The following is a 451195-nucleotide window of genomic DNA, read 5'->3' on the forward strand; positions in this document are numbered from 1 at the left end:
ATCCGCGATCTGCTCGCGCCGTACGTGGTGTTTCAGCTGCTCTACATGGGCTTCTACACGGTGATGGACAAGCCGATGCCCTGGACGATCGACGAGCTCCTCTCCCCGATCTATCACCTGTGGTTCCTGCCCGCCCTGTTCATCTGGCGGATGCTCGCTCCGCTCTTCGCCCAGCTTCGCGGCGCGGTCGTCATCGCGGTCGTGGTGTCCCTCTCCGCCGGAGCCGCCACGGTGCTCGGCCACGCCCTGTCATTGGACCGGGTCGCAGGAATGCTGCCCTTCTTCGTCCTCGGCGTCTGGCTCGGTCGCGGCAGGCTCGCGCGCCGCCCATCTCCGCGTGTGCGGCTGACCGCGACCGCCGTGCTCATCGCTGCCGCGCCGGTCGCCTATCTGGTCGCCTCGCGCCTGCCGAGCCTCTGGTTGTACTGGAACCGCGGTTACCAGCGGCTCGGGGTGGAGGTGACCGAGGGCGTCCTGATCCGGCTTGGACTGATGGCCGTCGGGCTGGCGATGACCTGGGCGATCATGATGCTTGCTCCGCGTCGCCAGACGTTCCTCACGGGCTGGGGAGCCAACTCCATCTACCCGTACCTGCTGCACGTGTTCGTCGTCATGGCGTTCGCCTGGTCGCCCCTCAACAACCAGGTCGACAACCTCCCAGCCTTGCTGGTGCTCGTCGCCGCGGCCGTTGCGCTGGTCTGGATCACCGCCAGCCGGCCCGTGGTGTGGGCGTTGCGTCCGCTGGTCAGCCCTCCGGTCGGCTGGCTGCTCAGAGACGTCGTCCCAGCGAAGAAACCTCAGTCCACGACGGGGACCAGCCAGAGCTGATACGGGCCGGGGGCCGGTTCGAACGGGGCGTCCTGATCGAGCACCCCGAGGCCCGCGCCGCCTGATGCGACGTCAGCGGAGGCGGCCGACCAGATCGGCGACGTCGGCGAAAACTCGGTCTCCGACCGCCGCTGCCGCGGGTGAGACGGTGTCGAGGGTAAGGAATCCGTGCACCATCCCGGCCCCGCAGCGATGCCGGACCGGGACGCCCGCGGCCGCCAGGATGGCAGCTTGATCCGGACGATCTCGGCCCGGAAATGGCCCCCACGCCAAGAGCCCGCCCCGGACCCGGCGGATGGCCGAGAACGCCGAGGGCGGCGTACGCCGACGCGGGGTCGGAGTACGCCGCCCTCGGGCGGGACGAGCTGCGGGCGGCAGCCCGCTGCCATGGTGGTTACTTCGGGTCGCGATTGAACTTCGAGGTCGACCAGAAGTAGCCGAGCACCGCGAGCCCCAGGCACCAGACGACCGCGAGCCACCCGTTGTGGCCGATCTCGCTGCCGAGCAACAGGCCCCGGAGGGTTTCGGTGGCGGGCGTGAACGGCTGGTACTCGGCGATCGGCTGGAGCCAGCCGGGCATGGCGTCGACCGGGACGAAGGCGCTGGAGAGGAGCGGCAGCAGGATCAGCGGCATCGCGTTGTTGCTGGCGGCCTCGGCGGTCGGGCTGACCAGGCCCATGCCGACCGCGATCCAGGTCAGCGCCATGGCGAAGAGCACGAGCAGCCCGAACGCGGCGAGCCACTCCAGGACGCTGGCCTCCGTGGACCGGAAGCCGATGGCCACGGCGACGGCGCCCACGAGGACCACGCTCATGATCGACTGCAGCACGCTGCCGACGACGTGCCCGACGAGCACCGAACCGCGGTGGATCGCCATCGTGCGGAAGCGGGCGATGATGCCCTCGGTCATGTCGGTGGAGACCGACACCGCGGTCCCGATCACGGTGCTGCCGATGGTCATCAGCAGGAGGCCCGGGACGAGATACGCGATGTACTCGGAGCGGTCCGCACCGCCGCCGCCGATGCCCGCGCTCATCGTGTCGCCGAAGACGTAGACGAAGAGCAACAGCAGCATGATCGGGGTGAGCAGCAGGTTCAGGGTGAGGGACGGATAGCGCCGGGCGTGCAGGAGGTTGCGGCGCAGCATCGTGGACGAGTCGCGTACGGCGAGGGAGAGGGAGCTCATCGGACGGCCTCCTTGGGCTGGTTGGGGACGCGGGCGCCGCCGGTCAGGGCGAAGAACACGTCGTCGAGGTCGGGGGTGTGCACGGTCAGCTCGTCGGCCTCGATGCTGGCCGAGTCCAGCCAGTCGAGGATGGAGCGAAGCTCGCGCTGGCTGCCGCCGCTGGGGATCCGCAGCGCGAGGGACTCGTCGTCGCGGGTGGCGTCGCGGAGCGCGAAGGCCGCGGACTGGTACGAGGCCGGGTCGGTGAAGCGGAGCCGAACGTGCCCGCCGGGGATGAGCCGCTTCAGCTCCTCGGCGGTGCCCTCGGCGGCGATCTTCCCGTCGTTGAGCACCGCGATACGGTCGGCGAGCTCGTCGGCCTCCTCCAGGTACTGGGTGGTGAGGAAGACGGTGACGCCGTCGGAGACGAGCTCGCGGATGATCTGCCACATGTTGTGGCGGCTGCGGGGGTCGAGGCCGGTGGTGGGCTCGTCGAGGAAGATGATCCGCGGGTTGCCGACCAGGGTCATGGCGAGGTCGAGGCGGCGCTTCATGCCGCCGGAGTAGGTGGAGGCGGGCTTCTTCGCGGCTTCGGTGAGGTCGAAGCGCTCCAGCAGCTCGGCGGCGGTGCGGAGGCCGTCGCGCTTGGCCAGGTGGTGCAGGTCGGCCATGAGGAGCATGTTCTCCTCGCCGGTGATCAGGCCGTCGACGGCGGAGAACTGGCCGGTGACGCCGATCGCGGTGCGGACCGCCTGCGGGTCGGCGGCGAGGTCGTGGCCGCCGACGCGGATGTCGCCGGAGGCGGGGTCGGGGGAGATGAGGGTGGAGAGGATCTTCACGGCGGTGGTCTTGCCGGCGCCGTTCGGGCCGAGCAGGGAGAAGATCGTTCCTTCGGAGACGGCCAGGTCGACGCCGTCGAGCACGACCTTGTCGCCGTAGGACTTGCGCAGCCCGTTCGCCGCGATGGCCAGGTTGGTCATGATGGGTGCTCCTCAGAGGCTGCGGGCGACGATGTCGCCGTGGGCGGTGGTCGCGTGGATGTTCAGGTCGGCGACGCCTTCGGTGTTCTTGAGCGCGTTCTGAATCCGGCCGTAGCCGGTGCCGGCGTCCAGGGAGGCGGAAACTCCGTGGGCGGCGCCGACCGACACGTCGCCGGCCTGGGTGCGCAGCACGACCGTGCCGCGCACGGCCTCGGCGATCCGGATGTCGCCCTTTGCGGTGCTGATCTCCGCAGGGCCGTTGAGGCGGCCGACCGAGACGTCACCCGCGAGGGCGGTGAGGCGGACGCTCGCGGCCTCGTCGAGCTTGATCGCGCCGTGCGCGCCGTCGAAGGCGACGTCGCCGAACCGTCCGACGGCCCGGAATTCGGCGCTGGCCGCCTTCGCCTCGACCCGGGAACCGGCGGGCAGCTGGACCGTCACCTCGATGGATCCGGAGGGGCCGAGGAACTGGTTCTTCGCCGAGGCCTCGATCCGCAGGACGCCGTCGGCGTATTCGACCTTGGTCTGCTCCGCCACCCTCACGTCGCGGCTCTTCGAGGCGTCCGCGGGCAGGACCTCGACCGTGGTGTCGGCCCGGTCGGCGGCGATGAACTGGACGCGCCCCGCGGGGATGTCGAGGACGGCGGAGATCGGGGTGGGGGTGTCGAACTTCTGCATCGTGCTCTCCTCGTGCGCTGCTTGTTTCTGACACCGGAAACGCTACGTTGCGTTCGAGAATCGGGCAACATGCTCGTTGCACGTAAGCCGCATTACCGCAGGTGAAAACCAAGTAATCGTTGCAACGGCCTTGTTTTTAACGCAACGGCAGCAACTCCCCCCGTTGCATTGGATGAGGAGTGAACGCTATGCTGGCGGCATCAAGGAAGCGCGGAGGGAGATCGCGATGCCGGGAGGCAGGCTCACCCAGCAGGAACGCCAGCAGATCGCGCTGGGGCTGGCCGACGGGCTCGCCTACGCGGAGATCGCCAGGCGCCTCGACCGCCCCACCTCGACGATCACGCGTGAGGTGATGCGGAACGGCGGCCCCACCGCCTACCGCGCCGACCTGGCCCACCGCGCCACGGAACGCCGCGCCCACCGGCGCCGGCAGGCCGCTCCCCGAGGGCCGGAGGCGCCCCCACCGGCCCACGGACGTGACGCCGAGGCCGTGCGCGAGTACGAGGAGACGTTCACCACGCTCCTCATGCAACAGGGCCTGCCGAAGATGATGTCCCGGGTGCTGACCTGCCTCTTCACCACCGACGAGGGGAGCCTCACCGCGTCCGAACTCGTCCAGCGTCTCCAGGTCAGCCCGGCGTCCATCTCCAAGGCGATGACGTTCCTCGAAAGCCAGGGCCTCATCCGCCGGGAACGCGACGAACGCCGCCGCGAGCGCTACGCCGTCGACAACGACGTCTGGTACCAGTCGATGATCGCGGCCGCCCGATCCAACGCCCAGCTCGCCGAGACCGCGCGGCAGGGCGTCAGCATCCTCGGCCCCGACACCCCGGCCGCCACCCGCCTCGAGAACATCGCCCGCTTCGTCGACTTCGTCGCCGAGAGCATCACCCGCGCCGCGGAGCAGGCCCGCGAGATCCTCTACACGAAACCCGAAGCGACCTCGGGCGGCACTGCCACGCCAAGTTCAGATCGCGGATAGGCAGCCGTCTTGATGGCCACCGCCCTCCAGCCGGCACACGGTTTAGGAAAGGGCTAGCGTTCTTCGGCTGCCGGTGTCCACTAGCTGCGCAAACGCCAGCCGGTCGGTCGCCGCTGTCTGTGATCATTCCGCGTATGTTCCGGAGCCCGCACCGCACTCGTCACGGCTGATCGTTACCGGATATTCGCAACAACATGCCGGTGGACAATCTCAATCTCCTTCGAAAGGCAAGCGCAGGCGGACCTGCGATCCCACCTCACGGAATCCCAGAGCCCCAGCCACTCGCCGCGAGGGCTCGACTCGAGCCCGCCACTGCGGCACCAGCCCACGATCGAGCGCGTCGGCGGCAGCCGCCGATGCAACCACCCGCGCGAGCCCCTGGCCGCGCCCACCCGGAGCCGTCAGCACCGACAGGTGAGCGGCGGTATCCAACCACGGCCGATAGCCGGAGGCAGAAATCACCTCATCCGCGTCCCTCACGACGAAGGCGTCCGATGCAATCCCATCCAGCCCAGCCTCGTCCGCATCCGCCTGGTCCACTCGAGCAATCAGGTCCTTGACCGCCGGGTGGCCAACCGGCAATCGCTCGACGTCCCCGCCGCAGGGAACGAAATCGGCGGGGTCGAGATAGGACAGCCAGGCCGGGCCGACCACCTCAGCCGGCTCAAGCGCGGTGATCGGATCCGATTGCCCCAGGGCGAGTCGAACCCGATCAACCATCTGGTCGTCCGGAACGGTCGCAAGCGTCGCCCCTTCGATCCGGACAATGCCCACCCAACCCGGCGGACACAGCAACGACTCGGGCGAGACCACTACGCAGATCTCCCCGGGCTTCGGAGCCTCCACAGACGCCCGGGTCAAACCCGTCCACAGAGACCAAACACGCTCAATCATCGCGCGATCATAGCCACGCTCCATGGCAGGCGACGGAGACGGACGCGGAACGGTCCATGGACACAGATCCCTCGCACGAGGACCGCCGCACCTTCCATCGCGCTTAGCGTGGGCGGTGTAGGAGGTGCACCGAGGAAGAATCGCGGAAAGGGACGACCCCCGCCGGGGGGAGCCTGGTCGGCGTTGTCATTCGTTGTCAGCAGGCATCGTCAAGCCTGTTCAGGCACGGGCCCCCTGTCGCTCCTTCCCATCTCTCACCGTCGTATGGCGGCCTGTTTGCTGACTCGCTGCTGACTCCGCCTACAGGTGGCAAATCCGTTGCCGGCCGGCCTGCGAACTGCAACGCTCCGTCAGTGATCGACAAGCCCGGCGTTGACGAGCGGCTTCTGGCGGCCGAGGTGGCCGCCGCCTGGTCCGTGGACGTCGCCGATCTCGTGTTCATGCCGGTCGGGCTCGACGGGCACGCATGGGCGTACCGGGTAGACACGTCCGACGGCGAGCGCTACTTCCTGAAGATGCGCCGCGGCGATTTCACCCGGGCTGCCGTCCTGCTGCCCGGTTTCCTCCGAGTGCAGGGCGTCAGGCAGGTCGTAGCTCCGATAGACCTTCCAGACGGCGGAGCCAGTCGCGCGTTCGGGGACTACCAGTTGCTGCTCTACCCGTTCCACGACGGGGGCAGCCTGTGGGGCCGCGGCCTCACCGACCGCCAGTGGATCGAGTACGGCGAGTTCCTGGGTCGGCTGCATGCGGTCACGCCGAGCGCCGACATCGCCGCCGTCTTGCCGGCCGAGACCTACCGATCAAGCGCCGCCGAGCGGCTGCAAACCCTCGGCGGGCAGGCTGCGGCGAGCCAGGCCCTCGGCGCTTTTGGGGACCGGTACGGCGCCGCGCTGCATCGGTTGTCGGAGACGGTCGACGACCTCGCCTCCCGCGTGACGCAAACTCAACACGTCATCTGCCACGCCGACATCCACCCCGGCAACCTGATCGCTGACGACGGTGGTCCCCTGCACGTCGTGGACTGGGACGCGCCGATCCTCGCGCCGCGCGAACGGGACCTGATGTTCATCTACAGCCAAGACTTCGGCGACCACCCGATCAACGCGCACCGCGCCGAACTCTTCCGGCGAGGCTATGGGCCGCTAGAACCGGACCAGACCATGCTGAGCTACTACCGCAGCGAGCGGCACCTCGACGACGTCGCCGTATTTCTAGGCAGCATCCTCAACCCAGAGGCCAGTCCAGAATCTCGAGCCAACGACCTGCACTGGCTCACCCGCATCGCCGAGACCGTCGCCGACCCCAGCTACGCGCCCTGACTGCCACCGCTCACGCATGGGCCGTCCCTCGGCGGCATAGCGGTGCAGGATGCCGTCGACCATGTGGCAGATGTTGTCGGCCTCCTCGGACAGGCCGGGCCTCGGCAGGAATCCGACGGCCTTCCAGTTGCCGACTTCCGCGTTAGGTAGCCGACGATCTCGTCGCCAGCGCGAATTGTCCTCTGCATGAGCTCTGTGAAGTGGACCCTGCGGCCCCGCCAGTCGCTGACGGCGCGCTGCCCGAGGGTATGGCCGAAATGGCTATTGCTTCATGCTGCCCACACGTTGACAACCACGGTTGTCGGGCAGATTCTGAAGTACGAGGCCACAGACGAGGGAGTCGCCATGCGCGATCTGACACCTGACGAGCGGCAGGACATGCGGTGGCAGTTGAGCACGATCGCCATCGGCTGGGTGCAGCGACTCGAGGAGGACGAACTGGATGCCGGGCGTGGGGCGGACCACGAGCCGAACTGCGCCGAGCGGATGCGGACTCATCTCGCACGCATGACCGTCAGCGAGCAGATGCGCGGCCTGCTCGCCGAACTCGTGTCCGCAAGCGCAGAGGAAGCGGTGCAGTGGGGTGCCGGATATCCCCAGCTTGGCGCGGCGGTGGGTGCCAGCCGTCAGACGGCGCGTAAGCGGTGGCCGAACCTGCCGGTCGCGAAGAGGCGCGCTGCCGAGTGGAAGCAACCGCCAGGGGGTATCGGTTGGGCCGGCGAGAGCTGGGTTTGACCCACTTCGACGGTCAGGGCCGATGCGTTGATCTACGCTAGCCTGCTGGTGGCGCATTCGGTTCCAACATTGCGAGCGCCGGGGGCAGCCCGGCGAGCCAGCTCAGTGACATCTCGCTTACAAGGCGCTTTCCGCAAAGGTCGCAACGTCCGTTGACGTCCAGCGGGTTCGGCTCAGATCCGATAGCCGTCCACCCTCGTCCGGCTTCAGCCGCCACCGTCGATGTCAGCCACGGATGTCAAGCCCAGCCCCTCAGGTCCCCAAAAACGGTCCCGGGCACCCCGGTTGGTTGCCGGCCCAACCGATGCCCCCGGGCGGCTGCTTCCACTCGGCAGCGCGCCTCTTCGACAGGCCAGGCCATCGCTTACGCGCGGCCTGCCGACTGGCGCCTACCGCCGCGCCAAGCTCGGGATAGCCGGCACCGTGCTGCACCGCTTCCTCGGCACTGGCGGACACGAGGTCAGCGAGAAGGCGACGCATCTGCTCACCTGCCGCCATCCGCGCAAGGTGAGTCCGCATCGTCTCCGCGGAGCTTGGCTCCTGGGCAGCGCCGGCCCGGGCATCCACATCGGAGTTGTGCAGCCGCTGCGCCCAGTCAGCGGCAACCGCACCCAGTTCCCGCCGAAGTTCCCGTCGCTCGTCCGACGTCAGCTCCCGCATGATCGGCTCCCTTGTCAGTGGCCTCCGACTTCAGAGTCCGCTCGACAACCAGGGTTGTCAACCGTCGCGGACATTTCAGAATCCGGCGTGCGGCGGCAAGGGACGAGGACGAGGTCGCCGCTGCGTCCCGTACCGCCCTCACCTCAACGGTGGCCTACGCATGATGAATCGGTTCGGACGCCTGCTCCAGCAGGTGCTCCTGCTGGTCGGGTGGACGCGAGGCGGCCACCGCGCTACCGCGACCTTCCCTCGTTGATGTGACCGAAGGTCGACCGGTACGTCGGCTCCCCGGCCCGGAGTCAAAGTACCGGCGTTTACCGGAGGATCGACAGGGTAGCCGGCGTCCACGAGTTGGACTGGCTGAGGAGCCACGAGTGAGCGGACCTACCCGTCGTGGCTGAACCTGACCGCGCCGGTTCGGGTGGTCGAGGCCCACGACCCGGCATCCGCCCCGTCACCGAGCGGACCCACGTCACTACGGCCGAGCTCTTCTTCGACCTGGTGTTCGTGGTCGCCTTCCTTCAGGTCACCACCCGGATGTCAGACGAGGCCAGGCTGCTCAACGTGCTGCAGGGAATTTTGCTGCTCACCACGCTCTGGTGGTCCTGGTCGCTGTTCGCCTGGCTGGGCAACCGGGCAAACGCCAACTACGGCCTGTCTCGTCTGGCACTCCTGACCGCGACGCCGATCATGTTCGTGCTCTCGGTCTCCATTCCCGAAGCCTTCACCGACCGGCCCGGCGGGGTGTACATGCCGTTCGTCTTCGTCGCCGGGTTCGTCCTGGTGCGGGCCATCTACCTGGCGCTGCGGATCTACGCTTCGCCCGGGCTGCGCCGCCGGGACCTCGCGGCGCTCACCGTGCCGATGCTCGTCGCTGTCGGGCTGCTGACCGCCGCGGCCGCACTGCCGCTGACCGGCCTCGACACCGGCCGCGTAGGGATCGGGCAGGTGACGCTCTGGGCGGTCGCGGCCGTCGTGGACTACGCCTTCGGGATGGCCCTGCCCATCGGCGACCGGCGGATCTTCTCCGTCCGGCATTGGACGGAACGGCACAACCTCATCGTCATCGTGGCGATCGGCGAGGTGTTGGTGGCGATCGGGCTGGCCGGAGCCCACCTGCCCGGCACGCTGGGGCTGCTCATTGCCTCGGCGCTCGCCGTCGCCGTCGCCGGCTCGATCGAGTGGATCTACTTCGACCTGTCGGCACTCGCCGGCGAGAGCGCGCTGTACGCGGCGGATCCGGCCCGGCGGGCGGGGCTCGGACGGGACGGGTACAGCTACCTCCACCTTCCGATGATCACGGGAGTCATTCTGCTGGCGCTCGGCCTGAAGCACGTGCCCTCTCTCGTCGGCGACGAGGCGGCGTACCGGCGCGGCGACCCGCTCGACGACCTCGGCCGGTACGGGATGTACGGCGGCGTGGCCCTGTTCCTGCTCGCCCACGCCGCGTTCCAGTGGCGGCTGAGCCCCCGGATCGGCACTATCATCTGGCCACGGCTCACCGCGGCGGCCGTGCTGCTGGCGACGATCCCCGTCACCACGCGGATCTCCGCTCTGCGGGCCTTGATGTGGCTGGCCGTCGTCTGCCTCGTCACGGCGGTGGCGGAGTTCGTCGTCAGCCGCCCGCAACGGCGGCGGCTGCGGAGCACGCTCCTCGAGGAGGCGGAGGCGGCCTGGCCACCGGCGGACGACGCCGACCAGCCTGGGTCGGCGCCGTTCTGAGCAACATACAGACGATCACGCGGTGGCCGCGCCACGTCTACCAGCCCCACCAGCGGCATCTCAAACGGCGGCTGCCGTACTAGTCGCCATGCTTGTCCTAAGAAATCTGCTCTTGAGTGAGGCGCATGTGCTGCATCTGCCACCCTGGCCGGATCAGGTATGCCTGCCGCACCGGACGTTCCATGCGGAAGATCGTATTGGCGGGCACGACAAGGAAATCCGAGCCACAAGGGGTTGCTGTACCTAATTGGTGTACAAGATCGAAAAGGCCGTCTCCGACGAGCGGAAACGGCCTTTGAGCTGGGTGGAGCTGAGGGGATTTGAACCCCTGACCCCCTCGATGCGAACGAGGTGCGCTACCGGTCTGCGCCACAGCCCCTCCGCTGGCGTACCAGCGTCGGTCCCACCCGGCATGCACCGGGCGGGCCGGCGACAAGGCTAACAGGTCGGCCCGCTCCCACGCGAACCGCCCCACCACCACCGAGAGATCTTGGTAGGAAAAGGCCCCTGGAGGGGCCGAAACCTACCAAGATCTCCAAGCCGCTCAGCTGGCCGGGACGTAGGTCAGGTTGAGGACGCCGCTCTTGAGGGTCTCGTTGCTGGTCAGGCGCAGGGGGTGGGTCGGCGTGTCCTCGAAGAGGCGCTGGCCGCGGCCGACCGCGATCGGGTGGACCAGCAGACGCAGCTCGTCCAGCAGACCGTTGGCCAGCAGCCACCGGACCGTGGTGGCGCTGCCGGACATGGCGATCTCCCCGTCGGACCGCTTCTTGATCTCCCGCAGCCGGTCCGCGACCGACTCGCCGGCGAGCAGGGTCGAGTTCTGCCAGGTGGCCTCGGTGAGTGTGTTGGACAGCACGTACTTCGGCACCGAGTTGATGAACGAGGCGAAGTCCCCGTCCTCGCCCCCGGTCTGGCTCGGCCAGTACTCCGCCCACTCCTGGTACTGCCGGCGCCCCATCAGGAACGCCGTCGCCGCCTCCACCCCGCGGCCGACGACGGCGCCCATCTCATCGTCGAAGTAGGGGAAGTGCCACTGGTCGGGCCGCTCCACGACGCCGTCCAGCGAGATGAAGAAGTTCGAGACGATCTTGGCCATGATGAGCTCCCGGTGCGTCGGTCGCGGCCGGTCCTGCGCCGGCCTTCACCAACCCGTCGAACGGCGACCGCCGGATTCGACATCACCGCGCAGAAAATTTCAGGCGCCGCGGCCCGTCTGATACGGCCGGCCGCGCAGCCCGCCGGCCCGGCGGTAGGAGACCGAGCCGCCGCTCGCGGCCGGCGGCAGGTCCGCGGGCCGGTCCAGGCCCATCGCCGTACGCCGGACCGCCTCGCGCTGGGCGGCCAGGCGCCGCTGCGCCTCGCGGCGGGCAGCGGCGCGGCGGGCCTGCTCGCGGCGCACCTCGGCCTGGCGGGCGGCCAGCCAGGCGGCCTCCCGGGCCTCCGCCCGCCGCCGCCGGCGCTCGGCCAAAGCACGCTGCCGCAGGTGTACGACGTAGGCCACGAGCAGGGCGCCGGTGACCGAGACGCTGATCCAGAACCCGGGGCTGACCAGCACCACGCCGATCAGCTCGACGAAGTTGAGCAGCAGCAGCGCGGCGAGAACGCGCCGCCGGCGGTAGATCGCCGGGGTGTGCCGCCGCTTCGGTGGGTGCCGCCGGCGGGACCTGGCCGGGGCGGGCGGCACCGACCGAAGCCGGCCGGAGCGGCGCCGCGCCGGGGGCGCGGAGACCGGCGGAGACAGACGCCCCGTGTCCGCATCTTCACTCAGGGTGACCATGAGGGCGCGCGGCGGGTGCAGCGGTCGCCGTCCGGGCACGGTGCGCCGCCGACGGCGGCGCTGAAGCACCCGCGCCGTCGACTGCGCCCGCTCCGCCACCAGCCGCTCGGTGGCGTCGTACCGGCGGACCAGCGCCGGCGCGAGGGCGAGCAGACCGGCGGCGGCGAGGACGGCGAGGAGCACCGAGGTCGGCACCCTCACCCCTCCCGTCACCGAATTCGGGGCGAGCGCCGCACGACCGCAACTTCTTCCGTCGTCCGTCGTCTACGGCGCAGATCGTGCGGTCCTCGCAGCGCTTGCCACAGCTTGCAGTTACTTGAGGTTACGGGCCGCCGACCGGGTTCACCGGACGCCGCGCCGGGGGTGGCGGGTGGGACGGTTCACCCTCGACTGTCACGTACGCGGTGCCACCGCGCCAGCAGCCCGCCCTCGGCGAGGACGTCCTCGCTGGTCATGGCGTATCCGATGTGGTCACGCCAGGCGCCGTCGATGTGCATGTAGCGGACGTGGTACGCCTCCTCGCGGAAGCCCAGCTTCTCCACCACCCGGCGGGACGGGGTGTTCTCCGGCCGGATGTTCACCTCGATCCGGTGCAGCCCGCCCGGGCCGAAGGCGTGGTCCACGGCCAGGGCCACCGCGGTGGGGATCACCCCGCGACCGGCCACTCTGGAGTCGACCCAGTAGCCGACGTACCCGGAGCAGAACGCCCGGCGGACGATGCTCCCGATGTTGAGATGGCCGACCAGCCGCTCCTGCCCGTGCTCGCGCAGGCAGACCGCGAACGGCATGCCGTCGCCGGTCCGGGCGGACCGGCGCTGGTCGGCGTGGACGAAGCGGAACGCGGCCGGCGAGTTCAGCTCGTCCCAGCCCCCCGGCACGTGAGACTCCCACGGGGACAGCCAGGCCCGGTTGGCGCGCCGGATCTCCGACCAGGCCGCCGCGTCGGAGCGCCGGTACGGCCGCAGCACCACCGGACCGTCCACCAGCACCGCCGGCCAACCCGGCGGGCGTCGGAACATCACCGGCGCCGGTCCAGCAGCAGGACGTCCACCGTCGAACCGGCGGCGGCGGTGGTGACCCGCTCGCCGAGAACCAGCAGGCCGTTCGCCTCGGCCAGGCCGGAGAGGGTGAACGGCCCGCCCGCGAGCGGCTGCACGGTGTATCCGCCGCCGCGTCGCTCGGCCACGTGCGCCGGGCGGAACTCGCGCAACCCCGCTGGGGACGAGACCGTCTCCAGCAGGTGCGCCCGGACGCTGGGCCGGAACACCGGCTCCGCGCCGGCCAGCAGCTGAATGGCCGGCCGGGCCAGCACCTCGAAGCCGATCAGCGCCGCGCCGGGCTCACCGGGAAGACACACCACCGGCACCTCCTCGGCGCCGACCGTACCGAATCCGAGGGCCGTTCCGGGATAGAGGGCCACCTCCGTGAAGGTGACCGGGCCGGCGCGACCGCCCTCGCGCCTGGACAGGATCCGCCGGACCATGTCGCCCGGGCCGGTGCCGGTGCCGCCGGTGGTGATGATCAGGTCGGCCCGCAGCGTCTGGTCCTCCAGCAGGCCGCGCAGCGCCTCCGGATCGTCGTCGCAGATCCCCACCCGGTAGGCGAGCGCCCCCGCCTCGGCCGCGGCGGCGGTCAGCGCGTGCGAGTTGGTGTCCACCACCTGGCCGGGCTGGCTGCCCCGGCCGACATCGACCAGCTCGTCGCCGGTGGCCACGATGACCACCCGCGGGCTGGGCCGGACCACCACGTGCCCGATGCCGGTGGCGGCGAAGACGGCCACCAGGGCTGGCGAGACGTACGTGCCGGCGCGGGCGAGCAGGGTGCCGGCGGGCAGCTCCTCACCGGCGCGGCGGACGCCGAAACCGCGCTTCGGGGCGCGGAAGATCTCCACCGCGGCCATGCCCTGGTCGGTCCACTCCACCGGGACGACCACGTCGGCGGCGATGGGCAGCGGCGCGCCGGCCGCCACCGAGAAGCAGGAGCCGGGCGTGAGCCGGACCGGCCGCCAGCTGGCCGCGCCCAGGTCGCCGACCACGTTCAACCGGATGCTGCGGCCGCCGGGCATACCGGAGGGGGCCGGGACGTAGCCCGGCCCCCGGCTCCCTCCGGAGATGTCCTCCCAGCGCGCGGCGTACCCGTCCACCGCCGCCTGGTCGAAGGCGGGGAAGGAGTGCGGCGCGACCACGTCCTCGGCGAGGACGTTGCCGTACGCCTGGGTCAGGTCGAGGTCGAGCGGAGGCAGCGCGCGTAACCTGCGCAGCACGCTGCCCAGGTAGTCGGCGAGCGGCGTCAACCCGTTCGCGGCCGCCTCGGCGTCGGCCGTCGCGGTCATGTATTCGGACCGCCCGACGCGTCGGCGTTGACGAACTCGGCCAGCCACTTGCGGAACTCGGCGCCCAGGTCCTCCCGCTCGACGGCGATCTGGACCACGGTCTGCAGGTAGCCGAGCGGCATGCCGGTGTCGTAGCGGGTGCCCCGGTAGACGATGGCGTGCACCGGCACCCCCTCGGTCCGCAGCAGCTCCATCGCGTCGGTCAGCTGGATCTCACCGCCGCTGCCCGGCTTGGTCCGCTTGATCGCGTCGAAGATGCGCCCGGGGAGCACGTACCGGCCGAGGACGGCCAGGTTGCTCGGGGCGTCCTCCGGCTTCGGCTTCTCCACCATCCCGGTGACCTTGACGATCTCGGCGATGTCGTTGAACTCCGGCTCGGCCGGCTCGACCGAGGCGATGCCGTACCGCGTGGTGTCGGCCGGATCGACCTCGAAGAACGCCAGCACGATGCCGCCGGTGCGGGCCTGAAGCTCCAGCATCGCCGGCAGCAGCGGCTCGGACGGCTTGACGAACTCGTCACCGAGCAGCACCGCGAACGGCTGGTCGCCGACGTGGAGCTCGGCGTACCCGACGGCGTGGCCGAGGCCGAGCTGTTCGGGCTGCCGGCAGGTGTAGATCTCGGCCAGCTCGCTGGGCCGGCGGACCGCCTCCAGCAGCTCCGGCTTCTTCTCCAGCCGGGCCTCCAGGTCGGGGCGACGGTCGAAGTGGTCCACCATCGACGTCTTGCCCCGCCCGGTGATCAGCAGCACGTCGTTGATCCCGGCCTGGGTGGCCTCCTCGACGATGTACTGCAGCACCGGCCGGTCGACGACCGGCAGCAGTTCCTTGGGGACCGCCTTGGTGGCCGGCAGGAACCGGGTGGCCAGGCCGGCGGCCGGGATGACCGCCTTGACCGCGTGGGCGCGACCGGCCGCGGCGGTCGCTGAGGGGTTCGCTGAGTGCTCCGACATGTCGCGAGACTATCGGCCACGGCTCTGCCGCGGCGGCTGAGGACCGGAAGACGCGCCGCCTTGGCCCGCTCCCGCGGCGTCCGGCGCGCCGGCCCGCGGCTGCCCGTCGGTCGGGCTGACCGCGGCGGCGACGGGAAGCTCCGTCGGTGTCGGGTCCGGCGGCTGGGCGATCCGGTAGCCGTCCCGGCCGGCGGCCTTGGCCGCGTAGAGAGCGTCGTCGGCGGCGTCGAGCACCTGCTGGCCGGTGGCGGCGTGGTCGGGGTAGACCGCGATGCCGATGGAGACGGTCACCGGCACCCGGACCGGCTCTCCGGCATGCCCGTCCACCGGCACCGGATGGTCCCGGACCACCGCGCCGAGCCGCTCGGCGACGATCGTCGCGCCGCGGGCGTCGGTCTCCGGCAGCAGCACCACGAACTCCTCGCCGCCCTGCCGGAAGGCCAGGTCCACCTCGCGGATCTCGCCCCGCACCCGGCGGGCGAACTCGACCAGGACGGCGTCCCCGGCGGTGTGCCCCCAGGTGTCGTTGACGTCCTTGAACCGGTCCAGGTCGAGGGCGAGGACGCTGAGCATCCGGCCGAACCGGTTGGCCCGTTCCACCTCCCGGCGGATCGACTCGCGCAGGTAGCGGTAGTTCCACAGTCCGGTGAGCGGGTCGGTCAGGGAGAGCCGCTGCGCCTCCTCGTGCACCCGGACGTTCTCCACGGCCACCGCCGCGTGCCCGGCGAAGGTCCGCAGGGTGACCAGGTCGTCGTCGTCGAACTCGGCGGCGCCGACCCGGTCGTAGAGGGCCAGCACGCCGAGCGCCCCGGAGCCGGCCGGGTTGGCGTCGCCGTCGGCCGGCGGGTGCCCGGGGCGGTCCGGGCCCCGCCCGCCCAGGTCCGCCCCGCCGGGCGCGGCGAACGGCACCGCGATGTACGTCTCGCAGGGCGGCTCCCCGGTCGGGCCGTCCGCCGCTTCCCACCGGCCGCGCAGCGGCTCCCCGGTGGCGGCCACCGTGCCGAGCACCCCGGAGCCGACCGGCACCCGCAGCGTCGCCGGGTCGGACCGGTCGCCGGCCAGCCCCTCGACGCAGCGGCCGACCAGCAGGCCGTCGCCGTCCAGCAACAGCACCGCGCCGGCCCGGGCGCCGGTTGCGGCGATCGCGCTGTGCAGGATCACCCGCAGGATGCGTTGCAGGTCGTGGGTGCTGGCCAGGGTGTCGCCGAGCACCGCCAGGTGCCCACGCAACTGGTCCCGGCTGGTGGTCAGGGCGGCCACGTAGCTGCCGGTCTCCCGGGTCATCCGGTTGAACGCGCCCGCCAGCCCGCCGATCTCGTCCCGGCTGCGCACCGGCACCCGCGTGGTCAGGTCGCCGTGCGCCACCCGGTCCACCGCGCAGGCCAACTCGACCAGCGGGCGGGTGGTCACCCGGGCCAGCCGCCAGGCGGCCGCGACGGCCAGCAGGGCGGCCACCACCACCGCGCCGACCAGCGCGGCGTAGAGCCCGGGCGGGCGCTCCCCGGGGACCGAGAGGACCAGCGGCAGCGGCTGCCCGGGGACCGGGCCGACCCGGCGCACGTACCGGCCGTCGGCGGTCTCGGTGACCTGGTCCCCGTCGACGCTGCGGGCGGCGGCCAGCACCGCCTCGCGTACCTCTCGGGTCTCGGTGGTGTGGGTGACCCGGCCGGCGCCGGCGGTGTCGTCGAGGAGGGTGACCGCGACGCCCGTCACCGCGGCGAGCCGGGCGACGAAGGCCGGGTCGACGGGCTGGGCGGCGGTGACCGTGCCCAGGTCGGCGCCGGCGGCGTCGCGGAGCTGGACCCGGGCGGCGAGCGCGCGCACCGGCCCGCCGGCCGGCAGCTCCCCGGAGCAGTCCTGCCAGGGCGTGGCCGGGCCGCCGGTGGTGGCGTAGCTGGTCCGGCCGGCGGTGTCGGTGATCAGCACGGCGGCGGCCAGGTTGCGGCCGACCACCTGGTCGGCCGCGCGGGACCGGGCGGCCGGGTCGGTGACCAGCGCAACCGCGTCGGCCGCCGCGCGGAGCTGCTGGCAGAGAGCGTCGACCGAGGTACGCACCCCGGCGGCGGCCAGCCCCAGCCGCTCGGTGGAGCGGCTGCGGTCGAGCGTCGCCATGGTGGAGCCGATGAAGAAGGCGCCGAGCAGGACCGGGCCGAGCACCACCGCGAGGAAGGCTGCCGTCAACCGCCCGCGTAGCGTCAAGCTTCCCCCCGGAAGTTCCGCGCCCCTGTTGCGATGCTGACACAGAGCGACCGGGAGGCAAGCGTTGCGTCAGGAGTGTTGCGTGCCGGAATTTTCTGATGGAGCGGATGTCGCGCATGAGGCGAAGCGGGACCTGCGCGTCACGGTGCTCGCCCGCCGCCGGTCGCTCACCGCTCCGGCCCGGGCCGAGGCGGCGGCGCGCGTCCAGGCCGAGCTGGTTTCCCTGGTACGCCGGCTGCGCCCGACCCGGCTGACCGCGTACGTGCCGGTCGCCTCGGAACCCGGCGGGGGCGACCTGCCGGCGGTGCTGCGGGCGGCGCTCGCGCCGGCGGCGGAACTGCTGCTCCCGGTGCTCCGGGACGACCTGGACCTGGACTGGGCCGCCTACACCGACGCGGCGTCGCTGCGGGCGGCCGGGCGGGGGCTGCGCGAGCCCGTCGGCGCCCTGCTGGGGCCGGCCGCGGTGGCCACCGCCGGCCTGGTGATCGTGCCCGCGCTGGCAGTGGACCGCCGAGGGCGGCGGCTGGGCCGGGGCGGCGGCTCGTACGACCGGGCGCTGGCCCGGGTGCCGGCCGCCACCCTGACCGTGGCGCTGCTGCACGACGGGGAGTTCGTCGACGCGGTACCCGGGGAGGAGCACGACCGCCCGGTTCGCGCCGTGATCACCCCCGGCGCCGGGCTGATCGAGGTCCCGGGTGTGGGGCGGGGCTCTTCCAGTGGACGAACCCGGGTTCGATGACGCACCATTGGCACTCGGATAAGTCGAGTGCCAACCCGGCCGTGCCAGATCCGGAGGAGAACGTGCCTACGTACCAGTACGCCTGCACCGCGTGCGGCCACCAGCTCGAGGCGGTGCAGTCCTTCTCTGACGAGCCGCTGACCGAGTGCCCGGCGTGTGAGGGGCGGCTGCGGAAGCTCTTCAACTCGGTCGGCATCGTGTTCAAGGGCTCCGGCTTCTACCGCACCGACTCCCGTTCGTCCGGTTCCGACAGCGCCACGAGCACGGCCGCCAAGCCGGCCAAGTCCGACTCCTCGTCGAACGGCTCGTCCAGCTCGTCGACCAACGGTTCGGCCGCCTCGACCTCGGGCAGCGGCTCGTCCACCAAGACCCCCGCGGCCAGCACCTCCAGCGCCTCCTCCTGACCCGGGCGGCGGCGCCGAGCTCCACCCAACTGCACAGGAAAAGTGGCCATTCCGGCGCGGATGGCCACTTTTTCCGTGTACGGGACCTCCCTGCTAGCACAGGCGGGCTGCGTTGCGGAGGTTGTCCACGGTGAGATGCTTCGTCCCGCCCGGTCGGCCATGATCGTCGTGCTCCCGGCGCTGGTCTGACTCTTTGTCCACCTGGCGCCTTGGCTGCCCTTCGCCTGATTTGTCGGCCGCGCCGGGTGCACGCGCCGAACGGACGGGTGTGACCTGACAGGAGCCTGTGCAAGAGGTCCCATCACCGTGCTGTCCGTCCGCCCGACGGTGCGTGCTGCCCCGGTTGGTCACCTGGAAGGACAGCACCACCCACCATGACAGATCACCAGTTCGAAGTCATCGGCGGCGTTGACACCCACGCCGATACCCACACCGCCGTGGTCATCGACGAGGTCGGCCGGATGCATGGCCATCGCCAGTTCCCCACCACGGTGGCCGGCTACCGGGCGCTGCTGGCGTGGATGAGCGACCACGGTCCGGTACGGTCGGTCGGGATCGAGGGCACTGGCAGCTACGGCGTCGGCCTGGCCCGCTACCTGCGCGCCCAGGGCGTGCATCTCGTGGAGGTCGACCGGCCCAACCGCAAGATGCGCCGCCGGCGTGGCAAGTCCGACCCGATCGACGCCGAGGCCGCCGCCCGGGCGGTGCTGGCCGGCACCGCGACCACCACCCCGAAGAACCGAGACGGGCAGGTGGAGGCCATCCGGGTCATCCGCGTGGCCCGCACCTCAGCGGTGAAGTCGCGCACCGCGGCGATCAACGCCCTGGTCGGCATGGTCCGCACCGCCCCGGAACCGCTGCGCACCCAACTCCTGGACCTGCGCAACTCGGAACTGATCATGACCGCTGCCGCGTTGCGGCCAGCCCTGGACATCGCCGACCCGATCGCGGCGACCAAGACCGCGATCCGTCGGCTGGCGCGTCGCGTCATCGACCTGGACCGCGAGATCCGGGCCGCCGACGTCGACCTGCAGGTCCTGCTCAAGCAGGCCGCCCCGCAGCTGCTGGAGTTGCCCGGAATCGGCCCCGAAGTCGCCGCGCAGCTGCTCATCACCGCCGGCGACAACCCGGAGCGGATCCGCGACGAACGGGCGTTCGCCGCACTCTGCGGGGTCTCACCCATCCCAGCCAGTTCCGGTCGCACCGACCGGCACCGCCTCAACCGAGGCGGGGACAGGATGGCCAACAGGGCGCTCTACATCGTCGCGGTCAACCGGATGCGCTGCCATCCCGAGACGCTGACCTACGTCGAGCGCCGACGCGAGCAAGGACTGAGCAACAGAGACATCTCCCGATGTCTGAAGCGGTACATCGCGCGTCAGGTCTACCCGCTGATCTTGGAATCCCTGCGGATCCGGCCCCCGTCATCCACAGCCCTCGCAGAGCTCTGACCAGCCCGGCTTGCATTACAGGAGCATCAGGGCGGTGGGTTGTCCACAGGCGGTGCGTGAGGACGGTGCCGCGGCTCTGCGGGCCGCTAGCCTGCGCTCATCGGACGGGCTGGCGGGAGAGGGGCGCGGGTGGCGGGCGAGGGATCACTGCGGCCGGTGCGCTGGCGCGGGCTGCCCCGGGGCGGCACCCTGCTCCGGGTGGGGCTGGTCGCGGTGCTGCTCGGGCTGGCCGCCGCCGTGCTGTCGACACCCGCCGGCTGTCCGCCGCCCGGGGCGGCCCCGGCCGGCCCTTCTCCGGCCAGCCCCGGCCCCGGCGGGAGCCCGCGCCCGGATCCGGGACGCTCCGGGGCTGCGCTGCCGCTGCCCAGCGGGTCGGTCGGCGTACCGGTCCGGCTGGCCGAGCCGGCCGCGCTCGCGGTGCTCCGGCCGGGCGCGCGGGTGGATCTCCTGGTCGTGCCGGCGGGCGGGGCGACCGGCGAGGCGAGCCTGCTCGCCCCTCGGGCGCTGGTGCTCGACGTGGTGGGCGCCGGGGCGGTCGACGGCTCCTCCGCCCTCTACCTGGCCCTCCGGCCCGACCAGGCGCAGCGCGCGGTCGGCCTGCCGGAGGGCAGCCGCTTCGCCGTGGTGGTACGCGGCTGACCCGGGTCGGGCGGGTCAACCCCAGTGCGGGGGACGCTCGGCCAGCAGCCAGTCGTCGTTGCCGCCGGGCCGCTCGCCCCAGCCACGGTCGGTGTCGTCGGTGGTCTGCTCGGGCAGCACCACGAGGTCGTCGCTGAGGTCGACCACGCGGTCGTCGTCGCCACGCATGCCGGGATCGCTCACGAGCGGCAAGGATACCGCCGGAACGCCGGCCCCCGGCCATCCGGCGCCCCTCCGCCCGGCACACCGTCGCGTCCGGCGGGCCGAGCGACCACGGCGTTGGTAGCGTCGGACGGCGTGACGACGCCGAGCGGTGGCAGCCCCGAGGACGAGTTCTGGCGACGCCCGACACCGGACGAGACGGCCGGCCGGGCCGAGGCCCAGGCGTCCGAGCCGGGCCACCCCGGTGCCCCGGCCACCGGCCGGCCCCCGGCCGGCTCCTCCGGTGCGGCGGGGAGCGATGACCGCACTTCCGACCCGGCCGGCAGTCCCGGGCCCGGCGCCGGTCAGCCGGCCGGTGATCCCGACAGCCCCTGGGCCCGACCGGCTGAGGGCTCTGGCGCCGGCGGATCCGGCGAGTCGGGAGCCGGGCCGAACCCGACCGCATATCCCGGGCCGGCGGGAGGCCAGCCGCGCACCTGGAACGGCAACGGTCAGCCCGGCGGTCCCCGGCCCGGCGAAGGAACGGCACCCCAGCCCTGGACCGGCGCCGGACAGCCGCACCAGCCCTGGACCGGCGCGGGCCAACAGCACCAGCCGTGGACCGGCGGAGGGCAGCAGCACCAGCCGTGGGCCGGTGGGGCGGAGACGGACAACCCGTGGGCGCGGCCCGGGCCGGGCGCCGACCTGGCCGGCGGCGGGCAGCCCGCCGGCGGCTGGCCACGGAACGCGCAACCGGCCGGCGGCTACGCCGGCCCGCCGCCCACCACCCCGCCACCGCCCGGCTGGCGGCCGCCCCTGTACGTGCAGCCCACCCCGCCCCGGCAACTGCCCGCCCAGAACATGGCCACGATGGACCAGGCGGAGCAGCAGGCCCAGCGGCTCACCTACGGCTTCGGGGCGGTCGCCGCGGTCGTGCTGGTGATCCTCACCTGCCTGCTCTGCTCACGGGTGATCTTCTGAGCCGACCGGGCGGGCGAGCTCAGACGATGTTGCTCCACACCATCTGGGCGCCGCTGTCGCCGGTCCGGTAGACGTAGACCAGGGCGAACACCGACAGCACGACGACGACCCCGGCGACCAGCCAGCTCAGCCAGGAGGGCAGCCGAGGCACCCGGGGGCTCCTGCTGGTCAGCGCCAGCAGCACCAGGGCCGCCACCGCGAGCGCCACGGTGAGCCAGAGCAGCACGTCGCCGTACTCGGAATGTTCGTGGATCTTCGCGAGTCCCTCGGGGGGATAGCCCCGGCCCCGCAGCACCTCCTCCAGCGCCTCGCCCGACTGGGTGGCCACGAAGGCCACGACCGGGGTCACCAGGGCGAGGACCAGCACCGCCCAGTCGAGGCGCGGCCGGGCCCTCGGCACCAGCCCGTAGACGGACGCCAGCAGCGCCAGCAGCGGAACGAGCACCACAACGGCGTGGACGATCAGGACATGACCGGGCAGCCCGTTGATTTCCTTGAACACCGACACCTCCGGCAATGGATGCGGCTTCCGAAGCAGTCAGCGTATGTCGATGTGATCGACATACGCGCCGACGACGGGTGACACGCACCACGCGTCCGTCCGGTTCACTCGCCGAACGGCCGGCCTGTGGCCGTGGCCACCCGGCGCCGGAGGTGACTTGTCGGTCGATGGGCCGCGTGCTGTCATTGCTGCATGTCCAGTGGTGAGGAGCTGCTCCGGTCGAAGGGCCTACGGGTCACCCGACCGCGCGTCGCCGTGCTGGACGTGCTCGCCGCCGGCGGTCACCTGGAGGTCGACGAGATCACCCGCCGGGTCCGCGAGCGGCTCGACTCGGTCTCCACCCAGGCCGTCTACGACGTGCTCGGCGCGCTGTCCCGGGCCGGGCTGTCCCGCCGGATCGAGCCGGCCGGCTCGCCGGCCCGCTACGAGGCCCGCGTCGGCGACAACCACCACCACGTGGTGTGCCGGGGCTGCGGTGAGATCGCCGACGTCGACTGCGCGACGGGCAGCGCCCCCTGCCTCGACCCGAACACCGCGCACGGGTTCGAGGTGGACGAGGCGGAAGTGACCTTCTGGGGCCTCTGCCCCACCTGCCAGACCCGCCGCTCCGCCGACGACTGACCCCCGCTCGGCCGGTGCGGCCCGTGGCACTCTTGGGCGGTGGATTCCGATGACCTCGGCCTGTTCGGTCCCGAATCGGTCACGTGGAAGGTGCACGGGGAGCCGATCCTGATCGTCGCCGGCCTGCGCTCGCTCTACCTTCAGGCGCTGCACCCCCGCGCGATGGCCGGGGTCGCCCAGAACAGCAACTACCGCACCGACGCGTGGGGCCGGCTGATCCGCACCGCCACCTACGTGGCGACGACGATCTACGGCACCAGCGCCGAGGCGGAGGCGGCCGGCCGCCGGCTGCGTACGCTGCACGCCCGGATGCGGGCCCGGGACCCGTTCACCGGCGAGGAGTTCCGGGTCGACGACCCCGAGCTGCTGCGCTGGGTGCACGTCACCGAGATCGAGTCGTTCGTCAGCACCGCCCGCCGGGCCGGGTTGTCCCTGACCGACGCCGAGGTGGACGGCTACTACACCGAGCAGCGCCGGGCGGCCGCTCTGGTCGGGCTGGACCCGGCCGACGTGCCGGGCACCGCCGCCGAGGTGGCCGACTACTACCGGCGGATCCGGGGCGAGCTGCGGATGACCCGGGAGGCGGCGGAGACCGCGCTGTTCCTGACCGCCCCGCCGATCCCGTGGAAGCTCAGCCTGCCGGTGAAGCTCGGCCTGCACCTGGGGCCGGCGCGCTGGGCGTACCTGGGCATCGCCGGCACCGCGCTGGGGCTGCTGCCGGCGTGGGCCCGCCGGCTCTACGGCGGCCTCGGCCTGCCCACCACCGCGCTCTCGGCGGACCTGAGCGTCCGCGCGCTGCGCCTCGCCCTGGCCGCGCTCCCCCGCCGCTACCGGGAGGGCCCGTTGCAGCAGGCCGCGAAGGAACGCGCTGCCCGCCTCGCCGCCGCCTGACCCGGGCAGCCGCGGCCGGCGGGCCGGTCAGTCCCCGTCGGAGACCGGGTCGGCGGGCCGGTCCACGGCCGCCCACGGGTCCCTGCCGGGGGTCTGCGCGCCGGCCGGGCAGGTCCGCCGGTAGTCGCACCAGCCGCAGCGCGGCCCGGGGGTGACGGGGAACGCCTCGTCGGGGTCGGCGCCGTCGGCGACCGCCCGCTCGGCGGCCATGATGTCCCGGGCGGTCTCCTCGGCCCGGGTGAGCTGCCGCTGCAGCGACTCCGGGCTGTGCTCGTGCGCCGCGACCGTGCCGGTCGGCAGGTGGTGCAGCTCGACCCGGCGGCAGGGCCGGCGGAACACCCGCTCCGCGGCGTACGCGTAGAGGGCGAGGGCCTGCGAGCCTCGGGCGTCGTCGGCGTCCAGACCGGTGCGGCCGGTCTTGTAGTCGACGATAACCAGCTCCGGCCGCCCGTCCGGGCCGGGGCGCGAGTCGATCCGGTCGGCGCGGCCGTTGAAGGCGAGCACCGCGGTCTTGACCGCGACCACCCGCTCCACCCCGACCGGTTCGTCGGCCGGGTCGAGCCCGGCCACGTACGACTCCAGCCAGGCCAGCGCCCGGCGGAAGGCGTCCCGCTCCTGCTCGTCGTCACGGTAGCCCTCCCGGACCCAGGTGCCCTTGAGCAGGGTGCCGAGCACCTCGGGGCGGCGGCGCTCCGGGGCGAGCGCATACCAGTTCTTCAGGGCGGTGTGGACGCTCGCGCCCAGCGAGTTGTGCGCCCACGGCGGCCCCTTGGGCGGCGCGGGCCGGTCCAGGTATGAGAAGCGGTAGCGCCGCGGGCAGTCCGCGTAGGCCCCGAGCTTGCTGGGGGTGCAGACGAAGAGCCGCTCCGGCATGCCCTCGAAGCCGAGCTGCTCGGCCTGCTCGGCGCGGGGTCGGGGCGGCCGGCCGCCGGTGGGCCGTCCGGTCGGGGAGGGTCGTCGCACGCCTGAGATCCTGCCACCCCGGTACGACAGCGCGCGCCCGGCTGGCGGCCCGTCAGCGCATGGTGATGTACTGCGTCACGAACGCGGCCACCGCGTCGGCGATGAGCTGCACGGCGATGGCGGCCAGCAGCAGACCGGCGATCCGGGTCAGCACCTCGATGCCGCCCGGCCGGAGGATCTTGACGATCCCGCCGGAGAAGCGCAGCACCACCCAGACCGTGGCCATCACCGCGACGATGGCGGCGGCGATGGCGAGGTAGTCGGTGAACGCACCGGCGCGCTGCACGAAGAGCATGGTGGCGACGATGGCGCCCGGGCCGGCGAGCAGCGGGGTGCCCAGCGGCACCAGGGCGATGTTGGAGGTGGCCTGCTGGTTCGGGTCGTCGGACTTGCCGGTCAGCAGTTCCAGGGCGACGAGGATCAGCAGCAGTCCTCCGGCGGCCTGCAACGCCGGCAGGTCGACGTGCAGGTAGGCCAGGATGGTCTGGCCGGCCACGGCGAACACGACGATGACCCCGAGGGCCAGCGCGACGGCCTGCCAGGCGGCCCGGTTCCGGTCGCGCGCGGGCAGCGGCCCGGTGAGCGCGAGGAAGATGGGCATCATGCCGGGCGGGTCGACGATCACCAGCAGGGTCACGAAGACCTCGCCGAAGAGCTTGAGATCCACGCGGACACGGTAGCCGCGTCGTCCGGAGGCTTCAGCCTGAAGCGACCGGGGTCACCCCGGTGGCAGCCGCGACGATCCGCTCGTACGCCGCGGGTTCGGTGGTGTGCGCACCGAGCTGGACGGTCTTGTGCGTCCCGTGGAAGTCCGACGAGCCGGTGACCACCAGCCCCAGCTCGGCGGCGAGCCGGTGGACGTGGGCCTGCTCGGCGGGGCTGTGATCCTCGTGGTCGGCCTCCAGACCCGCCAACCCGGCCGCCGCCAGCTCCACGATCAGCTCGTCCGGCACGATCCGCCCGCGCCGGCTCGCCTTCGGATGGGCGAAGACGGGCACCCCGCCGGCCCCTCGCACCAGCGCCACCGCCCGGAACACGTCGATGTCCTCCTTGGGCAGCCGGTACCGCTCCCCCAGCCACTCCGGCCCGAAGGCCTCGGTGGTGGTGGCCACCAGCCCGGCCCGGATCAGCGCCTGGGCGATGTGCGGCCGGCCGACCGTCCCGCCGCCCGCGCCGGAGAGGATCTCCGGCCAGCTCACCTCGACGCCGTCGGCGCGGAGCAGCTCGACGATCCGCTCGCCGCGTACCTCCCGGGCCAGCCGGACCCGGGCCAGTTCGGCGACCAGCTCCGGCTCCGTCGGGTCGAAGAGGTACGCGAGCAGGTGCAGCGGGATCGACGGCTCCTCGCCGTACCAGCGGCAGGAGATCTCCGCACCGCGGACCAGGGTGAGCCCGGGCGGCAGCGCGCGCACGGCGGCGTCCCAGCCGGCGGTGGTGTCGTGGTCGGTGATCGCGACGACGTCGAGACCAGCGTCGGCGGCGGCCCGGACCAGCTCGGCGGGGCTGAGCGTGCCGTCGCTGGCGGTGGAGTGCGCGTGCAGGTCGATCCGGGCGGGGGCGCTCACCCCGCCGACGCTACCGCCCGCCCTCGCCCCCGCCGATTCCGACCGGTCAGGACAGGGTGTCCGCGACGACCACCGGTCGCTCGTCCGGCGTGGCTCCGTCGACGGACGAGGCGGTGGGTGTCTCACCGGCGACCACCCGGTCCGGACGCACCCGGACCAGCCGGCCGGTGGCGTCGACGTGCAGGGCCACCCCGGCGGGGGTCCACGCGACGGCGGCGACCAGCGCCGGCCCGGCCGGGTGGGCTGCCACGGTGGTCTCGAGCGTGCGGAGGTCGACCAGGAGGGCCCCCTTCCGGGCCCCGTTGATCAGCAGCCAGCGCCGGTCCCGGGAGATCCCGCCCAGGCCGTCGGTGGCCAGCTCCGGGCCGCAGGCGGTGCGGGCCGGGGCGAGGTCGCGGGCCGCGTCGAGCAGGGCCAGGCAGGGCCGCCGGGGCGTGCCGGCGGAGACCAGGCCGACCACCCGGCCGTCCGGGAGCGCGCCGTAGACGCTCAGCACGCCGTGGACGACGGCGCCCGGCTGCCCACCGGCGGCCCGCCGCCAGACGGTGAACCCGCCGTTGGCGGGCTGGCGGGCCAGCACGGCGTCGCCGGCGAAACCGACCGGCACGGCCCCCGCCGGCGCGGTGGTCCGGGCGGTCGCGATGAGCTGGCCGCCGACCACGCCGGCGGCGAGCAGGTTGGGGCCGTCGCGCCAGGCGACCTGCCGGCCGTCCGGGGCGACCGCGACCGCGTCGGCCCCGGCGAGCAGCACCTGCGGCGCGCTGCCGTTCGGCGGGACCCACCAGAGGGTACGGCCGGCCGGGGCGGCCGCCGAGATCACCAGCCAGCCCCCGTGGTCGGGGACCCGCTGCGCCCGGTCGACGGGGCCCACGCTGGTCAGCTCCCGCTGCTCACCGCCGCTGGTCTCGAGCCGGGATCCGACGATCAGGTCCAGCTCGGCGCGGAGCGGACCGCCCGTCGGGGACGGCGCGGCGCTGGCGGTGGGCAGCGGCGAGGGCGAGAACCCGCGCGGGTCGCCGAGCACGACCGTGGGCGTGCCCTGCTGTCCGGTGGGGCCGCCGAGCTGGGCCATGCCGGTGGTGACCAGCGCGGTGGCCACCCCGGCCAGGGCGAGGCCGGTCAGCGTGCGGCGGTGGCCCGTCCGCCGGGCCCGTCGGATGGCGACGGCGGCCGGGTCGGCGGCGAGCGGCCGCGGCGTGGCGGCGCGACCCGCGAAGGTGTCGCGCAGCGCCCGCTCCAGCTCGTCCTCGGTCACGCGGAATGGACGCTCCGGGCCGCCGGTCTGGTTGTCGCAGGGGTTCGGCGTACGGCTCATCGGGTCTCCACCGGCACGGCGCTGACGGGCCGGACCGCCGGCGGGCGCACGGCGGGCGGCGGCGGTGCGGGCGACGGCACGGCGCGCGGCGCCGGGGTACGCGGGGCGGGCCGGGCCGGCGCGGCCGTCTCCGGCTCTGGGGACAGGCCGAGGGCGGTCTCCGAGCCCAGCCGGCGGCGCAGCGTGTTCAACGCCCGGGAGGTCTGGCTCTTCACGGTGCCCGGGGAGATCTCCAGCAGAGCGGCGGTCTGCGCCTCGGACATGTCCTCGTAGAAGCGGAGCACCAGCACGGCCCGCTGCCGGGCGGGGAGCGCCTGGAGGTGCCGCCAGAGGAGATCCCGGTCGAGCTGCTGCTCGATCTCGTCGACGCCGGCCCGCTCGGGCAGCACGTCGGTCGGGCGCTCACCGTGCCACCGACGCCGCCACCAACTCGTCGAGGTGTTGACCAGCACCCGCCGGGCGTACGGCTCGATCGCCTCGATCCCGCCGAGCCGTTTCCAGGCCAGGTAGGTCTTGGTCAGCGCGGTCTGCAGCAGGTCCTCGGCCGTCGCCCAGTCCCCGGCCAGCAGGTACGCGGTGCGCAGCAGGGCACCGGAGCGGGCCGCGACGAACTCGCGGAACTCCTCCTCCAGCGGGTCCCTGCTCGCCACCGATCACCTCCGCGCCCCGTCCTGCATGGCAGGCTTTCACGCCGCCGCGGTTCGGGTCGAGGGCAAATGGTGTGCAATACATCCGATGTTCGGACGAAAAGTTTCAGGCGCCGTCGTCGGCCTTCGCCTCGTCCTGCTCCTTGCCGATCCGCGCCTCGACCGCCTGCGGCTCGTACATCTCTTCCACGACACGCAGGTAGAGCTCGTTCGGGTTGGGCAGACTCTTGATCTCGCGGAGCGCCTGCTCCTGGCCGGCGGACTCCAGCACGAAGGTGCCGTAGTTGAGCGCCCGACCGGTCGGCGACTGCTCGTACTTCATGTCGGTGACCCGGACCAGCGGCATCATCGCCACCCGCCGGGTGATGACGCCGTCCACCACCATCACCCGCTTGTTGGTGAGGATGAAGCGGTTGTACCACCATTCGGCGATCTGCCAGGCGACCCAGCCGATGACCAGGAACCAGAGGAGCACGGCGACGGTGGTCAAAGCCCCGGTCTGGTTCCCGGCGAGGAAGCCGGAGAGGTAACCGAGGATGAAGGTCGCCAGGACGCCGATGATCAGCGGCTTTGCGATGTAGATCCAGTGCCGCTTCCACTCGCCGCGGAACCGCTCGGTGGGGAACAGGTAGCGCGCGGCCAGCGGGCTCGGCTCGTCCTCCAGCGGGAGCACTCGGCGCGGGGCCATGCCGGCGGCGTCGGCGCGCAGCCCGGAAAGCTCATCCTCGGAGATCTGGGGCGGCTGGTAGCCGGCCTCCGGGTCGCGGATCCAGGCCCGCCCGGAGCGGCCCTCGCCGGCGTAGCCTGGGCCGGGGCCGTAGCCGACGTCGTCCGAAAGGGAAGGACCGTCACCCAGGCCGGGGCCAGCGCCGTAGCCAGGGCCTTCGTCGGGGTCGATGCGGGGGATCGGCTCGGTGTCGCGCTCCCGGCGCTCCCGATCGGGGTCGTCCGGGTCGAAGGGTGGTCCGGAGGGGCTTCCCATCGGCGGCTAGGCGACCAGGCTCGTGAAGAAGTCGCCGAAGCCCTGAGCGATGTCCATGATGCCGCCACCGAGGGACTTGAAGACGTCGGCGGCGGAGTTCGGCCGGTAGGCGATGAAGAAGATCAAGAATGCGATGCCGGCCCAGGTGAGGACCTTCTTGACCATGGCGGGCCATCCTCTCGCGCGGCACCGGGTCCGTTTACCGCAGTGGCACCCAGCGTATCAGTATGGTGTCGTACAGTGAATATCTGCGTTCGGTCCCCGGACCCGCCGGTGCCGGCCGGTCAGGCCCGCCCGTGCAGGTACGGAGACGGTGCGCCGTACACGAGTTCGGGCGGTGTCCACTCGGTGAGGTCGTGCAGCACGACTTCTTCCGCGAGGAGGTGACCCGCACTCGCTGGCCAGGCTATCGCATGCAGCCACATTCCCCGAGCCTCGCCGGCGTACGCGCTTCGATCTGTCGGCGAATTCACGAGCCACAGTGGAGTCGGGTGACCGCCCACTCTGATCTTGGCGTGCGGCAGGCGCTCCGGGTGGCCCGGGCCCGGGTCGGTCAGTGCCTCCGCGACCTGGGGCCCCGGGTCCAGACCGGGCAGGGCGGCGAACCGGGACCCCAGCCCGACGCCCGGCTCCTCGGCGACGAAAAGAAGATCGGCCGGCCCACCGTCGAGCGGCGCCGGGCCGGCGCAGGCGATCGCGGTGGCCCGGATCCCGCCCCGGTCGTCGCCCGCCCAGGCCACCCCGGTCAGGGTCCACCCGGTGGGCAGCGGCCACGGGGACCAGAGCGGTACGCCGGGCCGCCCGGTCGGGTCGGCGCTGCTCGCCAGCCGCTCCACCACACTCGCCACGATCTCGGCGTTGATGTGCTCGGGCACGTGCAGCGGCGGCACCGGGCCGCAGCGCAGGCACCGGTACTCACCGTGCATCAGGTCCGGCTCACGGACCGGACCGGCGCACCTCGGACAACTCACCGCCACACTCACGTCCCCACGGTCACCCGGGACCGGCGGGGCGTCAAGCGGAGCGGCCGGATCCCGCCCGGTTCAGTCCGGCGGGGGCCCGGCGTACGCCCGGATCCAGGCGTGCATCGCGATCCCGCTGGCCACCCCGGCGTTGATCGACCGGGTGGAGCCGTACTGGGCGATCGAGAAGAGCTCGCCGCAGGCGGCCCGGGCGGCGTCCGAGAGGCCGGGGCCCTCCTGGCCGAACAGGAGCACGCAGCGGCGGGGCAGGGTGCTCGTCTCCAGCGGCTTGGACCCGGGGAGGTTGTCGATGCCGACCACCGGCAGCCGCCGCTCCGCCGCCCACGCGACGAACTCCTCGATCGTCGGGTGGTGCCGGACATGCTGGTAGCGGTCGGTGACCATGGCGCCGCGCCGGTTCCACCGCCGCCGCCCGACGATGTGCACCTCGGCGGCGAGGAAGGCGTTGGCGTTGCGGACGACCGTGCCGATGTTGAAGTCGTGCTGCCAGTTCTCGATGGCCACGTGGAAGTCGTGCCGGCGCCGGTCCAGGTCGGTCACCACGGCCTCGCGCCGCCAGTAGCGGTAGCGGTCCACCACGTTGCGCCGGTCGCCCTCGGCGAGCAGCTCCGGGTCGTACCGCGGGTCGTCCGGCGGGTCGCCGGGCCAGGGCCCCACACCCACGTCGAGCTGGTCGTCGGTCACGGTTTCCAGAGGGTACGGCCCGCCGCGGCCGCCGGCCGCCGGCACCCCGGTCAGCGCAGGTCCAGCGCGCCGCCGAGCCGGTCCAGGAAACGCCGGTCGGCGGGGCTCGGCCCACCCTCCCCGGTCCGGCAGACCCGGGCGGCCACGGACTCCACCCACTGCCGGTAGGCCGCCGAGTCGGCCGGGTCGGCGCGGCGGTGCAGGACGCGTACCGCCGCCCGGCAGGCGGCGAGCAGGTCGACCAGATCGGTGAGGCGCTCGTCCCGGGCGGCGCCCCCGTCGTGCCGGGCGTAGATCGCGGCGACCACGGCCCGCACCAGGTCGCTGTCGAAGCCCCGGCCGGCCGCCACCGCGTCCAGGCCGGCGAGCCCGGCGCCGACCCCGCGCGGCGGGCGGCCGGGGGCGGCCGAGGCGGCGACGACGAGGACCCGGCCCGGCAGGTCGGTCAGCAGGTCCCATTCGGCGGTGGAGTAGAAGGCGGTGGTCAGCGGTGCGGCATGCCGGCCGGCAGCGGGCGGCTCTCCGGCGACGGAGTGGCTCATGCCGCCGCTCCGCTTCGCTCCGCGGCGCCATGCGGCACCGACGCGCCGAGCCTGGTGATTCGCTCGCTGCGCTCGCTCATCGCGGGACCTCCGGCGTCAGCATATGCCCCGGAAGCGCAAAAGAGCCCCTTCCCCGAGCGGGAACGCCGGGGAAGGGGCTCTTCGTCGTACGTCGCGGGTCAGCGCGGCTCGGGGAAGCTCGGCCGCTCCGGGTCGACACCCTCGGGCACCGCCGCGGCCGCGTACTCCTTCTTGGGAACCATCACCTTGCGGCGGAACACGCAGACCAGGGTGCCGTCCTGGTTGTAGCCCCGGGTCTCCACCGCGACCACGCCGCGGTCCGGCTTCGAGGAGGACTCCCGCTTGTCCAGCACCGTGGTCTCGCCGTAGATGGTGTCCCCGTGGAAGGTCGGGGCGACGTGCCGCAACGACTCGATCTCCAGGTTGGCGATCGCCTTGCCGCTGACGTCCGGCACCGACATGCCGAGGAGCAGCGAGTAGATGTAGTTGCCGACCACCACGTTGCGCTTGAACTGGGACGCCGACTCGGCGTAGTGCGCGTCCATGTGCAGCGGGTGGTGGTTCATGGTGAGCAGGCAGAAGAGGTGGTCGTCGTACTCGGTGACGGTCTTGCCCGGCCAGTGCCGGTAGACCGCGCCGACCTCGAACTCCTCGTAGTAGCGGCCGAACTGCATCCTTGTCCCCTTCGACGGGCGGCGATGGAGTTCGGCACAGCATGCCTTACCGCTTGTTAAGGCGATGACGGGGGCGCTGCGGCTGTGCAAATCTCACAGCGGGCCGACCCGGGGGGAGACGCAATGAGCGGCGGGGCCCTCCCCGGCACCCGCCGCCCACGCTCTGATGTCGAAGATTCTGCCGTACGGCGGTACTGGGATGACAGAGACCGACGTCACATTTACCCTTTCGTAACAATACCGTGGGTCACTCGCGATCACTTCTCCGGCGATCTCCACGCGTCGAAAACTTGCTTGTCAAGTGTCAAGTTACCGAGACGTAACGAATACTCTCGGTGATCTCCTTGGAAGCGCTCCCATCACCGTCCGTCACGCAAGTGCGACTCGCATTACTTGGGTGGGACAGACGGACCAACCTCGCTCGACACGTCGCAGCATCACCGCAGCGTTACGGCAGCGCCGCGCAGCGTTTCGTCGCGTAGCTCACGGGAATTCCAGGAAGCCCACCCTGGTTCCATCGGACACAGGCAATATCCGCGCTGATCGGAGAGTGCAATGGCAACGGTTGAGCTGACCACGGCCAACTTCGACGAGGTGACCGAACAGGACGGCGTCGTCCTCCTCGACTTCTGGGCCGACTGGTGCGGTCCGTGCAAGCGGTTCGCGCCCGTCTACGAGCGCTCGTCGGAGAAGCACCCGGAGATCGTCTTCGGCAAGGTCGACACGGAGGCGCAGCAGGAGCTGGCGGTCAAGTTCAACATCAGCTCCATCCCGACCATCATGGCGATCAAGGACGGCGTGATCGTGTTCGCCCAGCCGGGCGCCCTGCCGGAGTCCGCCCTCGAGAACCTGATCGAGCAGGTCGAGAAGCTCGACATGGACGAGGTCCGCAAGCAGATGGCCGAGCAGGGCCACAAGCACTGAGCAGTGCTCGCATCCGGCGGCGGCCGGGTCCCCACCGAGGGCCCGGCCGCCGCCGTTTCCGGCCCGGGACGCCCGTCGGGCAGCCACACGGCCAGCGAGTAATGGACGACGGACGGACATCTTCCGGCGGCCCCCATCCCGTAACGTCCACAGCCGATGCAGACCTTGACCACCCGCGGTCGCGCGGTCCGGCTGGGCGCCACCGTGCTCGGGTTGGCGCTGCTCCTCGCCGGCACCGTCCGGGGCACCGACGACGACTTCCCGTTCGGGCCGTTCCGGATGTACTCCACCTCCGACCCGCCGAACGCGCCCGCGCCGGACACCCGCGTGGAGGGCGTCGACCGCTCCGGGGCGGTGGTCGACCTGGGTCAGGACGCCACCGGCATCCGCCGCGCCGAGATCGAGGGACAGCAGGGCCGGTACGCCGCCGACCCGAGCCGGCTGCGCCGGGTCGCCGACGCGTACGCCGAGCGCCACCCCGCCGCACCCGCGCTCGTCGAGGTCCGCATCGTGGTCCGCTGGTACGACATCCAGGGCGGCCGCCCGACCGGCCGCTGGACCGACCGCACCGCCGTCCGCTGGCAGGCCACCCCGTGACCGGCTGGCTGACCGAGGCGGTCCCGCGCGGGCGGGTGGCCGCCTTCCGCACTCTCGTCTACCTCTTCGTGGCGGCCGACCTGGTGATCTTCACCCCCTGGGTGCGTACCCGGGTCGACGTGCCCGGCGACCTCTACCAGCCGCTGCTGGTCGGCCGGCTGCTCCCGCTGCCCACGCCCACCCCGGTCCTGGTCGGCGTGATCTTCTGGGTGCTGCTGGCGCTCTCGCTGCTCGCCGCGACCGGGCGGGCGCCCCGGCTGCTCGGCTGGACGGTCTTCGCCCTCTACTTCCAGTGGATGATCGTCGCGATGAGCTACGGCAAGGTCGATCACGACCGGTTCGGGCTCCTCGTCGCGCTCGCCGCCCTGCCGACCGCCGGGCGGGCCCGGCACGGTGATCCCACCCGCACCGAGGCCGGCGGTTGGGCGCTGCGGGTCACCCAGCTCGCGGTGATCTGCACGTATTTCCTGGCGGCCTGGGCCAAGTTCCGCTTCGGCGGCCTCGACTGGGCCACCGGGTCGGTGCTGGCCCGGGCGATCATCCGGCGCGGCACCGACCTGGCCGACCTGATCGCCCAGGTCCCGCACCTGCTGGTCGTCGCCCAGTTCGGCATACTCGCCTTCGAGCTGCTCAGCCCGCTGGTCTTCGTGCTGCCCGAGCGGTGGCGGCTGGCGGCGGTGGGCTTCTTCTACTCGTTCCACCTGGTCACCATCGCCACGATCACCATCTCGTTCGCGCCGCACCTGGTGGCGATGACCAGCTTCCTGCCGTTGGAACGGGTCCGCCCGATCAGCCTGCTCCGCCGTCGGCGGTCACCGGCCCCCCTCCGCCAGCTCGGCGAGCATCCCCTCGCAGCTGCGGACGACGACCTGGGCGCCGCGCCGCTGGGCCAGGCGTAGCAGCGGGTCCTCCGCGCGGTTCCGCCAGCGCCACTGCGCCTCGGCGGCCGCGTCCCACAGCCGCTGCACGCTCGCGTCGTGCTCGACGCCGAGCCGGGCCGCCAGGCCGATCCCGTCGCCGCCGACCAGCCGCTGCGCCTCGGCGGCCAGCTCCGCGTCGAAGCCGAGCCGGCTGGTGCGCAGCGCGGCGAGCAGGCGCAGCTCGCGGAACTCGTGCGCCGCGACGAGGATCTGCTCGACCCGGCCGAGCAGCTCGTCCGCGCCCCGGGCGGGCTCGGCTCGCACCAGCGCCTCCACGGCGGCCAGCGCCGACCGCGCCTTGAGCGTGTCCCGCCGATCGACGAGGAAGCGGGCCATCGACTCGCGCAGCTCGGTCAGGCCGCTGCGCCGGATCAGCTCGGCCGAGAGCTTGGCCCGGGTGTCGCAGCCGGTCCGGATCAGGGTGGTCGCCAGCCGGAGCCCGAAGAGCCCGAGCCGGTCCAGCAGTGCGGCGCGGACCCCGGCGTCCAGCCGCAGCGGCAGGTCGCCGCGGAGGAAGCGGTCGGCGGAGAGCAGGTGCGGCTCCAGCTCCGGACGGGACACCCGGGCCAGCGCCGCGAGCACCGCGAAGTCCGACTCGCTGAGGATCCGACCGGCCAGGCCGAGCAGGCCGCTGCACGGGACGACGTTCACGCAGAGCGCGTCCACCCGGGGATCGCGGTGCTGCCGCCGGGCGAGCTGGCGGGCGGTGAGCAGCCCGTCGATCCGTCCGCCGCCGGTCTCGTCCACCCGGGACAGCACCATGACGACGTTGATCGCGGCGGCCTGCCCGACCGCGCTCTCCCGGGTGCCCTCCAGCACCCGCAGGTCGCTGTCGCGTCCGTCCCGAGTCAGGTACAACACCGCGTCCGCGTCGCGCAGCACCCGGTCCATCACGGATGCCCGGTCCTGCTCGTCGAGACCGGTGGCCGGGGTGTCGATCAGGGTCACCTGGCGCAGCGTCCGGGTCGGCCAGCGCACCACGACGTCCCGCAGCTCACCCGCCCGCCAGCCGACCAGGTCCACCCGCATCCCGGTCGGCGACTTGACGATTGCCAGCTCCTGTGGCGGGTGACCGGTGGAGTAGGCGGTGGCGCGCGGCTGCGCCCCGTCCTCGTACCAGGTGAAGAGGCTGCTGCCGTCCACCCCGTCGATCGGCGCGACCTCCTCGCCCATGAGCGCGTTCAGCAGCGTCGACTTGCCGGACCGCCACGGGCCGGCGACGGCGATCCGCAGCGGCTGCTCCAGCCGGGCCAGCTCGTGCCGGAGCTGGTCGGTCGCCCGCGGGTTGTCCCGGTAGAGCTGGAGGGCCTGGTGCAGCAGCCCCCACACGGCCTCGTCCAGCCGCAGCCCGACGGTCATGCCCGGGGCCCCAGGGACGCCGGGGCGGGCCGGGCACCGGCCAGCTGCTGCGCCTGCTCGAAGAGCGTGGCCAGCCGGGTCATCTTCAGCCGGAGCTCGCGCTGCCGCTGGTCACGGACCGCCGCATCGGTGTCGGCCGCCTGCTTGGCGCTGCGGAACGACCGGATGATGGCCTCCTGCAGTTCCTCGGTCAGCGCGGTGAAGTGATCCCGGAGCATCCGCTGCACCTGCCGGGCGGCGTCCCGGCGGTCCTTGGTGATCCGGACGAAGAAGTCGTCGACGTGCCGCTGGACCGCCGTCTTGACGACCGACTGGCGGCGGCGGAGCAGCTGCCTGCTCTCGTCCCGGATGCTCTTGCCGCCGAGCAGGGCACCGACGCCGACCGAGAGCGGGTTGATCATCGGCAGGCCGGCCAGCGTGGTCGCCAGGCCGATCATCAGCATGCCGCCGTACGAGCCGCGCATGCCGGTGATCACCTTCTGGGTCGGGGTGAACCGGTCGATGTTGGGCCGTTCGATGTCCGGCAGCCGGTCGCCGAGGTCCGCCGGGGTCGTCATCGACCAGGGCGGCAGCACGTCACCGCCGTACCGGGCGAAGTTGCCGGCCACCCGGCGGGCGGCCCAGTCGCAGCGCTGCACCAGCCACTCGTGGTTCGCCGCCGCCGCCTCCACCAGGCTCCGCTCCAGCCAGTCCTGGAAGTCGTCCCAGCTGACCAGCGGGTCGGCCGCGTCGAACGTCTCGTCGACCATGCGCAGGATCTGTCGGGTCCGGTCACGCAGGTCGTACTCGATGTCGGCGAGCAGGTCGGCCATCTCGTCGGCGAGCGTGTTCTGCCACCTCGTGGAGCAGCGGCGCAGCTCGTCGACCTCCCGCTGCGCCGCGTGCAACCGGGCGATCGGGCCGGACTGCTCCTCGGCCTCCTGGCTCGCCAGGTCGGCGCGCAGCGGCGCGGCGAGCTGTTCCACCACGGTCCGGGCGATCACCCCGACGGCGGCGCGGGCCAGCCGGTCGGACTTGTCGGCGAGGTCCCGCTGCAGCCGGGCGATCAGCACGGGGAAGCCGGACTCGGCGTTGAGTTCCCGGTCGTCGCCGACGGCCGCGCGCAGCCGCAGCGCCGCCGAGACCGGAATCACCGGTGCCGGCACGCCGGCGTCGGCGAGGTGCTGCCGGTTGCGCTCGGCGACCGCACGCCAGTCCGGTACGAGATCGGTCTTGGTCTGCACCACCACCACGTTCGGGTGCGACCGGGCGACGTGCAGCAGCATGGTCAGCTCGCCGGCGGAGAGCTCCCGGGTGGAGTCGGAGACCAGCAGCACGGTATCCGCCCCGGCCGGCGCGGCGGCCGGGCCGGCCGCGCCGAGCGCGGCGACCTCGTCGGTGCCCGGGGTGTCCACCAGCACCAGCCCGGCGCCGAGCAGCGCGCGGGACAGTCCGATCTCGACGTACGCCGGGCCGGCGCCGGGCCGGCGGCCGAGCGTGCCGGCCACCCCCGCGGCGACCTGGTCCAGCGGTACCGGGATCCGCTCGGCGGCCGCCGGGACCGTGGTGCCGGCGGGCCGGCCGGGGGTCGCCGGCGGCGCCTGCACCACGGTGGCCGAAGGCACCTCGGCGTGCTGCACCACGGTCGGCAGCACGGTGGTGCGGCCGTCGCCGACCGGGCAGGCCGGCGCGTTGATGATGGCGTTGACGAGCTGGCTCTTGCCCTGGTGCGACTCGCCGATGACCAGGACGCGCAGCCTGGGGTCGAGCAGTTGGACCCGTTTCTGCCGCACCGTCTGGAGCAGGTCACCTCGCCCGTGTGCACTGCACGTACGGGCGATCTCGTCGAGCACGTCCAGCCAGATCGCCGCGATCACCGCACCAAGTGTGCGGATTTCAGCGCAATTATCAAGAGGGCCCGTCACCGCAGCGGAAGCGGGAGGCCGGCGAACCGGCCTGCCGCCCCCGCTGAGCCGTGCGTCAGAACAGGCCGCCCAGCAGGCCGCCGTCGGAGCCGGCGTGCACATCGGTGTGGACGGTGGTGTCGCTGTGGGTCCCGGAGTCGCCGGTCAGTCCGCCGGTGAGCCCGCCGACCGTGCCGGTGACGCCGTTGACCGTGCCGCCGACGCCGGACAGGGTGCCGTCCACGTGCTGGGTGACGGCGTCCACCGTGGCCGGAACGTGCACCGACGGCACCACGCCGGTGCCGTCACCCAGGCCGAGCCCGCCCAGGGTGTGGTCGACGCCGAGCGAGCCGACGACGCCGTCGACCTGGGCCTGCGTGCCGGACAGGACGCCCAGGTCACCGCCGAGCACGTCGCCGTGGAGCACGCCGGCCTCGGTGGCGCCGAGCGGGTTGGCGACCGTGCCGGCGACGTCCCCGACCACCGGGCTGGTCACGCCGTCCACGCTGCCCACCACGTCCGCGTCGAGGGTGTGCGCCACGTCGTGCACCCCGGTCAGGTCGGTGGCGAGGCCACCCGGCCCGATGCCCACGCCGATCCCCGGCAGCACGGCCGCCCCGGCGTACCCGCCGAGCGGGTCGACCGCGATGGCGCCCAGCGCGCCGGCCGTGGCGTCCACGCCGCTGTGGGTGCTGTTGACGCTGATCTGCTCCGGCACCGCCTGGAGCTGGCCGATCACGTCGGTGGCGTCCGTGGTGAGCGGGTCGATCCCGAGCTGACCGGCCACCGGGGCCACCGACGCGAGGCCCGCCCCGGGGGCGTAGTCGACCACCAGCGGAACCACGTCCTGCACGTCGGCGGCGGTGACGTCGGTGAGCCCCGCGGCCTGCAGCGCACCCTCCGGGTCGAGGTCGAAGGCCGACCGCGCGTCCGGGTCGGTCAGCAGGTTGAGCACGAAGTCGTGCAGGGTCTGTTGCGAATCCACGCTCTGGTGCGAATTAACCTGCGCGGTCTGCTGCGAATCCATGGTTCTCCTCGAACGTACGTCAGCGACGGTCCTGCGTCGGCAGTGACGCTATGGCCGGGGGTCTGCGGTGGTCATCGGGGCGCGTCCCGCAACCGGCCGCGCCCGGTTAGGGTCATCACCCCCTCGGGCGTTAGGGGGATAGGGGGACGCGGGACGGTCAGAGTTAGGGTACGGAGGCGGCAGCCATCTCTGGTACGAACGTATGAGCCCACGGGTTTCGCCGCGGGTGGGTCGCCACGGTGCCGACACCGTCGCCAGCGCCACTCGCGGTGGAGGAAGAAACGAATGCCGTACGTCCTGGGGATGGACATCGGGAGCACCAGCACCACCGCCGCGGTGGCCCGGTGGCGGGGCGAGACCTGGGCCCGTCCCGAGGTGGTCGCGCTGGGCGGCGCGTCCCACGCCGTACCGTCGGTGCTGCACCTGGCGCCGGACGGGTCGCTCACCGTGGGCGAGGCCGCCACCGACGACTGCAGCCGGGTCACCCGCGACTTCGTCCGCCGGATCGGCGACGACGTGCCCCTGCTGCTCGGCGGTGAACCCTGCGCGCCGCAGACGCTGGTGGCGGAACTGGCGATGTGGGTGGTGGAACGGGTCTCCGCCCGGGAAGGCGAGTTCGCCGAAGCCGTCGTGCTCAGCCACCCCGCGGGATGGGGCCGGCACCGGCGCGACCTGCTGCACCGGGCGCTCCGGGACCTGGGCCTGCGCAACGTCACGCTGCTCCCCCGCCCGGTCACGGTCGCCGAGAGCCACGCCGCCCGAGGCTTCCCGGGCACCACCGCCGCCGTCTACGCCCTCGGCGGCAACACCTTCGAGGCGGCTCTGGTCCGGCGCGTCCCGGGTGGCACCTACGAGGCGTTCGGCCTGGCGCAGAGCCTGGAGACCGCCGCCGGCAGCGACTTCGACGAGGCGCTCGCGGAGCACGTCCGGACCGTGCTCGGCCGGGAGTTCGGCGCAGGCCGAGCACCGCACCCGACGCCGCACGGACTGCTGCCGGCGTGCGACCGGGCCAAGCGCGAGCTGACCGTCGCCACGGAGACCGACGTCCTGCTGACCCCGCCGACGGGCCCGGTCCGGGTGCCGGTGACCCGGGCACAGTTCGAGGACCTGATCCGGCCGGCGGTGCGGGCGGGCGTCGAGCTGCTGATCCGCACCGTACAGTCGGCCGGCCTGGCGCCCACGCAGCTCGACGGCGTCCTCCTCGCCGGCGGATCGGCCCGGATCCCGCTGGTCACCGAACTGCTCGCCGCGGCCGTTCCGGTCCCCGTCGAGGTGGAGCCGGATCCCCAGCTGACCGCCGCGACCGGGGCGGCGCTCGCCGCCGGCCAGGTGGTCTCACCGCGCCCCCGCCGGCCGGCCCCGGCGGCCGCGACCAGGCCGGTCAGTGGCGCCGCGGCGCCGGTCCCGGCGTGGCCACTCCCCGAGCCCGAGCACACCGTCCACGGCGAGCCACCACCCCGTCCCCCGGTCCGGATCACCCCGCTGAGCCTGCCGAAGGCGTCCCGCCTGGCGTTGGCCCGGGGCCGGGGACGCGAAGGATGACCACGATGATCATGAGCAGTGCCCTCGCCGACCCCCGGCCGGCGCTGGGCCACGGGCCGACCGTCCTGCTCGAGGCGGTGGCCGCGGACCCCGGCGCTCCGCTGGCCGTCGGCGTGACGGGTCCCGGCGGCCACGGGAAGACCGCCCTCCTCGCCGCGCTGGCGCGCGCCTACCGGCAGGCCGGGATCCCCGTGCTGGAGGGCGCGCCCAACCCGTCCGGGGAGGTCGACGCCGAAGCGGTGCTGCTGGTCGACGACGCCCACCTGCTCGACGACGCGCGGCTCGGGACGCTGCGCCGGCTGGTGGTGGCCCGCCGGCACCGGCTGCTGCTCGGCTACCGCCCGTGGCCCCGGTCCGCGGCACTGGCCGAGCTGACCGACGCGCTGAAGCGGACCGGGCGTCAGGTGGTGCTCACTCCGTTCACCGCCGAGCAGACCGGCGCCTACCTCGCCGCCGTGCCCGAGCTCGGCCGGCGGAGCGACCTGATCGCCTTCGTGCACGGACAGACCGGCGGCGTGCCGCGCGACGTCGAGCGGCTGGTCCGTGGGCTACGCGGGCAGGAGAACGGCGCCGGCGTCCCGGCCGAGCCACCCCGGCCGGCCGTCCTCCAGTTCGGACCGGAGCTGGAGGAGCTGGCGCCGGACCTCCGGCGGTTGCTGCTCGCCGTCGCGGCGGGCGTGCCGCTGCCGGTGGACCTGCTCGGCGCGCTGCTCGACCGGGCGCCCGAGGCGGTGCACGACCTGGTCACCGCCACCAGGGCGGCGGGCCTGCTCGGTGCCGACGGCCGGCTCGCGCCGATGGTGCGGCGGGCGGTCATCGCGCTCAGCCCGAGCACCGAACGCACCGCGGTGTGGCGCCGGCTCACCGAGTTGCAGCTCGGCCGGGGCGCGCCGGTCCTCCCGCTGGTCCGCTCGCTGCGCGCGGACGCCGCACTCGGCGACTGCCCGGCCCCGGCGCTGGCCGCCGCGGCGGAGGAGGCGCTGGCGGCGGACCCGGCGCTCGCGGCCGAACTCTTCGCCGCGGCCACGGCGGCCGGCCTACCGGCTGGTGCCCGCCAGGCGGCCGCCGCGGCGCTCGCCGGCGACCTGGACACCGCCCTCCGGTTGGCGGACCGGCTACTCGCGACGGCCACCCCGGCCGACCGGCGGGAGGCGGCGACGGTGGCCGCGACGGCGCTGGCGCACCGCGGTCAGGTCGACCGGAGCGTCGAGCTGTACCGGTGGTCGGGCACCGCCTCGGCCAGGGCGTTCGCCATCGTCGGGGCGGTCGCCGCCGGGCGCCCGACCGCCGACCCGGACGCGCCGGGTGACGCCCCGGACGCCAATCCCCCCACCCTGCACTCAAGCGCCGCCCGACTGATGGCCGAGGGGGTACGCGAGAGCCTCGCCGGGCCGCCGACCACCGCGCTCTCCACGCTGGTGCAGGCGGCGGCGTTACTGGAACCGGACGGCCGGGCCGCGCTCCTGCCGGACAGCCCGGCGGCGCTCGCCGCGTTGACGGCGATCCACTGTGCCGAGCTGGACATCGCCGAGGGGGTGCTGGACCGGGCCGTGGCGACGGGCATCGGCGGGCCGCTGATGGACCGTCGCCACCGGCTGTTGCAGGCCTGGATCCTGATGGTCCGGGGGCACACGGTCGCCGCGGCCGAGCGCCTGGCCACGGTGGCCACCGGCGACCGACCGCTGGAGTCGCGCGACCTGCTCCTGGCCAGTGCGCTCGAGCTGGGCATCGCCCGGCGCAACAGCGACCTCGGGGCGTTGCAACGCGGTTGGGTGCCCGCGCTGGAGGCGGTGGTCCGGCACCCGGTCGACCTGTTCACCCTGCTGCCGCTGGGCGAGCTGGCCGTCGCCGGCGCGCGGCTCGGCGATCTGGCCCGGCTGGAGCCGTACCTGCGGGAGGCCCGGCTGCTGCTGGACCGGCTCGGCGGCCCGGCCCTGTGGAGCGCGCCGCTGCACTGGACCGGCCTGCACGCCGCGATCCTGACCGAGGAACCAGCCGTCGCCGACGAGCACGTCGCCGCCCTGCTCGCCGCGGCCGACCACAGCCGGTACGCCGCCGTGGTCGCCGCGGCCGCCGCGAGCTGGGTCGAGGTGCTGCGCGGGGTGGTCGACCCGGCCCGGGTGGAGGCCGCCGCCCGGGGGCTGCACGACGCCGGGTTGCGCTGGGACGCCGCCCGCCTCGCCGGGCAGGCCGCCATCCGCACGTCGGACCGGCGGGCGATGACCAGCCTGCTGGAGTGTGCCCGGGTGCTCCAGGGCCGGCCCGCCACGGCCCGGGACGCGCCGCCCAGCGCGGCGGCCGACGGCAGCTCGCCGGTCGCCGACGCCGTCACCGGCCCCGGGCAGAACCCGCTCAGCGACCGCGAACACGAGGTTGCCGAGCTGGTGCTGGCCGGACTGACCTACCGGGAGATCGGCGACCGGCTCTTCATCTCGGCGAAGACGGTGGAGCACCACGTGGCCCGGATGCGGTCCCGGCTGAACTGCGCCAACCGGGCGGAGCTGCTGGCCCTGCTGCGCACCGTCGTCGCGGACCGGTCGAGCACACCGGCCCGACAGCCGTGGCCGGAACGGACCGCGCGGTGAGCCGAAAGCGCGGCGACCGTCGGTCGGCCGGACGGAGCGGGACGTGACTCGGACCGGTGGCCGGCGGATACGGCTGCAGCTCGCCTCGCTGGCGGCTGTGCTGTTGACCCTCTGGGCGTACGCGGCGGTGCTGACCGGCCGGGACGCCGCCGATCTGGTCCGGGTCCGGGCCCTGGCGGACACCCTCGGCCAGCCCACCGACCTGCTGATCCTCCACCTCCAGCTGGAGCGCCGGCTCACCGCCGAGACGCTGGCCGGCGCCGGGCAGGCGCGGGCCGCCCTCGCCGGGGCGCGCGACCGCACCGACCGGGCGGTCGAGCCGGTCCGCGCGTTCGTGGCGGGCCACGACCTGCGGCTGCTGACCGCGGGCGCGGTCCGGGACCGGGCCGAGGAGCTCGTCCGGCGGCTGCCCGGGCTGGCCACCCTCCGGTCCGAGGTGGACGACGGGCGGCTCGACCGGTCCGGCGCGGTGGCCGGGTACGACGCGCTGGTCGACACCGCCTTCGCCGTCTACGGCCCGGAGTGGGGCGGGCGGGAGACCGCGCTGGCCGGCGAGACCCGGGCCGTGGTCGCGCTGGCCCGGGCCCGCGAACTGCTCGCCCGGGAGGACACCCTGCTCACCTCCGCGCTGGTCGACGGCCGGATCAGCGCCGAAGAGCGAAGCCACCTGGCGGAACTGATGGCCAGCCAGCGGTACGCCCGCACGGCGGCGGCCGCCGAGCTGCCGGCCGGCGGGCGGGACCAGCACCGCCGACTGGTGGAGGGCCCCCGGTTCGCCGCCCTGCTCGACCTGGAGGACCGACTGCTCCGGACGGAGGGCGACAGCGGCACCCGGATCAGCGCGCAGAGCTGGCGGTCGGCCGCCGACCCGGCGCTGAGCGGACTCCGGGAACTCGTGATCGCCACCGCGCGCGACAGCGTCGAGCGGGCCACGCCGGGCGCCGCCCTGGTGGTCGCCCGGACCGGCGCGGTGCTCGGCCTCGGGCTCATCGCGGTGCTCGTCGTGCTGTTCGGCTGGTCCCGCACCGTCCGCCGGCTGACCGGTGGTGACGCCCGGGCGGCCGAGAGCGCCGCACCCGACCTGTTCCTGCGGCTCACCCGGCGCAACCAGGCCCTCCTGCGCGACCAGCTCAGCCTGCTGGACGCGATGCAGCGGCGCGAGCGCGCGGCGGAGGAGACCGCCGACCTGTTCCGGCTCGACCATCTCGCCACCCGGGTCCGACGCAACGTGGAAAACCTGGTCGCCCTGGCCGGCGCCACCCCCGCCCGCCGTTGGCGGCGGCCGGTGCCGCTGCTCGACGTGGTGCGCGGGGCGGTCGCCGAGGTGCCGGACTACCACCGGGTCCTGGTCGCCCCGCACTGGCCGTGGTCGCTCGCCGGGTCCGCCGTCACGGACGTCGTCCACCTGCTGGCCGAGCTGATCGAGAACGGACTGGCCTGCTCACCGGAGCACACCACGGTACGGGTGGCCGGCGAGCAGGGGCCGCAGGGCTGCTCGGTGGTGGTGGTCGACGACGGGCCCGGCCTGGCTGCCGCCGCCCTGGCCGAGGCGAACGACCTGCTGGGGCACCCGCCGCCCGACGCACCACCCACCGGTTGGGCCGGCCTGTACGTCGCCGGCCGGCTGGCCGAGCGCCGCGGCGCCCGGGTCTCGCTCCGTCCCGGCCCACGCGGGGGGACCGCGGCGGTCGTCCTGCTCCCGGCCGGCCTGGTCACCGGGCCCGAGGCTGGGCCGGTTGCCGAGGTGCCGGTGCCCGCCGGCGCGGGGTCCCCCCAGGCCGGGGCGGTGGACGCCGACAGCGACGGGCTGCCGACCCGGGTCCGGCGTGCCGGGGCGAGCCGGCCCGGGCCCGGGCCCGGCGCCGCCGACGCCGACACCGTCGAGACACCGCTGCGCAGCGAGAGGACCTAGATGACGCATTCAGTGGCCACCGTCGACAGCCTGACTGCCGCCCTGGACGAACTGGTCGACCGGGTGCCGGGAGCCGAGTTCGCCGTGGTCCTCTCCCCCGACGGGCTGCTGCTCGGCCGGTCCAGCACGGTGGCGGACAAGCCGGCCGAGCAGATCTCCGGCGTGGTCAGCGGCCTGTACGCGTTGGGGCAGGCCGCCGCCCGGGTGTGCGGCGGTGGTGTGCTGCGCCAGGTCGTCACGCAGATGTCCCGCGCGTTCCTGTTCCTCGCCACCACCCGGAGCGGGGCGATCCTCACCGTCCGGATGGGCGGTGACGCCGACGTCGGCGACATGGCGTACGAGGTGGCGCTCTTCGCGGCGCGAGCCGAGCGGGAGCTGCCCGTGTTCCTCGAGCCGGCCCGGATGGTGACAGGCGGGAACAGCGGTGCCCACCGGGGACCATGACGAGGCGTGGTACGACGACGACGCCGGACCGGTGGCCCGGCCGTACACGGTGACGGGTGGGCGGATCGCGCCCGACCACGGCCAGCTCGACCTCATCTCCCTGGTGGTGGCCCGACGGGCGATCCCCGCCGGCGCGCAACTGTTTCCGGAGCAGGTCCGGATAGTCGAACGCTGCCAGCGTCCACTGTCGGTGGCGGAGGTGGCTGCCGAGCTGGACCTGCCGTTGGGTACCGTCCGGGTGCTGCTCGGCGACCTGTTGGGGGCCGGGCTGATCGAGCTGCACGAGCCGCCGACGCTGTCCGGAGTGCCGTCCAGGGAACTGCTCGAGGCGCTCCTCGCCGGGCTCCGCACGCTCTGACCGGGACGGGACCACCGCGGCCGGAGGACCGCGGCGCCGGTCCGACGGATGACCTTGAAGGGGGAAAGGGCCAGTGCCGGCACCACCGTCCCAGCCACGGCGGACCGTGGCGATCATCCTGTTGGACGGGATCGTCGCCACGGCCGGGAACGTGCGGCGCGCCCTCGTCGGCCCGGGCGACGGCTCGCGGCTCGCCCAGGTGGCCATCGCCGCCTCGCTGGGGGTGCTGCTGGCGACGGCGTACTCGATCGTCACGGTGCTGCGTACACCGGAGCGGCTGACCCCGGTCGCCGTCGAGCCGGGACCGGACGTGCCGGCCCCGGGCCCGATCATCACCGGGACGCCGGGTGAGCGGCCGGAGCCGACCACGGTCGCGCCCCGGACGTCCGCACCGTCCGCCACCACGGGCGCACCGCCGGCCGGTCGGCCGGCGGCTGTCCCGTCGCCCAGGCCGCCGGCGACCGCCGCCGGGCCGCCGCCCGCACCGGCCCCGCTGCGCGCCGACTTCGCCGTCGAGAAGACCGCCCTGCTCAGCTACGGTGCCGCGGTGACCATCAGCAACCCGGGTACGGCCACCGTGCCGAGCTGGGAACTGGTCATCGTGCTGCCTCGGGAGTCGCTCGAGGTGAGCTCGGTCACCGGCGCCCGGGCCAGCCGGCAGGGCGCGACGTGGACCTTCGTCCCGGAGGGGAGCACCGGCGTGCCCGGCCGCGGCGCGGCCCGGGTGACGTTCCGGGTGAACGGCGCGGCGATCAGCGCCACGCCGACGGCCTGCACCATCGACGGGACCGCCTGCACCGGTCTGTGACCGCCCCGGCGCGGAGCCGGCGGGTCAGGAGTCGGCGGTCGGGCGGCCGGCAGGGCCGTAGAGGCGCTCCCGGGCCTCCTGGGGCAGCGAACAGGCGGCGGTGCCGCCCGGCAGCCGGTGCCGGTTGCGGGCCACCCATCGGTACGCCGGCCAGGCCGCCACCCGGACCGGGGGGAGGCGCAGGCCCGCGCCGGCGACCCGCCACAACGGCGCGCTGTCAGCGAGCAGCTTGGCGATGGCGTCGGGGCCGGCGGCGCGGGAGCCGTCCGCGCCCACCCACTGCACCGCCTCCTCGCACTCGGCCTCCGTCAGCCCCAGTGCCGCCAGGTCGGCGAACTGCCAGGGCACCACGCGGGCACCGGTGGGGATCCGGCGCTCGATGAACTGCGCACAGCGGGTGCAGAACGCGCAGTCGCCGTCGTAGACGAAGGTCGACGTCTCCATGGCTCCCATCCTGCACCCGGCCGGCCCGCTCCGGTGACCGGTGTCCGGCGCGTCACTTGCACTTTGTTCGTACGCATGTTCGAATGAGGGCCATGCGCTGGGACAACCTCTCCGCTCCCCCGGATGAGGGGACTCCCGACGGGGCAGCGCCAGCGACTCCACCCCTGCCGCTGGCGCTCCCCGGCGCCGTCGCGCGGACCTTCGACACCCCCGGCTTCGCCGGCATGACCTTCTACGAGGTGCGCGCCAAGTCGATCATCAACCGGGTGCCCGGCCAGTCCCGCGTCCCGTTCGAGTGGACGATCAACCCCTATCGGGGCTGTTCCCATGCCTGTGTCTACTGCTTCGCCCGCAACACCCACACCTACCTCGACCTCGATGCCGGGGCGGACTTCGACCGGAAGGTGATCGTCAAGGTCAACGCGGGTGAGCTGGTCCGCCGGGAGCTGGCCGCGCCGCGCTGGCGCGGCGCGCACATCGCGATGGGCACCAACGTGGACTGCTACCAGCGGGCCGAGGGGCGCTACCGGCTCATGCCGCCGATCATCGAGGCGTTGCGCGACTTCGCGAACCCGTTCTCGATCCTGACCAAGGGCACGCTGCTCCTGCGCGACCTGCCGCTGCTGCGCCAGGCCGCCGAGGTGACCCGGGTGGGGCTGTCGTACTCGGTGGGCTTCGTCGACGAGGCGCTGTGGCGGGCGGTCGAGCCGGGCACGCCGAGCCCGCGCCGCCGGCTGGACGCGGTACGCCAGCTCACCGACGCCGGTTTCCAGGTCGGGGTACTGATGGCGCCGGTCCTGCCCGGGCTCAGCGACGACGACGAGTCGATCGACGCCACCGTGGCCGCGATCGCGGCGTCGGGGGCCACCAGTGTCACCCCGCTGCCGCTGCACCTGCGCCCCGGCGCCCGGGAGTGGTACGCGCACTGGCTGGCCCGGGAGTTCCCGCAGCTGGTCCCCCGCTACCGGCAGCTCTACCGATCCGGCGCGTACGCGCCCCAGGCCTATCAGCGGGAACTGACCGCGCGGGTGCGGATGGCCGCCCGCCGGCACGGACTGCACCGCGGCGAGACCGGCGAGAATCGCCGGCTGGCCGTTCCGCCGCCGCCACCCGTGGCCGAACAGCTCTCGCTCCTGTAGGCGCCCCCGCCTACGATCCGCTCGTGCGGGAGATCATCAACGCGGCGCTACCCCGCCAGCGCCACCTCGTCCTCCTCGGATTGGCGCTGGGCCTGGGCCTTGCGCTGGCGGCGATCGCGGCACGGTCTGTCGGTGGGGCGGTGGCGGGCCTGACCCTGCTGCCGATCCTGTTCTTCCTCGGGATGGCCGTCCGCGAGATAGTGCGTCAGCCCGGCCGGGAGGGGCTGCGGGTAGACGAGACGACCGGTTCCTTCTTCGCGCCGCCGCAGCCCGGCGTTCCCTTCGGCCCGGCGCTCTGCGGGTACTTCGTCTACTACACGCTCTACACCGTCGCGGGTTCCGCCGTGGACGCCTGGGACCGCTTCTTGATGCTGGCGTACCTGCTGGTCGCCGGCGGGCTCGCGATCGGGGCCTGGCGGCGGGTGCCGTTCGTGACGCTGACCGCCGAGGGCGTCTCCTCCGGCGCTCCGCGATCGATGATCGTGGTGCCGTGGGAGGCGATCGGCGCGGGCGCACCTACCGGGCCGGGAGCGGCCGGACGCTTCCTGCGGCTGCCGATCGCCCGCCCGGAACTGGTCCGCCGCCGCCTCGGGTGGTTGCGACTCGGCGCCTTCGTGCCGGTTCGGGAGCTGACCGTCGCGCCAGAATTCCTGGCCGCCGCGATCCGGCACTACGTCGCCCATCCCGAGCACCGGGCGACGATTGGCACCGTTCAGGAGTACGACCGGCTCCGGCGGGCGCTCGCCGGCGCTCCGCTGACCGGTCAGGTGTGACCCGGGGGACGGGGGACGCCAGCGGGGCTAGGCTCGGCGGATGCGTTCCGCTCAGCAGATCCTCGCCGACTCCGCCGTGATCGCCGTCGTGGGCGCGTCCCGCGACCCGGGTAAGGCCGCGCACCGGGTGCCGCTGGAGATGCAGCGCCACGGCTGGCGGATCATCCCGGTGAACCCGACGGTCGACGAACTCTTCGGCGAGAAGGCGTACCCGTCGCTGGCCGACATCCCGCACCCGGTCGACCTGGTCGACGTGTTCCGCCCGGCCCGGGACGCGGTCGAGGTGGTGCGGCAGGCGGTGGAGATCGGCGCACCGGCGGTGTGGTTGCAGCTCGGGATCGTCTCGCCGGAGGCGCGGCGGATCGCCGAGGCGGCGGGCATCGACTACGTCGAGGACCGCTGCCTGATCATCGAGCGGGCGGCCGGCGGCCTGAGCCGACGGGGCTGACCTCCGCTCAGGGCCGGGCCAGCACGGCGTAGTTTCCCGAACCGTCCGGTAGCGATCGGGCGCCATCCCGCTGTCCCCGTCGCGCGACGGACCGAAGGGCTGGCGGGTGACCCGTACCCTGCGGTCGTGTCCGTCTCCGGGCCGGCGGTGGCGCCGGCGCAGCCCCGCCGTGCTGAGCTCTGGTCCCGCCGGCTGCTCGCGCTCGTGGCCGGCGGCGCGGTCGCCGCGCTGGCCGCCCGGGTGCTGCTCGCGATCAAGGTGGCCGGCCCGGAAGACATCGGGGGCCTGGTGTGGGTGACGACCGGGGTGCACCTGGCGCAGCAGCGGTGGCGGCCCCGGCGCGACGGCCGGCTGGTCTGGCGGGCCCGGGTGAGCGGCCGGTACGGAACCGAGCCCGGGCTGGTGGCCGGGCGGTCCGCGGCGGGCTGGGTGGAGTTGGTCGCCGGCCGGCTCGCGGGAACGACGCTGGCGGTCGGCGTGATCTCGACCCTCCCCGCCGGATGGGACTGGGTCGGGGTCGGCCGGCCGGTGCTGCTGGGCGCGGTGGCGCTCGGCCTCGGCCAGGTCGCCTACCGGGAGGTCCGGTTCACGGGCCGGCTGGCGCTCACCGCGAGCGGGCTGCGCTACGGCTCGGCGTGGTACGCCTGGACCGAGGTCGAGGATGCTCGGCCGAACTCCCGGAACTGGCGGGACGGCGTGTGGCTGCGGCTGGACCCGGGCCGGCTGCTGCCGCAGGTGGTCGGCGGGCGGAGCGTGGCCGTGTCGGACGAGCGGCTGCTGGCGGCGATCGAGCAGTTCCGGCGCCGGCCGGAGGTGCTGGCGGTGGGGCTGCCGGTCGCCCCGCCGGAACCGGTGCTGCGGTCGGCCGGCGGGTGAGCGGCGCGGTGGTCGCCGCCGGGACCCGGCGGATCGCGGGCGGGGCGAGGATCGCCGGCGGGGCCCAGCTCGCCTGAGCGGCGGCTCAGCCGGCGGGTTCCGCCGGCTCGAAGATCAGATCGAGCTGGGCGTCGAGGGCGGCGAGCGCGGTCTCCGGCGGGTAGTGCCCGCCGAGCAGGTAGATCCCGAGTCCTTCCAGGACGGCCAGCAGGCCCACTGCGGCCCGGTCGGGGTCCACCCGCCGGTCGGCGGCCGGCGCACGCCGGATCTGTCCGGCGATGAAGGCCAGCAGGCCGGCGGTTTCCTGGTGCAGCGCCACCGCGACGGCCGGCCGCACCGCCGTGTACGCCAGGAAGGCCAGCGCCACCCTGCCGTCGGCCCGCCGCGCCTCGTCGAGGGGCAGCAGCTCGACCAGCATGGTTCGCAGGAGCGTGCGCGGGTCAGGGTCTTCGCCGAGCGCGGCGACCGCTCGGGTCACCCGGGCCTCGCTGTGCTCGTGGACCACCGACAGCGCGAAGGCCATCATCTCGTCCTTGGTGCGGAAGTAGTGCTGCACCATCCCGGCGGAGACGCCGGCCTCGGCCGCCACATGGCGCAGGCTCACCGCCTCCAGCCCGTGTTCGGCCGCGACCCGCATCAGCGCGTCGGCGATCAGCGTGCGGCGCTCCCGGTGATCGACCCGCTTCGGCATGACCTCATGTTTTCACAATACGACTGCATTGACACCCCGGCCGGCCGCCGGATACGTTGCAACTGCATTGGCAAGGCGGAAGGACGGGGGTGGCCGTGGGCAGGTGGAGCGGTCCCGGTGCGCTCGCAGTGCTGCGTCGCGTGGTGGCGTACGAGATCGGCATGTGGCTGAGCCTCGGTCGCTGGCTGCTGCGCCGGCCACCGGCGCTGGAGCCCGGGGCGGTGCCGTTCGGCTACGTCGGCGTGGTGAAACCGATCCTGATCGCCTTCATCGTCCTGTCGGCCATCGAGATCCCGATCTTCGACCTGATCCTCCAACACACCCTGCCGTGGCCGACGGTGCGGCACACCGTGCTGGCGCTCGGGATCTGGGGTCTGCTCTGGATGATCGGCCTCTTCGCCGCCCTCCGGATCCACCCGCACGCCGCCGGCGCCGAGGGCCTGCGCGTCCGCAACGGCTTCTCGGTGGACTTCCTGGTGCCGTGGACGGCCATCGCCCGGGTCGACGCCAGCTACCGCTCGGTGCCCGCCAGCCGGGCGGTGCAGATCGAGCCGGACGAGGCGCGAGTGATCCTGAACGTCGTCACCGGCAAGCAGACCAGCGTCGACCTCGTCCTGCGCGAGCCGCTCGACGTACGGCTGCCCAAGGGTCCGAGCGGGCCGGTGCACGAGATCCGCCTCTACGCCGACGACCCGGCCGCGCTCGTGACCCTCACGCGCCAGCATCTCGCCGTACGGCTGACCGGGACGGACGGCCCGGCGGCCTGACCGCGTGGCCCGCGCGCCGGCGACCGATGCGCGGGCCGCAGCGTCAGAGCTTGTACTCCTTGAGCAGGCCGCGGGAGATGATCGTCTTCTGGATCTCCGAGGTGCCCTCGCCGATGAGCAGGAACGGGGCCTCCCGCATCAACCGCTCGATCTCGTACTCCTTGGAGTAGCCGTAGCCGCCGTGGATGCGGAACGCCTCCTGCACGACCTCGGCGCAGTACTCGGAGGCGAGCAGCTTGGCCATGCCGGCCTCGACGTCGTTGCGCTGGCCGGCGTCCTTGAGCCGGGCGGCGTTGACCATGAGGGCGTGCGCCGCCTCGATCTTCGTACCCATCTCGGCGAGCTTGAAGGCGACGGCCTGGTGCTTCGCGAGGGGCTGGCCGAAGGTGCGGCGCTGCTGGGCGTACGCGACGGCCAGTTCGAAGGCGCGGATGGAGATGCCGCAGGCGCGGGCGGCCACGTTGACCCGGCCGACCTCGATTCCGTCCATCATCTGGTAGAAGCCGCGGCCGACCTTCTCCTCGCCGCCGAGCACGGCGGAGGCGGGCACGGTGACGCCGTCGAGCACCATCTCGGTGGTCTCGACGCCCTTGTAGCCCATCTTGTCGATCTTGCCGGGGATGGTCAGGCCGGGCGCGGTCTCACCGAAGCCGGGCTCCTTCTCCAGCAGGAAGGTGCTCATGTTGCCGTAGACGGAGTCGGCGCCGGTGTCGGTCTTGACCAGGGTGGCCACCACCGAGGAGTACGCCCCGTTGGTCAGCCACATCTTCTGGCCGTTGATGACGTAGTTGTCGCCGTCGCGGACGGCCCTCGACTTGATCGCGGAGACGTCGGAGCCGCACTCCGGCTCGGACATGGAGAAGGCGCCGCGCACCTCGCCGGTGGCCATCCGGGGCAGCAGCCGGGCCTTCTGGTCGGCCGAGCCATGCTGGGAGATCAGGTACGCCACGATGAAGTGGGTGTTGACGATGCCGGAGATCGACATCCAGCCCCGGGACAGCTCCTCCACCACTAGGGCGTAGGTCAGCAGGGACTCGCCGAGGCCGCCGTACTCCTCGTCGATGGTCAGGCCGAACAGGCCCATCTCGCGCATCCCGTCGAGGATGTCGCTGGGGTACTCGTCGGCGTGCTCCAGCCGCTGGGCGTGCGGAATGATCTCCTTGTCGGCGAACTCCCGGACGGTTTCCAGGATCGACCGCTGCACATCGGTCAGGCCGGGCGTCTGGGCGAGTCGGGCCATCTCAGCCTCCGAGGGATCGGCGCATTACTCGTGGGTAACTGAACGCTGAGTCAGTATCGGCCCCGCGCCCGGCGAGGCCAAGGTGACCAGTCCACACAACCGCTGTGAAAAGGTTCACCGCTGCGGGTAGCGTCCGCAAGAGAGAGGGCCGTTGAGCTGCGACGGAAGGGGCGAACGGGCGTGAGCCAACCACCCGGCGAGCCGGACCAGCCGCCGTCGCCGTACGAGCCGCCGGCCTACGGCCAGCCGTACGGGCAGCAGCCGCACCAACCGCACTGGGGGCAGCAGCCGCCAGGAGGGGCCCAGCCCCCGTACGCCCCGCAGCCGCCCTACGGGCAGTACGGCCCGCCCGGCGAGGCGCCGCGCCCGCACGGCGGGCCGAACGTACTCGCCATCCTGTCCCTGGTCTTCGCCTTCGTCTTCGCCCCCGCCGGGATCGTCCTCGGCCACCTGGCGAAGCGCCAGATCAAGCAGACCGGCGAGGAGGGCGACCAGCTCGCCACCTGGGGGCTGATCCTCAGCTACATCTTCACCGCGCTCGGACTGATCGCCTGCTGCGGCTGGATCGCCCTGGCCTGGTGGGCGAACTCCGACAACGGCAACTACGGCTGACCGTCAGCGGAACTCGGCCTCGCGGACGCTGTTGCCGCCGTCGACCACCAGCATCTGCCCGGTGATGTACGAGGCGGCCGGCGAGCAGAGGAAGGCGATCGCGGCGGCCACCTCGTCCGGCGTGCCGGGGCGGCCCACCGGGGTGCCGAGCCCCTGCTTGATCTCGGCGGCCGTCGACGCCGCGGTGTAGATGGTGCCCGGCGCGACCGCGTTGACCGTGACGCCGTCGGCGATCATCTCCATCGCCAGCGCCCGGGTCAGCCCCACCACACCCGCCTTCGCCGCCGCGTACGCGGCCTCGGTCGGCAGCGCGTTGACCGGGCCGGCGGTGGCGGACAGGTTCACGATGCGGCCCCAGCCCCGCTCGGCCATCCCGCCGATGAAGGCGCGGCTGCACAGGAACGCCGTGGTGAGGTTGCGGTCGATCTCGCCGCGCCACTCGTCGTAGCTGAGCTGGGCCACCGGCCGCAGCACCTCCGGGCTGGCCCGGCTGGCCAGGCCCGCGTTGTTCACCAGCACCTCGACGTCGCCGAGCTGCTCGGCCACCGCGTCGGCGAGGGCACCGACCTCGGACTCGTCGGTGAGGTCGGCAACGAAGCCGGTGACCCCCAGCTCGCCGGCACGCTCGTGGATCCGTCGGGTGGTGGAGACGATCGCCACCCGGGCGCCCAGGTCGGCGAGGCGGCGGGCGGTCGCGTACCCGATCCCGTCCGCACTGCCGGCACCGGTGACCAGCGCGACCCGGCCGTCCAGCCGCATGGTGACCGGTTCCGCCAGCGGCGCCGGCTGGTCCTGGTCGGCGGAGCCGGCCGGGAAGCTGACCCGGCTGCGGCGTGCCAGCCCCGGGCGACTCACGTCCCGTCGCGACCGACCGCCGCGCGCGTCAAGTGCCATGCCGCGATCCTGCCCGCTGTGGACGTCCCGGGCAACGCGGCACCCGGAAAGGCGGGCCTCGGACTTGTGCCGCGCTGGCTACCCTGACGGCACCCGAAGAGCTATGGAGATGACCCGATGAGCTATCCCCCACCGGCCGGTGGTTGGCACGACCCGTCCGCGCCCGGCCCGCATTCCGCGCCGCCGGCCGACCCGACGCTGCCAATGGGCGGCAACCCGGTCCCGACCCAGCCGACCCCGGCGGACCCCTACGCGCCCGCCGACCCGTATGCCGCACCGGGCTACCCGCCACCGCACGCCAACCCGTACGCCGCGCCGGGCTACCCGCCACCGCACGCCGACCCCTACGCGGCGGCCGGTTACCCGCCGCCGGCCTACCCGGCGTACCCCCCGCCGTCCGCCAAGACCAACGGGCTGGCCATCGCGGCGCTGGCGCTCGCGTTGCTCGGCTTCACCTCGTGCATCACCGCCCCGATCGGCGCGATCCTGGGGCACGTGGCCCGCAAGCAGATCCGGGAGACCGGCGAGCAGGGCGACGGCATGGCGAAGGCCGGTATCATCATCGGCTGGATCGTCACGGGCCTGATGGTGGTGCTGATCGCCGTCTACATCGTGGTGATCGTCATCGCCGTCAACTCGGACACCGGCGGCAGCACGTCCACCTTCTGACCCGGACGGGCCGCCCCGGTCGACCGGGGCGGCCCGTCCGGCAGTCACTCCGCAGGCGGGGTGAAGGACGAGGTACGGCTCATCCCGGCGGCGCGGCCCTTGGCGGCGACCACCAGCGCCATCTTGCGGGACGCCTCATCGATCATCTCGTCGCCGAGCATCACCGCGCCGAGCTTCCCGCCCGCCTCCGACGTGTACCAGTCGTACGCGTCGAGGATCAGCTCGGCGTGGTCGTAGTCGGCCTGGGCCGGCGAGTAGACCTCGTTCGCCGCGTCGATCTGGCCCGGGTGCAGCACCCACTTGCCGTCGAAGCCGAGCGCCGCCGAGCGCTTGGCCACCTCGCGGAACGCGTCCACGTCGCGGATCTGCAGGAACGGGCCGTCGATGGCCTGCTTGTCGTGCATCCGCGCGGCCATCAGGATGCGCATCAGGATGTAGTGGTAGGGGTCCCCCGGGTAGTCCGGGATCAGCGCGCCGACCACCAGCGACTTCATGTTGATCGAGGCCATGAAGTCGGCCGGGCCGAAGATGATCGTCTCGACCCGGGGCGAGGCGGCCGCGATCGCGTCGACGTTGACCAGCCCGGCCGCGTTCTCGATCTGCGCCTCGATGCCGATCCGACCGACCTCCAGGCCCAGGGTCTTCTCGATCTGGGTCAGCGTCAGGTCCAGCCACTGCACCTGGGCGGCGTTCTGCACCTTCGGCAGCATGATGCAGTCCAGGTTGGCGCCCGCGCCCTCGACCACCTCGATCACGTCCCGGTAGGTCCACGGCGTGGTCAGGTCGTTCACCCGGACCACCCGGGTCTTGCCGGCCCAGTCGCCCTCGTTCAGCGCGGCGACGATGTTCTTCCGGGCGTCCGGCTTGGCCAGCGGGGCGACCGCGTCCTCCAGGTCGAGGAAGACCTGGTCGGCGGGGAGGCCCTGGGCCTTGCCGAGCATCTTGACGCTGGAGCCGGGTACCGCGAGGCAGGACCGGCGGGGGCGACCGACAGCGGCCATGGATGCGCTCCTTCCAGCGTCCGGCGGGCACGCCGACGCCACCAGAAATTGACGAAACCGAGAACTTAACGATCCCAAAGGGCGTTGTGACGCCACGGTAACCTCGTCCCGTGACCGGGGTGAATGGACCTGTGGAAGATCTCACTGAGCGTCGGATCGTGGTGGTGACCGGGGCCAGCTCGGGCATCGGGCTGGCCGCCGCGGCCGACCTGGCGCGCCGCGGCGACCAGGTGGTCCTGGTCGGGCGGGACCCGGCCCGGCTCCAGGCCGCCGGGGACCGGGTGCGCGAGGCCAGCGGGGAGCGACCGGAGCTGTTCCGGGCCGACTTCGCCGTCCTCGACGACGTGCGCCGGCTCGCCGAGAAGCTGCGCGCCGCGTACGACCGGATCGACGTGCTGGCCAACAACGCCGGCGCGATCGTGCTCCAGCCGGTCAGCACGGTCGACGGCTTCGAGCTGAGCATGCAGGCCAACCACCTCGCCCCGTTCCTGCTCAGCAACCTGCTGCGGGACCGGATCGGCCGGATGGTGGTGACCGGCTCCGACGCACACCGCAGCGGCGTGCTCGACCCGGACGACCTGAACTCGGCCCTGCGCCACTACCGCCCGTTCCGCGCGTACGGCACCAGCAAGCAGGCGAACATCCTCTTCACCGCCGAGGCGGCCCGGCGCTGGCCCGAGGTGCCGGCGTACTCGTTCCACCCGGGCGTGGTGCACACCCGGTTCGGCAACGAGAGCAGGCTGGTCGCCCTGGGCATGCGGCTGCTGCCGTTCCGCAGCCCGGAGAAGGGCGCGGAGACCCTGGTCTGGCTGGCCAACCAGGACCCGTCCCGGTTGGTCAGCGGCGGCTACTACGCCGACCGGCGGCCCCACCGGCCGCGGTCCAAGGCGAGCGATCCCGCGCTGGCCGCCCGGCTGTGGGCGACGAGCGCCCGCGCGGTCGGCCTCGACGCCTAGCCGTTTCCGGGTGCCGGCGGGGCCGGTCCGCTGCGATACTCCGCCGCATGACCGACCACGAAGGAGCGAGCCTGCACGTCGGCGGCGCGGACGCGGAACTGTCCGCCCGGCTGGAACGGGAGCTGACCGCATTCAACAACGCCGCCACCGGCGCCGACGACGAGACCGACCTGTCGGTGCGGGTGGTCGACCCCGACGGTGAGCTGGTGGCCGGGCTGACCGGCTGGACCTGGGGCGGCCGGGCCGGGATCAACATGGTGTGGGTGCGCGACGACCAGCGGGGCGCGGGCTGGGGCGAGCGGCTGCTGCGGGCCGCCGAGGAGGAGGCCCGGCGGCGCGGCTGCACCGAGATCTCGGTGGCCTCGTTCTCGTTCCAGGCCCCGGACTTCTACCGGCGGCACGGCTACTCCGACACCGGGATCCGCGACGGCATCCCCGGCGGCCACGTCGACCACCAGTTCTGGAAGTCGCTGGTCGACGACCCGGCCGGGGTGCTCCAGGTGGTCGCGCTGGTCGACCTGAGCGCCGACGCCGAGATCGGCCGACGGTACGAGGACGCCGTGCTCGCCCTGCTCGGGCGGCACGGGGGCCGGCTGGAGCGGCGGCTGCGCACCGGGGACGGGCAGACCGAGGTGCACGTGATCCGGTTCGCCGCGCGGGCCGGCTACGACGCGTTCCTGGCCGACCCCGCGCGTGCCGCGCTCCGGGCCGGGCTGGGCGACGCCGCACCCACCACCCGGGTCCTCGAGGTCCGCGACGTCTGAGCGTCACTCGGAGACGTGCACCGGGACGCTGGTCACCACCACGCCGGGCAGCGACCGCAGGGCGGCGCGGAGCCGCTGCTCGACCCGGCTGTGCAGCAGCCGGTGCCGGCGGCGGCGCAGCACCACCTCCGGCACGATCACGGTCAGCGTCAGGTCCGGCCGGCCGGCGTGCAGCGCATCCAGGTAGTGGGCCAGCGGCCCGACCACCGACCGGTACGGCGACACGATCGTCTCCAGCCGCAGGTGGTCGCCCCAGGCCCGCCACTGCTCCCGGAACCGGTCCGCCTCCGCCTCCTCGGGAGCGATGTGCACCGCCAGCGTCGGCTGGCCCAGCGACGCCGCGTACGCCATGGCGCGCAGCGACGCCCGGTTCAGCCGGGCCACCGGCACGATCACCAGGTGGCGTACCTCCTGGGGGAGTTCCTCGCCCTCGGCGGAGCCCGCCGGTCCCGGCGGCGCGCCACCCGGCGGGGCTTCGGCGGGCGGCGGTGGGTGCAGCGCCAGGGCGTGTTCCAGCACGGTGTAGTGGTGGTGGATCCGGCGGGCGATCAGCACCAGCGCCGGCACCGCGATCACCACCACCCAGGCCCCCTCGCTGAACTTGCCGACCGCGGCGGTCAGCAGCACCAGCCCGGACAGCGTGGCGCCGACCGCGTTGAGCACCAGCCGGTGCCGCCAGCCCGGGTCCCGGTGGCGGCGCCAGTGCACCACCATGCCGGCCTGCGAGAGCGTGAAGGCGAGGAACACGCCGACGGCGTAGAGCGGGATCAGCGACTCGGTGTGCCCGCCGAACGCGACGAAGATGAGCGCCGCGGCCAGGGCCAACGCGACCAGGCCGTTGTTGAACGACAGCCGGTCCCCGAGATGCAGGAACCGGCGGGGTGCGTGGCCGTTTCGGGCCATGAAGAAGAGCAGCCGGGGAAAGTCGTTGAAGGCGGTGTTCGCCGCCAGCAGCAGGATCAGCGCGGTGGCGGCCTGCAGGCACGCGTACCAGGGGCCGGTGGGGAAGGTGAGCCGGCCGAGCTGGGACAGGATCGTCTGGTCCGGCCGGGGCACCAGCCCGTTCAGGTGGATCAGGCCGACCAGCCCGGCGAAGAGCAGCACCAGCATGGCGACCATCCAGCCGAGCGTGGTGCGGGCGTTGCGCCATTCGGTCGGGCGGAACGCGGGTATGGCGTTCGAGACCGCCTCGATGCCGGTCATCGACACCGCGCCGGAGGAGAACGCCCGGAGCACCAGCAGCAGGCCCAGCCCCTCCGCCGCCGGCACCGGCGGCGGCGGCACCGGCGCGAAGCCTCGGGTCGCCGCGCGGACGTAGCCGACCACCAGCAGGGCGAGGACCGCGGCCACGAAGGCGTACGTGGGCAGGACGAAGAGGTTGCCGGCGGTCCGGACCCCGCGCAGGTTCCCGGCGAGCAGCACGGCGATCACCAGCACCCCGAGCGGCACGGCGATCGGGGTCAGCCCGGGCAGCGCCGAGGTGACCGCGTGCACCCCGGCCGCGATCGACACCGACACGGTGAGCACGTAGTCGAGCATCAGCCCCGCCGCCGCCATGAGCCCGGCCGTCGTCCCCAGGTTGTCCCCGGCCACGATGTACGAGCCCGCCCCGTGCGGGTACGCCGGGATCGTCTGCCGGTAGGACAGCCCCACCGCGACCATCAGCACCACCAGCAGGGCGGCCAGCGGCAGGGAGAGCCCGAGCGTGGCCGTGCCGGCGAGCACCAGCACGGCCAGCATCGCCTCCGGCCCGTACGCGACCGAGCTGAGCAGGTCGGAGGAGAGGATCGGCAGGGCGACCAGCTTCCGCATCCGTTCGTAGAGCACGGCGGAACTGGACAGCGGCGGGCCGAACAGCGCCCGGCGCAGCCGGGTGAGCGCCCGCCCGGCGCGGGAGCCGGGCAGGTGGGCCGGCGCGGTGGTGCACAGCTCGCCCGGTTCCTCCACGGTGAACAGGTCGATCGGGGTCAGCCGCCCGAACCGGGTCGGCGCCGGGCCGGGCCGGTTGCGACCCAGGCTCGGGTCGAGGGGCAGCTCCGCCGCCCGGCGGGGGGTGCGCCAGCGTTCCCCGATCCGGCTCAGCACCGCCCGCTCATCGGGCTTGAGCGGCGGAAACTCGGCCGAGGGCGTGACGAGCGTGCCCCGATCGGGCTCACCGTCACCCCGCCGCTCCGCTCGCGCCCCCATTCTCCGCACTCTCACCGAAAGCGGCCGCCCGGTCCGGGCTTTCCGGGAAAAGCGCGCTGTCAGTCGGCGAGCGGGGCGGCGTCGGCGGGCAGCGGGACCGGCTCGGCGCGGCGGCCGGCGCGGGCGCCACCGACGATGACGACCGCCACGCCGGCCAGCAGCAGGGCCAGCCCGGGCAGCGCCAGCGCACGGGGCAGCTGACCGAGCCAGACCCAGGCGAGCAGGGCCGCGCCGGGCGCCTCCAGCAGGATCAGCACGCTGACCGTGGTGGCCGAGACCCGGTGCAGGGCGTAGTTGAACATCGAGTGGCCGAGCAGTTGGGCGCCGGCGACCAGGCCGAGGATGGCCAGCCAGGTGGTCGGGGGGTACCCGTGCAGGCGCACCCCGCCGAGCAGGCAGAGCACCAGCAGGATCGCCGCACAGACGCCGTAGCAGATCGTGGTGTAGGTGGTGGTGCTGATGGTGGCCCGGGCCCGCTCGCCGAAGGCGGTGTAGACCGCGGCGAACATGCCACCGGCGACGGCGAGCAGGTCACCGGCGAACGCCCGGCCGGAGACGGTGAAGTCGGCGCCGGTGGCCAGCGCCGCGCCGAACACGGCGACCGCGATGCCGGCCCAGACCGCCACCGGCAGCCGCCGGCCCTGCCACCGGGCGATCAGCCCCTGCCACACCGGCTGGGTGGCGCCCAGCGCGGTGGCCGCGGCGACCGAGGTGAGCTGCGCGCTCGGCATCCAGGTGGCGAAGTGCGCGGCCAGCGCCACCCCGGACAGGACGCAGTACAGCCCCTCCCGGCGGCCGGCCCCGACGGTCAGCGCGCGGAACTCGTCCCGCCGCCGGGCCAGCGAGAACGGGCCGAGCACGGTCAGCGAGAGCAGGTTGCGCCAGAAGGCGATGGCGAGCGCGGGCGCGGCGGCGAAGGCGACCAGCGGGGCGGACGAGGAGACGGCGGAGACGGCCAGCGCGAGCGCGCCGACGGTCAGCGCGTCGAGCGGCGGGCGGTACGGAGCGGACGACACGGAGAGCAATCCTCACACGAACAGCGGACACCACCGACCGTCAGGGTTCCGTTACGATCATGCGCGTCCCGGCGATCCTCCCCTCGACGTCCGGAGGCGCTCCCTCATGCCGAGGTACCAGGCCGTGCTCTTCGACTTCTTCGGCACGCTGACCCGCTGCGTCCAGCGCGGCCCGGCCCACCAGGTCACCGCCGAGCTGCTCGGCTGCCCGGCCGCCACCCTGACCGAGGTGCTCGACCGCACCTACTACCAGCGGGCCAGCGGACGGTTCGGCAACGCCGAGGCGACCCTGCGCTGGGTCTGCGCGCAGCTCGGCGTGCACCCCACCGACGCGACGGTCCGCGCCGCTGTCGCCTCCCGCCACCGGGCCGTACGCGCCGACACGCGGTTGCGCGACGAGGCCGTGCCGGTGCTGGCCGCGCTGCGCCGGCGGGGTGTCCGCACCGGGCTGATCAGCGACTGCACGCACGAGCTGCCGGCGTTCCTGCCGCAGCTCGCGGTCGCGCCACTGCTCGACGTACGCGTCTTCTCGGTCCAGGTCGGGTGCTGCAAGCCGGACCCGACGCTCTACCTGGCCGCCTGCCACCGGCTCGACCTCACCCCGGCCGACTGCCTCTACGTCGGCGACGGCGGCAGCCAGGAGCTGACCGGCGCGGAACGGGCCGGCATGACCGCGGTCCGGCTCGCCGCGCCGGACCTGGCCGACCACATGGTCTTCAACGCGGACCGGTCCTGGCACGGCCCGCTCCTCACCTCGCTGGCCGAACTGCTCGACCTGCTCGACCCGCTCCCCGCGCCGGTGCGGTGAGGGGTAAGGAAGGGCCCCTGCTTAACGCGTCCGGTAGAGAGGGGAACCCTTCTCACGCCGGTGGCACGCTCAGCGGCGGCGGACCTTGTGCAGCCGGAACGGCTTGCGGGTGGCCTGGACCACCGGCGCTGGCCGGGGCGGCTCGGCCAGCGAGTCGGCCGGCAGGTCGGCGCCGGCGACCGGCGTGCCCGCCGGGCTCAGCCGGTTGAGCGCGCAGCCCCGCTCGGCCCAGCGGGCCACCAGGTCGGCGGTGGGGCCGGAGGCGTTGAGCCGCTTCGCCGCGACCAGCGGCGCGGCCGCGTCCCACTCCTCGGTGCCCGGCCGGAGCCGGGTCACCCGGGCCGGCCAGGTGACGATCCGGCCGCCGTGGTCGCCGCGCAGGATCACCTCCGCGGCGTCCGCGTCGGCCAGGCCGGGCGCGGACTGCTCGCCGGGACCGGTGACCACCAGGAGCGCGCCGTCGAGCGGCAGGCACCACAGCCCGTACGCCGGGCCGCCGCCGACGCTCACCCAGCAGACGGCCGCCTTCTTCACCGCCTCGTCCACCAGGGGCGTGCTGACCCGCTCGTCCACCTCGTCGCTCACTCCGGCATCCTCCCGCATCCCCGCCGTCCGGACCGTCAACAGGGGGCCCCTGCTCTACCGCAGGCGTTAAGAAGGGGCCCTTCCTTGCACGTCAGCCCACGAAGGGCGGGACGGCGATCTCACCGCGGGCCACCGGCATCACGTGGCCGCTGACCGTCGCGCCCAGCGCCACCCCGCCGGCGGCGGTCACCGTGCAGGCCAGCGCCGACGGCCGGTTGATCTCGATGCCCTGGCGGATCGCGTACTCGGCGCGGCCGTCGCCGGGCAGCAGGCCGCTGGCGACCAGCCAGACGCCCAGGCCGAGGGCGGCCGAGCCGGTGGCCGGGTCCTCCGGTACGCCGAGCCCGGGCACGAAGACCCGGGCGTGCGCGGTTTGCGTGGCCGCGTCCCAGGAGAAGACGCTGACATGCTCCACGCCGTACCGCTCCGCCGCCGCCGCGTTCATCCGGGCGCGGGCGACCGCGTCGGGGCGTACCGGAAGGTAGGGGAACTCCAGGCCGCAGCCGGCGACCCGGGGTGCCGGGCCGGCGTGGTCGGCGGCAGTGAGGCCGACCATCTCCAGCAGCGGCTCCGGATCCAGTTCCGGACCGAGGGTGGGCGTGCCGCCGGTGAGGGTCGCGCCGGTGGCGGTCACCTCGATGGGCAGCACCCCGGCACCGCACTCCTGGGTGACCCGGCCCGCCGCGAACAGCCCGCGACGGCTGGCGGTCACCGCGGCGCCCACGCTGGGGTGACCGGCGAACGGCAGCTCGTCGGCCGGGGTGAAGATCCGCGCCCGGTACGTCGCGCCGACCTGGGTCGGCGGCAGCACGAACACCGTCTCCGACAGGTTGAACTCCAACGCGAGCGCCTGCATCTGCTCGGTGGCCAGCCCTTCGGCGCCGAACACCACCGCCAGCGGGTTGCCGGCGAAGGGGCGATCGGTGAAGACGTCCACGATCTCGTAGGCCAAGGTCGACATGTTGATAAACACTAGGCCCTTAGGCTGGTGCCCGTGAGCACGCCGAACCGGGTCTACATCGCTCGACTCGCCGGAGTCGCCGTCTTCGACCCGAACGGTGACCAGGTGGGCCGGATCCGTGACGCGGTCGCCCGGATGCGGCCGACCCAGCGCCCGCCGGAGGTGGTGGGACTGGTCGCGGAGATGCCGATGCGCCGGCGCATCTTCCTCTCCATCAACCGGATCACCTCCATCGATCCGGGGGCGGTCGTGCTCGGCAGCGGCACCCTCAACCTGCGCCGCTTCGAGAAGCGCCCCAACGAGGTGCTGGTGCTCCAGGAGCTGCTGGACCGCCGGGTCCAGCTCGACACCGGGCAGGCCGGCACGGTGGTCGACGTGGCGATGGAGTGCAGCCGGGGCGGCGAGTGGTCGCTGAGCCGGGTCGCGGTCCGCGAGCAGACCAGCCGCCTCACCCGCCGCGGCCACCTGCATCAGGTGGACTGGGACCGGGTACGCGGCCTCGGCGGCCTCGGCGACGCCCGGGGTACGGCGAACCTGCTCGCGGTGCTGGAGGACATGCGCCCGGCCGACCTGGCCAACGCGTTGCAGGACCTGCCGGACGCCCGGCGCAACGAGGTGGCGGCGGCGCTGGACGACGAACGCCTGGCCGACGTGCTCAGCGAGCTGCCCGAGCACGACCAGGTGGAGATCCTGGCCGCGCTGGACCGGGAACGCGCCGCGGACGTGCTGGAGGAGATGGACCCGGACGACGCGGCCGACCTGCTCAACGAGCTGCCCCCGCCCGAGCAGGACGTGCTGCTCGACCTGATGGAGCCGGACGAGGCCGACCCGGTGCGCCAGTTGCTCCGCTACGCCTCCGGCACCGCCGGCAGCGTGATGACCTCGGAGCCGGTGATCCTGCCGCCGGACGCCACGGTGGCCGAGGCCCTCGCGCGGATCCGGGAGCCGCAGCTCTCCCCGGCGGTGGCCGCGCAGGTCTTCGTGGCCCGCGCCCCGCTGACCACGCCGACCGGGCGCTACCTGGGCATGGTCCACTTCCAACGGCTGCTCCGCGAGCCCCCGGCCGACCTGCTCGGCGGGGTGGTGGTCAACGACATCGACCCGCTCCGGCCGACCACCCCGCTGCCCGAGATCACCCGCCGGATGGCCACCTACGACCTGGTCGCCATGCCGGTGGTGGACCGGACCAACCGGCTGGTCGGCGCGGTCACCGTGGACGACGTGCTGGACCACTCGCTGCCGCCCGACTGGCGGGAGCGGGACGCCGTGCCGACCGCGCCCGCCACCGACGAGGAGACCCTGGACGGCACCCATGGCTGATCAGCGACGAGCCGAGCGGCTGGACCAGCCGCGGGCGCCCCGGGGGCTCCGGCTGCCCCGGATCGACCAGGAGACCTTCGGCCGGGTGTCCGAGGGGATCGCCCGGGGCATGGGTACGGCGAACTTCCTCGTCTACATGACCCTGGTCCTCGCGGCCTGGTTCCTGTGGAACACGCTCGCCCCGGCGAACCTGCGCTTCGACCCGTACACGTTCACGTTCCTGACCCTGGTGCTCTCGCTCCAGGCGTCGTACGCGGCCCCGCTGATCCTGCTCGCGCAGAACCGGCAGGCGGACCGGGACCGGGTGGCGCTGGAGGAGGACCGGCGGCGGGCCACCGCGCAGAAGGCCGACACCGAGTACCTGGCCCGGGAGATCGCCGCGCTGCGCATCGCGATGGGCGAGGTCGCCACCCGGGACTTCCTCCGCTCGGAGCTGGCTCGGCTGGCCGAGGAGCTGGACGAGGCGGCGGAGCGCCGGCGGAAGCTGGAGCGCCGGCAGCAGGGGCGGGAGCCCCGGCGGCCGGCCGGCGGGGAGCCGCTCGACGAGCCCCGCGACGACCTGGACGGCGACTACGCCCACGACGGGCGCTTCGAGGGCTGAACGGGCCGCCGACAATATTGAACGCCGCGCGCCTCAAGGGGCCAGGCGAGCGGCGTTCGCCTCAATCGTCCCACTTCGCGGCGCGACCCGTCCAGCCCTCGGGCGCGCCATCGATTCGCTCACACCGCCCCCGGCCAGCGGCGGTCGCCGATGACCACCGACGTAGCATTGCGGGCATGTCAGCACCCGTCAGCACCGTCTCCGACGCGATCCAGGCCGCGCTGGCCACCGTCAACGATCCGGAGATCCGTCGGCCGATCACCGAGCTCGGCATGGTCCGTTCCGCCGAGGTCGGCGACGACGGCGTGGTCCGCGTGGAGCTGCTGCTCACCGTGGCCGGCTGCCCGCTGCGGGACAAGCTGCGTACCGACATCACCGCCGCCGTCGGCGCGGTGCCCGGGGTGACCGGCGTCGAGATCGAGTTCGGCGTGATGAGCCCCGAGCAGCGGCAGGAGCTGCAGGCCAAGCTGCGCGGCGGCGGCGCGACCGCCGAGCCGGTCATCCCGTTCGCCCAGCCCGGCTCCCGCACCCGGGTCTACGCGGTGGCCAGCGGCAAGGGCGGCGTCGGCAAGTCCAGCGTCACGGTCAACCTGGCCGCCGCGCTGGCCGCCCGTGGTCTCTCGGTCGGCGTGGTCGACGCGGACATCTACGGCCACTCGGTGCCCCGGATGCTCGGCGCCGAGGGCGCCCCGACCCGGGTCGAGGACATGATCATGCCGCCGCAGTCGCACGGCGTGAAGGTCATCTCGATCGGCATGTTCACCCCGGGCAACGCGGCCGTCGTCTGGCGCGGCCCGATGCTGCACCGGGCGCTGCAGCAGTTCCTCGCCGACGTCTACTGGGGTGACCTGGACGTTCTCCTGCTCGACCTGCCGCCGGGCACGGGCGACATCGCCATCTCCGTGGCCCAACTGCTGCCGAACTCGGAGATCCTGGTCGTCACCACCCCGCAGACCGCCGCCGCCGAGGTGGCCGAGCGGGCCGGCGCGATCGCCCTGCAGACCCACCAGCGCGTGGTCGGCGTCATCGAGAACATGTCCTGGCTGGAGCTGCCGGACGGCTCCCGGATGGAGGTGTTCGGCGCCGGCGGCGGCGAGGCGGTCGCCGAGTCGCTGAGCCGGACCATCGGCGCGCAGGTGCCGGTGCTGGGGCAGATCCCGATGGACACCCGGGTGCGCGAGGGCGGCGACGCCGGCACCCCGATCGTGCTGGCCCAGCCGGAAGCCCCGGCCGCGAAGGCGCTGGTCCAGGTCGCCGACCGGCTCGCCGTGCGCCGCGAGTCCCTGCTCGGCAAGCCGCTGGGCCTCAAGCCCGCCGGCCGCTGACCTCAACCCTCCCCCACCGACCCTCTCCGGCCCCCGGCCGAGGAGGGTCGGTCTCGTTGATCATGAAGTGGGCGGCGAGCGGCCTGGCGTGTCGCGCCGCCAGTTTCATGATCAACGGCGGCGGGCGGGCCGGGGATCAGGTGGCGTCGTCGTAGCTGGGGCGGGGGGCCGGGGCCGGGATGGAGCCGCCGGTGGCGGTGGCCGGGCGGGTGCCGTTGGTGCGCACGTCGGCCGCCTTGGCCACGTCCTTCAGCTCGTCGTGCACGCCGGTGACTTCGGAGCGCAGGTTGTCGTACATGCCCTGCAGCGGCTTCCGGATGGCCTGCTCGTCCTCCTCGCTGAGCAGGTGCTTCCGGATGAAGGCCTTCGGGTGCAGGTCCTCCAGCTGGATGTCGGTGCCCAGCTCGCGGCTCAGGTCGCCGGTGGCGTTCCGGGCCATGCTCCGCAGGTTGCGGACCATCCGTAGCCCATCGTTGATCACGGCGGGCAGCCGGTCACCGAAGATCAGCAGCGCCAGCAGCAGCAGGGCGCCGATCTCCCACCAGTTCAGGTTCTCGAACACTCCGGCCTCCTCGTCGTGTCAGGGCAAGACTACGCACGTGAGGCGGCCGACCGGGAGGGGGTGACCCGTGCTCACTTCGCGTCTGCGGCGAGCGTCACGGAGGCGTTCTGCCGGCTCGACCCGCGCCGGTACTCCACCGCCACCACCGAACCCGGGGCGTACTTGCGCACCAGGGCCACCAGGTCGGTCGGGTCGGTCAGCGGGTGCCCGTCCAGCCGGAGCACCACGTCCCCCGTACGCAGCCCGGCGGCCGCCGCCGGCCCGGCCGGCTCGACGGCGTTGAGGCGGACGCCCCCGCCGGTCACGCCGGTGCCGCCCACCTGGGCGCCGATCACCGTACGCCGGGCCCTGCCGGTGCCGATGATGTCCTCGGTGACCCGCTTCGCCTGGTTGATCGGGATGGCGAAGGCGAGCCCGATGTTGCCCGCCTCCTGGCCGTCGGCGACCAGCGACTTGATCGTCGAGTTCACCCCGACCACCCGGCCGGCGGAGTCGACCAGCGGGCCGCCGGAGTTGCCGTGGTTGACCGCCGCATCGGTCTGGATCGCCGCGTAGTAGCGCGTCGGGCCGCCCGGCTCACCGGCCTGCATGGTGCGGTCCAGGGCGCTCACGATGCCGGCCGTGACGGTGTTCGCCAGGGAGAGCGGCGAGCCGATGGCGAGCACCGGGTCGCCCACGGCGAGCGCGTCGGAGTCGCCGAACTCCACCGGCTTCAGCCCGGTGCGCGCCACCTTGATCACCGCGATGTCCGACTCCGGGTCCTGCCCCACCACGGTGCCCGGCGCGGTGCTGCCGTCGTTGAAGATCACGGTGGCCTTGCCGGGGCCGCCGGAGACCACGTGGTCGTTCGTGACGATGTGCCCGTCGGCGCTGACCACGAAGCCGGAACCCTCGCTGGTGCCGCCGAGGCTGGCCACCCGGACGGTCACCACGCTGGGCAGTACCTTCTCGGCGACGCCGGCCAGCGACTCCGGCTTGCGCTGGGCGAGCGCCGGGGCCTGACCGGACTGCGCGCCCAGGGTGGGGACCGCGCCTCCGCCGCGCACCAGGGCGTACGTCAGGGCGCTGCCGAGCGAGCCGGCGAGCAGGGCGGTGATCAGCGAGATCAGCACCACCTGCCGGAATCCCGGCCGGTGCGGCGCGTCCGGGTCGGTGACCGGCTCCGGTTCGCCCCCGGCGTCGGCCGGGACTGCGGGCACCACCACCGCCGCGGGAGCGTACGGGTCGCGCCACGGGTCGGCCAGCGCGTCGGACCACCAGGGCGAGCTGCCGCCCCCGGCGCCCTGCGGCGGGCTTCCGGGCACCGGCCGTCCCGCCGGTGCCGGGGTCCCGCCGGGCTGGCGCCAGTCCCAGCCGTCGGTCACGTCGGTGCCTCCCAGTCCGTCCCGCATGTCCCGCGCCGGGGCCGGCGGAGCCGGCCGGCCGTGGCACACGGGACACGTCCAGGATTGCACGGATGCCCGGACCCGGTCAGGGGTTGCCCACCGTGATCGTCTCGGGGAGGCCACCGGCGGCTGCGCGCTTCGGATCACGCCTCTAGGCTCATACCGCCAACCCGCCCCTCGCACCACTCCCGCCGCCCGGAGGTGTCCCATCGCCACGGTCGCCAGTTCCGGCACCTCGACGGCCCAGGCGCTCCAGTTCGCCGAGTCGTACGTCACCGAGGACCTCGTCCTGCGGACCGCCCGCAGCCTCGCCCTGGAGGTGGGCGTGGACGCCGTCACGCCGGGGGCCGGGGCGGCCCTGCGGCTGCTCGCCGCCGCCGGCAACGCCCGGGCGGTGGTGGAGATCGGCACCGGCACCGGGGTCAGCGGCGTGTGGCTGCTGCGCGGGATGCGCCCGGACGGAGTGCTCACCACCATCGACGTGGAGGTGGAGCACCAGCGGATCGCCCGGCGGATCTTCCTGGAGGCGGGCTTCCCGGCGGGGCGTACCCGGATCATCACGGGCCGGGCCCTCGACGTGCTGCCGCGGCTCGCGGACGGCGCCTACGACCTGGTCTTCGTCGACGCCGAGACGGCCGGCTTCACCGCCTGCGTGGACGCCGCGCTGCGGCTACTGCGGCCGGGCGGGGTGCTCGCCCTCAACGGCGCCCTGGCTGGCGGCCGGATCGGCGACCCGGCCGCCCGGGACGTGGAGACGGTCACGGTGCGGGAGACGATCAAGGCGATCCGGGAGTCGGAGCACTGGACCCCCGCGCTGCTGCCGGTCGGGCACGGCCTGCTCGCCGCGGTGAAGGGCTGACCCCCCGCGCCGCGTCCGCGGGGCCGACCGCGTGCGTCAGCCCAGCGTCGCCAGCCAGCGCAGCAGCCCGCGTACGCCCCAGCCGGTGGCGCCCTTGGCCAGCTCGGCATCCGCGTCGTCGGACCAGGAGGGGGCGGACATGTCCAGGTGCACCCAGTGGTCCCGCAGGTCGCCGGTGAACTCGCGGAGGAACAGCGCGGCCACCACCGAACCGGCGCCCCGGGCCGGGGAGCTGTGCAGGTCGGCGAGCTCGCTGCCCAGGTATTCCACGTAGTCGGTGGCGAGCGGCATCCGCCAGGCCCGCTCGCCGGCTGCGTCGATGGCCGCCAGCAGGTCGGCGGCGAGCTGGTCGTTCTCGCTGTAGAGAGCGGCGTGCCGCTTGCCGAGTGCCACCGCGTTCGCACCGGTCAGGGTGGCCAGGTCGACCAGCAGGTCGGGCTTGAGCTCGCGCACCGCGTACGCCATGGCGTCGGCGAGCACCAGCCGACCCTCGGCGTCGGAGTTGGTGGACTCGCTGGTCAGGCCGCCGTAGTGGCGGACGATGTCGCCGGGGCGGAAGGCCGAGCCGCTGACCATGTTCTCGGCGAGCGGCGCGAGCGTGGTGACCCGGACGGGCAGCCGCAGCGCGGCGGCGCCCAGGGTCGCGGCCACCACAGCGGCGGCCCCGGCCATGTCCTTGCGCATCAGCTTCATGGCCGGCACCGGCTTGATGGAGATGCCGCCGGTGTCGAAGGTGATCCCCTTGCCGACCAGCACCACGTGGGTACGCGCGTCCGCCGGCCGCCAGTCCAGCTCGACCAGGCGGGGGCCGCTGGCGGAGCCACCGCCGACGGCCAGGATGCCGCCGAAGCCCTCGGCGGCCAGCTCCTCGGGACCGCGTACCCGCAGGTGCAGGTCGGGGTGGCCGGTCGCCGCGGCCGCGACCTGCCCGGCGAACCACTCCGGGTTCTTGACCGAGGAGGGGGTGTTGGTGAGGTCGCGGGCCAGCCGGGTCAGCTCGGCGGTGGTCCGCGCCGTCTCCAGGATCGGGGTGAGGGCGTCGGGGTCGGGGACCACCACGTCCACCTCGGCCAGTGCCGGCGCCCCGCCGGCCTCGGTCAGCCGGAACCGGTACGACCCGAGCAGCAGCCCTTCGACCAGGCCGCGCAGCGCCGCCGCGGCGTCGGCCGGGAGCGCCACCGTGATGTGCGTCTCATCCTTGGCGGCGCGGGCCAGCGCCGCGCCCGCGCTTCGCCAGCCCTGCTCGTCGCCGGCACCGACGCCGAGCAGCACCAGCCGGGACGGCGTGCCGCCGGGGCGCAGGTGCTCCCGGACCTCGCCCGCGTCGCCGGTCAGCCGGGCGACCGGGAGCAGCGCGGTCGCCTCGGCCCGGACGTCGTCGGCGGGTGGCGAGGCGGTCGGGACCAGGGCGGCCGAAGGGTCCGGCCCTTCGGGACGAACGGGCAGGACGAGGGTGTCGGGCCGCTCCGGCCCGGTCACCAGACGGATGGCCAGCACGCTGGACCGCACCTCCGAGAACTATTCACAAAGCACGACAATTCGCCGACGCCGGGCGCGATGAAGTCCCTGAGCCACCGGCAGCGAGCCGGTGGCTCAGGGACAGATGAACCGTACGCACGACCTGCGCCGCGCGGACCGCTCCTCGATCAGCCGGCGGCCGCCTTCAGCGCGTCACCCAGCGCGGTGGCCTCGTCGGGAGTCATCTCGACGACGAGCCGGCCACCACCCTCCAGCGGGACCCGCATGACGATGCCCCGGCCCTCCTTGGTGACTTCCAGCGGACCGTCGCCCGTCCGCGGCTTCATCGCCGCCATGTTGTCTCCCCTCAGACCTACACCAGGGTCGGTGGGTTGCCCCACAGCCACTTCGCCATGACCCCCCGCAACCGCCGCGGGGGCCTCGACCAACGATTTTCCCTGATGAACACCGCCGGACCCAAACCGAAGCAGCATTGATGTAACAGCATCTAGCTTATCTTGGATAGGCCTGTCACAATGTGCGGTCATGCAGGCACGGTCGGCACTCTTCGACCTGTACGGCGACCACCTCCGCGCCAGGGGTGGGCGCGCACCGGTCGCCGCCCTGGTCAAGCTGTTGGCACCGCTCGGGATCGCCCCTCCGGCGGTACGCACCGCCGTCTCCCGGATGGTCCGCCAGGGCTGGCTCGAACCCCTCCGGCTGGTCTCCGGACCGGGCTATTCGATCACACCAAAGGCGGCCCGACGACTCGACGAGGCAGCCACCCGGATCTACCGGACCGGCCGGCACAGCTGGGACGGCCGCTTCGATCTGCTGGTGCTGGAGGCCCCCGCCTCCCGCCGGGAACGGCAGCGGCTCGCCGCCAACCTGACCTTCCTCGGCTACGGCACACTCGACGACTGCACCTTGGTCGCCACCCGGCCGGGCGAGGACGTGGACGTCCTGCTCGCCGAGGCGGGCGTCCGCTACGAGCGGTTCACCGCCGCGCACGCCGCCGGCACCCCCGGTGCCATGGGCGTGGTCCGCCGCGCCTGGGACCTGGCCGAGATCGGCCGGGCGTACGAGCGGTTCGTCGCCGAGCAGAAGCCGCTCCTCTCCGGCGTCACGGTGCGCAGCAGCGACGAGGACGCGTACGCGGCCCGGTTCCGGCTCGTGCACGCGTGGCGTACGTTCCTCTTCCGGGACCCGCAGCTGCCCCCGGCGCTGCTCCCCGAGCGCTGGCCGGGCACCAGCGCGGCCAGTTTCTTCGACCGGCACGCGGCCCGGCTCCGGCCGGCCGCCGACCGGTACGTCGAGCAGTGCCTCGACGCCAGCAACCGCCTCGCCCGACAGAAGGGTCGTTAGAAACGTGACCGAGCCGCTGCTCGTCGACCGCACCGACGCCGTCGTCACCCTGACGCTGAACCGCCCGACGGCGATGAACTCGCTCGACGTGGCGCTCAAGGAGGCGCTCCGGGACACCCTCGCCGAGCTGGAGACCGACCGCTCGTGCCGGGCGGTCGTGCTGGCCGGCGCGGGCGGCGCGTTCAGCGCCGGGCAGGACCTGCGGGAGCACGTGCAGACCCTCGAGTCCGCCGACACCGACCCGCTCGGCACCGTGCGGGCCCACTACAACCCGATCGCCGCCCGGCTGGCCAACCTGCCCAAGCCGGTGGTCGCCGCGGTCCGGGGCATGGCCGCCGGGGCCGGCGCCTCGCTGGCGTTCCTCGCCGACTTCCGGATCGGCGGCCCGAAGACGAAGTTCCTGATGGCCTTCGCCGGGGTCGGGCTCGCTGCCGACACCGGCGCCTCCTGGACGCTGCCCCGGCTGGTCGGCCACGCCAAGGCCGTCGAGCTGCTGATGCTCGCCGAGCCGGTGGGTGCCGAGGAGGCCTGCCGGCTGGGCCTGCTGACCCGGCTGGTGGCGGACGACGAGCAGGTGCTGCCGGCCGCGCAGGAGCTGGCCGCCCGGCTGGCCGCCGGCCCGACCGTCGCCTACGGGGCGATCAAGCGGCAGCTCTCCATCGCCGACGCCGGCACCCTGGCCGACGCCCTCGCGGCCGAGGCGCAGGCGCAGTCGATCTGCGGCGCCACCGCCGACCACAAGGCCGCCACCATGGCCTTCGTCAACAAGCAGAAGCCCACCTTCGAGGGCCGCTGACCCGCCCATCCGGCTCGGCGGCGGCTCGCCCACGCCCTCAGCGGGCGACGTAGCCGCCGTCGACCGGGATGGTGTGCCCGGTGATCCAGGCCGCGTCGTCGGAGGCGAGGAAGGCCACCACTCCGGCCACGTCGTCCGGGGTGGGGATGCCCGGCTTCGGGTTGAACGACTCCATCTGCCGGCGCATCAGCGCCGGGTCCGGCGCACTGTCGATGAAGTGCTCCACCAGCGGGGTCAGCACCACGGTCGGGGCGACCGCGTTGACCCGGATGCCACGCGCCGCGTACTCGATCGCCGCGGAACGGGTCAGGCCGACGATGCCGGCCTTGGTGAAGGTGTACGGGGAGATGTTCTCCTGGGCGGCCAGCGCGGTGGTCGACGACGTGTTGACCACCGCGCCCCCGCCCCCGCGCAGCAACGCCTGGATGCCGAAGCGCAGGACGAAGAAGACGCCGTCGCCGTTGACCCGCCGGACCTTCTCCCAGTTCTCCACGTCCATCTCGTGCAGCGGCTGCTGCCGGCCGTCGATCCCGGCGTTGTTGAAGATGACGTCGACCCGGTCGTAGCGCCGCACGGCGTCGGCGAAGGCCTGCTCGACGGCGGCGGCGTCGCCGGTGTCCAGCGTCACCGCGTACCCGTCGGGCAGGCCGGCGGCCACCCCCTCGGCGCCCTCGGCGTCGATGTCGGCCACCACCACCCGGGCGCCCTCGGCCGCGAACCGTCGGGCCGCCGCCGCACCGAGCCCGGACGCCCCACCGGTGATGAACGCGACCTTGTCCTGGAACCGCATCCGACCCCCTCGCGGGGCCGGCCGACACCGGCCCTCCCCGGCACGTTAACCGGGGCCGCGTGGGTCAGTCGTCCTCTTCCGGATCCTGGTTGGCCTCCGCCCCGAGCACGAACGCCTGCATGGCCAGCTCGTCCCCGGCGGGCGAGACGAAGGCGGGCAGCTCCCGCGGGCCCAGCTCCTGCACGTACGCCCAGAACAGCCGGACCGCCTCGGCCGGCGACGCCGCCTCGATCGGCAGGTCGAGGCTGACCAGCCAGGACCGGCGGGCCGGCGGCGGGCCGATCCGGTCGGCCAGCTCCCGCCAGACGGCCGGGTCGAGACCGGTCACCGGCCCGTCCAGGGTCAGGCCGCCGACCGGGACCGGCTCGTCGAGCACCCGCCGGGTGTACGTCACCACGAGCGCCCCCGGACCGGCCTCGGACTGCGGGTCGTCCGGGTCTTCCCGGGTCTCGGCGGTGGCGAGGGCGACCCGGCCGAGGGCCACCAGCCGCACCGGCTCGTCGACCAGCACCGCGACCGGGTCACCGGGCCGGGGCCGGGCCGCGCCGTCCAGCCCGGTCAGCTCGAGCGTGTCGTGGTGGACCAGCCGCTCGGCCTCGTAGCGCTCGGCGGGCAGCAGCACCGCCCAGGCGCCGGTGCGCGGCTCGGTGTCGGTCATGCCCCAATCCCATCACGCCGGGCTGGTGGCGGTCCCGGCACGTCGGCCGGATGCCGCCCGCGTCACGCCCCGGCCGGGCCCCGGGTCGCGTGGCAGCCGGCGAGGTGGTCGTCCACCATGCCGGTGGCCTGCATAAGCGCATACGCCGTGGTCGGGCCGACGAAGCGGAAACCGCGCTTCTTGAGGGTCTTGGCCAGCCCGGTGGACTCCGGGGTGAGCGCCGGCACCTCCGCGAACGACCGGGGCCGGGCCGCCCGGGGCGCCGGCGCGTACGACCAGAGCAGCGCGGAGAGGCCGTCGGGCAGCTCCAGGGCGGCCCGGGCGTTGGCGATGGCGGCCTCGACCTTGGCCCGGTTGCGGACGATCCCGGCGTCGGCCAGCAGCCGGGCGATGTCGGCCTCGCCGTAGCCGGCGACCTTCTCGATCCGGAACTCGTCGAAGGCGAGTCGGAACGCGGGCCGCTTGCGCAGGATCGTCAGCCAGGAGAGGCCCGACTGGAACGCCTCCAGGGTCAGCCGCTCGTAGAGCGCGTCGTCGCCGCGCAACGGCCGGCCCCACTCCTCGTCGTGGTAGACGGCGTAGTCCGGGGTGCTCGCCCCCCAGGCGCAGCGGGCCAGCCCGTCGGCGCCGGTCACCAGGTCAGTCACGCCGTACACGGTAGGCCAGCCCACCGACAGCGGACCATGCTCAGGGCAGCCGGCCCTGCTCCACCAGCCGGGCGAACTTCCGCAGCGCCTGGGTCAGGCCGAACTTCGAGCCGGGCCAGAGCACCGGCCAGGCCACCCGGCCGGCCGGCCCAACGGGCAGGTGGAACCACTCGTGCCAGACCACCTGGGTCCGATCCCGGTCCAGCGGGGTGCAGCGCAGGACGCCGGGGCCGCGCAGCAGCTTGCCGCAGTGCACCACGCCGACCTCGTACGGCGCGTCCACCCGGACCACCCGCATCTCGTCCCGCACCACGGCCGGGCCGAGCGTGGTGACCGCCTCGACCAGGCTCCCCTCGCCGCCGTTCCCCTCGACCATCCGGACGGTGGTGAACGGAATCCAGTCGGACTGCCGCTCCCAGTCGGTCAGCGCCGCGAAGACCCGCTCGGCCGGCGCGTTGACGATCACCGTCGCGGTGACCTCGCCGGCACCGGGTTGGGCCGCCTCGGCGAGGCCGTCCGCGCCCTCCGGCCCGGTCACGCCGACTCCGAGCGGACCACCGGGCCGCGTTCCCGGTCGCCGCCGGCCCGGCCGGCGGCGCCGTTGGCGTGGCCCGTCGTGGGATCGGCGGGCGGCCGGAGGGCGGCGTCGCTCGCCGGCTGGTCCACCGGCGCCGCGACCGGGGCCACCGGGGCGGCCGGGGTCGGAGCCTCGGGGCTCGGCAGCGGCGCCACGTCCTCGACGGCCGCGGCGGCGGGTGCCTCCGCCACGCCGGCCTCGGCGGTGAGCGCGTTGGCCGGCGTCCCGGTGGACGGCGCGTCGGCGGTCCCGGTGTCGGCGGTCGACCCGTCGGTGCCCGGGTTGACCCGGTCGGTCGCGGTGTCGGCGGCCGGCGCGGTCCCGGCGGCCTCCTCGCGGGCGCGGCGCAGCGCGTCGGCCTCCTCCGTGCGGCCCTCGCGGAGCGCGGCGATCTCGGCCTCGAGCACGCCGATCAGCTCCGACTTGTAGCCGATGTCGTACGCGGCCCGGCGCATCGCCTGGTCGACCTGGGCCATCCGGTAGCCGCGCAGCCCGGTGTCGAAGCGCACCTCGGCGATGTCCGACTCGCGCAGCGGGCGGCTGCCCGGCAGGGGCACGGCTCGCCCGTCCGGCTCGGTCGGCACCAGGCCCGGATCCCGCCCGGAGACCAGCACCGTCACCCCGAACACCACCGCCGCCACGGTCAGCGCGACGACCAAGAGGAGCAGAACCTCACCCATGGGGAGATCGTGGCATGCGGGACGGCGCGGGGCGAGCCCTCCACCCGCTCCGGCCATGATTCGGAGCCGGGCGTACCGCCCGGGCCGGTTGCGGCGCGACCGGATAGCGTCGGGGGCGGCCGGCGCAGGACCGGAGATCAGGAGGCGGGCATGGCCGGGGCGCTGCGGCTCGGTGGGCGGACCTTCTCCCCCGGTGAGCTGGTGGTGATGGCGATCGTCAACCGCACGCCGGACTCGTTCTTCGACCGGGGCGCCACCTTCGCCCAGGACAGCGCATTGCGCGCGGTGGAGCGGGCGGTGGCCGAGGGCGCGGAGATCATCGACATCGGCGGCGTGAAGGCCGGCCCGGGCGACGAGGTCGACGTGGCCGAGGAGATCCGCCGGACGGTGGACACCATCGCCGCGGTCCGGGCCGCCTTCCCGGACGTGATCATCTCGATCGACACCTGGCGGGCCGAGGTGGCGGTGGAGGCGGTGGCGGCCGGCGCCGACCTGCTCAACGACACCTGGTCGGGGGCGGACCCGGCGCTGGCCCGGGTCGCCGCGGAGACCGGCGCCGGGCTGGTCTGCTCGCACGCGGGCGGGCTCACCCCGCGTACCCGGCCGCACCGGGCCGCGTTCGACGACGTGGTCGCCGACGTGGTGGCGACGGTGACCGGGCTCGCCGAGCGCGCGGTCGCCGTCGGCGTACGCCCGGACGGGATCCTGATCGACCCGGCGCACGACTTCGGCAAGAACACCCGCCACTCGCTGGAGATCACCCGGCGGCTGGGTGAACTCACCGACACCGGGTGGCCACTGCTGGTCGCCCTGTCGAACAAGGACTTCATCGGCGAGACGCTGGACCTGCCGGTGCCGGAGCGGCTCGAGGGCACCCTCGCCGCCACCGCCGTGTCGGCCTGGCTGGGCGCCCGGGTGTTCCGCGCCCACCAGGTACGCGAGACCCGCCGGGTGCTCGACATGGTCGCCTCGATCCGGGGTGACCGGCCGCCGACGCTGACCCGGCGCGGCCTGGCCTGAGCCGGGGTCAGGTCCAGCGGAGGATGTTCTTGCGCCAGGCGTAGAGGATGCCGAGCGCCACCACGGCGACGAAGACCGCCATCTCCACCACGGTGGTCACGCCGAACCCGGGCCGGTCGAAGACCAGCGCCCAGGGGAAGAGGAACACGGCCTCGACCGCGAAGAGCACGTAGAGGTACGCGTACACGTAGTACCGGATCTGCATCTGCGCCCAGTCGCCGCCGACCGGGTCGAGGCCGCACTCGTAGCTGGCCCGCTTGCCCCAGGGATCGGCCGGACGGTCAGGACGTAACACCCGATTGGCCGAGAACGCAGTAACGAAGAAGAGGACGGCGGCGAGCAGCAGGAGACCGAGCGTGGCGTACGAGCCGAGGTAACCGGTCACGAGCGGGAGCCTACCGTCCCGGCCGCCGGCGCGGCCGGCACACGTTACGGATTTGTTTCCTTCTGGAACTAGTGCCGGACGGCAACCATTACCGAATAATGAAATTTCACTGAGCGTCACGGAGGACAGATGGCCCGCCCCCGCGTACGCCCCGCCGAGCGGGTCGCGCACCGACGTATCCCCGCGCTGCTCGGGCCCGCGTTGGCCGCCGGCCTCGTGGCGGCGGTCGCGGTGGCGCCCGGGTGGGCGACGGCCTCGCCGACAGTGACCGGCGTGGTCCGCGCGGCGACCGACCCGGCGGCCGAGCCGGGCACCGATCCGACCCCCACGGTGGACCCGACCGCGACCGACCCGGCGCCCACCACCGCGCCGCCGACCGAGAGCGCGCCGCCGGAGACCACGCCACCGCCCCCGCCGACCACCGACCCGGCCCCGACCACCACCGAGCCGGCGCCGCCGGTCCCCACCGCCGCGCCGACCACCACCGCGCCCGCTCAGCCGCCCGTCGCCCCGCGCCCGCCGGTCCCCGGCCGGCCCGGCGGTGGCCCGCTCGGGGTGCACGTCACCACCGGGGACGTCGCCCTCACCTCCGCCTACTGGAACGCGCACAGCACGGTGACCACGATGCGGGTGACCGTGACCAACACCGGCGGCACGGCGGAGCGGATCGGCCTCCGTTACACGCTGCCGGCCGGGCTCACCGACGCGGGGACCCCGGGCTGCGCGTCCGCCGGCGGGGGCAGCTACCGCTGCGGCGAGTGGCGTGCCGCCCCGGGCGCCCGGTTCAGCAGTAGGATCCGGATCCGGGTCGCCGGCACGGCCTGGCGGTCCATGCCGCTGAGCGGCTCGGTCCGGGTGACCGCCACCGCGCCGGGGGGCGCCGGCCCGGCCACCGACGATGAGGGCTTCGCGGTCCTCTTCCCGCCCGGCCCGCCGGTCCCCGGCATCTCGCTCCGCGCCGACGAGGTGGCCTTCGACATCAGCGGCGCCCCGACCGCCCTCTCCGTACGCCTCGGCAACACCGGCCGGGTGGACGCCGCCGGGCGGGTCGAGGTGGTGCTCCCCGGCGGGGTGACCGCCACCGAGGCGCCCGCCGGCTGCACCCCCGTGGCCCCCGACCGCACCCGCTGTGAGCTGGGCACCCTCCCGGCCGGACGCACCGCCACCCTGCGGCTGCCGGTGACCGCCACGGCCGAGGCCCAGCGCCGGGCCCCGCTCGCCGGCGCCGTGGTCGGGCGGCTCGACCCGCGCAGCGGCCGGGAGCGGCAGGTGCAGATGAGCTTCCGGATCAACGCCGCCGCCGCGCTGACCACCCCGCCGGTCGGCACGCCGACCCCTACCGGCTCCCAGGGCGTCCTGGCCGCCGCCGAAAGGCAAACCGGCGGGCTCGGCCTCAGCTCCGTGCAGCAGACGGCGACCATCCTGATCGCGGTCTCCGCGCTGGTGGTGCTCCTTGCCCTCGCCCTGGCGACCACGTCGCTGCGCCGCCGGATGAACGGTCCGACCGGGCAGGACTGACCGTGCGGCCGGCGGCCGGCGGCCGGCGGCCGGTGATCTGAATTACGGGTCGCGGTACTAAACCCGGCGAAGCCGGGCATACACCTGCCCGATCAGGTCCCATACGTCGGACCTCCACCAAGGTTGCCCTAAGGGCCCGACGTAGGCTCTGACGTGAGAAATGGAGCAGGCCGGGCCAGGAGACGGACGGCCGGCGGCAGCAGCGCGTCAAGGAGGGCACGTGGCCGGGCAGACCGGGGTCACCAACATGTTCAGCCGCCCCTGCGACGGCGCTGAGCGAAGCGAGGTGCGGGCGTGACCAAGCAGATCCGTCAACTGGACCGGGTGGTGATCCGGTTCGCCGGGGACTCCGGCGACGGGATGCAGCTCACCGGTGACCGGTTCACGTCGGAGACGGCCCAGCTGGGCAATGACATTTCGACGTTGCCGAACTTCCCGGCGGAGATCCGCGCGCCGGCAGGCACCCTGCCGGGGGTGTCGAGCTTCCAGGTGCACTTCGCCGACTACGACATCCTGACCCCGGGGGACGCGCCGAACGTGCTGGTGGCGATGAACCCGGCCGCGCTCAAGGCGAACCTGACGGACCTGCCCCGCGGTGCGGACATCATCGTGAACACCGACGAGTTCACGAAGCGGAACCTGGCCAAGGTCGGCTACCAGGTCAGCCCGCTCGACGACGACTCCCTCGACGGCTACGTCGTGCACCCGGTCGCCCTGACGTCGATGACGATCGGCGCGCTGACGGAGCTCGAGGTGTCGAAGAAGGACGCGGAGCGGGCGAAGAACATGTTCGCCCTCGGCCTGCTGTCCTGGATGTATTCGCGGCCGTACGAGTCGACGTTGCGGTTCCTGGAGCGCAAGTTCGCCGCCCGCCCCGAACTGGTCGCGGCGAACGTGGCCGCGTTCCGCGCGGGCTGGAACTTCGGGGAGACGACCGAGGACTTCTCGGTGCGCTACGAGGTGAAGCCGGCGAAGATGCTGGCGGGCACCTACCGCAACATCACCGGCAACGCCGCGCTGTCGCTGGGCCTGGTGGCTGCGGGGGTCCGGTCGGGCCTGCCGGTGTTCCTCGGGGCGTATCCGATCACCCCGGCGTCGGACATCCTGCACGAGCTGTCCAAGCACAAGCGCTTCGGCGTGGTCACCATGCAGGCCGAGGACGAGATCGCCGCGATCGGCGCCGCCCTGGGTGCCTCCTACGGCGGCTCCCTCGGGGTCACCACCACCAGCGGCCCCGGCGTCGCCTTGAAGGGGGAGACGATCTCCCTGGCCGTGGCCCTCGAACTGCCGCTGGTGATCGTCGACGTGCAGCGGGCCGGCCCGTCCACCGGTATGCCGACCAAGACCGAGCAGGCGGACCTCAACATGGCGCTGTACGGCCGCCACGGTGAGGCCCCCGTCGCGGTGATCGCCCCCAAGAGCCCCGCCGACTGCTTCTACGCGGCATTGGAGGCGGCGCGGATCGCGTTGACGTATCGCACGCCGGTGATCCTGCTGTCGGACAACTACGTGGCCAACGGCTCCGAGCCGTGGCTGCTGCCGGACGTGGAGTCGCTGCCGGACCTGCGGGTGGCGTTCACCACCGCCCCGAACGGGGAGGACGGCACCACCTTCCTGCCCTACCTGCGCGACCCGCAGACGTTGGCCCGGCCGTGGGCGATCCCGGGCACGCCCGGGCTGGAGCACCGCATCGGCGGCCTGGAGAAGGCCGACAAGACCGGCGACATCTCCTACGACCCGGCCAACCACGACTTCATGGTCCGCACCCGCGCCGCCCGCATCGAAACCATCCCGGTGCCCGACGTCGAGGTGGAGGACCCCGACGGCGACGCCCGGGTCCTGGTGCTCGGCTGGGGGTCGACGTACGGGCCGATCGGGGCGGCCTGCCGGGGCCTGCGCCAGCGTGGCCTGAAGATCGCCCAGGCGCACCTGCGGCACCTCGCGCCGATGCCGGCCAACCTCGGCACGGTGCTCAGCGCCTACGACAAGGTCGTGATCCCGGAGATGAACCTCGGCCAACTCGCCCACGTGGTCCGGGCGAGGTACCTGGTCGACGCGATCGGCTACAACCAGGTCCGCGGCCTGCCGTTCACCGCCGCGGAACTGGAGACGATGCTGGAAGAGGTCGTGAAGAATGTCTGAGCCCATCGCCCTCAAGCTCACCGCCAAGGACTTCAAGTCCGACCAGGAAGTGCGCTGGTGCCCCGGCTGCGGCGACTACGCGATCCTCGCCGCCGTGCAGGGCTTCATGCCGGAACTCGGCATCCCGCGGGAGAACATCGTCTTCATCTCCGGCATCGGCTGCTCGTCCCGGTTCCCGTACTACATGAACACCTACGGGATGCACTCGATCCACGGTCGCGCGCCGGCGATCGCCACCGGCCTGTCGGTGACCCGCCCGGACCTGTCGGTGTGGGTGGTCACCGGCGACGGCGACGCCCTGTCCATCGGCGGCAACCACCTCATCCACGCGCTGCGCCGCAACGTCAACCTCAAGATCCTGCTGTTCAACAACCGGATCTACGGCCTCACCAAGGGCCAGTACTCCCCGACGTCGGAGACCGGCAAGATCACCAAGTCGACCCCGGTCGGCTCGGCGGACGCCCCGTTCAACCCGCTGTCGCTGGCGCTCGGCGCGGAGGCCACCTTCGTCGCCCGGACCATCGACTCCGACCGCAAGCACCTGCAGTCGGTGCTCCGCGCGGCCGCTCAGCACGAGGGGTCGGCGTTCGTGGAGATCTACCAGAACTGCAACATCTTCAACGACGGCGCCTTCGACCAGCTGAAGGAACCGGCCACCCGCGACGACTTCCTCATCCGGCTGGAGCACGGGCAGCCGATCACCTTCGGCAAGGACGGGCAGTTCTGCGTCGTCCACCCGCCCGGCGGGTTCGGCCTGGAGGTCCGCGACACGGCGGCCACCCCGGCCGAGGAGATCGTGGTGCACGACGCCACGGTCACCGACCCCGCGTACGCCTTCGCCCTGTCCCGGCTCCCCGGGCTCGACCTGCGCAACACCCCCATCGGGGTGTTCCGCTCGGTGGCCCGGCCGTCCTACGACGCGGTGGTGCAGGAGCAGGTGACCACTGCCCGGTCGAAGGTCACCGAGACCCAGGAGCAGCAGCTCGCCGGCCTGCTCGCCAGCGGCGACACCTGGACGATCAGCTGACCGTCGCCGCGCCACTCGGGCGGAAAGGGTGGTCACTCCGTGCGGAGTGACCACCCTTTCCGTTCGTCGGGCGGGGCTCAGCGCGCGGCGGCGGCCGGCACCCAGAGTTCGTCGATCTCCCGCTGGGCCGTGGCGAGGCTCGCCTCGTGCAGGGGGATCAGCTCAGCCATGGCCGGGTTCACCGGGGCCAGCGTCAGCTCGGCGGCGATGAAGCGCGGCTCCAGACCGGTCATCGAGAGGCCGTGCGGAAGCCAGGGCTCGGCGTGGTCCCAGCCCTCCCGCGGCGTGCCGGGGCCGTAGCCGCCGCCCCGGCTGGCCAGCACGATGAACTCCCGGCCGCCCAGCAGCCCCGCGCCGGTGCTCGGGTCGTACGCGATGCCCGGGGCGATGAGGTGGTCGACCCAGGTCTTCACGCTGCTCGGCGCGCCGTAGTTGTAGAGCGGGAGGCCCAGCACGATCGTGTCGGCCCGCTTCACCTCGTCCACCAGCTGCTCGGTCAGCTGCCAGGACGCACGCTGCGCCGGCGTGTGCTGCTCCGGCGGCACCATGCGCGCCAGGCCGCCCGCCTCGTCGAGGTGCGGCAGCGGCTCCCGGCCGAGGTCGCGGTAGGTGACCGTGCCGCCCGGGTGGGCGGTCCGCCACGCCGCGGCGGCACGAGCGGTGAGCTGCCGGCTGACCGAGTGCTCGCCCCGGATGCTCGAGTCGATGTACAACAGGTGTGGCATTTGGCTACCCCTTCACAGATGGTTTGTGTAGCGCCAATCATTTATAGCAGGCCGATGTTCCGCAGCCCGGGTAAACTGGGTCACATGCCAGCCGTGCCGGTCGAGGAGTCGGAGCGTCGCTCCGGGGCGCTGCTCGACTACCTGGCCCGGCGGATGCGGCTGCGGTCGGAATCGGTGCTCGCACCGCTCGGCCTGCGGCCCCGGCACCTGGTCGCGCTCACCGTGCTGCGCAGCGCGGGCGACATCAGCCAGCAGGCCCTGGCCGGCACGCTGCAGATCGACAGCACGAACGTCGTGGGGCTGCTCAACGACCTGGAGGCGGCGGGCCTGGTCGAGCGGCGGCGCTCACCCGAGGACCGCCGCCGCCACGTCGTGAGCCTCACCGGGACCGGTGCGAAACGCCTCAAGGAGGCGGAATGCGCCCTCGCCGCCGTCGAGGACGAGGTGCTCGGCGCGCTGGACCCGGCCGAGCGCGAAACGCTCTACGAGCTGCTCCGGCGGGCGACCAGCGGGGCGTCGGTGTCCTGCGCCGACGCGCCGGCGGCCTGCGCCGAGGCGATCACCGGCGACCGGGATCCGGACGCCGCCTGTTGAGCTGCCCGCCCCGGCGCCACGCCGGGCCGAGCGCTCCGGTGCCGGCGACCGGCCCGCGGCGGATCAGGACGGTCAGATGACCGGTGTCGACTGGGAGCGGTCGTCGCGGACGTGCACCAGCATGTCGCCGGTCTCGATGACCGCGCCCGCCCGGTCGTTCAACGTGACCACCTTGCCCCGGCGGACCAGCGCGATGACCAGCGAGTCCAGCTCGCGGGGCGAGCGGCCCACCTCGCTGCGCTCGGCGGAACGCATGGCCAGCGCCATGCCCTGCCCGGGGGTGAGCAGGTCCTCCACCACGTCGATCAGCGGTGGGGCGGAGGTGGAGAGGCCGAGCAGCCGGCCGGCGGTCGCCGAGGAGACGATGACGTGATGCGCCCCGCTCTGCTTGAGCAGCGGCGCGTTCTCCGCTTCGCGCACGGCCGCGATGATCCGGACCTGACCGGCGGTGAGCTGGCGGACGGTCAGCGCCACCAGCACCGAGGCGTCGTCGCTGTCGGTCGCGATGATCACCGCCTTGGCGGTGCGGACGTGCGCCTCCTCCAGCACGGACGAGCGGGTGGCGGAACCCTCGATCGCGACCAGCCCGGCCGAGGTGGCCTGCCGCAGCAAGGCGCCGTTCCGCTCCACCACCACGATCCGGGACTTGTCCGTACCGTTCTCCAGCAACGCGGAGACGGCGCTGCGACCCTTGGTGCCGTAGCCGCAGATGATGACGTGGTCCTTCACGGTCCTCCTCCAGCGCGACAGGCGACGGCCGGTCCGGTACTGCTCGGTCAGGACTTCCAGGGTGGTGCCGACCAGGATGATCAGGAAGAGCACCCGGGCGGGGGTGACGAACAGGACGTTGACCAGGCGGGCCGACGGGGCGGCCGGGGTGATGTCGCCGTACCCGGTGGTGGAGAGCGAGACCACCGCGTAGTAGAAGCAGTCGAGGAGGCTGAGCCCGTCCTCGTTGACGTCGCGGTAGCCGTCCCGGTCGAGCCAGACCACGGTCACCACGGCGAACACCAGGGCCAGGGCGGCGAGCAGGCGCAGACTCAGCGCGCTCAGCGGCCCCCGCCGTTGCGCGGGAAAATGGATCACCGTCGGTCCTGCTCCGCCGCCGTCGCCTGCACGTCCACAAGATAGCGGGTACGCGGTGTTCCGGCCTCCCGGGTGGGCCGCCCGGCCGGCCGGGCCGATGCCGGCCGCGGGTACGGGGCATGATGGGAGCGTCCCGGGACGACGACCGCGAGGAGGCCCGCATGTCGTTGCTGCGACGGGTGATCGGCGGGGTGCTGCGCCGGGTACGGCTGCGGCAGGGCCGCACGCTGCGGGAGGTCGCCCAGGCGGCCGGGGTCTCGCTGCCCTACCTGTCGGAGGTGGAGCGCGGCCGCAAGGAGGCCTCCTCCGAGGTGCTGGCGGCGATCTGCCGGGCCCTCGGCCTCCACCTCTCCGACCTGCTGGAAGAGGCCCGCGACGAGTTGCGCCGGGTGGAGCGGCGGACGCCGGTGACCTCGGGGTCGGGCCTGGTCCGGCTGGAGCGGGCCCCGGTCCACCGGGGCGACGGCGTGCGCCTGCAGGTCGGGCCGCGCCGCGGCCGCCCACTGCCGCACGCGGTCGGCCGGCCGGCCGGACCGGGGGCGCGCCTGGGCACGCCGCTGCTCGGCACGCGGGGCACGCTCCGGACGGACCTCGGGCTGCCGGTGGGCGGCCCCGCCGCCGGATACGCCACGCCCACGATGCTCGGCACCGGCTCCCGGATCTGGCTGTTCCCCACCCCGCCACCCGCGCGCCGACGCCCGCGTACCGCCCGGGCGGTGATCCGGCGGCGGACCGCCCGGGTCTGACCGGACAGCGCCCGGCGGGCCGCCCCGGCAGGGGACGTCCCGGGCTGGCATCCGTCGATGGACGTGTTTGATCTCCCGCGCCGGTGTCCCGGCAGCTACGGTGTGTGCCATGACCGGCGTAACGCCCCTCGTCGACGCCCTGATCGGACTGGGTCTCACCCAGTACGCGGCGCGCGCCTACCTCGCCCTGGTGACGCGCGACCGGTACACCGCCGCCGAACTCGCCCGCGCCTCGGGCGTGCCCCGGCAGCGCATCTACGACGTGCTCAACTCGCTGAGCGAGCGGGGGCTGGTCCGGGTCCGCCCCGGCCCGGTGGTGCGCTACGCGGCCGTCGACCCGGAGGCCGCGGTGAACCGGATGATGACGGTCCACCGCACCGCGTACGAGCAACGCGAGCGGACCGGCGCCGAACTCGTCGACCAGCTCGCTCCCCTGTGGACCCGCGGCCGGTCCGAGGACGACCCGCTCGACTACGTCGAGGTCATCCGGGACCGGGACCTGCTCGCCGAACGCTTCGCCGAACTCCAGTCCAGCGCCCGGCACCAACTGCTCACCCTCGCCAAGCTGCCGTACCTGGTGGTGGAGAACCCGACCGGCCTGGAGGCGGCGCGCCGGCTGTCCCGGGCCGGCGGCGACGTCCGCTGCGTCTACGAGCACGCCATGCTGGACAACCACGACATGGTCGACGACGTGCGGGGTTTCCTCGACGCGGGCGAACGGGCCCGGTTGGTCGCCGAGGTGCCGATGCGGCTGTGCATCGCCGACGGCGCCCGGGTGCTCATGTCGATGCGGGACCCGCGGGCGGACGAGGCGTCCAGCACGTCCCTGCTGATCGAGCACCCGGCGCTCGCCCAGCTGCTGATCCAGGCGTACGAGACGATCTGGTCGGGCGGCGAGGACTTCGCGTCCGCGGTGGCCCGGGCCGGGGTGCCGACCGGCTGAGTCCGGCCGGTTCTGCCCACGGCGGATCTGCCGCCGGCAGAATCCCTGGGCTCCCGCCCACCGCTCGCCGGAGGCTGGAGACCACCGGTTCCCGGGCGGTCCGTCGCCCGCCGGCGGCACGGAGGGTGGTCAGGTCATGGGGTACGGCATCTGGATGCTGGACGAGGGGCAGCCGTCCCTCGGCGACCGGGTCTTCGAGCGGCTGCTCAAGGAGCGGATCATCTTCCTCGGCAACGAGGTCACCGACGCCTCGGCCAACCAGATCTGCGCGCAGATCCTGCTGCTGGCCGCCGAGGACCCGGAGCAGGACATCTTCCTCTACATCAACTCGCCGGGCGGCTCGGTCAGCGCCGGGATGGCCGTCTACGACACCATGCGGTACGTCAAGAACGACGTGGCGACCCTGGCCCTGGGGCTGGCCGGTTCGATGGGGCAGTTCCTGCTCTGCGCGGGCACCGCCGGGAAGCGCTTCGCGCTGCCGCATTCGCGGATCATGATGCACCAGCCGTCGGGCGGGATGGGCGGCACGGCCGCCGACATCACCATCCAGGCGGAGAACATGCTGCACGTGAAACGGACCATGCAGGAGCTGATCGCCCGACACAGCGGGCGCACGCTGGAGGAGATCCAGCGCGACTGGGACCGGGACCGCTGGTTCACCGCCGAGCAGGCCCGCGAGTACGGCCTGATCGACCAGGTGGTCGCCAGCGCGGAGCAGCTGCCCGGCTGAGGGCGGGACGGCCGGAGACGGGGGCGGCCGGCGGGGTGACCCCGCCGGCCGCCGGGTCGTCGCTCCTGATCAGGGGTAGCTGACCACGGGGCTGGTGCCGTATGAGCCGACGACCGGGGTGCCGGCCTCGTTGACGGTGCGTTCGATGCCGCCGCTGCCGTCGAGGAAGACGGTGATCGCGTCGTGGAACCGCACGCCGGCCCGGCGCGGCGCCTCGATGGCCCGGTCGCACCGGATGTCCACGCCCTGGTTGAAGTACGAGTAGACGCCCAACCCCCACGCCTCGTGCTCGCGTACGTGGTCGGCGACCTTGTACGACGCCCAGCCGTTGCCGGTCGGGCTGCGCCAGGCCGCCTGGCTCGGCGGGTCGTAGGGCAGCTCGCTCTGGTAGAAGACGGTCCGGCCGCGCTCGCCGTTCCAGACCGTCTGCCAGCGCTGGTAGTGCTCGACGAAGAGCCCGTAGGCGGTCACGTCGTCGCCGTTGACCACCACGCCTGTGTCGGCGGTGTTGACGGTCCAGCCGATGGTGCCCGGCTTGCCGTGGTCGCCGCGCCAGGCCCAGATGTTGTCGATCAGGGTGTGCCGGCTGTTCACCACCAGGCTGGTCCCCGCCCGACCGGCCAGCGGTCCGCCGATGCGGAAGAAGACGTCCTGGAGCGAGATGGGGTTGGTGGCGTGCGAGCAGTGGCTGTGGCGCTTGCCGACCTCGACCAGCACCTCGGACTCCACCGGCCCGGCGTCGACCAGCACCCCGGCGATGCGGACGCCGTCGACGTCCTCGATCCGCAGGGCCGCGTCACCGGTGGTCGGGGCGAGGCTCGGCATGCCGAGGCCGAGCACGACGGTGTCCGGGTGCTTGACCCGGAGCGCCCGGTTCAGGTGGTAGACGCCCGGGGTGAGCAGCAGGTGCCGTCCGCGGGAGAGTTCCTGGTTGATCCGCTCGGCGGAGTCGGTGGGCTTGGCGATGAAGAAGTCGGCCAGTGGCAGCGAGGGCACCGGTCGGGCGCCCGCGCCCCAGGTGGTGCCGGCGGTGTCGCGGCGCAGCGCGGGCACGGCCACCCGCCAGGCGCCCGCGGCGTCGACGTACAGGTACGGCTTCTCCCGGGTCACCGGGCTGGTCGGCAGGGTGGTGTAGGGCGGGTTCGGGAAGCCCTGTGCGGGGGCGCCGACCACGCCGGAGAAGACCTGGTTCCAGACCCCGTTGGTCCAGTCGCCGCCGAGCTCGCTGTCCCGGGTCAGCCACTGCTGCTGGGAGCCGTTGATGGTGATGCCGTCCACCTTGGAGTCGGCGATGTAACCGCCGCTGGAGTAGCCGCCGTTGCCCGGCTCCAGCCAGAGGATGCCCTTGATGTGCACCCGCCGCATCGGGGACGCCTGGGAGACCGCCCACTGGTTCGACCAGTCGGTCGGGCTGACGGCGAGGTTCTCCACCGAGCGCCAGAAGTTGGTCAGCGCGGAGATCCCCGCCGGCGAGCCCGGGTCGGGTTGGCCGATCACCCGGACCGCGCCGTGGATCTCCACGTCGTCGGGGTGCTCGCCGACGCCCGCCACGGTCGTGTAGTAGCCGAGCCGGGCGTTCACCTCGTACCGGCCGGGCTTGAAGAGCACGGCGTACCGGTCGGCGCCCATCTCGTTGTGCTCCTGGGCGGCGAAGATCTGGTCCAGGGTGGACTGGATCTCCGCGGTCGGGGTGGCCGGGTCGTAGACGAGGACGTTCGGGCCGAAGTCGGGCTCGGTGGCGGCGTCGGGGCGCGCCGGGGACGCGGCGGCGGCCGGCAGCGCCGGAAGGCCGAGGGCGGTGAGCGACGCCGCCGAGGCGGCGGTGACGGTGAGGAAGCGGCGGCGGGAGGGGTCGAGTTGTCTCATCTGCCTGCCTGTTCGGTGGGGGTACGGAGGAGCAGGAGCCGGAGAGCGCTCTCTGCGCCGTTCCTACCCCAAACCGACCCCGCACGCCAGATGGCAGCGGTTCCGGAATTGTCAGTGGGCGTCGTAGCGGGCCCGGGCGGCCTCCACCTCGGCGAGGTGGTTGGTGGCCCACGCCTCCAAGCCGGCGACCAGGTCGAGCAGGGTGCGACCGAGGTCGGTGAGCGCGTAGTCGACCCGGGGCGGCACGCTCGGGTGCACGGTGCGCGTGACGATGCCGTCCCGCTCCAGGCCGCGCAGGGTCTGGGTGAGCATCTTCTGGCTGATCCCGTCGACCCGGTCGGCCAGTTCGCCGTAGCGCTTGTCCCCGTTGGCGAGGGTGAGCACGATCAGCACGCTCCAGCGGTCGCCGATCCGGTCCAGGACCTTCCGGCTGCCGCAGTTCCGGTTGAACGGGTCCGCCTGCACAGCTTTACTCTCTTTCAGTGCGTATCGAACTTGAAGGTGCCTACTCTCCAACGGGAAGTAGCATGCGGTTGTTCCCGTTGCCGTGGGATGACAGTTCATGTCGCAACCACAGGGAGCCTTCATGTCCATCGTCGTCACCGGCGCCACCGGCCCGCTCGGCCGCCTGATCATCTCCTCGCTGCTCGACCGGGGCGTACCGGCCGGCCAGATCGTGGCGCTCGGCCGCAACATTGACCGCCTCGCCGAACTCGCCGGGCGCGGAGTGGTCACCCAGCGGGCCGACTACGACGACCCCGCGTCGCTCCAGGCGGCCTTCGCGGGCGCCGACAAGCTGATGTTCGTCTCCGGCAGCGAGGTCGGCAAGCGCGTGGTGCAGCACGGCAACGTGGTCACCGCCGCCAAGGAGGCCGGCATCGGGCTGATCGTCTACACCAGCATCGCCAACGCGGAGACCTCCAGCCTGGTGCTCGCCGCCGAGCACAAGGCGACCGAGCAGCTGATCCGCGACTCCGGGGTGCCGCACGTGTTCCTGCGCAACAGCTGGTACCTGGAGAACTACACCGCCCAGCTGCCCACGTACCGCCAGCATGGGGTGGCGGGGGCGGCGGGTGACGGGCGGGTCAGCGCCGCCACCCGCGCCGACTACGCCGAGGCCGCGGCGGCGGTGCTCACCGCCGAGGGTCCGGCCGGCACGGTGTACGAGCTGGGCGGCGCGCCGTTCACCATGACCGAACTGGCCGCCGAAATCTCCCGCCAGACCGGCGCCGAGGTCTCCTACGTCGACCTGCCGGTGGACAAGTACACGGAGCTGCTGGTCGCGGCCGGCCTGCCCGAGGGCTACGCGGCCGTGCTCGCCGACGGCGACCGCGGCCTCGCCCAGGGCGAGCTGGAGGTCGGCGACGACCTGGCCAAGCTGCTCGGCCGCACGCCGACCACGCTCGCCGAGGCGATCCGCGCGGCGCTCTGACTCCTCCATCGCCGCCCCGGCCGAGCCGGGGCGGCGACGGACCGGCTCAGGCCGGCTCGGCGCGCAGCTGCACCAGCTCGTCGACCAGGGTCTCCACGTAGTCGGCCGTCTCCTCCCAGCAGGTGACGGCCATGCAGCGGATGCCCATCGCCTTGACCGGGTAGTCGTTGCCGCCCGCGTCGAGCCGGTCGCCGACGAAGAGCACGTTGTCGGTCTTCAGGTCCAGGCACTCCAGCAGCTTGCGCATGCCGTACGCCTTGTCCACGCCCTTGCGGGTGACGTCGATCGAGGTCGAGCCGCCGCCGCGGACCTCCAGGTCGGGCAGCTTCTCGGCGACCGCGTCCCGGAGCCGCTTCTTCTTGCTGCCGTCCGGGTCCCAGCCGTACTTCTCGGCTGGCGGGGCCGACTGGCCCAGCGCGGAGAAGGTGATCTGGCTGCCCCGGTCCTCGATGATGTCGCCCCAGGTCTTCGGCTCCCAGAGACCCAGCGCCTTGGCCGACTCGGTGAGCGCCTCGATCACGCGCGCCTTGTCCGCCTCGCTCAGGTCCTCGGCGTACACCAGCCGCCACTCGCCGTCCTGCCAGCGGTAGTAGCGGGTGCCGCAGGTCGGCATCAGGTGCAGCCGGCCGCGCTGCTCCTCGGTCAGGTCCAGGTGGGCCAGCACCTGCGCCTCGAACTGCTCGAAGCGGCCACCGGAGATGATCAGCACGTCCACCTCGGTGAGCAGGTGGGCGAGGAGTTCCGCCATCCGACGATCGATCCGGGACTTGGAGACAGCCAGGGTGTCGTCCAGGTCGAACGCCACCACTCGAAGATCGTTCATCAGGTACCACCATGTCGTCGCGGGCAGGCCAGAACTAGCAGGGTACCGACGGTGGCCCCGCGGCACCCGCGAGCCCCGACCGTCACGCTGCGCGCTGCTCCCTCGCGGAGCGTAGCAACGTACTCCGACCAACACCGCCGGTTCCCGCGCCGGCTCAGGCTGAGAAGTCGAGCCGCATCACCACGCGGCGCGGCGTCGGGTGGCTGACCTCGACGAACCCGGCGTCGGCGAAGATGCTCCGGCTGCCCACGTACAGCTCTCCCCAGGTGGCTTCCCGGCCCGGCGGCAGGATCATCGGATAGCCCTCCAGGGCACGGGCGCCGCGGGTCCGCGCGAAGTCCACGGCGGCCCGGGCGAGGGCCCGGCTGACGCCGCGGCGTCGGTAGCCCACCCGGGTGACGAAACAGGTCACCGCCCAGACACCCGGGTCGTCCCGGTCCTCGTCCCGGCCGGTCCACGGCACCCGGGTGAACCGCAGGCGCGGGTACCTGGTGCGCGGCTCGACCGCGCACCACCCGACCGGCTCACCGCCCAGGTAGGCAACGAGCCCGCTGGTGTCGCCGGAACCGGGATCGCCACACTCGGTCTGGTCCCGCAGCCGCTCGGCCCGCGCCTCGACCGGGACCGACGCCCAGTCCCGATCCCGGATCTTGAACCACTGGCACTGGCAGCGGGCGGCTTCACCGCGCTTGCCGAAGACGGTCTGCAGGTCATCCCAGCTGGCCTCGTTGGCCGGCACGACGACGATCGACATCAGGCAGGCTCCCTGCTGCTCACCGGACCGATCCAGCCGACCGTGCCCACGCACGCCTCGTTTCCCTCCGGGTCGGCCAGCACCCACCAGGACGGGGCGTGCGTGTCGTCGACCAGGCGTCCGCCGGCCGCGAGCGCCGCCGCGATCCGTGCCTCGGCCCGGTCGTACGGGACCCAGACGTCGACGTGCGTCCGGTTGCGCTGCGGTCGCGGCGCGTCCAGCTGCTGGAACCAGAACGCCGGCCCGCGACCGTGCGGGTCGACCAGGTCCTCCGGGCTGGCGGCGCGGTACTCGTACCCGAGCAGCGCCCGCCAGAACGGCGTGACCTCGGGCAGGTGCAGCGCGTCGATGCTCACCTGCACACTCTGCACGGCCGACGGGTCGGCCGGCACGCCCAGCTCGCGGGCCGCCGCCGAGATCTGCCGGGCCAGGGCCAGGTCCCGCCCGGTCAGCCCGTAGTGCTCGGCGGTCAACGTGACCAGGCGGACGGCCACCCCGTCGGGTCGCAGGTCGACGTCCGGCTGGTGGTCGTCGAGGCCGGGCAGCTCGCCGATCGCCCGCACCAGCCGCACGCCGGCCGCGAACGAGCCGGTACGGAACCAGGCGCACGCCCCCTCACCCAGCACCCGCCAGTCCTCGACCCCCTCGGCCGCGTGGAACTGCTCCGCCGTGATCCGGTCGACCACCATGTCTCCTTTCGTCGAGGCAGCCAGTCTCCACCCGGTTCCCGACATCCTCTGTCGTATATGTGCGCGACCATGGAGGCGTGCGTGCCTCGCGGATGATGACCCTGCTCCTGCGCCTCCAGGTGCGCGGCCAGGCCAGCGCGCGGGAACTGGCCCACCAGTTGGCGGTCAGCGAGCGCACCGTTCAGCGGGACGTCGAGGCGCTCGTCGCCGCCGGGATCCCGGTGCGGCCGACCCGGGGGCCCGCCGGCGGCTACCGCCTCGACCGCGGCTACCGCACCCGGCTCACTGGGCTCGGGCTGGACGAGGCCGGCGCGCTGGCCTTCCTCGGGCTGGGCGGCCCGGCCGAACAGCTGGGGCTCGGCGAGCTGCTGGAAGGGGCCCGGATCAAGGTCTGGGCCAGCCTCACCGGCGAGGCGCGGGAGCGCGCCGGCCGCACCGCCGAACGCTTCCACCTCGACCCGGCCCGCTGGTATGGCACGCCTGAGCCGGTGCCCTGCCTGCCGCAGCTCGCCGATGCGGTCTGGCGCGACCGGCGGGTGCGCCTCCACTACGTACGCGACGGTCGGGCGACCACCCGGGAGGTCGACCCGCTCGGGCTGGTGCTCGCCGCCGGCGACTGGTACCTGGTGGCCCGGCGCGACGGGCAGCGGCGCACCTACCGGGTCTCGCGGGTGCGCGCGGTGGAGCCACTCGACGAGCCGGCACGCCGCCCGCCCGGGTTCGACCTCGCCGGATCGTGGGCCGAGGCGCGCCGGGCACTGGAGGACGAGGCGGTCGCCGTCGAGGTCACCGTACGCGTGGCACCCCGGGGGCTGCCGCGCCTACGCCGCCTGGTGCCGGTGCCCGGCAAGGACCGGGTACCCGTCACCGCCACCGGCGAGGTCGAGCTGACGGTGCCGTTCGAAGACCCCGCCTGGGCGGTGTCGGCGCTGCTCAGCCTCGGTTCCGCCGTGGAGGTGCTGGCGCCGGTGGAGCTGCGGGCCCGGGTAGCGGAGGAGCTGCGCGTCGCCGCCGCCCGCTACCCCGGGACGCGTTAGCTTCGGCGCCCTTCCCGATGATCCGGTCGGCGTTTCCGGAGAGCGCCCTCGCGAAAATGCCGAAGCTGGAAAGCTGAGACCGCGCGGCGCGTTGGAGACTGACCGCCCGGGCTGGCCCGTCCACGTCGGCCGGCCCGGACCACCGTTGAGGAGGCACCGATGGTGACCCGTGACGAGCTACCCGCGCCACGGGAGGGGCTGGTTGTCGCGCACTTCCTGACGGTGCGCGACGTCGCGGTCTCGCGGCAGTTCTACGCCGACGTCTTCGGTGGGCAGGTCGTCCTGGCCGAGAACCCGGCGGTCGTCCGGGTCGCCAACAGCTGGATCATCATGAACCCCGGCGGCGGGCCCACCCCCGACAAGCCCGACATCACCCTGACCCCACCCGAGCCGGGCGACCCGGTGTCCGCGTTCCTCAACGTCCGGGTGGCCGACCTCGCCGCCTTCTATGCCGACGCCCGGGCGAAAGGCGCGCAGTTCCTGACCGAGCCGCTCGACCGCAAGGCGGAACTGCGGTGCTACCTGCGCGACCCGGACGGCTATCTCGTCGAGGTGGGGCAGGCCACCGGGATGCTGCACGGCGTCTTCGCCGACCCGCCCGCCAGTTCGAGCTGATTCCGCTCCACCTGATGGCCGCGCGGTGGCCGGCCCTGCTCGTAGGGCCCGCACCGACTGGCGCGGGCCCTACGGCGATCTCCCTCGGCGCTGGCAGCGGTGGCTGCGAAGAGCTGCCGAATCAGTGCGCTGGTGTTGCTACCGGTTGCACTCGAGATGGTCGAGGTCGACGGCGTTGGCCATCGCCTGGTAGCCGGCGTCGCTGGGGTGCAGGTGGTCGCCGACGTCGTAGGCCGGCAGGAACCGCTTCGGGTTCGCGGGGTCGCGGGTCACCTGGTCGAAATCGATGATTCCGTCGAACTCGCCGCTGGTCCGGATCCAGGTGTTCACCTGCTCACGGATGACTTCCTTCGCGGGGCTGTAGTAGCCGGCGCCCTCGAAGGGGGTCAGCGTGGCACCCAGGATGCAGGTGTGGTCGGCGTGGGCGCGGGCGATCAGGATCCGGTAGGCCGAGATCAGTTGGTCGGCCGACGTCGCGACCCCACCACCGATGTCGTTGATGCCCTCCATCAGGATGACGGTGCGTACGTCGGGCTGGGAGAGCACGTCCCGGTCGAATCGGGCCTGGACGTTCACCCCGGCGCCGTCGGTGAGGACCCGGTTGCCGGAGATGCCTTCGTTCATGACCCCGAACTGGTGCGCCGGGGGCTGCTCCGCGATGCGGCGGGCGAGGTAGTTCGGCCACCGGTGGTTCGCGTCGCGCGTGGATCCGTAGCCGTCGGTGATGGAGTCGCCGAGCGTGGCCACGGTGTCGACCTGCTGCGGCTTGTCGATGACCAGCGCGTCAACCCAGTACCAGCGGGTCGCCTGCTGGGTGAAGGCCGCGCCATCGGTGTCCGCGGCGTGATCGCCGGCCCCGGAGATGTAGTTGGTCTGCATGGCCAGGTTGTGCCCGGTCAGGCTGCCGCTGGCGCCCTTGACGTGGATGCTGACCGTGAGGTTGGTGTCGCCGGGCACGTCGCCGGACAGCGGGTCGCTGAGGACCTCGGCGCCGTTGGGGACGGTCACCGTCCTGCTGCCGGCGAAGGTGACCTGCCGGTTGGTGCCCGGTACGACGCCGGCACCCTCGCTCTGCAGGCCGATGTAGACGGAGTCGAAGGTCACGATGCGGTCACCGAACACGTTCGACAGCGAGAGGCGCAGGTTCGTGCCGCCGATGCTGGTGTGGACGATGTTGCGGACCGTCTGGTCGGTGAACGACCCGCCGGTACGGTCCGCGCTGGCGCCCCAGGTGACGACCTGGTCGGTGGTGACCGCGGTCGCTCGTGTGGCGGCGTGGCTGTCCGGCTCGGCGGCGACTGGTCCGGTGAGGGCGGCGACCGTTGCCAGGCCGGTGGCGACGGCGAGCCCGGCGGTGACCCGGGGCATGCGTGACTGGTTCATCAGGAACGACTCCCTCAGTGGTGGCGGTTCTGCGTGGTCGCGGGGCGACCGGTCGACCCGGGACCGCGCGTTCGGCAACTAGGCGCCGGGATCGCCGGCCGTCCGTCTGGATGCCAACGCATAGATCACGCTAATTGCACTCGCGGTGACGGACTCAATCTGATCTTTCGATTGAGACGAACGGCGTCAACCGGGCGATGAACGGTTCTCGTCCGCCGACAAGCGGCCAGTCCCCCACAGGCTGGCCAGATCGACCGAACCAGCAGAGGGGACAGCCCCAGCCAGACCTGTGCGTCCAACGGGGCTGTCCACATCTCGCTCAGCCGCAACCAGGTCGTCAGCTGTCGGAGTTCCCTGAGGAACCGGTCGGCGGCCAGGGCTGCAAGCGCGCACGAACCTACTCTCCAGGGCAGCGACGCCAGGCCCCGTGCGCGGCGTGGGGCTGGTGGCAGCCAGGGAGGCGGCGACATGTCCAGCGCGCAGTTGTACGACACCATCGGAGCCACTTACACCGTGACGCGGCGCACCGAGCCGCGGATCGCCGCAAGCGTCTGGGCTGCGCTCGGCGATGCGCGGACGGTAGTGAATGCCGGGGCTGGTACCGGCTCCTACGAGCCCGCCGACCGTGACGTCACCGCGGTGGAACCGTCGGCGCTCATGCGTGCGCAGCGCCCCGAAGGCGCAGCGCCGTGCGTGGCCGCCGCTGCGGAGAGCCTTCCGTTCGAGGACCAGTCCTTCGACGCTGCGATGGCTTTCGCCACCATTCATCACTGGCAGGACCCGATCGCGGGCCTGCGCGAGATGCGGCGCGTCGCCCGCCGCGTGGTGGTGTCTACGCACGACACCAGTGACACTGCCTGGCTTCGTCGGTTCTGGCTTACTCGCGACTACCTTCCTGAAGCCGCGGGCCTCCTGGTCGGCCGGCCTTCGCTGACCGAGCTGGCCGACGCGATCGGAGCGCGCGTGGAGCCGGTGCTCATCCCGTGGGACTGCGCTGACGGCTTCTTCGAGGCCTACTGGCGCCGGCCCGAGGCATACCTGGACGAGAACGTCCGTCGCGGGGTGTCGGTCTGGGCCAGAGTCGGGCCGGACGCCGAGCAGAGGGCCGTGCACAGCCTCCGTGATGACCTCGCCTCCGGTCGGTGGGCGGAACGCGACCGCGACCTCGTCGATCTCGATGCAGCAGAGCTTGGCCTTCGCCTGCTCATCGCCTGAACCGGTCACATCCGGGTACGACTTCGCTGCCCGAAGCCCTGGTGCTCGGACGACGCTACGGTTGCGGATGCGGTCCGTCCCCCTAGAAGGAGCGCCGACCCATGATCCTCCCGAAGGTTCGGGACCCTCGCTTCATCACGCTTCGTCGCGGTGGGACCCTCACCGATTCGGATCATCATCTCCTCGCTCTTTGGGCGGCGTCGTGCGCGGAGCACGTCCTTCACCTGTTCGAGTCGGTTCAGCCCGAGGACCCACGACCACGGGAAGCGATCGAGCACGCCCGCGCCTGGGTGCGTGGTGAGGTCAAGATGATGCAGGCTCGCGCGGCGGGCGGCCGTGCCATGGGCGCGGCCAGAGACCTGCGTGGGGCAGCGCGGCATGCCGCGTACGCTGCCGGCCAGGCGGGCGTCGTCGCACACGTGGCCGCGCACGAACTCGGTGCGGCCGCCTATGCGATCAAGGCCGCACGTGCTGCGGCCCCGGACGGCGAGAGCGATGCCGCACGGCGACTCGAGTGCCGATGGCAGCGTGACCAACTCCCGGAGGCGATCCGCGAGCTCGTGCTCGACGACCAGCGGCTGCGGAACGACATCTGCTGGTCGGTGTTTGACTGCTGAGCGGGCATCGGGGTGCGCCGCTTGACTTGGCGGTCTCCGGCCCGCGCGGTCAGTCGTCGATCGCTTGGTAGAGAGCGGTCCAGAAATCGAGCCACATCGGCAGCCGCTGGTCGCCCGCGTGCGCCCGCTGCCTGATGAAGATCGTCGTCATGTCCTCGGCGGGATCGTTGTACCAGTCGCTACCGGAACCTGTCTGCTGGCAAGTTCCGTTAGCCGGCGTTCGAGGAAGCGCCGTTCGGCTCCGTCCTCGGTGAGTTCCCTCGCACGTCGATAGGCGTCGCGCGCCTCATCGGTGCGCCCGTGCCGTCGCAGCAGTTCGGCCCTGGTTGAGTGCAGGTAGCGGAAGTCATCCAGACCGAGTTCGTCGACGATACGCAGACCGGCCTGTGGTCCTTCGGTCTCGGCGACGGCGATGGCGCGGTTCAGCTCGACGACCGGCGAGGCGGTCAGGCGGGTGAGCTCGCCGTACAGGGCGGCGATCTGCGCCCAGTCGCACGGCGTCTCGGCGTGCAGCGAGGCGATCGCAGCCTGGAGGACGTAGGGCCCTCGGCCGCCCAGAGCGATCGCGTGGTCGAGTTCGGCGCGTCCCCGGGCGATTTGCGTGGTGTTCCACCGTGACGGATCTTGATCTTCGAGCAGCACCAGTTCGCCGTCGTTGAACCGCGTCTCTCGGCGGGAGTCGTGCAAGAGCATCATCGCCAGGAGCCCGCGAACCTCGGGGTCGTGGGGAAGCAGTTCGGTCAGTGCACGTCCCAGCCAGATCGCCTCGGCCGCGAGCTCGTCGCGACCGCCGTAACCCTCATTGAAGATCAGATACACGACGGTGAGTACGGCGTCGAGACGCTCGCGGAGCAGGTGATCCGGCGGGATCCGGAACGGGATCCCGGCCGCCTTGATCTTGCGTTTGGCCCGCACCAGACGCTGCGCCATGGTGCGCTCCGGGACGAGCAGGGCGCGGGCGATCTCGTCGGTGGTCAAGCCCCCGAGGGTACGCAGCGTGAGCGCGACCTGCGCCTCGATGCCGAGCGCCGGGTGACAGCAGGTGAAGATGAGTTCCAGGCGTTCGTCGGGAAACGTGGCGGTATCCACGGGCATCTCGACCTCCTGGGCAGCGACGAGCAGGCCGAGCCTGGCGGCGAAAGCTCGGTCGCGGCGGATGTGGTCGGTGGCGCGGTTACGCGCCGTGCGGATCAGCCAGGCGCGCGGGTTGGTTGGCACGCCGTCGCGTGGCCAATGATCGGCGGCGATGAGGAATGCCTCCTGCGCGGCGTCCTCGGCGAGGTCGAAGTCGCCGAGGACGCCGATGAGGGTGGCCAGGACGCGCCCCCACTCGTCGCGGAAGATCTCGTCGAGTGCCGTTACCAATAGACTTCCGAGGGCCGGATCTCGACGGCTCCGCCATAACGTGCCGCCGGGACGCGAGCGGCCACCTCGATGGCCGCGTCGATGTCGTCGGCCTCGAGGATGAACAGGCCGCCCACGGCCTCCTTCATCCCGACGAACGGGCCATCGGTCGTCAGGGTCTTGCCTCCTTCGACCCGCACAGTGGTCGCGTTCTCGGCGAGTCCCAGCGGCGGCACGGTGGTGACGCCCGGTGTCTGGTTGATCCCCTGGTAGTCGGCGTAGACCTGCTTCTGCTCCTCCTCGGTGAGCGCGGACTGCCGTTCGAGCGCCGGGCCTTGGTAGATGAGCATGACGTACTTCATCGCTACCTCCTCGTCGGTACCAGATTCGCAGTAAGACGAACGGCGAGCCGCGAAATCGACACCTCGTCGAAACTCGATCCGGCCCCGGTCAGAGCAAGGCCGTTCGGTAGGCGATCATCGTCCACGCTTCACACAGGCGCACAGTGCACGCTCATCGGCTCACGCGAGCTGGGTTGCGGACTCGCACGGCGCCCTGGTCGCCGCTCGTCGGCTCGGGCACGCCAATGCCAGCGTGACGACCCGCCACTACGCCCGCGGTCGATGGCCGGGACGCGGATGTCGTTCAGCACCTGGACGCGAGCCGGGCGAAGGTGGCGAGGCGATCGGGCACGCAGCGGGCGCGGAGGCCCCGGAAGGCGGACCAATGATCCTTGATCAAGGCGGTGACCTGGTGCCCCCGGCAGGATTCGAACCTGCGACACACGGTTTAGGAAACCGTTGCTCTATCCCCTGAGCTACGAGGGCGCGAGGGCCCAGTCTAGCGACCTGGGCGTTCACCTGGGGTGGCAGGGAGTGGCCGCCGTTCGCCCACGTCCCCCGCGCCCCTGTTCTCCCAGTCCAGGACCACACCCCGAGCACACGAACGCCGGTTTGCGACCGGCGGTCGGCCACGATGACCCGCGCTGGCACCGGTTGACCCGGGTTGGCATCCGCTGGAGAGCACACACCGCGCACACCACGCAAGATCATGGCGTGCCGCCCGCTCTACCGGCCCGGGGAAGTCGCCCGCCGGCAGGAACGCGCCTCTCCGGCATCTAGAACTGCCGGAGAGAGCCGGCTGCCGGCGATATCGGGCTCCACTTGATGCGTGACGGATTTGTGTCGGATGATGCATTACATGATCGGCTAGGGCTGACCTACCTGCGGGACTGGTGTCGCTCGTGCCGAGGTCAGACGTCGAGGAGAGTCTCGTCGTACCAGACGTCCTCGTAGTCGGGTGCCAGCACCACGCCCCAACCTGGCGGAAGTGCCAGGTACGGCCCAAGCTCCGGGGCGTATTCGTCCAGGTGCTCAACATGCAAGGGTGCGAACTTGTCGTCTTCCTGGGGGATCGCAGGGCCGCGCCACACGAACCACCCGTTGCTGCTGCCGGCGATCGGGTGCCGTAGGGCGTTGAGCGGCTCCAGCTCGCGTGGACGCGACAGTGCGAAGCCGACCATCGTCTGTTGGCCGGGCGGCGATGGCTCGACCGCGAAGCGTCGACACATGTCGCGCTGCGCCGCCGAAACGCGGAAGCCCGTCGCAATCTTCGCCCGAACCGCGCTGCACTGGGTCATCGAGCACAAGGCCGGGCGGTGGTCGCCGCCATCGATCGGCGTCGGCGACATCCCACCCGTTCCCGACGCACATACACCACCACCGCGGCCACCACGGTGACGCCCAGCCAGCCCGGGCCACTCGACAACAGGACCGATAGACCGCCGACCGGCGGCGCCAGCACCACCACCGCCCACGCGCCCGCCACCACGAGCGCGGCGCATGCAGTGGATCAGTCCGCGGCCCGTACGACAGGGCCGTACCGACAGCGGGCAGGGCCGGTGCGATCAGCAGGAGCAGCCACGGCGGGACCACCGTCGGGCTGACCGCCAACCCGGCGGTGAGCACCCCGGTGACGGCCACCGACAGCAGCCACGCCCTCGCGCGCGTCCTGACCGGGGATACCGCCCCGACCCGCAGGCACGGGTCGGGGCGGCCGCGGCCCGCGGGCACCGCCGCTACAGGCGCATCGTCACCCCGTACTCCTCGAGCCAGGTATTGAGCTGGAGCACCATCTCCATGCTCGCGCGTTCCACCCAGGCGAAGGCCCCCGACGGCGCTCTCCCTCCGGCGGACACCGCCGCCGCCTCGGTGTCCAGCAGCGGCGCCACGGGCGCCGAATCGTCGGCGACCAGTTCCAGGAAACGGGCCCGGACCCGCTCCCCGTACGCAGCGTCCTGTGTCGTCGGGTACGCGCTCTTGCGCCGGTTGAGCACCGCCTCGGGCAGCAGGTCCGCCACGGCGGAACGGAGCAGGGACTTCTCCTGTCCGTCGACCCGCTTCATCGCCGCCGGCACGTTGTAGACGTACTCCACGAGCCGGTGGTCGCAGAACGGCGCGCGCAGCTGCACCGCGCTCGCCATGCTCATCCGGTCCGCCCGGTCGAGGTGCGTCGGCGCCCAGCGGGTCAGCGCCAGGTAGGTCACCTCGCGCGCCCGGCGCTGGGCGGCGCTCTCACCGTCGACGTGCGGCACCTCCCTGAGCGCCTCCCGGTAGTGCTCGTCGGCGTACCCCAGGAAGTCCAGCTCCTTGCGGAGGGTGCGGTCGATGAACGAGCAGCCCAGTCCGCCGGCAGCGGCGTCGTGGCCGCGTTCGAACGACACCCACGGGAACGTGCTCGAGTTGCTGTGGCTCGGGTCGTACGCCCAGAAATACCCGTTGAAGACCTCGTCGGCGGTCTCACCGGACAGCACCGCCGTCCTGCCCCGCTCCCGCAGCGACCGGAAGAACGACAGCAGCGAGACGTCCATGTCACCCAGCGGCGAGGGTACGTCCTGGCTGCGCATGGCGGCCCGATGCAGGGCGGGGTCGGCCAGCGCCGGCGTGTCCAGCAGCACCTCGGTGTGCCGGGTCCCGACGTGGTCAGCGACCAGCTGGGCGTACGGGGCGTCGGGGGTGGCCCGCATGCTCGGGTGAGGCTCGAAGCTGCTGGTGTAGCCGACGAAGTTCACGGAGTACGTCCGCAGCGGCTCGGCGCCGCCGCGGCGCGGTGAGCGGGCGGCCAGCGCCGTCAGCGCGCTGGAGTCGATGCCGCCGGAGAGCATGGCGTCGACCGGCACGTCGCCGGCGAGGTGGGAGTCGACCGCCTCGGTGAGCAGCCGCCGCACCCGTGCCACCGTGGTCGCCAGGTCGTCCTCGTGCGGCTGGGCGGTCAGCGCCCAGTAGCGGCGCTGCGTGGTGCCCGACCGGTCGACCAGCATCAGGTGACCGGGGCGCACCTCGTGGAGTCCCCGGAACACCGCGGTCCCGGGCTTCCGGCCGTGCGCGAACAGCTCACGCAGCCCGTCGCTGTCCACGACCGCCTCCACCGACGGGTGGGCGAGCAGGGCCTTGGGCTCGGAGCCGAACAGCATCCCCGCGCCGGTGCGGGCATAGCACAGCGGCTTGACGCCGAGGCGGTCCCGGACGAGCAGCAGCCGTTCCCGGCGGACGTCCCAGAGGGCGACGGCGAACATGCCCTCCAGCCGGGTCGCGAAGTCCTCACCCCACTCCAGGTAGGCGCGCAACGCCACCTCGGCGTCGCCGCCGGTCCGGAACTCGTGCCCCCGGCCACGCAGCTCCCGGCGCAGGTCCCGGTGGTTGTAGACCATGCCGTCGAGCAGCAGCACCGCCTCGCCCTCGGCGATTACCGGTTGCCGCCCACCGGCCCGGTCCACGGCGGCGAGGCGCCGGTGCGCCAGCACCGCGTGCCGCGACTCCCACTCGCCGGCGCCGTCGGGGCCCCGGTGCCGCACCGAGTCGGCCATGGCGCGCACCGTCGGCAGTTCGCCGAGCAGCTCACGATCGAACGTCACCCAACCCGCGATCCCGCTCATTCCGTTCCTTCCTCCTCCAGCTCCACCTCGACCAGGGACAGGCCGGAGTGGTCCACGGCATGGCGTACCTCGTCGAGGGTCGGCGCCCGGTCGACGTTGACGACGACCCCCAGCCGCCGGGGCCCGTCCGTCAGGCCGTACCGGTGCAGGAGCCGCCAGTACCCGTGAGCGGTCCGCTCCGCCGACGTGACCAGGCGCAGCCGGGCCGGCCGGCGGCGACCGCGCCACGTGACCTCGGCGGGCGCGCCGCCGACGAAGTTGTGCCGCCAGGGGCTCCCGGTGGCGACGACGAGGTCCTCGCCGAGCCGGTGCAGACCGACGGGCACGTCGAACCGGCGGCCGGTGCGGCGGCCCTGGAAGTGCAGCAGCACCAGCCGTTCCGCGACCGGCCCGGGGTCCGGCCGGGACAGCAGGGCGCGCATCCGGTCATCGGTGCCGGACTGGCCGGCGGGGTCGGGCGCGGCCCGCTCCACGGCCGGCGGGCGGGCCGTCACGGCACCACCGCCGCGACGGCCGCCAGCAGGCACGCGGTCAGGGCCAGTCCGGTACGCAGCAGGTGCCAGCCCCGCCACCGCCGGCGGGGATCGTCCCACTCGGGGCCCACGTCCTCGGGCCGGGTCTGTTTGACCCGCCGGTTGATGGGCACGTTGCCGCCCTGGGAGACGGCGGCGACGCCCACCATGCAGACCGCCGCGGCCACGTAGAGGGCCGTGTGCCGCGCGTCGTCGGCGCGGACGGCCAGCACGACGGCGGCCAGCACCGCCGCCGCGGTGACGAACGGCATCACGCGGTCGTACCGGCGGCCGAGCAGCGTGTGCGCCCACACGTACCGGTCGGCCGGCATCGCGAGCAGGGCCGGCACCACGCTCAGCGCCACCGCGAACAGCACGCCGGCGACGAGACCCGTGCCCACCAGCACGACGACGCGCAGCAGACCTGTCAGCAACTCCATCCGTCCTCCTCCTCGGCGGGCCTCGCCGGGTCGGAGACCGGCGACGACCCGAACGTCTCAGGCGGGGCTCGGGCGCGGCTCGGGCGTCGCTCGAGGACGACTGGACCTCCCCGCCGGAATCGACCGGGGTTCGAGTCCGTCGCGCTTGGCTCAGCTCGCCCTACCGGTACGCGACACGAAGGAGCACCCCTTGATCGACGACGAGACGCCCGTCCTCATCGTGGGCGGCAGCATGGTGGGCCTCGCCTCGGCGCTCTTCCTCAGCCACCACGGCGTACGTCCGCTGCTCGTGGAGCGGCACGCGCAGATCTCGGCACATCCCCGCGCGCAGGCGGCCAGCCCCCGCACGATGGAGCTGCTGGACGGGCTGGGCATCGGCGACGCGGTGCGGGCGGTGGAGACCCCTCACGCCCAGTACGGCGACGTCCTGCAGGCCGAGAGCCTGGCGGGAGCCGAGCTGAACCGGTTCGACGGACCGTTCCGGCACGACACGCACGGCGTCAGCAGCACCGGCTGGACCCTGGTCGGGCAGGACCGGCTCGAACCGGTGCTGCGCCGGCGCGCCGAGGAGCTGGGCGCGGACATCCGGTTCGGCACCGAGTTGCTCGACTACCGGCAGGACGGCGACGGTGTCACGGCGCGGATCCGCCGGACCGGGGACGGCGCCGAACGCACGGTGCGGGCGCGGTACCTGATCGCCGCGGACGGCAACCGCAGCGCCATCCGCACCGGGCTGGGCATCGGCACGCACGGCCGCGGCACCTTCGGCCGCCAGATGATCATCCTGTTCGGGGCGGACCTGGAGCGGTACGTCGACGGACGCAAGTTCTTCCTGTGCTTCGTCAGCAACCCGGCGGTGCACGGGGTCCTTGGCCAGCTCGGAGCGTCGGGTACCGACCGCTGGTGCCTGGCGCCGAGCCTGCGCCCGGACGAGACCCACACGGACTACACGCCGGAGCGGTGCCTGGACCTGGTCCGCGCCGCGGTCGGCGACCCGGCGCTGTCCGCCGTCATCGAGGACGCCTCCAGCTGGGAGATCGCCGCCCGGATGGCCGACCGTTTCACCGCGGGCCGGGTGTTCCTGGCCGGGGACGCCGCCCACGTGCTGCCACCGACCGGTGGCTTCGGCGGCAACATGGGGATCCAGGACGCGCACAACCTGGCCTGGAAGCTGGCCCTCGTGCTGCGCGGCACCGCCGGCGCCGGTCTGCTGGACAGCTACGAGGCGGAACGGCTGCCGGTGGCGGAGTTCACCACCGAGCAGGGCGTCATCCGTTACCTGCAGCGCAGCGGTCTGGACCCGGAGACCGCGGCCCGGCACCAGCCGGAGGCGACCGTGCTGTTCGGGCACCGGTACCGGTCCCGGGCGGTGGCGCCGGAGGACGACGACCCGGCGACCGTGGAGGATCCCCGGCAGGCGTCGGGCCGGCCCGGCACACGGGCGACCCACCTGCCCGTCCGGCACGACGGCCGGGACACGACGGTCGTGGAGCTGGTGAACCGGGACTTCGCGCTGCTCACGACCCCGGACGGCCGCGCCTGGCTGGACGCGGGCGGGGAGGTGTGCGCGCGGCTCGGGCTGCCCCTCGACCGGCATGTGGTCGGAGCCGGTCCGGACGCGACCCTGATCGAGCCGAGCGGCACCTTCGCCGAGCGGTACGGGGTCGGCGCCCGCGGCGCGGTGCTCGTCCGGCCCGACGGTTTCGTGGCGTGGCGGGCGCCGGAGCTGACCGGTGACCCGGCCGCGACGCTCACGGCGGTGTTCGACCGGGTGCTCGCCCGGTGACGGCACCGGCCCCCTCCCCGTGCGCGGGAGGGGGCCGGTCCCCCGGGGTCAGACGGCCAGCACGGTCCGCAGCGCCTGGGCGAGCGCGCCGGCCGGGTCGGCGGGGAAGGCCACCGTCCGCCAGGCGACGAAGCCGTCCGGGCGTACCAGCGAGGCTCCGCCGGGACCCGTCCCGTAGCGAGGGTCGAACTGCGCGCCCGGGTCACGCAGCGGGCCGGGGTCCCCGACCGTCCGAACCTCGACCGGTACGCCCAGGTCGGCCCCGGCCGCCGCGGCGGCCGGCGCCCAGTCCCCGCCACCGGACCGGGCCAGCAGGACGAGGCCCCGGCCGAACAGGTCGATCGTGGACAGCGGGCTCCCGTCGTCGTCGAGGACGACGTGGGGCGCCCGGGCTCCGGGGCGGCCCGTGGGCCGGTCCGGGTCCTCCAGCAGTGCACCGGCGGCCCCCTCCCGCACGAACGCGCCCGCCGGGTACCGGTAGCCGAACGTCATGGTCTCCTCGCTGACCAGATCCGCCGCGACGTCGGAGAGCTGCTTGCCCTCACGGACGGCGAAGCGCAGCATCGCCTGCCGGACGGTCTCCTCGGCGACCGGCCGGCGCTCGGTGTCGTAGCTGTCGAGCAGGCCCGGTCCGGCCCAGCCGCGCTGGACGAACGCCAGCTTCCAGGCGAGGTTGTAGGCGTCCTGGATGCCCGTGCTGGCCCCGAACGCGCCGGTCGGCGGCATCACGTGTGCCGCGTCGCCGGCGAAGAACACCCGGCCGGCCGACATGCGGTCGGCCACCTTGGCCGAGATGTCCCAGGCCGGCATGCCGGTGTGCTCGATCTCGACGGCGAGGTCCGGGACGCCGACGGCCGCCCGGGCCAGCCGGACGCACCGTTCCTCGTCGAAGTCCTCGGCCCGCTCACCCCGCTCCGGGAAGAACGAGACGTTGAAGACCCAGCGCTTCTCGTTGTCGATCGGGATGATGGTGCCGCGCACCTCGGGGTTGTTGACGTACGCGGCGATGATCCGGCGGCCGCGCAACGCGGACCGGAGGTCGGCGTGGAAGAAGAAGCTGACCAGGTTGGTGATCGTGCCCCGGCCGTGGTGGCCGACGCCGAGCAGCTCGCGCATCGGGCTGCGGCTCCCGTCGGCGGCGACGACGTACTCGGCGAGGACCCGCCGCACGCTGCCGGTGGCCCGGTCGACCAGTGTGGCGAGCACTCCCCCGTCCACCTCGGCGAGGGCGGTCAGCTCGGTGTGGAACCGGACGTCGGCCCCGACCTCCGCCGCCCTCCGGCGCAGGATGGGCTCGAGCTGGTTCTGGTCGATCAGCGTCCATCCGGTCGGGCTGATCCGGTCGAGGGCCGCCGGGGAGGCGTTCGGCATCCGTACCCGCTCGCGGCCGGCCAGCGTCTCGACATGCACCAGGTCGGTGTTGCCGGAGATCGGCGACCGGCCGGCGCGGACCGCGTGCTCCATGCCGACGGCACGGTACAGCTCCATCGTGCGGGGGTTGATGGCCCGGGCCTTCGGGTGGGTCGAGGTGTCGGGGTGCCGTTCGACCAGGGTCGGCGTGACCCCGTGCCAGTCCAGGAACACGGCGGCCGACAGGCCGGCCAGTCCGCCGCCGACGATGAGCACGGGTACTTTCTCGTCGTACACGTCTGTCCTTCCGGTACGGCCCGGCTCAGCGGCGGCCGACGACAAGGGTGTGGGTGGTCAGGAGCGGCTGGTCGGTGAGGTCGGTGAACCCGGCGGCACGCAGCCAGTCCCGGCAGTCGGCCACCCGGTACTCGCCGCCGGTGGGGCTGACCAGGCGCATGTGCAGGCTGCTGAGCAGCCGGTCGGGATCGCGGCGGTCGTCGTCGATCATGCGGTCGTAGACCAGCACCGCGCCGCCGGGACGGACCGCCTGGTGGACGCGGCGCACCAGCTCCTGGGACCGCTCCGCGTCGAACCCGTGCAGGATGTGACCCAGGACCACCACGTCGGCCGCCGGGATGGGATCGGCGAAGAAGTCCCCACCGACGAACCGGATGCGGTCACCGAGGCCCAGCCGCGCGACGTGCTCGTCGAACAGGGGCCGGGTCCGGGGCAGGTCGAAGCAGACGGCGTCGAGGTGCGGGTGGGTGGTGGCGAGGACCGCGGCGAGGTTGCCGCGGGCGCCGCCCAGGTCGACGAAGGACCGGTATCGCGTCCAGTCGACGGTGTTCGCCAGTTCCGCGCCCATCCGGTTGCTGAACGCGTCGAGCCCGGACAGGAACCGCTTCATCTTCGCGGGATCCCGGTGCTTGTCCCCCACAAAGCCGCCCTTGTCGGGGTCCAGGTGCTGGGCCTCGCCGGTGCGCAGCGCCTCGGTCAGCCGGTTCCACGTGCCGTACAGCGTCTCGTTGGTGAGGTCGAGGAATCCGCCCAGGTAGCCGTCCGTGTCCCGGACCAGGTACGCGTCCGCCAGCGGCGCGTTGCGGTAGTGGTCGCCGTGCCGCTCGAGCAGGCCGAGGCCGACGAGCGCGTCGAGGAAGTCCGCCGCCAGCCGCGGGTGCACGGCGATCCGCCGGGCCAGTGCCGGCCCGGTGGCGGGCTGCTGCGCCAGCGCCGTGAACACGTCCAGCCGTACCGCGCTGTGCAGCACCTTCGCCGCGCAGTCGGCGATCGCCAGTTTGATGAGGGGGCCGGGGTTCACGTCGGTCCGGGCCACCGAATCCGTTGTCGTCACGCCATCTCCTCCCAGCGGCCCGCGTACGCCGGCCGGATGTCGAGCGTCGCGGGAGAGCTTGGAGACCCGCTGGAGGAGTGGTGGACGGGGCCCGGACCGCTCCGGGGGCGGACGCCACAGCGGCCGGCCGGCTGGAGGGCCGACCGGCCGCCGCATCGGTCATCCGCGAGCACCACGGGGGGAGGTGCCGGCGGTGACCTCCGGTGAGGTCACGGAATTAGTTGTATGTTATCACACATGCGTTTCGGTGGCAGACCCCGCGGGCCGACGCTCAGGTGCCGCCGGTGACCCGCAGGGTCTCCCCGTTCACGTTGCCGTTCGCGGCGGAGCCGAGGAACACCACTGTGGCGGCGACGTCCTCCGGAGTGGACATCCGGCCGGACGGCAGGGAGCGTGCCTTCTGCTCCAGCGCGGCCGGCGGCATGTGCCGGCGCACGTTGTCGGTCAGCGTCTGGCCCGGCACGACCATGTTCACCAGGATCCCGTCCGGTCCCAGCTCCCAGGCCAGACTGCGGACCAGACCGTAGACGCCCAGCTTGCCGGCGCCGTACGCGCCCGCTCCCGCCATGCCGACATCCGCCAGGCCGGCGCCGAGCGCGACGATCCGGCCCCACGGGCGGCCGCGCATCGACGGCAGCACCGCCTGGACGGTGTGGTAAACCGCCTCGACCGTCGTCCGCAGCACCTCTCGCCAGTCCTCGACCGGGACCTCCTCGAACGGCCGGCGCTCGCGGCCCGGCCGCGGAATGGCATCGCCCCAGGAGACGGCGTTGGCGACGAGCACGTCGACGCCACCCCACTCGGCGACCACCCGGTCGACCGCCGTTCGGATGGCCTCCGGGTCGGCGAGGTCGTACCGGACCACCAGCGGTTTGCCGCCGGCTGCCGCCACCTGGGCCGCGGTCTCCTCCGCCCCCGGTGCGTTCGTGTGGTAGGTCAGTGCCACCCGGGCGCCCTCCTCGGCGTACGCGCGTGCGGTCGCCCGCCCGATGCCGGAGCTCGCACCGGTCACGAGCACCACCTTGTCGCGTAGATCGGTTCGCATGACAGGCATCCGTTCTCGTGGTGGGCCGGTGTCCGCCGGCCCGGACGGTCAGTTGTCGCCGAACCAGGACCGCAGTGCCGTCCCCAGCTCCGTCCGGACCCGGTCCGGGTGGGTGTTCCGGTCCGCCGCCCAGGCCGTGTAGCCGTCCGGGCGGATCAGCTGACCGGCGAGGTCCGGCTCCTCCTTGCTCTTCGCCGTAACGTGACGCACCCGCCCCGCCGCACCCGGGCAGTCGGCCAGGGCCGCGCGTACGCCGGGGTTGTCGGCGAGGTCGAGCAGGACGCCGGTGCCCGCGCGGAGCAGCTCGGCGACCCGGGTCTCGCCGTCGCCCGTCTGCAGGGTCAGGTCCCGGCCGAAGCCGCCGACGAGCGGGTGGGCGCCCTCGATCCCCGGCTCGTAGCGCACCGCGACGCCGGAGAGCATCTCGGCGATGACCCGGTTCGCGTCGTCGATCCGCATCAGGTTCTCCACGAGTTCCCGCAGCGGTGTCACGTCCGGATCGGGGTTCATCAGGGCGATCTGGCCGCGGGTGTTCTGCAGCACCTGGTGGGCGGGCGGGCGGCGCTCGGCGTCGTACGTGTCGAGCAGGCCCGCCGGCGCCCACCCCGCGATCTCCGCCCCGAGCTTCCACCCAAGGTTGAAGGCGTCCTGCAGACCCAGGTTCAGACCCTGACCGCCGACCGGGAAGTGGATGTGCGCGGCGTCGCCGGCGAGCAGGACGCGGCCGTCGTGGTACCGGTCCGCCTGCCGGGCCGAGTCGGTGAACCAGGACAGCCACCGGGCGTCGTGGGCGCCCAGGTCGGTGCCCCAGATCTGCCGCATGCTCCCGGTCAGCTCGTCGAGAGTCAGCGCCTCGTCGCCGGCCTTGTCCGGTGGGTTGAAGTCGAAGGTGGCCACGCGGTGGTAGCGGTCGTCGAGGGGAACGCAGAACAGCAACCCGCGCTCGGTCCGCTCCATGCCCATCGGGGCGTCGTCGCGGTCGGCCAGCCGGACGTCGCCGAGCCGCGCGGTCACCCGCCCGCCCGTGCCGGGGAAACCGATCCCGGCGGCCTTGCGCACGAGGCTGGCGCCGCCGTCGCAGCCGACCGCGTAGCGGGACCGCAGAAGGTACGGGCCGTCCGGGCCGGACACCGAGACGGTGACGCCCTCGGCGTCCTGGTTCAGCCCGGTCACGGTCTGCCGGCGGCGGATGACCGCGCCGGCCTCCACCGCGTGCGCCTCGAGCAGTTCCTCGGTGCGTGCCTGCTCGCTGAGCAGGGCGTAGCCGTGACTGCTGTCGAGCAGGCTGAAGTCCACCCACACGTCCAGCCCGGCGAAGTGGCCGTTGTTCCAGGTGCGGGCGCCGTCGCGGAACCGCTCGACCAGACCGCGGCGGTCCAGAGACTCCAGCGAGCGGGCGTGCAGGCCGAACGCCTTGGAGTGGGGCGACCGCTCGGGCAGCCGTTCCAGCAGGATGACCGCGGCGCCGGCCAGCCGCAGCTCGGCGGCGAGCATCGTGCCCACCGGTCCTCCTCCGACGACGATCACGTCGGTGTCGTAGTTCTCCGTCACGCCAAGCCTCTCGTTCTCCGATGACATCAAGGTGGTTGCGGGCGACCGTCAGCGGGCGAGGATCCGGCGCAGGGCCGCCGTCACCGACTCCGTCTCGGTCCCGGCCGCTGCGGGCTCCGACTCGTCCGAGCGCCAGGCGACGAAGCCGTCCGGACGCACCAGGACGGCAGCGTCGTCCGCCAGCGCGTACGCGTCGCCGAAGGCCCCCTCGGCGTCGTGCAGGACGCCGGGCCCGGGTGCGGCCTGCGCCGGGACGACCCGGTACGCGGCCAGCCGGACGCCGAGCCCGGCGGCGGCGGTCACGGCGGCGGTGCACCAGGCGGCGCCGCCGGGTCCGGCCAGCAGCACGAAGCCGGCGCCGAACAGGTCCAGGGTGGACGCCTTCCCGCCGTCGCGGGACAGCAGCAGATGGGGCGCGCGGGTGCCGCTCTCGGCGTGCCGCGTGCGGGGATCGGCGACAAGGTCGTCCGGGGCGCCGTACCGGTAGCCCATGGTCACCGCCTGCGCGTCCAAGACCGCGTTCTGCTCGGCCGGCATGGCGGTCCGGGAGCGGACCGCGAGCTGCAACGCGCCCTGCGCGGCGGCGAGCTCGCCGACCGGCCTGCGTTCGGCGTCGTAGGTCTCCAGCAGGGCGGGACCGGCCGTTCCGGACAGCACGGCGGCCAGTTTCCAGGCGAGGTTGTGCGCGTCGGCGATGCCGGTGTTCGCGCCGTACCCGCCGGTCGGCGGGATGACATGCGCGGCGTCGCCGGCCAGCAGAACCGCGCCGTGGACGTACCGGGTCGCCGTCAGCTGGGCCATGTCCCACGGGAAGCGGGACCGGATCTCGACCGGCAGGCCGGGCACTCCGATGGCTGCCCGGACCAGGTCCGTGCACCGCCGATCGGTGAAGTCGTCGAGGCTCTCACCCCGCGCCGGGTCGTACTCGACGATCAGCGTGCCCATCCGGAGCGTGTCGTCGTGCACCAGGATGCCGCGGACCTCCGGGTTCTGGACGTGGACGACGCTGAACCGCCGGCCGCGCAGCGCCGCCGCCAGGTCGGCCGTGAACGCGATGCTCACGTGGCACGAGAGCACGCCCCGACCGGTGCGCGGCACGCCCAGGGCCTCACGCACGGCACTGCGCGGGCCGTCGGCCGCGACCAGGTGATCGGCGCGCACCCGGTGCCGCGCTCCGGTGTCGACCTGCACCACCTCGGCCGTCACCCCCTCCGCGTCGGCGGCGAACGACACCAGTTCCGTACCGAACCGCAGGTCCGCGCCGAGCTGTTCCGCCCGTGCCCGCAGCAGGGGCTCGAGGCGGTCCTGCGTGAGCAGCAGCAACCGGCACGGGGTGACATCGGCGAGCTCGCCGTCGCCGTCCATCTCCACGCGGGTGAACAGCTCCTCGCCGGCCAAGGACACCACGCCCGCCCGGGTGCGGTGGGTGGCGAAGCCCGACGCCGCCTTGAGCACCGCCTCCTCCAGGCCGACGCCGCGCAGCAGCTCCACGGTCCGCGGGTAGTAGCCCACCGCCCGGGGGTGCACCGAGGTGCCCGGATGGCGCTCGACCAGCAGGCACTTCACCCCGTGGTGGGCGAGGAACAACGCGGTGGACAGGCCCACCAGGCTCCCCCCGACCACCAGCACCGGCACCCGGCTCTCCTTCATCGACCCACTCCCCTTCTCGGTACGGCACAGGAATGCTCGGACGCGACGGTCGTCGGGCAGTCGAATCCCGCTCGACCACGTCGCGCTACGTCGCCACCCGGTAGGTGGACCACTGCTGGTCGGCGCGGAAGCCGAGCCGGCGGTTCAACGCGCGGATCGCCTCGTTGTCCGCCGCGTTCCACGCCTGCAGCAGCGCGAGGTGCTGGTTCTCGCTCCGGGCCCAGTCGATGAGCGAGGTCTTGAGCACGGTCCCCAGGCCGCGCCGGCGGTGCTCGGGCAGCACCATCGTCTGGCCCGAGTCGGCCATCGGGCTGTCCCGGACGAAGAGCGTGCTGTAGCCCAGGAGACCGGCGCCGGCGGTGTCCACGGCGGCCACGGCGTACTGGTGGTGCGCGCTGTCAAGGGCCTGCTGCTCGGCGATCCGGACGTCGGCGGCGGTGACCCCGGCCGCGCCGGCCTGGCCGTTGACCGCGGCGTCGGTCCGCGCCCAGACCCGTGCGTACTGCTCGACCAGATCGTCGGGGCACCGGTCGGTCCACCGCACCAGGCGCACCCCGAGGGCGGCCGGGTCGGGAGCGCCGGTGTGGTCCGCGGCCCACCCGGCCAGGTGGAGCCGGTTGCGCAGGTTCGTCGTCACCCGCCGGCCGCCCACCGCGGCGGCGAACGCCTCCGCCGCCGGCGTGTGGGGAGCGTCGACGAGCAGGATGCCGCGGCCCCGCTCGCGCAGCTCCGCCCGGGCCGCCGCCACCAGCGCGCGGCCGACGCCCCGGCCACGGTACGCGGGGAACACCCACAGGGAGCCGTGCGCCCGCTCGAGGTCGGCGCCCAGGTCCAGGCCGAGCTTCACGTACCCGGCCGGTACGCCGTCGGAGTCGACGGCGGCGAGGATCAGCCGGTCGGCGCCGCGACGCCGCTGGAGCAGCCGGGCCAGCAGCGCCGCCGACACCGGCGGGTCGTCGGGTAGGTCCTGCCGCATCGTCTCTCGAAAGCCGGGCAGGAGGAGGTCGATGGTCGCCGGGTCGTCCCCGTCGAGGGTACGGATCTGCATGCCGCCCATTGAGGCACGGGCGGCGCCCGGAAGGCACCCGCCGTCGAGCGGTCCTCGAGCGGGCCCCGACCGGTGCCGGCCTGCGCGGGTCACGCCGCCGTACCGCCCGCCTGGAGGAGCCGGTCCACCCGCGGCGACACGGCCGCCAGCAGCACGGCGACGACGACCACCGCCAGGCCGCAGAGCAGGAAGTAGAGCGGCAGCGGAAGCACACCGGTGAGGCGGTACAGCTGGTTGCCCGACACCACCCCGAAGGCCGCGAACAACCCGTACAGGCCCAGGAACTGTCCCCGGCGGCCGGGTGGTGCGAGCCGCGCGGCCAGGGCCAGGCCGACCGGCCCGACCACGATCTCCCCACCGGCCTGAAGCAGGTAGGCGCCCACCAGCCACCACGGTGACACCGGGCCACGCCCGGCCGCGGCCACGAGCACGAAGCTGCCCCCGGCCAGCGCCAGGGCCACGGCGAACCCCAGCGTCCGGGGTGACCGGCTCCGCCGCCCCCACCACCAGGCCGACAGGGGCGCCAGCAGCAGGACGAACAGCGGGTGCAGCGACTGGAACCAGGCGGCCGGGACCAACCAGCCGCCCACCTCGCGGTCGACGTCGTTCCGGGCGAACACGCCGAGGACCGACGTGTCCTGCGCGAAGATCATCCAGAAGCAGGACGAGGCCGCGAGCAGGATCACCAGGCCGATCGTGCGCCGCCGGTCGGGTCCGGTGATCCGTTCCCCCCGCAGCAGGTGCGCCACGAACGCCGCGGGGGCCGCGAGTGTGGACAGCCCCGGCGGGATCAGCACCTGCTGGGCGGTCACCAGCCGGTTCGCGGCGAGCAGCGCCACCGTCACCACGACGACGACCAGCACGACGGCCCACCGGACGCACCCCCGGCGGACGGCCGGCGACATCCGGTGTGCCGTCCGTTCCGTGCCGCCGCCCCGGGTGCCGACCACGAACCAGACCAGACCGGTGACCATGCCGGCTCCGGCCACCGCGAACCCGGCGTGCCAGCCGACCCGCTCGGCGACCGTGCCGACCACCAGGGGCGCGAGCAGGGCGCTCACCTGGATCGCGAGGTAGAAGAGCGAGAACGTCGCCTGCGTGTTCGCGCGCCCGCCGCGGGTCAGCGCGGCGAGCGCGGCCGTGGCCGGTTTCACCAGGCCCGTGCCACCGGCCACGCAGAGCAGCCCCACGTACGTCGCGGCGGTGGCGGGGACCGCCAGCGTCAGGTGGCCGGCCGCGACGAGCGCGCCCCCGGCGATCGCGGCCCGCCGGGGTCCGAGGAGCCGGTCGGTCAGCCACCCGCCGGGGAGGCCGGCCAGGAAGCCCAGCGACATGTACGCGCCGAACACCGCCGCGGCGTCCACCGCCGGCAGCCCGGCGCCACCCTCGCCGACCGGCGCGACGAGATACAGCACGAGGATCGTGGCCAGCCCGAAGAAACTGAACCGTTCCCACAGGTCGAGGGCGAACACGACGGCGAACGAGCGGTCCCGCCGCCCCGGACCGGCAGCGGGCGCGGCGGTGTCCGGGACGCGCCGCGCCGTCACACCCGCCGTGCTCACGACCGCCCGTCCCGGGGGGCGGAACCGGTCGCGTCGAACGACTGCAACAGCCGCCGCACCTCCGGCAGCCGCGCCCACAGCGCTCGCTCGACCTCCTCGGAGGTCCGCCAGGTGATCCCCGGCGCCGGCACGCCGAGTTGGGACGCGCCCACCGCCACCAGCCCTTCGAACAGCCTCCGGCCGAGGGCACGCCAGCTCCACCGCCCACCCGCACGACCCGCCACGGCTCAGGCCCCCACACTCTGTGGGTGCCGGAAGACGTTCTCCGGGTCGTAGCGACGCTTCACGTCCAGCAGCCGGGGATGGTTCTCCCCGAAGAACGCCGTCCGCCAGTGCGGCTCCGGCCGGGTGCTGGGGAAGTTGACGTACGAGCCGCAGGCCGTCGGGGCGAGTGCGGCCGCGGCCCGGTCGTTCCAGGCCCGCGCCTCCGCGATCCGGTCGGGCCCGGGTTGCGGCGCGCGGATCGCGTACTGGTAGCCGGCGAGGAACCGGGCGTTCCGGTGCACGTAGGCCGTCTCGGTCCGGGGCACCCGGTTGGCCTGCCCGCCCAGGGCGATGAACAACAGGTACCGCTCCTGGTCCAGCCCGGGGTCCCAGGCGGCGACCGCCGCCGCCGCCTCGTCACCGGTCATGGCCCGGTCGGTGAGCCGGTAGGTCCGCAGGGTCATCGGGTGGCGGTGACCCTTGGCCTCCGGACCGGTGCCCGTCCGGTGGCACTCCGCCACCGTCGCGTCCCCGCACAGGCTGCGGTGCATCGCGTCGGAGTACGGCTCCGGATCCCCGACGGTGCTCGTGCGGGGCCGGGTGCCCGCCCGGTGGGCCAGGCTCGCGAGCCCGCGCTCCACGTCGCCCCGGGATCCGAGGTGGACTCCCCAGATCCGGATGGTCGGCGTGTCGCCGGGCCGGAACGACGGCAGCACCACGAGCGAGGATCCCAGCTCGTCCGGGCCCTCCACGCACCACTGCTGCCACGCGGCGATAAGTTCGGCGCCGCGGTCCAGGTCCCAGACCGTGTCGTAGCGGACGAGCACCGGAGCGTCCACGGGGCGGACTTCGAAGCCCACCACGATCCCGAAGGTGCCGCCACCGCCGCCACGCAGCGCCCAGTACAGGTCGGGTTCCTCGTCGGCGGAACAGCGCACCACCCGCCCGTCGGCGAGCACCACCCGGGCCGCGGCCACGCGGTCGCTGCCGACCCCGAAGCGCCGGGTCTGCCAGCCCAGCCCGCCTCCGGTGAGGAAGCCGCCGGCCGCCACGGTGGGGAACGTCCCGGTGATGATCTGCCGCCCGTACGCCCGCAGCGCGGCGAGCGCGTCGACGGACTGCGTACCCGGGCCGAGGGCCACGGTGTCCCGGCCGACGGACACGGCGTTCATCCGGGAGAGGTCGACGACCAGCGCCTCCCCGGTCGACCAGCCGTTGTGGCTGTGCCCGCCGCTGCGGATCCGCAGCGGGATCCCGTGCTCCCGGGCGAAGCCGACGCAGGTGCGCACGTCCTCGGTGGAGGCGCAGTACGCGACCGCCAGGGGCGCGATCCGGTCGAACTCCATCTGCTGCAACCGCCGCGCGGCGTCGTACGCCGGATCCGCGGGCAGCACCAGGTCGCCGGCGAGGCGACCGCCGAGCCGGTGCCACCGGGCCGGCCGTACGGCGGGCAGGACATCGGCGCCGCGTGCTCGTTCTGGCATCTCCACTCCTGACGGGTCGGTCGGGGCGTCCCGCAGGTCAGTTCTCGACACCGAACTTGACGGCCGTGACCCGGGATCCGTCGTGGCTGCGCAGGGGCCGGCCCTGCGGGTCGTGGAACGTGGCCCCGCCGGAGCCCGTCCAGTGCGTGTCGGAGTCGAACGTGCCCGAGACCCGGATGTGTGCGGTGCCCTTGAACCCGCCGTGCTCGTCCGCGGCGAGGATGTGCGCGTTGTAGGTGAAGGTGTCGGGGCCGGTGGCGACCCAGTTGCCGAGCCCGATGTTCTTCGCGTTGAGCTGCGTGAGGATGACCCCGCCGTCGGCGGAGAAGGAGGACAGGCCGACGACCGGGGTGCCGTCGTTGTCGAGTTCCGTGGTCCACGTCCCCACCAGCCGGTCGGCGACACCACGTGCGGCGGTCGGCTCGATCAGGGTCTGCTGCGCGTTCTCGGTCATGGTCGTCCCCTCGGTGGAAAGCCTTCCCGTCACCCTCGCCGTGCACCCTCAAGACCGGCTCGAGGCCGCCTGGAGACCTCTTTGTCCCGGGACAACGCGAAGCGCCGGTCGCGCCCCCCGCGGGGGGGGCGGCGACCGGCGCCGTCGGCCGGTGACGGCCGGGCGGTCACGGGATGAGCACGACCTTGCCGAGCTGCGTACGGGCCTCCATCAGTTCGTGCGCCTTGACGACCTCGTCGAGGGGGAGCCGCGAGTGCACGATCGGACGGACCCTGCCGGAGGTGATCATGTCGAGCAGGTCCCGCTGGCCCGCGGCGATCGCCTCGGGGCGGTTGTAGATCATCGCGTACAGCGCGAACCCGGCGACCGTCTTCATCCGGCTCAGCGCCAGCGGGTGGATCGGCGGGACGTTGCCGCTCGCCGAACCGTAGAAGACCAGCCGGCCGAACTGGGCGGTGAGCTGGACGCTCTTGGTCAGGATGTCACCGCCCACCGTCTCCAGGACGACGTCCGCGCCCCGGCCGTCGGTGGCCGCGAGGACCTGCTGGTCCCAGTCGTCGTCGGTGTAGTTGATGGTGACGTCGGCGCCCAGGCCGCGGACGAAGTCGAGCTTCGCCTGGGTGCTGGCGGTGGCGATGACCTTGCCGGCGTCCATGGCCTTGGCGATCTGCACGGCGAGGTGGCCGACGCCGCCGGACGCCGCGTCGACAAGGATCGTCTCGCCGGGCTTGAGCTGCCCGGACTCCTTGATCGCGTGGTACGCGGTCTGCGCCGGACTGGGCAGCAGGGTCGCCTCGGCGGCGTCCAGGTCCGCCGGGATCCTGATCAGCCAGGACGCGGGCGCGACGACGTGGTCCGCGTACGCCCCCTGGTGGACGTCGACCACGACCCGGTCGCCGACCGCGACGCCGGTGACCCCCTCGCCGAGCGCCTCGACGGTGCCGGCGACGTCACCGCCCGGGCTGCCGGGAAGGTCGGCGTGACCGCCGATGCGGATGCCCTGCCGGCGCTGGACCTCCGCGAACGTGACGCCGATGGCCTCGGCCCGGATCAGCACCTCGCCGGGACCGGGCTGGGGCTTCTCCGTCTCTTCGATCCGGAGCACCGAGGGCGCCCCGTGTTCGTGATGGCGGACGATGCGCATGATTTCTCCCCTACTGGAGGCGACAGGCGTGCCCGGGCGGTGTCGCCAGCCCCGGACCGAGATCCAACATATGCATGATGTCATGCATTCGGTGGACAGCTTACACACGTCTCCGGTCGGTGCGGTACGGTCATGTCCGATCCGTTCCTCCGCTGCTCACCGAGGATTCGCCCATGACAACTGGCCCGCAGGACGAGACGCGGGCATCCGGCCTGCTCGACGAGGTGGGGCCGGCCTTCTCCCGTCTCCGCCGGGGAGCCGCGCTCAACGCCGAGAAGCCGATCGCCCGCAAGGACCTCAGTCGCAGCCTCGTGCTGGGTGTCACCGAGGAGGTCTCGGCACGGGAGGGCGACGAGACCACGGTCGGCACGATCGCCGAGCGCCTGGGCATCGACCCGTCCGCGGCCAGCCGACTGGTCTCGGACTGCATCAGCGAGGGCTACCTGCTCCGGACGGCCTCCCAGGTCGACGGGCGGCGCACCATCCTCCAGCTCACTCCCGCCGGCCGCGAGATGCTCACCAGCTTCCGGCGCCACCAGCGATCGGCCTACGAGCACATCACCCGGGACTGGTCCGACCACGACCGCCTCGAGTTCGCCCGGCTGCTCATCAAGTACGTGGACAGCCTCGCCCGCCTGCAGGCGCGCACCGACGGGAACTGACACGCCGCAGCGGGTTCACCACGCGACGTACTTGACGGAATTAGTTCGAGGCCCAACAATCAGCCTATGAACAACCGCGATCTGCCCGTGCCCGGCCGCCACGTGCCGTTGCACGAGCAGTCGGTCGGCCAGTTGTTCGCCACCGCCGCGAGGCTGTCGGGCAGCATGTGGGTGCGGCTGCTCAACGAACGCCTCGGCATCGGCTGGACGGCGTTCAACGTGCTCCTCCAGCTGGGGGCCGCCGACGGCCAGACGGCCAAGGAGATCGCACACGCGTCGATGGTGACGCCGTCCACCCTGACCGGCGTGGTGGACACCCTGGAGCGCGACGGCCTGATCGAGCGCCGCCGCTCCGACACGGACCGCAGGGTCATCCGTCTGCACCTCACCGAGGCGGGCCGGCAACGCCTCTCCCTCTCGGCGACCAAGCTCTCCGCCGAGTTCGACCAACTCTTCGACCACGTCGAGCCCGCGGACGAGGCGGCCATCCGTCGCTTCCTGCTGGGCGCCGTCGACCGCTTCTCGGCGGAGCTCGGCCTGCCGGGCACCCAGCTCGACGTGCACTAGCCACTCCGACTGGAGTCACCATGCTGATGCGGCTGCTTCGCATCCACCTGCCCGCGTACCGCACACCCATCGCGCTCGTGCTGCTGCTCCAACTGGCGCAGACCGCCGCGACCCTCTACCTGCCCACGCTCTATGCCGACATCATCAACCGGGGAGTCGTCCCCGGCGACACCGGCGTCATCATGCGGACCGGCGGCGTCATGCTCGGCGTGTCGGCCCTGCAGATCGTGGGTTCGCTCATCGCCGTCAACCTCGGCGCCCGGGTCGCCGTACGCGTCGGCCGGGACGTCCGGGCGAGCGTCTTCGACCGGGTCCTCACCTTCTCCGCCCGCGAGATGGGCACGTTCGGCGCCCCGTCACTGATCACCCGCAGCACGAACGACGTCCAGCAGGTCCAGATGCTCGTGCTGATGGCCCTCACGCTGATCGTCGTCGCGCCCATCACCTGCCTCGGCGGCATCGTCCTCGCCGCACGACAGGACGTGCCCAGCTCGGTCATCCTGCTCGTCGCCGTGCCCACGCTCGGTGCCGCCGTCGCGGCGATCCTCAGCCGGCTGAACCCGCAGTTCCGGCTCCTGCAGCAGCTGACCGACCGGATCACGACGGTCCTGCGTGAGCAGATCAACGGCGTCCGGGTGGTCCGGGCGTTCGTGCGCGACGACGCCGAACAGGACCGGTACACCGCCGTCAACAGCGACATCTCCACCGTCTCCCTGCGCGTCGGCCGGCTGATGGCCCTGATGTACCCGACCGTGCTGCTGGTGATGAACGGCTCGGCCGTGGCGGTGCTGTGGCTGGGCGCCGGCCGGGTCGCCGACGGCAGCCTCGGAGTCGGCTCCCTGACGGCGTTCCTCACCTACCTCGTGCAGATCCTCATGGCCGTCATGTCCGCGACGTTCATGCTGATGATGGTGCCCCGGGCCGAGGTGTGCGCCGAGCGCATCCTCGAGGTGCTCGACACCCGCTCCCACGTGGAGCCGCCGGCCGAGCCGGTCACGACGCCCCCGATCCACGCCGACCTCGAGGTGCGGAAGGTCGAGTTCCGGTACCCCGGCGCCGAGCAGCCGGTGCTCAGCGAGGTGGACCTCCAGGCCCGGCCCGGCCGGACCACGGCCATCGTGGGCAGCACCGGCAGCGGCAAGACGACCCTGCTGAACCTCGTCCCGCGCCTGGTCGACGCCACCGCGGGCAGCGTCCGGATCGGCGGGCACGACGTCCGTTCCCTCGACCGGGCGGCACTGTCCACAATGGTGGGTCTGGTGCCGCAGCGACTGTACCTCTTCTCCGGCACGGTCGCCTCCAACCTGCGCTACGGCAGGCCGGACGCGACCGACGACGACCTGTGGCGTGCCCTCGACCTCGCCCAGGCCCGCGACTTCGTGGCCCGGATGCCCGGTGGTCTCGACGCCGAGATCGCCCAGGGCGGCACCAACGTCTCGGGTGGCCAGCGGCAGCGCCTCGCCATCGCCCGCACCCTGGTGCAGCGGCCCCGGATCTACCTCTTCGACGACTCGTTCTCCGCTCTCGACTACGCCACCGACAAGGCGTTGCGGGCCGCGCTGTCCGAGGTGACCGCCGACGCGACGGTCGTCATCGTCGCTCAACGCATCAGCACGATCCGCGACGCCGACCGGATCGTGGTGCTCGACGACGGCCGCGTCGTCGGCGCCGGGAGCCACCGGGAGCTGATGCGGACCTGCTCCACGTACCGGGAGATCGTCCTCTCCCAGCAGACCGAGATGGAGGCCGCCTGATGGCCGGCACGGACACCAGACCCGCGCACCCGGTGCCCCGGGGCCAACGCCCGCCGGGCCGTCCCCCCGGGGGCTCTCCGTCCGGCGGGGGCGGGCAGCGCGGCGGCAGAGCCACCGCGGGCGACTTCTCCGGCACCACCCGCCGGCTGCTCAGCATGCTGGCGCCCGAACGATGGCTGATGGCCGGTTCGCTGCTCGTCTGCGCGGCCAGCGTCACCCTGTCGGTCCTCGGACCGAAGGTGCTCGGCCGCGCCACCGACCTGATCTTCGCCGACTTCGTCGCCGGCCGGCTGCCGGCCGGCCAGACCACGGCGGAGGCGGCGGAGCTGCTGCGTGCCCGCGGCCACCGGGCCCAGGCCGACGCGATGACCGCCGCACACGCCGTGCCGGGCCAGGGTGTCGAGTTCACCCGCATCCGGAACGTGCTCATCCTGGCGGCCGCCGTCTACCTGGTGGCGGCTCTGCTCATCCTCGTGCAGGGCCGGTTGACCGCCGTCGTGGTGCAACGGGCCGGTTACCGGCTGCGCGACCGGGCCGAGGCGAAGCTCGCCCGGTTGCCGCTCGCCTACTTCGACCGGCACCCGCACGGCGAGGTCCTCAGCAGGGTGACCAACGACATCGACAACGTCAACCAGAGCCTCCAGCAGACGCTCAGTCAGATCGTCAACTCCGTGATCACGGTGATCGCCGTCCTCGTCGTCATGTGCGTCATCTCGCCGCTGCTCGCCGTGATCGCCCTGGTCTCCCTGCCGGCCTCGATCTACCTGGCCGCCGCCGTCGGCAGGCGCGCCCAGGCGCACTTCCGGAGCCAGTGGGCGGTCACCGGCCGGCTCAACGGCCACATCGAGGACATGTACACCGGCCACGCCCTGGTCACCGTGTTCGGCCGGCAGCGGGAGGCGGCGGCGACGTTCCGGGAGCACAACGAGGCCCTCACCACCTCCAGCTTCCGGGCGCAGTTCGTGTCCGGGGCGATCCAGCCCGTGATGCTGTTCGTCGGCAACCTCAACTACGTCCTGGTCGCGGTCGTCGGCGCGCTGCGGGTCTCCGCCGGGGCGCTCTCCATCGGCGACGTCCAGGCGTTCATGCAGTACTCGCGCCAGTTCAGCGCGCCGCTCGGGCAGATGTCGAGCATGGCGAACGTCATCCAGTCGGGGGTCGCCTCCGCCGAACGCGTCTTCGCCCTCCTCGACGAGCCGGAGCAGTCGCCCGACGTGACCCCGCCGGCGCGCCCCGACCGCGTCCGCGGCCGGGTCGAGTTCGAGGACGTGTCGTTCAGCTACACGCCCGGCACCCCGCTGATCGAGCGGCTCAACCTGTCGGTCGAGCCCGGGCAGTCCATCGCCGTCGTCGGTCCGACGGGCGCCGGCAAGACCACACTGGTCAACCTGTTGATGCGGTTCTACGAGGTGGACCAGGGCCGGATCCTGCTCGACGGCGTGGACATCGCCCGGATGCGGCGCGATGAACTACGGTCCCACATCGGCATGGTGCTGCAGGACTCCATGCTGTTCGGCGGCACGATCGCGCAGAACATCGCCTACGGCGCTCCGGGGGCGTCCCGGGAGCAGATCGTCCAGGCGGCTCGGGCGACCCACGTCGACCGGTTCGTCCGGACGCTGCCGCAGGGGTACGACACCGTGCTCGACGAGGAGAACGCCACGGTCAGTGCCGGCGAGCGGCAGCTCATCACCATCGCCCGGGCGTTCCTCGCCGACCGTGCCATCCTCGTCCTCGACGAGGCGACCAGCTCGGTGGACACCCGCACCGAGGTGCTGATCCAGGAGGCGATGCACTCGTTGCGGCAGGGACGCACCAGTTTCGTCATCGCCCACCGCCTGTCGACGATCCGCGACGCCGACACCATCCTCGTGTTGGACGGCGGCCGCATCGTCGAGCGCGGCACGCACGACGAGCTGATCGACGCGGGCGGGACGTACTCCCGCCTGTACGCCGCCCAGTTCGCGGAGACGCCGGCCCCGGTCGACTGACCCGGCGCCGCCACCCGGGCCCGGGCGCCCCTCCGCGGGGCGCCCGGGCCCGGGTGGCGGGGTGGTCAGCCGCCGGCGGGCGGCCGTACGGTCATGCCGACGTTCTCCAGCCCGGAGTAGTCGACGACCTCCCAGTGCTCGGCGACCCGGCCCGACACCATCCGGAACACGTCCGAGGTGTACATCAGCAGCCGCTTGCCGGTCGGCCGGCGGCCCCGGGACAGGCCGGTGAAGTGGCCGCGCCAGGTCGCGAACACCATCACGCGGTCACCCGAGGCCAGGATGTGGTCGACCGTCGCGGTCAGGTCCGGGAACGCGGCGAAGTTGCCGGCGAAGTAGAGCCGGAACGCCTCGACGCCGTTCGGCACCGCCGGCACCTGCGCATTGTGGTGCAGGTAGTCGTGCTCGTAGTAGTCGTCCGCGCGGTCCAGCCGGTGCTCGCTGAGCACCTCCCGGTACGCCGCGAGGACGCGCGTGGCGTTGGCGCGCTCCACGGGGGTGTGCGGCCCGGACAGCTCCGGTCGCGCCGGCCCCGGCTCCTGCAACGGTTGCAGGCCGAAAGTCCGCAGGATCGAGTAGTCGACCACGGCCGCGTGCTCCACGACGCGGCCGTCGGCACCCAGGCGGAACAGCTCGCTGGTGTGCAGCTCCAGCGCACGCCGGTCGGCCGGACGCCCGGCGAACTCGCCACGCTGCCGGCCACGCCAGGTCAGGAAGGCCATCACCCGGTCGTTGTCCGCGACCGCCGTCTCGATCGTCACGCTGAGGTCGGGGAAGCCGGTGACCAGCTCGCGCCAGAACGTCCGGCGGCCGTCGCGCCCCGGCACCACCCGCGGATCGTGGTCCCGGCCGGCCGGGTCGTAGTAGGCGTCGAGCCGGTCGAACCGGTGGCCGTTGTGGATCTCCGCGACGAGCCTGCGGAGCGTCCGCTCCGACAAGACCGGCGCCGGGTCGCGGCGGGCCGGCTCGATGTGGGGCTGCGGTGTCATGGTGCCTCGTACCTCCTGACGAGGGGCGGAAGGGCAGCGGTGCCCACCTGCCGTCGGGCTGGTGGGCACCGGTGGGCGGGCGTGTGCCGCTCAGCTCACCGGTCGGCAGGTGCCGGTGACGAGGACGCCGGAGTCGTGCGGTGCGACCGGCGTGTCCGCGCCGACGTTGCCGACCAGCGCGCCGGGGTCGACGTCCACCCGGCCGGCGTAGAGCGCGGTCAGCTGCGAGGTCCTGTCGTCCTGGTCGATCACCACACCCACCAGCACGCCGTCGAACTTCGCGGCGCCCTCCGTCTCGAGCTGGAGGAGCGTGGCCCGCACCTTGACCCGCCCGGACGCCGGGTCCGTGATCACCACGTCACCCGTCGAACGGCCGATGCCCTTGCGCACCGAGAACAGCACCGACGTGCGCATCGTGAGCGTGCCGGTCAGCCGCGGGTCCGCGCTGACCGCCTGACCGGCCAGGTCGACCTTGATCTGGATGATGCCGGGCGAGTCGGCGCACCGGGTGGCCGTGGGCGCCGCCGTCCGGCTGGCTTGCAGGTCGATCTGCGCAGCGTCGAGCGTGACCGGGGTGACGGTGGGTGTGTCGGTGGCCCGGCCCGCGGCGTGCGCGGGCACCGCACCGGCGAGAGCCAGGTCGATGACGGCGGCGGCGACGAGGGCCCTACGGAAACGATGCACGTCGAATTCCCCTCCAGGCATGGTGGCGCCGGCGTCCGCCGGCGGCCGCGCGGCTCCGCCGCGTGGCGCTCCACGGTGGCGCATGCCGCTGGAGCCCTGCTCGAAACCGTCCCCACGGCGGAGGCCAGCGGTAATCGAGCGAATGTCGAGGCCCGATCCGCATGCTCGCTGCGAGCCGCCGAGGCGCGGCACCGCAGGAAGCCACCAGCCCGATTGGAGCCCGCGACAGTGCCCGAACCCGACGCGGACCTCGACCTGCCCCCCTCGCCGGAGCATTACGTCCCCCGGATACTCGACGTCGCCCGCGGGCGCGCCGACGCGCCCGTCCTGCGGTGGCGGGACCAGGACGTCTCCGGTACGTCGCTCGCGGCGACCGTCCAGGCGACCGCGGCGGCCCTGCGCGATCTCGGGCTCCGGCCCGACGACACGGTCGGGATCCTGATCGGCGGCAACCGGCCGGCGACGTTGACCACCCGCTATGCGGCCCACCTCCTGGGCACCTCGGTGGTCCACGTCAGCGGGGTCACCCCGGGCACCAGCGGACCCGGGCTGCCCCTGGAGGCGCAGGCCCGGATGCTGCGCGAGGCGAACGCGTCCGTGCTCGTGACGGATGAGGAGCACGCCGAACGCTCGGCCCGGCTCCGGGACGTACTGCCCGGTCTGCGCCTCCTGACCGCACCCGGCGGCCCGGACCCGGCCGGCGGCACCCTGGCGGCCGCCCTCACCCCGCGACGGCCTCGAACGGCCAACGTGACCTACACCAGCGGCAGCACCGGCCGGCCGAAGGGCGTCTGCATGCCGTTCGAGGGGTGGAACGCCACCGTGCTGTGGGCCGCCTCCGCGGTCCCGTCCGGCGCCGCGATCACGTTCCTCGCCGTGAGCCCGCTCAGCCACTCGGTCGGCCTGGTCGTCGACATCATGATCGCTGCGGGTGGGACGGTGCTGCTCCACGAGGGCTTCGACGCCGGCACCGTCCTGCGGGACATCGCACGGCACCGGGTGACCGGCACCATGATCGGCGTACCGAATCTCTACGCCCTGCTCGACCACCCGGACCTGCCCCACACCGACCTGACGTCACTGCGGCAGCTGCTGTACGTGGGCTGTCCCGCGTCGCCGGCCCGGCTCGCGCAGGCGCTGCCGTTCCTCGGCCACGCGCTCACCCAGAACTACGGCACCACGGAGGCCGGCCGGATCACCGTCCTGAGCCCGGCGGACCACCACCGCCCGGACCTTCTCGGCACGGTCGGGCGGCCGAGCCCCGACGTGGCGATCCGGATCTGCGACCCGGACTCCGGCCGGGTCCTCGGGCCGGGAGAGCTCGGCGAGGTCTGCGTGCGCTCGACCAACATGATGACCGGCTACCTGGACGATCCGGACCTCACCGCGCACGTCCTGCGGGACGGCTGGCTGCGCACCGGCGACCTGGGACGGCTGGACGCCGAGGGCTACCTGCGGCTGTCCGGCCGGATCGGCGACGTGATCAAGGCCGGGGACGTCAAGGTCTACCCGGCCGAGGTGGAGCACGTCCTCGCCGGCCATCCGGACGTCGTGGACGCCTGCGTCTACGCGTACCGGGACGACAACGGTCTCGAGCAGGTCCACGCCGCCGTCGTGCCGCGCCCCGGCGGCACCTACGACGCCGACGCGCTCCGCCGGCACGTGGCGGCGACGATGACGGCGAAGCACGCGCCGACGGTGTTCGTGCGCTGCGACCGGCTGCCCGTCACCCCTTCAGGCAAGGTCGACCGCCGGCAGGTGCGGCGGCTCGGCCTCCGTCACCCCCGATCAGGAAGTGAGCACCCGTCATGACCTCGGACACCGGAACCCGCCGCCGTCTCGCGGACGACCTGCCCGCCCTGTCCCGCCTCGCCCTGCACCCGGACGAGCCGGAACATGCCGGGCGGGACGACGGTACGCCGCCACCGACGGAGACCCTGGCGACCCTCTTCGAACGGCAGGCGCGCCGGCGGCCCGGCGGCACCGCGCTCGTCCTCCAGGACGCGATCCTCACGTACGACGAGGTCGACCGCCGGGCCAACCGGCTCGCCCGGTTGCTGGCCGGCCGGGGCGCCGGCCCCGAGCGGGTGGTCGCGCTCGCCCTGCCCCGCTCCGCCGACATGATCATCGCGATGCTGGCGGTCACCAAGGCCGGTGCCGCGTTCCTCCCGGTCGACCCGGACTACCCGGCCGACCGCATCGCCTTCATGATCCGGGACGCCGCTCCCGCCCTGGTCTGCAGCACCTCGGCGGCGGCGACCCGGCTGCCCGCGGGGCCTCCGCTCGTCCTGCTGGACGGTCCCGACACCACGGCCGCGCTGAGCGGCCTGCCCGACGCCGGTCTCGCCGGCGCCGTCCCGCCGCCGTCCCCCGCCGGCCTGGCGTACGTCATCTACACCTCGGGCTCGACGGGCACGCCGAAGGGTGTGGCGGTCACCCACGGCGGGGTGGGCGCCCTCGCGGCCGCGAACAGCGAACGGATGGCGGTCGGTGAGGAGAGCCGCGTCCTGCAGTTCTCGTCACCCAGCTTCGACGCGATCGTCTTCGAACTGCTCGCCACCTTCGCGGCCGGGGCCGCACTGGTGATCCCGCCGCCGCGCACGCTGGCCGGCGAGGCGCTGGCCGCGGTCGTCACCGAACACCAGGTCACCCACGCCGTCCTCCCGCCGGTGGCCGCGGGCAGTGTGTCCGCCGCCGGGCTGCCCGGCCTGCGCAGCCTGCTGGTCGCCGGCGAGGCCTGCTCAGGCGACCTCGTGGCCCGGTGGTCTCCCGGCCGCCGCATGATCAACGCGTACGGGCCGACCGAGACGACCGTCTGCGCCACCATGACCGGCCCCCTGTCCGGCTCGACGGCCCCGTCGATCGGCCGTCCCATCCCCGGCGCCGCCGTGCACGTGCTGGACGACGGGCTCCGTCCGGTCGCCCCGGGAACGCCGGGTGAGCTGTACGTCAGCGGTGACCTGCTGGCCCGCGGGTACCTGCGGCGGCCCGCGCTGACCGCCGAGCGGTTCGTGGCGGACCCGTTCGCGGGCGACGGATCGCGCATGTACCGGACCGGCGACCTGGTGTCCCGGACACCGGACGGCGACCTCGTGTTCCACGGGCGCGTCGACGACCAGGTCAAGGTGCGCGGCTTCCGGATCGAACTCGGTGAGATCGAAGCCGTCCTGACCGGGCATCCCGCGGTGGACCGCGCCGTCGCCGTGGTACGCGAGGACCAGCCGGGAACCCAGCAGATCGTCGCGTACCTGATCACGGTGGACCGCACCGCCCCGCCCGCGGCCGAACTCCGGGAGTTCGCGAGCCGCTTCCTCCCCGAGCACATGGTCCCCACCGCCTACGTCGTGGTCGACTCGTTCCCCGTGACGCCGAGCGGCAAGCTCGACCGCGGGGCGCTGCCCGCACCGGATCGGAGCCCGGCGACGGGACGCGAGCCCAGCACGCCGGCCGAGGAGGCGTTCCGCACGATATTCGCCGAGATCCTGCAGGTCCCGCAGGTGCCCGTCGAGGGCAACTTCTTCGAGCTGGGCGGCAACAGCCTGCTCGCCATTCCGGTCATCCAGAAGGCTCGCGAGTTCGGCCTGGCGATCACGCCGAGGCAACTCATCGAGAACCCGACCATCGAGAAGCTGGCGGCGGTCGCCCGCCCCGTCGGCCAGTAGGAGGACACGACGTGACCACACGACGCATGATCTCCCCCGACGAGCTCGAGGAGATCGACCTCGCCGACCCACGGCTGCACGCCGAGTACGAGCTCGACGAGGTCTGGCGCTACCTGCGCGCCGAACGGCCGTTCTACTGGCAGTCGGAGCGCGGCAGCCAGCCGGGCTTCTGGGTGATCACCCGCCACGAGGACGCGATGGCGGTCTACAAGGACAAGGAGCACTTCACCACCGAGGACGGCAACGCGCTGAGCAGCCTCCTGACCAACGGCGACTCGGCCGCCGGGACGATGCTCGCGGTGACCGACGGCGTCCGGCACGCGCAGATCCGGAACATCCTCATGAGGGCCTTCTCGCCGCGCATGCTGCGTGACATCGGCGCGTCCGTGCGGCAGACGGTGGACAAGCTCCTCACCGAGGCCCTCAGCCGCGACGAGTGCGACTTCGCCCACGACGTAGCCGGCAGCATCCCGCTCGGCGCCATCTGCGACCTGCTCGCGGTCCCCCACTCGGACCGCAGGTACCTGCTCGGCCTGACGGCACACGCCTGGAGCTCGGACTACGCCGACGCACCGCCGGCGGACAGCTGGGCGGCGAAGAACGAGATCCTGCTGTACTTCTCGGACCTCGCCCGCAGCCGCCACGACAGCGCCCACAACGACGTGGTCAGCCTGCTGGCCAACAGCCAGGTCGACGGCGAGCGGCTCGACGACGCCGAGCTGATGGCCAACTGCTACGGCCTCATGATCGGCGGTGACGAGACCGGACGGCACGCGATCACCGGCAGCGTGCTGGCCCTCATGCGGCACCCCGACCAGTGGCAGGCCCTCAAACGCGGCGAGGTCGACCTCGGCACCGCCGCCGACGAGGTTCTGCGCTGGACGGTGCCGTCGCTGCACGGCGGCCGCATGACGACCGGCGACGTCGTGGTGAACGGCCAGCTGATCCGGACCGGTGAGCCGGTCAGCGTCTGGATCTACTCGGCGAACCGGGACGAGCGGGTGTTCGACGACCCGGACCGCTTCGACCTGTCCCGCAGGCCGAACAAGCACCTCACCTTCGCCTTCGGCTCGCACTACTGCCTCGGCGCCCACCTCGCGAAGATCGAGGTCGAGGCGGTCCTGGACGGTCTGCGCCGGATGGTCGGCGGCATGACGCAGACCGGCCCCGAGCAGTGGATCTACTCCACCATCCTGCACGGCATGCACTCGCTGCCGGTGTCCCTGCAACCTGACCGCGCGGACGTGGCCACGGCTGGCGCCGGCTCGGCCGGCACCCGGCACCCGGGGTGACGCATCCGCTGCGGCAAGGAAGGATCGCTGTGCCCCACCCCTTCGAGAACGAGGACGGCACCTACCTGGTGCTGCTCAACGACGAGCACCAGTACTCGCTCTGGCCCGGGTCCGCCCCGGTCCCCGGCGGCTGGCGGATCGTGGAAGGCCCGGCGAGCCGGGCCGCCTGCCTCGCCCACATCGAGCGGCACTGGATCGACATGCGTCCGAAGAGCCTGGCCGACACGGCGGCCGGCTAGATGGATCGGGAGCAACGCCTCGTCGCCGTCGTCACCGGCGCGGGACGAGGCATCGGCGCCGCCACCGCGCGCCGTCTGTCAGCAGACGGCGCCGCGGTGGCGGTCGTCGACCGCAGCGTGCCGGGGACCCACGACACGGTCGGCGAGATCGAGGCGGCGGGTGGCCGGGCGATCGGTGTCGCCTGTGACGTCGCCGCCGCCGACCAGGTGGAGGCGGCGTTCGACCGTGTGGTGGACGCGTTCGGCCGGGTCGACGTGCTGGTGAACAACGCCGGGGTCATCCGGGACAACCTGCTCTTCATGATGAGCGAGCAGGACTGGGACACGGTCCTGCGCGTGCACCTGCGCGGTACGTTCCTGTGCGTTCGCGCGGCGCAGCGGCACATGGCGCGGCGCGGCGGCGGCCGGATCGTCAACCTGAGCTCCATCGCGGCGCGGGGCAACCGTGGCCAGGCCAACTACTCGACGGCCAAGGCCGCGGTACAGGGCCTGACCCGCACCTTCGCCGCCGAACTCGGGCCGCACGGCATCACCGTCAACGCCATCGCGCCGGGTTTCATCGCCACCCCCATGACCGACGAGACCGCCCGGCGGATGGGCCGCGACCCCGACGAGTTCCGCCACGACACGGCGGCACGGGTGCCGCTACGGCGGGTCGGCTCCCCGGACGACATCGCGGGCGTCGTCGCCTTCCTGGCCGGCCCCGACGCGGCGTACATCACCGGCCAGACCATCCACGTCGACGGCGGTCATCCGTGACCGCGGTGAAGGGACCGGCCGTGCCAGGTACGACGATCGTGACGGGCGCCCACCTCGACGGCCTCGGCGCCGCCGCCGCCGTCCGGCTGGCGGAGACCGGCTCGGACGTCGCGCTGATCTTTCCCGACTCGGCCACCCGCGCGGACACGATGCGCCGACTCACCGCCCTGCCGGTGCGGTCGCTGGCGATCGGCGCGGACGTCACCGACGCGGACGCGGTGGCCGCGGCACTCCAGCGGGTGTCTTCGTCGCTGGGTGACCCCGGCGTGCTCGTCACCGTCGTCGGGCCGGCCGCGCCGGGGCCGCTGCGCGAGCTGTCCGACGCGGCGTGGGACGTGTCGGTCGAGCTGCAGTTGCGGGGCCTGTTCCTGATGACCAGAGCGGTGCTGGACCCGATGACCCGCATCGGGTCGGGCCGGGTCGTCACCGTCACCGGCGCGGACGGCGCCGTCCGCGCCGGGCTGGTCGGCTTCACCCGCACGACCGCGCTGGAACTGGCGCCGTTCGGCGTCACCGCGAACCTCGTCACGTCGACGCTCGGCGGCTCGGGCGACCCGGAGCAGGTGGCGGCGCTGATACCGCTCCTCGTCGGCCCGGCGGCCGCCGCCGTGTCGGGTCAGATGATCGACGTGGGGGGCGGCCCGGCATCGTGACCCGCCCGCCGGCGGCGCCGGACGCGAGGGGAGGGGCCACCCGGAGGTGGCCCCTCCCCTCGCGTCCGCCTCAGCGCACCAGCACGGGAAGCTGCTCCAGGCCCCGCAGCATCAGGCTGAACCGCCACCGCAGGTCCTCCGTGGGTACGGCCAGCCGGAGATCCGGGTAGCGGCTGAAGAGCCGGCTCAGCACGATCTCCGCCTCCATCCGGGCGAGCGGCGCGCCCAGACAGTGATGGATGCCGTGACCGAAGGCCAGGTTCGCCGACTGGGGCCGGGTGACGTCGAGTACGTCGGGCGCGTCGTACCGGTCCGGATCGCGCCCGGCCGCGCCGAGACAGATGGTGACGAACTCGCCCTCCGGGATGGTGACGTCCCCGACCCGCACCTCGGTGGTGGTGAAGCGCCAGGTGGCGTTGGTGACCGGGCCGTCGAAGCGGAGAAACTCCTCGATCGCGGCCGGCCACAGCGACGGGTCCGCGACGACGCGGGCGCGCTCCTCCGGGTGGGTCAGCAGGGCGAGGGTGCCGTTGCCGATCAGGTTGACGGTGGTCTCGTGGCCGGCGACCAGCAACAGGAACGCCATCGCCATCAGCTCGTCCTCGCTGAGCCGGTCCCCGCCGTCACTGGCCTCGACCAGCGCGCCCAGCAGGTCGTCGGCGCGGTCGCGGCGCTTCGCGGCGATCAGGTGGCGCAGGTAGTCCACCATGGCCTGGCTGGCGTCGAGGACGTCGTCCCCGCCGGTCCCGGACACCAGCAGGTTGGACCAGGTGCGGAAGTTCTGCCGGTCGGCCGGCGGCACGCCGAGCAGCCAGCAGATGACCGTGAACGGCACCGGGAACGCGAGCGCCGCCATGAGTTCCACCTCCGGGCCGGGCTCGGCGACGTCGAGCAGCTGGTCGACCAGTTCCGCCACGCGGGGGCGCAGCGCCGCCACGCGCCGGGCCGTGAACGCCCGGCCCACGAGCCCGCGCAGCCGCGTGTGATCCGGCGGGTCGCTGTCCAGCATGTGCCGGCTCAGCTCGACGGGGAACTGCCGCCGGGTGCCGGACTCCCGGAGGAACTCCGCCCGCTTGGCCTCGTCGACGAAGTTGCCGGGGATGAGCCCGTGGCCGACGCTCATGTCCTTGCTCAGCCGGGGGTCGTTGAGCAGCGTCCGCGCGTCGTCGTAGCGCACCACGAGCCAGGTGCGCAGTCCGTTCGGCGTCTCCACCGGGTGGGCGGCGGCGTCGCGTCGCAGCGCGGCCAGGATCGGGTAGGGGTCGCGGAGGAAGGCCGGGTCGAACAGCGGCCGGGTTGCCGTGGGGACGGTCATGTCGTCTCCTCGTCGGGAGGGGCGGCGCTGACGGCCGCGGACGGTCGGCGGAGGTGGGCGATCAGGGCGGTGTCGTGCTCGCCGGCGGCGAACCGCGGTTCGGCGAGCACCTGGCGCAGGACCGGCACGGTGGTGCGGATGCCGCGACCGCCGACCCGGAACTCGGCCAGCGCCCGGTCCATGCGGGCGATCGCCTGTTCGCGGTCCGGCGCCCAGACGACGACCTTCGCCAGCAGGCTGTCGTAGTCCGAGGTCACCCGCCAGCCTGGGAAGGCGTGTGTGTCGACCCGGGTGAACGGGCCCGCCGGCGGCAGGAACTCGTCGAGCAGCCCCGCCGTCGGCACGAACCCACGTTCCGGGTCTTCCGCGTTGACCCGGCACTCGAGGGAGACGCCGCGGGTCGCCAGGTCGGTCTGTCGCTGGGACAGCGGGAGACCGGCGGCGACCCGGATCTGTTCCCGGACGAGGTCCACCCCGGTCACCATCTCGGTGACGGGATGCTCCACCTGGATCCGGCAGTTGATCTCCATGAAGTAGAACCGGTCGTCGGAGACCACGAACTCGAACGTGCCGGCACCGACGTACCCGACGCCGCGGGCCCCGGCGACCGCCGCCGCCGCCATCTCGGCGCGCAGCGACTCGGAGAGGTTCGGCGCCGGGGCCTCCTCGACCAGCTTCTGGTGCCGGCGCTGCACCGAGCAGTCCCGTTCACCGAGGTGCTGGACGTTGCCGAAGCGATCGGCGACGATCTGCACCTCGACGTGCCGGGCCCGGTCGCAGTACCGCTCCAGGTAGACCCGCCCGTCGCCGAAGACGGCCTGCGCGGTGGACCGGGTGGCGCGGTACGCTCCGATGAGGTCCCGGCGTTGACGGACCACCGTCATGCCGCGACCGCCGCCCCCGGCGACGGCCTTGATGATCAACGGGTAGCCGATCCGGTCCGCCAGGTCGGCGGCGTCCGCGATCGAATCGACCGTGCCGGCGCTGCCCGGCAGCATCGGCAGTCCACAGGCGGCCATCTCGGCGCGGGCGGCGGCCTTGTCGCCGACCCGCGCCATCACCTCCGCCGGAGGCCCGATGAAGACCAGGCCGTTCTCGGCACACACCTCCGCGAAGTCCGGGTCCTCGGAGAGGAACCCGTAGCCGGGGTGTACGGCGTCGGCGCCCTTCGCCAGGGCGGCCTCCACGACCGCCGGCACCGAGAGGTAGCTGCGCCGCGGCGCCGGCGGCCCGATCTGGACCGCGTCGTCGGCGGCCCGGACGGCGGCGGAGTCCCGGTCGGCCGTCGAGTGCACCACCACGGTGCGGATGCCCATCTCCCGGCAGGTACGGACGACACGGAGCGCGATCTCGCCGCGGTTGGCGACCAGAACGGTGTCGAACACTCCGTCACCTCTCCCCGTCGACTGGGCCCAGCACGATGAGCGGCTGGTCGTACTCGACGGGCTCGGCGTCGGCGACCAGGATCTCCACCACCCGGCCGCGGCGGTCCACCTCGACCGGGTTCATCAGCTTCATCGCCTCCACGATGCCCACCTGCTGGCCCGGCTCGACGACGTCACCGACCGAGACGAACGGCGCGGCGCCCACCTCCGGCGCCCGGTAGAAGGTGCCGACCAGCGGGGAGCGCACCGCCCCGTCGAGGTGCACCGGTGGTGGCTCGGCCACGGTGCCGTTGAGGGTCGTGGCGGGAGCGGCCACACCGTTGACGACGGGCGCCGGCGGTGCCGCCCCGTTGGCGGGCAGCGCCCCGGCCGCGACGGCCGGCCACTCCATCTCGATGCTGATCGTGCCGACGGTCGCGGCCACCCGCCGCGGCGGCTGGTGCGCCTGCCGCAGCAGCCCGGCGACGGTCCGGCTGACCTCCTGGAGCATCTCGAGGTCGTCCGCCGTACGGTCGCCGGGGACCGCGGCGACCGATCCGGGCGAGTGGTCGGTGGTCATGCCGCCACCCCTTCCCGGTCGGCGCTGCCGAACCCGCGGAACCGGCGCACCCGGCGGCGCACCAGCTCGTCGGTGTCCCGGCCCAGCAGGCCGGCGAGGGCCGCGGTGACGGCGTCGTGCAGCAACTCCGAGGCAGCGACGGGATCCTGCTGGCTGCCGCCCGGTGGTTCCGGCACCACGCCGTCGATCACACCGTGGGCGAGCAGCGACCGGGCGTCGACGCCGAGAGACTCGGCCGCACGCGGTGCCGCTGCCGCGTCCCGCCACAGGATGGACGCGCACCCCTCCGGGCTGATCACCGAGTACACCGCGTTCGCGGACATCAGCACGACGTCGGCCACCGCCAGCGCGAGCGCTCCCCCGCTGCCTCCCTCGCCGGTGACCACCGCCACGACCGGCGTACGCAGGCCCCCCATGAGCCGGAGGTTCTCGGCGATGGCGACCGCCTGACCGTTCTCCTCGGCCTCGACGCCGGGGTACGCGCCGGGCGTGTCCACCAGCGTCACCACGGGGATGCCGAGCTTCTCGGCGAGTCGCATCGCCCGGGCGGCCTTGCGGAACCCGGCCGGCGAGGGCATGCCGAACTGATGCGCGACGAGCTCCCGGGTCGTGTGCCCCTTCTGGTGCCCGATCCCCATCACCGGAAGCCCGTCCAGCAGCCCGATCCCCGCCACGACCGCCCGGCAGTCTGCGCCGCTGCGGTCGCCGCGCAGCTCGCAGAAGTCGTCCAGCAGGTGTCCCAGGTGGTCGGCGCTGGTGGGCCGACCGATGTCGCGCGCCAGCTGGACGACGTCCCACGCGGCCCGCTCCGCCAGCCGTGTCACGTCCCGTTCCACCGGGTCGGGCCGGTCGTCGCCCCACCCGGCCGGCACGCCACCCGCCGCGGCGAGCAGCCGCCGCAGCGCCGGCCGCAGCTCGACCCGCGGCCGTACGTCGTCGACCAGGCCACGGGCCAGCAGGTGCTCGGCCGTCTGGAAGCCCTCCGGCAGCTCCTCCCGGATGGTCTGCTCGATGACCCGCCGGCCGGCGAACCCCATCCGTGCCCCGCGCTCGGCCAGCACCACGTCGCCGAGCGTGGCGAACGAGGCCGCCACTCCCCCGTACGTCGGATCGGTGATCACTGTGACGGTCAGCAGGCCGGCCCGGTCCAGCTGCGCGTACGCGTTGCTGGTCTTCGCCATCTGCATCAGCGACAGCGTGCCCTCCTGCATCCGGGCCCCGCCGGAGGCGGTCACGACCACCAGCGGCACCCGGTCGGCGAGCGCCGTCTCGGCGGCCGTGGTCACGGCCTCCCCCTCGGCGGCGCCGAGACTGCCGCCCATGAACCGGAAGTCCATCACCGCCAGCACGACCGGGTGGCCCTCGATCCGGCCGCGCACCACGGCGACCCCGCACGCCATCCCGGTACGCGCGACCGCCTCCGCGTGCCGCTCCCGGTAGGGCCGGTCGTCGGAGAAGTGCAGCGGGTCCTCCACCACCCGCGGCACCGGCACCGGCCGCACGCTGTCCTCGTCGAGCAGTTGGGCGATCCGCTCGGCGGCGGTGAGCCGGCTGTGCCGGCCGCACTCGGGGCACACGCCCAGCTCCCGGGTGAACCGTTTGCCGTAGGTCAGGGCGCGGCACTGCTCGCACCGCACCCACGGGGCGGTCCCCACCGGGGACCGCAGCAGTGTCGTCGTCATGTCCTCACCCGGCCTCGGGCCGCGCGGGCGCCGCGTGCCTCGCGGTCACCCGGAAGACCTCGAACGGGCGCTGCCGGGTGTGGTCGCGGAACGGCCGCAGCGGCGCGGTCTGGTCCCGGTGCCCGGCGCTGGACTCCCACGCGGCGAAGTCCGGCCACCCGGCCCAGCGGCTCACGACGGCGAAGCTGCGCGGGTCCGTGATTCCCTGGTGCAGCTCGTTGCCGAGCAACCCGGGGGTGCCCGCCATGCGGGCGCTCGACTCCTCGTACGCCGCCCGCACGGCCGCCGGGTCGTCGGTCAGGTGGTGGACGACGACCTGGACCTGGCCGATCACCGGGACGCCCCGGCACCGTCGAGGTGCGCGACCACGTGCATCGTCGTCATCGACCCGCCGCTGCGGTAGGGGTGCAGCTTCTCCCGGTGCCGCAGGTGCCGGTCGCTCGTCTCGAACTCGCGGAACTGCCGCTCGTCCACCCAGTCGCTGACGATGTAGTAGATGTCCTCCTCCTCGGCGCCGCGCGACAGCCACTGCCCGAGGTTGGCGGGGTGGCTGGTCACCGAGTCGCCGACCTCACGCCACACCCGTTCGAAGTCACCGGCCATCCCCGGCCTGATCTCCATGCGCAGCATGACCCGGAACGTGTGCCCCGGCGTGGAGCCCGCCATCTCAGATCCCCCCGTCCACGTTGATCGTCTCGCCGGTGACGTAGCTGCTCAGGTCGCTGACGAGGAAGAGCGCCACGGCGGCGACCTCCTCGACGGTGCCGAGGCGGCCCAGCGCGGTCTTGCCGGCGTACATGTCCCGCAGTCCCTGCGCCCGCTCCGGCGGCATCGCGTCCATCGCCTCGGTCTCGATGACGCCCGGCGCCAGGACGTTCACGCGGATCCCGCGGCCGCCCAGTTCCTTGGCCAGTGACCGGGTCAGGCCGATGAGCGCCGCCTTCGTCGCCGTGTAGTGCGCGCGCAGCGGGATGCCCGCGGCCGCCCCCCGCGACCCGACGTTGACGACCGACGATCCTTCGCCGAGCAGCGGCAGGGTGCGCTGCACGAGCCGGTAGACCGCCGTGAGGTTGGTGTCGAGCACCCGGTGCCACTCGTCGACGGCGAGCCGCTCGAAGGGGATGTGGCTGATCACGCCGGCGCTGTTGATCACGCCGTCGAGGTGGCCGAACCGCTGCGCGCACTCGTCGGCGAGCCGGTCCACCTCCGCCGTGACGCCGAGGTCGGCGCGGACGACGTGGTGGTCACCGCCGGTCTCCTTGAGCGCCAGGGCGAGGCTGTCGACCGCCGCCCCCTCCTGCCGGTAGCAGGTGACGACGTCGGCGCCGGCCCGGGCGGCGGCCAGGACGATACCCCGGCCGATGCCCCGGGATCCCCCCGTGACCAGGATCTTTTTGCCTTGCAACCCGAACTCCACGAGTTCCTCCTCCTTGTTGTGTCCGGTCACACGCAGCCATCGACGTGGATGTTCTGACCGGTGACGTAGCCGGCGGCCGGGCTCGCGAGGAACAGCGCCACGCTGGCGACCTCCGCGGTGCCGCCCAGCCGGCCGAGCGCGTTGAACGACGCGAACAGGGCGCGCTGGCGCGCCGCGAGCTCCGGCGGCAGCTCGTCCATCGCCTCGGTGTCGATCCGGCCCGGGGAGATCACGTTGACCCGGATCCCGGCCGGCCCCAGTTCACGGGCCAGCGAACGGGTGAACCCGACCAGCGCCGCCTTGGCCGCCGTGTAGTGGGCGCCTCCGCTCATGCCGATCGACGTCACCGTCGACCCCACATTGATCACCGACGAGCCGGCGGACAGCAGCGGCAGCGCCGCCTGCGTGACCAGGTGGGCCGACGTCAGGTTGCCGTCGACGGTGGCGTTCCACTCCGCGCGGCTCAGCTCCGCGTACGGCTTCGGGGCGAACGCGCCCACGTTGTTCACCACGACGTCGAGGCCGCCGAGCCGGGCACGGCACTCGTCGATCAGGTCCCGCACGTCCTCGTCGTGCCGCACGTCGGCCCGGACGACCCCGTGGTCACCGGACGTGGCGCCCAGCTCCGCGCGCAGGCTGTCGACGGCGGCGCCCGGCTGCCGGTAACAGCTGACGACGCTCGCGCCGGCCCGCGCCATCGTCAGCACGACCGCCCGGCCCACACCCCGGGTGCCACCGGTGACCAGGACCCGCCGGCCGTCGAGCACCGGCCGGGTGGTCCGCGCGTCCACGGTGTCGTGTGTGGCCCCGGTCATCGGACCGGCACGTCTCGCGCGTCGGTGGCCACGCGGGCGGCCGCCTCGACCCTCTCCTTGATGAGCCGCTGCTGCTCGGCGGTGTTGCGGTTGAGCCGCGCGGTCATCGCCGCGTCGTCCAGCGGGGCGTCCGGCCGCATCCGGAACTCCTGCTGCCAGCGCATCCGGACGCCGCCCTCGACCGGCTCGTAGGTCCAGCGGATGTTCATGAACTCGAAGACACCGGTCTCCACCCGGTGCGCCGAGACGGACAGGTTGTCGCGGTCGGTGGTGCGTTCGGACACCCAGCTCCACACCCGGCCCTGCTCGTCGGGGTGCAGGGTGAGGCGGAACCGGACGGTGTCGCCGCGCTCCTCGAGGATCTCCGCGGAGGCGTACTCGCTGAACAGGCGAGGCCAGGACGCGACGTCGTTGGTCACCGACCACACCAGGTCCAGCGGTGCGTCGATGACGACGGAGTTGTCGGTGCGCGCCGTCATGCCACACCCGCCTCGGTCAGCCGGGCGTTGACGTAGGCGACGGTGGACCGGGCGGTGGTCATGTGCTCGAGCGCCTCGTCCGGCATCGGCACGCCGTACTCGCGCTGCACGACGCCGGCCACCTCGAGCATCGCCAGGGAGTCGAGGCCGAGTTCCGCGACCGGGGTGTCGAGATCCGCCTCCCCGAGAGCGTCGACGGCTCCGCTGTCGCCGCAGGAGCGCAGGATGCGGGTGAGGTCGTGCACGGTGAACTGGTTCACGGAGGTCCCTTCCGGTAGTTCGGTCAGTTGCGGGTGCGGTCGCCGGCCGTCAGCACGAGCGCGGCGGTGAAGCCGCCGTGGCCGCGGGCGACCACCAGCGCCGTCGAGATCCGGCCCTCCCGCGGTTCGCTCACCAGGTCGATGTCGATGCCGGGAGCAAGCCGGCTCACGCCGGTGGTGGCGGGCAGCACGTCGTCCCTCATGGCCAGCAGCGCGGTGGCGACGTCCAGCGGCGCGCCACCGGCGTAGAGCCGTCCGGTGAGGGTCTTCGGAGCGGTGACGGGCACTCCCCGTGGCCCGAAGACCTCGACGAGAGCGGCCGCCTCGGCGGTGTCCCGGTCCGGGACCGCCACGGCGTCGGCGAACACGACGCCCACCTCGGCGGGCGGCACACCCGCGTCGGCGAGGGCGGCCCGGATGGTCCGGACCAGCGCCGGCGGCCGGGACGAGCCGGGCGGGGGGTCGAAGCCGGCCGCGTAGCCCGCGATGGTGCCGTAGGGGCGCACACCACGGCGGTGCGCGCTCTCGGCGCTCTCCACCACCAGCATGGCGCCGCCCTCGCCGGGCACGTAGCCCGCCGCGTCGCCGGCGAACGGCAGGTACGCCCGGGTGGCGTCGTCGGCCGTGGACAACTGCCCGTTGGCCATCTGCGCGACCAGGCCGTACGGGCACAGCGAGGCATCGGTCCCGCCGGTGACCACCACCCGGGAGCCGGTGGCCAGCAACCGCCGCGCCTGGCCGAGGACGTCCAGGCCGCCGGCCTGCTCGGTGCAGAGCACGCCGCACGGCCCGCGCATGCCGTGCCGGATGGACACCTGCCCGGTGGTGGCCGCGTAGAACCAGGCGATGGACTGGTAGGCGCCCACCCAGGACGGTCCCCTGGTGTAGAGCCGTTCCATCTCGTGCTGGCCGAACTCGGTGCCCCCGGAGGAACTGGCGGTCACCACGGCCATCTCGTACTCGGGCAGGGCCGCCGGGTCGACCCGCGCGTCGGCGAGCGCCGCCTCCGCCGCGGCCAGGCCGAACTGGGTCCAGCGATCGGTCTGCGGCACCAGCCGCCCGGGCACCCGTTCCTGCGCGTTGAACGCCGGCACCTCCCCGGCGATCCGCACCGGGTAGGTGGTCGGGTCGAACCGGGTGATCCGGCCCAGGCCGCTCTTGCCGGCGAGCACCGACTCCCAGTGTTCCTCGGCGCCGATGCCGGTCGGGGCGACGACACCGATGCCGGTCACCACCGCGGTGGCTGCGGTCATGCCGTCACCTCCTTCCGCGGGCGTCCGCCCGGCGCAGCACCATGGCGCTCTGGAAGCCGCCGAACCCGCTGCCGACCGTCAGCACGGCGTCCATGCGGTGCTCGCGGGCCTCGTTCGGGACGTAGTCGAGGTCGCACTCCGGGTCGGCGACCGCCAGGTTCGCGGTCGGCGGCACGACCTGGTGGTGCAGCGCCAGCGCGGACGCCGCCACCTCCAGCGAGCCGATCGCGCCGAGCGAATGGCCGACCATCGACTTGATGGAGCTGACCGGCACCTCGTACGCGCGGTGGCCGAGGGTCCGCTTGAACGCCGCCGTCTCGTGCCGGTCGTTCTGCTTCGTGCCGGAGCCGTGGGCGTTGACGTAGTCCACGGCACCGGGATCCAGCCGGGCCCGGTCCAGCGAGACGCGGATCGCCTCCGCCATCTCCCGGCCGTCCGGCTTGAGACCGGTCATGTGGTGGGCGTTGCTGCGGTTGGCGAACCCGGCCACCTCGGCGTAGATGCGCGCCCCGCGCCGACGCGCGGCCGTCTCCTCCTCCACGACGAGCACGGCCGCGCCCTCGCCGAGCACGAAACCGTCCCGGCGCCCGTCGAAGGGACGCGACGCGTGCGCCGGGTCCTCGTTGTTGGGCGACGTGGCTCTGATCGCGTCGAAGCAGGCGGAGGTGATCGGCGACAACGGCGCGTCGGTGGCGCCCGTGATCGCCACGTCCGCGACGCCCTCCTCGATGATCTGGACGGCGTGCCCGACCGCGTCCAGCCCGGAGGTGCACCCGGTCGACACGAGGGCCACCGGCCCCTCGGCGCCGACCTGCCAGGCCACCTCCGTGGCGAGCGTGCTGGGGACCATGTACCCGTACAGGTGCGGCACACCGTAGGTGTGGTCGACCAGCCAGCGCCGCCCGCCGTCGGAGAGAACCCGGTACTCGTCCTCGAGGCTCATCGTGCAGCCGACGGCGCTGCCGATGCTGACGGTGATCCGTGCGGGATCGAGGCGATCGACGTCGATGCCGCTGTCGGCGACCGCCTCCCGCGTCGACACCACCGCGAACTGGGCGGCGCGGTCCATGCGGCGGATCTCCTGCGCGCCCAGCCCGGCGGCCACCGGGTCAAAGTCGCATTCCGCCGCGATCCGCGACCGGAAGCCGGCCGGGTCGAAGAGGGTGATGGTGCGGGTGGCGGTGCGGCCCGCGGCCAGCAGGTCCCACAGCGCCTCACGACCGATGCCGCCGGGGGCGACGGCGCCGATCCCGGTGATCACGGCGCGCCGGTTCACCGCCCACCGCCGACGTCCGGGTCGGCCGCGTCCGACGCGAGCGGGGCCTCGGTGTCGATGTGGCCCAGCTCCGGACGGGGCGCCAGGGGCGACAGGTGGAACACCAGTCGTGCCCCGCTCGTGCCCACGTTGCCCAGCCGGTGCCGCACACCGATCGGGACCAGCAGCGAGTCACCCGGCTCGAGGGCGACCGGCGCGTCGTCCAGGGTGATCTCGAGCTCCCCCTCGATGACGTGCAGGAACTCCTCGGAGTAGGGGTGCTGGTGCTCGGTCACGTACTCGCCGGGGCGCAGGGTCAGCACCCCGCCGAAGCCAGAGGTGCAGCCGACCGTGCGGGGGCTGAGCGTGACCCGGATGTCGCCGCCGCGCCGGACGTTGGCGTTGACCGCGGACGCGGCGACCTTCAGCCGCGTGACCGTGGTCATCGGACGTTCCGTCGGGCGGGCGCGGCCGGCGCGGCGAACCGGGGACCCGTCTCGGGGGTCCACGTGTAGAAGGCCTCCGCCATCGCGTCCCTCGGCTCGCGCCACTGCGGGTCGTACGGCGAGATGAACCGGCCCAGCTTGGTGTTGATGTCCTGGTAGAGCGGGTGACTGCGCGCCCGGTACAGGTTCGGGGCGATGTCCTCGTCCGCCTGGACCAGATGAAAGTAGAGGTCATGGAACGCGAAGAGGGTCCGCCGCGACACACCCACCATCGCCGGCAGGTCGGTGCGGTCGGACTCGGCGAAGACGTTCGCGACCCCCTCCGCGTCGGCGACATCCATCTTCGCCACGATCAACGTCTGGTGCACGGTTCCTCCCGGCTTCGTCGGTGTGACCACCGTCGTCGCCGGGTCTCGAATCGGTCTCGAACCCGTCTCGAAGGTGGGTGGACGCGCCGGGCGCCGGCACCCATGACAGTGGCCCACCTGCCCAGGGCGGGCGGGTGGGCCACGAGAGGGGGTGGTCAGGCCGAGTGCGCGCTCAGCGGCAGGATCGAGCGGCGGAAGTGCCACGCGGCGGAGGGCGGAAGCGTGGAGCCCGGCCGGTCCTCGTCGGTCTCGGCACCGATGATGGAACGCAGGGCGAGCGCGTTCAGGCGGGGGACCACGTACCGCGGCTCCGCGGGGCAGCGGGCCGAGGGCGGCCCTCCCAGCGGGTGCGGCGACGGCACCTCCTCCAGCAGGTGCATGTCGACGAGGTTCTCGATCAGCACCTCCGCGTCCTGGATGCGGGCGCCGAGCAGCGCCGCCAGCTCCCTCGCCCCAAACCGCTGCCAGTGCTCGGTGACGATGACCCGCAACGCCCGCCGGTACGGCTCCGGCAGGCTCCGGTATCCCACGTCGACCGTGCCGATCAGGTCACTCGGGCCGGCCGTCAGGTCGAGGAGCATCGACTCGTCGCGGCACACCCGGTCCAGCAGGCGCGAGGCCGGCCAGCCGGGACGGCTCGCGAGCCGCGCCGCCACGCCCCGCACGGCCAGCGGCAGCAGGCCGCACACGCGGATCAACGCCTTGACGGCCTCGCCCTCGTCCTCGACCCGCCATTCGCCGGCGATGTTGCCCAGCATCCTCAGCGCCTCGTCCATGGTCATGGTGGGCAGCGAGATGTGGTGCGCGCCGGGCAGCCCGTCGTGCCGGTAGCGGTTGGTGGAGATGACCGCGCACCCCGAGCCACCGGGCAGGAGCGGCCGGAGCCATTCCGCGCCGACGACGTCGTCGACGACCATCAGCACCCGGCGGTCCGCGGTCCAGGTGCGGAAGGTCCGGCTGAGCTCGTCGACGCTGGTCGGCAGGTCGTCCCGGGGCAGCCCGCAGGAGCGCAGGCTCGCGGTCAGCACCTCCTCCAGCCGTATGTCACCGGACGCGGAGCCGGACATGTCCACATAGAACTGGCCGTCCGGAAACCGGGACCGGGCCTGGTGGGCGGCCTGGAGCGCGAACGTGCTCTTGCCGATGCCCGGCGGCCCGTGCACCTCGATGACGGGGAACGCCGCGCCGGTGCGGGAACTCGCGCCGAGCAACTCGGCCACCTGTTTCAGGCACACGTCACGCCCGATGAAGTCGGGGATGCCCGGTGGAAGCTGGGCCGGCACCACCGACCGGTTGACCGAGGTGGTCACGCGTGGCCGGGGTAGACCGGTGAGCTGGGGGTCGTCGGCGAGGATGGCCTGGTGCAGGCGCTGCACGGCGGCGGACGGCTCCAACCCGAGTTCGTCGACGAGCTGCCGCCGGATCCTGCGGAAGACGTCGAGAGCCTCCGGCCGCCGTCCGCACCGGTGCAGGGCGAGCATGAGCTGACCGGCGAACCCTTCGTGGGTGGGATAGTCGTGCATCGCGCCGCCGAGCTCGTCGACCACCCCGTGGTGGTGACCGAGTTGCAGCAGGGCGCTGAAGCGGCGCTCCAGCGCGGCCTTGCGCCGCTCCTCGAGCTGCGTGGTCCACACCGAGAGCCGACGCCCCAGGGTGACGTCGACGAGCGCGGGTCCGCGCCACGTGGCAAGGGCCTCGCCGAGCGTCTGCGCGGCCTTCTCCAGCTCACCACCGTCCATCTCGGCGCGCCCCTGGGTGACCAGGCGATCGAACCGGTGCACGTCGACCACCTGCAGGTCGTCGAGCCGGAGTTCGTATCCGCCGACCCGGGTCATCAGGATCGGCTCCGCGGGCTGCGTCGGAGGGGGTTCGGTGCCCAGGTCGAGCCGGCGACGCAACTGGTAGATGTAGGTCTGCATGGTGGTCAGCGCGCTCGGCGGCGGTCGGTTCTCCCAGAGCTCCTCGAAGAGCTGATCGACGCTGACCAGCATGTTGGCGTTGAGTACGAGCGCAGCGAGCACCCGCCTGAGCTTGGGGGCCGACGGAGTGACGTCGACCCCGGACCGCCGCACGACCAACGGACCGAGCAGCTTGATCTTGATCATGCACGCTCCCCCGATTCCCGCATGTCACTCGCTTGTTCCGCCGAACAACATCTCCACGGCAAGCTTTATCAATCACCGAAATCGGCGCCGCTCGCCACATTAGCCGGGCCTGGAGCGTCGCGACAAGCCCTGGAACGTTGCTCGAATACCACTCGAGAGGGCACACGGACGACCGCTTGCGAAAGCCACCGGCAAAGCCGGATGATGGCACCGGGAAAAGCGCCGGATCATGCCACTCACCTCGGGGAACATCGACCGGGCGACGGCGTCCGAGGTGCCACGGCAGGTGCTTCCCAGCCGCCGGCCCAGCGGTAATCGTGACGAACCCGCCTGGCGGGCTACCTCGCCGGGACGCCCCGGCAAATTCATTCGAATCAATTCAAGCCGCGCGACGGCGTTTGGGGACGAACCACGAAAACGGTTCGCGACCTCCGTCGCCACAAGCTGCGCCCCGATTGGTAAATCGTCCTCCCGCCAATCGGGCCGGGGTGGAAAACAATTGCCGGCCCACCCGACGGGCGAGGACCGACCGCAAAGGAAGACGGGTCGGGAATTCAATACGCCGACCGGCGGCCGTCGTTTCTCCGCTGGCTCGGCCACGCTTCCGGCAGGGGTCCGGCCGGCCGGCCACCACGCGCCCACGCTGATCAGGCCAAACATCATCATGAGCAGAGACGCGGAAATCTAACGCATCGTGTGCTGTGCGGCACTCTCGGTCAGCAGAGGCCCTACGGAATGCAACTCGCGAATGACGGCGAGGCACGAGCGCCTCATGTTCTGAGTGCGGACAGGCCCGCCCCGTGGAGTCCCACGACTTTGACCCCACCCCCCTTTATGCGGTTCCCGGTGAGCGGTTCCTCGGCCCGTACCGGCCGCAGGCGGTGGGGTCCTTCGCATTGGTCGGCGGCGCGGTGAGGCTGCGACGGAGACGGCCCGGCACCCCTGGGCCACCCAGACGGCCCGGCCGACGCCCGGCGACCGCCCGCCCAGCGCCCCGGTCGGGAAGGGGTCGAGGATGCCGTCACCGATCTGGTCGACGATCGTGTCCGGATGATGAGGGATCAGCCGTCCGTCGGGATCGCCGCGAGCGTGAGGACCTGGTGGGCGACGCTGCCCGGGCGGGCACGGACGCGCGTCTGGACATCAGGGTGGCGAAGTCCTCGCCGTGCTCGGGAAAGAGCGCGAGCACTACGTGCTGTCCACCCGACCAGGTCGCGGCGGCCCTGTCCACCTCGCTTCGCGCAGCCCGGCTGCGCCTCGCCCAGCTGCACCAGGTGGAGGCGGTCAGCCGGTTCGTCGACATCACCACCGGCAGCGGCCAGTACCTCTACACCCTCGGCCCGCTCGGCGCCGTGGTCCACCCCACCCAGTTCAACGACCCGAACCAGGCTGACGCCCGCGCCCCCCGGACCAGCATCGACCGCACCGAACGCATCATCGGCAGCCGCCGCCTGGCCCACCTGCTCGGCACCAACCAGCTGTTCATCGACCTCATCGGCTACGCCCGCACCCACGAGCACGCCCGGCTGGCGCGCTGGTGGTCCGAACAGCACACCACTGCCGCCTTCGCCGCCGCCTCCTACGCCGCCGGCAGCGGAACCGGTGTCCAGCCCGACGGGCACGGCATCTGGCACGCAGGCGGGCGCACCGTCGGGTTCTTCCTCGAACACGACAACGGCACCGAACCCCTCGCCACCGTGCTACGCAAGCTGCGCGGCTACGAGCAGCTCGCCACCTACGGGCCGCGGTACCCGGTGCTGCTGCGCGTCCCCGACCGCCGCCGCGAACAACACCTCCTCGACGCCCTCGCCGGAGCGCCCACCGCCATGCCCGTCGCCACCGGCCTCCACGACGAACACCCCGCCGGCCCCGCCTGGACCCTCACCACCGACCCCGGCCAGCGCCGCTGGCTACACGAACTGCCCTCCGACCACGGCCCGGACAACCCGGCCACCAACCCGCACCGCTTCCCCGACACCGACCCCAGCGGCCCCGACCCGCAGCCCTGACACCCACCCCCGCCGAAAGGGAGGCAGGCTGCCCACCGCTTGTGGGCGGCTGTGAGACCGGTCAGATCTCACAGTCCCACCGCCCCTCACCCGCGGAACCGAGCGGTCGTCTGACAGTGCAGGTCAGCCGCACTACTGACGATCATGACGGCGGCCGGCGCTGACAGATCCGGCCGCTACCTTCATCGGCACCACCTTCACCCACATATCGCTCCACCCGGTCCGGTCCCACCTCGGGAACCACCGCCGCGCCCCACGGTGCGCTCCGCCCACCCGCCTTCTCGGCCGGTCGGCGCCCGCGCCACGCGGCGACCCCCCAGGTCGCACCGCACCACCAGCACCACCCCGCTGCACCCACTGTTCGCCCCGTGAGCCGACCCATGCACCCGGTGGGCCGGCCGCTTCCGCGCGCCCCCAGCGCGCCCCAACCGAAGGAGGAACCCAATAAGCTCGAAGGAGACCGCACGTGGGATGAGATCGGGTGCCATGAGTCGGCGCAGCACTGCGCATACCTCTGGCACGGCGAGCCATGCGAAAAGCGACTCCGAGCAGGATCTACGCACCTCTGCTGATCTTCAGCAGGCGATCACATCGACCCGCGCATGCGACTACGGCAGGAGATCCGAGAAGAGAGAAACCGCAGGTCATCCGCCTGCGAGGACGCACGGAGCGTCGGGTTAGGAAACCGTTGCTCTATCCCCTGAACTACGAGGGCGCGAGGCCATAGCCTACCTGGCAGCGAATGCCGACGAGCGCTCAGGAGTTCCCGTGGGCCCACCGGCATTGGCGGCGCACGGCACGGGCCGCCTCGGGCAGCGAGGTGGCGGGCCAGCCGCCTCGGCTGCCGCAGCATCGGGTGCCCCGCCTACCGCAACCAGGACGGGCGGGAGCACCCGCTCGGCGCTCCCGCCCGGCGGCGTACCCGCCGCTACGCGGGGACGACGGCGAGTCGAGGGCCGGCGGGCGGCGTGCCGGCCAGGGCCAGCAGGGTCTGCCCGGTGGCGTCGTCGACGACGGCGACGCGGACGGCCTCCGGGTCGTGGTCGGCGAGCGGCGCGGCGAACACCGCGGTCACCGGGCGGCCCTGGTAGAGCCCGGCGTGCCCGACGAACCGCCAGTCGCCGTCGTCCCAGTGCTCCCGCACGTCGGAGCGGAGCAGCGGCGCGACCCGGCGGTAGGGGTCGCTGAGCTGGACCTGGTGCACGGTGGCGAGCAGGGGCACGCCCGAGCCGCCGCGCAGCGGGTTGGTCAGCCGGGCGCGCAGCCGGCGCAGCGGCAGCAGCCACGCCGCGTCCAGTTCCGGTGAGAGCGCCGCCACCGCCGCCACCTCGGCGAGCAGCATGGCGCCGCCGGCCAGCGGCCGGGTGGCGAGGGCGGTCGGCCAGCCGGCGGGGAACAGCCCGGCCAGCCCGGCGGCCACCACCAGCAGCGCGGCGCGGGCCAGGCTGCGGCCGGAGACCGGGGTCGGCCGGGCGCTCAGGCAGCCGCAGGAGGAGGCCGGTGCGGCCCGCCGGGCGTACGCGAGGTAGGCCAGGAAGCCGGTGGCCAGCACGGTCGCGGCAGCCGCCTCCAGCCGCGCGGCGGGTGGCAGCAGGAGCAGCGCGCCGAGCGTGAGTTCCACGCCGCCGAGCAGCCGGTACGCGGGCAGCGCCCGGTGCTGCCCGACCAGCCGGACGAGTGCCGACCGGTGGGCGGCCGCCGCCGCCTGGCGGCTGAACAGCTTGACGCGCGCGGACCAGATCAGCACCGCACCGACGACCAGCGGTTGCAGCGCCGCGATCATTTCGATCATGGGTTCTCCCATCGGATGGGCCGAGGGGTGGCGCCCGGGCGGTGGGTCAGCTCCGCGTACCGCCCGGGCGTCCCCGATCAGGCGGCGGCGTAGACGGTGGCGATGTCGATCTCGTTGGTGTCCGGGTGCCAGGCGCCGAGCACCTGGACGTGCCGGCCGACCCGGAGCAGGGACATGTCGCTGACCGCCGGGGTGCCGTTGTAGATCGCGGCGGAGCGGCCCGGTACGACGTGCGCCACGATCCGCTGGCCCTTGTGGTCGAGGTGCAGCACGTTGCGGCCGACCGCGGCGATGTGCCCGTGCAGGTTGACGATGTTGACCCAGACGGCGTCCGCGGCGAGCGTGCCGTCCGGCAGCCGGACGCCCCGGGCGTAGAGCCCGTCGCCGACCGCCACCCGGTCGAAGGTGGTCGGGTGCAGTTTCCAGATGCTCGTGCCGTCGGTGATCCGGATGGCGTGGAGCACCGCGTCCGAACCGCTGACCAGCAGCATGTTGCCGAAGATCTTGCTGATCCGGCCTTCGGCGAAGTTCGGGTCCGGTGCGCCGGGCTCGACGGTCGCCGCCTGGGCGGCGAAGGCCGCCTCCGGGGCGAGCGAGCCGAGTCCGGTGGCGCCGACCACACCGCCGAGCGCGGCGGTGGCCAGCAGCCGGCGACGGTCCAGGGTCTGGTGCATGGGTAACCCTCCCGTTCAGACGGTGTCGACCGAGCAGGGCCGCAGCCCGTTGGAGAGACTGGCGATGGCGCTGAACGCCGCGGGCGTCAGATCGATGATCCGGTTGCTACCGCAGGCGGAGCCGCAGCAGGTGCGCTCGCCGCAGAACAGGTCGGTCTGCGGCCCGCAGTCGGCGATGGTGGTGCCGACCCGGGAACCGTTGCACAGGTTGGTGGTGTAGTGCCGGAAGCCGCAGCCGCGCCGGCTCATCGAAATGCCACAGGTGTCGGGGTGCGTGATGGCCAGGCACGCGTCTGAGGTGTTCGGCCAGGCGTGCTGGTAGTTGCCCGACTTGCAGGTGCCACAGGCGCCGCCGCCGGCAGTGCCGCAGGGCCCCCAGGCGCTGCCGCAGCAGAACCACGACATCTCGCCTCGCAGAGCTGCCATGGGTGCCTCCTCCCGTAGGTATGGATTGACAGAGATGGACATCTATATTGATGGCAATTGTTGTGTCAAAAATCACCTACGTCAATGTCCGTGGAAAAGATTTCCTACGTATGCGGCCACCGCCCGGGCGGAGGGTCGAGCTACCGACCGCCGGTGGGCTACCGTCGGCTCGTGATCCCGGTGGAGGCCGTCGCGGCCGCGTACGCCCAGTGGATCCCGCCTGCCCTGCCGCTCTACGGCAACGACCACGAGCGGGCCGACTTCGCTCCCTGAGCCGCTCCCGGCACCCGACGCATCCGTCCTGCCACGTCGCACCGGGAGCGATGCCTCATGTCCGTCGACAGTTCCGGGATCCGGTCGGTGCTGCGCGCACCGCAGGTCCTCCGAGTCCTCTTCAGCAGCCAGGTCGGTCGGCTGCCGACCGCCAGCGGCCCGCTGGCCCTGCTGCTGTTCGCCCGGCAGTCGCTGAGTCTGGCCACCGCCGGTCTGCTGGTCGCCGCGTACACCGCCGGCATGGCGGTGGGGACGCCGTTGCTCGCCCGTGCGGTGGACCGCTGGCGGCAGCCGCCCGTGCTGTGGGGTGCGGCGGTGCTCTCCGGCCTCGGGTTCGGCGCGGTGGCGCTGACCGGCGGCCAGGTGACGGGCGCCGTGCTCGGCGCGGCGGTGGCCGGGTTCGGCACGCCGCCGCTGGAGGCGTGCCTGCGTACGCTCTGGCCCAGCCTGCTGCCACCGACCGCGGTGCCGACGGCGTACGCGCTGGACATCGCCGTCCAAGAGGTGATCTTCGTGGTGGGGCCGCTGGTCACGCTCCTCGCGGTGACCCTGGCCGGCCCATCCGCCGGGCTGGTCGCCGCCGGGGTGCTGCAGCTCGCCGGCACCGCCGCCTACGCGTCGGCCCCCGCCGTCCGCGCCTGGCGGGGCGTGGCGGCGGTCCGGCACTGGGCGGGCCCGCTGCGCGTACCCCGCTTCACGGCCATGCTGGCCGGCGTGGTCGGCGTCGGCGCGGCGGTCGGCAGCATCGCCGTGGCGGTCACCGGCTACGCCGAGGCGGTCGGCGACCGGCGGCTCAGCGGCTGGCTGCTCGCCGCGCAGGCGGCCGGCGCGCTCGCCGGTGGCCTGCTCTACACCCGGGCCCGGCCGGGCGGTCCAGGTCGCCTGCCGCTGCTGGCCGCCGGCCTCGCCGCCGGCTACCTGCCGCTGCTGCTCGCCCCCGGGCCGGCCCCGATGGCCGGTCTGCTCGGGGTCAGCGGCCTGGCGCTGCCACCCGTGCTGACCGCGATCTTCCTGGCGGCCGAGCGGCTGGCCGAGCCGGGGACGGTGGCCGAGGCGTTCGCCTGGGTGAGCACGGCGTTCGTGGTGGGCAGCGCCGCCGGCTCCGCGCTCGCCGGCCCGCTGGTGTCGGCCGACCTCCGGTACGGGCTGGCCCTCGCCCCGGCCGCGGCGCTGCTCGGCACGCTGGTGCTGTGGACCGTCTCCGCCCGCCGTGGCAACGGCGTGAAATGCGGGGCGTCGCCCGTACCGAAGGCGTGAAGGTGCCGCCGCGTCGGTTCGACCGGCCCGCCGCCCCCTCAGCGAGGAGAGCGCCGCCCCGTCACAGCCAGCCGCGGCGCTTGAAGAGCAGGTAGAGCGCGCCGCAGACCAGGGCCATCAGGACGAGGGCGAGCAGGTAGCCGAAGCGCCAGCCGAGTTCCGGCATGTGGGTGAAGTTCATCCCGTAGACGGTGCCGATCAGGGTGGGCGCGAACAGGATCGCCGCCCAGGCGGACACCCGCTTGATCTCCTCGTTCTGCGCGAAGCTGGCCGCGGTGAGACTGCGCATCTCCTCGTTCTGGGCCTGCGAGACGAGGGTCGCGTTGACGGTCAGGATGTTCTGCAGCAGGTGCCGGAACCCGTCGACCCGCTCCACGACCTGGGTGAGGTGGTCGGCGACGTCCCGCAACCGGCGGCGCAGCTCCTCGTCCGTGCCGTACCGCTCGAAGCCGGCGGAGAGGGCGTCCATCACTTTCAGCAACGGGCGGGCGGCGCGCTGGAACTGGATCACCTCCCGGCTGAGTTCGTAGATGCGGCGGCTGGCGTTGGGGTCACCGCCGAACACCTCCGTCTCGATCTCGTCGATGTCGTTCTCCAGTCCGGCGACGACCGGGGCGTAGCCGTCGACGACCTGGTCGAACACCGCGTACAGGACGGCCTCGGCGCCGAGGGCGAGGACCTGGGGATCCGCCTCCATCCGGCGCCGCACGGCGGCCAGGTCGGGCGTCTCACCGTGCCGGACGGTGATCACGAACCCCGGCCCGAGGAAGAGGTGCAGCTCCGCGAACTCGACCTCTTCGCGGTCGTCGAGGTAGCGGGCGGCGCGCAGCACCACGAACAGGGTGTCGCCGTAGCGTTCCAGCTTGGGCCGCTGGTGGGCGTTGATGGCGTCCTCGACGGCCAGTTCGTGCAGCTGGAACTCGTCGGCGAGGGAGTGGATCTGCTCCCCATTCGGCCGGTACAGCCCGATCCAGGCCATGGCCTCGCCGAGTTCCTGCAGGCAGCGGTAGGTGTCGGCGAGGGTGGGCGGTGAGGCACGCCGGTGGCCGTCGACGTAGACGGCGCTGTCGACCAACCCTTCGGGCCGGGACGTCTCGGTCGAGTCGCGTTCGGGGAAGTGCTCGTCGAGGCGGCGGCCGAACCCTCCGGACGGCGACGTCAACCGGTGGTCACCCATCAGCCTCCTCCGCTCGTCGCCCGGGCCCGGCGGCGACCGCCGAGTCCCCGGCCCGGCGGCGGTGAAACCCGGACTTGAGACTCGCGCGTCGGCTCCGGCCCACCGGGTGCCGCCCTGCGTCAAAAAGGCGTGAAAAATTCGGTCCGCCGCGTTAAATCCGCGTAGCGAAGGGCGCGCCGACCCCGGCGCGACCCGATCATGGGCGGCGGGACGTCGAGGTCGACCGGGTCGGCGGCTCCAGACGCGTGCGCCCGGAGGGAACCGGGCCGGAACCCCCGTTCAGCCATGAGGCCTCGGCAGGTGCCCCCCGTCCGGCCCGTACCCCCGGCGACCGTGCGGAGAGCCGGGGAGGCTGAATGAGCGTGGGCATGCAGGACCGGGTCCGGGAACGCCGGAAACGCCCGCTACGCGACTGGCTGCTGGCGGACACTGCGGCGCGGCCGGTCGAGGCGGAGGGCCCGTACGCCCGCCCGGAGCAGCACCACCACAGCTGGTGGAAGGTCATGTGCCTCACCGGTGTGGACTACTTCTCCACCCTCGGCTACCAGCCGGGCATCGCCGCGCTCGCCGCCGGCGTGCTGTCCCCGATCGCCACCCTGGTGCTGGTGCTGGTCACCTTGCTGGGCGCGCTGCCGGTCTACCGGCGAGTCGCGCAGGACAGCCCGCACGGCGAGGGTTCCATCGCCATGCTGGTGAAGCTGCTGACGTACTGGCAGGGCAAACTCTTCGTGCTCGTGCTGCTCGGCTTCGCGGCCACCGACTTCATCATCACGATCACCCTCTCCGCGGCCGACGCCACGGCACACATCGACGAGAACCCGTTCTGGCCGGCCGGGCTGCGCGGCCACGAGGTGATCATCACCCTGCTGCTGGTCGCGCTGCTGGGGGCGGTGTTCCTGAAGGGGTTCACCGAGGCGATCGGCATCGCCGTCGGCCTGGTCGGGGTCTATCTGACCCTCAACGCCGTGGTGGTGGTCGACGCCCTCTGGCGAGTGGTCACCCACCCGGCCCGGGTGACGGACTGGACCGCCGCCCTGACCACCCAGCACGGCGACCCGCTGCTGATGGTCGGCATCGCGCTGCTGGTCTTCCCCAAGCTCGCGCTGGGCCTCTCCGGCTTCGAGACCGGGGTGGCGGTGATGCCGCACATCGAAGGCGACTCCGCCGACACCGAGAAGAAGCCGGCCGGCCGCATCCGGGGCGCGCGCCGGCTGCTCACCACCGCCGCCGTGATCATGAGCATCTTCCTGGTCACCAGCAGCATCGTCACCACCGTGCTCATTCCGGCGGAGGCCTTCAAGCCGGGTGGTGCGGCGAACGGGCGGGCCCTGGCGTACCTGGCGCACCAGCACCTGGGCGAGGTGTTCGGCACCGTCTACGACCTGTCGACCATCGCCATCCTGTGGTTCGCCGGCGCCTCGGCGATGGCCGGCCTGCTCAACCTGGTCCCCCGCTACCTGCCCCGTTACGGCATGGCCCCCACCTGGGCCCGGGCCGTACGGCCGCTGGTGCTGGTGTTCACCCTCGTGGCGTTCGTCATCACGATCGCCTTCGAGGCCAGCGTCGACGCGCAGGGCGGCGCGTACGCCACGGGCGTGCTGGTGCTGATCACCTCGGCGGCCACCGCGGTGACGCTCTCCGCCCGGCACCGCCGCCAGCACGGCCGCACCGTGGCCTTCGGGATCATCGCGGTGATCTTCGTTTACACCACCATCGCGAACGTCGTCGAGCGCCCCGACGGCGTGAAGATCGCCGCCTGCTTCATCGCCGGGATCATCGCCGTCTCGCTGTTGTCCCGGCTGTTCCGCGCGTTCGAGCTACGGGTCAACCGGGTCGAGCTGGACCCGGTGGCCCGGCAGTTCATCACCGAGGGCGCCCGGCGGCAGATCCGGCTGATCGCCCACGAGTCGGCCAGCCGGGACGCCGCCGAGTACCGCGACAAGCTGGCGCAGATCGTCGCCGACAACGACTTCCCCGCCGACGCCGACGTCATCTTCGTCGAGGTGACCGTGACCGACCCGTCGGACTTCGAGACCGAGTTGCACGTCGGCGGCGCGGTGGTGCACGGGAAGTACCGGGTGCTGCGGCTGGCCAGCTCGTCGGTGCCGAACGCGCTCGCCGCGCTGCTGCTGCACGTCCGCGACCTCACCCACCGCCGGCCGCACATCTACTTCGAGTGGACCGAAGGCAACCCTGCCGGCAACTTCCTGCGCTACCTGATCTTCGGGCAGGGCGAGATCGCCCCGGTCACCCGGGAAATCCTGCGGCAGCAGGAGCCGGACCGGTCCCGACGGCCGCACGTACACGCCGGCTGACGCGGTGGCCGGCGGCGGCCTCAGGGGCGGTAGCGGTAGCCCATGCCCGGTTCGGTGATCAGGTGCCGAGGTCGGGCCGGATCGTCCTCCAGCTTGCGGCGCAACTGGGCCATGTACTGGCGGAGGTAGTTCGTCTCGTTGTGGTATTCGGGCCCCCACACCTCGTGCAGGAGCTGGCGCTGGCTGACCAGCTTGCCGGGGTGGCGGAGCAGCTTCTCCAGCATGGCCCACTGGGTGGGGGTGAGCTTGACCTCGACGCCGTCGTCGCGGGTGACCACCCGGTCGGCGAGGTCGACGGTGTGCCGCCCGATCCGCTGGATGGCGGTGGCCCCTGACGTCGTCGCGTCGGCGGGGGTGGCCGCGAGGCGGCGGGTGACCGCGCGGATGCGGGCCAGCAGCTCGTCCACCCCGAACGGCTTGGTCACGTAGTCGTCGGCGCCCGCGTCGAGGGCGGCCACCTTGTCCTCGCTGCCGGCTCGGCCGGAGAGCACGATGATCGGCACCCCGGTCCAGCCGCGCAGGCCCCGGATGACGTCCGCGCCGTCCAGGTCGGGCAGGCCGAGGTCCAGCACCACCAGGTCGGGCGGGTGGCCGGCGGCGGCCTTGAGCGCAGCCGCGCCGCTGTCGGCGACGTCGACGTCGTACCCCCGCGCCCGCAGGTTGATGCGCAGGGCCCGCAGGATCTGCGGTTCGTCGTCCACCACCAGGATCCGGGTCACTCCGGCGGCCCCTCCGACTCGATCCCTCCGGTGGCCGCCGGCAGGCGTACCACCATGGTGAGGCCACCCCCGGGGGTGGTCTCGGGGGTGATGCTGCCACCCATCGCCTCGGCGAGCCCCCGGGACAGCGCGAGGCCGAGCCCGACCCCGGTCTGGTTGTCCCGGTCGCCGAGCCGCTGGAACGGCAGGAAGACGTGCTCCCACTGGTCCTCGGGAATCCCCGGGCCGATGTCGATCACCCGCAGCTCCACCTGGCCGGCGTGGGCGCTGGCGGTGATCGTCGGGGGCTGCCCGGGCGGGCTGTAGCGCAGGGCATTGGCGATTATGTTGACCAGCACCCGCTCCAGCAGGCCGGGGTCGGCGAGCGCCGCCGGCAGGTCGGCGGGGATGTCCGTGGTGACGTCCTGGGCGGCCGGCCCGAGCTCGTCCAGGGCCAGGGGTACGGCATCCTCCAGCCCGATCGCGGTGGTGGTGACGCCCAGCACCCCGGCCTGGAGCCGGCTCATGTCGAGCAGGTTCGCCACCAGCCGACCGAGCCGGTCGAGCGATTCGTCCGCCGTGGCCAGCAGTTCCTCCCGGTCGTCGGCGTCGAACTCGACGTCGTGGCTGCGCAGGCTGGACACGGCGGCCTTTGCCGAGGCGAGCGGCGTACGCAGGTCGTGGCTGACCGCGGCGAGCAGCGCGGTGCGCATTCGGTCGGCCTCGGCGAGCGGCCGGACGGCGGCGGCCTCCTCGGCGAGCCGCTCCTGGCGGAGCGCGACGGCGGCCTGGGCGGCGAACGCCTCGACCACCCGCCGGTCGGCGGCCTCCAGCCGGCGGCCGGAGAGCACGACGCTGAGCCGCTCGTCGACCGGGACCACCGTCTCCCCGGCACTCGGGCTGCACGCCGGCGCCTCGCCGACGCTGGCCACCACCCGCCAGGCGTCTTCCTCCCGGGCCCGGCCCGGCCGGCCCTCCGCCTCGGCGGCGAGTTCCAGCACGCTGACCGCGCGCAGCGCGAAGGTCTCCCGGAGCCGGTCCAGCAGGGCGGGCAGCGGCCGCTCGCCGCGAAGCACGCTGCCCGCGACGGTGGCGAGGGTCTGGGCGTCGGCGGAGGCGCGCGCCGCCTCCCGGGTACGTCGGGCGGCGACGTCGACCACCCAGCTCACCGCGATGGCGACGCCGACGAAGACGCCGAGCGCGAGGAGGTTGTCCGCCTCAGCGATGGTCAGGGTGTGGAAGGGCGGGGTGAAGAACCAGTTCAGCAGCAGTGAGCCGCCGAGCGCCGCGACCAGCGCCGGCCACAGCCCGCCGACCAGCGCCACCCCGACCACGCCGGCGAGGAAGAGCAGGATGTCATTGGTGAGGCTGAGGTCGGGCAGCGTCGACAGCACGAAGGTCAGCAGCGGCATGCCGAGCAGCGCGAGGGCGAAGCCGAGCAGCCGGCGCCGTCGGGACAGCGCCGCCGGCACCTCGCCCGCCCGCCGGCCCCGCCCGGCCTGTGGGTGGGTGACGAGGTGCACGTCGATCGGGCCGGACAGCGCGGTGGTGGTGACCCCGACCCCCCGCGAGAGGACCTGCGCGAACCGGCCCCGCCGGCTCGCGCCCAGCACGAGCTGGGTGCCGTTGACCCCGCGGGCGAAGTCCAGCAGGGCGGCCGGGATGTCGGCGCCGAGCACCTGGTGGTAGGTGCCGCCGAGGCTCTCCACCAGGACCCGCTGCCGGGCCAGCTGGGCCGGGTCGGCGCCGGCCAGCCCGTCGCTGCGCGCCACATGCACCGCCAACAGGTCGGCGCCCTTGCTCCGGGCGGCGATCCGGGCCGCCCGCCGGATCAGCGTCTCGCCCTCCGGCCCGCCGGTGAGGGCGACGACGACCCGTTCCCGCGCCTCCCAGGTCTCGGAAATGCCCTGCTGCGCCCGGTACGCGTCGAGCTGCTCGTCGACCTTGTCGGCCAGCCAGAGCAGGGCCAGCTCGCGCAGCGCGGTGAGGTTGCCGACCCGGAAGTAGTTGCCCAGCGCGGCGTCGATCTTGTCGGGCCGGTAGATGTTGCCGTGCGCCATCCGGCGGCGCAGCGCCTCGGGCGTCATGTCCACCAGCTCGACCTGCTCGGCGGCGCGGACCACCTGGTCAGGGAGGGTCTCCTGTTGGGTGGTGCCGGTGATCTGCGCGACGACGTCGTTGAGCGACTCCAGGTGCTGGATGTTGACCGTGGTCAGCACGCTGATCCCGGCGTCGAGCAGCTCCTGGACGTCCTGCCAGCGTTTCTCGTGGCGGGAGCCGGGCACGTTGGTGTGCGCCAACTCGTCCACCACGACGACCTCGGGGCGGCGGGCCAGCACGGCGTCGAGATCCATCTCGGTGAACTCGACGCCCCGGTAGGTCATGGTGCGACGCGGCACCACCTCCAGACCGCCGATCATCGCCGCGGTGTGCGGGCGGGCGTGGGTCTCGACCAGCCCGATCACCACGTCGGTGCCCCGCTCGGCGCGCCGCTGGGCCTCCTCGAGCATGGCGTACGTCTTGCCCACGCCCGGGGCGGCCCCGAGGTAGATGCGGAGCTCTCCCCTTGCCACGGGGCCATCCTCTCCGATTGGTGGAAGGAGGGGCCCCTTCTTAACTCGTGGCGAGGTGAAGGGGCCCCTTCTTAACCCGGTCAGCGCGCGGGGAACTTCGCGTCCAGCGCGAGGTTGAGTACGAGCACGTTGACCGCGGGCGCGCCCATGAAGCCGAGCGCTCGACCGTTGGTGTGCTCCTCAACCAGGCGGTGGATCGCCGCCGGGTCCGCGCCGCGCTCGCGCGCCACCCGGGCCACCTGGATCTCGGCGTACGCCGGGGAGATGTGCGGGTCGAGGCCGCTGCCGCTGGCGGTGACCGCGTCGGCGGGCACGGCGGGCTTGGCCGGCGCATCGCCGCGGATCGGGGTGACGATCCCGCCCTCGGCGACGTAGTCGTGGTCCGGCTGGGCCAGCTCCACCGGTACGCCCTGCCAGCTGCTCAGGAAGGGCGTGGCCGGGGCGACCTGGTTGACGCTGACCGCCCGGGTGACCGGGCCGGTCAGTCCGTTGGCGTGGAACACGGCCAGCACCGCGCCCACACCGTCGGGCGTGCAGTACGGCCGCCGGCCGTCGACGCCGTCGAGTTCGCCGATCGCCTTGCTCCGCGAGCAGACCTGGGTGAGCAGGCTCTGCGTGGAATCGTCGGGGTTGGCGGCGATGGTGTCGACGACGCTCTCCGGGTCCAGGTTACTGGCCGCGGTGGACGTGGGGTCGTAGCCGTCGCCGGCGGCCGAGGGGCGGGACTGGAAGTAGCGCGGGACGGGGTTGCCGTCCTTGTCGGTGAAGGACTGGCCGATCAGCGAGCTGCCCACGGTCGTGCCGTGCGCGCTCACCAGCGAGCCGTCGGCCTTGCCGTCGAGGCCGGGAATCCGGCCGACGGCGACCAGGGCCAGCGGGTACGCGAGGCCGAGCAGGACGGTGAAGACGAGCAGCGCGCGCAGCGCCGCCAGGTGTTGAGCGAGCCAGGTAGGGAGGCGCATCACGAGATCCCCGGGATGAACTGGATGAGCAGGTCGATGAGCTTGATGCCGATGAACGGCACGATGATGCCGCCGAGGCCGTAGAGCCACAGGTTGCGGCTGAGCAGCTTCGACGCGCTCGCCGGCCGGTACCGCACGCCCCGCAGGGCCAGCGGGATCAGCGCGACGATGATGATCGCGTTGAAGATGACCGCGGACAGGATCGCCGACTCCGGACTGTGCAGCCGCATGACGTTCAGCGTGTCCAGCGACGGGTACAGGCCGGCGAACATCGCCGGGATGATCGCGAAGTACTTGGCGACGTCGTTGGCGATCGAGAACGTGGTCAGGGCACCGCGGGTGATCAGCAACTGCTTGCCGATCTCCACGATCTCGATCAGCTTGGTCGGGTCGGAGTCGAGGTCGACCATGTTGCCGGCCTCCTTGGCGGCCGACGTACCGGTGTTCATCGCCACGCCGACGTCGGCCTGGGCCAGCGCCGGCGCGTCGTTGGTGCCGTCGCCGGTCATGGCGACCAGCCGGCCGCCCTCCTGCTCCTTCTTGATCAGGGCGAGCTTGTCCTCCGGCGTCGCCTCGGCGAGGAAGTCGTCGACCCCGGCCTCGTCCGCGATGGCCTTCGCGGTCCGCGGGTTGTCACCGGTGATCATGACGGTCCGGATGCCCATCCGGCGCATCTCGTCGAACCGCTCCCGCATCCCCGACTTGACGATGTCCTTCAGGTGGATGACGCCGAGCGTGCGCGCCGGCTGGCCCTCGACGTGGTCGGCGACGACGAGCGGGGTGCCACCGATGCCGCTGATCTCGTCGACCAGTTGGCCCACCTGCTCCGTGGGGTGGCCGCCGTGCTCGCGAACCCACTTCATCACGGCCGCGGCGGCGCCCTTACGGATGCGCCGGTCCGGCCCCGCGACACCGCCGTCGACGGTGGCGTCGGAGCTGAGGTCGACGCCGCTCATCCGGGTCTGCGCGGTGAACGGTACGAAGGTGGCGTGCGGGATGAGGCCGGGCTCGCGCTCGCGCAGCCCGAACTCGTTCTTCGCGAGCACCACGATGGACCGGCCCTCGGGGGTCTCGTCGGCGAGGCTGGACAGCTGCGCGGCGTCGGCGACGTCGGCGGCCGTCACCCCCTCCACCGGGAGAAACTCGGCGGCCTGCCGGTTGCCGAGGGTGATCGTGCCGGTCTTGTCGAGCAGCAGCGTGTTCACGTCACCCGCCGCCTCGACGGCCCGGCCGCTCATCGCCAGGACGTTGCGCTGCACCAGTCGGTCCATGCCGGCGATGCCGATCGCCGACAGCAGCGCCCCGATGGTGGTCGGGATCAGGCAGACCAGCAGGGACACCAGCACCACTCCGGTGACACCGGCGTTGGTGATGGCGCCGCTGTCCGGCGCGGCGGCCTGGTAGCCCTTCGAGAAGATCGCCATCGGCTGCAGGGTGACCACGGCCAGCAGGAAGATGACCGTGAGCGCGGCGAGCAGGATGTTCAGCGCGATCTCGTTCGGGGTCTTCTGCCGGTTGGCGCCCTCGACCAGCGCGATCATCCGGTCGATGAAGCTCTCCCCCGGCCTCTGGGTGATCTTCACGACGATCCGGTCGGAGAGCACCTTGGTGCCGCCGGTGACCGCGCTGCGGTCGCCGCCCGACTCCCGGATGACGGGCGCGGACTCGCCGGTGATCGCCGACTCGTCGACGCTGGCGATGCCCTCGACCACGTCCCCGTCGCCGGGGATGATCTGGCCGGCCTCCACCAGGACGACGTCGCCCTGCTTGAGCTGCGGCGCGGGCACCGCCTCGTCGCGGTAAGCGTTGGCCGCCGCGCCCGGCGTCCAGCCGATGAGGCGGGTGGCGATGGTGTCCTTCCTCGCCTGCCGGAGTGCGGCCGCCTGGGCCTTGCCCCGGCCCTCGGCGACCGCCTCGGCCAGGTTCGCGAAGACCACGGTGAGCCAGAGCCAGATGGTGATGGCCCAGGCGAACACCGACGGGTCGGCGATCGCCAGCACGGTGGTGAAGACGGCGCCGATCTCCACGATGAGCATCACCGGGTTGCGCCAGAGCGTACGGGGGTCGAGCTTGCGCAGCGCGTCCGGCAGGGACCGGATCAGCTGCTTCGGGTCGAGCAGACCCCCGCCGACCCGGTTGCCCTGGGTCGCCGGGGTACCGGCGACCGGCTCCTCGCCGGTACCGGATGTCACAGGCGTGACGGACATGTTCTCGTTCCTCATGGTGGTCACAGCCCCTCAGCCAGGGGGCCGAGCGCGAGCGCGGGCAGGAAGGTCAGCGCCACGAGGATCACCGTGACGCCGACGACCATGCCGACGAAGAGCGGCCGGTGGGTCGGCAGCGTGCCCTCGGACGCGGGGGTGGGTTTCTGACGGGCCAGCGAGCCGGCCAGGGCGAGCACGAAGACGATCGGCAGGAAGCGGCCGAGCAGCATGCCGAGGCCCAGGGCGGTGTTCCACCACTGCGTGTTCACCGTGATACCGGCAAACGCGGAGCCGTTGTTGTTGGCCGCCGAGGTGAACGCGTAGAGCACCTCGGAGAGGCCGTGTGGGCCGACGTTCAACGCGGTGGAGTTGTTGCCGGTGGCGAAGGCCGCTGCCGTCCCGGCCAGCACCAGGGCCGGAGTGACCAGGAAGTAGAGCGAGGCCAGCTTGATCTCGCGAGAGCCGATCTTCTTGCCGAGGTACTCCGGGGTGCGGCCGACCATCAGGCCGGCGACGAAGACCGTGATCACCGCCAGGATCAGCAGCCCGTAGAGGCCGGAGCCGGTGCCGCCGGGCGCGACCTCGCCGAGCATCATGTTGAACATCGTCATCATGCCGCCGAGCGAGGTGAACGAGTCGTGGAACGAGTTCACCGCACCCGTGGAGGTCAGCGTCGTGGCCGCGGCGAAGGTCGCCGAGTTCGACACGTCGAACCGGACGTCCTTGCCCTCCATCGCGGCGCCGATCGTCTGCGGGACGGTTCCGGCGTGGGCCAACTCGAAGACATTGGTCAGGGCGATGCTGGCCAGCGCCAGGGTCGCCATCACCGCGGCGATCGCGTAGCCCTGGCGGTTCTGGCCGACCATCCGGCCGAAGACCCGCGGCAGGCTGAACGGGATCAGGAAGATCAGGAAGATCTCCAGCCAGTTCGTCCAGGTGGTCGGGTTCTCGAACGGGTGGGCGCTGTTGGTGTTGTAGAAGCCGCCACCGTTCGTGCCCAGCTCCTTGATCACTTCCTGGCTGGCCACCGGCCCGCCGGTGAGGTGCTGGCTGCCCCCGGTCAGCGTGGTCACGTCGGTGCCGCCGGAGAGGTTCTGCACCACGCCGCCGACCATCAGGACCAGCGCGCCGAGCACCGCGATCGGCAGCAGGACGCGCAGCGTGATCCGGGTCAGGTCGACCCAGAAGTTGCCCAGTTCACCAGTCCGGCTACGGGCGAAGCCGCGCACCAGCGCGACTGCCACGGCGATGCCGACGGCGGCGGAGACGAAGTTCTGCACCGCCAGGCCGGCCATCTGCACCAGGTGGCCCATGGTCGACTCGCCCGAGTACCACTGCCAGTTCGTGTTGGTCACGAACGAGACCGCGGTGTTCCACGCGCCGTGGGTCATCACCGGATCGAAGCCCAGGCTCAGCCACAGGTGGTTCTGCAGTCGCATGAACGCGTACAGGAACAGGATCGACACAGCTGAGAAGGCCAGCAGGCTGCGGGCGTACACGGCCCAGGACTGCTCGGCCGCCGGGTTGACGCCCATCACGCGGTAGAGCCCGCGCTCGGCACCGGAGTGCCGGGTGCCGGAGACCACGCGGTACATGTAGTCGCCGAACGGCTTGTAGACGGCGACGAGCGCCACCGCCAGGGACAGAATGAAGATGATGCCGGCTGTGGTCGTGGTCATCAGAAGCGCTCCGGGAACAGCAGGGCGACGACCAGGAACACACCCAGGCCGATCGCCAGCACCAGGCCGACGGCGTTCACCGCGCTCACAGCTTCTCCACACCCCTCACCACGAGGGCGAGCACTGCGAACAGCCCCGCCGTCAACAGCACGAACACCAGGTCAGACACGGCTGACTCCTCTTACCGGACGTTTGTTCGCGACCGCCTTCGGTCGCGCCGGGCAATCAAAGCGCCGCCCCGGTCGAATGGACAGGGGCTATAACGCGGCCATGACGCCCGGCGGCCCTTTATTGACGTGCTTTTCACGGCGTCCCCCGGACGGGTGAAGGCGGTCACAGGAGGCCGTTCAGGAGCGGTGTCCCCAGGAGGAAAGAAGCGGCGGCAGGTCGGTCAGGGCACCGGCGGAGCGGCGACGTGCGGGAGCCGTCGGACGATCTTCGACCCGGTCCCGCCCGTACTGGTCGGGCAGGGTTCCCCAGCCGTGCCGGACCAGCGGTAGCGGCGGCGGGTGCGCCACGGCCGCCCCCTCGTCGCGGCGCACCGTGCACAGGTGGGTCCAGTCCGCGCCGAGGTCGAAGACGTAGGCGAAGATGGCGCCGGGGTCAGCAGACCCAGCCGGGTGGACCGGCCGTCCCGGGTGTCGGGAAAGGCGGGACCGTCCCGCCACGCCGACCAGCTGACCTCGATCCCGTCCGGCAGGACGAACATTCGCAGGTGGTCCAGGTCCCAGCCGGCCGGGGTGAGGTTGTCGTCGTCATGCCGGTGAGCGTGCCGACGGCGGGCATCGGCGCGGTTTCACGCGCGGGGGCCTGCCGGGAAACTCAGCCCCCCGCCGTCAGCGGGGCATCTCGCGCCAGCCGGGACGAGCCCCGCGCCACGCCCCGGCGAGGATGCTCGCCGAGCCCCGGCTCGGGCATTCCTGGATCCTCGACCGGCCGGTGACCCCGCCGATCTGGGCCTGGACCTCCCAGCGGTGCCCGTCCGTACAGATGTAGACGTCGCGGCGCCCGCGAGGGGTGCTGACCCCGTTCCACCAGTGTTCCTCGACGATCACCTGGTGACGGTATCGCAGCGGCCACCCGGCCCGCACCTGCCGGTGCGGGCCGGGTGGCCGGTCAGCCGTCCAGGCGGCGGACCATGTTCATGATCGTCTCGACCTGGTAGCCACCCTTGATCGGGTAGTTGGTGGCACCGAGGTAGCCCCACCAGTCCCAGCAGCCGTTCGGGTTCACCCCGGACGCGATCGCCTGCGGATAGAGCACGATGAGCCGGTTGGTGTCGGCGTACTGGTTGAGGTTGGCCCGGTCGACGAAGGCGGTGCCGACCTTCGCGTACCCCTGCGCGCAGCCGTGCAGGGCGACCAGCAGGCGGCAGGTGTTCCCGGCCGCGCAGGCGCTCGGCACGTACGCGAAGCCGTTGGCGTCCATGCTCAGCCCGTTGGCCCAGCCGTTGGTGGCGAAGGTGTCCTGGCTGAACCGGATGAGGGTGCCGCCGAGCGGGCCGGTGTTCGGCGCGGAGACCGAGCCGAGCAGCTTGCCGAGGAAGCTCCCCTCCGGGTCGGTGCCGCAGTCGTTCAGGAACGGCGAGGCGGTCGCCGTGCAGCCGACCGTGCCGTACGGGGTGACCCAGGCGTGCCCGGCGGCGCTGCCGGAGTCGTACCGCACGCTGGCCCCGAAGTCCTGGTAGTAGCGGACCAGGTCGTCGGTGACCGACTTCTTCACGGTGTTGTCGTTGCCGCCGTGGTAGACGTACACCGGTTGGCCGGCGAGGTTGCCGGTGCCGTCGATCCAGCCGTAGGACGCCCAGCTGCGGGTGTAGCTCTCCAGGGTCGACACGTACGTCGGGTAGATGTTGTCCCCGCAGCCGTAGAGCGCCTGGTTGACGTTGTTCTGCGCGCAGTAGTACGGGCCGGCGGCGAAGACGGCCGCGCCCCGGATCCGCGTCGAGTACGCGACCTGGAGCTGGGTGGCCATGTACCCCCCGGAGGAGACTCCGGCGACGTACACGGCGGAGACGTGGTAGGTGCCGAGCGAGCCGGAGACCGGGGTCTTGGTGTACGGCGTGCCGGCGGCCCGGGCGGCGGTGCCGCCGGGCAGGATCAGGAGGAGGGCCGCGGCGAGGGTGGTGGCGGCTTTCCACGTGTCTTCATGGCGTTCTCCCGTCGGAGCGCCGGCGGGACGGCCGACGTGCGGAAACGCTAACGTGATATTGACCACAGCAGATATCCGTACGGCCTACACCTCGGGGACGGCGGCGGTGTGGGCGCCCCACCTGACCGTTCCGGTCGGGCCCGACGGCCGCCTGCCCGCTACCCGAGGGCCTGGGCGAGTCGGGTCGTTCCGGCGACGAGCGCCTCGTACCCGCTGGGGCTGAGCCTGCCGGCCGAGCGCAGGTCGACCAGCGCTCCGGTGAACTCGCGCAGCTTCTGCCGTGCCTGCCCGGTGTTGCCGGCGGCGAGCGCCCGCTGCGCGGCGCGCAGCCGCTTGTGGAGGTCCTGGCCGTCCTTCCGGCGCAGCTGCCCCTGCTGCATCAGCCCGTCCACCGTGCTCTCCAGTCCGGCCAGGAGTTTCGCCGCATCGCCCCCGGGCCGCGGCGTGGGGGACGACGGTGACCGCACGGGGCTCGGCGTGGGCGAGGCTTCCTCGGTCGCCGGGAGGTCGTCGGGCGCCGCGGACTCGGCGGGCAGGACGGTGGCCGCCGCCCCCGGGCGGGCGCCGTCGGTGTCCCCTCCCCCCGCCAGCACGACCATCAGCGTGGCGATCAGCATCACGACGGCCGCGCCCGCCACCGTCAGCCACATCATCCGGCGACCGTCCTCGGTCGCCCGGTGCCGGCCCTCGGTCGCGCCGAACAGCGGCAACCTGGCGGTGGGCGGGTCGGTGTGCGGTCGGTCGGAGGCGGCGGACATGCCGGACATCATGCCAAGCCGACGCACCGCACCGATGCCCGCCGAGCCGGCGGCGATATTTAGGTGGGCGTTCCGGCGAATGACCGCTAGCCTCGCCGCGAGATCACTCCGAGACCGCGAAGAGGGTGTTTTGGTGCCCGTGCCGACTGTGCTGAGCCGAGCCGACCTGCGTCAGCCCGTTCCGACACCCACACCCTTCTTCTGGAGTGACCGCATTGGATCTGCCACGTAGCTTCACCATCCGCGAGGGCGACCTCCGGATCATCAACCCGTTCGACGCCGGCAAGCTGGCCACGCTGGGCCGGGCGATCAAGCTCGAACCCGGCACGTCGATCCTCGACCTGTGCAGCGGCAAGGGCGAACTGCTCTGCACCTGGGCCCGGGACCACGGCGTGACCGGCACCGGGGTGGACATCAGCACCGTCAACACCGCCGCCGCCCGCGAACGCGCCGCCGAGCTGGGCGTCGCCGACCGGGTCCGGTTCCTGCACGGCGACGCCGCGACGTACGTCGCGGCGGAGCCGGTCGACCTGGCCGCCTGCGTCGGCGCCACCTGGATCGGCGACGGGGTGCCCGGCACCCTGGAGATCCTGGCGCGCAGCCTGCGCCCCGGCGGGATGGTGCTGGTCGGGGAGCCGTACTGGCGGCTCGACCCGCCCGACGAGGAGACCGTGGTCGGCTCCCACGCCCGGTCCCGGGACGAGTTCCGGGACCTGCCCGGACTGGTCCGGCTCTTCGGCGAGTGCGGCTGGGACCTGGTCGAGATGGTCCTCGCCGACCAGGACAGCTGGGACCGGTACGCGGCGGCGCACTGGCTCAACCTGCGCCGCTGGCTGGACGCCAACCCGGACGACGAGCTGGCCGGGGAGCTGCGCCGGGAGCTGACCGAGGACCCGCTGCGCTACGTCCGCTACCGGCGGGAGTACCTGGGCTGGGGGGTCTTCGCCCTGCTCCGCCGGTGACCGACCGGGTGGGCTCCCGCCGGCGGGAGCCCACCCGGGCCGTTCCGGGCCGTCCGGCGCTTAGCACCCGGCTACCCAGGGTAAGGCAGGATCATGGGACAGTTGCGCACGTCGCCGCCACCGCCGCAGGCCACCGAGCTGGCGCGGTGGGACCTCGGCACTCCCGCCGAGCTGCGCGACCTGCGTTCCTCACTGCGCGCGGCCCTGACCCGGTACGGCCTGGTCCAGGGGGAGGACCTCGACGAGGTGCCCCACCTGGTCGTCCTCGTCGCCACGGAGCTCGCGACCAACGCGCTGCGGCACGGGCGCCCACCGACCATCGTCACGCTCCTCGCCGCGGACGACTGCTTCATCCTCGACGTGGCCGATCACGAGGTCAGCACGGTGCCCGAGCTGGCCGACATCCGCCCGCTCGACTCGGGCGGCCGCGGGCTGCAGCTCGCCCAGTCGGTCTCCCTGGCCGTCGGCTGGTACGGCACCGCGGACACCAAGAACATCTGGGCCTCCTTCCCGCGGCGGACCGGGCCGGCACCGGCCTAGAAGCCGGCGACCGGGTGCGGGACATACGGGGCCTCCAACGCGGCGACCTCGTCGGCGGTCAGCTCCAACTCCAGCGCCGACGCCGCGTCGGTCAGGTGGTGCGGCTTGGTCGCGCCGACAATCGGCGCGGTCACCGCCGGGTTGCGGGCCACCCAGGCCAGCGCCACCTGGGCCCGGGGTACGCCCCGCGCCGAGGCGACCCGGGCCACCGCCTCGACCACGGCCCGGTCCGCCTCCTCGGTCCGCGCGTAGAGGGTCCGGCCGAAGTCGTCGGTCTCGGTGCGGGCGGTCTGCTCGCCCCAGTCCCGGGTCAGCCGGCCCCGGGCCAGCGGGCTCCACGGGATCACCGCGATCCCCTGGTCCCGGCAGAGCGGCAGCATCTCCCGCTCCTCCTCGCGGTAGAGCAGGTTGTAGTGGTTCTGCATGGAGACGAACCGGGTCCAGCCGTGCCGCTCCGCGGCCCAGAGGGCCTTGGCGAACTGCCACGCGTACATCGAGGAGGCGCCGAGGTAGCGCACCTTGCCGGCGCGGACCAGGTCGTGCAGCGCCTCCAGGGTCTCCTCGATCGGCGTGGTCGGGTCGAGGCGGTGGATCTGGTAGAGATCGACGTAGTCGGTGCCCAGCCGGCGCAGGCTGGCGTCGATCTCGCTCATGATGTGCTTGCGGGACAGCCCGCCCCGGTTCGGCCCGGGCCCCATCCGGCCGTGCACCTTGGTGGCGATCACCACGTCGTCGCGGCGGGCGAAGTCCTTCAGCGCCCGGCCGACGATCTCCTCGCTGGTGCCGTCGGAGTAGACGTTGGCGGTGTCGAAGAAGTTGACTCCCAGCTCGAGCGCCTGCTGGATGAACGGCCGGGCGTGCTCCTCCGGCAGCGACCACGGGTGCGCGCCGCGGCTCGGCTCGCCGTAGCTCATGCAGCCCAGGCAGAGCCGGGACACCTCCAGGCCGGTGGCCCCGAACTTCACGTACTCCATGCGGTCGTCCTCCTCGTCACACCCGCCGTTCATCTCACCACCGGCGGGAGCGCGCCGCAGGCCGGGTTCAGTTCTCCGCCGGGATCGGGTCGTCGTACTGGCCGGACGGGCCGGTGTGCAGGGCGCCGTCCACCAGTGGCCAGGCGTTCGGGGTGCAGCCGTGCAGGCCGAGGGTCTGCTGCTCCATGACCGGTGCGGGACCGCCGGCCCGGGGACAGAGTTCGTGTCCCCGGCCCAGCCGGTGGCCGACCTCGTGGTTGAGCAGGTACTGCCGGTAGCCGCCCAGGTCGGGGAAGTAGGGCACGCCGTGCACCCAGCGGGCCACGTTGATCACCACCTGGTCGCCGTTCCGGCAGGAGGTGTAGTGGTCGGTGGTGTCGGCGCAGAGCGGTCCCCGGGTCACCGGCGTGGTCAGCAGCACGGTGAAGTCGGCCGGGTCGGCCCGGCCGACCCGCTGCAGCCGCCACTCGCCGCCGCCGGTCCAGCCGCGCGGGTCGGCCAGGATCGCCGCCACGTCCCGGGCGAACCGCTCCACGTCGACGTTGGCGATCCCCTCCTCCACCGCGACGCGGTAACGGAGCAGCGGGCCGCCGCGCCCGGCCACCCTGCCGACGGCGGTGGCGGTGCGGAAGGAGCCCGTGCCCCGGGACGGGTAGGTGATCGCGGGGGCGGTCCGGCCGGCCGCCGGGACGGCCGGTGCGTTCGGGGTCACCGCCGGGCGCGCGGGGGCGGCGGTCGCCGGCCGGAGGGCGGCCGTCGTCGGCAGGCCGGGGGCGCCGCGCCGCGCGGCGTACGCGCCGCCGGCGGCCACGCCGACCGCGACCACCAGCGCCAGCAGCGTCACCGTGCCGGCCCGGGAGGCCCGGCGCCGGCGGTGCAGTCCGCTGTCCCGCCTGTCCCGCCCGCCCACGTCGATCTCCGTCCGTCGCGCCGCCCGGTCCGGGCAGGAGTACGGACGCCGGGGCCGGACGGTTGAACGGTGAGCGCGCTCACCGGCGGCCAACCGGGGCGCGCCGGTACCGTTCGAACGGGTGCGCGACCCCGCCGCCCCTGGAGAGGAGGGCGCACCCGTGTCGGACGCCGAGCGGCTGCTGGCCGACGCCGTGGCGGCGGCGCGCGGCACCGACGTACGGGCCGCCGAGCGCGCGCTGGACCGGCTGGTCGTCGGCGACGGCCCGGCGGTGGACGGCGCGCTGCTGGCCCGGCTGGTCCGCGCCGTGGGGCGGCTCTGGCCGCGCGGCTGGCAGCCGGTCGACCTGGACCGGATCGCCACCCGGCGGCTGACGCCCCGGGGCGCGCGGCTGCTCCGGGACCTGCTCGCCGCCCAGCGGCGGGAGCAACCCGACCCGGTCCCGCAGTGGTTCGACGACCAGCTCGCCGAGCTGGGCGGGGGGTGGGACGCCGACGCGGGCTGGCTGGACCGCCGGGCCGCGGGCGACCGGATCAGCGCGCTGCGGGACGCGGTGGACGCCGTCGTGCTGGCCGAGGGGCTGCCGCCGATCGCGGCGCTCCGCCCGCCGCCGGGTGCCGCGGCCCCCACCCCGCGCGCCGCCGTGCCGGCCACCGGGTCGCGGATGCTGGACCGGGTGCGCGCCCTGCTGGCCAAGGCCGAGTCCACCACCTTTCCGGCGGAGGCGGAGGCGCTGACCGGGAAGGCGCAGGAGCTGATGGCCCGGCACAGCATCGACGCGGCGCTGCTCGACGCGACCGCCGAGCGACCCGACTCGCCCAGCGGGATCCGGCTGGGCACTGACGCCCCGTACGCGGCGGCCAAGGCGCTGCTGATCCAGGAGGTGGCGGCGGCGAACCGGTGCGAGTCGGTCTGGTCCGACGACCTTGGCTTCGCCACCGTGCTCGGCTTCCCGGCCGATCTCGCCGCGGTCGAGCTGCTGCACACCTCGCTGCTGGTGCAGGCGACCGCGGCGATGCTGCGCGGGCGGGGCGAGCGCGGCAAGGGCAGCGGCCGGCGCACCAAGGGCTACGACGAGTCGTTCCTCAATGCGTTCGCGCTACGGATCGGCGAGCGGCTGCGGGCGGCCACCGAGGCGGCGGCCGAGGAGCGGGCCGACGAGCGGCTGCTGCCGGTGCTCGCCGCCCGCTCGGACGCCGTGCGGGACCGCGTCGACCAGCTCTTTCCCGGGACCACCCGGCACCGCCTCCAGGTCCGGGACGCCGAGGGCTGGACCTCGGGCACCTCGGCCGCCGACCGGGCCTCGCTCGACGTCGGCGCCCCGGCGCGCCGCTCGGTACGCGGCGGTCGCTGACTTTTCTCGGGGATGATGTCGGATCGGACGTCCCGGCTCCGACCCATCCGTGAGAGGCGCCACCGCCGGTGGCCCGTACCCGAGGAGTGGACCGTGAAGTACATGCTGCTGATCTGGAACCGGCCCGGCTTCGTCGAGGAGCTGTCCGAGGAGGAGCGGAACGCGATCTTCGGCGAGGTCGACGAGATCATGAAGGAACTGACCGCGTCGGGGGAGCTGGTCGGCGGCGATGCCCTGGCCCACCCGTCGCAGACCCGCACGGCCCGGCCCGCCGCCGCCGGCGGCACTGAGATCACCGACGGGCCGTTCGTGGAGAGCAAGGAGCAGTTCGCCGGCTACCTGATGGTCGACTGCGAGACCCCGGAGCGGGCCGCCGAGATCGCCGCGAGCTGGCCGGACGTCACCCACGGCTTCGGCGTGCTGGAGGTGCGGCCGGTGATGGAGCAGGCCGGGACGGAGATGTGACGGACCGGGTGGTCGAGGACCTGCTGCGCACCCTCGCGCCGCAGGTCCTCGGCGTGCTCGTCCGGCGGCACGGCCAGTTCTACGCCTGCGAGGACGCGGTGCAGGAGGCGCTGCTCGCCGCCGCCACGCAGTGGCCGGCGCAGGGTGTGCCGGACCATCCCCGTTCGTGGCTGGTCACCGTGGCCACCCGCCGGCTGACCGACGAGTGGCGCAGCGAGCGGGCCCGCCGGGACCGCGAGGTCGCGGTGGCGGTCCGCGAGCCGGCGTACGCGGGGGTCGCCCCGCCTCCCGACGAGGAGCCGCCCAGCGGGGACGACACGCTGAAGCTGCTCTTCCTCTGCTGCCACCCGGCGCTGACCGGATCCGCCCAGGTGGCGCTCACGCTGCGCGCGGTGGGCGGCCTGAGCACGCCCGAGATCGCCCGGGCGTACCTGGTGCCGGAGGCGACGATGAGCCAGCGGATCCGCCGGGCCAAGCAGCGGGTCGAGGCGGCCGGGGCGCGGTTCGTCCTGCCCTCGGCGGCCGACCGCGACGAGCGGCTGCGGGCCGTGCTGCACGTGCTCTACCTGATCTTCAACGAGGGGTACACCGCCTCGAGCGGCGGCGAGCTGCACCGGGCGGAGCTGACCACGGAGGCGATCCGGCTGGCCCGGGAGCTGCGCCGGCTGCTCCCCGACGACGGCGAGGTGCTCGGTCTGCTGGCGTTGATGCTGCTCACCGACGCGCACCGGGCGGCCCGGACCGGCCCGGGCGGGGAGCTGATCCCGCTGGCCGAGCAGGACCGGACCCGCTGGGACCGGACGGAGATCGAGGAGGGCGTGGCGCTGGTGACGGAGGCGCTGACCTGGTCGCCGCCGGGTCCGTACCAGGTGCAGGCCGCGATCGCGGCGGTGCACGCGGAGGCACCGTCGGCGGCGGAGACGGACTGGCGGCAGATCGTCGCGCTGTACCGGGTGCTGGCCCGGATCGCGCCGAACCCGATGGTCACCCTGAACCAGGCCGCCGCCGTGGCCATGGTGGACGGTCCCCGGGCCGGGCTCGCCCTGCTGGCGCCGCTCGACTCCGACGAGCGCACCGCCCGGCACCACCGGCTCGCCGCCGTCCGCGCCCATTTGCTGGAGTTGGCCGGCGACCGGGACGGCGCGCGGGAGGCGTACCTGGCCGCCGCCCGGGCCACCACCAGCCGACCCGAGCAGCGTTACCTGGAGGTACGCGCCGCCCGCCTGGCCGCCGACCGGTGAGTTGAGCGTCAGACCCGGCACTCCCGGGTCAGCCGCGGCGGGATGTCCACGAACGTCGAGCCGAGCCACTTCACCGGCGTGGCCGACTTCGCGCCGGCGTCGATCCGCCGCGCCGTGTCGGTGATCAGCGCCTTGATCTCCGGGTCCCGGGCCTTGGCGGCCTGCCCGCGTACGTCGTCGGCCAGGTCGGCGAGGTGGCCGGTGACCTGCGCGTTGACCTGCTCGGGGGTGAGGTCGCGGCGGGTGGCCGCCGCGGAGTCGGCGGCGATCTCCTTGCTCTTGGTGATGATGAGCTTGTCCACGGCGGCGCAGACGGCGGCGGTGTTCGCCGCGGTCGGTGGCGACGGCGACGCGGTGGCGGACGGTTCGGGTCCGGCGGAGGAGGCGGCCGGCGGCGCCGTTCGGGTGCCGGCCGGGGCCGCGCTGTCCTCTCCGGACGACTGGCAGCCTGCGGCGAGCGCGGTCATGGTGACCAGGGCGGCGGCGCGGATCGCGGTGGTACCGGACATCGTTCTCCCCGTACGGTCGTCGGCCGTCGGTCACGGCCAGTGGTCGGCCGGGGCTTCCTCGCGGTGCCGCCGCTCACGCCCCGGGATGATCGGGCGGCGTCGGATCGAGTCTGCCAAGCACGCGGCGCGCGCCGGACACGCGGTCCGCGCGCAGCGCGCCGGGCCGGCGAGGTGCCGGCCCGGCGGCGGATACGAAACGGTTCAGCTCTTGAAGGCGTCCTTGATCTTCTCGCCGGCCTGCTTGAGGTCGGCGCTGGCCTGGTCGTTGCGGCCCTCGGCCTCGAGGCGCTCGTCGTCGGTGGCCCGACCGACGCCCTCCTTGATCTTGCCGGCGGTGTTCTCGCTCGCGTTGTCGATCTTGTCGTCGATGCCCATCGGAACCTCCACTCAGCCGTTCTCGTGACGATGTGGAGGTACCCCGGCGTCCCGCCACTCAACCCACCGACCTCACCGAGGGTGAACGGCCGCGCCGCCGGTCCCGGGTGGACCGGGACCGGCGGCGGGCTGCCGAGGGGATCAGCCGACCGGGCGGAAGCCCCGCAGCCGGAGGCTGTTCGCCACCACGAAGACCGAGGAGAAGGCCATCGCGGCACCGGCGATCATCGGGTTGAGCAGGCCGGCGGCGGCCAGCGGCAGGGCGGCGACGTTGTAGGCGAAGGCCCAGAAGAGGTTGCCCTTGATGGTGCGCAGGGTGCGCCGGGAGAGCCGGATGGCGTCCACCGCCGCCATCAGGTCGCCCCGGACCAGCGTCAGGTCGGACGCCTCGATCGCCACGTCGGTGCCGGTGCCCATGGCCAGCCCCAGGTCGGCCTGGGCCAGCGCGGCGGCGTCGTTGATCCCGTCGCCGACCATGGCCACCGTCCGCCCCTCGCCCTGGAGCCGCCGCACCGCGTCGACCTTGTCGGCCGGCAGCACCTCGGCGATCACCTGGTCGATGCCGACCTCGGCGGCCACCGCCTCGGCGACGGTGGCGTTGTCGCCGGTGAGCAGCACCGGGGTCAGACCGAGTTCGCGCAGCCGCGCGACGGCCGCCCGGCTGCTCGGCTTGACCACGTCGGCCACCGCGAGCACCCCCCGGGCCCGGCCGTCCCAGCCGGCCACGACCGCCGTCCGCCCGGCGGCCTCCGCGTCGGTCGCCGCCCGGACGACCTCCTCGGGTACGTCGAGACCCCGCTCCCGCAGCAGCCGGGGCCGCCCGACGACCACCTCGTGGCCGTCCACCGCGCCGGTGACACCGAGCCCGTCGGCGTTGGCGAACCTCGTGACGGCCGGCAGGGTCCCCGCCGCCGCCGCGCCGTCGGCGACGGCCCGGGCGATCGGGTGCTCGGAGGCGGCCTCCAGCGCGCCGGCCAGCCGCAGCAGCTCGGCGGCGTCCTGACCGGCGGCGGGGACCACGTCGACCAGGGTCATCTTCCCGGTGGTGACGGTGCCGGTCTTGTCCAGCAGCACGGTGTCCACCTGGCGGGTGGACTCCAGCACCTCCGGCCCCTTGATCAGGATGCCGAGCTGGGCGCCCCGCCCGGTGCCGACCAGCAGCGCGGTCGGGGTGGCCAGGCCGAGGGCGCACGGGCAGGCGATGATCAGCACGGCCACCGCGGCGGTGAACGCGGCGGTCGTCCCGGCCCCGGTGCCGAGCCACCAGCCCAGCGTGCCGACGGCCAGGGCGATCACGATGGGCACGAAGACCCCGGAGATCCGGTCGGCGAGCCGTTGCACCGCCGCCTTGCCGGTCTGCGCCTGTTCCACCAGCTTCGCCATCTGGGCGAGCTGGGTGTCGCCACCCACCCGGGTGGCCCGGACGACCAGCCGGCCCCCGGCATTGACGGTGGCGCCGACCACGGTGTCCCCCGGGCCGACCTCGACCGGCACGGACTCTCCGGTGAGCATGCTGGCGTCGACCGCCGAGGTGCCGTCCTCGACGACCCCGTCGGTGGCGACCTTCTCCCCCGGGCGGACCACGAACCGGTCCCCGACGACGAGCTGGTCCACCGGGATCCGGGTCTCCCGGTCGCCGCGCAGCACCGCGACGTCCTTGGCGCCCAGTTCCAGCAGCGCCCGCAGGGCGGCCCCGGCGGTCCGCTTGGACCGGGCCTCGAAGTAGCGGCCGGCGAGGATGAAGACGGTCACCCCGGCCGCCGCTTCGAGGTAGATGTTGCCGGCGCCGCCGGTGCGGGTGATGTCGAGGCGGAACGGGTGGGTCATCCCGGGCATCCCGGCGTCGCCGAGGAAGAGGGCCCAGAGCGACCAGCCGAACGCGGCCAGGGTGCCGAGCGAGACCAGGGTGTCCATGGTCGCCGCGCCGTGCCGCAGGTTGATCCAGGCGGCCCGGTGGAACGGCAGCCCGCCGTAGACCACGACCGGGGCGGCCAGGGTCAGCGACAGCCACTGCCAGTAGTCGAACTGCCAGGCCGGCACCATGGCCAGCAGGACCACCGGCACGGCCAGCGCCACCGACACCCACAGCCGGGTACGCAGCCCGCGCAGCTCGTCCACCGGCTCGGCGGCCGCCTCGGTCGCGGCCTGCGCGGGCGGCGGCGGTACGACGGCCGTGTAGCCGGTCTTCTCCACCGTGGCGATCAGGTCGGCTGGGCTGACCTCGTCGGCGTACCGGACGGTGGCCTTCTCGGTGGCGTAGTTGACCGTGGCCTCGACGCCGTCCATCCGGTTGAGCTTCTTCTCGATCCGGGCGGCGCAGGAGGCGCAGGTCATGCCGCCGATCGCGAGCTCGATCAGCTTCGGCGCGACCGGCAGGGACTTCGCGCTCGATGTCATCGCGGCACCTCCTGTCAACTGTGCCCGTGACCGGGGGCGCCGTGGTCGGCGTCCGGGGTCGCCGGTGTGGTGGTGGTGGTCGGCGCGGCGGGCGGCGGGACGTCGCCGGCCACGACCGTGAACTCCGCGGTGTGCACGGCGTCGCCGTGCCGGAAGTCCAGGAAGAGGCGGTACGTCCCGGCCGAGGGCACCTCGGCGGCGAAGGTCACCGCCGGCCCGGCCGGGGTCCGCCCGTCGCCGGGCGCACCCTCCGGGTGCACGTGCAGGTACGCCAGGTCGCCCTGGCGCAGCGCCACCAGGTGCCCGTACGCCCCGAGGTAGGGCTGGAGGTCGGTGACCGGCCGGCCGTCCCGGCTCACGGTCAGGGTGAGCCGGCTGGTGCGGCCGGGCTGCGGGGCCCCGGTCAGGGTGACCGTGTAGCCGTCGACGGTGCTGCTGGCCGCCGGGGCGGGCAGCGGGCGTTCGGTCAGCGGGCCGGGGACGGTGACGTCGACGCCGAGGGTCAGCGGCTCGCCACCGGTCGGGGTGAAGTCGGCGAACGCCCGCCAGACGCCGGGCCCGGCGAGCGGCGAGGCGACCCGCCAGGTGCCGTCCGGCGTCAGCTCCGGGTGGACGTGCCGGAAGCCGGAGAGGTCGCGCCGGGCGACGATCAGGTGCATGCGCTTGTCGTGCGCCACGTCGTAGCGGGTGACCGGCCGGCCGTCGGGGCCGGCGATCCGGAAGGCGAACTCGCCGGCCGGGGCGGTCACCGGTTGCAGGGTGTAGCCGCGGTCGGAGACGAGCAGCCCGCCGGGCAGGTGGTCGGTGGGGGCGGCGGTCGTGTGGCCGTCGCCGTGGCCGGGTTCGGTGGCGTCGTGGCGGGTCTCGGTGGCGTCGTGGCGGGTCTCGGCGGCGGGGGTGACGGGGTCGGCCAGGTGACCGACCCCGTACGCCGCGCCGAACACCGCCGTGAGGCCGAGGGCGAAGCCGCTCAGCTTGGTCGCCGTGTTCATCGTGGTACCTCGGTTCCTTCGGGTCCGCGGACCCGTCACGCCCCGACGAGGTCGTAGCCGGCCTCGTCCACGGCGGCGCGCACGGTGTCCGTGTCCAACGGGCTCTCGCTGGTGACGGTGACCTGGCCGGAGGCCAGGTCGACCTGGACGTCGCTGACGCCCGGAATCGCGCCCACCTCGGTGCTGACCGAGTTGACGCAGTGCCCGCAGGTCATGCCCTGCACCTGGTACGTGGTGGTGACCATCGCGAATCTCCTCTTCCGCCGTTCCCATCCTATACCCCCCAGGGGTAGTCGGAGGAGAGACGGCTGCCACTCTCCTGGTACCGATACCCGGTGGGGGTATCAGTCACGAGAGGACCGTACCATACCCCGGAGGGGTACGCTATCCTCGATTTCATGACCGCACCGACGACCCCGACCCGGGGCTACACCGCCAGCAAGGACCAGCTGCTCGCGCGGCTCCGCCGTATCGAGGGCCAGGTCCGCGGCATCGAGAAGATGGTCGAGGACGACCGCTACTGCATCGACGTGCTGACCCAGATCTCCGCCATCCAGGCCGCCCTGGACAAGGTCGGCCTCGGCCTGCTCGACGGGCACGCCCGGCACTGCATGCACGAGGGGGCCGCCGAGGGCCGGGCCGACGAGATGGCGACGGAGATGATGGCCGCTGTCGGCCGGCTGATGAAGCGGGGCTGAGCCGGGACTTCCGGCCCGCGGCTCGGGCCGCCCGGCCCGGACCCGAAGGGCCGACCTCGACGTACCTTCGAGGTGGCGACCGGGATCGGCGCCACCTCGCGCCGGACCGGCCGACCCTCGGCTACGGACGGGAGGGCAGCCGCGATGATGTGGCACGGCCCGATGATGGGCCTGATGTGGCTCTGGTTCCTGCTCGGACTGGTGGTGCTGGCCGGCCTGGTCTGGCTGGTGTTCCGACTCACCGGCGGCGGCCCCGCCGCGGGCGGCCCCGCCCGGCGCATCCTCGACGAGCGGTACGCCCGCGGCGAGCTCGACGACGAGGAGTACCGCCGCCGGCGCGGCGAACTCGCGTGATCGGGCGAGGCGCGGCGCCGCACGCCCGGACTCCGGCACCCGCCGGGCCGGCTCAGCGCCGGGTGCCCGGGCCGCGAACGGCCCCGGCACCCGGCACCTGCGGTTCAGAGCCGGCCGAGCAGCTTCTTCATGGTGTCGATCTCGCCCTGCTGGGCGGTGACGATCTGCTGGGCGAGCGCCTTGGCGTCCGGGTACGCCCCCTGGGCCAGGTCGTCCTTCGCCATGGTGATCGCGCCCTCGTGGTGGGCGATCATCATGGTCAGGAACTGCCGGTCGAAGTCGGCGCCGGACGCCGCCGCCAGCTCCGCCATGTCGTCGGAGGACATCATCCCGGGCATGCCGTGGCCCATGCCCGGCATGCCGTGGCCACCGCTCGCCGAGGGCGCCGGCCGCCCCCAGGCGCGGAGCCAGCCGGTCATGGTGGCGATCTCCGGGGCCTGGGCCGCCTTGATCTGCGCGGCCAGCTTCCTCAGCTCCGGATCGGCGGCCCGGGTCTCGGCCAGCTCCGCCATCTCCACGGCCTGCCCGTGGTGCGGGATCATCAGCTGGGCGAACATCACGTCCGCGTCGCCGAACGAGGCCGAGGCGCCGGCGGCGGACGTGCCGGCGGCGGGCATGTCGTGGCCGGAGCCGGCGGTCGAGTGGTCGCCGCCGCCACAGGCGGCCAGGGCTAGCGCGGCGGTGACGGTCGCGCCGGCCAGGGCGGCCCGGCGCGCGAAATTACGGATGTACACGGTGAAAGCCTTTCGGTGTCGGAACGTACGCAGCAGGCGGGGACGCGGGTCACCGGTTCTCCGGTCCACCCCGCGCCGGGGCCTCCTATCTGCGCAGCACCGACACCGCCGCCAGGCGCAGCCCGTACCGCCGGGGCGGCGGGGCGCGCGGCACGAAGGCGGACCGGAGCGGGCCGCCGACGGTCGGACCGACGGCTCGTGACCGGGCCCGCAGCAGCACAGCGACCAGCAGCGCGGCGGCGATCGCGCCGAGCACCGCCAGGCAGACGCTCCAGCCGGACGGGTGGCCCGCCGGGTCCGTCAGCGGCAGCGCCCGGACGTGGCACCCGTCGCCGGGGCAGTCCTGCACCATGCCGACGACGAGCTCGACCGGGGCCGCGGACGGGTGACCGGCGGTGTGGTCGGCGGAGCCGTGCGCCCCGTGGCCGAGGGTGTGCATCGCGGTCAGCCCGACCAGCGTGCAGAGCAGCAGCAGGAGCCGGACCCACCGTCCGGTCACCGCCGCTCCCGCCGCCATGTCCCTCACGGTAGCGGGCGCGTCGGGGCAGCCCACGAGAACCGCCGAGGCCCGCACCGATGCCGCCCCGCGGCCCTCGGCCGGCTGCGACGCCCGGTCGGCCTGGCTACCATTCCGGGCGACGACCCCCGGCCTGCGCCTTCCCGCGGGCACCCGGGCCGGCCCACCCGACCGGCCCGGTGACACGTATCCCGCTGTGAATCGTTGGGAGACACGCCATGGGCGCCGACCACACCCGTCCCGCTCCGTCCGCCCCACCGGGCGTACGGCGAATCCTCGCCGCGACGGTGGTGCCGCTCTTCGTGGTCACGGTGATCGCCACGTTGGTGCTCTGGCCTCGCCACACCCAGGAGTCGGCGGGCAGCCCGGACGTGCCGCGCTACCACGGCACGGTGACCCGGGTGGTGACCGAGCCCTGCCCGCCGACGCCGGAGACGCCGTCGGGCGGGTCCACCGGGCCGTGCGGGACGGCCACCGTGGCGGTGGAGCAGGGCCCGGACGCCGGCCGCCCGACCGAGACGCCGGTCCCGTCCGGGCCGGGCGCACCCCGGGTCGAGGTCGGCGACAAGATCGTTCTCGTCGAGCTGGTGGACCCGGCCGACCCGACGGTGAAGAGCTATCAGATCGCCGAACACCAGCGCGGTACGCCGCTGGTCTGGCTGGCCGTGCTGTTCGCGGTCGCGATCGTGGCCTTCGGCCGCTGGCGCGGGCTGGCCGCGCTGGGCGGCCTGGCCGCCAGCTTCGCCGTCCTGCTCGGCTTCGTGCTGCCCGGGATCGGCGCCGGCCGGCCGCCGCTGCTGGTGGCGATCGTCGGGTCCGCGCTGATCATGTTCGTGGTGCTCTACCTCACCCACGGGATCACCGCCCAGACCTCGGTGGCGGTGCTCGGCACCCTGGGCAGCCTGGTGCTCACCGGGGTCCTCGGCACGCTGGCCACCGCCGCCACCCACCTGACCGGCTTCGGCAGCGAGGACGCCACCACGCTGTCGATGTTCCAGCGCGAGGTCGACCTGCACGGGCTGCTGCTGGCCGGCATCATCATCGGCTCGCTGGGCGTGCTGGACGACGTCACGGTCACCCAGGCCGCCACGGTCACCGAGCTGGCGCACGCCAACCCCGGGCTGTCCCGGGCGCAGCTCTACCGGGCCGCCACCCGGGTGGGCCGGGCGCACATCGCCTCCACGGTCAACACAATCGTGCTGGCGTACGCCGGCGCGTCGCTGCCGCTGCTGCTCCTGCTCGTCGCCGACGCCCGGCCGGTCAGCCAGATCCTCACCAGCGAGTTCATGGCCCAGGAGATCGTCCGTAGCGCGGTGGCCACGCTGGGCCTGATCGCCGCCGTGCCGCTGACCACCGGGCTGGCCGCGGTGGTGACCACCGCCGGACGGCGGGCCGCCGCGCCGGCCGACGGACCGCCCACGACGCCCCGCCCGACGGCGGCCCGGGAGGACGCCCTCGAGGCCCTGGGCGGGGCGCCGGCCGGCTGGCGCGGACCGGAGACGAGTACGGAGTCCGCATGGTGACACTCCGCAGCGTGACCGCCGATTTCAAACGCGACGCTGGTCACGCAGTGCCACGGCGAAATAGGGCTTCTGGTGGGCTTCCGGACGTAGATCCTCACCCGGACAGTCAGGTAACCTCGCTGCCGGTCACCGAATTAGGCGCGCAGCGGCGCCTGCGGTGCCACCGCCCAATCGCCCGAGGGCGAGCCGGGGAACCAGGTACCTGGGGTGAGTCCGCGCCAGCGGTAGGGGCCGCTTCCGTCCCGAACCCGTCAGCTAACCCGGTCGGCGGTCGACGGAAGGGAACACTGTGACGGCACCCCTGCGCCGCTGGGTGACACCCGTGCTGGCCGTGCTGGCCGCGTTCGCCATCGTCGCCGGCCCCGCCCCGGCGACGGCCGCGCCCAGCAGCCCCACCCCCTCGGGGCACGCCCCGGAGGACGACGAGGATCCCCTCATCACCGAGGCGATCGCCGACGCGAACCGGGGCTACATCCGGGCCAAGGCGCAGCTGGAGAAGTCGAAGAAGCGCCAGCTCCAGCTGGCCCTCGAGGTACGCGCCGCGCAGGCCCAGCTCGACGCCCTCAGCCCGCAGGTCTCCGCCATCGCGGCACAGTCCTACCGGACCGGCCGGATGGGTGCGATGACCATGCTGCTGGAGAGCCACTCCCCCGACTCGTTCGTCCGGCGGGCCGCCCTGCTCGACGAGCTGAACATGGTGAACGCGCAGAAGCTCGCCGAGGTCAACGCGGCCAAGAACCGGGCCGAGCAGGCCAAGATCGCCCTCGACGCCGAGGTCCGCGAGCAGCAGAAGCAGGCCAACACGATGGCCCGGGAGAAGGCCGAGACGGAGAAGGCGCTGAAGCTGGTCGGCGGCCTCGGCTTCACCGGCGGCCTGGTCTCGGCCACCTCGCCGGTGGCCCGGATCGGCCCCGGCCGTACCGCCGACGGCGACTGGAAGCCCGAGTCGTGCAGCGAGAACGACCCGACCACCTCGGGCTGCGTCACGCCGCGCACGCTGCACGCCTACAAGGAGGTCAAGCGGGCCGGCTTCAACCGCTTCGTGGGCTGCTACCGGCCCGGCGGGCCGTGGGAGCACCCGAAGGGCCGGGCCTGCGACTGGTCGTTGCAGAAGAGCGGCTTCTCCCCCTGGCACAACAACGACATGCGGATGTACGGCAACAACGTCGCCGCCTTCCTCATCCGCAATGCCGACCGGCTGGGCATCTACTACGTGATCTGGAACCGGCAGATCTGGTTCCCGGCCACCGGCTGGAAGTCCTACAGCGGGCCGTCCAACCACACCGACCACGTGCACATGTCGTTGCTCTGACCGGCGTACGCCGCAAGGGGCCGTCCCGCGACCAGGCGGGGCGGCCCCTTTCGCACGTCGGGGACGGAGGGTCAGCCGGAGACGGCCGAGGGCGCGGGGTCCACCGGCTCGGCCTGGGCGGGTGCCGTCGGCGTCCGGCCCGCGGGCACCTCGGCCACGGTCCGCACCTCACCGGCGCTGAGCCGGTACGACATGCCGACCACCGCGCACCGTCCGGCGGCCACCCGCTCGGCGAGCACGCCGGACCGGGCCAGCAGGGCCTCCACGGTCTGCGCGATGTGGATGTCGACGATCCCGTTGACGTCCTCGACGCCCTCGCGCGCCGCCCGGAGCAGGCTGGGTGCGACGGCGTCCACCAGCGCGCCGAGGTGCCCGGCCGGGGACGTGCCGGTGGTGACGGAATCCCGGGCGGCCTGCACCGCGCCGCACGAGTCGTGCCCGAGCACCACGACCAGGGGGGTGCCGAGCACGGTGACGGCATATTCGACGCTGCCGAGCACCTCGGGGCCGACGGTGTGGCCGGCGGTCCGTACCACGAAGAGGTCACCGAGCCCGCGGTCGAAGATGATCTCGGCGGCGAGGCGGGAGTCGGAGCAGCCGACCAGCACCGCGAAGGGCTGCTGGCCCTCGGCCACGGCGGCCCGGCGACCGGCGTCCTGGTTGGGATGGCGGGGGACGCCGGTGACGAAACGGTTGTTCCCGGCGTACAACTCGGCGAGCGCCTGCTCGGGAGTGGTGGGCGTCAATACAGTCACCTCGTCCTCGACCCAAACGACCTGGTCAACCCGGCCGGCGGCAGAGGCGGCCTCGCCGACCACCGTCACACGCAGCAGAAGGCGCGTCAAGGGATACGTGATACGCATTTCATACGTCCCGAGACCCTTGACCAACGGCCCGGCGCCCCCCGGAGGCCGGCTCGCGGGACCGGGCCAGAGCCGCCCGATACGCGAGTGGGCCATACCATGGCCACCATGGCGACGACAGCAGGCGCGAACGGGAGCGCCCGGAACTGGACGTTCCTCACCAACCACGGGCACGTGCTGCTGGCCATCGCCCGCAACCCCACCGCCCGGCTGCGCGACGTGGCCGACGAGGTGGGGGTGACCGAGCGGGCCGCCCAGGCGATCGTCGCCGACCTGGAGGCCGGCGGTTACCTCCGCCGCACCCGCGTCGGCCGGCGCAACGAGTACACGATCAACCCGAGCGGCCACTTCCGCCACCCGGCCGAGGCCGACCAGCAGGTCGGCGCCCTGCTCGCGCTCTTCACCGCCGAACCGGCCACCGAGGCCGCCAAGAGCTGACCGGTCCACTCCCGTCACCGCGCGAACGGCGCGACGACGGTAGTCTCACCGCGTGCGCGACAGCTTGCGGCCGGACGGGGCGACGGTGAGGGCCCGTGCCAAGCACGGGATCCGGTCCATCCTCAGTGGAGCGCTGGCGGCGCTGCTCGGCGGGGTCCTGGTGGCACCCGCCCCGGCCGCGGCGGCACCGAAGTGCGGCCCGCCCGGCAACCCCGCGCCCACCGAGCCGACCTGGGCGCTGGACCGGCTCGCCCCTGCCTCGGCCTGGCGGGTCACCAAGGGCGCGGGGGTGACCGTCGCGGTGATCGACTCCGGCGTCTCGCCCAGCCATCCCCTGCTGCGCGGCCGGGTGCTCCCCGGCGAGGACTTCAACCACCTGGTGCGGCTGCAGGGGCAGTGCGACCTGGTCGGCCACGGCACCCTGGTGGCCGGCATCATCGCCGGCCGGGAGGCCACCGGCGTGCCGTACAGCGGGATCGCGCCCGAGGCGAGAATCCTCCCGGTCCGCGTGCTCGCCGAGAACAAGGAGAACTTCGACCCGGCGGTGCCGGCCGAGATCGGGCACGCCATCCGCTGGGCGGTCGACCACAAGGCCGACGTGATCAACCTGTCCCTGGTGACGCTGGACGACCCGGTGCTCAAGGAGTCCGTCGAGTACGCCCTCGACAAGGGGGTGGTCCTGGTTGCCGCCGCCGGCAACCGGCAGGAGAACCAGCAGGACCGGCCGGGATACCCGGCGGCGTACCCCGGCGTCATCGCCGTCGCCGGCGTCGACGAGCAGGGCAAGCACGTCGGCAGCTCGGTCAGCGGCGACTACGTGGACATCGCCGCGCCCGGCCTGAACATCATCGGCCCGGCACCGCAGGGCTCGGGATACCTCGCCGAGCCCCAGGGCGGCACCAGCTTCGCCGCCGCGTACGTCTCCGGGGTGGCCGCCCTGGTCCGCGCCGCGCACCCGGACCTCACGCCCAAGGAGGTCGCCTACCGGCTGAGCCGGACGGCGGACAATCCGCCCGACGGGCACAACGCCGAGGTCGGGTACGGCACGGTCGACCCGTACCGCGCGGTGACCAGCCTGCTGGGGACGCGGCAGGATCCGCCGCTCGGCGCCATGCCGGAGCCCATCCCGCCGGCCGACCCGCTGGCCTGGCAGCGGACCGTGGCGGTCTGGGTGGCCGTGGTCGGCGCACTGCTGGCCGGCGCCCTGCTGACGCTGCGGCCGATCCTGGCCGGCGGCCGCCGGCGCGGCTGGCGCCCGGGTCGCCGTCCGGCGCAGTTGGACGGCTGACCCGCCGACCGGCCGGCGACGGGCCCGCGGACGGGCCGGAAAAGCACCGCGGCCCCGACCCGGGCAGAGCCGGAGCGGAGCCGCAGCAGATCGGTCGGGTCAGTTTCCCCAGACCTTCGAGTTGCTCATCTCGGTGGTCATGTAGTTCTCGCGGGCGATGCCGACCGCCTGGCCGATGTCGTTCAGGACCTTGTTGATGTCCCGCACGGCGGCGTCCCACTGGGCCTGGTGCTGCTGGTAGGCGACGCGGTCCTGACCCTCCCACTCGAGCCTGGTCAGCATCGAGCGCAGCGTGTCCAGCTTCTCGTCGATGGTCCGCGAGATGGCCTGCATCTGCTGGTTGCTGCTCTCGAGAACAGCGTAATCAACCTTGATGCTCATCAATTCCTCCTCTGCCTGTCTTCGCGGATCACGGGTTGAGCGCAGCGTGGAACTTGTCCAGCATCTGCTGCTGCTCTTCGTCGTTGACCTGGTGCGTCGTGCCCGACTTGTCGAGCAGGTCCGCGATGTTGTCCATGGCCTGCAGCAGCTTGGCCGTGTCCTCGTTCCAGCGCGTCATCAGGCTCTGGAAGCCCGTGGACGCCTGACCCTTCCAGGCCATCGCCAGGTCGTCGACGACGTTCCACAGCTTCTTGAGCTCACCGTCGACGTCGCTGCGCGTGGACCGCACGTCACTCGCGGCGGTGTGCAGAGTCGCTGCACTGACCTCGAACGCCATGCTTCACACCCTTCCGTCATTTTCGTGGCGGCGGATCCGCCGCGCCCCTCCCCCGCGGCAAGGCAGAGACACCCCACCGACGGACACTTCACTCCGAACCGTAGCGGACGACGTCCAACCCGCGCAGCCCTGCTTTCGTACCCTCCTGGCGCGGCAAGCCAGAAGGCGCAAGGCATTGCGGGTGTCGACGGTACGACGTGGACGGACGTCCCTCGCGCCCCCCGCCGACCGCCCTCAGGACGACCGTCGGTACGACTTCACGTGCATCACCAGCCCGAACCCCAGCACGGCCGCCAGCAGCGCCACGACCAACCAGAGCACCGGCTTGTCGAACGCCCGGTCCAGCACCACCGGGATCAGCGCCGCCACCCCGGTGATCAACACCACCTCGGCCGCGCGCCTGGCCCACGCGGCCCGGGTCAGCTGGGCGACCAGCGCAAGCCCGAGGAAGACCGGCACGGTCACCAGGAAGTACACGAAGAGCAGGTAGACCACGCCGGCCATCGGCGGACCCCTTTCCTCACTGGTAGAACTTCGAGTCCTGCACCCAGTCGATCTTGATGTCCTTGATGTCCGGGTCCGCACCGGTAGGCGCCCAGCCCGGCCGGGAGTCCGACACGAAGGCGAACCGGTTGTTGCCCTGGAAGCCCGCCGCGATGGTGGTGAACAGCGAGCTGATGTCGCCGAAGACCAGCGCCAGGATGGCCACGCTGGCGGCCATCCCGGCCACGCCGATCGCCTCCGCGATGGGCGCGGTGGGCGGGAACGCCTGCAGGGCGACCGACGCGATCACCGCGATCAGGATCGGGATCAGCGCCTCGACCAGCGCGTCCACCGCGTCGTTGAAGGCGTCCCGGGCCGAGGTGAGGGTGTCCTTGTTGGCGTTGAACGCCTCGGCCAGCGAGTTGATCTCCGCACCCAGCTTCCGCAGGAAGAGATCGAACGCGTCCCGGTCGTCGAAGTCCCACTCGTTGTCCGACGGGGGGATCTGCTCCAGCGCCGCGCCGAACTGGTCCCCCCCGAGCAGGCGCGCGGCGTCGCCCCACTCCTTGATGGACTTGTTGACCTCGTCGTTGTCGAACGTCTCCAGGTAGGCGACCGCCGCCACCAGCACCCCGGCGAAAGCCAGCCACATCCAGTTCGCCCGCGCCGCGGCGGCGAGCCCGCGTACCGGCGCCGTGGTCGCGGCGACCGAGTGCGTCCCGGTCACCGCCCCGGACGCGTTGGCGAGAAAAATCTCCGGCATCAGCAGTCCTCCCCGTCGCCCGCGCCGGCCGTCACTTGACCACCCACGGCTGGTCTGACTTCTCCCAGTTCTTGGCGGTCTGCTCGAGCTGCTCGGCCGCCTTGTGCAGGTGCTCGATCCCGGTCTTGACGTTGTTGAGGTGACCGTCCACCGAGGCGTTGTGCGCCTGCACGGTCGCCCCGCCGAAGAGGGTCAGCGCGTCGCCCGGCAGTTTCACGCTCTCCAGCAACGTCTGCACGTTGCGCAGGTACTGGATCGGGCCGTCCGGGGCGTCGAGATTCTTGCTCGCCTTGCGGATCGCGTCGACGTCGACCTTGTTCGCCACCGCTGCTCCTCCCTGCTCAGCGGCGCAGGCCGCGGGTCGGGTCGGTCAGGTCGACCCCGAACTGGCGGAACCAGTCCTCCGGAGTCAGGGTGCCCGCCTGCGCCCGGCGGACCAGGTCCGAGCCGCCGAGCATCTCGGTCATCAGTTCCTGCTGGCGCTCGGCGAAGGCCGCGTACGCCGCGTCGATCGCGGCCTGCAGCGACTCCGCCAGGGAGTAGCTGTCCAGCCGCATCGCGCGGGCGTTGAGGTCGATGTCGCCGACCTTCATCTCGCCGTTCACCGTCACCCGGACCAGGCCGTCCGGGCTCTCCCCGGTCACCCGCAGGTCGGCGCGTTGCTGCTGGAACTCGGCCAGCCGACGCTGCTGCTCCTGCGCCTGGCGCAACATGCTCTCCACAGCGCCACCGGTGCCGCCGTAACCCCACGAGGTGCTCACCACGGTCCTCCCCTACCCGAGCGCCGGGCGTCCCGCACGCTACCGGAATCGATCGATATGGCCGGCCGTCAGGCCGGCTCCGTCCACGCCGTCTGGATCAGCTGCTGCCCGTCCCGGCGACGGACCAGGGTGCCCCGGCCCGGCGGCTGCGGGCTCGGCCGCAGGTTGCCGAAGACCGCGCCCTCCTCCCGGCTGCCGGACATCAGCAGGCCCGGCGAGTCCAGCTCCCGCAGCCGTTGCAGCACCGGCTCGTAGAGGGCGCGGGCCACACCGCCCACCCGACGCGTGATGATGAGGTGCAGGCCGATGTCCCTCGCCTGCGGCAGCAGCTCGTGCAGCGCGCTGAGCGGGTTGTTGCCGCCGGAGGCGACCAGGTCGTAGTCGTCGACCAGGATGTAGAGGTCAGGACCCTTCCACCAGCTCCGGTCGCGCAGCTGGGCGGTGGTCACGTCCGGGCCGGGCAGCCGGTTCTGCAGGGCGCTGCGGATCGACCCGAGACCCTGACTGAACACCTGGTTGGACGGTGCGTAGTCGAGCAGGTGGTCACCCTCCACCGCGCCGAGCAGGCCACGCCGGTAGTCGGCGATGACCAGCCGGGCCTGGGCCGGGGTGTACCGCTCGGCGATGCCCCGGGCGATCAGCCGCAGCAGGTTGGTCTTGCCGCACTCCGCGTCACCGAACACGGTCAGGTGCGGCTCGCCGGCCAGGTCCAGATGGACCGGGGCCAGCGCCGACTCGTTGACGCCGATCGGGATGCCCGGCGCCGACCGGTCGATGACCTTCGCCAGCTCGGCGACCGGCAGCTTGCGCGGCAGCAGCCGGACCTTCGGCGCCGGGCGGCCCGGCCAGTTCGCCGCCACGTGCCGGGCCAGGGCGACCGACGCCTCGGTCAGGTCCTCGAGGTCCCGCTTGCCGTCGATCCGCGAGATCCCGGTGAGGAAGTGCAGCTTGTCGCGGGTCAGACCGCGGCCGGGCGTGCCGACCGGCACGTTCTGCGCGGCCCGCCGGTCGATCTCCGACTCGGCCGGGTCGCCGAGCCGCAGCTCCAGCTTCGTGCCGAGCAGGTCGCGCATGTTGATCCGGATCTCCGCCCACCGCACCGCGGTGACCACCACGTGTACGCCGAAACCCAGCCCCCGGTTGGCCAGGTTGGTGATCGTCTGCTCCAGCTCCTCGTACTCCTGGCGCAGCGTGTTCCAGCCGTCGACCACCAGGAAGATGTCGCCGAACGGATCGTCGGCGAACTCCCCGGCCGCCCGGCGCCGGCGGTAGCTGGCCACCGAGTCGATGCCGTGCTGGGTGAAGCGCACCTCCCGCTCGTCGATGATCGCGACCACCTCGGCCACCGTCCGGCGGACCGCCTCGGTGTCCCGCCGGCCGGCCACCCCGGCCGTGTGCGGCAGCCCCTCCAGGCTGCGCAGCGCGCCACCGCCGAAGTCGAGGCAGAAGAACTGCGCCTCGCGCGGGGTGTGGGTGAGCGCCAGCGAGGCGAGCATCGTGCGCAGCATGGTGCTCTTGCCGCTCAGCGAGGCGCCGACGATGACCACGTTGCCGCCCGCGCCGGACAGGTCGACCATCATCGGGTCGCGCCGCTGCTCGTACGGCCGGTCCACGATGCCGACCGGCACGGTGAGCCGGCCGCGCCCCGGCCAGTCCGCGGTGGTCAGGCCGAGCGTCGGGTGCACGCTCAGCGCCGGCAGCAGCTCGGCCAGGGCCGGCGGCTCGGCCAGCGGCGGCAGCCAGACCTGGTGCGCCGGGCGACCCCGCCCCCGGAGCCGGTCGATCAGCACGTCCAGCATCGCCACGGCCTTGCCGTCGCCGCCCTGCTCCGGCTCCGGCACGGTCTCCAGCGGGGTCGGCGCGGCCGGCACCGGGACGTAGTCGATGCCGTACGGGACGATCCGCCGCTGCACCTGCGCCCGGGTGGAGCGCTGCACCTGCCCCGGCGCCCGGTACGGCCCGGAGACGTACGCGGCGCGGAACCGCAGCATCGTGCTGGTGTCGGTCTTGAGGTAGCCGTGGCCCGGCGCGCTGGGCAGCTCGTACGCGTCCGGCACGCCGAGCACGATCCGACTCTCGACGGCCGAGAAGGTCCGCAGACCGATCCGGTAGGACAGGTGGGTGTCCAGCCCCCGCAGCTTGCCCTCCTCCAGCCGCTGGGAGGCCAGGAGCAGGTGCACGCCGAGCGACCGGCCGAGCCGGCCGATCATCACGAAGAGGTCGATGAAGTCCGGCTTCGCGGCCAGCAGCTCGCTGAACTCGTCACAGATGATGAGCAGGCTGGGCATCGGCTCCAGCGGCTCGCCGGCCGCCCGGGCCTTCTCGTAGTCGTACCGGGAGACGTAGTTGCCGGCCGCCCGCAGCACCTCCTGGCGGCGGTTCATCTCGCCGGCCAGGGCGTCGCGCATCCGGTCGACCAGCGGCAGCTCGTCGGAGAGGTTGGTGATCACCGCGCTGGTGTGCGGCAGCGCGTCCAGCGAGGCGAAGGTGGCGCCGCCCTTGAAGTCGACCAGGACGAAGTTGAGCTCCTCGGAGGAGTGGGTGACCGCCAACGCCCCGACGACCGTCCGCAGCAGCTCGCTCTTGCCGGAACCCGTCGCGCCGATGACCAGGCCGTGCGGGCCCATGCCCTCGTGCGCGGACTCCTTGAAGTCCAGCTCGACCACGTTGCCGTCCGGCCCGAGGCCGAGCGGGATGCGCAGCCGGTCCCGGTGGCTGCGGGGCCGCCAGGTCTGCTGGGTGTCCACGGTGGCCGCGTCGCCGACGCCGAGCAGGTCCGGCAACTCCATGCTGCGCGCCAGCGGCTCCTCGGTGCTGGTGCCCTGCTGCTGGGAGAGCCGGAAGGGGGCGATCTGCCGGGCCAGCCCCTCGGCCGCGGCCATGCTGAGCCGGTCCGGCCGGCCCAGCCGCGACGTCGCCGTCCCCCGCACGAGGTCCAGCCCGCTGCCGTCGCCCGTGTCGAGGCAGAGCAGCCAGCGGCCCGCGTCCCGGGGCACCGCGCCGGAGAGGTCGATGACCGTGGCGCCGAGCAGGCCCGGACCCATCAGCGCGCAGGTCGGCGAGACCTCGCCACCGTCGAGCACCACCACGAGGTGCGGAGCGGTCGTGAGCGGCTTCGCCTCCGGCGCGAACCGGGGGCGACCGCCGAGCTCGTTGGTGAGGGCCAGCTCCGCCTCGGCGAGGCTGGCGAAGACCATCCGGCGCGCGCCGGCCGCGTCCGTACGCCCCGGGTGCTGGGCGTGCGGCAGCCACTTCGCCCAGTCCCACACCGGCTGCCGGTCGGGGGCGGCCACCACCGCGACGATCAGGTCGTCCGGGGCGTGGAAGGTGACCAGCTGGCCCAGGGCCGCCCGGGCCAGGTCGAGCACCGCCTCCCGCTCGCCGCGCAGCGCCACCCGGCTGAACGCGCGCAGCGACAGCGCGGTGGGCAGGTCCGGCACGCTGGCGTGGGCCCGGACGAACCGGCGCAGCGCGATCGCGCTCATCGGCTCCAGGTCCTCCACCGGCTTCGTCTCCGGCGGCACGATCTCCACGGCCAGCCGCTGCGGGCCGAGCGCGATCCGGGCCTCACCGAAGTCGTCCTCGGTGATCCGCCGCTCCCAGAGCCGGCGCGAGGCGGCGATCGACCAGAGCGCGTCCGGCTCCGGGTGCCGCCAGGTCATCGCGGCGCGCTGCTGCTCGGCGGCCCGTCGGGTGCGCTTGCGCATCTGGGCCAGGTAGCGCATGTAGTCGCGCCGCTGGGCGTTCAGCTCCGCCTTGTCGTTGCCGCCGTTGCCCAGCGTGCCGACCGCCATGCCCAGCATCGACACGCCGAACAAACCACCGGCGACGTACGTCATCATGCCGCCGCCGCGACCGGCGTAGAGGAAGGCCATCGCGCCGACGCCGCAGAGCATCGGCAGGATCATCAACACCTGGCCCATGCCCTTGGGCTGCTGCTCGGGCAGCTCCGGCGGGGACTCCAGCAACACCTCGCCGCGCGGCAGCGCGGGCCCCGGTTGACGCGGAAGCCGGCGGAACACCACCGTGCTCACGGCATCTCCTCCCCAGAAGCGGCCCTGATCGTGGTCTGCCAACGGCCCGAGGGTCGGGTGGGCAACCTGTGCGACCGCCATCGTAGGTAATCTCCCGGAGGCGTCGTGGACCCACGGGGGCGACGTCAGCGGCCGAGGTGGATCGTAGGCGAGCACGAGGAGGCCAGAGTGGCGACGAAGACGGCGACCGGCGGACTGAGCCGGATCACCATCGTGGCCCCGCGGACCAGAATGGACCTGGCGCTGCCGTCGGACGTGCCGCTGGCCGACCTGCTGCCCACCCTGCTGCGGTACGCCGGCGAGGACCTGGCCGACGAGGGCGTGCGGCACGGCGGCTGGAGCCTGTCCCGGCTCGGTGGGCCGGCGCTGGACGGCGGCCGGACCGCCGCGCAGCTCGGCGTCCGGGACGGCGAGGTGCTCTACTTCAACCCGCGCGCTGCGGCCGCGCCCGAGATCGTCTTCGACGACGTGGTGGACGCCGTCGCCACCGCGACCAACCAGCGTCCCGGCACCTGGCAGGTCGGCACCACCCGCTCGTTCGCGGTGCTCTTCGCCGGGGTGACCCTCGCCGCCGGTGCGGTGGCGGCACTCTTCGCCGGCCCGCCGCAGCTGCCCGGCGCCCTGGCCGCGCTGGTGGTCGCGCTCGCCCTGCTGGTGAGCGCCGCGGTGCTGTCCCGGGCGGCCGGCGACAGCCGTACCGGCGCGGTGCTGGCCATGGCCGGCCTGGGCTACGCGGCCATCGGCGGCCTGCTGGTGCTCGCCGGTGACCGGAAGCTGGCCGACCTGGCCAGCCCGCACCTGCTGCTGGCCGCGACCGCGGTGGTGTTGTTCGGCGCGGTGGCCGCGCTGGCCGTCGGGGACCGGCTGCCGCTGTTCCTCGGGGCGGTCGCGATCGGCGTGGCGGTGGCCGTCGGCGCGGCGCTCAGCCTGGCCTTCGGCATGGGCGCGGCGCCCGCCGCGGCGGTCGTGGCGACCGTCGCGTTCGCCGCGCTACCGGCGCTTCCGATGATCGCCTTCCGGCTGGCCCGGCTGCCGGTGCCGTCGATCCCGACCGGCCCGGACGACCTGAAGACCGACACGGAGTCCGTCGACGGCCCGCAGGTGCTGCGCAACAGCGAGCGCGCCGACGCGTTCCTCACCGGTCTGCTGTGGACGGTGTCGCTGCTGGTCCTGGGCAGTCAGATCGTGCTGGCCGGCAACGGCCGGCTGCCGGCGGTGCTGCTCTGCCTCGTCCTGGCCCTGCTCTGCCTGCTGCGGGCCCGCCCGTTCATCGGCCGCGCCCAGCGCACGCCGGTGCTGCTCGCCGGCACCGGCGGTCTCGGCCTGGCCGCCGCGGCGACCTTCGGCGCCGGCTCGCTGCCGGTCCGGCTCGGGCTGATCCTGGGCGGGCTGCTGCTCGCCGCGGTGATCAGCATGATCTACGGGCTGACCGTGGCGGGCAAGCGGATCTCGCCGGTCTGGGGGCGCACCCTGGACATCGTCGAGATCCTGCTGATCGTCGCCGTGGTGCCGCTGGCGGTCTGGGTGTGCGGCCTCTACGGCTGGATCGTCAACCTTCGACCGTGACCGTGCCCATCGCGGTGGCCACCGGCGCGGTGGCGTAGACGCCCGGGGCGTGCTGGCCGTCCAGCGGGCGGGCCGGCACGCCGGACCGCTTGGCCACGTCCCGGACCACCTTCACCAGCGCCTCGGCGTGGCCGTCCATGGCGGCGACCCGCAGCAGCGGCGGCACCCGACGCCCGCCGGGGAGCACCACCGCCGCGACCGTGTGCGACGGCGCGGAGGTGGCGGTCACCGCGTCCACCAGGGCGCCCAGCGAGCCGTTGGGGCGTACCCGCAGGGCCAGGCAGCGCTGGGTCCAGCCGCCGCCGCGCAGGCTGGTCCAGCTCTCCACCGGTGCCTCCGGCGCCAGGTCGAGCCCGGCCCCGGAGACCACCGCCGCGTGCAGCTCGTCGCGGCCGAGGACCCGGTGGCCGAGGCCGGCGGCGGTCAGCGCCTTACCCAGCCGACCCATGCCGGCGGCGACGGTCCGGTGCACGCCGAGCATGCCGCCGCCCCGGCTCACCGTCTCGGCCCGGGCGTCGGCGACGGAGAGGCGCAGCGCCACCCAGACCGTCCGGTGCGCGGCCGGCGGCGCCCCCGGCGCCGGGTACCAGACCAGGGTGTGCGAGACCACCTGGGTCTGGGTGACCGGCCCGGTGAAGTCGGCGAGCACCGCGAGCGCGCGGTCCACCACCGCGGCCTCCACCGAGCCGGCGGGCGCCCCGGGCCGGCCGGTCAGCGCGACCGCGGCGAACCAGCCCCGCTCGTCCTGTCCGATGCCGAGCCGGGTGCCGCGCTCGGTCAGCTCGACCACGGCCAGCTCCGGGGCGAGCGCGGCCAGCCGCGGGTCGCCGGCGGGCACCGCGCCCCGGGCCCGCTCGCGGCGGCGGCGCAGCCGGCGGCGGAGCATCAGGTCCTCGTACCACCAGCGGCCGCCCCGCCGGGCGAAGGCGGCGACGACCGCCAGGAGGGCGACCCCGCCGACGGCCGGCAGCAGCCAGCTGGGGCCGCCGGTGGCGAACCACACGGCCAGCGCGGCGCACTCCAGCAGCACCAGCTGGCCGACGACGACCGGGCCGAGGCGGCCGCGCCGGCGCCGGTCGGCCGGGGTGACCGGGCGGTCGTCCCCCACGGCGGGGGCGGTGGCCGTACGACCGGGTGGCGCCTGGACCTGCGTCATCGGTGAGCGTCCCTTCTGGACATCCTGGGCATCCGCCGGATGGTGCGTCGCCGGGAGGGCGGGCGGGGTCCCGGTGAACCCCCGGCGGCCCCTTATCGTAGGGAAGCCCGCGACGGAGTTCGGACCTGATCGTCGCGGGATCCACCCCCGCCGGAGGTTAGTCATGCGGACCCGCCGCGATCAGGTGCAGGCGTACCGCTTCGTCACCCGCCGCATCGTCTCCGCACTGCTCTCCGGTGACCCGGAGACCAACGACCTGCCGATGCGGCGGCTCGGCATGGCGGTGTTCGGCAGCGTCATCGCGGCCGCGGTGGTGCTCGGCGGCGCCGGCGCGTACGGGCAGTTCACCGGCAACGCCGCGCCGCTGGAGGCGGACACGCTGGTGATCGAGCGGGAGACCGGCGCCACCTACGTCTTCACCGACGGGCTGCTGCACCCGACGCTCAACTACGCGTCCGCCCGGCTGATCCTCGACAAGGCCGACCCGCCGGTCCGCACCATGTCGCAGGCCTCGATCAAGGACCGGCCGCGCGGCCGGGCGGTCGGCATCGTGGGCGCCCCGGACGACGTGCCGGACCGCAAGTCGCTGGTCGGCCTCCCCTGGTCGGTCTGCGACGTGCCGGACCCGGTCGACCCGCAGCGCTCGACCACCCGACTGGTGATCGACCGGCAGTTGCCGGGCGGCACGCCGCTCACCGACCAGGCGGTGCTGGTCCGCACGGACGACGCCCGGTACCTGCTCACCGGCGGCTCCCGGCTGCGCGTGGTCGGCGACGAGCAGGCGCTGGCCGCGCTGAAGATGGCCGGCGCGCCCACCCTCACGGTGGGCCAGCAACTGCTCAACGCGGTGCCGGTCGGGCCGGCGCTGCGGAAGCCGAGCATCGACGGGTCCGGCAGCTCCAGCGGCCTGGCGGTGGCCGACCGGCCGGCCCGGGTGGGTCAGGTCTTCCGCGCCGCCGACCAGTACTACGTGCTGAGCCGGCAGGGGCTCGTGGCGATCACGGAGATGACCGCGCTGCTGCTGCTCGGCGACGGCGGCCAGATCACCGACATCACGCCGAACCAGGCCGGCCGGCTCCTGACCGACCAGCGGCTGGACGCCGAGGGCCTGCCGCAGAAGCTGCCCACGCTGCACGAGGTGCGGACCGGGCGGACCGTACTCTGCGTCACCTACCGGTCGTCCGGCGCGGGCCAGCCGCCGACCACCGCGCTGGAGGTCTTCGACCAGCCCCCGGCGGAGTTGACGGCGGAGACCGGGGTGGCCGCGCGGCAGGGCTCCCGGGACGCCGTGCGGACCGCGGAGAGCGTGCTGCTGCCGGGCGGTAAGGGCGTGCTGGCGCAGGCCACGACCGGGGAGACCGGGAAGGCGGCGGCCGGCTCCACGGTCTACCTGATCACCGCCCAGGGGGTCCGTTACCCGCTGGGCAGCGCCTCGGGGGACGCGAGGACGGCCCTCGGCTACGGCGACGTGACGCCGCTGGCGGTGCCCGCGTCCCTGCTGGCGCTGGTGCCGACCGGGCCGGCACTGGAGAAGCGGGACGCCATGGCGTACTTCGATCCGGGGGCCGGGTCGGGTGGCACGGCGAAGGACGATCCGGACGAGACGGATGCATCGGGCCCCCCGGCGACCGGGTCGGCCCAGGGCGGTTGAGCCGCCCGGGCGTCCGATGTGGAGGTACGGGATGGGAACGGGTCGCCTCCATTGGCCCGGGTCGACTAACCTGAGCGTGGCCAACGGTTCTCGACGATGACTACGGGGATGCAGCCATGAGCGGGCGCACGACAGTAGACGTACTGTCCTTGGAGGACTTTCACCAGCGGCTCGAGCGACGGCTCAGCGAGGCCGAGTCGGTGCTGAAGAAGCTCAACACCGAGATGCAGTGCCGGCCGCCGGCGCTGGGCAGGTTCACCGACGCGACCGACAACGCCCGTCGCTATTCCGAGACGCACCAGAGCTTCGTCGACCACGCCGAGCGGCTGCACCGGGCGATCGTGGCCGCCAAGAAGGCGACCAAGACGATCATGACCAACTACCGGACCACCGAGGCGCGCAACGCGGCCGCCGCGGCCGACATCATCGCCGCACTCTCCGGGCTCTCCGCGGCGATGAAGCCGGCGAAGGGAGAGGATCCGCGTGTCTGAGTACACCCAGCGCTACGAGCACGTCAGCCACAAGGAGCTCTACCAGGGCGTCACCGCCGGCGACCCGAAGCAGGTCGACGCGCTCAGCGCCCAGTGGAGCTCGCTGAAGGACACCCTCGAGGGCCTCGGCCGGGACCTGACCGGCGACCTGGAGGCGCTGGCCAAGACCTGGACGGGCGAGGCGTCGCGGGAGTTCCAGCAGCGGTTGAACCTGGTCGTCGACTACTCGGGCAACCTCGCCGAGGGGATGGCCGGCATCCGGCAGGGGCTCGACATGATGGCCTCCGAGCTGCGCACCGCCCAGGCCAAGGCGGAGAGCCCGGAGGAGACCGACGACAACGACAAGCTGCTCTCCGGTGCGGCCAAGGGCTTCCTCGTGGGTGGCCTGCCCGGCGCGGTCATCGGCGGCGTCGTCGGCCACGAGCAGGACCAGGCCGAGCAGGAGAAGGCGCACCAGCGGATGGTGAAGGTCGTCGCCGACCTGGCCGAGGGCTACGACTTCTCCGCGTACGGCCGGATCGTCGTGCCCGAGGAGCCCGACAACCGCCTGCCGGGGCACTCCGACCCGTCCGGTTCCTCGCTGAAGAACGGGCCGTCGGTGGGCACGCCCGCCGGCGGGCCGAGTTCCGGCACGTTCGGTCCCGGGGCCAGCGCCAGCGCGACCACCACCGGCGTCCACCACACCGCCCCGGGCAGTGGCACGCCGGGCAGCGGCACCGGGCAGACCGGCGCGGGGCAGCCGGGCGGCGTCGGCTCGGTCGGCGCCGTCGACCCGACCGGCACCTCGCTGGCGGGCGCCACCGCGCCGCTGACCAACACCGGCCCGATGACCGGCCTCCCCGGCACCACCGCCGCCAGCGCCCCCTCGACCGTGCCGACCGCCGGTGGCAACTCGATCTTCGGGCTGCCCGGGGCGGGGACCGGGTCGCTGGCCGGCTCCGGCACGCCCGCCTCCGGCCGGATCGGCGGGATGGAGAACCGGCCGGCGGCCGGCACCGGGCGGCTGGCCGGCGGGCGGGGCCTCGTGGTCGAGGCGGAGAGCCGGTCCAACGGCGGCCGGGGCAGCGGTGGGCGTCCCGCGATGGCCGGCCGCAACGGCGTGCTGGGCAAGCACGGCGAGCACGACGACGACGAGTCGGACGAGCGGTTCACCTGGTTGACCGAGGACGAGATGGTCTGGGGCGACGGCCGGTCGGCTCCGCCGCCGGTCCTCGGCAGCACCGACTGACCGCACCCTGACCTGACGGCGCGGCGCCCCTCTCCGGAGGGACGCCGCGCCGTTTTCGTTGCCACCATCCAGGTATACCTGCGACGTATACCTGATGTGTATAGTCGCGCCATGTCGATCGGTCATGCCTTCCTCGGGCTGCTGGAGTCCAGCCCCCGCCACGGATACGACCTCAAGCGCGCGTACGACGAGCGGTTCGGGCACGCCCGGCCGCTGCACTTCGGCCAGGTCTACTCGACCCTCTCCCGCCTGCTGCGCAACGGCCTGGTGACGGTGGACTCGGTCGAGCCCGGCGAGGGCCCCGAGCGCAAGCGATACGCGATCACCGACGCGGGGGTGACCGACGTCCAGCAGTGGCTCACCCAGGCCGAGAAGCCGGAGCCGTACCTGCAGAGCGTCCTCTACACCAAGGTCGTGCTCGCGCTGCTCACCGGCCGTCCCGCCGGCGACCTGCTGGACACCCAGCGCACCGAGCACCTGCGGCTGATGCGCGAGCTGACCCGCCGCAAGACCCACGGCGACCTCGCCGAGCAGCTGATCTGCGACCACGCGCTCTTCCACCTGGAGGCGGACCTGCGCTGGCTGGAACTCACCGCGGCCCGCCTGGACGAACTGGCGAAGGAGGTGCAGGGATGAGCGCCGAGCCGCTGCTGGTCGGCGAGGACCTGCACCGGTCCTTCGGGCCCACCCCGGCCCTCGCCGGGGCCTCGATCTCCGTACGCGCTGGCGAGGTGGTGGCGGTGATGGGCCCGTCCGGGTCGGGCAAGTCCACCCTGCTGCACTGCCTGGCCGGCATCGTGGCCCCCGACCGTGGCCGGGTCCGCTACCGGGACACCGAGCTGACCGCCCTCTCCGACGTGGCGCGCAGCGCCCTGCGCCGCCGGGAATTCGGCTTCGTCTTCCAGTTCGGACAGCTCGTACCGGAGCTGACCTGCCTGGAGAACGTCGCGCTGCCGCTGCGGCTGGAGCGGGTGCCCCGCCGGGAGGCGGAACGACGGGCCGCCGAGTGGCTGGAGCGGCTGGAGGTGACCGAGGTGGCCGGCAAGCGGCCGGGCGAGATCTCCGGCGGCCAGGGGCAGCGGGTGGCGGTGGCCCGCGCGCTGGTCACCGGCCCCCGGGTGGTCTTCGCCGACGAGCCCACCGGCGCCCTCGACTCGCTCAACGGCGAGCGGGTGATGCGCCTGCTCTCCGGGGCCGCCCGGGAGACGGGGGCGGCCGTACTGCTGGTCACCCACGAGCCGCGGGTGGCCGCGTACTCGGATCGCGAGGTGGTGGTCCGGGACGGCCGGGCCCGCAGCCTGGAGCAGGTGGCGTGACCGCGCCGGACACCCGCCGGCCCGGCGGCCGGCTGCGGGCCGGGCTGGGCGACCTGCTGATGGGGGCCCGGATGGCGGTCAGCGGCGGGCGGGAGGGCTGGACCCGGACGCTGCTGACCGCGCTCGGCGTCGGCGTCGGCGTGGCGATGCTGCTGCTCGCCGCGGCGGTGCCGGGTGCGATCGACGCCCGTCAGGCGCGGGGCGAGGCCCGGTACGACGCCGGCGCGCACGCGGAACTGCCGGCGGCGGCCAACACCGTCCGGGTGGTCACCGTCGACACCATCTTCCGGGACCACCCGGTGCGGGGGCGGATCCTGCGCCCGGACGGCCCGGCGGCGCCGCTGCCGCCGGGACTGTCGCGCTTCCCCCGCGACGGCGAGGTGGTGGTCTCGCCGGCGCTTCGGGAGCTGCTCGACTCGCCGGACGGGCCGCTGCTCACGCCCCGCCTGGGCGGGGCCCGGGTCACCGGCACGATCGCGCCCGAGGGCCTGGCCGGGCCACACGAGCTGGCCTTCTACCTGGGCAGCGACGCGGTGCCGGCGGACCGGGGCAGCCGGCTGGCGCACTTCGGCGGCGGCGGCCCGGGCGAGGAGTTCGGGCCGGTGCTCTGGCTGCTGGTCGTGGTGGTCTTCGTGGTGCTGCTGCTGCCGATCGTGGTGTTCCTGGGCGCGGCCGTCCGCTTCGGCGGTGAGCAACGCGACCGCCGGCTCGCGGCGGTGCGGCTGCTGGGCGCCGACGCCGGCATGGTCCGCCGGATCGCCGCCGCCGAGGCCGGCACCGCCGCGCTGTTCGGGCTCGCCGCCGGCGGGGTGTTCTTCCTCGCCGGCCGCCAACTGGCGGCGCTGGTCTCGCCCTACGACATCAGCGTGTTCCCGGCGGACCTGCGGCCGACGCCGTGGCTGGTGGCGGTGGTGGCGCTGGCCGTGCCGTTGCTCGCCGCCGGGCTGGCGCTGCTGGCTCTGCGCGGCGTCGTCGTGACGCCGCTCGGGGTCACCCGCCGGGCCACCCCGGTCCGGCGCCGGCTCTGGTGGCGGTTGCTGCTGCCCGCCGCCGGGCTCGCCCTGCTGCTCCCCGTCACCGGCGCGCGGAGCGAGCGCTCCGCCACGACCGACGGTCAGGTCGCGGCCGGCGCGATCCTGCTGCTCATCGGCACGGTCACCCTGCTGCCGTGGCTGGTCGACCTGCTGGTACGCCGGCTGCGCGGCGGTCCGCCGCCCTGGCAGCTCGCGGTGCGACGGCTCCAGCTCGACAGCGCCGCCTCGGCCCGGCTGGTGGCCGGGGTGGCGGTGGCCGTGGCCGGCACGATCGGGCTGCAGATGCTGGTCGCCGGGGTGCAGGACGAGTTCCGCGAGCGCACCGGTGCGGACCCGTCCCGGGCCCAGGCCATGGTTTCCCTGACCGACCCGGCGCAGCCCCGGGAGGCGCTGGCGCGGATCGCGGCCCTCCCCGGGGTGACCGGCAGCATCGGCACGCTGTCCCTGGCGGCGCTGCCGACTCCCGGCGCCGCCGCGAGCCCCACCGCGGGGCCGGACGTCGCGGACGTGCGGATCGGCGACTGCGCGGCGCTGGCCGAGTACGCGGACCTCGGCTCCTGCGCCGACGGCGACGTCTTCCTGACCTGGCGGGCCGAGCCCGCACCCGGCTTCGGCCCCGGCGCCCCGGTCAGCTTCGGCGACGGCGCCGGGACCTGGCGGGTGCCGGCGAGCGCCCGGACCGTGCCGGGACGGGACGACCCGATGGGGGTGCGGCACAACGGTCTGCTGGTCACCCCCGGCGCGGTCCCGTCGCTGCCGCCGCACCTGCTCACCGCCACCGCGCTGGTCCGCTTGGACCCGGCGGACGGGGACGCGCTGGAGCGGTTGCGCAGCGGGGCGGCCGCGCTCGACCTGTCCGCCACGGTCTTCACGCTGGACCCCACCCGGGAGAACCGGCAGTTCGCCAACGTCCGGCGCGGGCTGCTCATCGGCGCGGTGGTCACCCTGCTGCTGATCGCGGTGAGCATGCTGGTCGGCGTCCTGGAGCAGCTCCGGGAACGACGCCGGCTGCTCGCCACGCTGGTGGCCGTCGGGACGCCCCGCCGCACGCTGGGCTGGTCGGTGCTCGGGCAGACCGGGGTGCCGGTGCTGGCCGGGCTGGTCCTCGCCGTCGGCATCGGCGTGGCCATGGGTGCCGTGCTGCTCCGCATGGTCGGCGCGCCGGTGGTGGTGAGCTGGCCGGTGGTCGGCCTCGGCGTCGGCCTCGGCGCCGCGGTGGTGCTGCTGGTGACCGGGGCGAGCCTGCCGGTGCTGTGGCGGCTGACCCGGCCGGACGGGTTGCGGGCGGAATGAGCGACGACCCACCCGGTGGTTCGGGGGCACCGGGCGGGTCTGTCCACAGCGCATCGTGGGACGGGTCACGTCACTCGGCATGATCGTCGAGCTGCACGAGTCGGATCCGACCGATAGGTTGAAACGGTGCAGTCCGTAGCGTTGGCCCCGCCCCTCTGGGCGGCGACGCTGCGCTCGCTGCGTCGGCTCACCCGGATGGCGGCGACCGCCCTGGCGCTCGCCGTCGGGCTCAACGGGGTTACCGTCCCCGCCCCCGGCGACTCGCTCCGTCCGGCCGCGACGGTCCGTCCGCTGGCCGGCATCGACGTCGCCCACCTGGCGGTCGACGATCCGCCGGCGGGCACCGTGGCCGTCGGGCCGGGCCACACCGCCGCCATCACCTGGGCCCCGGACGCCGGGGCGACCACCGTCGATTCCGCCGCCCGGCACCCGCACACGGTGTGGACCGCGCCGGCCACCGGCGTACCGCCGCGCGACCTCGACCGCGACGCCGCGTCGGCGCGGGTGGACGCCGCCCCGGTGGTGGCCCCGGCCGATCCCGGCCGGCAGTCGGTCGCCCGCCGCGGCCCGCCGCGCGCCTGATCGCGCCGGCCGCCCCACGCGGCCCCCGGTGTTCCCGCACCGCCCAGCGGGTATGACCCGACCGGGCGACGCGCCGCCCGTCGACCGGGCCCCAGACCCCGACTTCCGAACGTCCCACCACGAGGTGCTGGTGATGCAGACCGTCTTCTCCACCGTCCTGCCCGACATTCCCCAGGCCGCCCTGATCTGGCTGGCCCTGCTCGCCGTGGCGGCGATCGCCGTCGCCGCCCTGATCGTCCGCCCGGACCGGTTCCGCTCGGTGTTCGGCGAGCGGATCAGCGAGGCGGCCATGCCGACCAGCCTGGAACTGGCCGAGGAGGCCCGGGAACGCGCCCGGTACGCGCAGGAGGTGGAGGTCGCGGCGACCCGTGCGGCGGCCACCGCCGAGCGGCGGCGGGCCGAGTGGCTGGCCGCGCAGGAGGAGGTCGAGGAGGCCTGGCGCGAGTACGAGGCGGCGGAGCAGGACGTCCGCCGGCTGGCGGCGGCCGCCGCGCTGCCCCTGCCACGGACGGCCCGGACGCCCGCCGAGTACGCGGACCGGGAGCGCTGGCTGCACCGGGCGGCGCTGGACGCGCAGTGGCGCAAGGAGATCACCGTCGAGCAGCTCAGCGACATCCTCGGACACCGCGGCTGGGACCCCCGTCGGCACCCGGTGGAGCAGGAGCTGCGGCTGCGCCGGCTGGTCCTGGGCAACCTGCGCACCCGGCAGGAGACGGCCCGGGAGCGGGAGCAGGCCGCCTGGCGGGCCGCCGAGCTGGCCGCCGCCGCCGCGCGGAGCCTGCGCGAGGAGGCGTACGCGGCGACCCGCCCGGCCGCGCGGCCGCAGTCGGCACTATCCATCGTGGAGCTGGCCGGCCCGGAGATCACCCGGGAGCTGCCGGCCCGCGAGGCGGTGGCCCGGGGGCGGGAGGCCGTGCCGGCGTACTGAGCGCCGCGCGGAGATGGCCCGGCTCGGTTAGCGTGACCTCGTGTCCCGTGAGACCTGGCTCCTGGTGGCGCTCGCCGGCGTCGTCGTCCTGGCGACGCTGGTCGGCGCGGTGTGGCTCGCCGTCCGGGTGGTGCGCACCCGCCGGCTGCTCGGCGCGCTGGGCGTCGGCGGCAAGGTCGCCTTCTACGGCGCGCTGATCTACGCGATCCTCCCGGTCGACCTGCTCCCCGACCCGATCTACCTGGACGACATGGGCGTGCTGGCGGGCGCCCTGTTCTACCTGGGCCGGCTGGTCGCCCGGCACCGCGCGGCGCAGCGCGGGCTGCCCGATCGGTCGGAGTCCCCGGCGACGCCGGGTCGCCCGCATCGGCCCGTGCCATGATCGGGCCGGGGCCGACGACCGGCCCGGATCGACGTACCGAGGACGGGGCATGGCGGGCGACCACCGGTTGGACCCACGCGACGCGCGGGTCGCGGCCTTTTTCCGGGACCGGCACCTCGCCACGTTGACCACGCCGCGACCCGACGGGACCCCGCACGTCGTCCCGGTGGGCGTCACCTTCGACCCGGACGCCGGGCTGGCCCGCGTGATCACCTCGGGCACCTCGGCGAAGGCGCGGCACGTCGCGGCGGCCGGCCCGGCGGGCGCCCCGGTGGCGGTCTGCCAGGTGGACGGCCGCTGGTGGCTGACCATCGAGGGGCGGGCGGTGCTGCGCCGAGACCCCGTTTCCGTGGCGGAGGCCGAACGCCGGTACGCCGAGCGCTACCGCCCGCCGCGCCCGAACCCGCAGCGGGTGGTCCTCGAGATCGCCGTCACCCGCCTGCTCGGCAGCCTCCCCTGACGCTGTTGCGTTCGCGTCGGCTGCGGCGTGCCTCCCCATCTCGCACCCGTTGTCCGGTTTGAGGGTGTCCGGTGCCACTCCGGCGGCGGAATCGACCGCCGCTACCGACCGTTACTACTTCCGTACGGCCGAGCGGGGCCGCGCCCCGGGCGCGCCGAGATCCCCCGAGAGCAAGCCGAGCGCCACTCCTGGTGCTCCGTCCCGTGGACGTTCCGCGGGACGGCAAACCCCCGAATGGAGCTTCGACATGAACTCGATCTTCCGTAAGAGCATGCTGTCCGTCGCCGGTCTGGTCATGTCCGGTGGCGTCGTCGCCGGCCCGGCCGTGGCCGCGCACGCCGCCCCGGCACAGGCCAAGCCGGTCGCCTCGGAGGCCAAGGACAAGAGCAGCAAGAGCGGGCGCAGCAACGCCTACGAGTACGAGGCGCAGCCGAACTACTTCTACTGCGGCCCGGCCTCGACCCGCATCGCGCTGTCGGCCGAGGGCAAGGAGATCAGCCAGGACGAGCTGGCCAAGAAGCTGGGCACGACCGAGAACGGCACCGACTCGGCCATCGACATCACCCGGGTGCTCAACGAGTACTCCGGTGGCAAGTACAAGACCACCGAGATCCGGGACGACGTGGCGACGAAGGCGCAGATCGAGCGGCTGCGGGTCGACGTCAAGGCCGCGGTGGACCAGGGCCGCCCGGTCGTGGCCAACGTCCTGGGCAGCGCGCTGGACATCGACGGTGTCGCGCACAGCTACCCCGGCCACTACCTGACCGTGGTGGAGTACAAGGACGACGGCAACACGGTGCTGATCGCCGACCCGGCCAGCCCGAACGAGCCGACGTACTGGATGAACGTGACCGACCTGGCCAACTGGATCGCCAGCCGCGGTTACAGCTCCTGACCGAGCAGCACGAAGGGCCGGTCTCCCCCGGAGGGGAGGCCGGCCCTTCGTCGTGTCGTGCCGAGCGGACCTCGCTAGTGCGGTGTCCACGAACGTTCACCGGGTTGCTGGTGGTTGTTGTGGATCCTCGCCGTCGGGGCGAGCGACTCCCCACCGGGTGGTGGGGCGGGCCTCCGCGGGCCAACTGATCCTCTCGCCGCCCCGGGGCGGCGGGGGTCACGTCGGGACTGGCCGGCACCGGGAAGGTGTCGGCCGGCTCGACGGTGCGTGACCACCTGCGGCAGCATGGGGGCGGCTGTCGGGGTGGTGGGTCCGCCACCCGGGAGGCGGGTGGCGATGGTGGCGGCCGCGACCAGGTCGCGGTGCCCGGAGAAATGGCAATGCGGGCAGGACAGCGTTCGCCCACGAGGTTTCGGCACGCGCCGCTGGCAAGCGGGGCAGGTGGAGGACGTGCCACGTTCGTCGACCAGCCGGACGGTGATGCCGACCAGGACAGCTTTGTCGGTGAGGTGTAGGAGCCGGCCGATCTGCCACTGCCGCAGCCGCAGGTTGTGCCGTCGCCCCGCGTCAAGGTCGAGCACCCCGCGCGGGTCCCCGACGCGCAGCACACCGACCCGTTGTTCTACCGCCCAGGACACCACCTGGCAGGCGGCTTCGTGCTGGGCCTGTCGGACCCTGCGCCGATGCCGACCCTCCGCCATACGGGCCCGACGCCGGTACTGGCGCCACCGCCGTGACCCCTTCTGCCCGGGCTTCGGCGCCCGCCCGGCCACGGCGCGGCGGCGGGCTTTGGTGTCGGCCAGGTGCATGCGGTGCTCGGCGCGGACCGCCCGCCCCGACACCAACAGCCCTGCACCGTCGGGGCCGGCCACCGCGTACGGGTGGATGATTCCCAGATCGACCCCGGCCACCCGGCCGGGATCCGGTCCACAACCGGGCGGGTAGGTTGCGACAGGGACTTCGGCGGTGACGTCTAGGAACAGCCGGCCGCCCTCACACAGCAGGGTGACCGACCGGACCTGCTCGACCGGATACGGCACCTCCCGCGACAAGCGCACCGACAGGGGCGGGGCGCCTTTGGCAGTGGGGAGCCGGACCCGACGCCCGTCGAGGATGAACGTGCCGTGATACCAACGCACCGGCATCAGCCCACGCTTGCGTCGCGGAAACCGCGCCGACAGGTCACCACCCTTGCGTCGTTTCGCTGCCGCGAACCAGGCATCCGAAAACCGGCGCAACACCGACCGGGCACCCTTGGAGTCCAGCTCACCGAAGGTACCCGGTCCCGACGCCGCAAGCTCCCGACACAACTCCTGATACCCCACCAGCGGCGCATCACGGCGGCGACGTCGCCAGGCGTTGACTTCCAGTAGGCACGCCCACAGGTCACCGCCCGAACGCAACAGCCCAACGCACCGCCGCCGCTGCCCCGGCGTCACCCGCAAGCCAAGACAAGCCGTGCGATGCACGACCAGTGGCGCGGCAGGGTCCCGACGGCGAGGCACGAACCGGAGCCAACACCACCCCTACGACACTTTCCGCCGCAGTGGTCAAACCGGCGAACGTTAGTGGCCACAGCACTAGCATCTGGACCGTGCCGCACCCGGTGGTCTTCGACCTCTTCCACACCCTGGTGCACGGCGGTGACCCCGAGCGGGACCGGGTGATCGGCGAGATGGCCCGGACGGTCGGGGTGGAGCCGGCCGCGCTGGTCGCCGCGTACCACGCCACCTGGCGGGAGCGGATGACCGGATGGGACACCGTGGAGACGGTACGGACCCTGGCCCGGCGGCTCGGCGGCACACCGACCGAGGAGCAGGTGGTCCGGGCGGCGGCGCACCGCCGGGAGCTGGCCGTCCGACTGCTCGGCAACGTCCCGGCGGCGACCCTCGCGGTGCTGGACGCGCTGCGCGCCGACGGCCATCCGATCGGCCTGGTCAGCAACGCCACCGCCGAGACGGCCGAGGCGTGGCGGTCCAGTCCGCTGGCCCGCCGGATCGACGTGGCCGTCTTCTCCTGCGAGGTCGGCCTGGCCAAGCCCGACCCGGCCATCTACCGGACCGCGGCCGAGCGGCTGGGTGTGGACCCGACCGAGTGTTACTTCGTCGGGGACGGCGCGGACGGCGAGCTGGCCGGCGCGACCGCGGTCGGCATGACCGTGCTCCGGACGACCGAGCACAACGACACCGACCCGGCCTGGGCGGGCCACGTTCTCACCACCCTCGGCGACCTGCCCGCCCTGCTCCGGGAGAGGTAATCGGCTGGTCGCCCGGGAGAACCGTGGTTAGCGTGCCGCCATGCCCCGCACGCTGCCGCTCGCCACGCTCACCGCCGATCTCGACGACCTGTTCGAGCTGGCGGACGCCGAGCCGGACACCGCCATGCGGCGGCACGTGCCGCGGGTGCACGACGAGGCCGGGATCGACTGGCGGCGGTACGTCACGCCCCGCTTCGCCGAGCGGTTCAACGGCCTGATGATCGAGGGTCGCCCCGAGGTCGGCCGGGTCTTCGTCGCCTGCTTCCCGTCGGCGGAGGTTCTGGACCGGTGGCTGCCCGCCGCCGCGCCCGGCGACCTGCTGGTCACCCATCACCCGATCGACCTGCGCAACGGCCACCCGTCCGGGGTGTGGGCCGAGGGCTTCGTGCCCATCCCGGCCGCCCGCTTCGCGCAGCTCCGCGACGCCGGGCTCAGCCTCTACGCCTGCCACGCGCCGATGGACACCTCGCTGCGGGTCGGCACCGCCGCCGCCATCGTCGAGGCACTCGACGGCACGATCGTGGACCGGTTCTGGCCGTACGGGGACGGACACGCCGGACTGCTCTGCGAGGTGCCGCCGCTGAGCAGTGCCGACCTGGTGACCCGGGCCCGCGAGATCTTCGGTGTGGACCTGGTCGAGGTGGCGGGGCGGCGGCGGGACGTGATCGAGCGGATCGCCGTGATCGGCGGCGTCGGCGATCACGTCGAGGAGATGGCGCACGCCGAGCGGCTCGGCGCGCAGGCATACCTGACCGGCGAGCTGCACGTCCGGATCGAGGGGGAGTACGGCCGCCGCAAGTTCGACCAGGTCCGCGAGTTCGCGGCCGGGACCCCGATGACCCTGGTCGGGGTGTCGCACGCGGCCAGCGAGCAGCTGGTGCTGGAGACCCAGCTCGCCGCCTGGTTCCGGGAGCGGCACGGGATCGAGGTCGTGCCGCTGCGGGAGCCGGAGTGGTGGCGCTGACGGGAGCGCCCTCCCGTCCCTGGTGCGAACGGGAGTGCGCCCGGTCGGATCAGTTGGTGACGATCCGGGAGAGCACGTCGTGCACCACCACGCAACCGCAGCCACCGACCGACGGCGTGACGGCGGAATGAACGGGGCACGGCGGTTGCCCGACTTTTGTCGCCTCGGCAACGACCGGCCCGACGCCAGGTCAGGGGCGCTGCGGGTGCGGGTCGAGCGGGCGCTCGAAGAAGCTCTCCAGCACCACCACGGTCTGGGTGCCGGTGACGCCCTCCACCTCGAAGAGCCGGCGCAGGCTGGCCTGGAGTTGCTCGGGCGTACCGACCCGGATCTTGACCAGCAGCGAGGCGGGGCCGGCGATGACGTGCGCCTCCTCCACCTCGGGCAGCGCGGCCAGTGCCTCGTGGGTGGGCCGGTCGCCCATCCAGGCGTTCGCCTCGACCAGCACGAACGCCAGCACGCCCCGGCCGACCGCCCCCGGGTCGACGTCCACCGTGGTCCGCCGGATCACCCCCTGCTCGCGCAGCTTCCGGACCCGGTCGTGGACGGCGCCGGTGGAGAGCCCGACCGCGCCCGCCAGCGTGGCGTACGACTGGGTGGCGTCGCTTTGCAGCGCGGCGAGCAACTTCCGGTCCACCTCGTCCACAGCTCCTCCTCCGTTCGGTGATTTTCCACTCTGCCGATCCAAGTTCGGTCATGTTAGCTTGCTTCCGAACGTGAGTCACCGAGTGGAGGCGGTCGTGACCGATCGGTTCAGGACGCGGTTCGAAGTGCTCGACGAACGGTTCCGTCGGGTCAACGGCGACGAGTGGGTGGCGTGCCTCTGGACCGGCGGCCGCTGGCTGGAGGGCCCGGCCTGGTTCCCCGCCGGGCGCCACCTGGTCTTCAGCGACATCCCCAACGACCGGCTGCTGCGCTGGGACGAGACCAGCGGCACCGTCGGGGTGTTCCGGCAACCGGCCGGCTACGCCAACGGGCACACCGTCGACCGGCGGGGGCGGCTGGTGAGCTGCGAGCAGGGCCGGCGGCGGGTCACCCGCACCGAGGCGGACGGCACCGACACCGTGCTCGCCGAGCGCTGGCAGGGCCGGCGCCTCAACAGCCCGAACGACGTCGTCGAGCACTCCGACGGGTCGATCTGGTTCACCGACCCCAGCTACGGCATCGACAGCGACTACGAGGGGCACCGGGCGGAGAGCGAGATCGGCGGCAACCACGTCTACCGGGTCGACCCGCACGACGGCGTGGTGCACCTCGTCGCCGACGACTTCGGGCAGCCCAACGGCCTGGCCTTCAGCCCCGACGAGTCCCAGCTCTACGTCGTCGACACGCGGGCGAGGCACCTGCGCCGGTTCCAGGTGACCGAGAAGGGCACGCTGCGCGGCGGGGACGTCTTCGCCACCTGCGACGCCGGCTCCTTCGACGGGATACGCCTCGACGACGCGGGGCGGGTCTGGGCCGCCGCGCACGACGGGCTGCACTGCTTCGACCCGGACGGCACCCTGCTCGGCAAGCTGCACCTGCCCGAGGTCGTCGCCAACTTCACCTTCGGCGGGCCGAAGCGCAACGAGCTCTACATCTGCGCCTCCAGCTCGCTGTTCAGCCTGCGGGTGAACATCAGCGGGGTCCGCTACCCGGGTTGGTGATCATTCCTCCGGGCGATCCGCCGGAGGATCTCCACTTCGCCGCGCCCGGACGGACCACTCCCGGGCCGTCCCACGCGGGGACGGCCCGGGAGGCGGGCGGGGTCAGCGGTCGCGGTCGCCCTGACCGGTACGCTGCTGCGCCATCTCGACACCCTTGTCGATCTGCTCGTCGTACTTCCCGCCGGTGCGCCGGTCGGCCTGCTCACCGGCCTTCTCGATGCCCTGGTCGACCTGCTTGTCGTGCTTATCGGCGAAGTCCTGGGCCTTGTCCATGAAGTCGCTCATGTCGCATCTCCCTCCGTCCCCTCCAGCCTTCCCTGACGCCGGGGGCACAAACGCGACGCCGCGGGGCCGGGACCGCCGCCGGGTGTCGGATCGATGCCCGTCGGGTACCGAACGGCCACGATCGAGGAGGACGACGTGGACGACAACGGCACCGAGGCGACGGCCCGGCGAACCCGGATGGCCGGCCCCCGGCAGGCGTGGGCGGAGCTGCCCTGGCCGGTCCGGACCGCCGTGACATGGAGCGCGTGCCTGGTGGTCGTGGTCACCGGGCTCTGGCTGCTCGGGAAGATCGCGGTGCTGCTGGCGCCGCTGGCCGTCGCGCTGGCCGGCACCCTCTTCCTCACCGCCCTGCTCGACCCGGTGCTGCTCCTGCTGCGCCGGATCCGGGTGCCGGCGGCCCCGGCCGCCCTGCTCACCATCCTGCTGCTGCTCGGGGTCCTGGTCGGGGTCGGCGTGCTGGTGTGGAACCTGACCGCGAGCCAGTTCGGCGAGCTGACCCAGCAGCTCGACCAGGGGTTGCAGCGCAGCCGGGACTTCGTCACGTCCAGCCTGCCGATCACCGACGCGCAGCTGGACAAGCTGCTCCGGCAGACCCGGGAGGGGCTCAGCGGCAGCGCCCCCGATCCGGTCGGCGGGGCGCGGACCGCCGCCGAGGTGGCCGGCTCGCTGCTGCTGGCCCTGGTCCTGCTCTTCTTCCTGCTCAAGGACGGCCGGTCGATGTGGCGCTGGGTGCTGCGCCGGATGACCGGCCCGCGCCGGGAGCTCACCGCCGACGCGGGTCGGGCCGGCTGGCGGACCCTCGGCGCGTACAGCCGGGGCACGATGATCATCGCGGCGATCGACGCGATCGGGATTGGGCTGGCCCTGGTGCTGCTCGGCGTCCCGCTGGCCCTGCCGCTCGCCCTGATCACCTTCGTCGGCGGGTTCGTGCCGATCATCGGCGCGACGGTGGCCGGGGCGATCGCCGTGCTGGTCGCCCTCGCCGCCAACGGCCCCACCACCGCGCTGCTCACCCTCGCCGCCGTGATCGCCGTGCAGCAGATCGAGGGCAACCTGCTGGAGCCGCTGGTGATGAAGCGGCAGGTGCAGCTCCACCCGGCGGTCATCCTGGTCGTGGTCAGCGCCGGCACCCTGGTCGCCGGCATCGCCGGGGCGTTCGTCTCGGTCCCGATCGCGGCGGTCACCTGGCGCGTTCTCGACACGGTCCAGCGCCACCGGGCGGCCGCCGCCTGACCGACGCCCGGGTCAGGCGGGATGCGGCGTACGCAGGTGGCTGGCGAACCAGGTGCCCGCCTGCTCGGCCACCTGGTCGAGGGCGCCGGGCTCCTCGAAGAGGTGGGTGGCGCCGGGGACGATGCGCAGCTCGGCGACGTCGCCCAGGGCGTCCCGGGCCTGCTCGTTGAGCACGATCACCTCCTCGTCCAGCCCGCCGACCACGAGCAGCGTCGGGGCGCGTACCGCCGACAACGAGCTGCCGGCGAGGTCCGGCCGACCACCACGGGACACCACGGCGGCCACCTGATCCGGGCGGGCGGCCGCGGCGACCAGGGCGGCGGCCGCGCCGGTGCTGGCACCGAAGAGCCCGATCGGCAGCCGCCCCAGCGTCGGTTCGGCGGCCATCCAGTCGACGATGGCGGCCAGCCGCTCGGCGAGCATCCCGATGTCGAAGCGCAGCTCGGCGGTGACCGAGTCCCGCACGTCCTCCTCCGGAGTGAGCAGGTCGACCAGCACGGTGGCCAGCGCCCGGTCGTTGAGCTGGTGCGCCACCGCCACGTTGCGCGGGCTGTGCCGCGAGCTGCCGCTGCCGTGCGCGAAGAGCACCACTCCCACCGCTCCACCGGGCACGATCACGTCGGCGGGCAGCCCGCCGTCCACCACCGGCACCGTCACCTCACGCGTCTCCATGTCACCCACCTCCCCCGGCCGGATACCCCCACCCACTCCTCCCTCACCTCCCCGTCCGCTGCGTGGCTTGCCTTGACGTCGGCGGCAAGGTTTAGCGTGGGGTGCCGAGGGAGGGCGGGCCGGGAGGTGGCGATGCGGATCGGTGAGCTGGCGGAACGGGCCGGCACGAGCACCCGGACCCTGCGGTACTACGAGACCCAGGGGCTGGTCCGGCCGCGCCGCTCCGCCAACGGTTACCGGGTCTACGACGAGGCGGAGCTGCGCGTCGTGCACGAGATCCGGGCGCTGCTGGCGGTGGGTTTCGGCCTGGACGACATCCGGCCGTTCGTGGCCTGCCTGCGGGCCGGCAACAGCTCCGGCGACGTGTGCCCGGATTCCGTCGCGGTGCTGCGCCGCAAGCTGGCCGAGGTGGACGACTACCTCGACCGGCTCGGCGCGGTCCGCCGACAGCTGCACGACCAGCTCGCCCGCGCGATCGCCCATCGGGAGGAAACATGCCTCAGGACACGCAACAGGGTCGAATGACCCCGGTCACCGACGCCACGTTCGCCGCCACCGTGCTGGCCAGCGACCGGCCGGTGGTGGTCGACTTCTGGGCGGAGTGGTGCCCGCCCTGCCGGCCGGTCGCCAGGCACCTGGCCGAGCTGGCCGAGGAGTTCGGCGACGCGCTGCGCTTCGTCACCGTCAACTCCGACGAGAACCCGGAGACCACGCGGGCCTACCAGGTGATGTCGATGCCGACGATGCTCGTGTTCCGGGACGGGCAGGTGATCGGCTCGATCGTCGGCGCCCGCCCCAAGAACCACCTGCGGCTGAGCTTCGCCCGGCACCTGGACGGTTGAGCCGCCACGGATCGGGAAGGCGCTGGGCGACCACGGACCCCGACCGATCGCGAGGATCGTCATGGCGAAACAGGACAGGTCCCGGCAGCAGGAGCTCACCGAGCAGAAGCGCCGCGAAGAGGAGTTGAGACGCTCGCAGGAGTGGGCGGACCACGCGGCCCTGGCCCGTACCGCGGATGACCCGCAGGCGACCGCGCCGCGGGACGCGGGCGGCCGGCCGTCCAACGGCCGCCAGTTCTGACGTACGCCGGACTCGGCTGCTCCAGCTCGGCGCGTCTGACGACCTGGAGCAGCCGCCCGGCCCGGCGTCTCAGCTGGCGTTCTCCGGCAGGTGCAGCAGGGGCGCCCGGCCCGGCGGCTGCTCCGGCGACGGCCCGGACGGGCGGGCCGGCGGCACCGGCACGGTGACCGGCTGGTTGCCGGTGATCCGGATCGACTCGCCGTGGTGCCGCAGCTCCAGCATCGTGTTCCGTCCCTCCGCGCGCAGCGAGTACGTCGTCTGGTGCGGCCGGACGTCCACCCGCAGCCGCATCGATCGCCACTGCAGGGAGAACTCCAGGCGGCTGAGCCGGCTGGAGAGCCGGGGCGAGAACGAGAGCGTCCCGTCGTGGTCGCGCAGGCCGCCGAAGCCGGCGACCAGGGCGATCCAGGCCCCGGCCAGCGAGGCCATGTGCACGCCGTCGCGGGTGTTCTCGTTCAGGTCGTGCAGGTCCATCAGCGCGGCCTCGCGCAGGTAGCGGTGGGCCAGTTCGGGGTGGCCCACCTCGGCCGCCATCACCGCCTGGGTGCAGGCGCTCAACGAGGAGTCCCGGACGGTGCGCCGCTCGTAGTAGAGGAAGTTGCGCAGCTTGTCCACGTCGCTGAACGCGTCGCCGCGCCAGTGCATGGCGAGGACCAGGTCCGCCTGCTTGACGACCTGCTTGCGATAGAGGTCGAAGTACGGGTAGTGCAGCAGCAGCGGGTACTTCTCCGGCGGGGTGTGCTCGAAGTCCCACTCCTGCAACCGGGTGAAGCCCTCCACCTGCTCGTGCACCTGGAGTTCCTCGTCGTACGGGAGGTGCATGGCGTGCGCGGCGTCCCGCCAGGCGGCCGCCTCCTCCTCGCTGACGCCGAGGTCGAGGGCCTGGTCCCGGTGGCGCATCGCGCAGTCGGCGGCGGTGATCAGGTTCCGCTGCGCCATCAGGTTGGTGTAGATGTTGTCGTTCTTGACCGCGGTGTACTCGTCCGGGCCGGTCACCCCGTCGATGTGGAACTGCCCGTCGCGGTCGTGGTGGCCGAGCGAGCGCCAGAGCCGGGCGGTCTCCACCAGCAACTCCAGGCCGATCTCCCGTTCAAGGGCGGCGTCCCCGGTGACCAGCACGTAGCGGCGCAGCGCGTCGGCGACGCCGGCGGCGATGTGGAACGCGGCCGTGCCGGCCGGCCAGTACGCCGACGACTCGGGACCCTCGATGGTGCGCCACGGGAAGGCGGCCCCGCTCAGGTTCAACGTCCGGGCTCGCTCCTGCGCCTGGCTCAGCGTGCCGTAGCGCCAGTGCAGCGCGTCCCGCACCGCCGTCGGCTGGGTGTACGTGAGCACCGGCAGCACGAACATCTCGGTGTCCCAGAACGCGTGCCCGTCGTACCCGGGACCGGTGAGCCCCTTCGCGGCGATCGGGCGGCGTTCCGCCCGGGCACCGGCCTGCAGCACGTGGAAGAGCCCGAACCGGACCGCCTGCTGCACCTCCGGGTCGCCCTCCACCCGCACGTCGGCGGCGTCCCAGAACTCGTCCAGGTATTCCCGCTGCTCCCGCCGCAGCCCGTCCCAGCCGTCCAGCCGGGCGGCGGCCAGGGCCGCCCCGACCTGGTCGCGCAGCGCCGGCAGCGAGCGCCGGCTGGACCAGCCGTACGCCAGGTACTTCACCACGCGCAGCGTCTGGCCCGGCTTGAGCACGCAGCCGATGGTGGTGCGGACCCAGTCCTCGTACCCCTCGGACTCGATGGTGGTGCGTTCCGGGCCGTGCACGTCGTGCGCCATCGCGGCGGCGACCCGCAGGCCGCTGACCTTGGTCCGGTGGATGAGCAGCCCGCCGTCGTCGGTGGTCAGCTCCTCCTCGGCCTGCAGCGGCGACTCCAGCACCGCGGCCACCCGGGGGTCGCGGCTCTGCGGCGGCAGGGCCTCGTTGGCGACCAGCTCGGACTGGAGGATCAGCCGCAGTGGGCCCTCGAGCGCCTCGACCTCGTAGTTGATCGCGGCGACCGCCCGCTGGGTGAACGACACCAGCCGGGTGCTGCGGACCTTGACCTCCCGCCCGGCCGGGGAACGCCAGTGCACCTCCCGGTGCAGGGTGCCGGCCCGCAGGTCGAGCACCCGCTCGTGGGAGAGCAGCTCGCCGTAGCGGACGTCGAGCGGCTCGTCGTCGACCAGCAGCCGGATGAGCTTGCCGTTGGTGACGTTGACGATGGTCTGGCCGGACTCGGGGAAGCCGAAACCGGCCTCCGCGTACGGCAGCGGGCGCAGCTCGTAGAAGGAGTTCAGGTAGGTGCCGGGGAGGCCGTGCGGTTCCCCCTCGTCCAGGTTGCCGCGCAGCCCGACGTGCCCGTTGGAGAGGGCGAAGACCGACTCGGACTGGGCCAGCACGTCCATGTCGAGGCGGACCTCGCGGACGTGCCACGGCTCGACCGGATAGGCCCGCTCGCGGATCACCGGGCCGGCTCCGTCATCAGCTCGGCGAGATCGGTCACGACCACGTCGGCGCCGTGGGCGCGCAGGTCGTCGGCCTGGCCGACGCGGTCGACGCCCACCACGTACCCGAAGTCGCCGGCCCGGCCGGCCGCCACCCCGGCGAGGGCGTCCTCGAAGACCGCGGCCTGCTCCGGCGCCACGCCGAGCAGCTCGGCGCCGGCCAGGAAGGTGTCCGGGTGCGGCTTGCCGCGCAGCCCGCGCTCGCGGGCGAGCAGCCCGTCCACCCGGGCCTCCAGCAGCCGGTCCAGCCCGGCGGCGGCCACCACGGCCGCGCAGTTGGCGCTGGCCGAGACGACCGCCCGGCGCAGCCCGGCCCGGTCGGCCGCCTCCAGGTAGCGCACCGAGCCCTCGTAGACCTCGACCCCGTCGGTGCGGATCCGGTTGAGCAGGATGACGTTCTTCCGGTTGCCCACGCCGTTGACGGTGTCGGCCTCGGGCGGATCGTCGGGGGCGCCCTCGGGCAGGGTGATCCCGCGCGAGGCCAGGAAGGAGCGCACCCCGTCGGCGCGCGGCTTGCCGTCCACGTACTGGTTGTAGTCGGGGCCGGGGTCGAACGGGTGGTACGGCTCGCCGGTGGCCGCCGCGCGGTGTTTCAGGAACGCGTTGAAGGTCTCGGTCCAGGCGGCGTTGTGCACCTTGGCGGTCTGCGTCAGCACGCCATCCAGGTCGAAGAGACAGGCGGTCACGTGAGCGGGTAGGCCCAGCACGACTCGAATCTATCCAGCGGACCGGCCGGGCAAACCCGATTCGGACGTCAGCGGTGCGGGCGGAGCGTCCAGACCACCGTCAGCGCCGAGGTGACCGTGCCGTCCTCCGTGCTGATCTCCACCTCGACCGGGAACTCGGGTCGTTGCCCGGCGTCCAGCTCGGCGAGCACCTCGCCCGGGGTACGCCCCAGCCGGGCGGTGGCCAGCACCGGCCCCATGGCGACCTTCTGGTAGCGGATGGTGGCGGTCACCGCCAGCGGCACCGCCCGGTCGAGCACCGCCCCGAACGCGGCGAGCACCACCGCCCCCGAGGCGGTCTCCCCGAGCGTGAACATCGCCCCGGCGTGCGGGCCGCCCACGTGGTTGTGGTGTTCGGGCGTGTCGGGCAGTCGGACGACCGCCCGTACGCCGCCCTCGGCCTCGGGCGCGACCTCGACGAATTCGATACCGAGCGTGCGGGCGAACGGCACGGCCTCGAGCAGACCGGCCGCCACCTGGCGAGAGTCGATGGACATGACCGCACGCTACTCGTCGGTAACTTCGCCGGCAAGAGCCGATCGGACCAGGTTGCGCGGCCCGCGCCGGCGGTCAGCGCCAGCCGACGTCGATCCGGTCGCCGCGCTCGTCGAAGAAGTGCAGCGCGTCCATCCGCACCTGGACGGCCAGCGGATGCCCCGCCGACACCGCCGGGTACGGGGCCAGCCGGACGGCCAGCTCGGCCGGGCGGCGGTGGTGCCGACCCGGGTCGGGGAGGACGCTGGTCCGGCTCCCCTCACCGGTGGGCGCGGAGACCGGGGCGTCCGCGGCCCGACCGGCGAGCCGCTGCATGACCTGGCCGAACCGGCGCAGGCCGCGCTGGCCGGGCGGGGCGCTCTCCACCGGGGCACCCATCTCGTCCACCACGATCGCGGTGGCGCCGATGTCGAGGAAGGCGAGCGACTCATGGCCGTGGTGCTCCAGGTAGCGGATCCGCCCCTGGAGGACGTGACCCGCGGTGTCCGGGGCGACCGGAGTGAGCGCCTCGGCCCGCATCCCGACCACGATCCGCTCGCCGTGGTAGTGCGCCACGGCCCGGCTGCGGATGTCGTCCCAGGGCAGGTAGAGCGCCTGCTCGCCGAGGTTCAGCACCACGTACCGGTCGAGGTGGACGTAGACCGACGCCTCCAGCAGGTTCATCCGCGGGCTGCCGAGGAAGGCGGCGACGTAGAGGGTCGCGGGGCGGCCGTACACCTGGGTGGGGGTGCCCACGTCCTGGAGCACGCCCTTGCGCATGATGGCCACCCGGTCGGCCATGGTGAGCGCCTCGGCCTGGTCGTGCGTGACGTAGATGGTGGTGACGCCCAGCTCGCGGGTCAGTCCGGAGATCTCGGCGCGCAGCTCGGCGCGGAGGCCGCTGTCCAGGTTGGAGAGCGGCTCGTCCATCAGGAACAGCCCGGGCCGGCGCACTATCGCCCGCCCCATGGCCACCCGCTGCCGCTGGCCGCCGGAGAGCTGGCTGGGCTTGCGGCCGAGCACGTCGCGGATGCCGAGCGCGCTCGCCACGTCCTGGATCCGCTCGCCGCGGTGGCCCGGCTCGACGCCGGCCAACCGCAGCGGGAATCCGATGTTGTCGCCGACGGTCATGTGCGGGTACAGCGCGAAGTCCTGGAAGACCATGGCGATCTTCCGATCCCGGGGCGGCAGGTCGTTGGCGACCTCCCCGCCGAGCATGATCGCGCCGAAAGACGGCTCCTCCAGCCCGGCCACCATCCGCAGCACGGTGGACTTGCCGCAGCCGGAGGGGCCGAGCAGCACCATGAACTCGCCGTCGTTGACGTCCAGATTGATGGCGTCGACCGCGATGGTCCCGTCCGGGAACACTTTGGTGACATCCTTGAGTGCGACGGTGGTCACCGTCTCCTCCCCAGCTCTCGGCCGAATTCGGGATTGACTGTGACCAGGATCATCCGATCCGCACATCGGGTAAACGTGCCGTGTTCTTCTCGTGAAAGACCGATTACGTCGGATCGGTCGGCGCCGATCGGTAGGGCGACCGACGGGTAACCGGAATCAGGCCGGCTCGTCGAGGAAGACCCGCCGGACCACGCGCTCCGCGGCGTGACCGTCGTCCAGTCCGCAGAACCGGTCCCGGAACCGTTGCCGGGCCTGCTCGGCCTCGACCGCCCGGAACGCACCCGAGCGGAACACCTCGACCAGCCCGGGGAAGTCGAGGGCCACCGCGCCGGGCGGTTCGGCGATCAGGTCGAAGTAGACACCCCGGGCCACCCGGTACGCCTCCCAGTCCGGGGCGTAGACGACGATCGGCCGGTCCAGCACCCCGTAGTCGAACATCGCCGACGAGTAGTCCGTGACCAGCACGTCCGCCGCGAGGTAGAGGTCCTCCACCCGGTCGTGCGTGCTCACGTCCAGCACCCCGTCGGCCGACGGCCCGTGCGGCCGCCGGTCCCGGTCGTGGAAGTAGTGGCTGCGCATCAGCAGCCGCCCCGCCGGGCCGAGCACGTCGCGCATCCGGTCCGGGTCGAACGGCGGCCGCCAGCCGGGCAGGTGCTCCCGGTGGGTCGGCGCGTAGAGCACCACGAACTCCTCCGGGCCGATGCCCAGCCCGGCCCGGACCTGGCGGCACTCCTGCGGGCTGGCCAGCGCCAGCCGGTCGTTGCGCGGATAGCCGACCTCCAGCGTGGTGTACGTGGCCGGGTACGCCCGCTCCCACATCTGGGTGGAGAAGCTGTTCGAGCTGACGCTGAAGTCCCAGCGGTCCACCCGGTGCAGCAGCTTGGCGAAGTTCATCGCCCGCGCGCCGACCGGGTACCGCTGCTGGTCCAGCCCCATCACCTTGACCGGGGTGCCGTGGTGGGTCTGCAGGTGCACCGAGCCGGGTCGCTTGCGGACGAAGTCCGGGAAGTTGACGTTGTTGACCAGCCAGCGCGCCCGGGCCAGCGCCCGGTAGTAGCCCGGGGTGCCGGCGACCACGTACTCCACCCCGGGCGGCAGGCTCTCCACCCGGTCCCGCCGAACCACCCACACCCCGCGTACGTGGGGGGCCAGCCGGCGGGCGGCGGAGTAGATCGCCGCCGGGTTGCAGCCGAACCCCCGGTACCAGTACGCGGCGTAGACGGCGAGCGTCGGGTCGAGCGGCCGGCGCAGTTCGCCCCGGTAGTACTCGCGCAGCGCGGCGTCCCGGGCCTTCCGGGCGGTACGCCGGGCCACCGGCAGCACCCGCCGCTTGGCCCGACGGGCCGCGCTCCGGGCTGTCGTCGCCGCCTGGTGCGCGTCGCGCAGCGCGCTGAACGTCCGCCACCGCCCGGCCGCCACCAGGCGGTGCTTCAGCCCCTCCACGCCGGACGGCACCGGGTAGCCGGCGGGCGGCAGGAAGCGGACGTAGTCGGCGTGGATCTGGGCGAAGAACGCCGGCCGCAGCTCGGGGGCGATCCGCTCGCCGTTGCCCAGCACGGTCAGGTAGTGCCAGACCATCCGCTCGAAGATCGCCGGGCGCAGCGGGGCGACCGCCGAACCCCGGCGGTCCATCAGCCGGAACACCCGGTGCCACTGAGCGAACACCTCGAAGTGCCGGTCGCCCCGGGTCCGGGTGATCGCGCCGGTGCGGCGCTGCCGGTAGTTGAGGCAGATCCGGTCCAGCACGCCGATCCGGTCGGCGGCCATCAGCACCGGGTAGCTGAACGAGACGTCCTCGTACCAGCCGGGCTCGAAGCGCAGCCCCTGGTCGAGCAGGAACTCCCGCCGGACCACCCGGTTCCAGGCGGTGTGCAGCAGCCGCATCGTCTCCGGCCGCTCCCGCAGCCGGAACGTCGCCTCGCCGGGCGGCTCCGGGAACACGTCGCGCATGGCGCTGCGGGTGCCGACGTTGTTCCAGTGCGCCCGGACGTGGTCGACGATCAGCACGTCCGGGCGGGTGGCGACGAGCCGTTCCGCGACGTGGGGCAGGCAGCCAGGGACCAGCCAGTCGTCGCCGTCGACGAACCAGACGTACTCGCCGACGGCCCGGTCCAGCCCGATGTTGCGGGCCGGACCGAGCCCGACGTTCTCGGCGAGCCGGACCGGGTGGACCCGGGGGTCGCGGGCCGCGTACTCGGCCAGGATCTCGCCGCTCTCGTCCGGGGAGGCGTCGTCGATCCCGATCACCTCGAGGTCGGCGTCCGGCTGTTCCAGGATCGAGTCGAGACATTCCCGCAGGTAGCCCTGCACCCGCCAGGCCGGTACGACGAAGCTGAACAGAGTCATCCCGGTCGGCCCTCCGTCAGCCCGGCGAGCGGTCACCTCCACCCACCGGGACCGGCGTCCGTGGGGCGCGGGCCGGCAGGACCACCCAGGCAAGGACCACGCTCGCGACGAAAACCACGAGAAGGTACGTACCGAGTGTAGCCAGAGCGATGTTCACGATTCCGGCTATTGCCGCGATACCCAGCAACAGGGACCGACCCTCCCAGCCGAGAGTGGCGGCGTGCAGCGGCGGCGCCGGCTGCCGCTTCTCCAGCCGGGCGGTCAGGTCGTAGTGGTGCAGGGTCAGCACGAAGACGTACCCGAAGATCAGCCAGGCGGGTGCGCGACCGGCCACCCCGACGGCGATGGCGAAGAGATACTCCCCGGCCCGCAGCGCGGCCGGGACCAGCCAGTCCAACGGCCCATCGTGCGCCGCCCGCGCCCCGAGCGCGCCGCCCAGCAGCACCAGCAGCCCGACCGGCACCACCCAGCCGCGCAGCTCCCCGCCCCCGTGGACCACCCGCAGCGCGAGGACGAGCAGGGCCGCCGCGCCGAACGCGCCGATCACCGCCAGCGCCAACGGCTGCCGCGCCACCGGCAGCGTCCGGGCCAGCGGCCCGTCGTCCCGGTGCAGGCCCCCGTCGACCGTGGTCAGCACCGGCACGCGCATCCAGCGCGCCCGCAGGGTGCGCAGCGCCCCGGTGTACGCGAACGCCAGCGTGCCCCAGACCAGCACCGCGCAGAGCGCGACCAGCGGACCGAAGAGCGCGGCGGTCACCGCGATCAACGCCCACCGCTCACCTATCGGGAAGACCACCGTCCGCTTCAGCCAGTACGACACCGAGCCGGTGTCCGCCTGCACCTTCGTCGAGGCGGCGTTCAGCTTCCCGCCGATGCCGCCCCCGTCCCCGGCCGCCGGACGGGGCCGCCGGGCCGCCTCGTCGTGCAGCACCCCGTACCAGGCGTCGGTCATGTGCCGCACGGTCTGCAGGGTCATCGCCGCGATCGCCAGCGCCCAGCCGTAGCGGAAGCCGGCGTGCGTGGCGCCGTAACCGAGACCGGCGTAGACCAGGTACTCCTTGGCCCGGTCGGCCATCGTGTCCAGCCAGCCGCCCCAGGCGCTGAAGTGCCGGGTGTAGCGGGCCAACTGCCCGTCCACGCAGTCCAGCACGAAGCCCAGGTAGAGCAGGACCGCCCCGGCGACCAGCGCGAGCCGGCCGCCGGCGCCGAAGAGCACCGCGGCGGCCACCGCGAACGCCACCGAGATCATGGTCACCGCGGTCGGGCCGAGCCCGATCCGGGCGGCCGCCTTCGTCACGTACGGGGACCAGGTGCTGACGAAGAACGTGGTGAAGAAGTCGTCCCGCTCCTTCACCGACAGCCGCAGCTCGGCCCGGTCCTCGTCGACCTCGGCCACCGCCGCCTCGGCCGCCCGCAGCTCCGCCGACGTGGCCACCCGGTGCGCCACGAGCAGGCGTACCCGGTGGGCGAAGACCAGCGGGCCGCAGGCCGCGAGCGCGGCGAAGAGCCGGTCCACCGCGGGCGCCGGACCACCGCCGGAGGCCGCCGCCGCGCAGGCGGCGGCCAGGGCCGGCAGGTCGGCCGGGCCGACCCGCAGCGCGCCGCCGAACACCCCGGTCGCGCCCGCCGGCTCGTCGACCGCGACCACCTGGCCGCGCTCCTCGCGGACCGTCGCCTGCCCGGGGGCGGGCGGGTCGGTGAGCACCAGGGCCACGGTCGGCCCCACCGGGCTGGTCGCCAGGTGCTTGAGTACGGCCCCGTGCGCCACCAGGTCCGCCCCGCTGACCAGCACCGGGCCGGTGGCGTCGGCGAGCAGCCCGGCCAGCTCGGTCAGGTCGGCGGCCACCCGCACGTCGTCCGCCCCGGCCCGGCGCCACTGCCCGGCGAGCCGGTCGGCCAGGCGCTCCCCCGCGTCGGTGGTCAGGCTCGCCGCCGGCCCGGCGGCGAGCACGATCGCGAGCGTCACCGCTTCTGGGCGCCGGCGTACGCCCGCAGCGCCTCGTCGATGGTCCCGTCGACGGTCAGTCGCCCGGCGTCGAGGTAGAGCCCCCGACGGCAGAACCGGGTGAGGTCCTTTTCGTTGTGTGACACCAGCACCAGCGTGCGCCCTTCCGCGAGAAGTCGCTCGATGGTCGCATAGCACTTCGCGCGGAACTCCGCGTCCCCGACCGCGGTCACCTCGTCCACCAACAGGATGGGGTGGGGCAGGTGGGCGATGACCGCGAAGCCGAGCCGCACCTTCATCCCCGACGAGTAGTGCCGGACCGAGGTGTCGATGGACCGCTCGATCTGCTCCCCGGCGAACGAGACGATCTCGTCGAAGTGCCGCCGCAGGTAGCCCGAGGAGAGCCCGTGCAGGCCGCCGACCAGGTAGAGGTTCTCCCGGCCGGTCAGGTCGTTGGAGAAGCCGGCGGAGAGTTCCAGCAGCGGCGCCACGTCGCCGCGGACCCGGATCCGGCCCTCGTCCGGGATCAGCACCCCGGCGATCAGCCGCAGCAGGGTGCTCTTGCCGGTGCCGTTGCGCCCGACCACCCCGACCGTCTCGCCCGCCTCGATCCGGAACGACACGTCCCGCAGCGGCCAGAACTGGCCGGCGGCGGTGCGCGCGCTGCGGTGGATCAGCAGCTCACGCAGCCGGAGCTGGCGACGCCGGTTCCGGACGAACCGGATGCCGAGCCCCTCCGCCTCGATGATCGCCGCCATTCAGAGTTCCTTGAGCACGGCCGGTTCCAGCCGGCGGAACGCCCACCAGCCGACCGCCAGCACCAGCAGGCTGCCCGTCACGGTGACGGTGAGCAGCCGGGCGTCGGGGAACTCGTCCGGGTACCAGATCGAGTGGTGCAGCTGGAAGATGCCGACCAGCGGGTTCAGCTCGTACCCGACCTTGACCCAGGTCGGCATGCCGGAATCCCGGACCAGGGCCAGCGGGTAGATGATCGGGGTGGCGTAGAAGAGCACCCGGATGATCAGCCGCATGAACCGCTCGATGTCCCGCATCAGCACGTTCAGCGCCGAGAGCAGCAGCGCGATCCCCGCCAGCAGGACGAACTGCACCGCCACGGCCAGCGGCAGGGCGAGCAGCGTCCAGCCCGGGTGGATCTTCCCGTGCGCCCCGTAGATCACCGCGATGCCGATCAGGATGGGCAGGCCGGCGGCGTACTCGGCGAACCGGCCGGTGACCCGGCCGATCGGGAAGACCTGGCGGGGCACGTTCATCGTGGTGATCAGCCGGGCCTGGCCGGTGAGCGCGTTGGTCGCCTCACTCAGCGCCGAGCTCGCCCACATCCAGGCGAAGATCCCGGTGATCAGGAAGAGCGGGTACGACCCGGCCGCATCGCCCAGGTGCCGGCGGGTGGCGCCGGAGTAGAGCACGCCGAAGACGAACCAGTAGATCAGTCCCATCCCGAGCGGCTCGATGAGCGACCAGAGGTAGCCGAGCACGGACTGCTGGTACTTCACCGCGAGGTCCCGCTTGACCAGGATGCGCAGCGAGTGGCGGGCCGACCAGAGCGCGGCGACTCCTGTCGTCACCGCCCCATCCTCACCCCCGCCACCCGGTGCCGACGCCGGTACCCGCCGGGTCACCCCTTCGGGTTCAGCACTCGATCACGTTGACCGCGAGGCCGCCCCGGGCCGTCTCCTTGTACTTCACCTTCATGTCGGCGCCGGTCTCCCGCATGGTCTTGATGACCTTGTCCAGCGAGACCGCGTGCACCCCGTCGCCGCGCAGCGCCAGCCGGGCGGCGGTGATCGCCTTGATGCTGGCCACGGCGTTCCGCTCGATGCAGGGGATCTGCACCAGGCCGCCGACCGGGTCGCAGGTGAGCCCCAGGTTGTGCTCCATGCCGATCTCGGCGGCGTTCTCGACCTGCGCCGGGGTGCCACCCAGCGCCTCGGCCAGCCCGGCCGCGGCCATCGAGCAGGCCGAGCCGACCTCGCCCTGGCAGCCGACCTCGGCCCCGGAGATCGAGGCGTTCTCCTTGAACAGCACCCCGATAGCGCCGGCCGCGAGCAGGAAGCGGACCACGCCCTCGTCGGAGGCGCCGGGCACGAACCGGCTGTAGTAGTGCAGCACGGCCGGGATGATCCCGGCGGCGCCGTTGGTCGGGGCGGTGACCACCCGCCCGCCGGCCGCGTTCTCCTCGTTCACCGCGAGGGCGAAGAGGGTGACCCAGTCCATCGCGCGCAGCGGGTCGCTGGCGTCGGCCTCCGCCTCCAGGCTCCGGCGCAGCTCGGCCGCCCGGCGGCGCACCTTCAACCCGCCCGGGAGGACGCCGTCCCGCTCGCAGCCGCGCTCGACGCACTCCCGCATCACCCGCCAGATCTCCAGCAGCCCGGCCCGGACGTCCGCCTCGCTGCGCCAGGAGAGCTCGTTGGCGAGCATCACCTCGCTGATCGACAGCCCGTTGCCGCTGGTCACGGCGAGCAGCTCCGCGCCGGTGAGGAACGGGTGGCGCACCCGGGTGGTGTCCGGCTTGATCCGGTCCGCCCCGGCCGCCGCCTCATCGACCACGAACCCGCCGCCGACCGAGTAGTAGGTGCGGGCCCTGACCTGCTGCCCGGTCCCGTCGTACGCCGCGAAGGTCATCCCGTTCGGGTGGTACGGCAGCGACCGCCGCCGGTGCAGCACGAGGTCCCGGTCCGGGTCGAAGTCGATCTCCTGGGTGCCGAGCAGGCTGAGCCGCCGCTCGCCCCGGATCCGCGCCACCCGCGGGCCGACCGAGTCGGTGTCGACGGTCTCCGGGACCTCCCCCTCCAGCCCGAGCAGCACCGCGCGATCGCTGCCGTGGCCGTGCCCGGTGGCGCCCAGCGAGCCGAAGAGCTCGGCCTGCACCCTGGCCGTGTCGGCGAGCAGCCCGTCGGCCTTCAGCCCGGCCACGAAGGTCCGGGCGGCCCGCATCGGCCCGACGGTGTGCGAGCTGGACGGCCCGATGCCGACGCTGAAGAGGTCGAAAACGCTGATCATGGCTGCACTTTCCTCGCCGTCGTGCCCGTTGTGCGGGCCCGGACCGGTGTGCCGCCCCGGGACCGGGACGGCGCGGGCCCCGGGGGTGTGGGTGCCCGACCGGCGAGCCTACCCGCCCAGGTCAGTACCCGTCCCGCACCCGGCGCATTCCCACTCTCCGCCCTCCCCCGTCTCCCCGCCGTCACCGCCCGTGTCCTGCCCAGGCCGGTCCGAGCGGGGCGCGGACCACTTGCCGGCGCGCCGACCATGCCGTGCCCCGGCCGGCGACCACGGACCGGTCGCGCGTCGGGGCGGGCCGGCCGGGGTAAGCACCTACGGGTGCCCGGGTCGCCGATCCTCCTCGGGGCCGAGGGCGCGCCGCGCACCCGTTTCTAGCCTGGAAGTCAGCGCGGCGGATCGCCGCAGAGTGGGAGTACGACGATGAGTCGCAAACTGGTCCGGCCCCGACAGGGGCGCATGTTCGCCGGCGTCTGCGCCGGCCTGGCGCAGCGGTTCGGCATGTCGGCCGGCATGGTCCGGCTGCTGTTCCTGCTGTCGCTGCTGCTGCCCGGCACCCAGGTGATCGTCTACCTGATCCTCTGGGTGCTGATGCCCAACGAGGACCGCGTCCGCTACTGACCGGGGGTCAGGAAGCGGTGTAGGTGACGGTGACCTTCGTGTAGCCGAGGGAGCGGAGCAGGCCCTCCAGCATCTTGCGGGTGTTCTCCTCGGCCCGGGCGGTCAGCCCGCTGTCTCGGGCCGCGGCGGTGATCCGGTCCTCGGCCAGCTGGTAGACCTGCTGCTGCCGGTTGGGGTTGCCGGCCACCAGGTCGTTGAGCCGGTTGATCAGGCCGCGCTGCTCGGCGAAGACGTAGCTCTTCTCCAGGTCGAGGTTGGTCTCGCCGAGCTGCGGCGCGGGCAGCTTGATCTCCACCGACTTCTTGTCAGCCGACTCGACGATCGCCCCGTCGCCGATCTTGGAGAAGTCGACGTACGCCTCGACGCTGCCCGCCCCGACGAAGAGCGTCCGCTCGTTGAGCAGGAACTCCGGCACGTTCCGCCGGTCGTTCTGCAGGTCGACGACCACCTGGAAGTCGCCCTCGGCGGCGACGTAGCGGCTGAGGTCCCGGATCGACTTGAGCAGCGGCGGCTGGCTGCGGTCGGTCTGCTCCTTGGCGAACGGGTTGCGGAAGTCCGGCAGGATCCCGGTCGCCTGCACACCCAGCAGCACCACCACGGCCAGTGCGGCCGCGCCGAGCACCCCGAGCAGGCCGCGGACCGGGCCGCCGGAGGGCGTCGGGGCACCCGGCGTGGTCTCGGGTGTGACGCCCGACCGGGCCCGCAGGTCGTCGCCGGTCGGGTACTCCGGGAACTCCCTGCTGGGCTGGTTGATGTCACCGTCGCGGGCCATCGCCCTCACCGTCCTCGTCAGACAAAAGCGCCTGAACATGACGGTAAGGCCCCGGTGCGACAGCCGCTCGGCGAGCGACCCGGACGGATGAATCCGCAGGTCAGGCGAACGCCGAAAGCCCGGTCAGCCGCTGCCCGATGACCAGCTGGTGGATCTCCGAAGTGCCCTCGTAGGTCAGCACGCTCTCCAGGTTGTTGGCGTGCCGCATCACCGGGTACTCCCCCGAGACGCCGTTGGCGCCGAGGATGGTCCGGCACTGCCGGGCGATCGCCAGGGCCTCCCGCACGTTGTTCAGCTTGCCGACGCTGACCTGCTCCGGCCGCAGCTTCCCGGCGTCGGCGAGCCGGCCCAGGTGTAGCGCGAGCAGCAGGCCCTTGTTCCACTCGACGGCCATGTCGGCGAGCTTGGCCTGGGTGAGCTGGAAGCCGGCCAGCGGCCGGCCGAACTGGGTCCGGGTGGTCGCGTACGACAGGGCGGTCTCCAGGCAGTCCCGGGCCGCGCCGAGCGCCCCCCAGACGATGCCGTGCCGGGCCTCGGTCAGGCAGCTCAGCGGCGCCTTCAGCCCGATCGCCTCGGGCAGCCGGACGTCCGCCGGGAGCCGGACGTCGTCGAGGGCGATCTCCCCGGTCAGCGAGGCGCGCAGGGACATCTTGTGCCTGATCTCGCGCGCCGTCACCCCGGGCGTGTCCATGGGTACGGCGAAGCCGCGTACCCCCTCGTCGGTGCGCGCCCAGATCACCCCGACGTCGGCGATCGGGGCGTTGGTGATCCACAGCTTGCTGCCGTTGAGGATCCAGTCGTCGCCGTCGCGGCGGGCCCGGGTGGCCATCGAGGCCGGGTCGGAGCCGTGGTCCGGTTCGGTCAGCCCGAAGCAGCCGATCGCCTCGCCGGCCGCCATGGCGGGCAGCCAGCGCTGCTTCTGCTCCTCGCTGCCGTAGCGCCAGATGGCGTACATGGCCAGCGAGCCCTGCACGGAGACCAGCGAGCGGACGCCGGAGTCGCCGGCCTCCAGCTCCAGGCAGGCCAGCCCGTACGCGACGGCCGACGCGCCGGCGCAGCCGTAGCCGGTGAGGTGCATGCCGAGCAGGCCGAGCTTGCCGAACTCGCGGGCCAGCTCGCGGGCCGGCACCTGGCCGTCCTCGTACCAGCCGGCGACGTGCGGGCGTACCCGGTCGGCGACGAGCTGGCGCACGACGGCGCGGATCTGCCGCTCCTCCTCGCTCAGCGACGCGTCGATGTCCAGCAGGTCGAGAGGGCTCATGCGGCCACCTTAACGAAGACTCAGGAGGAGGTCACTCGCCCTGCGGGCTCAACACCAGCACCCGGGCGTGGATCTGGTTGCGCTGCTGGAGCGCCGCGCGCAGCGCCCGGTGCAGGCCGTCCTCCAGGTAGAGGCCGCCGTTCCACTGCACCACGTGCGGAAAGAGGTCGCCGTAGAAGGTCGAGTCCTCGGCGAGGAGCTTGTCCAGCGCCAGTTCGCGCTTGGTGGTGATGAGCTGGTCCAGCCGCAGCGGGCGCGGCGGGATCTCCGCCCACTGCTTGAGCGTGAGGTTGTGCTCCGGGTAGGGACGCCCGTCCCGGACCGCTCTGAAGATCACGGCACGCTCCCCTCCCCAGGCCCGGCTGATGATGTCGGTGCCAGCCTAGCGGCACCCGCCACCCCGCGTTTTACTCCCTCATGTCGGTTTCACCACCGCCGATACCCGGCCGGTGGGCGGCGAAATCCCCTCAATTCCAGCGGCCCCGCCGGACCACCTGCTCGACCGGCCGCCGTCCCCGCCGCAGCGACGATGACCGGTGGTCAGGCGCCCGGTAGCCGACCGTCACCGCGCCGATCGGCTGGTACTCCTCCGGCACCCCGAACGCCGCCCGGTACGCGTCCAGCCGCTGTGGGGGGATGCCGAAGAAGCAGGCGCCCAGCCCCTCGTCCACCGCGGTGAGCAGCATCAGCAGGGCGGCGAAGCCGGTGTCCACATACCAGTACGGCACCGGCCAACGCTCGGTCGACCGGTCCGCCCAGCCCTTGTCCGCCTCGGCGTACCGGTCCAGATAGGCGGTGCGGTTGGCGTGCGGCACCACGATCAGCGGCGCCCGGCGCATCCCGGCCAGCCAGCGTTCCCGGCCGCCGCCGCCCGGGGCGGCCGCCGCCCAGAACCGCTCCCGGTCCGCCGGCTCCTCCAGCACCAGGAAGCCCCAGCCCTGGGCGAAGCCCGCCGAGGGCGCCCGGATCGCGTGGTCCAGCAGCCGGTCCACCACCTCGGGCGGGACCGGCCGGTCCGGGTCGTAGTTGCGTACCATCCGGCGGCGCCGGACGACCTCGGCGAACTCCACGCTCAGGCTCCGGGTCGGATGCCCCAGGCACCCCGCCAGGTCTCGCCGGGCGCCAGGCTGATCAGGTCCTTGCCGGACCGGAACGCGTCCGCCGGGCAGGTCATCGGCTCCACCGCCACCGACCGGCGCCGCCGCTCTCCGGTCAGGGTGTCCCCGGTGAAGACCTGCCACCAGCCGAATGCGCGGTCCGCCCAGACCTGCAGCGCCGAGTCGTCCGGGCCGGTCAGGGTCACCGTCGAGCCGCCGTCGGCGTCCCGCACCAGGTCGCCGAAGGCCACGTCCAGCACCGCCTCGCCGATCGGGCGCGGCTCGGTGAAGTCGTACTCGGTGCCGGCCACCTCGGTCGCGGCCACCGGCAGCAGCCGGTTGTCCAGCAGCACCCGGGTCCGCCCCGGCACCCGCAGCGACACCTCCGCCACCCCGGCCTTCGGCAGGCGCAGGTAGGGGTGGACCGAGAAGCCGAACGGCGCCGGCTCGCCGGACCGGTTGGTCACCTCGTGCTCGGCGCGCAGCCCGTCCGCCCCGACGCTCCAGCGGGTACGCAGCCGCAGCGCCCACGGGTAGCCCGGGCTCGGCGGCAGGTCGTAGCCGACGGTCACGGCGTCCGGCGCCTGCTCGATCAGCTCCCAGGCGACCCAGTTGACCAGGCCGTGGATGGCGTTGTGCCGGGCCGGCTCGCTCAGGTCGAGCTGCAACGTCCGCTCGCCGAAGGTGTAGGCGCCGTCCCGGATCCGGTTGGGCCAGGGGGCGAGCACGTGGCCGGCCGAGCCGGGGCAGAGCTCGTCCGCCTCGTACCCGTCGAGGTGGTCGACCCCGTCCTGCCGGTAGGTTCGCAGCCCACCGCCGACCTCGACGACGACCGCCTCGTGACCGTCGGCGGCGATGGTCCACTGAGTCCCCGACGGCGACGGGCTCCCGGCATTCTCCATGCCCGCGACCTTAGTCGACGCAAGGAAGGGCCCCTTGTTAACGCCTGCGGTAGAGCAGGGGCCCCTCCTAACAGCGGTTCAGGAGCGGGTGGCGGCGCGGTAGCGGAGCAGCGCCGGGAAGACCACCACGAGCAGCATCGCGAGGACCGCGGCGGCGAGCCCGCCGCCGACCCAGGCGACACTCGTGCCGAAGCCGGCGGCCAGCGCCCCGGCCCGCAGGTCACCCAGGCGCGGCCCACCGGCGACCACGACGGTGTTCACGCCCTGGAGCCGGCCGCGCATCCGGTCCGGCGCGTAGATCAGCAGCATCGACTGGCGCAGCACCGAGCTGACCAGGTCGGCCGCCCCGGCCACCGCCAGCAGCAGCACCACCAGCCAGAGCTGGCGGGCCAGCCCGGCCAGGGCGATCGACACACCCCAGCCCACCACGGCCAGCACCAGCACGACCCCCTGCCGGCGCAGCCGACCGATCCACCCGGAGGTGAGGCCGCCCAGCATCGCCCCGATGGCGATCGCGCTGTAGAGCCAGCCGACCGCGCCGCCGCCGCCGAGCCGCTCGTGCGCCACCTCCGGGAAGAGCGCCCGGGGCATGGCCAGGATCATCGCGATCAGGTCGATGGCGAAGGACAGCAGCAGCACCGGCGTGGTGGCCAGGTAGCGGAACCCGTCCACGATGCTGGCGAGCCCCGCCCGGCGCGGGGTGCCGTCGCTGTCCGGGTCGGGCTCCGGCGGCATGGCCGGCAGCCGCAGGGTGGCCCAGAGCGAGACGGTGAAGAGCAGCGCGTCCACCGCGTACGCGATCGGCAGCCCGACGTCGGTCCGCCAGGTGGCGAAGATCAGGCCGGCCGTGAGCGGCCCGAAGACCGAGGTCGCGGTGAACGTGGTGAAGTTCAGCGTGCTGGCCGCCGGGACCAGGTCGTCCGGCACCAGCCGCGGCAGGATCGCGCTGCGGGCCGGCGAGGTGATGGCGAACGCGATCGACTGCACCGCCACCAGGGCGAGCAGCAGCACCGGGCTGCCGACCCGGAACAGCGACTGGAGCAGCAGCCCCAGGGTCGCCGCCCAGAGCAGCCCGCCCGCCGCCAGCAGCACCAGCCGCCGGTCCCGGGCGTCGGCGACCGCGCCGCCCCAGAGCCCGAAGATCAGCAGCGGCAGGAACCCGGCCACGCCCAGCAGCCCGACCCAGAACGAGCCGCCGGTCAGGTCGAACATCTCCACCGGTACGGCCACCGCGGTGAACTGGAAGCCGAACATCGCCACGCTGTTGCCGAGCCACACCCGGCGGAAGGTGGGCACCCGCAGCGGACGCAGGTCGATCGCCCAGCGGCGCACCCCGCGCGGCCGGGCCTCCTGCACCCCCGTCACGGCGCGAGCCGCTCGGTGATCCAGGCGCCGCCCTCGGTCCGCCGGTAGCGGAGCCGGTCGTGCAGCCGGCTGGCGCGGCCCTGCCAGAACTCCACCGTCTCGGGACGGACCCGGAACCCGCCCCAGTGCGGCGGCGCCGGGATGTCGTCGACGGCGGCGAAGCGCTCGGCCGCCGCCCGGTAGGTCGCGTCGAGCGCGGCCCGGTCCGGGACGACCTGGGACTGGGTGCTGGCCCAGGCGCCGAGCTGGGAGCCGCGCGGCCGGGTGGCGAAGTACGCCTCGGTCTCGGCCCGGTCGACCTTTTCGACCCGCCCGGCGACCACCACCTGCCGCTGCATCGGGAACCAGGGGAAGACCAGGCTGGCCCACGGGTTGCCGGTCGCCTCGGTGCCCTTGCGGGAGTCGTAGTTGGTGTAGAAGACGAAGCCGTCCGGGTCGTACCCCTTGAGCAGGACCGTCCGGCCGCTGGGGCGGCCCTCGGCGTCGGCGGTGCCGACCACCATGGCGTTCGGTTCGGGGAGCGGGTACGCCACCGCGTCGGCGAACCAGCGGGCGAACTGGCTGTGCCAGCCCGGAGCCAGGTCGGATTCGGAAAGGCCCAGGTCGGCTGCGTACTCGTTACGCATGCCCGCCGGAGCCGGTGTGTTGCCGGTCACAGTCGTCGTCCCTTTCGTCGGGGTCGCCGCGTCCCCCGACGCTGGCCAGACCCCGCCACCCAGTCTTGTCGAGGCCGTGAGCTTGTCCACCCGCGGGGATGTCATGTGGCGCACAGTCGCAGTGGGTCGCGCAGTCGGTTACCCACCAGGCAAGATGTTCCGAACCACATCCCTGAGAGGGTCGCCCGGATCGCGGGGCCGGATGAGCCCGCCGGGCGTACCGCCGCCGCAAAGCCAGGAGACGACATGTCCGACTTCAAACCGGGCCTGGAGGGCGTCGTAGCCTTCGAGACCGAGATCGCCGAACCGGACCGCGAGGGCGGCGCGCTGCGCTATCGCGGCGTGGACATCGAGGATCTGATCGGCCAGGTCTCCTTCGGCAACGTCTGGGCGCTGCTGGTCGACGGCCGCTTCGGCCCGGGCCTGCCGCCGGCCGAGCCGTTCCCGGTGCCGGTGCACTCCGGCGACATCCGCGTCGACGTGCAGTCCGCGGTCGCCATGCTCGCCCCCTACTGGGGGCTCAGCCAGCTCCTCGACATCTCCGACGAGCAGGCCCGCGAGGACCTGGCCCGGGTGTCGGTCACCGCGCTCTCCTTCGTCGCCCAGTCCGCCCGCGGCCTCGGCCTGCCGGCCGTGCCGCAGAAGGAGATCGACAAGGCGGAGACCATCGTCGAGCGCTTCATGAAGCGCTGGCGGGGTGAGCCCGACCCGCGGCACGTCAAGGCCGTCGACGCCTACTTCATCTCGGCCGCCGAGCACGGCCTGAACGCCTCCACCTTCACCGCCCGGATCGTCGCCTCCACCGGCGCCGACGCCGCCGCCTGCATCTCCTCCGGCATCGGCGCGCTCTCCGGCCCGCTGCACGGCGGCGCGCCGTCCCGCGTGCTCAGCATGCTCGAGGCCGTCGAGCGCAGCGGCGACGCCGAGGGGTACGTCAAGGGCGTCCTCGACCGCGGCGAGCGGCTGATGGGCTTCGGCCACCGGGTCTACCGGGCCGAGGACCCGCGCGCCCGGGTGCTCCGGCGCACCGCCAAGGAGCTGGGCGCGCCCCGCTTCGAGATCGCCGAGGCGCTGGAGAAGGCCGCCCTGGCCGAGCTGCAGGCCCGCCGCCCGGACCGGGTGCTCGCCACCAACGTCGAGTTCTGGTCGGCCGTGGTGCTGGACTTCGCCGAGGTGCCCGCGCACATGTTCACCTCGATGTTCACCTGTGCCCGGATGGGCGGTTGGTCCGCCCACATCCTGGAGCAGAAGAAGCTCCAGCGGCTGGTCCGCCCCTCGGCCCGGTACGTCGGCCACGCCCCCCGCAAGCCCCAGGAGGTCGAGGGCTGGGACGCCATCCCGCACGGCGTCTGAAAGGAAGGGCCCCTTCTTAACGCCTGAGGCATAGGAAGGGCCCCCTGCTAACGCGCGAGCGAGGCCCCGGCTCCGGCCGGGGCCTCGCCGTATGTGGCGCATCCCTCAGGCCCGGTCGTGGGACCTGCCGTCGGGCGGGGCGGCCCGGGTGCGAGGATGAAGGCCGGCAGTGCCGCCGGACCGGGCTCGGATCCCGACTCCCCCGCGCGTCCGCGCGCGGCCGCCGTCGGTCCGCGCCCGCAGTAGGGCCCGCCCTCGCCCATGCGGAAGGATCGAGACAACCGTGGCTGACGCACCGACCATCCGGATTCCCGACGACATCAAGCCCGCCGACGGGCGCTTCGGCTGCGGGCCGTCCAAGGTCCGTCCGGCGGCCGTCTCCGCCCTCGCCGACGTCGCCACCAGCTACCTGGGCACCTCGCACCGGCAGAAGACGGTCCGTGACCAGGTGGCCCGGCTGCGCCGCGGCATCGCCGACTTCTTCTCCCTGCCCGAGGGCTACGAGGTGGTCCTCGGCAACGGCGGCACCACCGCCTTCTGGGAGGTCGCCGCCTTCGGCCTGGTCCGCGACCGGGCCCAGTTCGCCAGCTTCGGCGAGTTCGGCGCGAAGTTCGCCAAGTCGGTCAAGGACGCCCCGTTCCTCGGCGAGCCGACGGTCCGCAAGTCCGAGCCGGGCAGCGCGCCGACCCTGGTCGCCGAGGCGGGCGTGGACGTCTACGCCACCCCGCACAACGAGACCTCGACCGGCGTGGCCGTGCCGATCAGCCGGGTGCCGGGCGCCGACGAGGGCTCGCTGCTGCTGGTCGACGCCACCTCCGGCGCCGGCGGCCTGGACGTCAACGTCGGCGAGACCGACGTCTACTACTTCGCTCCGCAGAAGTGCTTCGGCTCCGACGGCGGCCTCTGGCTGGCCCTGATGTCGCCGGCCGCGCTCGCCCGGGCCACCGAGATCAAGGAGTCGGGCCGCTACATCCCGGCCTTCCTCGACCTGGTCACCGCGATCGACAACTCGCGGCTGGAGCAGACCTACAACACCCCGGCGCTGGCCACCATCTTCCTGGCCGCCGAGCAGACCGACTGGATGAACTCCCAGGGCGGCCTGGCCTGGGCGGCCAAGCGCACCGCCGAGAGCGCCGGCATCGTGTACGGCTGGGCCGAGCGCTCCGCGTTCGCCACGCCGTTCGTGGCCGACCCGGCGCTGCGGTCCAACGTGGTCGCCACGATCGACTTCGCCGACGGGGTGGACGCCTCGGCGATCGCCAAGGCGCTGCGCGCCAACGGCATCGTGGACACCGAGCCCTACCGGAAGCTGGGCCGCAACCAGCTGCGCGTCGCCCTCTTCCCGGCGGTCGAGCCGGCCGACGTGGAGGCGCTCACCGCGTCCATCGACTACGTGGTCGAGCGACTCTGATCACCTGGTGACGGTGGGTGGTCGTCCGGGCTCCGGCGACCACCCACCGTGATCATCACCGCAGCTCAGTCACGACATGCCGGGTGTCGCATCCCCCACCTTCGGGTAGATGGGCGTACGGTGGTCCGAGACGCCCGGGTGGCCGGCTCGTGGCGTGACGGCCAGCGAAGCGGGACGGAGGCAAGCCCATGCGCCCAGTACGCTTCGTCGCCCTCTCCGAGGACGGCCAGGCTCTGGTGCTCGCCGACGAGGTCGGGCGCCTGCTCGCCCTCCCCATCGACGAACGCATCGCCACGGCGCTGCACGCCGAGCCCGGCGCGGCCCCGCTAGCGGCGGTGCCCAGCGCGGCCGACCCGACCCCCTCGCTCTCCCCGCGGGACATCCAGGCCCGGATCCGCTCCGGCGAGTCCGCCGAGGACGTGGCCCGGATCGCCGGCGTCCCGGTCGACCGGGTCCTGCGCTACGCCGGCCCGGTGCTCCAGGAGCGGGCCATGCTCGCCCAGCACGCCCGGCGGACCCGGCTCAAGGGCGCGGAGAAGCCGACCCCGCTGGCCGAGGTGGTCAACGGCCGGCTGGCGCAGCACGGGATCGACACCGAGAAGATCTCCTGGGACGCCTACCGGCGGGACGACGGCGCCTGGCGCATCGTCGCCACCTGGCCGTCGGGCAAGGCCACCGCGCAGGCGGTCTGGGACCTCGACAAGACCCGGCAGCACGTCGCCCCACACGACGACATGGCGCAATACCTGTGCGCCGAGCGGCCCACGCCGATCCTCGGCCAGGAGCCGGCACCGGAGCGGGGCGGCCACGCGCTGCCCGGCCCGTCGCGCGGCGAGCCGAGCCGGGGCGGGCACGGCCTGCCGGCGCCCGCCGAGCACGCCCGTCCGGGGCGGGACCCGATCCGCGCCGGCCGGGACGCGCTGCTCGCCTCGCTGGACCGTCCGCTCGGCGGCACCTCCGGGCGGGGTCTGGAGACCCGCTCCCCGGCTGCGCTCGCCGGCCCGGACGCGCCCCGGCAGCGGGCCGTCACCGGTGGGGCGGCGGCGCTGCTCGGCGGCGGCCAGGGTTCGGCGTTCGACGACGACTCGGACGCGCCGAAGGAGATCCCGGCCGTGCCGTCGCTGGCCGTGCTCCGGCCGCGGCGCACCGGTGCCGCGGCGGCGGCCGGCGGCGAGTCGACCGAGGCCGGCGGCAAGCCGCGCAAGCGGCTGCCGAGCTGGGACGACGTCCTCTTCGGCAGCGGCCCGGCGGCCCGCGAGTCGTCCTGATCCCACGGGCACCCTGGTAAGGCGAGGCACTCTAAGTGCCCACGTGCCAGGGTGGACCCATGGAGTACACGAACCTGGGACGCACCGGTCTCTCGGTGAGCCGGCTCTGCCTCGGCACCATGAACTTCGGGCCGCAGACCGACGAGCCGGACAGCTTCGCCATCATGGACCGGGCGCTGGAACATGGGATCAACTTCTTCGACACGGCCAACGTCTACGGTTGGAAGCTCGGCGAGGGCGTCACCGAGCAGATCGTCGGCCGCTGGTTCGCGCAGGGCGGCGGGCGCCGCGACAAGGTCGTCCTGGCCACCAAGGTGTACGGCAAGATGGGCGAGTGGCCCAACGAGCAGGGCCTCAGCGCCCGGCACATCATCCGGGCCTGCGAGGACTCGCTGCGCCGGCTGCAGACCGACACCATCGACCTCTACCAGATGCACCACATCTCCCGGACCACGCCCTGGGAGGAGATCTGGCAGGCCATGGAGACCCTGGTCGCCCAGGGCAAGGTCATCTACGTTGGATCGTCCAACTTCGCCGGTTGGCACATCGCCCAGGCGCAGGCCGCGGCGGGCCGGCGCAACTTCCTCGGCCTCGTCTCGGAGCAGTGCATCTACAACCTGATGACCCGGTACGTCGAGCTGGAGGTGATCCCGGCCGCGCAGCACTACGGGCTGGGCATCATCCCCTGGTCGCCGCTGCACGGCGGGCTGCTCTCCGGGGTCATCCGTAAGATGGCCGAGGGCGGCGCCGCGCGCGGCACCACCGGCCGGTCGGCCGACGCGCTCGCCGAGCACCGGCCCACCATCGAGGCGTACGAGAAGCTCTGCGCGGACCTTGGCCACGACCCGGCCGACGTGGCGCTGGCCTGGCTGCTCTCCCGGCCCGGGGTGACCGCCCCGATCGTCGGCCCCCGCACCATGGACCAGCTCGACCGCAACCTCGGCGCCCTCGACGTCAAGCTCGACGAGGACACCCTCACCCGCCTCAACGACCTCTTCCCCCCCGTCGGCAACGGCGGCCCCGGCCCCGAAGCCTGGGCCTGGTAACCCCCCCCTCCCCCTCCCTCCCCCCGCGCCGATCTTGCACTTTGGGCCCCGAAGTCGCGGCTTGTGCACCTTTTGCCTGGGCAGCAACTGCAAGATCGGCGCGGGGAGGGCGGGGTCGGGCGGGGTGGGGAGGGGTGAGGGGGGAGGGTGGGGTTAGAGGGGCCAGGTGGCCAGGTGGTCGTAGGTGGGGTGGGGGCCGGGGTGGCTGCGGACCAGGGTGAGCTTCTCCGCGGGCCATTCGGGGCCGGTGTAGTCGTGCAGGGCCTCGCGGTCGGCCAGGATGTCGGCGCGGTCGATCCGGTCGCCGGGGCGGGCGATGGTGAGGTGGGCGCGGAAGGGCTTGTCGTCGTGGGGCAGCTTGGCCCGGCGCAGCCCGAAGCGGATCAGCCGGGCCAGCGTGGCCAGGGCGTCCACGTCGCCCCGGACGTCCACCCAGAGCACCGTGAACCGGCCCCGCCCGAAGCTGCCGCCGCCCCCGAGGCGGAGCAGCGGCGCGCTGTCCCGGCCATTTCGGAACGTCTCCGCGGCCAGGCCGAGGGTGCTCTCGACGTCCACCAGCCGGCACTCCTCGACGTCACCGAGGAAGGCCAGGGTGAGGTGGGCGTGGGCCGGGTCGGCCAGCCGGACGTTGGTGCCGCCGGCGGAGGCGACGCCGACGCGTAGCCGGGCGACCTCGGCGGTCAGGTCGTCGACCGCCGGACGGGGCGGGTAGATCGCGACGAAGAGCCGCACGGTGCCCGGGTCAGCGGTGCCGCTGGTGGTGGCCGGCGCGGGCGGTGGGCAGGGTGAGCCCGGCCGCGTGCAGCAGCCCCTCCACCCGGACCCGTTCGATCTCCCGGTCGACGCCCTCCAGCTCGGCCAGGTGCTCGGGAATGCCCAGCGCCCGGCAGGCGGCCCGCAGCCGCTCGTCGTACGCGTCGATGACCGCGCCGTGCCACACCACCGAACGGTCGGCGACGGCGAGCCGGTGGCCGCCGAGCCGGCGCAGGTCGACGGCGATCTGTTCCAGCGGCCGCCGGCCGTCCCGGTCGAACTCGGTGAGGTCGATGTCGCGGGTCAACGCGTCCGCCTCGATGGCCCGGTCCAGCTGGGCGATGGTGCGCCTTTCCCGGCGCTGCTCTCGCCACTCCGCCCACCGGCAGGCCACCCGGTCGAGGATCTCGTCGGCGCAGAAGAGCAGCGCGAAGAGCGCGGGGAGGCAGCAGACGGCGAGAATCGCCATCGCCAACAGAAGTCCCCGCCCCGCTCCCACATATCGAAGCTATGCCGAATAGTGGTGACCCGCCACCTCGTTGCCGATATCCGGACTGGATGAATGCGGAAGGACCGGTCCCCGGGACGGGAACCGGTCCTTCGAGCGGTCAACGCGCCTTACTCGGCGCCGGGCGACACCACGTAGAAGCGGGGCATCGGCAGCATTCGCATCCGCAGCCGGGCACCGGAGCGGCGGAGTTGCCAGGTGAGCGCGAGGAGCGCGGCGGCCAGCGAGATCAGCCCACCGGCCCAGATGCTCGTCCCGGCGCCGTACGTCTCGGCCACCCAGCCGATGATCGGCGCGCCCACCGGGTTGGTACCGAGGAAGACCAGCACCCACAGCGCCATGACCCGGCCCCGGAAGGAGGCGTCGACGCTGAGCTGGACCCGCTGGTTGGCGGCCTGGGCGAAGAAGACCATGAAGAACCCGGTCGGCATTAGCAGCGCCACCACCAGCCAGTACGACGGGGCGAGCCCGACCAGCGTGCCGAAGCTGGCGCAGCCGACGGCGGCACCGAGGACCAGCCAGACCGAGGGGCGGCTGCGCCGCCCGGTGCCGGCCAGGGCGCCGGTCAGCGCGCCGACCGCCAGCGCGGTGGTGAACAGGCCGAACGAGGCGGCGCCGGTCTTGAACACGGTCTTGGACAGCGCGGCGAGGGTGAGCTGGAAGTTGAACAGGCTCATCCCGACCACCGACATCAGCGCCATCGGCAGCAGGATGTCGGGGCGGCGCGCGACGTACCGCAGGCCGTCGATCACCCGGGCCTGGTCGCGCTCGCCGGCCGGCGGCAGGTCCTTGCGGTACAGCTCGCTGGTGCGCATCCGGACCACGTTGACCAGCGGGGCGATCGAGCTGAACGCGGTGATCAGGAAGACCGGCCCGACGTCGAAGGCGGCGATGGCCAGGCCGGCGACGGCCGGGCCGAGGATCCGGGCCGAGTTGAAGGTGGCCGCGTTGAGCGAGAGCGCGTTCGGCAGCAGCGGTACGCCGACCAGCTCGGAGACGAACGCCTGCCGGACCGGGGTCTCCACCGCGTTGAACACCCCGAGCAGGGCGGCGAACGCGAAGACGTGCCAGAGCTGCACCAGCCCGGTGACCACCAGCAGGCTCATCGCCAGCGCCAGCACCGTCCAGAAGATGTTGGCGATGAAGAGCAGCATCCGCTTGTCGTACCGGTCGGCGAGCCGGCCGGAGATCAGGGTCAGCAGCAGGACGGGGGTGAACTGGAGCGCGGTGACCACACCGAGCGCGGTCGCGGAGTTGCCGCTGAGGTCGAGGACGAGCCAGTCCTGGGCGATGTACATCATCCAGACGCCGATCAACTTGATCAGCTGTCCGGTGGCGAAGAGTCGGTAGTTGCGGACTCGTAGGGACTGGAACATCGTGCTCAACTTGGCCTGCACTCTAGGTGCGCCTCCTCGCGTCGGGTACGCCTCATCCACGGCGGACGAAGCGGACCGCGAGGCGCGGTGCCGGCTCAGGCGCGAGCGATCACCTGGAGGATGTCCGCGGCCCGCCGGAGCGTGTCGCGTTCCTCCTCGCTGAGCTCGGCCAGCCGGCTGGCCAGCCACTGGTTGCGGGCCCGCTCGAACTGCTCGAGCACGGCCCGACCTCCCTCGGTCGCCGCCAGGATGACCTGCCGCCCGTCGGTCGGATGGGGGGTGCGCTGCACGAGGCCGCGCTCCTCCAGCTTCCCGACGATCTTGGTCATCGTCGGCGGTTGCACCCGCTCGATGTCGGCCAGTTCCCGCGGCGTCAGCGCGCCCGCCAGGTTGAGGCTGGTGAGCGCCGAGAGCTGGCTGCCCGTCAGGTCGCCGACCGGGCGGGCTTGCCGGACCCGCCGGTTGAGTCGGGTGATCGCATCACGCAGCTGAGGGGCCAGCTGCGCCGGTGGCACGCGTTTCGCCGTCACCGTCCGCTCCGTCACAGTAGTTAGCTTAACTAATGAGCCTGGCTAACGACATGCGATATGACCAGGCTCACGAGGGGAGTCAATTCACCACGGACTCGATCGGGCCGCGCAGGAAGTACAGGATGAACAGTGCCGCCACCCCGTACAGCAGGGGGTGGATCTCCCGGGCCTTCCCCCTCGCCAGCTTCACCAGCACGTAGCTGACGACACCGGCGCCGATGCCGTTCGAGATCGAGTAGGTGAACGGCATCAGCACGATGGTGAGGAACGCCGGGATGGCGATCTCGTAATCGGTCCAGTCGATCGTGCGTACCGCGCTCATCATCAGGAAGCCGACCACCACCAGCGCCGTCGACGCCGCCTCGAACGGCACCACTTCCGACAGCGGCGCCAGGAACATGGCCAGCAGGAACAGGCCACCGGTGACCAGGTTGGCCACCCCGGTCCGGGCACCCTCCGCGACGCCGGCCGCGCTCTCGATGTACGACGTGTTGCTGGAGACGCTCGCCGCGCCACCCGCCGCCGCGGCGATCGAGTCGACCAGCAGGATCTCCCGGGCCCGCGGCGGGGTGCCCCGCTCGTCGAGCATGTCCCCCTCCTGGCCGATGGCCACCATCGTGCCCATCGTGTCGAAGAAATCCGTGATCAGCAGGGTGAAGACGAACATCAGCGGGACCAGCCAGCCGGCCCGGCTCCACGAGTCCAGCACGTTGAAGTGCCCCAGCAGGGAGAGATCCGGGACGTCGACGATCTTCTCCGGCAGCCGGGGCACGTTGAGCGCCCAGCCCTTCGGGTTGGGCGTGCCGTTCACGAAGGACGGCCCGATGTGGCCGATCGCCTCCACCACGATCGCCAGCACGGTGGAGGTGAGGATGCCGATCAGGATCGCGCCGCGGACCCGGCGTACCACCAGCACCACGGTGAGCAGGAGGCCCACCACGAAGACCAGCATCGGCCAGCTGACGATCTTGCCGTTGATGCCCAGGCCGACCGGGACGGTGGTGTTCGCGATGTCCGGCACTCGGCGGACGAAGCCGGCGTCGACCAGGCCGATGAGGGTGAGGAAGAGGCCGATGCCGACGCCGATCGCCGTCTTCAGCTGGGTGGGCACCGAGCGGAACACCGCGGTACGCAGCCCGGTCAGCACCAGGATGCCGATCACCACACCCTCGATCACCACCAGGCCCATCGCGTCGGCCCAGGTCATCTCCGGCGCGATCTCGAACGCGACCAGCGCGTTCACGCCCAGCCCGGCGGCCAGCGCCATCGGGAACCGGGCCGCCACGCCCATCAGGATGGTCATCAGGCCGGCCACCAGCGCGGTGGCGGCGGCGAGCGCCGGGATGGCGAGTTTGCGGCCGTCGCCGTCGACGGCGCTGCCCAGGATCAGCGGGTTCAGCACCACGATGTACGCCATCGTGAAGAAGGTGGCCAGGCCACCGCGGATCTCCCGGCTCGGGTGCGAGCCGCGGGCGGAGATCTCGAAGAAGCGGTCGAAGGCGTTGCGCGGCTGAGCGGGAACAGGTGGAGTGCCGTGGTCCGGCGGCGGCGCTATGGCCATCGGGTCCTCGCAGGGTCATCGGCCGGCTGTCGCGCGCATCGTCCCAGATCACCGGCGGGCAGGGAAGGACGATCGCGTACGCTGTGCCGGTGCCCCAGGAGCAACCGCCGCGGCCCGAGCCGCTCGACCCGCCGATGGTGCCGTTCGCCGTCGCCGGGTTGATCGTCTGGGCGCTGGTCGGGCTGGTACTGCTGATCTTCTTCCGCGGTTGGCTCACCGAGCACGGGCACCAGAACTGGCTCTGGACCTGCCTGGCCGGATTTCTGTGGGGCTTTCCCGGTCTCGCCGTGATGATGCGCCACGACGCCAACCGGCGCCGTCGCCGCGAAGCCGCCGCCCGGCAGGGCTGACCGCCCCGCGGGGCGCGACCGTCAGGAGTGGCCGTACGGCTCCGCCGGCTCGGCCGCCTCCACGGAGCCCGGAGCCCGGCTCACCGACACCGCCTCGACCGCGCTGTCGTCGTAGACCGTGGGCAGCTCGTCGACCGGGGTCTCGGCCGCCTCGATCAGCGTCTCCGAGTGCGCGCCGCAACCGTGGTCGGCGCTCACCACCCGGCCGTCGTCCGGGGCGTAGAAGTTGCCGCAGGCGCCGAAGGACTGCCGCAGCGACCCGGCGAGCGGCAGGTAGAAGCCGCAGGTGCCGCAACGGGCGGCGGCCGGCGCGGCCGCCGAGATCGCCGCCGAGGGGCCGTGGTCACCGTCGTACCAGCGCTGGGCGGCCTCCGAGCGGCCCTCCCGGGACAGCACCCGGGCCCGGCCCAGGCCGAGCTCCCACGCGGTCTCCTCGACCGCCGGGTCGTCGGAGAGCACGTAGCCCGGGGCGAGACGCTCGTCGTCCGGCGGGGTGGGCAGCAGGTCGCCCGGCCCCAGGTCGCCCGGCTTGAGCCGCTCCTGCCAGGGCACCCAGCCGGGGGCCTGCAGCGCGTCGGGGCCGGGCAGCAGAACGGTCTCGCAGACCGTCACGTGGCGGCTGCGCGGCACCCGGGTCACGGTGACGGCCCAGCGCCAGCCGCGGTAACCGCTGAGCCGGCACTCGAAGTAGTGGGTGACGAGCCGGTCGCCCTCGGCGACGGCCTGGAGGTGCTCGCCGACGCAGTCGGCCTCGGCCTCTGTGATGGCTGCGCGGGCCACCTCGACGGCGGCGGCGCAGACCTGGTCGAGCCGGGGAGCGCGGGCGGAGGCGGGCCTGGTCACCCGACCATTGTTCCCCATGCCCAGGGTCGACTGACAGGCACTCCCCGGAGTCGTTATCCCCGGCTGATGCCGCACACGTGGATCAGATGGGTGAGGATGGGGGACATGCCGTCGTCCTCCCGCTCCGGGCGGTCCGTCCTCGGGCGGACCGTCGGCACGGGCATCCGCGCCACCCGCCTGCTGTTCCGCGGCTCGCTGCGGGGTGGGCGGTGGATGACCCGGCGGGCCGGGTCGGCCCGGGCCCGCAGCGCCGGCAACGAGCTCGGCATGGTCCGCCTGTTCGACCTGCACGCCCTCTCCTGCGCCGGGGACACCCTGATCGCCATCGGCCTGGCCGGGACGATCTTCTTCGACGTGCCGCTGGGCGAGGCCCGGAACAAGGTCGCGCTCTACCTGCTGGTGACGATGGTGCCGTTCGCCATGCTCGCCCCGGTGGTGGGTCCGCTGCTGGACCACTTCCGGCACGGCCGCCGGTACGCGCTGGCCACCACCATGCTGGGCCGGGCCTTCCTGGCCTGGCTGATCTCCGACTACATCGGCAGCTTCGGGCTCTACCCGGCGGCGTTCGGCGTGCTCGCCCTCTCCCGCGCGTACGGGGTGGCCCGCTCGGCGGCGGTGCCCCGGCTGCTGCCGGAGGGGCTGGGGCTGTCCCAGGTGGGTGCCCGGGCCAGCGTCTACGGCACGGTGGCCGGCGGGCTGGTCGCCCCGATCGGGCTGGCCGCGTTCTGGTTGGGGCCGCAGTGGCCGCTCCGGGTCGCCTCGTTGATCTTCCTGATCGGCATGGTGATCTCGCTGCGGCTGCCGCCGAAGGCGGACTCCGAGCCGCCGGAGCGGGTGCCGCGCCCGCTGCGGGCGCTGCGCCGCGGGGAGAGGGAACGGCCGCTGGGCCGGGGCCGCCCCGCCGGCCGCCTGGTGATCGCCACGCTGATCGGCGCGGCGGCGCTGCGCGGGCTGTACGGCTTCCTGCTGCTCTTCCTGGCCTTCGCGATCAAGGCCGGCGACCTGACCACCGACTTCTTCGGCCGGACGCTGGGCGCCCAGGCCGCGCTGGGGCTGGTCGGCGGCGCCCTGGCGGTCGGCACCTTCCTGGCCACCGCGATCGGCACCCGGCTGCGGATCCACCGGCCGACCGCGATCCAGTCCAGCGGCATCGTCATCGTGGCCGGGGTGGCGGTGCTGGCCGCGTTGAAGTTCTCCCTGCCGATGGTGGCCCTGCTCTGCCTGGTCACCTCGCTGATCAGCGGGATCTCCAAGCTGGCCGTGGACGCGTCGATCCAGGAACGGATCCCGGAGCGGCTGCGGGCCAGCTCCTTCGCCCACTCGGAGACGGCGCTGATGCTCGCCTTCGTGGCCGGCGGTGGGCTCGGCCTGGTCCCCTTCACCGGCCGGGTCGGGGTCATGGTCGTCGCCGGCGTGGCCACGCTCGTGGCCGCGCGCGGCGTGCTGGTGGCCACCCGGCTGCGCAACGAGCACCTGGTGGGCCGGCCGCTCGGCGACGCGGAGCTGGCCGCCGAGCAGCCGGACGAGTACGGCGACGCCGCGCCCACCTCGCCGGCCCCCTCGCCGGGGCGCACGGAGACCACCTTGGTCGACGACGAGCTGGCGCCGCCCGGCTTCCACATCTACCGCCCCTCCTCGGCCGTCGGCGGCACCGGCGGGGTCGAGGACGAGAACCAGCGGCAACCCCGGGGGCCGGTCGGGTGAGCGGACTGCTGGTGGTGACCGCCGTGCCCGCCGAGGCGGAGGCCGTGCGGGCGGGGCTGGCCGACCCGACGGTGACCGTCGCCCCGGCCGGGGTGGGCCCCGCCGTCGCCGGGGCCGCCACGGCCCGCCTGCTGGCGCTGGCCGAGGCGGCCGGACGGCCGTACCGGGGGGTGGTCAGCGCGGGCATCGCCGGCGGCTTCGTCGGCCGGGTGACGGTCGGCAGCACGGTGCTGGCGACCCGCAGCGTGGCCGCGGACCTGGGCGCCGAGTCGCCGGCGGGCTTCCTGCCGGTCGAGGAGCTGGGCATGCCGGCGGAGCTGCTGGGTGTCGGAAGCGTGGTCACCGCCGACTCGCAACTCCTGGCCGAGCTGCGTACGGCCCTGCCGGAGGCCGTGGTCGGCGCGGTGCTCACGGTCAGCACGGTGACCGGCACCGCCGAGAGCACGGAGGCCCTCACCGCCCGCCACCCCGACGCGGTGGCCGAGGCCATGGAGGGGTACGGCGTCGGCGTCGCCGCCGCCCAGGCCGGCCTGCCCTTCGCCGAGCTGCGGACGGTGTCCAACCCGATCGGGCCCCGGGACCGGGATGCCTGGCGGATGCGGGAAGCGTTCGCCGCCCTCACCGCGGCGGCGGCCGCCCTGCGCTGACTCGCCGCCCTGCGCTGACTCGCCGCCCTGCGCTGACTCGCCGCCCTGCGCTTACCCGCGCCCTGCGTTTACCGGCGCCCGGCGCTTACCGGCCGCTCCAGCCGTAGCGCGGCGGGGCGGGCCGGCTCCAGCAGGAAACCGCAGGCGAGCAGGAGGTCCACTCCCGGCCCGTCGGCGACAGCCCGGGCGACCTCGATGCCGGCGGCGGTGAACTCCGCGACGAGGGCCTGAACCAGGCGGCGGCCGATGCCGAGGCGGCGGTGGTCGGCGGCGACGAGCACGCCGTCGAGCACCACCTCCCGCGCCTCCACCGGCTCCTCACCACCCCACTGGACGTGAGGGCTCCGCTCGTGCGCCCGGAGCTCGCCGACCAGCTCCCCGTCGGGCAGTTCCGCGACGAACCGCCAGGACGTCAACGGCAGCGCCCCTCCGGTCACTCGCCGCACCGCCACCACGCCGCGGACCCACTCCGCCCAGCGCCGTCGGTTCCGATGTCGCCGATTCAGCTCGTACGTGGCCGGGGGCAACGGCAGCGGCCACCGCTCCGGGGGCAGGTTGTACCACTCCGCCCACCATGCGCCGGGCCAGTCCTTCGGCTCATGGACCTCCCACACGTCGAGGTGCGCCGGATAGCGGCGCCCCGCCCGGTCGCGGAGCCCGTCATGCGGCACGGGCGCCGGCAGGTGCAGCGGTTCGTCGGCCGCCGGGACTTCGAACCGCACCTGCCCGCCCGCCGCCCGGATCAGCCGCTCCACCGTCCGCCAGCGCGGATCGCCGGAGCGCCCGGACTCGATCCGCGCCACGGCGGACTGCGGCACCCCCGCCCGGGCGGCCAGCTCCCGCTGGCTCAGGTCGGTCCGCCGCCGAAGCCGGCGAAGCACGTACCCAGGTCTGCCCCGTGGTCTGTCAGAAGGGTCGGCTCAGCCACACCCGGCATGCTTCCGGCCCGGCGGCACCGTTTCAACAGGGCACCCAAGCCTGTGGATAACCCTGTGGACATCCGCTCCTGAGCCGGACGGCATGTGGATAGTCAGGCCCTTTGGAGCTGAGTCGTTGGTGATATCGCCGACGCTGTCCGCATGCCGCCCGGCACGGTCGAGTCGCGGCCAGCAGGGCTGCGAGCTGGGGCGCGAGCCGACGAGGTAGTCCTGCGGTGCTGTCGGATCCCGCCGCTGAGTCGTTTGCGACATCAGCTCGAAAGGCTGCGGGAAGCCATGCCTCGGCCGCAGCCGGGGCCCCGCGCGCCGGGTGGACCGCCCGTAAGGGCAGTCGAGGCCGGGACGGACTGCCTCGACCGCAGCCGGGGGCCCTGCACGCCGGGTGGAGCGCCAGTAAGGGCGGGTCGAGCCGGGACGGGCTGCCTCGGCCGCAGCCGCGAACCCTGCACCGCCGGGCGGACCGCACGTACGGGCGGGGTCAAGCCGGGACAGGCTGCCTCGGCCGCAGCCGCGGGCCCTGCGCCACTGGGCGGACAGGTTGAGCCGTGGGCGGCCCGGCGGGCACCTCTAGGACCGTGGGCACGTTCGACGGGAGCGGACCGCCCCACGACCTGCTTCGACACGCGCGGACGTCAGGGGCAGCCGGTCGCGCTACAGCGGCGGGGGACGATGATTGCCGCGCCAGTGGCCCACGAACTGCTCCCCGACGACCGACGCCAGCGGGCCGGGTCGGTCGGTCACAGCGGCGGGGGCGGGGTGGCGGGTGGTCGGGAGGGCGGGGTTACGGTGGGGGCGTGGCGCTCTCCCTGGCGATCTCCCCCTGCCCCAATGACACCTTCGTCTTCGACGCGCTCGTGCACGGCCGGGTGCCGGGTGCCCCGCCGGTCGAGGTGACCTACGCCGACGTGGACGTCACCAACACGGCCGCCGAGCGCGGGGCGTTCGACCTGGTGAAGGTGAGCTACGCGGCGCTGCCCTGGCTGCTCGACGACTACCACCTGCTGCCCTGCGGCGGGGCGCTGGGCCGGGGGTGCGGGCCGCTGGTGCTGACCCCGGGGGGCCGGACCGACCTGTCCGGCGCGACCGTGGCGGTGCCGGGCGAGCGGACCACGGCGTACCTGCTGTTCCGGCTCTGGTCGGCGGAGCGGCCGCCGGCGCGGATCGAGGTGGTGCCGTTCCACGAGATCATGCCGGGCGTCGCCGCCGGCCGGTACGACGCCGGGCTGGTGATCCACGAGGCGCGCTTCACCTACCCGCGGCACGGGCTGGCCGCCCTGGTCGACCTGGGCGAGTGGTGGGAGGGCGATACCGGGCTGCCGATCCCGCTCGGCGCGATCCTGGCCCGCAAGGGCGCGGTCGACCCGGTGGCGGCGGCCGCCTGGATCCGCGAGTCGGTACGCCAGGCCTGGGCCGACCCGGAGGCCAGCCGCGAGTACGTGCTCTCCCACGCGCAGGAGATGGAGCCCGACGTGGTGGACCAGCACATCGGCCTCTACGTCAACGAGTTCACCGCCGACCTGGGAGAGGCCGGCTTCGCCGCCGTGGAGGCGCTGCTGGGCCGGGCCGCCGACGCCGGGCTCGTCCCTCAGACCTCCAGCTCGCGCGCCACCGCGTGGACCAGCTGAGCGATCTTCTGCGCGGTCTTCCGGTCCGGGAAGCGGCCCCGGCGCAGGTCCGGCTGGACCTTCGCCTCCAGCACCTTGATCATGTCCTCGACCAGGCCGTGCAGCTCCTCGGCCGGCCGCCGGCGCAGCTCCGCCACGGACGGCGGCGCCTCCAGCAGCTTGACCCCCATCGCCTGGGCGCCCCGGCGGCTGTCGACCACGCTGAAATCGACCCGCTGGCCGCCCTTCAGGTCGGTGACGCCCGTCGGTAGCGCGCCCTTGGGCAGGAACACGTCGCCACCCTCGTCACTGGTGACGAACCCGTATCCCTTGGCCGCGTCGTACCACTTCACTCGACCCGTCGGCACCTGAAAACCCCTGCTTCGCTCGAGACAACTACCCCTCCCAGGCTAGCCGGATGATCCGGTCCAGCGCCGCCGGGAATTCGGTGAGATCATCCAGCACCAGATGGGCACCCGCCGCCCCCAGTTCGGCCCGGGAACACGGCCCGGTCGCCACTCCCACGCCGGGGATTCCCGCCGTCTTCGCCGCGGTCATGTCGGCCACGTGGTCGCCCACGTACAGGGTCGCGCCGTGCTCCCGCAGCGCGGTCGCCTTCTGCTCGGCGAAGAGGTCCCCGGCCAGCTCGTCGACGGCCAGCCCGAGGTGGTCCAGGTGCAGCTTGGCCAGCCGGCCGATCTTGGAGGTCACCACCATCACCCGGCCGCCGCGGGCGTGCACCGCGTCGATCGCCGCCTCCGCGCCGGGCATCGGCACGGTCGGGGTGATCGCGTACGCCGGGTAGAGCTCGCGGTAGGCGAGCACCGCCTCCTCCACCTGCTCGGGCGGGAACCAGTGCGCGATCTCGGTGCGCAGCGGCGGCCCGAGCCGGGAGACCGCCAGCTCGGCGTCCACGGGCACGCCGGTCTGCGCGGTCAGCGCCCGGTAGGCGGCGGCGATGCCGGGACGCGAGTCGACCAGGGTCATGTCGAGGTCGAACCCGACCATCAGTGGAGGCATGCGGAGAACGTACCCGGCCAAGCCGGACCGAGCCGGACGTCCGAGGGGCGCGACCGCCCTCAACCGGGCTAGCGTTGGAAGACGATGACCACCTCACTCGCCGACCACCTGCGGACCCTTCCCGACGAGGCCCTGGCCGCCCTGCTCCAGCTGCGGCCGGACCTCGTCGTACCGGTGCCGGCCGACGTCTCCGCCCTCGCCATCCGCGCCCAGTCGCGGGTCTCCGTGGCCCGGGCGCTCGACGGGCTGGACCAGTTCACCCTCCAGATCCTGGACGCCGCCCGGCTCACCCGGGACCCGGCGGGCGGCGGCACCTCCACGGACGCCGTGCTGGCGATGGCCACCGCCGGCGAGCACCCGCCCGCGCCGACCGCCGTCCGGGGCGCGGTCGACCGGCTCCGCGGGCTCTTCCTGCTGTACGGCCCGGAGCACGACCTGCGCGTGGTGGGCGGCGTCGACGAGGTGTCCCCGTACCCGGCGGGGCTGGGCAGGCCGGCGGCGGAGCTGGACGCGCGGACGGCGGCCCTCTGCGCGGACCCGGCGAAGCTGCGGCGGACGCTGCTGGCCGCGCCGCCCTCGGCGCGGGCGATCCTTGACCGGCTCGCCGCCGGCCCACCGGTCGGCACCGTGCCCCCGGGCGCGCTGGAGGCCCCCGCCACCGGCGCCGAGGACGTCCTCCCGCCGGACCTGGTCAACGGGGGCGCGCCCACCGGCTCCCCGATCCGCTGGCTGGTGGAGCACCGGCTGCTCGTGCGGATGTCGGCCGTCAAGGGCGGTGGCACCGTCGAGCTGCCCCGCGAGGTGGGGCTGCTGCTGCGCCGGGACGCCGGTCCGCTGGGCCCGCTGCGCACCAGCCCGCCCGTGGTGGCGAGCCCGGCCCGGGAGGCGAAGGCGGTGGACTCCGCCGGGGCCGGGCAGACCATGGAGGTGGTCCGGCAGACCGAGGCGCTGCTGGAGAGCCTGGCCGCTGAGCCGGCCCCGGTGCTGCGCTCCGGTGGCGTCGGCGTGCGTGACCTGCGCCGGCTGGCCCGGGGCCTCGGGCTGGACGACGCCACCACCGCCCTGCTCTTCGAGGTCGCGTACGCGGCCGGGCTGGTCGGCGAGCTGGAGCTGACCGGTGCCGTCACCGCCCGCTACGGCGGCGACCAGCAGATCCTGCCCACCGGCGGGTACGAGGTGTGGCGGGCGGCCTCGCTCGCCCAGCGCTGGGAGCAGCTCGCCCGGGCCTGGCTGACCATGACCCGGCAGGCGGGCCTGGTCGGGCAGCGCGACGACCGGGACCGGCCGATCTCGGTGCTCTCCGCCGAGGCGGAACGGGCCGGCGCCCCCGCCGCCCGGCGTTCGGTGCTCGCCGTGCTGGCCGACCTGCCGCCGGCGACCGCCCCGACCCCCGACGAGGTGCTGGAGCTGCTGGACTGGCGGGCGCCCCGGCGGGCTCGAGGGCGGGAGGCCGCCCACCGGGAGGTGCTGGCCGAGGCGGCCCAGCTCGGGATGACCGGTCTCGGGGCAATCACCTCGTACGGGCGGCTGCTGCTGGCCGAGCTGACCGATGCCGACGAGCGGGCCGACGACCCGCTCGGGCTGCATGCCGACGCCGAGTCGGGCGAGCCGTCCACCGCTGTCCGGGCGCTGGACGCGCTGCTGCCCGCCCCGGTCGACCACTTCCTCGTGCAGGCCGACCTGACCGTGGTGGTGCCCGGCCCGCCCGACCCGGCGCTCGCCGCCGAGCTGGACGTGGTGGCCGAGCACGAGTCGGCCGGCGGGGCGAGCGTGCACCGGGTCACCACGGCCAGCGTGCGGCGGGCCCTGGACACCGGCTACTCGGCCGACGACCTGCACACGCTGTTCCGCCGCCGGTCCCGTACACCCGTCCCGCAGGGGTTGACCTACCTGGTGGACGACGTGGCCCGCAAGCACGGCGGGCTGCGGGTCGGCTCGGCCGGCGGGTACGTGCGCAGCGACGACGAGGCGCTGCTCACCGAGGTGCTGGCCGACAAGCGGCTGGAGCCGTTGGCGTTCCGCCGGCTGGCCCCGACGGTGCTCGTCACCCCGTACCAGGTGCAGCGGATGCTGGTCGCGTTGCGCGACGCCGGCTACGCGCCGGTGCCCGAGGACGCCAGCGGCTCGACGGTGCTGTCCCGGCCGAAGACCCGGCGGGCGCCCGCCTGGGTGTCGGCCGCCGCCCGGAGCCTGGACCCCTTGGCGGCGCCCCGGCTGCCGCTGCCCCGCCTGCTCGGCGTGGTGGAGCAGATCCGGCGCGGCGAGGCGGCGGCGCGGGCGGCCCGGCGGGCCCCGGCGGTGGTCCGCGGCGGCACGGCGCGCACCGGCCCGGCGCCGGCGCACACCCACAGCGACGCCCTCGCGGTGCTCCAGCAGGCCCTGCGGGACAAGGCGCTGGTCTGGGTGGGCTACGTCGACGCGCACGGGGCGACCGCGTCCCGGCTGGTCCGGCCGGTGTCGATCGGGGCGGGCTACCTGCGGGCCGAGGACGAGCGCACGGAGATGCTGCACACCTTCGCGCTGCACCGGATCACCGCGGCGGTGCTGGAGGACTGATCGGCTATTGCCCGTTGTGGCGGAACGCGCCGACCACGGACACGGCGAGCAGCAGCGCAAAGCCGGCGCCGGCGGACTCGCCGACCGAGTCGACGAAGCCCTGCCGCTGCACGAGCAGCCCGAACAGGAACCAACCGAACAGGCCGACGGCGGCGGTGGCGTAGCCGACCAGGGCCACGGTGGACACGTCGTGGCCGGCTGCCCGGTTTTCCTCGGGGCGCACGTCCTGGTCGACCGTCATGTCAGCCCTCCCGCCCCGTCCGGACCTGACGTCCAGCGTGGCACCGAACGGGTGGGCCGGACCAGGGGTCAAAACCCTGATCCGGGACGGTCACGCGGGCGGGCTCAGGTGCCGGGGCGGCGGCCGAAGACGGACACCCGGGTGCCGATCGAGCCCAACTCCCAGAGACGTACCGCGTCGCGGTGCAGCAGGTTGACGCAGCCGTGCGAGCCGATCGACTTGTTGTGCAGGTACGTCGTGGTCTCGTGGAAGCCGATCCCGCCGGTGAACTGCTGCCAGTAGGGCAGCCACACCTCGTACGGGTTGGACCATTCCCGCAGGTTCCGTCCACCGACGTGGTAGGTGCCGGACGGGGTGGCGTACCCGGACATGCCGGTGCGGGTGACCGTCGGACCCATGATCACCTTGCCGCCGCGCATCGCCCACACGGTCTGGTGGGTCAGGTCGACGCAGAAGGTGAGGCCGGAGCCGGCCTTGCAGCGGTGCACGTCGGTGGTGGCCAGCCGCTTCGCCACGTCGTACGTGGTGGCGCCGGCGCGGCCGGCGGCGGGGCTGATCCCGTAGCGGCGCTGGAACTTCTTGATCGCGGTGCAGTCGGCGGCCGACTGCTTCCCGTCCACGGTCACCTTGCCGAACCCGCCCAGCCGGGCCAGGTACGTCTCGACGGCCCGCTGGTGCTCGCCCCGCGGGCAGCCGGTGGACCCGCTCGACTTCGTCGTGGCGGTCGGCTTGGGTGTGCTGGTCGTGCGGCTGGGCTGCGGAGTGGCCGTCCGGCTCGGCTGTTCCGAGGGGGACCCGGTCGGCTGGTCCGGCGTGGGCGTCGCGCCCGCCCCCGATACCTGTTCCGTCAGGCCGACGGGGGCCGGGGCGCCCGCCCCGGATCCGTCGCCCTGCGGATCGGGCGCGCACGCCCCGGCGCCGACCAGCACCACCGCCGCCAGGGTGACGACCCTGCTGGCGAACCAGACACGCTTCATGGACCCTCCCCTTGGACAGTTGTCCCGCTTGCTAGACGTACGGGAGGTCCGTCACGTTGCCTGTCCGGCGTGACATTTTTCGGTCACCCCTACGCGTGCAACACTGGATGGTCCGCCTGCGGCAGGTCAGCCTGCCTGCGGGCGACGAATCCGACATAGGGAGAGGACGCTGGCGTGAGCGGTGGACCACTGATCGTGCAGTCGGACAAGACCCTGCTGCTGGAGATCGACCACCCGGACGCGCAGGCCTGCCGGATGGCCATCGCGCCGTTCGCCGAGCTGGAGCGCTCCCCCGAGCACGTGCACACCTATCGGCTGACCCCGCTGGGCCTGTGGAACGCCCGGGCCGCCGGCCACGACGCCGAGGGCGTGGTCGACACGCTGATCAAGTACTCCCGCTACCCGGTGCCGCACGCGCTGCTGGTCGACGTTGCCGAGACCATGGACCGGTACGGCCGGCTCCAGCTCGCCAACGACCCGGCGCACGGCCTGGTGCTGCGCGCCCTGGACCGGGTGGTGCTGGTCGAGGTCGCCAAGAGCAAGAAGCTCGCCGGCATGCTCGGCGCGAAGATCGACGACGACACCATCCAGGTGCACCCGTCCGAGCGGGGCCGGCTCAAGCAGGCGCTGCTCAAGCTCGGCTGGCCCGCCGAGGACCTGGCCGGGTACGTCGACGGCGAGGCCCACCCGATCGAGCTGGCCGAAGCCGGCAAGGACGGCCGGAAGCCGTGGACCCTGCGGTCCTACCAGCGGGAGGCCGTGGACGCGTTCTGGGCCGGCGGGTCCGGCGTGGTCGTGCTGCCCTGCGGCGCCGGCAAGACCCTCGTGGGCGCGGCGGCGATGGCCGAGGCGAAGGCCACCACGCTGATCCTGGTCACCAACACGGTCGCCGGCCGGCAGTGGAAGCGGGAGCTGATCGCCCGCACCTCGCTCACCGAGGAGGAGATCGGCGAGTACTCGGGCGAGCGCAAGGAGATCCGCCCGGTCACCATCGCCACGTACCAGGTGCTCACCTCGCGCAAGAAGGGCACCTTCACCCACCTGGACCTGTTCGGCGCCCGCGACTGGGGCCTGGTCATCTACGACGAGGTCCACCTGCTGCCCGCGCCGATCTTCCGGTTCACCGCGGACCTCCAGGCCCGCCGCCGGCTCGGCCTCACGGCGACTCTGGTACGCGAGGACGGCCGCGAGGGTGACGTGTTCAGCCTGATCGGCCCCAAGCGGTACGACGCGCCGTGGAAGGACATCGAGTCGCAGGGCTGGATCGCCCCGGCCGAGTGCACCGAGGTCCGGGTCACCCTCACCGACGCCGAGCGGATGGCGTACGCGACCGCGGAGGCCGAGGAGCGCTACCGGATGGCGGCGACCGCCCGCACCAAGCTGCCGGTGGTCCGCGCCCTCGTGGACCGGCACCCGGACGAGCAGGTGCTGGTCATCGGCGGGTACATCGACCAGCTGCACCAGCTCGGGGAATACCTGGACGCGCCCATCGTGCAGGGGTCCACCACCAACAAGGAGCGGGAGCGGCTGTTCGACGCGTTCCGGTCCGGGGAGGTGCGGACGCTGGTCATCTCGAAGGTCGGCAACTTCTCCATCGACCTGCCCGAGGCGGCGGTGGCGATCCAGGTGTCGGGGACGTTCGGGTCACGGCAGGAGGAGGCGCAGCGGCTCGGCCGGGTGCTCCGGCCGAAGTCCGACGGCCGCCAGGCGCACTTCTACACCGTGGTCTCCCGGGACACGATCGACACCGAGTACGCGGCGCACCGGCAGCGGTTCCTGGCCGAGCAGGGGTACGCGTACACCATCGTGGACGCCGACGACGTCCTCGGGCCCTCGCTGCCGTCGTTCGACTGATCAGGCGGCGCTGAGCTTCCGCAGGACGTACTGGTTGGGGCTCATGCCGTCCTCGGCGGCCTGCATCGCCAGCTCGCGGTGCAGGCTCTCCCCGGCGCGCAGGTTGAACTTGCCCGAGTAGTGCCAAGACGCCGTGAGGGCTGGATCGCCCCAGCCCAACGCCTGCCGTTCTCAATCACGAAGAGCCAGTTCTGACTGGCGTGCGTCTGATGCCGACCTGGCGGCGAAGCTGCTGCACTCGGGGCAGGTCGACACGATTGGGTGCGCGCAGGCGAGTACGTGATCAAGGAAGTCCTGTGCGGCGTGTAGTCGCCGGATCTGGTCGGCGATCCGGTCCCGTCGGTCACGCACCAGCGCGGCGCGGCGCTGACCGTCGCCGCGATACAGGTCTCCGATCTCGGTCAGTGACATGCCAGCCCGCTGGCAGAGCCGGATCAGACGCGCCCGCGTGATCGTCTCGTCGTCGTAGATCCGATGCCCGTTGGCGAGCCGGGCCGGTTCGAGCGCCCCGACCTCCTCCCAATGCCGCAGCACATGTGTCGGGACGCCGACCAGCGCCGCCGCATCTCCGATTCGCCACGTCGTCACGCCGTTCCTTAGGAATTGACTTCAGGTCGACCTGAACTTCTACGGTGCACCCCATGGCGCGCGATGCGCCAGGGCAAGGGGGAGAAGTTCATGATCCACACGGTCCGTGAGGCCGCGGTGGCGGCCGGTGCGCTGGCTGCGGTGCCGTACCGCCTGATCCGGCCGCGTCCGATCGACCGGCGCTTCCTGGCCGGGCTGTCCGACGCCGGTATCCCGCCCGGGGATGTCGAGGTCGAGCTGATCGCATTGAACCAGACGGTGCGGTCGGTGCCGACGCCACTGATCGCCGAGGCCGTCCGGAAACCGCGCCGGGTCGGCAATGCCCTGACCACGTACGTGATCCGGCATCCGGAGGTCACCGTGCTGCTCGACCCGTCGGTCTGCACCGACGTCGGCGACCGGGTGATCGGCGAGCTGCCGTGGACGTTGCGGCCGGTGGTGCAGCCGCGCTATCAGGTGCTGCCGACCACGACGGCGCTGGAACGGGCCGGCATTCCGGCCGACACGATCGACTTCGCACTACCCACCCATCTGCACTGGGACCACGTCTGCGGACTGCTCGACCTTCCCGGGCTGCCGGTGATGGTGCGGGAGCGCGAACGAGACTGGATGATGTCCGGCGCCGCCGCACCAGCAGGCGGGGTCCGAGCCGCACTCCAGGGCCGCCGGCTGGACAGCTACGAGTTGGAGGGGCCGCCGGTGCTCACCTTCGAGCGCAGTCACGACCTGCTCGGCGACGGGTCAATGATCATGGTCGAGCTGGCCGGGCACACGCCGGGGAGTGCCGGTGTCCTGCTGCGTACCCCCAACGGACCGGTGCTGGTCGCCGGTGACGCGGCCTGGCACGGGCTGCAGATCGAACACGTCCGGCAGAAGGCGCCGTACCCGGGCTGGCTCGTCGACGACGACCGCGACGGAGCCTTCCATACACTGCACCGGCTGCATGCTGTCCGGAACCAGGTCCGCATCATCCCCACCCACGACCCGAGCGCCTGATCCCTGATCACGATCATTGGCTCTGGAAAGGGGTCAAAGCTGCTCTGGCGCCCGCAGCGACGCCGCCGCGGACGCGCCACCACCGCAGACCGTCCTTGCCCCGCTCGTCCCGACGACGACGCCCTTACCCGACCCGAATCTCTCTGTCATGAGGGCGCTGTGGCCGCCTCTTCTCCAACTTCGGAATGACCCTCGCGCCGTGAGCTGATCGGTCGGAGATGGTGCGCGGTGCCATGTCGGCACCGCGCACTGCTCACCGGGACAACCGGGCCCGGCCGGTCAGCAGCGGGCCGGACAGGGCCGGGATGCCAATCGACAGCTGTCCCGATCCGCCCTGGACCGGCCCCTGGAGCACCACCACCTCGTACGCTTCGAACTCGGACCAGATTTGGCGCCAGGTCAGGGACGGACAGAGCCGGTCGCGCGCCCCGAGATCGAGCTGTGCCGGACGCCGGGGCCCGACCTCGAACGCGTAGCCCACGGCATCGATGCCCTGGGGCTGCATATCCCCCGGATCGTTCAACATCGGGCCTCCGCCGACGATGAGCCCGTCCCGGAGATACAGCACCTGGAACAGACTCGGCGGACTGGAGGTGACCTGGGTCGCGGCGGTGGCGGTGAAGGTGACGCCGAGCATGGGCCCGACGTCGTCGCTGCGATACCTGGCGGTGCCCACCGTCATCGTTAGAACCGACCGGGTGCTTGCCGAGTCGGGCAGGTCGAGCCGGCGGCCGCACATGAACACCGGGGAGTCGGGCACCGGCGAGGCGGCCGGGGACGTGACCGCCATCGACGGATCGACCGACGCATCTCCCCCGACCGCCCGCTCCGGTCGGGGGGCGCCGCCGAGACTCCCCACGACCGCCGTAACGGCCAGCACCGCGATGGCGGTCCCGGCAGTGGCGCCGACCAGCGCCCGGCGACGGCGACGGCGGCGTACCCGCCTCACGACAGGTGCCGCGTCGAGGCGGAGCGGCCCGGCTTGCGCCGCGACCACCTCCAGACCGTCGCGCAGCTGCGGCTCATCAGGCTGCATCAGTGCTCCTCCCGGGCAGGCTCGGGAGGCCCGAGCCGTTCGGCGAGCCGCGAGCGGGCCTCGTACAGGTACCGCTTCACGGCTCCGGGCTTGAGGTCGAGCAGATCGGCGCACTCCTGCACCGAAAGGTCGAGGTAGTAGTGCAGGACTACGCACGCCCGCTGCCGGGCGGACAACTCCCGCAGCGCGCGGCCGAGATCTCCCCGCAGGTCCGCGTACGCGTGCTGATCCGGCTGTGGCGCCGGCGCCGCGAGCGGCTGGATCCGCCGCCAGAGGTTCCGCCGACGCGTCCGGTCGAGGTACAAGCGCAGCATGACGGTGCGGACGTACCCCTCGACCTGTCCCACCTCAGTGCGCCGGGCAGAGCTGAACGTGCGAACGAGGGCCTCCTGAACCAGGTCCTCGGCCTCGCTGCTGTCACCGCACAGGAGGTAGCCGTACCGCTTGAGCGCAGTGCCCCGCTGCTGCACCAGCCCGGTGAGCACGCCTTCCCAACTCGTCACCCCGCCCCCTCCTCCGCGTCGTTCGTATCGGGATCCTGCCGCCCTACCATCAAGACGAACGAGCACGTCCGATGGTTGGGGTGCCGCTGTCGGAAGTACCGGGACGTGTATGACGGCATCGCCGCAGCGCGTCCCAGAGCAACCAGGCCAGACGGCTTCGAAAAGGTCCCCCAGCAGTACGTAGCGAGTCCGGAGGCGATCGATGTTGCAAGATCGTCCAGACCTGGATCGGGACGCGGGCGCCCTCGGCCGCGACCGGTGTGACGTCCCACCCGGTTGTGTTGTTGGTTCCCGAGCCGCTCCGGACTCAGCGGCTCAGGACGGTCTCCCGAACCATGTGCGACAGCTTTTCGGGATTGCGCACGGCGTAGAGCCCGGTGATCAGGCCGTCGTCGATGCGCACGGCCACGACCGAGTCGATCTCGCCGTCGAGCCGGAGAATCCCCGCTGTCTACCCCGCTTCGACTTCAGTCGGATGCCTTGCGGACACTTGTGTTCACCGGCCGCCTCAGGTACGGGATGACCGAACCGCTGCGTCGTTGAAGCAAACCAGTTGCCGAATAGACCTCTTATAGATCAAGGCGGCCCGCGAAGCGGGCCGCGCCGGCCCGGCCCCGGCCTGCTGGCGACCTCCGGCCGGCATCGGCCGGGCCGGCCGGCCACGCTGAGGGACGACCAGGACCATGAAGACCTCGGGGCTCTGCCCCGAACCCCGACCCTCCTCAGAGATGCCGCCGCAGATCACCTCGCCGGGCACCACAAGGGCTACCAGCCTCCCCGGACGGGGAGGCCGGAAGGTCGGAGACCGCCCGACGAGGAGATCCGCTCTATCGCTCGCGGTTGGTGCTACTGCCAGACGCGGCCCTAGTCAGCTGCCGGGTCTGGTGCGTCGGTGCATCTATCGACACGGTTCACCGATGAAAGGGTCTTCGTGTCGAAGCGAACTCGCCACGTGGTCCCATCCTTGGCGGACAGCGCGACCTCGTCGTTGTCAACGAAGCTGGCCCGGCCGAAAAGCCATTCCGGGCCGGCGCCAGAGCTTGCCTCGATGAAGCAGGCCAGACTCTCGCTACCCTCGCGGCTGGCAATGCCCTCTCGGCTCTGCAGCCTCAGCAATACGCTGCCGGAGCTGAAGAAGCCGGGAGATCGATACGACACGAGCCTGAAGTTGGGAGATGTCGCCACGACCGCGTCCCTGGACGCCCCGACCCGGGGACCGAGGGATTCGAGCAGACCGAGAAGCAAGGCTGCGACAGCTACGACCGCCACGACGGCCTGTGAGGCGACACGTAGAACGCGGTGCCTAACAGCGAGTTGAGCGGCTGCCGCCACAAGGCCGGCGGCGAGCGCGATACCCAAAAGCGGATGGGCCAATGGTCGCAGGTAGATGTGCCCCCCTCGCTTGGGGCTAAAGCACAGCTGCCCTCCTCCGTCGCAACGCCAAGCGAACCCTCCGACCCCGTCTACGTTCGCAATGACCGTCACAGCAACTGCCATTGCGGCGACAACCAGAAGCCCCACTGCAAGCCAACGGCGAAGGGTCAGTTTCACGGCCGGCAGTATGCCAGGGGGCGCTGCCCATGGCTGCCCGTAGGCCGCGTGCCATCCACGTGCCAGTAGCCGGTCTGGAGCCACGCTTGGGAGCCACCGGGGCGGACTGGACCGGACGGGACGGGACCGATCGAGTTGCCGAACGCTTGAGGACCAGGACCAGGCGGACGGCATCGGACGGCTTAGACATGGTCTTGGGAATCTACGGATCTGAAGGTGGCTGTACAGCCATCCGTACAGACAAGCCGGCCGACGGAGACGGCCCGGGGTCGGCGCGAGGCGACAAGGCGAGCAGGTCAACGGCAGCCACCGACGCCAGCCGACAGCAGTCTTGATCTTTGCAATGCAGGGCCACATATGATCGGTGACCCGCGTCAAGGAGGTCAGATGGAGACATGGCGCTTCGTTGCCGCTGTCATGATGAGTCTGACCATGGGCCTCATCGGTGTCGCCCTGGCGACCAACTTTCGAGGCGTGACCGAGTGGCACATGCGCCGGTCGATGGCCACCGCGAGTGTGCTACGGCGAGTTCCGCCGTGGCGCTGGCTTCCGGATGCCCAGTACGACAAGCGTCTAGCGCGTTTCGTTCTGCTGGAACGGGTGATTGGCGTGATCTTCGCTGCGGCCGGCGTCATGTTCTTGATCGTTCTCGTCCACGGGGTCCTGTCCGGCGGGCCGATGCCGTCGAGCCGATGAGGAAGCCGCGGGCGTCCGGGCCTGGTAGGCGAGCGGTCCGCATTTGGTCCGCAAGAGGTCCACGGACAGCGGGGGAGTGGTGAGAGATGTCGAGAGGTGTTTCCGCTGCTAGAAGCCCATCCGTGCAGCGTGCCGGGTCGCCCATTTTGATCTCATAATCCTTCGGTCGCCGTGCCCGTTCCGTGCCCGTTGGCAGGGAAGCCGAGGGTCAATGGCGGTCAGCTCCTGGACGTGGCGGCCAGCAAGGCGGTGTAGCCCAGCATTCGCATGCCGGCCAGTACCGTCGGCGGGGGCCGCTACGGGAGCGTGAGAGGTACCGAACTTTAGGGTGATCTGCAGGAGTGGAGGCACGGGCGGATGAGGTCGAGGCTACGGAAGCTGCATATTGACGGCCGGGAGTTCACCTGGAAGGCAGACATCCGGGCCGCCCCTGGACCTGACGGTTTTCGTCACCGCTGCATCCGGGTCCGCGTCTGGGGAGCCGGAAAGAACGGCCGTGCCCTGCAGGCCGACCTGGTTGAGCGTCCCCTGCCGGCGCCTGGAGAGGAATCGTATCCGTACCCGACGGCTGAGGAGGTCCGTGCGCTTGCCAGATACGGGATGCTGACTGGCTGGATGCCTGAAGCGGTTGGCGGCACGTTCCGAATCACATCAGGGGCTGAACTTGCGCTGCCCGGATTCGCCATCACTGATCTTCTGTGGGCCGCCGAGCAGGCACACTCCCAAGCTGGTCCTCGCTGACCCCAGCCTGACCCCAGCGCGACGCCAACGGCCACCATCGGGTGAACTCTGGTCAACGCATGGCGGCGAGGCGAGCCAGGTCCCGATGGACGCTGGACACTCCTACGGATCAGGAGGTGGCTGAACAGCCAAAGATCTATGTACCGGGAGTGTTCTTCCGGCCCGCGCTTGTCGGGCGATGGATTATCAATGCCGGCTGCGATCGTGGATGTTGCCGCCGTGGCGGTTCGGCGGGCATCTGGTCCTCCGGCGACCCTTCCGTCAGCGCCGATTGGGATGCCGCTACAGCGTCTCGCGGTCAGGGTCTAAGCGCCGGTAGCAAGACTGGCGCGATGAACGCGGCGACTGACACCAGCCCGGCGGCGACGGCGAGGGCGATCATGGCCCACCTCGGCGCTCTTACGACCTGACTGTCGACGCTACCGGCGCTCGGCACGTCGCGCAGCATCGCCACGATTCGCTCGACCGTGCGCGCCTGGGTCCGCCCGTTGGTTCGGTACCTGCTGTTGCCGCCGTCCAGTAGGGGTGAGTCGACCCGGAACTGGACGTGATCGCCGTTGGTCAGGTCGAGACGGATCTTTACGCCGAGCTGGGAGAAGTCGCCGAGCAGGTGCCGAGGTACCGATATGCGGCGCAGCGCCGTCTCGATGCGGAAATATTCCGGCGTGACGACGAACCGGGCTGCCGGACCGGCCAGGTAGCAGCCGACACCGCCGCCGGCGGCGAGCGCCAGTAGGAGCAGACTGCCAGCGCGGGGCGGATCATTCCAGGTAGCCAGCGCGGAGCCGGCAAGTCCGCCAACGGTAACCGCCATATACAGGTAGGCAATGCCGCTGCGACGTCGTAGCGAGCGCCGCTGCCTCCCGACCTGGTGTGCCACCCCGAGCTGGTGGGGAACCTGCGGCAGGGTCGAGTCTGCGTACCTCAGGGCGTTGGCCGAGGTGATTCGTCCAGCCACCGCTACCAGAAGCGCGACGGCACCGAATATCGCCAGGACCATGAATCTGCCGCCTCCACCGGCGACCTCGGCCGGGGTGCGGACCACCCAGAGGACCGCCGCAACGCCCAGCAGCAGCAACCCGACGCCCGACACGATCAGCGTCAGCCCCCAGGTCCAGATGAGCGCGCTGTTGTTGTGCCACTCGATCCGTGATCGCTTGCCCACACCACACCCCTACCGATGCCCGCTGGCTACGCGACCCGCGGCTGATCATGTTAAGAACACCGGCCAGGTCATGTGAAGAGCACGGGTCCAAGCGACCGCCTGCCCTGATCGGCGTTCACGGAACGTGTCGCCCCGGCAATCGCCACCACAGCCGCGTCAGGCCCCGCAGCGGCAAGCTGCCTACGGCCATGACCGGCAACTCCTAAACCGCATGTCGACCTGGTCGCTGTACAGCCGAGAAGCACAGTCAAGGATGACAACGACGACCAGGCCGTCACCCAACCAGGGGGAGCAGGCAGGCGGATCGACACCAACCGCTGATCGATACTTCCCATGTCGGTTGCTGTACAGCCACCCGGTACAGCTAGCCACGGTCCAAGATCAGGGCGTCCCCAGGGCGTCAGGGCGTTTCCAGGGCGTCGAACGCCAACCGATGATGACCACCAACGCCCATAGACAGCCTGAAATACAACCAGGTCGCAGCCTTGATCGAGGCTGCGACCTGGTGGGCGACGGACGAGTCGACCTGTACGCCGGATTCTGTGACCCGTTGCTCCGCTGCGGGCTTACCGTGCTGGGTCGAGGTAGAGCGGCAGCACGGCTGCCCGCGGCCGGCTACAGCGATACTGGCAGGGCTGGTCAGCGTCGTGGGGACTCCGCGACGAAGACGCCTCGGCCCGGACGCCCGACCAGCACACCCTGCTCCCGCAGCCTCGCCACCGCCCGGCTGATCGTGGACTGCGAGACGTCGTACGCGTCTGCGAGCGCCCGCCCAGAGGGGAGCTGAGAACCAGGCGGATAGGCCCCGTTCTTGATCTTGCTCAGCAGGTCATCGAGCAGTTCGTCCATCGTGGGCGGAATAGGCACGTCAGGCCCCTTGCAGTCGGTTGGCCCGCCCAGTATCGATCAACCGTTCCGGCACAGGCAACGCACGTAGCAGTGGTGACGTAGGTGGGTAGCTGACTCGGGGACATGCTTGACATAGGTGACTCGGTGGCAATACCGTCGCTCTCGGTGATGCGGTGCTGCTGCGGTCGGTTGGCGCCTCTCGTACCGGTCTCGCATCGCCGTCGAGACCTCACCCTCCGCGCTCCCCCAGCGCGGTCCTGCCGCCGTACCCGAAACAAGGCCGCAGGGCAGGGCGGCCCCCGCCGACCGAAACCCGGCGGAGGCCGCCCCCAAGACACTTCGACGCGACCCGACGAAGGGCGGTCCCCCGTGCGCAACCTGATCCGTCGGCTGGCGGGCCGACGCGACGAGCGACGACCGATCGAAGAAGGCATCAGAAGGCAACCGCTCCGGCCGTGGCAGATCCGCGACCGGTGCTTCAACGTCCGCCGGCACGGCCTCGATCCGGTCGAGATCCGTGCCTTCCTGTACCGCGTCGCCGACGAACTGGCCGTCGCGCAGACGGCCCTGGTCGCGGTGCAGGAGGAGAACGTACGGATCAAGAACGCCCTGCGCGAGTGGCAGAGCGCCCAGTCGGCGAACCGCCGCTACCGATGACCGACCGCTGGGTGATCCACCTGCCGGTCACCGCGCCCGACCTGCACCGCGCCCGCATCTTCGCCCGTACCGCCGCCCGGGTGCTGGCCCATTTCAGCGCCCGGGTCGAGCCGGGCGGGGTGACCGTCTCGGCCGAGGACGAGCAGTGCGTACGCCATTGGGTTTTCTGCGACCGGCCGCTGCCCGGCGGCGGGCGGTGTGCGCTGCCGGTGGACCACACCTCGCCCTGCGCGCGCCGCGCGCCGTGGCTCAGCCGCCGGTAAGCGGTCGGCCGCCGCTCGGCCTGGAGGAACCCTGGCCGACGCTGCTGAATGACGGCTGCCCCATCGGGTACGCGGGCTGCGACACGCGAACGACCAGGCCGGGTGGACCCAGCGTCGCTGCTGGGCGGGCCCGGCGGGATCGCCATCTCCGATCTGACGTACGAGAGAAGAGAGGCACGCGATGAAGGACAGATTCCTCAAAGGGTTGAAGAGGAAGGCAAACACGCTCATGGTGCGCCGCAGGCGCAGGGATTCCCTGATCACCAAGCCGAGCCGCTCCAGAAGGCCCGGCAGAATCTTCCAGTGAGCCGCGCCGGTCAGGGGCGGCGGCGCAGGTAGCGGGCGCGGCGGCCGGCGTCGTCGAACCCGAGCCGCCGGTACAGCGCGGCGGCCGGGTTGTTGTCGTTGACGCAGAGCCACGCCTCGCCGGCGCCGTCGGCGGCCAGGGCCCGCAGTGCGCTCGCCACCAGGTACGCCCCGACCCGCCGGCCCCGCCAGCCGGGGACGACACCCACCTGGTCGATCCAGTTGTCGATGACGTTGAGGAAGCCCACGGCGGCACCGTCGGGACCTCGGGCGATGAGCGACAGGTCCGGCCGGTAGCCGTCGTCCTCCCGCAGCTCGCCCAGCCACTCGTCGGCGTCCGGCTCGACGAAGCCGGGCCGGTCGGCGAACGACGCCCGGTAGGTGGCGAACAGTTCGGGGCCGATCTCCCAGGCGATCGGTTCGGTGCGCACGCCGTCCGGCGCGGCCACGTCGGGGAGCGCGTCGAGGTCGTGCCGCAGCACCCACTCCAGGAAGGTCTGCTCGAAGCCACGGCTGGTGAACAGGGCGTCCGCGTCGGCGTTCCACGACTCGGTGGTCAGCAGCAGGCCCGCCTCGCCGGCCTGCTCGTCCGCCCAGCTCAGCAGCCGGCCGCCGACGCCGCGCCCGCGCCACGCGGGATGCACCAGCCCGGTGCTGGTGGCCGGCCGGCGGTCGGTGCCGACGCCGACGGCCGCGACGAGCGCGCCGTCGTGCCAGGCACCGAGGGTACGGGTCTGGAGCAGTCGCGCCCGCAGCAGTGCTGGGCTGGTGAACAGCGGCAGGCCGCCGTCGACGGCCAGACACGCCTCGGCCAGCTCGGTCAGCGCAGCGACATGCTCCTCGCCGAACTCTTTCCAGGTCAGCGCGTCCGTCCGGTCCACCATGAGTCTCTGCCCCTGTCCGCTGCGGCCGATCGCCTGGTGGCCGGCCGTGCCGGCTGATGCCGGGCCGGCGCGACGGCGCCCGGTGGGCAGTAGGCCCTGCGGCATGGACCAGTGTCAACCAGTTTCGCGTCGGCGGCCGGCCCCGGTCACTTCCAGATGGCCGCCACGGCGGCGGCGTGTGCCGCGCCGACGGCCCGGCCGGCGCGGGCGGACGGTGCCCGGGTCGCGGGTGACAGCGCGTTGGTGCCGAACGCGTCGACGGACGCCTGATCGGCGCTGATCACGTGGACGGCGGCCGGGGCGAGCGCGGCGATCTCGGCGTCGAGGTCGCCCCAGGGCTGCGGCGTGCCGGCGAGGACCGGCTGGATGATCAGTACGCGGTCGGCCCCGGCGGCCAGGTCGGCGTTGGTCATCGACCGCACCCCGCCGTCGACGTAACGGCGATCGCCGATCGCGACGGGCGGCCAGATGCCGGGCACCGCGCAGCTGGCGGCGACGGCGTCGCGCAGGGTCACGCCGGACTCGCGGGTGAAGATCGCCTCGGCGCCGGACTCGGCGTCGACCGCGGGCAGCAGCACGCGCCGGTCGGGCCACTCCTTCACCGGGAGCCGGGCGTCGATCGCGGCGAGCCGGACGGCCGGGTCCACCGTCCGCGCGGCGAGGGCCAGCTCACCCAGCCGGCGGCGGGCGTCCTCAGGCCCGGACGCCCCGGTCAGCCTGGCGGCGTAGTCAGCGAAGAGCTTCTCCATGTCGACGTCGACCTCGATCTCGGCGGTCTCCGGGCGCAGCTGGGCCGCGTACAGGTCGTCGAGCGGGACGCCGCTGGTGATCTGCGCGGCGACCGACGAGCCGGCGGAGGTGCCCACCACCACGTCGGCGGCGAGGATGCGGTCGGCGAGCGCCGGTTCGGCGTCGGCGAGGCCACGCAGGACACCGAGCTCCCAGGCGATCCCGGCCACCCCGCCACCGGCGAGTACGAGTGCGTTGGTCATGATCGCCAGCCTTCCACGGCGGGCGGGCACAGTGGACCCCCGGTTGTCCGTGACGGTCGCCTCAGAGAACGCGGGTGACCTGCTCGGCGGCGATCCGGTCGTCCAGCTTCGCCCGGTCGAGGTTCGCGCAGAGCACCACCGACGCGCCGGCGGCGAGCGGGGCGAGCAGCCACTTGAGCGGCTGCTCGTGCTCGGCCGTGTCGACCAGCAGCCGGTCCCCGGCCCGCAGGTCGAGCTGCCCGGCGACCTCCCGCGCCACCGCGGCCCACTCGCCGTAGCTGGTGCCGTCCGGGCTGGCCGGGTCGGACGGGCGGACGGCGGTGTAGTCGGGCGTGGCGTCGCCGTGCCGGAGCGCCTCGGCGGACCAGTCGAGCCAGCCCAGCGGCACGTCGCTCAGCGGGCCGGGCCCGGTGCCGACGAGGTAGCGGTGCACCCCGTCGGGCACGTCCTCCAGCCAGTCATCGAGGCGTTCCGGGGTCACAAAGACCCCGTCGTACGGCAGGTCGGCGCCCGGTTCGAGGACCGGCAGCCCGGCGGTGGCCCGCGGCCGGAACGACACCGCCATCCCCACCGACCAGGCGCCGACGAGGACCGCGGCGGTCCGCCAGTGCGGCGGCAGCAGCACCGCGACCCGGCTGCCGGGGCCGAGCCCGCAGCCGTCGCGCAGCAGCGCCGCGCTGCGCGCCGCCCACCCGCCGAGCTGCTGCGCGGTCAGGTCGGTGCGCTCCCCGGTCGCGTCGTCGTAGTAGGTGAGCAGCGGAAGGTCGGCCGCGCGCGGCGCGTCGGCCGGAACGGTTACGGGCGTGTGGACAGCCATCGGGGCGCTCCTCCCTGCCGGTCCGCCCACCCTAACGATCCAGCGTCAGCGGCAGAATCGGTCCACCAGGAGCGCCAACCGCCGCTCGTGTTCCTCCCGCCGCAGTCGGCCGTTGCGCATCAGCGTGACCAGGCCGTGGAGCCCACTCCAGAAGGTCTCGGTGAACGTCTCCAGGTCGTCGTCACCGGCGAAGGGGCGCAGGGTCTCGGCCAGCTCGGCGAAGGCCCGGGCCAACTCGACCGGCGTTTCCTGGCTGGCGAAGGTCAGGTCGACCGGGAGGTTGAATATCGCGTCGTAGAGCGCGGGCCGGCGTTCGGCGAACGCGGCGTACGCCGTGGCGATGCCGGCCACCGCCTGCCGCGCGTCGGTCGCGGCGGCCCGGGCGGCGGCGAGTTCGACGGCCAGATCGCCGGAGCCTTCCACGGCGACGGCCGCCATGATGGCGCCCTTGCCCTTGAAGTGGCTGTAGAGGACGGGCTGGCTGTACTCGATCTCGGCGGCGAGCCGGCGGGTGGTGACGGCGTCCCAGCCCTCCGACTCGGCCAGCTCCCGGGCCGCGGCGATGATCGCCCGCTCCCGTTCCGCCCGCTCCCGCTCCCGCCGCGCCTGAATCGCCATGACCGGAACTCTAGCACTGCTAGCCAATCTGCCGACGCTCTGCTAGCGTCGCTCTCACATCTAGCACTGCTAGCGTTCGGAGCCGAACATGCTCAGCACCGTCGCCTACGGGCTCGCCATCGTCCTCAGCCTCTTCTGTGTCTTCATCGGCGCCCGGTTCCTCCTGGCGCCCCAGGCCTCGGCCGCCGGCTACGGCGTCCCGGCCAAACCGGACGGGGACCCGGCCTACCTCACGATCAAGGGCCTGCGTGACCTCAGCTACGGCCTGCTCGGCCTCGCCCTGATCGCCTTCACCAGCGCCGACGCCGTCGCCTGGTACATGCTGATCGTCGCGATCATCCCGCTGGGAGACACCCTCATCGTGCTGCGGCACGGCGGCACGAAGGCCGTCGCCTTCGGCATCCACTTCGCCACCGCCGTGGCCATCCTGATCGACGCCGTCCTGCTGTTCGCCCTCTGACCCACACCACGACAGGAGTAGCGCGATGTCCCTGATCACGCCCGACTTCGACCGGTCCGTCATCGTCCGTGACGCGGACGCCGAGGTGGTGGGCCGTGCCCCCACCACGATCCGGCTGCTGGCCGACAGCAGCGCCACCGGCGGCGCGCTCTCCAGCCAGCGAGTCACCCTGCACGACGGCGCGGACGGTGCCCGGCCGCACCACCACGCCAACTCCGCCGAGCTGTTCTACCTGCTGGAGGGCACCGCGCAACTGCTCTCCGGCGACCAGGTGGTCACCGCCGAACGCGGCGACCTGGTCATCGTGCCGCCCGGCCTGGCGCACGCGTTCGCCGCCGCCCCGGGCGAGAACGCCCACATCCTCATCGTCATCACGCCCGGCGTCGAACGGTTCGAATACTTCCGCCACCTGGAGCGGATCGCCTACGGGAAGGTGCCGCCGGAGAGCCTGCTGGAGGTGCAGGAGCTGTACGACACGTACTTCCGCAGCAGCCCCACCTGGGACGCCGCCCGCCGCTGATCCACCGCCCCGAACTGCCCCGACGCGCGAGGATGCGGGGCAATTCGGGGCGGCAAGCGCTCGGCGCTACGGGCGTCGGTACGGTCTGCCGGGCGGCGGCGGCTTCGGTTCGCTGGGGCGGAAGCGCCAGGCGATGGTGTCCGACGCGGCGATCGCGGTGAGGATGACCACGGCCACGACGGCGATCAGGATCGGCGACAGGAACGCCAGCACGGGTGACAGCACGACGAGCAGGAGCAGACCGACCACTCGGGACACGGCGACCTTGCTGAACGACAGGTAGTCGAGCCGGGCCCGGCCGGCCAGGTAGAGCGCGGGTCCGCACAGGATGACGGCGGACCAGACCAGGTTGGCCTCGGCGAACGGGTGGTTGATGATGATCTCGTCGCCGACCGAGCTGAGCACGATGCCGCCGGCCATGACCAGATGGGCGTACGAGGCGGACCGGCTGAAGACGGCCGGCGCGGCGCTGGCCGCGATCGCCGCCGGGAGCATCAGACCCGCGCGGTAGAAGTAGATCCGCCACAGCAGCGTGGTGATGGCGAAGGCCAGCACGAACGCGACCAGCCGGTCCCGCTCGAACCCGAACGCAGCGAACTGCCCGCCGGCGGCCAGGATCGACTCACCGAACGCGATGATCATGATCTGCTGGTATCGCTCGGCGAGATGCTCCGCGGAGACCGCCTGAGTGGTGATCCGGGCCGGGCCGAGCATCGGCAGCCGGAAGTCCAGCCGGCTCATGGTGTAGCCGAGGAGCGCCGCGAGGATCCAGATCACCACCCTGGTGGTGCCCGCGGTCAGGGCGCCCGCGATCCAGAGCACTCCGGCGAAGCAGTTCCAGATGAGCTGCTGCGGCGAGCCGATCGCCACCTCCGGCCGGCGGCGCAGCGCGGTGGTGACGAAGAGGGCCCGGCCGACCTGGATGATCACGTAGGTGGCGGCGAAGATCATCCCATCCTCGCCGAAGGCGGTGGGCGCCGCGCCCGCCATGATCAGGGTGCCGAGCATGATGGGGATGATCACGACCTGGATCGCGGGCTGGGCCGGGTTGAGGCGGTCCGTGGTCCAGGCGGTGAAGATCCAGATCCACCAGAACGCGGCGAGCAGGATGGCGGTGTGCAGCGCCCCGAGCCAGGTGAGGTCGGTGAACAGGGTGTGCGACAGCCGGGTCAGCGCGAAGACGAGGATCACGTCGAAGAAGAGCTCGACGTAGGTGGCCCGCTGCGGCTCGGCGTGACTCCGCAGCAGGTCACTCGTGTTGCCGGCGGTCATCGGCGCGCCCGTCCTGTCAGCTATGCCGCATTTATGCCGTCAGTCGTACCACGCGCCGCATGGCGCGGGACGCTCCGCCGGGAATCCAGGCGGGCCATGACCGGCCGTCGTCACGCCTCGGGGAGTTCGGGCCCACCCTCCAGCAGCGGGGCGAGCAGGTCGCCCTGCTTCTCCACCCGCTTGAGCACCTCACCCGCCGTGTACGGCTTCGTCGACGGCCGCTTGCCCGCCGCGCCCGCCTCGACCTCGTCCCAGGTCAGCGGGGTGGACACCGACGGCACGTCCTGCGCGCGCAGCGAGTACGGCGCCACCGTCGTCTTCGCCGCGTTGTTCTGGCTCCAGTCGATGAACACCTTGCCCGGGCGCAGGTTCTTCGCCATCTTCGACACGATCAGCTTCGGGTGCGCCTTCTCCAGCTCCTGAGCGATCCGCCTCGCGTAGGCGGAGACCAGGTCGGCGTCCTGGGAGCCGGCGATCGGGCAGCAGAGCTGCATGCCCTTCTTGCCGGAAGTCTTCGGACAGGACTCGATGCCGTCCTCCGCGAGCCGGTCCCGCATAAGCAGCGCCACCTGGCAGCACTGCTTCAAGGCGGCCGGCGCGCCCGGGTCCAGGTCGACCACCATCATGTCCGGGTGCTGGCCGATCTTCCACTGCGGCGTGTGCAGCTCCAGCGCGGCGAGGTTGGCCAGCCAGACCAGCGTCGGCAGATCGTCGGCGACCACATAGTCGATGGTCTCCCGGCCCTTGCTCGACCCGGGGGCGGGCAGGTTCTCGGTGCGTACCCAGGCGGGGGTCGCGGCGGGTGCGTTCTTCTCGAAGAACGAGCCGCCGTCGACGCCGTTCGGGTAACGGATCCGGGTCAGCGGCCGGTCCCGCAGGTGCGGCAGCAGCACCGGGGCGATCCGGGTGTAGTAGTCGATCACCTCGCCCTTGGTGAAGCCGGCCTTCGGGTAGAGGACCTTGTCCAGGTTGGACAACTCCAGCGAGCGCCCCTCGACGTCCACCTTCAACCGGTCAGCTGACATCGTCGACCTCCTCGGGCGGTTTGTCCGGGCGCAGGCGCAGGACCCGGGGGAAGCGCAGCCGGCCGTCCGGGGTGCGCTGGCCGTACTTCACCTCCACCACGATCTGCGGAGTTACCCAGATCGCGCCGCGGGCATCCTCGCGCGGCACGTCCCCGGCGAACGGCGCCGCGCCGGTACGCAGCGGTTCCAGCTCGCGCAGCAACTCCCGTTCCAGCGCCGCGCCGATCCCGCCACCCACCCGGCCCCGGTAGGTGAGCCGCCCGTCCGGCCGGGGCACCCCCACCAGCAGGCCGCCGACCTTCCGCGCGCCCGGCCGCCAGCCGCCGACCACGAAGTCGCCGGTCACCTCCAGCTTGACCTTCACCCAGTCCGGCGAGCGCACCCCCGGCCGGTAGAGCGAGTCGACCCGCTTGGCCATCACCCCTTCGAGGCCGTGCTCGCCGGCCGCCTCATAGGTGGCCGCGCCGTCGGCGAAGGTGGGCGGCACCGCCCAGCGGGCGGCACCCAGCCCGAGCGACTCCAGCGCCGCCCGCCGCTCCCGGTAGGGACGGCCGGTGAGGTCCTCGCCGCCCAGCCGGAGCAGGTCGAAGATCATGTACGTGACGGGGACGGTGGCCGCCAGCCGCGCCGCCTTGACCGGGTTGCGTACGTGCATCCGCTCGGCCAGCGCGGTGAACGAGGGCTGCCCGTCGGTGAAGAGCACCACCTCGCCGTCCAGCAGCGCGTCGTCCACCTGCTCGGCCAGGTTGAGCAGTTCCGGGTACGCGATGGTGATCTCCACGCCGGAGCGGGCGTAGAAGTGCCGGTCGCCGTGGGAGATGTCGGCGAGCGCGCGGACCCCGTCCCATTTGAACTCGTACGCCCAGCCGGCACCAACCGGGAGCTGCCCGGTCATCGCGAGCATCGGCTTCAACGGCGCGCCGGGCACCTTCTGACTGTAGTTGCACGGCGAAGCGCGTGCGTCCCGTTCGATCATTTGCGATTCTGGTCAGAACCGGGGAGAGGAGCGCGGGATGCGAGCCATCTGGAAAGGAGCGGTGTCGTTCGGCCTGGTGTCGATCGGGGTGAAGGTCTACTCGGCCACCGAGGAGAAGGACATCCGCTTCCACCAGGTGCACCGCGAGGACGGCGGCCGCATTCGCTACAAGCGCACCTGCTCGGTCTGCGGCGAGGAGGTCACCTACGACGACATCGCCAAGGGGTACGACATCGGCGGCGGGGAGATGGTCATCCTCACCGACGAGGACTTCGCCGACCTGCCGCTGAGCACCTCGCACGCGATCGACGTGCTGGAGTTCGTCCCCGCCGAGCAGGTCGACCCGATCCTCTACAACAAGGCGTACTTCCTGGAGCCGGAGGGCTCGGCCACCAAGCCGTACGTGCTGCTGCGCGAGGCGCTCGCCGACTCGGAGCGGGTGGCGATCGTCAAGGTGGCGCTGCGCCAGCGGGAACAGCTGGCCACCCTGCGGGTCCGTGAGGGCGTGCTGCTGCTCAACACAATGCTCTGGCCGGACGAGATCCGTACCCCGGACTTCGGTTTCCTGGACGAGGACCTGAAGGTGCGTCCCCCGGAGCTGGCGATGGCCAGCTCGCTGATCGACTCGATGGCCGGCGAGTTCGAGCCGGACGCCTTCACCGACGACTACCGGGCAGCGTTGCAGGAGGTCATCGACGCCAAAGTCGAGGGTCGCGAGGTGGTCCAGCCGGAGGAGGAAGAGGCCGCGCCGGCCGCCGCGGTGGACCTGATGGCCGCCCTGAAGGCGTCGGTCGAGCGGGCCCGGGCGGCCCGGGGCGAGGCGCCGGCCGGCGGCGGGGCCGAGCCGACCCCGATCTCGGCGGCCCGCTCCGCGCAGCAGGCGGCCAAGGCGGCGAAGACGGCGAAGGCCCCGGCGAAGAAGGCGGCGGAGAAGAAGGCCCCGGCCAAGAAGGCCGCCAAGAAGGCGGAGCCGGCGAAGAAGGCGGCGGCCAAGAAGACCGCGGAGAAGAAGGCCGCGCCGGCCAAGAAGGCCGCGAAGAAGGCCGCCCCGCGCAAAACCGCCTGAGCCCAGCACGGGGTGTTAGGAGGGGCCCCCTCTACTACCGGAGGCGTTAACAAGGGGCCCCTCCTTTCACTTGGTCAGCTGGTGCCGCCGGCCCGGAAGGCCAGCCAGGCGTCGCTCATCCGGTCCGCCTGACCCGCGGTGAACATGTCCATGCAGGAGTCCTGCGTGTAGTCCATGAAGTTGTGGATCGGGTCCAGCCCGGGTGCGGTGCAGGTGTCCGCGCCCACCGGGCAGTTGAACTGCGGGTGCGCCTCCCGCGGGGTGTCCGCGACGTAGTCGCCGGAGGCGGAGCAGCCGTGCGCGAAGGTGTGCTCCAGCATCAGCCAGTGCCCGACCTCGTGCGTCAGCGTGTCACCCAGGGCGTACTTGCCCGCGGTGCCGCCCGGCATCGACTCGTCGAGCATCACCACGCCGTCGATGTAGTCCCGGCCGTTGTTGTAGCCCTTCGGGAAGTAGGCCCAGCCGAGGAGCCCGCCGCCGATGTTCGCCGCGTAGACGTTGAGCGTGCGGGAGTCGCCGGTGTACAGCGCCTTCTTCATGTCCCGCTCGTTCTTGCCCGGCACGACGGTGTACCAGTCGCTGTTCACCGTCCACGTCGTGTCGACCAGCGAGAACCGGAACGGCGTGTCGGCGGCGTCCGCCGCGGTGCGGCCCGCGTACGAGTCGTTGAGCACCTTCATCTGCGCCGCGATCAGGGTGTTCCACCGGGTGGTCTCGGCCGCGCTGAGGGCGTGGTCGGAGACCATGTGGAAGACGGTGGGGACGGTGACGCTGCCGTTGGGCAGCCGCGGCGAATCCTTGATCACGCCGTAGGCGTTCGCCTCGTTCTTCGAGTACAGCTCCGGCTCCTGCGCGGTGGCGCCCTCGCTCGCCCGGGCCGCGCTGTGCGCGCCGGCACCCGGCTCACACGCCGCGACACCCGGGGAGGTGGTCACGGGCGCTGCCGAGGCCACCGCCCCGGAAGCGCCACCGGCCGCCAGAAACGTCGCGGCGGTGGCAGTCAGGACTGCCAGTTGGAAAGTCGATCTCCTGTGCATCGTTGCACCTCTCACGAATGGGGGACGGGGGCGGAGCGGGATGGAGGAGGGTCGCCGCGCCGAGGCCCCTGACATCGTCGTTCCGGTATAAGAACACGTCATTCACCGTTAACAACAGACCCCAGGAGAGGCAAGGTCAGCCGCGGCCGAGCTTCTCGGTAGGAGTGACGCGGACGATCACCCGTTCCTCGCCGGGCTGGCTGAACGGGTACTTGTCCTGCCCGAGGTATTTCTTCGCCATCTTGTCGATGTGCGCGTCCGCGCCCTCGGTGACGAACTCCGCCGTGCCCTTCACCCAGAGCGTGCGGAAGTCGTCCTCCTTGTCGACGACCGAGACCGCGACCGACGGGTTGCGGGCCATGTTGAGGTACTTCTTCCGGCCCTTCACGGTGTTGAACACGATGTGCTCGCCGTCGTGGTCCACCCAGACCGGGGTGACGTGCGGGGTGCCGTCGGGCTCGATGGTGGCCACGTGGGCGAGCTGCGGCTCGGCGAGCAGGGCCAGGTCTACTTCGGTGAGGATCTGCATGGTCGTGAACGTACCCCGCTGCGCCGCTCGTCGCTGCTGGTCGGCTAACGCCCGAGCTGTCCGGATCCGACCGGCCGTAGGAGCACCCCGGGCGTCCGGCCGGGTACCGTGTGCGCTGGCCTCGGCGGCGGCCCGCCGAGCCGCACCCACCCACCCAGCAGGGGAGTCGACGTGAGCGAGCGTGTGCAGAACCGGTCGGCGGGCCAGGGCCCGGGCACCAAGGCGGAGCGGCGGCTGGCCGCCCAGCTGGCGGCGAAGAAGGCCGCCGAGGCGCGCCGCCGCCGGCAGTCGATGCTGGGCGCCGCGGTCGGTGTCCTCGCGGTGGCCGCGCTGATCGGCGGCATCGTCTGGCTGAACGGCGACGACGACAAGACGCCCGCCGCCGGCGCCAGCCCGTCGGCCAGCTCGATCGTCGAGCCCAGCGTCGCCGCCCCGGCGCTCCCCGAGGGCGCCGACCCGGCGCTGGCCACCAAGCCGAAGGTCGAACCGGGCACCGGCGACCTCAAGAAGCTGTCCGTGACCACGCTGATCAAGGGCAAGGGTCCGGCCGTCAAGGCCGGCCAGCAGATCACCACCAACTACGTGGGCGTGTTCTACAAGGACGGCAAGGAGTTCGACGCCTCCTGGAACAACGGGCAGCCGGCCACCTTCCCGATCGGCGTCGGGCAGGTCATCCCGGGCTGGGACAAGGGCCTGGTGGGCGTGCCGGTGGGCAGCCGGGTGCAGCTCGACATCCCGGCCGACCTGGCGTACGGCAACGACTCGTCGGGCGGTCGCCCGGCCGGCCCGCTGCGCTTCGTCGTTGACGTGCTCGCCGCGCAGTAGCTCACCGCAGGCTTCCGTCCGGTCACCGAGCGGCAGTAAATTCAAGGTCACCGTGGGCGGTCCGTCCGCCCGCGGCGACCTGCCCACCGACGCGGAGGTGCACGTGGCGGCGCTGGACGACCCGGGGATCGCCCGGCAGATGTGGACGTGCTTCGAGCCGGTCCACGCGGTGACCTACTTCCACCCCCGGGCCCGGGCCGCCTATGAGGCGGTCGGGCTGCGGGGCTACTGGCGGGGCTACTTCGCCGGCCGGGCCGCCCCGCTGGGGCCGGTCGGGGCGCCGATCGTGGTCGCCGCGTTCTTCAGCTTCGCACCGGCCATGGTGGCCCGGGCGCTGCCGTCGGTGTGGCGGCTGGCCACCCCGCAGGAGGCGCTGCGCGCCCGGCTCACCGGGGCCGTGCAGGCGCTCGCCGAGTTCACCTACGAGCTGCCCGAGTCGCACCTCGTCGAGGCGGCGGACCTGCTGGAGGAGGCGGCCGGGCGGGTCGAGACCGCCGGCCGGGTGCTCGGCGCGGTCAACGCCGCCCTGCCCCGGGGGGAATACCCGCTGGCCCGGCTCTGGCAGGCCGCCACCACGCTGCGCGAGCACCGGGGCGACGGGCACGTCGCCGCGCTGGTCGGCACCGGGCTGGACCCGGTCGAGGTGATCGCCTGGCGGTGCCGGGTCGACCAGTCCCGGGAGTTCCACCAGGCGGCCCGGGGCTGGACCGACGAGGAGTGGGCCGCCGCCGAGGAGCGGCTGGTCGAGAAGGGCTGGCTGACCGCCGGGCGGGAGCCGACCGAGCACAGCACCGCGACGTTCCGGGCCGCCGAGGACGCCACCGACCGGGCCGCCCTCGGCCCGTGGCGGGCGCTGGGCGTGGAGCGTACGGCGCGGCTGCGCGAGCTGCTCGAACCGATCGCCACCCGGTGCCGCACGATCATCCCGCCGAAGGCCCCGATCGGCCTGCCGGCGCAGCGCGGTAGCGCCACCGACGCGCCCAGCCCGACGCGCTGAGCGGTAGCTGACCCTGTCCTGATCCGGCCGAGGTCCGGTGCCGGCCGTTGGCGCGCACGCTCAGCGCCGCGCCAACGGACCGTCCGGGCCGCGATCAGCCAACGTCAGGTGGATTGGGCGGCGCGAGCAGATCCAGTGCCCGCGCCGTCGTCAGGTTGGACGACTGGGGATCGAGGGTGTCGAACAGGCGCGCACCTGTTTCGACTGCGAGAGCGACCAACGCGTCCAGTGCGGGCGTGATCTCCTGCCGGAATTCGTGCACCGGCTCGCCCCAGGATCTGTCGGTGAACTCGACGACCACCCGTTGTACGCCCTGCGCTCCGGCATAGACGAACCCATCAATGCTGGCTCGCGCACCGGTGAATTCGAGCTCCACAATGTCCCCGTCCGCGATCGGCAGATCCAGCTCGGGGTCATCCCCGAACACCTCGCGCAATCTCCCGAGTACGACGTCGACCGGCAACTCGGCCCCTGGTTCACCGGCTTCATCAAATCGCATGACGACAAGTTGGTCACCCATAAAAGGCCGGGTTGGGTCGACCAAATGGTCGACCCAACCCGATCACCTCCTCAAGACGCTATACCGGGAAATGGATGGTATAGGGGATATTGTTCGCAATCAAGCAGTCGAGCACCGCTTGGGTTGGGCCCAGGCTGTTGTAGCCGTTGTGCGGCAGGAAATGCCAGTGGATCCCTCGTACCTTGTACTTGCTTGTCTGCTTGTTCGCGTCCACTACGTCGACAGACGGCTGCTTGAGCATCCAGGCGTCCTTCTGGCATTCGGCCAATTCGCTGCCGTAGTCCGGGACGCCGGTCTTCACCTCGTGCAGGGTCAGTTCGCCCGGCGGATCCTCAACGGCGATGTCCGGCTTCCGCGAAACCGATCTCGGCGTCGGATACTGAGGCGTCAACACCTTGAGGTTGCGGTGTCGGATACCCGTGAGCAGATTGTCGGCGACGAAGTTCTCCCCGTCGCGCCAGTCGTACATGTAGCGAACACGCGGACCCTTGACGTGCAGGACGTTCTGGTACGCGGCCCGCAACCTGGCGAAACTCGTCCGCTCACCCTTGGCGAGTCGCAGCATGCTGGAGCGGACGGAGAGAGTGCCGACGCCAGCGGTCGCCGACTCCGCAGCGAAGCCGGCGTCCTGAAGCGCGGTCCAGTCGTCACCGAGGATCTGCTCGAGCGCGGCTTCCTTGATGCTGTCCGGAATGCTCTCGTACGTGGCGACGAGCAGGACGACTTGTTCGAGTCGGTGCGCGAATTTGAGGACGAATCGCAGGGCCTTCCCCGGAATCGCCACGGCGTCGCCCACGTAGGGGACGACGCCGAGAATGCTCAGCCCCGCACCGATCCAGTCGCCGTGGATCAGCCCGGCGATCGTGTCGCGGATGTCGGCGAGGCCACCGACGATCCAGCCGACGACCGGGATGAAGCTCAGCGCGCCGGAGCACAGGTTCCCGGAGAGCCAGGCGATCGAGTCGCGCGGGGCGAAGTCGCCGGCGAACATGCCGAGCAGGAAGTCGGACACGTACGTCCACTTGCTGACCTGCTCGTCCGGCCGGCCCGGGTCGAGGCCCTGGTCGTCCTTGTGCGCCACCTCGTAGTCGTCGCGCAGGCCATCGCCGTCGGTGTCCTGGACCAGGGGGTCGATTCCCAGGTCGTTGATTTCCGTGCCGTCGGACAGGCCGTCACCGTCGCTGTCCACATTGTTGACGTCGGTGAGGGCTTCCTCCTCGGCGACGTCGATCAGCCCGTCGCCGTCGGTGTCCGCCTCGTTCGGCACGGGCACGATCGGCGGGACGTCGCCGGGCGCCGGCGGGGCGCGGGGCTGGTCGGGGACCAGCGGGTTGGTGCCGTTGGCGACCTCGGTGCCGTCGTTGACCCCGTCACCGTCGGTGTCCGGGTCGGTGGGCGAGGTGCCCAGGTCCTGTTCCTGGAGGTTGGTGAGGCCGTCGTTGTCGATGTCCTCGTGGCCGTCGGTGACCGAGTCGCCGTCGGTGTCGACCATGTTCGGCCTGGTCCAGCCTGCCAGCTCGGTGATCTCGAACTTGTCGGTCAGCCCGTCGCTGTCGGAGTCGACCAGCAGCGGGCTGGAGCCGAAGCGCAGTTCGACCACGTCGACCACGCCGTCGGAGTCGTGGTCGCCGTCGTAGGTGATGCCCAGCCGGGTCAGCACGTTGAAGCCGCTCGCCCAAGCCCGCCCGGCCTGGATCGTCGCCGGCTCCACGTTGGCCTTGGCCAGCATGTCGTCGGCCTTGGCCAGGTTTGCCTTCGCGTCCTCGAGATCCGCGAACGCCGCGGTCAGCCCCGCCGGGGCGGGCGCGGGTGGCGGGCTGGCCCGGAACGGCCCGATCGTCGCCTCGGCGTCCTGGATCGCCGCGTCGGCCAGCAGCCGTACGCCGGTGAGGGTCTCCACCAGGGCCCGGACGTGTGCCTGCTCGGCCTCACCGTTGGGTGGGCTGGCGCCGGTCAACCGGCTCTTGAGGAACGACTCCAGGTGCTCCAGGTTGTCGAACGCGACCTGGCCGTCGGCGGCGCTCTTGAGCCGGGCGCCGTCGAAGTATCGGCTCTCCACGTCGGCCAGCACCGGGGCGAGCCGGCTGTCGCCCAGCCCACCCTCCACGTACGGGCTCAACGCCTGGCAGGACTCGGTGACGTAGAGCTGCGCGTCGCGGGTGTACTTCGCGGTCGGGATCTTCCCGACCTCCGTCTGCCACAGGGGCGTTCCCTCGGCCGACGCCGGACCGCCGAAGAGCGCCAGCTGCGCCACGACGGCAGTCGCCACCGCCGCAGCCAGACTTCTTCGTCGTAGTCGTCCATGGAATCTCATAGATACTCCCATTTATCGATGGGGCGTGATCGTGAGCAGACTAGCTGGCAGGGGTTAACGTTCACCGTCCCTTGTCATGTATCCGGATGTATGTTCCACATCGGACTGATGGGTGCGCCTTCCCGACAAGCGTCGCCGACCGCGGCACCGCCACCGGCACGCCACCCGGGCGCGCTGCGCGAGCGGCCGACACCCGCCCGGTCGATCCGGCAGGATGGGTACGTGGTGGACGCGGTGCTCTTCGACCTGGACGGCGTGATCGTGGACTCCGAGCCGGTCTGGGAGGAGGTCCGGCGGGCGTACGTGGCCGCGCACGGCGGCACGTGGCAGCCGGACACCCAGCGCCGGCTGATGGGGATGAGCACCGGCGAGTGGGCCGCCTACCTCAGCGGCGAGCTGGGCGTCGACCGGACGGCCGAGCAGGTCGCCGCCGAGGTGGTGGCCGAGATGACCCGGCGGTACGCGGCGCACGTACCCCTGATCGACGACGCCGACGCGGTGGTGCGCCGGACCGCCGCGCGGTGGCGGCTGGGGCTGGCCAGCTCCTCCCCCACCGCGCTGATCGGGGCGGCGCTGACGGCGACGGGACTGACCGACGCGTTCGGGGCGACGCTGTCGACCGAGGAGACCCCAAGAGGCAAGCCCGCGCCGGACGTGTGGCTGGCGGTGGCGGCGCGGCTCGGCGTGGACCCGGCCCGCTGCGTGGCGGTCGAGGACTCCTCGAACGGCGTCCGGTCGGCGGCCGCCGCCGGGACCCGGGTGGTGGCCGTGCCGCACGGGTCCTACCCGCTGGACCCGGACGCCGAGGCGCTGGCGGCGGTGGTGCTGCCGTCGATCGACGCGCTCACCCCGGAGCTGGTGGAACGGCTGGGCTGAACGACTTGCTCCTGACGCGACGTCAGGTCATAGCGTCGGTCCCCGTCACCGCACGGTGCGGTGACGCGAGGAGGGAGCGGGACGTGGCGGCCACCTGGCGGATCGGTGAGCTGTGCCGGCGTACCGGGCTGACCGTCCGGACCCTGCACCACTGGGACCACGTGGGCCTGCTGCGGCCGTCGGCGCGGACGTCGTCGGGCCACCGGCTCTACGACGCGGGCGACGTGGACCGGCTGTACCGGATCGTCGCGCTGCGCGAGCTGGGCCTGCCGCTGGAGACCATCGGCGCGCTGCTGGACGGCGGCGGGGCGGGTGGGCCGGGGCTGGCCGAGCTGCTCGGCGAGCACCTGGCGCACGTGGAGCGGCAGCTGGCCGCGCTGGGTGGGCTGCGGGACCGGCTGGCCGCGCTGGTGCCGGCCGTCCGCGCCGCCGGTGGGGCCACGCCCGTCGACCTGCTCGCCCTGATCGAGGAGGTGACCAGGGTGGACGACACGATCCGGAACTACTTCACCGAGGAGCAGCTCGCCGCGTTGGCGCAGCGGCGGGAGCGGCTCGGCGAGGCGGCGATCCGCGATGTGCAGGAGGAGTGGCCGAGGCTGATCGCCCAGGTCCAGGCGGAGCTGGACGCCGGGACCGACCCGGCGGAGCCGCGGGTGCGGGCGCTGGCGAAGCGCTGGATGGAGCTGCTGGAGGCGTTCCACGGTGGCGACCCGGGGCTGCGCGACTCGCTCTACCGGATGCAGGCGGAGAACAGCGCGGAGATCGCCCAGCAGTTCGGCGGCCCGTCCCCGGAGCTGATCGACTACGTCAAGCGAGCCGCCGCGGCGGGCTGAGCCGTCGCCCGGACCGCTCGACCGCCGGTGTGTCCCACATGCCGCCCTCCTGCCTCCGACTACCGCGTTGTACCTTTCCAGGGGCACTCGGATCGGAATGATCAGGGGGCGGCCGGGTAGCGCAGCCGGTGGCGTACGTGACGATGGTGAGGGGACGGGATGAAGGCGATCGTGTACGAACGCAGCGGGGACGCCTCGGTGCTCCAGCACGTCGAGCGGCCGATCCCCGAGCCGGCCCCGGGCGAGGTGCTGGTGCGGATGGCGGTCTCCGGGGTGAACCCGACGGACTGGAAGGCCCGCCAGGCGTGGCCGCTGCCGGCCGGTTGGCAGATCCCCGGCCAGGACGGCGCGGGCGTGATCGAGGCGGTCGGCGAGGGCGTCGACCAGATCCTGATCGGCTCGCGGGTGTGGCTCTGGGAGGCGGCCTGGCAGCGCCCCTGGGGCACCGCTGCCGAGTACACGCTGGTCCCGGTCCGGCACGCGGTGCGGCTCGGTTCCGCCTCGTTCGACCTGGGCGCCTGCCTGGGCATCCCGTTCATGACCGCGCATCGCTGCCTGACCGCCGGCGAGTTCATGCCGGACAAGCTGCACGCGGGCGCGCTGAGCGACCACGTGGTGCTGGTGCAGGGCGGGGCGGGCGCGGTGGGCAACGCCGCGATCCAGCTCGCCCGCTGGGCCGACGCCTGCGTGATCGCCACGGTGAGCACCCCGGAGAAGGCGCAGCTCGCCGCGGCGGCCGGCGCCAACTTCGTGATCAACTACCGGCAGCAGGACGTGGTGGCGGAGGTCCGCAAGGTCGCGCCCGACGGGGTGCACACCATCGTCGAGGTCTCCGCCGCCCGCAACGCCGCCACCGACGTGCAGATCCTGCGGGCCGGCGGCGCGGTCTGCGTGTACGCCGACGACGGCGGCGCCGAGGTCACGCTGCCGATCCGGACGCTGATGATGCCGAACGCCCGCTGGCAGTTCGTGCTGATCTACACCGCCCCGAAGGCGGCGAAGGCGCAGGCGGTGACCGACATCGCGGCGGCGGTGGCCCAGGGCGCGATCCGGGTGGGCGAGGAGGCCGGCCTGCCGCTGCACCACTACCCGCTGGCGGCGACCGCGGCGGCGCAGAAGGCGGTGCAGGACGGGGCGGTCGGCAAGGTGCTGATCGGCACCACGGAGGCGGGGTAACGCGAAACTGATTTCGCCATCATCGGGACAGAGGCGAACAAGTTTCGCGAGAATGACGGTGCGGGCCAGCCCCGCACATGGACGGGCGGCCCCGGCGCGGTGCGAACGCCGGGGCCGCCCTCTGGGGAGGGATGCCTTCAGGAAGGTGTTCCCTACCCGTGCAGGCGACGGTACGCCGGAAAGTGTTACGGCGCGGTCAGTTCACGTACGTCGAGGCCGCCTTCCGCGTACCGGGACCGGACCACCTTCTTGTCGAACTTGCCGACGCTGGTCTTCGGCACCGCGTCGATGAACGCCCAGCGCTCCGGCAGCTGCCAGCGCGCCACCGACTTCCCGAGGAAGTCCCGCAGCTCCTCCGCGCTCACCGAGGCGCCCTCCCGGACGACCACGGTGGCCAGCGGCCGCTCGTCCCAGCGATCGTCCGGTACGCCCACCACGCACGCCTCCAGCACCGCCGGGTGCGCCATCAGGGCGTTCTCCAGCTCCACCGAGGAGATCCACTCCCCGCCCGACTTGATCACGTCCTTGGCTCGGTCGCTGAGGGTGATGTAGCCGTCGGGCGAGAGCGTGCCGACGTCGCCGGTCCGCAGCCAGCCGTCCCGGAACTTCTCCTCGTCCGGGGCCTCGTCCCCGACGTACCGGGCGGTCACCCACGGCCCGCGGACCTCCAGCTCGCCCACGGAGGTGCCGTCGGCGGGCAACTGCTCACCCAGCGGGCCGACGATCCGCGCCTCGACCCCGGCCGGGATGCGGCCCTGGGTGTACCGGTAGCGCCAGGCGGCCTCGCCGGTCGCCCCGGCCGGGGGCCGGGAGACCGAGCCCAGCGGCGACATCTCCGTCATGCCCCAGGCGTGGATGACCTCGATTCCGTGCCGCTCGTGGAACGCGTGCATGAGCGCCGGCGGGCAGGCCGAGCCGCCGACGATCACCTCCGTGAGCGAGGAGGTGTCCACGTCGTGACTGTCCAGATAGTTCAGCAGGTCGGTCCAGATCGTCGGCACCGCGCCGGCCAGGGTGGGCCGCTCGGCGGCGATCATCGCGGCGATCGGCTCGGCCTGGAGGAACCGGTCCGGCATGATCAGCGACGCGCCGGAGAGGAACGCCGCGTACGGCAGGCCCCAGGACATCGCGTGGAACATCGGCACGATGGCCAGCTCCCGGTCCTTCGGGCCGAGCCCGAAGCCCTCCGGCATGCAGACCTGGAGCGAGTGCAGGTAGATGGAGCGGTGCGAGTAGGCGACCCCCTTGGGGTTGCCGGTGGTCCCGGAGGTGTAGCAGAGCGCGGCCGCGTCGCGCTCGTCCACCTCCGGCCAGTCGTAGGTGTCGGGCCGGTCGGCCAGCAGGGCGTCCCAGTGATGTACGGCGATCCGGTCGCCGGCCGCCGCCACCAGCGGGGCCGGGTCGCCGCCGCCGACCACCACCACGTGCCGCACCGTGGTCAGCTGGCCGATCACCCGGGCGAGCAGCGGGATCAGGGTCGTGTCGACCAGCACCACCCGGTCCTCGGCGTGGTTGGCGATGTAGGAGACCTGGTCGGGGAAGAGCCGGATGTTGAGGGTGTGCAGCACCGCGCCCATGCTCGGCACGGCGAAGTAGGCCACCAGGTGCTCGTTGTTGTTCCACATGAACGTGGCGACCCGCTCGTCACCGGTCACCCCGCACTCGTCGCGCAGCGCGTGGGCCAGCCGGGCGGCGGTGCGGCCGACCTCGGCGTACGACATCCGACGGGGTTCGGCGCCGGTCCAGGTGACGACCTCGGCCGTGCCGTGCACGGTGGAGCCGTGTTCGAGGATCCGGGCGACCTGGAGGGGGGCGTCCATCATCGTGCTACGCATGGGTAACAAGCTAGTGGCGGCGGTCACACACGGGAAGCCCCGGAACGGCCGAGCCGATCGCGGAAGGTGCGTAGATTGTCCGGGTGAGCATCTCGTGGGCCGACTCGTACGTGGGGCAGCTGCGCGCCCTCGCCGGTGACCGCACCCTGATGTTCGTCGGCGCCCGGGCCGTGGTCCGGGACAACGCCGCCCGGGTGCTGCTGATCCAGCGCTCCGACAACGGCCAGTGGGCCATGCCCGCCGGTGCGATGGAGCTGGGCGAGTCGATCGCCGACTGCGCCGTCCGGGAGGTACGCGAGGAGACCGGCCTGCGCGCCCTGCGGGTCAGCGCCTTCGCCCTCTACACCGGCCCCGACCGCACCCACACCAACATGTACGGCCACACCTACCAGATCTTCACCACCGCGTTCCGGGTCGAGGAGTGGGACGGCGAGCTGGCCCGGTTCACCGACGAGACCACCGACGCCGGCTTCTTCCACCCGGAGGAGCTGCCCACCCCGCTCTCCGCCAGCGTCATCGAGACCCTCGCCGACCTGGACGTCTTCGAGCAGACCAACCGGCTCATCCTGAAGTGACGGCGCCGGCCCCCACGGGCTGCCCGTCGGGGGCCGCCCCGGTGTGCTGGCCCGGCCGCGCACCGGACCGTTCCGCACCGATCCCGGCGACCACCACGAAGGCGATGCCGGCCACCGCACCGACGCCCGGCACCTGACCCAGCGCGACCAGGCCGACGACCAGCGCGATGGCGGGCTCCAGGCTCATCAGCGTGCCGAACGCGGCGGTGGTGAGCCGGCGCAGCGCCAGCAGTTCCAGCACGAACGGGACGACGGGCAGGAGCACGGCCAGCCCGAGACCGGCCAGGAGCACCGGCCAGGTCAGGCGGCCGAACGCCGAGGGACCGACGACCAGGGTCGCGACCACGGCGGCCACCGGCATCGAGACCGTCAGGCCGCGGACGCCGGCGACCTCGTCGCCCACCCGCTGGGTGAGCACGATGTACCCGGCCCAGCACGCCGCCGCACCCAGGGCGTACGCCACCCCCACCAGGTCCGCCCCGCCGTGCCACGGCTCGGTGAGCAGCAGCACCCCGACCGCCGCGAGCGCCGGCCAGAGCTTGCTGCTGCCCCGACCGCGCGCCACGGCCACCCCCAGCGGCCCGAGGAACTCCAGCGCGCTGGCCGTGCCCAGGGGCAGCCGAGCCACCGCCGCCATGAACAGGATGGTGACGCCGGCCGTCACCATGCCGAGCGCCACGCAGGCGCGCAGGGCGGAGCGGGTGAAGGTCGACGGGCGGGGCCGGACCACGACCGCCAGCAGCACCCCGGCCCAGGCCAGGCGCAGCCAGGCCGCCCCCTCAGGGCCGACCCGGTCGAAGAGCCCGACCGAGGCGGCCAGCCCGAGCTGGACACAGGTCATCGAGGCGACCGCCATCGCGGTGCCGGCACGGGTGGAGGTCGCGCTGGTCATGCGGACAGTAGATCCCGCGCCAACCGTTCGCGTCCACGTGCCATTTCTGGACGGACCATTCGCCAATCGTGAACAATTACTCCTCGTGGACCTCCGACGCCTGCGCCTGCTGCGCGAACTGGCCCGACTCGGCTCGATGCGCCAGGTCGCCGACGAGCTGCACCTCACCACCTCGACGGTGTCGCAGCAGCTGGCGGCGCTGGCCCGGGAGGTGGGCACCGAACTGATCGAACCGCACGGCCGCCGGGTCCGGCTCACCCCGGCCGGCCGCCGGCTGGCCGAACACGCCGTGACGATCCTCGCCGCGGTCGACGCGGCCCGGCTCGACCTGGACCCGCGGGCCGAACCCGCCGGCACCGTACGCGTGGCCGGCTTCGCCACCGCCGTCCGGCGCTCGCTGCTGCCGCTCATCGCCCGGCTCGCCGCCGACCACCCGCGGGTACGCCTGCGCATCCACGAGCACGAGCCGGCCGAGGCGTACGCGTTGCTCGCGGCCGACGACATCGACCTCGCGCTGACCTACGACTACAACCTGGCCCCGATCTCCGCCGACCACGGGCTGGAGGCCGCGCCGCTGTGGTCCGCGGCGTGGCACCTCGGGGTGCCGGCCGACGCGGCGCCCGGTCCGGCGGATGACGCCCCGGCGGTCTTCGACCGGTTCCGCGACGCGGACTGGATCGTCAACTCGCGTAACACCGCCGACGAGGTGGTGGTCCGCACCATCGCCTCGATGGCGGGCTTCGAGCCCCGGATCCGGCACCGCGCGGACAGCCTCGAACTGGTCCAGGACCTCATCATCGCGGGACTCGGCGTCGGTCTGCTCCCCGGCGACCAGCCGACCCTGCCCGGCGTCCGCCTGCTGCCCCTCGCCGGACCACCGGCGCTGCTGCGCGCGTACGCCGTGACCCGCCGCGGCCGGGCGGCCTGGCCGCCGCTGGCGCTCATCCTCGACCTGCTCACCGCCCGCCCGGCTCCGCCGGGCAGGTGACCCGCGCCGAACGGTCAGAGCATCGTCTGGGACTTCGCCTCCATCTCGGCAGCGGCCTCCTCCTTCGACTCCCGGGTCAGCGGCTTGCCGCCCGGGGCGGCCGCCTTCCCGCCGAGCGGGTCCGCGCCGCCGGTGGCGCCCTGCGGACCGGTCCCGCGCAGCTGGTCGTTCGGCAGGGCCAGGGTGACCAGCACCGCGAGGATGGCGATCAGCCCGGTGGTCAGGAAGACCAGGTGCAGCGAGTCCACGAAGGCGCCCTGGATCGCGCCCCGGACCGGGGCGGGCAGGGCGAGAATCGTCTTCGGGTCGTTGATCGAGATGTTCGCGCCGCCCCGGGCCATCACCGCCGCCTGCTGCTGCGGCGAAAGCTGCGCGATCGCCCCCGGCAGCCGGTCGGCGAGGTGGCGGGTGAGCTGCGAGGAGAGCACCGCGCCGAGGATCGCCACGCCGAACGAGCCGCCCAGCGAGCGGAAGAACGTCGCCGACGAGGTGCCCGCGCCCAGGTCCCGCACGTCCACCGCGTTCTGCACGGCCAGGATCAGCGACTGCATGCACAGGCCCAGCCCGACGCCGATCACCACCATGTAGCCGAACGCCACCCAGAGCGAGGTGGCCACCTGGAGCTGCCGGAAGAGCAGCATGCCGGCGACCAGCACCGCCGAGCCGGCCACCGGGAACCACTTGTAGCGCCCGATCCGGCTCATCGCCCGGCCGGTGAGGATCGAGGTGAAGATGATGCCGGCCATCATCGGCAGCATCAGCAGACCGCTGCGGGTCGGCGAGGCGCCCTTGACGATCTGCAGGTAGAGCGGGATGAAGATGATCGACCCGAACATCACCAGACCGAGCACGAAGCCCGCCGCGTTGGCCAGCGCGAAGGTGGCGGTGCGGAACAGCCGCAACGGCAGGATCGGCTCCCGTACCCGGGCCTCCTGGAGCACGAAGAGCGTGCCCAGCACCGCGCCGGCCACGAAGAGCCCGATGATCACCCCGGACCCCCAGCGGTACTGGCTGCCACCCCAGCTCAGTGCCAGCAGCAGGCAGCTCACCCCGGCGACCAGCAGCGCCGCCCCCAACCAGTCGATGGCGTGCTCCCGCCGCTCGAACGGGATCAGCCGCATGACGTGGTAGCAGACCACGATCGCGAGGATCGCCAGCGGCACGTTGATGTAGAAGATCCACCGCCAGTTGGTCTCCGCGAAATAGCCGCCGACCAGCGGGCCGGCCACCGACGAGATCCCGAAGACCGCGCCGAAGAACCCCTGGTAGCGGCCGCGCTCCCGGGGTGGGACGACATCCGAGATGATGGTGAACGCGAGCGTCAGCAGACCACCCGCGCCGAGGCCCTGCACGCCCCGGGTGACGATCAGCTGGGTCATGTTCTGCGACAGGCCGGCCAGCAACGAACCGAGCAGGAACGTGCCGATCGAGAAGAGGAAGACCGGCCGGCGCCCGTACAGGTCCGCCATCTTGCCGTAGAGCGGGGTGGAGGCGGTGGAGGCGAGCAGGTACGCGGTCACCACCCACGAGTAGTGGTTGATCCCGCCCAGCTCACCGACGATGGTGGGCAGTGCCGTACCGACGATGGTCTGATCCAGCGCCGCCAGCAGCATCCCGGTCATCAGACCGAACATCAGCAGGCGGATCTGACGGGGGTGCAGCACGGGACGACCGTGGGCCTGGGCAGTCATCAGTCCCTCTTTCCCACGTCACACGGATCATGCCCGGCGAACACGTATCGGCGGCGCGGGCGTGACCGCCCGCGCCGCCGGCTCGGTGCTCAGTGCTTCCCTTCGGCGAACTCCTCGACGATCTTGGAGCAGAAGGCCGGCAGGTCGCCCGGCTTGCGGCTGCTGACCAGCCCGTTGTCGGTGACGACCTGCTCGTCGACCCAGGTCGCGCCGGCGTTGGTGAGGTCGGTGCGCAGGCTCGGCCAGGAGGTGATCCGGCGGCCGCGCACCACGCCCGCCTCGACCAGCGTCCACGGGCCGTGGCAGATCACCCCGACCGGCTTGCCGGCATCGAAAAAGGAGCGCACGAACCGCACCGCGTCCGGGTCAGTCCGCAGGAAGTCCGGGTTGGCCACGCCGCCGGGCAGCACCAACGCGTCGTACGCCCCGGCGTCCGCCTCCTTCGTCGTCACGTCCACCGGGTACTGCGCGCTCTGGTCGAGGTGGTTGAAGGACTGGATCGAACCGGGCTTGAGCGAGACCAGCTCGACCCGGGCTCCGGCGTTCTCCACCGCCTCGCGGGGCCTGGTGTACTCGACCTCCTCCACGCCGTCGGCGGCCAGGAAGGCGATCCGCTTGCCCTGCAGTGTCGCTGCCATGGTGGTTTCTCCTCTCCGGGGGTCACCTCCACCCGTTCCCGCCGCGGAGGGGGCGAAACCGGCGGTCCGGGGTGGTCAACACCGCAGGTTTGGCCCGACCGGCTGGGGGGACCCCGAGGTACATGGCAGGAGCAGCAGCCGAAGAACGTCGGCTCGCCACCGTGGTGGAGAGCTGGCAGGGGCGTCCCGTGCTGATCATCGGCGACGCCATGCTGGACGAGTGGCGCTTCGCGGAGTCCGAGCGGCTCTGCCGGGAGGCGCCCGCCCCCGTGCTCACCCTGCGCCGGCGCATCTCCGCGGCCGGCGGCGCGGCGAACACCGCCGTCAACGTGTCCGCCCTCGGCGGCCGGGCCGCGCTGGTGGCCCCGGTCGGCGCCGACGTGGCCGGCGACGAACTGCACGACTGTCTCGACCGCGCCGGGGTCTGGGACCGCACGGTCAACCAGCCCGGCCGGCCGACCCCGGTCAAGCGGCGGATGCTCGCCGGCAACCAGATCCTGCTCCGCGAGGACTCGGGCGACCCGGACGACGCGCTCGCCGACGACGGGGTGGCCCGGCTGCTCACCGCGCTGCACTGCGCCACCGAGGAGCTGCGGGCCGCCGCGCCGGGACAACCGCTCACCCTGGTCGTCTGCGACTACGGCCTGGGCGCGCTGCCCCCGGCCGTGCGGGCCTGGCTGGTCGCCAACCGGGACCGCTACGCCACCGTCGCCCTCGACGCGCACGACCTGGCCGACTGGCGCGGCCTGAACCCCACCGTGGTCACCCCGAGCTTCGCCGAGGCGGCCCGCCTGCTGGCCCGGGCGGCGGCCGGCTTCGGCGGCACCACCCGGACCGGCGCGCCCGGCACCACCGCCGGTGACCTGCACCTGGACCACCCGGCCGACCCGACCGACGGGCCGTCCGAGCTCGTCGTCGGCGCGGCGCCCGGCGGGGCCGGCGAGCGGACCCCGGGCAGTCCGCACCCCACCTCCGGCGCGCCCTCGACCGACCGCACCGGCGCGTCCGCCGGGCCGACCGGCGAGCCGACGCCCGGCGAGGAGCGGGTCGCGCTGACCGGCGACGGGCTCAGCGTGACCGGCATCGGCGTGACCGTGAACGCCACCGCCGGTGAGGGCGTCGACCGGGCCGTGCTGGCCCAGGCGCGCCTGGCCGAACTGCGCGCGCACACCGGCGCGGACGTGGTGGCGGTGACCCTGGACACCGAGGGGGCGGTCGTCGGCGGGGCCGACGGCAAGCCCCGGCGCAGCCACAGCACCCCGGTCCCGGCCAGCCACGCCGTCGGCGCCGGGGACGCGTACCTGGCGGCGATGACCCTGGCCCTGGCCGCGGCGGCGAGCCTGCCGACCGCCGCCCAGCTCGCGCAGCTCGCCGCCACCATCACCGTCTCCGACACCGGAACCTGCGTGTGCCGGCAGGAGGACCTGCTCGACGCGCTGGGCACCGGGCCGGACGAGGCCGACCACCCGACCCTGATCGGCGCCGAGGAGCTGACCGCGATCGTCGCGGAGCACCGCCGCGCCGGCCGCTCCATCGTCTTCACCAACGGCTGCTTCGACGTGCTGCACCCCGGGCACGTCCGCTACCTGACCCAGGCCCGGGCGCTCGGTGACCTGCTGGTCGTGGCGGTCAACTCGGACGGCAGCGTCCGCCGGCTCAAGGGGCCGGACCGGCCGGTCAACCCGGTCGAGGACCGGGCCGCGCTGCTCGCCGCCCTGGAATGCGTCGACCACGTGGTGGTCTTCGAGGAGGACTCCCCGGCGGCCCTGATCGAGATGGTCCGTCCGGACGTCTACGTCAAGGGCGGCGACTACCCGCCCGAGATGGTCCCGGAGGCGCCGCTGGTCCGCCGGCTCGGCGGGCAGGTCCGCACCCTCGGGTACGTGCCGGACCGCTCCACCTCGGCGATCATCGACCGGATCCGGGCGCAGTCGGTCACCCCGACCGTCGGTGAGGGGACGGGCAGGCCCGCGTGAACCGACCGCTCGACCTCGGCACCCCCGACCGGTTCCGCCGACCGCGGCCGGTGGACGTGCTGATCCCCACCCGCAACCGCCCGGCCGAACTGGCGGTGACCCTGTCCGGGCTGGCCGCCCAGGAGGGCGTACCCGAATTCGGGGTGGTGGTGAGCGACCAGTCCGACGACGGTCCGGCGTACGCCCACCCGGCGGCGGCCACCATGGTCCGGGCGCTGCGCCACCGGGGCCACCCGGTGCTGCTGACCCGGCGGCTGCCCCGGCGTGGCCTGGCCGAGCACCGGGCGTACCTGCTCGGCCAGTCGGCGGCCCGGTACGTGCTCTGCCTCGACGACGACGTCTGGCTGGAACCGGGTGCCCTGGCCCGGCTGGTCACCGCGATCCGGGAACTGGGCTGCGGCTTCGTCGGCAACGCCGTGCACGGCCTCTCCTACGCCGAGGACGTCCGGCCGGAGGTGCACGTCCACTACGAGGAGTGGCAGGGCCCTCCGGTCCCCGAGCGGATCCGGCCGGGCACGCCGGAGTGGCAGCGGGCGGCCATCCACCCGGCGGCCAACGTCCTGCACGTCACCGAGAAGCTGCGGCTGCCGGCCGGGGCCTGGCGGGCGTACAAGGTCTCCTGGATCGGCGGGTGCGTGCTCTACGACCGGGCGAAGCTGCTCGACTCCGGCGGCTTCGAGTTCTGGCGCCGGGTGCGGGAGCAGCACCAGGGCGAGGACGTGGCCGCGCAGATCACGGTGCTGGAGCGGCACGGCGGCGCGGGCGTGCTGCCCAGCGGGGCGTACCACCTGGAGTCGCCGACGACGGTCACCGAACGGCAGGTGGAGGCCTGGGAGGCGGTCCTCACCGACCAGCCCTCCCCGGCCTGACCCGAAGGAAGGGCCCCTTCTTAACGCCTCCGGTAGAGGAGGGGCCCCTTGTTAACACCCGCCTGTTAACAGGGGGCCCCTCCTTACTCGGCGAGCAGTTCGCGGGCGGCCTCGACCACCTCGATCACCGGCACGTCGGCGACGAAGGAGTCCCGGTGCGGGCAGTCGCCGCTGCCCGGGCGGTGCGGGTAGATGCCGGGGGTGCAGTCGACGCCGCAGACGGGGCAGTGGGTGGTCCAGGAGGCGATCGGCCGGTGCCGGGCGCGCAGCGGCGACGCCCCGTTGATCAGGTTGCCGACCCAGTAGACGCCGACCGTCGGGGCGCCGACCGCGGCGGCCAGGTGCAGCGGTCCGGTGTCGTTGGAGATCACCACCGAGCAGCCCTCGAAACAGGCGGCCAGCCCGCCGAGGCTGAGCGTGCCGACCTGCGGGCGGACCGGCACGCCGGCCGCCGCGACCACCTCGGCGACCGTCTCCTGCTCGGCCGGCGTGCCGGTGACCAGCACCTCGTACCCGTCGCCGGCCAGCGCGCGGGCGACCTCGCCGAACCGCTCCGGCGGCCAGCGCCGGCGGGTGTCGGTCGCGCCCGGGTGCAGCGCCACCCGGCGCCCGGTCGGCTCGCCCAGCACCTTTCGGGCCTCGACCCGGTCGGCGTCGATCACCGGCAGGGCGGGGGTGATCGTGGTGGCGGGCGCGCCGACCAGGGCCACCGCCTCCAGGTAGCGGATCACCTCGTGCTGGTAGTACACGTACCGCAGCCAGCGGTCCAGCGGCGGCGCGTCCTCGGCCCGCAGGCCGGCGGTGACCCGGGCGCCCAGCGCGGCGACGATCGGGTTGGAGTTGGCGCCGCCGCCGTGCAGCTGCAACGCCAGGTCGAAGCGTTCCGCCCGGGCCGCCGCCAGGAAGCCCGCCAGGTCGGCCGGGGGCTCGTCCGGGACCGGGTCACGGATCCCCGGCGCGGGCGGGATCACCAGCACCCGGTCCACCGGGCCCGGCCGGTCGCGCCAGAGCTTCGCGTGCCACGGTGCGCCGAGCAGCACGATCTCCGCATCGGGGTACGCGGCCCGCAGCGCCTCCAGCGCCGGCAGGATGAAGATGAAGTCGCCGAGCGCGTTCGCCCGCAGCACGGCGATCCGTGCCACCTCGGGTACGCGCTCGCCCACCGGGCCGAGCACGGACGGGGCGGCCACGCGACCCCTACGGCCGGTCGATCTCGTCGACCGTGGTGTCCGGGTGGTGCAGCTCCCGGTCCGCGGCGGGGTCGGCCAGGATCCGCGTACCGCCGGTGGCGGCGCGCGGGCCGGTGCGCCCGACGGTGATGGTGCGCGGCGTGGGGCGGGCCGCCCGGGGCAGGCGTACCCGGAGCAGGCCGTGGTCCATCAACGCGTCGATCCGGTCGGGGTCCACCCGGGACGGCAGGTCCACCCGGTACTCGAAGCCGCGCGTCTCGAACCCGCCCGGGATGCCCTGGTCGGCGTTGACCTCGGCCTCCGACCGGGCCCGTACGCACAGCTCCCGGTCGTCCAGCTCGACGGCGACCTCCTCCGGCGCGACGCCGGGCAGCCGCACGACCACCTCCCAGCCGTCGGCGACCTCGGTCAGTTCGACGTCGGGGCTGCCGGAGCGGCCACCGACCAGGCGGCTCAGCTCGGAACGCAGCGACTGGAGCTCACCCATCGGGTCCCAGCCCTGCTGGCGCCCGCGCCAACCCCGACCACTGCTGTGTTCCGTCATCGCACGTCTCCGATCCGCTGGTGAGCCGAGGGGGGTCGCAGCGAACTCGGGGCGTTCAGGTCGTGCTCCGGGTCCACGCCGACGCCGAGCCGGTCGACCAGCTCGCCGCCGAGCCAGGCGCTGACGCCGAGGATCGCCACGGCGACCACCTCGATGGCGATCAGGGCGCCCCCGGCGGCCCGGGAGTCGGCGTTGAGCCGGACCACCCAGACCGCGGCGAAGAGCAGGATCACCGCGACGTTGGCGGCGGCGTGGGTGAGCCCGACCCGCTTGGCGCGGGTGCCCGTGGGCAGGGCGAGCAGGTCGAACGAGCCGGCCACCGCGGCCAGCAGACCGCCGATCAGACCGACCGTGATGTTCCAGTACGCGACCTCGCCCAGGAAGTCCGGCCCGCCCACCGTGTCGACCACGTCGAAGATGACCGCGGTGACCAGGAGCGCGACGGGAAACATCACCAGCATCGGGTGCACGGGATGGCCGAGCACCTTCAGTCGGCTCTCCATCTCGGCCTCCATCGGTCGCATCCGAGCGCGCTGCGGTTCTGGCCGTACCCGCCCGCTCCGGGCCCAAAACTCGTTCGGCGCGCTCTCCTAGGCTGACGATGACGGAAACCGGCCGGTCGCGCGCCGGAATCGCCGTCATGGTCAACGGACGGGGGAGGTCGCACGTGACGACGCAGGAGATCACCACGGCGGAGGAGCTCACCGAACTGCTGGGTACGCCGAAGCAGCGGGCCCGCGACAAGGAACGCCAGGTGCTGCACGCCCGGGACCGGGAGTGGCTGGCCGCCTCGCCGTTCTGCCTGGTCGCCACCGCCGACGCGGACGGCGGCTGCGACGTCTCCCCCAAGGGCGACCCGCCCGGCTTCACCCTGGTGCTGGACGACACGACCATCGCCATCCCGGAGCGGCCCGGCAACCGGCGGGCCGACGGCTACCGCAACATCCTGGCCAACCCGCACGTCGGGCTGATCTATCTGATCCCGGGACGCACCGACACGCTGCGGATCAACGGCCGGGCCCGGCTGGTCCGGGACGCGCCGTGGTTCGACGACATGGTGGTCCGCGGGCACCGCCCGGTGCTGGCGGTCGAGGTCGCGATCGAGCAGATCTTCTACCACTGCGCGAAGGCGTTCCTCCGCTCCGAGCTGTGGCAGCCGGGCACCTGGCGACCGGACGCCCTGCCGTCCCGGGCGCGGCTGGTCAAGGAGGTCGAGGCGCCGACGGAGAACCTCGCCGACCTCGAACGCCACTACGGCCCGGACTACGCGAAAACCATCTACGTCTGACCTCGCCCCGGCCCGTGGTGCCGACCGTCCACGTTTGGGCGGACGGCTGAGGGTACTGATCAGGGGACGGCCCACCGCGTCACGCGGCGCTGGCAACCCCCTGAACACGGGTCGAGGAAGGATGATGTGCGATGCCCACGAAGAACGGCACGGGGCGCGGCAGCGGCTCGACCGCGACCACCAACCCGCCGGGCAACCAGACCCCGAACACCCCCGACATCAACGAGAGCGAGATCGCCCGCCTCAAGGTGGACCAGTTGCGCGACCGGCTCCACCGCCGAGGCGTCACCGACACCGCTGACATGCGCAAGGACGACCTGGTCAAGGCGCTGATCAAGAGCATGCGGGACGGCGCCAAGAAGAGCACCTCCGCGCGCGCCGGCGGCTCCTCGTCGCGCGGCGGCTCGTCGTCGGCCAAGAAGAGCACCTCGTCGTCGGCCCGACACACCTCCGCGAACCCGCCGGGCAACCAGACCCCGAACACCCCCGACATCAACGAGAGCGAGATCGCCCGCCTCAAGGTGGACGAGCTGCGCGACCGGCTCCACCGCCGAGGCGTCACCGACACCGCCGACATGCGCAAGGACGACCTGGTCAAGGCCCTGGTCAAGAGCCTGCGCGACGACTCCGACCGGTCCGGCCGCGGCGGCTCGTCCGGGGGCGGGGTCCGCACCGGGTCGCAGAGTTCCCGGTCCCTGAAGTACGCCCAGGAGGTCACCTCCGTCGACGACGAGCCGGAGCGGCCCGGCCGCAGCCTGGTCACCACCGACCACGACGTGATCCGCCGCTGGGCGGAGGCGCGCCGGGGCGTGCCGACCACGGTCGACGGCACCGAGCACGACGGGCACGCCGGGGTGCTGCGTTTCGACTTTCCGGCCAACGGCCGCGAGAAGCGGCTGCGCGAGATCAGCTGGGACGAGTGGTTCCGCACCTTCGACGAGCGGCGGCTGAACTTCATCTACCAGGAGGAGCGCTCCGACGGGCGGCAGAGCAACTTCTTCCGGCTGGAGAGCCCGGACCGCGAGGACGGCTGATCCCCTGATCGTGCGGAGGCCCGGGTCGACTGTCGACCCGGGCCTCCGGCGCGCAGCAGCTGCTCGACCGGCTGCGACGCCAGAGATACTGGCCCGGTTCGACCCCATGCCGTGAACCCACTGCCGGCGATCGGGCATAAACAGGTGTGAACGAACTACGCTCGCAGCCAATGCAGGTCGCCGACGACGTGCTGATCCGCGAGTCGATACGAGAACCGGAACGGTTCGCGCCGATCTTCGACCGACACGCCGCCGCCGTGCATCGCTACCTGGCCCGCAGGATCGGAGCGCCAGCAGACGATCTGCTGGCCGAGACGTTCCTGGTCGCGTTCCGGCGGCGAGCTTCGTACCAACCGATGCAGCTCGACGTGCGACCGTGGCTGTTCGGCATCGCCACCAACGTTCTGCGCCGGCACGTGCGCCAGGAGGAACGCCGATTCGGGGCGCTCGCCCGGGCCTGGCTCCTCGAGACCGCCTCGCACGCTGACGACCCGTCCGACGACCGGCTGGATGCCCAGGCACTGCGGTCCGAGCTGGCCGCGGCACTGGCGGGGTTGAAGCCCCCGGACCGGGACGTCCTGCTGCTGCTGGCGTGGGCCCAGCTCTCGTACGTCGAGATCGCCGCCGCGCTCGACATCCCGCTCGGAACCGTGCGCTCACGGATCAACCGAGCCCGCCGTCTCACCCGTGCTGCATTGAGTTCGCTCCAGGAGGACCGATGAACGAGGTCAAGTTGTTGGAGACGCACGGGCCGAACGGGCCGGACCTGTCCGACGAGGCGCTGCACGCCGCTCGTACCAGGCTGCTCGCCGAGATCTCGGCCGCCGCGACGGCCGTGCCGTACTCCACCCGATCTGCCCTGCTCAGTCGGCTCGGTGCGGTCCGGCCGGGCCGTCGGCAGCTTCTCGCGCGTCTGGCCCTCGCCGGGGCGGGGCTCGCCGCGGTGGCGGCGACGGCTGTCGCCGTCATGCCGGAAGCGTCGCAGCAGCACGCCACCCGCCCGCCCGTCACGGCAGACGGGCCGCCCCGCACCCGCCCGGCCGTGCCAGCCCGGATCAAGCTGGTCGCGGTGACCGCACCGGAGTTCCCGTACGCGCTGCCGAGCCTCGGCAAGCCGACGTTCACTGCCGATCCGGGTGGCCCCATCATGGCCGTCTATCTGGCACCGGACGGCAGCGACGTGGTGCTCACCAGCGGCACAGGGAACGAGGGCCAGCCGATGCGGGGGGAGCGCGACATCAGCGTCGACGGCCGGCCCGGCCGCATCATCTCGATATCGGACGTCTCGGGCGCCGCGGCCTCGGTGCAGCTGACCTGGGAGCGCCGACCCGACGAGTGGGTCATGATCGTCGGCAACGGCCGCCATGCCAGCGTGGAGGCCGTTCTGCAACTCGCCCGTCAGGTGGTGGACCAGCCTCAGCGTCTCGCCTTCAAGGTCGCTGTCGGCTTGGTTCCGGACGGTTGGAAACTCGGCGGGTTCAAGGACGGCGGCTCGATCATCTCCTACCGTGACCCGGCGAACCCGGACCTCGACCTGCACGTGCAGTGGACACCGAAGCCGGACACGGCCCCGGATTCCCGCATCGAGGGCTTCGAGACCGCGCGTACCGTCACGGTCAACAAGCGGCCGGCCCGGCTCGTCCAGGCAACGCAGTTCTGGCGGCTGACCGCCCCGCTCTCCGACGGATCCGGGTTCACGCTGATGACCCCGCGCTCGTTCACGCCGGACCAGGTACTCGCCGTCGCGAACAGCATCCGGCTGAGCCGCACCTAGCGGGACTCCTCGGCGCACGGATCGGCTGCTCGGGGACCCTCCGTTTGCGCGCCTACCCGGTTGAGCGCGATTTCCTGGGGTACGGATTCCAGTGCGGACGACTGAACGACGAGGAGGGTCCATGACCACAAAGGTCGAGAAGTCCATCGAAGTCAACGTGCCGGTGAGCACCGCGTACAACCAGTGGACGCAGTTCGAGGAGTTCCCCCGCTTCATGGGCGGCGTCGAAGAGGTGCGCCAGCTCGACGACCGGCGGATGCACTGGGTCGCCGAGATCGCCGGCGTGAAGCGCGAGTGGGACGCCAAGGTCCTGGAGCAGGTGCCGGACCGGAAGGTGGCCTGGGCGGCCACCAGCGGCGCCACCAACGCCGGTGCGGTCTACTTCCAGCCGATCGGCGCCGACCGTACCCAGGTCCGCCTCTCCCTCGAGTACGAGCCGGAGGGGCTGGTCGAGAAGGCCGGCGACAAGCTGCACGTCGTCGAGAAGCGGGCCGAGGCCGACCTGGAGAAGTTCAAGTCCTACATCGAGGGCCGGGGCGCGGAGACGGGCGCCTGGCGGGGCACCATCGACGAGGGCCGTACCCTCGGCACCCCCGGCGTGGAGCACGCCGCCGGCTCGCTGGGCGACGACGGTAAGGCCGGGGTCTCCGGCAAGGCCGTGGCGGCAGGTGCGGTGGCCGCGGGCGCGGCGGCGGCCGGTGCCGCCGCGGTGGCCAAGCACCGCCAGGACGGCGACGAGGACAGCCCGCCGGAGCCGGAGGGCGGGTACGTGGTGACCGACGTCCCGGCGCAGCGGCCGGCGACCTTCCCGCCCGACCCGGCCGACCCGCGCCGCAACCTCTGACCTTTCACCTCCCTGCCGGAGCGAGCCCGGCGGGCCGGCTCCCCCGTGCCGTGCCCGTCGGGCTCGCTTCGTGCCGGCCGCGGCCCCCGCGAAAACGGCGGCTCCCCCGCCGCGGTCGCGACGGGGGAGCCGGTCGAAGCTGCCGACGAGGTCAGTAGACCTTGAAGCTCCGCCGCGGGCTGTAACCAGCGGCGTGGTCGGTGTCGGCGGGCTTGTACACCCGGTAGTAGTACGTGGTCCGGCTGGTCGGCTTGATGGAGAACGAGTAGGTGCTCGACGACGAGAGCGTCCTGCTCGTGATGTTCTTCCACGAACCGCTGACCAGGCGCTGCAGGTAGACCGTCTGACCCGCGTGGCTCGGCGAGACCGAACCGGAGAGGGTCACCGTGCCGCCCAGGGCGAACGAGGTCTTCGACAGGTTCCCGGTCACCAGGGTGGCCACGGTCACCGTCCGCAGCGGAGTGACGCTGCCGGTCAGGCTGCTGGAGCCCCGGTAGAGCCACTCGTAGCTGACACCCTTGGCGGGCTTGTGGGTGTACGTGAGCGCGCCGCCGGTGCCGCTGGTCACCGTGGTGATCAACGTGTACGACGAGGCGCCCTTGTACTTGCCGTAGAGCTGGACGGGCAGCCCGGCCAGGCCGGCACCGGTGTCCTTGCGGACCAGCTTGCCGGTCAGCGTCACCGCGCCACCGTAGGTCAGCGCGGTGGTGCTGCTGCCGATGGTGACCCCGGTGCCCAGCATCGTCAGGATCGGCGCCGAGCTGTACAGGCCGGACCGGTCCCGCACCCACACCCGGAAGGTGTAGGTGGTGCCGGCGACCAGGCCCGTGACGGTGGCGGAGCTGCCGGCGCCGGCGTACACCCCGATGCCCTCGCTGACCCGGGACGGCGCGGTGGTGCCCGCGTTGGCCCGGATGATGACCTGGTCCAGGTCGGTGATGTCCGGCAGCGTCCAGCTCAGCGTGGCCCCCTGGAAGGCGCCCTGGGCCTTGAGACCGGTGACCGCTGGCGGCGCGACGTCGACCGTCCGGAAGGTGGTGCTGAACGTCTCCGTCTGGACGGTGCCCGCGCTGTCCTTCACCCCGCTGACCACGATCCGGTACGGCGTGTTGTCCTGCAGTGCCGCGGTCGGGGTCAGGGTCACGGTGTCACCGCTGACCGACAGGTCGGCGGCGACCGCGACCCCGGTACGGCCGTTGAGCAGGCGCACGGTGGACGAGGTCACCGAGGCGGCGTCCACGTTCCGGGTGAAGGTCACGCTCGGCTTCGTCGTGAGCGGCACCACCGTGGCGAAGTCGGCCGGGGACGCGCCGCGTACCCAGGCCTGCTCGCCCACCGGGCTCGGCGCGGCGCCGTTGTACGCCACGTCCAGGCCACTGTTGTAGTCGGCCAGGACAGCGTCGACCTTCTTGTCGCCGTTGATGTCGCCCACGGCCAGGCCCTGGAGGTTGTAGTGCGAGGCGTACGGGATCGACGACACGGCCGGCGCGCCGAGCGAGCCGTCGGCCTGCTGGGCGAGCACGCTGAGCGTGTTCCAGCCGCCGTGCGCCGTGACCACGTCGGTCCGGCCGTCACCGTTGACGTCGGCGGCCTCGATCGGCTCCGGGATGTCGGCCACGGGCACCAGCCGGGGGGCGTCCAGCCCACCGGTGGCGTTCTGCCGGAAGACGGCGACCTGCGAGGTCGGCCGGTTGCCGCCGAGGCTGGCGATGACGTCGGCCTTGCCGTCGCTGTTGACGTCGGCGACCTCGATGCCGTTGGTGCCCCAGGTGGAGCCGGTCGCGTGCTCGGTGCGGGTCCAGCCGGCGTCGGTGTGGTGCCAGACCCGGACGGAGGTGCCGGACAGGCCCACCACGTCGGCCTTGCCGTCGCCGTCGACGTCACCGACCTCGATCTCCCCGGAGCTGTCGCTCGTCACTGAGGAAACGGTGAAGGTGTGGTCCGCCTCCTGGGTCAGCAGCTTGATCCCACCGGTGGCCGTGGCCACCAGGTCGGCGTCGCCGTCGCCGTCCATGTCCCCAGCCGTGACGGCCTGGCTGCCGGCGGTGCCGGCGACCGGGCCGGTGGACTCCAGCGTGCCCGCGTCAGTCTGCCGGAAGATCTCCACGCCCGGAGTGGTGGCCAGCGCGACGTCCTGCTTGCCGTCGCCATTGGCGTCGACCAGGGTCAGGCTGGCGTTGTCCGAGTACTGGAGCCCGGTGGCGTACGTGACCGGGGTGCCCAGGGTGCCGTTGGAGGTCTGCGGGAAGACGAAGAGCTTGTAGTCGTTGGTCGCGTCGAAGTAGTAGCTCGTCGACATGACCACGTCGTTGCGACCGTCACCCGTCACGTCGCCGATGGCCACCGCCTCCGGCCAGGAGCCGGTGCTGGTCGACTGGGTCGGCCCGAACAGCGGCGCCTCGCCGCTGGCCAGCGACAGGGTGTAGGCCCGGGCGTCGAGGGCGCCGTTGTAGTTGCGCACCGAGACGTAGTAGGTGCCCGCGGCGACCTTGGCGGAGACCTTCTCCGCACCACCGGCGGCCTGCGTGTCGGACTGGCCGACCAGGCGCAGGTTGCTGTCGTAGACGGCGAGGACCGGGTCCACGTTCTGCGACAGGTTCCCGTCGTAGGCGGGCGGGTTCACCGTGACGTCGACGGCCTTGAGGCTGTCGACGGAGAACTTGTACCAGTCGACATCGCCCTCGGCACCGATGGTGCCGGTGACCGAGGAGCCGAGCGGGGTGGCCCGGGCCGGCACGTCGTTGGGCTCGTTCGCGCCCAGGGACGGGGTCGGGAATTCCGGGGCCCAGCCGCCGCCGACCGAGGCGTACGCGTCGAGGACGCCGTAGCCGTAGTACGGGTCGATGCCGCGCGGGCCGGCGTCCCGGGCGTTCTTCCGGAGCCAGGAGAGGACCTGCGCCGGGGTCAGCGACGGGTACAGCGTCCGCACCAGCGCGGCGGTGCCGGAGACGATCGGGGCGGAGAAGGAGGTGCCGTCGCCGATGTAGTAGTCCCCGCCCGGACCGGTGGAGACGATCCCCGCGCCGGGGGCGGCGATGTCGATCCAGTCGCCGTACGAGCTGAAGTCGGTGAGCTTGCCGGCGGCGTCGGTCGCGGCGACCGCGATGACCTCGGAGTACGCCGCCGGGTACTGGGCCCGGCCGTCGCCGTCGTTACCGGCGGCCACCACGACCACCACGCCCTTGCCGGTCGCGTACTTGATCGCGTCGTGCAGGGCCGAGTCGTCACCGGGACCGCCGAGCGACATGTTGATGATCTTGGCGCCGTGGTCGGCGGCCCAGATCACGCCCGCGGCGATGTCCGAGTCGTACCCGGAGCCCTCGGCGTCGAGGACCTTGACCGGCATGACGCGGGCAGTCCACGCGGCGCCCGCCACGCCGATGCCGTTGCCGGTGTTGGCCGCGGCGATGCCGGCGACCATCGTGCCGTGGCCGTTGTCGTCGGCCGGCGCGGCGCCCGGGGAAAGCACGTTGTAGCCGGTCACCGTCCGGCCGGTGAGGTCCGGGTGGGTGACGTCCACGCCGGTGTCGACCACCGCGATGACCTGGCTGGTCGAGCCCTTGGTCCGGTCCCACGCCTGCGGCAGCCGGACCGTGTTCAGGTAGTTCTGGTCACCGTAGGTGTACGCCGGGTCGTTCGGCGCGACGGTGGCCTTGCGCTTGTAGTCGAGGCTGACGCCGGCGACCGCCGGATCCTTGCGCAGGCTGCGCATCAGGTCGACGGCGGAGCCCTTTCCGTGCACCTTGACCCACCGGGTCCCGCGGATGGCGGAGCTGGTGCGGACGTCGCGCCGGGAGAGGACCCGGTCCTTCGCGGACTTGGCGGCGTCGGACTTGAAGCGGACCAGGACGGCGTTCGCGTCGAAGTCGCGCTCCTTCAGGTCGCGCGGACGTTCCAGCCGCGGCAACTGCTTGGCGCTGAACTCGTGATCGGGTGACTGGGCAGCGTAGGCAAGGTACGCGGGCGGGACGAGCGCCCCCGTGACGGCCAGTGCGAGCGCAGCCACCGCCGAACGGCGGAGTGGCAAGAGAACCCCCGTGTTGAAGGGATGTAGAAGGCCGCAGCCACGTTCCCGGGCTTGCAGGCGATCGCAGTCTGCCAGACGGGAAGCCGCGACACCAGCGAAAAACGGCTATGTTGCTGGTGTCCGAATGAGCCGGCCCCGATGGGACCGGTTGGTGCTGCTCCAGTGGTCCGTTTTGCGATCCGGCCCGGTCCGCACTCAGTAGTCTGGGCCGGACGTCGGTCACCGCCCCTCGACCGTTTCGCCCCCCTCGGCGTGATCGCTGGAACCGCGTGGAGGGCGGACCACATGAGCCTGGACGAGACGTACGAGCGCGGCCTGCGGGTCACGGAGCAACTGCTCGGTCAACGGCTGGACCTGCCGATGGGGCCCGGCGAGCCGGCGTCGGGGATCGATTTCCGCAAGCTCTCGGTGGCGCAGACGTTCGGCGAGTCGTGGACGAGAACGGCGCTCGACACCCGCGGCCGGAGCCTGGTGTCGGTCGCCATCGCGGCCACCCTCGGCGCTTCCGAACCGCTTCGGGGCCAGCTCCGAATCGCTCTGAACAGTGGCGTCACCAAGGACGAGATCGTCGATCTCTTCATCCACCTGCTGGCGTACGCCGGTGCGGCCCGGGCGTTCGAGGGCTACCAGATCGCGATGGCGGTCTTCGCCGAGCACCCGAACCAGGACTGACCACGGCACCTGGACCGGCGGCCCAAGACCTGGGCTGCGGTACCGAGCCACCGGCTCCAATCCATTCCGTCAGGGCGACCGGCCCGGGGGCGTGTCGCGACGATCGAGCTGGTCGACGAGGTCGCGGACGGCGGCGTGGAGGTCCTCGTCCGGAGTGAACCGGTGGCCTACTCGGCCCGCCAGCGGGCGGCGTGATCGACCCCGGGAAACAGCGAAGCCCAGCTTCGCGGTGCCGCCCGAGCCACAGATGGTGGCCTCGTTCGGCGTGCCGCTGACCTGGGCGCATGGGGGCTAGTAGCGGAAATCCTTCCGACATCCCTCAACGCTTCCCGATCCTGTGGGGACCTTTTGCGGACAGGATGCGGACCGCCTCTGCTAGGCGGACGGGGACGGGGCCTCCGGTGGGCGGCCGGCGGCGCGTCGGGCGTCCGCGACGGCGACCCCGAGCAGCACGACGACAGCGGCGAGGGCGGCGAGCAGCGGCGGGCCGAAGAACAACAGCGGCGCCAGCAGAACCAGAACGCCGATGCCGACGAGCCGGCGCACGGCGAGCCGGTTGAAGACGACCCGTTCCAGCCGACTGCGGCCGAACAGGAAGATCGCCGGCCCGCCGAGGATGACCGCGAGCCAGGCCGGCACGGAGGGCCCCTGGGGATTCGCCAACACGATTTCCGAGCCAGCCGCGGCGAAGGTGATGCCGAGCACCATGAGCAGATGGGCCACGCCGACGATCCCGCCGGCAGCTGCCCGATTCGACGCCATGTCGACGGCCTCGGCCAGCACTTGGCCCGCACGATAGAAGTAGATCCGCCACATCAGCACGGACGACAGGAACGTGACCACCAAGGCCGCCTTTGCGGCGAGCGTGGTGGGGTGGGTGGCGTAGGTGAGGCCGATGGACAGCACCGTCTCGCCGAGCGCGATCAGCAACAGTTGCTGGTAGCGCTCGGGGAGGTATCGGCTGCTGGACGTCGCCCACGCGCTGGTCGGTGGTCGGCCCATGCCGGGTACCGGCCATCTGGCCCGCGCCACGACCAGGTCCACGGTGATGGCGACCAACCACAGGGCCAGCCGGTAGTTTCCGTGCATCGCCGCCCCGGCGAGCCAGATGACGCCGGAGACGCCGGCCCAGATGGCCAGGCGGGTGTAGAGCGCCCGTACCTTCCCGTGCTCCCGCAACAGGGGCCGGAGCACCAAGGGGCGACCGACATGCAGCACCACGTACACAATGGCGAAGGTGGCGCCGCGTTGCTCGAACTCGTACAGGGACGTCGCCATGATCAGCAGGCCGAACGCGCTGACCAGGACCAGCAGCTGAATCCAGCGGTTGCGGTAGTCGAACCGGCTGGTGAGGTACGCGGTGGTGGTCCACAGCCACAGCAACGGCAGGGCAAGAACGACCGTGTACAGCAGCGACAGCCAGCGCACGCCCACGTTGTCGGAGAGAAGGTCCGGCCCCATCCGGCTGACGACCCCGACCAGGGCGAAGACCAACACCAGGTCGAAGAACAGCTCCAGGAAGCTGGCCTGCTGGGCGTCCTCCTCGCCGCGCATGATGCCCCCGGTATGCGCCGGCTCCGATGATCGCCCCATCCGCCCATGGTCGCGGCAGGATCGCCTTGCCCGCGCCGATTTCGCCCGTTTCATCGACCGGCGGTGACGGCAGTAAGGCTGACGCGAGCCAGGCACTCAACTCGCGCTGGTAAATCAATCGGCAAGCGGCACCGACACTCGTAGCGTCCCCAGGATGGGCAGCAACGACGGGCGTGATCTGGTCCGACGCGGGTACGACGCACTCTCCTACCACTACCGATCGGACGACGCTGACGACGGTCAGTACGCTCCCTGGCTCGCCGAACTACACGGGCGCCTGCCGGCCACGGCAGCGGTCCTCGATCTCGGATGCGGCTGTGGCGTGCCGGTCGCCCGCTTCCTCACCGACGCTGGGCACCACATCACCGGCGTCGACATCAGTGGCGTACAGATCGAGCGGGCACGGCGCCTGGTGCCCACCGGCACCTTCATCCGGGCCGACGCCACCCGACTCGACCTGCCACCAGCTTCGTTCGACGCCGTGGTCTGCCTCTACGCCCTCATCCACATGCCCCTGGCGGACCAACCGCGGCTCATCAAGAGACTCGCCACCTGGCTACGGCCCGGCGGCTGGCTGCTAACCACCGTCGGCAACAACGCCTGGACCGGCACTGAGGACAAGTGGCTCGGCGGCCCCGCCACCATGTGGTGGAGCCACGCCGACTCCCCCACGTACCGCTCATGGCTGCAACAGGCAGGGCTGACGATCACCGCCGAGGACTTCATCCCGGAAGGCACCAGCGGGCACGCCCTTTTCTGGGCACAGCGCCCACTACCCGGATGACCTGGAAGAGGACCAGGGCAATGATCAGCGGCCTTTGAGTGTCTCGCCGGTCGCGGCGTGGGAAGCGGACCATTTGCGGACCGGCACCGTCGGCAGCGGCGTGGTCGACCTCGGGAAACGGCGAAGCCCGGGCCGTTGACCTGGGCTTCTGCACCGAGCCGCCGGACGGAATCGAACCGTCGGCCTTCGCACTACGAGATCAAACTGTGCGCCTCGCCAACCTAGGCGCGGGTGCCTTGAGAACGACTGGCCAGCTAGCGCAGCGATCGGTACGTCGCGCGGATGTCTTCCGAGAGCAGCTGCGGCTGTTCCCAGGACGCGAAGTGCCCACCCCTGTCGTGCGTGTTGTAGTGGACGAGGTTGGGATACGCCCGCTCCGCCCAGCTGCGCGGAACCCGGTAGATCTCGTCGGGGAAGATGCTCACGCCGACCGGGATCGTCACACCCTTGGTAGAGAAGAAGGGAAGCTTGCTCTCCCAGTACAGCCGCGCCGAGGACACCCCGCTGTTGGTCAGCCAGAAGAGCGTGATGTTGTCCAGAATGTCGTCGCGCGTGAGGTCGCTCGGCCTCTGCAGACGTCCCTCGAGGACCTGCTGAACGATGCCGGGCTGACCGCTCCCGTCGCCGTGGTCGATCATGAACGCGGCGAGATCGATGGGTGAGTCCGCCAGGCCGTAGAGCGTCTGCGGGCGCGTCCCCATGATCAGCCCGTACGCCACGTGCGTCCCAAAGAACCCGAGCAGCTGCTCGTACGTGCCCCGCTCCTCGTCGGAGAGACCGTCCGGCGCCGGGCTGCCGGCAAAGGCCGCGAGGAAGAGGTCGGGCGGAACCGCGCCGGGCATGTTGGTGTGGATGCCGATCAGCTCCGGTGGCGCCGGCTCGGCGGCCGCCGGGTCGGCGCGACCGCCGGCCATCGCGTCGACGACGATCGCGCCCCAGTCACCGCCCTGCGCGACGAACCGGGTGTACCCGAGACGCTTCATCAGCTCGACGTAGGCCTTGCCGATGTGCACGGGATCCCAGCCGGTCGTGTTCGGCTGACCGGAGAACCCGTATCCGGGCATCGACGGGATCACGACGTGGAAGGCATCCGACGCGCTCCCGCCGTGCGCCGTCGGATCCGTGAGCGGGCCGATGATCTTCAGCTGCTCGATGATCGACCCGGGCCAGCCGTGGCAGACGACGATCGGGAGCGCGTCCTCATGCTTCGAGCGAACGTGGATGAAGTGGATTTCCAGACCGTCGATCTCAGTGACGAAGTTGGGGAGAGCCTTCAGCCGCGCCTCGATTTTGCGCCAGTCGTAGTCATTCGCCCAGTAGCGAGCGAGGTCCTGCATGAGCGCGAGCGGCACGCCCTGCGACTCATCCTGGACGGTCTCTTTGTTCGGCCAGCGCGTGGCCCTGATGCGCGCGCGCAGATCCTCCAGGTCCGCCTCGGGAACCTCGATCTCGAAGGGCCGCACTTCTGCGACGCCCATTCGCGCTTCCGTCTTGACGGCCACGCAGGCCTCCCTTCTGCTTAACGCCGTTGAGGTCGAGCGGGTGGTCTCCGCCCGGCTACCGCAGACAATTGGGCGTGCCCCGGCTCCTGCCTCCCGCGGGGCGTCTTCGATGAAGGCGCCGCCCGAACCTGTGCCAGGCCAGCAGGGGCACACGGCCCCATCTGCCCAGAGCGTAGGACGCGTTTCCCCGTGTCCGGAGCCATACGAACAATCCCGCATGGCCTTCCGGGACGGGCCGGGCGCCTGAGTCAGCTGTTGCGGCCGGATCTCCTCGTCGGGCAGTCAAAGCGCCCACTGCCTCGCCAGGTTTAGTGGACGGGCGCTTGGGCAAACGGCCTGGATCGCACCAGAGCTGAAGTGGGAAGAATCCGTCGGAGGCAGCGATGCGCCACTCACCACCCCGCCGCCGCGACAACCCCGCCGAGGCGAGAGTGACCATCGAGCGCCGGGTCGCGGACGTTTTCAACTTCTACCGCAACTTCCAGAACCTGCCCCGCTTCCTGGGCGACGTCATGGCCAATGAACAGATCGGGCCAGCAACGTTCCGATGGACAATTCGGGGACCACTCGGCGTCAGACTGAGCTCCACGGTACGGCTCACCGAGGAGCGCACAAACCAGTTGCTCCGGTACGAGACCACTGCCATGCCCGGGATGAGAACTCACTGGGCGGTACAGTTCACCCCTGGGTCTGACCCGGGCCGGACCGAGGTCCACGAGGTGCTCAAGACACCCTTCGGAAGGCTGGGCCGCATCGCGCTGACCCTGGCCGGGAAGCCGCCCGCCGCCGAGGTAGCGGCGAACCTGCGCAGGCTGAAGCAGCTCCTGGAGACAGGAGAAGTTACTGACACCGAGCACGCGGTCGCCGGCAAGTTTGGGCGGAGATCCGTCGGCGATCACCGCCACCCCGATTGAGCGAACGGCGGAGGGCCGGGAGTATCGACTCCCAGCCCTCCGCGCGTCTCAGGGTGCGTCGGCGCACCTACCGCCTCACGAGCCAGCCGGCGGGTTCACCACACTGACGGTCAGGACGTTGCCCGACTGCCCGGTGACCGTGGCCGTCACACCGTGACCGGCCACCTTGACACTGTTCTGAGGGTTCGCGGTGCTGTAGTACGCCGCCGGGTTGCTGTCGTTGAACATCGGGATGCCGGCGTTGGCCGGAGCGCACGCGGCCAGGGTCTGGACGGTCTGCGACTTGCCGCTGCCCGCCAGCACCTCCTTGTGCAGGCACATCTCCGGCACCGACTGGACTCCGAAGGTCGCGTCGAACGGCTGGCGACGGTTGCTCGGCGCGGTGCCGTCGGGGTAGGTGAACGGCGCGGGCCGCGCGTCCACCGGCAGCGAGAGGCCGGTTCCCGGGTGCTCCGAGGTGTTGTTGTCCTCGACCGTGTGGTCGACGAACCAGACCAGCAGGCCCGGCCGGAACGAGAAGAACTCGACCTTGTCCGGCGCGGTGTAGGCGTAGCTGAACTGGTAGGGGCCGGTGCGCAGGGTGTCGTCGTAGCCGACGTACTGCCGGCTCTCGAGCAGGTAGTACCGGTCGGCCGTGGTCGGCACCGTGCCGGTGGCGAGCTGCCACTGGCCCGTCGCCACCCATCCGCCGGACTGCTCGGCATCGTCGGTGAACAGCGTCGTCCCACCCGACTTGGCGACGATGTCGTCGAGGAACGCGCCGGCGAAGTGCACGCCGCCGTCCGTCTGGTACCGGAACCGGAACTGCGTCGCCGCGCCGTTGGCGTCGTACGAGAACTTCAGAGTCGTCCACTTGCCGCTGGACGACCCGGTGACCGGCTTGCCGGCGCGCAACCAGGTGACGCCGCCGTCGGTCGAGTACTCGCCGTACAGGAAGTCGTAGCCGGACTCGATGTCGTACCACGCCTTCGCCGTCACGGTGACCCGGGACGCGGCGGGTACGGCGCGAGAGAGTGACTCGTTCAGGTGGTCGGCGCTGCCGGTCCACCAGGCGTACTGGCCGGAAGTGGGCGTCGCGTACGTCTTCGACGTGGTCGCGGACGGCAGGTTGACCTTGATCGCCTGCGCGTTGGCGGCGTTGGCGTCCTGGGCCGGATCCAGCAGGACCGTGCCGCTCTGGCCGAGGTTGACGTCGCGGTAGTCGAGCCAACCGAGGAACAGCTTCTCCTCGGGGCCCATCAGGCCGGGCGTCGTGCCGATACCCTCGTTCGCCTCGACGCCGTGACCCAGCCACGAGCCCGAGCTCATCAGCGTCCAGAAGGCGGTGCCGTTCTCGCCGCCGGCCGTGTCGTAGTAGTCCGGCAGCCCGAGGTCGTGGCCGAACTCGTGAGCGAAGACGCCGAGCCCGCCGTTCTCCGGCTCAGTGGTGTAGTCGCCGAGCCAGTAGTTCGAGTTGCCGATCCGGGCGCCGCCGGACAGGTTCGCCTGGCCGCCGATGCTGGGGCCGGTCAGGCCGTAGTCGGTCTGGTTGACATACCAGCGGTGCGACCAGATGGCGTCGGCGCCCTGCGCGCCGCCGCCGGCGTCCTCGCCCTGACCGGCGTGGACCGCCTGGAAGTGGTCGATGTACCCGTCCGGCTCGTTGTAGTTGCCGTCGTTGTCGAAGTCGTAACGGTCCCAGACATCGAACTGCGCCAGGTACGAGTTGATCTGGTCTGCGGTCATGGTCTTGAGCGCATTCTGGTACCAGGCGTTGCCGGTGTCCGTGATGAACGCCCACGAGCCGCCGAAGTCCTCGATGGCGTTGTCGCCGTAGTAGGACTCGTTGTAGGGGACCTGCACCCAGTCGCTGACCGTGTTGGTCACCGAGTACTTGCCGGAGGAGAGGTGCTCGTAGAAGCTCTTCATCGACTCGCCGGAGCCGTTGAAGAGTTCCTCGTAGTGGGCGGTGTTGAAGTCCGGAGCCCAGGTGGTGGAGTTGTCCACCGACCGGTCGGGCTCGGAGATCTGGTTGTGCAGGGGACCGGGCGCGGTGCCGTAGCGGCCCACGCTCTGCGTCCCGAACTCGGAGAGAATGGTGAAGATCTTGTCGGTCTTCTCGAACGCGACCTCAACGACGTTGTTCGTCTCGGCGTCGACCGTGACGTTGCCGTTGGCGTCGATTCGCGCCTCGCCGCGGGCGACCTTCGCGAGCGCGGCCTTGCGCTTCTCGATCCACTGCTTGGTGCGTGGGCCGGGACGGTTGTCCGGCCGATGGGCCGCGGCGCTCGCCGAGGCCTGAGTCGAACCGTCGTTCGCGACACGTGCCGCGCTGGCAGGCTGCTGGAGGACCGCGGCTGCCAACGCCACACCGGCCACCCCGACGACAGTGGAGCGGCTGAGCTTCCTCATCGTGGGTTTCCTCCCCCGAGGTGGATGAATGGATACGTCTCACTCCATGGGTGCGGCGAGTCTTGCACAATCTCGCAGCATTCGGTCAGAGTAGATATAGAGCGGTCCGGATGGACGATCGTCCGCAATGCTTCTCCGATCGTCCCGCCCGGGCCGTCGAAAGGTACGACCCGCGTTCTCGCTGCTCACAGCGCTCCTACCGGCTGCGAATGACGGCCGGTGTCGACCTCCGGAAGCGGCAGGGCGGCGACGCCTGGGAGGGGACGCTACGTTGACGGCCGTGTCGAGCGCTGTCGAACCATGGCGGGGCCCGGTGTGGCCGTGGCGCGAGTGACGATCACGGGGCGTGGCGATTCTTCAACCTCCACTAGGGTCACGGCGAACAGGTTCCGCAGACCACCGTCACATCCCTGCACGAAGCCGCCACGACGCTACACCGCGAGGCGCACACCCTCCTGCAACTGATCAGCGACGATGACTGCGCCGCCGGCCTCGCCCGACTTCGGCCGGAGGCGAGGACCGGTACCGGGCCGGTCATCGACGCCCTGGACGTGCTCGTGCTCCGCTGATCGCCCCGACGTCACTGGGGCTCTTAGCCGTTCGTCTCTTCTCGGACGGGGACGATGTGCCGGCGGCGGCGTCGGCTGGTCTGGCGAGGCTGACTCCACGCGACCTGCGCCACACGCCTGCGAGTCTGGCCGTGCGGCGGCCGCGGCGCGGGATGCGGACCAGGTGCGGATCGGCACAGCCGGCGGCAGTGTTGTCGATCATGAGAACGGCGAAGCCCAGGCCGATGACCTGGGCTTCTGTACCGAGCCGCCTGACGGAATCGAACCGTCGACCTAGGCATTACGAGATCAATTTGCCTACCTCGATCTACCTGCCCGAACCCCACTTGGAATGCGGAAACCGCTCTCGGCATCTCTCAGCGTCAGCGGTCAAAGGTCGACGTCATGAGGACCGAATGAGGACTGAGATTCCCCAGCGTTCGGTCACCAGGTCACGCCACCCATGAGTGGCGGCAGTGCCGTACCGTGGTGGCCCTTGCCGGAGCAATTACTAACCCTATTCACCGGACGCCCGAGCATGAAAGTGAAGGCCGTCGATGCACATCGCAGGCTGCCTGCCCTGTGGAAGTCTCGGCGGTACCTCGTCGTGATCCGGACAATGTTTGGCTCCGACCTCATGGGCCCTGACATTTATGGCCGCGAGATGCGACTCTGGCAGTCGCTGGGGCCGGCCAAGTATCGCCTGCGATCCGCCTGTCTCGCCGTCCTGCTGGCCCTGGCCGGAGTCGCGGTCTTCCTGGGGTCCATGACCCTCGCCACCCTCTTTGCGGGTGTCGAGTACGGGCACCAGGCGCGGGTAGTTGTGCACGACTGCCAGCAGGTTGGCCCGATAGGCCGGCACGGCTTCGGTTACTGGTGGGAATGCGATGCGGTCGTGACCACGCCCGACGGCACTGTCCGGAAGGCCCGAATAGACCCGCCGGACGTCGCACCGGATGATCGGGGTCGGTCGATCGAACTGCGCGAGGCTTGCCGTAGCAAGGAAGGCTCCACCAAATGCTCGTACGGTAGGCCAACCAGCCGCCTGCTCAACTTCGGCTTACTGATCATCGTCAAGCTGGGCTGGCTGGCGTTGGTCTTCAGCGGCTTCGGGGTCCTGATGTTCCTGACCCGGGCGCTCCTCGGCGCGCCCCTGTACCTGCGCTTCCGCGGTCGCCGACCTCCGACCGCAGATTTATGAGATCAAACTGCCCGTCCCGCCGGCCTGCGCACATGGCGCTCCGGCAGCAGAAACACCCCTCGACATGTCACAGCACTCCCCCGCGGTCCGCCAGCTTTTTGCGGACTAGATGCGGACCGCTCGCCTGGCAGGTCCGGACTCCCGCCGCTTCCTCACCGGCTCGACGGCATCGGCTCGCCGGACAGAATGCCGTAGACGAGATCGATCAAGAACATGACGCCGGCCGCAGCGAAGATCACGCCAATCATCCGTTCCAGCAGAACGAAACGCGCCAGACGCTCGTCGTACTGGGCATCCGGTAGCCAGCGCCACGGCGGTACTCGCCGCAGCACACTCGCGGTGGCCATCGACCGTCGCACGTGCCACTCCGTCACGCCTCGGAAGTTGGTGGCCAGGGCGACACCGATGAGGCCGATGGTCAGACTCATCATTACAGCGGCCACAAAGCGCCATGTCTCCATCTGACCTCCTTGGCGTGGGTCACCGATCATATGCGGCCGTGCCTTGCGAAGATCAAGACTCTTGTCGGCCAGTGTCGGACAAGGGCTGCTGACCTGCTCGACCTTGTCGCCTGCCGTTGCTGGCCGCCCGTGCCCGTCGTCCGGTTTGGCTGTATGAATGGCTGTACGAGACAAGTCATGATCTGTGCATGCCTTTTGCAGGGAGCGAGTACGCGCAGCCGTTCGACCTGGCGCTCTTCGCGCTGGCGTTCATCGTCCTTGGCCTCGTCACCATCGGCCAAGGCCGGATATACCGGTGGCGTCGCACCCGAGGCAAGGAACCTCTCCTACCTGCCTGGGTTCCGGGCGGCTGGTGGCCTCGCCATCCAATGGCAACTCTCCGCGCCGGCTGGGCAACGACGGGGGCCGGTGTAGCCCTGCTCTTCTTCGCGGTCTACCGGCAACTATCGGCGTAGCAGGTACTCGAACCCACGGCTGGCCCGTCGCAGCCCTCGGATCAACCGTTCCAACCATGCATGGCTCGCCAGGGCACGCGGCTGGCTGACTGGCAGCACTATGGTGGCTCCGTGGTGAAGCTGGGGCATGGAACCTTGATGTTCGTGCGGGACCGGTGGCTCTGGACGGCGTTGGGATCGGGCGTGGTTGGCGTGGCAGCTGTCACCGTCGCCTGGGAGGTCATGCCCCCAATTTCCGAGTGCCTGAACTCAGGCGTCGATGGCGTGGCGTGCGGGGCGGCGCAGGGCATGGCTGGCCTGTTCTTCGCGTTTCCCGCAGCACTCCTGGTGGCGCTACTTGGCGCAAAGCTTCTCCGTGTTCGCCAATGGTGGCAGGTAGGCGCATCGGCAACGTTCCTGACGGCTGTCCTCACCACGGTCACCCACATCGACACCTGGCGCGCTCTAGCCGCGCTCGGCGCTGGGGTCTTCTTCCTTGCCGCTGTCGCGTTCGATCGCGTTCGCGCGTGAGTTGCTGGTTCCTGTCTAGGTGGAGCGGATCTCCTCGTCGGGCAGTCTCCGACCGTCCAGCTTCCCCGGACGGGGACCAGGTGGAGCGCCCTACCGGACGAACGACCTGGTCCCCGTCCGGGGAAGCTGGTAGCCCTTGTGGTGCCCGGCGAGGTGAGCCGCGGCGGCATCTCTGAGGAGGGCCGGGGTTCGGGGCAGAGCCCCGAGGTCTTCGTGGACTGGTAGTCCCGACGCATGGCCGGCCAGCCCGGCCGATGCCGGCCGGAGGTCGCCAGCAGGCCGGGGCCGGCGCGGCCCGCTTGCGGGCCGCCTTGATCTGATAGGGGCCAATTCGGCAAGTTAGGCTTGCCGCCCGCATGTCCCGTCACGGGAGATGCTTGACACGGCGTCCCACCTGATGTTTGACATGATCCTCAAGCAGCGCCGCGGAGGCCCTCACGGTCTGCGACAGGAGCGCGCGTCGCGGCATGAGCCGACGGGTCGGGTCATCCACTAGGGTCCGGGTCGTGGCAGCCGAAGCAGCCGGAGCGTTTCGTCGGACGGCGATCGAACGATCAGACCAGCGCGTCGCATGGGAACGAACGGACCATGCCTTCTTCGCTTCCGGAGCGTGTCACATCCTGGCCTGGGTGTGTCGGGATTCCTACCCGGATCGGCCGATTGAGATCGCAGGGGTGCGCGTGGCGGGCGGCTGGCAGGTCTTCCACGCCTACGCGGTCTGGGATGGCTGGGCGTTCGACCACTCGGGCTGGAATCCCGAGCCGGAATTGCTGGCGGCTAACACAGCCTTCGAAGGCCGCCCGCTGGAGCCCGTCAAGATCGTGGATACTCTCGCCGAGTTCTGCGAGACGCACCACTCCCGCATGCCGAACCAGTACTGGCAGGATCCGCTCCCCCGCGCTCGCGACTACGTGAGCCGATACACCCCACCTTGGGCGTAGCGCCTCCGGCCTGGCAGCGGTGGCCCTTACAGGTGATGCACTCTGCACGGCCGTTAGGGTCGCGAGATGGGTCACGGCGGCGAAGATGACGTGGAGCGCCCCTTGGCCGGGGTCGTTTGACGGCGGGTGTGGTGCGGGTTGGAGACACGGTGCGTCGCCCGGCCTCGCCCCGGCGACGGTCCGGTACGCGCACCGGGTGCTGTCGCTGGCCCTGGCGCACGCCGTTCGGGACGGCCGCATGCCCCGGAATCCGGCAGAGGGTGTGCGCCTGCCTCGGGTGGTGCGGGAGGAACCGGTGTTCCTCGATCACGACCAGGTGGCGAGGCTCGCGGAGGCGTGCGGGCGGTACGGGCTGCTGGTGCAGTTCCTGGCCTACACGGGTCTGCGGTGGGGTGAGGTGTCGGCGTTACGGGTGTCGCGGCTGGGTCTGCTGCGGCGTCGGGTGACCGTGGCGGTCGCCTTTGCGGGGGTCGGCGGTGCAGCGGATGCTCGGGCACGCCTCGGCGTCGATGACCCTGGATATGTACGCGGGCCTGTTCGGTGACGACCTGGACGCGGTTGCCAACCGGCTGGACGAGGCAGTCGCGGCACGGGACGCGGACTATTTGCGGACTGGCACGGCCGGCGGCGAGGTTGTCGACCTCGGGAAACGGCGAAGCCCAGGTCGCTGACCTGGGCTTCTGTACCGAGCCGCCTGACGGAATCGAACCGTCGACCTACGCATTACGAGTGCGTCGCTCTAGCCGACTGAGCTAAGGCGGCAACGATCGTCAAGTGTACGGCACACCGCGGCCGACGCCGAACCGGATCCCCCGCAGCCGGATCCGGACGCGGGGGCGGTTTCGGTACGTTCGCGGGAGAGCATTCGCGACCGGGCACGACTACCCTGCGGCGGGTGAGCGACGATCAGGTTCCGCCGCAGCCGTCGATCCCCGAGGCGCACCCCGGCGAGCGGGCCAGCCGCCGGCCGCGCAGCCTCGACCCGTTGGAGCTGGGGTTCACCCCGCGCAAGCCGGTCCCCTGGCTGGCGCCACTGCTCTTGATCAGCACGGGCCTGCGCACGTTGCTGGCGCTCCTGTTCGGGGCGTACCTGGACAAGCGGGAGCTGCAGAACGCCTTCGGCGACGACACGTTCCGGCAGGTCGGGCCGGACGGCGGGCTGTGGCTGGACTACGTGGCCGACCTGGGCGACGGCTTCGACGCCACGTACTCGGTGGCGTACCTGCTCGCGCAGCCGGAGCTGGAGGTCGACGGGCACCGGCTGCCCCGGGCGCAGACCCTGGTGATGGGGGGCGACCAGGTCTACCCGTCGGCGGCCTACGCGGCGTACGAGGACCGGTGCAAGGGGCCGTACCAGGCCGCGCTGCCGGTGTCGCCGCCGGAACGTCCGACGCTCTTCGCCGTCCCCGGCAACCACGACTGGTACGACGGCCTGACGGCGTTCCTTCGGCTCTTCGTCCGCTCCCGGGACCGGCACTTCGCCGGCTGGGGCACCGGGCAGTCCCGGTCGTACTTCGCGGTGGAACTGCCCGCCGACTGGTGGCTGCTGGGCCTCGACGACCAGTCCGGGTCGTACCTGGACGACCCGCAGCTCACCTACTTCGACGAGGTCGCCCGGAAGCTCACCGCGCGGTCGAAGGTGATCCTGGCGGTGCCCGCGCCGACCTGGGTCAAGGCCGCGGACCACCCCACGGCGTACGACTCGATCGACTACTTCATCCGTACGATCATCGCCCCCACCGGGGCGCAGGTGCGGCTGCTGATCTCCGGCGACCTGCACCACTACGCCCGCTACACCGGCCCGGAGCGGCAGCTCATCACCTGCGGGGGCGGCGGCGCCTACCTCTACCCGACACACGAGCTGCCGGAGAAGCTGGAGGTGCCGCCGCGCGACACGCTGTCCCGCCGGGCCAGCCGCACCCGGGAGTACGAGCTGGCCGCCCGCTACCCGGACAAGGCGCGCTCGCGCCGCTACGGCTGGGGCATCTTCGCCCGGCTGCCGTTCCGCAACCCGGGCTTCACCACCCTGCTGGGCACCCTGCACACGCTGTTGATGCTGGCCATGGCCGGGGTGACGGCGAACCAGGTGGGCACCACCGAGCAGCGGCTGCTCAGCGTCCCGCTGGTGATCATGGTGGTGGTGACCATGCTGAGCGCGGCGCTCTTCGCCAAGCCGCCCAGCGCCGGCGGGAAGCGGCACGCCCGGCACTGGATCCTCGGCGTCACCCACGGGCTCGCCCACGTGGCGCTGGCCGCCGCCGGCACCTGGCTCTGGCTGAAGCTGCCCTTCTACGACTGGCCCTGGCCGCTGCCGGCTGCCGCCGCGGCGGTGCTGTACGGACCGGTGATCGGCCTGGTCGCCAGCCAGCTGGTGGCGCTCTACCTGCTGGTGGCGGGATCGTTCGGGGTGAACGTCAACGAGCTCTTCGCCGGCCAGGGCATCGAGGACTCCAAGGCGTTCCTGCGCTTCCGCATCGACCCCGACGGCACGGTGACGATCTACCCGATCGCCGTGGACAAGGTCTCCCACGCCTGGCAGCTCAACCCCGACCAGTCCCCCACCGCCTCCTGGCTCCTGCCCAAGGATCCCCTGGCCCCCCGCCTGGCCGAGCCCCCCATCGTCCTCCGCTGACCGCCCAGCGGGGTCAGGGGGTGTAGTGCTGGTCGTGGGCCTGGCGGGGGGCGCAGACGGCGGCGCGGCTGCAGGAGCAGCGGGAGCCGTCCGCGTCGAGGCGCACGGTGACCGAGTCCCTCGGGACGCTGTGGCCGACGACCCTGCCCTCGCCCTCTGAGGTGGAGACCCGGCTGCCGATCGCCGGGGCCGACTCCTGGAACCGCTGGTAGAGCGGATGCTCGTACTTCAGGCAGCACATCAGCCGGCCGCACGCCCCGGAGATGCGCAGCGGGTTCAGCGGCAGGTCCTGATCCTTCGCCATCCGGATGGTCACCGGCTCGAAGTCGTTGAGGAAGGTGGCGCAGCACAGGTCCCGACCGCAGGAGCCGATCCCGCCCTGCACCCGCGCCGAGTCGCGGGCCGACAACTGCCGCAGCTCCACCCGGCAGTGCAGCGTCGCCCCGAGGTCGCGGACCAGGGAACGGAAGTCCACCCGGTGCGGCGCGGTGAAGTAGATGGTGGTCCGCTCGCTGCCGGCCTCCGGCCCGCCGAGGACGTGGTCGACGGCCACCACCTTCATCGGCAGCCCGTGCTCACGGATCAGCCGCTTGGCGGCGACCTTCGCGTCCGCCTTGCGCCGGCGCAACAGCTCGTCGCGGCGCAGGTCCTCCTCCTCGGCCAGCCCGGCCAGCTTCGGGAAGGCGGCGGTCTCCTCGGTGACCCACTGCGCGGCCCAGACGCACTCGGCCACCTCCGGCCCCTCGTCGGTGGGCACCAGCACCTTGTCGCCCACCTGCGGGCGCAGCTCGCCCGGATCGAGGTAGTAGAGGCGCCCATACCGGTTGAAACTGACCGCGCAGAGCATGCCCATGCCCACCACCCTACGACCTTCGCCCGGTTCCGGCCGGGCCGGCGGTCGCCGTCCGGTCACCCCGAGCAGCGATCCACGATCGTCGACTCGACCGGATTTCCCCACCCATCGTGCCGTTGATCCTCGCCCGGACGGCTGAAACATGAACCAGCCGGAGGACAAGCGGCGGCCGACCGCGTTGAGTGACAGACAGACCTGCGGGGGGTGCAGGGAAGGCCACGGCGTCGCCGCCGGAGCCCCGGCCACGGCCGGCCGGCACCGGCGCGCGACGCCGTGGACTCGTGCGGGAACCGGCTCAGTGATCGATCCGGGTGGTGCCCCCGTGCTGCAGCACTCCGGCCACCCGGTCCCGCCAGGTCGTCTCCGCCAGGCTCGGCGCCCACTCGCGCAGCAGCGTCTCCGCCCCGTCGTACGCCACACCGAGCACGCCCAGCACCCGGGTCGCGATCTCGGCGGCGGCGAGCGCCCCGGACCGGTCGCCCTCGGCGCCCGTGGGGCCGGCGGAGTGCACCATGACCGCCTCGGCCGAGCGCAGCACCTCGGCCAACGCCCGGGCCAGGGCCAGCCGGCTGCCCTCCACCCAGTCGGCCAGCGCGTCGGCGTAGCCGGCGGTCGACTCCAGCCGCCCGACCAGGCTCTCCGGCCCCTCGTCCAGATGCCGGAGCAGCGCCGCGCGGGCGTCCTCGTAGGCGGCCGCCGCCGGCCCCGACCAGGCGACCGGGTCGGCGAGCATCGCGCAGGTGTCGTCGTACCCCCGGACGAGCTGGCGCACGGCGTGGCCGGCGCCGGCCAGCGGCGCCGGATGCAGATCGAGGAACTCGCGCACGGCCTCGCCGGGGAGCACCTGCATGCGGCGCAGCAGCGGCCACAGCGGGTGCCCCTCGGGCGCACCGGCGGCGAGCAGCGTGTCGACCCGGGCGAGCAGGTCGAGACCCGGCTCGGCGAGGCGGTCCAGGGCGTCCATCACGCCTCCCGGAGCAGGCGGCGCCGGGCGGACTCGTCGGTCGCCGCATAGCGGTCGGCGGCGCTGCGCAGGGCGGCCGCGGCGGCGGAGAGCCGGGCCGCGGCGGCGTCCGCCTCGCGGGCCCGGTCCCCGGTGGCGGTGGTCCACTGCCGGTGCAGCGCCCGGCCGACCTCGCCGGGCCGCCCGGCGGCGTGGGTGCCGAAGGCGGGGTGGGCCGGGTCGGTGGCGGTCACCGTGCGGGACAGGGTGGCGAGGGTGGCGCTCGCCTCGTCCAAGCGGGCGGCCAGGGCGCGCAGGCTCTCCATGTCAGGCTCCCGCCAGCGGCCGGTAGGCCGCGAAGGTCTCGTTGTGCAGCTTTTCCCGGGCCCACTGCGCGGCGTCGGCGGCGGCGGTGACCGCGGCCCGCACCGAGCCGGCGACGTCCCGGGGGTTGCGCTGGTGCAGCGAGCCGAGGAAGCGGACGTCGGTGATCCGCCCGTCGGCCGTCACCACGACCTCCACCAGGCCGTCCGGCGAGCGGATGGTGACCTCGACCGTCGCCACCGCCTGGTCGAACTCGGCCTGCAGGGTCTCGATGCGCCGGTAGCGCCGCACCGCCTCCTCGATCCAGGCCTCGTCGATCTCCCCGCGCGGCATCGGCGGCTCCTCCCGGCTGACCCGTCACTGAGCGTGCCGCCACCGTCACCACGGCACACCGGACCGTACCGCACGCCAATCGCGCGTGTCGATGCCCTGTGGACAACGCCGAAAGCGGGGTCCTAGCCCTTCCAGAGGGCGAGCATCATCGCCTCCACCGCGATCCGGGGCTTGACGTTCGCCTCGATCGCCACGCGGCACTCCAGCACGGCCTCCAGCCGGCGCAGCGCCCCCTCGGCGTCCCACTTCTGCGCGCCGGCCTCGGCCACCGCCGCGGTGTCGGTGTGCACCGGGGCGACCGGCGCCCGCAGCGCCATGGTCAGCGCGTCCCGGTAGAAGCCGGCGAGGTCGACCAGCGCCCGGTCGAGCGCGTCCCGCAGTGCCCGGGTCGCCCGCGACTTCTGTTGCTTCTCCAACTCCTTGAGCTGGCCCGCGGCCCCGCGCATGACTCCCGCCGCGCCCCGGCCGGTGCCGCCCGCGCCGAGCGCGGTCTGCAGAGCGCTCCGCTCCGCCTCGTCGATCTCGGCGACGGACGCGGCGGCCTCGGCCTCGGCCGCCTCGATCAGCGCGGACGCGGCGTCGAACGCGGCACCCACCCCGGTCAACCGGCGTGGCACGGCCAGCACCGCGTCCCGGCGCTGCCGGGCCTCCGGGTCGAGGGCCAGCCGCCGGGCCCGGCCCACGTGCCCCTGCGCGGCCGCCGCGGCCCAGCCGGCCACGTCGGGCGCGATGCCGTCCCGGCGGGCCAGCACCTCGGCCACCGCGGCGGCCGGCGGCTGCCGCAGCGGTACGAGCCGGCAGCGCGACCGGATGGTCACCGAGATGTCGTCCGGGTGGATGGAGGGGACGCAGAGCAGGAAGACGGTACGCGGCGAGGGCTCCTCGATCGCCTTGAGCAGCGCGTTGCTCGCCCTCTCGCCGAGCCGGTCGGCGTCCTCGATGATGACGATCTGCCAGCGCCCGCCGGAGGGCGTGCTGGCCGCCCGAAGCACCAGGGCGCGCGTCTCCTTGACGCTGATGGAGAGCCCCTCGGGTACCACCAGCCGGACGTCCGCGTGGGTGCCGGCCAGGACGGTGTGGCAGCTGGGGCACTGGCCGCAGCCGGTGCCGTGCACGCACTGCAACGCGGCGGCGAAGGCCCGCGCGGCGACCGAGCGGCCGGAGCCGGGCGGCCCGGTGAAGATCCAGGCGTGGGTCATCCCGGCACCGGGTTCGCCGGCGGTCGCGGCTTCCGCCGGGCCGGTGCCGCCGGCCGCCGGGTTGCCCGGGCCGGTGTTCGTCGGCTCGCCGTCGAACTGGTCGGCGAGCGCGTCCAGCTCGTCGTAGGCGTCGTCCTCGTCGTCGGTGCCCGCCGGCGGGGCGGCGGCCGCCGGGCGAGCCGCCGGCGCGGCGGAAGCGCGCAGCAGGGCGGCGGCCGAGGCGGCGGCGCGACGCAGGGTCGTCACCGCCTCGTCCTGCCCGACCAGGTCGGCGAAGACGTCCGCCATCAGGTGGGGCGCTCCATGGTCACCAGCTCCGCGTCGGATAACTCCGGCTGGACGGTGGTGTCCGGGCCCTGGGCCGGCCGGGGGTGCACGATGCCGGCCGGGTCGACCAGGAACTCGTCCACCCGGCGGGCCACCGCCGCGGTGATCTCCTCGACCGGGCGGGAGGCGTCGAGCACCAGGTAGCGCTTGGGGTCGGCGGCGGCGAGGTCGAGGAAGGCGTACCGGACCCGCTCGTGGAACGCGACCGACTCGGCCTCCAGCCGGTCGGCGCCCTCGCTGCGCGACTCCACCCGGGACAGCCCGGTGTGCGGGTCGACGTCGAGGAGCACCACCAGGTCCGGCTTGAGCCCGCCGGTGGCCCAGGAGGAGAGCCAGGAGACCTCCTGCGCCGGCAGCGTCCGGCCGGCTCCCTGGTAGGCCAGGGACGAGTCGACGTACCGGTCGCTGATCACCACCGCGCCGCGGACCAGCGCCGGCCGGACCACCGTGGCGACGTGGTGGGCCCGGTCGGCCGCGTAGAGCAGCGCCTCGGCACGCGGGGACGGGGCCCCGTCGCCGGCGTTCTCCAGCACCAGCGAGCGGATCCGCTCGCCGACCGGGGTGGCGCCCGGCTCACGGGTGACCACCACGTCCCGGCCCTGCTCCCGCAGCCGCTCGGCGAGCGCGGCGAGCTGGGTGGACTTGCCGGCGCCCTCGCCGCCCTCGAAGACCACGAAGAGGCCGGTGGAGACGAAGTGCTCGGCCGGCATCAGCGGGCGGCCCCGGATCGAGCCCCAGAGGTCGGCGAGGACCGGTACGCCCTTCTTGTCGTCCATCTGGCCGAAGGCGCTGATCCCGGCGAAGATGCCGGCCGCGCCCGCGACGAGCAGCAGCAGCCGGGTCGAGGAGACCGAGATGCCGAGGTCCGCGATGGTGAGCTTGCGCGAGCCGCCGACGCCGACCAGGAGGCTGCTCAGCGCGATGGCCAGGATCAGCACCAGCCGGGTGCCGATCTGCACCACCGCGAAGACCCGGCCGCGTACCTCGTCGGCGACCTCGCCGCCGAGCAGCGTGGTGCCGGCCAGGAAGGCCATGCCGGCGCCCGCGCCGACCAGGATCGCGCCGACGATCGCCATGGAGAGGTGGATGGCGAAGGCGAGCACCAGCACCGAGGCGCTGGCCAGGACGATACTCATGCCGAACCAGCGGCGCCGGGACATGTCCCGGACGATCAGCGGACCGGCTCCGATGCCGATCGCCAGGCCGATGAAGATGGCACCGAAGAGCAGGAAGAACGCGGCGTCCCCGGCGCCGAGCGAGGCGGCGAAGAACTTGGCCGTGCCGACCACGATGCCGCCGCCGGCGAACGCGCCGAAGATGCCCAGCACCAGCCCGCGGACCAGCGGAGTCTGGCCGATGTACTTCCAGCCCTCGGTGAACTGGCGCATCATGCTCTGCTCGGCGCGCTCCCGCTCGTCGGCCTGCGCGTGGCTGATCTCCTTGATCCCGACCGCCACCACGATCGCGGTGGCCAGCCGGGAGAACGCGTTGAACCAGAGCGCGAGCTGTGCCGGCTCCGCCCAGGACGGCATCTCGCCGCCGGTGATGCCGCGGATGCTCCGGTCGAGCACGGCCAGGCCGATGGCGGCGGCGATCGGGGTGAGGCCGTACGTGGTGATGAGGGTGAGCTGGTTGGCGGTCTCCAGCCGGGCCCGCGGGATCAGGTTGGGGACCGCGGCCTCCTTGGCCGGGATCCACATCAGGGTGATCGTCTCGATCAGGAAGGTCGCGATCGCCGCCCAGGTGACCACCAGGCCACCGCTGGTCCCGGTGAGCGCGACCAGCGGGATGGAGGCGAAGAGCACGAAGCGCAGGACGTCGCAGATCACCATCGTCCAGCGCCGGTCGAACCGGTCGGCGAAGACGCCGGCCACCGGGCCGAGCAGCAGCGCCGGGAGCAGCCGGATCGCGATCAGCGTGCCGAAGGCGGCACCCTTGGCGGTGTCGCCGGAGACCTGGGCGGCGGCGAAGACGGAGGTGGCGAGCAGGCCGAGCCAGTCGCCGAAGGAGGCGGCGCCGAGCACGATCCAGAGCCGGCGGAACGGCCGGATGCGCAGCACCGAGCGGATGGCGGCGGCTCCGGACCGGTCGGCCTGCGCCGCAGGCGCCGACACGCCGGACGACTCGCCGTTCTTCTGGCTTTCGATGGCCGTACCTCCACGTGCCGGCCCAGAGTTGGGCAGTCCCGGTGGAACACTCTAGTCCCGGCGAGAAGCGTCCCCCTTCGCGACATTCGCCTGCTTGCCGAGCCTAGGCCGCCAGCACCACCGCCCGCAGCCCGGACAGACGCGAGGGTATTTCGCATTGACGCCCAGACAGTTAGCGTGCAGACGTGGCCACCGACAGTGACAAACTTCGCGATCGCCTCGAACGGGCGACCGCGCACCTCGACCCGCCGTACGCCGTGGTCGACCTCGCTGCCCTCGACGCCAACGCGGACGCGCTGGTCGACCGCGCCGCCGGCAAGCCGCTCCGGGTCGCCAGCAAATCGGTGCGGGTACGCGAGCTGCTGACCCGGGTGCTGAAGCGGCCCGGATGGCGGGGCGTGCTGGCCTTCACCCTCCCCGAGGCGATCTGGCTGGCCCGCACCGGCGTCAGCGACGACGTGCTGGTCGCGTACCCGACGGCCGACCGGGGCGCGCTCGCCGAGCTGGCCGCCGACCCGGCGATCGCCGAGGCGGTGACCCTGATGGTCGACGACACCGCCCAGCTCGACCTGGTCGACGAGGTGTGCCCGCCGACGCGCCGGCCGGCGCTGCGACTCTGCCTGGACCTGGACGCGTCCTGGCGACCGCTGCGGGGCCGGGTGCACGTGGGCGTGCGCCGCTCCCCGGTGCACAGCGCCCGGGCGGCCGGCGCGTTCGCCGCCGCCGTCGCCGGCCGGCCGGGCTTCCGGCTGGTCGGGCTGATGTCGTACGAGGCGCAGATCGCCGGCCTCGGCGACGCCCCACCCGGGCAGGCGCTGCTCGGCGCGGCGATCCGGGTCGCACAGCGCGGGTCGTACCGGGAACTGCTGGCCCGGCGCGCGGCGGCGGTCGCCGCGGTACGCGAGCACGCCGACCTGGAGTTGGTCAACGGCGGTGGCACCGGCAGCGTGGCCGCGACCAGCGCCGATCCCGCGGTCACCGAGGTCACCGCCGGATCCGGCCTGTACGGGCCGACGCTCTTCGACGCGTACCGTGCCTGGCGCCCGACCCCGGCGGCGTTCTTCGCCTGCGCGGTGGTCCGCCGCCCGGCGCCGGGGCTGGCCACCGTGCTCGGTGGCGGCTGGATCGCCTCGGGGCCGGCCGCCGACAGCCGGCTTCCCCGGCCATGGCTGCCGGCGGGCCTGAAGCTGCTCGGGGCCGAGGGCGCGGGCGAGGTGCAGACTCCGCTCGCGGGCCCGGTCGCGGACACCCTGCGGGTCGGCGACCGGGTCTGGTTCCGCCACGCCAAGGCCGGGGAGCTGTGCGAACACGTCAACGAGGTGCACCTGGTCGACGGCGACGTGGTGGTCGCCACCCGGCCCACCTACCGGGGTGAGGGCCACGCGTTCCTCTAGGAAGCGGAAACGGTGACGGCGGGCCCCCGGCGCACCTCGGGAACCCGCCGCTCGCGTCCGGCCCGGTCGCACCCGGGCGTCGCACCTTTCCGCCGCCGGCGCCGGCCGGCGCCGCCCTGCTCAGCTCGGCTGGGCGACCTCGGTCCGGGCGTCGACCTGCCGGTGCAGGTACTCCCGGATCAGCGCCTTCGACTCGACCAGCACCTGATCGTCGCCCTCGGGCTTGCGGCGGAACGCCAGCTTGATCAGCGCGTCGGACGCCTCCACCGCGATTTCCAGGTGGAACCGGAGGTCCGGCACGCCGGCCAGACCGAAACGCTCGGTGAGCAGACGGGCCAACTGGTCGGCGATCACGCCATTGTTGTCCCGCTGCTCGTCGAGCAGGTGCAGGTCGACCACGTCGCCGAAGTGCAGGGTACGGAACCCGGGGACGGTGCGGTGCATCGTGATGTACTCGTCGATCGCCGCGTCGACGCCGTCCCACCAGTGGGTCAGGTCGTCGGAGGCGAACCGCTCGTCGAGCCGCTGGAGGTAGGACTCCATCGTGCGCAGGGTCAGCGCCTGCACGATCGCCCGCTTGTCCGGAAAGAACTGGTAGACCGACCCGATCGCCACCTCGGCACGCTCGGCGAGCAGGGTCGTGGTCAAACCCTCGTACCCCACCTCGTCGACGAGCTCGGCGCAGGCGTCCAGCATCCGCTGGACCCGCGCGACACTTCGACCCTGCACCGGTACGCGGCGCAGCGGCCCGGTCGTGGCGGCTGGTGTGGACACTCGGCGCCACCCCCCTTCGACGGATGAACATATCTGCAAGTCACCAGGCGGTGACTACCGATACAACGAGCGTGCCCCGTTTGCGGTATTTACCGGGAACCAGGTTCCTGATATGAAGTCAGTTCATATTCATGTCGAGGAGCTTGAATGGCGAGTACGCCCGCCGCCTGGTCCAACTGGGCCGGCAACCAGCGCAGCACCGCCGCCCTCGTGGTCCGACCCCGGACCGTCGAGGAGGTCGCCGCGGCGGTGCAGGCCGCCGCCGACGCCGGCCGGACAATCCGGGCGGCGGGCAGCGGACACTCCTTCACCGGGACGGCGCTCACCGACGGACACCGGATCGACCTGACCGACCTCGACACCGGCGTGCACGTCGACACCGCCCGACGCCTGGTCACCGTACCGGCCGGGATGACCCTGCACGCCCTCAACGAACTGCTCGCCACGCACGGCCTGGCACTACCCAACCTGGGCGACATCGACGCGCAGACCGTGGCCGGGGCGCTCGCCACCGGCACCCACGGCACCGGCGCGAAGCTCGGCTGCCTCTCCACCTTCGTGGTCGGGCTGACCCTGGTCACCGGCACCGGCGAGGTGCTGCGCTGCTCCACCGACGAGCACCGGGACGTCTTCGCCGCCGCCCGGGTCGGGCTCGGCGCGGTCGGCGTGCTGGTCGAGGTCACCCTGCGCTGCGTCGACGCCTTCGTGCTGCGGGCCCACGAACGCCCGGCCGCGCTCGCCACCGTCCTCGCCGACCTGCCCGACCTGATCGCCGGCCACGACCACGTCGAGTTCTACTGGTTCCCGTACACCGACCGGGTGCAGGTCAAGACCAACGACCGGGTGCCCGCCGACGACCGGCCGCTGCCCCACTGGCGCGGCTGGCTGGACGACGAGTTCCTGGCCAACACCGTCTTCGCGGGCGCCTGCCGGCTCGGCCGGGCCGTCCCGGCGCTCGTCCCCGGGATCAGCGCCGCCTCCGCCCGGGCCCTCACCGAACGCACCTACACCGGCCGCTCCGACCGGGTGTTCTGCACCCCGCGCCGGGTCCGCTTCGTCGAGATGGAGTACGGCCTCCCGCGCGCCGCCCTGCCGACGGCCCTCGACGAGCTGCGGCGGATCGTCGACACCCTGCCGTTCAAGGTGCAGTTCCCGGTCGAGGTGCGGTTCACCGCCGCCGACGACATCTGGCTCTCCCACGGGTACGGACGCGACTCGGCGTACCTCGCCATCCACCAGTACGTCGGCGCGCCCTTCGAGCCCTACTTCCGCGCGTTCGAGGAGGTGGCGACGGAGCTGGGCGGCCGGCCGCACTGGGGCAAGCTGCACTACCGGGACGCGGCGTCGCTCGCCCCGGCGTACCCGAAGTTCGGCGACTTCCTGGCCGTCCGTGACCGCCTCGACCCCCACCGCCGGTTCGCCAACGCCTACCTCGACCGGGTGCTCGGCGGCGCGCCGTCCGGGGCGACCGCCTGACCGGAGGCCCCGAGCGCCCCCACGTACCCCATCACCCGGTCGTACGCGGCCCGGTAGTCGCCCAGCGCGACGGGCGCGGCGCCGGGCTGGGCGAGCGCCGCCGTCAGGTCGATCAGCCGCAGGTCCGGCACGAGGTCGGTCCAGGTCGGCAGCGCCTCCATCCGGGTGACCGTCCAGTGCCCGGGGCTCACCTCGGTGAAGGTGGCCCGGGCCATCACCCCCTCGCGGTTGTCGGCGACCGGCTCGGCGTGCCGGGCCAGCTCGTTGCCCATGCCGAAGACCACCCACTTGTCCCCGAAGCGCTGGAACGGCTGCACCGCGTGCGCGTGGTGCCCGAGGATCAGGTCCACGTCGGGCGAGGAGATCAGCTGCCGCGCCCAGTCCTGCTGGTCGGCGTCGGGCAGGTGCTGGTACTCCGTACCCCAGTGCAGACTGAGCACGACGATGTCGGCACCGGCGGCCCGCGCACGGTGGGCGGCAGCCAGGATCTCCGGCGGGTCGATGAGGTTGGCCAGCCACTCCCGGCCGGGCGGGCGGGTCAACCCGTTGAAGTTCAGGCTGTACGCCAGGTGCGCGACGCGGATCCCACCGACCTGGTAGATCCGCGGGGTGGTCGCCTCGGCGGCGCTCCGGGCGCTGCCGGTATGCCCGAGGCCCGCCGCGTCGAGCGCCCGCAGCGTCCGGTCCACCCCGTCCGGGCCCTGGTCGAGGGTGTGGTTCGAGGCCGTCGAGCACCCGTCGAAGCCTGCCCACCGCACCCCGTCGAGCACCTGCGGAGGCGCGTTGAACGACGGGTACCCGGAGAACGGACCCGCCGGGTCGGCCAGCGGTGTCTCCAGGTGGCAGAGCGCGAGGTCCGCGCGGCGGACGACCGGCGCCACCCCGGCGAACATCGGGGCGAAGTCAAAGCCACCCGCCCGGCCGGCCCTGGCCGCGTCCCGGCCTGCCTGCTCGGTGACCTCCGGGTGGACCAGCACGTCACCGGCGGCCACCAGCCGCAGGACCCGGTGCCCGGCCGCGTCCCGGGCCGGCCCGGGTCCGATCGCCGCGGTGGGCGCCGACGACGGCCGGGGGTGCAGCTCCGCCGGCTCGGCGGGGCCGAGCGCCCGCGCGCCGAGTACGGCGACCACCAGCAGCACCAGGGCCACCCCGACGCCGAGGAGCACCCGACGCGGCACTACCCGGACGGACATGCCCTCACGTTAGGAGGGCCGCGCCCATCGGGACGCCTCGAAAGGGGCATTTAGCCCATTCGGGGTCGCGTCACTCGGGCGTGCTGGTGGCCTTCTTCGGGGCAGCCTTCTTCGCGCTGGTCGCCTTCGCCGTCGTCGTCTTCTTCGCGGCCGTGGACTTGGCGGCGGCGGTCTTCTTCGCCGCCGTCTTCTTGGCCGGGGCCGCCTTCTTCGCCGCGGCCTTCTTCTTCGGCGCCGGACCCTTCGCCCGCTTCTCGGCGAGCATCTCGGCGGCCTCCTCCAGAGTCAGCGCCTCCGGGGTCTGCCCGCGCCGCAACGACGCGTTCGTCTCGCCGTCGGTGACGTACGGCCCGAACCGGCCATCCTTGATCACCAGCGGCTTCTCGGTGAGCGGGTCGGCGCCCATCTCCCGCAGCGGCGGCGCGGCGGCCCGGCGCTGGCGGGTCTTCGGGGCGGCCAGCAGGGCGAGCGCCTCGTCCAGCGTGACGGTGAACATCTTGTCTTCCGAGTCCAGCGAGCGGAACTCGTCACCACGCTTGACGTACGGGCCGTAGCGGCCGTTGTTGGCGAACACCTCGCCCCCGTCCGGGGCCACCCCGATGAGCCGGGGCAGGCTGAGCAGCTTCAGCGCCTCGTCCAAGGTGAGCGTGTCCGGCGACTGCGAGCGCAGCAGCGAGGACTTCCGCTCGCCGCTGGCCACGTACGGGCCGAACCGGCCGGACTTGAGCAGGATCGGCTCGCCGGTGGCCGGGTCGTCGCCGAGCTTGCGCTCGCCCCCACCGCCGAGGAACAGCTCGTGCACCTTCTCCGGGGTCAGCTCGTCCGGCGCCAGCCCCTCCGGGATCGGCGCCCGGTCGCCCTGGGCACCGCCCTCCTCGCCCTCGGCGGCCGGGGCCGGCTGCTCGCCCGGCAGCGCCCGCTGGAGGTACGGCCCGTACCGGCCGACCCGGACCACGACCTCGCGCCCCTCGTCGTCGGTGAAGAGCGGGATCGAGTTGACGCTGCGCGCGTCGATGTCGCTGAGGTTCTCGGTGACCAGCTTCTTCAGGCCGCCCGCATGGGCGATCGCCTGATCGCCGGTGCCGTTGGTGCTGCCGAAGTAGAAGGAGGTGAGGAAGTCGACCGCGGCGTGGTCACCGCCGGCGATCTCGTCCAGCTCGTTCTCCATGCTGGCGGTGAAGTCGTAGTCGATCAGGCGCGGGTAGTGCCGCTCCATCAGCCCGATCACCGCGAACGCCAGGAACGACGGGATCATCGCCTGGCCGCGCTTGGAGACGTAGCCGCGGTCCTGGATGGTCTGCATGATCGACGCGTACGTCGACGGGCGGCCGATGCCCAGCTCCTCCAGCGCCTTGACCAGCGACGCCTCTGTGTAGCGGGCGGGCGGCTGGGTGTGGTGGCCCTGCGCGGCCAACTCCTCGGCGGTCAGCGGCTGGTCCTTGACCAGGGTGGGCAGCCGCCGCTCGGCGTCCTCGGCCTCGGCGTTCTCGTCGTCGCTCGACTCGACGTACGCGCGCAGGAAGCCCGGGTCGGTGATGGTCTTGCCGGTCGCGCCGAAGTCGGCCTCCTCCTGCGCGGAGGAGAGCGCCCGGATGCGCACCGAGACGCTGGAGCCGACCGCGTCGGTCATCTGCGAGGCGATGGTGCGCCGCCAGATCAGCTCGTAGAGCTTGAACTCCTCGGCGGACAGCTCCTTGGCCACCTCGCCCGGGGTGCGGAAGTTGTCCCCCGCCGGGCGGATCGCCTCGTGCGCCTCCTGCGCGTTCTTCACCTTGCCGGTGTAGCGGCGCGGCTCCGGCGGCACGCTGCGCTCGCCGTACAACTCGATGATCTGCCGGCGGGCCGCCGTGATGGCGGTCTCCGACAGGTTCACCGAGTCGGTACGCATGTAGGTGATGTAGCCGTTCTCGTACAGCCGCTGCGCGGTGCGCATCGTCTGCTGCGACGAGAAGCGCAGCTTGCGGGCCGCCTCCTGCTGCAGCGTGGAGGTGATGAACGGCGCGTACGGCCGGCGGCGGTAGGGCTTCTCCTCGACCCGGGTGACGGTGAACGGCCGCCCCTCCAGGCGGGCGGCGAGCCCACGCGCCCCGCCCTCGTCGAGGTGCACCACCCCCGCGCCGGCCCGGACCCGGCCGGTGGTCGGCTCGAAGTCCTTGCCGGTGGCGATCCGGTCGCCGTTCAGCGCGATCAGGGTGGCGTTGAAGCTGCGCGGCCCCTCGCCCGGGTTCGCCACCGCCAGGGTGGCCAGGATGTCCCAGTATTCCGCGGTGCGGAAGGCCATCCGCTGCCGCTCCCGCTCGACCACGATCCGGGTCGCCACGGACTGCACCCGGCCCGCCGAGAGCTTCGGCATGACCTTCTTCCACAGCACCGGGGAGACCTCGTAGCCGTAGAGCCGGTCGAGGATGCGCCGGGCCTCCTGGGCGTCGACCAGGTCCCGGTCGATCTCGCGCGGGTTGGCCACCGCGGCCTGGATGGCCGGCTTGGTGATCTCGTGGAAGACCATCCGCTTGACCGGCACCTTGGGCTTGAGCGTCTCCACCAGGTGCCAGGCGATCGCCTCGCCCTCGCGGTCCTCGTCCGTCGCCAGGAAGATCTCGTCGACCTCCTTGGCCAGCTTCACCAGCTTGCTGATCTGCTGCTTGCGGTCGGGTGAGACGACGTAGAGCGCGTGGAAGCCGTTGTCGACATCCACCCCGAGCCGCGCCCACGCCTCACCCTTGTACTTGGCCGGCACGTCGGCGGCGTTGCGGGGCAGGTCCCGGACGTGGCCGAAGCTGGCCTCCACGACGTACCCCGGGCCGAGGTAGCCCGAGATCGTCTTGGCCTTCGCCGGTGACTCGACGATGACCAGACGGGTGGTTCCAGCGTTGCTCGGCACGTCTCTCTCCGACCTCACTCCTACTTCATGCCCGTTTCGGGCCGCATTGCACCCACCGGACCCGGCGGTCCGGATGTCCAACGTAACGCGCCGTCCGCGTCCCGGGTTTCGTGGGCGGCAAACGATCAGTGCTGGCGACCATCGGGCGACAGCCGCCGAACGGCGCCACCGTACACCGTGGGTAGGGCGCCGAGCGGGTCACTGTGACGATCACTCACCCCACGGCGGACCGGCACCGGTCCGTTTTCCTGGGCAAACCACCGGCCGGGTGTCCGGGATCGGACAGCCGGCGCGGTTGCGCATCACCCGGGCGCCGGATCAGTGCGGTGAGCCGGGCCACTCCGCGGCCGGGGCGGCGGCCGGCCGGTCGCCCACCAGCTCCGCCAGCCGCGCGAGCCGCCGCCGGCCCCCGATCCGGTACGCCGGCCCGCCCTCCACCGGCTCCACGTACGCGCCCGGCAGGCCCACCGCGGCCAGCGCGGCCCGCACCGGCGGCCAGCAGTCCTCGTCGGCCTCGAGCCGGAGCAGGAAACCGGCCGGGTCGGCCGCGCCGGCGGCGGCGAGCCAGAGCCGCAGCCGCCGCCCGTTCAGGTGGAAGCCGGCCGGGGGACGCTTCGCCGCGCCGCGCAGCCAGGCCGTGGCGAGCGGGGCCAGCGTGGTGGCGTACGCGGTGCGGACCAGGTGCCGCCCGTCCTCGGTCGGCTCCCAGCTCGCCGGCACCCGCCGGGCAGCCAGCTCGGCGACGAGCACATGCACCCGCCAGGCGGCGTCCACCACCACCGCGAGCCGGGCCGTCCCGCCCATCCGGACCACCTCGCCGGGTCCGGCGAGCAGGCCGGCCAGGTCGGCGAGGGACGGGTCGGCCGCCTCGGTGGAGAACAACGAGGGCTGCCGGACCGGTTCGGGGGAAGGGTGCGTCAGCGACACTCCGGGACCTCGTCGAAGGCCTCTTTGAGCTCGGTCGAGTTGAGCTTGCTGGTGTCCAGCGAACTCGCGTCGTACTCCTTGTTGAGGGTGTCCACCGCGGCCCGCACCCCGTCGTAGAAGGGGCCGGCCTGGGCGGTGTCCAGCCGGTCGATGCTGTCCCGCGCCCGGCCGTACGCGTCCCGCATCTTGCTCAGCGAGGCACGGAACCCGGCGGAGATCTCGTCGCCGCGGTCGGTCTCCGGCACGCCGGCCTCCTCGACCTTGCGTCGGGCGGTCTCGCTGGCCTGTTCGGCCCCGGCGAAGAGCCGGACCAGGTTCTCCTTGGCCTGCGCCGGGGTGGTCTGCGCGGTCATCTGCTGCTGGGTGCTGCTGGTCAACTTGTTGATCTCGGCGCGCCACGGGGTGAGCGCCTGGCAGACCGACGCGGCCCAGGCCCGGGGGCTGGGGCCGCCGCACCCGGCGACGAGGAGGCCGAGCGTGGCCAGGACCACCGTGAGTTTTCCGGCGGTTGCCGCCCGGCGCGTACGCATGCGAAGCAGCGTACGGCCTCGCGGTGGAAGTGCCACCGGTCAGGTTTCGTGCATGGGACCGCCGAACGGCACGGTTCCCGGCCGGCGCGACGCCGACCGGGAACCGTCACCATCTCGCCGAACTCAGGCGTTGACCGGTTCGATCCGCTCCTCCGCGCTGCCCGCGCCGGTGTCGTCGCCGGACGAGGCCATCGCGACGCCCTTGCGCTTGCTGAACACCACTGCCGCCACGATGACCAGCGCGGCCACCAGGGCGATCGTGATCCGCAGGGCGGGGTTCTTGTCGTCGCCCACGCTCCAGGCCACCACGGCCGGCGCGATCAGCAGCGAGACCAGGTTCATCACCTTGATCAGCGGGTTGATCGCCGGGCCGGCGGTGTCCTTGAACGGGTCGCCGACGGTGTCGCCGATGACAGTCGCCGCGTGCGAGTCGGAGCCCTTGCCGCCGAACGCGCCGTCCTCCACCAGCTTCTTGCCGTTGTCCCAGGCGCCACCGGAGTTGGCCAGGAAGACCGCCATCAGGGTGCCCGCCCCGATCGCACCGGCCAGGTACGACGCCAGCGCGCCGGGGCCGAGGCCGAAGCCGACCGCGATCGGTGCCATGATGGCCAGCAGGCCGGGGGTCATCAGCTCGCGCTGCGCGTCCCGGGTGCAGATGTCGACGACCTTGCCGTACTCGGGGCGCTGGGTGCGGTCCATGATGCCGGGCAGCTCGCGGAACTGCCGGCGTACCTCCATCACCACGGCGCCGGCCGAGCGGGAGACCGCGTTGATGGCCAGGCCGGAGAAGAGGAAGACCACCGCCGCGCCGACGATCAGGCCGACCAGGTTGCGCGGGTTCGCCACGTTCAGCGCGTTGAGGATCTCGGTGCCCACGTCGCCCACGCCCGCGTCCGCGTACGAGGAGCGCAGCGTGTCTGTGTACGAGCCGAACAGCGCGGTCGCGGCCAGCACCGCGGTGGCGATCGCGATGCCCTTGGTGATCGCCTTGGTGGTGTTGCCGACGGCGTCCAGCTCGGTCAGCGTCCGCGCGCCGTGCTCGTCGATGTCGCCGGACATCTCCGCCACGCCCTGGGCGTTGTCGGAGATCGGGCCGAAGGTGTCCATCGCGACGATGACGCCGACGGTGGTGAGCAGGCCGGTGCCGGCCAGCGCGACCGCGAACAGCGACAGCGTGATGGAGCTGCCGCCGAGCAGGAACGCGCCGAAGACGCCGGCGCCGATCAGCAGCGCCGAGTAGACCGCCGACTCCAGGCCGACGCTGATGCCGGCGAGGATGACGGTGGCCGCACCGGTCTGCGAGCTCTTGCCGATGTCCTGCACCGGGCGCCGGTTGGTCTCGGTGAAGTAACCGGTGAGCGCCTGGATCGCGGCGGCCAGCACGATGCCGATGACCACCGCGCCGATGGCCACCAGCCGCGGGTTGCGGTCGACGTCGGTGAGCCCGCCCTTCAGCTCGCCGAAGCTCGCCGGCAGGTAGGCGAACGCGGCGATCGCCACCAGCACCGCGGCGATCATCGCGGAGAGGTAGAAGGCCCGGTTGATCGCGGTCAGACCGTTGCGGTCGGTGGTGCGCAGCCGGGTGATGAAGACGCCGACGATCGCGACGAGCACCCCGATGGTGGAGATGATCAGCGGGAAGACCAGGCCGGTCTCGCCGAACGCGGCGCGGCCCAGGATCAGCGCGGCGACCAGGGTGACCGCGTACGACTCGAACAGGTCGGCGGCCATGCCGGCGCAGTCACCGACGTTGTCGCCCACGTTGTCGGCGATGGTCGCGGCGTTGCGCGGGTCGTCCTCCGGAATGCCCTGCTCGACCTTGCCGACCAGGTCGGCGCCGACGTCGGCGGCCTTGGTGAAGATGCCGCCGCCGACCCGCATGAACATGGCGAGCAGCGCGGCGCCGAAGCCGAAGCCCTCCAGCACGGTCGGGGCGTCGCCCTTGAAGATCAGGACGACCAGCGACGCGCCGAACAGCCCCAGGCCGACCGTGAGGAAGCCGACCACGCCGCCGGTCCGGAAGGCGATCTTCATGGCGCCCTCGCGCCCGCCTTCCCGCTCCCGGGCGGCCGCGGCGACCCGCAGGTTGGCGCGGGTGGCCAGCCACATGCCGGCGCCGCCGATGAACGCGCTGAACCCGGCGCCCACCACGAAGAACGCCGAGCGGCCGATCTTGACCAGGGTCTCGTTGCCGTCGGTGTCGTGCACCGGCAGCAGGAACAGCAGCACGACGGCGATGACCACGAAGATCGCCAGGGTGCGGAACTGTCGCAGCAGGTACGCCGACGCGCCCTCCTGCACCGCCCCGGAGATCTCCTGCATGTTGGTGGTTCCCGTACCGGCTGCCAGCACCGCCTTGGTCAAGGTGGCGGCGAAGACGAGCGCCACCAGCGCGATGACCGCGGCGATGACGACGTACGTCACGTTGGCTCCGGTAAGGGACAGTGCGCCGCCGTCGGCGGCCAAGGTCCCGGACATCTATGTCCTCCTGTACCGAACAACTCGCGCCGGTCCGTGAAGACACACGGGCCGACGCCTGGATGCGGACTCGCAAGCGCGCGCCAACCCACCCCGGCGGACCAGCGATGAACACCCGTTCCCGCTGGCGGCGAGGCGGGTCACTTGCTGACAACCCGCGTACTGTAGCCCTCCGACGTGTTGAGGCTCACACCGAGGGGGCACCCTGTCTCGATGATCTTCGTCGCTGTGCTATGCGAAAAAATCTGATATATAGGGCGGCCAACACGACGAGGCCGCGCTCCCCCTCGGGAACGCGGCCGGTGCGGTGGATCGCCAGGTCAGCGGCGGACCGGCCACACCATCCGGACCTCGGTGCCGACGCCCTCCTCGACCGGGCGCACCTGGAGGTCCTCGACGAAGCCGGCGAGCAGGGCGAAGCCGACGCCGGTGGTCAGCGCGTCCTCGCTGAGCGACTCCTTGGCCAGCTCGTCCGGGGGCAGGGCGGCCAGGCCGATGCCCGCCTCGATCGGGGCGCGGTCCACCACCCGCACCGTGTACGCCCCGCTGTCGGACATCTCCATGTAGACCGGCTCGGCCAGGCCGTACTGCCGGTGCAGGGCGACCGCCCGGGTGCACGCCTCGCCGATCGCCAGGCGTACCTCGTCGAGCAGGTCCTCGCGGACGCCTGCGCGGCGGGCCACCGCGACGCCGACCAGGCGCGCGGTGCGGACGTGCACCGGCGCCGGGGAGAAGGAGAGCTTGACGGTCGCCATCATGCGCCGGCGCCGGTCGAGTCGGCGCTGATCGCCGCGTCGACCGTGGGATGCAACGGGAACACCTGGTCCAGGGCGGTGATCCGGAAGATCTTGAGCAACGGCTCCTTGTCGCAGACCAGGGCGAAGGAACCACCGGCGGAGCGGAGCCGCTTGAGCGCGCCGACCAGCACGCCGAGGCCGGTCGAGTCGAGGAAGTCGACCCGGCCGAGGTCGACCACGACCCGGCGGGCACCACCGTCGATCAGTTCCAGGAGCCGTTCCCGCAGGCGTGGCGCGGTGTAGACGTCCACCTCACCGCCGACCTCGAGCACCGTGTGCTCTCCCACGGTGCGGGTCGCCAGCGACAGCTCCATCGGTCCCTCCTCGGTAAGCTCTCCAGGCATCTAACCATCCCCCGACGTGGCCCCCTCGGGTCACCGGCGGAGGCTTCCCCATACCCAGACCCCCGGGTTCCCAATTCCGAACACCAGTGCGAGAGTGCAGGACGTGACGCGCGCAGCCACCGTAGCGGCGAGCAGCGGCCCCGGCCGCCCGCCGGCCGAGCTGCTGCGCCGGCTGCGCCTTCGGCACGCCGCCGACCCGGTCACCCACGTCGAGCGGGTGCCGGCCCGCGCCGGGGAGCCGGCGCCGTGGCCCGGCTGGGCACCCGCGGAGCTGCGGGCGGCGTTCGCCCGGCGCGGCGTGGTCGCCCCGTGGCGGCACCAGTCCGAGGCCGCCGAGCTGGCGTACGCGGGGAAGCACGTGGTGGTGGCCACCGGAACGGCGTCCGGCAAGTCGCTGGCGTACCAGCTGCCGGCGCTGGCCACCCTGCTGGCCGACCCTCGCGCCACCGTGCTCTACCTCGCCCCGACCAAGGCGCTCGCCGCCGACCAACTGCGCGCCGTCGCCGACCTGGAGCTGGAGGGGGCACGCCCCGCCTGCTACGACGGCGACACCCCGCGCACCGAGCGGGAGTGGATCCGGCGGCACTCCCGGTTCGTGCTGACCAACCCGGACATGCTGCACCACGGCATCCTGCCCGGGCACGCGCACTGGTCCGGCTTCCTGCGCCGGCTCGCGTACGTGGTGGTGGACGAGTGCCACACCTACCGGGGCGTGTTCGGCTCGCACGTGGCGCACGTGCTGCGCCGGCTGCGCCGGCAGTGCGCCCGCTACGGGCGTACCCCGGTGTTCGTGCTGGCCTCCGCCACGTCGGGCGACCCGGCCACGGCGGCCGGGCGGCTCACCGGCCTGCCGGTCGCGGCCGTCACCGAGGACACCTCGCCGCGCGGCGGCGTGACCTTCGCCCTCTGGGAGCCGCCGCTGCTGCCCACCGCCGACACCCCGTCGCCCGACGCCGACCTGCTCCAGGTCCGGCGCTCCGCGCTGCGGGAGACCGCCGACCTGCTCGCCGACAGCGTCGTCGAGGGGGTGCGCACCCTCGCCTTCGTCCGGTCCCGGCGCGGCGCCGAGGTGGTCGCCGCGAACGCCCGGCGAGCGCTGGACGAGGCCGTGCCCGGGCTGGGCGAGCGGGTGGCCGCCTACCGGGCCGGCTACCTGCGCGAGGAGCGGCGCGAGCTGGAACGCGCCCTGCTCCACGGCGACCTGCTCGGGCTCGCCTCCACCAACGCGCTGGAACTCGGCGTCGACCTGGTCGGGCTGGACGCGGTGCTGATCTGCGGCTGGCCGGGGACCCGGGCGTCGCTCTGGCAGCAGGCCGGCCGGGCCGGGCGGTCCGGCGACGAGGCCCTCGCGGTGCTGGTGGCCCGGGACGACCCGCTCGACACCTACCTGGTGCACCATCCGGAGGCGCTGTTCGGGCGGCCGGTCGAGACGACCGTGCTCGACCCGGCCAACCCGTACGTGCTCGCCCCGCAGCTCGCCTGCGCCGCGTTCGAGGCCCCGCTCACCCCCGCCGACCTGGAACTCTTCGGCGAGGGCGCGAAGGAGGCGGTCGACTCGCTGGTCGAGGCCGGCGCCCTGCGGCAGCGGCCGACCGGCTGGTACTGGCGGCACCGGGAGCGCCCCGAGGTCGACCTGCGCGGCGAGGACGGCGCCCCGGTCTGCGTGGTGGAGGCGGCCACCGGGCGGCTGCTCGGCACGGTCGACGGGGGCTCGTCGCACTTCATGCTCCACCCCGGCGCGGTCTACCTCCACCAGGGCGTCTCGTACGTGGTCGACTCGCTCGACCTGGCCGACGGGTGCGCGCTGGTGCACGCCGAGGAGCCGGACTGGTCCACCCACGCCCGGGACGTCACCTCGCTGTCGGTGGTGTCGGTCCGCTCGTACGTGGACGCCGGGCCGGTCGGGCTCTTCCTCGGCGAGGTGGACGTGACCAGCCAGGTCGTGTCGTACCAGCGGCGGCGGATCGCCACCGGCGAGGTGATCGACACCCGGCCGCTGGACCTGCCGGCCCGGGAGCTGCGGACCGTCGCGGTCTGGTTCACCGTCTCACCGGAGTCGCTGGCGCTCGCCGGGGTCGAGGCGGCCGACGTGCCGGGGGCGTTGCACGCCGCCGAGCACGCCGGCATCGGCCTGCTGCCACTGATGGCCACCTGCGACCGCTGGGACATCGGCGGCCTGTCCACGGCGCTGCACCCGGACACCGAGGCACCCACCGTCTTCGTCTACGACGGCCACCCCGGCGGGGCCGGCTTCGCCGAGCGGGCGTACGCGACCGCGGCGGCGTGGCTGCGCGCCACCCGCGACGCGATCGCCGAGTGCGGCTGCGAGTCCGGGTGCCCCTCCTGCGTCCAGTCCCCGAAGTGCGGCAACGGCAACAACCCGCTCGCCAAGCCGGACGCGGTCAAGGTCCTCGACGTGGTCCTCGCCAACCTCGCGGCGGTCGGTGACCCGCGCGGCGGCCGGGGCGCGTCCGTGCCGCAGCAGGACGACGGGTCGGCGGCGGACCAGGCGGTCGCCGACGCCGCGCCGCCCCGGACCGGCTGAGTTTCCGAACCCGTCGAGGGTGGACGGTGAGCGCACGGTCGCCCCGAGGGGCGGACACGGGGCCGACGGGGGCGGACGTCGAGGGCCGAGCTGTGCGAGACTCCGGCGTTCCCCCTCGAAGGAGATCCCATGCAGCTCGACAGCCTGCAGACTCAGCACCAGTTCTTCGTCCGCCAGCGGATCCGGATGATGGTCAACCAGTACGAGGTCCGCGCCGTGGCGCCGGACGGCACCGAGGGCCCGATGCTCGCGTTCGCGCAGCAGAAGCGCCTCGCGTTCAAGGAGCAGGTGACCATCTACACCGACGACTCCAAGCAGTACCCGCTGCTCGGCTTCAAGGCCCGCCAGCGGCTCGACCTCGGCGCCACGTACGACGTGACCGACCACGCCGGCAACCCGATCGGCCTGTTCCGCAAGGACTTCGCCCAGTCGCTGCTGCGGTCGACCTGGCACGTCGAGCAGGCCGGCCTGCCGCAGATCACCGGGCAGGAGCGCAGCCTGCCGGTGGCGCTGCTGCGCCGGTTCGTCGACTCGCTCTCCTGGCTGCCGTACCACTTCGACTTCGTCGCCGGCGGCCAGCCGGTGTTCTCGGTGGTCAAGAAGTGGGGCCTGCGCGACCGGTACGTCGTGGAGATCCAGAACCCGCAGATCGACCGACGGCTGGTGATCGCCATGGCCGTCGGCCTGGACGCCCTCCAGAGCCGCTGACCGACCGGCTCCACTGACGGGTCCGGCTTACCGACTCGGCTGACGGGCCCGTCTGCCCGGCTCGGCTGGCCGGCCATGTGTGGCCGGGTTTCGAGCCGGTTCTCGCGCGGTGGGTCGGGGTCGGACGGCTGCGGAGCGTCCGACCCCGACCCTCGAGGGGCACGGCGACCCCGGTGTCCCCCGTCCCCAGTCCCACCGGTGCAGCTGGACCGGGCTGGGCTCAGCCGCGCACCGGGCCGGCTCGGGAGGTCGCCGTGGCGGTACGCCGCAACCAGGGCAACGGAGTCACCGCGACCTCCACCGTCACCAGGACGTCGAGCCCGTCGAGCCGGCAGCCCACCGGCCGCCCGCCGTTGGCTCGGACCAGGTCGGCGGCCCGCCCGCACGCGACCTCGGCGCCGTCGAGCGCCCGACCGGCACCCGCCAGCGCCCCGAAGTCGGCCGCGGCGTGAGCCTGCTGCCGCGCCACCCGGGCGGCCCCGAGCGCGGCGCCGAAGAGCCCGACCAGCGCCAAGACCAGCCCGACGGCGAGCAGCAAGATCGTCGCCCCGCCCCGGTCCCCCGTCCGCCTCGGTGGTCGGCGGGTGCTCCCCGGCGACAGGTTCGCTCTCACGGCCGGGGTCCCGGTGTCCCGGGTTCGACGGCGGCCACCGCGGTGGCGGAGACGGTGAACCGGGGCAGCCTCGCGCCGAGCGCCCGGACCGGGGCCCGGACCGTGGCGGTGACCCGGTCACCCGACACGGTGACCGAGACGTCGGCGCCGGCCGGGGCGTAGCGGGCGCCGGCCGCCGAGCCCGGCTCGCCCCGGGCGGCGGCGAGCGCCGCCTCCCGGGCCGCGTCGAGGCAACCGGCCCGCGTGGTCACCGCGTCGACCGCGGTGAGGCCGGCGAAGAAGAGCAACATCAGCGCCGGCAGGCCGGCCGCCAGCTCGGCGGTGAAGGAGCCCCGCTCGGCGCCGCCCCACGGCCGTTGCCGCCGGGCGCCGGGGACCGCCAGCGAGGGCGAAGCCGCCGGGCCGGGGTGCTGTCCTGCTCCCCGAGGCCTGCGCGACGCTCCCGGCGCCGACGGCCCGGCAGACGCCCCCGCCGGCAGCGGACCGGACGGCGACCCGTGGTGGCGTGAGCCCGCCCGCCCTGGGCCGCCCGGTCGGCGGCCGACCCACCGGCGCCGCGTCACTTGAGTGCCCGGTCGATGACGGCGGTGAGGGCGGACTGCATGTTGCCGGAGGTGAGCACCTTCAGCAGGATGCCGGCGAAGGCCACCGCGGCGAGGGTGCCCACCGCGTACTCGGCGGTGTTCATTCCGGCGTCGCCGCGCAGGCGGCCGAGGAGTTTGCGCATGTCGTACTCCTGTCGTGAGGGATCACAGCACGTCGCCGAGGACGGCGACGATCACCGGCACCAGACCGGCGAGAATGAAGGCGGGCAGGAAACAGAGCCCGAGCGGCAGCACGATGAGGACGCCGCCTCGCCGAGCGGCCGCCTCGGCCGCGGTGGCGCGGCCGGAGCGCAGGTCGTCGGCGAGGCGGGTGAGCGCCCCGGCCAGCGCGGCACCGCTGTCGGACGAGCGGATCGCGGCAGCCAGCAGGCGCTCCCCACCGGGCACCCGGTCCAGGTGGGCCCAGGCTTCGGCCGCCGTGCCGCCGAGTTCCAGCGTCCGGCCCACCCGGCCGAGCCGGTCGGCGAGCGGCCCGCCGAGCGCCTCGGCGACCGCCAGCACCGACCGGTCGACCGGCGCCCCCGCCCGGAGCGCGGCCGCCAGGAGATCGGCGGCGAGCGGCAGCTCGACGGCCTCCCGGAGGCGCCGGTCGCGGACCGCCCGCGGCTCGACGCGCCGCAGCAGGCGGTCCGCCAGCAGGCCGGTCAGCACCCCGGCGAACAGCCCGCCCCAGCCACCGACCACCACAGCGGCGGCGACTCCGGCGGCCCCGGACGCGAGCCGGAATCGGTCCGGCCACCAGCTTGGCCGGGTTCGTGCCACGCCCGACGGTCGCGCCAGCAGCGACAGCCGCCGGCCCGGCCGGCCCACCTGCCCGCCCGCCATGAGCACGAGCAGCGCCGCCGCTGCCAGGAGGCCGGCGGCCACGACCTGCCGGGACATCAGCCGACCCGCCCCGGCGTCGCCCCGAGCCGTTCCGCCCAGAGCAGCCCGCCGATCTGCAACCCGACGGCCGCGAGGGCACTGCCACCCCCGACCGGCGTGTGCAGCAGCACGTCGACGGGGTCCACGCCGATGGCATAGCCGAGCCCGATGCCACCGAGTGGCAGGCCGGCGAGCAGCCAGGCCGTGGCTCGCGCGCCGGCCGCCTGGGCGTCGGCCGCGGCCAGGCCCCGGTCGCTCGCGCGGGCGTCCGCCTCGACCCGCTCGAGCAGCTCGGCCAGGGGCGCGCCGGTACGGTCGGCCAGCCGCACGGCGGCCCGGGCCAGTCGGGCGACCCGGTCCGGCCCGTCGATGAGGGCGACGGTGACCGGCAGGCCCGCCCGCAGGTCGGCGGCGAGGGTGCAGAGCTGGTCCAGCTCGCCGCGCCGGGCGCGGTCGGCCAGCTGACGGGCGCGCCGCCGGCGGAGCGCCCGGGCCCCGAGGGCCGCGTAGGCGGCCAGTCCCACCGCTGCCACCGGCCCGCCCAGCACGGCGCCGGTTCCGCCGCCCAGCAGCACCGCCACCAGCGGAGCGCGTCGGGAGAAGAGGATGGCCAGCCGGTCCGAAGCCGGACGGCCGGCGTTCGTTAGGCCGGCATCCGGTAGGCCGGTGGCTGGGCCGGCCGGTAGCGCGGTGGTCCGTCCGGTCGGCAAGTCGGCGGTCGCGCTGGTCCGCGGGGCGGCGGTCGGGCCGGTCGGCGGGGCGGCGGTCGGGCCGGTCGGCGGGGCGGCGGTCGGGCCGGTCGGCGGGGCGGCGACGAGATTTTCGGGATCCAGGCCGGGAGACAGGGCGGTGCGGGCAACGCCGGGGGTCCACCCGCTGCTCGGGGACCCGGTCCGGCCGCCCGGGGGCGACCCGGGTATCCGGATGGTCCGGGAGAGGCCCGATGTCGCGGGCCGGAGGAGGGCGGACGGATGCGCGGAGTCCTGCCGATTCGGTGGTCGGCCCGGGAACGGGCGGTCCGTGGTGGAGGCCGAGCGACCTCGCGAGCCCCGGAGGGCGAATGTTGCCCGGCATCCGGCCCGCAGACCCGTGCGGCGCAGCGCCGAATGCCGCCCCGCAGCGGAGCCGGGTGGCGGGCCGAGGACGGCCCGCCGACGGGTCCGGACCGCGCGTACCGGCCAGGCCACCACCGTCGCGGCGCTGGCCAGGAGCACGGTCACCAGCCAGGCTGTCCCGGTCACGCCGGACCCGCCGAGCCCGGCCAGGCCGCGCAGAGGATGGGTGGCACGGCGACGTCGCGCTCGCGCAGCAACGCACCGAGAGGCCGGGCGGCGAGGCCGAGGCCGCGTCCGCGTAGCCAGGCGGGGACCACGGTGGCCAGGCGGTCGGGCCCCTCCGGCAGCAGCAGGCTGATCGACTCCAGCACCCGCCCTTCGCTCGTCCGGCGCACCTGGAGGAGCACCTGGAGGGCGGCGGTGACCTGCGCGTGCAGGGCGGCCCGGGGCAGGCCGCCGAGCAACCCGAGCGCCTCGAGCCGGGCCGGTACGTCCGCCGGGGTGTTGGCGTGCAGCGTCCCGGCGCCGCCGTCGTGACCGGTGTTCAACGCCGCGAGCAGGTCGACCACCTCCGCTCCCCGGCACTCGCCCACCACCAGCCGGTCGGGTCGCATCCGCAGCGCCTGCCGGACCAGGTCGCTCAGGCCGACCGCTCCGGCGCCCTCCACGTTCGACGTCCGTGCCTGGAGCCCGATCACGTGCGGGTGAACGGGACGCAACTCGGCGGCGTCCTCCACGAGCACGATCCGCTCGGTGGCCGGAACCAGCCCCAGCAGCGTGTTGAGCAGGGTCGTCTTGCCGGAACCGGTGCCGCCGGTGACCAGGTAGGCCAGCCGGGCGGCCACCACGGCGGCAAGCACCGACGCCACCGGGCGCGGCACGGTGCCCTGGTCGACCAGCTCGTCGAGGGTGAACGGCCGCTGCCGGAAGGTGCGCAGCGACAGGTACGGCCCGTCGGTCGCCACCGGGGGCAGCACGGCGTGCAGCCGGGTGCCGTCGGGCAGGCGGGCGTCGGCGTACGGGGAGCCGTCGTCGAGCCGCCGCCCGGCGGCCGCGATGAGCCGCTGCGCGAGCCGGCGTACGTCTTCCACTGTGCCGAGCGGCACGGCCACCTGGTGCAGCCCTCGTCCCCGGTCGACCCACACCCGGGTGCCGTTCACCAGGACGTCGGTGACCTGCGGGTCGGCCAGCAGCGGGGCGAGCGGCCCGGCGCCGACGAGGTCGTCGTGCACCCGGTCGGCGATGCGCAGCAGGGCGGTGTCCCCGAGCACGGCGGCCCCGGACTCCGCGCGTACGGCCGAGACGATGGCGGCGGGGGTGACCGGGGTGGCCGCGGCGGCGAACCGGTGCCGGACGCGGGCCGCCAGCTCCCCGGAGTCGGTCGGGCCGGTCATGCCGCGCCCATCGCCGGCTCGCCGGTCAGCTCGGCGAGGATCCGCTGGCAGAGGGCGGCGAGCGGTCCCTTACCGGCGGCCGCCGGCGCCTCGCCGCGTTCCAGCCCTCGGCAGAGCCCCGGCTCGGGGCGGAGCGTGCCGGCGAGCGGCAGGCCGAGCGCCCGGGCCACCTCGGCGGCCTTGAGCCGGCCGGGGGCGGGGCCTCGCACGATCACCGACAGGTCTGCGCAGTGCGGGCCGGCCTCGGCGACCACCCGGGCCGCAGCGGCGGTGGCCCGCAGCTCGGCCGGTACGACCACCAGGGCGCGGTCGGCCGCCTGCAACGCCACGACGGCCGCGTCGTCCAGGTGGCGGGGCAGGTCGAGCACCACGACGTCCCGGCCCCGACGGGCGGCGTCGATGGTGGCGGCCATGGCCTCGGCCGGCAGCGGCAGCCGGTCGCCCCGGTCCCAGGAGAGCACGACGAGGTCACCCCGGCTGGGCAGGGCGCGGACGAGCGACGGCGGATCGACCCGGCCGTCCGTGCCGGTGAGCCCGGGCCACCGCAGCCCTTCCAGCTGCTCCCAGCCGAGCACCAGGTCGAGGCCACCGCCGAGCGGGTCGGCGTCCACCAGGAGGGTGCGCCTGCGGGCCCGGGCCGCGGTGACGGCCAGGCCACCGGCCAGCACGCTGGCACCCGCGCCGCCCCGGCCGCCGAGCACCGCCACGATGCGCGCGGCCCGGCCGACGGACGGGTCGGCCGCGCACTCGGCGAACCGGTCGACCAGCCACGGCTCGGCCGCGGGCAGGGTCGCCACGTGCTCGGCGCCGATGAGTTCGGCGATCTCCGTACCCGGGTCGAGGTGGCCGGTGCGGCCGACCAGCACCGTCCGGGGCCGCCGTGGCAGCCGGGACCGCAGGCAGGCCTGCGCCTGGTCGGCGCCGACGAGCACCAGCGGGGCCGGTGTCCAGCGGGCCCGGGCGGCGGCCGGGTCGGCGGCCAGCTCGACCTCCGTGCCACCGGCCGCGGCGAGCCGGAGCAGTTCGTCGAGAAGCTCGCCGTCGGCGGTGACGAGCAGGGGAAGACGACGGTGCGGCGGGAGCGGCGTACGGGGCGGCATGGCGTCCTCCAGCGGTCTCGGGTGCTGGGGGAAGCCTGGCGGGAAGGGCGGCGCCGCACCGCCGCAGTGACCCGTCCTGTGGACAAGATGCGCGGCTGTGGACGGCCCCTGGAGAGCGAGTGGATCTGTTATGGGCCGCCGACGATGTTCACTGACGCCGCTGCCTCGCGCCGGAACCGGCCCTGCTACCGGCGTCGGCCACCTCGGCCATGGCGGCTCTGGCTGGGCTGATTGGCCCTGGCCTTCTCACTCCACTTGACATGAAGGACGATGCCGAGGCCTGCGCAGCCCAGGACCACGAACATCACACCCGCTGGGATGGTTGCCCAGGACATCAGGAGAGACAGCAAGCCATCGGCGTGCCGGTTCTCGGCCACGAACCGCTCGGGCTCTTCCGGATCGACCCACACCGTCATGTCCCTGCTGCTGCGAGCGGAGGCACGTGGTCGCTGATGGAACCAGTCGTGGGGCCTTTCGCGCGGAAGGGGCAAGGGTTACGGAAGTCCGACAAGCGCGCTGCCGAACCGCCAGATAATGCGGGAGTTGGCCTGCGGCTTATCCCCAGGGGCGGCCGGCGGGCTGATCGAAATGCGGTCGGGAGGGAGCAGCAGTCGGATGAGCACGATGCACGCCGTGAGAGCTCATACCAGAGGCGGGCCGGAGCAGCTCGTGTACGAGGCGGCGCCGCGGCCTGAGCCAGGGCCTGGTGAGGTGTTGGTGGCCGTGAAGGCTGCTTCCATGACACCCACTGAGCTCACCTGGCCGCAGACTTGGACGTACAGCTCGGACGGGTCAGGACCTGAGCGCACTCCAATCATCCCGTCGCATGAGTTCTCCGGAGTCGTCGCGGCGTCCGGGACGGGGGTGGAGAGCCCCGCCGAGGGGGAGGCCGTCTACGGCTTGATCCCTTTCACCCGCGATGGCGCGGCCGCCGAGTACGTCGCCGTGCCCGCGGCCGCCCTGGCGGCCAAACCCGCCACCGTTGACCACGACCACGCCGCGGCGCTCCCACTGGCTGCGTTGAGTGCCTGGCAGGCACTGGTGGACCACGCCGACCTGCAGCCCGGTCAGCACGTGCTGGTGCAGGGCGGCGCCGGCGGCGTGGGCAGCTACGTGGTGCAGCTCGCAGCCGGCCTCGGTGCTCGCGTGAGCGCCACGGCGGCGGCGGCCGACCTGGAATTCGTCAAGGGTCTGGGTGCCGAGCAAGTTATCGACTATGCGCACGACCGCTTCGAGGACCACGTCCGCGACGTGGAAGTGGTCGTTGATCTTGTCGGAGGAGCCACGCAGTCGCGGTCCTGGTCAGTCCTGAAACCGGGCGGTGTCCTGGTCACCCTCGTCACCCCACCCGACCAGCAGGAAGCAGCCCGGCATGGCGTTCGTGGGGTGTACTTCATCGTCGAGCCCGACCGGAACGCGTTGCGTTCTATCGCCGAGTTCGTCGATAACGGCCGGTTGAGGCCGGTGCTGGACCGTGTTCTGCCCCTCACTGAGACGCGCTCAGGTTATGAAGCGCTCGAGACGGCCAAACGCCGCGGCAAGATCATCATCCACGTCGCTGACTAGTCACTGCCGTCGGTGCCGCTGTGGGCACCTGCGATCCGCTACCTGGGTGACACTCCGCCCTCTGTAGCACCGGCCCGGCGCTTGGCCAAGGTCGACGAGCCAATCCGATCCAGCGGCGACGGATGGAAGGAACTCACCGGCCTCGACCGCCGCCCGTCCGTGTAACGCGGGTCGCTCGATCCAGTCCACGGCAGCACGTCCGCGGTCACCGCCGCCGCCGCATGGCAGAATGCCCCAAAGCTGGAGCAGAGCTGGCAGAACGGGCGAGCCGATGACGACGGGCAGGACGGCCGAGCTGGTGCGGAAAGCCGGTGATCCACAGCGGGCTACGTTCCTGGAACTCTTCTTCGACCTGGTGTTCGTCGTCGCGCTCGCTCAGCTCTCGCGCGGCCTGGCCGAGGATCTCGAGTGGAGCGGTGCCTTCCGGACGCTGGTGCTGTTGGGGGCCATGTGGTGGGTCTGGTCCAGCACCGCGTGGCTAACCGACCGGACGGACCCGCAACGAGCGGTAATCCAGGCGCTGGTCACCGCGACTTTGGTCGGCAGCCTGGTGATGGCGGCCGCGGTGCCCCAGGCATTCGGCGAGACGGGCCTGATCTTCGCGGGCGCCTACGTCGCCATCCAGCTCGGCCGCGGGCTCCTCCTCGTGGCCGTTCTGCGTGGCCACGAACTGCAGCGCCACGGCGTGCGCGGGCTGTTCTGGTACGGGCTGTCGGCGCTGCCGTGGATCGCGGGGGCGCTCGTGCACGGTACGGCGCGTGGCACGTTGTGGGCACTCGCCGTGGTCCTTGACCACACGGCAGGCAGAATCGGCTTCCCCACCCCGGGGGCGGGCCGTACGCCCGGCGAAGACCTTGTGATCTCGGGCGAGCACCTGTCCGAGCGCTACCGGCAGTTCTTCATCATCGCGCTCGGCGAGTTGATCCTGGTTACCGGACTGGCGCTGAGCAGCAGCGGCTTTACGCCGGACGGGGCCGCCGCGTTCGCAGTGTCGATCGCGACCACCGTGCTGCTGTGGCGGATCTACATATACCGCGCTGGGCAAGTCCTGGCGGAAGCGATTGCCGTGTCTGCCGACCCGGTCCGCCTCGCCCGATCGGCGTCATACGCCCACCTGGCCATGGTGGCCGGTGTGGTCGCCGTAGCCGTCGGCGACGAACTTGTCATCGCCCATCCACTCGGGCACACCCCACCCGCCTGGATCGCCGTCATCCTCGGCGGACCCGCGCTGTACCTGGCCGGGCGCGCCCGCTTCGAGCACGCGGTGTTCGGCCGCGTGTCCCGGTCCCGACCGATCGGCGTCCTTGCGCTGGCCGCCCTGACGCCGGCGATGCTCCCCCTGCCGCCTGTCGTGGTCGCCGCCGCTGCTGCCCTCGTCCTGACCGGGATCGCCATATCCGACGCAGCCCGCGCCCGCGGACGCCCGCCCGAGCCGCCGTCACCGCCCGGCTAGCCGGAAGTGTCAACAACGCTCAATCGTTACCCGCGCACCCCTGACGACCATGCCGTGCGAGTCCTGGCTGCCTTTGACGGTTCTGCTGCCTCTGTGCTGCCTCTGGTCGGGGAATCGCCCTCGGAAAGCGCCCTCGACGAGGACGAGGATGGCCTGTGACCTGCATCGGAGCACTCGCCTCAGAAAGGGACGACCCCCGTCGGGGGGAGACGGGGGTCGTCGGAGGTTCGGCTCCGGGGGGGTCGAGCCGAACCCACTCAGCGGTCACGGGGGGTGCAACCGCCGAGGGCTTCTCGGGGCGACGGGAGGGTGAACTCCCGTCGCGGACAAGCATGCCGCAGCGCACCCGGCTACGTCGAGTGGTGTTTCGCTCCACCCACCGCTAATTTGTGTTCGCACAGTGTGACGGCCGTCACGCGAGGTGAAACGGGGTCGTCACTCTCCGTTCGGGGTGCCCCGGGCAGCCGCCGCGAGCGGCCCGTCCGGCTAGACTTTCGCGCCGTGGGCCGAAGTGCCGCTTTCTTCGATCTGGACAAGACTGTCATCGCCAAGTCGAGCGCCCTGGCGTTCGGTCGGCCGTTCTACCGGGACGGGCTGATCACCCGGCGTGACGTGGTCAAGTCGGCGTACGCGCAGCTGATGTTCCGGCTGGGCGGCACCGACGAGCAGACCATGGCCCGAACCCGGGACTATCTCGCCACGCTCTGCAAGGGCTGGCAGGTGGACCAGGTCCGCCAGATCGTCGCGGAGACGCTGCACGAGCTGATCAACCCCTACGTGTACGCCGAGGCCGCCGCCCTGATCGAGGAGCACCAGGCCGCCGGTCGGGACGTGGTGCTGGTCTCCGCCTCCGGCGAGGAGATGGTCCGGCCGATCGGCGAGCTGCTGGGGGTGACCGACGTGATCGCCACCCGGATGGCGGTCGAGGACGGCCGCTACAGCGGCGAGGTCGAGTTCTACGCGGCCGGCCCGAGCAAGGTCGACGCTGTCGGCGAGCTGGCCATCGCGCGCGGGTACGACCTGACCGACTCGTACGCCTACTCCGACTCGTACAGCGACCGGCCGCTGCTGGAGTGCGTGGGCCACCCGACCGTGGTCAACCCGGACCGGGCGCTGCGCAAGCTGGCGGTGGAGAACGCCTGGCCGGTGCTGGAGTTCCGGCACCCGATCCCGCTGGGCCGGCGGCTGCGCGAGCGCCCCGCCGTGCCGGTCGCCGCCGCGGCCCTCGGGGTCGGCGTCGGGGTCGCCATCGGCATCGCCTGGTACGGCCGGCACCGCCGCACCCGCGCCGCCACCCCCACCGCCTGACCGCACGCCCGCGACCTCACCCGACCAGCCGGCTGGAAGCAGCACGGCGGGGTGCCAGGAGAGGGCAGGGTCAGGAGGCGGCGAGGACCTCGTCGCCGATCAGGGTGATCTGGTCGGCGCCGACCTCGACCGCGCTCATGTAGTGCCGCAGCCAGGAGCGCAGCCCGTCGGGGGTGCCGGTGGCGAAGGCGCCGGCCGCGCCGACGTACTCCGGCTCCCGCTCGCGGTGGCCGACGTCCACGGCGACCAGCCCGCGCGGGTCGAAGCCGGTGGAGATCAGCACCAGCCGGGCGGCGGCCCGGGCCACCACCCCGGAGGGGCCGGCGAACGGGCGCAGGTTCAGCAGCTCGCCGTGCACCACGGCGGCCAGTACCAGCGGCGGCACCGAGGTGCCGCCGGCGACCAGCCCGGCCAGCCCGTCGAGGCGGGCCGCCACCACCGGGTCGGCCACCGGCCGGCCCAGCTCCGCCTCGGCCACGACCTCCCGGGCGGCGAGCACGTGCAGCCGGGCGAGGACCTGCCGGGGGGCCTTGGTCCAGAGGTCGCTCAGCCCGGGCAGCGCCCCGGCCACCCGCAGCGCCCCCTGGAGCACCGGATCGGTGACCGTGCCGGCGCGCACCTCCTCGCGCTCGTGCACCCGGCCCTCGAGGGCGGCGCTGGCCACGGCCGAGCGGAGGCTGACCTCGGCGGCCACCTGCCCGCCGTGGCGGCGCAGCGCGCGGTGCCGGTGGGCCTGGTCGACCCGGTCGCGGGCCCGCTCGACGGCGGGCGCGATGTCGGCGAGCGCGAGCAGCGGGGCGAGCGGATCGGTGGTCACCCTCGCCACGCTAGCGACCCGCCCCCGCCCCCGACCCCCAGCCACCCCAGAACGCGACCCCCACCACCCGCCGCCGCGCGGCTCAGCGTTGAGAAGGGAACCCTTCTCTACCGCAGCCGTTAACCGGGGGCCCTTCCTTACAACTCGGCGCGTGTCGGGGGCCGCTGGGCGCGCCGGGTCGGACCAGGCTGTCGCGGGGGGCCGGCCGCGCGACTAACCTCAGCGGCGTACGAGACGCAGGTCACGCGACGAAGGAGTACCGCATGAGCGAGGCATTGGCCAACTTGCTGAACGAGACGCGCCAGTTCCCGCCGCCGGCCGAGCTCGCCGCGAACGCCAACGTCAAGGCCGACGCCTACGCCGAGGCGGCCGAGGACCGGCTGGCCTTCTGGGAGCGCCAGGCGGGCCGGCTGAGCTGGGGCCGGCAGTGGGACCAGGTGCTCGACTGGTCGAACGCGCCGTTCGCGAAGTGGTTCGTGGGCGGACAGCTCAACGTGGCGTACAACTGCCTGGACCGGCACGTCGAGGCCGGCCGGGGCGACAAGGTGGCGATCCACTGGGAGGGCGAGCCCGGGGACACCCGCACCCTCACCTACGCCGACCTGCACAAGCTCACCTGCCAGGCGGCGAACGCGCTGACCGACCTGGGCGTGGTGGCCGGTGACCGGGTGGCGATCTACCTGCCGATGATCCCCGAGGCGGCGGTGGCGATGCTGGCCTGCGCCCGGATCGGCGCCACGCACAGCGTGGTGTTCGGCGGCTTCTCCGCGGACGCGCTGACCAACCGGATCCAGGACGCCACCGCCAAGGTGGTGATCACCGCGGACGGCGGCTTCCGCCGGGGCAAGCCGTCGGCGCTCAAGCCGACCGTCGACGAGGCGGTGGCGAAGTGCCCGTCGGTGGAGCACGTGCTGGTGGTCCGCCGGACCGGCGAGGAGGTCGCCTGGTCGGCGAAGGACCACTGGTGGCACGAGACGGTGGAGACCGCCTCGCCGGAGCACACCGCCCAGGCGTTCGACGCCGAGCACCCGTTGTTCATCCTCTACACCAGCGGCACCACGGCCCGGCCGAAGGGCATCCTGCACACCACCGGCGGCTACCTGACCCAGACGTCGTACACCACGCACGCGGTCTTCGACCTGAAGCCGGAGACCGACGTCTACTGGTGCACCGCCGACATCGGCTGGGTCACCGGGCACTCCTACATCGTGTACGGCCCGCTCTCCAACGGCGCCACCCAGGTCATGTACGAGGGCACCCCGGACACCCCGCACAAGGGCCGGTTCTGGGAGATCGTCGACAAGTACCAGGTCACCATCCTGTACACCGCGCCGACCCTGATCCGCACCATGATGAAGTGGGGCGAGGACATCCCGGCCGGCTACGACCTGTCGTCGCTGCGGCTGCTCGGCAGCGTCGGCGAGCCGATCAACCCGGAGGCGTGGATCTGGTACCGCCAGCACGTCGGCCGGGGTGAGCTGCCGGTCGTCGACACCTGGTGGCAGACCGAGACCGGCGCCATCATGATCTCCCCGCTGCCGGGCGTCACCGAGGCCAAGCCGGGCTCGGCGATGACCGCGCTGCCGGGCATCGTCGCCGACGTGGTCGACGACCAGGGCCAGTCGGTGCCGAACGGCGGCGGCGGCTACCTGGTGCTCAAGGAGCCGTGGCCGTCGATGCTGCGCACCATCTGGGGCGACGACAACCGCTTCATCGAGACCTACTGGTCCCGCTTCGGCGCGGGTGCCAGCGGCAGCGGCGACTGGGTCTATTTCGCCGGTGACGGTGCCAAGAAGGACGACGACGGGCACATCTGGCTGCTCGGCCGGGTCGACGACGTGATGCTCGTGTCCGGGCACAACATCTCCACCACCGAGGTGGAGTCGGCGCTGGTCAGCCACCCGTCGGTGGCCGAGGCGGCGGTGGTCGGCGCGACCGACCCGACCACCGGCCAGGCGATCGTGGCGTTCGCCATCCCGCGGGGCAACGCGGAGACCTCGGGCGAGGCGGGCGAGCAGCTCATCGCCGAGCTGCGCAACCACGTGGCGAAGACGCTCGGCCCGATCGCCAAGCCGCGGCAGATCATGCTGGTGCCCGAGCTGCCGAAGACCCGCTCCGGCAAGATCATGCGCCGGCTGCTGCGGGACGTCGCGGAGCACCGCTCGCTCGGCGATGTGACCACGCTCCAGGACTCCTCGGTGATGGACCTGATCTCCACCGGCATGCAGGGCGGCAAGGCGGAGGACTGATCGCGTACGCACGACGATGGGCGGGCCCGGCCGGGCCCGCCCATCGCCTTGTCACCGTTACTTCTTCGGCTGCACCGTGCCGACCTCCAGCCGCTGGTTCGCGGTGGCGGCCATCGGCTGCTTCACCTCGACGATGACGTTGTACTCGCCCGCCATCGGCACGTTCGAGAGGGCCTGGTAGACGCCCGGCTGCCCGGACACCTCGGCCATCACGATCGGACCCGACTTGTGCGCCATCGGCATGGCGACCATGTCGGTGTACGCCACGACCTGTCCCTTGGTGATCGGGTTGTAGCTGCCCGGCGCGCTGACCTTCGCCTCGATCCGCACCTGGAGGTCGCCCAGGTGCTCACTGTCGATCGAGATCGCGGCCTGCGGTTCCTTGCGCTGGTCGCCCTGCCCGTGCCGTTCCGCCGAGGCGTTCTCCGCCGCGGCCGGCGCGACTCCCCGTCGCTCGGTGACCAGGAAGCCGACCACCCCGACCAGCAGGGCTGCCGTCATTCCGATGCAGATGCCCAGCAGCAGGCCCTGCCGGAACCGGTTCGGTCCCCGCCGCCGCGGCCGGCGCCCGGGACGGGCCGATTTCCCCGCCCGGACCGGCTTGCCCGCGGGCGCCGGACGACCCAGCATCTCGTCGGAGAGCCGCAGCTTCTCCTTCAGCGCGGTCACGATCCCCGCACCTCCGTCCGCCTCTGAGACGACACGTTCAACTCCCAGCTGTCATTCGTTCACGAACTGGCGGGACCGCTGCCCGCCACCGGACGGTCCGGGAGGGAGATCAGGCCGGTGCGGCCCGCCCCGTAGACCCGGAAGATGCCCCACTGGCCACCGGTCAGGTGCCGGGCCAGGGTGCCGGAGCGGTACAGGTAGTCACCCGCCGCGCCCCGTCGCCCACCGGCGCCGCCGTTGGCCGCCGGGTCCAGCACGATCTGGTACGACACACCCGGGTTGAACTGGCCCTGCGTCGCCGCGAGCTGCGACTCGGAGTCGTTCGGGCCACGCCGCCAGAGGTGGTCGTGCAGGGCGAAGCTGGTCGACCGCGGGTCACCGACCGCCTGGCCGACGTGGAACACCGTCTTGTCCCCGCCGTACGCCTGGAACGTCGGGGTCGACGGATCCCCGTGCACGTACGAGCTGAAGATGTTGGTGATGTTCTGGTCGTTGGCGTACCGGTGCGCCCAGGGCTCGTTGTTGTAGTTGACGGAGAACTCGCCCTGATCCTCGGCGTCGTCGGCCACCATGCTCGGCGTCAGACTGAGGTCGAAGTTGTCGGGCACCGGCTGGTCGTCGGCGACGTTGCCGTTGGTGTCCTTGCGGAACAGCGCCAGGTCGCTGTTCATCAGCACGATGTTCTCTCGGTAGTCCGGCACGTTCGGGTTGGAGATCACCGCGCTGACCCCGCTGGCCAGCGGGGCGCCCGTGGTCGGGTGGAGGTAGGTGCTGCCGGCCGGCTCGATGACCAGCGCCCCGTACAGGCCGTGCGAGGCGTGGTGCATCGGGTCGGCCATGTCGCGCAGCATCGCCATCCCGGCGACCGGCGTGGCCCACCGGTAGGTGATCTGCTCGCCCGGACCGACCGTGCGGTCGTAACCCTTCGTGGAGCCGACGTTGACCCCGGAGGACACGCTCCAATGGTTGGTCAGCTGCGGTCGCATGGACACCCGGTTGCTGACCGGCAGCGGCAGGAACCCGGGCACGTTGACCTCGTCCTTGGGCGGCTGGTCGAGGCAGCCCGGGTAGCTGAGGGTGCTGGTCCGGTAGCCCAGCTGCCCCGGCTCCACGCCCTCGAAGCAGCTCGGCACCATCTTGGCCGGGTCGACCCTGTTCTTGAGCGTGACCTCGACGCAGTCACCGACGTTCGCCCGGATGACCAGCGGCTCGTTCTTGACCGTGTTGTTCGTCCAGTCGGACTCCAGCGCGTACTGGAGGCCGTTCGGGTCGTGGTCGCCTGCCTTGTTGTAGGTGATGTCCCGGTTGATGGCCACCACGTTGAACGCCTTCACGGGTGCGCCGGTGTCGCAGGGCAATCCGGGGGGTGGGGTGCCCGCCACCGGCTTCTCACCGATGCAGTTCGGGGCGTTGGCGGTGTTGTCCGGCAACGGATAGAGCAGCGATTCCGGCGGCGGTATTGTGCCGTCCGGTCCAGGCTGCAGCGACGCGCCCCAGTACTGGCACCGCATGACCCGTAGTTGGCCCCAACCGCCGAGGAACATGTCGTCCGAGCCGCCGAGGAAGTAGAGCTCGTCCCGGTCGATCGGGCTGCCGCCCTTGGTTCCCTCACGCTGTGACTTCACCTGCATCTCGAAGTACTCGAGAATGCCGATGTGCTGTGCGGAGACGATGTTGGAGTTCGGGTCCTTGGGCTCGTTGCGCCACCTGGCGTCCAGGTTGAGGCCGTGCGACTCCTCCTGGGACAGCTGGAATATCCGCCACTTGATCCGGTCGCCGACGAACGCCATCGGCATGGGTGTGAACGGATCAGCGGGGAACTCCTCGGTGTACGGGTCCGGGGAGGCGAACACCTGTGACGGGTCCTTGTCCCGGCGTGCCTCGAACGGCTCCAACCGGTAGTTGATTCCCATGACGCCCTGGTCGTCGTTGCTGGACGGGAACTTGGCCGGCTGGATCGGCACCCCGTACGAGGTGACGAACTGGTCGTCGTTGGTGGTGTTCGGGTCCGGGTCCTTGTACATCGGCACGTGGTCCTCAATGAAGAGGGACACGTTGCGGTAGTCGTACCCGTCGGTGACCTTGCCGTTGTAGTCGGTGGTGGAGTTGCAGATCACCGAGACCAGGGTGCCGACGGTGACCACCGCGTCCGTCTTCGGATCCTTGAAGGTGCAGCCGGCGTCGTGGATCGTGCCGCCGCCGAACAGCCCGGCGTCCTGGTGGACGTTGGCGTAGAAGTGGTCGTGGAACGAGTTCGTGGACGTGTTCTCGTGCACGAAGTCGCGGTAGGTGATGGTCTGCCCGACACCGTTGGCCGCGCCGTCCGCGCCCTGGTCGTAGTTCCAGCCGTTGGCGGCGCCGTCGGACGAGAGCACGTCGAACTGGACCATGTGCTGGTGGAGGCCGACCTCGTTGGTGGTCTGGAGCCGGTCGAAGGCCGTCCCGCCGTACGTCATGGGTAGTCGGTTGGTCAGGTTGTAGACCACGCAGTCACCCACGTTGAGCAGGGGTGAGAACGGTTCCGGTTTCTTGCCGGCCAGCACCGCGTCCCGCTCCGAGTCGAGCACGTAGACGCGGGACTGCGGATTTCGCCACTTGGCTTTCGGGTTGTACGTCTGACTCAGTTGGATGGCGGAGATGTTGAACGTCTTCACCGGCCGCCCGGTGGGGCAGGGGTTCTGGAAGAAGCCGCCCGGCACCTGGGCGCCGGCGTCGGCTGCGGCCTTCTCCTTCGTGGTGGGCGGGAAGACGCCGTTGGTGGCGCGGGCCGAGACGCCGAGCGGCGGCTTCGGCGCCTTGTAGCCGAAGACACCCGGGATGAAGTGCGGGAAGCCCGGGGTCTTGGTGGCGTCCGGCGTCGGTGGCGGGTTCACCCCGGAGACCGAGGTGTCGTAGTCGAAGTCGGCCAACGGCTCCAACCGCGGGATCGGCGTGCCGTCCGGGTTCTTCCGGGTGCCGTCCTCGAGCTTGTCGAGGGTGCGGTTCAACCCCCACATGCCGTTGGCGAAGTGCGGGTAGAGGTGGCAGTGGAAGATGATGTCGCCGAAGGTCGCTTTCTTGTCCTGGTGCGACGAGCCGGCGCCGCCCTGGACCACCAGGTCATAGCTGGTGCCCGGGGAGACGGACTGCACGTCCAGGATGTTGGTCTTGCCGGTGACGTGGTTCGGGCTGCTCAGCCCGTCCACCCCGCCCTCGTTCTGCGGGTCGTACGCCCACCGGTTGACGTGCCAGTGGAAGGTGTGCGTCTCGAACTCGGCCGGGTGCAGCAGTCGCACCTGGGCCGGCTCGCCCCGGTAGTTCGGAAAGACCAGGTCGCCGCCGCCCGGGTCGCCGTAGATCCACGACGACAGCGAGGTCTCCTCACCGATGCACTCGTTGGCCGTGTAACCCTGCCCGGCCGCGGTGGCGGCGGGGCAGCCGATCTCCTCCCGATTGAAGGTCGGCTCAGCCCGGTAGTTGAAGGCGAACCACTCGAGCTTGACCGGCACCTCCTCGTGGTACTGGACGATGGCGTCCGCGTCGCCGCCGCCCAGTCCCGGCAGCGTGTCCTTGGTCAGGACCGCAGTCTGCGCCGAGGTCGGTGCGACACACTCGGAGCCCGTCTTGTCCTCCGAGCCGCCGCGGCAGAAGCGGGTCAGGATGCCCGGCTCGGCCTCCACCTCGTCGTGCATGAAGAGCACGTTCTCGCGGAAGTCCTTGTTGTTCGGCCGCTTGATGATCGCCCGGGTGCCGGAGGCCAGGGGCCCGCCGGTGTGCGAGTCGACCCAGGTCGCGTCGCTCGCCTCCACGACGATCGCGCCGAACGCCCCGAACCCGTGCGAGCCGATGAACTTCACCTTGCCGGTGGAGTCCTTCGGCTGGGTCTGCCGGGAGCTGAAGTCCGCGCCGTCCTTGAACTGGTACTCGCCCTCGGCCTGGGCGTGCAGCAGGTAGGTGATCGAGGCGCCCGGCGCGGCCGTGGAGTCGGGGTTGTCGCCCACCACCGTGCCGTCGGCGGTCTTGACGTCATAGTCCAGACCGTCGAAGTGCATCGAGGCGTTCGGCGCGTTGGCCGGGTCGAAGTCGATCTTCGGGGCGGAGAGCGCCGGCGCGAACTCGCGGGCGCCTAGGGTGCTCGACCCCGCCGCCTTCTTGATCTCGCCGGGCAGCGTGTAGATCGCCGAGTCCCGGACCGTACGGTCCAGGGCCGGCGCCGCCTCGTTCAACCGGTTGGTGAAGTTGACCGTGACGCAGTCACCCTTGTTGACCCGCAGGGTGAGCGGCTCGATCAGGTCGTCGATGTTCGCCTTGGAGGGGTCCGCGGCGTACTTGAAGTTCGACCGGACCGTGGCGATGTTCGAGTCGAGGATGTACATCCTGCCCTCGGGGACCACGTCCCCGTACCGGTTGAGGAAGATCGGCAGGTTGATCAGCGAGACGTTGAACGTCTTCGTCGGGGCCCCGGCGACGCACGGGCTGACCGGGGTGCCCGCAGGCGGTGGCAGTGAGGCGGCAGTGGCCTGGCTGACCATCCACACGGCACCTCCGGCGAGGGCCATCCAGAGACCCGCGCCTACGGTGAGGGCGAGCCGGACGGGCCAGGTGGCGCGGCGGCGTGCGCCCATCAGGACGAACGCGGCGAACGCCAGGACGACTAGTAGGGGTGTGACATCGGCAGGTGTTGCGACCACTCGGCCTCCCTGTTGTTGAGCCACGGGAGGTCGCGCCCTCGACACCTAGTGCAGGACGGCGTGAACTATCGAGCGGCAGAACCCCCGTGGCCCGCTGCGAAGATACATAGATACTCGGCAATGAAGCGTAGATTTGTCAATATCGTTGTGGCTTTCGGTCGCCGCCGGGCAACTTTCCGCCGCAAGTTGCGAAAGGGGACCCCGCGCCGTGACCACGTCGTTCGGTCGGCGGAGTCCGGCTGGCCGAACGGTCAGAGGCGGAGACCCCTGCGGAGGCTGGCGAGCAGCTTGTCGCCGATTTCCGCAACCACGTGACCAAGACGCTCGGCCCAATCGTCAGGTCGCTGATCTCCGCCGGCATGGGTGGCGGCAAGTCCGACGAGGACCGACGACAGGCGCACCCACCCGTCGTTTCTTTGGGGTGCGCATCGGCGGTTCGGTGGAGGCACGGCAAGCCGAACGGGCAAAGAGGCGCTGTCACCCCTCTCAGTGACAGCGGCGGGTCCTCTAGGTTCAGCCGCACCGGGCCAGGTGATGGACGACACTTCGACGTCCCTACCGGCCGGTTCTCTCCTCCCATGCCCCACGAACGGAGCGGCATGAACACATTTCCGCAGTCTGGGTCACGCCGACGCCTACTCGTCGCGCTGCCCGCCATCGCCCTCGCCGCCACGTCGCTGACCGTGACGGGCAGCGCGGCCGCCCAGCAGTCCGGCCCAGCCCGGAGCATCGGGGCGGACGAGTTCTACATCAACTACGCCGAGCCGGAGGTGCAACCGGACACGGCGGGCAAGGAGGTCAAGGGCAAGGACGGGATCTACACCAGCCCGGTCGACGCAGCGCGGGCCTACGACCGCAAGTTCGCCGGGGGCAACCCGGTGGCCGCGCGGGAACTGGCCAAGCTGGAGGCCAAGGCGATCAAGACCGGGCAGAGCCCCCGGCAGATCAAGCAGGCCAAGGGCACGCAGACCGCCAAGCTGCTCACCCTGCTGGTGGAGTTCAACGACAAGGCGAACGACGACTTCACCAACGTGTACGTGCCGAAGACGGTTTTCGAGGACCGGAGCTGCGTTCTCGGCACCGTCCAGAACGGCCCGAAGCACAACACGATCGCGAACCCGGCGAGCCTGCCCCACAAGGACAACAACTCCATGTGGGTGCCGGACTTCTCGCCGGCGCACTACGACAAGATGCTCTACACCAAGGAGGGCATCACCGAGCGGGTCCGCACGGACCTGACCGGGCCGGACGGCAAGCCGGGCGTCGACATCTCCGGCCGCACGATGCACAACATGTACCTGGAGATGTCCAAGGGCGCGTACACGGTGGACGGCGAGGCGAGCCCGTGGATCACCGTGCCGCACTCGGAGGGCTGGTACGCGGCCTCCCGCTGCTTCAAGGACGAGAACGGCAACTGGGTCGCCGGCCGCGAGCAGTCGATGAACGGCCACCCGGACAACCCGCAGGGCGCCGGGCGGCTGGCCACCGACGCGGTGGACGCGCTGGCGAAGATGCGGCCCGACTTCCCGTGGGCCGACTACGACATCGAGGACCAGGGCGACGTCGACGGTGACGGCAACGTCAACGAGCCCGACGGCGTGATCGACCACCTCGTGCTGGTGCACGCCAACCAGGGCAAGTCCCGCGGCGGCGGCGACGTGGGCGTCTACTCGGTCTGGGCGCACTCGTCGACGGTGACCGGCGGCTACACCATCCCCGGCACCAAGATCAAGGTGGCGAACTACATCGTGCAGCCGGAGGACGCCGGCGTTGGCGTCTTCGCCCACGAGTTCGGCCACGACCTCGGCCTGCCGGACCTCTACGACACCTCCGGCAATGCCGACTCGGACGTCGACTTCTGGGACCTGATGGCCTCGGGCTCGCACACCGGCGAGATCTTCCAGGCGATGCCCACCCACATGGGCATCTGGGACAAGTGGGTGCTCGGCTGGGCCGACCCGCTGACCATCAACCCCGGTGACGACCCGCGCGCGGTGCAGCTCGGCCAGACCTCGAACACCCCGGTCGGCACCAGGGACGGCATCAAGATCAATCTGCCGGACAAGGTGATCACCCTGGCGCAGCCGCACAGCGGCGCCAACATGTGGTACTCCGGCGCCGACCAGAACTGGGCCGACGTCAAGCTGAGCCGGACGGTCGCCGTCCCGAACGCCGCCGACGCGAAGTTCTGGATGTGGAACAACTACGTCATCGAGGCGGACTGGGACTACGGCTTCCTCGAGGTCTCCACCAACGGCGGCGCCACCTGGGCGGAGCAGAAGGTCTACGACGCCACCGGCAAGCTGGTCACGACCAACGACGGCTACGCCGACCCGAACGGCCGCATGGTCGACTACGGCGGCAAGAAGTACGGCCTGACCGGCAGCACCGGCGGCTGGCGGCACGACTACGTCGACCTGTCGGCGTACGCCGGGCAGACCGTGCAGCTGCGGCTCCGCTACGCCACCGACGAGGCGTTTGTGGAGCGGGGCTGGTTCGCCGATGACTTCTCGGTCACCGGCGGCGGCGCCACCACCTGGAGCGACGACGTCGAGGGCGGCGCCAACGGCTGGACCCAGGCGCTGGGCACCTTCACCGACACCACCGGCGCGGGCTGGCACACCGACTCGGGCACCCAGGTCAAGTCGCACTACTACCTGGCCGAGTGGCGTAACTTCGACGGCTTCGACAAGGGCCTGAAGTACGCGTACGACACGGTCTACTCGCACGAGGCGTGGAAGGTCGACCGGATCTCGTACAACGCCCCGGGCATGCTGGTCTGGTACCGGGACACCGAGCTGGGCAACGTCAACCACACGACCGCGCAGCTGACCGCGCTGCCCAGCTACGGCGCGAAGGGCGGCCTGCTGATCGTCGACTCGCACAACGACCCGCTGCGCCGCCAGGGCGAGGCGGCCGTCAAGGACCCGTCGACGCTGGACAACCTGCCCAGCCGTCCGCAGTCGTCCAACGCGGCCTTCTCGCTGGGCTCCAGCTACCCCTTCAAGGAGTGCCTGGAGGCGGCGAACGAGCCGTACAGCGAGTACTGCACCAGCTTCGGCGCCCAGGCCCCGGTGTCGGCGTTCAGCGACACCAAGGGCTGGTACCCGGGCATCGAGATCCGCAACGGCTCCGCGTTCGCCCGGGACAGCGACGCCTCCGTCGTCATCCCGTCGCGGGGCAACGCGAAGTACACCACTCGGGTGACGAACCCCGACGGTACGCCGGCTCCGGCGTACTACGGGGCGACCCTCGGTGGCGGGGCGATCGTGCTCGGCACCGGCAACCCGGGTGACGCCGCTGTCGCGTACGGCGTGTCGATCACCATCAAGGGGGCCGCCAAGAACAACTCGTACGCGACCGTGTACGTGACCTCGGCGACCCCGTGACCTGACCGCCTCACGGCGCGTCGGACACCCGGCGGGGCCCGTCTGGAGCAGACTGCTCCGGACGGGCCCCGTCCTTGTTACGGGCCCCGCAATTTTCTTCGAATTCGGTGTGACGCTTTCGCACACCGCAGCGCTCCCCTTTGGGGACCTCGTAATCACCGTCACGCACGGTGATCGTAGCCAAAACGTGATGTAATTCGACGCCGAACTACCGGATGCTTTGATCCCGATTTGGCCGGGAAAGAAGGGCCGTCGTCCCGGTAATTGACCGGTGACAAGGATGCAAACCTCTGTCATTGTGAGTGACGCATGACATGACAGCGATAGCCATGGCTGTCTCTGTCGTGTAACAGATCCACAAAGGAGGAGGACCTTTGAGGAGACGAGTCACAGCGGGCCTGGCCTCGGCCGCGGCCGCGCTGCTGGCAGCCGGTGTCGCCACGGCACCGGCGTCCGCCGCCACCCCCGCGGCGGAGCCCACCCCGAGCGTCGACAAGGCGAAGCACGGCAAGGACAACCTGCCCGATCCCAAGGCGGATCAGCAGCGGGAGCTCAAGAAGCAGGCGATCTCCGCCCTGCTGCAGGGCAAGGCCAAGCTTCAGACGCGCAACGGCTCGAAGGTCATCCAGGTCAAGGACGACCTGTTCGTCGAGTACCAGCAGGCGCCGAAGGTCGACCCGATCTTCACCGTCCTGGTCAACTTCGGCGACAAGATTCACCCCAAGGCTGGTGGCCAGCCCGGCCCGGTGGTCAACCAGATCCCCGAGCCGGACCGCAACTGGGACGGCAGCTCCACCGACGACAACAGCACCCTGTGGCGCTCGGACTTCCACCGCGAGCACTACATGGACATGTTCTACGGTGAGGGCGAGTCGTTCCGGGACTTCTACCTGAAGCAGTCCGGGGGCCGGTACACGGTCGGCGGCGACGTCAGCGACTGGGTCACCGTGCCGTACAACGAGGCCCGGTACGGCCGCAACGGCAACCCGGACGACCCGCAGGACATCACCGAGGACGACGGCTACTGGAGCTTCGTCGGTGACACCGCCACGGCCTGGTACGAGTCCCAGGCCAAGGCGGGGAAGACGCCGGAGCAGATCAAGGACTACCTCAAGCAGTTCGACGTCTGGGACCGGTACGACTTCGACGGCGACGGCAACTTCAACGAGCCCGACGGCTACATCGACCACTTCCAGGCGGTGCACGCGGGTGAGGGCGAGGAAGCCGGCGGCGGCGCCCAGGGCGCGGACGCCATCTGGTCGCACCGATGGCGCGTCGCCGCGGGCGAGGGTGAAATCGGCCCGACCGGCAACCTCAACGGTGGCGTGCAGATCGGCGACACCGGCCTCTGGATCGGTGACTACACCACCGAGCCGGAGAACGGCGGTCTCGGCGTCTTCACCCACGAGTACGGCCACGACCTCGGCCTGCCGGACCTGTACGACACCGCGGGTGGCGACAACGGCACCGGGTTCTGGACCCTGATGTCCTCGGGTTCGTGGCTGAGCCACGGCACTGACGACATCGGTTCGACCCCGGGCTACATGGACCCGTGGTCGAAGCTTTTCCTGGGCTGGCTGAAGTACAGCGTCGTCGACGAGAAGAGCGGCACCACCCAGGTGACGCTCGGACCGGCCGGCGACAGCACGGGCCCGAAGGCCCAGGCCGTCATCGTCAACCTGCCGACCCAGACCCAGACCACGAACTACAACACCCCGTTCGGGGGCTCGTACGAGTGGTGGGGCGGCGCCGCTGACGACCTGAAGAGCACGCTCACCCGCACCATCGACCTGACCGGCGTGAAGTCCGCGTCGATCACGTCGAAGCTGCAGTACGACACCGAAGAGAACTACGACTACCTCTTCGCCGAGGTGTCCACCAACGGCGGCGTCAGCTGGAAGTCCCTGACCAACAACCTGCACGACACGGTCAACGGCAAGGTCCAGACCGGCATCGACGGCTCCAGCAACGGCCAGTGGGTCGACTCGACCTACGACCTGTCGGCGTACGCCGGCCAGACCATCAAGTTCCGGTACCGCTACTCCACCGACGGCGGCGTGCACTACGCCGGCCCGTTCATGGACAACATCTCGCTGACCAAGGACGGCGCCGTCGCCTGGACCGACGACGCGGAGACGCTGTCGGCGGACTGGGCGGTGCGGGGCTTCAAGCGGATCACCGGCACCGTGACGGACGTCTACCCCCGCTTCTACATCGCCGAGAACCGGACCTACTTCGGTTACGACGACACGCTGCGGACCGGTGGGTACAACTACGGGTTCAACAACACCCGGCCCAACTGGGTGGAGCGGTTCTCGAACCAGCCCGGCATGTTGGTCTGGTACGTGAACTACGCGTACGGCGACAACAACACGTCGCAGCACCCGGGCTACGGCCTCAACCTCCCGGTTGACGTCCGCCCGGACAAGATCAACGTCGGCGGCCAGGGCACCATCAGCAACCGGCGCAACGGCTACGACGCCACGTTCAGCCTGTACGCGAAGCCGGCCCAGACCTTCCACAAGAACGGTGTGGCGGTCACGGTTCCGGAGCTCGAGCCGCACCCGGTGTTCAAGGACAACGGCATCGGGGCGTACTGGTCCTCGGGCAACGCGTGGAACTCGGTGAAGGTGGCCGGTACCGGCACCAGCATCGAGATCCTGCAGCAGGGCAACACCCCGACCAGCGACATGGTCGTCAAGGTCAGCAACTGATCGGGTAGCACCAACCGGAAGGGGCCGGTGGCGGCGACGCCACCGGCCCCTTTCGCGTACCCCGGAGGTGTTCGCCCTGATGAGGGCAGACATCGGCCGATCCGGATGTGACGGTGTGCAGCTTTCCCATCAAGAAGTTGCTACAAATCGACGCGCGTGTCTTCCCACCCGTCACGGGAGTGTCTATCTTCACCAGTGGTCCCACTAGTGGGACGTCTTCGCCGGCCCGTACCCCCGTTGGGCCGGTTCCCTCACACCGGAAGGATTCCACGTGCGCAAAGTCGCAGTGGGTCTGCTCGGGCTTTCGTTGACGGCGACGGGACTGGTGGCGGGCACGACCGCCAGCGCCGCGCCGGCGCCGAAGCTGCCGGCGTCCGCGCCGTCGGTCGCCGAGCCCGCCCAGGCCGATCACGATCTGCCGGACAAGGCCGAGGAAAAGCGCCGCACGCTGCGCCAGGAGGGCCTGAGCGAGGTCCTCTCCGGCAAGGCCAAGCCACAGAAGATCAACGGCAGCACCGTCGTCAAGGTCGGCGAGACCGCCGGCGCCCGGGCCGCAGCCCCGGGCAAGGCCGGCAAGAAGGACCAGTACGTCGAGCTGGCCCGGGAGCGGACCGACAAGATCTTCGTGATCCTCGCCGAGTTCGGCGACGAGCGGGATCCCGCCTACCCGGACAAGGACACCGACCCCAACATTCCCGGCCCGACGCGGTTCGACGGACCGCGGCACGACGAGATCCCGGCACCGAGCCGGGCCGTGGACAACTCCACCGTCTGGCAGGCGGACTACAGCCCGGAGCACTTCCGCCAGCTGTACTTCGGCACCAAGCCGGGCGACGAGTCGCTCAAGCAGTATTACGAGGCCCAGTCGTCCGGGCGGTACAGCGTGGACGGCGAGGTCACCGACTGGGTGAAGGTCAAGTACAACGAGGCCCGGTACGGCCGCTCGGACGACCCGATCGCGGACGACTCGGACAACCCGGCCAACGACCCTGCGGTCTGCGACAGCAACGTCTGCCAGAACACCTGGGACCTGGTCCGGGACGCCGCCAACCAGTGGGTGGCCGACCAGAAGGCCAAGGGTCGCACCGACGCCCAGATCAAGGCCGACATGCAGTCGTTCGACCAGTGGGACCGGTTCGACTACGACGGTGACGGCAACTTCAACGAGCCGGACGGCTACATCGACCACTTCCAGATCGTCCACTCCGGCGGCGACCAGGCCGACGGTGACCCGCACCAGGGTGAGGACGCCATCTGGAGCCACCGCTGGTCGGCGTACAACACGTCGCCGGTCGGCCCCGACTTCAACAAGATCGGCGGCACCGAGATCGGCGGCACCGGCGTCTGGATCCGTGACTACACCATCCAGCCGGAGAACGGCGGCCGCAGTGTCTTCTACCACGAGTACGGCCACGACCTCGGTCTGCCGGACGACTACAACGTCATCAGCGGTGGGGACAACAACAACGAGCACTGGACCCTGATGGCCCAGAGCCGGCTCAGCGGCAAGAACGACGGCGGCATCGGCGAGCGCGGCGGCGACCTGGGCGCCTGGAACAAGCTCCAGCTCGGCTGGCTCGACTACGAGGTGGTCAAGGCCGGGCAGAAGCGCACCCTGGACCTCGGCCCGCAGGAGTACAACTCCAAGCAGGCCCAGGCCGCCGTGGTGGTGCTTCCCCCGCGGACGTACACCTTCAACAACGGCAAGCCGTTCGAGGGGACTAAGCAGTACTTCTCCGGTAACGACGACAACCTGGACAACACGCTGACCAGGAGCATCGACCTCACCGGAAAGTCGACGGCAGCGATCTCGCTCAAGGGGCGCTACTCCATCGAGTCCGGCTTCGACTACCTCTTCTTCGAGGCGTCCACGGACGGTGGCAGCACCTGGACAGCGCTGCCCGGCACCGTGGACGGCAAGCCCCTCCCGCCGGTGTCGAAGACCGACCCGCGGCCCGCACTCTCCGGCAGCAGCGGCGGCAGGTGGGTGGACATCAACCTCCCGCTGGACGCGGTGGCCGGCAAGCCGGTGCAGTTCCGGTTCCACTACCTCACCGACGGCGGGCTCTCCCTGGGCGGCTTCTTCGGTGACGCGATCACCGTGACCGCCGACGGGCAGACCCTGCTCAGCGACGGTGCCGAGAACGGCACCGGGGACTGGGCGGTCAAGGGCTGGAGCATCGCGGAGGAGACCTACACCCGGGACTTCGCCAACTACTACATCGCCGGCAACCGGTCCTACGTCTCGTACGACAAGTACCTGAAGACCGGCCCGTACTACTTCGGGTACCTGAACACCCGGCCCGACTGGGTGGACCACTACGCGTACCAGCAGGGTCTGCTGATCTCGTACTGGAACCTCCGCTGGGCGGACAACGACACCGGTGCCTTCGGACACCCGGGTGAGGGTCGCAACCTGTACATCGACGCGCACCCGCGCCCGATCTACAACCTGACCGGCCAGCCCTGGCGGGCCCGGGTCCAGGTCTACGACGCCCCGTTCAGCCTGACCAAGGCGGACTCGTTCACGCTGCACATCAACAGCCAGCCGCAGTACATCCGTGGCCAGGCCGCGCAGCCGCTGTTCGACGACACCAAGCAGTACTGGTACCCGGAGCTGCCGAACCACGGCGTCAAGCTCCCCGCCGCCGGCGTCAAGATCAAGGTTCTCAAGCAGGACGGCACCTCGCTGAAGGTCCGCTTCTCCTGAGCCGCTGATCGCCGCGACACCAGCGATGCCCGGGCAGCCGACCTGCCCGGGCATCGCCCTGTCCGGCGCCGGGCCGGCCGCGGCGGCTCCGGCGCCGTCCCGGAGAATCCCCTGATCCTCGCCACCTGCGGGGCCATCCGTGCGGTACCGGCCCTAGGCTGTGCCCCATGACCGACCAGCGCGGCGGGCCCGTCGACGAGTCCTGCGTCCTCCCCGAGGGGCCGTGGACGCACCGGTTCGTCGGCGCCAACGGCAGCCGCTTCCACGTCGTCGAGGCCGGCACCGGTCCGATGGTGCTCTTCCTGCACGGCTTCCCCGAATACTGGTACGCCTGGCAGGAGATGCTGCCGGCGGTCGCCGACGCGGGGTTCCGGGCGGTCGCGGTCGACCTGCGCGGGTACGGCGCGAGCGACAAGCCCCCCCGGGGGTACGACGGCTACACGCTCGCCGCCGACGTGGCCGGGCTGATCCGTGCCCTCGGTGAGCGGTCGGCGACGCTGGTGGGCAGCGGCGCCGGTGGGCTCATCGCCTGGACCGCCGCCTCGTTCCATCCCGCGCTGGTCCGGCGGCTGGTGGTGCTGGGCGCACCGCACCCGCTCCGGCTCCGGGCGGCCATCTTCGCCGACCCGCGCGGCCAGTTCACCGCCTCCACCCCGACGCTGAAGTTCCAGCTCCCCCGCTACGAACACGTGCTGACCCGGGACGACGCCGCCGAGGTGGCGACGATCCTGCGCCGCTGGGGCGGTCCGCAGTGGGTCAACGGCCCGGACTTCGAGGCGTACGCCCGGTGCTGCCGGGTGGCCATGCGGATCCCGCAGGCGGCCTTCTGCGCGCTGGAGGGCTACCGGTGGGCGTTCCGGTCGGCGCTGCGGCTGCACGGCTACCGGTTCGTCAAGCTGATGCAGAAGCCGCTGGTCACGCCGACCCTCCAGCTGCACGGCGCGCTGGACCGGGCCTCCCTGCCGCGCACCGCCCAGGGGTCCGGCCGCTACGTCACCGCCCCGTACGAGTGGCGGCTGCTCGAGGGAGTGGGCCACTTCCCGCACGTGGAGGCCCCGGAGGTGGTGCTCGGCGAGGTGCTGCGCTGGACGAAGTCCTGACTCAGACCCGCTGCTCACGCAGGTCGACGACCTCCCGGGCCGGCGCCCAGCCCTGATAGACGCCGAAGTCGAAGGCCTCCAGCCCCATCGCCCGGGCGACCGGCCAGCGACCGCCGGTGTACTCCACCCGCAGCCAGCCCTCATGCTCGGCCAGCACGATGAACGGCTGCCCCTGCCAGGTGCAGGTGGTCCGGACGTACGCCAGGTCCTCGACCTCGGCGGCCGGCACCACCCGGACGTACCGGCCGGGGCGTACCTCCTGGAAGCCCTCGCCCGGTTCGGGCTGGTAGAGGCGGACGTCGTCGCCGTCCGGGCTGGCCTGGTACTCCCGGCCCCGCCAGCGGGCCACGTAGCCGTCCCGGGTCACGCCGCGTCCACCCGTCGCCAGAGCAGCGCGTCGGTGTCCAGCACCGCGACCACCCGCTCGGTGCCGTCCGCGCCGATCCGGCACAGCTCCGCGCCGTGCGGCAGCCGGGCACTGTCCACCTTGAACTCCGCGACCACGTCGCTGGTTTCCCCGGGGGCGAACCCGTTGCCGCGGAACGGAGGACGCTCGATCACCCAGCCCTCCATGGCCCGCATCGCGGCCTCGTTCTGCCCGCCGTACGGGATGCGGTAGAGACTCGGCCGGTACACCGGCCAGCGCAGCACGTAGATCTCCTCGGCGTCGCGGGAGAACGGCGAACCCGGGTGGCCGAGGCCGAGCGCGTCGTACAGCTCGGTCGGGGTGCGCAGGTGGGCCAACTCGTTGGCCCGGTGCACGAAGCCGGAGACCCGGTCGTAGCCGCGCTCCAGGTAGTAGGCGAGCTGACTCGGGGCGATCACCTTCTGCATGGTCACCGGGCGGGTCCGGTCCACCGGCGGCGGCGCGGGCCGGCCGGCGGCCGCCGGCTCCGCCTCGGCGGCGGGCCGCTCCGGCTCCCCCTCCGGCTCGTCGCCGAGGCCCACCTCGGCGGCCCAGTTGGCCAGCGCCAGGACCTGCTCGCCGGGGTACGTCGCCCCGACCGGGCTGCCCGGGTTCACCGCGAACGACCAGTTCTCGTCCGGCCAGCGGCGGATGAGCTGGACGAACTTCACGCGTACCGTCTCGACCGGACCGTCGGCGCGGTCGGCCAGCCGCTCCGGCGAGGTGTAGACCACCACATACGTCCCGCCGTCGAGCTGCTCGGTACGCCAGACGAAGCCCGCCTCGCCGGGTCGGCTCGCCGGCCCGGAGTCGGCGGCCACCGGCAGCAGCACCCGGGCCAGCAGCAGGGTGGTGAGGAACCCGTCGGTGCTGCCACTGCTCACCGCGGCCAGCAGCTCCTCCTCCACCTCGTTCGCCGGCACGAAGTCGGCCGGCACCGGGCCCGGCGCGGCCGGCGTACCGTCGACGCGCGAGGTGGCTCCGGCAGCCGGCCCGGCCGGCGGCGCTGTCGGCGCCGTCGGGGAGCCGGTGGGCTCGCCGGCGGACGCGCTGCCCGGCTGCGCCGGCGCGGGGGGCTCGAAGAGCGACCCGGCCGGTTCGTCCGTCGCCGTCGACCCGGTCCGCTCCCCCGCTGGCGGAGCGGGCGGGAACAGGGACTCCGTTCGCTCGCCCGTTGGCGGAGCGGGCGGGAACAGGGATTCGGTCCGCTCCTCAACCGGTGGGGCAGGCGGGAACAACAGCTGGGTCCGCTCCTCAACCGGTGGGGCGGGCGGGAACAACGGCTGGGTCTGCTCCTCAACCGGTGGGGCGGGCGGGAACAACAGCTGGGGCTGCTCCTCAACCGGTGGGGCGGGCGGAAACAACAGCTGGGTCTGCTCGGCCGGTGCGGTGATCCGGTCGAACAGCGGCATGGTCGCCTCGGCGGGCGGCTCGATCGGTTCGAACAACGACGCGACGGAGCGGTCGCGCCCGCCGTCGGCAGGGTCCGGCTCGGCCCGCTCAACGGGGGCGGGCGGCGCGAATGAACTCTCCCCCGACGGGCGGACCGGCTCGGCGGGGCGCTCGCCGTACGGCGCGGGCGCTCCCGCGTCGACGCGCTGGGCGAGTGGCTCCACGGCCAGCGGCACGGTGGGTTCGGCCGAACCGGCCCAGGGTCCGGCCGGCCCGGCGCTCTCCCCCCGGTACTCCGGCGGTGCCGTCGCGCCGGCCAGCGCGGAGCTGGCGGCGGGCACGGTGGGCACCGCGTACGGTTCGGGCACCACCGGGGCCGGGCCGGGGACCGGGCGGGCCGGGGCGGGCTCCTCGGGCTCGGTGAGGTCCCGGGACTCGATGATGGTGCCCTCGATGACGATCGGCGAGAAGCCCCGGCGCGAGGCCGGCGGGCCGGACACCGGCTCGGCGATCGACGGGGGCAACTCCTCCGCCTCGGCCGGGACGCCGAAGCCGGCGTCGCCCGGTGCCGGCGGGATGGGCTGCGTCCGCTCGCCCGCGTCCGGCGCCGCCGCGCCCGGCGCGTCGGGCGGCTGGGGACGGCGTCGGGGCAGCGACTGGGTCGCCTCCTCGCCAGCGGCCGGTGGCGGCACGGGACGGAACGGCCGGGTGGGCTCCTCGGCCGGGCGGAGCGCCGGCGTGGTCTCGCCGCCGTCCGTGCGGAACGCCCGGGTGGGATCCTCGGGCACCGGTTCGCTCAGCGGCCGGCGGCGCGGGAACGGCTGACCGCCACCGGCGAACCGGGACGGCGGCGCCGCCCGCTCCCCGGTCCGCTGGGACGGATCCAGCGGGGACGGGCGGCGGGACGACTGGCCGGAGGGTTCGAAGAACGACCGGGCCGGGCGCGGCGGCGCGGGCTCGCCGGAGCGGCCCGGCGGGCTGCCGGAGCGGCCGGCGCCGCCGAACGCGTCCGGCTCGTCGGGGCGGCGGCGCAGGTCGCTGAGCCAGCCGGAGAGGCTGTCGCCGCCCGGGTCGGAGCCGGAGGCGGAACGGTCCACAGCGGCGCGATCGGCGGGCGGCGCGGCCGCCGGAGCGCCGTTCGCCTGACCGGGCCACGCGTCGCGGGCTCCCGGCTCGTCCTCGGCTCGCCGGCCGTGGGGTCCGAGGCGGTTCGCGGCGAGGAAGCCATTCGGCTCCGGGCGGCGGGGGATCGGCGGCAGCGGGGACCCGGCGCCGCTCGGCGCGGCGGGCCGAGCCGGCGGGCTGGGGGCGGGCGGGAGCTGCACGGTCGCCGACTCCACCGCCGGGTCCGGGGCGGAGCCGCCGGCGGCGGGTGGCACCGGCGCGGCGGACGCCCGGCCGGCCGGCGCGAAGGAGGCCGCCGACGCCCGGCCGGCGCTCGGCGACGTCGCGCCGGCCGCCGACGCCCGGCCGGAACTCGGTGATGCCGAGCCGGAGGCTGGTGAGCCGGCGGTCGGTGCTGCGGAGCCGGCGGAAGGCGACGCCGGACCGGCGGGAGTCGCTGGCGCCGGGGCGAACGCGGCCGCCGGTGCCGCGGCGGGGAAGCCGGGTGACGCCGGGACGGCGGCGGCGGGCGGGCCCGCTGACACCGGCGCGGTCGGCATGTCCCGGCCGGTGGCGTCCGTCTCGGTCCGGGCGCGGGCGGCGTTCTCGACCCGCTCCAGCCGGGCCCGCGCGCCCATCGTCCGCCCTGGCAGCCGGACGTCGCCCCGGGACAGCTGAGCCACGAACCAGGCGGGCAGGTAGCCCTCGATCGGGAGGCCCGGATTGACCGCGAGCCACCACTCGTGGTTGGGCCAGCCGGCGGCCAGGTCGGCGTACGGGACGCGCCGGGTGGCGCCGGCGTTCTCCCCCAGGCAGGCCCGCATCGCGGTGACGGAGGTGAATGCGAGGACGTGCGTCCGGCCGCCGGTGGTCCAGGTCCCCCAACCCGTCGGAGCCTGCCCGGCGAGCCCTTGGGCGGAGACCGGCAGCAGCAGGTCGACCCGGGTCAGGATGCGGAAGTAGAGCTGCTGGTCCTGGGCGCGCAGCGCGTCGCGCATCGCCACCTCGGCCTCGGTGGCCGGCTCCCATCCGGTCACGGCCACCTCTCCTTCCGCACACAGGCCACAGGCATCGCCTACAACCTACAAGGTGCTAGCAAGATCACAATGGCTGGCCACCGGCCCTGCGGCGAGACGTTAACATCGCGTTCCGGAGTCGACACGATACGGAGGCGGTCGATGTCCCGGCCCACCGCGCACCCGGCCCTGGCCGTCCTGGCGACCGTCCTTGCCACCGTGCTGCCGGCCACCCCGGCAGGGGCCCGCGCCCCGTCGGCGTGTGCCGCGCCACCCGCGCCGGCCCGCCCCGTGCCGGCCCAGCCGTGGCCCCAGCAGCGATACACACCCGACCGGCTCGCCCCGCTGGCCACCGGCGCCGGGGTGGTCGTGGCGGTCATCGACTCCGGCGTGGACCGTCGCCATCCGCAGCTCGCCGGGCGGGTGCTCGCCGGTGCCGACTTCCTCGACCCGGGCGGGGACGGCACCCGGGACTGCGCCGGGCACGGCACCTTCGTGGCGAGCATCATCGCGGCGCCGCCCCGCCCGGGCGTGGCGTTCCGGGGACTGGCACCGGACGCCCGCATCCTGCCCGTACGGGTCAGTGAGCAGCAGGTCGTGGCGGGGCGGGAGTCGGGGCGTACGGTCGGCGCGGCCGACTTCGCCCGGGCCATCCGGTGGGCGGTGGACCACGACGCCGACGTGCTCAACCTCTCCGTCGTGCTGTACGCGGACAATCCGGCGGTGCGCGCCGCGGTCGCCTACGCGGCCCGCCGGGACGTCGTGGTGGTGGCCGCCGCCGGCAACCTGCACGACAGCGGCGACCCGCGGCCGTACCCGGCGGCGTACGACGGGGTGCTCGGGGTGGGGGCGATCGGGGCGGACGGCAACCGTTCCGCCTTCTCCCAGACCGGCCCGTACGTCGACCTGGTCGCCCCGGGCAGCGACGTGCTGATGGCCGCGCCCGGGCAGGGGCACCAGCGGGCGGAGGGCACGAGCTACGCCACCCCGTTCGTGGCCGCCACCGCGGCGCTGCTCCGCCAGTACCGCCCCGAGTTGAGCGCCGCCGAGGTGGCCCGACGGATCGTGGCCGGCGCCGACCCGGCCCCGGGGCGCGCGGACGGCTACGGGGCGGGGGTGCTGAACCCGTACCGGGCGGTGACCGAGTCGCCCGCGACGGCGGCCGGCCAGCCCCCGCGGGGTGCGGCACTGGCGGTCGATCGGCCGGATCCGGCCGAGCTGGCCCGGCAGGCGCGTCGAGCGACGGCCCGGCACCGCGCGCTCCTGGTGGCCGGCGCCACCGCAGCGGCGGCCGTCCTGGTGGCGCTCCTGGCCACGGTGCTGCCGCGCGGCGCCCGCCGCCGCTGGCGCCCCGCCGACCCAACCTGACCCACCCGCCCGCGCGGGTGGTCACTGGAAGAGGTTGGCGTTGCGCTTCTCGGTGTCGAGGTAGTCGGCGGCGGAGTCCTCCACCGCCAGCTTGATGTCGCGCAGCATGGCCTGGAGGTCCTGCGAGGCGGCCCGCCACCGCGCCTGCCGCTGCTCGTACGCCTCGCGGGCCTCGCCGGACCAGCTCGCGACCAGCGGCGCGGCGTCCCGCTCGAGCTGCCCGAGCTGGCTGTCGAGCGTGTTCAGCGCCTTCTGGATGTCCGCGGCGGCCTGCTGCAGCGCGGCGAAGTTGACGACCAGCACACCGTGGTCCATGACATCGTCCTTCCTGGGTCAGAGCGGCAGCTGGATGCTGCGGTGGGTGCCGGCCACCCGGCCGGCGGCCTCGGTGTCCGAGACGTCGTACTGCTGGCCGGCGGTGCGGATGGCGGTCGCGGTCTCCCGCAGGGCCCGCTGGAGGGCCGTCTGGTCCTGCGCCCACTGCTGCTTGACCTGCTCGAACGACCGCCCGCCGGCGCCCCGCCAGGCCTGCTGCAACACCTCCAGCTCGGCCATCAGGCCGCTGAGCATGCTCTGCAACGACTGGTCCACCTGCTCGAACTTCGCGGCGGTCTGCTGCAGCACCGCGGCTTCTGCCTGGGTCTGGGACACCCCGGACGTCACCTCGTCTCCTCGGTCGTGGCTGGTCGCGATGGCGACCACTGTGGACTCGCCGGAGCGCGGAACCGGAATCGGGAAAGGGGGACGGCACGCGCTCGACGGAACTCGTCGCTGACGGTAGTCGCCTGACTCCGGTTCTGCTACCCCTCAACATCCCCTGTGGACAACGAAGCCTTACGATGAGCCACGGCAACGTCACCCGACGAGCAGGCGGAGGCGGCATCGTGCGCGCGAGGAAGGCCCGGTGACGGCGACCACGACCACGGGGCCGGTGCCCGCGGCCCCTCCCGCGCCCGGGTCGGCGGTCCGCCCCGCCCCGCCCGTACGGGCCGGGCAGGTGGTGGCGGCGCAGGTCGCGGTCGCGGTGCTCGTCGCGGGCGTCGGCCGGGGCGTGACGGTGACCGCGGCCGCCCTGCTGCTGGCGGCGCTGCTGCTGCCCGGGACGTGGGTGCGGTGGCGCGGCCGGTGGCTCTACGAGTGGCTGCTGGTCGGTCTCGGGCACCTGACCCGGCGCCGGGCGCTGCCGGCCACCGCCGGGCCGGAAGCGCTGCTGGGGCTGGTGGCCCCGGGGGCGTCGGTGCACCCCGCCGAGCTGGCCGGTGTTCCGGCCGGCGTGGTGGACGACGTGGCCGGGATGACCGCGCTGCTGGAGATCGGAGACCCGGACGACCTGCTGGGCGACGGCCCACGGTCCCTTCCCGGGCCGCTGTCCCTGCTGCCCCCACCCGGCCCGGAGAGCCCCCCGGTCCGGATCCAGCTCCTGCTCTCCGCCTCGCCCGCCCCCACGCCGGCCGCCGGGGCCGGCACCGCCGGGACGTCGTACCGCCAGCTCACCGACGGGCGGCTGGCCGGACGGGCCCGGGCCGTGCTGGCGGTCCGGGTGCTCCGGGCCGACGGCTGGTCGGACGAGGAGTTGCGCCGGGCGCTCTCCGGCGCGGTCCGGCGGATCGTCCGCCGGCTCGGCCCGCTGACCGGGCGTCCGCTGGGCGGGCGGGCCGCCCTCCGGGTGGTGGCCGAGTTGGCCCACCACGACGTCGGCGCGCCGGTCCGCGAGACCTGGCACGCGGTGACGGCGGGCGGGCTGGTGCAGGCCACCTACCGGCTGCGCCGCTGGCCGGGCCCGGGCACCGACGTGGGGCGACGGCTGGTGCCCCGGTTGCTGGCGCTGCCGGCCACCGCCGGCACCGTCTCGCTCGGCGTCGGCCCGCGCGCCGGCACCGACGCCGCGCCGGTCCCGGTGGAGTTGACCGTACGGCTGGCCGCCTGGACCGGGGCGGAGCTCTCGATCGCCGACCGGGCGCTGCGCCGGCTCGCCGACGACCTGGGCGCGGAGGTCCGCCGGCTCGACGGCGAGCACCTGGACGGCCTGGCCGCCACCCTGCCGCTGGCGGCGGCCCGGGGCACCCCGGCGGCCGCCCGCGCGGACCTGGAGGGGCTGGAACTCGCCCTGGACGAGTCCGGGCTGATGCTCGGGGCCAACCGGCACGGCCGCCCGGTGACCGTCCGGCTCTTCGGCCCCGGGGACACCCGGCTGTTCCTCGTCGGCGGGGTGCGCGCCGCCCAGCTCATGGTGCTGCGCGCGCTGGCTCTCGGTGCGCGGGTGGTGGTGCAGACCGCCCGGCCCCGGGTGTGGGAGCCGTTCGCCCGCGCGGTGGGCGCGCCCGGTGGGGCGGTGCCGCTGATCCCACCCGGACGGCCGGTGGGCGGCGCGCCGAGTTCACCGCTACAACCGCTGCTGGTGGTGGTCGACGCCGGCCCGGTGCCGCCCGAGGTCGGTGTTCCGGGGGCCTGGCGGTCGGTCCTGGTGGTCCGGGACGAGCTGACCCCGGCCGACGCGCCGGCGCTCGCCCGGGCCGACCTGGCGATCCTGCAGCCGCTCGACCCGGACGAGGCGGCGCTGGCCGGCGCGGCGCTCGGTCTCAGCGGCTCGGCGGAGTGGCTGACCCGGATCCGCGACGACATGGTCGCCGTGGTCAACCGGCGGGCGCTGCGCTGGGCGCTGCTTTCCCCGACGCCGATCGAGTCGCAACTGGTCGGTCGCCCGCGCCGCCGCTGAGCCGGTCCGCGTGGGTTCCGCGAGTCGACGCGGCATGGCACGATCCCGGCCATGGATTTTCTGAAGGGTCTTCTGATCCGGCTGGGCTCGACCGCGGTGGCCTTCTGGCTCGCCACCCTGCTCATCCCGGGCATCACGCTGAACACCGGGTCGGTCACCGACAAGGTGATCACGCTGGTGCTGGTCGCGGCGATCTTCGGCGTGGTCAACGCCGTGCTCCAGCCGGTCATCAAGACCGTCGGCTGCGGCTTCTACCTGCTGACCCTCGGCCTGATCGCGCTGGTGGTCAACGGTTTGCTCTTCCTGCTCACCAGCTGGATCGCCGGCCAGGCCGGGCTGCCGTTCCACGTGGACGGCTTCTGGCCGGCCGCGGTGCTGGGCGCGCTCTTCGTCGGCATCGTTACCTGGATCCTCGGCGCCGTCCTGGACCGCGACTGATCCCGCACATCACCCGTCGATTCCCGCCCACCGGCCAGGCCAGTGGGCGGGAATTGGCTGGCGAAGGGCGGGTGCGCCGGCAGTAGCGTCGAGCGGGTGTTCACCCTGACCCGGCCCGACGGCTACCAGATCAGCACCGACCCGGCCCGACTCGACCTCGACCGGGTGCACCACTGGCTCTCCACCGACGCGTACTGGGCGCTCGGGCGGGGGCGCGACACGGTCGAGCGGGCCTTCGCCGGCTCGGTCGGGTTCGGCGTCTACCGGCCGGAGGACGGGCGGCAGGTGGCGGTCGCCCGGGCGGTGACCGACGGGGCCACCTTCGGCTGGCTCTGCGACGTGTACGTGGACCGGGCCGAGCGAGGTCGGGGGCTGGGTACCTGGCTGGCCGGGGCGGTCCGCGACCACCTGGCCGAGTTGGGCGTACGCCGGATCGTGCTGGCCACGGACGACGCCCACGGGGTGTACGCCAAGGTCGGTTTCACCCCGGTCGCCGCGGACCGCTGGATGGAGCTGGACCGACGGGTGACCCAGGTCACCGGAAAGGACCAAAGCGGCGCTTCACCACTTACGGTGGAGGCGTGAACCAGATCCGCCTCGGCTACCTGTACGGCTTCGGCGCGTACTTCATCTGGGGTTTCTTCCCGATCTACCTGAAGCTGCTCCGCCCGGCCGGACCGGTGGAGATCCTAGCCCACCGGATCGTCTGGTCGGTGGTCTTCGTGGCGCTGGTGCTGGCGGCGATGCGCAACATCGGCTTCCTGCGCGCGCTGGCCCGCCGCCCCCGGGCGCTGGCCGGCATCGCCGCTGCGGCCGCGCTGATCGCCGTCAACTGGGGCACCTACATCTACGGGGTGAACTCCGACCGGGTGGTGGAGACCGCGCTCGGCTACTTCATCAACCCGCTGGTCATCGTGCTGATCGGGGTCTTCCTGCTGCGCGAGCGGCTGCGCCCGGCGCAGTGGGCGGCGCTCGGCGTCGGCGGCCTCGCCGTGGCGGTGCTGGCCGTCGACTACGGCCGGCTGCCCTACCTGGCCCTCGTCCTGGCCTTCAGCTTCGCCGGGTACGGGCTGGTCAAGAAGCGGCTCGGGCTGCCCGCCGCGGAGGGGCTCTTCGTCGAGTCGGCGGTGCTGGCGCTGCCGGCGCTGGCCTACCTGGGCTGGCTGACCCGGCGCGGCGCGGCCACCTTCGGGCACGTCTCGACCGGGCACACCGCGCTGCTGGTGCTGGCCGGCGCGGCCACCGCCATCCCGTTGCTGCTCTTCGCCGGGGCGGCCAACCGGCTGCCGCTGACCACCATCGGCATGCTCCAGTACGTCGGCCCGATCCTTCAGCTCGGCTGCGGGGTGCTGATCTACCACGAGCCGATGCCACCGGCCCGGCTGGCCGGCTTCGGCCTGGTCTGGCTCGCCCTGATCGTCTTCACCGTCGACGCCCTGCGCAACGCCCGCCGGACCCGGGCCGAGGCGCGCGCCACCGCCACCCCGGTCCCCGCCGCGACCCGCTGAACCCGGTTCAGCGGAGGTCGTAGGCGAGGACGGGACTGCCGTCGGCGCGCAGCAGTTCGAGGCGGACCAGTTCGCCGTGGGTGAAGTGGGTGGCGCCGGTCATGCGGAGGTTGTCCCCGGGAGCGGCCAGCCACGTGGCGACCTGCTCCGTCGCGCCGTCCGGGCCGTGCGCCACCAGCCGGAAGGTATACGCCTCGCGGTGACCGGTCCGCTGGTCGTACCCGCAGTGCACGGTGACCTCGGTGCCCCACTTCTTGTCGGTCAGCCCGACCTCGGCATGCAGCGGGACCGAGCCGTCGACCGGCCGCATCGCGGTCAGCGTCACCTGCGTCACCGGCGGCGCCGGCGGGGCGGCCGGGCGGACCAGGCTCACCCCGACGCCGGCCAGCACGGCGAGGACGGCCGCGGCGAGCGCGGTCAGCGCGTACCGGCGGCGGGACCGGAACCGCTCGCGGCGCCGCTGCTCCCGGGCGGCGTCGAGCAGCGCGGGCACCCGGGAGTTCTCCGACGCCGCTGGCAGGAACTGCTCCAGCCCGGCCGGGTCGAGTCGGCCCAGCAGGCCGGGCAGCACGGCGATCTCGGCCACCGCCTCCCGGCAGGTCGCGCAGCCGGCCAGGTGCCGCTCGTAGACGGCCCGCTCGGCGGGAGCGAGGGCACCCAGCACGTACGCGCCGTCGTCGTGCGCGAACTCGCAGCGGGTCATCCGGTCACCCCCATCTCGGCCAGGACCAGTCGTAGTGAGCGCAGTGCGTAGTGGGTCCGGGACTTCACCGTGCCCGGCGGCACCCCCAGTCGGGTGGCCGCCTCCGCCACCGACCTGCCCTGGTAGAAGCACTCCACGAGGACTTCACGATGGGTGGGGCTGAGCCGGTTCAACGCCTCCGCCACGGTCCACGCCTCCACCGCGCGCTCCGTTTCGTCGACCGTCTCGGGGGGCTCGGGCAGCTCGTCGGTGTACACCTCCCCGACCCGGGTGGACCGGCGCCGCCAGGCGTCGATGGCCAGGTTACGCGCGGTGGTGAAGAGCCAGGCCCGCACCGAGCCGCGGGTGGGGTCCAGCGCCTCCGGGTGCCGCCAGGCCCGCAGCAGCGTCTCCTGCACCAGGTCCTCGGCCCGCGACCGGTCCCCGTTCACCAGCCGGAGGGCATGCGCGAAGAGCGCGTCGGCGTGCTCGTCGTGCAGCGCGCGCAGCAGTTGGGCGTCGTGGTCGCTGATGACGGTTACCTCGCTTCCGGCGGCGAGACCAGCGATGCGTTCGCCCCTCCATACGTGCGGTGACGCCGAACGGTTCAGCCGCAGGTCACCACGGAGCTTGTTCACGTCCGGTTCACGGTAGCGCCGACATCGGCTCACCGGGCACTGGCAGGGTCCGGGCCGTACGCGCGCGCGTGAATCCGGCGCGCCACCGACGCCCGATCAGGAGGCTCCACCGCATGAGCGACCGTCCCCGGCTGCTCCCGCTGCTGGGCTCCCCCCGGCACGGCGCCCGCGACGCGATGACCTGCCAGTACCGGTGCGGCAACGCCTGCGACCACCCGGTGCCGAACTCGTCCGCCAACCCGTACTTGGGGGACCTGGTGGAGGCCGAGGTGTCCCGGCGCGGCGTGGTCCGCGCCGGCGCCGTCGGCGCCCTGGTGCTCGGCTTCGGCGGGACCGTGGCCGGCGCGAACCCGGCCTCCACCTGGCCGGACGGCGACTTCGCCAAGCCCGGCATGGTGGTCGCCTGGCGCCTCGACGGCGGCCCGATCGGCAGCTGACGTTCCCCTGGCGGTCCGGCGCTGGACCGCCCCGGAGGGCCGCCACCCCGCCTGGGCGGCGGCCCTCTAGGCTTCGGCGGCGATGCCGTCCGCGATCGAGCGGGCGACGGTGAGCAGCTTGGCCCGGACCACCCGCGCGGAGGTCATCATCTCGCTGGCCGGCAGGGCACAGGCGAGCACCACCCGGCGCTCGAGGTCCTTGTCCGGAGTGACCAGCACCGCGGCGCAGGCCACCCCCTGCCGGAACTGGCCCAGCTCCAGTTGCATCCCCCGCCGGTCACCGGCGGCCAGGTCGGCCTCGAACGCCTCGACCGTGGTCAGGGTGGCGCTGGTGAACGGGCGCATGCCGTATTCGCGCAGGTAGCGGAAGCGCTGTTCGGCGCTGAGGGTGGCGAGCAGGCTCTTGCCGAGGGCGGTGGCGTGCGCCCCCTCGTCGAAGCCGGGCACCAGGTCCTCCAGGTAGGGCGAGCGCGGCCCCTCGGCGACCGCCGTGACCGCCACCTGGCCGCCGACGAAACGCCCCAGGTAGTGGCTCCAGCCGGTGTCCGCCGCCGCCCGCCGGAGCGACTCTCCGACCGCCTGCGGCCCGCGGAACGCGGTGACCAGCTCGCGGTACCGGTCGGCGACCTCCAGCCCGACGATGTACGTGCCGTCCTCCCGGCGGATCACGTAGCCCTCGTACGCCAGCGTGCGCACCAGGTGGTACGTGGTGGCCACGGTCAGCTCGCAGCGGCGGGCGATCTGCTTGACGGTGAGTCCCCGTGGCGCGCGGCCGACGGACTCGAGCACTCGAAGCGCGCGGGACACACTTCGGATCAGGTCCGAAGGTTCCGCCAAGGGGTCGCGCACAACCACCTCCGCCGCCGGGGACTTACACCATATGAAAAACAGGCCGAGTGTGAAATGCCTGTTCGGATCGAGGATGCCAGATCAGTGGTCGCGGAGAGTGCCCCGACAGACGGCGATCAGCTGCCGAAATACGGCCCGGCGTAGGTTTGCCTGGCCATGACTGACACCGCGCTGCACCCCTCGCCCCCCGCGTCCCAAGGAACCGTCCGCGCCAGCGCGGGCGCCATCGCCACCACGATCGCCTGCGTACTGCCCGTCTTCCTGCTCGGCGGGCTCGCCGTGCAGATGGGCGACGACCTGCACTTCTCCCCCGCCGGCCTGGGCCTGGCCGTGTCGGTCTACTTCGGGATCAGCGCGCTCGCCTCCGTCCCCTCCGGCGTGCTCGTCGAGCGGTACGGCCCGGCAGTGGTGGCCCGCGCCGGCATCCTGCTCTCCGCCGGCACGCTGCTGGGCATCGCGGCGCTGGCGCGTTCGTACCCGGTGCTGGTGGTACTGCTCGGGCTCAGCGCGGCCGCGAACGCGCTCGGCCAGCTCGCCAGCAACGCGGCGCTGGCCCGGCACGTCCCCGCCCACCGGCAGGGGCTCTCCTTCGGGGTGAAGCAGGCCGCCATCCCGGTCTCCACCCTGCTGGCCGGCGCCGCCGTCCCCACCATCGCGCTGACCGCCGGCTGGCGCTGGGCGTTCGTGGTGGCCGCGGCGGCGGCGCTGGCCGCGCTGCCGGCCGTACCCGAGCACGAGCGCGACCAGGAGCGGGCCGCCACCGGCGGGCGGGCCGGGCGGGCGACGGTGGCGCTGGTGGTGGTCGGCCTCGCCGCCACCCTGGCGGCGGCCGCCGCGAACGCGCTGGGCACCTTCGTGGTGGACTCGTCGGCCGGGCGGGGTCTCACCCCGGCCCTGGCCGGCCTCACCCTGACCCTCGGCAGCGCGGTCTGCGTGGTGGCCCGGGTCGGTGCCGGCTGGCTCGCGGACCGCCGGGAGAGCGGGCACGTCACGCTGATCGCCGGCATGCTCGTGGTCGGCGCCGCGGGGCTGGGCCTGCTCGCGCTGGCCGGCCCCGGCCCGCTGGTGGCGGGCGTGGTGCTCGGCTTCGGCCTCGGCTGGGCCTGGCCCGGGCTGATGAACTTCGCGGTGGTCCGGCTCCACCCGCAGGCCCCGGCCGCCGCCACCTCGATCACCCAGACCGGGGTGTACGCGGGCGGCTGCCTCGGCCCCCTCGGCCTCGGCACCGTGGCCGCCCACCTCGACTACCCCACCATGTGGGCGGTGGCCGCGGTCGCCATGCTCCTGGCCGCGGTCCTCATGCTCACCGGCGCCCGCCTGCTGACCCGGGACTGATCGGGCCGCGAGGGGGTCAGCTGGTGCGGTCGGCGATGTAGTCGCAGAGGGATTCGAGGGCGCGGCGGGCGGGGCCGTCGGAGAGCGGGGCGAGCTGAGCTCGGGCGTCCTCGGCGTAGCTGCGGACGGTCTCCCGGGCCCGCTTGAGCGCCGGAGACTCCCGGAGCAGACCGAGCGCCTCGGCGTGCAGCGCGTCGTCCACCAGCGGGCCGGTGGCCAGGATCTCGCGCAGCCGCACGCTGGCGGCGTCGGAGTCGTCCGAGGCGAGCGCGTAGAGCACCGGCAGGGTCGACACGCCCTCCCGCAGGTCCGTGCCGGGCGTCTTGCCGGACTGCATCGACTCGGAGGCGATGTCGAGCAGGTCGTCGGAGAGCTGGAAGGCCACGCCGATGATCTCGCCGTACCCGGCCAGGGCCTCGGTGTGCGCCGCGGACGCGCCGCCGAACATGCCGCCGAACCGGGCCGAGGTGGCGATCAACGAACCGGTCTTCTCGGCGATGACGTGCAGGTAGTGCGCCACCGGGTCGGTGCCGCGCGGGCCGACCGTCTCGGCGATCTGCCCGTGCACCAGCCGGGCGAAGGTGCGCGCCTGCAGGCGGACGGCCTCGGGGCCCAGTTCGGCGGCGATGTCCGCGGCCCGCGCGAAGAGGTAGTCGCCGACCAGGATGGCGACCGAATTGGTCCACCGCGAGTTGGCGCTCGGGGCACCCCGGCGCACCGCCGCCTCGTCCATGACGTCGTCGTGGTAGAGCGTCGCCAGGTGGGTGAGCTCCATCACCACGGCCGCCGGCACGACCTCGTCCCTGGTCGGGTCGCCGAACTGGGCGCCCAGCGCCACCAGGAGCGGGCGGAACCGCTTACCGCCCGCGTCGAGCAGGTGGCGGGACGCCTCGGCGACGAGCGGATCGGCACTGGCCACGCTGGCCAGCAGTGCGCTCTCGACGCGCTCCAGCAGGCCCAGCACGGACGCCTCGACGCGCGGGTCGGCTAGCCGCAGGCCGAGCGCGCCGAACTGACCCGTGCCCGCCGGACCCCGACGACCGCCGGAGCCGGTGGCACCTGAACGCTCGCCAGCCGGATTCACCACGTCTTCCACCATGCCACACCCGTTCGACCTGCCCGGAGAGGGGGATACGGACCGGGGGCCGGCACGCCACGGCGTACCGGCCCCCGGTGGGACGATCTCGGTCATCGCACGAATTCGGCGGCCCCGTTGGCCAGGTCGAGCAGGGGCGCCGGGGCGACACCCAGGACCAGCGTGGCCAGCACGCCGATGACCAGGGCCGCCGAGGTGAGCACGCCCGGCACGGTGACCGTCGGGGTGGCGTCGCCCGGCTCGGAGAGCCACATCATGACCACCACCCGCAGGTACGGGAAGGCCAGCACCATGCTGGTCAGCACACCGGCGATCACCAGCCAGGCCTGGTTCGCGTCCAGCGCCGGCGCGAAGATCGCGAACTTGCTGGTGAACCCGCTGGTCAGCGGGATGCCGGCGAAGGCCAGCAGGATGAAGGTGAAGATCGCGGCGAAGAACGGCGAGCGGCGGCCCAGCCCGGCCCAGCGGGACAGGTGGGTGGCCTCCCCGTCGGCGTCCCGGACCAGGGTCACCACGGCGAACGCGGCGATCACCGAGAAGCCGTACGCGACCAGGTAGAACATCGTGCCGGAGAGCCCGTCCTTGCTCGGGGCCAGCACACCGACCAGCAGGTACCCGGCGTTCGCGATCGACGAGTAGGCCAGCAGCCGCTTGATGTCCGTCTGCGTGACCGCGAGCACCGCGCCGACCAGCATGGTCAGCACCGCCACCGAGCCGAGGACCGGGGTGAAGTCCCAGGCGGCCCCGGCGAAGGCGACGTGGAAGACCCGCAGGAGGGCGCCGAAGGCGGCGACCTTCGTGCAGGCGGCCATGAAGCCGGTCACCGGGGTCGGGGCGCCCTGGTAGACGTCCGGCGTCCAGACGTGGAACGGCGCGGCGGCGGCCTTGAAGAGCAGGCCGATGGCGAGCAGGGCCATGCCGGCGTAGAGCAGCGTCGGGCTGGTCGAGGAGTCGGTGACCGCCGCGTGCAGGGTGGCGAAGTCGACGCCGGCCGGGCGGCCCGGGATGCCCGAGGTGAAGCCGTAGAGCAGCGCCACACCGAACAGGAAGAACGCCGAGGCGTACGCGCCGAGCATGAAGTACTTCAGCGCGGCCTCCTGGCTCAGCAGCCGCCGGCGGCGGGCCAGCGCGCAGAGCAGGTAGAGCGGCAGCGAGAAGACCTCGAGCGCGATGAACATGGTCAGCAGGTCGTTGGCCGCCACGAAGATCAGCATGCCGCCGATCGCGAACGTGGCCAGCGGGTACACCTCGGTGGTGCCGCCGGCGCCCTCGGCCTGCCGCCGGTCCTCCGCCGACTCGGCGGTGACCGCGGCGTGGGCCACGAAGGCGCCGCCGCGCTCCACCGTGCGCTCCCCGATGAGCAGCAGCGCCATCGTGGCCAGGATCAGGATCGCGCCCTGGAGGAAGAGCGTCGGCCCGTCCACCGCGATGGCCCGGCCGGCGGTGATCAGCCGGTCGTCGGCGTTGAGGATCACCATGGTGAGCGCGGCGAGCACCGCCAGCAGGGCGAGCGCGAGCTGCACCCCGTTACGCAGGCGGCGCGGCACGAACGCCTCGACCAGGACGCCGACCAGGGCGGCGCCCAGCAGGATCAGGATGGGAGCGAGCGCCGCGTAGTCGAGCGACGGCAACTTCAGCTCGGTCATTTCGCGGCCTCCTGGACGCTGCCGACCGTCGGAGCAGGGTCGGTCCGACCCACGTCCTGCATGGTCGCCTTGACGGCGGGGTTGATGACATCGGTGACCGGCTTGGGGTAGAAGCCGAGCAGCACGATGAGCGCGATCAGCGGGGCGACCACGATCTTCTCGCGCAGGGTCAGGTCCCGGCGCATGCCCTCGACCTCGGTCAGAGCCGGGTTGAGGGTGCCCTGGGTGGTGCGCTGCACCATCCACAGCACGTACGCCGCGGCCAGGATGATGCCGAGCGTGGCGATCACCGCGACCGGCTTGTTGGTGGTGAACGTGCCGATCAGCACCAGGAACTCGGAGACGAACGGCGCGGTGCCGGGCAGCGCCAGCGAGGCGAGACCGGCAAAGAAGAGCACCCCGGCCAGCAGCGGCACCAGCTTGCCGGCGCCGCCGAAGTCGCTGATCAGGGCCGAGCCGCGACGGGCGATCAGCATGCCGACCACCAGGAAGAGCAGGCCGGTGGCCAGCCCGTGGTTGAGCATGTAGAGCACCGCGCCGGTGCCGGCCTGGGTGGTGAAGGCGAAGATGCCCACCCCGATGAAGCCGAAGTGCGCGATCGAGGTGTAGGACACCAACCGCTTGAGGTCGTTCTGCCCGACCGCCAGCAGCGCGGCGTAGATGATGCCGATCACGCCGAGCGCCAGCGCCCACGGGGCGAACCACTTCGACGCCTCGGGGAAGAGCGGCAGGCAGTACCGCAGGATCCCGAAGGTGCCGACCTTGTCCAGCACGCCGACCAGCAGCGCCGCCGCGCCGGCCGGGGCCGCGCCACCGGCGTCCGGCAGCCAGGTGTGGAACGGGAAGAACGGCGCCTTGATCGCGAACGCGAGGAAGAAACCGAGGAAGAGCCAGCGGGCGGTGTTGACGTCGAGGTCGGCCTGGCTGAGCGCCTGCCAGTCGAAGGTCTTCCCGCCGACCACCCAGAGGCCGATCACCGCGGCGAGCATGAACAGGCCGCCGACCAGGGAGTAGAGGAAGAACTTGACCGCCGCGTACTGCCGCTGGTGGCCGCCGTAGCTGCCGATGAGGAAGTACATCGGCACCAGCATGACCTCGAAGAACACGTAGAACAGGAAGACGTCGGCGGCGGCGAAGACGCCGATCATCGTGCACTCGAGGACGAGCAGCAGCGCGAAATAGACCGGCACCGAGCGCTTGGACGACTCCGCGTCGTGCCAGGAAGCCAGGATCACCAGCGGCACCAGGATCGCGATCAGCATCAGCATGACCAGCGCGATGCCGTCCACCTCGAAGGTGAAGTTGACGCCCCAGCGCGGGATCCACGCGTACGACTCGCGGAACTGGAAGCGGTCACCGTCGGCCTGGAAGGCGATCCACATGACCACCGACAGCACCAGCACCAGCAGCGACCAGCCGAACGCCACCAGCTTGGCCAGGTCCGGCCGGCGGCGTGGCAGCAGGGCCACGACCAGGGCGCCGACCAGCGGTGCCACGGTCAGCACCGAGAGGAACGGGAAGTTGGACATTATTCGGCCTTACCTCCGTCGTGACTGCGTGGCCCGCCGGCGGGGGCGGCCGCGTTGAGGTCGATCACGCCAGCCACCCCGCCTGCACCGCCAGGAACGCCGCCAGCACGAGCAGCGCGCCGGTGAGGATCGAGGTCGCGTACGACCGCACGAAGCCGGTCTGCAGCCGCCGGAGCCGGCCGGAGCCCCCGCCCACCGCGGCGGCGAGGCCGTTGACCAGCCCGTCGACGCCCCGGTTGTCGAGGAAGACCAGCGCCCGGGTGAGGAAGATGCCCGGCTTCTCGAAGACCGCCTCGTTGACGGCGTCCGTGTAGAGGTTCCGGCGGGCGGCGGTGACCAGCACGCCGGCCGGCTGCGGCGCGGTGGCCGTGCCGTTGCGGAACAGGAACCAGGCGAGCCCGGCGCCGAGCACGGTGACCAGCAGGGAGAGCGTGGTGATCAGCCAGTGCGCGAGGACCGCCTCGTGGCCCTCCTCCTGGGCGCCCAGCCCGGCGGTAGCGGTCAGCCAGTCCGGCACGGACGTGGCGAGCAGGAAGCCGGCCCCGACCGAACCGATCGCCAGCAGGATCAGCGGGACGGTCATCAGCCTCGGCGACTCGTGCGGGTGCTCGATGTCCTCGGTCCAGCGGGCCGGGCCGTGGAAGGTGAGCACGAAGAGCCGGGTCATGTAGAAGGCGGTCAGCCCGGCGCCGAGCAGCGCCGCACCGCCGAAGAGCCAGGCGGTCCAGCCCTCCCGCTCGAACGCGGCCACGATGATCGGCTCCTTGGAGAAGAAGCCGGAGAACGGGAACATGCCGATGATGGCCAGCCAGCCCATCATGAAGGTCAGCCAGGTGACCTTCATGTACTTCGACAGGTTGCCGAAGCGGCGGATGTCCACCTGGTCGTTCATGCCGTGCATCACCGAGCCGGCGCCGAGGAACATGTTGGCCTTGAAGAAGCCGTGCGCCAGCAGGTGCACGATGGCCAGCGCGTACGCCGCGCCGCCCAGGCCGACGCCGAGGAACATGTAGCCGATCTGGCTCACCGTCGACCAGGCCAGCACCCGCTTGATGTCGTCCTTGGCCGCGCCGATGAGGCAGCCCATCAGCAGGGTGATCGCGCCGACGCTGACCACCACGAGCTGAAGCGTCGTGTTGGCCGAGAAGATCGGGTTGGAGCGGGCGATCAGGTAGACGCCCGCGGTGACCATGGTGGCGGCGTGGATGAGCGCCGACACCGGGGTCGGGCCCTCCATCGCGTCCGGCAGCCACGCCTGGAGCGGGAACTGACCGGACTTGCCGGTCGCGCCGAGCAGCAGCAGCAGGCCGAGCACCAGCACGGTGGTCTGGCTCAGCGCGCCGACCCCGTTGAAGACCTGGTCGTACTGGGTGGTGCCCAGGGTGGCGAACATGACGAAGATGCCGATGGCCAGGCCGGCGTCACCGACCCGGTTCATCAGGAACGCCTTCTTGCCGGCGGTGGCCGCGCTCGGCCGGCCGTACCAGAAGGAGATCAGCAGGTACGACGCCAGGCCGACGCCCTCCCAGCCGAAGTAGAGCATCACGTAGTTGTTGCCGAGCACCAGCAGCAGCATCGCGGCGACGAACAGGTTGAAGTACCCGAAGAACCGTCGCCGGCCCTCGTCGTGCGCCATGTACTCGACCGCGTACAGGTGGATCAGGAAACCCACCCCGGTGATCAGCAGCACGAAGACCGCGGCCAGCGGGTCGAAGAGCAGACCGAAGTCCACCTTGAAATCGCCGACCGTGATGAACTGCCAGAGGCTCTGCTCGACCTGCTTGTTCTCCAGGCCACGGAGCTGGAAGAAGTAGGTCAGGCCGAGCACGAAGGCGGCACCGATGGCCCCCACGCCCAGCCAGTGGCCCCAGCGGTCCGCCCGCTTGCCGAGCAGCAGCAGGATCGCCGCGCTCACCAGCGGGATGGCCACCAGCAGCCAGACACTGCCCAACAGCCCGCTGGCCTGGGCGAATTCCACAGTCTCTTCCACCACGAGCCCCTCAGTACTTCAGCAGGTTGGCGTCGTCGACGCTCGCCGAGCGCCGGGTCCGGAAGATCGACATGATGATCGCGAGCCCGACCACGACCTCGGCCGCGGCCACCACCATCACGAAGAACGCCATGATCTGGCCGTTCAGGTCGCCGTTGATGCGGCTGAACGTGACCAGCGTCAGGTTGGCCGCGTTGAGCATCAGCTCGACGCACATGAACAGCACGATCGCGTTGCGCCGGACCAGCACCCCGACCGCGCCGATGGTGAAGAGCACCGCGGCGAGGACGAGGTAGTAGGTCGGCTCGACCGAGAAGAAGGTGTTCATTTCTTTTCCGTCCCCTTCAGGGAGGTCTCCTCAGCGGTCAGCTCCCGCGCCGGCAGGATCTCCGGGATGCTGCGCTCGGTCAGCCGGCCGTCGGGGAGGCGGGCCGGCGTGGCCACCGAGGTCGAGGTGGCGAAGACGCCCGGGCCGGGCTTCGGACCGGGGTAGTTGCCGGGCCGGAACCGGGCCTTCATGGTGGCGACCTGGTCCATCCGGTCCTGCTTGCGCCGCTCGACGTGCGCCAGCACCATCGCGCCGACGGCCGCCGTGATCAGCAGCGCCGAGGTCAGCTCGAAGGCGAAGACGTACTTGGTGAAGAGCAGGCGGGCGATGCCCTGCACGTTGCCCTCGCCGTTCGGCTTGTCCAGGCCGACCGCCCGGACGCCGTCCAGCGCCCGGTAGAGCCCCGTACCGACCAGGCCGGCGAAGCCGAGGGCCAGCACGATCGCCGCCGTACGCTGCCCGCGCAGCGTCTCGATCAGCGAGTCGGAGGCGTCCCGGCCGACCAGCATCAGCACGAACAGGAAGAGCATCATGATCGCGCCGGTGTAGACGATGATCTGCACCATGCCGATGAACGGCCCCGCCTGCAGGACGTAGAACACGCCCAGGCAGAGCATGGTCAGCACCAGCCAGAGCGCCGAGTGCACCGCGTTGCGCGCCCACACCATGCCGATCGCGCCGATCAGCGCGAGCGGGGCGAGGATCCAGAAGGTCACCGCCTCGCCGCCGCCGACCGAGGCCGCCTCGGCGAGCACCGTCTGCGTGGTCATGCCGTGTCTCCCTTGCCTGCCGCGGCCCGCTCGGCCGCCTGCTCGGCGCCCGGGAACGTCACCCCGGGGTGCTCGTCCAGCTGGTACCGACCGGGCCCCATCGGGGACCGTTCGGCGCCGGCCGAGGTGCCCGGGTTGGTCAGGCCGCCGACGTAGTAGTCCTTCTCGCTGTCGCCCAGCCGCATCGGGTGCGGCGGCTGCTCCATCCCGGGCAGCAGCGGCGCGAGCAGCTGCTCCTTGGTGAAGATCAGGTCCTGCCGGTTGTCCCGGGCCAGCTCGTACTCGTTGCTCATGGTGAGCGAACGGGTCGGGCAGGCCTCGATGCAGAGCCCGCAGAAGATGCACCGGGCGTAGTTGATCTGGTAGACGCTGGCGTACCGCTCACCCGGGGAGAAGCGCTGCTCCTCGGTGTTGTCGCCACCCTCCACGTAGATCGCGTCCGCCGGGCAGGCCCAGGCGCACAGCTCGCAGCCGATGCACTTCTCCAGCCCGTCCGGGTGCCGGTTGAGGATGTGCCGCCCGTGGTAGCGCGGCGCCGAGACCGGCGGCTTGAACGGGTAGTCGGTGGTGACGACCTTCCTGAACATGTGCGAGAAGGTGACCCCGAAGCCCTTGAACGTTCCGGTGATCGCGCCCACGTCACACCTCCCTGGAGTCCGGGCCGGCGACGACGTTGGCCGGCTCCCGCTCGGCGACCACGCGCCTGGTGCGCGGGCTCGGTGGTACCTGAAGATCCATCGGCGGCAGCGGGAAGCTGCCGTGCGGCCGGCTGTTGACCTGCTCCTGCAGCGTCGGCCTCGGCGCCTTCTTCCGGCTCGGCCAAAAGAGCGTGGCCAGCAGCAGCACGCCCGCGCCGATCGCGGTGTAGGTCAGCCGGGACTTGGTGTCGAAGTCCTCGATCGAGCGCAGCCCGCTCAGCACGAGGATCCAGACCAGGTTGATCGGCAGCAGGACCTTCCAGCCGAAGCGCATGAACTGGTCGTACCGGAGCCGGGGCAGGGTGCCCCGGAGCCAGACGAAGACGAAGACCAGGATGATCACCTTGCCGAAGAACCAGAGCATCGGCCACCAACCCGAGTTGGCGCCCGCCCAGAGGGTGATCGGCCACGGTGCCCGCCAGCCGCCGAGGAAGAGCGTGGTCGTGACCGCGGACATGGTCACCATCGAGACGTACTCGGAGAGCATGAAGAGCGCGAACTTCAGCGAGCTGTACTCGGTCATGAAGCCCGCGACCAGCTCCGACTCCGCCTCGGGCAGGTCGAACGGGGCCCGGTTGGTCTCACCGACGGTGGCGATGAAGAAGATGATGAAGCTGGGCAGCAGCAGGATCGCGTACCAGCCGGGGGCCGGAATCTCCTGGCCGAACAGGGTCACCCGGGTGGCGTCGCCCTGGGCGGCGACGATCCCGCTGGTGGACATCGTGCCGGCGGTCATGAACACCGCCACGATGCTCAGCCCCATGGCGACCTCGTACGAGATCATCTGGGCGCTGGACCGCAGACCGCCGAGCAGCGGGTAGGTCGAGCCGGAGGCCCAGCCGCCCAGCACGATGCCGTAGATGCCCATCGAGGAGCAGGCAAGGATCACCAGCACCGCCACCGACACGTCGGTGACCTGGAGCGGCGTGTGGTGGCCGAAGATGCTCACCATCGGGCCGAACGGCACCACCGACAGCGAGGTGACCGCGCAGATCACCGAGATGGTCGGCGCGAAGAAGAAGACCACCTTGTCGGCCGTCCGCGGGAGGATGTCCTCCTTGAAGGCCATCTTCAGACCGTCGGCGAGGGTCTGCAGCAGGCCGAACGGGCCGACCTGGTTCGGGCCGGGCCGCACCGCCATGCGGCCGACCACCCGGCGCTCGAACCAGACGCCGAGCAGCGTGGCCAGCAGACCGAAGACGAAGGCGAAGACGATCTTCCCGAGGACCAGCCACCACGGGTCCTTGCCGAAGTCGGCCAGCGTCGGGTCCTGCGCCGCGAGGTAGAGGTTCACTGGGCACTCCCGGTGTTGAGGAGCGGACCCGGGCGACCGGCCAGATCCGCGGCGAGCGGAGCGGCGGAGATCCGCACGATCTCGCCGGACGTCGCGCCGAGGCTGCGCCGGACGGTCGAGCCGGGTGAGTTGGTCGGCAGCCAGACGACGCCGTCCGGCATCTCGGTGATGGCCGCCGGCAGGGTGACCGCGCCGCGGTCGGTGCCCACGGTCACCGGGTCGCCGTCGGCCACGCCGAGCGCCTCGGCGGTGCCCTTGCCCAGCCGGACCACCGGCGGGCGGGCGGTGCCGGCGAGGTGCTCGTCGCCGTCGGTGAGGCTGCCCAGGTCGATCAGCTGGTGCCAGGTGGCCAGCACGGCCTCGCCGGCACCGGGCTCCGGGACGGCGGCCGGCTCGACCGTCGGCGTGGCCGGACGGTCGACCCGGGTCGGCGGCAGCGAGCCCAGCTCCCGGCGGACGCTCGTCACGTCGCCGGTGCCGAGCCGGACGTCGAGCTGCGCGGCGAGCGCGTCGAGCACCCGCCCGTCGTTCATCGCGTCGGTCTCCAGCACCGCCTCGAAGGGGCGCAGCCGGCCCTCCCAGTCCAGGAAGCTGCCGGCCTTCTCGACCACCGGGGCGACCGGGAAGACCACGTCCGCCCTGCGGGCCACCGCGCTCATCCGCAGCTCCAGGCTGACCAGGAAGGGCACCGCGTCGAGGGCCTGCTCGGCCAGGCGCGGGTCGGCCAGGTCGGCCGGGTCCACCCCGGCCACCACCAGGGCGCCCAGTTGACCGTTGGCCGCCGCGGTGAGGATGCCGTCGGTGTCCCGGCCGGCCTGGCTCGGGATCACCCCGGCCGCGATGTCCCACGCCTCGCCCAGCTCGGCGCGGGCCGCCGGCTCGGTGACCAGGCGGCCGCCGGGAAGCAGGTTGGGCAGGCAGCCCGCGTCGACCGCGCCGCGGTCGCCCGCGCGCCGCGGCACCCAGGCCAGCTTGGCACCGGTACGCCGGGCGACGTCCGCCGCGGCGGAGAGCCCGCCCGGCACCGCGCCGAGCCGCTCGCCGACGATCAGGATCGCCCCCGGCTGGCTCAGCGCCTCGGCCACCGTGGCGTGCTCGGCCAGCACGCTGGCCTCCTCGCCGGGCACCACCCGGGCCAGCTTGGCCCCGAGCTTCTCCAGGCCGCGGGTCGCGAACGGCGCGATCGCGTACACCGTGAGCTTCTTCTTCAGGTACGCCTTGCGCAGCCGCAGGAAGAGGATCGGGCACTCCTCCTCCGGCTCCAGGCCGACCAGCACCACCGCGGGCGCCTTCTCCACGTCGGCGTAGGTCACGTCGGTGACCCCGGCGACCGTGCTGGCCAGGAAGTCGGCCTCCTCGCGGGAGACCGGGCGGGCCCGGAAGTCGATGTCGTTGGTGTGCAGCGCGACCCGGGCGAACTTGCCGTACGCGTAGGCGTCCTCGACGGTGAGCCGGCCGCCGGTCAGCACCGCCGTGCCCGGCCCGCCGTCTCGGGCGGCGCGCAGCCCCTCGGCGGCCCGGGTCAGCGCCTCGCTCCAGGACGCCTCGCGCAGCTCCCCGGTCTTCTCGTCGCGGACCAGCGGGGTGGTGAGCCGGTCGAACGCCCGGGCGTACTGGAAGCCCCAGCGGCCCTTGTCGCAGTTCCACTCCTCGTTCACCGCCGGGTCGTCGCCGGCCAGCCGGCGCAGCACCTTGCCGCGCCGCCAGTCGGTGCGCTGGGCGCAGCCGGCCGCGCAGTGCTCGCAGGCGCTGGGCGTGGAGACCAGGTCGAATGGGCGGGCCCGGAACCGGTACTGCGCGCCGGTCAGCGCGCCCACCGGGCAGATCTGCACGGTGTTGCCGGAGAAGTAGGAGTTGAACGGGACGTCCCCCGCGTCGCCCTCCTCGCCGTACGCGTCGTCCCGGTAGATGTTGATCTCCTCGGCGGACGACCGGCCCATCAGGTCGATGAACTTGTCGCCGGCGATCTCCTCGGAGAACCGGGTGCACCGCTGGCAGAGCACGCAGCGCTCGCGGTCGAGCAGCACCTGGGTGCTGATCGGCAGCGGCTTCGGGTACTCCCGCTTGTGCTCGTGGAACCGGGAGTCGGTGCGGCCGGTGGACATGGCCTGGTTCTGCAGCGGGCACTCGCCGCCCTTGTCGCACATCGGGCAGTCCAAGGGGTGGTTGAGGAGCAGCAGCTCCATCACCCCCTCCTGGGCCTTCTTGGCGACCGGGGAGGTGAGCTGGGTCCGCACCACCATGCCGTCGGCCACGGTCTGGGTGCAGGAGGCGACCGGCTTGCGCTGGCCCTCCACCTCCACCAGGCACTGCCGGCAGGCGCCGGCCGGGGCCAGCAGCGGGTGGTCGCAGAAGCGCGGGATCTCGGTGCCCAGCTGCTCGGCGACCCGGATCAGCAGCGCCCCCTTGGGCGCGGTGACCTGGACGCCGTCGATGGTGAGCGTGACGGTCTCGGTCTGCTTGGCTACGTCGGTCATCAGTGCGCTCCCACCAGCTGCTTGTCCGACAGCTTCGGTGCGGTACGTCCCTCGATGTAGTCGAGGTAGTCCTGCTTGAAGTACTTCAGCGACGAGGTCACCGAGCTGGTCGCACCGTCACCCAGACCGCAGAACGAGCGGCCGAGGATGTTGTCGCAGGTGTCGAGCAGGGTGTCCAGGTCCTCATGGGTGCCCTGGCCGGCGAGGATCCGCCGGTAGACCCGGACCATCCAGTAGTTGCCCTCGCGGCACGGGGTGCACTTGCCGCACGACTCGTGGTGGTAGAACTCCAGCCACCGGTAGGTCGCGTACACCGGGCAGTCCTGGTCGGAGAAGATCTGCGTGGCCGTGGTGCCCAGGATCGAGCCGGCCGCCGCCACCCCCTCGAAGTCCAGCGGCACGTCCAGGTGCTCGGCGGTGAGCAGCGGGGTCGACGAGCCGCCCGGGGTCCAGAACCTCAGGTCGTGCCCGGGCTGCATGCCGCCGGCCAGCTCGATCAGCTCGCGCAGGGTGATCCCCATCGAGCACTCGTACTGGCCGGGGTTGGCGATCCGGCCGGAGAGCGAGTAGATCATCGGGCCGGACGACTTCTCCGTCCCCATGGTCTTCCACCAGTCCGCGCCACCGAGCACGATGTACGGCACGCTGGCGATGGTGCCCACGTTGTTGACCACGGTCGGGCTGGCGTACAGGCCGTGGGTCGCCGGGAACGGCGGGCGGAGCCGGGGCTGGCCCCGGAAGCCCTCCAGCGAGTCCAGCAGCGCGGTCTCCTCGCCGCAGATGTACGCCCCGGCGCCGGAGTGCACCACCAGCTCCAGGTCGAACCCGCTGCCGAGGACGTTCCGACCCAGGTAGCCCTTGGCGTACGCCTCCTGGACCGCGTTGCGCAGCCGGCGGGCGGCGTGCACCGCCTCACCGCGGATGTAGATGTAGGCGCGGTTGGCCCGGATCGCGTACGAGGCGATGATCACGCCCTCGACCAGCGAGTGCGGGTCGTGGGTCATCAGCGGCAGGTCCTTGCAGGTGCCCGGCTCGCCCTCGTCGGCGTTCACCACCAGGTAGTGCGGCTTGCCGTCGCCCTGCGGGATGAAACCCCACTTGAGACCGGTCGGGAAGCCCGCGCCGCCCCGGCCGCGCAGCCCGGAGTCCTTGATCAGCTGGATCAGGTCGTCCGGGTGGGCCTTGAGCGCCTTGCGCAGGGCGGCGTAGCCGTCCAGCTTCTCGTAGGTGCCGATCCCCCAGGCGTCCGGCGACAGCCACCGCTTGGTCAGCACCGGCGTCAGCTTGGCCAGCGTCTCCGGCCGAGGAGTGGTCACTTCTGGACCCCCGTTTCGCTCGCGACCGCCGGGCCCGCGCCGTTGGCGCCCGTCCCGGCCTCCGCCTCCTTGAGGTTGCGCTGCTGCGCCCCGGCCTCGTCGCCGGCCGGCTTGCCGTCACCGGCCGGCGCGTTCGCCGCCGCGCCGGCGGCCTCCGCCGCCTGCGCGTCACGCGGTGCCGGCGGCGTGCCGTCCGTCGGGACCTTGGTGCCCGGGGCGTCCGGCACGGCGGTGCCCGCGTCCGGCTGCCGGGTCTCGGCGGTACGCACCTGCGGCGACTTGGCGTCCGGCGCCTTGACGTCCGGCGCGGTGCTGCCGGTGGCTGCCGCCGGCTTCGCCGGCTCGCCCGCGCCGGCGTTGCCGGCAGTCGGGGCGGGCTTGGCCGGCTCGACCGGAGGCTTCGCGGCCTCGGTCCTGGCCTTCGCCTCGGCGGCGGCCTTGTCGGCCTCGGCCTTGCTGCGGATCGGGGTGTTCGGGTCGAAGCCCGGCACCGAGATGCCGTGCTGCTCGGCCAGGTGCAGGCCGCGCAGGGTCGCCGCGCCCGGCCCGCCGTCGGCCACCGCGCCCTCGCGCTCGTCGGCGAAGCCGGCGAGCTGGACGGCCATCTCCTTCAGCGTGCAGAGCCGGGCGCCCCGGGTCGGCATCGGCCGGCCGCCGGCGCGCAGCTCCTCGACGACACCGAGCGCGCTCTGCGCGTCGACATTGTCGAAGAAGTCGTAGTTGACCGTCATCACCGGGCCGTAGTCGCACGCCGCCAGGCACTCGGCGTGCTCCAGGGTGATCTTCCCGTCCTCGGTGGTCTCGTCGTGCCCGACGCCGAGGTGCTCGGCCAGGGTGTCGTAGACCTCCTGGCCGCCCAGCACGTTGCACATCGTGTTGGTGCAGACGCTGACCAGGTAGTCGCCGGTCGGCTTGCGCTTGTACATGGTGTAGAAGGTGGCCACCGCGCCGACCTGGGCCTTGTTCAGGCCGAGAACCTCGGCGCAGAACTCGACGCCGGCCGGGGAGACGTAGCCCTCCTCGGACTGGACCAGGTGCAGCAGCGGCAGCAGCGCCGACCGGGACCGGTCGGCCGGGTACCGGGCGATGATCTCCCGCGCCCGGGCCCGGGTCTCTTCAGTGAAAACGGTCATCGGTCACAACCACCCATCACGGGGTCCAGCGAGGCGCCACCGGCGATCACGTCGGCGATCAGGCCGCCCTCGGCCATCGCCGGGAGGGCCTGGAGGTTGACGAAGCTCGGCTCGCGGTAGTGCACCCGGTAGGGCCGGGTGCCGCCGTCCGAGACGGCGTGCACGCCCAGCTCGCCGCGGGGCGACTCGATGCCGACGTACACCTGGCCCGGCGGGACCCGGAAACCCTCGGTGACGAGCTTGAAGTGGTGGATCAGCGACTCCATCGACTGACCCATGATCTTGGCCACGTGCTCCAGCGAGTTGCCCATGCCGTCGACGCCGATGGCGAGCTGCGCCGGCCAGGCGATCTTGCGGTCGGCGACCATCACCGGGCCCGGCTTGAGCCGGTCGAGGGCCTGCTCGACCAGCTTCAGCGACTCGCGGATCTCGGCGAGCCGGACCAGGTAGCGGCCCCAGACGTCGCCGTCGGTGTGCGTCGGCACGTCGAACTCGTACGTCTCGTAACCGCAGTACGGCATGGTCTTGCGCAGGTCCCAGGCGAGGCCGGCGGAGCGCAGCACCGGACCGGTCACCCCGAGCGCGAGGCAGGCCGTCACGTCGAGGACCGCCACGTTCTTCGTCCGCTCGATCCAGATCGGCTGGCCGGAGAGCAGGTCCTCGTACTCCTTGAGCTTCTTCGGCATCAGCTTGAGGAAGTCACGGATCTTGACGATCGCGTCGTCCGGCACGTCCTGCGCCACGCCGCCCGGCCGCACGTACGCGTGGTTCATGCGCAGGCCAGTGATGGTCTCGAAGATGTCGAGGATGTACTCCCGCTCGCGGAAGCCGTACAACATCATGTTGATCGCGCCCAGCTCCATGCCGGTGGTGGCCAGCCAGACCAGGTGCGACGAGATCCGGTTGAGCTCCATCATCAACACTCGGATGGTGGTGGCCCGCTCGGTGATGTCGTCGGTGATGCCGAGCAGCTTCTCCACCGCCAGCGCGTACGCCGTCTCGTTGAACAGCGGGGAGAGGTAGTCCATCCGGGTCACGAAGGTCGAGCCCTGGACCCAGTTCCGGTATTCGATGTTCTTCTCGATGCCGGTGTGCAGGTAGCCGACGACCGAACGGGCCTCGCGGACCGTCTCGCCCTCCAGCTCCAGGATCAGCCGGAGCACGCCGTGCGTGGACGGGTGCTGCGGACCCATGTTGACGACGATCCGCTCGTCGTTGATCGGGTCGGTGCCGGAGACGACCTGGTCCCAGTCCCCGCCGGTGACGGTGAAGACCTTGCCCTCGGTGGTCTCGCGCTCGGTCGCGTAGTTCGACGTCGTCACTGGTACGACCTCCGCTTGTCCGGCGGCGGGATCTCCGCGCCCTTGTACTCGACGGGCACACCGCCGAGGGGGTAGTCCTTGCGCTGCGGGTGCCCCTCCCAGTCGTCCGGCATGAGGATCCGGGTCAGGTTGGGGTGGCCGTCGAAGACGATGCCGAACATGTCGTACGTCTCCCGTTCCTGCCAGTCGGCGGTCGGGTAGACGGCGGTGACGCTCGGCAGGTGCGGGTCCTCGGCGGAGACCGCGGCCTCCAGCCGGACCTGGCGCCGGTAGGTCATCGAGGTGAGCTGGTAGACCACGTGCAGCCGGCGCCCGTCGGTGCCCAGGTAGTCCACGCCGGACACCGAGGAGCAGAGCTCGAAGCGGAGCGCCAGGTCGTCGCGCATCACCTGGCAGACCTCGGCGATCCGCTCCGGGCGGACGTGCAGGGTCAGCTCGCCCCGGTCGACCACGACCTTCTCGATCGCGTCGCCGAACTGGGGGTACGCCTCCTCCAGCGCGTCGCGGACCTCGTCGAAGTAGCCCCCGTACGGCCGGGCGGCCTCCTCGATCGGCTTGCGCTGGCGGACCAGGCCGCCGAAGCCGGAGACGTCGCCGGTGCCCTGATTGCCGAACATGCCGCGCCCGGCCGGGCTGGCCGGCGGGTACTCCGCCGGCGCGGTGCTGCTGGCGCCGGCCGGGGTCGTCGGGACCGGCACGCCGCCGTCGTTGTTCTTGTCGTTCCGTGCCGTCACTTCGGGCCCCCCTGCGACTGGAGGTGGTTCTGCGCCTTCATCCAGTTCTCGATCCGCAACTGCTCCTCGCGCCCCTCGCGGACCGCCTTCGTCCACTCGGCGCGCCGGGCCTTGTCGTTGCGGTACGACGACGGCATCGAGCCGTAGGGCACGACGGGCACGTCACCGCGCTCCTTGCGGGCCTCCAGCATCTTGCGGCCGTTCGCGCCCAGCGGCTCGTACATGATCTTCTCGCGGAGCTTGAGCACCGCGTCGATGAGCATCTCGGGCCGGGGCGGGCAGCCCGGGAGGTACATGTCGACCGGCACGATGTGGTCGACGCCCTGCACGATGGCGTAGTTGTTGAACATGCCGCCGCTGCTGGCGCAGACGCCCATCGAGATGACCCAGCGGGGCTCGGCCATCTGGTCGTAGATCTGGCGCAGCACCGGGGCCATCTTCTGGCTCACCCGGCCGGCCACGATCATGAGGTCCGCCTGCCGCGGCGAGGCCCGGAAGACCTCCATGCCCCAGCGGCCCATGTCGTAGTGCGGACCGCCGGCGGCCATCATCTCGATGGCACAGCAGGCCAGGCCGAAGGTGGCGCCCCAGACGGACGACTTCCGCGACCAGTTGACCAGCTTCTCCACGGAGGTGAGCAGGACGCCGGCCGGGAGCTTCTCCTCGATGCCCATCTGACGTACCTCCCTCAGTCCCAGTCCAGGCCGCCGCGCCGCCAGACGTAGGCGTAGGCGACGAAGACCGCGACGATGAACAGGACCATCTCCACGAAGCCGAAGATCGGCAGGGCGTCGAAGGAGACCGCCCAGGGGTAGAGGAAGATGATCTCGATGTCGAAGACGATGAAGAGCATCGCCGTCAGGTAGAACTTGATCGGGAACCGGCCGCCGCCGACCGGCTGCGGGCTCGGCTCGATGCCACACTCGTACGCCTCGAGCTTGGCCTTGTTCAGCCGCCGGGGACCGGCGAATCGGGCGGCGGCCACGGAGAACAGCGCGAACCCCGCGGCGAGGGCGAAGAGCCCGATGATCGGTGCGTAAGGAGAGAGCGTCATCGTTGTCTCCTGCTCGTCCTTCCCTGACCTCGGTGGTTAGCGAAAATCACACTATTCACGTCCCTCACGACCTCGGCCAGCGGGGGTCGATCTTTGTCGGCCCCGGGGCGCCGTCGCCCCGGGGCCGGTGGTCTACACGGCCGGAGCCACCCTCGTCATCGCGTTGATGATCCGGTCCATCGCGTCCCCGCCCCGCGGGTCGGTCAGGTTGGCCAGCAGCTTGAGCACGAAGCGCATCAACATCGGGTGCGGCATGCCGTGCCGGGTGGCCAGCCGCATGACCTCCGGCCGGCCGATGAGCTTCACGAAGATCCCGCCGAGCCGGTAGTAGCCGCCGAAGCGCGCCTTCAGCTCCTGCGGGTACGCCATCAGTGCCCGCTCCCGCTCGGCGCCGGCCGGCCGGGCGAGGGCCTGCACCGCCACCTCGGCGGCCAGCTCGCCGGACTCCATCGCGTACGCGATGCCCTCGCCGTTGAACGGGTTGACCATGCCGCCGGAGTCGCCGACCAGCAGCACCCCGCGGGTGTAGTGCGGCACCCGGTTGAAGCCCATCGGCAGCGCGGCGCCGAGGATCGGCCCGTCCGCGTTGGCCTCGTCGGTCATCCCCCAGTCCTCGGGGGTGTTGGCCAGCCAGTCGGTGAGCAGCCGGCGGTAGTTCGTCCTGCCGAAGGCGGCGGAGGAGTTGAGCACGCCCAGGCCGGCGTTGACCCGGCCGTCGCCCAGGCCGAAGATCCAGCCGTACCCGGGGAGCAGCGCGTCGCTGCCCTTGGCCCGCAGCTCCAGCCACGACTCCAGGTAGTTGTCGTCGTGCTTGACGGGCGAGCGGTAGTAGCGGCGGACCGCCACGCCGATCGGCCGGTCCTCCCGCTTGGCCAGCCCGAGCGCGAGCGGGAACCGGCCGGAGACGCCGTCCGCCGCGACCACCAGCGGGGCGTGGAAGGTGGCGGGCTCCTTGTCCGGACCCACCTCGGCCTGCACGCCGATCACCCGGTCGTCGGCGTCGAGCACCGGCCCGATCACGTTCACGCTGGTCCGCAGCTTCGCCCCGGCCGCGACCGCCCGCTGGACGAGCAGGTCGTCGAAGTCGAGTCGGGTCCGGACCAGGCCGTAGTTGGGGAAGCTGGCCAGGTCGGGCCAGTCCAGTTCCAGGCGTACCCCGCCGCCGATCACCCGGAGGCCCTTGTTGTGCAGCCAGCCGGCCTCGGGCGAGGTGTCCACGCCCATGCGGATGAGCTGCCGGACGGCCCGGGGGGTGAGCCCGTCGCCGCAGACCTTCTCCCGGGGAAACTCGGTCTTCTCCAGCAGCAGCACGCGGACGCCGTGCCGCGCCAGGTGGTACGCCGTCGCCGATCCTCCGGGACCGGCGCCCACGACGATCACCTCGGCGTCGTTCTCCACCGCGGTCATCTGCGCCTCCTCCCGCACGCTCGTGAAATGGTTCACAAGCCGATCGGGTTGGAGTCTATGACCGGGGTTACACCTGTAGGCGGTGAGGGGTACCTAACTTCGTAGAAACACGCCGGTAGGCGTCCACTTCGGGCGTCACGGGTGGGCGGGAGTGGCAGGTCCGAGCCCGGCGTCGACCCGGATCGTCTCCGGCAGGTGCTCGCGCAGCGCGCCGCCGGCCGCCCGGTCGAGCGCGGCCAGCACCTCGGCCACCACCTGCCGCACGTCGGCCGGGTCGGCGCCGGCCAGCTCCCTGAGCTGCGCGATGAGTTCCGCGGCGTCGTCGTCCGTGGTGCCCTGCTCTGCTCCCGTCATGGGGCAGAGCGTACGGGACATAGTGGAGCAAAGACGGATATTCACGAAAGAGGTGGTTTTGGCCGGGTGGAGTCCCGGCCCGCCCTCAGTCCCGGACCGCCCGGTGCAGCGCCACGATGCCGCCGGTCAGGTTGCGCCACCCCACCCGGCTCCAGCCGGCCGCGCCGATCCGGGCGGCGAGCGCCGCCTGGTCCGGCCAGGCCCGGATCGACTCGGCCAGGTAGACGTACGCGTCGGGGTTGCTGGAGACCGCCCGGGCCACCGCCGGCAGCGACCGCATCAGGTACGACAGGTAGACCGTGCGGAAGGCCGGGTTCACCGGCGTGCTGAACTCGCAGACCACCAACCGGCCGCCGGGCTTCGTGACCCGGGCCAGCTCGTGCAGCGCCGCGTCGGTGTCGCTCACGTTACGCAGCGCGAAGGAGATGGTGACCGCGTCGAAGCTGGCGTCGGCGAAGGGCAGCCGCAGGGCGTCCCCGGCCAGCAGCGGCACCTGCGGACGGGTCCGCTTGCCGGCGTGCAGCATGCCCAGCGACAGGTCGGCGCCGACCGCGTACGCCCCGGAGTGGGCCAGCTCCTCGGTCGAGACGCCGGTGCCCGCGCCCACGTCCAGCACCCGCTCGCCCGGGCGCAGCCCGAGCGCCGCCCGGGTGGCCCGCCGCCAGAACCGGTCCTGCCCGAACGACAGGACGGTGTTGGTCAGGTCGTAGCGGGCCGCCACGCCGTCGAACATCGCGGCGACCTCGTGCGGCTGCTTGTCCAGGCTGGCGCGCTGGCCCTGAGGGGTACGGCTCACCCCTCCACTCTGCCAGCCGGCCCGCGACCCGCTTCCCCCCGGGTACGCCGGCGTGCCGACGACGGTCAGCCCGCCGGCGGCGAGCAGGGCCATGGCACCGGAGCGACGTCACGACACGCCTGCATCTGTCGATGAATGTCGTCCTCCGAAGCGGAACGAGACACAGCCGGGGCGGGATGGTGTGCCCATCCCGCCCCGGCTGCCGTGCGTTATGTGAACGGCCCTCCCGGGCCGATGGAGGACGACCGTCAGGCGGTCGGCTTCTCGTCGCCCGGGGTCACCAGGACCACCCGGCGCCGGCGGGCGACCAGGAACATCGCCCCACCCGCGACGAGCACCGCCACGCCGATGCCGCCGATCAGGCCGGCCTTGGCGCCGGTCACCGGCAGGCCGCCGTCGTCGTTACCAACCTCGCCACCGCCGCCGCCACCGCCGCCGCCACCGCCGGCGCCGCCCTCGGCGGCCACGACGACGGCGTAGCCGTCGGTGTTGTCGCTGCCGTCCACGTCAGGAGCGTCGACCGGGGTCATGTTGTCGGGCGCGTTCTTGATCTCGGTCGACTGGGCCTTGAGGCCCGGGGCCGGCAGGAGCGGCGTGACCTCGACGGTGCCGCCGGTCAGGGCGCCGGCCTTGACGTCCTTGCTCACCGAGAGCAGGTGGTAGAAGGCGCCGCCCGGCGTCTCGTCGTCGTTCTTCGGCTCCTGCGTGAGCGGGATGAACGGCAGGTTCGGGTAGGTGCAGACCAGGGAGGCCTTGTCCGTGGCGTACTCGCACTCGTCCTCGGTCTCGGTGAAGGTCACACCCGCGGGCAGCTTGACCGAGACCTTGAAGCCGGCGGTGGTGACGTCGCCCTGGTTCCAGACCGTGTAGATGAGCTGCGCGGTGTCGCCCGCGTGCAGGTCACCGGCAAGCTGGATCTTGCCGTTCTTGACCGTGACGGCGTTCTTCACGTCGTCGGCGAGCACGGCCAGGTCCGGGCCGCTCTCCTTGGAGAACTCGACCGTGGCGTTCTTGGTGTTGTTGTCCTCGGTGGTGTCATCCTTCGAGATCAGGGTGACGGTCACCGGGATGCTGTACGCCTTGTCCAGCGTCTCCTCGGCCTTGAGGACCACCATCGGCAGGTCGATGGTTTCACCCGGGCCCGGCAGGGCCTCCTGGTTGGCGTAGCAGGTGAAGGCGCCCGGGTTCTCCCCGTCGCTGTCGGGCTTGCAGTCGGCGTCCGGGAACACGGCGAACCGGGTGAAGTCCACCTTGGAGACGTCGATCCGGACGGCCAGCTCGGACGGGGTGTTCTCGCCGTTGTTGGTCACCTTGGCGTAGGCGAGCTTGCCGATGGCGCCGTCGGCGACCTTGGTGCCCACCACGTCGAGCGAGAGGTCGGTCTCGGTGCCTGCGGCGTGCGCGGGCGCACCGAAGACGGTGAGCGCGCCGGAGGCGAGCAGCGCGGCGGCGCCGAGCCGTACCAGCGGCCGGTTACGGAAGATCATGACGGGAGTCCCCCCGCGGGATGGGATGGAAAAGGTGACGAGCGGGCACGCTAGCGGCCCGCCATCACCTGCGCCACCCCACGCGCCACACCTTCACCACCTGCACCGCTAAGAATTCGTTAAAGATTGCCCGAATTGATGGGTCTTGTTGGGTACAGCCCGGACGCCCGTCCGACGAACAGGTAGGCGGAGACCACCCGACAACGGGCCAACCATTGGCCGTTCGGTGGACCGACTCGCAGGTCAGGCCGGCCACGGAGCGTGCAGCACGACTTCGCAGTCGGTCGATGTAACGGGTTCAGTTGACCTCGACCAGCGGCAGCGACTTCCCGACCCCGCCGCCCGGCAGGGCGATCGAGGAGAAGTGCGAGACCACCCGGTCGTCGCTCGGGTCGTCGGCCGGGGTCCAGTGCACCGCGAGCCGGTTGTAGAGGGTGTCCCGCTGCGCGGGGATCCGGTCGGCGGTGCGGATCATGCCGATCAGCTCGTGCAGGTTGGAGCGGTGCCGGGCGCCGGCCGAGGAGATCACGTTCTCCTCCAGCATGATCGAGCCCAGGTCGTCCACGCCCATGTGCAGGGCGAGCTGGCCGACGTCCTTGCCGGTGGTCAGCCAGGACGCCTGCAGGTGCGGCACCGTCTCGAAGAAGAGCCGGGCCACCGCGACCAGTCGCAGGTATTCCAGGGTGGTCGCCTGGGTCCGCCCCTTGAGGTGGTTGTTCTCCGGCTGGTACGTCCACGGGATGAACGCCCGGAAGCCGCCCGTGCGGTCCTGCACGTCGCGGATCATCCGCAGGTGCTCGATCCGCTCGGCGTTGGTCTCGCCGGTGCCCATCATCATGGTCGCGGTCGACTCGAGACCCTGCCGGTGGGCCAGCTCCATGACCTCCAGCCAGCGCGCACCCGACTCCTTCAGCGGCGCGATCGCCTGGCGCGGCCGGTCCGGCAGCATCTCCGCGCCGGCACCGGCGATCGAGTCCAGGCCGGCGGCCTTGATCCGGGCGATGGCCTCGTCCAGGCTCACGCCAGAGACCTTGGCCATGTGCAGGATCTCGCTCGGGCCGATCGAGTGGATGGCCAGCTGCGGGTACGCCGTCTTGACCGCCGAGAAGAGCTCCTCGTAGTACTCCACGCCGTAGTCCGGGTGGTGGCCGCCCTGCAGCATGACCTGGGTGGCGCCCAGCTCGACCGCCTCGCCGCAGCGGCGCAGGATCTCCTCGGTCGGGTGGGTCCACCCTTCCTTGTGCTTCGGAGCCCGGTAGAAGGCGCAGAACTTGCACGCCGTCACGCAGACGTTCGTGTAGTTGATGTTGCGGTCGATCAGGTACGTCACGATGTTGTCCGGGTAGCGCCGCCGGCGCACCGCGTCCGCCGCCTCGCCGAGCGCGTGGAAGGGCGCCTCGGTGTAGAGGAGCAGCGCCTCCTCGGGCGTGATCCGCCCGCCGTCCGCGCCGCGCTGCAGGATGTCGTCGATCTCCCGGTGCACCGTCACGCCACCGAGCCTACGTCGCCGGTCCGGACGCCGGCACGCCGCTCCACCCCCGGTGACGATCGCCCCACCTGGCGAGCAGTTCGCCGGGACGGTCGCCAGCTACACCGAACAGCGGGAGTCGCGGGAGCTACTGCTCTGCCTCGGCGAGAACGGCTGACGGCCCGTCCCGCCAGTGCCCGCGGCGGGCCGGTCCGGCATCACGCACGGACCGGCCCGCCGCGTGGCCTCAGGCGTCGTAGTCGACGGTGAGCTTGTCGGTGACGGGGCTGGACTGGCAGGTCAGCACGTACCCGGCTGCCACCTCGTCCGGCTCCAGCGCGTAGTTGCGGGCCATCGTCACCTCGCCCTCGACCACCTTGGCCTTGCAGGTCGAGCAGACCCCGCCCTTGCAGGCGTACGGCAGCTCGCCGCGCACCTTCAGGGCCGCGTCCAGCACCCGCTCGTCGCGCCCCATGGTGAAGCTCGACGACCGCCCGTCGAGCACGATGGTGACCTCCGCGCCGGCACCCGGCTCGGCGGCCGGGCGGCGGACCGGCTCCGGCGGGGCGTCGACGTGGAACAGCTCGGTGTGCACCGCCGAATCCGGCAGGCCCCGGTCGGCCAGCACCGCCTTGGCGTCCACCACCATCCCGTACGGGCCGCAGAGGAACCACTCCTCGATGGCGTCGCCCGGAACGACGGTGTCCAGCAGCCGGGTCAGCCGGTCCGCGTCGATCCGCCCGGAGAGCAGCGGCGACTCGCCCTGCTCCCGGGAGAGCACGTGCACCAGGTGCAGCCGGGTCGGGTACCGGTCCTTCAGGTCGGCCAGCTCCTCGGCGAACATCACCGAGTTCGCCGTCCGGTTGCCGTACACCAGGGTGAAGGTGCTGGCCGGCTCGACGGCCAGCGCCGTCGCGACCAGCGACAGCACCGGGGTGATGCCGGAGCCGGCGACCACCGCGCCGTAGCGGCGGGCCCGGTCCGCCGCGAACGCCGAGGTGAAGTGCCCCAGCGGAGGCAGCACCTCGACGGTGTCGCCGCCGCGCAGCGCCCCGCAGGCGTACGCGGAGAACGCGCCGCCGGGGACCTCCCGGACCCCGATCCGCAGCCGACCGTGTCGGGCCAGCTCCTCCGGCATGGAGCAGATGGAGTACGACCGCCGCACGTCCTCGCCGTCCGCACCGGTGCGCCGGACGGTCAGGTGCTGGCCGGCGGAGAACGCGAAGGTCTCCCGCAGCTCCTCGGGCACGGCGAAGGTGATCGCCACGGCGTCGTCGGTGAGCCGGTCGACGGCGGCGACGGGGAGCGGGTGGAAGACCGGCCGGCGACGGACCGGTCGGGTGATCGTGACAGTCACAGCGCCTTCAGGTGGTCGAAGGGTTCGGAGCAGGAGCGGCAGCGCCAGAGGGCCTTGCAGGCGGTCGAGCCGAAGCGGCTGACCTGCTCGGTCTCCGGCGAGCCGCAGCGGGGGCAGCGCACGGCGAGGGTCAGCGGCACCACGTTGCCGCCGCGCGGGGCCGGCGCGGGCGGGGCGATGCCGGCGGCGGCGAGCTTCGCCCGGCCGCTCTCCGAGATCCAGTCGGTGCTCCACGCGGGGGTGTAGACCGTGCGGACCTCGACGTCGGGGTGGCCGGCGGCGGCCAGCGCACGGCGGATGTCCGCCCGGATCACGTCCATCGCCGGGCAGCCGGTGTAGGTGGGGGTGATGGTGACGACGACCCGACCGGTGGCCGGGTCCTCGTCCACGGACCGCAGGATGCCCAGCTCGTCGATGGTGATGACCCGGATCTCCGGGTCCACCACCGCCGCCGCTGCCGCCCTGGGGTCAGTCACCACCGGGCTCCCGGGTGGGCGCGGTGCAGCACCTGCATCTCGGCCAGCAGGTACGAGAGGTGTTCGGTGTGGACGCCGTCGCGGCCGCCACCGGGCGTCCACCCGTCCGCCGGGCGGCTCAGCGTCGCCGCGTCCAGCACGGCGCTGACGGTCGCGTCGAAGTCGGCCCGCAGGGAGGCCGGGTCGACCGGCGCCGCCGGGTCCGCCGCGAAGAACTCGTGGGTGTGCGGCCAGACCTGGTCCACCGCGTCCTGCATGCGCCGGTGCGACTCCTCGGTGCCGTCACCGAGCCGCTTCACCCAGAGCGCGGCGTGGTCCAGGTGGTACGCGGACTCCTTGCGCGCCTTCGCACCGATCGCGGCGAGCCGCTCGTCGGCGCAGCCGGCCAGCGCGGTGTAGAGCGGGAGCTGGTAGGCGGCCAGGAAGAACAGCTTCGCCATCGTCACCGCGAAGTCGCCGTTGGGCAGTTCGACCAGGAGGCAGTTGCGGAACTCGCGGTCGGCGCGGAGGTAGGCCAGCGCGTCCTCGTCCCGGCCGGCGCCCTCCAGCTCGCCGGCGTAGGTGAGCAGGAGGCGGGCCGCGCCGAGCTGGTCGAGGGCGATGTTGGCCAGCGCGATGTCCTCCTCCATCTCCGGGGCGCGGGAGGTCCACTCGCCGAGCCGCTGCGCCGCGATCAGCGCGTCGTCGCCGAGGGCGAGGGTGAAGTCGAACAGGCTGCTCACAGGTGAGCCACCCCGTCCGGCACCTCGTAGAAGGTGGGGTGGCGGTAGACCTTGTCGGCCGCCGGGTCGAAGAAGGCGTCCTTCTCGTCCGGGCTGGACGCGGTGATCGCGCCGGCCGGCACCACCCAGATGGAGACCCCTTCCTGCCGGCGGGTGTAGAGGTCGCGGGCGTTGCGCAGGGCCAGCTCGGCGTCGGGCGCGTGCAGGCTGCCGACGTGGGTGTGCGACAGCCCGCGCCGGGCCCGCACGAAGACCTCCCACAAAGGCGAATGATCCTTCACGCTGAGCCGATCGGTTCGCTCGCTGCGCTCGCTCACGCCGCCACCTTCTCCTTGTTGCTCTGCTTCGCCGCGTACGCCGCGGCGGCCTCGCGCACCCAGGCGCCCTCGGCGTGGGCCCGGCGGCGGTGTTCCATCCGCTGCCGGTTGCACGGCCCGTTGCCCTTGATCACCTGCATCAGCTCGTCGTAGTCGGGCTGGGTGTAGTCGTACGCCTGCCGCTCGTCGTTCCAGCGCAGGTCCGGGTCGGGAATGGTCAGGCCCAGGATCTCCGCCTGCTGCACGCACATGTCGACGAAGCGCTGCCGCAGCTCGTCGTTGGAGAAGCGCTTGATCTTCCAGGCCATCGACTGCGCCGAGTGGGTCGAGTCTCCGTCCGGCGGGCCGAACATCGCCAGTGACGGGTACCACCAGCGGTCCACCGCGTCCTGAGCCATCGCCTTCTGCTCCGGGGTGCCGTGGCCCAGGGTGTGCAGGATCTCGTAGCCCTGGCGCTGGTGGAACGACTCCTCCTTGCAGACCCGGATCATCGCCCGGGCGTACGGCCCGTAGGAGCAGCGGCAGAGCGGCACCTGGTTGACGATCGCGGCGCCGTCCACCAGCCAGCCGATGGCGCCCACGTCCGCCCAGGTGAGGGTCGGGTAGTTGAAGATCGAGCTGTACTTCTGCCGGCCCTCGAGCAGCAGCTCCACCAGCTCGTCCCGGCTGACGCCCAGGGTCTCGGCCGCGGCGTAGAGATAGAGGCCGTGGCCGGCCTCGTCCTGCACCTTGGCCAGCAGGATCGCCTTGCGCTTGAGCGAGGGGGCCCGGCTGATCCAGTTCCCCTCCGGCTGCATGCCGATGATCTCGGAGTGCGCGTGCTGGGCGATCTGCCGGATCAGCGTCTTCCGGTACGCCTCCGGCATCCAGTCCCGCGGCTCGATCTTCTGATCGGCGTCGATCACGTCCGCGAAGTACGCCGCGAGGTCCTCGTCGGGGGCCGGGCCGCCGCGTCGGGCCCGCGCCGCGGCCTCCCGCAGCGCCGCCTCCGCCGCCTCCACCTCGCCGAGCAGGCCGCCGCCCGGACCGTCCTCGGGCGGGGCGAAGTCGTTGCCATACATGAGGCCAGTGTTACAGCTCGCGACCGATGACACCAGAGGGTGTAACAGATTTCCGGGCGCACCTTCCGCACCCGGTGACCGCTTGCAGTCGGAAGCTCTGACCTGCGTAAACCTGTGACTTCGGCCACGCGCGGAAGGTGAATCCTCCCAACTGCGGCATAGCGGGCCAATGTCCCGCCTTCTCGACGAGTCCACGGCCGTCAGGTTCTGGCGTCCGGCCGGTCCGGAAGTAGACTTCCCCCGGCACACCGATCGGCTGCTGACGATCGCCACCGACTCCCGGGCCCATCTCCCCCCGGCCCCGGCGATCAGGCCGTACCCATTCGGAACAGCCGGTCCCCCCGGCCTTACATCTGGAGTTCACCCACTCATGCGACCTCGCGTGACCATGGTGCTCGCCATCGTGGCGGTGCTCATCGGTGGCGTCATGCTGGTGCCCACCGCGTACGGGAAGCTCTCCGGCGGCGCCGCCCTGCCCCGCATCGGCGGCATCGGCGGCGGCGCGGAGCAGGTACCCGCGCCCGCCCCGACCACGCCGCCCCCGCCGACGCTGGCCGCCGGCCCGGTCTCGGTGAACTTCAAGGGCGACTTCTTCTCCTGGGCGCTGATGGACCGGACGACCGGGAAGATCAGCGGTGCGAAGAACATGGACCAGACCAACTCGACCGAGTCGATGCTCAAGGCCTGGATCGTCTCCGACTACCTGCGCCAGCTCGGCCCCACCAAGCAGCCGACCGCGGCGCTCAAGAACTGGGCGAGCCTGGCCATCCGGGACAGCAACGACGTCGGGGCCAACAAGGTGTACGCGGCGGCCGGCGGGTCGTACAAGCCGCAGTCGAACGGCAAGCCCGACCCGGTGATCCAGCGGGCCATCAAGATCTGCGGCCTCACCGACACCAAGCGCAGCGGATCCCCCGCCCCCGCCATGTACAACGGCTGGTGGAGCTTCACCCGGATGTCTCCCGAGGACGCCGTCCGGCTCGGTGACTGCATCGCCGACGGCAAGGCCGCCGGCCCGACGTGGACCAAGTGGGTCCTCAACGAGATGGCCCACGTCCGGGGCAGCGTCAAGGCCCAGCAGGCCAAGTCCGGCGGCGGGAAGTGGGGCATCGTCGACGGCCTGCCCGCCTCGATCAAGGCGCAGGGCCCGGTGTACATCAAGAACGGCTGGACGCCGCTCGTCTACGACGGCAACTGGCACGTCAACTGCCTGGCGGTCACTGACAAGTGGAGCCTCGCGGTGATGATGCGCTACCCCAGCAACGGGGGCAACGTGCCGGACTACGGCGCGAAGGTCTGCGCCAGCGTGGCCACCCAGCTCGTCACCCCGCAGCCCGGCGCCGCCCTGAAGGTGCCGCAGCAGCCGGTCGGGAAGCTCTGATGGCGGGCACCCGCCGCCGGCCGGGCAGCGGCCACGGCCCGCTGGCGTACAGCGCGATCGCCGTGATCCTGGTCGGGCTGGTGCTGGTGTCGCTCCGGTTCGTGCCCGGCTCGCCGTTCCGCCCCACCGCCGCCTCGCACACCGGCACCGTGGGCGGCCGGTCCACGGATACGCCGACCGACCGCAGCTCCCGTCCTCAGTCGACGCCGTCGCCGTCGCCCTCGCTGGAGCCGCTGCCGTTCCAGGCCCAGGAGCTCGACCTCGACATCAAGGGCTGGTACGCCTGGAGCGTCCTGGACAAGCGGACCGGCAAGATCATCGGCTCGAAGAACATGGGCGAGACCAACACCACCGCATCGATGATCAAGTCCTGGATCGTGGCCGACTACCTACGGCGCGCCGACGAGAGCGGGCAGACCCCGAGCGACGCGAAGCTGGCCGACGCCACGAAGATCATCCGGGACAGCGACAACACCCGGGCCGAGCAGTTCTACAACGGTGTCGGCCGGTCGGCGTCGATCAAGCGGTTGATCAAGATGTGTGGGCTCACCGACAGCAAGGTCGCCAGCGACGGCGGCTGGAGCCGGACGATGCTGTCGCCACGGGACACCGCGCGGCTCGGCCTCTGCATCGACGACGGGCGGGCGGCCGGGCCGAAGTGGACCAAGTGGCTGCTCAACGAGATGCGGCTGGTCCGCGGCGTCGGCGACTTCGGCATCCGCAAGGCGTTCCCGGCCAAGGTGCAGAAGACCATCGCCATCAAGAACGGCTGGATCGACCGGCAGAAGGAGCAGGAGATGCACATCAACTGCCTGGCGATCGGCGACACCTGGACGATGGGCGTGATGGTGCGCTACCCGATCAACATGGGCTACGACTACGGCATGAAGAACTGCCAGAAGATCACCGAGGCGCTGCTCCGCGACGCCACCTGAGCCCACCCGCTGCGCGAAGCGGCGGTGTCCCGGTCCGCCGGGGCACCGCCGCTTTCGTCGTCGTGGGGGCCTGTCAGCCCCGGAAGAACTCCGGCCCGTCCGCCGGCAGGGCGGGCGTCTCGCCGATCGCGGCCGCCCGGCGGGCGAACTCCCGCAGCCCGGCCACCTGCCGCTCACCCAGCGAGAAGTCGAGGGTGCGGAAGTAGGTCGCCAGGGTCGCCGCGTCGAACGGCTCCCAGCGGGCCGCCGCCTCGGCCACCTGGTCCAGCTCGGCCAGGCAGAGGTCACGGGAGCGGAGGAACGCCTCGTGCACCTCCTTGACCAGGCCGGGGTGGGCGGCGGCGAACTCCCGGCGGACCGCCCAGACGGCGAAGACCATCGGCAGCCCGGTCCACTCCCGCCAGGCCTGCCCGAGGTCGGTCACCTCGAGACCCTTGCCGGGCGCCTCGTAGAGGGCACGCAGCGCCACGTCGCCGATCAGCACGCCGGCGTCGGCCTCCAGCATCATCTGGGTCAGCTCCGGCGGGCAGCGGAAGTACTCGGGCCGGACCCCGTACCGCTCGCCGAGCAGGAGTTGGGCCAGCAGCACCCCGGTACGCGAGGTCGAGCCGAGTGCCACCCGGGCGCCGTCCAGCTCGGCGAGGGGCTTCGTGGAGACCACGTTGACGGAGAGCACCGGGCCGTCGCTGCCGACCGCCAGGTCCGGCAGGAGCAGCAGCTCGTCGGCGTGCCGCAGGTATTCCACCTGCGAGATCGGGCCGATGTCCAGGTCGCCGGCGACCAGCGCGGCGTTCAGCCGGTCCGGCGAGTCCTTGTGCAGGTCGACGTCGATCAGGGTGCCGGACCGCATCAGCCCCCAGTAGATCGGCAGGCAGTTGAGGAACTGGATGTGCCCGACGCGGGGGCGGGCGATGCGGTCAGCCATGACCTGACCGTATCGCCGCCCGCCGCCGCCGGCTCAGCGGGAGGGGGCCGGAGTGGCCAACTCCGCAGCCGCCGCCGGGTCCACCGGGCCGGCCGGCTCCGCCACGCCGCCGGGCCGGGGCGCCCGCGCCTCGGCGGGCGCGGCCGCAGCCACGCCGGCCAGCGCCCGCTCGGCCCGAACGGCCCGGGTGACCGGCGGCACGACCAGCGCGATCACCAGCAGCCCGGCGACGCCGCAGCCGGCGACCAGCAACCGGGGGCTGGCCACCTCGAGCAGCAGACCGCCGAGCAGGAAGCCGACCATCGAGGCGCCCTGGACGGACCCGGTGAGCGCGGCGTACGCCCGGCCGCGCACCACCTCGGGCACCCGCCGGGCCAGCAGCACGTTGTCGAAGACGTTCGCGCCGCCGTTGCCCACCCCGCCGAGCAGCCAGACCGGCACCAACAGCAGCGCGGAGGGCACCGCGGCGGAGAGCAGGACCATCAGGCAACAGCCGGCGAGGAGGGCCAGGTAGCCGACGAGCAGCCGCCCGTCATCGACCAACCGCCGGGCCAGCCGGGCGAAGAGCCACGCGCCGACCAGGATGCCGAGTGTCCACGCGCCGGTGACCAGGCCGTACATGGTGGCGGAACTGCCCAGGGTGTCGCGGATGAAGAAGACCTCGACCACGTTGATCGCCCCGACGGCCGCGATCACCCCGGCGATGGTGGTGATCATCGCGACCAGCAGCGGGTCGCGGCGGAGCCGCCAGCCGTCGGCGGGCGCGGCGGGCGTGCCGGGTGCCGGCACCTGGGCTCGGCGCCGGCCCCCACCCCGGCGGGTCCGGATCAGCAGCCCGGCCGCGACCAGCGCGAGGTAGCTGGCGGCGTCGAGGAGCAGCGGCAGCCGGGCCCCGAAGCCGCCGACCAGCACCCCGGCCAACGCCGGGCCGGCCAGCGCGCCGAGCGTCCCGGCGGTCTGGTTCAGGGCGGCGGCCCGGGGCAGATCCTCGGCCCGGACCATGGCCGGCACCAGCGCGGAGAGCACGGGCTGGGTGACCGCGAGGCCGGACGCGAGCAGCGCCACCAGCGCGATCACCAGGGCCGGGTGCCCCGCGTACGCGAGCGCGAGGCAGACGGCGGCCTGACCGAGCCCGGCGACCACCAGCAGGAGACGGCTGTCCACCCGGTCGGCGAGCCAGCCGGTCAGCGGTGCGAGCGCCACCAGCGGCAGGGTGGCGGCGAGCATCAGCCCGGACACCGCGAGCCCGCCCGCGCCGGCAGACTGCAGGGCCAGGGTGAGGGCGGTGGCGGCGAGGAAGTCGCCGCAGGTGGAGACGGCGCGGGAAGCGGTGACCAGCCAGACGTCGGACCAGCGCGACGGGCCAGGTGTGAAGGACATATTTCGAAAATAATCCTTCATACCTGGGTCGCACAACCCCGAACGTCAATCGATCGGCAACGCCCGGTACTGCACGGCGACGCTCCGGGCCCCTTCGGGCGGGTTGGTCCGCAACCGCCGCCGGTACGGCTCCAACAGGCCCTGGATCGTGTTGTTGAGCTCGGCCAGTTCCTCGGCCGTGAGCAGCAGCAGGCTGTCGCTGAACCAGGCCGCCTCGTACCAGTCGCGCGACTCCTCCGGCGCGCGCCGGATCCAGTCGCGGACGCGCTGACTGTCCCGGGCCAGGTGGGCCTCGACCAGGGCCAACTCGGCGGCGCGGGCCTCCGAGTCGGCGTCCGGCCCCGATTCGACGTAGTACGACGGGCTGAACGCCTGCCAGACCCGTTCCCGGGCGTCACCCCGGCTGGGCGCCTCCTCGATCAACCCGAACCTGGCCAACTCCCGCAGGTGATAGCTGGTCGCGCTCGGGGAGAGCCCGGCGATCTCGGCGCACTCGGTGGCGGTCGCACCGCCCTCCACCGTGCTGAGGTGTTCCATGATCGCCATACGGGCCGGGTGGGCGAGGGCCCGCATCACCTGCGGGTCGCTGATCGTCACCCGGCGCTGTTCGGGGCGCGCCTCGGTCATGCCCCCATGATTCCGCGCCGGCGACCACCCGGGGAAATTCCGTTGCCCGCCGACCCGGCCGGAGTAGGCTGCTTTGTCCCGCCCGACGGCCGTGGTGAGTAGCACCGCACAGGACGTCCCCGCGCCGACCGATGTCGGAAACGCGAGCGGCAGCGTTTTTCCCGTGACGAGGAGTACGTGGATGACCCTGCACGCCCCCGAACAGACCCTGGACGCCGAACTCGGCGCCGAACGCGCCCACCTGGAGGCGTCCCGCGCGGCCCTGCGCCGGATGCGCGAGCGCGCCGAGGCCCTCTTCGCCACCGGCGACAAGGTCGCCGGAGACGCGTACACCGCCGAACAGCTCGGCCGGCACATGGCGCGGCGGGTCAAGGAACTGGCCGACGACCCGACCACCCCGCTCTTCTTCGGCCGGCTGGACTTCGGCGACAACGATCCGGACCACGCCGGGCGGGACTACCACGTCGGGCGGCGGCACGTGACCGACGACCTCGGCGAGCCGCTGGTGCTGGACTGGCGGGCCCCGGTCTCCCGCTCGTTCTACCGGGCCAGCGCCCGCGACCCGCAGGGCGTCGCCGTCCGGCGCCGCTTCGGGTTCAGCACCGGGGTGCTGACCAGCTTCGAGGACGAACACCTGGACCGGGGTGAGGAGCTGGGCACGGCGAGCCGGATCCTCACCGCCGAGATCGAGCGGCCCCGCGTCGGACCGATGCGGGACATCGTGGCCACCATCCAGCCCGAGCAGGACGAGCTGGTCCGGGCCGATCTGGCCGACTCGATCTGCGTCCAGGGGGCGCCCGGCACCGGCAAGACCGCGGTCGGGCTGCACCGCGCCGCGTACCTGCTCTACCTGCACCGGGAGCGGCTGCGCCGGTCCGGGGTGCTGATCGTCGGGCCGAACCGGGCCTTCCTGTCCTACATCGCGGCGGTGCTCCCCGCGCTCGGCGAGGTGGAGGTCGAGCAGGCCACCGTCGAGGACCTGGTCGCCCGGGTGCCGGTACGCGCCGTCGACGACCCCGCCCTCGCCACCCTCAAGCACGACGTCCGGATGGCCGAGGTGCTGCGCCGCGCGGTCGACGCCCACATCGGCACGCCCACCGAGCCGATCATGGTGTCGGACGGCTCGTTCCGCTGGCGGATCGGCCTCGACCCGCTGCACCGGGTGGTCCAGGAGACCCGCCGGGAGGGGCTGCCGTACGCGACCGGCCGGGACCGGGTCCGGGCCCGGGTGGTGGGACTGCTGCAACGCCAGGCCGAGGCCCGCCGGGCGGAGTCGCCCAGCGACGCCTGGCTGCGCCGGATGGGCAAGGCCAAGCCGGTCACCGCCTTCCTCGACGCGGTCTGGCCGGCGCTCACCCCGGAGGGGCTGCTGCACACGCTGCTCACCGACCCGGCGGCGCTCGCCACCGCCGCCGACGGCCTGCTCAACACCGAGGAGCAGGAGCTGCTCCGGTCGGGACGGCCGGGCCGGACCCCGAAGGCGACGAAGTGGACCGCCGCGGACGCGGTGCTGATCGACGAGGCGGCCGGGCTGATCGAGCGGCCGGCCGGCTTCGGGCACGTGGTGGTCGACGAGGCGCAGGACCTCTCCCCGATGCAGTGCCGGGCCATCGCCCGGCGCAGCGAGCACGGCTCGATCACCCTCCTCGGCGACCTGGCCCAGGGCACCGCGCCGTGGGCGGCCACCGACTGGCGGGAGTCGCTGGCCCACCTGGGCAAGCCGGGCGCGGCCGTGGTGCCGCTGAGCATCGGCTTCCGGGTGCCGGCGGTGGTGGTCGCGTTCGCGAACCGGCTGCTGCCGGCGCTCGCCGTCGACGTGCCCCCGGCCGAGTCGCTGCGCCGGGACGGGACGCTGGACGTGCGTACCGTCGACGACCTGACGGCCGCGACGGTGGCCGAGGTGCGGGCGGCGCTCGACCACGACGGCTCGGTCGGCGTGATCGCCGCCGACGACGCGGTGGACCGACTCCGCGCGGCGCTCGCCGACGTGGGCGTCGAGACCGCGACCGCCGACGACGTCGAGGCCGCGGCGCGGGTCACGGTGGTCCCGGCCACCCTGGTCAAGGGCCTGGAGTACGACCACGTGGTGGTGGTCGAGCCGGCCGCGATCGTGGCCGCCGAGCCGCGCGGCCTGCACCGCCTCTACGTGGTGCTGACCCGGGCGGTCTCCCGGCTCGCGGTGCTGCACCGGGAACCGCTGCCCGCCCCCCTGGCCGGCTGACGGCGGCCGCTTGCGCCGCTGATCGCCGCCGGGATGTAGTGGCCTCAGACCGTCCGGGATGCCACCACATCCTGGTTCGAGCGAAGAAATGCGGCGGATCGGCCACCGCCGGGGGCGGGTCAGCCGGTAAGGGCGGCGGCGACCGCGCGCAGCGGCCGGCCTGACTCGGCGATCGGGACGGTGAACGCCAGCCAGGAACCGTCGGTGAAGTCGATCCGCAGCCGCTTCGGGTTGAGCCGGTGCCAGCCCACCCGCGCCGACGTCACCTCGGCCCGGGGCGCCGCCCAGGCGATCCGGGTCTCGGCCAGCGACCGCTCGTCGTCCTCCCGTTTGGACAGCAGCTTCACCGGGCCGGTCACGCAGACCAGCAGCCGCCGATCCGTGACGGCGAGCAGGGTGTGCCGCAGCTGTCCGTCCGGCCGGGCCGGGTCGACCGCCCCGCGCAGCCGGGAGGCGGCCGAGCCGGCGGCACCCCGGCCGGCGATCCCCCAGCCGATCAGGTCCACCAGCCGATCGCCGCGATCCCAGGTGACCAGCGGGGTGAGCAGGTTGAGCAGCACCGAGGAGACGGTCGCCCGGCCGGAGACCTCCGGTGCCGCCGCGTCCGGCGGCGGCGGGGGCTTGAGGCCGCCCCCGATCTCCGTCCCGGCGTGTGCCCGAACCTGCTCCCCCGGCTCGACGAGCTGGCCGATCCGGTCGAGGTACCTGGTCTCGTCCATCGGCTCAGTATCGGTCGTAGCCGTGGTCGTCGTCGGCCCGGCGCTCCGCGGCCGGCGCGTTCCCCATCACCTCACCGACGATCTCGCGGACCCGGGCGGCGGCGGCCTCCTGGGCGCGGTTGGCCGCGGCGGTGAACTCCTCGGCCAGGGTGTACGAGTCGAACCGCATGGCCCGGGCGTTGATGTCGGTGGCGAGGATCCGCCCGTCGGCCGCCGCGGTCACCGTCACCAGGCCGGAGTCGCTCACCCCCTCGGCACTGCTCTGCTCCAGCTCGGCCATCCGCGCGCCGAGCTCGCGCTGCCAGCCGTCCAGGTTGCGGGCCAGCGCCTCGATCCGGTCCAGGGCGGGGAAGGTCATGGCTGCCTCTCAGTTGACGATCGAGTCGAAGACGTTCTGCACGCCCTTGGTGTACGGGCCCAGGTCCTCGGAGTACGTGCCGTCCACCAGGTAGTTGCGGTCCTTGTGACCGTCGGAGACGTCGTACATGCCGACGCCCGTGTCCAGCAGGGCGCCGCCGATGCCGGGCACGTTCACCGGCGAGACGTGGTTGATCGCGTACCGGCCGGGGAAGAGGATCGCGGTCCGCCTGAGCTTGAACTGCAACGCCTCCTTGGTGTAGCCGGACTTGTTCCACGCCCGGTACGCCTTCTTGGCCTTGCGCAGCTCCATCACCAGCTTGCGGTACCTGGTGAGCAGCTCCGCGACCTTCTCCAGCTTGGTGACCAGCTTGGTGAGGATCTCCGCGAACCGGGCCACGATCTTCACCATCCGGCCGACCGTGGTGGCCAGCCGGGCCAGCACCCGGACCACCGTGGCGGCCAGCGTCACGCCCGCGCTGAGCACCGCCGCCACCGCCGCGATGATGACCTCGGTCAGGAACCAGAGCAGGAACTCCAGGATCAGCTCGACCAGCAGGTTGAACGCGTCGACGGCCGCATTCGCCGCGTCGACCAGCACCTCCTTGGTGCCGTCCAGCCCCTTGGCCAGCTCCTCGATCGCCTCCTCGACGGCCGCCATCGACTCGTGGAACTTGTCCGCCGCGTCGCCGTCCCAGGCGCCGCGCAGCCGGGCCCGGTCGGCGATCTGCTCGCCGGCGATCTGCCGCACCGCCTCGCCGGTGGTCAGGGCCAGCTGGGCCGCCTGCATCAGATCGTCCGGCTCGCCGGCGACCAGCTCCAGCAGCTGCTCGAACGGCCAGAGCACGGCCTGGGAGAGCGGCTTGAACGGATCGGGGGTGCCCGTCACGATCTGCTCGAAGTAGGTCTTGTTGCGCTGCAACGCCTCGGTGCTCATGCGTCCCCCTCAGGCGCCCGGTGCGAACAGGTCCGTGCTCGCCACGTCGGTGCCGGTGTAGGCGTCGGCCGTGTCGGTGATCCCCTCGGCGATGTCGGCCATCACCTCCGCGCCCTCCGCCAGCCCCTGCAGGCACGCCTCGAACTGCTCGGCGTACACGGCGGCCAGGCTGAACGACGCCGGCATGATCCCGAAGGCGTGCCGGGGCACGTGCCCGTCCTGGAACCGCTGGCGCAGCTCCCGGAACTGGGCCGCCCGGCCCCGCGAGGTGGCGGCGAAGGCGGCCAGCGCCTCCGGTTGGACCTCGAGATCCTTGCTCGGACTCGTCACGGACCCTCCCCAGTGTCCAGTCGCAGCCGCGCTCCGCCGGCGTCATGGCGCGGCGGGGAATACCACCCTAGGCGATGCGGGCTCGCCCGCGCGGGGCAGCGCGGTGGACCCGGCAGAGTACACAGGGGATGGCAACACCGACCGCGACCGCAACCGCGACAAGGAGCCGTCCATGATCCTGGCCCGCGCCGACCAGGTGAGCCGCCGCTACGGCGAGGTGCTGGCCCTGGACCGGGTCGACCTGACCGTCCACGCCGGCGAACTGGTCGGCCTGCTCGGCCCGAACGGCGCCGGCAAGAGCACGCTGATCAACCTGCTGGTCGGGCTGCGTCACCCCACGGCCGGCCGGGTGGAGCTGTTCGGCGGCGACCCGCGCGCCGCGGCCAACCGGCGGCAGCTCGGCGTGACCCCGCAGGAGACCGGCCTCCCCGGCACGCTGCGGGTCGGCGAGGTGGTCGACTTCGTCGCCGCCCACTTCCCCGACCCGGTCCCCCGGGCCGAGCTGCTCGACCGGTTCGGCCTCACCGACCAGGTGCGCCGGCAGACCGGCGGCCTCTCCGGCGGGCAACGCCGCCGGCTCGCGGTGGCCCTCGCCTTCGTCGGGCGGCCGCGGCTGGTCGTCCTCGACGAGCCCACCACCGGGCTGGACGTGGAGGCCCGGCACACCCTCTGGGAGGCGGTCCGGGCCTTCCACGCCGAGGGCGGCACCGTCCTGCTGAGCAGCCACTACCTGGAGGAGGTGGAGGCGCTCGCACAGCGGGTCGTGGTGATCGGCCACGGCCGGGTGCTCGCCGACGACACGGTGGAGGCGGTCCGCGGCATCGTCGGCGTACGCCGGGTCAGCCTGGTCGCCGACGACCTGCCGCCGCTGCCCGGCGTGCTGGCGACCGAGCAGGCGGAGGGGCGGACCCACCTGCTCACCGCCGACGCCGACCAGCTCGTCCGGGACCTGGTCACCGCCGGGGTGGCGTTCCGCGAGCTGGAGGTCCGGCCCACCTCGCTGGAGGAGGCCTTCCTCGCCATCACCGCCGACGACCGGCCCGCCACCGTCACCGCCTAGGAGCTCCGCCGATGCCCCTCGCCCTGGCCCACGCCCGCTACCAGCTGCTGGAGACCGTCCGGATCCCGATCGCGATCTTCGGCAGCGCGTTCTTCCCGGCCGCCGCGATGCTCTTCTTCGTGGTGCCGTTCGCCGGCGACGACCCCACCGGCGCCACCTACGCCACCGCCGCGATGGTCACCTTCGCGGTGATGAGCGCCAACATCTTCCAGTACGGGATCGGCGTCGCAGAGGACCGCGACCAGCCGTGGAACTCGTACACCCGGACGCTGCCGGCCGGGCCCGGACCGCGCTTCGCCGGCCGGATCCTGGCCGGCCTGGCCCTCACCTACTTCTCGATGCTCCCGGTGGTGGTGATCGCGGCGGTGGCCACCGCGGCCCGGGTCACCCCGGTGCAGTTCCTGCTCGCCCTCGGCGGGGTGGCCGTGATCTCGGTGCCGTTCACGCTGCTCGGGCTGGCCATCGGCTACTCGCTGCCGAGCAAGGCGGCGATCGTGGTGGCCCAGCTCATCTTCTTCCCGCTCGCCTTCGGCGGCGGCCTCCTCTCCGGCCCGGCGGACGCGCCCGGCTTCGTCCAGGCGATCGCCCCCTACCTGCCCACCCGGGGCGCGGTGGAGCTGATGTGGGCGGCGGTGACCGACTGGCGGCCCGACCCGGTCGCGATGGTCATGCTCGGCGTCTGGATCGTGGTGCTCGGTGCAATCGCCGGATGGGCGTACCGCCGGGACGAGGGACGCCGCTTCAGCTGACGTTTCGTCCGATTCCGGCCCGGCGGGCCACGGGACGGTGCCACGATGCCGGCAGGGCTGCCAGTCGGGCCGCCCACCGGCGAGAGGGGTCATCGTGAACGGCGTCGAGCCCGGCACGCCCTGCTGGGCCGACCTGGCCACGCCGGGCCTGGCGGACGCGAAGCGGTTCTACCCGCAGCTCTTCGGCTGGACCGGGCGGGTCTCCCCGGAGCCGGCGGCGGGCGGTTACACGGTCTTCCTCCAGGACGGCCGGGCGGTCGCCGGGGCCGGGCCGCCGGCCAGCCCGGACCAGGTGCCGATCTGGTCGACGTACGTGGCGACCGACGACGCGGACCTGGTGGCCACCCGGGTGGAGGCGGCCGGTGGTCAGGTGGTGGTCGCCCCGTTCGACGTCTTCGACCAGGGCCGGATGGCGGTCCTCGCGGACCCGGCCGGGGCGGTGTTCAGCGTCTGGCAGCCGATGGCGATGCGCGGGGCGGAGCTGTTCAACGAGCCCGGGTCGATGTGCTGGAACGAGCTGGTCACCCCGGATCCGGAGCGGGCGAAGGACTTCTACGCGCTGGTCTTCGGCTGGCACCCGGAGGAGCGGTCGACGGCCACCGCCCCCTACACCGGCTGGCGCTGCGGGGCCCGGATCGTCGCCGGCATGATGCCGCAGCTGGGGAAGCTCCCCGGCGACCTGCCGGCGTACTGGTCGGTCTACTTCGCCGTGGCGGACGCCGATGCCACCGCCGCCCGGGCCGCCGAACTGGGCGGCACCATCCTCGTCCCGCCCCGGGACAACCCGGCCGGCCGCAGCGCCGCCCTCCGTGACCCCCAGGGCGCCCTCTTCTGGATCAGCGCCCTCCGCTGACGTGCCCGCCCCTGGCGTTAGGAGGGGGCCCTTCCTTACCGCAGACGTTAAGAAGGGGCCCTTCCTTACGCCCGGGGGCGGACGGGGACCACGAGGGGGCCGTGCTCGCCCTGGAGGACGCGGACGTGGGCGCGGTAGTGGGTGGCGAGCAGGGTCTCGGTGAGGACCTCGTGCGGGGGGCCGGCGGCGGCGACCCGGCCGTCGGCGAGCAGCACCATCCGGTCGGCGTACTCGCCGGCGACGGAGAGGTCGTGCATGGTGGCGAGGACGGTCAGGCCGTGCTCGCGGCGGAGCTGGTCGACCAGCTCCAGCACCTCCTGCTGGTGCCCGATGTCCAGCGCGCTGGTCGGCTCGTCGAGCAGCAGCAGGGTGGCGCCCTGCGCGAGCGCCCGGGCCAGGAACACCCGCTGCCGCTCGCCGCCCGAGAGGGTGGCCAGCTCCCGGCGCCCGAACGCGCCCAGGTCGAGCCGGTCCAGCACCTCGTGCACCGCGGTCAGGTCGGCCGCCGACTCCCGGCCCAGCGGCGGGATGTACGGGGTGCGGCCGAGCAGCACGTAGTCGACGACGGACATGCCGGCCGGCACGACCGGGGACTGGGCCACGGTGGCGACGATCCGGGCGCGGTCGCGGCGGCGGAGGGCCTGGATCGGCGTACCGAAGAGGTGGACCGCGCCCGGCGCGGGCAGCAGGCCGCCGACGGCGCGCAGCAGGGTCGACTTGCCGGCGCCGTTCGGGCCGATCACGGTGACCCATTCGCCCACCGCCACGGTCAGGTCCACCCCGGCGAGGATCCGCGCCCCGCCCAGCTCGACCCGCAGGTCCCGCACCTCGACCGCGGTCATGTGAATACCCGCCGCGAGGTCCGCAGGACCAGGACGAAGAACGGGCCGCCGAGCAGCGCGGTGACCACCCCGATGGGGATCTCGGCGGGGGCGGCGACGGTCCGGGCGACCACGTCGGTCAGCGCCAGGAACGCCGCGCCGAAGAGCATCGAAAGCGGCAGGATCACCCGGTAGCTGGACCCGGCGAGCAGCCGCACGGTGTGCGGCACGATGATGCCGACGAAGCCGATCAGGCCGGAGGCCGAGACCGCGGCGGCGGTGCCCAGCGAGGCGGCGGCGATCAGCAGGTAGCGGGAGCGCTGCGGGTGCAGCCCGAGGCTGGTCGCCTCGTCGTCGCCGACCGACAGCACGTCCAGCTCGCGCCGGTGCAGCAGCACCACCACCGCGGTGAGCGCGAAGTAGGGCAGGACCAGCAGCACGTCGTGCCAGCCGGCGGTGGCCAGCCGCCCGAGCAGCCAGGAGTAGACCTGCTGGATGCTCTCGGAGTGGCGTTGCAGCAGATAGGTCTGCCCGGCGGAGAGGAACGCCGACACCGCCACCCCGGCCAGGATCAGGGTGGCCGGTGACCGGTCGCGCCCGCCGGCCGCGCCGAGGCCGTAGGTCATGGCGACCGCGCCGAGCGACCCGACGAACGCGGCGAGCGGAATGGTGAGCGGCATGCCGCTCAGCGCCCCGCCCGCCCCGACGCCGAGCGCGATCACGGCGGTCACCGCGAGCCCGGCGCCGGCCGCCACGCCGAGCAGGTACGGGTCGGCCAGCGGGTTGCGGAAGACACCCTGGTAGCAGCCGCCGGCCAGGGCGAGCAGCCCGCCGACGAGCAGGCCGAGCACGACCCGGGGCAGCCGCAGCTCGGTGACGATGGCGATCTCCCGCTCGGTGAGCCCGCTGTCGAGGTGCACCCCGGGGAGCAGGTTGAGCAGTTCGGCGGCCACGCTGCCGGGCGGCAGGCTGACCGGGCCGAGGGACACCCCGGCGACCAGGGCGACCAGCACCGCGCCGATCCCGGCGACCAGCCAGCGCGTGCGCAGCCCGGCCGGCCGGACCGTCGCACCCGGTCCGGCCGGGGGCCGTCCGCCGGCCGTCGCCGGACCGCCCGGTCCGGTCCGGGCGGGCACGCCGGCGGGCCGGGACGCGCGGGGCATCCCGGCCGGCCGGTCGGCGGATTCCGCTGGTCGCACGGTCAGGCTCAGGCCGGGACCTTGGCGGTGGCGTCGACGATCGACCGGAGCAGGTCGACCACACGCGGGCCCCACCGGGAGGCGATGTCGTCGTCGAGGGCGACGATCTGGCTGTTCTTCACCGCGGTGACGCCGGCCCAGCCGCTGCGGGCCTTGACGGTCTCCGGGGTCTGCTTGCAGCACTTGGTGTCGGCCAGGAAGACGAAGTCCGGGTTGGCCTTGACGATGACCTCCTGCGAGAGCTGCGGGTAGCCGCCGTTCTTGCCGTCGGCGTCCGACGGGTCGGCGATGTTCTCCAGGCCGGCCAGGGCGTAGATCGAGCCGATGAAGGTCTTGCTGGTCGCGCTGTACAGCTCCGGGCCCAGCTCGTGGTAGTAGGTGAGCTTCTTCGTCCGCTGCGGCAGGTCCTTGGTGAGCGCGGCGATGTCGTCCTTCATCTTCCGGGTGACGGCGTCCGCCTCACCCGGGTGGCCGGTGAGCTTGCCCAGGTCGGTGATCTGCTGGTAGGTGTCGTCGAGCGTGGTCGCGGCCGGGGTGAGCAGCACCGGGATCTTGAGCGTGGTGAGCTGGTCGACGATCTTGTTGGTGTCGTTGGAGAGCACCACCAGGTCGGGGCTCTTGCCGGCGATCGCCTCGGCGTTCGGCTGGAAGCCGGAGAGGTCGCTCTTCGGCGCGTCCGCCGGGTAGTTCGACTGGTCGTCCACCGCGCTGACCTGCTTGCCGGCGCCGATGGCGAAGAGCATCTCGGTCGCGCTCGGCGACAGCGAGACGATCTTCTCCGGGCGCTTCTCCAGGGTCAGCTTGCCGACGGTGACCGGGAACGCGGCGGCCGCGGAGCTGCCGGCGGCGGGCGGGGTGTCGGTCGAGGTCTTCTCGGCGCAGCCGCCGAGGAGCAGCGCGCCGACCGCGAGGGCGGCGGCGAGGAGCCGGGGGGTACGTCTGGACATGGGTCCTCCTGTCGGTCGAGGATCGTGGTGCTTCGCCGACAGGGAGCGCCGGAGCGGGCCCGTCCGCGAGGCGCCCTTCCTCGAGAGCGCGTGTCGCGACCGCCCCGCAGGCGACCTGGCTAATCCCCGTGGGACCACGGGGCATCACAGTTGCGGGACAGCACCGGTTTCGCACCGGCTTCGCTGGGGAGCGGTCGGGGACACGGTATCCCACGGCCCGCGCGCCACCTCGTCGTGGTGGCGCTGACCAGCGGCGGTGGGCGCGCGCGGGCGGCTCGGGGGGCACACCCTCATCGTCGATCCGTCCCGGCCGGATCCTCACCTCGGCAATGATTTTCCATCCGTTGACCTCTGGCGAAAGTTCCCTCCAGGCGCGACAGTGAACGGCAACGATGCCCTCTCCCTGGGGAGCTGCCATGGCCATCAGAGCTGTGCGCGCGGTCGCCGTAGCCGGCCTCACCGCGCTCGCCGTCCTCGGCACCACCGCACCCGCTGACGCCGCCGGGGCCACCGTCCCGCACGACGAACAGATCACCTGGCAGGGCTGGTCCGGCACCGGCTGGTCCGCCGGGAGCACCGCCGGCACCACGGTCACCACCGCCGGTCTCGCCCTGGGCACCCCGGTCGGGACCATCCTCTACAAGGACCCGCACAGCAACACCCGGCGCACCTGGGCGTACGGGACCTGGACCTCGCCGCTGACCGAGGTCGGCTTCGGGGCCACCGAGCTGGTCGCCTCGTGGAACGCCGACACCCCCGCCGGCACCTGGCTCCAGGTCGAACTCCAGGGCACCTACACCACCGGCACCCGCACCCCCTGGTACGTCATGGGCCGGTGGGCCTCGGGCGACGGTGACATCCGGCGGACCACTGTCGACAAGCAGGGCGACAAGACCTCCAGCATCTGGACCGACACCTTCGCCATCGACAACCCGAGCGCCGGGGTGCTGCTGCGGGCGTACCAGCTCCGGCTGACGCTCTACCGGGACCCGGCCGGGACCGCCACGCCGGTGATCCGATCGGTGGGCGCGATGAGCTCGAACGTGCCGGACCGAACCACCGTCGTTCCGAGCGCCGGCCACATCGCCTGGGGCACCGAGCTGGCCGTGCCGCGCTACTCGCAGAACATCCACGCCGGCCAGTACCCGCAGTACGGCGGCGGCGGCGAGGCGTGGTGCTCGCCCACCTCGACGGAGATGGTGGTCGAGTACTGGGGCCGGCAGCCGACACCGGCCGACACGTCCTGGGTGGACCCCGGCTACCCGGACCCGACGGTCGACCACGCCGCCCGGATGACCTACGACTACCAGTACGGCGGCACCGGCAACTGGCCGTTCAACACCGCGTACGCGGCCACCTTCCCCGGCCTGGAGGCGAAGGTGACCCGGCTGCACTCGCTGGACGAGGTGGAACACTTCATCGCCGCCGGCATCCCCGTGGTGACCAGCCAGTCCTTCCTGGCCAGCGAGCTGGACGAGGCGGGCTACGGCACCGCCGGGCACCTGATGGTGGTGGTCGGCTTCACCGCCACCGGTGACGTCATCGCCAACGACCCGGCCTCCCCCAGCGACGCCGCCGTACGCCACGTCTACCGGCGCGACCAGTTCGAGCGGATCTGGCTGCGAACCAGACGGACCACCACCAACGGCGGCACCGGCAGCGGCTCCGGTGGCGTCGTCTACCTGATCAAGCCGACCACCGTGGCCTGGCCGTCCGTGGCCGGGTCCACCAACTGGTGATGTCCCCTTCCCACCCTACGGAGATGAGATGATCAGACCCGCCCTCCGCGCGGTCGCCCTCGCCGGCGTCGCCGCGCTCAGCCTCCTCGGCACCACCGTGCCCGCCCACGCGGAGAACAACCTCCCCGTGGCCGCGCACGACGAGGAGATCACCTTCCAGGAGTGGTCGAAGTACCCCGACTGGGGCACCGGCACCCACCAGGGCACCTACGCCATCCCCGGGTACCGCACCGGGATCACCATCGACCAGCCGGCCGGCACCACCCAGTTCACCGACGAGCACACCGGCGCCACCCGCACCTGGGAGTACGCCACCTGGACCTCGCCGGAGCGGCAGATCGGCTTCGACGCCACCGAGCTGGTCGCCTCGTGGAACGCGACCACCCCGGCCGGCACCTGGATCCAGGTCGAGCTGCACGGCACCTACAACACCGGCCAGCAGACCCCCTGGTACGTGATGGGCCGCTGGGCCTCCGGCGACCAGGACATCAAGCGGGCCACGCTGGACGGTCAGGGAGACCCCTGGTCCACCATCTGGACCGACACCTTCTCCATCGACAACGCCAAGGCCGGGGTGCTGCTGCGGTCGTACCAGCTTCGGCTGACCCTCTACCGGGCGCCGGGGCAGACCGCCTCGCCGCAGGTCCGGATGCTCGGCGCGATGAGCTCGAACGTCCCGGACCGGTTCACCGTCACGCCGAGCAAGGGCGGCATCGCCTGGGGCACCGAGCTGCCCGTGCCGCGCTACTCCCAGAACATCCACGAGGGGGAGTACCCCGAGTTCGACGGCGGCGGTGAGGCCTGGTGCTCGCCGACCTCCACCGAGATGGTCGTCGAGTACTGGGGCCAGCAGCCGTCGGCCGAGGACACCTCCTGGGTGAACCCGAGCTACGCCGACCCGAACGTCGACCACGCCGCCCGGATGACCTACGACTACGAGTACGAGGGCGCCGGCAACTGGCCGTTCAACACCGCCTACGCCGCCAGCTTCCCGGGCATGGACGCCCGGGTCACCCGGCTCCACTCGCTGGACGAGGCGGAGCGCTTCATCAAGGCCGGCATCCCGGTCGTGACCTCGCAGTCCTTCCTCGCGAGCGAGCTGGACGGGGCGAACTACGGCACCTCCGGGCACCTCTTCGTGATCGTCGGCTTCACCGCCGACGGTGACGTGATCATCAACGACCCCGCGTCCTCCTCGAACGAGGCGGTGCGCAACGTGTACAAGCGGGCGCAGTTCGAGCAGATCTGGCTGCGGACCAAGCGGCACCGGGCGAACGGCACCGTGGCCTCCGGCTCCGGCGGCATCGCGTACCTGATCAAGCCGGCGGACCGGCCCTGGCCGGTCGTGCCGGGCTCGACCAACTGGTGACGAGACGGGCCCGGCGCCGCTCTCCCTTCGGAGGTGGCGCCGGGCCCGTCCGCTTCGTCAGCTCCGCCGGTCGTCCGGCTCGCCCTCGGCCGGCTGGTCCTCGCCGGCGAGTGCCGAGCGCAGCCGCTCCTTCTCGGTGCGGCGCCGCTCCGACGCCTCGGCCATCTCACCGGCCATCTCGTCCCGCCAGCCACGCAGCAGGAAGAACGAGAGCGCGGCGGAGAAGACCAGCGCCAGCATCAGCCGCAGGAACGGGTTCATGTCGACGAACCAGAGGGCCGCCAGCACGCCGACGAACAGCCCGATCCGGCCCAGCGTGTACTTGACCGCCGCGCTCACGTCCGTACTCCGTTCTCCGTCATCGATCAGCCCGTACGCCGGGCCAGCCAGCGCACTCCAGGAAACCAGACCACCGCGTAGACCACGGTGAAGACCGCCGCGGCCAGCGCGCCGGAGAGCAGCGGCGGCAGCCCGGCGGTCAGGCCGGCCGCCAGCAGCCCGGCGAGAACGCCGAGCGCCAGGCCGGCCAGCGCGGCCAGCACCCGGGCGGCGCCGAACTCCCAGGCCCGGAAGTCGTCCCAGAAGAGCCAGACCGGCAGGATCACCGCCAGCCAGCCGTTGGTCCGCCCGAACCCGCCGGCCCCGAGGGTGGCGAACGCCCACTCGAAGAGCACCAGCGCCAGCACCCCGATCACCAGGCCGGCGAGGCTCACCCCGAGCAGGTCGCCCAGGGTGGCGACGCGCCCCTCGGCGTCCCGCCGCGGAAAGCTGCGCTGCGGCTGCTCCTCGGTGCTCATCGGTGCGGTCAGGCCCAGACCTGCTGCGGCTCGACGCGGCGCTCGGCCAGCGACGGCGCGGCGTCGTACTCGCGGACGGTCTCGTAGCGGGTGTTCCGCTCGACCGGGCGGAAGCCGGCGTCCCAGATGAGGTGCAGCAGGTCGTCCCGGTGCATGGTGTTGGGCGTGCCGTACGAGTCGGCGTCGTGGGTGATCTTGTATTCCACGACGGAGCCGTCCAGGTCGTCCACCCCGAAGTTCAGGGAGAGCTGGGCCACCGAGAGACCGTGCATCACCCAGAAGCACTTGACGTGCGGGACGTTGTCGAAGAGCAGCCGGGAGACGGCGAAGGTCTTCAGCGACTCGGCCGGCGAGGCCATCGTGGTCCGGGCCTGGATCCGGTTACGGATCTTGCCGTCCGCCGAGTCGACGAAGTCGTGCTGGTAGCGCAGCGGGATGAAGACCTGGAAGCCGCCGGTCTCGTCCTGCAGCTCGCGCAGCCGCAGCACGTGGTCGACCCGATGGCGGGGCTCCTCGATGTGGCCGTAGAGCATTGTGGACGGGGTCTTCATGCCCTTCGAGTGGGCCAGCCGGTGGATCCGCGACCAGTCCTCCCAGTGGCAGGCGTGGTCGACGATGTGCTGCCGGACCTCCCAGTCGAAGATCTCCGCGCCGCCGCCGGTCAGCGACTCCAGGCCGGCGTCCATCAGCTCGTCGAGGATCTCGTCCGCGCTCAGGCCGCTGATCTTCTCGAACCACTGCACCTCGGTCGCGGTGAACGCCTTGAGGTTGACGTTCGGCAGCGCCGCCTTCAGCTCGCGCAGCACCTTCGGGTAGTAGCGCCAGGGCAGCGTCGGGTGCAGGCCGTTGACGATGTGCAGCTCGGTGAGCTGCTCGTCCTCCATCTCCTTGGCCTTACGGACCGCCTCGTCGATGCGCATCGTGTAGGCGTCCTTCTCGCCCGGCTTGCGCTGGAAGGAGCAGTACGCGCACGAGGCGGAGCAGACGTTGGTGAGGTTGAGGTGCCGGTTGACGTTGAACATCACCCGGTCGCCGTTCAGCTCGGTGCGCTTGTGGTGGGCCAGCCGCCCGAGCCAGGCGAGGTCGTCGCTGTCGTAGAGGGCGACCCCGTCCTCGCGGGTCAGCCGCTCGCCCGCGTAGACCTTCGCTTCAAGCTCGCGCTTGAGTCCGGCGTCCATCGAAAGCCACGTCCCTTCCACCTGCGATCCCGGTCGAGCGTACGTCGGTCCTCCGACGGGCCGACGGCCCGGTCAACCGCAACGGCGTACTTCACCGGACTCTCAGCCGCTCGTTACCCTCCGCACATCGACATACCTCGCCATCTGCGGTAAGACAGGATGGGGCGGAACACACACACTGGTAGCGTCCCGGGTTCATCGCGTACACCACGCGCGGAAGGCACCAGACCGGACGAGGAGCGGAATGGTCGACAGCAGCACCAAGGGGCGGCGGCAACGACGTGGGACCCCGCTGATCTCCCCGGTGCTCCGCCCGAAGGTCTGGTCGGCCCTGCTCGGCCTGGTGGCGGCCGCCGCGCTCGCCACCCCGGCATTCGCCGACCCACTGCCCGACCGGATTCCCTCCACCGGCTCGCGCCCGCCGGTCGCCGGCCTGCGGCTGCCCGGCTCGGTCCCCGGGCTGCCCGGGGCCACGGCCGGCCTGCCCGGCCAGCTCCCGGGGCTCGGCATCACGCCCGGCATCGTCAACCCGGCCGACGGCCCGCTCATCGCGCAGATCAACCAGGTCGACGCACTGGTCGCCCAGCTCGGCGACGCCCTGCTCAAGGTCAAGGGCGAGCGCGACGACGCCCAGGCCCAGCTCGCCGCGGCCGCCACCGCCCACCAGCAGGCCCAGGGCGCGCTCGCCCAGGCCCAGGAGAAGGCGAAGAGCGCCGCCGCCGACGCGGTCAAGGCCGCCGCCGCGGTCCCGCCCGGCGAGTTCGGCGCCGACCTCCGCGACCTCACCGCCCTCCAGCAGATCACCCGCGGCAACAAGGCCGACGGGGCGACCACCGCGGTCGCCGGCGAGGTCACCCGGGCCACCGCCGCGGAGAAGATCGCCCAGGAGGCGTACGCCGCGGCGCAGCAGCGCGTCACCGAGAAGGCCGGCGAGTACACCCGGGTCGAGGCCGACCTGCACCGACAGGAAGCCGCGCTGCTCAAGCTGCGGAAGGACAATGCCGCGCTGCTGCTCGACATCGAGCGGCGCCAGGACGCCGCAGAGCAGCAGATCGGCAGCTCGTACGTCGCCAACCAGAGCATCAGCGGGCTGGTCGCCGACCCGAAGGCGCTGGCCGCGGTGCGCTACGCCCTCGACCAGCTCGGCGACCGCTACCTCTGGGCGGCCGAGGGGCCGGACCGCTTCGACTGCTCCGGCCTGGTGCTGGCCGCATACCAGGCGGCGGGCTACCACGGCCTGCCCCGGGTCTCCCGCGACCAGTACTACGCCACCCGTTCCCGGACGGTGAGCCCGAACGCGCTCCTCCCGGGCGACCTGCTCTTCTTCGCCTCGGGCAGCAGCTGGACGAGCATCCACCACGTGGCCATGTACATCGGCAACGGCAGGATGGTGGAGGCGCCGCGCACCGGCGACGTCGTCAAGATCTCGGTGGTCCGCTGGAGCAACCTCTACGCCGCCACCCGGGTGATCGGCGCGGTGCCCGCCCCGACCACCCCGGCGCCGACCCCGACCACCAAGCCCAAGCCGACCCCGACCCCGACGCCGAAGCCCACCGGGACGTCCACCCCCAAGCCGACCGGTACGCCGACGCCGGGGCCCACCACGTCGAGCCCGAGCCCGACGCCGAGCCCCTCCCACACGCCGTCGCCGACGCCCAGCCCGTCCGACACGCCGGACCCGACGCCGACCGAGGCGGCGAGCAGCGAGCCGGCCACGACGACGGGCGCCGCCGAGCCGTCGAACAGCGCGGCGGACACCGGCTCGTCCAGCCCGAGCACCGGGAGCTGACCCAACCGTCCACTCCGACTGTGCCGCCGGGCCGGAATGTGGCACGGTGAGAGCCAGGCACTCCCGGCCGACGCCACGGTCCGGGGCGAGTGCGGGCGTGGAGGGGCGAGCATGGGCGAGCGAGAGGTGCCGGCGGAGACGGTCCACCCAGGATCCGCGCCCGACCCCGCCGACCGGCCGGTCGAGCCGGGCATGGACCACGGCGGGGAGCCGACCCCCGGCATGGTGGCCCGGGCGCGGGTCAGCGTCGCCGATGCCGCCGTGCCGCCGCCCGGCGAGGATCGGGCGGGTACGCCGGCCACCGCCACCACGTACCGGGCGGGTGATGCGGCGCGGCCCACCACCCCCCTGGAGCGGCGGCGGCCCGGCGCCACGGTCACCCCCTCGACCTGGTCCGCCTTCGCCGCCGGCGAGCGCTCCCCCGAACCGGACGCCCCGGCCGGGCCGGCCGGCACCGACGAGGCCGCCGCCGCCCCCGAACCACCGGTGCCGCCGAGCCCGCGGGCCGACGCCGGGCAGGCCCGGGCCAGCGCCTCCGTACCCGGCCTGAGCCGGGTCTCGCCGGACGAGGTCGCCGCCGCGGGGGTGGCGAAGGCCGGCGCCGCCAAGGTCTACCGCGCCGCTCCGGTGAATCCGGAGCCGCCCGAGCCGGCGCAGCCGCCGGAGCCGGCCCAGCCGCCGGCGCCCCCCGCCCCGGAGCCCGAGCCGGCGCCGACCCCGGTGCCCGGCCCCACCCCGCCGTCGCCGGCGCCCCCGGTGCCGGAACCAGGGCCGGAACCGCCGCTCCGGCCCGCGCCGCCGCCGGTCCCCGCCCCACCGCCGACCCCGCCGACCCCCACGCCGCCGCCCGGGCCGACCCCGCCGGGGCCGGTGCCACCGCTTCCCGGGCCGCCGGTGCCACCGCCGGCCCCGCCGGTGCCCCCGCCCCCGCCGCCGCCCGGCCCGATGCCGGCACCGCCCTTCCCGCCTCCGCCCGCCATGGCCCCTCCGGCGGGCGGGCCGGTTTCCGCTCCCCCGGCGCGCGGGCCGCTTTCCGGTCCGGCGGTCGGCGGCTCCGCCGTCCCGCCGTCGGTCCCGCCGGGCTTCGGCGCGGGGCCGTTGTCCGGGTCGGCGGCCCCGTCCGTGCCGGTGGCCAGGGCGGCGGCACCCGTCTCCGCCGTGCCGGCGACGCCCGCGCCGCCCACGGTGCCGGCGCCCGCGCTGCCGAACTGGCCACCGTCCGCCAGCCCGACCGCGCGCGGCGACGGCGGCCGGACCTACCCGGCGAGCGGCACGCCGCACCCGGCCCACCCGGGCGGTCCCGACCTGGCCGGCACGGTCTACGGCGGCACCGACGGGCCCGGCTTCGCCACGGTCTCGTTCCCGCAGGGCAGCCCGGTGGAGAACTCCGGCTCGCTGACCGGGCACATCCTGGCCCAGGGCTGGGCCGAGGACCCGCCAGCGACCCGGTCCAGCAACACCCGGGTGGTGATCATGCTGGCCGTCGCGCTGGGCCTGCTGGTCGCGATCAGCCTGCTGGTGGTCTTCCTGGCCAACGACGCGCTGAGCGGGCTGACGGGCGGCATGACGAGCAACTGACGGGGTGAGCCCGCCCACTAGGGTTCGCGGCCCGCTGGCGACTTCGCCGCGCCGCCGTACACTTGTGGAGATCACTGACCCGGCGCGCCCGATCGCGCGCCCATGGGCGATCTTGCGGGCGAATCGGCGGCGTACGGCGCTGCGGCGGGCCATCGCGAAGATGCGCCCCGCTCGAAAGGCATTTCTTGACCACCTACGCTGCCCCCGGCACGTCCCCGTCCGCTGACCAGATCGCGACGCCGGAACTCCCGGCCACCGACACCACCCCCGACTTCGCCGCACTGGGCCTGCCCCGGCAGCTCGTCGACGCGCTGGCCCGCCAGGGCATCACCACCCCGTTCGAGATCCAGCGGGCCACCCTGCCGGACGCCCTCGCCGGACGCGACGTGCTGGGCCGGGGCCAGACCGGTTCCGGCAAGACGCTGGCCTTCGGCCTGCCGGTGATCGCCCGGCTCGCCGAGCGCAACCGGGCCCGGCCGCTGCACCCGCGCGCCCTGGTCCTGGTGCCCACCCGCGAGCTGGCCATGCAGGTCAACGACGCGCTCATGCCGCTCGGCAAGGCCGTCGGCATCTTCCTCAAGACCGCCGTCGGCGGCGTGCCGTACGACCGGCAGATCGACGCGCTGCGCCGGGGCGTGGAGATCATGGTGGCCACCCCGGGGCGGCTCGGCGACCTCATCGAGCGCGGCGTCTGCAAGCTGGACGACGTCGAGATCACCGTGCTCGACGAGGCCGACCAGATGGCCGACATGGGCTTCCTGCCCGAGGTCACCGAGCTGCTGGCGAAGACGCCGGCGGACGCCCAGCGGCTGCTCTTCTCGGCCACTCTGGACAACGACGTCGACACGCTGGTCACCCGGTTCATGACCGATCCGGTGACCCACTCGACCGCGCCGCCGACCGCCGCCGTGTCCACCATGGACCACCACCTGCTGCTGATCCCGCCGCACGACAAGTTCGCCGTCGCGGCGTCCATCGCGGCCCGGGACGGCCGCACCATGCTCTTCGCCCGTACGCAGCTGGGCGTCGACCGGCTGGTCGAGCAGCTCGCGGCCGTCGGGGTGCGGGCCGGCGGCCTGCACGGCGGCAAGACCCAGCGGATGCGTACCCGGACCCTGGCCGAGTTCCGCGAGGGCCGGACGAACGTGCTGGTCGCCACCGACGTGGCGGCCCGGGGCATCCACGTGGACGGGGTGTCGCTGGTGCTGCACGTCGACCCGCCGAAGGACCCGAAGGACTACCTGCACCGGGCCGGGCGTACGGCGCGGGCCGGGGAGTCGGGCGCGGTGGCCACCCTGGTGCTGCCGAAGCAGCGCCGGACCACCCTGGACATGCTGGAGAAGGCGGGTGTCGAGCCGGCCCAGACCCGGGTTCGCGTGGGCGACCCGGCGCTGGCCGAGCTGACCGGGGCCCGCGAGCCCAGCGGGGTGCCGGTCCGCGAGGAGCCGGAGCCGCGCCGCGACCGCCCGTCCGGCTCCCGTCGCTTCGGCGACCGTGAGGGCCGGGGCGAGCGCCGCTTCGGCGATCGTGACGGTCGGGGCGAGCGCGGTGGGTTCGACCGCGGCGGGCGCGAGCGCCGCTTCGGCGAGCGTGGCTTCGCCGACCGGGGCGAGCGTGGCTCGTTCGACCGGGACGGGCGCGAACGCCGCTTCGGCGACCGTGACGAGCACCGTTCCGGGGAGCGGCGCGAGCGCGCCGAGGACCGGGGCGAGCGGCGCTTCGCCGACCGCGACGACCGCGGCTTCGGGCGCCCCTCCGGCGAGCGACGCTTCGGCGACCGGGGCTCGTTCGACCGGGAGCGCGGCGAGCGGCGCTTCGGCGACCGCCCGTCCGGCGAGCGCCGGTTCGGCGACCGCGACGAGCGCCGCGTCGGCGACCGTCCGTCCGGCGAGCGCCGGTTCGGCGACCGGGACGGGCGGGACGAGCGACGGTTCGGGGACCGCCGGGTCGGTGGTGAGCGCGAGGCGCGCGGTGACCGGCGGTTCGACGACCGCCCGACCGGCGGCCGCGGCTTCGCCGATCGGGGCGAGCGCCGGTACGAGGATCGCGCGCCGGGCGAGCGGCGCTTCGGTGACCGGGGCGGCGACTCCTGGTCGACGGACCGCCGGGACGGCTTCCGGCCGGAGGGGCGGGGCCGGGACGACCGGCCGCGCGACGACCGGCGGGGCTTCGGCGGCCGGCCGCCGGCGCGTACCCACTGACCTGACCGGGTGACGGACGCCGTCGCCGGGCGACTGCCCGGCGGCGGCGTTTCCGCATCCCGTGCCGCCACCTGCCCGGTGGCGTAACGTCCGATTCATGTCGACAACGCCGAAGTCCCTCTTCTGGGCCAGGACCGACACCGCCGGCTCCGAACATGTCGTCGTCGACGACCGTCAGGGCCTCAGCGCGCAGGGCACGGCGCTGGCCGTGGACCCGATCCCCTACACCTGCCGCTACCGGCTGACGGTCGACGCGAACTGGTCGGTCAGCCGGCTGGAGGTCGAGACCGAGGGCGCCGGCTGGGCGCGGAGCGTACGCCTGGAACGGTCCGGGGACGGCTGGCGGGTACGTACCGCGGAGGAGGGTGACCTGGACGGGGTCCTGGGCGCCGCCGGGCATCCGGCGGCCGGGCTGCCGGGCACCGACGAGCCGGACCGGCTGGCCGAGGCGCTGGACGTCGACCTGAGCGGGTCGCCGCTGTTCAACACCCTTCCGGTACGCCGGCTCGGGCTGGGCCGCGCCCCGGCGGACCTGGCGCGGCAGGTCACCGTCGCCTGGGTGCTGCTGCCGGGCCTGGCGGTGCTCCCGGCCGACCAGGTCTACACCTCGCTCGGGCCGGGCCGGGTCCGCTTCGCCAGCGGCACCTTAACCGCCGACCTCGACGTGGACCCGGACGGCTACGTGGTGCGCTACCCGGGGCTGGCCGAGCGCATCTCCCCCCGCTGACCCGCAGGTGAACGGGCCTCCCGTTCAGGCCGGCCAGGCGCCGGTGGCCAGGAACCGGTCGATGGTGGCCAGGTGCGGGGCGAGGTCGAGGCCCTGCCGGGCGACCCACTCGTCGTCGAAGTACGTGTGGGCGTACCGGTCTCCGGGGTCGCAGATCAGGGTGACCACCGAACCGGTCCGCCCGGCCGCGAGCATCCCGGCGATCAGCCCGAACGCGCCCCACAGGTTGGTGCCGGTGGAGCCGCCCACCCGGCGGCCGAGCACCGCCGACCCGGCCCGCATGGCGGCCAGCGAGGCGGCGTCCGGCACCTGGACCATCCGGTCCACCACGGAGGGGAGGAAGGACGCCTCGACGGTGGGCCGGCCGATCCCCTCGATCCGGGAGCCGCGGCCGGTCCGCACCGACCAGTCGCCGGCCTGCCAGGCCGGGTAGAAGGCGGAGTTCTCCGGGTCGACCACGCAGAGCTTGGTGGGGAGCCGGCGGTAGCGGGCGTACCGGCCGATGGTGGCGCTGGTGCCGCCGGTGCCGGCACCCACCACGATCCACGCCGGCACCGGGTGCCGTTCCAGGGCGAGCTGCGCGTAGATCGATTCGGCGATGTTGTTGTTGCCCCGCCAGTCGGTGGCCCGCTCGGCGTAGGTGAACTGGTCCATGTAGTGCCCACCGCTGTCCTCGGCGAGCCAGCGCGCCTCGATCACCACCTTCGCCGGGTCCTCGACCAGGTGGCAGCGGCCGCCCTGGAACTCGATCTGGGCGATCTTCTCCGGCGAGGTGGAGGCGGGCATGACGGCGATGAACGGCAGCCCCAGCATCCGGGCGAAGTACGCCTCGGAGACCGCGGTCGAGCCGGAGGACGCCTCGATGATCGTGCTGTCCGGGCCGATCCAGCCGTTGCACAGCCCGTAGAGGAAGAGCGAGCGGGCGAGTCGGTGCTTGAGCGAGCCGGTGGGGTGCACCGACTCGTCCTTGAGGTAGAGGTCGATCCCCCACTCCCGGGGCAGCGGGAAGGGGAGCAGGTGGGTGTCGGCGGAGCGGTTGGCGTCCGCCTCGACCGTGGCGATCGCCTCGGTCACCCAGGTCCGGCTGGCCTCGTCACACCGGTCGAGATGAGTCACATCGGCAACGTTACAAGCGAGGTCAGCTGAGGTCCGCCCGGGTCCGGCGGGCCTGCCGGCGCTGGCCGGCCCGGCCCGCGGCCCGGACCACCGGGGTCAGCGCCACGGCGAGCCGGGGGAAGGTGTCGAGGAGGCGGACCTGGGCACCGCGCCAGCGGGGCAGGCTGACCACCGGGCGCGGGCGGCGGGCCAGCCGTACGGCCCGCGCGGCCACCCGCTCCGGGGTGAGCAGGGTTCCGGTGAAGGAGGCCAGGGCACCGGGGTCGTCGAGCTTGTCGTGCAGCATCGGGGTCCAGATCCCGTCCGGGCACAGGCACGACACGTGTACGTCCCGGACGCCGGCCATCCGCAGGTCGGTGAGGGTGCCGAGGCTGAACGCGAGCAGGGCGTGCTTGCTGGCCGCGTAGACGGTCTCGCCGGGGGCGGCGACCAGGCCGGCCAGGGAGACGACGTTGAGCACGTGCCCGTGGCCCTGCGCGCGCATGACGGCCAGGGCGGCGAGGGTGCCGGTCATCGCGCCGAGCGCGTTCACCTCGACCAGCCGCCGCCGGGTGGCCGCGTCGTGCGTCCAGGAGGGGCCGGTGGCCAGGATGCCGGCGTTGTTGACCCAGAGCCCGAGCCCGCCGCCCGGCGCGCCGGCGGCCTCCGCCGCCACCGCGGCGCAGGCCGCCTCGTCGCGCACGTCGAGCGGGCGGGACCAGCCCCCGAGCGGCGCCGCGACGGCGGCCACCGCGTCGGCGTCCACATCGGTGAGCAGCACCCGCCAGCCGTCGGCGTGCAGCCCGGCGGCGATCGCCCGCCCCAGCCCGCCGGCCGCCCCGGTCACCACGGCCACTCCCCGCCCGGAGATCGTCACCGCCGCACCGTATCCCCCCGCCCGCGCTCCCGCCAGGCACCCGCGATGCGGACGGTTGCCGCCGGGAACACAAAGGACTTTTTGCGGCCGAATGGGCCCGATCGACGAGCGGGTCAGGGGGTGGGCGACTCGAGGGGTTGGGGGCGGTTTTCCCACTTGGTGGAGAGGGCGATGCCGGTTCGGGTGGAGGCGACGCCGGGGGTCCGGTTCAGCCGGACGATCAACTGCTCCAGCTCGGCAATGGTGCCCACCCGGGCCTTCAAGAGGAAGGACTCGACACCGGCCATGAAGTAGCAGGACTCGATCTCGGGCATCTGCCGGAACGCCGCCAGCACGTCGTCGGTGTCGGCGGTGGAGTCCTCCACGATGCCGATCAGGGCGGTCACGCCGAGCCCGATCGACTCCGGCTCGACCTCGGCCCGGTACGCCCGGATGACCCCGCCCGCCTCCAGCTTCCCGACCCGCTCGTGCACCGCCGGGGCGGAGAGCCCCACCTGGCGGGCCAGCTCGGCGTACGACAGGCGGGCGTTGCCGCGCAGCAGCTCCACGAGGCTCAGGTCGATCGCGTCCACGGAGAGTGACCCTATCCCTTCGGGCGTAACGCGAGACGCTCGGCGTCAGTTGAACATGACGTCGCGTTGTCATTCACAAACAGGCGGTCACGGGGGCTCTGTGCCGGTAGCATTTACTAACTTCTCACTCCGTACGTTTTTCGCGTTTTGGCGGACAGGCCAGGTCGGCGGTGCTGTAATTGCCATACGTCCCTCATGACGGCTCTGGGCTCGCACCGGCCGGGGGCAGTGTGTTCAGCCGGGGGCTTCGTCGATGCGAGGAGGGGGCTGTGGACACTGGAGATCGCCTGCTGACACCGGGTGAGGTCGCCGCGCTGTTTCGGGTTGACCCGAAGACCGTGACGAGATGGGCAGCGGCCGGCCGGATAGGCAGCATCCGGACTCCAGGCGGGCATCGCCGGTTTCGGGAATCCGAGGTGCGGGCCCTGCTTGAGGGGGAGGGCATGCTGGACGAGGCGGAGGACATGGGCAAGCCGCGCAACATGGGCCCGACCGCTTCGACCGGCTCCGGCCCGGCGAACGCCGGCATGTACTGAATCGGTACCGACCGGGACGCGGACCGGCCTCCGTCAGGCCCGCTCCGCGTCCCGTCGGGCCGCCGCCAGCTCACCCGACCAGCGCCGGAACAGCGTGTGCGGTACGCCGAGCGCGTCCAGCACCTTGCCGGCCACGAAGTCCACGAGCTGCTGGGCGGAGGCCGCCGCCCCGGCGCCGTAGAAGCCGGGGCTGGCCGGCAGCACCACCGCGCCGGCGTCGTGCAGGGCGATGAGATGCTCCAGGTGACTGCGGGTCACCGGGGTCTCCCGGGGCACCACCACCACCGGCCGCCGCTCCTTCAGGTTCACCTCGGCCGCGCGCTGCAACAGATCCTTGGACAGCCCGATCGCGATCCCGGCGCAGGCCGCCGTGCTCGCCGGGACGACGGCCATGCCGCGTACCCGGTAGGAGCCGCTGCTGGGTCCGGCCGCCAGGTCGCCGGCGGGCCAGTGCCGCAGGTCCGCGCCGGCGATGTCGCGGCCCAGCCAGGCCGCCAGGTCCTCGGCCCAGTGCCCGTCGCGGAACGGGCGGCCGGTCTCGTCGAGGATGGTCAACCGGGCGGCCCGGGAGACGATCAGGTCCACCGCCGCACCGGCGTCGAGCAGGCCCCGGACGACCGCGGCCGCGTACGGCGTGCCGGAGGCCCCGGAGACGCCGACCACCCATGGTTCGCGCATGCCGTCAAGCGTGCCTGGTCGGCCCCACGGCCGGACGGCCACCCCCTCGACCGGCGTCCGGACCGTCCCGCTTGTCCCGCCACAAGCGTCGTTGTCCGCCCGGGCCGCGGCCACCCCGGCGACCTGCCATGCTTCCGTCGGCGATCCACATCGGTGGAAGGAATCGGTGATGACGGAGGCACTGCTCCGGTCGCTGGCGTCCGGCTGCCCGATCGCGCCCCGGCTCTCCCCGCACGCCGACGCGGTGCAGGAGTGGCTGGTCGGTCAGCTCGACCGGCTCGGGCTGCCGCGGGAGGCCGCCGGCCGGGAGCGGCTGGCCCGGGCCGGCTTCGCCCGGTACGCCGGCCGCCTCTACCCGGACGCCACCGAGCCCGACCTGCGCGCGCTGACCGCCCTGTTCACCTGGTTCTTCCTCGTCGACGACGCCTGCGACGGGCCGGGCCGGCCGGACCCGGTCGGGATCCGGGCGCTGCGGGACGGGACGCTGGCCCTGCTCCGGGAGGGTCCGCGGGCCCGCCACCCCGGCTTCTCCGGCCCGCTGCGGCGGCTGCTGGTGCAGGGCTGGCGGGAGCCCCGGCGCCGGATGCCGGCCCGCTGGCGGCTCCGGTTCGCCGACGCGGTCGCCGACCACCTGGACGGGGTGTGGCGGGAGGCGGTCGCCCGGTCCGCCGGCCGGCCGCCCGGCGTCGACGAGTACGTGGCGTTGCGGCGCACCACCTCGGCGGCGTACGTGTCGTACCCGCTGATCGAGTTCGCCGGCGGGCGGCCGCTGCCCGACGCGGTCTACCACCATCCCGCGCTGCGCCGGCTCGGTGAACTCGCCAACGACCTGCTCTCCTGGTTCAACGACCTCGCCTCGCTGGAGCGAGATCGGGCGACCGCCGGTGGCCACAACCTGGTGCTGGCCGTGGCCGCCGAGCGGGAGGTGCCGGTGCCGGCCGCGGTGGAGCTGGTCGGCGCGCGGTGGCGCACGGAGATGGCCCGCTTCACCGCGCTGCGCGCCGCCGTGCCGTCGTTCGGTCCGGCGCTGGACGAGTCGGTGACCGCCCACCTCGACGGGGTGGCCAACGCCGTCCGGGGCACGGTCGACTGGACGCTGGAGAGCGCCCGCTACCCGGTCGGCGCCGCCCGCCGACGCGGGCTCATCGGCGCCGCCGCCCGCTGACGTCCGACGTCAGGGCCGGAGGCCGAGGCGGACCACCAGGTCGAGCAGGGCGAACACGAACAGCGCGATGCCGACGAAGCCGTTGGCGGTGAAGAAGGCCCGGTTGACCTTGCTGAGGTCGGTCGGGCTGACCACCAGGTGCTGGTAGCCGAAGGCGACGGCGGTGAACGCCAGCCCGATCCACCAGAGCCAGCCGAAGCCGACCAGCGCGCCGAACCAGATGAACAGCGCGAAGGTGACCACGTGCGCCACGGTGGAGGCGTGCAGCGCGAAGCGCAGCCCGTACCGGGCGGGGACGCTGTGCACCCCGATCGTCCGGTCCACGTCGGCGTCCTGGCAGGCGTAGATCAGGTCGAAGCCGCCGATCCAGAGGCCGACGGCGGCGCCGAGCAGCCAGGCCGGCCAGGAGCCGGCGAGGGTGCCGGTGACCGCCAGCCACGCGCCCACCGGGCCGACCGCCTGGGCGATCGCCAGGATGGCGTGCGGCCAGTTGGTGAACCGCTTGCCGTACGGGTAGACCACCAGCGGGACCACGGCGAGCGGTGCCAGCGCCAGGCAGAGCGGGTTGAGCAGGGCGGCGGCGGCGAGGAAGACCACCAGCGCGACGGCCGCACCGGTCCAGGCGGTCCGAAGGCTCACGGCCCCGGTGACCAGCTCCCGCCGGGCGGTACGCGGGTTCCGCGCGTCGATCTTCCGGTCGAGGATCCGGTTGGCGGCCATGGCGAACGTCCGCGCCCCGACCATCGCCACGGTGATCAGCAGCAGGTCGAGCCAGCGCACGTGCCCGCCGTTCACCTGCATCGCGGTGAGCGCCGACAGGTACGCGAACGGCAGCGCGAAGACCGAGTGCTCGATCGTGACCAGCTTGAGGAAGGACTTGACCCGTCCCGGGCGTTCGACGGGCTCCAGCACGGCCGTCATCAGATCCCGTACTCCTTCCAGCGCTTGTCGACCAGCGAGGTCACCTCGGGCGACATGGTCATCTCCTCCGGCCAGCCCCGGGTGTAGCCCTCGGCCGGCAGCTTGCGGGTCGCGTCGATGCCCGCCTTGCCGCCCCAGAACTGCTGGTACGACGAGTGGTCGAGGTGGTCGACCGGACCCTCGGTGATCAGTAGGTCCCGGGCGTAGTCGACGTTGCCGAAGGCGCGGAACGCGACCTCCTGGTAGTCGTGCACGTCGCAGTCCTCGTCGACGATCACGATCAGCTTGGTCAGCGACATCAGGTGCGCGCCCCAGATCGCGTTCATCACCTTCTGCGCGTGCTTGGGGTAGCGCTTGCGGATGGACACGATCGCGCAGTTGTGGAAGACCCCGGCGGCCGGCAGGTCGTAGTCGACGATGTCCGGGATCATCATCTTGAGCAGCGGCAGGAAGATCCGCTCGGTGGCCTTGCCGAGTCCGTGGTCCTCCTGCGGCGGCTTGGACGTGATGATCGAGTGGTAGACCGGGTCGCGCTGCATGGTCATCGCCTCGACGTGCAGCACCGGGAACGGCTCGACCGGCGTGTAGAAGCCGGTGTGGTCGCCGAACGGCCCCTCGGGCAGCCGCTCGCCGGGCTCGAGGTAGCCCTCCAGCACCACCTGGGCGTGCGCCGGCACCTGCAGCGGCACGGTCAGGCAGTCGACCATCTCCACCCGCTCGCCGCGCAGGAAGCCGGCGAACAGGTATTCGTCGATGTCGCTGGGGAGCGGCGCGGTGGCCGCGTACGAGACGACCGGGTCGCAGCCGATGGCGATGGCGACCGGGAGCCGCTGGCCGAGCCGCTCGGCGACGGCGTGGTGCGCGGTGGAGTCCTTGTGGATCTGCCAGTGCATGCCCAGCGTGTTCCGGCTGTGCTGCTGGAGCCGGTAGAGACCGAGGTTGCGCTTGCCGGTCTCCGGGTGCTTGGTGTGGGTCAGCCCGAAGTTGTGGAAGATCCCGCCGTCGCCGGGCCAGACCTGGAGGCCGGGCAGCCGGTTCAGGTCGACGTCGTCGCCCTTGTAGACCACCTGCTGGCACGGCGCGGTCTTGACCTTGCGCGGCGGCAGCGACGTGAGCTGCATGACCTTGCCCAGGCCCTCGCGGATGCCGGACCAGCCGACCGGCAGCTCCGGCTTGATCAGCCCGCCGATCCGCTCGCCGATCTCGTCCAGCGAGTCGACGCCGAGGGCCATCGCCATCCGCTTCTCGGTGCCGAACAGGTTGATCGCCACCGGCATCTCGCCCCGGGTCGGCCGCTCGAAGAGCAGCGCCGGGCCGCCATCGCGGACGGTGCGGGTGACCACCTCGCTGATCTCCAGCGTGGGGTCGACCGGGACGCTCACCCGCCGCAGCTCCCCCGCGCGCTCGAGCGCCGCGAGGAAGTCCTTGAGATCGCCGTACGGGAAGCCACGAGCCGCCATGCCCGCCATCCTCCCGCACACCTTCCCGCCCCGCCCACGCCGGGTGGTGTGACGTGAAAGGAAGGGCCCCCTCTTAACGCCTCCGGTAGAGCAGGGGACCCCTGTTAACGGGCAGCGGCATGGGCGGCGGCCAGTTGGGTAGTCGAGCGGCCTCACCAGGGCGGAGGGGGCGGCATGGGCAACGGGCGGGTGCCAGCGGGATTCACCGAGCAGCGGAGCCAGGTCGATGGCGTGACGTGGAACTACGTCCGGGGCGGCCGGGGGCCCACGCTGGTGCTGCTCCACGGCTATCCGCAGTGCTGGCGCATGTGGCGGCACCTGCTGCCGGAGCTGGCCGATTCGTACGAGGTGATCGCGCCCGATCTGCGCGGGTTCGGCGACAGCGACGCGCCGCCCGGCGGGTACGACAAGAAGACCGTCGCCGCCGAACTGCACGGGCTGCTCGCCGGACTCGGCCTGGCCGGGCAGATCCGGCTGGTCGGCCACGACCTGGGCACCATGGTGGCGTACGCCTACGCGGCCGCCCATCCGGATCAGGTCGTGCGGCTGGTCCTCACCGAGGCGCCGATCCCCGACGAGAGCATCTACACGTTCCCGGCGCTGACCGCCGCCGGTCCGGCCGTGTGGAACTTCGGCTTCTTCACCGTTCCCAACGGCCTGCCGGAGCAGCTCGTCGCCGGCCGGGAGGCGCTCTGGGTCGACCGCTTCAGCGACTCGATCATGGTCAACAAGGGCAGCCTCGGGCCGGACGACATCGAGGAGTACGCCCGGCACCTGCGCGACGAGGCGCACCTGCGGGCCAGTTTCGGCTACTTCCGGGCCTTCGGGCAGGACATCGCGGACAACGCGGCGTACCGGTCGACCAAGCTGCCCATGCCGGTGCTCGCCGTCGGCGCCCGGGCCAGCCTCGGACCCCAGGTGGCCGATCAGGTGCGCCGGTACGCCGACACCGTCACCGGCGAGGTGGTCGAGGACTCCGGCCACTGGCTGTTCGAGGAGCGCCCCGCGGAGATGGCCGACCTGCTCCTGCCCTTCCTCCGCGGCTGAGCCCACCGGGTCAGACGGCGGGTGTCCAGGCGTACGCGGCCAGCGGCGGGTCGAGCGGCGCGTCGACGAGCCGGTTGGCGAAGGTCGAGATGGTGTACGTGCCGACGCCGAGCACCACGTCCAGCGCGTGCCGGGGACGCCAGCCGGCGGCGAGGAAGGCGTCCAGCTCGTCGTCGGGGACGCCGCCGTGGTGGTCGAGCACGGTCAGGGTGAACCGGCGCAGCGCCTCCAGTCGCGCCTCGGGCAGTGCGGTGCCGGCGCGCAACGCCTCGATCAGCTCGGGAGTCCCGCCGCGCCCGGCCAGGGTGGCGGTGTGCATGGCCACGCAGAGGTGGCACTCGTTGCGGGTGGCGACGGTGAGCACCACCACCTCCCGGGCGACCGGGTCGAGGTCGGTGGACTCGAAGACGGCGGTGGCGCCCAGGAAGCCCTTGAGCAGCTCGGGCGACTCCGCCATCAGGGCCACGGCGGCGGGCAGGTGGCCCTGCTTGCGCTGCACGCCGGCCATGACCGGACGGGCGGCGGCGGGTGCGGTGTCGGGAGTGTGGACGGTGAAGACCGGTCGGGACACGACGGAACCCCTCACGTAAGATAGTCAACGTGGTTGACGGAATAGTAAACGGGGTTGTCGAAGATGGCAACGCCTGACCGCCCCGGCTTCGCGCTCCCGCTGCTGCTGCTCGCCGGCTTCCGTACGCTCATCGACGGCCTGCACGCCGAGCTGGCCCGGCAGGGGCACCCCGAGCTGCGTCCCGCCCACGGCTTCGTCCTCCAGGCGGTCGGCGTGGGCGGCACCACCGCCTCCGACCTGGGCCAGCGCCTCGGCGTCTCCAAGCAAGCGGCCGGCAAGACCGTCGACCGGCTGGTCGCGCTCGGCTACCTGGAACGCGTCGACGACCCCGCCGACGCCCGCCGCAAGCTGGTCCGGATGACGGCGAAGGGCCTCGACGGGCTGCGCCGGTCCGCGATCGTCTTCGACCAGCTCCGCGACCGCTGGGCGGCCACCCTCGGCGCCGACCGGGTCGCGGCCATCGAGGACGACCTGCGCCGGATGGTCCCGGCCGACGTCTTCCGCCTCGACGTCCCCGGCTGGTTCGGCGGCTGAGCACCGCTGCAGCCGGCGAGAACCGCGGCCGAGCTCTACCGGTACCGGAACAGCGGCCCGCGGTCCTGTCCCGATCGGCGGTCCACCTGGTCAGTCCGAGTGGAGCCGCGCCACGTCGATGTCCAGTAGTTCGGCAGGATGGGGCGCATGGATGACGCGTACGTGGCGGGTGACCCGGACGGCCTGACCCCGCTCCAGGCGGAGATCCGGGACGCGGTGGCCCGCGAACTGCACGCCCAGTTCGCCCTGCGGGCCGACCGGCTCGAGCTGGCCGACCTGCCCGAGGTGGCCTACCAGATCACCCTGCGGGTCGACGGGGTGCTGAGCGGCCGGCGACCGCGGGTCAGTTGACGCCGGCGTACGAGTGCAGGCCGGTGAAGAAGAAGTTGACCCCGAACAGGTTCATCAGCATGGTCAGGAAGCCCACGATGGCGATCCACGTGGCCACGTTCCGCTTGATGCTCGGGGTGGCCCGGGCGTGCAGGTAGCCGGCGTACACGACCCAGGAGATGAACGCCCAGGTCTCCTTCGGGTCCCAGCCCCAGGCCCGGCCCCAGGCCGCCTCGGCCCAGATCGCCCCGGCGATCACCGCGAAGGTGAAGATCGGGAAGGCGAAGGCGTGCAGCGTGAAGGTCAGCCGCTCCAGGCCGGCCGCCGCCGGCAGCCGCCGGGCCAGGGTGTACGGGAAGCTCCGCCGGCCCTGCTCCCAGCCGGACCGCATCAGGTATGACGCGGCGGGCACCACGCCCAGCAGGAAGATGCCGGAGGCGAAGATGATCGTCGACACGTGGATGATGAACCAGTACGACTGGAGCGCCGGCATCAGCGGCACGACCTGCACGTAGAGCTTCAGCTCGGCGAAGGCCAGCAGCAGCACCATGACCAGGGTCAGGAACAGCCCGAGCCGGCGCAGCGACGGCTGCTTCCAGAGCACGACGAGCCAGGCGGCGGCCCCGATGAAGGTGACCGTCAGCACGAACTCGTACATGTTGCCCCAGGGCATCCGCTCGGCGGCGAGGCCCCGGGCGACCACCGCGCCCAGGTGCAGCGCGGCGGCGAGCACGGTGATCCAGGCGGCGATCCGGCCGGCGAGCAGGGCCCGGGCCGCCGAACGGCTGGGCCGGGTCTCGGCCGGAACGACGGCCGGCTCCGCCACGGTCCCGCCGGGGCCACCGACGCCCGCGCCGACCAGTTCCCGGGCCGGGGCGGCTGCTGTCCCCGGCACCTTCCGGGCGTTGCCGAGCGCGTACTCGACGGCGTGGCTGATCATCGCGACCAGGTACGCCAGGATCGCGAACGTGACCAGCTGGTCGGAGAGTGCGGACATCACTCGTCTCCTTCTCGCGCCTGCCGGTCGACCCGCCCGTCGTCGCTGACCGCGGCGACGAGCTGCGCGAACTCGTCGGCGAACCCCGGATGCTCGGTGCGCGGCAGCCCACCGGCCTCCACCAAACTACTACCGCTCGTCGGAGATCCGCCCTCGGGGGGCGAAACCCGGAACCAGACCCGCCGGCGCCGGGCGAAGAGGGAGCCCATCAGGCCGACGAGCAGGGTGGCGCAGGCGCCGAGCAGCAACGCCTGCCCGGGGGCGTACCGGACCGAGATGGTGATGTACGGCTGGGTGCCGACGAACTCCAGGGTGCTGCCGTCGTCCAGGGTCCACTTCTCGCCGAGACCCAGCTTCTTGTCGCCGATCTGCTTGAGCTTGCCGCTGCTGACCTGCCGCTGGTCCAGCTTGTAGACCGAGCCGGGGATGCCGGCGTCCAGCCCGAGGTTGCCCCGGTACGCCACCAGCACCACCGCCGGGTTCCGCTCCTCCGGGAACTGCGACGAGACGAACGGCGCGCGGTCCGGCGCGGTGGGCAGGTAGAGCCCGTCGAAGGCGACCTGCTGGTCGGCGGCGCGCGTGCCGGTCTTCGGGTCGACGTTCGCGTCCGGGAAGGCGGCGACGCCCTCCTCGGTCGCGTTGTTGTCGCCGGTCCGCAGGAACGGCACGGTGCTGGTCTGGGTACGGCCGTACTTGTCGGTGTACCGCAGGATCGGTGCGTAGCCGTTGCCGAGCAGGTAGACGTTGGCCGGGCCGAGCCGCAGCGGCGAGTTGACCGAGAAGCCGGCGGTCCGCGTCGGCCCGCCCGGCTGGTCGACGGTCACCGTGGCCCAGTAGTGCGCGGCCTGCCCGGACGGCAGGTACTTCGCGTCGAACCGGTCCAGGGTGAGGCAGAACGGCGGCAGGTCGGCGCTGTCCACCCGCGGGCCGAGGGTCGCCTCGGCGTACTGCTGGCGGGTGTTGCAGAAGGCGTTCTCCGCGCCCGACACCAGGATCCGGTTGCCGTGCCAGCCGTACCAGGAGCCGAGCGCGACCCCGAGCAGGACGGCGACCAGCGAGACGTGGAAGAGCAGGTTGCCGGTCTCCTTGAGGTAGCCCTTCTCGGCGGAGACCTCGTTGCCGCGTACCTCGACCCGCCAGCGGCGGCGGCGCAGCACCGCCGCGATCGCCGCCGGATCGGCGGCGGCCGGCGCCTCCAGCACCGTGTGCTGGGGCAGTCGGTCGAGGCGCTTCGGCGCGGCCGGCGGCTTCGCCCGAAGCGCGCGGTAGTGGTCGCGGGCCCGGGGCAGGATGCAGCCGACCAGCGAGGTGAAGAGCAGCAGGTAGATCGCGGAGAACCAGACCGAGCCGAAGACCGCGAACATGCCGAGCTGGTCCAGTCGGGGCGCCAGGTCGGGGTGGTCGACGAAGTACTGGTTGACCTTCTCCGGGTTGACGCCGCGCTGCGGCAGCACCGAGCCGGGGATGGCGGCGATGGCCAGCAGGAAGAGCAGGATCAGCGCGGTACGCATGCTGGTGAGCTGGCGCCACGAGTTGCGCAGCAGGGCCAGCACCGGGTTGACCCGTCGCCGGGGCGCGCCGGCGGGCGCCGCGGCCGGCCGGTCGTCCACGGTCGTCATCAGATGCTCACCTCGCCCACGCCGACGTGCGTCTGCAGCCAGATCACGAAGTTCTGCCACCCGCCGGTGACCAGCGCCAGGCCGATCAGGATCAGCAGGGCACCGCCGATCCGGGTGACCCAGCGGCTGTTGCGCCGGACGGCGCGGAACACTCCGAGCAGGCGGTGGAAGCCCAGCCCGAAGACGACGAACGGTACCCCCAGCCCGAGGCAGTACGCCACGGCGAGCAGCACCGCCCGGTCGGTCCGGCCGTCGACCGTGGCCATGCCGAGCACCGCGCCGAGCGTCGGGCCGGTGCACGGCATCCAACTGAGCGCGAAGACCGCGCCGAGGATGGGGGCGCCGAGCAGCCCGGCGGCGGGCAACCGCTGGATCCGGAACTCGCGCTGCATCCCGGGAACCACCCCGAGGTAGCCGAGCCCGAGCACCACGACCAGCGCGCCGATGACGATCTCCAGCGTGCGCTCGTGCTCGAAGAAGAGCTTGCCGACGCCGGAGAAGAGGATCGCGGTGGCGGTGAACACGGCGGTGAAGCCGGCGATGAAGAGCAGCGTGCCGGCCAGCACCCGCCCCTTCACCGCGGCCACGGCGACCCGCTCGGTCACCGCCACGCCACCGCGGGACGGGCCGTCGGTGTCAACCGGGGTCCCCTCCTCTACCGGAGGCGTTAACAGGGGGCCCTTCCTTGCGCTCCGGCCCTCCAGGTCGGTGCCGGCCAGGCCGGTGACGTACGAGAGGTAGCCGGGCATCAGGGGCAGGACGCACGGCGAGAGGAAGCTGACCAGCCCGGCGAGGGCCGCCGCGCCGACGGCCAGCAGGAGCGGACCGGACTCGGCGAGCTGGCGGAAGGTCTCGCCCATCAGCGGGACCCGGAGGCCGGCTGTTCGGCGGCGATCCGCTCGACGATCGGGCGCAGCCCGTCCTGGGTGACCGCGGCCCGGATCACGGTGGCGATCCGCCCCTCCCGGTCCAGCACCACGGTGGCCGGGATGGTGTTCGGCGGGATGTCCAGGGCCAGCGCCAGCCGGCTCGCCGGGTCGAAGAGGCTCGGGTAGGTGACGCGGCCCTCCTCGAAGGCGAGCGCCTTGTCCTTGCTGTCCTGCACGTTGATGCCGAGGAAGGCCACCCCGGAGCCCTTGGTGGCCTGGTAGGTGGCCTCCAGGTCGTCGGCCTCCGCCCGGCAGGGCGCGCACCAGGAGCCCCAGAAGTTGACCACGACGACCTGGCCGCGCGCTGCGGAGACGTCGTACCGGCCGCCGGTGAGCAGGTCACCGGCGAGGGTGGGGGCCGTCGACCGCTGGTCCGGCGCGCAATCGATGATGCCGTTCCGGTCCGCGCAGCGGCTCTCCTGGCTGCCGGAGGTGCAGCCGACCAGCGCCGCCCCGGCGGTGACGGCGGCGAGCAGGGCGGCAGCGAGCCTCCGGGTGAGCATCAGGCCCCCTTGGCCATCCGGGCGGTCGGCGAGATCGCGATCAGGTGGGCGGCCGGCTCGGAGTAGCCGATGCCGACGATCTTGGCACCGTCGAAGTGGAAGGAGGTGAGGCTGGCCAGCCCGCACTGCCGCCGGCGCGGGTCGTGCCAGAGCCGCTTGCGCTCGACGTACCGGCGCAGGGTCCAGATGGGGAGTTGGTGGGAGACGAGCACGGCCTCGCGCCCCTCGGCGGCCACCCGGGCGGCGTGCAGCGCGGCGAACATCCGCTCGGCGATCGCCTGGTACGCCTCGCCCCAGGACGGGGTGACCGGGTCGCGCAGCACCCACCAGTTGCGCGGGTCGCGGAACGAGCCGTCGCCCGGGGAGACCTTCTTGCCCTCGAACCAGTTGGCGCTCTCGATCAGCCGCTCGTCCACGCCCACCGGGAGCCCGAACTGGGCGGCGATCGGCTCGGCGGTCTGCTGGGCGCGTTCCAGCGGGCTGGCCACCACGTGCACCACGGTCTTGTCGGCGAGCGCCTGGGCGGCGGCCTTCGCCATCTGGACGCCCAGCTCGGAGAGGCGGAAACCGGGCAGCCGGCCGTAGAGGATGCCGTCCGGGTTGTACACCTCGCCGTGCCGCAGCACGTGAACCACCGTCTCGCTCACGCCTGGGCCCCCTTCGTTCGCGACTGCGGGGCTCGCAGACCCGGCTCACTCCTCGCGCTCACCGCTACCCCCCGTGTCCCGCCGCTGCCGCCGCCCGCGCCGCACCTGGGAGGGCGGCGGCGATGTGTTCCAGGGCGGCGTCGTCGATCGCCGCCGACACGAACCACGCCTCGAACGCGCTCGGCGGCAGGTAGACGCCGGCGGCGAGCATCGCGTGGAAGAACGCCTTGAACGCGGGCACCTGCTGGGTCCGCGCGCTGTCGTAGTCGGCCACGTCGGCGTCGGTGAAGAAGATCGAGAACATGTTGCCCGCGGTCGACAGGCGGTGCGGGACCCCGGCGGCGGCCAGCGCGTCGGTGGCGAGCTTGCCCACCACGGCCGCCGTCTCGTCGAGCTTCCGGTAGAGCGCGTCGTCGGCGAGCCGCAGCGTGGCCAGGCCGGCGGCGCAGGCCAGCGGGTTACCGGAGAGGGTGCCGGCCTGGTAGACCGGGCCGGCCGGGGCGAGCTTCCCCATGATCTCCGCGCGGCCGCCGAACGCCGCGGCGGGCAGGCCGCCACCCATGACCTTCCCGTACGTCCACAGGTCGGCGCCGGAGGGGTCGAGGCCGTGCCAGCCGGCGCGGGAGACCCGGAATCCGGTCATCACCTCGTCGACGATGAGCAGCGCGCCGTGCGCGTGGGCGATCCGGGCGAGCTGCTGGTTGAAGTCGTCGCGCGGGGCGATCACGCCCATGTTGCCGGCGGCGGCCTCGGTGATGACCGCGGCGATGTGCGGGCCCTCGGCGGCGAAGGCCTCCTCGACCGCGCGCAGGTCGTTGTAGGGCAGCACGATGGTGTCGCCGGCGGCGGCCCCGGTGACGCCGGGCGAGTCGGGCAGGCCCAAGGTGGCCACGCCGGAGCCGGCGGCGGCGAGCAGCGCGTCGGAGTGGCCGTGGTAGCAGCCGGAGAACTTGACGATCTTGGCACGGCCGGTGAAGCCGCGGGCCAGCCGGATCGCCGACATGGTCGCCTCGGTGCCCGAGTTGACCAGGCGCACCTGCTCCACCGGGGTACGCGCGACGATCTCCGCGGCCAGGTCGACCTCGCCCGGGGTGGGGGTGCCGAAGCTGGTGCCGAGCGCCGCGGCCTCGCGCAGCGCCTCGACCACCGTCGGGTGGGCGTGGCCGAGGATCAGCGGCCCCCAGGAGCAGACCAGGTCGACGTAGCGGCGGCCGTCGGCGTCGAAGAGCCAGGGACCCTCCCCCCGGACCATGAAGCGCGGGGTGCCGCCGACGGCACGGAACGCGCGCACGGGGGAGTTCACCCCGCCGGGCACGATGGCCTTGGCGCGGTCGAACAGGGCCTCGGAGGCCGGGGCGTCGGCCGGGTAGCGGCCGGATCCGGCGGAAAAGGTATCGGTCACGATGCCGCCATTGTGTCAGCGCCGGACGGCCGACCGGCAGCGACCCCGCATCGGGGGTTACCCGGCTCACGCCCCGTCCGGCCGGCGCGCGGTGCGCGCCGGCGACCCTCTCGCCGGGCCCGGTGGTCGAGATCGCGATAGGCTGTCCGGGTGGATCGTGCCGAACTGTCCATCGCGATAAACCGGACGGGCGACGAAGCCGTGCTTCGCCTGGCCGGCGAGATCGACATGCTCACGGCCGCCCAGCTGTCGACAGTCGTCAATGAGGTGCTGGCCGATCCCCCGCCTCGCATCGTGCTCGACCTGGGCGGGGTGACCTTCTGCGACTCGCAGGGCCTCGGCACCCTGGTGGTGCTCAGCCGCAAGGCCAGCCACGCCCAGAGCCTGCTGGTGCTCAGCAACGTCGGCGACTTCCTCCTCCGCGTCCTGGACATCACCGGCCTCCGCTCGGCCCTGATGATCCGCAACGAGACCGCCCCCTGACGCCGTTCATCGTCGAGGCGGGGGGCGGTCAGGTGACCGGGACGTCGCGGCGGCGGAAACCGGCGAGGCCCAGCGCGGCCAGGGCCAGGGCCAGGGCGGTGAGCAGCCAGAAGGGGGTGGCACTCCAGGTCGGGCGGAGGACCTGCGGGGTGTGCGTGAACGGGGAGAGGTCCAGCAGCCACTGGTCGAGTTCGAGCACCGCCCCGAGCTGACCGAGCAGCACGCAGACCGCCAGCAGGGCCCAGGCCACCGGCGCGAGCCGCGGGGCCAGCCCGTACAGCAGCACCGCCACCCCGGCCAGCACCCAGGCCGCCGGCGCCTGGGCCAGCCCGGCCCCGGCCATCCGGGGCAGCTGACCCGGCACGTCGTGCACGCTGACGCCGTAGGTCACGCCGATGGCGAGGCCGGTCACGACGAGCACCACCGCCGGGCCGAGCAGCGCGAACACCACGTGCGAGAGCAGCCAGGTGGAGCGGTGGGTGCCGGTCGCCAGCAGCGGCTCGGCCCGTCCGGCGGTCTCCTCCGCGCGCATCCGCAGCGCGGCCTGGACGCCGTACCCGGCCGCAGCCAGGCCGGCCAGGCTGAGCGTGGCGCCCAGGTAGGCGTCGGCCAGACCGGAGGCACCGCCGAGCCGGGCCATGATCTCCTCCAGCTGCGCGTTTCCCTCGACCGAGCGGCCGGCAGCCTCGGCCGCCCCGCCCAGGATCAGCCCGAGCAGGCCGAAGCCGACCGACCACCAGAGGATCTGCCCCCGGTGCAGCCGCCAGGCCAGCCCGAACGGGCCGGCGAGGGCCGAGCCGGCGGTGGCCGGGCCGAGCCGGGGCGGCAGCAGCCCCGCGCCGAGGTCGCGGCGCACCGACAACGGGTACGCGACCGCCGCGATCAGCACGGACACCACCAGCGGTAGCGCCAGCACCCACCAGCGGTCCCCCTCGTACGCCCGCACCCGGGCCGCCCAACCCAGCGGGGAGAGCCAGCTCGGCCAGTCGTTCGTGGCGGTGTCGCCGACCAGCCGGAGCCCGAACGCCGCCCCGAGCACCGCGATGCCGATCCCCCGCGCCCCGCCCGCCGTCTCGGTGAGCTGGGCGGCCAGCCCGCCCACCGTGGCGAAGACGATGCCGGTCAGCG

The 451195-nt window shown here is 72.8% G+C and carries 433 protein-coding genes, 3 tRNA genes, 5 pseudogenes and 1 riboswitch (2 of these 442 cut by a window edge); of the genes and pseudogenes, 172 read left to right on the forward strand and 269 right to left on the reverse strand.

Going from position 1 to position 451195, the window contains the following annotated elements:
• A protein-coding gene (locus Q2K19_RS07510) for an acyltransferase family protein (RefSeq protein WP_302768788.1) crosses the window boundary here: on the forward strand, positions 1-828 show its 3' portion. 255 nt of this gene lie to the left of the window's left edge; 828 of the gene's 1083 nt are visible here — the last part of the coding sequence; the start codon falls outside the window, past its left edge; it ends in the stop codon at positions 826-828.
• Positions 829-1222: 394 nt separating this feature from the next.
• On the opposite strand, the gene Q2K19_RS07515 is transcribed toward Q2K19_RS07510, so the two are convergent.
• The 3 genes from Q2K19_RS07515 to Q2K19_RS07525 are packed head-to-tail and all read right to left on the reverse strand — an operon-like array spanning position 1223 to position 3651.
• The gene (locus Q2K19_RS07515) at positions 1223-2014 is read right to left on the reverse strand and encodes an ABC transporter permease (RefSeq protein ID WP_302768791.1); all 792 of its coding nucleotides are present in this window, start codon (positions 2012-2014) and stop codon (positions 1223-1225) included.
• Entirely contained in the window at positions 2011-2973 is a 963-nt protein-coding gene (locus tag Q2K19_RS07520; RefSeq protein WP_302768793.1) for an ATP-binding cassette domain-containing protein, read from the reverse strand. Before Q2K19_RS07520 ends, Q2K19_RS07515 begins: the two co-directional genes overlap by 4 nt.
• A gap of 12 nt (positions 2974-2985) precedes the next feature.
• Positions 2986-3651 carry a DUF4097 family beta strand repeat-containing protein gene (locus tag Q2K19_RS07525; protein WP_302768795.1) on the reverse strand — a complete coding sequence of 222 codons (666 nt, stop codon included), beginning with the start codon at positions 3649-3651 and terminating at the stop codon, positions 2986-2988.
• A 226-nt stretch (positions 3652-3877) separates the two neighbouring features.
• Here Q2K19_RS07525 and Q2K19_RS07530 point away from each other — a divergent pair, with 226 nt between their 5' ends.
• A complete protein-coding gene (locus Q2K19_RS07530) occupies positions 3878-4633 on the forward strand; it encodes a GbsR/MarR family transcriptional regulator (protein WP_302768796.1) in 756 nt (251 codons plus the stop codon).
• A gap of 210 nt (positions 4634-4843) precedes the next feature.
• Here the strand turns inward: Q2K19_RS07530 and Q2K19_RS07535 are convergent, their stop codons facing one another.
• Positions 4844-5527 carry a GNAT family N-acetyltransferase gene (locus tag Q2K19_RS07535; protein ID WP_302768798.1) on the reverse strand — a complete coding sequence of 228 codons (684 nt, stop codon included), beginning with the start codon at positions 5525-5527 and terminating at the stop codon, positions 4844-4846.
• Positions 5528-5880: 353 nt separating this feature from the next.
• Between Q2K19_RS07535 and Q2K19_RS07540 the strand changes: the two genes are divergently transcribed.
• Together Q2K19_RS07540 and Q2K19_RS07545 are read left to right on the forward strand one after the other, a co-directional pair.
• Complete coding sequence (locus tag Q2K19_RS07540; protein WP_302768800.1) at positions 5881-6846, forward strand: phosphotransferase enzyme family protein; 966 nt, start codon at positions 5881-5883, stop codon at positions 6844-6846.
• 345 nt (positions 6847-7191) lie between these two features.
• Positions 7192-7581 carry a hypothetical protein gene (locus Q2K19_RS07545; RefSeq protein WP_302768801.1) on the forward strand — a complete coding sequence of 130 codons (390 nt, stop codon included), beginning with the start codon at positions 7192-7194 and terminating at the stop codon, positions 7579-7581.
• Between the two features lie 252 nt (positions 7582-7833).
• On the opposite strand, the gene Q2K19_RS07550 is transcribed toward Q2K19_RS07545, so the two are convergent.
• A complete protein-coding gene (locus tag Q2K19_RS07550) occupies positions 7834-8241 on the reverse strand; it encodes a hypothetical protein (protein ID WP_302768802.1) in 408 nt (135 codons plus the stop codon).
• Between the two features lie 393 nt (positions 8242-8634).
• On the opposite strand from Q2K19_RS07550, the gene Q2K19_RS07555 reads away from it, so the two are divergent.
• The gene (locus Q2K19_RS07555; protein ID WP_302768803.1) at positions 8635-9963 is read left to right on the forward strand and encodes a low temperature requirement protein A; all 1329 of its coding nucleotides are present in this window, start codon (positions 8635-8637) and stop codon (positions 9961-9963) included.
• 305 nt (positions 9964-10268) lie between these two features.
• Here Q2K19_RS07555 and Q2K19_RS07560 read toward each other — a convergent pair.
• The 7 genes from Q2K19_RS07560 to Q2K19_RS07590 form a co-directional block, all read right to left on the reverse strand.
• Positions 10269-10342, reverse strand: a tRNA-Ala gene (locus Q2K19_RS07560).
• A gap of 165 nt (positions 10343-10507) precedes the next feature.
• Positions 10508-11059 (reverse strand): dihydrofolate reductase family protein, encoded by a 552-nt coding sequence (locus tag Q2K19_RS07565; protein ID WP_302768805.1) that lies wholly within the window; start codon positions 11057-11059, stop codon positions 10508-10510.
• Between the two features lie 99 nt (positions 11060-11158).
• Entirely contained in the window at positions 11159-11941 is a 783-nt protein-coding gene (gene sepX, locus Q2K19_RS07570; protein ID WP_302768807.1) for a divisome protein SepX/GlpR, read from the reverse strand.
• Positions 11942-12120: 179 nt separating this feature from the next.
• On the reverse strand, positions 12121-12759 hold the full coding sequence (locus tag Q2K19_RS07575; RefSeq protein ID WP_302772328.1) for a GNAT family N-acetyltransferase: 639 nt from the start codon (positions 12757-12759) through the stop codon (positions 12121-12123).
• Positions 12759-14072 carry a molybdopterin molybdotransferase MoeA gene (locus tag Q2K19_RS07580; protein ID WP_302768809.1) on the reverse strand — a complete coding sequence of 438 codons (1314 nt, stop codon included), beginning with the start codon at positions 14070-14072 and terminating at the stop codon, positions 12759-12761. Before Q2K19_RS07580 ends, Q2K19_RS07575 begins: the two co-directional genes overlap by 1 nt.
• A complete protein-coding gene (locus Q2K19_RS07585) occupies positions 14069-15022 on the reverse strand; it encodes a UTP--glucose-1-phosphate uridylyltransferase (protein ID WP_302768811.1) in 954 nt (317 codons plus the stop codon). Before Q2K19_RS07585 ends, Q2K19_RS07580 begins: the two co-directional genes overlap by 4 nt.
• Positions 15023-15031: 9 nt before the next feature.
• On the reverse strand, positions 15032-17221 hold the full coding sequence (locus Q2K19_RS07590; RefSeq protein ID WP_302768813.1) for a sensor domain-containing diguanylate cyclase: 2190 nt from the start codon (positions 17219-17221) through the stop codon (positions 15032-15034).
• 82 nt (positions 17222-17303) lie between these two features.
• On the opposite strand from Q2K19_RS07590, the gene Q2K19_RS07595 reads away from it, so the two are divergent.
• The 4 genes from Q2K19_RS07595 to Q2K19_RS07610 all read left to right on the forward strand — a co-directional run bounded on the left by Q2K19_RS07595 (position 17304) and on the right by Q2K19_RS07610 (position 20454).
• Positions 17304-17960, forward strand: coding sequence for a 5-formyltetrahydrofolate cyclo-ligase (locus tag Q2K19_RS07595; RefSeq protein WP_302768814.1), 657 nt, complete (start codon positions 17304-17306; stop codon positions 17958-17960).
• A gap of 62 nt (positions 17961-18022) precedes the next feature.
• Positions 18023-18364: an FmdB family zinc ribbon protein gene (locus Q2K19_RS07600; protein WP_302768815.1), complete on the forward strand. Its 342-nt coding sequence runs from the start codon at positions 18023-18025 to the stop codon at positions 18362-18364.
• Between the two features lie 374 nt (positions 18365-18738).
• Positions 18739-19815, forward strand: a complete 1077-nt coding sequence (locus Q2K19_RS07605) for an IS110 family RNA-guided transposase (RefSeq protein WP_302762338.1) — start codon at positions 18739-18741, stop codon at positions 19813-19815.
• 129 nt (positions 19816-19944) lie between these two features.
• The gene (locus tag Q2K19_RS07610; RefSeq protein ID WP_302768817.1) at positions 19945-20454 is read left to right on the forward strand and encodes a flagellar biosynthesis protein FlgA; all 510 of its coding nucleotides are present in this window, start codon (positions 19945-19947) and stop codon (positions 20452-20454) included.
• Between the two features lie 15 nt (positions 20455-20469).
• On the opposite strand, the gene Q2K19_RS07615 is transcribed toward Q2K19_RS07610, so the two are convergent.
• On the reverse strand, positions 20470-20637 hold the full coding sequence (locus tag Q2K19_RS07615) for a hypothetical protein (RefSeq protein ID WP_302772929.1): 168 nt from the start codon (positions 20635-20637) through the stop codon (positions 20470-20472).
• A gap of 114 nt (positions 20638-20751) precedes the next feature.
• Between Q2K19_RS07615 and Q2K19_RS33500 the strand changes: the two genes are divergently transcribed.
• Complete coding sequence (locus Q2K19_RS33500) at positions 20752-21576, forward strand: hypothetical protein (protein WP_446839681.1); 825 nt, start codon at positions 20752-20754, stop codon at positions 21574-21576.
• 19 nt (positions 21577-21595) lie between these two features.
• Here Q2K19_RS33500 and Q2K19_RS07625 read toward each other — a convergent pair whose 3' ends face one another.
• Positions 21596-22078, reverse strand: coding sequence for a DUF2231 domain-containing protein (locus Q2K19_RS07625; protein ID WP_302768819.1), 483 nt, complete (start codon positions 22076-22078; stop codon positions 21596-21598).
• A 192-nt stretch (positions 22079-22270) separates the two neighbouring features.
• Between Q2K19_RS07625 and Q2K19_RS07630 the strand changes: the two genes are divergently transcribed.
• Together Q2K19_RS07630 and Q2K19_RS07635 are read left to right on the forward strand one after the other, a co-directional pair.
• Positions 22271-22699, forward strand: a complete 429-nt coding sequence (locus tag Q2K19_RS07630; protein WP_302768821.1) for a Fur family transcriptional regulator — start codon at positions 22271-22273, stop codon at positions 22697-22699.
• A gap of 39 nt (positions 22700-22738) precedes the next feature.
• Positions 22739-23590 (forward strand): oxygenase MpaB family protein, encoded by an 852-nt coding sequence (locus Q2K19_RS07635; protein WP_302768823.1) that lies wholly within the window; start codon positions 22739-22741, stop codon positions 23588-23590.
• 27 nt (positions 23591-23617) lie between these two features.
• Here the strand turns inward: Q2K19_RS07635 and Q2K19_RS07640 are convergent, their stop codons facing one another.
• The 11 genes from Q2K19_RS07640 to Q2K19_RS07690 all read right to left on the reverse strand — a co-directional run bounded on the left by Q2K19_RS07640 (position 23618) and on the right by Q2K19_RS07690 (position 31966).
• A complete protein-coding gene (locus Q2K19_RS07640) occupies positions 23618-24463 on the reverse strand; it encodes a RecB family exonuclease (RefSeq protein ID WP_302772334.1) in 846 nt (281 codons plus the stop codon).
• Positions 24464-24605: 142 nt separating this feature from the next.
• Entirely contained in the window at positions 24606-25220 is a 615-nt protein-coding gene (locus Q2K19_RS07645) for a MarC family protein (protein WP_302768825.1), read from the reverse strand.
• Positions 25221-25251: 31 nt separating this feature from the next.
• On the reverse strand, positions 25252-26118 hold the full coding sequence (locus tag Q2K19_RS07650; RefSeq protein ID WP_302768827.1) for a PHP domain-containing protein: 867 nt from the start codon (positions 26116-26118) through the stop codon (positions 25252-25254).
• Positions 26119-26164: 46 nt separating this feature from the next.
• Positions 26165-27433 carry a TolB-like translocation protein gene (locus Q2K19_RS07655; RefSeq protein WP_302768829.1) on the reverse strand — a complete coding sequence of 423 codons (1269 nt, stop codon included), beginning with the start codon at positions 27431-27433 and terminating at the stop codon, positions 26165-26167.
• A complete protein-coding gene (locus Q2K19_RS07660; protein WP_302768830.1) occupies positions 27430-28083 on the reverse strand; it encodes a SigE family RNA polymerase sigma factor in 654 nt (217 codons plus the stop codon). The genes Q2K19_RS07655 and Q2K19_RS07660 overlap by 4 nt, the downstream gene beginning before the upstream one ends.
• A 103-nt stretch (positions 28084-28186) precedes the next feature.
• On the reverse strand, positions 28187-29062 hold the full coding sequence (locus Q2K19_RS07665) for a PH domain-containing protein (protein ID WP_302768832.1): 876 nt from the start codon (positions 29060-29062) through the stop codon (positions 28187-28189).
• A gap of 6 nt (positions 29063-29068) precedes the next feature.
• Positions 29069-29227, reverse strand: coding sequence for a hypothetical protein (locus Q2K19_RS07670; protein WP_302768833.1), 159 nt, complete (start codon positions 29225-29227; stop codon positions 29069-29071).
• A 119-nt stretch (positions 29228-29346) separates the two neighbouring features.
• Positions 29347-29988, reverse strand: a complete 642-nt coding sequence (locus tag Q2K19_RS07675) for a DUF6758 family protein (RefSeq protein ID WP_302768835.1) — start codon at positions 29986-29988, stop codon at positions 29347-29349.
• Between the two features lie 117 nt (positions 29989-30105).
• Entirely contained in the window at positions 30106-30729 is a 624-nt protein-coding gene (locus Q2K19_RS07680) for a TrmH family RNA methyltransferase (protein ID WP_302768838.1), read from the reverse strand.
• A 50-nt stretch (positions 30730-30779) separates the two neighbouring features.
• Positions 30780-31271, reverse strand: a complete 492-nt coding sequence (locus Q2K19_RS07685) for a hypothetical protein (RefSeq protein WP_302768840.1) — start codon at positions 31269-31271, stop codon at positions 30780-30782.
• A gap of 179 nt (positions 31272-31450) precedes the next feature.
• On the reverse strand, positions 31451-31966 hold the full coding sequence (locus Q2K19_RS07690) for a MaoC family dehydratase (protein WP_302768842.1): 516 nt from the start codon (positions 31964-31966) through the stop codon (positions 31451-31453).
• Positions 31967-32521: 555 nt separating this feature from the next.
• Between Q2K19_RS07690 and trxA (Q2K19_RS07695) the strand changes: the two genes are divergently transcribed.
• The 3 genes from trxA (Q2K19_RS07695) to Q2K19_RS07705 all read left to right on the forward strand — a co-directional run bounded on the left by trxA (Q2K19_RS07695) (position 32522) and on the right by Q2K19_RS07705 (position 34386).
• Positions 32522-32890 (forward strand): thioredoxin, encoded by a 369-nt coding sequence (gene trxA, locus Q2K19_RS07695; RefSeq protein WP_302768844.1) that lies wholly within the window; start codon positions 32522-32524, stop codon positions 32888-32890.
• Between the two features lie 156 nt (positions 32891-33046).
• Complete coding sequence (locus tag Q2K19_RS07700; RefSeq protein ID WP_302768845.1) at positions 33047-33487, forward strand: hypothetical protein; 441 nt, start codon at positions 33047-33049, stop codon at positions 33485-33487.
• The gene (locus Q2K19_RS07705) at positions 33484-34386 is read left to right on the forward strand and encodes an MFS transporter permease (RefSeq protein WP_302768848.1); all 903 of its coding nucleotides are present in this window, start codon (positions 33484-33486) and stop codon (positions 34384-34386) included. The genes Q2K19_RS07700 and Q2K19_RS07705 overlap by 4 nt, the downstream gene beginning before the upstream one ends.
• On the opposite strand, the gene Q2K19_RS07710 is transcribed toward Q2K19_RS07705, so the two are convergent.
• The 3 genes from Q2K19_RS07710 to Q2K19_RS07720 form a co-directional block, all read right to left on the reverse strand.
• Positions 34300-35766, reverse strand: coding sequence for a dynamin family protein (locus Q2K19_RS07710; RefSeq protein WP_302768850.1), 1467 nt, complete (start codon positions 35764-35766; stop codon positions 34300-34302). The two genes, Q2K19_RS07705 and Q2K19_RS07710, sit on opposite strands and share 87 nt — an antisense overlap.
• Positions 35763-37622 (reverse strand): dynamin family protein, encoded by a 1860-nt coding sequence (locus tag Q2K19_RS07715; protein WP_302768851.1) that lies wholly within the window; start codon positions 37620-37622, stop codon positions 35763-35765. The genes Q2K19_RS07710 and Q2K19_RS07715 overlap by 4 nt, the downstream gene beginning before the upstream one ends.
• Before the next feature lie 103 nt (positions 37623-37725).
• Positions 37726-38676: an IniB N-terminal domain-containing protein gene (locus tag Q2K19_RS07720; RefSeq protein ID WP_302768853.1), complete on the reverse strand. Its 951-nt coding sequence runs from the start codon at positions 38674-38676 to the stop codon at positions 37726-37728.
• Between the two features lie 285 nt (positions 38677-38961).
• Here Q2K19_RS07720 and Q2K19_RS07725 point away from each other — a divergent pair, with 285 nt between their 5' ends.
• From Q2K19_RS07725 to Q2K19_RS07750, 6 genes are all read left to right on the forward strand, one after another.
• Positions 38962-40218, forward strand: coding sequence for an Hsp70 family protein (locus Q2K19_RS07725; protein WP_302768855.1), 1257 nt, complete (start codon positions 38962-38964; stop codon positions 40216-40218).
• Positions 40215-42803 carry a helix-turn-helix transcriptional regulator gene (locus Q2K19_RS07730; RefSeq protein ID WP_302768857.1) on the forward strand — a complete coding sequence of 863 codons (2589 nt, stop codon included), beginning with the start codon at positions 40215-40217 and terminating at the stop codon, positions 42801-42803. The genes Q2K19_RS07725 and Q2K19_RS07730 overlap by 4 nt, the downstream gene beginning before the upstream one ends.
• 43 nt (positions 42804-42846) lie before the next feature.
• On the forward strand, positions 42847-44715 hold the full coding sequence (locus Q2K19_RS07735) for a sensor histidine kinase (protein WP_302768859.1): 1869 nt from the start codon (positions 42847-42849) through the stop codon (positions 44713-44715).
• Positions 44716-45159 (forward strand): roadblock/LC7 domain-containing protein, encoded by a 444-nt coding sequence (locus Q2K19_RS07740; RefSeq protein WP_302768862.1) that lies wholly within the window; start codon positions 44716-44718, stop codon positions 45157-45159.
• On the forward strand, positions 45140-45517 hold the full coding sequence (locus Q2K19_RS07745) for a DUF742 domain-containing protein (RefSeq protein WP_302768864.1): 378 nt from the start codon (positions 45140-45142) through the stop codon (positions 45515-45517). The genes Q2K19_RS07740 and Q2K19_RS07745 overlap by 20 nt, the downstream gene beginning before the upstream one ends.
• A gap of 106 nt (positions 45518-45623) precedes the next feature.
• A complete protein-coding gene (locus Q2K19_RS07750) occupies positions 45624-46325 on the forward strand; it encodes a cellulose binding domain-containing protein (protein WP_302768867.1) in 702 nt (233 codons plus the stop codon).
• 24 nt (positions 46326-46349) lie between these two features.
• Here the strand turns inward: Q2K19_RS07750 and Q2K19_RS07755 are convergent, their stop codons facing one another.
• Positions 46350-46769 (reverse strand): thiol-disulfide oxidoreductase DCC family protein, encoded by a 420-nt coding sequence (locus tag Q2K19_RS07755; RefSeq protein ID WP_302768870.1) that lies wholly within the window; start codon positions 46767-46769, stop codon positions 46350-46352.
• Between the two features lie 92 nt (positions 46770-46861).
• Here Q2K19_RS07755 and Q2K19_RS07760 point away from each other — a divergent pair, with 92 nt between their 5' ends.
• The 4 genes from Q2K19_RS07760 (at position 46862) to Q2K19_RS07775 (ending at position 50005) form a co-directional block, all read left to right on the forward strand.
• Entirely contained in the window at positions 46862-47908 is a 1047-nt protein-coding gene (locus Q2K19_RS07760; RefSeq protein ID WP_302772336.1) for an Rv2578c family radical SAM protein, read from the forward strand.
• Between the two features lie 23 nt (positions 47909-47931).
• Positions 47932-48681 (forward strand): hypothetical protein, encoded by a 750-nt coding sequence (locus Q2K19_RS07765; RefSeq protein ID WP_302768873.1) that lies wholly within the window; start codon positions 47932-47934, stop codon positions 48679-48681.
• A gap of 40 nt (positions 48682-48721) precedes the next feature.
• A complete protein-coding gene (locus Q2K19_RS07770; protein WP_302768875.1) occupies positions 48722-49129 on the forward strand; it encodes a CoA-binding protein in 408 nt (135 codons plus the stop codon).
• A gap of 126 nt (positions 49130-49255) precedes the next feature.
• Positions 49256-50005, forward strand: coding sequence for a hypothetical protein (locus tag Q2K19_RS07775; RefSeq protein ID WP_302768877.1), 750 nt, complete (start codon positions 49256-49258; stop codon positions 50003-50005).
• 85 nt (positions 50006-50090) lie between these two features.
• Here Q2K19_RS07775 and Q2K19_RS07780 read toward each other — a convergent pair whose 3' ends face one another.
• Positions 50091-50696: a TetR/AcrR family transcriptional regulator gene (locus Q2K19_RS07780; protein WP_302768879.1), complete on the reverse strand. Its 606-nt coding sequence runs from the start codon at positions 50694-50696 to the stop codon at positions 50091-50093.
• A gap of 89 nt (positions 50697-50785) precedes the next feature.
• Between Q2K19_RS07780 and Q2K19_RS07785 the strand changes: the two genes are divergently transcribed.
• Positions 50786-51463, forward strand: a complete 678-nt coding sequence (locus tag Q2K19_RS07785; RefSeq protein ID WP_302768881.1) for a hypothetical protein — start codon at positions 50786-50788, stop codon at positions 51461-51463.
• Between the two features lie 43 nt (positions 51464-51506).
• Here the strand turns inward: Q2K19_RS07785 and Q2K19_RS07790 are convergent, their stop codons facing one another.
• Entirely contained in the window at positions 51507-52703 is a 1197-nt protein-coding gene (locus tag Q2K19_RS07790) for an acyl-CoA dehydrogenase family protein (RefSeq protein ID WP_302768883.1), read from the reverse strand.
• 180 nt (positions 52704-52883) lie between these two features.
• Here Q2K19_RS07790 and Q2K19_RS07795 point away from each other — a divergent pair, with 180 nt between their 5' ends.
• Entirely contained in the window at positions 52884-53315 is a 432-nt protein-coding gene (locus tag Q2K19_RS07795; RefSeq protein ID WP_302768886.1) for a DUF4190 domain-containing protein, read from the forward strand.
• 3 nt (positions 53316-53318) lie between these two features.
• Here the strand turns inward: Q2K19_RS07795 and Q2K19_RS07800 are convergent, their stop codons facing one another.
• Positions 53319-54209: an SDR family NAD(P)-dependent oxidoreductase gene (locus Q2K19_RS07800; protein WP_302768888.1), complete on the reverse strand. Its 891-nt coding sequence runs from the start codon at positions 54207-54209 to the stop codon at positions 53319-53321.
• A gap of 117 nt (positions 54210-54326) precedes the next feature.
• Here Q2K19_RS07800 and Q2K19_RS07805 point away from each other — a divergent pair, with 117 nt between their 5' ends.
• Positions 54327-54878, forward strand: coding sequence for a DUF4190 domain-containing protein (locus Q2K19_RS07805; RefSeq protein WP_302768891.1), 552 nt, complete (start codon positions 54327-54329; stop codon positions 54876-54878).
• Between the two features lie 44 nt (positions 54879-54922).
• Here the strand turns inward: Q2K19_RS07805 and Q2K19_RS07810 are convergent, their stop codons facing one another.
• Positions 54923-55879 carry an HpcH/HpaI aldolase/citrate lyase family protein gene (locus Q2K19_RS07810; protein ID WP_302768893.1) on the reverse strand — a complete coding sequence of 319 codons (957 nt, stop codon included), beginning with the start codon at positions 55877-55879 and terminating at the stop codon, positions 54923-54925.
• A gap of 131 nt (positions 55880-56010) precedes the next feature.
• Here Q2K19_RS07810 and Q2K19_RS07815 point away from each other — a divergent pair, with 131 nt between their 5' ends.
• The gene (locus Q2K19_RS07815; RefSeq protein ID WP_302768895.1) at positions 56011-56835 is read left to right on the forward strand and encodes an SDR family NAD(P)-dependent oxidoreductase; all 825 of its coding nucleotides are present in this window, start codon (positions 56011-56013) and stop codon (positions 56833-56835) included.
• A 47-nt stretch (positions 56836-56882) separates the two neighbouring features.
• Complete coding sequence (locus tag Q2K19_RS07820; RefSeq protein WP_302768898.1) at positions 56883-57599, forward strand: GNAT family N-acetyltransferase; 717 nt, start codon at positions 56883-56885, stop codon at positions 57597-57599.
• A 3-nt stretch (positions 57600-57602) separates the two neighbouring features.
• On the opposite strand, the gene Q2K19_RS07825 is transcribed toward Q2K19_RS07820, so the two are convergent.
• Entirely contained in the window at positions 57603-59786 is a 2184-nt protein-coding gene (locus tag Q2K19_RS07825) for an APC family permease (RefSeq protein ID WP_302768901.1), read from the reverse strand.
• Between the two features lie 59 nt (positions 59787-59845).
• Positions 59846-60811, reverse strand: coding sequence for a DMT family transporter (locus tag Q2K19_RS07830; protein ID WP_446839680.1), 966 nt, complete (start codon positions 60809-60811; stop codon positions 59846-59848).
• 97 nt (positions 60812-60908) lie between these two features.
• On the opposite strand from Q2K19_RS07830, the gene Q2K19_RS07835 reads away from it, so the two are divergent.
• Entirely contained in the window at positions 60909-61610 is a 702-nt protein-coding gene (locus Q2K19_RS07835; protein ID WP_302768907.1) for an HAD family hydrolase, read from the forward strand.
• Between the two features lie 69 nt (positions 61611-61679).
• Here the strand turns inward: Q2K19_RS07835 and Q2K19_RS07840 are convergent, their stop codons facing one another.
• Both Q2K19_RS07840 and Q2K19_RS07845 read right to left on the reverse strand, forming a co-directional pair.
• On the reverse strand, positions 61680-62213 hold the full coding sequence (locus Q2K19_RS07840; RefSeq protein ID WP_302768909.1) for a hypothetical protein: 534 nt from the start codon (positions 62211-62213) through the stop codon (positions 61680-61682).
• A gap of 73 nt (positions 62214-62286) precedes the next feature.
• Complete coding sequence (locus Q2K19_RS07845; protein WP_302768910.1) at positions 62287-63156, reverse strand: PhzF family phenazine biosynthesis protein; 870 nt, start codon at positions 63154-63156, stop codon at positions 62287-62289.
• A 33-nt stretch (positions 63157-63189) separates the two neighbouring features.
• Here Q2K19_RS07845 and Q2K19_RS07850 point away from each other — a divergent pair, with 33 nt between their 5' ends.
• From Q2K19_RS07850 to Q2K19_RS07860, 3 genes are all read left to right on the forward strand, one after another.
• Positions 63190-64476, forward strand: a complete 1287-nt coding sequence (locus tag Q2K19_RS07850) for a magnesium transporter MgtE N-terminal domain-containing protein (protein ID WP_302768913.1) — start codon at positions 63190-63192, stop codon at positions 64474-64476.
• Positions 64469-65077, forward strand: a complete 609-nt coding sequence (locus tag Q2K19_RS07855; RefSeq protein WP_302768915.1) for a DUF1003 domain-containing protein — start codon at positions 64469-64471, stop codon at positions 65075-65077. Before Q2K19_RS07850 ends, Q2K19_RS07855 begins: the two co-directional genes overlap by 8 nt.
• 176 nt (positions 65078-65253) lie before the next feature.
• Positions 65254-66402: an Mrp/NBP35 family ATP-binding protein gene (locus Q2K19_RS07860; RefSeq protein ID WP_302768918.1), complete on the forward strand. Its 1149-nt coding sequence runs from the start codon at positions 65254-65256 to the stop codon at positions 66400-66402.
• 136 nt (positions 66403-66538) lie between these two features.
• Here Q2K19_RS07860 and Q2K19_RS07865 read toward each other — a convergent pair whose 3' ends face one another.
• Both Q2K19_RS07865 and Q2K19_RS07870 read right to left on the reverse strand, forming a co-directional pair.
• Positions 66539-66964 (reverse strand): Sec-independent protein translocase family protein, encoded by a 426-nt coding sequence (locus Q2K19_RS07865; protein WP_302768921.1) that lies wholly within the window; start codon positions 66962-66964, stop codon positions 66539-66541.
• 71 nt (positions 66965-67035) lie between these two features.
• Complete coding sequence (locus tag Q2K19_RS07870) at positions 67036-68343, reverse strand: S1C family serine protease (RefSeq protein WP_302772338.1); 1308 nt, start codon at positions 68341-68343, stop codon at positions 67036-67038.
• Positions 68344-68638: 295 nt separating this feature from the next.
• On the opposite strand from Q2K19_RS07870, the gene Q2K19_RS07875 reads away from it, so the two are divergent.
• Entirely contained in the window at positions 68639-69208 is a 570-nt protein-coding gene (locus Q2K19_RS07875) for an O-methyltransferase (protein ID WP_302772339.1), read from the forward strand.
• Positions 69209-69244: 36 nt separating this feature from the next.
• Here the strand turns inward: Q2K19_RS07875 and Q2K19_RS07880 are convergent, their stop codons facing one another.
• Positions 69245-70705, reverse strand: coding sequence for a leucyl aminopeptidase family protein (locus Q2K19_RS07880; RefSeq protein ID WP_302768922.1), 1461 nt, complete (start codon positions 70703-70705; stop codon positions 69245-69247).
• 149 nt (positions 70706-70854) lie between these two features.
• Complete coding sequence (locus Q2K19_RS07885; protein WP_013283866.1) at positions 70855-71022, reverse strand: DUF3117 domain-containing protein; 168 nt, start codon at positions 71020-71022, stop codon at positions 70855-70857.
• Positions 71023-71212: 190 nt separating this feature from the next.
• On the opposite strand from Q2K19_RS07885, the gene Q2K19_RS07890 reads away from it, so the two are divergent.
• Both Q2K19_RS07890 and Q2K19_RS07895 read left to right on the forward strand, forming a co-directional pair.
• Positions 71213-72031 carry a PaaX family transcriptional regulator gene (locus Q2K19_RS07890; protein ID WP_302768943.1) on the forward strand — a complete coding sequence of 273 codons (819 nt, stop codon included), beginning with the start codon at positions 71213-71215 and terminating at the stop codon, positions 72029-72031.
• A gap of 4 nt (positions 72032-72035) precedes the next feature.
• On the forward strand, positions 72036-72827 hold the full coding sequence (locus tag Q2K19_RS07895; protein ID WP_302768944.1) for an enoyl-CoA hydratase-related protein: 792 nt from the start codon (positions 72036-72038) through the stop codon (positions 72825-72827).
• A 37-nt stretch (positions 72828-72864) separates the two neighbouring features.
• Here Q2K19_RS07895 and Q2K19_RS07900 read toward each other — a convergent pair whose 3' ends face one another.
• The 5 genes from Q2K19_RS07900 to Q2K19_RS07920 form a co-directional block, all read right to left on the reverse strand.
• Complete coding sequence (locus tag Q2K19_RS07900) at positions 72865-73617, reverse strand: SDR family NAD(P)-dependent oxidoreductase (RefSeq protein WP_302768945.1); 753 nt, start codon at positions 73615-73617, stop codon at positions 72865-72867.
• Positions 73618-73681: 64 nt separating this feature from the next.
• A complete protein-coding gene (locus tag Q2K19_RS07905; protein WP_302768947.1) occupies positions 73682-74275 on the reverse strand; it encodes a hypothetical protein in 594 nt (197 codons plus the stop codon).
• Positions 74276-74337: 62 nt separating this feature from the next.
• Entirely contained in the window at positions 74338-74922 is a 585-nt protein-coding gene (locus Q2K19_RS07910; RefSeq protein WP_302768948.1) for a DNA-3-methyladenine glycosylase I, read from the reverse strand.
• 40 nt (positions 74923-74962) lie between these two features.
• On the reverse strand, positions 74963-75460 hold the full coding sequence (locus tag Q2K19_RS07915; protein WP_302768950.1) for an SRPBCC family protein: 498 nt from the start codon (positions 75458-75460) through the stop codon (positions 74963-74965).
• Positions 75457-76179, reverse strand: a complete 723-nt coding sequence (locus tag Q2K19_RS07920) for a DivIVA domain-containing protein (RefSeq protein WP_302768953.1) — start codon at positions 76177-76179, stop codon at positions 75457-75459. The genes Q2K19_RS07915 and Q2K19_RS07920 overlap by 4 nt, the downstream gene beginning before the upstream one ends.
• Before the next feature lie 150 nt (positions 76180-76329).
• Between Q2K19_RS07920 and folP the strand changes: the two genes are divergently transcribed.
• Positions 76330-77199, forward strand: a complete 870-nt coding sequence (gene folP / locus Q2K19_RS07925) for a dihydropteroate synthase (RefSeq protein WP_302768955.1) — start codon at positions 76330-76332, stop codon at positions 77197-77199.
• 7 nt (positions 77200-77206) lie between these two features.
• On the opposite strand, the gene ndhC is transcribed toward folP, so the two are convergent.
• Positions 77207-77584 (reverse strand): NADH-quinone oxidoreductase subunit A, encoded by a 378-nt coding sequence (ndhC, locus tag Q2K19_RS07930; protein ID WP_302768957.1) that lies wholly within the window; start codon positions 77582-77584, stop codon positions 77207-77209.
• 129 nt (positions 77585-77713) lie between these two features.
• Here ndhC and Q2K19_RS07935 point away from each other — a divergent pair, with 129 nt between their 5' ends.
• The 3 genes from Q2K19_RS07935 (at position 77714) to Q2K19_RS07945 (ending at position 82271) form a co-directional block, all read left to right on the forward strand.
• A complete protein-coding gene (locus Q2K19_RS07935; RefSeq protein ID WP_302768959.1) occupies positions 77714-79102 on the forward strand; it encodes a hypothetical protein in 1389 nt (462 codons plus the stop codon).
• A gap of 294 nt (positions 79103-79396) precedes the next feature.
• A complete protein-coding gene (locus tag Q2K19_RS07940) occupies positions 79397-81244 on the forward strand; it encodes a 2-oxoacid:acceptor oxidoreductase subunit alpha (protein WP_302768961.1) in 1848 nt (615 codons plus the stop codon).
• The gene (locus tag Q2K19_RS07945) at positions 81237-82271 is read left to right on the forward strand and encodes a 2-oxoacid:ferredoxin oxidoreductase subunit beta (protein WP_302768962.1); all 1035 of its coding nucleotides are present in this window, start codon (positions 81237-81239) and stop codon (positions 82269-82271) included. Before Q2K19_RS07940 ends, Q2K19_RS07945 begins: the two co-directional genes overlap by 8 nt.
• A 77-nt stretch (positions 82272-82348) precedes the next feature.
• Here Q2K19_RS07945 and Q2K19_RS07950 read toward each other — a convergent pair whose 3' ends face one another.
• Positions 82349-82996 (reverse strand): FMN-dependent NADH-azoreductase, encoded by a 648-nt coding sequence (locus tag Q2K19_RS07950; RefSeq protein ID WP_302768964.1) that lies wholly within the window; start codon positions 82994-82996, stop codon positions 82349-82351.
• A gap of 84 nt (positions 82997-83080) precedes the next feature.
• Here Q2K19_RS07950 and Q2K19_RS07955 point away from each other — a divergent pair, with 84 nt between their 5' ends.
• Positions 83081-83590, forward strand: coding sequence for a MarR family winged helix-turn-helix transcriptional regulator (locus tag Q2K19_RS07955; RefSeq protein WP_302768967.1), 510 nt, complete (start codon positions 83081-83083; stop codon positions 83588-83590).
• A 72-nt stretch (positions 83591-83662) separates the two neighbouring features.
• Here Q2K19_RS07955 and Q2K19_RS07960 read toward each other — a convergent pair whose 3' ends face one another.
• On the reverse strand, positions 83663-84676 hold the full coding sequence (locus Q2K19_RS07960; protein ID WP_302768969.1) for a potassium channel family protein: 1014 nt from the start codon (positions 84674-84676) through the stop codon (positions 83663-83665).
• 161 nt (positions 84677-84837) lie between these two features.
• Between Q2K19_RS07960 and Q2K19_RS07965 the strand changes: the two genes are divergently transcribed.
• The 3 genes from Q2K19_RS07965 (at position 84838) to Q2K19_RS07975 (ending at position 87095) form a co-directional block, all read left to right on the forward strand.
• Positions 84838-85422 carry a helix-turn-helix domain-containing protein gene (locus Q2K19_RS07965; RefSeq protein WP_302768971.1) on the forward strand — a complete coding sequence of 195 codons (585 nt, stop codon included), beginning with the start codon at positions 84838-84840 and terminating at the stop codon, positions 85420-85422.
• 109 nt (positions 85423-85531) lie between these two features.
• Positions 85532-86365 carry a TrmB family transcriptional regulator gene (locus Q2K19_RS07970; protein ID WP_302768973.1) on the forward strand — a complete coding sequence of 278 codons (834 nt, stop codon included), beginning with the start codon at positions 85532-85534 and terminating at the stop codon, positions 86363-86365.
• 136 nt (positions 86366-86501) lie between these two features.
• Entirely contained in the window at positions 86502-87095 is a 594-nt protein-coding gene (locus tag Q2K19_RS07975) for an ATP-dependent Clp protease proteolytic subunit (protein ID WP_302768977.1), read from the forward strand.
• A gap of 69 nt (positions 87096-87164) precedes the next feature.
• Here the strand turns inward: Q2K19_RS07975 and Q2K19_RS07980 are convergent, their stop codons facing one another.
• Together Q2K19_RS07980 and Q2K19_RS07985 are read right to left on the reverse strand one after the other, a co-directional pair.
• Positions 87165-88961 (reverse strand): adenylyl cyclase, encoded by a 1797-nt coding sequence (locus Q2K19_RS07980; protein WP_302768979.1) that lies wholly within the window; start codon positions 88959-88961, stop codon positions 87165-87167.
• A gap of 111 nt (positions 88962-89072) precedes the next feature.
• Positions 89073-89426, reverse strand: coding sequence for a winged helix-turn-helix transcriptional regulator (locus Q2K19_RS07985; RefSeq protein ID WP_302768981.1), 354 nt, complete (start codon positions 89424-89426; stop codon positions 89073-89075).
• 121 nt (positions 89427-89547) lie between these two features.
• Here Q2K19_RS07985 and Q2K19_RS07990 point away from each other — a divergent pair, with 121 nt between their 5' ends.
• Complete coding sequence (locus tag Q2K19_RS07990; protein ID WP_302768983.1) at positions 89548-90393, forward strand: SDR family oxidoreductase; 846 nt, start codon at positions 89548-89550, stop codon at positions 90391-90393.
• A gap of 46 nt (positions 90394-90439) precedes the next feature.
• Here Q2K19_RS07990 and Q2K19_RS07995 read toward each other — a convergent pair whose 3' ends face one another.
• The 3 genes from Q2K19_RS07995 to Q2K19_RS08005 form a co-directional block, all read right to left on the reverse strand.
• Positions 90440-91216 (reverse strand): HAD-IIB family hydrolase, encoded by a 777-nt coding sequence (locus tag Q2K19_RS07995; protein WP_302768985.1) that lies wholly within the window; start codon positions 91214-91216, stop codon positions 90440-90442.
• Positions 91217-91370: 154 nt separating this feature from the next.
• Positions 91371-91970 carry a GNAT family N-acetyltransferase gene (locus tag Q2K19_RS08000; RefSeq protein ID WP_302768987.1) on the reverse strand — a complete coding sequence of 200 codons (600 nt, stop codon included), beginning with the start codon at positions 91968-91970 and terminating at the stop codon, positions 91371-91373.
• Positions 91970-92656 carry a VOC family protein gene (locus Q2K19_RS08005; RefSeq protein ID WP_302768989.1) on the reverse strand — a complete coding sequence of 229 codons (687 nt, stop codon included), beginning with the start codon at positions 92654-92656 and terminating at the stop codon, positions 91970-91972. The genes Q2K19_RS08000 and Q2K19_RS08005 overlap by 1 nt, the downstream gene beginning before the upstream one ends.
• 80 nt (positions 92657-92736) lie before the next feature.
• Here Q2K19_RS08005 and Q2K19_RS08010 point away from each other — a divergent pair, with 80 nt between their 5' ends.
• Together Q2K19_RS08010 and Q2K19_RS08015 are read left to right on the forward strand one after the other, a co-directional pair.
• Positions 92737-93696, forward strand: coding sequence for a helix-turn-helix transcriptional regulator (locus tag Q2K19_RS08010; RefSeq protein WP_302768992.1), 960 nt, complete (start codon positions 92737-92739; stop codon positions 93694-93696).
• 159 nt (positions 93697-93855) lie between these two features.
• Positions 93856-94311, forward strand: coding sequence for a VOC family protein (locus Q2K19_RS08015; protein ID WP_302768994.1), 456 nt, complete (start codon positions 93856-93858; stop codon positions 94309-94311).
• Between the two features lie 138 nt (positions 94312-94449).
• Here the strand turns inward: Q2K19_RS08015 and Q2K19_RS08020 are convergent, their stop codons facing one another.
• Positions 94450-95694, reverse strand: a complete 1245-nt coding sequence (locus tag Q2K19_RS08020; RefSeq protein ID WP_302768996.1) for an SGNH/GDSL hydrolase family protein — start codon at positions 95692-95694, stop codon at positions 94450-94452.
• Between the two features lie 477 nt (positions 95695-96171).
• Here Q2K19_RS08020 and Q2K19_RS08025 point away from each other — a divergent pair.
• Together Q2K19_RS08025 and Q2K19_RS08030 are read left to right on the forward strand one after the other, a co-directional pair.
• Positions 96172-96909, forward strand: a pseudogene (locus tag Q2K19_RS08025) (class I SAM-dependent methyltransferase); the annotation flags it as partial.
• A 101-nt stretch (positions 96910-97010) separates the two neighbouring features.
• Positions 97011-97526, forward strand: a complete 516-nt coding sequence (locus tag Q2K19_RS08030; protein WP_302768998.1) for a putative immunity protein — start codon at positions 97011-97013, stop codon at positions 97524-97526.
• 147 nt (positions 97527-97673) lie between these two features.
• Here Q2K19_RS08030 and Q2K19_RS08035 read toward each other — a convergent pair whose 3' ends face one another.
• The 8 genes and pseudogenes from Q2K19_RS08035 to Q2K19_RS08065 form a co-directional block, all read right to left on the reverse strand.
• Positions 97674-98891 carry an RNA polymerase sigma factor gene (locus Q2K19_RS08035; RefSeq protein ID WP_302769001.1) on the reverse strand — a complete coding sequence of 406 codons (1218 nt, stop codon included), beginning with the start codon at positions 98889-98891 and terminating at the stop codon, positions 97674-97676.
• Positions 98885-99232, reverse strand: coding sequence for a YciI family protein (locus Q2K19_RS08040; RefSeq protein ID WP_302769004.1), 348 nt, complete (start codon positions 99230-99232; stop codon positions 98885-98887). The genes Q2K19_RS08035 and Q2K19_RS08040 overlap by 7 nt, the downstream gene beginning before the upstream one ends.
• Positions 99233-99621: 389 nt before the next feature.
• Positions 99622-99697, reverse strand: a tRNA-Arg gene (locus Q2K19_RS08045).
• Positions 99698-100122: 425 nt separating this feature from the next.
• Entirely contained in the window at positions 100123-100560 is a 438-nt protein-coding gene (locus Q2K19_RS08050) for an immunity protein Imm33 domain-containing protein (RefSeq protein WP_302769006.1), read from the reverse strand.
• A gap of 151 nt (positions 100561-100711) precedes the next feature.
• Positions 100712-100903, reverse strand: a pseudogene (locus tag Q2K19_RS33505) (zf-HC2 domain-containing protein); the annotation flags it as partial.
• A 44-nt stretch (positions 100904-100947) separates the two neighbouring features.
• Complete coding sequence (gene asnB / locus Q2K19_RS08055) at positions 100948-102804, reverse strand: asparagine synthase (glutamine-hydrolyzing) (protein WP_302769009.1); 1857 nt, start codon at positions 102802-102804, stop codon at positions 100948-100950.
• Positions 102801-103298, reverse strand: coding sequence for a hypothetical protein (locus Q2K19_RS08060; protein ID WP_302769011.1), 498 nt, complete (start codon positions 103296-103298; stop codon positions 102801-102803). Before Q2K19_RS08060 ends, asnB begins: the two co-directional genes overlap by 4 nt.
• On the reverse strand, positions 103295-103756 hold the full coding sequence (locus Q2K19_RS08065) for a DUF1772 domain-containing protein (RefSeq protein ID WP_255509936.1): 462 nt from the start codon (positions 103754-103756) through the stop codon (positions 103295-103297). The genes Q2K19_RS08060 and Q2K19_RS08065 overlap by 4 nt, the downstream gene beginning before the upstream one ends.
• A 190-nt stretch (positions 103757-103946) precedes the next feature.
• On the opposite strand from Q2K19_RS08065, the gene Q2K19_RS08070 reads away from it, so the two are divergent.
• Entirely contained in the window at positions 103947-105542 is a 1596-nt protein-coding gene (locus Q2K19_RS08070) for an FAD-dependent monooxygenase (protein ID WP_302769016.1), read from the forward strand.
• Between the two features lie 48 nt (positions 105543-105590).
• On the opposite strand, the gene Q2K19_RS08075 is transcribed toward Q2K19_RS08070, so the two are convergent.
• The 11 genes from Q2K19_RS08075 to Q2K19_RS08125 all read right to left on the reverse strand — a co-directional run bounded on the left by Q2K19_RS08075 (position 105591) and on the right by Q2K19_RS08125 (position 118385).
• Complete coding sequence (locus Q2K19_RS08075) at positions 105591-107189, reverse strand: FAD-dependent monooxygenase (protein ID WP_302769019.1); 1599 nt, start codon at positions 107187-107189, stop codon at positions 105591-105593.
• Positions 107190-107214: 25 nt separating this feature from the next.
• Positions 107215-108243 (reverse strand): methyltransferase, encoded by a 1029-nt coding sequence (locus tag Q2K19_RS08080; protein ID WP_302769022.1) that lies wholly within the window; start codon positions 108241-108243, stop codon positions 107215-107217.
• Between the two features lie 271 nt (positions 108244-108514).
• Positions 108515-109288, reverse strand: a complete 774-nt coding sequence (locus Q2K19_RS08085; protein WP_302769025.1) for an SDR family NAD(P)-dependent oxidoreductase — start codon at positions 109286-109288, stop codon at positions 108515-108517.
• Positions 109289-109336: 48 nt separating this feature from the next.
• Positions 109337-110839 (reverse strand): FAD-dependent monooxygenase, encoded by a 1503-nt coding sequence (locus tag Q2K19_RS08090; protein WP_302769028.1) that lies wholly within the window; start codon positions 110837-110839, stop codon positions 109337-109339.
• Between the two features lie 48 nt (positions 110840-110887).
• Positions 110888-112489: an FAD-dependent oxidoreductase gene (locus tag Q2K19_RS08095; RefSeq protein ID WP_302769030.1), complete on the reverse strand. Its 1602-nt coding sequence runs from the start codon at positions 112487-112489 to the stop codon at positions 110888-110890.
• A gap of 85 nt (positions 112490-112574) precedes the next feature.
• Positions 112575-113537: a GNAT family N-acetyltransferase gene (locus Q2K19_RS08100; protein WP_302769032.1), complete on the reverse strand. Its 963-nt coding sequence runs from the start codon at positions 113535-113537 to the stop codon at positions 112575-112577.
• An 89-nt stretch (positions 113538-113626) separates the two neighbouring features.
• A complete protein-coding gene (locus Q2K19_RS08105) occupies positions 113627-115099 on the reverse strand; it encodes a peptide MFS transporter (RefSeq protein ID WP_302769035.1) in 1473 nt (490 codons plus the stop codon).
• Positions 115096-115323, reverse strand: a complete 228-nt coding sequence (locus Q2K19_RS08110) for a hypothetical protein (protein WP_302769037.1) — start codon at positions 115321-115323, stop codon at positions 115096-115098. Before Q2K19_RS08110 ends, Q2K19_RS08105 begins: the two co-directional genes overlap by 4 nt.
• Positions 115324-115326: 3 nt before the next feature.
• The gene (locus Q2K19_RS08115) at positions 115327-116787 is read right to left on the reverse strand and encodes an FAD-binding oxidoreductase (RefSeq protein ID WP_302769039.1); all 1461 of its coding nucleotides are present in this window, start codon (positions 116785-116787) and stop codon (positions 115327-115329) included.
• 37 nt (positions 116788-116824) lie between these two features.
• A complete protein-coding gene (locus Q2K19_RS08120; protein ID WP_302769042.1) occupies positions 116825-117241 on the reverse strand; it encodes a hypothetical protein in 417 nt (138 codons plus the stop codon).
• Between the two features lie 166 nt (positions 117242-117407).
• Positions 117408-118385, reverse strand: coding sequence for a quinone oxidoreductase family protein (locus Q2K19_RS08125; RefSeq protein WP_302769045.1), 978 nt, complete (start codon positions 118383-118385; stop codon positions 117408-117410).
• 173 nt (positions 118386-118558) lie between these two features.
• Here Q2K19_RS08125 and Q2K19_RS08130 point away from each other — a divergent pair, with 173 nt between their 5' ends.
• From Q2K19_RS08130 to Q2K19_RS08145, 4 genes are all read left to right on the forward strand, one after another.
• Positions 118559-119047 carry a MarR family winged helix-turn-helix transcriptional regulator gene (locus Q2K19_RS08130; protein WP_302769049.1) on the forward strand — a complete coding sequence of 163 codons (489 nt, stop codon included), beginning with the start codon at positions 118559-118561 and terminating at the stop codon, positions 119045-119047.
• A gap of 66 nt (positions 119048-119113) precedes the next feature.
• Positions 119114-119614: a MarR family winged helix-turn-helix transcriptional regulator gene (locus tag Q2K19_RS08135; RefSeq protein WP_302769051.1), complete on the forward strand. Its 501-nt coding sequence runs from the start codon at positions 119114-119116 to the stop codon at positions 119612-119614.
• Positions 119615-119634: 20 nt separating this feature from the next.
• Positions 119635-121368 carry an ABC transporter ATP-binding protein gene (locus Q2K19_RS08140; protein WP_302769054.1) on the forward strand — a complete coding sequence of 578 codons (1734 nt, stop codon included), beginning with the start codon at positions 119635-119637 and terminating at the stop codon, positions 121366-121368.
• Positions 121368-123359: an ABC transporter ATP-binding protein gene (locus Q2K19_RS08145; RefSeq protein WP_302769056.1), complete on the forward strand. Its 1992-nt coding sequence runs from the start codon at positions 121368-121370 to the stop codon at positions 123357-123359. The genes Q2K19_RS08140 and Q2K19_RS08145 overlap by 1 nt, the downstream gene beginning before the upstream one ends.
• A gap of 65 nt (positions 123360-123424) precedes the next feature.
• Here Q2K19_RS08145 and Q2K19_RS08150 read toward each other — a convergent pair whose 3' ends face one another.
• Positions 123425-124348, reverse strand: a complete 924-nt coding sequence (locus tag Q2K19_RS08150; RefSeq protein ID WP_302769059.1) for an ester cyclase family protein — start codon at positions 124346-124348, stop codon at positions 123425-123427.
• A gap of 90 nt (positions 124349-124438) precedes the next feature.
• Positions 124439-125032, reverse strand: a complete 594-nt coding sequence (locus tag Q2K19_RS08155; RefSeq protein WP_302769062.1) for a hypothetical protein — start codon at positions 125030-125032, stop codon at positions 124439-124441.
• A gap of 228 nt (positions 125033-125260) precedes the next feature.
• On the opposite strand from Q2K19_RS08155, the gene Q2K19_RS08160 reads away from it, so the two are divergent.
• The 6 genes from Q2K19_RS08160 to Q2K19_RS08185 are packed head-to-tail and all read left to right on the forward strand — an operon-like array spanning position 125261 to position 131637.
• Positions 125261-126844, forward strand: coding sequence for a class I adenylate-forming enzyme family protein (locus Q2K19_RS08160; protein ID WP_302769065.1), 1584 nt, complete (start codon positions 125261-125263; stop codon positions 126842-126844).
• Positions 126841-128694, forward strand: a complete 1854-nt coding sequence (locus Q2K19_RS08165; protein WP_302769068.1) for an amino acid adenylation domain-containing protein — start codon at positions 126841-126843, stop codon at positions 128692-128694. Before Q2K19_RS08160 ends, Q2K19_RS08165 begins: the two co-directional genes overlap by 4 nt.
• A gap of 11 nt (positions 128695-128705) precedes the next feature.
• Positions 128706-129986, forward strand: coding sequence for a cytochrome P450 (locus Q2K19_RS08170; protein WP_302769071.1), 1281 nt, complete (start codon positions 128706-128708; stop codon positions 129984-129986).
• A 29-nt stretch (positions 129987-130015) separates the two neighbouring features.
• A complete protein-coding gene (locus tag Q2K19_RS08175; protein WP_302769074.1) occupies positions 130016-130225 on the forward strand; it encodes an MbtH family protein in 210 nt (69 codons plus the stop codon).
• Positions 130226-130984, forward strand: coding sequence for a 3-oxoacyl-ACP reductase FabG (gene fabG, locus Q2K19_RS08180; protein ID WP_302769077.1), 759 nt, complete (start codon positions 130226-130228; stop codon positions 130982-130984).
• A gap of 20 nt (positions 130985-131004) precedes the next feature.
• Positions 131005-131637, forward strand: coding sequence for an SDR family oxidoreductase (locus Q2K19_RS08185; protein WP_302769079.1), 633 nt, complete (start codon positions 131005-131007; stop codon positions 131635-131637).
• A gap of 70 nt (positions 131638-131707) precedes the next feature.
• Here the strand turns inward: Q2K19_RS08185 and Q2K19_RS08190 are convergent, their stop codons facing one another.
• From Q2K19_RS08190 to Q2K19_RS08260, 15 genes are all read right to left on the reverse strand, one after another.
• Positions 131708-132952, reverse strand: coding sequence for a cytochrome P450 family protein (locus tag Q2K19_RS08190; protein ID WP_302769081.1), 1245 nt, complete (start codon positions 132950-132952; stop codon positions 131708-131710).
• Positions 132949-134337 (reverse strand): acetyl-CoA carboxylase biotin carboxylase subunit, encoded by a 1389-nt coding sequence (locus tag Q2K19_RS08195; protein ID WP_302769084.1) that lies wholly within the window; start codon positions 134335-134337, stop codon positions 132949-132951. The genes Q2K19_RS08190 and Q2K19_RS08195 overlap by 4 nt, the downstream gene beginning before the upstream one ends.
• A 4-nt stretch (positions 134338-134341) precedes the next feature.
• Positions 134342-134896: an acetyl-CoA carboxylase biotin carboxyl carrier protein gene (gene accB / locus Q2K19_RS08200; protein WP_302769087.1), complete on the reverse strand. Its 555-nt coding sequence runs from the start codon at positions 134894-134896 to the stop codon at positions 134342-134344.
• On the reverse strand, positions 134893-136578 hold the full coding sequence (accD, locus tag Q2K19_RS08205; RefSeq protein WP_302769089.1) for an acetyl-CoA carboxylase, carboxyltransferase subunit beta: 1686 nt from the start codon (positions 136576-136578) through the stop codon (positions 134893-134895). Before accD ends, accB begins: the two co-directional genes overlap by 4 nt.
• Before the next feature lie 4 nt (positions 136579-136582).
• Positions 136583-136912, reverse strand: a complete 330-nt coding sequence (locus Q2K19_RS08210) for an antibiotic biosynthesis monooxygenase family protein (protein ID WP_302769091.1) — start codon at positions 136910-136912, stop codon at positions 136583-136585.
• On the reverse strand, positions 136909-137244 hold the full coding sequence (locus tag Q2K19_RS08215; RefSeq protein WP_302769094.1) for an antibiotic biosynthesis monooxygenase family protein: 336 nt from the start codon (positions 137242-137244) through the stop codon (positions 136909-136911). Before Q2K19_RS08215 ends, Q2K19_RS08210 begins: the two co-directional genes overlap by 4 nt.
• Position 137245: 1 nt before the next feature.
• Positions 137246-137995 (reverse strand): SDR family NAD(P)-dependent oxidoreductase, encoded by a 750-nt coding sequence (locus tag Q2K19_RS08220; RefSeq protein ID WP_302769097.1) that lies wholly within the window; start codon positions 137993-137995, stop codon positions 137246-137248.
• Between the two features lie 26 nt (positions 137996-138021).
• A complete protein-coding gene (locus tag Q2K19_RS08225; protein WP_302769099.1) occupies positions 138022-138810 on the reverse strand; it encodes an SDR family NAD(P)-dependent oxidoreductase in 789 nt (262 codons plus the stop codon).
• Positions 138807-139289 (reverse strand): SRPBCC family protein, encoded by a 483-nt coding sequence (locus Q2K19_RS08230; RefSeq protein ID WP_302769102.1) that lies wholly within the window; start codon positions 139287-139289, stop codon positions 138807-138809. The genes Q2K19_RS08225 and Q2K19_RS08230 overlap by 4 nt, the downstream gene beginning before the upstream one ends.
• On the reverse strand, positions 139286-139549 hold the full coding sequence (locus Q2K19_RS08235; RefSeq protein WP_302769104.1) for an acyl carrier protein: 264 nt from the start codon (positions 139547-139549) through the stop codon (positions 139286-139288). The genes Q2K19_RS08230 and Q2K19_RS08235 overlap by 4 nt, the downstream gene beginning before the upstream one ends.
• Positions 139550-139572: 23 nt before the next feature.
• A complete protein-coding gene (locus Q2K19_RS08240) occupies positions 139573-140802 on the reverse strand; it encodes a ketosynthase chain-length factor (RefSeq protein WP_302769107.1) in 1230 nt (409 codons plus the stop codon).
• Positions 140803-140806: 4 nt separating this feature from the next.
• Complete coding sequence (locus Q2K19_RS08245) at positions 140807-142078, reverse strand: beta-ketoacyl-[acyl-carrier-protein] synthase family protein (RefSeq protein ID WP_302769109.1); 1272 nt, start codon at positions 142076-142078, stop codon at positions 140807-140809.
• Positions 142075-142503 (reverse strand): cupin domain-containing protein, encoded by a 429-nt coding sequence (locus Q2K19_RS08250; protein ID WP_302769111.1) that lies wholly within the window; start codon positions 142501-142503, stop codon positions 142075-142077. Before Q2K19_RS08250 ends, Q2K19_RS08245 begins: the two co-directional genes overlap by 4 nt.
• Entirely contained in the window at positions 142500-142871 is a 372-nt protein-coding gene (locus Q2K19_RS08255; RefSeq protein ID WP_302769113.1) for a TcmI family type II polyketide cyclase, read from the reverse strand. The genes Q2K19_RS08250 and Q2K19_RS08255 overlap by 4 nt, the downstream gene beginning before the upstream one ends.
• Before the next feature lie 155 nt (positions 142872-143026).
• Positions 143027-144976: an AfsR/SARP family transcriptional regulator gene (locus Q2K19_RS08260; protein WP_302769114.1), complete on the reverse strand. Its 1950-nt coding sequence runs from the start codon at positions 144974-144976 to the stop codon at positions 143027-143029.
• A 1100-nt stretch (positions 144977-146076) separates the two neighbouring features.
• Here Q2K19_RS08260 and Q2K19_RS08265 point away from each other — a divergent pair.
• Entirely contained in the window at positions 146077-146985 is a 909-nt protein-coding gene (locus Q2K19_RS08265) for a replication-relaxation family protein (protein WP_302769115.1), read from the forward strand.
• 928 nt (positions 146986-147913) lie between these two features.
• Here Q2K19_RS08265 and Q2K19_RS08270 read toward each other — a convergent pair.
• From Q2K19_RS08270 to Q2K19_RS08280, 3 genes are all read right to left on the reverse strand, one after another.
• Positions 147914-148777, reverse strand: a complete 864-nt coding sequence (locus Q2K19_RS08270) for a MauE/DoxX family redox-associated membrane protein (RefSeq protein ID WP_302769118.1) — start codon at positions 148775-148777, stop codon at positions 147914-147916.
• Positions 148778-148854: 77 nt separating this feature from the next.
• Positions 148855-149451 carry a cell wall protein gene (locus tag Q2K19_RS08275; RefSeq protein ID WP_302769120.1) on the reverse strand — a complete coding sequence of 199 codons (597 nt, stop codon included), beginning with the start codon at positions 149449-149451 and terminating at the stop codon, positions 148855-148857.
• A gap of 15 nt (positions 149452-149466) precedes the next feature.
• Positions 149467-149877 carry an RlpA-like double-psi beta-barrel domain-containing protein gene (locus tag Q2K19_RS08280; protein ID WP_302769122.1) on the reverse strand — a complete coding sequence of 137 codons (411 nt, stop codon included), beginning with the start codon at positions 149875-149877 and terminating at the stop codon, positions 149467-149469.
• A 330-nt stretch (positions 149878-150207) separates the two neighbouring features.
• Here Q2K19_RS08280 and Q2K19_RS08285 point away from each other — a divergent pair, with 330 nt between their 5' ends.
• The gene (locus Q2K19_RS08285; RefSeq protein ID WP_302769124.1) at positions 150208-151407 is read left to right on the forward strand and encodes an MFS transporter; all 1200 of its coding nucleotides are present in this window, start codon (positions 150208-150210) and stop codon (positions 151405-151407) included.
• 61 nt (positions 151408-151468) lie between these two features.
• Here the strand turns inward: Q2K19_RS08285 and corA are convergent, their stop codons facing one another.
• Positions 151469-152584, reverse strand: a complete 1116-nt coding sequence (gene corA, locus Q2K19_RS08290; protein WP_302769126.1) for a magnesium/cobalt transporter CorA — start codon at positions 152582-152584, stop codon at positions 151469-151471.
• A 356-nt stretch (positions 152585-152940) separates the two neighbouring features.
• Between corA and Q2K19_RS08295 the strand changes: the two genes are divergently transcribed.
• Positions 152941-154899, forward strand: coding sequence for an APC family permease (locus tag Q2K19_RS08295; protein WP_302769127.1), 1959 nt, complete (start codon positions 152941-152943; stop codon positions 154897-154899).
• Positions 154900-154919: 20 nt separating this feature from the next.
• On the opposite strand, the gene Q2K19_RS08300 is transcribed toward Q2K19_RS08295, so the two are convergent.
• The 10 genes from Q2K19_RS08300 to Q2K19_RS08345 form a co-directional block, all read right to left on the reverse strand.
• Positions 154920-155618 carry a response regulator gene (locus Q2K19_RS08300; RefSeq protein WP_302769130.1) on the reverse strand — a complete coding sequence of 233 codons (699 nt, stop codon included), beginning with the start codon at positions 155616-155618 and terminating at the stop codon, positions 154920-154922.
• Positions 155615-158170: a sensor histidine kinase gene (locus tag Q2K19_RS08305; protein ID WP_302769132.1), complete on the reverse strand. Its 2556-nt coding sequence runs from the start codon at positions 158168-158170 to the stop codon at positions 155615-155617. The genes Q2K19_RS08300 and Q2K19_RS08305 overlap by 4 nt, the downstream gene beginning before the upstream one ends.
• A gap of 80 nt (positions 158171-158250) precedes the next feature.
• Entirely contained in the window at positions 158251-159132 is an 882-nt protein-coding gene (locus tag Q2K19_RS08310; RefSeq protein WP_302769135.1) for a potassium-transporting ATPase subunit C, read from the reverse strand.
• Positions 159132-161339, reverse strand: coding sequence for a potassium-transporting ATPase subunit KdpB (gene kdpB, locus Q2K19_RS08315; RefSeq protein ID WP_302769138.1), 2208 nt, complete (start codon positions 161337-161339; stop codon positions 159132-159134). Before kdpB ends, Q2K19_RS08310 begins: the two co-directional genes overlap by 1 nt.
• 20 nt (positions 161340-161359) lie before the next feature.
• Entirely contained in the window at positions 161360-163015 is a 1656-nt protein-coding gene (kdpA, locus tag Q2K19_RS08320) for a potassium-transporting ATPase subunit KdpA (RefSeq protein WP_302769139.1), read from the reverse strand.
• A complete protein-coding gene (gene kdpF, locus Q2K19_RS08325; RefSeq protein WP_036343797.1) occupies positions 163015-163104 on the reverse strand; it encodes a K(+)-transporting ATPase subunit F in 90 nt (29 codons plus the stop codon). The genes kdpA and kdpF overlap by 1 nt, the downstream gene beginning before the upstream one ends.
• Positions 163105-163362: 258 nt before the next feature.
• Positions 163363-163683, reverse strand: a complete 321-nt coding sequence (locus Q2K19_RS08330; RefSeq protein WP_302769148.1) for a hypothetical protein — start codon at positions 163681-163683, stop codon at positions 163363-163365.
• Positions 163684-163851: 168 nt separating this feature from the next.
• Positions 163852-164070, reverse strand: a complete 219-nt coding sequence (locus Q2K19_RS08335) for a hypothetical protein (protein WP_302769150.1) — start codon at positions 164068-164070, stop codon at positions 163852-163854.
• Between the two features lie 61 nt (positions 164071-164131).
• On the reverse strand, positions 164132-165232 hold the full coding sequence (locus Q2K19_RS08340) for an extracellular catalytic domain type 2 short-chain-length polyhydroxyalkanoate depolymerase (protein WP_302769152.1): 1101 nt from the start codon (positions 165230-165232) through the stop codon (positions 164132-164134).
• 92 nt (positions 165233-165324) lie between these two features.
• On the reverse strand, positions 165325-165924 hold the full coding sequence (locus Q2K19_RS08345; protein ID WP_302769154.1) for an FIMAH domain-containing protein: 600 nt from the start codon (positions 165922-165924) through the stop codon (positions 165325-165327).
• 206 nt (positions 165925-166130) lie between these two features.
• Here Q2K19_RS08345 and Q2K19_RS08350 point away from each other — a divergent pair, with 206 nt between their 5' ends.
• Together Q2K19_RS08350 and Q2K19_RS08355 are read left to right on the forward strand one after the other, a co-directional pair.
• Entirely contained in the window at positions 166131-166886 is a 756-nt protein-coding gene (locus Q2K19_RS08350; RefSeq protein WP_302769156.1) for an SAM-dependent methyltransferase, read from the forward strand.
• Between the two features lie 93 nt (positions 166887-166979).
• Positions 166980-167426, forward strand: a complete 447-nt coding sequence (locus tag Q2K19_RS08355) for an ATP-binding protein (RefSeq protein WP_302769158.1) — start codon at positions 166980-166982, stop codon at positions 167424-167426.
• Here the strand turns inward: Q2K19_RS08355 and Q2K19_RS08360 are convergent.
• On the reverse strand, positions 167423-168400 hold the full coding sequence (locus Q2K19_RS08360; protein ID WP_302769160.1) for an aldo/keto reductase: 978 nt from the start codon (positions 168398-168400) through the stop codon (positions 167423-167425). The genes Q2K19_RS08355 and Q2K19_RS08360 overlap by 4 nt on opposite strands.
• 67 nt (positions 168401-168467) lie before the next feature.
• Complete coding sequence (locus Q2K19_RS08365) at positions 168468-169310, reverse strand: DUF3152 domain-containing protein (RefSeq protein ID WP_302769161.1); 843 nt, start codon at positions 169308-169310, stop codon at positions 168468-168470.
• A gap of 160 nt (positions 169311-169470) precedes the next feature.
• On the opposite strand from Q2K19_RS08365, the gene Q2K19_RS08370 reads away from it, so the two are divergent.
• The 3 genes from Q2K19_RS08370 (at position 169471) to Q2K19_RS08380 (ending at position 172370) form a co-directional block, all read left to right on the forward strand.
• Complete coding sequence (locus Q2K19_RS08370) at positions 169471-170664, forward strand: DUF2786 domain-containing protein (protein ID WP_302769164.1); 1194 nt, start codon at positions 169471-169473, stop codon at positions 170662-170664.
• A 102-nt stretch (positions 170665-170766) separates the two neighbouring features.
• Entirely contained in the window at positions 170767-171129 is a 363-nt protein-coding gene (locus Q2K19_RS08375) for a YciI family protein (protein WP_302772340.1), read from the forward strand.
• Complete coding sequence (locus tag Q2K19_RS08380) at positions 171126-172370, forward strand: RNA polymerase sigma factor (RefSeq protein ID WP_302769166.1); 1245 nt, start codon at positions 171126-171128, stop codon at positions 172368-172370. The genes Q2K19_RS08375 and Q2K19_RS08380 overlap by 4 nt, the downstream gene beginning before the upstream one ends.
• 8 nt (positions 172371-172378) lie before the next feature.
• On the opposite strand, the gene Q2K19_RS08385 is transcribed toward Q2K19_RS08380, so the two are convergent.
• The 5 genes from Q2K19_RS08385 to Q2K19_RS08405 all read right to left on the reverse strand — a co-directional run bounded on the left by Q2K19_RS08385 (position 172379) and on the right by Q2K19_RS08405 (position 176888).
• Entirely contained in the window at positions 172379-172879 is a 501-nt protein-coding gene (locus tag Q2K19_RS08385; protein WP_302769168.1) for a hypothetical protein, read from the reverse strand.
• 201 nt (positions 172880-173080) lie between these two features.
• Positions 173081-173254 (reverse strand): CsbD family protein, encoded by a 174-nt coding sequence (locus Q2K19_RS08390; RefSeq protein WP_302769170.1) that lies wholly within the window; start codon positions 173252-173254, stop codon positions 173081-173083.
• Between the two features lie 141 nt (positions 173255-173395).
• Positions 173396-175651 (reverse strand): heavy metal translocating P-type ATPase, encoded by a 2256-nt coding sequence (locus Q2K19_RS08395; protein ID WP_302769171.1) that lies wholly within the window; start codon positions 175649-175651, stop codon positions 173396-173398.
• Between the two features lie 14 nt (positions 175652-175665).
• The gene (locus tag Q2K19_RS08400) at positions 175666-176643 is read right to left on the reverse strand and encodes a hypothetical protein (protein WP_302769173.1); all 978 of its coding nucleotides are present in this window, start codon (positions 176641-176643) and stop codon (positions 175666-175668) included.
• Between the two features lie 35 nt (positions 176644-176678).
• Positions 176679-176888, reverse strand: a complete 210-nt coding sequence (locus Q2K19_RS08405; protein WP_091113418.1) for a heavy-metal-associated domain-containing protein — start codon at positions 176886-176888, stop codon at positions 176679-176681.
• A 153-nt stretch (positions 176889-177041) separates the two neighbouring features.
• On the opposite strand from Q2K19_RS08405, the gene Q2K19_RS08410 reads away from it, so the two are divergent.
• Positions 177042-177341, forward strand: a complete 300-nt coding sequence (locus Q2K19_RS08410) for a metal-sensitive transcriptional regulator (RefSeq protein ID WP_046568942.1) — start codon at positions 177042-177044, stop codon at positions 177339-177341.
• A gap of 144 nt (positions 177342-177485) precedes the next feature.
• Entirely contained in the window at positions 177486-177695 is a 210-nt protein-coding gene (locus tag Q2K19_RS08415; RefSeq protein WP_302769177.1) for an SHOCT domain-containing protein, read from the forward strand.
• A gap of 104 nt (positions 177696-177799) precedes the next feature.
• Here Q2K19_RS08415 and Q2K19_RS08420 read toward each other — a convergent pair whose 3' ends face one another.
• Both Q2K19_RS08420 and Q2K19_RS08425 read right to left on the reverse strand, forming a co-directional pair.
• Positions 177800-178429: a DUF305 domain-containing protein gene (locus Q2K19_RS08420; protein ID WP_302769178.1), complete on the reverse strand. Its 630-nt coding sequence runs from the start codon at positions 178427-178429 to the stop codon at positions 177800-177802.
• An 85-nt stretch (positions 178430-178514) separates the two neighbouring features.
• The gene (locus Q2K19_RS08425) at positions 178515-178946 is read right to left on the reverse strand and encodes a DUF6153 family protein (RefSeq protein WP_302769180.1); all 432 of its coding nucleotides are present in this window, start codon (positions 178944-178946) and stop codon (positions 178515-178517) included.
• 218 nt (positions 178947-179164) lie between these two features.
• On the opposite strand from Q2K19_RS08425, the gene Q2K19_RS08430 reads away from it, so the two are divergent.
• Positions 179165-180469, forward strand: a complete 1305-nt coding sequence (locus Q2K19_RS08430; RefSeq protein ID WP_302769183.1) for a YibE/F family protein — start codon at positions 179165-179167, stop codon at positions 180467-180469.
• Positions 180470-180623: 154 nt separating this feature from the next.
• Positions 180624-180754, forward strand: a riboswitch (cyclic di-AMP (ydaO/yuaA leader).
• A 4-nt stretch (positions 180755-180758) separates the two neighbouring features.
• The gene (locus Q2K19_RS08435; RefSeq protein ID WP_302769186.1) at positions 180759-181781 is read left to right on the forward strand and encodes a coiled-coil domain-containing protein; all 1023 of its coding nucleotides are present in this window, start codon (positions 180759-180761) and stop codon (positions 181779-181781) included.
• A 71-nt stretch (positions 181782-181852) separates the two neighbouring features.
• On the opposite strand, the gene Q2K19_RS08440 is transcribed toward Q2K19_RS08435, so the two are convergent.
• The gene (locus tag Q2K19_RS08440) at positions 181853-182527 is read right to left on the reverse strand and encodes a carbonic anhydrase (protein WP_302772342.1); all 675 of its coding nucleotides are present in this window, start codon (positions 182525-182527) and stop codon (positions 181853-181855) included.
• Between the two features lie 216 nt (positions 182528-182743).
• Here Q2K19_RS08440 and Q2K19_RS08445 point away from each other — a divergent pair, with 216 nt between their 5' ends.
• Positions 182744-183082, forward strand: a complete 339-nt coding sequence (locus Q2K19_RS08445; RefSeq protein ID WP_302772344.1) for a helix-turn-helix transcriptional regulator — start codon at positions 182744-182746, stop codon at positions 183080-183082.
• Between the two features lie 52 nt (positions 183083-183134).
• Positions 183135-184370, forward strand: a complete 1236-nt coding sequence (mycP, locus tag Q2K19_RS08450; RefSeq protein WP_302769189.1) for a type VII secretion-associated serine protease mycosin — start codon at positions 183135-183137, stop codon at positions 184368-184370.
• Positions 184371-184469: 99 nt separating this feature from the next.
• Here the strand turns inward: mycP (Q2K19_RS08450) and Q2K19_RS08455 are convergent, their stop codons facing one another.
• The 7 genes from Q2K19_RS08455 to eccCa form a co-directional block, all read right to left on the reverse strand.
• Complete coding sequence (locus Q2K19_RS08455) at positions 184470-184751, reverse strand: WXG100 family type VII secretion target (RefSeq protein WP_073839147.1); 282 nt, start codon at positions 184749-184751, stop codon at positions 184470-184472.
• A gap of 28 nt (positions 184752-184779) precedes the next feature.
• A complete protein-coding gene (locus Q2K19_RS08460) occupies positions 184780-185088 on the reverse strand; it encodes a WXG100 family type VII secretion target (protein ID WP_302769191.1) in 309 nt (102 codons plus the stop codon).
• 234 nt (positions 185089-185322) lie between these two features.
• Positions 185323-185592 (reverse strand): hypothetical protein, encoded by a 270-nt coding sequence (locus Q2K19_RS08465; RefSeq protein WP_302769192.1) that lies wholly within the window; start codon positions 185590-185592, stop codon positions 185323-185325.
• Positions 185593-185608: 16 nt separating this feature from the next.
• Positions 185609-186334, reverse strand: coding sequence for a hypothetical protein (locus tag Q2K19_RS08470; RefSeq protein ID WP_302769195.1), 726 nt, complete (start codon positions 186332-186334; stop codon positions 185609-185611).
• Between the two features lie 31 nt (positions 186335-186365).
• On the reverse strand, positions 186366-186659 hold the full coding sequence (locus Q2K19_RS08475; RefSeq protein ID WP_302769197.1) for a hypothetical protein: 294 nt from the start codon (positions 186657-186659) through the stop codon (positions 186366-186368).
• A 16-nt stretch (positions 186660-186675) separates the two neighbouring features.
• Positions 186676-187095 (reverse strand): YbaB/EbfC family nucleoid-associated protein, encoded by a 420-nt coding sequence (locus tag Q2K19_RS08480; RefSeq protein ID WP_302769199.1) that lies wholly within the window; start codon positions 187093-187095, stop codon positions 186676-186678.
• Positions 187096-187163: 68 nt separating this feature from the next.
• Entirely contained in the window at positions 187164-191129 is a 3966-nt protein-coding gene (eccCa, locus tag Q2K19_RS08485) for a type VII secretion protein EccCa (RefSeq protein ID WP_302769201.1), read from the reverse strand.
• A 168-nt stretch (positions 191130-191297) separates the two neighbouring features.
• Between eccCa and eccD the strand changes: the two genes are divergently transcribed.
• Complete coding sequence (gene eccD / locus Q2K19_RS08490; RefSeq protein ID WP_302769202.1) at positions 191298-192695, forward strand: type VII secretion integral membrane protein EccD; 1398 nt, start codon at positions 191298-191300, stop codon at positions 192693-192695.
• Here the strand turns inward: eccD and Q2K19_RS08495 are convergent.
• The gene (locus Q2K19_RS08495) at positions 192679-193851 is read right to left on the reverse strand and encodes a type VII secretion protein EccE (RefSeq protein WP_302769203.1); all 1173 of its coding nucleotides are present in this window, start codon (positions 193849-193851) and stop codon (positions 192679-192681) included. The genes eccD and Q2K19_RS08495 overlap by 17 nt on opposite strands.
• A gap of 163 nt (positions 193852-194014) precedes the next feature.
• Here Q2K19_RS08495 and eccB point away from each other — a divergent pair, with 163 nt between their 5' ends.
• The 11 genes from eccB to Q2K19_RS08550 all read left to right on the forward strand — a co-directional run bounded on the left by eccB (position 194015) and on the right by Q2K19_RS08550 (position 204111).
• Complete coding sequence (gene eccB, locus Q2K19_RS08500; RefSeq protein ID WP_302769205.1) at positions 194015-195502, forward strand: type VII secretion protein EccB; 1488 nt, start codon at positions 194015-194017, stop codon at positions 195500-195502.
• A 116-nt stretch (positions 195503-195618) separates the two neighbouring features.
• Complete coding sequence (locus tag Q2K19_RS08505; RefSeq protein WP_302769208.1) at positions 195619-195993, forward strand: hypothetical protein; 375 nt, start codon at positions 195619-195621, stop codon at positions 195991-195993.
• Complete coding sequence (locus Q2K19_RS08510; RefSeq protein ID WP_302769211.1) at positions 195986-197221, forward strand: WXG100 family type VII secretion target; 1236 nt, start codon at positions 195986-195988, stop codon at positions 197219-197221. Before Q2K19_RS08505 ends, Q2K19_RS08510 begins: the two co-directional genes overlap by 8 nt.
• A 111-nt stretch (positions 197222-197332) precedes the next feature.
• A complete protein-coding gene (locus Q2K19_RS08515) occupies positions 197333-197857 on the forward strand; it encodes a PadR family transcriptional regulator (protein WP_302769212.1) in 525 nt (174 codons plus the stop codon).
• Positions 197854-198537, forward strand: coding sequence for an ABC transporter ATP-binding protein (locus tag Q2K19_RS08520; protein ID WP_302769213.1), 684 nt, complete (start codon positions 197854-197856; stop codon positions 198535-198537). The genes Q2K19_RS08515 and Q2K19_RS08520 overlap by 4 nt, the downstream gene beginning before the upstream one ends.
• Positions 198534-200864, forward strand: a complete 2331-nt coding sequence (locus Q2K19_RS08525; RefSeq protein WP_302769215.1) for an FtsX-like permease family protein — start codon at positions 198534-198536, stop codon at positions 200862-200864. The genes Q2K19_RS08520 and Q2K19_RS08525 overlap by 4 nt, the downstream gene beginning before the upstream one ends.
• Before the next feature lie 126 nt (positions 200865-200990).
• Positions 200991-201446 (forward strand): hypothetical protein, encoded by a 456-nt coding sequence (locus tag Q2K19_RS08530; RefSeq protein ID WP_302769217.1) that lies wholly within the window; start codon positions 200991-200993, stop codon positions 201444-201446.
• Positions 201447-201579: 133 nt separating this feature from the next.
• The gene (locus tag Q2K19_RS08535) at positions 201580-202374 is read left to right on the forward strand and encodes a hypothetical protein (RefSeq protein ID WP_302769220.1); all 795 of its coding nucleotides are present in this window, start codon (positions 201580-201582) and stop codon (positions 202372-202374) included.
• A gap of 40 nt (positions 202375-202414) precedes the next feature.
• Positions 202415-202756, forward strand: coding sequence for a YkvA family protein (locus Q2K19_RS08540; RefSeq protein WP_302769222.1), 342 nt, complete (start codon positions 202415-202417; stop codon positions 202754-202756).
• A gap of 49 nt (positions 202757-202805) precedes the next feature.
• The gene (locus Q2K19_RS08545) at positions 202806-203216 is read left to right on the forward strand and encodes a pyridoxamine 5'-phosphate oxidase family protein (RefSeq protein WP_302769223.1); all 411 of its coding nucleotides are present in this window, start codon (positions 202806-202808) and stop codon (positions 203214-203216) included.
• Between the two features lie 247 nt (positions 203217-203463).
• Positions 203464-204111 carry a C39 family peptidase gene (locus Q2K19_RS08550; protein WP_302769225.1) on the forward strand — a complete coding sequence of 216 codons (648 nt, stop codon included), beginning with the start codon at positions 203464-203466 and terminating at the stop codon, positions 204109-204111.
• 74 nt (positions 204112-204185) lie between these two features.
• Here Q2K19_RS08550 and Q2K19_RS08555 read toward each other — a convergent pair whose 3' ends face one another.
• Positions 204186-205514 (reverse strand): RNA-guided endonuclease InsQ/TnpB family protein, encoded by a 1329-nt coding sequence (locus Q2K19_RS08555; protein ID WP_302769228.1) that lies wholly within the window; start codon positions 205512-205514, stop codon positions 204186-204188.
• Between the two features lie 191 nt (positions 205515-205705).
• Between Q2K19_RS08555 and Q2K19_RS08560 the strand changes: the two genes are divergently transcribed.
• Positions 205706-206368, forward strand: coding sequence for an HAD family hydrolase (locus tag Q2K19_RS08560; protein ID WP_302769229.1), 663 nt, complete (start codon positions 205706-205708; stop codon positions 206366-206368).
• A gap of 40 nt (positions 206369-206408) precedes the next feature.
• Positions 206409-207332, forward strand: coding sequence for a Nif3-like dinuclear metal center hexameric protein (locus Q2K19_RS08565; RefSeq protein WP_302769231.1), 924 nt, complete (start codon positions 206409-206411; stop codon positions 207330-207332).
• Positions 207333-207522: 190 nt separating this feature from the next.
• Here the strand turns inward: Q2K19_RS08565 and Q2K19_RS08570 are convergent, their stop codons facing one another.
• Entirely contained in the window at positions 207523-207978 is a 456-nt protein-coding gene (locus tag Q2K19_RS08570; protein ID WP_302769232.1) for an Lrp/AsnC family transcriptional regulator, read from the reverse strand.
• A 94-nt stretch (positions 207979-208072) separates the two neighbouring features.
• Here Q2K19_RS08570 and Q2K19_RS08575 point away from each other — a divergent pair, with 94 nt between their 5' ends.
• Positions 208073-208978, forward strand: coding sequence for an SMP-30/gluconolactonase/LRE family protein (locus Q2K19_RS08575; protein ID WP_302769235.1), 906 nt, complete (start codon positions 208073-208075; stop codon positions 208976-208978).
• A gap of 102 nt (positions 208979-209080) precedes the next feature.
• Here the strand turns inward: Q2K19_RS08575 and Q2K19_RS08580 are convergent, their stop codons facing one another.
• Positions 209081-209263 carry an antitoxin gene (locus tag Q2K19_RS08580; RefSeq protein ID WP_302769236.1) on the reverse strand — a complete coding sequence of 61 codons (183 nt, stop codon included), beginning with the start codon at positions 209261-209263 and terminating at the stop codon, positions 209081-209083.
• A 93-nt stretch (positions 209264-209356) separates the two neighbouring features.
• On the opposite strand from Q2K19_RS08580, the gene Q2K19_RS08585 reads away from it, so the two are divergent.
• On the forward strand, positions 209357-210496 hold the full coding sequence (locus Q2K19_RS08585; protein ID WP_302769238.1) for an AI-2E family transporter: 1140 nt from the start codon (positions 209357-209359) through the stop codon (positions 210494-210496).
• Between the two features lie 12 nt (positions 210497-210508).
• Here Q2K19_RS08585 and Q2K19_RS08590 read toward each other — a convergent pair whose 3' ends face one another.
• Complete coding sequence (locus Q2K19_RS08590) at positions 210509-211168, reverse strand: dienelactone hydrolase family protein (protein WP_302769240.1); 660 nt, start codon at positions 211166-211168, stop codon at positions 210509-210511.
• 132 nt (positions 211169-211300) lie between these two features.
• On the opposite strand from Q2K19_RS08590, the gene Q2K19_RS08595 reads away from it, so the two are divergent.
• From Q2K19_RS08595 to Q2K19_RS08605, 3 genes are all read left to right on the forward strand, one after another.
• Positions 211301-211693, forward strand: coding sequence for a MerR family transcriptional regulator (locus Q2K19_RS08595; RefSeq protein WP_302769242.1), 393 nt, complete (start codon positions 211301-211303; stop codon positions 211691-211693).
• A complete protein-coding gene (gene trxA, locus Q2K19_RS08600; protein ID WP_302769243.1) occupies positions 211663-212010 on the forward strand; it encodes a thioredoxin in 348 nt (115 codons plus the stop codon). The genes Q2K19_RS08595 and trxA (Q2K19_RS08600) overlap by 31 nt, the downstream gene beginning before the upstream one ends.
• A 61-nt stretch (positions 212011-212071) precedes the next feature.
• Positions 212072-212251: a hypothetical protein gene (locus Q2K19_RS08605; RefSeq protein ID WP_302769244.1), complete on the forward strand. Its 180-nt coding sequence runs from the start codon at positions 212072-212074 to the stop codon at positions 212249-212251.
• 69 nt (positions 212252-212320) lie between these two features.
• Here Q2K19_RS08605 and Q2K19_RS08610 read toward each other — a convergent pair whose 3' ends face one another.
• The 9 genes from Q2K19_RS08610 to Q2K19_RS08650 all read right to left on the reverse strand — a co-directional run bounded on the left by Q2K19_RS08610 (position 212321) and on the right by Q2K19_RS08650 (position 224644).
• Complete coding sequence (locus Q2K19_RS08610; protein ID WP_302769245.1) at positions 212321-214693, reverse strand: glycoside hydrolase family 65 protein; 2373 nt, start codon at positions 214691-214693, stop codon at positions 212321-212323.
• Positions 214690-215439 (reverse strand): HAD family hydrolase, encoded by a 750-nt coding sequence (locus tag Q2K19_RS08615; RefSeq protein ID WP_302769248.1) that lies wholly within the window; start codon positions 215437-215439, stop codon positions 214690-214692. Before Q2K19_RS08615 ends, Q2K19_RS08610 begins: the two co-directional genes overlap by 4 nt.
• 47 nt (positions 215440-215486) lie before the next feature.
• Positions 215487-215954 (reverse strand): DUF4442 domain-containing protein, encoded by a 468-nt coding sequence (locus Q2K19_RS08620; protein ID WP_302769250.1) that lies wholly within the window; start codon positions 215952-215954, stop codon positions 215487-215489.
• 73 nt (positions 215955-216027) lie between these two features.
• Positions 216028-217332: an ABC transporter ATP-binding protein gene (locus Q2K19_RS08625; RefSeq protein ID WP_302769253.1), complete on the reverse strand. Its 1305-nt coding sequence runs from the start codon at positions 217330-217332 to the stop codon at positions 216028-216030.
• Positions 217333-217488: 156 nt separating this feature from the next.
• Positions 217489-219678, reverse strand: a complete 2190-nt coding sequence (locus Q2K19_RS08630) for a bifunctional glycosyltransferase/CDP-glycerol:glycerophosphate glycerophosphotransferase (protein WP_302769256.1) — start codon at positions 219676-219678, stop codon at positions 217489-217491.
• 16 nt (positions 219679-219694) lie between these two features.
• Complete coding sequence (locus Q2K19_RS08635) at positions 219695-221644, reverse strand: DUF5941 domain-containing protein (RefSeq protein WP_446839679.1); 1950 nt, start codon at positions 221642-221644, stop codon at positions 219695-219697.
• Complete coding sequence (locus Q2K19_RS08640; protein WP_302769258.1) at positions 221641-222381, reverse strand: ABC transporter ATP-binding protein; 741 nt, start codon at positions 222379-222381, stop codon at positions 221641-221643. The genes Q2K19_RS08635 and Q2K19_RS08640 overlap by 4 nt, the downstream gene beginning before the upstream one ends.
• A complete protein-coding gene (locus tag Q2K19_RS08645; RefSeq protein WP_302769259.1) occupies positions 222382-223209 on the reverse strand; it encodes an ABC transporter permease in 828 nt (275 codons plus the stop codon).
• Positions 223210-223273: 64 nt separating this feature from the next.
• Positions 223274-224644 (reverse strand): L-serine ammonia-lyase, encoded by a 1371-nt coding sequence (locus tag Q2K19_RS08650; protein WP_302769261.1) that lies wholly within the window; start codon positions 224642-224644, stop codon positions 223274-223276.
• A gap of 420 nt (positions 224645-225064) precedes the next feature.
• Between Q2K19_RS08650 and Q2K19_RS08655 the strand changes: the two genes are divergently transcribed.
• Positions 225065-225262, forward strand: a complete 198-nt coding sequence (locus tag Q2K19_RS08655; protein WP_302769263.1) for a PspC domain-containing protein — start codon at positions 225065-225067, stop codon at positions 225260-225262.
• Between the two features lie 7 nt (positions 225263-225269).
• Here the strand turns inward: Q2K19_RS08655 and Q2K19_RS08660 are convergent, their stop codons facing one another.
• From Q2K19_RS08660 to pdxH, 7 genes are all read right to left on the reverse strand, one after another.
• Positions 225270-226034 carry a DUF4230 domain-containing protein gene (locus Q2K19_RS08660; protein WP_302769265.1) on the reverse strand — a complete coding sequence of 255 codons (765 nt, stop codon included), beginning with the start codon at positions 226032-226034 and terminating at the stop codon, positions 225270-225272.
• Positions 226035-226134: 100 nt separating this feature from the next.
• Entirely contained in the window at positions 226135-227295 is a 1161-nt protein-coding gene (locus Q2K19_RS08665; protein WP_302769267.1) for an acyl-CoA dehydrogenase family protein, read from the reverse strand.
• A gap of 31 nt (positions 227296-227326) precedes the next feature.
• A complete protein-coding gene (locus Q2K19_RS08670) occupies positions 227327-227632 on the reverse strand; it encodes a type II toxin-antitoxin system VapB family antitoxin (RefSeq protein WP_091113285.1) in 306 nt (101 codons plus the stop codon).
• Positions 227633-227762: 130 nt separating this feature from the next.
• The gene (locus Q2K19_RS08675) at positions 227763-228365 is read right to left on the reverse strand and encodes a nitroreductase family protein (protein ID WP_302769274.1); all 603 of its coding nucleotides are present in this window, start codon (positions 228363-228365) and stop codon (positions 227763-227765) included.
• A 2-nt stretch (positions 228366-228367) separates the two neighbouring features.
• Positions 228368-229294, reverse strand: coding sequence for an aldose 1-epimerase family protein (locus tag Q2K19_RS08680; RefSeq protein ID WP_302769276.1), 927 nt, complete (start codon positions 229292-229294; stop codon positions 228368-228370).
• Positions 229295-229372: 78 nt separating this feature from the next.
• Positions 229373-230659 carry an MFS transporter gene (locus Q2K19_RS08685; protein WP_302769277.1) on the reverse strand — a complete coding sequence of 429 codons (1287 nt, stop codon included), beginning with the start codon at positions 230657-230659 and terminating at the stop codon, positions 229373-229375.
• Positions 230656-231285 carry a pyridoxamine 5'-phosphate oxidase gene (pdxH, locus tag Q2K19_RS08690; protein WP_302772348.1) on the reverse strand — a complete coding sequence of 210 codons (630 nt, stop codon included), beginning with the start codon at positions 231283-231285 and terminating at the stop codon, positions 230656-230658. Before pdxH ends, Q2K19_RS08685 begins: the two co-directional genes overlap by 4 nt.
• Before the next feature lie 276 nt (positions 231286-231561).
• Between pdxH and Q2K19_RS08695 the strand changes: the two genes are divergently transcribed.
• From Q2K19_RS08695 to Q2K19_RS08710, 4 genes are all read left to right on the forward strand, one after another.
• Positions 231562-232668 carry a citrate synthase 2 gene (locus tag Q2K19_RS08695; protein ID WP_302769279.1) on the forward strand — a complete coding sequence of 369 codons (1107 nt, stop codon included), beginning with the start codon at positions 231562-231564 and terminating at the stop codon, positions 232666-232668.
• 283 nt (positions 232669-232951) lie between these two features.
• Positions 232952-234079 carry a phosphoserine transaminase gene (gene serC / locus Q2K19_RS08700; RefSeq protein WP_302769281.1) on the forward strand — a complete coding sequence of 376 codons (1128 nt, stop codon included), beginning with the start codon at positions 232952-232954 and terminating at the stop codon, positions 234077-234079.
• Positions 234080-234267: 188 nt separating this feature from the next.
• On the forward strand, positions 234268-235347 hold the full coding sequence (gene sepH, locus Q2K19_RS08705; RefSeq protein ID WP_302769283.1) for a septation protein SepH: 1080 nt from the start codon (positions 234268-234270) through the stop codon (positions 235345-235347).
• Between the two features lie 59 nt (positions 235348-235406).
• Positions 235407-236393, forward strand: a complete 987-nt coding sequence (locus Q2K19_RS08710) for an aldo/keto reductase (protein ID WP_302769285.1) — start codon at positions 235407-235409, stop codon at positions 236391-236393.
• Between the two features lie 153 nt (positions 236394-236546).
• Here the strand turns inward: Q2K19_RS08710 and thpR are convergent, their stop codons facing one another.
• From thpR to Q2K19_RS08735, 5 genes are all read right to left on the reverse strand, one after another.
• Positions 236547-237125, reverse strand: a complete 579-nt coding sequence (thpR, locus tag Q2K19_RS08715) for an RNA 2',3'-cyclic phosphodiesterase (RefSeq protein WP_302769286.1) — start codon at positions 237123-237125, stop codon at positions 236547-236549.
• 10 nt (positions 237126-237135) lie between these two features.
• Positions 237136-237645, reverse strand: coding sequence for a hypothetical protein (locus tag Q2K19_RS08720; protein ID WP_302769288.1), 510 nt, complete (start codon positions 237643-237645; stop codon positions 237136-237138).
• Positions 237646-237764: 119 nt separating this feature from the next.
• Positions 237765-239051: an MFS transporter gene (locus Q2K19_RS08725; protein ID WP_302769289.1), complete on the reverse strand. Its 1287-nt coding sequence runs from the start codon at positions 239049-239051 to the stop codon at positions 237765-237767.
• Positions 239052-239125: 74 nt separating this feature from the next.
• Positions 239126-239575, reverse strand: coding sequence for a MarR family winged helix-turn-helix transcriptional regulator (locus Q2K19_RS08730; protein WP_302769291.1), 450 nt, complete (start codon positions 239573-239575; stop codon positions 239126-239128).
• Between the two features lie 64 nt (positions 239576-239639).
• The gene (locus Q2K19_RS08735; RefSeq protein WP_302769293.1) at positions 239640-241121 is read right to left on the reverse strand and encodes an NCS2 family permease; all 1482 of its coding nucleotides are present in this window, start codon (positions 241119-241121) and stop codon (positions 239640-239642) included.
• A gap of 89 nt (positions 241122-241210) precedes the next feature.
• On the opposite strand from Q2K19_RS08735, the gene Q2K19_RS08740 reads away from it, so the two are divergent.
• Positions 241211-241471, forward strand: coding sequence for a DUF2530 domain-containing protein (locus Q2K19_RS08740; protein ID WP_302769294.1), 261 nt, complete (start codon positions 241211-241213; stop codon positions 241469-241471).
• 21 nt (positions 241472-241492) lie between these two features.
• On the opposite strand, the gene Q2K19_RS08745 is transcribed toward Q2K19_RS08740, so the two are convergent.
• Positions 241493-242332, reverse strand: coding sequence for a DUF3027 domain-containing protein (locus Q2K19_RS08745; protein WP_302769295.1), 840 nt, complete (start codon positions 242330-242332; stop codon positions 241493-241495).
• Between the two features lie 87 nt (positions 242333-242419).
• On the opposite strand from Q2K19_RS08745, the gene Q2K19_RS08750 reads away from it, so the two are divergent.
• Entirely contained in the window at positions 242420-244018 is a 1599-nt protein-coding gene (locus Q2K19_RS08750; RefSeq protein WP_302769297.1) for an MFS transporter, read from the forward strand.
• Positions 244015-244665, forward strand: coding sequence for a futalosine hydrolase (locus Q2K19_RS08755; RefSeq protein WP_302769299.1), 651 nt, complete (start codon positions 244015-244017; stop codon positions 244663-244665). Before Q2K19_RS08750 ends, Q2K19_RS08755 begins: the two co-directional genes overlap by 4 nt.
• A 68-nt stretch (positions 244666-244733) precedes the next feature.
• On the opposite strand, the gene Q2K19_RS08760 is transcribed toward Q2K19_RS08755, so the two are convergent.
• Positions 244734-245546, reverse strand: a complete 813-nt coding sequence (locus Q2K19_RS08760; RefSeq protein WP_302769301.1) for a GNAT family N-acetyltransferase — start codon at positions 245544-245546, stop codon at positions 244734-244736.
• Positions 245547-246397: 851 nt separating this feature from the next.
• Between Q2K19_RS08760 and Q2K19_RS08765 the strand changes: the two genes are divergently transcribed.
• Positions 246398-247228 carry a 1,4-dihydroxy-6-naphthoate synthase gene (locus Q2K19_RS08765; protein ID WP_302769303.1) on the forward strand — a complete coding sequence of 277 codons (831 nt, stop codon included), beginning with the start codon at positions 246398-246400 and terminating at the stop codon, positions 247226-247228.
• Here Q2K19_RS08765 and Q2K19_RS08770 read toward each other — a convergent pair.
• Both Q2K19_RS08770 and Q2K19_RS08775 read right to left on the reverse strand, forming a co-directional pair.
• The gene (locus Q2K19_RS08770; RefSeq protein ID WP_302769305.1) at positions 247189-247575 is read right to left on the reverse strand and encodes a cold-shock protein; all 387 of its coding nucleotides are present in this window, start codon (positions 247573-247575) and stop codon (positions 247189-247191) included. The two genes, Q2K19_RS08765 and Q2K19_RS08770, sit on opposite strands and share 40 nt — an antisense overlap.
• Positions 247576-247603: 28 nt before the next feature.
• On the reverse strand, positions 247604-248227 hold the full coding sequence (locus tag Q2K19_RS08775) for an HAD family hydrolase (RefSeq protein ID WP_302769307.1): 624 nt from the start codon (positions 248225-248227) through the stop codon (positions 247604-247606).
• 84 nt (positions 248228-248311) lie between these two features.
• Between Q2K19_RS08775 and Q2K19_RS08780 the strand changes: the two genes are divergently transcribed.
• A complete protein-coding gene (locus Q2K19_RS08780; RefSeq protein ID WP_302769310.1) occupies positions 248312-250783 on the forward strand; it encodes a helicase-associated domain-containing protein in 2472 nt (823 codons plus the stop codon).
• Positions 250784-250787: 4 nt separating this feature from the next.
• On the opposite strand, the gene Q2K19_RS08785 is transcribed toward Q2K19_RS08780, so the two are convergent.
• Together Q2K19_RS08785 and Q2K19_RS08790 are read right to left on the reverse strand one after the other, a co-directional pair.
• Positions 250788-251024 carry a hypothetical protein gene (locus Q2K19_RS08785; RefSeq protein ID WP_302769312.1) on the reverse strand — a complete coding sequence of 79 codons (237 nt, stop codon included), beginning with the start codon at positions 251022-251024 and terminating at the stop codon, positions 250788-250790.
• Between the two features lie 104 nt (positions 251025-251128).
• A complete protein-coding gene (locus Q2K19_RS08790; protein ID WP_302769313.1) occupies positions 251129-252001 on the reverse strand; it encodes a L,D-transpeptidase family protein in 873 nt (290 codons plus the stop codon).
• A 174-nt stretch (positions 252002-252175) separates the two neighbouring features.
• Here Q2K19_RS08790 and Q2K19_RS08795 point away from each other — a divergent pair, with 174 nt between their 5' ends.
• Positions 252176-253855: a DNA repair helicase XPB gene (locus tag Q2K19_RS08795; RefSeq protein ID WP_302769315.1), complete on the forward strand. Its 1680-nt coding sequence runs from the start codon at positions 252176-252178 to the stop codon at positions 253853-253855.
• Here the strand turns inward: Q2K19_RS08795 and Q2K19_RS08800 are convergent, their stop codons facing one another.
• Both Q2K19_RS08800 and Q2K19_RS08805 read right to left on the reverse strand, forming a co-directional pair.
• Positions 253856-254014 (reverse strand): toxin-antitoxin system HicB family antitoxin, encoded by a 159-nt coding sequence (locus Q2K19_RS08800; protein WP_302769317.1) that lies wholly within the window; start codon positions 254012-254014, stop codon positions 253856-253858.
• A 12-nt stretch (positions 254015-254026) separates the two neighbouring features.
• A complete protein-coding gene (locus tag Q2K19_RS08805; protein WP_302769319.1) occupies positions 254027-254443 on the reverse strand; it encodes a helix-turn-helix domain-containing protein in 417 nt (138 codons plus the stop codon).
• A 90-nt stretch (positions 254444-254533) separates the two neighbouring features.
• On the opposite strand from Q2K19_RS08805, the gene Q2K19_RS08810 reads away from it, so the two are divergent.
• Complete coding sequence (locus Q2K19_RS08810; RefSeq protein ID WP_302769322.1) at positions 254534-255439, forward strand: MBL fold metallo-hydrolase; 906 nt, start codon at positions 254534-254536, stop codon at positions 255437-255439.
• A 253-nt stretch (positions 255440-255692) separates the two neighbouring features.
• Here Q2K19_RS08810 and Q2K19_RS08815 read toward each other — a convergent pair whose 3' ends face one another.
• From Q2K19_RS08815 to Q2K19_RS08825, 3 genes are all read right to left on the reverse strand, one after another.
• Positions 255693-256475 (reverse strand): hypothetical protein, encoded by a 783-nt coding sequence (locus Q2K19_RS08815; protein ID WP_302769324.1) that lies wholly within the window; start codon positions 256473-256475, stop codon positions 255693-255695.
• Entirely contained in the window at positions 256475-256978 is a 504-nt protein-coding gene (locus Q2K19_RS08820) for a sigma-70 family RNA polymerase sigma factor (protein ID WP_302769326.1), read from the reverse strand. Before Q2K19_RS08820 ends, Q2K19_RS08815 begins: the two co-directional genes overlap by 1 nt.
• Positions 256979-257842: 864 nt before the next feature.
• Positions 257843-258529 (reverse strand): hypothetical protein, encoded by a 687-nt coding sequence (locus tag Q2K19_RS08825; protein ID WP_302769328.1) that lies wholly within the window; start codon positions 258527-258529, stop codon positions 257843-257845.
• 387 nt (positions 258530-258916) lie between these two features.
• Here Q2K19_RS08825 and Q2K19_RS08830 point away from each other — a divergent pair, with 387 nt between their 5' ends.
• Positions 258917-259225, forward strand: coding sequence for a hypothetical protein (locus tag Q2K19_RS08830; RefSeq protein ID WP_302769330.1), 309 nt, complete (start codon positions 258917-258919; stop codon positions 259223-259225).
• A 1039-nt stretch (positions 259226-260264) separates the two neighbouring features.
• On the opposite strand, the gene Q2K19_RS08835 is transcribed toward Q2K19_RS08830, so the two are convergent.
• Complete coding sequence (locus tag Q2K19_RS08835) at positions 260265-261131, reverse strand: hypothetical protein (protein ID WP_302769331.1); 867 nt, start codon at positions 261129-261131, stop codon at positions 260265-260267.
• Between the two features lie 639 nt (positions 261132-261770).
• Complete coding sequence (locus Q2K19_RS08840) at positions 261771-261980, reverse strand: GntR family transcriptional regulator (protein WP_302772349.1); 210 nt, start codon at positions 261978-261980, stop codon at positions 261771-261773.
• A gap of 378 nt (positions 261981-262358) precedes the next feature.
• Here Q2K19_RS08840 and Q2K19_RS08845 point away from each other — a divergent pair, with 378 nt between their 5' ends.
• Both Q2K19_RS08845 and Q2K19_RS08850 read left to right on the forward strand, forming a co-directional pair.
• Complete coding sequence (locus tag Q2K19_RS08845) at positions 262359-262637, forward strand: DivIVA domain-containing protein (RefSeq protein WP_446839760.1); 279 nt, start codon at positions 262359-262361, stop codon at positions 262635-262637.
• Positions 262634-262900: a hypothetical protein gene (locus Q2K19_RS08850; protein WP_302769332.1), complete on the forward strand. Its 267-nt coding sequence runs from the start codon at positions 262634-262636 to the stop codon at positions 262898-262900. Before Q2K19_RS08845 ends, Q2K19_RS08850 begins: the two co-directional genes overlap by 4 nt.
• A 317-nt stretch (positions 262901-263217) precedes the next feature.
• Here the strand turns inward: Q2K19_RS08850 and Q2K19_RS08855 are convergent, their stop codons facing one another.
• The 4 genes from Q2K19_RS08855 to Q2K19_RS08870 form a co-directional block, all read right to left on the reverse strand.
• The gene (locus Q2K19_RS08855; RefSeq protein WP_302769335.1) at positions 263218-264090 is read right to left on the reverse strand and encodes a GNAT family N-acetyltransferase; all 873 of its coding nucleotides are present in this window, start codon (positions 264088-264090) and stop codon (positions 263218-263220) included.
• Between the two features lie 146 nt (positions 264091-264236).
• On the reverse strand, positions 264237-265082 hold the full coding sequence (locus tag Q2K19_RS08860) for a patatin-like phospholipase family protein (RefSeq protein ID WP_302769338.1): 846 nt from the start codon (positions 265080-265082) through the stop codon (positions 264237-264239).
• 61 nt (positions 265083-265143) lie between these two features.
• Positions 265144-265899 carry a TIGR03089 family protein gene (locus tag Q2K19_RS08865; protein ID WP_302769341.1) on the reverse strand — a complete coding sequence of 252 codons (756 nt, stop codon included), beginning with the start codon at positions 265897-265899 and terminating at the stop codon, positions 265144-265146.
• A gap of 45 nt (positions 265900-265944) precedes the next feature.
• A complete protein-coding gene (locus tag Q2K19_RS08870) occupies positions 265945-266517 on the reverse strand; it encodes a TetR/AcrR family transcriptional regulator (protein ID WP_302769344.1) in 573 nt (190 codons plus the stop codon).
• A gap of 88 nt (positions 266518-266605) precedes the next feature.
• On the opposite strand from Q2K19_RS08870, the gene Q2K19_RS08875 reads away from it, so the two are divergent.
• Together Q2K19_RS08875 and Q2K19_RS08880 are read left to right on the forward strand one after the other, a co-directional pair.
• The gene (locus Q2K19_RS08875; protein ID WP_302769347.1) at positions 266606-266977 is read left to right on the forward strand and encodes a DUF4267 domain-containing protein; all 372 of its coding nucleotides are present in this window, start codon (positions 266606-266608) and stop codon (positions 266975-266977) included.
• Positions 266978-267002: 25 nt separating this feature from the next.
• Positions 267003-267497: a cupin domain-containing protein gene (locus Q2K19_RS08880; protein ID WP_302769348.1), complete on the forward strand. Its 495-nt coding sequence runs from the start codon at positions 267003-267005 to the stop codon at positions 267495-267497.
• A gap of 66 nt (positions 267498-267563) precedes the next feature.
• Here the strand turns inward: Q2K19_RS08880 and Q2K19_RS08885 are convergent, their stop codons facing one another.
• The 3 genes from Q2K19_RS08885 to ligD (Q2K19_RS08895) all read right to left on the reverse strand — a co-directional run bounded on the left by Q2K19_RS08885 (position 267564) and on the right by ligD (Q2K19_RS08895) (position 270722).
• Positions 267564-268769 carry a low temperature requirement protein A gene (locus tag Q2K19_RS08885; protein ID WP_302769350.1) on the reverse strand — a complete coding sequence of 402 codons (1206 nt, stop codon included), beginning with the start codon at positions 268767-268769 and terminating at the stop codon, positions 267564-267566.
• 110 nt (positions 268770-268879) lie between these two features.
• Complete coding sequence (gene ligD, locus Q2K19_RS08890; RefSeq protein ID WP_302769352.1) at positions 268880-269794, reverse strand: non-homologous end-joining DNA ligase; 915 nt, start codon at positions 269792-269794, stop codon at positions 268880-268882.
• On the reverse strand, positions 269784-270722 hold the full coding sequence (ligD, locus tag Q2K19_RS08895; protein ID WP_302769353.1) for a non-homologous end-joining DNA ligase: 939 nt from the start codon (positions 270720-270722) through the stop codon (positions 269784-269786). Before ligD (Q2K19_RS08895) ends, ligD (Q2K19_RS08890) begins: the two co-directional genes overlap by 11 nt.
• 85 nt (positions 270723-270807) lie before the next feature.
• Here ligD (Q2K19_RS08895) and ku point away from each other — a divergent pair, with 85 nt between their 5' ends.
• Positions 270808-271836, forward strand: coding sequence for a non-homologous end joining protein Ku (gene ku, locus Q2K19_RS08900; RefSeq protein ID WP_302769356.1), 1029 nt, complete (start codon positions 270808-270810; stop codon positions 271834-271836).
• A 74-nt stretch (positions 271837-271910) separates the two neighbouring features.
• On the opposite strand, the gene Q2K19_RS08905 is transcribed toward ku, so the two are convergent.
• Positions 271911-272771, reverse strand: coding sequence for a zinc metalloprotease (locus tag Q2K19_RS08905; protein ID WP_302769359.1), 861 nt, complete (start codon positions 272769-272771; stop codon positions 271911-271913).
• Positions 272772-273009: 238 nt separating this feature from the next.
• Entirely contained in the window at positions 273010-273402 is a 393-nt protein-coding gene (locus Q2K19_RS08910; RefSeq protein ID WP_302769360.1) for a PPOX class F420-dependent oxidoreductase, read from the reverse strand.
• 171 nt (positions 273403-273573) lie between these two features.
• Between Q2K19_RS08910 and Q2K19_RS08915 the strand changes: the two genes are divergently transcribed.
• Both Q2K19_RS08915 and Q2K19_RS08920 read left to right on the forward strand, forming a co-directional pair.
• Positions 273574-274227, forward strand: coding sequence for an FKBP-type peptidyl-prolyl cis-trans isomerase (locus Q2K19_RS08915; RefSeq protein WP_302769363.1), 654 nt, complete (start codon positions 273574-273576; stop codon positions 274225-274227).
• Between the two features lie 139 nt (positions 274228-274366).
• On the forward strand, positions 274367-275224 hold the full coding sequence (locus Q2K19_RS08920; protein ID WP_302772352.1) for an SCO6745 family protein: 858 nt from the start codon (positions 274367-274369) through the stop codon (positions 275222-275224).
• A gap of 94 nt (positions 275225-275318) precedes the next feature.
• On the opposite strand, the gene Q2K19_RS08925 is transcribed toward Q2K19_RS08920, so the two are convergent.
• A complete protein-coding gene (locus Q2K19_RS08925; protein ID WP_302769365.1) occupies positions 275319-275723 on the reverse strand; it encodes a hypothetical protein in 405 nt (134 codons plus the stop codon).
• 79 nt (positions 275724-275802) lie between these two features.
• Entirely contained in the window at positions 275803-278058 is a 2256-nt protein-coding gene (locus tag Q2K19_RS08930; protein WP_302769366.1) for a hypothetical protein, read from the reverse strand.
• 222 nt (positions 278059-278280) lie between these two features.
• On the opposite strand from Q2K19_RS08930, the gene Q2K19_RS08935 reads away from it, so the two are divergent.
• The 3 genes from Q2K19_RS08935 (at position 278281) to Q2K19_RS08945 (ending at position 280943) form a co-directional block, all read left to right on the forward strand.
• Positions 278281-278934, forward strand: a complete 654-nt coding sequence (locus tag Q2K19_RS08935; protein WP_302769369.1) for an HAD family hydrolase — start codon at positions 278281-278283, stop codon at positions 278932-278934.
• Positions 278935-279017: 83 nt separating this feature from the next.
• Positions 279018-279767 carry a MerR family transcriptional regulator gene (locus tag Q2K19_RS08940; protein WP_302769372.1) on the forward strand — a complete coding sequence of 250 codons (750 nt, stop codon included), beginning with the start codon at positions 279018-279020 and terminating at the stop codon, positions 279765-279767.
• A gap of 159 nt (positions 279768-279926) precedes the next feature.
• Positions 279927-280943, forward strand: coding sequence for an NADPH:quinone reductase (locus tag Q2K19_RS08945; protein ID WP_302769375.1), 1017 nt, complete (start codon positions 279927-279929; stop codon positions 280941-280943).
• A gap of 185 nt (positions 280944-281128) precedes the next feature.
• Here the strand turns inward: Q2K19_RS08945 and Q2K19_RS08950 are convergent, their stop codons facing one another.
• Positions 281129-282778, reverse strand: coding sequence for a fatty acid--CoA ligase (locus Q2K19_RS08950; protein ID WP_302769377.1), 1650 nt, complete (start codon positions 282776-282778; stop codon positions 281129-281131).
• Between the two features lie 83 nt (positions 282779-282861).
• On the opposite strand from Q2K19_RS08950, the gene Q2K19_RS08955 reads away from it, so the two are divergent.
• On the forward strand, positions 282862-283353 hold the full coding sequence (locus tag Q2K19_RS08955) for an NUDIX domain-containing protein (RefSeq protein WP_302769379.1): 492 nt from the start codon (positions 282862-282864) through the stop codon (positions 283351-283353).
• Here the strand turns inward: Q2K19_RS08955 and Q2K19_RS08960 are convergent.
• Entirely contained in the window at positions 283340-284245 is a 906-nt protein-coding gene (locus Q2K19_RS08960) for an EamA family transporter (protein WP_302769382.1), read from the reverse strand. The two genes, Q2K19_RS08955 and Q2K19_RS08960, sit on opposite strands and share 14 nt — an antisense overlap.
• A gap of 85 nt (positions 284246-284330) precedes the next feature.
• On the opposite strand from Q2K19_RS08960, the gene Q2K19_RS08965 reads away from it, so the two are divergent.
• Complete coding sequence (locus tag Q2K19_RS08965; protein WP_302769385.1) at positions 284331-285233, forward strand: LysR family transcriptional regulator; 903 nt, start codon at positions 284331-284333, stop codon at positions 285231-285233.
• A 14-nt stretch (positions 285234-285247) separates the two neighbouring features.
• On the opposite strand, the gene Q2K19_RS08970 is transcribed toward Q2K19_RS08965, so the two are convergent.
• Together Q2K19_RS08970 and Q2K19_RS08975 are read right to left on the reverse strand one after the other, a co-directional pair.
• On the reverse strand, positions 285248-286924 hold the full coding sequence (locus tag Q2K19_RS08970) for an MDR family MFS transporter (protein ID WP_302769388.1): 1677 nt from the start codon (positions 286922-286924) through the stop codon (positions 285248-285250).
• Positions 286925-287013: 89 nt separating this feature from the next.
• A complete protein-coding gene (locus tag Q2K19_RS08975; RefSeq protein ID WP_302769391.1) occupies positions 287014-287562 on the reverse strand; it encodes a type 1 glutamine amidotransferase domain-containing protein in 549 nt (182 codons plus the stop codon).
• 122 nt (positions 287563-287684) lie between these two features.
• Here Q2K19_RS08975 and rfaE2 point away from each other — a divergent pair, with 122 nt between their 5' ends.
• Together rfaE2 and Q2K19_RS08985 are read left to right on the forward strand one after the other, a co-directional pair.
• Positions 287685-289538 carry a D-glycero-beta-D-manno-heptose 1-phosphate adenylyltransferase gene (rfaE2, locus tag Q2K19_RS08980; protein WP_302769394.1) on the forward strand — a complete coding sequence of 618 codons (1854 nt, stop codon included), beginning with the start codon at positions 287685-287687 and terminating at the stop codon, positions 289536-289538.
• On the forward strand, positions 289535-290407 hold the full coding sequence (locus Q2K19_RS08985) for a glycosyltransferase family 2 protein (protein WP_302769396.1): 873 nt from the start codon (positions 289535-289537) through the stop codon (positions 290405-290407). The genes rfaE2 and Q2K19_RS08985 overlap by 4 nt, the downstream gene beginning before the upstream one ends.
• Before the next feature lie 83 nt (positions 290408-290490).
• Here Q2K19_RS08985 and Q2K19_RS08990 read toward each other — a convergent pair whose 3' ends face one another.
• Genes Q2K19_RS08990 through Q2K19_RS09000 form a run of 3 tightly spaced genes read right to left on the reverse strand, consistent with a single transcriptional unit; the run spans position 290491 to position 292644 of the window.
• Entirely contained in the window at positions 290491-291597 is a 1107-nt protein-coding gene (locus tag Q2K19_RS08990; RefSeq protein WP_302769398.1) for a glycosyltransferase family 9 protein, read from the reverse strand.
• Positions 291598-291604: 7 nt separating this feature from the next.
• Positions 291605-292141, reverse strand: a complete 537-nt coding sequence (locus Q2K19_RS08995) for an Hsp20/alpha crystallin family protein (RefSeq protein ID WP_302769400.1) — start codon at positions 292139-292141, stop codon at positions 291605-291607.
• Positions 292138-292644 carry a DUF2231 domain-containing protein gene (locus Q2K19_RS09000; RefSeq protein WP_302769401.1) on the reverse strand — a complete coding sequence of 169 codons (507 nt, stop codon included), beginning with the start codon at positions 292642-292644 and terminating at the stop codon, positions 292138-292140. Before Q2K19_RS09000 ends, Q2K19_RS08995 begins: the two co-directional genes overlap by 4 nt.
• A gap of 137 nt (positions 292645-292781) precedes the next feature.
• Here Q2K19_RS09000 and Q2K19_RS09005 point away from each other — a divergent pair, with 137 nt between their 5' ends.
• The 5 genes and pseudogenes from Q2K19_RS09005 to Q2K19_RS09025 form a co-directional block, all read left to right on the forward strand.
• Positions 292782-293429 (forward strand): pyridoxamine 5'-phosphate oxidase family protein, encoded by a 648-nt coding sequence (locus tag Q2K19_RS09005; RefSeq protein ID WP_302772355.1) that lies wholly within the window; start codon positions 292782-292784, stop codon positions 293427-293429.
• A gap of 341 nt (positions 293430-293770) precedes the next feature.
• A complete protein-coding gene (locus tag Q2K19_RS09010) occupies positions 293771-294463 on the forward strand; it encodes a hypothetical protein (RefSeq protein WP_446839759.1) in 693 nt (230 codons plus the stop codon).
• Positions 294464-294633: 170 nt separating this feature from the next.
• Positions 294634-295185: an RNA polymerase sigma factor gene (locus Q2K19_RS09015; RefSeq protein ID WP_302769406.1), complete on the forward strand. Its 552-nt coding sequence runs from the start codon at positions 294634-294636 to the stop codon at positions 295183-295185.
• On the forward strand, positions 295182-296237 hold the full coding sequence (locus tag Q2K19_RS09020) for a hypothetical protein (protein ID WP_302769409.1): 1056 nt from the start codon (positions 295182-295184) through the stop codon (positions 296235-296237). Before Q2K19_RS09015 ends, Q2K19_RS09020 begins: the two co-directional genes overlap by 4 nt.
• 121 nt (positions 296238-296358) lie before the next feature.
• Positions 296359-296808 (forward strand): annotated as a pseudogene (locus tag Q2K19_RS09025) (SRPBCC family protein); the annotation flags it as partial.
• Positions 296809-297232: 424 nt separating this feature from the next.
• Here Q2K19_RS09025 and Q2K19_RS09030 read toward each other — a convergent pair.
• Positions 297233-301087, reverse strand: a complete 3855-nt coding sequence (locus Q2K19_RS09030) for a S8 family serine peptidase (protein ID WP_302769411.1) — start codon at positions 301085-301087, stop codon at positions 297233-297235.
• A gap of 306 nt (positions 301088-301393) precedes the next feature.
• Between Q2K19_RS09030 and Q2K19_RS09035 the strand changes: the two genes are divergently transcribed.
• Positions 301394-301780 (forward strand): carboxymuconolactone decarboxylase family protein, encoded by a 387-nt coding sequence (locus Q2K19_RS09035; protein ID WP_302769414.1) that lies wholly within the window; start codon positions 301394-301396, stop codon positions 301778-301780.
• A gap of 375 nt (positions 301781-302155) precedes the next feature.
• Here the strand turns inward: Q2K19_RS09035 and Q2K19_RS09040 are convergent, their stop codons facing one another.
• The gene (locus Q2K19_RS09040) at positions 302156-303334 is read right to left on the reverse strand and encodes a low temperature requirement protein A (RefSeq protein ID WP_302769415.1); all 1179 of its coding nucleotides are present in this window, start codon (positions 303332-303334) and stop codon (positions 302156-302158) included.
• A 193-nt stretch (positions 303335-303527) separates the two neighbouring features.
• Here Q2K19_RS09040 and Q2K19_RS09045 point away from each other — a divergent pair, with 193 nt between their 5' ends.
• Positions 303528-304157: a class I SAM-dependent methyltransferase gene (locus tag Q2K19_RS09045; RefSeq protein ID WP_302769417.1), complete on the forward strand. Its 630-nt coding sequence runs from the start codon at positions 303528-303530 to the stop codon at positions 304155-304157.
• Between the two features lie 254 nt (positions 304158-304411).
• On the opposite strand, the gene Q2K19_RS09050 is transcribed toward Q2K19_RS09045, so the two are convergent.
• On the reverse strand, positions 304412-305659 hold the full coding sequence (locus Q2K19_RS09050; RefSeq protein WP_302769419.1) for an epoxide hydrolase family protein: 1248 nt from the start codon (positions 305657-305659) through the stop codon (positions 304412-304414).
• A gap of 431 nt (positions 305660-306090) precedes the next feature.
• Here Q2K19_RS09050 and Q2K19_RS09055 point away from each other — a divergent pair, with 431 nt between their 5' ends.
• On the forward strand, positions 306091-306573 hold the full coding sequence (locus Q2K19_RS09055; RefSeq protein ID WP_302769421.1) for an SRPBCC family protein: 483 nt from the start codon (positions 306091-306093) through the stop codon (positions 306571-306573).
• Positions 306574-306648: 75 nt separating this feature from the next.
• Here Q2K19_RS09055 and Q2K19_RS09060 read toward each other — a convergent pair whose 3' ends face one another.
• On the reverse strand, positions 306649-308964 hold the full coding sequence (locus tag Q2K19_RS09060) for an immune inhibitor A domain-containing protein (protein WP_302769422.1): 2316 nt from the start codon (positions 308962-308964) through the stop codon (positions 306649-306651).
• 380 nt (positions 308965-309344) lie between these two features.
• Between Q2K19_RS09060 and Q2K19_RS09065 the strand changes: the two are divergent.
• A pseudogene (locus Q2K19_RS09065) lies at positions 309345-309533 on the forward strand (SAM-dependent methyltransferase); the annotation flags it as partial.
• Between the two features lie 517 nt (positions 309534-310050).
• Entirely contained in the window at positions 310051-310713 is a 663-nt protein-coding gene (locus tag Q2K19_RS09070; RefSeq protein ID WP_302769423.1) for a DUF6346 domain-containing protein, read from the forward strand.
• A 152-nt stretch (positions 310714-310865) separates the two neighbouring features.
• Here Q2K19_RS09070 and Q2K19_RS09075 read toward each other — a convergent pair whose 3' ends face one another.
• Positions 310866-311174 (reverse strand): hypothetical protein, encoded by a 309-nt coding sequence (locus tag Q2K19_RS09075; protein WP_302769424.1) that lies wholly within the window; start codon positions 311172-311174, stop codon positions 310866-310868.
• A gap of 566 nt (positions 311175-311740) precedes the next feature.
• Here Q2K19_RS09075 and Q2K19_RS09080 point away from each other — a divergent pair.
• From Q2K19_RS09080 to Q2K19_RS09090, 3 genes are all read left to right on the forward strand, one after another.
• Entirely contained in the window at positions 311741-312139 is a 399-nt protein-coding gene (locus tag Q2K19_RS09080; protein WP_302769426.1) for a hypothetical protein, read from the forward strand.
• A gap of 506 nt (positions 312140-312645) precedes the next feature.
• Complete coding sequence (locus Q2K19_RS09085) at positions 312646-313080, forward strand: hypothetical protein (RefSeq protein ID WP_302769429.1); 435 nt, start codon at positions 312646-312648, stop codon at positions 313078-313080.
• A gap of 196 nt (positions 313081-313276) precedes the next feature.
• Entirely contained in the window at positions 313277-313624 is a 348-nt protein-coding gene (locus Q2K19_RS09090) for a site-specific integrase (protein WP_302769431.1), read from the forward strand.
• Between the two features lie 144 nt (positions 313625-313768).
• Here Q2K19_RS09090 and Q2K19_RS09095 read toward each other — a convergent pair.
• Positions 313769-313842, reverse strand: a tRNA-Thr gene (locus tag Q2K19_RS09095).
• Between the two features lie 124 nt (positions 313843-313966).
• Here Q2K19_RS09095 and Q2K19_RS09100 point away from each other — a divergent pair.
• A complete protein-coding gene (locus Q2K19_RS09100; RefSeq protein ID WP_446839758.1) occupies positions 313967-315712 on the forward strand; it encodes a metallophosphoesterase family protein in 1746 nt (581 codons plus the stop codon).
• A 13-nt stretch (positions 315713-315725) separates the two neighbouring features.
• Here Q2K19_RS09100 and Q2K19_RS09105 read toward each other — a convergent pair whose 3' ends face one another.
• The 6 genes from Q2K19_RS09105 to tmk form a co-directional block, all read right to left on the reverse strand.
• Positions 315726-316565, reverse strand: a complete 840-nt coding sequence (locus Q2K19_RS09105; protein ID WP_302769433.1) for a PSP1 domain-containing protein — start codon at positions 316563-316565, stop codon at positions 315726-315728.
• Between the two features lie 295 nt (positions 316566-316860).
• Complete coding sequence (locus Q2K19_RS09110) at positions 316861-317529, reverse strand: hypothetical protein (protein ID WP_302769437.1); 669 nt, start codon at positions 317527-317529, stop codon at positions 316861-316863.
• On the reverse strand, positions 317529-317834 hold the full coding sequence (locus tag Q2K19_RS09115; protein WP_302769439.1) for a hypothetical protein: 306 nt from the start codon (positions 317832-317834) through the stop codon (positions 317529-317531). The genes Q2K19_RS09110 and Q2K19_RS09115 overlap by 1 nt, the downstream gene beginning before the upstream one ends.
• Before the next feature lies 1 nt (position 317835).
• The gene (locus Q2K19_RS09120; RefSeq protein WP_302769441.1) at positions 317836-318165 is read right to left on the reverse strand and encodes a YbaB/EbfC family nucleoid-associated protein; all 330 of its coding nucleotides are present in this window, start codon (positions 318163-318165) and stop codon (positions 317836-317838) included.
• Positions 318166-318287: 122 nt separating this feature from the next.
• A complete protein-coding gene (locus Q2K19_RS09125) occupies positions 318288-319652 on the reverse strand; it encodes a DNA polymerase III subunit delta' (protein WP_302769444.1) in 1365 nt (454 codons plus the stop codon).
• Positions 319652-321715, reverse strand: a complete 2064-nt coding sequence (gene tmk, locus Q2K19_RS09130) for a dTMP kinase (RefSeq protein ID WP_302772360.1) — start codon at positions 321713-321715, stop codon at positions 319652-319654. Before tmk ends, Q2K19_RS09125 begins: the two co-directional genes overlap by 1 nt.
• Before the next feature lie 308 nt (positions 321716-322023).
• On the opposite strand from tmk, the gene Q2K19_RS09135 reads away from it, so the two are divergent.
• Positions 322024-323232: an amino acid deaminase/aldolase gene (locus Q2K19_RS09135; protein WP_302769447.1), complete on the forward strand. Its 1209-nt coding sequence runs from the start codon at positions 322024-322026 to the stop codon at positions 323230-323232.
• A 120-nt stretch (positions 323233-323352) separates the two neighbouring features.
• Here Q2K19_RS09135 and Q2K19_RS09140 read toward each other — a convergent pair whose 3' ends face one another.
• Positions 323353-323928, reverse strand: coding sequence for a TetR family transcriptional regulator (locus tag Q2K19_RS09140; protein WP_302772363.1), 576 nt, complete (start codon positions 323926-323928; stop codon positions 323353-323355).
• Positions 323929-324153: 225 nt separating this feature from the next.
• Between Q2K19_RS09140 and Q2K19_RS09145 the strand changes: the two genes are divergently transcribed.
• Entirely contained in the window at positions 324154-325482 is a 1329-nt protein-coding gene (locus Q2K19_RS09145) for a D-arabinono-1,4-lactone oxidase (RefSeq protein WP_302769450.1), read from the forward strand.
• Here the strand turns inward: Q2K19_RS09145 and Q2K19_RS09150 are convergent.
• The 7 genes from Q2K19_RS09150 to Q2K19_RS09180 all read right to left on the reverse strand — a co-directional run bounded on the left by Q2K19_RS09150 (position 325434) and on the right by Q2K19_RS09180 (position 334602).
• Positions 325434-326675 carry a CapA family protein gene (locus Q2K19_RS09150; RefSeq protein ID WP_302769452.1) on the reverse strand — a complete coding sequence of 414 codons (1242 nt, stop codon included), beginning with the start codon at positions 326673-326675 and terminating at the stop codon, positions 325434-325436. The two genes, Q2K19_RS09145 and Q2K19_RS09150, sit on opposite strands and share 49 nt — an antisense overlap.
• A 70-nt stretch (positions 326676-326745) precedes the next feature.
• Positions 326746-329556 (reverse strand): type I DNA topoisomerase, encoded by a 2811-nt coding sequence (topA, locus tag Q2K19_RS09155; protein ID WP_302769454.1) that lies wholly within the window; start codon positions 329554-329556, stop codon positions 326746-326748.
• A 318-nt stretch (positions 329557-329874) separates the two neighbouring features.
• On the reverse strand, positions 329875-330483 hold the full coding sequence (locus Q2K19_RS09160) for a hypothetical protein (protein WP_302769455.1): 609 nt from the start codon (positions 330481-330483) through the stop codon (positions 329875-329877).
• Positions 330474-331013, reverse strand: coding sequence for a hypothetical protein (locus Q2K19_RS09165; protein ID WP_302769456.1), 540 nt, complete (start codon positions 331011-331013; stop codon positions 330474-330476). Before Q2K19_RS09165 ends, Q2K19_RS09160 begins: the two co-directional genes overlap by 10 nt.
• A 123-nt stretch (positions 331014-331136) precedes the next feature.
• A complete protein-coding gene (locus tag Q2K19_RS09170; protein WP_302769457.1) occupies positions 331137-333491 on the reverse strand; it encodes a sodium-translocating pyrophosphatase in 2355 nt (784 codons plus the stop codon).
• 320 nt (positions 333492-333811) lie between these two features.
• Positions 333812-334249 carry an ATP-binding protein gene (locus Q2K19_RS09175; protein WP_302769459.1) on the reverse strand — a complete coding sequence of 146 codons (438 nt, stop codon included), beginning with the start codon at positions 334247-334249 and terminating at the stop codon, positions 333812-333814.
• Positions 334246-334602, reverse strand: a complete 357-nt coding sequence (locus Q2K19_RS09180) for an STAS domain-containing protein (RefSeq protein ID WP_200215588.1) — start codon at positions 334600-334602, stop codon at positions 334246-334248. The genes Q2K19_RS09175 and Q2K19_RS09180 overlap by 4 nt, the downstream gene beginning before the upstream one ends.
• A 133-nt stretch (positions 334603-334735) precedes the next feature.
• Here Q2K19_RS09180 and Q2K19_RS09185 point away from each other — a divergent pair, with 133 nt between their 5' ends.
• Positions 334736-337177, forward strand: coding sequence for a DEAD/DEAH box helicase (locus Q2K19_RS09185; RefSeq protein WP_302769465.1), 2442 nt, complete (start codon positions 334736-334738; stop codon positions 337175-337177).
• A 129-nt stretch (positions 337178-337306) separates the two neighbouring features.
• Entirely contained in the window at positions 337307-337885 is a 579-nt protein-coding gene (locus tag Q2K19_RS09190) for an LURP-one-related/scramblase family protein (protein ID WP_302769466.1), read from the forward strand.
• 220 nt (positions 337886-338105) lie between these two features.
• Here the strand turns inward: Q2K19_RS09190 and Q2K19_RS09195 are convergent, their stop codons facing one another.
• From Q2K19_RS09195 to Q2K19_RS09230, 8 genes are all read right to left on the reverse strand, one after another.
• Complete coding sequence (locus Q2K19_RS09195) at positions 338106-338498, reverse strand: Rv3654c family TadE-like protein (RefSeq protein ID WP_302769468.1); 393 nt, start codon at positions 338496-338498, stop codon at positions 338106-338108.
• Positions 338495-338881: a TadE family type IV pilus minor pilin gene (locus Q2K19_RS09200; RefSeq protein ID WP_302772366.1), complete on the reverse strand. Its 387-nt coding sequence runs from the start codon at positions 338879-338881 to the stop codon at positions 338495-338497. Before Q2K19_RS09200 ends, Q2K19_RS09195 begins: the two co-directional genes overlap by 4 nt.
• A gap of 176 nt (positions 338882-339057) precedes the next feature.
• Positions 339058-339225 carry a DUF4244 domain-containing protein gene (locus tag Q2K19_RS09205; RefSeq protein ID WP_302769471.1) on the reverse strand — a complete coding sequence of 56 codons (168 nt, stop codon included), beginning with the start codon at positions 339223-339225 and terminating at the stop codon, positions 339058-339060.
• Positions 339226-339247: 22 nt separating this feature from the next.
• A complete protein-coding gene (locus Q2K19_RS09210; RefSeq protein ID WP_302769472.1) occupies positions 339248-339985 on the reverse strand; it encodes a type II secretion system F family protein in 738 nt (245 codons plus the stop codon).
• Positions 339985-340548 (reverse strand): hypothetical protein, encoded by a 564-nt coding sequence (locus Q2K19_RS09215; RefSeq protein ID WP_302769473.1) that lies wholly within the window; start codon positions 340546-340548, stop codon positions 339985-339987. The genes Q2K19_RS09210 and Q2K19_RS09215 overlap by 1 nt, the downstream gene beginning before the upstream one ends.
• A gap of 656 nt (positions 340549-341204) precedes the next feature.
• Positions 341205-342416, reverse strand: a complete 1212-nt coding sequence (locus Q2K19_RS09220) for a TadA family conjugal transfer-associated ATPase (RefSeq protein ID WP_302769475.1) — start codon at positions 342414-342416, stop codon at positions 341205-341207.
• Positions 342413-343516 carry a septum site-determining protein Ssd gene (gene ssd, locus Q2K19_RS09225; RefSeq protein WP_302769477.1) on the reverse strand — a complete coding sequence of 368 codons (1104 nt, stop codon included), beginning with the start codon at positions 343514-343516 and terminating at the stop codon, positions 342413-342415. The genes Q2K19_RS09220 and ssd overlap by 4 nt, the downstream gene beginning before the upstream one ends.
• 185 nt (positions 343517-343701) lie before the next feature.
• Complete coding sequence (locus tag Q2K19_RS09230) at positions 343702-343932, reverse strand: hypothetical protein (protein ID WP_302769478.1); 231 nt, start codon at positions 343930-343932, stop codon at positions 343702-343704.
• 322 nt (positions 343933-344254) lie between these two features.
• Here Q2K19_RS09230 and Q2K19_RS09235 point away from each other — a divergent pair, with 322 nt between their 5' ends.
• The 3 genes from Q2K19_RS09235 (at position 344255) to Q2K19_RS09245 (ending at position 347843) form a co-directional block, all read left to right on the forward strand.
• Positions 344255-345082 carry an NADP-dependent oxidoreductase gene (locus Q2K19_RS09235; protein ID WP_458329368.1) on the forward strand — a complete coding sequence of 276 codons (828 nt, stop codon included), beginning with the start codon at positions 344255-344257 and terminating at the stop codon, positions 345080-345082.
• 271 nt (positions 345083-345353) lie between these two features.
• Entirely contained in the window at positions 345354-346535 is a 1182-nt protein-coding gene (locus Q2K19_RS09240; RefSeq protein ID WP_302769480.1) for a low temperature requirement protein A, read from the forward strand.
• 501 nt (positions 346536-347036) lie between these two features.
• Positions 347037-347843, forward strand: a complete 807-nt coding sequence (locus Q2K19_RS09245) for an HAD family hydrolase (protein WP_302769482.1) — start codon at positions 347037-347039, stop codon at positions 347841-347843.
• A gap of 70 nt (positions 347844-347913) precedes the next feature.
• Here the strand turns inward: Q2K19_RS09245 and Q2K19_RS09250 are convergent, their stop codons facing one another.
• Positions 347914-348660: a Fic family protein gene (locus tag Q2K19_RS09250; protein ID WP_302769483.1), complete on the reverse strand. Its 747-nt coding sequence runs from the start codon at positions 348658-348660 to the stop codon at positions 347914-347916.
• A 263-nt stretch (positions 348661-348923) separates the two neighbouring features.
• Between Q2K19_RS09250 and acs the strand changes: the two genes are divergently transcribed.
• On the forward strand, positions 348924-350909 hold the full coding sequence (gene acs / locus Q2K19_RS09255) for an acetate--CoA ligase (protein ID WP_302769484.1): 1986 nt from the start codon (positions 348924-348926) through the stop codon (positions 350907-350909).
• A 57-nt stretch (positions 350910-350966) separates the two neighbouring features.
• On the opposite strand, the gene Q2K19_RS09260 is transcribed toward acs, so the two are convergent.
• Together Q2K19_RS09260 and Q2K19_RS09265 are read right to left on the reverse strand one after the other, a co-directional pair.
• Positions 350967-351578 carry a FixH family protein gene (locus Q2K19_RS09260; protein ID WP_302769485.1) on the reverse strand — a complete coding sequence of 204 codons (612 nt, stop codon included), beginning with the start codon at positions 351576-351578 and terminating at the stop codon, positions 350967-350969.
• Between the two features lie 59 nt (positions 351579-351637).
• Complete coding sequence (locus tag Q2K19_RS09265) at positions 351638-356248, reverse strand: hypothetical protein (protein WP_302769487.1); 4611 nt, start codon at positions 356246-356248, stop codon at positions 351638-351640.
• A gap of 599 nt (positions 356249-356847) precedes the next feature.
• Here Q2K19_RS09265 and Q2K19_RS09270 point away from each other — a divergent pair.
• The 4 genes from Q2K19_RS09270 to Q2K19_RS09285 all read left to right on the forward strand — a co-directional run bounded on the left by Q2K19_RS09270 (position 356848) and on the right by Q2K19_RS09285 (position 366161).
• A complete protein-coding gene (locus Q2K19_RS09270) occupies positions 356848-359637 on the forward strand; it encodes an immune inhibitor A domain-containing protein (RefSeq protein WP_302769488.1) in 2790 nt (929 codons plus the stop codon).
• Between the two features lie 374 nt (positions 359638-360011).
• Positions 360012-362351, forward strand: coding sequence for an immune inhibitor A domain-containing protein (locus Q2K19_RS09275; protein WP_302769490.1), 2340 nt, complete (start codon positions 360012-360014; stop codon positions 362349-362351).
• Positions 362352-362637: 286 nt separating this feature from the next.
• The gene (locus Q2K19_RS09280) at positions 362638-365061 is read left to right on the forward strand and encodes an immune inhibitor A domain-containing protein (RefSeq protein ID WP_302772368.1); all 2424 of its coding nucleotides are present in this window, start codon (positions 362638-362640) and stop codon (positions 365059-365061) included.
• A 167-nt stretch (positions 365062-365228) separates the two neighbouring features.
• Positions 365229-366161, forward strand: coding sequence for an alpha/beta fold hydrolase (locus Q2K19_RS09285; protein ID WP_302769492.1), 933 nt, complete (start codon positions 365229-365231; stop codon positions 366159-366161).
• Position 366162: 1 nt separating this feature from the next.
• Here the strand turns inward: Q2K19_RS09285 and Q2K19_RS09290 are convergent, their stop codons facing one another.
• Both Q2K19_RS09290 and Q2K19_RS33310 read right to left on the reverse strand, forming a co-directional pair.
• On the reverse strand, positions 366163-366528 hold the full coding sequence (locus Q2K19_RS09290; RefSeq protein WP_302769494.1) for a hypothetical protein: 366 nt from the start codon (positions 366526-366528) through the stop codon (positions 366163-366165).
• The gene (locus Q2K19_RS33310; protein ID WP_368046131.1) at positions 366525-370100 is read right to left on the reverse strand and encodes an SseB family protein; all 3576 of its coding nucleotides are present in this window, start codon (positions 370098-370100) and stop codon (positions 366525-366527) included. Before Q2K19_RS33310 ends, Q2K19_RS09290 begins: the two co-directional genes overlap by 4 nt.
• Before the next feature lie 141 nt (positions 370101-370241).
• On the opposite strand from Q2K19_RS33310, the gene mycP (Q2K19_RS09305) reads away from it, so the two are divergent.
• Positions 370242-371447: a type VII secretion-associated serine protease mycosin gene (mycP, locus tag Q2K19_RS09305; RefSeq protein ID WP_302769496.1), complete on the forward strand. Its 1206-nt coding sequence runs from the start codon at positions 370242-370244 to the stop codon at positions 371445-371447.
• Positions 371448-371468: 21 nt separating this feature from the next.
• On the opposite strand, the gene Q2K19_RS09310 is transcribed toward mycP (Q2K19_RS09305), so the two are convergent.
• On the reverse strand, positions 371469-371762 hold the full coding sequence (locus Q2K19_RS09310) for a WXG100 family type VII secretion target (RefSeq protein WP_302769498.1): 294 nt from the start codon (positions 371760-371762) through the stop codon (positions 371469-371471).
• Between the two features lie 18 nt (positions 371763-371780).
• Entirely contained in the window at positions 371781-372098 is a 318-nt protein-coding gene (locus Q2K19_RS09315) for a WXG100 family type VII secretion target (RefSeq protein ID WP_302772373.1), read from the reverse strand.
• Positions 372099-372351: 253 nt separating this feature from the next.
• On the opposite strand from Q2K19_RS09315, the gene eccE reads away from it, so the two are divergent.
• The 4 genes from eccE (at position 372352) to rarD (ending at position 376109) form a co-directional block, all read left to right on the forward strand.
• Complete coding sequence (gene eccE, locus Q2K19_RS09320) at positions 372352-374163, forward strand: type VII secretion protein EccE (RefSeq protein WP_302769500.1); 1812 nt, start codon at positions 372352-372354, stop codon at positions 374161-374163.
• A gap of 51 nt (positions 374164-374214) precedes the next feature.
• The gene (locus Q2K19_RS09325; protein WP_302769502.1) at positions 374215-374601 is read left to right on the forward strand and encodes a phage holin family protein; all 387 of its coding nucleotides are present in this window, start codon (positions 374215-374217) and stop codon (positions 374599-374601) included.
• 96 nt (positions 374602-374697) lie between these two features.
• Entirely contained in the window at positions 374698-375186 is a 489-nt protein-coding gene (locus Q2K19_RS09330) for a GNAT family N-acetyltransferase (protein WP_302769504.1), read from the forward strand.
• The gene (gene rarD / locus Q2K19_RS09335) at positions 375183-376109 is read left to right on the forward strand and encodes an EamA family transporter RarD (protein WP_302769505.1); all 927 of its coding nucleotides are present in this window, start codon (positions 375183-375185) and stop codon (positions 376107-376109) included. Before Q2K19_RS09330 ends, rarD begins: the two co-directional genes overlap by 4 nt.
• 7 nt (positions 376110-376116) lie before the next feature.
• Here rarD and Q2K19_RS09340 read toward each other — a convergent pair whose 3' ends face one another.
• Both Q2K19_RS09340 and Q2K19_RS09345 read right to left on the reverse strand, forming a co-directional pair.
• Positions 376117-376812 carry an anti-sigma factor family protein gene (locus tag Q2K19_RS09340; protein ID WP_302769507.1) on the reverse strand — a complete coding sequence of 232 codons (696 nt, stop codon included), beginning with the start codon at positions 376810-376812 and terminating at the stop codon, positions 376117-376119.
• Positions 376809-377303 (reverse strand): sigma-70 family RNA polymerase sigma factor, encoded by a 495-nt coding sequence (locus Q2K19_RS09345; protein ID WP_302772375.1) that lies wholly within the window; start codon positions 377301-377303, stop codon positions 376809-376811. Before Q2K19_RS09345 ends, Q2K19_RS09340 begins: the two co-directional genes overlap by 4 nt.
• A 239-nt stretch (positions 377304-377542) precedes the next feature.
• Here Q2K19_RS09345 and Q2K19_RS09350 point away from each other — a divergent pair.
• A pseudogene (locus Q2K19_RS09350) lies at positions 377543-377797 on the forward strand (phosphatase); the annotation flags it as partial.
• Positions 377798-377932: 135 nt separating this feature from the next.
• Here the strand turns inward: Q2K19_RS09350 and Q2K19_RS09355 are convergent.
• Positions 377933-378715: an IclR family transcriptional regulator gene (locus tag Q2K19_RS09355; RefSeq protein WP_302769509.1), complete on the reverse strand. Its 783-nt coding sequence runs from the start codon at positions 378713-378715 to the stop codon at positions 377933-377935.
• 156 nt (positions 378716-378871) lie between these two features.
• Between Q2K19_RS09355 and Q2K19_RS09360 the strand changes: the two genes are divergently transcribed.
• Positions 378872-380050 (forward strand): MFS transporter, encoded by a 1179-nt coding sequence (locus Q2K19_RS09360; RefSeq protein WP_302769512.1) that lies wholly within the window; start codon positions 378872-378874, stop codon positions 380048-380050.
• Between the two features lie 16 nt (positions 380051-380066).
• On the opposite strand, the gene Q2K19_RS09365 is transcribed toward Q2K19_RS09360, so the two are convergent.
• The 25 genes from Q2K19_RS09365 to paaA form a co-directional block, all read right to left on the reverse strand.
• Positions 380067-381149 carry a polyprenyl synthetase family protein gene (locus Q2K19_RS09365; protein WP_302769514.1) on the reverse strand — a complete coding sequence of 361 codons (1083 nt, stop codon included), beginning with the start codon at positions 381147-381149 and terminating at the stop codon, positions 380067-380069.
• Positions 381150-381238: 89 nt separating this feature from the next.
• A complete protein-coding gene (nuoN, locus tag Q2K19_RS09370; RefSeq protein WP_302769516.1) occupies positions 381239-382792 on the reverse strand; it encodes an NADH-quinone oxidoreductase subunit NuoN in 1554 nt (517 codons plus the stop codon).
• Positions 382789-384321, reverse strand: a complete 1533-nt coding sequence (locus Q2K19_RS09375) for an NADH-quinone oxidoreductase subunit M (RefSeq protein WP_302769518.1) — start codon at positions 384319-384321, stop codon at positions 382789-382791. The genes nuoN and Q2K19_RS09375 overlap by 4 nt, the downstream gene beginning before the upstream one ends.
• 64 nt (positions 384322-384385) lie before the next feature.
• Positions 384386-386311: an NADH-quinone oxidoreductase subunit L gene (gene nuoL, locus Q2K19_RS09380; RefSeq protein WP_302769521.1), complete on the reverse strand. Its 1926-nt coding sequence runs from the start codon at positions 386309-386311 to the stop codon at positions 384386-384388.
• Positions 386312-386321: 10 nt separating this feature from the next.
• Complete coding sequence (gene nuoK, locus Q2K19_RS09385) at positions 386322-386639, reverse strand: NADH-quinone oxidoreductase subunit NuoK (RefSeq protein WP_302769522.1); 318 nt, start codon at positions 386637-386639, stop codon at positions 386322-386324.
• The gene (locus tag Q2K19_RS09390) at positions 386636-387409 is read right to left on the reverse strand and encodes an NADH-quinone oxidoreductase subunit J (protein WP_302769523.1); all 774 of its coding nucleotides are present in this window, start codon (positions 387407-387409) and stop codon (positions 386636-386638) included. The genes nuoK and Q2K19_RS09390 overlap by 4 nt, the downstream gene beginning before the upstream one ends.
• Positions 387406-388047 (reverse strand): NADH-quinone oxidoreductase subunit NuoI, encoded by a 642-nt coding sequence (nuoI, locus tag Q2K19_RS09395; RefSeq protein WP_302769525.1) that lies wholly within the window; start codon positions 388045-388047, stop codon positions 387406-387408. The genes Q2K19_RS09390 and nuoI overlap by 4 nt, the downstream gene beginning before the upstream one ends.
• A gap of 1 nt (position 388048) precedes the next feature.
• Positions 388049-389401 carry an NADH-quinone oxidoreductase subunit NuoH gene (gene nuoH / locus Q2K19_RS09400; RefSeq protein ID WP_302769528.1) on the reverse strand — a complete coding sequence of 451 codons (1353 nt, stop codon included), beginning with the start codon at positions 389399-389401 and terminating at the stop codon, positions 388049-388051.
• The gene (locus Q2K19_RS09405; protein WP_302769530.1) at positions 389398-391878 is read right to left on the reverse strand and encodes an NADH-quinone oxidoreductase subunit G; all 2481 of its coding nucleotides are present in this window, start codon (positions 391876-391878) and stop codon (positions 389398-389400) included. The genes nuoH and Q2K19_RS09405 overlap by 4 nt, the downstream gene beginning before the upstream one ends.
• Positions 391878-393194 (reverse strand): NADH-quinone oxidoreductase subunit NuoF, encoded by a 1317-nt coding sequence (gene nuoF, locus Q2K19_RS09410; protein ID WP_302769532.1) that lies wholly within the window; start codon positions 393192-393194, stop codon positions 391878-391880. Before nuoF ends, Q2K19_RS09405 begins: the two co-directional genes overlap by 1 nt.
• Positions 393191-394327, reverse strand: coding sequence for an NADH-quinone oxidoreductase subunit NuoE (gene nuoE, locus Q2K19_RS09415; RefSeq protein ID WP_302769535.1), 1137 nt, complete (start codon positions 394325-394327; stop codon positions 393191-393193). The genes nuoF and nuoE overlap by 4 nt, the downstream gene beginning before the upstream one ends.
• Complete coding sequence (locus Q2K19_RS09420; RefSeq protein ID WP_302769536.1) at positions 394324-395649, reverse strand: NADH-quinone oxidoreductase subunit D; 1326 nt, start codon at positions 395647-395649, stop codon at positions 394324-394326. The genes nuoE and Q2K19_RS09420 overlap by 4 nt, the downstream gene beginning before the upstream one ends.
• Entirely contained in the window at positions 395646-396383 is a 738-nt protein-coding gene (locus Q2K19_RS09425) for an NADH-quinone oxidoreductase subunit C (RefSeq protein WP_302769537.1), read from the reverse strand. Before Q2K19_RS09425 ends, Q2K19_RS09420 begins: the two co-directional genes overlap by 4 nt.
• On the reverse strand, positions 396380-397057 hold the full coding sequence (locus Q2K19_RS09430; protein WP_091261240.1) for a NuoB/complex I 20 kDa subunit family protein: 678 nt from the start codon (positions 397055-397057) through the stop codon (positions 396380-396382). Before Q2K19_RS09430 ends, Q2K19_RS09425 begins: the two co-directional genes overlap by 4 nt.
• Before the next feature lie 14 nt (positions 397058-397071).
• Positions 397072-397437 (reverse strand): NADH-quinone oxidoreductase subunit A, encoded by a 366-nt coding sequence (locus Q2K19_RS09435; protein ID WP_073834101.1) that lies wholly within the window; start codon positions 397435-397437, stop codon positions 397072-397074.
• Between the two features lie 132 nt (positions 397438-397569).
• Positions 397570-398844 (reverse strand): geranylgeranyl reductase family protein, encoded by a 1275-nt coding sequence (locus tag Q2K19_RS09440; RefSeq protein ID WP_302769545.1) that lies wholly within the window; start codon positions 398842-398844, stop codon positions 397570-397572.
• A 135-nt stretch (positions 398845-398979) separates the two neighbouring features.
• Complete coding sequence (locus tag Q2K19_RS09445; RefSeq protein WP_302769546.1) at positions 398980-399198, reverse strand: hypothetical protein; 219 nt, start codon at positions 399196-399198, stop codon at positions 398980-398982.
• A gap of 85 nt (positions 399199-399283) precedes the next feature.
• Positions 399284-399931, reverse strand: a complete 648-nt coding sequence (locus Q2K19_RS09450) for a demethylmenaquinone methyltransferase (RefSeq protein WP_302772377.1) — start codon at positions 399929-399931, stop codon at positions 399284-399286.
• Between the two features lie 311 nt (positions 399932-400242).
• Positions 400243-401481 (reverse strand): cell wall anchor protein, encoded by a 1239-nt coding sequence (locus Q2K19_RS09455; RefSeq protein ID WP_302769547.1) that lies wholly within the window; start codon positions 401479-401481, stop codon positions 400243-400245.
• 298 nt (positions 401482-401779) lie between these two features.
• Entirely contained in the window at positions 401780-402970 is a 1191-nt protein-coding gene (gene mqnC, locus Q2K19_RS09460) for a cyclic dehypoxanthinyl futalosine synthase (RefSeq protein ID WP_302769550.1), read from the reverse strand.
• Between the two features lie 226 nt (positions 402971-403196).
• Complete coding sequence (gene paaE / locus Q2K19_RS09465) at positions 403197-404306, reverse strand: 1,2-phenylacetyl-CoA epoxidase subunit PaaE (protein WP_302769553.1); 1110 nt, start codon at positions 404304-404306, stop codon at positions 403197-403199.
• Positions 404303-404782 carry a 1,2-phenylacetyl-CoA epoxidase subunit PaaD gene (gene paaD / locus Q2K19_RS09470; protein WP_302769556.1) on the reverse strand — a complete coding sequence of 160 codons (480 nt, stop codon included), beginning with the start codon at positions 404780-404782 and terminating at the stop codon, positions 404303-404305. The genes paaE and paaD overlap by 4 nt, the downstream gene beginning before the upstream one ends.
• A complete protein-coding gene (gene paaC / locus Q2K19_RS09475) occupies positions 404779-405504 on the reverse strand; it encodes a 1,2-phenylacetyl-CoA epoxidase subunit PaaC (RefSeq protein ID WP_302769559.1) in 726 nt (241 codons plus the stop codon). The genes paaD and paaC overlap by 4 nt, the downstream gene beginning before the upstream one ends.
• Positions 405501-405821 carry a 1,2-phenylacetyl-CoA epoxidase subunit PaaB gene (gene paaB, locus Q2K19_RS09480; RefSeq protein WP_302769560.1) on the reverse strand — a complete coding sequence of 107 codons (321 nt, stop codon included), beginning with the start codon at positions 405819-405821 and terminating at the stop codon, positions 405501-405503. The genes paaC and paaB overlap by 4 nt, the downstream gene beginning before the upstream one ends.
• Positions 405818-406882, reverse strand: a complete 1065-nt coding sequence (gene paaA / locus Q2K19_RS09485) for a 1,2-phenylacetyl-CoA epoxidase subunit PaaA (protein WP_302769562.1) — start codon at positions 406880-406882, stop codon at positions 405818-405820. The genes paaB and paaA overlap by 4 nt, the downstream gene beginning before the upstream one ends.
• A 370-nt stretch (positions 406883-407252) precedes the next feature.
• On the opposite strand from paaA, the gene Q2K19_RS09490 reads away from it, so the two are divergent.
• Together Q2K19_RS09490 and Q2K19_RS09495 are read left to right on the forward strand one after the other, a co-directional pair.
• Positions 407253-408263, forward strand: coding sequence for a hypothetical protein (locus Q2K19_RS09490; RefSeq protein ID WP_302769564.1), 1011 nt, complete (start codon positions 407253-407255; stop codon positions 408261-408263).
• Positions 408263-409198, forward strand: coding sequence for a serine hydrolase (locus tag Q2K19_RS09495; RefSeq protein ID WP_302769567.1), 936 nt, complete (start codon positions 408263-408265; stop codon positions 409196-409198). The genes Q2K19_RS09490 and Q2K19_RS09495 overlap by 1 nt, the downstream gene beginning before the upstream one ends.
• Positions 409199-409271: 73 nt before the next feature.
• Here the strand turns inward: Q2K19_RS09495 and Q2K19_RS09500 are convergent, their stop codons facing one another.
• From Q2K19_RS09500 to Q2K19_RS09510, 3 genes are read right to left on the reverse strand one after another with little or no spacing between them, the layout of a single operon-like run.
• Complete coding sequence (locus tag Q2K19_RS09500; protein ID WP_302769569.1) at positions 409272-410123, reverse strand: menaquinone biosynthetic enzyme MqnA/MqnD family protein; 852 nt, start codon at positions 410121-410123, stop codon at positions 409272-409274.
• A gap of 33 nt (positions 410124-410156) precedes the next feature.
• Positions 410157-411503: an MFS transporter gene (locus Q2K19_RS09505; RefSeq protein WP_302769571.1), complete on the reverse strand. Its 1347-nt coding sequence runs from the start codon at positions 411501-411503 to the stop codon at positions 410157-410159.
• Positions 411504-411548: 45 nt separating this feature from the next.
• Positions 411549-412130 carry a winged helix-turn-helix domain-containing protein gene (locus tag Q2K19_RS09510; RefSeq protein WP_302769573.1) on the reverse strand — a complete coding sequence of 194 codons (582 nt, stop codon included), beginning with the start codon at positions 412128-412130 and terminating at the stop codon, positions 411549-411551.
• A gap of 181 nt (positions 412131-412311) precedes the next feature.
• On the opposite strand from Q2K19_RS09510, the gene Q2K19_RS09515 reads away from it, so the two are divergent.
• Positions 412312-414351, forward strand: a complete 2040-nt coding sequence (locus Q2K19_RS09515) for a HelD family protein (protein WP_302772379.1) — start codon at positions 412312-412314, stop codon at positions 414349-414351.
• A 119-nt stretch (positions 414352-414470) separates the two neighbouring features.
• Here Q2K19_RS09515 and Q2K19_RS09520 read toward each other — a convergent pair whose 3' ends face one another.
• From Q2K19_RS09520 to Q2K19_RS09535, 4 genes are read right to left on the reverse strand one after another with little or no spacing between them, the layout of a single operon-like run.
• A complete protein-coding gene (locus Q2K19_RS09520) occupies positions 414471-415070 on the reverse strand; it encodes a hypothetical protein (RefSeq protein WP_302769575.1) in 600 nt (199 codons plus the stop codon).
• 4 nt (positions 415071-415074) lie between these two features.
• Positions 415075-415428 (reverse strand): YbaB/EbfC family nucleoid-associated protein, encoded by a 354-nt coding sequence (locus tag Q2K19_RS09525; protein WP_302769577.1) that lies wholly within the window; start codon positions 415426-415428, stop codon positions 415075-415077.
• A 9-nt stretch (positions 415429-415437) separates the two neighbouring features.
• Positions 415438-416364 carry a WXG100 family type VII secretion target gene (locus Q2K19_RS09530; RefSeq protein ID WP_302769580.1) on the reverse strand — a complete coding sequence of 309 codons (927 nt, stop codon included), beginning with the start codon at positions 416362-416364 and terminating at the stop codon, positions 415438-415440.
• 9 nt (positions 416365-416373) lie between these two features.
• The gene (locus Q2K19_RS09535; protein WP_302769581.1) at positions 416374-416694 is read right to left on the reverse strand and encodes a hypothetical protein; all 321 of its coding nucleotides are present in this window, start codon (positions 416692-416694) and stop codon (positions 416374-416376) included.
• Positions 416695-416866: 172 nt separating this feature from the next.
• Here Q2K19_RS09535 and Q2K19_RS09540 point away from each other — a divergent pair, with 172 nt between their 5' ends.
• The 3 genes from Q2K19_RS09540 to Q2K19_RS09550 all read left to right on the forward strand — a co-directional run bounded on the left by Q2K19_RS09540 (position 416867) and on the right by Q2K19_RS09550 (position 419356).
• On the forward strand, positions 416867-417754 hold the full coding sequence (locus Q2K19_RS09540; RefSeq protein ID WP_302769582.1) for an ABC transporter ATP-binding protein: 888 nt from the start codon (positions 416867-416869) through the stop codon (positions 417752-417754).
• 11 nt (positions 417755-417765) lie between these two features.
• The gene (locus tag Q2K19_RS09545; RefSeq protein WP_302769584.1) at positions 417766-418503 is read left to right on the forward strand and encodes an ABC transporter permease; all 738 of its coding nucleotides are present in this window, start codon (positions 417766-417768) and stop codon (positions 418501-418503) included.
• A 94-nt stretch (positions 418504-418597) separates the two neighbouring features.
• Positions 418598-419356 carry a VOC family protein gene (locus Q2K19_RS09550; RefSeq protein WP_302769585.1) on the forward strand — a complete coding sequence of 253 codons (759 nt, stop codon included), beginning with the start codon at positions 418598-418600 and terminating at the stop codon, positions 419354-419356.
• Positions 419357-419421: 65 nt separating this feature from the next.
• Here the strand turns inward: Q2K19_RS09550 and Q2K19_RS09555 are convergent, their stop codons facing one another.
• The 3 genes from Q2K19_RS09555 to Q2K19_RS09565 are packed head-to-tail and all read right to left on the reverse strand — an operon-like array spanning position 419422 to position 422323.
• The gene (locus tag Q2K19_RS09555) at positions 419422-420198 is read right to left on the reverse strand and encodes an ABC transporter ATP-binding protein (protein ID WP_446839677.1); all 777 of its coding nucleotides are present in this window, start codon (positions 420196-420198) and stop codon (positions 419422-419424) included.
• Positions 420195-421382, reverse strand: coding sequence for a FecCD family ABC transporter permease (locus tag Q2K19_RS09560; protein ID WP_302772384.1), 1188 nt, complete (start codon positions 421380-421382; stop codon positions 420195-420197). Before Q2K19_RS09560 ends, Q2K19_RS09555 begins: the two co-directional genes overlap by 4 nt.
• 2 nt (positions 421383-421384) lie before the next feature.
• Positions 421385-422323, reverse strand: coding sequence for an ABC transporter substrate-binding protein (locus Q2K19_RS09565; protein WP_302769588.1), 939 nt, complete (start codon positions 422321-422323; stop codon positions 421385-421387).
• Between the two features lie 416 nt (positions 422324-422739).
• Here Q2K19_RS09565 and Q2K19_RS09570 point away from each other — a divergent pair, with 416 nt between their 5' ends.
• A complete protein-coding gene (locus Q2K19_RS09570) occupies positions 422740-424062 on the forward strand; it encodes a C39 family peptidase (protein ID WP_302769590.1) in 1323 nt (440 codons plus the stop codon).
• 28 nt (positions 424063-424090) lie between these two features.
• Positions 424091-425431, forward strand: a complete 1341-nt coding sequence (locus tag Q2K19_RS09575) for a peptidase C39 family protein (RefSeq protein ID WP_302769591.1) — start codon at positions 424091-424093, stop codon at positions 425429-425431.
• A 57-nt stretch (positions 425432-425488) separates the two neighbouring features.
• Here the strand turns inward: Q2K19_RS09575 and Q2K19_RS09580 are convergent, their stop codons facing one another.
• From Q2K19_RS09580 to mqnE, 3 genes are read right to left on the reverse strand one after another with little or no spacing between them, the layout of a single operon-like run.
• Positions 425489-425770, reverse strand: a complete 282-nt coding sequence (locus Q2K19_RS09580) for a DUF4229 domain-containing protein (protein ID WP_302769592.1) — start codon at positions 425768-425770, stop codon at positions 425489-425491.
• A 26-nt stretch (positions 425771-425796) separates the two neighbouring features.
• Positions 425797-426228, reverse strand: coding sequence for a hypothetical protein (locus Q2K19_RS09585; RefSeq protein WP_302769594.1), 432 nt, complete (start codon positions 426226-426228; stop codon positions 425797-425799).
• Between the two features lie 8 nt (positions 426229-426236).
• Positions 426237-427406, reverse strand: coding sequence for an aminofutalosine synthase MqnE (gene mqnE / locus Q2K19_RS09590; RefSeq protein WP_302769595.1), 1170 nt, complete (start codon positions 427404-427406; stop codon positions 426237-426239).
• A 244-nt stretch (positions 427407-427650) separates the two neighbouring features.
• Between mqnE and Q2K19_RS09595 the strand changes: the two genes are divergently transcribed.
• The 4 genes from Q2K19_RS09595 to Q2K19_RS09610 all read left to right on the forward strand — a co-directional run bounded on the left by Q2K19_RS09595 (position 427651) and on the right by Q2K19_RS09610 (position 433701).
• Positions 427651-429195 (forward strand): C40 family peptidase, encoded by a 1545-nt coding sequence (locus Q2K19_RS09595; RefSeq protein ID WP_302769596.1) that lies wholly within the window; start codon positions 427651-427653, stop codon positions 429193-429195.
• 111 nt (positions 429196-429306) lie between these two features.
• Positions 429307-430773 (forward strand): hypothetical protein, encoded by a 1467-nt coding sequence (locus tag Q2K19_RS09600; protein WP_302769598.1) that lies wholly within the window; start codon positions 429307-429309, stop codon positions 430771-430773.
• Between the two features lie 185 nt (positions 430774-430958).
• The gene (locus tag Q2K19_RS09605) at positions 430959-432974 is read left to right on the forward strand and encodes a DEAD/DEAH box helicase (RefSeq protein WP_302769599.1); all 2016 of its coding nucleotides are present in this window, start codon (positions 430959-430961) and stop codon (positions 432972-432974) included.
• A gap of 97 nt (positions 432975-433071) precedes the next feature.
• Positions 433072-433701, forward strand: a complete 630-nt coding sequence (locus Q2K19_RS09610; protein ID WP_302769601.1) for a putative glycolipid-binding domain-containing protein — start codon at positions 433072-433074, stop codon at positions 433699-433701.
• A 24-nt stretch (positions 433702-433725) separates the two neighbouring features.
• On the opposite strand, the gene cds1 is transcribed toward Q2K19_RS09610, so the two are convergent.
• The 3 genes from cds1 to Q2K19_RS09625 all read right to left on the reverse strand — a co-directional run bounded on the left by cds1 (position 433726) and on the right by Q2K19_RS09625 (position 436245).
• Entirely contained in the window at positions 433726-434817 is a 1092-nt protein-coding gene (gene cds1 / locus Q2K19_RS09615) for an L-cysteine desulfhydrase Cds1 (RefSeq protein WP_302769603.1), read from the reverse strand.
• Between the two features lie 22 nt (positions 434818-434839).
• Entirely contained in the window at positions 434840-435673 is an 834-nt protein-coding gene (locus Q2K19_RS09620; protein ID WP_302769606.1) for an SDR family oxidoreductase, read from the reverse strand.
• 113 nt (positions 435674-435786) lie between these two features.
• Positions 435787-436245, reverse strand: a complete 459-nt coding sequence (locus Q2K19_RS09625) for an Lrp/AsnC family transcriptional regulator (RefSeq protein ID WP_302769608.1) — start codon at positions 436243-436245, stop codon at positions 435787-435789.
• Between the two features lie 269 nt (positions 436246-436514).
• Between Q2K19_RS09625 and Q2K19_RS09630 the strand changes: the two genes are divergently transcribed.
• Positions 436515-436781, forward strand: coding sequence for a BldC family transcriptional regulator (locus Q2K19_RS09630; protein ID WP_302769609.1), 267 nt, complete (start codon positions 436515-436517; stop codon positions 436779-436781).
• 33 nt (positions 436782-436814) lie between these two features.
• Here Q2K19_RS09630 and Q2K19_RS09635 read toward each other — a convergent pair whose 3' ends face one another.
• Positions 436815-437459, reverse strand: coding sequence for a UbiX family flavin prenyltransferase (locus Q2K19_RS09635; RefSeq protein ID WP_302769611.1), 645 nt, complete (start codon positions 437457-437459; stop codon positions 436815-436817).
• Positions 437460-437628: 169 nt separating this feature from the next.
• On the opposite strand from Q2K19_RS09635, the gene Q2K19_RS09640 reads away from it, so the two are divergent.
• Positions 437629-438624: a terpene synthase family protein gene (locus Q2K19_RS09640; RefSeq protein WP_302769613.1), complete on the forward strand. Its 996-nt coding sequence runs from the start codon at positions 437629-437631 to the stop codon at positions 438622-438624.
• A 9-nt stretch (positions 438625-438633) separates the two neighbouring features.
• Here Q2K19_RS09640 and mqnP read toward each other — a convergent pair whose 3' ends face one another.
• Together mqnP and Q2K19_RS09650 are read right to left on the reverse strand one after the other, a co-directional pair.
• Entirely contained in the window at positions 438634-439545 is a 912-nt protein-coding gene (gene mqnP, locus Q2K19_RS09645) for a menaquinone biosynthesis prenyltransferase MqnP (protein WP_302769615.1), read from the reverse strand.
• Complete coding sequence (locus tag Q2K19_RS09650; RefSeq protein ID WP_302769617.1) at positions 439545-441005, reverse strand: menaquinone biosynthesis decarboxylase; 1461 nt, start codon at positions 441003-441005, stop codon at positions 439545-439547. The genes mqnP and Q2K19_RS09650 overlap by 1 nt, the downstream gene beginning before the upstream one ends.
• A 174-nt stretch (positions 441006-441179) precedes the next feature.
• On the opposite strand from Q2K19_RS09650, the gene Q2K19_RS09655 reads away from it, so the two are divergent.
• Positions 441180-442052 (forward strand): alpha/beta fold hydrolase, encoded by an 873-nt coding sequence (locus Q2K19_RS09655; RefSeq protein ID WP_302769621.1) that lies wholly within the window; start codon positions 441180-441182, stop codon positions 442050-442052.
• A gap of 10 nt (positions 442053-442062) precedes the next feature.
• Here Q2K19_RS09655 and Q2K19_RS09660 read toward each other — a convergent pair whose 3' ends face one another.
• Positions 442063-442623, reverse strand: coding sequence for a carboxymuconolactone decarboxylase family protein (locus Q2K19_RS09660; RefSeq protein ID WP_302769624.1), 561 nt, complete (start codon positions 442621-442623; stop codon positions 442063-442065).
• A gap of 63 nt (positions 442624-442686) precedes the next feature.
• Here Q2K19_RS09660 and Q2K19_RS09665 point away from each other — a divergent pair, with 63 nt between their 5' ends.
• Together Q2K19_RS09665 and Q2K19_RS09670 are read left to right on the forward strand one after the other, a co-directional pair.
• A complete protein-coding gene (locus tag Q2K19_RS09665; RefSeq protein ID WP_302769627.1) occupies positions 442687-443157 on the forward strand; it encodes a MarR family winged helix-turn-helix transcriptional regulator in 471 nt (156 codons plus the stop codon).
• Between the two features lie 147 nt (positions 443158-443304).
• Positions 443305-443508 carry a hypothetical protein gene (locus tag Q2K19_RS09670; RefSeq protein ID WP_302769629.1) on the forward strand — a complete coding sequence of 68 codons (204 nt, stop codon included), beginning with the start codon at positions 443305-443307 and terminating at the stop codon, positions 443506-443508.
• Here the strand turns inward: Q2K19_RS09670 and ccsB are convergent.
• The 6 genes from ccsB to hemL all read right to left on the reverse strand — a co-directional run bounded on the left by ccsB (position 443501) and on the right by hemL (position 449584).
• Positions 443501-444484, reverse strand: a complete 984-nt coding sequence (gene ccsB, locus Q2K19_RS09675) for a c-type cytochrome biogenesis protein CcsB (RefSeq protein WP_302769632.1) — start codon at positions 444482-444484, stop codon at positions 443501-443503. The two genes, Q2K19_RS09670 and ccsB, sit on opposite strands and share 8 nt — an antisense overlap.
• Positions 444484-446103 carry a cytochrome c biogenesis protein ResB gene (gene resB, locus Q2K19_RS09680; protein ID WP_302769634.1) on the reverse strand — a complete coding sequence of 540 codons (1620 nt, stop codon included), beginning with the start codon at positions 446101-446103 and terminating at the stop codon, positions 444484-444486. The genes ccsB and resB overlap by 1 nt, the downstream gene beginning before the upstream one ends.
• Positions 446103-446963: a cytochrome c biogenesis CcdA family protein gene (locus Q2K19_RS09685; protein WP_302769636.1), complete on the reverse strand. Its 861-nt coding sequence runs from the start codon at positions 446961-446963 to the stop codon at positions 446103-446105. Before Q2K19_RS09685 ends, resB begins: the two co-directional genes overlap by 1 nt.
• Complete coding sequence (locus Q2K19_RS09690) at positions 446963-447535, reverse strand: TlpA family protein disulfide reductase (protein WP_302769639.1); 573 nt, start codon at positions 447533-447535, stop codon at positions 446963-446965. Before Q2K19_RS09690 ends, Q2K19_RS09685 begins: the two co-directional genes overlap by 1 nt.
• Positions 447535-448182, reverse strand: a complete 648-nt coding sequence (locus tag Q2K19_RS09695) for a histidine phosphatase family protein (protein WP_302769641.1) — start codon at positions 448180-448182, stop codon at positions 447535-447537. The genes Q2K19_RS09690 and Q2K19_RS09695 overlap by 1 nt, the downstream gene beginning before the upstream one ends.
• 64 nt (positions 448183-448246) lie before the next feature.
• The gene (gene hemL / locus Q2K19_RS09700) at positions 448247-449584 is read right to left on the reverse strand and encodes a glutamate-1-semialdehyde 2,1-aminomutase (protein WP_302769643.1); all 1338 of its coding nucleotides are present in this window, start codon (positions 449582-449584) and stop codon (positions 448247-448249) included.
• Between the two features lie 150 nt (positions 449585-449734).
• On the opposite strand from hemL, the gene Q2K19_RS09705 reads away from it, so the two are divergent.
• On the forward strand, positions 449735-450067 hold the full coding sequence (locus Q2K19_RS09705) for an STAS domain-containing protein (protein WP_302769645.1): 333 nt from the start codon (positions 449735-449737) through the stop codon (positions 450065-450067).
• A 28-nt stretch (positions 450068-450095) separates the two neighbouring features.
• Here the strand turns inward: Q2K19_RS09705 and Q2K19_RS09710 are convergent, their stop codons facing one another.
• On the reverse strand, positions 450096-451195 hold the 3' portion of the coding sequence (locus Q2K19_RS09710) for an ABC transporter permease (protein ID WP_302769647.1). The gene runs 493 nt beyond the window's last position; only the last 1100 of its 1593 coding nucleotides appear in the window; its start codon lies beyond the right edge, outside the window; it ends in the stop codon at positions 450096-450098.

Origin of the sequence: Micromonospora sp. NBRC 110009 (assembly GCF_030518795.1) — a bacterium.
In the GTDB taxonomy this organism is placed as follows: domain Bacteria; phylum Actinomycetota; class Actinomycetes; order Mycobacteriales; family Micromonosporaceae; genus Micromonospora.

Coding starts and splice junctions, on each gene's coding strand:
- Q2K19_RS09075 (WP_302769424.1), bottom strand. CDS start 311,174: ATGGAGACATGGCGCTTTGTGGCCGCTGTAATGATGAGTCTGACCATC.
- Q2K19_RS07740 (WP_302768862.1), top strand. CDS start 44,716: ATGACGCATTCAGTGGCCACCGTCGACAGCCTGACTGCCGCCCTGGAC.
- Q2K19_RS09445 (WP_302769546.1), bottom strand. CDS start 399,198: ATGACGGGAGCAGAGCAGGGCACCACGGACGACGACGCCGCGGAACTC.
- nuoN (WP_302769516.1), bottom strand. CDS start 382,792: ATGACCGAGCTGAAGTTGCCGTCGCTCGACTACGCGGCGCTCGCTCCC.
- Q2K19_RS08960 (WP_302769382.1), bottom strand. CDS start 284,245: ATGACCAGCGCGACCTCCACCCGTGCCGGCACCGCGATGGCGGTCGCC.
- Q2K19_RS08660 (WP_302769265.1), bottom strand. CDS start 226,034: ATGGCCCGCGACGGTGACATCAACCAGCCCAGCAGGGAGTTCCCGGAG.
- Q2K19_RS09685 (WP_302769636.1), bottom strand. CDS start 446,963: ATGGGCGAGACCTTCCGCCAGCTCGCCGAGTCCGGTCCGCTCCTGCTG.
- Q2K19_RS08145 (WP_302769056.1), top strand. CDS start 121,368: ATGGCCGGCACGGACACCAGACCCGCGCACCCGGTGCCCCGGGGCCAA.
- Q2K19_RS08030 (WP_302768998.1), top strand. CDS start 97,011: ATGATCCTCCCGAAGGTTCGGGACCCTCGCTTCATCACGCTTCGTCGC.
- Q2K19_RS08150 (WP_302769059.1), bottom strand. CDS start 124,348: ATGACACCGCAGCCCCACATCGAGCCGGCCCGCCGCGACCCGGCGCCG.
- Q2K19_RS08345 (WP_302769154.1), bottom strand. CDS start 165,924: ATGTCCGCCGCCTCCGACCGACCGCACACCGACCCGCCCACCGCCAGG.
- accB (WP_302769087.1), bottom strand. CDS start 134,896: ATGACCACCGACCACTCGCCCGGATCGGTCGCCGCGGTCCCCGGCGAC.
- Q2K19_RS08515 (WP_302769212.1), top strand. CDS start 197,333: ATGTCGATCGGTCATGCCTTCCTCGGGCTGCTGGAGTCCAGCCCCCGC.
- Q2K19_RS07725 (WP_302768855.1), top strand. CDS start 38,962: ATGCCGTACGTCCTGGGGATGGACATCGGGAGCACCAGCACCACCGCC.
- Q2K19_RS09045 (WP_302769417.1), top strand. CDS start 303,528: ATGGGCAGCAACGACGGGCGTGATCTGGTCCGACGCGGGTACGACGCA.
- Q2K19_RS09270 (WP_302769488.1), top strand. CDS start 356,848: ATGAACACATTTCCGCAGTCTGGGTCACGCCGACGCCTACTCGTCGCG.
- Q2K19_RS09010 (WP_446839759.1), top strand. CDS start 293,771: ATGCGGGACGGCGCCAAGAAGAGCACCTCCGCGCGCGCCGGCGGCTCC.
- Q2K19_RS07885 (WP_013283866.1), bottom strand. CDS start 71,022: ATGGCGGCGATGAAGCCGCGGACGGGCGACGGTCCGCTGGAAGTCACC.
- Q2K19_RS08855 (WP_302769335.1), bottom strand. CDS start 264,090: ATGGTGGACCGGACGGACGCGCTGACCTGGAAAGAGTTCGGCGAGGAG.
- Q2K19_RS07790 (WP_302768883.1), bottom strand. CDS start 52,703: ATGGCCCGACTCGCCCAGACGCCCGGCCTGACCGATGTGCAGCGGTCG.
- Q2K19_RS09240 (WP_302769480.1), top strand. CDS start 345,354: ATGACGACGGGCAGGACGGCCGAGCTGGTGCGGAAAGCCGGTGATCCA.
- Q2K19_RS08120 (WP_302769042.1), bottom strand. CDS start 117,241: ATGACCGAGAACGCGCAGCAGACCCTGATCGAGCCGACCGCCGCACGT.
- Q2K19_RS09000 (WP_302769401.1), bottom strand. CDS start 292,644: ATGGAGAGCCGACTGAAGGTGCTCGGCCATCCCGTGCACCCGATGCTG.
- Q2K19_RS07810 (WP_302768893.1), bottom strand. CDS start 55,879: ATGGCCGCTGTCGGTCGCCCCCGCCGGTCCTGCCTCGCGGTACCCGGC.
- Q2K19_RS09340 (WP_302769507.1), bottom strand. CDS start 376,812: ATGACCCGCTGCGAGTTCGCGCACGACGACGGCGCGTACGTGCTGGGT.
- Q2K19_RS07855 (WP_302768915.1), top strand. CDS start 64,469: ATGGCTGATCAGCGACGAGCCGAGCGGCTGGACCAGCCGCGGGCGCCC.
- Q2K19_RS08065 (WP_255509936.1), bottom strand. CDS start 103,756: ATGGAGTTGCTGACAGGTCTGCTGCGCGTCGTCGTGCTGGTGGGCACG.
- Q2K19_RS08285 (WP_302769124.1), top strand. CDS start 150,208: ATGTCCGTCGACAGTTCCGGGATCCGGTCGGTGCTGCGCGCACCGCAG.
- Q2K19_RS09120 (WP_302769441.1), bottom strand. CDS start 318,165: ATGCCGCGCGGGGAGATCGACGAGGCCTGGATCGAGGAGGCGGTGCGG.
- Q2K19_RS08240 (WP_302769107.1), bottom strand. CDS start 140,802: ATGACCGCAGCCACCGCGGTGGTGACCGGCATCGGTGTCGTCGCCCCG.
- Q2K19_RS07935 (WP_302768959.1), top strand. CDS start 77,714: ATGGCCCGCCCCCGCGTACGCCCCGCCGAGCGGGTCGCGCACCGACGT.
- Q2K19_RS08465 (WP_302769192.1), bottom strand. CDS start 185,592: ATGGCCGGCGTGGTCTACCTGCTCTTCGTGTACTTCCTGGTGACCGTG.
- Q2K19_RS09490 (WP_302769564.1), top strand. CDS start 407,253: ATGCGACCTCGCGTGACCATGGTGCTCGCCATCGTGGCGGTGCTCATC.
- Q2K19_RS08810 (WP_302769322.1), top strand. CDS start 254,534: ATGATCCACACGGTCCGTGAGGCCGCGGTGGCGGCCGGTGCGCTGGCT.
- Q2K19_RS08920 (WP_302772352.1), top strand. CDS start 274,367: ATGTGGACGTGCTTCGAGCCGGTCCACGCGGTGACCTACTTCCACCCC.
- Q2K19_RS08580 (WP_302769236.1), bottom strand. CDS start 209,263: ATGAGCGACTTCATGGACAAGGCCCAGGACTTCGCCGATAAGCACGAC.
- Q2K19_RS09145 (WP_302769450.1), top strand. CDS start 324,154: ATGGCGAGTACGCCCGCCGCCTGGTCCAACTGGGCCGGCAACCAGCGC.
- acs (WP_302769484.1), top strand. CDS start 348,924: ATGAGCGAGGCATTGGCCAACTTGCTGAACGAGACGCGCCAGTTCCCG.
- Q2K19_RS09005 (WP_302772355.1), top strand. CDS start 292,782: ATGGTCAACGGACGGGGGAGGTCGCACGTGACGACGCAGGAGATCACC.
- Q2K19_RS09375 (WP_302769518.1), bottom strand. CDS start 384,321: ATGTCCAACTTCCCGTTCCTCTCGGTGCTGACCGTGGCACCGCTGGTC.
- Q2K19_RS07565 (WP_302768805.1), bottom strand. CDS start 11,059: ATGGCCAAGATCGTCTCGAACTTCTTCATCTCGCTGGACGGCGTCGTG.
- Q2K19_RS07820 (WP_302768898.1), top strand. CDS start 56,883: ATGACCGACCACGAAGGAGCGAGCCTGCACGTCGGCGGCGCGGACGCG.
- Q2K19_RS09035 (WP_302769414.1), top strand. CDS start 301,394: ATGAGCCTGGACGAGACGTACGAGCGCGGCCTGCGGGTCACGGAGCAA.
- Q2K19_RS07545 (WP_302768801.1), top strand. CDS start 7,192: ATGCGCGATCTGACACCTGACGAGCGGCAGGACATGCGGTGGCAGTTG.
- Q2K19_RS08415 (WP_302769177.1), top strand. CDS start 177,486: ATGATGTGGCACGGCCCGATGATGGGCCTGATGTGGCTCTGGTTCCTG.
- mqnP (WP_302769615.1), bottom strand. CDS start 439,545: ATGACGGCCGTGCTGGAGCCCGTCGAACGCCCGGGACGGGTCAAGTCC.
- Q2K19_RS07760 (WP_302772336.1), top strand. CDS start 46,862: ATGCGCTGGGACAACCTCTCCGCTCCCCCGGATGAGGGGACTCCCGAC.
- trxA (WP_302769243.1), top strand. CDS start 211,663: ATGCCTCAGGACACGCAACAGGGTCGAATGACCCCGGTCACCGACGCC.
- Q2K19_RS09060 (WP_302769422.1), bottom strand. CDS start 308,964: ATGAGGAAGCTCAGCCGCTCCACTGTCGTCGGGGTGGCCGGTGTGGCG.
- Q2K19_RS08000 (WP_302768987.1), bottom strand. CDS start 91,970: ATGTCGATCGTCGTCGTGCCGGCCAACGAGGCCAGCTGGGATGACCTG.
- Q2K19_RS09585 (WP_302769594.1), bottom strand. CDS start 426,228: ATGAGCACCGAGGAGCAGCCGCAGCGCAGCTTTCCGCGGCGGGACGCC.
- Q2K19_RS08460 (WP_302769191.1), bottom strand. CDS start 185,088: ATGGCGTTCGAGGTCAGTGCAGCGACTCTGCACACCGCCGCGAGTGAC.
- Q2K19_RS08455 (WP_073839147.1), bottom strand. CDS start 184,751: ATGAGCATCAAGGTTGATTACGCTGTTCTCGAGAGCAGCAACCAGCAG.
- Q2K19_RS07770 (WP_302768875.1), top strand. CDS start 48,722: ATGCGTTCCGCTCAGCAGATCCTCGCCGACTCCGCCGTGATCGCCGTC.
- Q2K19_RS08425 (WP_302769180.1), bottom strand. CDS start 178,946: ATGGCGGCGGGAGCGGCGGTGACCGGACGGTGGGTCCGGCTCCTGCTG.
- Q2K19_RS08385 (WP_302769168.1), bottom strand. CDS start 172,879: ATGTCCGGTACCACCGCGATCCGCGCCGCCGCCCTGGTCACCATGACC.
- Q2K19_RS08750 (WP_302769297.1), top strand. CDS start 242,420: ATGCCGTCGTCCTCCCGCTCCGGGCGGTCCGTCCTCGGGCGGACCGTC.
- Q2K19_RS08885 (WP_302769350.1), bottom strand. CDS start 268,769: ATGACCGCCGGCAACACGAGTGACCTGCTGCGGAGTCACGCCGAGCCG.
- Q2K19_RS09220 (WP_302769475.1), bottom strand. CDS start 342,416: ATGACCGGCCCGACCGACTCCGGGGAGCTGGCGGCCCGCGTCCGGCAC.
- Q2K19_RS07700 (WP_302768845.1), top strand. CDS start 33,047: ATGCAGACCTTGACCACCCGCGGTCGCGCGGTCCGGCTGGGCGCCACC.
- Q2K19_RS08250 (WP_302769111.1), bottom strand. CDS start 142,503: ATGACCACGGTCACGCGGCTGAAGGTCGCCGCGTCCGCGGTCAACGCC.
- Q2K19_RS08880 (WP_302769348.1), top strand. CDS start 267,003: ATGTCCCTGATCACGCCCGACTTCGACCGGTCCGTCATCGTCCGTGAC.
- Q2K19_RS07640 (WP_302772334.1), bottom strand. CDS start 24,463: ATGCCGGAGCGGCTCTTCGTCTGCACCCCCAGCAAGCTCGGGGCCTAC.
- Q2K19_RS07530 (WP_302768796.1), top strand. CDS start 3,878: ATGCCGGGAGGCAGGCTCACCCAGCAGGAACGCCAGCAGATCGCGCTG.
- Q2K19_RS08860 (WP_302769338.1), bottom strand. CDS start 265,082: ATGACCAACGCACTCGTACTCGCCGGTGGCGGGGTGGCCGGGATCGCC.
- rfaE2 (WP_302769394.1), top strand. CDS start 287,685: ATGGCAGGAGCAGCAGCCGAAGAACGTCGGCTCGCCACCGTGGTGGAG.
- Q2K19_RS09190 (WP_302769466.1), top strand. CDS start 337,307: ATGCAGCTCGACAGCCTGCAGACTCAGCACCAGTTCTTCGTCCGCCAG.
- Q2K19_RS08650 (WP_302769261.1), bottom strand. CDS start 224,644: ATGATCAGCGTTTTCGACCTCTTCAGCGTCGGCATCGGGCCGTCCAGC.
- Q2K19_RS07535 (WP_302768798.1), bottom strand. CDS start 5,527: ATGATTGAGCGTGTTTGGTCTCTGTGGACGGGTTTGACCCGGGCGTCT.
- Q2K19_RS08950 (WP_302769377.1), bottom strand. CDS start 282,778: ATGCGTAGCACGATGATGGACGCCCCCCTCCAGGTCGCCCGGATCCTC.
- Q2K19_RS07575 (WP_302772328.1), bottom strand. CDS start 12,759: ATGTTCCGACGCCCGCCGGGTTGGCCGGCGGTGCTGGTGGACGGTCCG.
- Q2K19_RS08840 (WP_302772349.1), bottom strand. CDS start 261,980: ATGGACGAACTGCTCGATGACCTGCTGAGCAAGATCAAGAACGGGGCC.
- Q2K19_RS07675 (WP_302768835.1), bottom strand. CDS start 29,988: ATGCACGGTGAGTACCGGTGCCTGCGCTGCGGCCCGGTGCCGCCGCTG.
- Q2K19_RS08520 (WP_302769213.1), top strand. CDS start 197,854: ATGAGCGCCGAGCCGCTGCTGGTCGGCGAGGACCTGCACCGGTCCTTC.
- Q2K19_RS09600 (WP_302769598.1), top strand. CDS start 429,307: ATGGGCGAGCGAGAGGTGCCGGCGGAGACGGTCCACCCAGGATCCGCG.
- Q2K19_RS09040 (WP_302769415.1), bottom strand. CDS start 303,334: ATGCGCGGCGAGGAGGACGCCCAGCAGGCCAGCTTCCTGGAGCTGTTC.
- Q2K19_RS09390 (WP_302769523.1), bottom strand. CDS start 387,409: ATGACCACGCAGACGGTGCTCGCCGAGGCGGCCTCGGTCGGCGGCGGC.
- Q2K19_RS08270 (WP_302769118.1), bottom strand. CDS start 148,777: ATGATCGAAATGATCGCGGCGCTGCAACCGCTGGTCGTCGGTGCGGTG.
- Q2K19_RS08830 (WP_302769330.1), top strand. CDS start 258,917: ATGGAGACATGGCGCTTCGTTGCCGCTGTCATGATGAGTCTGACCATG.
- Q2K19_RS08165 (WP_302769068.1), top strand. CDS start 126,841: ATGACCTCGGACACCGGAACCCGCCGCCGTCTCGCGGACGACCTGCCC.
- Q2K19_RS08780 (WP_302769310.1), top strand. CDS start 248,312: ATGACCACCTCACTCGCCGACCACCTGCGGACCCTTCCCGACGAGGCC.
- Q2K19_RS07690 (WP_302768842.1), bottom strand. CDS start 31,966: ATGCAGTTCGGCCGCTACTACGAGGAGTTCGAGGTCGGCGCGGTCTAC.
- Q2K19_RS07990 (WP_302768983.1), top strand. CDS start 89,548: ATGTCCATCGTCGTCACCGGCGCCACCGGCCCGCTCGGCCGCCTGATC.
- Q2K19_RS07665 (WP_302768832.1), bottom strand. CDS start 29,062: ATGGGAAGCCCCTCCGGACCACCCTTCGACCCGGACGACCCCGATCGG.
- Q2K19_RS08040 (WP_302769004.1), bottom strand. CDS start 99,232: ATGAAGTACGTCATGCTCATCTACCAAGGCCCGGCGCTCGAACGGCAG.
- Q2K19_RS08310 (WP_302769135.1), bottom strand. CDS start 159,132: ATGCGCCTCCCTACCTGGCTCGCTCAACACCTGGCGGCGCTGCGCGCG.
- Q2K19_RS08545 (WP_302769223.1), top strand. CDS start 202,806: ATGGCGGGCGACCACCGGTTGGACCCACGCGACGCGCGGGTCGCGGCC.
- Q2K19_RS07730 (WP_302768857.1), top strand. CDS start 40,215: ATGACCACGATGATCATGAGCAGTGCCCTCGCCGACCCCCGGCCGGCG.
- Q2K19_RS08125 (WP_302769045.1), bottom strand. CDS start 118,385: ATGCGCATCGTCCGCCATCACGAACACGGGGCGCCCTCGGTGCTCCGG.
- Q2K19_RS09650 (WP_302769617.1), bottom strand. CDS start 441,005: ATGGCGGCTCGTGGCTTCCCGTACGGCGATCTCAAGGACTTCCTCGCG.
- Q2K19_RS09610 (WP_302769601.1), top strand. CDS start 433,072: ATGTCGACAACGCCGAAGTCCCTCTTCTGGGCCAGGACCGACACCGCC.
- Q2K19_RS09405 (WP_302769530.1), bottom strand. CDS start 391,878: ATGACCGACGTAGCCAAGCAGACCGAGACCGTCACGCTCACCATCGAC.
- Q2K19_RS09500 (WP_302769569.1), bottom strand. CDS start 410,123: ATGGCTGACCGCATCGCCCGCCCCCGCGTCGGGCACATCCAGTTCCTC.
- Q2K19_RS07630 (WP_302768821.1), top strand. CDS start 22,271: ATGTCCAGTGGTGAGGAGCTGCTCCGGTCGAAGGGCCTACGGGTCACC.
- Q2K19_RS07900 (WP_302768945.1), bottom strand. CDS start 73,617: ATGCGGTTCCAGGACAAGGTCGCGTTCATCACCGGTGGGGCGTCCGGG.
- Q2K19_RS09515 (WP_302772379.1), top strand. CDS start 412,312: ATGACCCTGCACGCCCCCGAACAGACCCTGGACGCCGAACTCGGCGCC.
- resB (WP_302769634.1), bottom strand. CDS start 446,103: ATGACGACCGTGGACGACCGGCCGGCCGCGGCGCCCGCCGGCGCGCCC.
- Q2K19_RS09105 (WP_302769433.1), bottom strand. CDS start 316,565: ATGGGCATGCTCTGCGCGGTCAGTTTCAACCGGTATGGGCGCCTCTAC.
- Q2K19_RS07975 (WP_302768977.1), top strand. CDS start 86,502: ATGGGGTACGGCATCTGGATGCTGGACGAGGGGCAGCCGTCCCTCGGC.
- pdxH (WP_302772348.1), bottom strand. CDS start 231,285: ATGCGTAACGAGTACGCAGCCGACCTGGGCCTTTCCGAATCCGACCTG.
- Q2K19_RS07515 (WP_302768791.1), bottom strand. CDS start 2,014: ATGAGCTCCCTCTCCCTCGCCGTACGCGACTCGTCCACGATGCTGCGC.
- Q2K19_RS08535 (WP_302769220.1), top strand. CDS start 201,580: ATGCAGACCGTCTTCTCCACCGTCCTGCCCGACATTCCCCAGGCCGCC.
- Q2K19_RS08680 (WP_302769276.1), bottom strand. CDS start 229,294: ATGGAGAATGCCGGGAGCCCGTCGCCGTCGGGGACTCAGTGGACCATC.
- Q2K19_RS09140 (WP_302772363.1), bottom strand. CDS start 323,928: ATGCTGGACGCCTGCGCCGAGCTCGTCGACGAGGTGGGGTACGAGGGT.
- Q2K19_RS07905 (WP_302768947.1), bottom strand. CDS start 74,275: ATGACCGACACCGAGCCGCGCACCGGCGCCTGGGCGGTGCTGCTGCCC.
- Q2K19_RS09640 (WP_302769613.1), top strand. CDS start 437,629: ATGACGGAGGCACTGCTCCGGTCGCTGGCGTCCGGCTGCCCGATCGCG.
- Q2K19_RS07685 (WP_302768840.1), bottom strand. CDS start 31,271: ATGAGCCACTCCGTCGCCGGAGAGCCGCCCGCTGCCGGCCGGCATGCC.
- Q2K19_RS07550 (WP_302768802.1), bottom strand. CDS start 8,241: ATGCGGGAGCTGACGTCGGACGAGCGACGGGAACTTCGGCGGGAACTG.
- Q2K19_RS08640 (WP_302769258.1), bottom strand. CDS start 222,381: ATGGCGGCGATCATCGAGGCGGAGGGGCTCGGCATCCGGTTCGTCCGG.
- Q2K19_RS08225 (WP_302769099.1), bottom strand. CDS start 138,810: ATGACCGGGGCCACACACGACACCGTGGACGCGCGGACCACCCGGCCG.
- Q2K19_RS08015 (WP_302768994.1), top strand. CDS start 93,856: ATGGTGACCCGTGACGAGCTACCCGCGCCACGGGAGGGGCTGGTTGTC.
- Q2K19_RS07970 (WP_302768973.1), top strand. CDS start 85,532: ATGACCGGCGTAACGCCCCTCGTCGACGCCCTGATCGGACTGGGTCTC.
- Q2K19_RS08445 (WP_302772344.1), top strand. CDS start 182,744: ATGGCCACCATGGCGACGACAGCAGGCGCGAACGGGAGCGCCCGGAAC.
- trxA (WP_302768844.1), top strand. CDS start 32,522: ATGGCAACGGTTGAGCTGACCACGGCCAACTTCGACGAGGTGACCGAA.
- Q2K19_RS08405 (WP_091113418.1), bottom strand. CDS start 176,888: ATGGTCACCACCACGTACCAGGTGCAGGGCATGACCTGCGGGCACTGC.
- Q2K19_RS08355 (WP_302769158.1), top strand. CDS start 166,980: ATGGGACAGTTGCGCACGTCGCCGCCACCGCCGCAGGCCACCGAGCTG.
- Q2K19_RS09125 (WP_302769444.1), bottom strand. CDS start 319,652: ATGGCGGACGTCTTCGCCGACCTGGTCGGGCAGGACGAGGCGGTGACG.
- Q2K19_RS07580 (WP_302768809.1), bottom strand. CDS start 14,072: ATGACCGCGACGGCCGACGCCGAGGCGGCCGCGAACGGGTTGACGCCG.
- Q2K19_RS08745 (WP_302769295.1), bottom strand. CDS start 242,332: ATGGGGAACAATGGTCGGGTGACCAGGCCCGCCTCCGCCCGCGCTCCC.
- Q2K19_RS07525 (WP_302768795.1), bottom strand. CDS start 3,651: ATGCAGAAGTTCGACACCCCCACCCCGATCTCCGCCGTCCTCGACATC.
- Q2K19_RS08735 (WP_302769293.1), bottom strand. CDS start 241,121: ATGGCCATAGCGCCGCCGCCGGACCACGGCACTCCACCTGTTCCCGCT.
- Q2K19_RS08910 (WP_302769360.1), bottom strand. CDS start 273,402: ATGCAGATCCTCACCGAAGTAGACCTGGCCCTGCTCGCCGAGCCGCAG.
- paaA (WP_302769562.1), bottom strand. CDS start 406,882: ATGTATGGCAACGACTTCGCCCCGCCCGAGGACGGTCCGGGCGGCGGC.
- Q2K19_RS08430 (WP_302769183.1), top strand. CDS start 179,165: ATGGGCGCCGACCACACCCGTCCCGCTCCGTCCGCCCCACCGGGCGTA.
- Q2K19_RS08410 (WP_046568942.1), top strand. CDS start 177,042: ATGACCGCACCGACGACCCCGACCCGGGGCTACACCGCCAGCAAGGAC.
- Q2K19_RS08815 (WP_302769324.1), bottom strand. CDS start 256,475: ATGCAGCCTGATGAGCCGCAGCTGCGCGACGGTCTGGAGGTGGTCGCG.
- Q2K19_RS08190 (WP_302769081.1), bottom strand. CDS start 132,952: ATGACCGTCCCCACGGCAACCCGGCCGCTGTTCGACCCGGCCTTCCTC.
- Q2K19_RS08790 (WP_302769313.1), bottom strand. CDS start 252,001: ATGAAGCGTGTCTGGTTCGCCAGCAGGGTCGTCACCCTGGCGGCGGTG.
- Q2K19_RS08550 (WP_302769225.1), top strand. CDS start 203,464: ATGAACTCGATCTTCCGTAAGAGCATGCTGTCCGTCGCCGGTCTGGTC.
- Q2K19_RS08695 (WP_302769279.1), top strand. CDS start 231,562: ATGTCCGACTTCAAACCGGGCCTGGAGGGCGTCGTAGCCTTCGAGACC.
- Q2K19_RS09670 (WP_302769629.1), top strand. CDS start 443,305: ATGGATGACGCGTACGTGGCGGGTGACCCGGACGGCCTGACCCCGCTC.
- Q2K19_RS07655 (WP_302768829.1), bottom strand. CDS start 27,433: ATGAGCCGTACGCCGAACCCCTGCGACAACCAGACCGGCGGCCCGGAG.
- fabG (WP_302769077.1), top strand. CDS start 130,226: ATGGATCGGGAGCAACGCCTCGTCGCCGTCGTCACCGGCGCGGGACGA.
- Q2K19_RS09230 (WP_302769478.1), bottom strand. CDS start 343,932: ATGACGGTGTGGGTCGATCCGGAAGAGCCCGAGCGGTTCGTGGCCGAG.
- Q2K19_RS07955 (WP_302768967.1), top strand. CDS start 83,081: ATGCCAGCCGTGCCGGTCGAGGAGTCGGAGCGTCGCTCCGGGGCGCTG.
- Q2K19_RS09235 (WP_458329368.1), top strand. CDS start 344,255: ATGACACCCACTGAGCTCACCTGGCCGCAGACTTGGACGTACAGCTCG.
- Q2K19_RS07845 (WP_302768910.1), bottom strand. CDS start 63,156: ATGTCGACCTTGGCCTACGAGATCGTGGACGTCTTCACCGATCGCCCC.
- Q2K19_RS08280 (WP_302769122.1), bottom strand. CDS start 149,877: ATGGCAGCTCTGCGAGGCGAGATGTCGTGGTTCTGCTGCGGCAGCGCC.
- Q2K19_RS07585 (WP_302768811.1), bottom strand. CDS start 15,022: ATGTCGGAGCACTCAGCGAACCCCTCAGCGACCGCCGCGGCCGGTCGC.
- Q2K19_RS07780 (WP_302768879.1), bottom strand. CDS start 50,696: ATGCCGAAGCGGGTCGATCACCGGGAGCGCCGCACGCTGATCGCCGAC.
- Q2K19_RS08590 (WP_302769240.1), bottom strand. CDS start 211,168: ATGGAGACGCGTGAGGTGACGGTGCCGGTGGTGGACGGCGGGCTGCCC.
- ligD (WP_302769352.1), bottom strand. CDS start 269,794: ATGTCAGCTGACCGGTTGAAGGTGGACGTCGAGGGGCGCTCGCTGGAG.
- Q2K19_RS09530 (WP_302769580.1), bottom strand. CDS start 416,364: ATGAGCACCGAGGCGTTGCAGCGCAACAAGACCTACTTCGAGCAGATC.
- Q2K19_RS08100 (WP_302769032.1), bottom strand. CDS start 113,537: ATGCAGATCCGTACCCTCGACGGGGACGACCCGGCGACCATCGACCTC.
- Q2K19_RS09545 (WP_302769584.1), top strand. CDS start 417,766: ATGCCCCTCGCCCTGGCCCACGCCCGCTACCAGCTGCTGGAGACCGTC.
- Q2K19_RS09360 (WP_302769512.1), top strand. CDS start 378,872: ATGACTGACACCGCGCTGCACCCCTCGCCCCCCGCGTCCCAAGGAACC.
- Q2K19_RS09170 (WP_302769457.1), bottom strand. CDS start 333,491: ATGTCCGGGACCTTGGCCGCCGACGGCGGCGCACTGTCCCTTACCGGA.
- Q2K19_RS08565 (WP_302769231.1), top strand. CDS start 206,409: ATGCCCCGCACGCTGCCGCTCGCCACGCTCACCGCCGATCTCGACGAC.
- eccB (WP_302769205.1), top strand. CDS start 194,015: ATGCGGACCCGCCGCGATCAGGTGCAGGCGTACCGCTTCGTCACCCGC.
- Q2K19_RS09450 (WP_302772377.1), bottom strand. CDS start 399,931: ATGTTCGACGGCGTGGCGGCCCGCTACGACCTGACCAACACCGTCCTG.
- Q2K19_RS09570 (WP_302769590.1), top strand. CDS start 422,740: ATGGCCATCAGAGCTGTGCGCGCGGTCGCCGTAGCCGGCCTCACCGCG.
- ccsB (WP_302769632.1), bottom strand. CDS start 444,484: ATGTCCGCACTCTCCGACCAGCTGGTCACGTTCGCGATCCTGGCGTAC.
- Q2K19_RS09440 (WP_302769545.1), bottom strand. CDS start 398,844: ATGACCGCGGTGGAGAACGACGCCGAGGTGATCGTCGTGGGCGCCGGT.
- Q2K19_RS08595 (WP_302769242.1), top strand. CDS start 211,301: ATGCGGATCGGTGAGCTGGCGGAACGGGCCGGCACGAGCACCCGGACC.
- kdpB (WP_302769138.1), bottom strand. CDS start 161,339: ATGTCCGTCACGCCTGTGACATCCGGTACCGGCGAGGAGCCGGTCGCC.
- Q2K19_RS08775 (WP_302769307.1), bottom strand. CDS start 248,227: ATGCCTCCACTGATGGTCGGGTTCGACCTCGACATGACCCTGGTCGAC.
- Q2K19_RS07805 (WP_302768891.1), top strand. CDS start 54,327: ATGAGCTATCCCCCACCGGCCGGTGGTTGGCACGACCCGTCCGCGCCC.
- Q2K19_RS09210 (WP_302769472.1), bottom strand. CDS start 339,985: ATGTCCCGGCAGGTCGTGGCCGCCGGCCTCCTGGCAGCGGCGGCGCTG.
- Q2K19_RS09325 (WP_302769502.1), top strand. CDS start 374,215: ATGGATTTTCTGAAGGGTCTTCTGATCCGGCTGGGCTCGACCGCGGTG.
- Q2K19_RS09150 (WP_302769452.1), bottom strand. CDS start 326,675: ATGTCCGTCCGGGTAGTGCCGCGTCGGGTGCTCCTCGGCGTCGGGGTG.
- kdpA (WP_302769139.1), bottom strand. CDS start 163,015: ATGACCACGACCACAGCCGGCATCATCTTCATTCTGTCCCTGGCGGTG.
- Q2K19_RS09180 (WP_200215588.1), bottom strand. CDS start 334,602: ATGGAGCTGTCGCTGGCGACCCGCACCGTGGGAGAGCACACGGTGCTC.
- Q2K19_RS09495 (WP_302769567.1), top strand. CDS start 408,263: ATGGCGGGCACCCGCCGCCGGCCGGGCAGCGGCCACGGCCCGCTGGCG.
- Q2K19_RS07800 (WP_302768888.1), bottom strand. CDS start 54,209: ATGGCACTTGACGCGCGCGGCGGTCGGTCGCGACGGGACGTGAGTCGC.
- Q2K19_RS09430 (WP_091261240.1), bottom strand. CDS start 397,057: ATGGGCATCGAGGAGAAGCTCCCGGCCGGCGTCCTGCTCACCTCCGTG.
- Q2K19_RS08995 (WP_302769400.1), bottom strand. CDS start 292,141: ATGACGGAACACAGCAGTGGTCGGGGTTGGCGCGGGCGCCAGCAGGGC.
- sepH (WP_302769283.1), top strand. CDS start 234,268: ATGCGCCCAGTACGCTTCGTCGCCCTCTCCGAGGACGGCCAGGCTCTG.
- Q2K19_RS09520 (WP_302769575.1), bottom strand. CDS start 415,070: ATGGACGAGACCAGGTACCTCGACCGGATCGGCCAGCTCGTCGAGCCG.
- Q2K19_RS08495 (WP_302769203.1), bottom strand. CDS start 193,851: ATGACGCAGGTCCAGGCGCCACCCGGTCGTACGGCCACCGCCCCCGCC.
- Q2K19_RS08585 (WP_302769238.1), top strand. CDS start 209,357: ATGCCCGTCGGGTACCGAACGGCCACGATCGAGGAGGACGACGTGGAC.
- Q2K19_RS08095 (WP_302769030.1), bottom strand. CDS start 112,489: ATGAAGGAGAGCCGGGTGCCGGTGCTGGTGGTCGGGGGGAGCCTGGTG.
- corA (WP_302769126.1), bottom strand. CDS start 152,584: ATGGGTGACCACCGGTTGACGTCGCCGTCCGGAGGGTTCGGCCGCCGC.
- Q2K19_RS08130 (WP_302769049.1), top strand. CDS start 118,559: ATGACAACTGGCCCGCAGGACGAGACGCGGGCATCCGGCCTGCTCGAC.
- Q2K19_RS07945 (WP_302768962.1), top strand. CDS start 81,237: ATGTCTGAGCCCATCGCCCTCAAGCTCACCGCCAAGGACTTCAAGTCC.
- ku (WP_302769356.1), top strand. CDS start 270,808: ATGCGAGCCATCTGGAAAGGAGCGGTGTCGTTCGGCCTGGTGTCGATC.
- asnB (WP_302769009.1), bottom strand. CDS start 102,804: ATGAGCGGGATCGCGGGTTGGGTGACGTTCGATCGTGAGCTGCTCGGC.
- Q2K19_RS08115 (WP_302769039.1), bottom strand. CDS start 116,787: ATGCCAGAACGAGCACGCGGCGCCGATGTCCTGCCCGCCGTACGGCCG.
- Q2K19_RS07840 (WP_302768909.1), bottom strand. CDS start 62,213: ATGCGGGAGGATGCCGGAGTGAGCGACGAGGTGGACGAGCGGGTCAGC.
- Q2K19_RS08470 (WP_302769195.1), bottom strand. CDS start 186,334: ATGCCGGAGATTTTTCTCGCCAACGCGTCCGGGGCGGTGACCGGGACG.
- Q2K19_RS08970 (WP_302769388.1), bottom strand. CDS start 286,924: ATGACTGCCCAGGCCCACGGTCGTCCCGTGCTGCACCCCCGTCAGATC.
- nuoE (WP_302769535.1), bottom strand. CDS start 394,327: ATGACCGTTTTCACTGAAGAGACCCGGGCCCGGGCGCGGGAGATCATC.
- Q2K19_RS09110 (WP_302769437.1), bottom strand. CDS start 317,529: ATGGACGCCCTGGACCGCCTCGCCGAGCCGGGTCTCGACCTGCTCGCC.
- Q2K19_RS08395 (WP_302769171.1), bottom strand. CDS start 175,651: ATGACATCGAGCGCGAAGTCCCTGCCGGTCGCGCCGAAGCTGATCGAG.
- Q2K19_RS08505 (WP_302769208.1), top strand. CDS start 195,619: ATGAGCGGGCGCACGACAGTAGACGTACTGTCCTTGGAGGACTTTCAC.
- Q2K19_RS08230 (WP_302769102.1), bottom strand. CDS start 139,289: ATGACGGCGCGCACCGACAACTCCGTCGTCATCGACGCACCGCTGGAC.
- Q2K19_RS09310 (WP_302769498.1), bottom strand. CDS start 371,762: ATGGACCACGGTGTGCTGGTCGTCAACTTCGCCGCGCTGCAGCAGGCC.
- Q2K19_RS07605 (WP_302762338.1), top strand. CDS start 18,739: ATGACAGATCACCAGTTCGAAGTCATCGGCGGCGTTGACACCCACGCC.
- Q2K19_RS09070 (WP_302769423.1), top strand. CDS start 310,051: ATGAAAGTGAAGGCCGTCGATGCACATCGCAGGCTGCCTGCCCTGTGG.
- Q2K19_RS09595 (WP_302769596.1), top strand. CDS start 427,651: ATGGTCGACAGCAGCACCAAGGGGCGGCGGCAACGACGTGGGACCCCG.
- Q2K19_RS08605 (WP_302769244.1), top strand. CDS start 212,072: ATGGCGAAACAGGACAGGTCCCGGCAGCAGGAGCTCACCGAGCAGAAG.
- Q2K19_RS08945 (WP_302769375.1), top strand. CDS start 279,927: ATGAAGGCGATCGTGTACGAACGCAGCGGGGACGCCTCGGTGCTCCAG.
- Q2K19_RS08400 (WP_302769173.1), bottom strand. CDS start 176,643: ATGAACACGGCGACCAAGCTGAGCGGCTTCGCCCTCGGCCTCACGGCG.
- Q2K19_RS08925 (WP_302769365.1), bottom strand. CDS start 275,723: ATGCGATTTGATGAAGCCGGTGAACCAGGGGCCGAGTTGCCGGTCGAC.
- Q2K19_RS07670 (WP_302768833.1), bottom strand. CDS start 29,227: ATGGTCAAGAAGGTCCTCACCTGGGCCGGCATCGCATTCTTGATCTTC.
- Q2K19_RS08850 (WP_302769332.1), top strand. CDS start 262,634: ATGACCGACCGCTGGGTGATCCACCTGCCGGTCACCGCGCCCGACCTG.
- Q2K19_RS09565 (WP_302769588.1), bottom strand. CDS start 422,323: ATGTCCAGACGTACCCCCCGGCTCCTCGCCGCCGCCCTCGCGGTCGGC.
- Q2K19_RS07950 (WP_302768964.1), bottom strand. CDS start 82,996: ATGCCACACCTGTTGTACATCGACTCGAGCATCCGGGGCGAGCACTCG.
- Q2K19_RS08215 (WP_302769094.1), bottom strand. CDS start 137,244: ATGGCGGGCTCCACGCCGGGGCACACGTTCCGGGTCATGCTGCGCATG.
- Q2K19_RS09020 (WP_302769409.1), top strand. CDS start 295,182: ATGAACGAGGTCAAGTTGTTGGAGACGCACGGGCCGAACGGGCCGGAC.
- Q2K19_RS09665 (WP_302769627.1), top strand. CDS start 442,687: ATGGCAACGCCTGACCGCCCCGGCTTCGCGCTCCCGCTGCTGCTGCTC.
- Q2K19_RS08710 (WP_302769285.1), top strand. CDS start 235,407: ATGGAGTACACGAACCTGGGACGCACCGGTCTCTCGGTGAGCCGGCTC.
- Q2K19_RS09455 (WP_302769547.1), bottom strand. CDS start 401,481: ATGATCTTCCGTAACCGGCCGCTGGTACGGCTCGGCGCCGCCGCGCTG.
- folP (WP_302768955.1), top strand. CDS start 76,330: ATGGCCGGGGCGCTGCGGCTCGGTGGGCGGACCTTCTCCCCCGGTGAG.
- Q2K19_RS08875 (WP_302769347.1), top strand. CDS start 266,606: ATGCTCAGCACCGTCGCCTACGGGCTCGCCATCGTCCTCAGCCTCTTC.
- Q2K19_RS09525 (WP_302769577.1), bottom strand. CDS start 415,428: ATGACCTTCCCCGCCCTGGACCGGATCGAGGCGCTGGCCCGCAACCTG.
- Q2K19_RS08375 (WP_302772340.1), top strand. CDS start 170,767: ATGCTGCTGATCTGGAACCGGCCCGGCTTCGTCGAGGAGCTGTCCGAG.
- Q2K19_RS09510 (WP_302769573.1), bottom strand. CDS start 412,130: ATGACCGAGGCGCGCCCCGAACAGCGCCGGGTGACGATCAGCGACCCG.
- Q2K19_RS09015 (WP_302769406.1), top strand. CDS start 294,634: ATGCAGGTCGCCGACGACGTGCTGATCCGCGAGTCGATACGAGAACCG.
- Q2K19_RS07920 (WP_302768953.1), bottom strand. CDS start 76,179: ATGGGTGAGGTTCTGCTCCTCTTGGTCGTCGCGCTGACCGTGGCGGCG.
- Q2K19_RS07825 (WP_302768901.1), bottom strand. CDS start 59,786: ATGGGGGCGCGAGCGGAGCGGCGGGGTGACGGTGAGCCCGATCGGGGC.
- Q2K19_RS09115 (WP_302769439.1), bottom strand. CDS start 317,834: ATGGAGAGCCTGCGCGCCCTGGCCGCCCGCTTGGACGAGGCGAGCGCC.
- Q2K19_RS08135 (WP_302769051.1), top strand. CDS start 119,114: ATGAACAACCGCGATCTGCCCGTGCCCGGCCGCCACGTGCCGTTGCAC.
- Q2K19_RS08050 (WP_302769006.1), bottom strand. CDS start 100,560: ATGTCGCCGACGCCGATCGATGGCGGCGACCACCGCCCGGCCTTGTGC.
- Q2K19_RS07710 (WP_302768850.1), bottom strand. CDS start 35,766: ATGACCGTCGGGCTGCGGCTGGACGAGGCCGTGTGGGGGCTGCTGCAC.
- mqnE (WP_302769595.1), bottom strand. CDS start 427,406: ATGGACGCCGGACTCAAGCGCGAGCTTGAAGCGAAGGTCTACGCGGGC.
- ssd (WP_302769477.1), bottom strand. CDS start 343,516: ATGCCGCCCCGTACGCCGCTCCCGCCGCACCGTCGTCTTCCCCTGCTC.
- Q2K19_RS09635 (WP_302769611.1), bottom strand. CDS start 437,459: ATGCGCGAACCATGGGTGGTCGGCGTCTCCGGGGCCTCCGGCACGCCG.
- Q2K19_RS09540 (WP_302769582.1), top strand. CDS start 416,867: ATGATCCTGGCCCGCGCCGACCAGGTGAGCCGCCGCTACGGCGAGGTG.
- Q2K19_RS09690 (WP_302769639.1), bottom strand. CDS start 447,535: ATGCTCACCCGGAGGCTCGCTGCCGCCCTGCTCGCCGCCGTCACCGCC.
- Q2K19_RS08620 (WP_302769250.1), bottom strand. CDS start 215,954: ATGTCCATCGACTCTCGCCAGGTGGCGGCCGGTCTGCTCGAGGCCGTG.
- mycP (WP_302769496.1), top strand. CDS start 370,242: ATGTCCCGGCCCACCGCGCACCCGGCCCTGGCCGTCCTGGCGACCGTC.
- Q2K19_RS07835 (WP_302768907.1), top strand. CDS start 60,909: ATGCCGAGGTACCAGGCCGTGCTCTTCGACTTCTTCGGCACGCTGACC.
- Q2K19_RS07995 (WP_302768985.1), bottom strand. CDS start 91,216: ATGAACGATCTTCGAGTGGTGGCGTTCGACCTGGACGACACCCTGGCT.
- Q2K19_RS08360 (WP_302769160.1), bottom strand. CDS start 168,400: ATGGAGTACGTGAAGTTCGGGGCCACCGGCCTGGAGGTGTCCCGGCTC.
- Q2K19_RS09505 (WP_302769571.1), bottom strand. CDS start 411,503: ATGTCCTTCACACCTGGCCCGTCGCGCTGGTCCGACGTCTGGCTGGTC.
- Q2K19_RS09205 (WP_302769471.1), bottom strand. CDS start 339,225: ATGCGCAAACTCCTCGGCCGCCTGCGCGGCGACGCCGGAATGAACACC.
- Q2K19_RS09175 (WP_302769459.1), bottom strand. CDS start 334,249: ATGATGGCGACCGTCAAGCTCTCCTTCTCCCCGGCGCCGGTGCACGTC.
- accD (WP_302769089.1), bottom strand. CDS start 136,578: ATGACGACGACACTGCTGCGGTCCCCGGTGGGGACCGCCCCGTGGGTG.
- Q2K19_RS08975 (WP_302769391.1), bottom strand. CDS start 287,562: ATGGCAGCGACACTGCAGGGCAAGCGGATCGCCTTCCTGGCCGCCGAC.
- Q2K19_RS08630 (WP_302769256.1), bottom strand. CDS start 219,678: ATGACTCTGTTCAGCTTCGTCGTACCGGCCTGGCGGGTGCAGGGCTAC.
- Q2K19_RS09435 (WP_073834101.1), bottom strand. CDS start 397,437: ATGACGCTCTCTCCTTACGCACCGATCATCGGGCTCTTCGCCCTCGCC.
- Q2K19_RS08260 (WP_302769114.1), bottom strand. CDS start 144,976: ATGATCAAGATCAAGCTGCTCGGTCCGTTGGTCGTGCGGCGGTCCGGG.
- Q2K19_RS08655 (WP_302769263.1), top strand. CDS start 225,065: ATGAGTCGCAAACTGGTCCGGCCCCGACAGGGGCGCATGTTCGCCGGC.
- Q2K19_RS08930 (WP_302769366.1), bottom strand. CDS start 278,058: ATGAGATTCCATGGACGACTACGACGAAGAAGTCTGGCTGCGGCGGTG.
- Q2K19_RS08020 (WP_302768996.1), bottom strand. CDS start 95,694: ATGAACCAGTCACGCATGCCCCGGGTCACCGCCGGGCTCGCCGTCGCC.
- Q2K19_RS07755 (WP_302768870.1), bottom strand. CDS start 46,769: ATGGAGACGTCGACCTTCGTCTACGACGGCGACTGCGCGTTCTGCACC.
- Q2K19_RS09365 (WP_302769514.1), bottom strand. CDS start 381,149: ATGGTGGAAGACGTGGTGAATCCGGCTGGCGAGCGTTCAGGTGCCACC.
- Q2K19_RS08140 (WP_302769054.1), top strand. CDS start 119,635: ATGCTGATGCGGCTGCTTCGCATCCACCTGCCCGCGTACCGCACACCC.
- Q2K19_RS07890 (WP_302768943.1), top strand. CDS start 71,213: ATGCAGGCACGGTCGGCACTCTTCGACCTGTACGGCGACCACCTCCGC.
- Q2K19_RS09575 (WP_302769591.1), top strand. CDS start 424,091: ATGATCAGACCCGCCCTCCGCGCGGTCGCCCTCGCCGGCGTCGCCGCG.
- Q2K19_RS08085 (WP_302769025.1), bottom strand. CDS start 109,288: ATGCGAACCGATCTACGCGACAAGGTGGTGCTCGTGACCGGTGCGAGC.
- Q2K19_RS09655 (WP_302769621.1), top strand. CDS start 441,180: ATGGGCAACGGGCGGGTGCCAGCGGGATTCACCGAGCAGCGGAGCCAG.
- Q2K19_RS07980 (WP_302768979.1), bottom strand. CDS start 88,961: ATGAGACAACTCGACCCCTCCCGCCGCCGCTTCCTCACCGTCACCGCC.
- Q2K19_RS08865 (WP_302769341.1), bottom strand. CDS start 265,899: ATGGCTGTCCACACGCCCGTAACCGTTCCGGCCGACGCGCCGCGCGCG.
- Q2K19_RS09285 (WP_302769492.1), top strand. CDS start 365,229: ATGACCGACCAGCGCGGCGGGCCCGTCGACGAGTCCTGCGTCCTCCCC.
- Q2K19_RS08275 (WP_302769120.1), bottom strand. CDS start 149,451: ATGCACCAGACCCTGGACCGTCGCCGGCTGCTGGCCACCGCCGCGCTC.
- Q2K19_RS07965 (WP_302768971.1), top strand. CDS start 84,838: ATGTCGTTGCTGCGACGGGTGATCGGCGGGGTGCTGCGCCGGGTACGG.
- Q2K19_RS07520 (WP_302768793.1), bottom strand. CDS start 2,973: ATGACCAACCTGGCCATCGCGGCGAACGGGCTGCGCAAGTCCTACGGC.
- nuoK (WP_302769522.1), bottom strand. CDS start 386,639: ATGAACACCTTCTTCTCGGTCGAGCCGACCTACTACCTCGTCCTCGCC.
- Q2K19_RS08295 (WP_302769127.1), top strand. CDS start 152,941: ATGAGCGTGGGCATGCAGGACCGGGTCCGGGAACGCCGGAAACGCCCG.
- Q2K19_RS08390 (WP_302769170.1), bottom strand. CDS start 173,254: ATGGGCATCGACGACAAGATCGACAACGCGAGCGAGAACACCGCCGGC.
- Q2K19_RS07720 (WP_302768853.1), bottom strand. CDS start 38,676: ATGGATTCGCAGCAGACCGCGCAGGTTAATTCGCACCAGAGCGTGGAT.
- Q2K19_RS09165 (WP_302769456.1), bottom strand. CDS start 331,013: ATGCGTACGCGCCGGGCGGCAACCGCCGGAAAACTCACGGTGGTCCTG.
- Q2K19_RS07860 (WP_302768918.1), top strand. CDS start 65,254: ATGTCAGCACCCGTCAGCACCGTCTCCGACGCGATCCAGGCCGCGCTG.
- Q2K19_RS08785 (WP_302769312.1), bottom strand. CDS start 251,024: ATGACGGTCGACCAGGACGTGCGCCCCGAGGAAAACCGGGCAGCCGGC.
- Q2K19_RS09555 (WP_446839677.1), bottom strand. CDS start 420,198: ATGACCGCGGTCGAGGTGCGGGACCTGCGGGTCGAGCTGGGCGGGGCG.
- Q2K19_RS08870 (WP_302769344.1), bottom strand. CDS start 266,517: ATGGCGATTCAGGCGCGGCGGGAGCGGGAGCGGGCGGAACGGGAGCGG.
- Q2K19_RS08665 (WP_302769267.1), bottom strand. CDS start 227,295: ATGAGCCCTCTCGACCTGCTGGACATCGACGCGTCGCTGAGCGAGGAG.